General features: G+C 51.3%; 393 protein-coding genes, 10 tRNA genes and 4 riboswitches (2 of these 407 only partly in view). Of the genes, 214 read left to right on the top strand and 189 right to left on the bottom strand.

Translation table 11 applies throughout. The annotated features are described in order from the left end of the window. Positions 1-1,306 carry the 5' portion of an NCS2 family permease gene (locus L2725_RS00990; RefSeq protein WP_249247192.1) on the bottom strand. Its footprint begins 56 nt before the window's first position, so 1,306 of the gene's 1,362 nt are visible here — the first part of the coding sequence; it begins with the start codon at positions 1,304-1,306; the stop codon falls past the left edge of the window. Between the two features lie 254 nt (positions 1,307-1,560). Continuing rightward, the gene (locus L2725_RS00995; protein WP_249247194.1) at positions 1,561-1,989 is read right to left on the bottom strand and encodes a hypothetical protein; all 429 of its coding nucleotides are present in this window, start codon (positions 1,987-1,989) and stop codon (positions 1,561-1,563) included. 131 nt (positions 1,990-2,120) lie between these two features. Here L2725_RS00995 and L2725_RS01000 point away from each other — a divergent pair, with 131 nt between their 5' ends. Then, positions 2,121-3,194: a bifunctional transcriptional activator/DNA repair enzyme AdaA gene (locus L2725_RS01000; protein ID WP_249247196.1), complete on the top strand. Its 1,074-nt coding sequence runs from the start codon at positions 2,121-2,123 to the stop codon at positions 3,192-3,194. Positions 3,195-3,214: 20 nt separating this feature from the next. Here L2725_RS01000 and L2725_RS01005 read toward each other — a convergent pair whose 3' ends face one another. Continuing rightward, the gene (locus L2725_RS01005; RefSeq protein ID WP_249247198.1) at positions 3,215-3,838 is read right to left on the bottom strand and encodes an HAD-IB family hydrolase; all 624 of its coding nucleotides are present in this window, start codon (positions 3,836-3,838) and stop codon (positions 3,215-3,217) included. 298 nt (positions 3,839-4,136) lie between these two features. Between L2725_RS01005 and L2725_RS01010 the strand changes: the two genes are divergently transcribed. Beyond that, complete coding sequence (locus L2725_RS01010; RefSeq protein WP_249247203.1) at positions 4,137-4,922, top strand: AcfA family outer membrane beta-barrel protein; 786 nt, start codon at positions 4,137-4,139, stop codon at positions 4,920-4,922. Positions 4,923-5,338: 416 nt separating this feature from the next. On the opposite strand, the gene L2725_RS01020 is transcribed toward L2725_RS01010, so the two are convergent. Beyond that, positions 5,339-6,604 carry an NAD(P)/FAD-dependent oxidoreductase gene (locus tag L2725_RS01020; protein WP_249247205.1) on the bottom strand — a complete coding sequence of 422 codons (1,266 nt, stop codon included), beginning with the start codon at positions 6,602-6,604 and terminating at the stop codon, positions 5,339-5,341. Positions 6,605-6,748: 144 nt separating this feature from the next. Between L2725_RS01020 and dapA the strand changes: the two genes are divergently transcribed. From dapA to L2725_RS01040, 4 genes are all read left to right on the top strand, one after another. Next, positions 6,749-7,660 carry a 4-hydroxy-tetrahydrodipicolinate synthase gene (dapA, locus tag L2725_RS01025; protein ID WP_248934029.1) on the top strand — a complete coding sequence of 304 codons (912 nt, stop codon included), beginning with the start codon at positions 6,749-6,751 and terminating at the stop codon, positions 7,658-7,660. A 66-nt stretch (positions 7,661-7,726) separates the two neighbouring features. Further along, positions 7,727-8,728, top strand: a complete 1,002-nt coding sequence (locus L2725_RS01030) for a 4-hydroxyproline epimerase (protein ID WP_249247206.1) — start codon at positions 7,727-7,729, stop codon at positions 8,726-8,728. Positions 8,729-8,739: 11 nt separating this feature from the next. Beyond that, complete coding sequence (locus L2725_RS01035; protein ID WP_249247207.1) at positions 8,740-10,218, top strand: aldehyde dehydrogenase (NADP(+)); 1,479 nt, start codon at positions 8,740-8,742, stop codon at positions 10,216-10,218. Between the two features lie 221 nt (positions 10,219-10,439). After that, on the top strand, positions 10,440-11,114 hold the full coding sequence (locus L2725_RS01040) for a GntR family transcriptional regulator (protein ID WP_249247208.1): 675 nt from the start codon (positions 10,440-10,442) through the stop codon (positions 11,112-11,114). A gap of 57 nt (positions 11,115-11,171) precedes the next feature. Here the strand turns inward: L2725_RS01040 and L2725_RS01045 are convergent, their stop codons facing one another. Both L2725_RS01045 and L2725_RS01050 read right to left on the bottom strand, forming a co-directional pair. Then, entirely contained in the window at positions 11,172-12,371 is a 1,200-nt protein-coding gene (locus tag L2725_RS01045; RefSeq protein ID WP_249247209.1) for an MbnH family di-heme enzyme, read from the bottom strand. Next, entirely contained in the window at positions 12,368-13,192 is an 825-nt protein-coding gene (locus tag L2725_RS01050; protein WP_249247210.1) for an MbnP family copper-binding protein, read from the bottom strand. The genes L2725_RS01045 and L2725_RS01050 overlap by 4 nt, the downstream gene beginning before the upstream one ends. Positions 13,193-13,306: 114 nt before the next feature. On the opposite strand from L2725_RS01050, the gene L2725_RS01055 reads away from it, so the two are divergent. Then, positions 13,307-16,006 carry a choice-of-anchor B family protein gene (locus L2725_RS01055; RefSeq protein WP_249247212.1) on the top strand — a complete coding sequence of 900 codons (2,700 nt, stop codon included), beginning with the start codon at positions 13,307-13,309 and terminating at the stop codon, positions 16,004-16,006. Positions 16,007-16,115: 109 nt separating this feature from the next. On the opposite strand, the gene lhpI is transcribed toward L2725_RS01055, so the two are convergent. From lhpI to L2725_RS01070, 3 genes are read right to left on the bottom strand one after another with little or no spacing between them, the layout of a single operon-like run. Next, positions 16,116-17,078: a bifunctional Delta(1)-pyrroline-2-carboxylate/Delta(1)-piperideine-2-carboxylate reductase gene (lhpI, locus tag L2725_RS01060; RefSeq protein WP_249247213.1), complete on the bottom strand. Its 963-nt coding sequence runs from the start codon at positions 17,076-17,078 to the stop codon at positions 16,116-16,118. 55 nt (positions 17,079-17,133) lie between these two features. Then, positions 17,134-18,246 carry a M24 family metallopeptidase gene (locus L2725_RS01065; RefSeq protein WP_249247214.1) on the bottom strand — a complete coding sequence of 371 codons (1,113 nt, stop codon included), beginning with the start codon at positions 18,244-18,246 and terminating at the stop codon, positions 17,134-17,136. Further along, positions 18,243-19,340, bottom strand: coding sequence for a proline racemase family protein (locus tag L2725_RS01070; protein ID WP_249247215.1), 1,098 nt, complete (start codon positions 19,338-19,340; stop codon positions 18,243-18,245). Before L2725_RS01070 ends, L2725_RS01065 begins: the two co-directional genes overlap by 4 nt. A 953-nt stretch (positions 19,341-20,293) precedes the next feature. Between L2725_RS01070 and L2725_RS01075 the strand changes: the two genes are divergently transcribed. Then, the gene (locus L2725_RS01075) at positions 20,294-21,109 is read left to right on the top strand and encodes a hypothetical protein (protein ID WP_249247216.1); all 816 of its coding nucleotides are present in this window, start codon (positions 20,294-20,296) and stop codon (positions 21,107-21,109) included. A gap of 371 nt (positions 21,110-21,480) precedes the next feature. On the opposite strand, the gene L2725_RS01080 is transcribed toward L2725_RS01075, so the two are convergent. The 3 genes from L2725_RS01080 to L2725_RS01090 all read right to left on the bottom strand — a co-directional run bounded on the left by L2725_RS01080 (position 21,481) and on the right by L2725_RS01090 (position 25,407). After that, positions 21,481-22,326, bottom strand: coding sequence for a DUF2306 domain-containing protein (locus L2725_RS01080; protein WP_249247217.1), 846 nt, complete (start codon positions 22,324-22,326; stop codon positions 21,481-21,483). A gap of 694 nt (positions 22,327-23,020) precedes the next feature. Continuing rightward, positions 23,021-24,745 (bottom strand): RluA family pseudouridine synthase, encoded by a 1,725-nt coding sequence (locus L2725_RS01085; protein ID WP_249247218.1) that lies wholly within the window; start codon positions 24,743-24,745, stop codon positions 23,021-23,023. 206 nt (positions 24,746-24,951) lie between these two features. Further along, a complete protein-coding gene (locus L2725_RS01090; RefSeq protein WP_249247219.1) occupies positions 24,952-25,407 on the bottom strand; it encodes a MarR family winged helix-turn-helix transcriptional regulator in 456 nt (151 codons plus the stop codon). A 351-nt stretch (positions 25,408-25,758) separates the two neighbouring features. Here L2725_RS01090 and L2725_RS01100 point away from each other — a divergent pair, with 351 nt between their 5' ends. After that, positions 25,759-26,265 (top strand): cytochrome P460 family protein, encoded by a 507-nt coding sequence (locus tag L2725_RS01100; protein WP_249247223.1) that lies wholly within the window; start codon positions 25,759-25,761, stop codon positions 26,263-26,265. 189 nt (positions 26,266-26,454) lie between these two features. Beyond that, on the top strand, positions 26,455-26,880 hold the full coding sequence (locus L2725_RS01105) for a GNAT family N-acetyltransferase (protein WP_249247224.1): 426 nt from the start codon (positions 26,455-26,457) through the stop codon (positions 26,878-26,880). 176 nt (positions 26,881-27,056) lie between these two features. On the opposite strand, the gene L2725_RS01110 is transcribed toward L2725_RS01105, so the two are convergent. The 5 genes from L2725_RS01110 to L2725_RS01130 form a co-directional block, all read right to left on the bottom strand. Further along, positions 27,057-27,386 (bottom strand): DUF1801 domain-containing protein, encoded by a 330-nt coding sequence (locus L2725_RS01110; RefSeq protein ID WP_249247225.1) that lies wholly within the window; start codon positions 27,384-27,386, stop codon positions 27,057-27,059. A 172-nt stretch (positions 27,387-27,558) separates the two neighbouring features. Beyond that, the gene (locus tag L2725_RS01115) at positions 27,559-28,566 is read right to left on the bottom strand and encodes a hypothetical protein (protein WP_249247226.1); all 1,008 of its coding nucleotides are present in this window, start codon (positions 28,564-28,566) and stop codon (positions 27,559-27,561) included. A 122-nt stretch (positions 28,567-28,688) separates the two neighbouring features. Beyond that, positions 28,689-29,240 carry an SMI1/KNR4 family protein gene (locus tag L2725_RS01120; RefSeq protein ID WP_249247227.1) on the bottom strand — a complete coding sequence of 184 codons (552 nt, stop codon included), beginning with the start codon at positions 29,238-29,240 and terminating at the stop codon, positions 28,689-28,691. A gap of 4 nt (positions 29,241-29,244) precedes the next feature. Beyond that, positions 29,245-30,033 carry an RCC1 domain-containing protein gene (locus L2725_RS01125; protein WP_249247228.1) on the bottom strand — a complete coding sequence of 263 codons (789 nt, stop codon included), beginning with the start codon at positions 30,031-30,033 and terminating at the stop codon, positions 29,245-29,247. Positions 30,034-30,051: 18 nt separating this feature from the next. Next, positions 30,052-31,533 (bottom strand): tetratricopeptide repeat protein, encoded by a 1,482-nt coding sequence (locus tag L2725_RS01130; protein ID WP_249247229.1) that lies wholly within the window; start codon positions 31,531-31,533, stop codon positions 30,052-30,054. 274 nt (positions 31,534-31,807) lie between these two features. Between L2725_RS01130 and L2725_RS01135 the strand changes: the two genes are divergently transcribed. Then, positions 31,808-32,836, top strand: a complete 1,029-nt coding sequence (locus L2725_RS01135; protein WP_249247230.1) for an NAD(P)H-quinone oxidoreductase — start codon at positions 31,808-31,810, stop codon at positions 32,834-32,836. 75 nt (positions 32,837-32,911) lie between these two features. Here L2725_RS01135 and L2725_RS01140 read toward each other — a convergent pair whose 3' ends face one another. Both L2725_RS01140 and L2725_RS01145 read right to left on the bottom strand, forming a co-directional pair. Then, positions 32,912-34,654, bottom strand: coding sequence for a hypothetical protein (locus L2725_RS01140; protein ID WP_249247231.1), 1,743 nt, complete (start codon positions 34,652-34,654; stop codon positions 32,912-32,914). Positions 34,655-34,897: 243 nt separating this feature from the next. Further along, positions 34,898-34,992 (bottom strand) — tRNA-Sec (locus L2725_RS01145). 709 nt (positions 34,993-35,701) lie between these two features. On the opposite strand from L2725_RS01145, the gene fdnG reads away from it, so the two are divergent. From fdnG to L2725_RS01195, 10 genes are all read left to right on the top strand, one after another. After that, on the top strand, positions 35,702-38,719 hold the full coding sequence (fdnG, locus tag L2725_RS01150) for a formate dehydrogenase-N subunit alpha (protein ID WP_249247232.1): 3,018 nt from the start codon (positions 35,702-35,704) through the stop codon (positions 38,717-38,719). 2 nt (positions 38,720-38,721) lie between these two features. Continuing rightward, positions 38,722-39,630: a formate dehydrogenase subunit beta gene (gene fdxH / locus L2725_RS01155; RefSeq protein WP_283164152.1), complete on the top strand. Its 909-nt coding sequence runs from the start codon at positions 38,722-38,724 to the stop codon at positions 39,628-39,630. A 5-nt stretch (positions 39,631-39,635) separates the two neighbouring features. Continuing rightward, a complete protein-coding gene (locus L2725_RS01160) occupies positions 39,636-40,280 on the top strand; it encodes a formate dehydrogenase subunit gamma (RefSeq protein ID WP_115137352.1) in 645 nt (214 codons plus the stop codon). Positions 40,281-40,282: 2 nt separating this feature from the next. Next, the gene (gene fdhE / locus L2725_RS01165) at positions 40,283-41,266 is read left to right on the top strand and encodes a formate dehydrogenase accessory protein FdhE (RefSeq protein ID WP_249247233.1); all 984 of its coding nucleotides are present in this window, start codon (positions 40,283-40,285) and stop codon (positions 41,264-41,266) included. 81 nt (positions 41,267-41,347) lie between these two features. Further along, the gene (gene selA / locus L2725_RS01170; RefSeq protein ID WP_249247234.1) at positions 41,348-42,832 is read left to right on the top strand and encodes an L-seryl-tRNA(Sec) selenium transferase; all 1,485 of its coding nucleotides are present in this window, start codon (positions 41,348-41,350) and stop codon (positions 42,830-42,832) included. A 156-nt stretch (positions 42,833-42,988) separates the two neighbouring features. Next, positions 42,989-45,157: a selenocysteine-specific translation elongation factor gene (gene selB / locus L2725_RS01175; RefSeq protein ID WP_249247235.1), complete on the top strand. Its 2,169-nt coding sequence runs from the start codon at positions 42,989-42,991 to the stop codon at positions 45,155-45,157. A gap of 2 nt (positions 45,158-45,159) precedes the next feature. Continuing rightward, positions 45,160-45,996, top strand: coding sequence for a formate dehydrogenase accessory sulfurtransferase FdhD (fdhD, locus tag L2725_RS01180; protein WP_346429377.1), 837 nt, complete (start codon positions 45,160-45,162; stop codon positions 45,994-45,996). Between the two features lie 157 nt (positions 45,997-46,153). Then, the gene (gene yedE, locus L2725_RS01185; protein ID WP_249247236.1) at positions 46,154-47,344 is read left to right on the top strand and encodes a selenium metabolism membrane protein YedE/FdhT; all 1,191 of its coding nucleotides are present in this window, start codon (positions 46,154-46,156) and stop codon (positions 47,342-47,344) included. A gap of 1 nt (position 47,345) precedes the next feature. Further along, positions 47,346-47,600: a sulfurtransferase-like selenium metabolism protein YedF gene (gene yedF, locus L2725_RS01190; RefSeq protein WP_115137346.1), complete on the top strand. Its 255-nt coding sequence runs from the start codon at positions 47,346-47,348 to the stop codon at positions 47,598-47,600. 518 nt (positions 47,601-48,118) lie between these two features. Beyond that, positions 48,119-48,511: a hypothetical protein gene (locus L2725_RS01195; RefSeq protein ID WP_249247237.1), complete on the top strand. Its 393-nt coding sequence runs from the start codon at positions 48,119-48,121 to the stop codon at positions 48,509-48,511. 85 nt (positions 48,512-48,596) lie between these two features. On the opposite strand, the gene L2725_RS01200 is transcribed toward L2725_RS01195, so the two are convergent. From L2725_RS01200 to cutA, 5 genes are all read right to left on the bottom strand, one after another. Beyond that, positions 48,597-49,763, bottom strand: a complete 1,167-nt coding sequence (locus tag L2725_RS01200; RefSeq protein ID WP_249247238.1) for a galactokinase — start codon at positions 49,761-49,763, stop codon at positions 48,597-48,599. A gap of 128 nt (positions 49,764-49,891) precedes the next feature. After that, positions 49,892-50,797: a TolB-like translocation protein gene (locus L2725_RS01205; protein WP_249247239.1), complete on the bottom strand. Its 906-nt coding sequence runs from the start codon at positions 50,795-50,797 to the stop codon at positions 49,892-49,894. 52 nt (positions 50,798-50,849) lie between these two features. Further along, complete coding sequence (locus L2725_RS01210; protein WP_248934060.1) at positions 50,850-52,475, bottom strand: cation:proton antiporter family protein; 1,626 nt, start codon at positions 52,473-52,475, stop codon at positions 50,850-50,852. Positions 52,476-52,704: 229 nt separating this feature from the next. After that, positions 52,705-54,540, bottom strand: coding sequence for a protein-disulfide reductase DsbD (locus L2725_RS01215; protein WP_249247241.1), 1,836 nt, complete (start codon positions 54,538-54,540; stop codon positions 52,705-52,707). Beyond that, positions 54,537-54,866 carry a divalent-cation tolerance protein CutA gene (gene cutA, locus L2725_RS01220; protein WP_249247242.1) on the bottom strand — a complete coding sequence of 110 codons (330 nt, stop codon included), beginning with the start codon at positions 54,864-54,866 and terminating at the stop codon, positions 54,537-54,539. The genes L2725_RS01215 and cutA overlap by 4 nt, the downstream gene beginning before the upstream one ends. Before the next feature lie 232 nt (positions 54,867-55,098). Here cutA and L2725_RS01225 point away from each other — a divergent pair, with 232 nt between their 5' ends. Further along, positions 55,099-55,674, top strand: coding sequence for an FxsA family protein (locus tag L2725_RS01225; protein WP_249247243.1), 576 nt, complete (start codon positions 55,099-55,101; stop codon positions 55,672-55,674). Positions 55,675-55,725: 51 nt separating this feature from the next. Here L2725_RS01225 and L2725_RS01230 read toward each other — a convergent pair whose 3' ends face one another. Beyond that, the gene (locus L2725_RS01230) at positions 55,726-57,534 is read right to left on the bottom strand and encodes a protein kinase domain-containing protein (RefSeq protein WP_249247973.1); all 1,809 of its coding nucleotides are present in this window, start codon (positions 57,532-57,534) and stop codon (positions 55,726-55,728) included. Between the two features lie 249 nt (positions 57,535-57,783). Between L2725_RS01230 and L2725_RS01235 the strand changes: the two genes are divergently transcribed. Both L2725_RS01235 and L2725_RS01240 read left to right on the top strand, forming a co-directional pair. Then, the gene (locus tag L2725_RS01235; protein ID WP_115137337.1) at positions 57,784-58,128 is read left to right on the top strand and encodes a hypothetical protein; all 345 of its coding nucleotides are present in this window, start codon (positions 57,784-57,786) and stop codon (positions 58,126-58,128) included. A gap of 70 nt (positions 58,129-58,198) precedes the next feature. Then, entirely contained in the window at positions 58,199-58,855 is a 657-nt protein-coding gene (locus tag L2725_RS01240; protein ID WP_249247244.1) for a thiopurine S-methyltransferase, read from the top strand. A gap of 74 nt (positions 58,856-58,929) precedes the next feature. Here the strand turns inward: L2725_RS01240 and L2725_RS01245 are convergent, their stop codons facing one another. Next, positions 58,930-59,958 carry a porin gene (locus L2725_RS01245; protein WP_115137335.1) on the bottom strand — a complete coding sequence of 343 codons (1,029 nt, stop codon included), beginning with the start codon at positions 59,956-59,958 and terminating at the stop codon, positions 58,930-58,932. A 503-nt stretch (positions 59,959-60,461) separates the two neighbouring features. On the opposite strand from L2725_RS01245, the gene tcdA reads away from it, so the two are divergent. Continuing rightward, positions 60,462-61,268, top strand: coding sequence for a tRNA cyclic N6-threonylcarbamoyladenosine(37) synthase TcdA (gene tcdA / locus L2725_RS01250; RefSeq protein WP_249247974.1), 807 nt, complete (start codon positions 60,462-60,464; stop codon positions 61,266-61,268). 112 nt (positions 61,269-61,380) lie between these two features. Here tcdA and L2725_RS01255 read toward each other — a convergent pair whose 3' ends face one another. Next, positions 61,381-62,820, bottom strand: coding sequence for a sensor histidine kinase (locus tag L2725_RS01255; protein ID WP_249247245.1), 1,440 nt, complete (start codon positions 62,818-62,820; stop codon positions 61,381-61,383). Positions 62,821-63,048: 228 nt separating this feature from the next. On the opposite strand from L2725_RS01255, the gene L2725_RS01260 reads away from it, so the two are divergent. Beyond that, positions 63,049-63,660: a superinfection exclusion B family protein gene (locus L2725_RS01260; protein WP_115137333.1), complete on the top strand. Its 612-nt coding sequence runs from the start codon at positions 63,049-63,051 to the stop codon at positions 63,658-63,660. Positions 63,661-64,014: 354 nt separating this feature from the next. On the opposite strand, the gene L2725_RS01265 is transcribed toward L2725_RS01260, so the two are convergent. Then, positions 64,015-64,149, bottom strand: coding sequence for a DUF3149 domain-containing protein (locus L2725_RS01265; protein WP_115137449.1), 135 nt, complete (start codon positions 64,147-64,149; stop codon positions 64,015-64,017). 340 nt (positions 64,150-64,489) lie between these two features. Here L2725_RS01265 and L2725_RS01270 point away from each other — a divergent pair. Then, positions 64,490-64,576: transfer RNA gene (locus L2725_RS01270), tRNA-Leu, on the top strand. A gap of 718 nt (positions 64,577-65,294) precedes the next feature. Here L2725_RS01270 and L2725_RS01275 read toward each other — a convergent pair. Beyond that, positions 65,295-65,630, bottom strand: a complete 336-nt coding sequence (locus tag L2725_RS01275) for a winged helix-turn-helix transcriptional regulator (protein WP_249247246.1) — start codon at positions 65,628-65,630, stop codon at positions 65,295-65,297. A 162-nt stretch (positions 65,631-65,792) separates the two neighbouring features. Between L2725_RS01275 and L2725_RS01280 the strand changes: the two genes are divergently transcribed. Then, positions 65,793-66,395, top strand: coding sequence for an isochorismatase family protein (locus L2725_RS01280; RefSeq protein WP_249247247.1), 603 nt, complete (start codon positions 65,793-65,795; stop codon positions 66,393-66,395). Between the two features lie 97 nt (positions 66,396-66,492). Here the strand turns inward: L2725_RS01280 and L2725_RS01285 are convergent, their stop codons facing one another. The 7 genes from L2725_RS01285 to L2725_RS01315 all read right to left on the bottom strand — a co-directional run bounded on the left by L2725_RS01285 (position 66,493) and on the right by L2725_RS01315 (position 79,205). Continuing rightward, complete coding sequence (locus tag L2725_RS01285) at positions 66,493-69,378, bottom strand: hypothetical protein (protein ID WP_249247248.1); 2,886 nt, start codon at positions 69,376-69,378, stop codon at positions 66,493-66,495. Between the two features lie 294 nt (positions 69,379-69,672). Continuing rightward, a complete protein-coding gene (locus L2725_RS01290; RefSeq protein ID WP_249247249.1) occupies positions 69,673-72,735 on the bottom strand; it encodes an efflux RND transporter permease subunit in 3,063 nt (1,020 codons plus the stop codon). Between the two features lies 1 nt (position 72,736). After that, complete coding sequence (locus tag L2725_RS01295) at positions 72,737-73,828, bottom strand: efflux RND transporter periplasmic adaptor subunit (protein WP_249247251.1); 1,092 nt, start codon at positions 73,826-73,828, stop codon at positions 72,737-72,739. Then, positions 73,825-74,862, bottom strand: coding sequence for an efflux RND transporter periplasmic adaptor subunit (locus L2725_RS01300; protein ID WP_249247252.1), 1,038 nt, complete (start codon positions 74,860-74,862; stop codon positions 73,825-73,827). The genes L2725_RS01295 and L2725_RS01300 overlap by 4 nt, the downstream gene beginning before the upstream one ends. Positions 74,863-75,228: 366 nt before the next feature. Next, positions 75,229-76,272, bottom strand: a complete 1,044-nt coding sequence (locus L2725_RS01305) for a site-2 protease family protein (RefSeq protein ID WP_249247975.1) — start codon at positions 76,270-76,272, stop codon at positions 75,229-75,231. A gap of 105 nt (positions 76,273-76,377) precedes the next feature. Continuing rightward, positions 76,378-78,042, bottom strand: a complete 1,665-nt coding sequence (locus L2725_RS01310; RefSeq protein WP_249247253.1) for a FapA family protein — start codon at positions 78,040-78,042, stop codon at positions 76,378-76,380. Between the two features lie 137 nt (positions 78,043-78,179). After that, entirely contained in the window at positions 78,180-79,205 is a 1,026-nt protein-coding gene (locus L2725_RS01315) for a methyltransferase (RefSeq protein ID WP_249247254.1), read from the bottom strand. Positions 79,206-79,405: 200 nt separating this feature from the next. Between L2725_RS01315 and L2725_RS01320 the strand changes: the two genes are divergently transcribed. Genes L2725_RS01320 through L2725_RS01330 form a run of 3 tightly spaced genes read left to right on the top strand, consistent with a single transcriptional unit; the run spans position 79,406 to position 83,436 of the window. Next, entirely contained in the window at positions 79,406-79,816 is a 411-nt protein-coding gene (locus L2725_RS01320) for a type 2 periplasmic-binding domain-containing protein (protein ID WP_249247255.1), read from the top strand. Beyond that, positions 79,803-80,963, top strand: a complete 1,161-nt coding sequence (locus tag L2725_RS01325; RefSeq protein ID WP_249247256.1) for a hypothetical protein — start codon at positions 79,803-79,805, stop codon at positions 80,961-80,963. The genes L2725_RS01320 and L2725_RS01325 overlap by 14 nt, the downstream gene beginning before the upstream one ends. A gap of 4 nt (positions 80,964-80,967) precedes the next feature. Beyond that, positions 80,968-83,436: a putative bifunctional diguanylate cyclase/phosphodiesterase gene (locus L2725_RS01330; protein ID WP_249247257.1), complete on the top strand. Its 2,469-nt coding sequence runs from the start codon at positions 80,968-80,970 to the stop codon at positions 83,434-83,436. A 77-nt stretch (positions 83,437-83,513) separates the two neighbouring features. Here the strand turns inward: L2725_RS01330 and L2725_RS01335 are convergent, their stop codons facing one another. The 6 genes from L2725_RS01335 to L2725_RS01360 all read right to left on the bottom strand — a co-directional run bounded on the left by L2725_RS01335 (position 83,514) and on the right by L2725_RS01360 (position 89,168). Then, on the bottom strand, positions 83,514-84,833 hold the full coding sequence (locus L2725_RS01335; RefSeq protein ID WP_428985260.1) for an alkaline phosphatase: 1,320 nt from the start codon (positions 84,831-84,833) through the stop codon (positions 83,514-83,516). A 14-nt stretch (positions 84,834-84,847) separates the two neighbouring features. Further along, positions 84,848-85,798 (bottom strand): glutathione synthase, encoded by a 951-nt coding sequence (gene gshB, locus L2725_RS01340; protein WP_249247260.1) that lies wholly within the window; start codon positions 85,796-85,798, stop codon positions 84,848-84,850. Positions 85,799-85,850: 52 nt separating this feature from the next. Continuing rightward, on the bottom strand, positions 85,851-86,582 hold the full coding sequence (gene rsmE, locus L2725_RS01345; RefSeq protein WP_115137319.1) for a 16S rRNA (uracil(1498)-N(3))-methyltransferase: 732 nt from the start codon (positions 86,580-86,582) through the stop codon (positions 85,851-85,853). Positions 86,583-86,595: 13 nt separating this feature from the next. After that, on the bottom strand, positions 86,596-87,339 hold the full coding sequence (locus L2725_RS01350; protein ID WP_115137318.1) for an endonuclease: 744 nt from the start codon (positions 87,337-87,339) through the stop codon (positions 86,596-86,598). A gap of 78 nt (positions 87,340-87,417) precedes the next feature. Beyond that, the gene (locus L2725_RS01355) at positions 87,418-87,972 is read right to left on the bottom strand and encodes a SprT family zinc-dependent metalloprotease (protein WP_249247261.1); all 555 of its coding nucleotides are present in this window, start codon (positions 87,970-87,972) and stop codon (positions 87,418-87,420) included. A gap of 53 nt (positions 87,973-88,025) precedes the next feature. Beyond that, positions 88,026-89,168 (bottom strand): pyroglutamyl-peptidase I family protein, encoded by a 1,143-nt coding sequence (locus L2725_RS01360; RefSeq protein ID WP_249247262.1) that lies wholly within the window; start codon positions 89,166-89,168, stop codon positions 88,026-88,028. A gap of 378 nt (positions 89,169-89,546) precedes the next feature. Between L2725_RS01360 and L2725_RS01365 the strand changes: the two genes are divergently transcribed. The 6 genes from L2725_RS01365 to L2725_RS01390 all read left to right on the top strand — a co-directional run bounded on the left by L2725_RS01365 (position 89,547) and on the right by L2725_RS01390 (position 95,772). After that, the gene (locus L2725_RS01365) at positions 89,547-90,854 is read left to right on the top strand and encodes a sigma-54 dependent transcriptional regulator (protein WP_249247264.1); all 1,308 of its coding nucleotides are present in this window, start codon (positions 89,547-89,549) and stop codon (positions 90,852-90,854) included. Between the two features lie 331 nt (positions 90,855-91,185). After that, positions 91,186-91,746: a hypothetical protein gene (locus L2725_RS01370; RefSeq protein WP_249247265.1), complete on the top strand. Its 561-nt coding sequence runs from the start codon at positions 91,186-91,188 to the stop codon at positions 91,744-91,746. A gap of 51 nt (positions 91,747-91,797) precedes the next feature. Next, on the top strand, positions 91,798-92,877 hold the full coding sequence (locus L2725_RS01375) for a hypothetical protein (RefSeq protein WP_249247266.1): 1,080 nt from the start codon (positions 91,798-91,800) through the stop codon (positions 92,875-92,877). Between the two features lie 30 nt (positions 92,878-92,907). Beyond that, positions 92,908-93,612: a C39 family peptidase gene (locus L2725_RS01380; protein WP_249247267.1), complete on the top strand. Its 705-nt coding sequence runs from the start codon at positions 92,908-92,910 to the stop codon at positions 93,610-93,612. Positions 93,613-93,653: 41 nt separating this feature from the next. After that, the gene (locus L2725_RS01385) at positions 93,654-94,334 is read left to right on the top strand and encodes a hypothetical protein (RefSeq protein WP_249247268.1); all 681 of its coding nucleotides are present in this window, start codon (positions 93,654-93,656) and stop codon (positions 94,332-94,334) included. A 103-nt stretch (positions 94,335-94,437) separates the two neighbouring features. Then, the gene (locus L2725_RS01390; RefSeq protein ID WP_249247269.1) at positions 94,438-95,772 is read left to right on the top strand and encodes a transporter family protein; all 1,335 of its coding nucleotides are present in this window, start codon (positions 94,438-94,440) and stop codon (positions 95,770-95,772) included. An 85-nt stretch (positions 95,773-95,857) separates the two neighbouring features. On the opposite strand, the gene L2725_RS01395 is transcribed toward L2725_RS01390, so the two are convergent. Then, positions 95,858-96,769 carry a LysR family transcriptional regulator gene (locus L2725_RS01395; RefSeq protein WP_115137309.1) on the bottom strand — a complete coding sequence of 304 codons (912 nt, stop codon included), beginning with the start codon at positions 96,767-96,769 and terminating at the stop codon, positions 95,858-95,860. 120 nt (positions 96,770-96,889) lie between these two features. Between L2725_RS01395 and L2725_RS01400 the strand changes: the two genes are divergently transcribed. The 6 genes from L2725_RS01400 to fusA all read left to right on the top strand — a co-directional run bounded on the left by L2725_RS01400 (position 96,890) and on the right by fusA (position 108,325). Continuing rightward, complete coding sequence (locus L2725_RS01400) at positions 96,890-101,443, top strand: ATP-binding protein (RefSeq protein WP_249247271.1); 4,554 nt, start codon at positions 96,890-96,892, stop codon at positions 101,441-101,443. A 166-nt stretch (positions 101,444-101,609) separates the two neighbouring features. Continuing rightward, positions 101,610-102,860 (top strand): porin, encoded by a 1,251-nt coding sequence (locus L2725_RS01405; RefSeq protein WP_249247272.1) that lies wholly within the window; start codon positions 101,610-101,612, stop codon positions 102,858-102,860. 74 nt (positions 102,861-102,934) lie between these two features. After that, on the top strand, positions 102,935-103,288 hold the full coding sequence (locus L2725_RS01410) for a hypothetical protein (RefSeq protein ID WP_249247274.1): 354 nt from the start codon (positions 102,935-102,937) through the stop codon (positions 103,286-103,288). Beyond that, on the top strand, positions 103,278-104,867 hold the full coding sequence (locus L2725_RS01415) for a diguanylate cyclase domain-containing protein (protein ID WP_249247276.1): 1,590 nt from the start codon (positions 103,278-103,280) through the stop codon (positions 104,865-104,867). The genes L2725_RS01410 and L2725_RS01415 overlap by 11 nt, the downstream gene beginning before the upstream one ends. Before the next feature lie 113 nt (positions 104,868-104,980). Continuing rightward, positions 104,981-105,862: a universal stress protein gene (locus tag L2725_RS01420; protein ID WP_249247278.1), complete on the top strand. Its 882-nt coding sequence runs from the start codon at positions 104,981-104,983 to the stop codon at positions 105,860-105,862. 369 nt (positions 105,863-106,231) lie between these two features. Next, the gene (gene fusA, locus L2725_RS01425; RefSeq protein ID WP_248934089.1) at positions 106,232-108,325 is read left to right on the top strand and encodes an elongation factor G; all 2,094 of its coding nucleotides are present in this window, start codon (positions 106,232-106,234) and stop codon (positions 108,323-108,325) included. Positions 108,326-108,424: 99 nt separating this feature from the next. Here fusA and L2725_RS01430 read toward each other — a convergent pair whose 3' ends face one another. Beyond that, positions 108,425-109,312 (bottom strand): LysR family transcriptional regulator, encoded by an 888-nt coding sequence (locus L2725_RS01430; protein ID WP_249247280.1) that lies wholly within the window; start codon positions 109,310-109,312, stop codon positions 108,425-108,427. 501 nt (positions 109,313-109,813) lie between these two features. On the opposite strand from L2725_RS01430, the gene L2725_RS01435 reads away from it, so the two are divergent. Continuing rightward, the gene (locus L2725_RS01435; RefSeq protein ID WP_249247282.1) at positions 109,814-110,062 is read left to right on the top strand and encodes a hypothetical protein; all 249 of its coding nucleotides are present in this window, start codon (positions 109,814-109,816) and stop codon (positions 110,060-110,062) included. 79 nt (positions 110,063-110,141) lie between these two features. Here L2725_RS01435 and L2725_RS01440 read toward each other — a convergent pair whose 3' ends face one another. The 4 genes from L2725_RS01440 to L2725_RS01455 form a co-directional block, all read right to left on the bottom strand. Then, entirely contained in the window at positions 110,142-110,561 is a 420-nt protein-coding gene (locus tag L2725_RS01440) for a nitrate reductase cytochrome c-type subunit (RefSeq protein ID WP_249247283.1), read from the bottom strand. A gap of 122 nt (positions 110,562-110,683) precedes the next feature. Beyond that, the gene (gene napA, locus L2725_RS01445; protein WP_249247284.1) at positions 110,684-113,167 is read right to left on the bottom strand and encodes a nitrate reductase catalytic subunit NapA; all 2,484 of its coding nucleotides are present in this window, start codon (positions 113,165-113,167) and stop codon (positions 110,684-110,686) included. Positions 113,168-113,174: 7 nt separating this feature from the next. Then, on the bottom strand, positions 113,175-113,426 hold the full coding sequence (locus L2725_RS01450; RefSeq protein WP_115137298.1) for a chaperone NapD: 252 nt from the start codon (positions 113,424-113,426) through the stop codon (positions 113,175-113,177). 277 nt (positions 113,427-113,703) lie between these two features. Next, positions 113,704-114,672, bottom strand: a complete 969-nt coding sequence (locus tag L2725_RS01455) for an MBL fold metallo-hydrolase (protein WP_249247285.1) — start codon at positions 114,670-114,672, stop codon at positions 113,704-113,706. Between the two features lie 397 nt (positions 114,673-115,069). Between L2725_RS01455 and L2725_RS01460 the strand changes: the two genes are divergently transcribed. From L2725_RS01460 to L2725_RS01505, 10 genes are all read left to right on the top strand, one after another. Next, positions 115,070-115,585 (top strand): DUF2087 domain-containing protein, encoded by a 516-nt coding sequence (locus tag L2725_RS01460; RefSeq protein ID WP_249247286.1) that lies wholly within the window; start codon positions 115,070-115,072, stop codon positions 115,583-115,585. A gap of 179 nt (positions 115,586-115,764) precedes the next feature. After that, entirely contained in the window at positions 115,765-116,910 is a 1,146-nt protein-coding gene (locus tag L2725_RS01465; RefSeq protein WP_249247287.1) for a TDT family transporter, read from the top strand. Between the two features lie 6 nt (positions 116,911-116,916). Then, positions 116,917-117,420, top strand: a complete 504-nt coding sequence (locus tag L2725_RS01470) for a hypothetical protein (protein WP_249247288.1) — start codon at positions 116,917-116,919, stop codon at positions 117,418-117,420. Positions 117,421-117,750: 330 nt separating this feature from the next. Next, positions 117,751-118,170, top strand: a complete 420-nt coding sequence (gene rbsD / locus L2725_RS01475) for a D-ribose pyranase (RefSeq protein WP_249247289.1) — start codon at positions 117,751-117,753, stop codon at positions 118,168-118,170. A 28-nt stretch (positions 118,171-118,198) separates the two neighbouring features. Then, on the top strand, positions 118,199-119,533 hold the full coding sequence (fucP, locus tag L2725_RS01480; RefSeq protein ID WP_248934107.1) for an L-fucose:H+ symporter permease: 1,335 nt from the start codon (positions 118,199-118,201) through the stop codon (positions 119,531-119,533). 74 nt (positions 119,534-119,607) lie between these two features. Then, positions 119,608-120,618: an aldose 1-epimerase family protein gene (locus L2725_RS01485; RefSeq protein WP_249247291.1), complete on the top strand. Its 1,011-nt coding sequence runs from the start codon at positions 119,608-119,610 to the stop codon at positions 120,616-120,618. 102 nt (positions 120,619-120,720) lie between these two features. Further along, positions 120,721-121,668, top strand: coding sequence for a ribokinase (gene rbsK, locus L2725_RS01490; protein WP_249247293.1), 948 nt, complete (start codon positions 120,721-120,723; stop codon positions 121,666-121,668). A 72-nt stretch (positions 121,669-121,740) separates the two neighbouring features. Further along, a complete protein-coding gene (locus tag L2725_RS01495) occupies positions 121,741-122,763 on the top strand; it encodes a substrate-binding domain-containing protein (protein WP_249247295.1) in 1,023 nt (340 codons plus the stop codon). A 109-nt stretch (positions 122,764-122,872) separates the two neighbouring features. Further along, positions 122,873-124,222, top strand: a complete 1,350-nt coding sequence (locus L2725_RS01500; RefSeq protein ID WP_249247296.1) for a MipA/OmpV family protein — start codon at positions 122,873-122,875, stop codon at positions 124,220-124,222. A 74-nt stretch (positions 124,223-124,296) separates the two neighbouring features. Beyond that, complete coding sequence (locus L2725_RS01505; RefSeq protein WP_249247297.1) at positions 124,297-124,968, top strand: Clp protease/crotonase-like domain-containing protein; 672 nt, start codon at positions 124,297-124,299, stop codon at positions 124,966-124,968. Positions 124,969-125,000: 32 nt separating this feature from the next. On the opposite strand, the gene L2725_RS23165 is transcribed toward L2725_RS01505, so the two are convergent. Together L2725_RS23165 and L2725_RS01515 are read right to left on the bottom strand one after the other, a co-directional pair. Next, positions 125,001-125,513, bottom strand: a complete 513-nt coding sequence (locus L2725_RS23165; protein ID WP_283164153.1) for a type II secretion system protein — start codon at positions 125,511-125,513, stop codon at positions 125,001-125,003. A 98-nt stretch (positions 125,514-125,611) separates the two neighbouring features. Continuing rightward, positions 125,612-126,487 carry a LysR family transcriptional regulator gene (locus L2725_RS01515; protein ID WP_249247298.1) on the bottom strand — a complete coding sequence of 292 codons (876 nt, stop codon included), beginning with the start codon at positions 126,485-126,487 and terminating at the stop codon, positions 125,612-125,614. Between the two features lie 115 nt (positions 126,488-126,602). Here L2725_RS01515 and L2725_RS01520 point away from each other — a divergent pair, with 115 nt between their 5' ends. Further along, positions 126,603-127,991 (top strand): MATE family efflux transporter, encoded by a 1,389-nt coding sequence (locus tag L2725_RS01520; RefSeq protein ID WP_249247299.1) that lies wholly within the window; start codon positions 126,603-126,605, stop codon positions 127,989-127,991. Between the two features lie 41 nt (positions 127,992-128,032). Here the strand turns inward: L2725_RS01520 and L2725_RS01525 are convergent, their stop codons facing one another. Both L2725_RS01525 and xapA read right to left on the bottom strand, forming a co-directional pair. After that, entirely contained in the window at positions 128,033-129,289 is a 1,257-nt protein-coding gene (locus tag L2725_RS01525) for a NupC/NupG family nucleoside CNT transporter (RefSeq protein WP_248934115.1), read from the bottom strand. A 9-nt stretch (positions 129,290-129,298) separates the two neighbouring features. After that, complete coding sequence (gene xapA, locus L2725_RS01530) at positions 129,299-130,123, bottom strand: xanthosine phosphorylase (protein ID WP_249247300.1); 825 nt, start codon at positions 130,121-130,123, stop codon at positions 129,299-129,301. Positions 130,124-130,458: 335 nt separating this feature from the next. On the opposite strand from xapA, the gene L2725_RS01535 reads away from it, so the two are divergent. Beyond that, positions 130,459-131,358: a LysR family transcriptional regulator gene (locus L2725_RS01535; RefSeq protein WP_249247301.1), complete on the top strand. Its 900-nt coding sequence runs from the start codon at positions 130,459-130,461 to the stop codon at positions 131,356-131,358. Positions 131,359-131,365: 7 nt separating this feature from the next. On the opposite strand, the gene L2725_RS01540 is transcribed toward L2725_RS01535, so the two are convergent. The 8 genes from L2725_RS01540 to L2725_RS01575 all read right to left on the bottom strand — a co-directional run bounded on the left by L2725_RS01540 (position 131,366) and on the right by L2725_RS01575 (position 140,689). Further along, complete coding sequence (locus L2725_RS01540) at positions 131,366-132,520, bottom strand: S41 family peptidase (RefSeq protein WP_249247302.1); 1,155 nt, start codon at positions 132,518-132,520, stop codon at positions 131,366-131,368. Positions 132,521-132,590: 70 nt separating this feature from the next. Then, positions 132,591-133,268 carry a Crp/Fnr family transcriptional regulator gene (locus tag L2725_RS01545; protein ID WP_249247304.1) on the bottom strand — a complete coding sequence of 226 codons (678 nt, stop codon included), beginning with the start codon at positions 133,266-133,268 and terminating at the stop codon, positions 132,591-132,593. Positions 133,269-133,297: 29 nt separating this feature from the next. Then, positions 133,298-134,029: a nucleoside phosphorylase gene (locus L2725_RS01550; protein WP_249247306.1), complete on the bottom strand. Its 732-nt coding sequence runs from the start codon at positions 134,027-134,029 to the stop codon at positions 133,298-133,300. Further along, positions 134,026-134,757, bottom strand: coding sequence for a nicotinamide riboside transporter PnuC (pnuC, locus tag L2725_RS01555; RefSeq protein ID WP_249247307.1), 732 nt, complete (start codon positions 134,755-134,757; stop codon positions 134,026-134,028). The genes L2725_RS01550 and pnuC overlap by 4 nt, the downstream gene beginning before the upstream one ends. A gap of 181 nt (positions 134,758-134,938) precedes the next feature. After that, positions 134,939-136,165, bottom strand: coding sequence for a sensor domain-containing diguanylate cyclase (locus tag L2725_RS01560; RefSeq protein WP_249247308.1), 1,227 nt, complete (start codon positions 136,163-136,165; stop codon positions 134,939-134,941). Between the two features lie 67 nt (positions 136,166-136,232). Continuing rightward, positions 136,233-137,381, bottom strand: coding sequence for a lipocalin-like domain-containing protein (locus tag L2725_RS01565; protein WP_249247309.1), 1,149 nt, complete (start codon positions 137,379-137,381; stop codon positions 136,233-136,235). Positions 137,382-137,466: 85 nt separating this feature from the next. Beyond that, a complete protein-coding gene (locus L2725_RS01570; RefSeq protein ID WP_249247310.1) occupies positions 137,467-139,995 on the bottom strand; it encodes an ABC transporter permease in 2,529 nt (842 codons plus the stop codon). Between the two features lies 1 nt (position 139,996). After that, a complete protein-coding gene (locus tag L2725_RS01575) occupies positions 139,997-140,689 on the bottom strand; it encodes an ABC transporter ATP-binding protein (protein ID WP_249247311.1) in 693 nt (230 codons plus the stop codon). 197 nt (positions 140,690-140,886) lie between these two features. Next, positions 140,887-141,003: riboswitch (glycine riboswitch) on the top strand. A gap of 25 nt (positions 141,004-141,028) precedes the next feature. Next, positions 141,029-141,143, top strand: a riboswitch (glycine riboswitch). A 109-nt stretch (positions 141,144-141,252) separates the two neighbouring features. On the opposite strand from L2725_RS01575, the gene L2725_RS01580 reads away from it, so the two are divergent. From L2725_RS01580 to L2725_RS01590, 3 genes are all read left to right on the top strand, one after another. After that, positions 141,253-142,602, top strand: a complete 1,350-nt coding sequence (locus tag L2725_RS01580) for an alanine/glycine:cation symporter family protein (RefSeq protein WP_249247312.1) — start codon at positions 141,253-141,255, stop codon at positions 142,600-142,602. A gap of 88 nt (positions 142,603-142,690) precedes the next feature. After that, positions 142,691-147,922: a PAS domain S-box protein gene (locus L2725_RS01585; protein ID WP_249247313.1), complete on the top strand. Its 5,232-nt coding sequence runs from the start codon at positions 142,691-142,693 to the stop codon at positions 147,920-147,922. An 18-nt stretch (positions 147,923-147,940) separates the two neighbouring features. Continuing rightward, on the top strand, positions 147,941-148,957 hold the full coding sequence (locus L2725_RS01590) for a response regulator (protein ID WP_249247314.1): 1,017 nt from the start codon (positions 147,941-147,943) through the stop codon (positions 148,955-148,957). Positions 148,958-149,055: 98 nt separating this feature from the next. On the opposite strand, the gene ygfZ is transcribed toward L2725_RS01590, so the two are convergent. Together ygfZ and serA are read right to left on the bottom strand one after the other, a co-directional pair. After that, on the bottom strand, positions 149,056-150,024 hold the full coding sequence (gene ygfZ / locus L2725_RS01595) for a tRNA-modifying protein YgfZ (RefSeq protein ID WP_249247316.1): 969 nt from the start codon (positions 150,022-150,024) through the stop codon (positions 149,056-149,058). Positions 150,025-150,198: 174 nt separating this feature from the next. Continuing rightward, entirely contained in the window at positions 150,199-151,428 is a 1,230-nt protein-coding gene (serA, locus tag L2725_RS01600) for a phosphoglycerate dehydrogenase (RefSeq protein ID WP_249247318.1), read from the bottom strand. 838 nt (positions 151,429-152,266) lie between these two features. On the opposite strand from serA, the gene L2725_RS01605 reads away from it, so the two are divergent. After that, positions 152,267-152,932, top strand: coding sequence for a helix-turn-helix transcriptional regulator (locus L2725_RS01605; protein WP_115137267.1), 666 nt, complete (start codon positions 152,267-152,269; stop codon positions 152,930-152,932). Positions 152,933-153,334: 402 nt separating this feature from the next. Here the strand turns inward: L2725_RS01605 and L2725_RS01610 are convergent, their stop codons facing one another. Continuing rightward, positions 153,335-154,888 carry a curlin gene (locus L2725_RS01610; protein ID WP_249247319.1) on the bottom strand — a complete coding sequence of 518 codons (1,554 nt, stop codon included), beginning with the start codon at positions 154,886-154,888 and terminating at the stop codon, positions 153,335-153,337. A 29-nt stretch (positions 154,889-154,917) separates the two neighbouring features. Beyond that, the gene (locus L2725_RS23300; protein WP_249247320.1) at positions 154,918-155,349 is read right to left on the bottom strand and encodes a curlin; all 432 of its coding nucleotides are present in this window, start codon (positions 155,347-155,349) and stop codon (positions 154,918-154,920) included. Positions 155,350-155,796: 447 nt separating this feature from the next. Here L2725_RS23300 and L2725_RS01620 point away from each other — a divergent pair, with 447 nt between their 5' ends. The 5 genes from L2725_RS01620 (at position 155,797) to L2725_RS01640 (ending at position 162,066) form a co-directional block, all read left to right on the top strand. Further along, positions 155,797-158,310, top strand: coding sequence for a S8 family serine peptidase (locus L2725_RS01620; protein ID WP_249247322.1), 2,514 nt, complete (start codon positions 155,797-155,799; stop codon positions 158,308-158,310). Between the two features lie 157 nt (positions 158,311-158,467). Further along, on the top strand, positions 158,468-158,908 hold the full coding sequence (locus L2725_RS01625) for a hypothetical protein (protein WP_249247323.1): 441 nt from the start codon (positions 158,468-158,470) through the stop codon (positions 158,906-158,908). Between the two features lie 479 nt (positions 158,909-159,387). Then, positions 159,388-160,614 (top strand): NupC/NupG family nucleoside CNT transporter, encoded by a 1,227-nt coding sequence (locus L2725_RS01630; RefSeq protein ID WP_249247325.1) that lies wholly within the window; start codon positions 159,388-159,390, stop codon positions 160,612-160,614. Between the two features lie 4 nt (positions 160,615-160,618). Beyond that, positions 160,619-161,329 (top strand): purine-nucleoside phosphorylase, encoded by a 711-nt coding sequence (deoD, locus tag L2725_RS01635; RefSeq protein ID WP_115137261.1) that lies wholly within the window; start codon positions 160,619-160,621, stop codon positions 161,327-161,329. A gap of 290 nt (positions 161,330-161,619) precedes the next feature. After that, complete coding sequence (locus L2725_RS01640; protein WP_249247326.1) at positions 161,620-162,066, top strand: PaaI family thioesterase; 447 nt, start codon at positions 161,620-161,622, stop codon at positions 162,064-162,066. A gap of 225 nt (positions 162,067-162,291) precedes the next feature. Here L2725_RS01640 and L2725_RS01645 read toward each other — a convergent pair whose 3' ends face one another. After that, entirely contained in the window at positions 162,292-162,849 is a 558-nt protein-coding gene (locus tag L2725_RS01645) for a TMEM165/GDT1 family protein (protein WP_249247327.1), read from the bottom strand. A 717-nt stretch (positions 162,850-163,566) separates the two neighbouring features. Between L2725_RS01645 and L2725_RS01650 the strand changes: the two genes are divergently transcribed. From L2725_RS01650 to L2725_RS01660, 3 genes are all read left to right on the top strand, one after another. Further along, positions 163,567-164,754 (top strand): amino acid permease, encoded by a 1,188-nt coding sequence (locus tag L2725_RS01650; RefSeq protein ID WP_249247328.1) that lies wholly within the window; start codon positions 163,567-163,569, stop codon positions 164,752-164,754. Positions 164,755-165,152: 398 nt separating this feature from the next. After that, the gene (locus L2725_RS01655; RefSeq protein WP_249247329.1) at positions 165,153-166,340 is read left to right on the top strand and encodes an aromatic amino acid transport family protein; all 1,188 of its coding nucleotides are present in this window, start codon (positions 165,153-165,155) and stop codon (positions 166,338-166,340) included. A 174-nt stretch (positions 166,341-166,514) separates the two neighbouring features. After that, on the top strand, positions 166,515-168,671 hold the full coding sequence (locus tag L2725_RS01660) for a S46 family peptidase (RefSeq protein ID WP_249247330.1): 2,157 nt from the start codon (positions 166,515-166,517) through the stop codon (positions 168,669-168,671). 15 nt (positions 168,672-168,686) lie between these two features. Here L2725_RS01660 and L2725_RS01665 read toward each other — a convergent pair whose 3' ends face one another. The 5 genes from L2725_RS01665 to L2725_RS01685 form a co-directional block, all read right to left on the bottom strand. Continuing rightward, positions 168,687-169,400 carry an RNA pseudouridine synthase gene (locus L2725_RS01665; RefSeq protein ID WP_249247331.1) on the bottom strand — a complete coding sequence of 238 codons (714 nt, stop codon included), beginning with the start codon at positions 169,398-169,400 and terminating at the stop codon, positions 168,687-168,689. A gap of 1 nt (position 169,401) precedes the next feature. After that, a complete protein-coding gene (locus L2725_RS01670) occupies positions 169,402-170,112 on the bottom strand; it encodes a DUF998 domain-containing protein (RefSeq protein WP_248934143.1) in 711 nt (236 codons plus the stop codon). Between the two features lie 95 nt (positions 170,113-170,207). Next, positions 170,208-170,876 (bottom strand): hypothetical protein, encoded by a 669-nt coding sequence (locus L2725_RS01675; RefSeq protein WP_249247332.1) that lies wholly within the window; start codon positions 170,874-170,876, stop codon positions 170,208-170,210. A gap of 46 nt (positions 170,877-170,922) precedes the next feature. Then, positions 170,923-172,260: a Na+/H+ antiporter NhaC family protein gene (locus tag L2725_RS01680; protein WP_249247333.1), complete on the bottom strand. Its 1,338-nt coding sequence runs from the start codon at positions 172,258-172,260 to the stop codon at positions 170,923-170,925. Positions 172,261-172,590: 330 nt separating this feature from the next. Further along, a complete protein-coding gene (locus L2725_RS01685) occupies positions 172,591-173,520 on the bottom strand; it encodes a LysR family transcriptional regulator (RefSeq protein ID WP_249247335.1) in 930 nt (309 codons plus the stop codon). Between the two features lie 237 nt (positions 173,521-173,757). Between L2725_RS01685 and L2725_RS01690 the strand changes: the two genes are divergently transcribed. From L2725_RS01690 to L2725_RS01700, 3 genes are all read left to right on the top strand, one after another. Continuing rightward, entirely contained in the window at positions 173,758-175,302 is a 1,545-nt protein-coding gene (locus L2725_RS01690) for a YjjI family glycine radical enzyme (RefSeq protein ID WP_249247337.1), read from the top strand. 54 nt (positions 175,303-175,356) lie between these two features. After that, a complete protein-coding gene (locus tag L2725_RS01695; protein WP_249247338.1) occupies positions 175,357-176,241 on the top strand; it encodes a YjjW family glycine radical enzyme activase in 885 nt (294 codons plus the stop codon). Positions 176,242-177,789: 1,548 nt separating this feature from the next. Next, on the top strand, positions 177,790-179,067 hold the full coding sequence (locus tag L2725_RS01700; RefSeq protein WP_249247339.1) for an O-acetylhomoserine aminocarboxypropyltransferase/cysteine synthase family protein: 1,278 nt from the start codon (positions 177,790-177,792) through the stop codon (positions 179,065-179,067). A 35-nt stretch (positions 179,068-179,102) separates the two neighbouring features. Here L2725_RS01700 and L2725_RS01705 read toward each other — a convergent pair whose 3' ends face one another. Continuing rightward, positions 179,103-179,438: a hypothetical protein gene (locus L2725_RS01705; protein WP_249247340.1), complete on the bottom strand. Its 336-nt coding sequence runs from the start codon at positions 179,436-179,438 to the stop codon at positions 179,103-179,105. 133 nt (positions 179,439-179,571) lie between these two features. Here L2725_RS01705 and mpl point away from each other — a divergent pair, with 133 nt between their 5' ends. From mpl to L2725_RS01735, 5 genes are all read left to right on the top strand, one after another. Beyond that, the gene (mpl, locus tag L2725_RS01710) at positions 179,572-180,942 is read left to right on the top strand and encodes a UDP-N-acetylmuramate:L-alanyl-gamma-D-glutamyl-meso-diaminopimelate ligase (RefSeq protein ID WP_249247341.1); all 1,371 of its coding nucleotides are present in this window, start codon (positions 179,572-179,574) and stop codon (positions 180,940-180,942) included. After that, positions 180,942-181,610 (top strand): flavin prenyltransferase UbiX, encoded by a 669-nt coding sequence (locus L2725_RS01715; protein ID WP_249247342.1) that lies wholly within the window; start codon positions 180,942-180,944, stop codon positions 181,608-181,610. Before mpl ends, L2725_RS01715 begins: the two co-directional genes overlap by 1 nt. A gap of 7 nt (positions 181,611-181,617) precedes the next feature. Next, entirely contained in the window at positions 181,618-182,148 is a 531-nt protein-coding gene (gene hpt / locus L2725_RS01720; protein ID WP_115139048.1) for a hypoxanthine phosphoribosyltransferase, read from the top strand. A 343-nt stretch (positions 182,149-182,491) separates the two neighbouring features. Next, positions 182,492-183,427, top strand: coding sequence for an ABC transporter ATP-binding protein (locus L2725_RS01730; protein ID WP_115139047.1), 936 nt, complete (start codon positions 182,492-182,494; stop codon positions 183,425-183,427). Positions 183,428-183,429: 2 nt separating this feature from the next. Beyond that, entirely contained in the window at positions 183,430-184,200 is a 771-nt protein-coding gene (locus tag L2725_RS01735; RefSeq protein WP_248934751.1) for an ABC transporter permease, read from the top strand. Between the two features lie 66 nt (positions 184,201-184,266). On the opposite strand, the gene L2725_RS01740 is transcribed toward L2725_RS01735, so the two are convergent. The 8 genes from L2725_RS01740 to sfsA form a co-directional block, all read right to left on the bottom strand. After that, positions 184,267-184,779 carry a DUF4124 domain-containing protein gene (locus L2725_RS01740; RefSeq protein ID WP_249247343.1) on the bottom strand — a complete coding sequence of 171 codons (513 nt, stop codon included), beginning with the start codon at positions 184,777-184,779 and terminating at the stop codon, positions 184,267-184,269. A gap of 224 nt (positions 184,780-185,003) precedes the next feature. Beyond that, entirely contained in the window at positions 185,004-185,849 is an 846-nt protein-coding gene (gene panC / locus L2725_RS01745) for a pantoate--beta-alanine ligase (RefSeq protein ID WP_249247344.1), read from the bottom strand. A 9-nt stretch (positions 185,850-185,858) separates the two neighbouring features. Beyond that, complete coding sequence (gene panB / locus L2725_RS01750) at positions 185,859-186,653, bottom strand: 3-methyl-2-oxobutanoate hydroxymethyltransferase (protein WP_115139044.1); 795 nt, start codon at positions 186,651-186,653, stop codon at positions 185,859-185,861. 103 nt (positions 186,654-186,756) lie between these two features. Continuing rightward, entirely contained in the window at positions 186,757-187,233 is a 477-nt protein-coding gene (gene folK / locus L2725_RS01755) for a 2-amino-4-hydroxy-6-hydroxymethyldihydropteridine diphosphokinase (protein ID WP_249247346.1), read from the bottom strand. Continuing rightward, complete coding sequence (gene pcnB / locus L2725_RS01760; RefSeq protein ID WP_428985261.1) at positions 187,233-188,681, bottom strand: polynucleotide adenylyltransferase PcnB; 1,449 nt, start codon at positions 188,679-188,681, stop codon at positions 187,233-187,235. Before pcnB ends, folK begins: the two co-directional genes overlap by 1 nt. A 68-nt stretch (positions 188,682-188,749) precedes the next feature. After that, entirely contained in the window at positions 188,750-189,628 is an 879-nt protein-coding gene (gluQRS, locus tag L2725_RS01765; protein ID WP_249247347.1) for a tRNA glutamyl-Q(34) synthetase GluQRS, read from the bottom strand. Positions 189,629-189,685: 57 nt separating this feature from the next. Continuing rightward, positions 189,686-190,129, bottom strand: coding sequence for an RNA polymerase-binding protein DksA (gene dksA / locus L2725_RS01770; protein WP_115139041.1), 444 nt, complete (start codon positions 190,127-190,129; stop codon positions 189,686-189,688). Between the two features lie 161 nt (positions 190,130-190,290). Next, positions 190,291-190,995 (bottom strand): DNA/RNA nuclease SfsA, encoded by a 705-nt coding sequence (gene sfsA, locus L2725_RS01775; protein WP_249247348.1) that lies wholly within the window; start codon positions 190,993-190,995, stop codon positions 190,291-190,293. Between the two features lie 134 nt (positions 190,996-191,129). On the opposite strand from sfsA, the gene pepB reads away from it, so the two are divergent. Continuing rightward, a complete protein-coding gene (gene pepB / locus L2725_RS01780; protein ID WP_249247349.1) occupies positions 191,130-192,407 on the top strand; it encodes an aminopeptidase PepB in 1,278 nt (425 codons plus the stop codon). 79 nt (positions 192,408-192,486) lie between these two features. Next, entirely contained in the window at positions 192,487-192,981 is a 495-nt protein-coding gene (locus tag L2725_RS01785; RefSeq protein ID WP_249247350.1) for a GNAT family N-acetyltransferase, read from the top strand. Here the strand turns inward: L2725_RS01785 and thpR are convergent. Next, positions 192,953-193,465: an RNA 2',3'-cyclic phosphodiesterase gene (gene thpR, locus L2725_RS01790; RefSeq protein ID WP_249247351.1), complete on the bottom strand. Its 513-nt coding sequence runs from the start codon at positions 193,463-193,465 to the stop codon at positions 192,953-192,955. The two genes, L2725_RS01785 and thpR, sit on opposite strands and share 29 nt — an antisense overlap. Positions 193,466-193,551: 86 nt before the next feature. Between thpR and L2725_RS01795 the strand changes: the two genes are divergently transcribed. From L2725_RS01795 to mrcB, 3 genes are all read left to right on the top strand, one after another. Then, positions 193,552-195,744: a putative bifunctional diguanylate cyclase/phosphodiesterase gene (locus tag L2725_RS01795; RefSeq protein WP_249247352.1), complete on the top strand. Its 2,193-nt coding sequence runs from the start codon at positions 193,552-193,554 to the stop codon at positions 195,742-195,744. 75 nt (positions 195,745-195,819) lie between these two features. Then, complete coding sequence (gene hrpB / locus L2725_RS01800; RefSeq protein WP_249247353.1) at positions 195,820-198,333, top strand: ATP-dependent helicase HrpB; 2,514 nt, start codon at positions 195,820-195,822, stop codon at positions 198,331-198,333. Between the two features lie 36 nt (positions 198,334-198,369). Next, positions 198,370-200,727, top strand: coding sequence for a penicillin-binding protein 1B (mrcB, locus tag L2725_RS01805; protein ID WP_249247354.1), 2,358 nt, complete (start codon positions 198,370-198,372; stop codon positions 200,725-200,727). Between the two features lie 116 nt (positions 200,728-200,843). On the opposite strand, the gene L2725_RS01810 is transcribed toward mrcB, so the two are convergent. The 4 genes from L2725_RS01810 to L2725_RS01825 all read right to left on the bottom strand — a co-directional run bounded on the left by L2725_RS01810 (position 200,844) and on the right by L2725_RS01825 (position 207,796). Continuing rightward, the gene (locus L2725_RS01810; RefSeq protein ID WP_249247355.1) at positions 200,844-203,228 is read right to left on the bottom strand and encodes a PKD domain-containing protein; all 2,385 of its coding nucleotides are present in this window, start codon (positions 203,226-203,228) and stop codon (positions 200,844-200,846) included. A 142-nt stretch (positions 203,229-203,370) separates the two neighbouring features. Continuing rightward, positions 203,371-203,919, bottom strand: coding sequence for a DUF6942 family protein (locus L2725_RS01815; protein WP_249247356.1), 549 nt, complete (start codon positions 203,917-203,919; stop codon positions 203,371-203,373). Further along, on the bottom strand, positions 203,916-205,424 hold the full coding sequence (locus tag L2725_RS23305; protein ID WP_249247357.1) for an EAL domain-containing protein: 1,509 nt from the start codon (positions 205,422-205,424) through the stop codon (positions 203,916-203,918). Before L2725_RS23305 ends, L2725_RS01815 begins: the two co-directional genes overlap by 4 nt. 185 nt (positions 205,425-205,609) lie before the next feature. Beyond that, positions 205,610-207,796: a TonB-dependent receptor family protein gene (locus L2725_RS01825; RefSeq protein ID WP_249247358.1), complete on the bottom strand. Its 2,187-nt coding sequence runs from the start codon at positions 207,794-207,796 to the stop codon at positions 205,610-205,612. Positions 207,797-208,169: 373 nt separating this feature from the next. On the opposite strand from L2725_RS01825, the gene L2725_RS01830 reads away from it, so the two are divergent. The 7 genes from L2725_RS01830 (at position 208,170) to L2725_RS01860 (ending at position 218,283) form a co-directional block, all read left to right on the top strand. Next, entirely contained in the window at positions 208,170-208,874 is a 705-nt protein-coding gene (locus L2725_RS01830) for a DUF3581 domain-containing protein (protein WP_249247359.1), read from the top strand. A gap of 208 nt (positions 208,875-209,082) precedes the next feature. Continuing rightward, positions 209,083-212,754 (top strand): ATP-binding protein, encoded by a 3,672-nt coding sequence (locus L2725_RS01835; RefSeq protein WP_249247360.1) that lies wholly within the window; start codon positions 209,083-209,085, stop codon positions 212,752-212,754. After that, complete coding sequence (locus L2725_RS01840; RefSeq protein ID WP_248934177.1) at positions 212,755-213,408, top strand: condensin complex protein MksE; 654 nt, start codon at positions 212,755-212,757, stop codon at positions 213,406-213,408. Further along, positions 213,405-214,625 (top strand): phosphoenolpyruvate carboxylase, encoded by a 1,221-nt coding sequence (locus L2725_RS01845; protein WP_249247361.1) that lies wholly within the window; start codon positions 213,405-213,407, stop codon positions 214,623-214,625. The genes L2725_RS01840 and L2725_RS01845 overlap by 4 nt, the downstream gene beginning before the upstream one ends. Positions 214,626-215,118: 493 nt before the next feature. Continuing rightward, positions 215,119-216,378: a dicarboxylate/amino acid:cation symporter gene (locus L2725_RS01850; protein ID WP_249247363.1), complete on the top strand. Its 1,260-nt coding sequence runs from the start codon at positions 215,119-215,121 to the stop codon at positions 216,376-216,378. A gap of 216 nt (positions 216,379-216,594) precedes the next feature. After that, a complete protein-coding gene (locus L2725_RS01855) occupies positions 216,595-217,182 on the top strand; it encodes a hypothetical protein (protein WP_249247364.1) in 588 nt (195 codons plus the stop codon). A gap of 18 nt (positions 217,183-217,200) precedes the next feature. Beyond that, positions 217,201-218,283, top strand: coding sequence for a rhomboid family intramembrane serine protease (locus tag L2725_RS01860; protein ID WP_249247365.1), 1,083 nt, complete (start codon positions 217,201-217,203; stop codon positions 218,281-218,283). Positions 218,284-218,325: 42 nt separating this feature from the next. Here the strand turns inward: L2725_RS01860 and L2725_RS01865 are convergent, their stop codons facing one another. Beyond that, on the bottom strand, positions 218,326-219,318 hold the full coding sequence (locus L2725_RS01865) for a class 1 fructose-bisphosphatase (protein WP_249247366.1): 993 nt from the start codon (positions 219,316-219,318) through the stop codon (positions 218,326-218,328). A gap of 175 nt (positions 219,319-219,493) precedes the next feature. Here L2725_RS01865 and L2725_RS01870 point away from each other — a divergent pair, with 175 nt between their 5' ends. Next, positions 219,494-221,767 carry a S9 family peptidase gene (locus tag L2725_RS01870; RefSeq protein ID WP_249247367.1) on the top strand — a complete coding sequence of 758 codons (2,274 nt, stop codon included), beginning with the start codon at positions 219,494-219,496 and terminating at the stop codon, positions 221,765-221,767. A gap of 117 nt (positions 221,768-221,884) precedes the next feature. Here L2725_RS01870 and arcA read toward each other — a convergent pair whose 3' ends face one another. After that, a complete protein-coding gene (gene arcA, locus L2725_RS01875) occupies positions 221,885-222,601 on the bottom strand; it encodes a two-component system response regulator ArcA (protein WP_115138103.1) in 717 nt (238 codons plus the stop codon). Positions 222,602-223,185: 584 nt separating this feature from the next. Between arcA and L2725_RS01880 the strand changes: the two genes are divergently transcribed. The 3 genes from L2725_RS01880 (at position 223,186) to L2725_RS01890 (ending at position 226,507) form a co-directional block, all read left to right on the top strand. Further along, positions 223,186-223,617 carry a DUF3293 domain-containing protein gene (locus tag L2725_RS01880; RefSeq protein WP_248934184.1) on the top strand — a complete coding sequence of 144 codons (432 nt, stop codon included), beginning with the start codon at positions 223,186-223,188 and terminating at the stop codon, positions 223,615-223,617. 116 nt (positions 223,618-223,733) lie between these two features. Further along, positions 223,734-223,910: riboswitch (Lysine riboswitch) on the top strand. A gap of 132 nt (positions 223,911-224,042) precedes the next feature. After that, the gene (lysC, locus tag L2725_RS01885) at positions 224,043-225,398 is read left to right on the top strand and encodes a lysine-sensitive aspartokinase 3 (RefSeq protein ID WP_249247368.1); all 1,356 of its coding nucleotides are present in this window, start codon (positions 224,043-224,045) and stop codon (positions 225,396-225,398) included. Beyond that, positions 225,395-226,507 carry a succinylglutamate desuccinylase/aspartoacylase family protein gene (locus L2725_RS01890; protein ID WP_249247369.1) on the top strand — a complete coding sequence of 371 codons (1,113 nt, stop codon included), beginning with the start codon at positions 225,395-225,397 and terminating at the stop codon, positions 226,505-226,507. The genes lysC and L2725_RS01890 overlap by 4 nt, the downstream gene beginning before the upstream one ends. A 93-nt stretch (positions 226,508-226,600) precedes the next feature. On the opposite strand, the gene L2725_RS01895 is transcribed toward L2725_RS01890, so the two are convergent. The 7 genes from L2725_RS01895 to L2725_RS01925 form a co-directional block, all read right to left on the bottom strand. Continuing rightward, positions 226,601-230,446: a S8 family serine peptidase gene (locus L2725_RS01895; protein ID WP_249247370.1), complete on the bottom strand. Its 3,846-nt coding sequence runs from the start codon at positions 230,444-230,446 to the stop codon at positions 226,601-226,603. A 163-nt stretch (positions 230,447-230,609) separates the two neighbouring features. Then, entirely contained in the window at positions 230,610-234,449 is a 3,840-nt protein-coding gene (locus tag L2725_RS01900) for a S8 family serine peptidase (RefSeq protein ID WP_249247371.1), read from the bottom strand. A 235-nt stretch (positions 234,450-234,684) separates the two neighbouring features. Then, positions 234,685-235,146, bottom strand: a complete 462-nt coding sequence (gene asnC, locus L2725_RS01905; RefSeq protein ID WP_115138097.1) for a transcriptional regulator AsnC — start codon at positions 235,144-235,146, stop codon at positions 234,685-234,687. 121 nt (positions 235,147-235,267) lie between these two features. Next, complete coding sequence (gene rluA / locus L2725_RS01910) at positions 235,268-235,945, bottom strand: bifunctional tRNA pseudouridine(32) synthase/23S rRNA pseudouridine(746) synthase RluA (protein WP_249247372.1); 678 nt, start codon at positions 235,943-235,945, stop codon at positions 235,268-235,270. Positions 235,946-236,059: 114 nt separating this feature from the next. Then, positions 236,060-236,347, bottom strand: a complete 288-nt coding sequence (locus L2725_RS01915; RefSeq protein WP_249247373.1) for a hypothetical protein — start codon at positions 236,345-236,347, stop codon at positions 236,060-236,062. 24 nt (positions 236,348-236,371) lie between these two features. Then, complete coding sequence (locus L2725_RS01920) at positions 236,372-236,872, bottom strand: class I SAM-dependent methyltransferase (RefSeq protein WP_249247374.1); 501 nt, start codon at positions 236,870-236,872, stop codon at positions 236,372-236,374. Next, on the bottom strand, positions 236,869-237,279 hold the full coding sequence (locus L2725_RS01925; protein WP_249247376.1) for a hypothetical protein: 411 nt from the start codon (positions 237,277-237,279) through the stop codon (positions 236,869-236,871). The genes L2725_RS01920 and L2725_RS01925 overlap by 4 nt, the downstream gene beginning before the upstream one ends. Before the next feature lie 346 nt (positions 237,280-237,625). On the opposite strand from L2725_RS01925, the gene fccA reads away from it, so the two are divergent. The 3 genes from fccA to L2725_RS01940 all read left to right on the top strand — a co-directional run bounded on the left by fccA (position 237,626) and on the right by L2725_RS01940 (position 241,415). After that, positions 237,626-239,410, top strand: a complete 1,785-nt coding sequence (gene fccA / locus L2725_RS01930) for a fumarate reductase flavoprotein subunit FccA (protein ID WP_249247377.1) — start codon at positions 237,626-237,628, stop codon at positions 239,408-239,410. Between the two features lie 195 nt (positions 239,411-239,605). Next, complete coding sequence (locus L2725_RS01935; RefSeq protein WP_249247379.1) at positions 239,606-240,595, top strand: 2-hydroxyacid dehydrogenase; 990 nt, start codon at positions 239,606-239,608, stop codon at positions 240,593-240,595. 82 nt (positions 240,596-240,677) lie between these two features. Then, entirely contained in the window at positions 240,678-241,415 is a 738-nt protein-coding gene (locus L2725_RS01940; protein ID WP_249247381.1) for a dienelactone hydrolase family protein, read from the top strand. A 64-nt stretch (positions 241,416-241,479) separates the two neighbouring features. Here the strand turns inward: L2725_RS01940 and L2725_RS01945 are convergent, their stop codons facing one another. Next, positions 241,480-242,001: a DUF3332 domain-containing protein gene (locus L2725_RS01945; protein ID WP_115138089.1), complete on the bottom strand. Its 522-nt coding sequence runs from the start codon at positions 241,999-242,001 to the stop codon at positions 241,480-241,482. 294 nt (positions 242,002-242,295) lie between these two features. Between L2725_RS01945 and L2725_RS01950 the strand changes: the two genes are divergently transcribed. From L2725_RS01950 to L2725_RS01965, 4 genes are all read left to right on the top strand, one after another. Next, positions 242,296-243,039, top strand: a complete 744-nt coding sequence (locus tag L2725_RS01950; protein WP_249247383.1) for a spermidine synthase — start codon at positions 242,296-242,298, stop codon at positions 243,037-243,039. A gap of 168 nt (positions 243,040-243,207) precedes the next feature. Beyond that, the gene (locus L2725_RS01955) at positions 243,208-245,607 is read left to right on the top strand and encodes a TonB-dependent receptor (RefSeq protein ID WP_249247385.1); all 2,400 of its coding nucleotides are present in this window, start codon (positions 243,208-243,210) and stop codon (positions 245,605-245,607) included. A 59-nt stretch (positions 245,608-245,666) separates the two neighbouring features. Next, a complete protein-coding gene (locus L2725_RS01960; RefSeq protein WP_249247386.1) occupies positions 245,667-247,688 on the top strand; it encodes an alkyl/aryl-sulfatase in 2,022 nt (673 codons plus the stop codon). 32 nt (positions 247,689-247,720) lie between these two features. Further along, on the top strand, positions 247,721-249,262 hold the full coding sequence (locus tag L2725_RS01965) for a DUF1254 domain-containing protein (protein ID WP_249247389.1): 1,542 nt from the start codon (positions 247,721-247,723) through the stop codon (positions 249,260-249,262). A gap of 25 nt (positions 249,263-249,287) precedes the next feature. Here the strand turns inward: L2725_RS01965 and L2725_RS01970 are convergent, their stop codons facing one another. Beyond that, positions 249,288-250,250: an AraC family transcriptional regulator gene (locus tag L2725_RS01970; protein ID WP_249247390.1), complete on the bottom strand. Its 963-nt coding sequence runs from the start codon at positions 250,248-250,250 to the stop codon at positions 249,288-249,290. A 113-nt stretch (positions 250,251-250,363) separates the two neighbouring features. On the opposite strand from L2725_RS01970, the gene L2725_RS01975 reads away from it, so the two are divergent. Both L2725_RS01975 and L2725_RS01980 read left to right on the top strand, forming a co-directional pair. Next, positions 250,364-251,566 (top strand): iron-containing alcohol dehydrogenase, encoded by a 1,203-nt coding sequence (locus tag L2725_RS01975; RefSeq protein WP_249247392.1) that lies wholly within the window; start codon positions 250,364-250,366, stop codon positions 251,564-251,566. Between the two features lie 281 nt (positions 251,567-251,847). Continuing rightward, a complete protein-coding gene (locus L2725_RS01980) occupies positions 251,848-253,365 on the top strand; it encodes a leucyl aminopeptidase (RefSeq protein WP_249247393.1) in 1,518 nt (505 codons plus the stop codon). 58 nt (positions 253,366-253,423) lie between these two features. Here the strand turns inward: L2725_RS01980 and L2725_RS01985 are convergent, their stop codons facing one another. Next, the gene (locus L2725_RS01985; RefSeq protein WP_249247394.1) at positions 253,424-253,852 is read right to left on the bottom strand and encodes a DUF6985 domain-containing protein; all 429 of its coding nucleotides are present in this window, start codon (positions 253,850-253,852) and stop codon (positions 253,424-253,426) included. Between the two features lie 319 nt (positions 253,853-254,171). Between L2725_RS01985 and ahpC the strand changes: the two genes are divergently transcribed. Together ahpC and ahpF are read left to right on the top strand one after the other, a co-directional pair. Beyond that, positions 254,172-254,741 carry an alkyl hydroperoxide reductase subunit C gene (gene ahpC, locus L2725_RS01990; protein ID WP_249247395.1) on the top strand — a complete coding sequence of 190 codons (570 nt, stop codon included), beginning with the start codon at positions 254,172-254,174 and terminating at the stop codon, positions 254,739-254,741. Between the two features lie 439 nt (positions 254,742-255,180). After that, entirely contained in the window at positions 255,181-256,746 is a 1,566-nt protein-coding gene (ahpF, locus tag L2725_RS01995; RefSeq protein WP_249247396.1) for an alkyl hydroperoxide reductase subunit F, read from the top strand. A 95-nt stretch (positions 256,747-256,841) separates the two neighbouring features. Here ahpF and L2725_RS02000 read toward each other — a convergent pair whose 3' ends face one another. After that, positions 256,842-257,471 carry a TetR/AcrR family transcriptional regulator gene (locus tag L2725_RS02000; protein ID WP_249247397.1) on the bottom strand — a complete coding sequence of 210 codons (630 nt, stop codon included), beginning with the start codon at positions 257,469-257,471 and terminating at the stop codon, positions 256,842-256,844. Between the two features lie 249 nt (positions 257,472-257,720). After that, a complete protein-coding gene (locus tag L2725_RS02005) occupies positions 257,721-260,177 on the bottom strand; it encodes a PKD domain-containing protein (RefSeq protein ID WP_249247398.1) in 2,457 nt (818 codons plus the stop codon). Between the two features lie 780 nt (positions 260,178-260,957). Here L2725_RS02005 and L2725_RS02010 point away from each other — a divergent pair. Together L2725_RS02010 and L2725_RS02015 are read left to right on the top strand one after the other, a co-directional pair. Then, complete coding sequence (locus L2725_RS02010; protein WP_249247399.1) at positions 260,958-261,425, top strand: prepilin-type N-terminal cleavage/methylation domain-containing protein; 468 nt, start codon at positions 260,958-260,960, stop codon at positions 261,423-261,425. A gap of 47 nt (positions 261,426-261,472) precedes the next feature. After that, positions 261,473-261,862 carry a hypothetical protein gene (locus L2725_RS02015; RefSeq protein ID WP_249247401.1) on the top strand — a complete coding sequence of 130 codons (390 nt, stop codon included), beginning with the start codon at positions 261,473-261,475 and terminating at the stop codon, positions 261,860-261,862. A 60-nt stretch (positions 261,863-261,922) separates the two neighbouring features. Here L2725_RS02015 and L2725_RS02020 read toward each other — a convergent pair whose 3' ends face one another. The 3 genes from L2725_RS02020 to L2725_RS02030 form a co-directional block, all read right to left on the bottom strand. After that, positions 261,923-262,162, bottom strand: coding sequence for a hypothetical protein (locus tag L2725_RS02020; protein WP_249247402.1), 240 nt, complete (start codon positions 262,160-262,162; stop codon positions 261,923-261,925). Between the two features lie 131 nt (positions 262,163-262,293). After that, positions 262,294-262,671: a hypothetical protein gene (locus L2725_RS02025; RefSeq protein ID WP_249247403.1), complete on the bottom strand. Its 378-nt coding sequence runs from the start codon at positions 262,669-262,671 to the stop codon at positions 262,294-262,296. 179 nt (positions 262,672-262,850) lie between these two features. Next, positions 262,851-263,444 carry an MliC family protein gene (locus L2725_RS02030; protein ID WP_249247404.1) on the bottom strand — a complete coding sequence of 198 codons (594 nt, stop codon included), beginning with the start codon at positions 263,442-263,444 and terminating at the stop codon, positions 262,851-262,853. Between the two features lie 152 nt (positions 263,445-263,596). Here L2725_RS02030 and L2725_RS02035 point away from each other — a divergent pair, with 152 nt between their 5' ends. Next, positions 263,597-264,565, top strand: a complete 969-nt coding sequence (locus L2725_RS02035) for a glucosaminidase domain-containing protein (protein ID WP_249247405.1) — start codon at positions 263,597-263,599, stop codon at positions 264,563-264,565. A gap of 57 nt (positions 264,566-264,622) precedes the next feature. Here L2725_RS02035 and L2725_RS02040 read toward each other — a convergent pair whose 3' ends face one another. From L2725_RS02040 to L2725_RS02050, 3 genes are all read right to left on the bottom strand, one after another. Then, entirely contained in the window at positions 264,623-264,817 is a 195-nt protein-coding gene (locus L2725_RS02040; protein ID WP_249247406.1) for a cytoplasmic protein, read from the bottom strand. 78 nt (positions 264,818-264,895) lie between these two features. Then, positions 264,896-266,284 (bottom strand): cytochrome C biosynthesis protein, encoded by a 1,389-nt coding sequence (locus tag L2725_RS02045; RefSeq protein ID WP_249247407.1) that lies wholly within the window; start codon positions 266,282-266,284, stop codon positions 264,896-264,898. A gap of 165 nt (positions 266,285-266,449) precedes the next feature. After that, positions 266,450-266,863, bottom strand: coding sequence for an OmpA family protein (locus L2725_RS02050; RefSeq protein WP_249247408.1), 414 nt, complete (start codon positions 266,861-266,863; stop codon positions 266,450-266,452). Positions 266,864-267,272: 409 nt separating this feature from the next. Between L2725_RS02050 and L2725_RS02055 the strand changes: the two genes are divergently transcribed. Continuing rightward, complete coding sequence (locus L2725_RS02055) at positions 267,273-268,448, top strand: glycerol-3-phosphate dehydrogenase/oxidase (protein WP_249247410.1); 1,176 nt, start codon at positions 267,273-267,275, stop codon at positions 268,446-268,448. 113 nt (positions 268,449-268,561) lie between these two features. Further along, complete coding sequence (gene rlmC / locus L2725_RS02060) at positions 268,562-269,704, top strand: 23S rRNA (uracil(747)-C(5))-methyltransferase RlmC (RefSeq protein WP_249247411.1); 1,143 nt, start codon at positions 268,562-268,564, stop codon at positions 269,702-269,704. 425 nt (positions 269,705-270,129) lie between these two features. On the opposite strand, the gene L2725_RS02065 is transcribed toward rlmC, so the two are convergent. After that, complete coding sequence (locus L2725_RS02065; protein WP_249247413.1) at positions 270,130-270,999, bottom strand: alanyl-tRNA editing protein; 870 nt, start codon at positions 270,997-270,999, stop codon at positions 270,130-270,132. A gap of 447 nt (positions 271,000-271,446) precedes the next feature. Between L2725_RS02065 and L2725_RS02070 the strand changes: the two genes are divergently transcribed. The 3 genes from L2725_RS02070 to chrA all read left to right on the top strand — a co-directional run bounded on the left by L2725_RS02070 (position 271,447) and on the right by chrA (position 274,410). Next, positions 271,447-271,614, top strand: a complete 168-nt coding sequence (locus L2725_RS02070; protein ID WP_205407358.1) for a hypothetical protein — start codon at positions 271,447-271,449, stop codon at positions 271,612-271,614. Next, the gene (locus tag L2725_RS02075; RefSeq protein ID WP_249247414.1) at positions 271,614-273,074 is read left to right on the top strand and encodes a disulfide bond formation protein B; all 1,461 of its coding nucleotides are present in this window, start codon (positions 271,614-271,616) and stop codon (positions 273,072-273,074) included. The genes L2725_RS02070 and L2725_RS02075 overlap by 1 nt, the downstream gene beginning before the upstream one ends. Positions 273,075-273,261: 187 nt before the next feature. Further along, complete coding sequence (gene chrA / locus L2725_RS02080; RefSeq protein ID WP_428985262.1) at positions 273,262-274,410, top strand: chromate efflux transporter; 1,149 nt, start codon at positions 273,262-273,264, stop codon at positions 274,408-274,410. A 96-nt stretch (positions 274,411-274,506) separates the two neighbouring features. Here chrA and L2725_RS02085 read toward each other — a convergent pair whose 3' ends face one another. The 7 genes from L2725_RS02085 to fdhF form a co-directional block, all read right to left on the bottom strand. Beyond that, on the bottom strand, positions 274,507-274,905 hold the full coding sequence (locus tag L2725_RS02085) for an NUDIX hydrolase (RefSeq protein WP_249247416.1): 399 nt from the start codon (positions 274,903-274,905) through the stop codon (positions 274,507-274,509). Between the two features lie 362 nt (positions 274,906-275,267). After that, on the bottom strand, positions 275,268-275,663 hold the full coding sequence (locus L2725_RS02090) for a hypothetical protein (protein WP_249247417.1): 396 nt from the start codon (positions 275,661-275,663) through the stop codon (positions 275,268-275,270). Positions 275,664-275,699: 36 nt separating this feature from the next. Next, the gene (locus tag L2725_RS02095; protein WP_248934227.1) at positions 275,700-275,891 is read right to left on the bottom strand and encodes a glycine zipper domain-containing protein; all 192 of its coding nucleotides are present in this window, start codon (positions 275,889-275,891) and stop codon (positions 275,700-275,702) included. Positions 275,892-275,927: 36 nt separating this feature from the next. Next, entirely contained in the window at positions 275,928-277,889 is a 1,962-nt protein-coding gene (locus tag L2725_RS02100; RefSeq protein WP_249247418.1) for a RecQ family ATP-dependent DNA helicase, read from the bottom strand. 416 nt (positions 277,890-278,305) lie between these two features. Next, positions 278,306-278,728 (bottom strand): hypothetical protein, encoded by a 423-nt coding sequence (locus L2725_RS02105; RefSeq protein ID WP_249247419.1) that lies wholly within the window; start codon positions 278,726-278,728, stop codon positions 278,306-278,308. Between the two features lie 107 nt (positions 278,729-278,835). Then, positions 278,836-279,300, bottom strand: a complete 465-nt coding sequence (locus L2725_RS02110) for a DUF695 domain-containing protein (protein WP_249247420.1) — start codon at positions 279,298-279,300, stop codon at positions 278,836-278,838. A 762-nt stretch (positions 279,301-280,062) separates the two neighbouring features. After that, entirely contained in the window at positions 280,063-284,436 is a 4,374-nt protein-coding gene (fdhF, locus tag L2725_RS02115) for a formate dehydrogenase subunit alpha (protein ID WP_249247421.1), read from the bottom strand. Positions 284,437-284,755: 319 nt separating this feature from the next. Between fdhF and L2725_RS02120 the strand changes: the two genes are divergently transcribed. Continuing rightward, positions 284,756-285,001: a hypothetical protein gene (locus tag L2725_RS02120; protein ID WP_249247423.1), complete on the top strand. Its 246-nt coding sequence runs from the start codon at positions 284,756-284,758 to the stop codon at positions 284,999-285,001. 43 nt (positions 285,002-285,044) lie between these two features. On the opposite strand, the gene L2725_RS02125 is transcribed toward L2725_RS02120, so the two are convergent. Then, positions 285,045-286,028 carry a pentapeptide repeat-containing protein gene (locus tag L2725_RS02125; RefSeq protein ID WP_115138055.1) on the bottom strand — a complete coding sequence of 328 codons (984 nt, stop codon included), beginning with the start codon at positions 286,026-286,028 and terminating at the stop codon, positions 285,045-285,047. 489 nt (positions 286,029-286,517) lie between these two features. Here L2725_RS02125 and prfB point away from each other — a divergent pair. Then, positions 286,518-287,616, top strand: a protein-coding gene (prfB, locus tag L2725_RS02130; RefSeq protein WP_162807244.1) for a peptide chain release factor 2 whose coding sequence is annotated in 2 segments (ribosomal slippage) — positions 286,518-286,592 and positions 286,594-287,616 — 1,098 coding nt in all. Because the reading frame shifts where the segments join, the coding sequence is not laid out codon by codon here. 16 nt (positions 287,617-287,632) lie between these two features. Continuing rightward, a complete protein-coding gene (gene lysS, locus L2725_RS02135) occupies positions 287,633-289,141 on the top strand; it encodes a lysine--tRNA ligase (RefSeq protein WP_115138053.1) in 1,509 nt (502 codons plus the stop codon). A 193-nt stretch (positions 289,142-289,334) separates the two neighbouring features. On the opposite strand, the gene L2725_RS02140 is transcribed toward lysS, so the two are convergent. Further along, positions 289,335-289,580, bottom strand: a complete 246-nt coding sequence (locus L2725_RS02140) for a hypothetical protein (protein ID WP_249247424.1) — start codon at positions 289,578-289,580, stop codon at positions 289,335-289,337. Positions 289,581-289,771: 191 nt separating this feature from the next. Between L2725_RS02140 and L2725_RS02145 the strand changes: the two genes are divergently transcribed. Together L2725_RS02145 and rimI are read left to right on the top strand one after the other, a co-directional pair. Then, positions 289,772-290,137 (top strand): DNA polymerase III subunit psi, encoded by a 366-nt coding sequence (locus L2725_RS02145; RefSeq protein ID WP_249247426.1) that lies wholly within the window; start codon positions 289,772-289,774, stop codon positions 290,135-290,137. Between the two features lie 21 nt (positions 290,138-290,158). Beyond that, positions 290,159-290,605, top strand: coding sequence for a ribosomal protein S18-alanine N-acetyltransferase (rimI, locus tag L2725_RS02150; RefSeq protein WP_249247428.1), 447 nt, complete (start codon positions 290,159-290,161; stop codon positions 290,603-290,605). A gap of 101 nt (positions 290,606-290,706) precedes the next feature. On the opposite strand, the gene dpsA is transcribed toward rimI, so the two are convergent. The 16 genes from dpsA to leuS form a co-directional block, all read right to left on the bottom strand. Continuing rightward, positions 290,707-291,180, bottom strand: coding sequence for a DNA starvation/stationary phase protection protein DpsA (dpsA, locus tag L2725_RS02155; RefSeq protein WP_115138049.1), 474 nt, complete (start codon positions 291,178-291,180; stop codon positions 290,707-290,709). 230 nt (positions 291,181-291,410) lie between these two features. Continuing rightward, positions 291,411-291,851 carry a hypothetical protein gene (locus L2725_RS02160; protein WP_249247429.1) on the bottom strand — a complete coding sequence of 147 codons (441 nt, stop codon included), beginning with the start codon at positions 291,849-291,851 and terminating at the stop codon, positions 291,411-291,413. Positions 291,852-292,004: 153 nt separating this feature from the next. Then, complete coding sequence (gene lipA, locus L2725_RS02165) at positions 292,005-292,970, bottom strand: lipoyl synthase (protein ID WP_115138047.1); 966 nt, start codon at positions 292,968-292,970, stop codon at positions 292,005-292,007. Next, positions 292,967-293,623, bottom strand: coding sequence for a lipoyl(octanoyl) transferase LipB (gene lipB, locus L2725_RS02170; RefSeq protein WP_248934240.1), 657 nt, complete (start codon positions 293,621-293,623; stop codon positions 292,967-292,969). Before lipB ends, lipA begins: the two co-directional genes overlap by 4 nt. 112 nt (positions 293,624-293,735) lie before the next feature. Then, positions 293,736-294,014, bottom strand: coding sequence for a DUF493 family protein YbeD (ybeD, locus tag L2725_RS02175; RefSeq protein WP_248934241.1), 279 nt, complete (start codon positions 294,012-294,014; stop codon positions 293,736-293,738). A 397-nt stretch (positions 294,015-294,411) separates the two neighbouring features. Continuing rightward, positions 294,412-295,590: a serine hydrolase gene (locus L2725_RS02180; RefSeq protein ID WP_249247431.1), complete on the bottom strand. Its 1,179-nt coding sequence runs from the start codon at positions 295,588-295,590 to the stop codon at positions 294,412-294,414. Between the two features lie 279 nt (positions 295,591-295,869). After that, positions 295,870-296,676: a septal ring lytic transglycosylase RlpA family protein gene (locus L2725_RS02185; protein WP_249247433.1), complete on the bottom strand. Its 807-nt coding sequence runs from the start codon at positions 296,674-296,676 to the stop codon at positions 295,870-295,872. Further along, positions 296,657-297,655 carry a lytic murein transglycosylase B gene (gene mltB / locus L2725_RS02190; protein WP_249247434.1) on the bottom strand — a complete coding sequence of 333 codons (999 nt, stop codon included), beginning with the start codon at positions 297,653-297,655 and terminating at the stop codon, positions 296,657-296,659. The genes L2725_RS02185 and mltB overlap by 20 nt, the downstream gene beginning before the upstream one ends. 34 nt (positions 297,656-297,689) lie before the next feature. Continuing rightward, entirely contained in the window at positions 297,690-298,796 is a 1,107-nt protein-coding gene (gene rodA / locus L2725_RS02195; RefSeq protein WP_248934244.1) for a rod shape-determining protein RodA, read from the bottom strand. Next, on the bottom strand, positions 298,793-300,652 hold the full coding sequence (gene mrdA, locus L2725_RS02200; RefSeq protein ID WP_249247436.1) for a penicillin-binding protein 2: 1,860 nt from the start codon (positions 300,650-300,652) through the stop codon (positions 298,793-298,795). Before mrdA ends, rodA begins: the two co-directional genes overlap by 4 nt. Positions 300,653-300,712: 60 nt before the next feature. Further along, the gene (gene rlmH, locus L2725_RS02205) at positions 300,713-301,183 is read right to left on the bottom strand and encodes a 23S rRNA (pseudouridine(1915)-N(3))-methyltransferase RlmH (protein WP_115138040.1); all 471 of its coding nucleotides are present in this window, start codon (positions 301,181-301,183) and stop codon (positions 300,713-300,715) included. Continuing rightward, the gene (gene rsfS, locus L2725_RS02210) at positions 301,183-301,509 is read right to left on the bottom strand and encodes a ribosome silencing factor (protein ID WP_115138039.1); all 327 of its coding nucleotides are present in this window, start codon (positions 301,507-301,509) and stop codon (positions 301,183-301,185) included. The genes rlmH and rsfS overlap by 1 nt, the downstream gene beginning before the upstream one ends. A 99-nt stretch (positions 301,510-301,608) precedes the next feature. Next, positions 301,609-302,268: a nicotinate-nucleotide adenylyltransferase gene (gene nadD / locus L2725_RS02215; protein WP_249247437.1), complete on the bottom strand. Its 660-nt coding sequence runs from the start codon at positions 302,266-302,268 to the stop codon at positions 301,609-301,611. A 35-nt stretch (positions 302,269-302,303) separates the two neighbouring features. Further along, on the bottom strand, positions 302,304-303,338 hold the full coding sequence (holA, locus tag L2725_RS02220) for a DNA polymerase III subunit delta (RefSeq protein WP_249247976.1): 1,035 nt from the start codon (positions 303,336-303,338) through the stop codon (positions 302,304-302,306). Further along, positions 303,338-303,865: an LPS-assembly lipoprotein LptE gene (locus L2725_RS02225; protein WP_249247438.1), complete on the bottom strand. Its 528-nt coding sequence runs from the start codon at positions 303,863-303,865 to the stop codon at positions 303,338-303,340. Before L2725_RS02225 ends, holA begins: the two co-directional genes overlap by 1 nt. Positions 303,866-303,895: 30 nt before the next feature. Next, positions 303,896-306,475 carry a leucine--tRNA ligase gene (gene leuS, locus L2725_RS02230; protein WP_249247439.1) on the bottom strand — a complete coding sequence of 860 codons (2,580 nt, stop codon included), beginning with the start codon at positions 306,473-306,475 and terminating at the stop codon, positions 303,896-303,898. Between the two features lie 300 nt (positions 306,476-306,775). Between leuS and L2725_RS02235 the strand changes: the two genes are divergently transcribed. The 3 genes from L2725_RS02235 to L2725_RS02245 all read left to right on the top strand — a co-directional run bounded on the left by L2725_RS02235 (position 306,776) and on the right by L2725_RS02245 (position 310,006). Continuing rightward, entirely contained in the window at positions 306,776-307,276 is a 501-nt protein-coding gene (locus tag L2725_RS02235; RefSeq protein WP_115138034.1) for a zinc ribbon-containing protein, read from the top strand. A 270-nt stretch (positions 307,277-307,546) separates the two neighbouring features. After that, positions 307,547-308,677, top strand: coding sequence for a pyridoxal phosphate-dependent aminotransferase (locus L2725_RS02240; RefSeq protein WP_249247440.1), 1,131 nt, complete (start codon positions 307,547-307,549; stop codon positions 308,675-308,677). Positions 308,678-308,800: 123 nt separating this feature from the next. Further along, positions 308,801-310,006, top strand: a complete 1,206-nt coding sequence (locus L2725_RS02245; protein ID WP_249247441.1) for an EAL domain-containing response regulator — start codon at positions 308,801-308,803, stop codon at positions 310,004-310,006. A gap of 64 nt (positions 310,007-310,070) precedes the next feature. On the opposite strand, the gene L2725_RS02250 is transcribed toward L2725_RS02245, so the two are convergent. Beyond that, positions 310,071-310,361: a DUF6482 family protein gene (locus tag L2725_RS02250; protein ID WP_115138031.1), complete on the bottom strand. Its 291-nt coding sequence runs from the start codon at positions 310,359-310,361 to the stop codon at positions 310,071-310,073. A 166-nt stretch (positions 310,362-310,527) separates the two neighbouring features. Here L2725_RS02250 and L2725_RS02255 point away from each other — a divergent pair, with 166 nt between their 5' ends. Next, a complete protein-coding gene (locus L2725_RS02255; RefSeq protein ID WP_249247442.1) occupies positions 310,528-311,484 on the top strand; it encodes a hypothetical protein in 957 nt (318 codons plus the stop codon). Between the two features lie 35 nt (positions 311,485-311,519). Here L2725_RS02255 and lnt read toward each other — a convergent pair whose 3' ends face one another. From lnt to L2725_RS02285, 6 genes are all read right to left on the bottom strand, one after another. Next, positions 311,520-313,085 (bottom strand): apolipoprotein N-acyltransferase, encoded by a 1,566-nt coding sequence (gene lnt / locus L2725_RS02260; RefSeq protein WP_249247443.1) that lies wholly within the window; start codon positions 313,083-313,085, stop codon positions 311,520-311,522. Further along, complete coding sequence (gene corC / locus L2725_RS02265) at positions 313,086-313,964, bottom strand: CNNM family magnesium/cobalt transport protein CorC (protein WP_115138028.1); 879 nt, start codon at positions 313,962-313,964, stop codon at positions 313,086-313,088. It lies immediately after the preceding gene. 29 nt (positions 313,965-313,993) lie between these two features. Further along, positions 313,994-314,455 (bottom strand): rRNA maturation RNase YbeY, encoded by a 462-nt coding sequence (gene ybeY, locus L2725_RS02270; protein WP_249247444.1) that lies wholly within the window; start codon positions 314,453-314,455, stop codon positions 313,994-313,996. After that, positions 314,445-315,485 (bottom strand): PhoH family protein, encoded by a 1,041-nt coding sequence (locus L2725_RS02275; RefSeq protein ID WP_115138026.1) that lies wholly within the window; start codon positions 315,483-315,485, stop codon positions 314,445-314,447. The genes ybeY and L2725_RS02275 overlap by 11 nt, the downstream gene beginning before the upstream one ends. A gap of 133 nt (positions 315,486-315,618) precedes the next feature. After that, entirely contained in the window at positions 315,619-317,046 is a 1,428-nt protein-coding gene (gene miaB, locus L2725_RS02280) for a tRNA (N6-isopentenyl adenosine(37)-C2)-methylthiotransferase MiaB (protein WP_248934256.1), read from the bottom strand. 142 nt (positions 317,047-317,188) lie between these two features. Further along, the gene (locus L2725_RS02285) at positions 317,189-317,485 is read right to left on the bottom strand and encodes a hypothetical protein (RefSeq protein ID WP_115138025.1); all 297 of its coding nucleotides are present in this window, start codon (positions 317,483-317,485) and stop codon (positions 317,189-317,191) included. Positions 317,486-317,715: 230 nt separating this feature from the next. On the opposite strand from L2725_RS02285, the gene L2725_RS02290 reads away from it, so the two are divergent. From L2725_RS02290 to L2725_RS02350, 13 genes are all read left to right on the top strand, one after another. Next, the gene (locus tag L2725_RS02290; RefSeq protein WP_249247977.1) at positions 317,716-318,888 is read left to right on the top strand and encodes an FAD-dependent oxidoreductase; all 1,173 of its coding nucleotides are present in this window, start codon (positions 317,716-317,718) and stop codon (positions 318,886-318,888) included. Positions 318,889-319,089: 201 nt separating this feature from the next. Next, on the top strand, positions 319,090-319,677 hold the full coding sequence (gene pth, locus L2725_RS02295) for an aminoacyl-tRNA hydrolase (protein ID WP_249247446.1): 588 nt from the start codon (positions 319,090-319,092) through the stop codon (positions 319,675-319,677). Positions 319,678-319,779: 102 nt separating this feature from the next. Beyond that, the gene (gene ychF / locus L2725_RS02300; RefSeq protein WP_249247448.1) at positions 319,780-320,871 is read left to right on the top strand and encodes a redox-regulated ATPase YchF; all 1,092 of its coding nucleotides are present in this window, start codon (positions 319,780-319,782) and stop codon (positions 320,869-320,871) included. A 541-nt stretch (positions 320,872-321,412) separates the two neighbouring features. Continuing rightward, positions 321,413-321,489: transfer RNA gene (locus tag L2725_RS02305), tRNA-Met, on the top strand. Positions 321,490-321,518: 29 nt separating this feature from the next. Further along, positions 321,519-321,603: transfer RNA gene (locus L2725_RS02310), tRNA-Leu, on the top strand. A gap of 32 nt (positions 321,604-321,635) precedes the next feature. Continuing rightward, positions 321,636-321,710, top strand: a tRNA-Gln gene (locus L2725_RS02315). Positions 321,711-321,742: 32 nt separating this feature from the next. After that, positions 321,743-321,817, top strand: a tRNA-Gln gene (locus L2725_RS02320). A 2-nt stretch (positions 321,818-321,819) separates the two neighbouring features. Beyond that, positions 321,820-321,896, top strand: a tRNA-Met gene (locus L2725_RS02325). A gap of 42 nt (positions 321,897-321,938) precedes the next feature. Beyond that, a tRNA-Gln gene (locus tag L2725_RS02330) sits at positions 321,939-322,013 on the top strand. Between the two features lie 172 nt (positions 322,014-322,185). Then, positions 322,186-322,262, top strand: a tRNA-Met gene (locus L2725_RS02335). A 42-nt stretch (positions 322,263-322,304) separates the two neighbouring features. Continuing rightward, positions 322,305-322,379, top strand: a tRNA-Gln gene (locus L2725_RS02340). A 494-nt stretch (positions 322,380-322,873) separates the two neighbouring features. Next, positions 322,874-323,743, top strand: a complete 870-nt coding sequence (gene pdxY / locus L2725_RS02345; protein ID WP_249247449.1) for a pyridoxal kinase PdxY — start codon at positions 322,874-322,876, stop codon at positions 323,741-323,743. A gap of 81 nt (positions 323,744-323,824) precedes the next feature. Beyond that, positions 323,825-324,466 carry a Type 1 glutamine amidotransferase-like domain-containing protein gene (locus tag L2725_RS02350; protein ID WP_249247451.1) on the top strand — a complete coding sequence of 214 codons (642 nt, stop codon included), beginning with the start codon at positions 323,825-323,827 and terminating at the stop codon, positions 324,464-324,466. Between the two features lie 70 nt (positions 324,467-324,536). Here the strand turns inward: L2725_RS02350 and gpt are convergent, their stop codons facing one another. The 4 genes from gpt to lolB all read right to left on the bottom strand — a co-directional run bounded on the left by gpt (position 324,537) and on the right by lolB (position 327,750). Next, a complete protein-coding gene (gpt, locus tag L2725_RS02355; protein ID WP_248934261.1) occupies positions 324,537-324,992 on the bottom strand; it encodes a xanthine phosphoribosyltransferase in 456 nt (151 codons plus the stop codon). A 225-nt stretch (positions 324,993-325,217) separates the two neighbouring features. After that, positions 325,218-326,165, bottom strand: coding sequence for a ribose-phosphate diphosphokinase (locus tag L2725_RS02360; protein ID WP_115138018.1), 948 nt, complete (start codon positions 326,163-326,165; stop codon positions 325,218-325,220). A 79-nt stretch (positions 326,166-326,244) separates the two neighbouring features. After that, positions 326,245-327,099, bottom strand: coding sequence for a 4-(cytidine 5'-diphospho)-2-C-methyl-D-erythritol kinase (gene ispE, locus L2725_RS02365; protein WP_249247453.1), 855 nt, complete (start codon positions 327,097-327,099; stop codon positions 326,245-326,247). A 6-nt stretch (positions 327,100-327,105) separates the two neighbouring features. Continuing rightward, entirely contained in the window at positions 327,106-327,750 is a 645-nt protein-coding gene (gene lolB / locus L2725_RS02370) for a lipoprotein insertase outer membrane protein LolB (protein WP_249247455.1), read from the bottom strand. Positions 327,751-327,995: 245 nt separating this feature from the next. Here lolB and hemA point away from each other — a divergent pair, with 245 nt between their 5' ends. From hemA to L2725_RS02400, 6 genes are all read left to right on the top strand, one after another. After that, positions 327,996-329,246, top strand: a complete 1,251-nt coding sequence (hemA, locus tag L2725_RS02375) for a glutamyl-tRNA reductase (protein ID WP_248934264.1) — start codon at positions 327,996-327,998, stop codon at positions 329,244-329,246. Positions 329,247-329,261: 15 nt separating this feature from the next. After that, positions 329,262-330,350 (top strand): peptide chain release factor 1, encoded by a 1,089-nt coding sequence (gene prfA, locus L2725_RS02380; RefSeq protein WP_115138014.1) that lies wholly within the window; start codon positions 329,262-329,264, stop codon positions 330,348-330,350. Next, complete coding sequence (prmC, locus tag L2725_RS02385) at positions 330,350-331,195, top strand: peptide chain release factor N(5)-glutamine methyltransferase (protein WP_249247457.1); 846 nt, start codon at positions 330,350-330,352, stop codon at positions 331,193-331,195. Before prfA ends, prmC begins: the two co-directional genes overlap by 1 nt. Before the next feature lie 136 nt (positions 331,196-331,331). After that, a complete protein-coding gene (locus tag L2725_RS02390; RefSeq protein ID WP_115138109.1) occupies positions 331,332-331,727 on the top strand; it encodes a SirB2 family protein in 396 nt (131 codons plus the stop codon). Positions 331,728-331,762: 35 nt separating this feature from the next. Continuing rightward, complete coding sequence (locus tag L2725_RS02395) at positions 331,763-332,551, top strand: SirB1 family protein (RefSeq protein ID WP_249247979.1); 789 nt, start codon at positions 331,763-331,765, stop codon at positions 332,549-332,551. Positions 332,552-332,680: 129 nt separating this feature from the next. After that, on the top strand, positions 332,681-333,937 hold the full coding sequence (locus L2725_RS02400) for a DUF819 family protein (RefSeq protein ID WP_249247459.1): 1,257 nt from the start codon (positions 332,681-332,683) through the stop codon (positions 333,935-333,937). 161 nt (positions 333,938-334,098) lie between these two features. Here L2725_RS02400 and L2725_RS02405 read toward each other — a convergent pair whose 3' ends face one another. Beyond that, on the bottom strand, positions 334,099-334,512 hold the full coding sequence (locus L2725_RS02405) for a hypothetical protein (RefSeq protein WP_249247460.1): 414 nt from the start codon (positions 334,510-334,512) through the stop codon (positions 334,099-334,101). Positions 334,513-334,780: 268 nt separating this feature from the next. Here L2725_RS02405 and L2725_RS02410 point away from each other — a divergent pair, with 268 nt between their 5' ends. Then, positions 334,781-335,347 (top strand): energy transducer TonB, encoded by a 567-nt coding sequence (locus L2725_RS02410; RefSeq protein ID WP_249247461.1) that lies wholly within the window; start codon positions 334,781-334,783, stop codon positions 335,345-335,347. 55 nt (positions 335,348-335,402) lie between these two features. Here L2725_RS02410 and L2725_RS02415 read toward each other — a convergent pair whose 3' ends face one another. Next, complete coding sequence (locus L2725_RS02415) at positions 335,403-336,299, bottom strand: DMT family transporter (RefSeq protein WP_249247462.1); 897 nt, start codon at positions 336,297-336,299, stop codon at positions 335,403-335,405. Between the two features lie 291 nt (positions 336,300-336,590). Between L2725_RS02415 and kdsA the strand changes: the two genes are divergently transcribed. From kdsA to L2725_RS02435, 4 genes are all read left to right on the top strand, one after another. Next, a complete protein-coding gene (kdsA, locus tag L2725_RS02420) occupies positions 336,591-337,439 on the top strand; it encodes a 3-deoxy-8-phosphooctulonate synthase (protein ID WP_249247463.1) in 849 nt (282 codons plus the stop codon). A 66-nt stretch (positions 337,440-337,505) separates the two neighbouring features. Further along, on the top strand, positions 337,506-338,381 hold the full coding sequence (locus tag L2725_RS02425; RefSeq protein ID WP_249247464.1) for a DMT family transporter: 876 nt from the start codon (positions 337,506-337,508) through the stop codon (positions 338,379-338,381). A gap of 30 nt (positions 338,382-338,411) precedes the next feature. After that, the gene (locus L2725_RS02430; protein WP_249247465.1) at positions 338,412-338,669 is read left to right on the top strand and encodes a DUF2164 domain-containing protein; all 258 of its coding nucleotides are present in this window, start codon (positions 338,412-338,414) and stop codon (positions 338,667-338,669) included. Positions 338,670-338,687: 18 nt separating this feature from the next. Further along, positions 338,688-338,927, top strand: a complete 240-nt coding sequence (locus L2725_RS02435; RefSeq protein WP_249247467.1) for a GNAT family N-acetyltransferase — start codon at positions 338,688-338,690, stop codon at positions 338,925-338,927. Positions 338,928-338,968: 41 nt separating this feature from the next. Here the strand turns inward: L2725_RS02435 and L2725_RS02440 are convergent, their stop codons facing one another. Together L2725_RS02440 and L2725_RS02445 are read right to left on the bottom strand one after the other, a co-directional pair. Continuing rightward, on the bottom strand, positions 338,969-339,862 hold the full coding sequence (locus tag L2725_RS02440) for a ketopantoate reductase family protein (RefSeq protein WP_249247468.1): 894 nt from the start codon (positions 339,860-339,862) through the stop codon (positions 338,969-338,971). Between the two features lie 13 nt (positions 339,863-339,875). After that, positions 339,876-340,244, bottom strand: coding sequence for a VanZ family protein (locus tag L2725_RS02445; protein WP_249247470.1), 369 nt, complete (start codon positions 340,242-340,244; stop codon positions 339,876-339,878). Between the two features lie 153 nt (positions 340,245-340,397). Here L2725_RS02445 and L2725_RS02450 point away from each other — a divergent pair, with 153 nt between their 5' ends. The 5 genes from L2725_RS02450 to L2725_RS02470 all read left to right on the top strand — a co-directional run bounded on the left by L2725_RS02450 (position 340,398) and on the right by L2725_RS02470 (position 345,904). After that, the gene (locus tag L2725_RS02450) at positions 340,398-340,880 is read left to right on the top strand and encodes a YajQ family cyclic di-GMP-binding protein (RefSeq protein ID WP_249247471.1); all 483 of its coding nucleotides are present in this window, start codon (positions 340,398-340,400) and stop codon (positions 340,878-340,880) included. 209 nt (positions 340,881-341,089) lie between these two features. Then, positions 341,090-341,506, top strand: a complete 417-nt coding sequence (locus tag L2725_RS02455; RefSeq protein ID WP_249247472.1) for a DUF3302 domain-containing protein — start codon at positions 341,090-341,092, stop codon at positions 341,504-341,506. Then, the gene (locus tag L2725_RS02460) at positions 341,506-342,636 is read left to right on the top strand and encodes an HlyD family secretion protein (RefSeq protein ID WP_115138000.1); all 1,131 of its coding nucleotides are present in this window, start codon (positions 341,506-341,508) and stop codon (positions 342,634-342,636) included. Before L2725_RS02455 ends, L2725_RS02460 begins: the two co-directional genes overlap by 1 nt. A 173-nt stretch (positions 342,637-342,809) precedes the next feature. Then, on the top strand, positions 342,810-343,442 hold the full coding sequence (locus L2725_RS02465; protein ID WP_249247473.1) for a hypothetical protein: 633 nt from the start codon (positions 342,810-342,812) through the stop codon (positions 343,440-343,442). Beyond that, entirely contained in the window at positions 343,439-345,904 is a 2,466-nt protein-coding gene (locus tag L2725_RS02470; RefSeq protein ID WP_249247474.1) for a M10 family metallopeptidase domain-containing protein, read from the top strand. Before L2725_RS02465 ends, L2725_RS02470 begins: the two co-directional genes overlap by 4 nt. 54 nt (positions 345,905-345,958) lie before the next feature. Here L2725_RS02470 and L2725_RS02475 read toward each other — a convergent pair whose 3' ends face one another. From L2725_RS02475 to L2725_RS02500, 6 genes are all read right to left on the bottom strand, one after another. Next, positions 345,959-346,606, bottom strand: a complete 648-nt coding sequence (locus L2725_RS02475) for a response regulator (protein ID WP_249247475.1) — start codon at positions 346,604-346,606, stop codon at positions 345,959-345,961. Continuing rightward, positions 346,590-349,727, bottom strand: coding sequence for a ligand-binding sensor domain-containing protein (locus L2725_RS02480; protein WP_249247476.1), 3,138 nt, complete (start codon positions 349,725-349,727; stop codon positions 346,590-346,592). The genes L2725_RS02475 and L2725_RS02480 overlap by 17 nt, the downstream gene beginning before the upstream one ends. 383 nt (positions 349,728-350,110) lie before the next feature. Then, a complete protein-coding gene (locus tag L2725_RS02485) occupies positions 350,111-351,511 on the bottom strand; it encodes an AmpG family muropeptide MFS transporter (protein ID WP_249247477.1) in 1,401 nt (466 codons plus the stop codon). Positions 351,512-351,672: 161 nt separating this feature from the next. Next, the gene (locus L2725_RS02490; RefSeq protein ID WP_115137992.1) at positions 351,673-351,996 is read right to left on the bottom strand and encodes a hypothetical protein; all 324 of its coding nucleotides are present in this window, start codon (positions 351,994-351,996) and stop codon (positions 351,673-351,675) included. A gap of 155 nt (positions 351,997-352,151) precedes the next feature. Then, positions 352,152-352,736, bottom strand: a complete 585-nt coding sequence (locus tag L2725_RS02495; protein WP_249247478.1) for a peptidylprolyl isomerase — start codon at positions 352,734-352,736, stop codon at positions 352,152-352,154. Beyond that, a complete protein-coding gene (locus L2725_RS02500) occupies positions 352,736-353,311 on the bottom strand; it encodes a YajG family lipoprotein (protein ID WP_249247479.1) in 576 nt (191 codons plus the stop codon). The genes L2725_RS02495 and L2725_RS02500 overlap by 1 nt, the downstream gene beginning before the upstream one ends. 251 nt (positions 353,312-353,562) lie before the next feature. Between L2725_RS02500 and L2725_RS02505 the strand changes: the two genes are divergently transcribed. From L2725_RS02505 to L2725_RS02515, 3 genes are read left to right on the top strand one after another with little or no spacing between them, the layout of a single operon-like run. Continuing rightward, the gene (locus L2725_RS02505) at positions 353,563-354,627 is read left to right on the top strand and encodes a DUF2804 domain-containing protein (protein WP_249247480.1); all 1,065 of its coding nucleotides are present in this window, start codon (positions 353,563-353,565) and stop codon (positions 354,625-354,627) included. Between the two features lie 13 nt (positions 354,628-354,640). Further along, positions 354,641-355,507: a sterol desaturase family protein gene (locus L2725_RS02510; protein WP_248934287.1), complete on the top strand. Its 867-nt coding sequence runs from the start codon at positions 354,641-354,643 to the stop codon at positions 355,505-355,507. After that, entirely contained in the window at positions 355,504-355,809 is a 306-nt protein-coding gene (locus L2725_RS02515; protein ID WP_249247481.1) for a hypothetical protein, read from the top strand. Before L2725_RS02510 ends, L2725_RS02515 begins: the two co-directional genes overlap by 4 nt. A 21-nt stretch (positions 355,810-355,830) precedes the next feature. Here L2725_RS02515 and L2725_RS02520 read toward each other — a convergent pair whose 3' ends face one another. After that, a complete protein-coding gene (locus L2725_RS02520) occupies positions 355,831-356,145 on the bottom strand; it encodes a zinc-ribbon domain-containing protein (protein WP_249247482.1) in 315 nt (104 codons plus the stop codon). Between the two features lie 6 nt (positions 356,146-356,151). Further along, on the bottom strand, positions 356,152-357,471 hold the full coding sequence (locus tag L2725_RS02525; RefSeq protein ID WP_283164155.1) for a M20 metallopeptidase family protein: 1,320 nt from the start codon (positions 357,469-357,471) through the stop codon (positions 356,152-356,154). 241 nt (positions 357,472-357,712) lie between these two features. Here L2725_RS02525 and aqpZ point away from each other — a divergent pair, with 241 nt between their 5' ends. The 16 genes from aqpZ to L2725_RS02605 all read left to right on the top strand — a co-directional run bounded on the left by aqpZ (position 357,713) and on the right by L2725_RS02605 (position 372,050). Continuing rightward, the gene (aqpZ, locus tag L2725_RS02530) at positions 357,713-358,408 is read left to right on the top strand and encodes an aquaporin Z (RefSeq protein ID WP_249247483.1); all 696 of its coding nucleotides are present in this window, start codon (positions 357,713-357,715) and stop codon (positions 358,406-358,408) included. Next, positions 358,398-358,814 carry a DUF1801 domain-containing protein gene (locus L2725_RS02535; RefSeq protein WP_249247484.1) on the top strand — a complete coding sequence of 139 codons (417 nt, stop codon included), beginning with the start codon at positions 358,398-358,400 and terminating at the stop codon, positions 358,812-358,814. Before aqpZ ends, L2725_RS02535 begins: the two co-directional genes overlap by 11 nt. A 273-nt stretch (positions 358,815-359,087) precedes the next feature. Then, positions 359,088-359,729: a porin family protein gene (locus L2725_RS02540; RefSeq protein ID WP_249247486.1), complete on the top strand. Its 642-nt coding sequence runs from the start codon at positions 359,088-359,090 to the stop codon at positions 359,727-359,729. A 43-nt stretch (positions 359,730-359,772) separates the two neighbouring features. Then, positions 359,773-360,735, top strand: a complete 963-nt coding sequence (locus tag L2725_RS02545; protein ID WP_249247487.1) for a D-2-hydroxyacid dehydrogenase — start codon at positions 359,773-359,775, stop codon at positions 360,733-360,735. Positions 360,736-360,770: 35 nt separating this feature from the next. Beyond that, positions 360,771-361,154 (top strand): MAPEG family protein, encoded by a 384-nt coding sequence (locus L2725_RS02550; RefSeq protein WP_249247489.1) that lies wholly within the window; start codon positions 360,771-360,773, stop codon positions 361,152-361,154. Positions 361,155-361,485: 331 nt separating this feature from the next. After that, positions 361,486-362,748, top strand: a complete 1,263-nt coding sequence (locus tag L2725_RS02555; protein ID WP_249247490.1) for an efflux RND transporter periplasmic adaptor subunit — start codon at positions 361,486-361,488, stop codon at positions 362,746-362,748. A gap of 15 nt (positions 362,749-362,763) precedes the next feature. Further along, positions 362,764-362,922, top strand: a complete 159-nt coding sequence (locus tag L2725_RS02560; RefSeq protein ID WP_249247492.1) for a hypothetical protein — start codon at positions 362,764-362,766, stop codon at positions 362,920-362,922. A gap of 54 nt (positions 362,923-362,976) precedes the next feature. Then, positions 362,977-363,684: an ABC transporter ATP-binding protein gene (locus tag L2725_RS02565; protein WP_249247493.1), complete on the top strand. Its 708-nt coding sequence runs from the start codon at positions 362,977-362,979 to the stop codon at positions 363,682-363,684. Positions 363,685-363,694: 10 nt separating this feature from the next. Beyond that, complete coding sequence (locus L2725_RS02570) at positions 363,695-365,002, top strand: ABC transporter permease (protein ID WP_249247494.1); 1,308 nt, start codon at positions 363,695-363,697, stop codon at positions 365,000-365,002. A gap of 10 nt (positions 365,003-365,012) precedes the next feature. Next, positions 365,013-366,221 carry an FtsX-like permease family protein gene (locus tag L2725_RS02575; protein ID WP_249247495.1) on the top strand — a complete coding sequence of 403 codons (1,209 nt, stop codon included), beginning with the start codon at positions 365,013-365,015 and terminating at the stop codon, positions 366,219-366,221. Positions 366,222-366,278: 57 nt separating this feature from the next. After that, positions 366,279-367,640: a sigma-54-dependent transcriptional regulator gene (locus L2725_RS02580; protein ID WP_249247496.1), complete on the top strand. Its 1,362-nt coding sequence runs from the start codon at positions 366,279-366,281 to the stop codon at positions 367,638-367,640. A 28-nt stretch (positions 367,641-367,668) separates the two neighbouring features. Continuing rightward, positions 367,669-369,009, top strand: a complete 1,341-nt coding sequence (locus L2725_RS02585) for a sensor histidine kinase (protein WP_249247497.1) — start codon at positions 367,669-367,671, stop codon at positions 369,007-369,009. Between the two features lie 92 nt (positions 369,010-369,101). Next, on the top strand, positions 369,102-370,259 hold the full coding sequence (gene iadA, locus L2725_RS02590) for a beta-aspartyl-peptidase (protein WP_249247498.1): 1,158 nt from the start codon (positions 369,102-369,104) through the stop codon (positions 370,257-370,259). 169 nt (positions 370,260-370,428) lie between these two features. Then, positions 370,429-370,818: a curli production assembly/transport protein CsgE gene (locus tag L2725_RS02595; RefSeq protein WP_249247500.1), complete on the top strand. Its 390-nt coding sequence runs from the start codon at positions 370,429-370,431 to the stop codon at positions 370,816-370,818. A 39-nt stretch (positions 370,819-370,857) separates the two neighbouring features. Next, positions 370,858-371,271, top strand: a complete 414-nt coding sequence (locus L2725_RS02600) for a curli assembly protein CsgF (RefSeq protein ID WP_115135493.1) — start codon at positions 370,858-370,860, stop codon at positions 371,269-371,271. A 2-nt stretch (positions 371,272-371,273) separates the two neighbouring features. Next, complete coding sequence (locus L2725_RS02605; protein ID WP_249247501.1) at positions 371,274-372,050, top strand: CsgG/HfaB family protein; 777 nt, start codon at positions 371,274-371,276, stop codon at positions 372,048-372,050. Between the two features lie 58 nt (positions 372,051-372,108). Here the strand turns inward: L2725_RS02605 and L2725_RS02610 are convergent, their stop codons facing one another. Then, positions 372,109-372,687, bottom strand: coding sequence for a TetR/AcrR family transcriptional regulator (locus tag L2725_RS02610; RefSeq protein ID WP_249247503.1), 579 nt, complete (start codon positions 372,685-372,687; stop codon positions 372,109-372,111). 10 nt (positions 372,688-372,697) lie between these two features. Continuing rightward, entirely contained in the window at positions 372,698-374,122 is a 1,425-nt protein-coding gene (locus tag L2725_RS02615) for a coniferyl aldehyde dehydrogenase (RefSeq protein ID WP_249247504.1), read from the bottom strand. Positions 374,123-374,331: 209 nt separating this feature from the next. Between L2725_RS02615 and L2725_RS02620 the strand changes: the two genes are divergently transcribed. Both L2725_RS02620 and L2725_RS02625 read left to right on the top strand, forming a co-directional pair. Beyond that, complete coding sequence (locus L2725_RS02620; RefSeq protein WP_249247506.1) at positions 374,332-374,715, top strand: SpoIIAA family protein; 384 nt, start codon at positions 374,332-374,334, stop codon at positions 374,713-374,715. Between the two features lie 143 nt (positions 374,716-374,858). Further along, positions 374,859-375,299 (top strand): universal stress protein, encoded by a 441-nt coding sequence (locus L2725_RS02625; RefSeq protein WP_248934308.1) that lies wholly within the window; start codon positions 374,859-374,861, stop codon positions 375,297-375,299. On the opposite strand, the gene L2725_RS02630 is transcribed toward L2725_RS02625, so the two are convergent. Then, positions 375,292-375,639 carry a DUF1801 domain-containing protein gene (locus L2725_RS02630; protein WP_249247507.1) on the bottom strand — a complete coding sequence of 116 codons (348 nt, stop codon included), beginning with the start codon at positions 375,637-375,639 and terminating at the stop codon, positions 375,292-375,294. The two genes, L2725_RS02625 and L2725_RS02630, sit on opposite strands and share 8 nt — an antisense overlap. A gap of 16 nt (positions 375,640-375,655) precedes the next feature. Continuing rightward, complete coding sequence (locus L2725_RS02635) at positions 375,656-376,552, bottom strand: AraC family transcriptional regulator (protein ID WP_283164192.1); 897 nt, start codon at positions 376,550-376,552, stop codon at positions 375,656-375,658. Between the two features lie 128 nt (positions 376,553-376,680). Between L2725_RS02635 and L2725_RS02640 the strand changes: the two genes are divergently transcribed. The 5 genes from L2725_RS02640 to L2725_RS02660 all read left to right on the top strand — a co-directional run bounded on the left by L2725_RS02640 (position 376,681) and on the right by L2725_RS02660 (position 380,770). Then, positions 376,681-377,313 (top strand): cytochrome P460 family protein, encoded by a 633-nt coding sequence (locus tag L2725_RS02640; protein WP_249247509.1) that lies wholly within the window; start codon positions 376,681-376,683, stop codon positions 377,311-377,313. Continuing rightward, positions 377,310-377,855, top strand: coding sequence for a cytochrome P460 family protein (locus L2725_RS02645; RefSeq protein WP_249247510.1), 546 nt, complete (start codon positions 377,310-377,312; stop codon positions 377,853-377,855). Before L2725_RS02640 ends, L2725_RS02645 begins: the two co-directional genes overlap by 4 nt. Positions 377,856-377,879: 24 nt before the next feature. Further along, positions 377,880-378,965 (top strand): DUF4331 family protein, encoded by a 1,086-nt coding sequence (locus L2725_RS02650; RefSeq protein WP_249247511.1) that lies wholly within the window; start codon positions 377,880-377,882, stop codon positions 378,963-378,965. Positions 378,966-379,076: 111 nt separating this feature from the next. Beyond that, positions 379,077-379,176: riboswitch (purine riboswitch) on the top strand. A gap of 84 nt (positions 379,177-379,260) precedes the next feature. Beyond that, the gene (locus tag L2725_RS02655) at positions 379,261-380,271 is read left to right on the top strand and encodes an adenosine deaminase (protein WP_249247512.1); all 1,011 of its coding nucleotides are present in this window, start codon (positions 379,261-379,263) and stop codon (positions 380,269-380,271) included. A gap of 52 nt (positions 380,272-380,323) precedes the next feature. Then, positions 380,324-380,770, top strand: a complete 447-nt coding sequence (locus tag L2725_RS02660; protein ID WP_249247513.1) for a hypothetical protein — start codon at positions 380,324-380,326, stop codon at positions 380,768-380,770. Here L2725_RS02660 and L2725_RS02665 read toward each other — a convergent pair. From L2725_RS02665 to L2725_RS02675, 3 genes are read right to left on the bottom strand one after another with little or no spacing between them, the layout of a single operon-like run. After that, positions 380,759-381,298: a DUF924 family protein gene (locus L2725_RS02665; protein ID WP_428985263.1), complete on the bottom strand. Its 540-nt coding sequence runs from the start codon at positions 381,296-381,298 to the stop codon at positions 380,759-380,761. The genes L2725_RS02660 and L2725_RS02665 overlap by 12 nt on opposite strands. A gap of 57 nt (positions 381,299-381,355) precedes the next feature. Further along, on the bottom strand, positions 381,356-382,852 hold the full coding sequence (locus tag L2725_RS02670) for a PH domain-containing protein (RefSeq protein WP_249247514.1): 1,497 nt from the start codon (positions 382,850-382,852) through the stop codon (positions 381,356-381,358). After that, a complete protein-coding gene (locus L2725_RS02675; RefSeq protein WP_249247516.1) occupies positions 382,845-383,384 on the bottom strand; it encodes a PH domain-containing protein in 540 nt (179 codons plus the stop codon). The genes L2725_RS02670 and L2725_RS02675 overlap by 8 nt, the downstream gene beginning before the upstream one ends. A 124-nt stretch (positions 383,385-383,508) precedes the next feature. Between L2725_RS02675 and L2725_RS02680 the strand changes: the two genes are divergently transcribed. Beyond that, a complete protein-coding gene (locus L2725_RS02680) occupies positions 383,509-383,802 on the top strand; it encodes a winged helix-turn-helix domain-containing protein (RefSeq protein WP_115135477.1) in 294 nt (97 codons plus the stop codon). A 16-nt stretch (positions 383,803-383,818) separates the two neighbouring features. Here the strand turns inward: L2725_RS02680 and L2725_RS02685 are convergent, their stop codons facing one another. Continuing rightward, positions 383,819-384,142: a DUF2956 domain-containing protein gene (locus L2725_RS02685; protein WP_249247517.1), complete on the bottom strand. Its 324-nt coding sequence runs from the start codon at positions 384,140-384,142 to the stop codon at positions 383,819-383,821. 120 nt (positions 384,143-384,262) lie between these two features. On the opposite strand from L2725_RS02685, the gene L2725_RS02690 reads away from it, so the two are divergent. Then, on the top strand, positions 384,263-384,583 hold the full coding sequence (locus L2725_RS02690; protein WP_249247519.1) for a DUF3144 domain-containing protein: 321 nt from the start codon (positions 384,263-384,265) through the stop codon (positions 384,581-384,583). A 61-nt stretch (positions 384,584-384,644) separates the two neighbouring features. Here L2725_RS02690 and L2725_RS02695 read toward each other — a convergent pair whose 3' ends face one another. Both L2725_RS02695 and L2725_RS02700 read right to left on the bottom strand, forming a co-directional pair. Further along, on the bottom strand, positions 384,645-385,217 hold the full coding sequence (locus L2725_RS02695; RefSeq protein WP_428985264.1) for a LysE family translocator: 573 nt from the start codon (positions 385,215-385,217) through the stop codon (positions 384,645-384,647). A 54-nt stretch (positions 385,218-385,271) separates the two neighbouring features. Then, positions 385,272-386,777, bottom strand: a complete 1,506-nt coding sequence (locus tag L2725_RS02700) for a S10 family peptidase (RefSeq protein ID WP_249247520.1) — start codon at positions 386,775-386,777, stop codon at positions 385,272-385,274. 103 nt (positions 386,778-386,880) lie between these two features. Between L2725_RS02700 and L2725_RS02705 the strand changes: the two genes are divergently transcribed. The 3 genes from L2725_RS02705 to L2725_RS02715 all read left to right on the top strand — a co-directional run bounded on the left by L2725_RS02705 (position 386,881) and on the right by L2725_RS02715 (position 389,762). Then, complete coding sequence (locus L2725_RS02705) at positions 386,881-387,420, top strand: thioredoxin family protein (RefSeq protein WP_249247521.1); 540 nt, start codon at positions 386,881-386,883, stop codon at positions 387,418-387,420. A 34-nt stretch (positions 387,421-387,454) separates the two neighbouring features. Next, positions 387,455-387,982 carry a thioredoxin family protein gene (locus L2725_RS02710; protein ID WP_249247522.1) on the top strand — a complete coding sequence of 176 codons (528 nt, stop codon included), beginning with the start codon at positions 387,455-387,457 and terminating at the stop codon, positions 387,980-387,982. Between the two features lie 88 nt (positions 387,983-388,070). Then, the gene (locus tag L2725_RS02715) at positions 388,071-389,762 is read left to right on the top strand and encodes a hypothetical protein (protein ID WP_249247523.1); all 1,692 of its coding nucleotides are present in this window, start codon (positions 388,071-388,073) and stop codon (positions 389,760-389,762) included. Positions 389,763-389,802: 40 nt separating this feature from the next. Here the strand turns inward: L2725_RS02715 and L2725_RS02720 are convergent, their stop codons facing one another. Continuing rightward, a complete protein-coding gene (locus L2725_RS02720) occupies positions 389,803-391,167 on the bottom strand; it encodes a S41 family peptidase (RefSeq protein WP_249247524.1) in 1,365 nt (454 codons plus the stop codon). A gap of 212 nt (positions 391,168-391,379) precedes the next feature. Further along, the gene (locus L2725_RS02725) at positions 391,380-392,249 is read right to left on the bottom strand and encodes a phospholipase A (RefSeq protein WP_249247981.1); all 870 of its coding nucleotides are present in this window, start codon (positions 392,247-392,249) and stop codon (positions 391,380-391,382) included. A gap of 306 nt (positions 392,250-392,555) precedes the next feature. Between L2725_RS02725 and cobA the strand changes: the two genes are divergently transcribed. Genes cobA through cysC form a run of 5 tightly spaced genes read left to right on the top strand, consistent with a single transcriptional unit; the run spans position 392,556 to position 398,219 of the window. Further along, the gene (gene cobA / locus L2725_RS02730; protein ID WP_249247525.1) at positions 392,556-393,362 is read left to right on the top strand and encodes a uroporphyrinogen-III C-methyltransferase; all 807 of its coding nucleotides are present in this window, start codon (positions 392,556-392,558) and stop codon (positions 393,360-393,362) included. Positions 393,363-393,417: 55 nt separating this feature from the next. Then, positions 393,418-394,356: a sulfate adenylyltransferase subunit CysD gene (cysD, locus tag L2725_RS02735; RefSeq protein ID WP_249247527.1), complete on the top strand. Its 939-nt coding sequence runs from the start codon at positions 393,418-393,420 to the stop codon at positions 394,354-394,356. A gap of 29 nt (positions 394,357-394,385) precedes the next feature. Continuing rightward, a complete protein-coding gene (cysN, locus tag L2725_RS02740) occupies positions 394,386-395,831 on the top strand; it encodes a sulfate adenylyltransferase subunit CysN (protein ID WP_249247528.1) in 1,446 nt (481 codons plus the stop codon). A 19-nt stretch (positions 395,832-395,850) separates the two neighbouring features. Further along, positions 395,851-397,593 carry an SLC13 family permease gene (locus L2725_RS02745; RefSeq protein WP_249247529.1) on the top strand — a complete coding sequence of 581 codons (1,743 nt, stop codon included), beginning with the start codon at positions 395,851-395,853 and terminating at the stop codon, positions 397,591-397,593. Positions 397,594-397,607: 14 nt separating this feature from the next. Next, positions 397,608-398,219, top strand: coding sequence for an adenylyl-sulfate kinase (gene cysC / locus L2725_RS02750; RefSeq protein ID WP_115135464.1), 612 nt, complete (start codon positions 397,608-397,610; stop codon positions 398,217-398,219). Between the two features lie 56 nt (positions 398,220-398,275). On the opposite strand, the gene L2725_RS02755 is transcribed toward cysC, so the two are convergent. Beyond that, on the bottom strand, positions 398,276-399,121 hold the full coding sequence (locus tag L2725_RS02755; RefSeq protein WP_249247530.1) for a TIGR03899 family protein: 846 nt from the start codon (positions 399,119-399,121) through the stop codon (positions 398,276-398,278). A 414-nt stretch (positions 399,122-399,535) separates the two neighbouring features. Here L2725_RS02755 and L2725_RS02760 point away from each other — a divergent pair, with 414 nt between their 5' ends. From L2725_RS02760 to L2725_RS02800, 9 genes are all read left to right on the top strand, one after another. Next, positions 399,536-400,924 (top strand): porin family protein, encoded by a 1,389-nt coding sequence (locus L2725_RS02760; protein WP_249247531.1) that lies wholly within the window; start codon positions 399,536-399,538, stop codon positions 400,922-400,924. Positions 400,925-400,960: 36 nt separating this feature from the next. Beyond that, positions 400,961-402,118 (top strand): imelysin family protein, encoded by a 1,158-nt coding sequence (locus tag L2725_RS02765; RefSeq protein ID WP_249247532.1) that lies wholly within the window; start codon positions 400,961-400,963, stop codon positions 402,116-402,118. 92 nt (positions 402,119-402,210) lie between these two features. Further along, positions 402,211-403,836: a di-heme oxidoredictase family protein gene (locus L2725_RS02770; RefSeq protein ID WP_249247533.1), complete on the top strand. Its 1,626-nt coding sequence runs from the start codon at positions 402,211-402,213 to the stop codon at positions 403,834-403,836. 379 nt (positions 403,837-404,215) lie between these two features. Further along, the gene (gene hemG, locus L2725_RS02775) at positions 404,216-404,761 is read left to right on the top strand and encodes a menaquinone-dependent protoporphyrinogen IX dehydrogenase (RefSeq protein ID WP_249247534.1); all 546 of its coding nucleotides are present in this window, start codon (positions 404,216-404,218) and stop codon (positions 404,759-404,761) included. Beyond that, positions 404,758-405,270 (top strand): cytochrome b/b6 domain-containing protein, encoded by a 513-nt coding sequence (locus L2725_RS02780; protein WP_249247535.1) that lies wholly within the window; start codon positions 404,758-404,760, stop codon positions 405,268-405,270. The genes hemG and L2725_RS02780 overlap by 4 nt, the downstream gene beginning before the upstream one ends. 589 nt (positions 405,271-405,859) lie before the next feature. Then, a complete protein-coding gene (locus tag L2725_RS02785) occupies positions 405,860-406,768 on the top strand; it encodes an aspartyl/asparaginyl beta-hydroxylase domain-containing protein (protein ID WP_249247536.1) in 909 nt (302 codons plus the stop codon). Positions 406,769-407,209: 441 nt separating this feature from the next. Further along, entirely contained in the window at positions 407,210-407,617 is a 408-nt protein-coding gene (locus L2725_RS02790; RefSeq protein ID WP_249247537.1) for a hypothetical protein, read from the top strand. A 611-nt stretch (positions 407,618-408,228) separates the two neighbouring features. After that, a complete protein-coding gene (locus L2725_RS02795; protein WP_249247538.1) occupies positions 408,229-408,744 on the top strand; it encodes a hypothetical protein in 516 nt (171 codons plus the stop codon). Between the two features lie 257 nt (positions 408,745-409,001). Then, positions 409,002-409,628, top strand: a complete 627-nt coding sequence (locus L2725_RS02800; protein ID WP_249247539.1) for a LysE family translocator — start codon at positions 409,002-409,004, stop codon at positions 409,626-409,628. 76 nt (positions 409,629-409,704) lie between these two features. Here L2725_RS02800 and L2725_RS02805 read toward each other — a convergent pair whose 3' ends face one another. The 4 genes from L2725_RS02805 to L2725_RS02820 form a co-directional block, all read right to left on the bottom strand. Beyond that, positions 409,705-410,379, bottom strand: a complete 675-nt coding sequence (locus L2725_RS02805; RefSeq protein ID WP_249247540.1) for a thiol:disulfide interchange protein DsbA/DsbL — start codon at positions 410,377-410,379, stop codon at positions 409,705-409,707. A gap of 170 nt (positions 410,380-410,549) precedes the next feature. Next, entirely contained in the window at positions 410,550-411,224 is a 675-nt protein-coding gene (locus L2725_RS02810; RefSeq protein WP_428985265.1) for a DNA-J related domain-containing protein, read from the bottom strand. A gap of 158 nt (positions 411,225-411,382) precedes the next feature. Then, the gene (nfsB, locus tag L2725_RS02815; protein WP_249247543.1) at positions 411,383-412,033 is read right to left on the bottom strand and encodes an oxygen-insensitive NAD(P)H nitroreductase; all 651 of its coding nucleotides are present in this window, start codon (positions 412,031-412,033) and stop codon (positions 411,383-411,385) included. 104 nt (positions 412,034-412,137) lie between these two features. Then, entirely contained in the window at positions 412,138-412,581 is a 444-nt protein-coding gene (locus tag L2725_RS02820) for a CBS domain-containing protein (protein ID WP_249247544.1), read from the bottom strand. Positions 412,582-412,868: 287 nt separating this feature from the next. On the opposite strand from L2725_RS02820, the gene L2725_RS02825 reads away from it, so the two are divergent. The 3 genes from L2725_RS02825 (at position 412,869) to L2725_RS02835 (ending at position 415,852) form a co-directional block, all read left to right on the top strand. Next, positions 412,869-414,632 carry an alkaline phosphatase D family protein gene (locus tag L2725_RS02825; RefSeq protein ID WP_249247545.1) on the top strand — a complete coding sequence of 588 codons (1,764 nt, stop codon included), beginning with the start codon at positions 412,869-412,871 and terminating at the stop codon, positions 414,630-414,632. 144 nt (positions 414,633-414,776) lie between these two features. Continuing rightward, positions 414,777-415,511 carry a flavin reductase family protein gene (locus tag L2725_RS02830; RefSeq protein ID WP_249247546.1) on the top strand — a complete coding sequence of 245 codons (735 nt, stop codon included), beginning with the start codon at positions 414,777-414,779 and terminating at the stop codon, positions 415,509-415,511. Further along, positions 415,508-415,852 carry a hypothetical protein gene (locus L2725_RS02835; protein ID WP_249247547.1) on the top strand — a complete coding sequence of 115 codons (345 nt, stop codon included), beginning with the start codon at positions 415,508-415,510 and terminating at the stop codon, positions 415,850-415,852. Before L2725_RS02830 ends, L2725_RS02835 begins: the two co-directional genes overlap by 4 nt. 30 nt (positions 415,853-415,882) lie before the next feature. Here the strand turns inward: L2725_RS02835 and L2725_RS02840 are convergent, their stop codons facing one another. Continuing rightward, the gene (locus L2725_RS02840; protein WP_249247548.1) at positions 415,883-416,422 is read right to left on the bottom strand and encodes a hypothetical protein; all 540 of its coding nucleotides are present in this window, start codon (positions 416,420-416,422) and stop codon (positions 415,883-415,885) included. Positions 416,423-416,674: 252 nt separating this feature from the next. On the opposite strand from L2725_RS02840, the gene L2725_RS02845 reads away from it, so the two are divergent. Continuing rightward, complete coding sequence (locus L2725_RS02845) at positions 416,675-418,861, top strand: OsmC domain/YcaO domain-containing protein (protein WP_249247549.1); 2,187 nt, start codon at positions 416,675-416,677, stop codon at positions 418,859-418,861. Positions 418,862-418,912: 51 nt separating this feature from the next. On the opposite strand, the gene L2725_RS02850 is transcribed toward L2725_RS02845, so the two are convergent. Beyond that, on the bottom strand, positions 418,913-420,160 hold the full coding sequence (locus tag L2725_RS02850) for a glutamate-5-semialdehyde dehydrogenase (protein WP_249247550.1): 1,248 nt from the start codon (positions 420,158-420,160) through the stop codon (positions 418,913-418,915). Then, positions 420,157-421,257 (bottom strand): glutamate 5-kinase, encoded by a 1,101-nt coding sequence (gene proB / locus L2725_RS02855; RefSeq protein WP_248934353.1) that lies wholly within the window; start codon positions 421,255-421,257, stop codon positions 420,157-420,159. Before proB ends, L2725_RS02850 begins: the two co-directional genes overlap by 4 nt. Before the next feature lie 344 nt (positions 421,258-421,601). Here proB and L2725_RS02860 point away from each other — a divergent pair, with 344 nt between their 5' ends. Then, positions 421,602-422,168 carry a phosphoribosyltransferase gene (locus L2725_RS02860; protein WP_115135444.1) on the top strand — a complete coding sequence of 189 codons (567 nt, stop codon included), beginning with the start codon at positions 421,602-421,604 and terminating at the stop codon, positions 422,166-422,168. 233 nt (positions 422,169-422,401) lie between these two features. On the opposite strand, the gene L2725_RS02865 is transcribed toward L2725_RS02860, so the two are convergent. The 4 genes from L2725_RS02865 to L2725_RS02880 all read right to left on the bottom strand — a co-directional run bounded on the left by L2725_RS02865 (position 422,402) and on the right by L2725_RS02880 (position 429,418). After that, positions 422,402-424,417 carry a tetratricopeptide repeat-containing sulfotransferase family protein gene (locus tag L2725_RS02865; RefSeq protein ID WP_249247551.1) on the bottom strand — a complete coding sequence of 672 codons (2,016 nt, stop codon included), beginning with the start codon at positions 424,415-424,417 and terminating at the stop codon, positions 422,402-422,404. Positions 424,418-424,600: 183 nt separating this feature from the next. Continuing rightward, positions 424,601-427,048 carry a TonB-dependent receptor gene (locus L2725_RS02870; RefSeq protein ID WP_249247552.1) on the bottom strand — a complete coding sequence of 816 codons (2,448 nt, stop codon included), beginning with the start codon at positions 427,046-427,048 and terminating at the stop codon, positions 424,601-424,603. A 429-nt stretch (positions 427,049-427,477) separates the two neighbouring features. Further along, positions 427,478-428,653: a formate-dependent phosphoribosylglycinamide formyltransferase gene (purT, locus tag L2725_RS02875; protein ID WP_249247553.1), complete on the bottom strand. Its 1,176-nt coding sequence runs from the start codon at positions 428,651-428,653 to the stop codon at positions 427,478-427,480. 219 nt (positions 428,654-428,872) lie between these two features. Further along, positions 428,873-429,418, bottom strand: a complete 546-nt coding sequence (locus tag L2725_RS02880) for a DUF4136 domain-containing protein (protein WP_249247554.1) — start codon at positions 429,416-429,418, stop codon at positions 428,873-428,875. 172 nt (positions 429,419-429,590) lie between these two features. Here L2725_RS02880 and L2725_RS02885 point away from each other — a divergent pair, with 172 nt between their 5' ends. Further along, a complete protein-coding gene (locus L2725_RS02885; protein ID WP_249247555.1) occupies positions 429,591-429,863 on the top strand; it encodes a DUF1289 domain-containing protein in 273 nt (90 codons plus the stop codon). A 152-nt stretch (positions 429,864-430,015) separates the two neighbouring features. Next, a complete protein-coding gene (locus L2725_RS02890; RefSeq protein ID WP_249247556.1) occupies positions 430,016-432,361 on the top strand; it encodes a TonB-dependent receptor in 2,346 nt (781 codons plus the stop codon). A 234-nt stretch (positions 432,362-432,595) separates the two neighbouring features. On the opposite strand, the gene L2725_RS02895 is transcribed toward L2725_RS02890, so the two are convergent. The 5 genes from L2725_RS02895 to L2725_RS02915 form a co-directional block, all read right to left on the bottom strand. Further along, on the bottom strand, positions 432,596-433,168 hold the full coding sequence (locus tag L2725_RS02895; protein WP_249247557.1) for a hypothetical protein: 573 nt from the start codon (positions 433,166-433,168) through the stop codon (positions 432,596-432,598). A gap of 287 nt (positions 433,169-433,455) precedes the next feature. Continuing rightward, entirely contained in the window at positions 433,456-434,229 is a 774-nt protein-coding gene (locus L2725_RS02900) for an ABC transporter permease (RefSeq protein ID WP_249247559.1), read from the bottom strand. Further along, positions 434,226-434,966 carry an ATP-binding cassette domain-containing protein gene (locus L2725_RS02905; protein ID WP_249247561.1) on the bottom strand — a complete coding sequence of 247 codons (741 nt, stop codon included), beginning with the start codon at positions 434,964-434,966 and terminating at the stop codon, positions 434,226-434,228. Before L2725_RS02905 ends, L2725_RS02900 begins: the two co-directional genes overlap by 4 nt. Continuing rightward, complete coding sequence (locus L2725_RS02910; protein ID WP_249247563.1) at positions 434,959-435,930, bottom strand: YVTN family beta-propeller repeat protein; 972 nt, start codon at positions 435,928-435,930, stop codon at positions 434,959-434,961. Before L2725_RS02910 ends, L2725_RS02905 begins: the two co-directional genes overlap by 8 nt. 3 nt (positions 435,931-435,933) lie before the next feature. Next, positions 435,934-437,082, bottom strand: a complete 1,149-nt coding sequence (locus tag L2725_RS02915) for an ABC transporter substrate-binding protein (protein WP_249247565.1) — start codon at positions 437,080-437,082, stop codon at positions 435,934-435,936. 331 nt (positions 437,083-437,413) lie between these two features. Between L2725_RS02915 and pedF the strand changes: the two genes are divergently transcribed. From pedF to L2725_RS02980, 13 genes are all read left to right on the top strand, one after another. Then, positions 437,414-437,833 (top strand): cytochrome c-550 PedF, encoded by a 420-nt coding sequence (gene pedF / locus L2725_RS02920; protein ID WP_248934759.1) that lies wholly within the window; start codon positions 437,414-437,416, stop codon positions 437,831-437,833. Positions 437,834-437,845: 12 nt separating this feature from the next. After that, entirely contained in the window at positions 437,846-438,745 is a 900-nt protein-coding gene (locus L2725_RS02925; RefSeq protein WP_249247566.1) for a substrate-binding periplasmic protein, read from the top strand. A gap of 213 nt (positions 438,746-438,958) precedes the next feature. Beyond that, positions 438,959-440,674: a PQQ-dependent methanol/ethanol family dehydrogenase gene (locus L2725_RS02930; protein ID WP_428985266.1), complete on the top strand. Its 1,716-nt coding sequence runs from the start codon at positions 438,959-438,961 to the stop codon at positions 440,672-440,674. Positions 440,675-440,957: 283 nt separating this feature from the next. Next, entirely contained in the window at positions 440,958-442,478 is a 1,521-nt protein-coding gene (exaC, locus tag L2725_RS02935; RefSeq protein WP_249247569.1) for an acetaldehyde dehydrogenase ExaC, read from the top strand. A 57-nt stretch (positions 442,479-442,535) separates the two neighbouring features. After that, a complete protein-coding gene (locus tag L2725_RS02940; RefSeq protein WP_249247570.1) occupies positions 442,536-444,632 on the top strand; it encodes a NosR/NirI family protein in 2,097 nt (698 codons plus the stop codon). 105 nt (positions 444,633-444,737) lie between these two features. Beyond that, on the top strand, positions 444,738-444,809 hold the full coding sequence (pqqA, locus tag L2725_RS02945) for a pyrroloquinoline quinone precursor peptide PqqA (RefSeq protein ID WP_084267056.1): 72 nt from the start codon (positions 444,738-444,740) through the stop codon (positions 444,807-444,809). Between the two features lie 77 nt (positions 444,810-444,886). Beyond that, entirely contained in the window at positions 444,887-445,804 is a 918-nt protein-coding gene (gene pqqB, locus L2725_RS02950) for a pyrroloquinoline quinone biosynthesis protein PqqB (RefSeq protein WP_249247571.1), read from the top strand. A gap of 10 nt (positions 445,805-445,814) precedes the next feature. Beyond that, a complete protein-coding gene (pqqC, locus tag L2725_RS02955; RefSeq protein ID WP_249247572.1) occupies positions 445,815-446,573 on the top strand; it encodes a pyrroloquinoline-quinone synthase PqqC in 759 nt (252 codons plus the stop codon). Then, positions 446,570-446,836 (top strand): pyrroloquinoline quinone biosynthesis peptide chaperone PqqD, encoded by a 267-nt coding sequence (gene pqqD / locus L2725_RS02960; RefSeq protein WP_249247573.1) that lies wholly within the window; start codon positions 446,570-446,572, stop codon positions 446,834-446,836. The genes pqqC and pqqD overlap by 4 nt, the downstream gene beginning before the upstream one ends. Beyond that, a complete protein-coding gene (gene pqqE / locus L2725_RS02965) occupies positions 446,814-447,950 on the top strand; it encodes a pyrroloquinoline quinone biosynthesis protein PqqE (protein ID WP_249247574.1) in 1,137 nt (378 codons plus the stop codon). The genes pqqD and pqqE overlap by 23 nt, the downstream gene beginning before the upstream one ends. Positions 447,951-447,962: 12 nt before the next feature. After that, complete coding sequence (locus L2725_RS02970) at positions 447,963-450,251, top strand: insulinase family protein (RefSeq protein ID WP_249247575.1); 2,289 nt, start codon at positions 447,963-447,965, stop codon at positions 450,249-450,251. A 7-nt stretch (positions 450,252-450,258) separates the two neighbouring features. Further along, positions 450,259-451,452, top strand: coding sequence for a nitric oxide-sensing protein NosP (gene nosP / locus L2725_RS02975; protein ID WP_249247576.1), 1,194 nt, complete (start codon positions 450,259-450,261; stop codon positions 451,450-451,452). Further along, complete coding sequence (locus L2725_RS02980; RefSeq protein ID WP_249247578.1) at positions 451,445-454,030, top strand: hybrid sensor histidine kinase/response regulator; 2,586 nt, start codon at positions 451,445-451,447, stop codon at positions 454,028-454,030. The genes nosP and L2725_RS02980 overlap by 8 nt, the downstream gene beginning before the upstream one ends. An 87-nt stretch (positions 454,031-454,117) precedes the next feature. Here L2725_RS02980 and L2725_RS02985 read toward each other — a convergent pair whose 3' ends face one another. From L2725_RS02985 to glnD, 7 genes are all read right to left on the bottom strand, one after another. After that, positions 454,118-454,786, bottom strand: coding sequence for a response regulator transcription factor (locus L2725_RS02985; protein ID WP_115135422.1), 669 nt, complete (start codon positions 454,784-454,786; stop codon positions 454,118-454,120). Between the two features lie 198 nt (positions 454,787-454,984). Next, complete coding sequence (locus L2725_RS02990; RefSeq protein ID WP_115135421.1) at positions 454,985-456,148, bottom strand: porin; 1,164 nt, start codon at positions 456,146-456,148, stop codon at positions 454,985-454,987. 260 nt (positions 456,149-456,408) lie between these two features. Then, entirely contained in the window at positions 456,409-457,668 is a 1,260-nt protein-coding gene (locus L2725_RS02995; RefSeq protein ID WP_249247580.1) for an ATP-binding protein, read from the bottom strand. Between the two features lie 25 nt (positions 457,669-457,693). Further along, positions 457,694-458,410, bottom strand: coding sequence for a winged helix-turn-helix domain-containing protein (locus L2725_RS03000; protein WP_115135419.1), 717 nt, complete (start codon positions 458,408-458,410; stop codon positions 457,694-457,696). After that, the gene (locus L2725_RS03005; RefSeq protein WP_249247581.1) at positions 458,410-458,802 is read right to left on the bottom strand and encodes a DUF3019 domain-containing protein; all 393 of its coding nucleotides are present in this window, start codon (positions 458,800-458,802) and stop codon (positions 458,410-458,412) included. The genes L2725_RS03000 and L2725_RS03005 overlap by 1 nt, the downstream gene beginning before the upstream one ends. Positions 458,803-458,840: 38 nt before the next feature. After that, positions 458,841-459,734, bottom strand: coding sequence for a MipA/OmpV family protein (locus L2725_RS03010; protein WP_249247582.1), 894 nt, complete (start codon positions 459,732-459,734; stop codon positions 458,841-458,843). 182 nt (positions 459,735-459,916) lie between these two features. Then, a protein-coding gene (glnD, locus tag L2725_RS03015) for a [protein-PII] uridylyltransferase (protein ID WP_249247583.1) crosses the window boundary here: on the bottom strand, positions 459,917-461,373 show its 3' portion. The gene runs 1,156 nt beyond the window's last position; 1,457 of the gene's 2,613 nt are visible here — the last part of the coding sequence; its start codon lies beyond the right edge, outside the window; its stop codon occupies positions 459,917-459,919.

A 461,373-nucleotide genomic window follows, 5' to 3' on the forward strand; every position in this document is an offset into this window, starting at 1 on the left:
TACCAAAGTTGATTTTGCGCCACTCACCGGCAAATACCCGACCGCAAACCAGACATACAAAGCCCAGCATAATGCCGGTCACAATGTTGGCAGTCAGTACGATGAACACAGCACATACCAGACCGGACAGGGCATCGATAGAGTCATCGAAGTCCAGCTTGGTCACATTGCTCAGCATCAACAGACCCACATACATAAGTGCAGGTGCAGTGGCATAGGCAGGCACCAGATAACTGATGGGAGAGATAAACAGCAACAGCAGGAAGAGCACGCCAACAACCACAGCGGTCAGACCTGTCTTACCACCGGCAGCGGTACCCGCGGCGGATTCGATATACACAGCCGCTGGTGCACCACCCACAAAGCCGGATACCACTGAGCTGACAGAATCAGAGGTCAGCGCCTTGCCACCGTTAATGATATTGCCCTCTTTATCCAGCAGGTTTGCCTGTCCGGCCAGCGCACGTATCGTCCCAGTTGCATCGAATACTGCTGTCATTACCAGCGCCAGTACGCTTGGCAGAATAATGGGATTCATGGCACCCATAATATCCATGGTACCGACCAGAGAAGTGTCACCACTGATCTCTGGCATGGCAAAAAAACCGTGGAATTTCACATTGGGATCGAAGATCAGGCCAATCAAAGAGATGGTGATAATCACCAGTAGAATGCCACCCGGCACACGACGCTTTTCCAGTCCCAGAATCGCCGCCAGACCAATAATAGACATGATCACAGACAGAGAGGTGAAGTCACCAAACTCAATTGGCAAACCATTACCCGGGTTTTTGATAATCAAGCCCGCACTGTTGGTGGCGATCAGCAGCAGGAACAAACCTATGCCAATACCTGTTCCGTGGGCAATACCCATAGGCAGGTGGGTCAATATCCACTGGCGCAGGCCAGTCACCGTAATGGCGGTAAAGGCCACACCCATCAGGAACACGGCACCCAGAGCCACAGGAATAGAGATCCCCTGACCCAGTACCAGACTGAATGCGGTAAAGGCGGTCAATGAGATGGCACAGCCAATCGCCATAGGCAGGTTGGCCCAAAAGCCCATCAGCAAGGAGCCAAATGCGGCGACCAGACAGGTAGCGATAAACACTGAGCCCTGGTCAAAACCCGCAGCCCCCAGCATGCTGGGCACCACAATAACCGAGTAAACCATGGCCAGGAAGGTGGTCAGGCCCGCCAGCAGTTCCTGACGTACATTGCTGCCACGCTCGGAAATGGCAAAGAGCTTGTCCAGTAACCCGGGAGCTTGAGTCTGAGGGGCGGTTTTTATTGTGTTATCCGACATGGTGATTCCAATCCGGTGTTGTCATTAAAGTTATAAGTCCCGATAGCAGGTATCAGACATGATGTTTGGCGTAATAGAGGTACTGAAACCAGATTGGGTTTCAGTTGATGGGGTGAAATTATAACTTTGTCACCGGCGTAATGGTGAAGAATTTAGCCGAAAACAGATGCCGGTATACCAAACTGTGGCACCGGACAAAAAAGTGATAGGGCGGGTTTTGCGCTATGTCCCGCCATTCAGAGTATTTGATCTGCCTAGTTCTCTGATTCCTGATCAATCAGCGGCAGAGGGTTTAACTCGTCATCCTCTTCTTGCAAACCAGGCTCAGGAGCGCTCTGAGTCTGTTCTGCGATACGTCTGCCAATAATGGTGACGCCCTGGGTAAAGCTGTAGCCGTAACCATAGCCACCACTTTCAAATACACTGCCACTGCCATGGATTTGAGCAAAGTTATAGTTGCCGGACGTGATGGGCATAATAGACTGCACCTCATAGCCTTCAGCATTCAGAGCTTCGACCGCAGCAGCGGTATCCTGGCTCAGACGTTCGCCGTCCACCATAGCGTCGGACTCTTTGGGCGACTTTTTCTTCGACCAGGCATCGGCAGCCTTGCCTGCCAACTGCTGGAAGTGAGCGGGTACATAAACAACTTTATTCATTGGCTTATATTCTGTTAGTGGCATCTGATGCTCATTGTGCACGGCTTTGAGTATGTTGCCAAAACCTGGTTGAAAAAATAGGTGTTCAATTTTCGGTTGTTGCATCAAAGCCATTGTCGTTAAGGTGTGGGTAGAACAAAAGCAGGGATATGTGAATGCGGATTGAAAACAAGAAACTGGAAGATAAGTATTACCAGGCATTGATCGCCAGGGACGCCAGTTTTCTGGGTAGCTTTTATGTGGGAGTTAAAACCACCTCTATTTTCTGTATTGCTACCTGCAGGGCCCGCAAACCCAAGCGCGAGAATGTGGAGTTTTTTGATTCCCTGAAAAGTGCCATGGATAATGGCTATCGCCCCTGTAAGGTATGTCGGCCGACGGAAAATGCACACCAGGCACCGGAAGAGATCAACCGGGCCATTGATGAAGTGCGCGCCAACCCCAAGCAGAAGGTAGGGGATGCCCGTCTGCGACAGATGGGCATTGCGCCGGAAAAGATCCGCCGCTGGTTCAATAAACACTATGGAATGACCTTTCAGGCGTTCCAGCGTATGTATCGGATAAACAACGCAATGATAGAACTTAAGCAGGGTAAAAGCGCCACTGATTCCGCCTTTGACTCGGGGTATGACTCCCTCAGTGGTTTTGGTTACACCTTTAAAAAGTACACGGGCACGTCACCCAGTGAACTGCAATCTGCGCCCCTGTTAATCGACCGGTTTACTACGCCATTGGGCCCTATGTTTGCCTGCGCCAGTGATCAGGGCCTGTGCCTGCTGGAGTTTGTCGACCGCCGAATGCTGGAGACTGAGTTTGAAGATCTGCAGCGACGTCTCAAGACCTGCATCATGGCGGGAGAGAACGAGTTTATCCGTCAGGCCAAGCAGCAGATTGCCGAGTACTTTGCCGGTGAGCGACTTGAGTTTGATATCCCACTGCATACGCCGGGCACAGAGTTTCAGAATCGGGTTTGGCAGGCGCTGAAGCAGATAGATTATGGTGATACTGCCAGCTATATGCAGCAGGCGGTGAAACTGGGTAACCCCAAGGCGGTGAGGGCAGTTGCCAGCGCCAACGGCATGAATCGTCTGGCAATTATCATTCCCTGTCACAGGGTGATAGGCAAAGATGGCAAGCTGGTGGGGTATGCCGGCGGACTGGAGCGTAAGCGCTGGCTGCTGGAGCATGAGGCCAAAGTGGCCAATAAACCTTTGGCCCTGAAGGCATAATTTACGCTCACTTAGGGTGGTTACAGCGTCAGGGATTCAGAGTTATCGCTCTGTTTGACCTGACGCCAAGCCATCCAGGCATGGTCCGCCAGTGCCAGCATCTCCCTGTCCTCGTTGGTGTCGCCATAGGCATGAACAGCGCCAAACTCTTTTAAATCATAAGTCTGTAGTATCCTTTTGGCTTTCTCTCCTGCGCAGCAATCCGCGCCCCGGTAATGGCCGGTTAACCTGTCGTCACAGATTTCGACCCGGGAGCAAATAAGCTCAATTCCCTGAGTCCGGGTCCAGGGTTGCAGGTATAGATCCAAAGAGGCAGAAACCAACACCAGGGTATCGCCTCTTTGCCTGTGCCACTCCATAGCCTGCTGCGCCTCTGGCCGGATAAACCCCGGCAACAGGGTTTGCGCATACAGTTCTCCCAGATCTCTCATGGCGCTGGCATCACGATTTCCCAGTGCATATTTAAGGGCGATATGTCGTGCCCGGGTGGCGGACATCAGGCCAGACTTGTAACCCCATTTGGCGGCCAGCAATGGCAGCGCGAAGGCGAGCTTGCGTCTTTTGGAGGTAGTGAGCTGGATAAAAGTGCTGAAGGTATCCGTATCTGTGATAGTGCCGTCGAAGTCGAACAGTGCGAGATCCATGCTGTACTGAGTATCTGTGATTCAGGCGGCTCAGAGTAACAAGCTGCGACACGCTTTGTCAGCCCAAAGCTGTTCAGGCCGATCGCTTTCCCCAATAGTTTTAGCGAATTAGCTTTATCTGTTTCGGGTTCCCCTGTGAAAAAAACTTAATAGCTCAGACACAGGTCCTTCATCTGAGACTCTTTAGACTTCACCTCAAGTTAGCAAGTGGAACAGTCACTTGCATTGCAGAAGGTGCAAACAAGTCCTGTCGGTGGAGTTATTTGTTCCTTCCTCATTAAATGATGAAGGTGTTCCAATGAAGAAGCGTTTACTGCTGCCATTGCTGGTCATGAGCCCAGCTGTTTTTGCCGCGCCAAACTCAGATGTTGAATATGATGTCACTGCAGTTGAAGTTGATTCTCCAAACGGCGTGGAAGTGATGGCAGTAGGTGATGAAGTTCAGCTGCCGGTTAAAAGCAACAGTGGTATTTATGCCGGTCTGGAATATGGCATTGGCGCTGTGGAGCAGGATTATCACACCAACTTTGGCAATGGCGATAATGTCAGCCTGAAGCCAGGTGGTCGCACCGACGTAGGTGGCGCCTTTATCGGTTACCGTTTCGACAACAACTTTGGTGTTGAGTTTGGTTATAACCAGTACAAGGCCAAGGATTCATTCGGCCAAAATATGGGTACCACAGACCATGTGTTTACTGAAGGTAAGCCTGGCGTGTCAGCCACCCATGAACGTGATTGGAGCGCCAATACCAAGGCCCACCAGTACATAGTTAAGCCAGTCTACTTTATGCCTCTGAATGACAAGCTGACCCTGAAAACAGGTCTGGGCCTGGTACTGACTCAGTACAGCTATCATGCGGGCAGTGAAGATGAGTTTGAAGCGGTCACCAATGACGATCTTGAGCAAACCATCACCCGTGCCGGTGGCGCACACCACACCGAAAATGCTGTCGGTGGTATTGCCAGCGTAGGTTTGAACTACAACGTATACAAAGGTCTGGATCTGGGTGTAGCTGCTCAGTATCAGTTTGACCATGTGGGTAATGTCAGCGAACTGCTGTTCAGCGCCACTTATCAGTTTTAAGTTTCAGGAATCCAGATAAAGGAGCCGGTGAGATTCCGGCAAGTGTTTCATCTCATTATTCTCTTCCTTTAATACCGGTTTATTTGGTTAACGCATGGCTTCTCATCCCTTTTTTTGAAGCCATGCTTTTTTTTGCTCTGAATCTGGTAATTAGGGTCTGTTGACCTTTGAAGATGGTTTTTGCAGCACTTTGTCGTTGTTTTATACAAAGCAACGCGATTGCGGTGTAGTTGTTCTACATAAATGAGCGTTAATGCAGTAGAAAGCGACGACAAACGCTGCCCGAAGGGCTCGGCTATACGCGCTTTACTCTTTGTTGCAAGGTATTTGCTTAGGCCCACTAGGCGACACACCTTGCGCCTTGATTAAAGCGCGTCTATCTCGAGCAAAATTCAACCATGAAAGGTCAACAGACCCTAGTTAAACCTGGCAATAGAGTAGGAAGTCATATTGACCGCTGGCTTCTCTCCCATTACTTCGGCCGCGACCAATTCTGCGCTGACTGCCGCCAGTGTCAGTCCCAGATGTTGATGACCAAAGTTAAAAAACAGATTGTCATGGCGGGGGGCTTTACCCATTACCGGCAATGAATCCGGCAGTGTGGGTCTGAATCCCATCCAGCGTTTCTCATCTTCGGGTTTATCGTCCTGTATATCCGGCCAGATGCTCTCGCCCAGCTGTTTCAGCATATCGGCACGCTGATAATTGGGCGCCTGCTTAATGCCCGCGAACTCCACTGTGCCCGCCAGCCTCAGGCCTTCACTCATGGGCGTGAGAATAAACTTCTTTTCAAAGGAGACTACAGGCATGGTCGGCATCCGCTCGCTACTGACCATATAGTGATAACCCCGCTCTGTATCCAGTGGGACCTGATAGCCAAGCTGATTACACAGGGTTTTGGAAAAGGCTCCGGTGCAAACAACCAGCTTATCTGTGTTGAGTACAGAGCTGTCTGTGCTCAGGGTCAGTTTGCCTTTGGCGTGTTTTATCTGGGAGATCTCAGCCTGCAGCAGTTTAACCCCGAGAGATTTGGCATAGAGGAACAGGGACTGACTGAGCTGATAGGGGCTGGAGGTGTGGCCTACCTGAGTAAAGTGCAGGGCATGGGTGATATTGGGATGCAGTCCCGGTTGCAGGGCATCCAGTGCCTGACGCTCAAGCAGCTCAACCCCGACGCCTTCACTGTGGTACATGGCCTGGGTGGCTTTGGCGGCTTCGCGGGAGTCTGATTCAAAGGTCAGCAGGCTGCCTTTGCAATGGAGCAGATGCTGGCTCTGGCTTTTATCCAGCAATCTTTGCCATGCATCCATGGCGCCCTCATTCAATGCTCTCAGCGAGGCAGTATTTCGTTTAAACACCCGCCTACGCATATTGGCCATAAATTGCAAAAACCAGCGAATCGCCCTCAACAGATAAGTGGGGCTGATACGCAATGCCCCTTTGGGATCCAGCAGCATGCCCGGCAGTTGCGGCAATAAAGAGGCCTGTGCCAGCGGGAATACCTGTTCAGTGGCAAAGTGGCCTGCATTGCCTTTTGAGCAGCCTTCACCCACACCATCTTTGTCTACCAGGGTGACTGTCGCCCCCCGTAACTGCAGTTGAATGGCGGTACATAAGCCAACCACGCCGGCCCCCAGCACCACAATATGCGGGGTCTGATTCGAATGTTGCTGATTTTGCATGTTTGTAAAAATGCCGCTTGATTTTGTATACAATATACCTTAGTTTAAAAATCAAGCAATAGCCGGGAAGGCAAAATTAACGCTACTAAATCCCTAAATAAACCTTCTATTTCCCAGTGATTTTTAGTCAGGAGTAAAACCGCAATGAGACCAGATTGGAAAGGTGTATATCCAGCCGTATCAACCCAGTTCAGAGCTGATGATTCAATTGATTTTGAACAGAATGCCAAAATGTGGGAAAGCCTGATTGAAGATGGCGTACACGGCATCATTGTGTGTGGCACAGTAGGCGAAAACTGCCAGCTCAGCGCTGAAGAGAAGCGTCAGGTAATGAAGGCGGCAGTAGAAGTGATTGCCGGTCGCGTACCTGTTATCTGTGGCGCTGCAGAAACCACTACCGCCGCTGCGGTGCAGTTTGCCAAAGATGCCGAAGAGATTGGCGTAGATGGCCTGATGCTGCTGCCGGGTATGGTTTACCGCTCCACTGAAGCCGAAGCCATAGTTCACTATCAGACGGTGGCCCGCCAGACCAAACTGCCCATCATGATCTACAACAACCCGGTCAGCTATGGTGTGGATATTTCCATTGAAGGCATGAAGGTGCTGGCAGAAGAGGCCAACATTGTGGCGGTGAAAGAGTCCACCACAGATACCCGCCGTATCACTGAGCTATACAACACTTTTGATGATCGCTTTATCGTGTTCTCAGGTGTGGATGATATCGCCCTGGAAAGCCTGATGCTGGGCGCGACCGGTTGGATCTCCGGCCTGACCAATGTGTTCCCCCGCGAGTCCGTGGCGATTTACACCCTGGCACAACAGGGCCGTTACGAAGAAGCCCGCGAAATCTGGCGCTGGTTCCTGCCACTGCTGCGTCTGGACACCATCCCGACGCTGGTGCAGTGCATCAAGTTTGCTGAGCAGTTGGCGGGTCGCGGCAGTGAGCGCGTACGTGCCCCGCGTCTGCCTCTGGCGGGTGAAGAGCGTGCCTATGTTGAACGTGTTTACCAGCAAGCGCTGGAAAGCCGTATCGACCTGAGCAAGTTTGGTCTGTAAGTCTTTATTGGGCTGGCCGCTGTAAATCGCAGCGGGCGGCCTGGATTTTATGAGCAGGATTTGCAGATGAATAAAGGAACCTTTTTCTGTATTGATGCCCATACCTGTGGCAACCCGGTTCGGCTGGTGACTTCCGGTCATCCTGTGCTGGAAGGGGAGACCATGGGAGATAAGCGGCTGCACTTTATGCGGGAGTATGACTGGATCCGTCAATCTTTGATGTTTGAGCCCAGAGGCCACGACATGATGTCCGGGGCATTTCTCTACCCGCCCTGCAGCGACAACGCCGACGCCTCGATTCTGTTTATCGAGACCTCTGGCTGCCTGCCCATGTGCGGCCACGGCACCATAGGTACGGTAACCGCCGGACTGGAAGCCGGGCTGCTTAAGCCACGGGTGCCGGGCAAGCTCACCATTGATGTACCCGCAGGGCAGATCAATGTGGAGTACGCCATGACGGGCAACAAGGTGGAGTGGGTCAAAATCTTCAATGTGCCCGCATACTTAGCCCACAAAGATATTGAAATTGATGTGCCTGAACTTGGCAGACTGAAGCTGGATATCGCCTATGGCGGTAACTTTTACGCCATCGTCGAGCCTCAGCAAAACTTTCCCGGCATTGATGCCTGGACGCCGGGTGACATCCTCAAGTACAGCCCGCTGGTGCGGGAGATTGCCGGTAAGGCGGTGGAATGTGTCCATGTTGAAGATCCTAAGGTTCGGGGTCTTTCCCATGTGCTCTGGACCGGCAAACCGCAAACTCCCGGCTCCAGTGCGGCCAACGCTGTGTTCTACGGTGATAAGGCGATAGACCGCAGTCCCTGTGGCACAGGCACTTCATCGCGTATGGCGCAGTTGCACGCCAAAGGTCTGCTGCAACCCGGGGAAAAGTTTGTCCACGAGTCGATTATCGGCAGCCAGTTTGTGGGCACGATTGAAGAAATTACTGAAGTCGGCGGCATTACCGCCATCAAGCCTTCAATTCAGGGATGGGCCAGGGTCACGGGATACAACCAGATCCTGGTGGATGATGACGATCCCTATGTTAACGGATTTCAACTAGTTTAAGGGGAAGCAAGATGCTGACCGGATTGAGTTTTATCAACAATCAGTGGGCTGCTGAAGGCGAAGGCAGTTTCAGTGCCATCAATGCGCTGGACCACAGTGCCATTACGCCTGAGTTCCAGAATATCAGCGATGCACAGCTGCAGGCTGCCTGCGAGCAAGCCTGGATAGCCTTTAAAGCCTACCGTCAAACCAGCCGTTCAGAGCGAGCGGCGTTCCTCAGCACCATTGCCGATGAGCTGGTGGCCCGGGAAGCTGAGCTGGTGGCCCGCACCCCGCTGGAAACCGGACTGCCTGAGATGCGTATTAAAGGCGAGCTGGGTCGCACCGTGGGACAGCTGCGCCTGTTCGCCGCTAATCTGGAAAAGGACCCAGAGATCATCGCCCATGACGGCGCGCTGCCGGAACGTGCACCGCTGCCACGCCCGGATCTCAAGCTGAGCAAGGTCCCCGTTGGCCCTGTTGCCGTATTCGGTGCCAGTAATTTCCCGCTGGCATTTAGTGCTGCCGGTGGTGACACCGCCTCAGCCCTGGCCGCCGGTTGCCCCGTGGTTTACAAGGCCCACACCGCCCACCCAGGCACCAGTGAAATTGTGACTCAGGCGATTGCCGCCGCCATTGCCAGGTGCAATATGCCTGCTGGCGTGTATCAGCTGCTGCAGAGCAAGTCATATGAGATCAGCCATGCTCTGGTGAAACACTCCCGCATTCAGGCGGTGGGCTTTACCGGCTCTTACGCTGTGGGGATGGCGCTGCTGGACAGCATTAAGCAGCGTCAGCAGATGATCCCCTTCTTTGGTGAATTGGGCTCTATTAACCCTCAGGTGTTGCTGCCTGGAGCGGTTGCCGGCAACGAAGATACGCTGGCAGCGACCTTTGTCGGATCACTGAATATGGGCGCAGGTCAGTTCTGTACCAATCCGGGTCTGTGGCTGGTGAGCGAGGCGGAAGCCGAAGGCTTTAAGCAATCCGTATCCCGTGAAGTGGAGCAGTCAGCCCCTCAGCCTATGCTGACCCCGGCGATTCTCAGCTCTTATCAAAAGGGCTGTGACACCCTGGCGCAGCATTCCCGGCTGGTGGCCAGTGGTCAGAGTGAAGATAAGCGCTGTACCACTCAGGTGTTCGCGACTTCTGCCGCTGAGTTTATTGCCAATGAGGCTTTGCATCAGGAGGTGTTTGGCCCGGCAGCTTTGCTGGTGACCTATAAAGATGCCGCTGAGCTGGAGCAGGTATTGGAAGGGCTGGAAGGTCAGTTGACCGCCAGCATCCATGGCAGTGATGCACTGATTGCTGCCAACCAGAATGTGGTTGAGTCGCTTTCCTATTTGGTAGGGCGCCTCATCTACAACCAGATGCCAACAGGCGTTGAAGTGTGTGACTCCATGATGCATGGCGGTCCTTTCCCCAGCTCCACCGATGTGCGCAGCACCTCAGTTGGCAGCCAGGCGATTGAACGTTTCCTGCGCCCATTGTGCATACAAAATGCAGTCTGACGAACCCTGAGTAACCGTTCTTATGTGAGTGATGTAGAGCTGAGGAAGAGTTTGTGGTCCTTCCATACGTGATGCATCGGAGGGAGTTCTCTGCTTTCCCCGAAGCAGAGAATGAACTCCATTAGGGAAGATTAAGTTCTTGTGCGCTTCATCTATCCCAGGGCCAGCTTGTCTGGCCTTTTTTTAATGAGTTACATAAACTGCCGGGACTTTTATACACAATGCAAAATGCCACGATGAAGATTACCTACAAGACGCGCACCGAGTTTGTTGTTGATACTATCCGCGAAAAGATTCTGTCAGGTGAATTCACAGCAGGACAGCCATTGCGTCAGGCGGCACTGGCCCAGGAGATGGATGTCAGCCGTATTCCGGTTCGTGAAGCACTTTTGCAGTTGGAAGCCGAAGGATTGGTGAAGTTCCAGGCCCATAAAGGCGCCATAGTGACAGAGCTGGATACAGCCCATCTGGATGAACTGTTTGAAATGCGTGCCATGCTGGAAGCCGACCTGCTGCGCCGCTCTGTGCCCAGGATGTCAGCTGCAGATTTTGATGAGGCAGAAACCCTGTTGGCAGCTCTGGATAAAGCCTTTGCCGATGGTGGCAGTATTAATGAGTGGGCTGAATTGAATACCCGTTTCCACCTGTTCCTGTACCAGGGAGCGCGTCGCCCCCAGACGCTGGAAATTGTTGGTAACCTGAACAAGAATGCCGACCGTTACATCAGCATGCACCTGTTGCTGGCTGATGGTATTAAAAAGTCAGGTGGTGAGCACAAACAGCTTATCGACCTGTGCCGCAGTGGCCATATCGACGAAGCCTGCAGCCTGTTAAAGGACCATATCTTCAGTGCCAGAGATGAGATCAAAGCCCTGCTGAAAGACGGTACCATTTAGCGCCAGATAAACCGATGATAACGCCCGGCATTGAGCCGGGCTTTATTGTTTCGGGATTCATTTCAAGCTGGTCATTTGCTCGGTGGCAGGCCAGGGATCGCTGAACGCAGGGTTCGATATAAACGATTCGTCCGTCAGGCTATTAAGGAAGGCTATCAGGTCCTGTTTTTCCTGTGCGCTAATATCAAAACCGTTCACAAAAGGACTTTTGAAAGGGTGTCTGCGGCCATCACCGGCGAAAGGGCCGCTGGTGATTTCCCTGCCTCCGGCGGCATATATCTCTATCACCTCTTCCAGGCTCGCTACGCTGCCATCATGCATATAGGGGGCAGTCAGAGCGATATTCCTCAAGGTGGGAGCCCTGAACCTGCCATCATCCTGCGGCTTACCGGTTAACTCGCCCAGCCCTCTGTCTTTGTCCGGGTAGCCCTGGCTGTCATCCGTTAGTTTGGTGCGGCTGGTGTAATACAGGCCGATGTTATGGAATGGCCGCCTGTCCAGAGGCTGCTTCTGGTGGCTGGTGGACTGGGTAAAGTTAAAGCCACCATGGCAGTGGTGGCACTCCATTCGCTCTGAAAAGAACAGCTTCATACCAGCCCGGACCTGATCATTAATGGCATAGTCATCTTCATAGTAGGCGTAGCGATCGAAGGGGCTGGAGAGGGAAATCAGGCTGCGGACAAAGCTGGAAAGCGCCTGAGTTACCTGAATAAACTCTGGCGTACCTGCATAAGCTTCACCATAGGCCTTGATGAAGAGCTCCGGGTAGGGCGCTCGGGTAAGCCGCTGCAATACCTGCTGTTCATGGCCACTGACGCCCATCTCAATGGGCTCTTGTCCGAACAGGGGGATTAGCACCTGTCTCTCAATTTGAGTCAGGCCATTGTGGGCCCAGGTCAGATTCTTGTTGTAGGCGATATTCACCAGCGCCGGGGCATTACGTCTGTGTTGCTCGCCTGTGCTGCCAGTGGATACCCGCAAGGGCTCGGCAAATGCGTGGGATTGCAGGTGACAGGAGGCGCAGCTCTGGCGTTGATTGGCTGACAGCGCACGGTCGTAAAACAGGTAACGGCCAAGTTCAACCTTGGCATCAGACATAGGATTTTCTGGGGGTACCTGGGGCAAGGGGAAGTCATCGGGCAGAGCCCATTGGTAAACCTGAGTCTCTTCGGTTGGCTCCTGGCTGGGTAAGCAGCCTGGCAGGGTTACCAGACCCAGCATGATAATCAGTAAACCAGTCTCTTTAACACCTGTCATTGCCCTGAACTCTCTTTGAGGTTTCCCGTGTTATTGTGTTGCGGCTCAGCCTGCTGCAATGACCAGAGAGGTTGAACGGATCTCTGTGCCGACTCCAGTTGGCTCAGCAAAGGCGCACAGGCTTTACTGCCTGGCTCAGACATACATGACTCCTGATAGTCCAGATTTGCAGTGATGTCAGCTGGCAGCAATTCACTCAGCTCCAGTGTCAGCTGAGGTTGCCCTGAGTATGCAAGCTGATAGCGGAATCGATTTTCTGCGGTGCAGGGGACTGAAGGAGGGCGCATTGGGCTGGGAGATTCACAGCCCGCAGAGCCCAGGTGAAAACTCCAGCCGGTCTGCGGATTGAGTTCATCGGGAGTGCGGGTTATATCCAGGCGTAGGAATTTATAGCCCAGTTGCCAGGTCCAGAACATATCACTCTGATTCAAGGGGGAGTCAGCCTTAAGTGGATTAAGGTGATTAAGACTGAAAGGGACTCCCAGAGTAAAGCTGAGGTCGCCGTTATCTATGGTATCGGTAAAGCTGAGCGTCCAATACCCTTCGCCGCCGCAGTCACTGCCAAGCAGTGCGACATCTGTTTGTTGGTGGGCAGTTGATTGCAATGCCAAAGCTTGATTATTCAGCTTGAACTCAGACAGATAAAGCTGCAGCTGTGCCAGTTGCCACTGACTCTGGGAAGCAGACATTCCACCTATAGTGTCACCACAGGCAATGGGGGCACCCCGCCAAACCGGCACCAGTTCAAGCTGGGTAGGAGTGGGCTGACAGGCGACCAGGATTAACGGCATGGCTATGGCGGCGATTATCCTTAGCTGCATCAGGAGCTTTCCTTGGTTTGTTATCGTTTTGTTGCTTGTGTGCTAGCTTATCGGGAGCAATAAACAAATAAAAGCGATAAAGCGGCGGTAACAACCGACCGCAGGAGCGACAATATGAGGACGTTCAATACCCTATTGCCCGGACTGGTGGCGGCCGGGCTTGGATTTGCGGCAGTGGCAATTATTCCCGAGGCTGATGCCCATGCAGAGCATGACAAGGCCAGATTTGTGGCGCCAAACGGCAAAGATAAAGGCTTTTGTGATAACCCATTGCGGCCCTGTAACAGCCTGGCTTATGCCATACGTCAGGCCAATAAAGGCGACAAAGTGCTGGTGGCAGAGGGTGAGTATAGCCTCAACAATGCCGATGAGTTGTTTCTGCTGACCAGTGATATTGTGCCGGTTTACGGTGGTTACAATCGAGTTGACCACTTCCTGTCTCAGGCCCCCAGTCTGAACAAGACTTTGCTTACAGGTGTGCCTCCCAAGTTTGCCGGCCAGCTGACAGAGAGAGGCTTTAAGGTTATCAGTGATGGTATAGGTCAGTACGGAACTGAGCTGGACAATCGACTGGCACAAATGGCCGCGCTGCAGCAGAGTCAGCCCGGCGCAAATTGTTCCGGCGGCACGGCGTCCGGTTTTGCCTGTGACAATATCGATCTTGTCTCTCATATGGCGCTGTCAGCATTCTCATCCTCCCCCGGTGCCGCCAATGATATCTGGGGTCATGTAGACCTTAACTCAGGTACTGAGTACGCTATTATTGGTTTGCTAAATGGCACCGCAGTGGTCAGTCTGGCCGATCCCGAGTCGCCGGTAGAAGTTGGTACAGTGCAGGGCAGTGGCACCAGTTGGCGGGATATCAAAGTATTGCAGTGGTTTGACAGCCAGGCTGTACGTTGGAAAGCCCACGCCTATGTGTCGTCCGAAGGCTCAGATAAGATCCAGATTATCGATCTCAGTAATTTGCCGGACTCCATCTCTTTGGTGACCTCAGACAGTGCCGTAACCTCGGCTCACAATGTGTATATCAGTCATGTAGATTACACCACTAATACCGCCCTTAATGGCATGTCACCTCTACTGCATATCGTCGGTCAGGATGGCAGCGGTGGGGCTTTTCGTACCTACAGCCTGAGCCAGCCCGGTGTGCTCAACAACTTGTTTAACAACTCAGGCGCGACCCGCGCCGATTATACCCATGATGCTGCCTCTATGGTGGTGGACGATGGCAGGGCGCAGGCTAACTGCCAGACTCCTGTGTGCACTGTGTTTATGGATTTCAACGAGGAATCCATGCGACTGTGGGATATCACCAATCCCTCGCAATCCAGACAACTTGCGGATGTCAGCTATCAGGATGCCGAGTATGTGCATTCAGGCTGGTGGAGTGAAGACAAACGGCATATCTATGTACATGATGAGCTGGATGAGCGTCGGGTTTCGCTGAACACGACATTGAGGGTGTTTAAAGTCGATGATTTAAGTGCACCACAATTGGTGAAAGTGTGGACCGGGCCAACGGCCGCAATCGACCACAATGGTTATGCCCGCGGCAGTCGTTACTACATGTCCAATTATCAGCGTGGTGTCACTATCCTTGATATCAGTGATCCCGCCAATCCTGTCGAAGCTGGCTTCTTTGATACCTTTCCCGCTTCTGACTCCAATGCCTTTAATGGCGTCTGGGGTGTCTATCCCTATCTGCCCTCCGGGTTGGTGCTGGCCAGTGATATCAACTCAGGTTTGTACGTGCTTAAGGATGCCAGCCTGAACTCAACTCAGGGGCAAATCAGCTTTGCCTCGCCGCAAACCAGCGGCGGCGCCGGAGATCTGCTGGAGGTTAAGGTACAAAGACCTGCGGGCAGTGGTGCCGTCAGTGTGCAGTGGGAGCTGCTGGAAGGTTCTGCCATCAGTAACACTGATTTTCAACAGGCATCAGGCACTCTGAATTGGGCCGATGCCGATCTGGCGGATAAGACCATTCAGATCACGACGCTGGACTCAGGGAAAAAACAGCAGTTGCTGGCCTGGATACGTCTGTTTAATCCATCCAATGGTGCAACCCTGGTTACCCCCAGTTATCACAGCCTGAACATAGGTGAAGCTGTGGGTTCGGTCGGTTTTGCGGTCAATGCCCTTGATGGCGATGAAGGTGGCACTGTGCAGGTGCAGGTGCAACGCACCGGGGGCAAGGTTGGTGCACTTAAGGTCAGTTATCAACTGCAGAGTGATTCCGCGGTTGTTGGCTCTGATGTGCAGGATGCATCCGGTGAACTCAGTTGGACAGACGGTGATGATTCGATGCAGTCCTTCAATCTGTCACTGCTTGATGATGATGCCGTCGAAGGGAAAGAGAGCTTCAAGGTCACGCTGACTGCGATAGATGGCACGCCGCTGGGACAAAGCGAGCTGACGGTGACCATTAATGACAACGACAGAAACAACACTGCGCCGACCGTCTCTGCCGGTGAAGATGCCCAGGTGAATGTGGGCCAGACGGTCAATCTGACGGCTTCTGCTACTGATGCTGAAGGGGATGCCATCAGCTACCAGTGGCAACAAAGTGCTGGCACCAGTGTCTCTGTAACCAATGCCAATCAGGCCAATGCCAGCTTTGTCGCGCCTTCCAGTGCCGGTACCCTGACATTCATTGTAACGGCTACTGATAGTCTGGGGGCGGCCAATCAGGATGCGGTAAATATCAGTGTGGTAGCGGCTCCCGAGCCTCCAACTACAGGCGGTGGTGGAGGTGGCAGCCTGGGATGGTTGACGCTGATGCTGTTGGCAATGCTTAGGTTGAAAAGACGCTGACAGTAAAGTTGGAAGCAAAAGGGGCTATCCACACCGGATAGCCCCTTTCTTTGTTGCCCTATTCCTTCATCGCTTAAGCACCCCTACTAAGCAACTCTTAAAACAACTATCAGTCGAACCGGGCGGCGAGCTTGTACACCAGGTTGGCGGCCACCAGGTCGGACAGGGCCGTGCCCACAGACTTAAACAGAGTGATCTCTTCGTCTGACTTCCGTCCCAGAGTGCGTCCACCCACCTGGCTGGCGCACAGGTCTGCCATTTCGCCGCAGATCTGCTCGGCCTCAAATACGCCTTCGGCAATGGGAATAAGCAGCTCACCGGCCTCATTCAGCACATTGGTCTTGCTGTCCACATACACACGGCTGCGCACCAGAGTGGCGGTATCGCATTCGCGGCAGTGGGCATGGTGATTACCGATCAAATCCACATGAGTGCCGGGGGAGAGCCAGTCGCCGTTAAACAAGGGTTCCGGGGAACCGGTGGCGCAGCTGATGGTGTCGGCGGATGAGATTATCTCCTGAGTGCTGGCGCCGGACACAAAGCTGATGTCGGGTAATTCTTCGCTCAGTCTGGCCACCAGGCTGGAAACCTTGTCGGCATTACGTCCTATGATGGTCACCTTGTTGTAATCGCGTACGCTCAGGTGCGCCTTAATCATATAGCTGGCCAGATTACCTGTGCCGAAAAACACCAGGTGTTTGGCATCAGGGCGGGCAAGGAAGTCGGCGGCCAGGGCGGAAACCGCCGAGGTGCGCCAGAGGGTCACGCTGGTGCCATCAACCAGAGCCAGGGGGACGCCATGGCGACGGTCAAACAGCATGATTTTTGAATACAGAGAATCGAAGCCATCCCTGGCGTTCTCGGGGAAATAGGTAAAGGATTTAACGCCAATGACCTCTTCATCCCAGGCGGGCAGCACCGCAAAGGCGTTATGGGCTGGATCGCCGGGAGCCAGCTCAAACACCTGACGTCTGGGCATGGAGAAGCTGCCACCAAAACTCTTTTTCAGTGCTGGCAGTAAGGCGTCGTAATTCAGTGAAGTGACCACCTGCTGCTTGTCGATAATCTTCATCAGTTAATATCCCTATTGTTCTGTATTTCACGCTGACTCTTGGGTCAACTGGTTATCAGGCTTCCAGCACCATAGGCTTGGGCGCATGGGTCAGGATCTCATAGCCGGAAGCTGTGACCAGAATATCCTCTTCCAGGCGTACGCCACCAAAGCCCGGAATATAGATACCAGGTTCTATGGTGATGATATTGCCTTCGCGCAGCACATAGTCGCAGCCGGGCTTGATAAAGGGCTGCTCGTGCAGAAACAGGCCAACACCATGGCCCAGACCTTCACCGGCAAATTCGGCAAAAGCCGAAGCCTGTAGAATCCGGTTGCTGGCATCAAGCGCCTCAATGGCAGGCACGCCGGCTTTGACTGTGTCCATGGCGGCCTGCTGCGCCTCGGCCACTGTGTTATAGATAGCAATTTGTTTGTCTGAGGCCTCGCCATAGATATAGCTGCGGGTCATATCTGAGCGGTAACCATTGACCACGGCGCCAAAGTCCAGAGTGATAAAGTCGCCGGATTTCAGCTGCTGGGCAGAAGGACTGCCATGGGGCATGGAGCAGCGCTGGGCAAACAGCAAAATGGTATCGAAGGACATGCCTTCAGAGCCCAGCTTTTGCATCCGGTATTCCAGCTCCAGTGCCAGATCCCGCTCGCTGACGCCAGCTTTAAAAAAGGGCAGGGTATCGGCCAGCGCCTGATCGGCAATGGCGGCGGCCTGACGGATTTGTACCACTTCCCACTCATCTTTGACCATGCGCATGGTCTCGACCATGCCGGTAACTGGTTCCAGATTATCAGTTGCCAGCTCAGCGGCGATGGCATGCCAGGTGGCAACATCCATATGGGCAGCTTCAAAGCCGACCTTTATGCTTGAGCGAGTGCCTGCAGGTTGAATAAAGCGGCTGATACATTGCCCCAGAGACTCATTGTCTCTGTCACGGCAGATCACTTCAAAACCCACACTCTCGGCCTTGGCGCGCTCGGCATAGCGATAATCTGAGATCAGGAAAGCATCATGGGCAGAGATCACCAGATAGGCGGCATGGCCACTGAAGCCACTGATATAACGAATATTCTCATAGCCAAACAGCAGCAGGTAATCCAGACCCTGGTTGGCCATGTCGGCCCGCAGGGCTGCCTGTCTCTTTTCCAGTACGGGTTGAACTTGTGTCTTCATCGGAAGATAAATCCTGTATTAAGTGGATCGGCGGGATCAAGGTAAAAACTGTGCTGCCCCACCACATTGGCGCTGCCGGACACCCGGGGAATAATGGCGCTCTGGGAGCCAAACTGACACGCTTCAATGGCGGTCACGATAAAGGGCGAACCTAAAATACTCTCGATTTGGATGCTTTGACCCAATGCCAGTTCACCTTTGGCATGGTGAATGGCGGCGCGGCCGCTGACGCCTGTGCCTGTTGGGCTTCTATCCAGTTCGCCCTCGGCAAATACGCACACATTACGGCTGTGGGATTCGGGATGAATAACTTGAGTCAGTGAGGTGAAAATCATGCCGTAAAGGAAGCTTAAGTCGGTTTCAAAGGGATGGGTTATGTCGGTTGTTGCCATCACGGCAGCTTTGATGCGCTTGCCCCAGTCAATAATCTGGTTGGCATTGTCGGCACCAAGGTTCAGGTCGATACTGTCGGCATCCACATAGGCATAAAAAGCGCCGCCCCAGGCCAGATCAAACAGCACCTCGCCAATGCCTTCGACTTCAACCCATTGCTGCGCCTTATCCAGATAGGAAGGCACATTGTCGAACTCTACATGCTGCACCTGACCTTCAACCAGCTCAACCCGGGACTGAATAAGTCCCGCGGGGGCATCTATACGCAGATGATTGGTACCTTCACAGCCTTCAATGACTCCCGCCTCAACCGCCGCTTTGGACAGGGCAATAATGGCGTGACCACACATGGTGCTGTAACCCTCGTTATGCAGAAACAGCACGCCAAAGTCACTGTCCGGCCGCTCAGGCTCAACGATCAGGGCGCCATACATATCCGCATGACCACGAGGCTCAAACATCAGGGCTTTGCGCAAATCATCATGATTGGCCAGACAATCCTGCCGCTTTGCCAGAATGGTATCGCCTTTCAGCCTGGGGAACCCAGAGGTGACAATACGCAGCGGCTCACCACCTGTGTGCATTTCCAATGTGGTGATTTTGGTCATGCCAGCCGTGGGTTGCCAGTTGGCGAAAGAGTTGCGGTTGGTGTTCGCTGTCTTTGTGCCGCTGGCTGCGGTGTTTGCCTGTGAGTCAGTCATTGCCTGAAGGGTTCCGTTTTATGGTTAGCCTGCTGGCTGATAGGGATAGCCGCATCGTCCTGAGTTGTTATTGTATACAATATACCTGGTGTTGATGCAAGTTTGAGCGGCGACCATGGCCTCGGTCGCCAGGGGATGCTTTTTATTAGTGACTTGCAGTCACTCGCCGCTGGCGGGAGATAGCCAAGCTTCGCTTGGCAGAACATCGAAGCCTTCCAGGCTTCACCCGGGTCAGGGGTGTTGCTTGTCCAACACCCCTAACAACCCCAAGGACACCCCAACCAACGCTGAAAGCCCCTCGGTCTTATGCTGAAAATTGGCTAACACGACAGACGCTCGTCCATGATTCGACTGTCGCTGCTTCGGCATCCATGCCTCACTACACCATTTTCAGCAATACCCTCGGCAGCGTTGGACGGGGACTGGTGTAATTCTCAAACTCAGAGTCGTTCCTAAGATACTTGTGCGAGCCAGTTATTCCTTTGAATAAGAGGTAACAGGAACGGCTCCTATTATCTCTGAACGGCAGTTTGTGAGCATTTTGTTAACTATTACCGAGCTAAATGTAGAACACTGAGCTCGATTGCTGTAAGGCTGCACATTTTTATGCAGTTGAGCAGCAGGTCCAATAGTACCTAGGGCGCAAGAAGACATGCCGTAAAGCGTTATGCCAAGCTGATTCACTACATGTTTAGCACAATTTGGAGTACTTATTTAGCTAGGTCCAAATAAATTCTATAAATTTCATGCTCTTAGTGATAGTGTCTATCCGTTGGGTTTGAATGCAATAACGAGGTAACACTACATCTCGGGTTATTTGGATCTCGAAAACTTCATTGTGGCTAAAACAGATAGATTGTGTAGTCGCGAAGAAATTTAATTCGCGATAAACAGTCTGTTTTATTCAATTAACCACGCAGTCACGTTGTACAAAGATTATTCGGATTTAAAATATGTCTAATTGTCAATACTGTGGAAATAAAGATGTGTTAACTAGGGAGCATATAGTTCCTGCATATATGTATAACTTCCAGAAGGAGTTGGAAAATAGAGTTACTGGTTGGAATGAAGTGGCTCAAAAAATGGTTGGCGGCGAATTTAAAATTAAAGACGTTTGTGGGACATGTAATAATGGCGTTCTTAGTGACTTAGATGAATACTCAAAAATGTTTTTGCAAGACTCAGGAGTATTTGTTCAGAACTATGTGAAAAACCATTTATCTTTCACATATGATTATGATCTTTTACTTAGGTGGTTATTAAAGGTATCGTTCAACTCATCTCGAACCGATGGTGTACACAAGCATCTGTTTGAAAAATACATACCATTTATTTTAAATGGAAGTGAGTCTCCCAAGAAGAACAATATCTCCATCGTTGCGCAAATGGTAGCGCCGGAAGTTTTAGAGAACTCAGGTATTAATAAAGAGAGCTTTTTAAAGTTATCAGCTGGTTCACATAAACTAAATCCGTTTTTAATACGTATCTGCTATGGGAAGGTTAGAGGCGCATCTGGCTATACTCTTAGAATGATAATAATTGGGCCTATAGTCTTTCATCTTCTTATGTTTGATGACAACATTTCTCCAGGGCATGCGGCTACTGAAGTTAGGCGGATAATTAAGAGTGAGTCGAGTGCTAAATTTCTTATGAGGGATAGAAATCATATATTATTAATGCAAGGACGTAAAAGTTGGCTTGATTTGTATCAGCACCAAGTTGATAGGGTAAATAATCCAGTTAACAAGTCTTTCAAGCAGAATTGCTAACAGTGTGCCCGACTTATCTTTGTTATACACCTCAACGAATTGTTGGCTGCTTGCTGCTGGTGTACTGTGTTTTTGTTGTTAATTAATTGCACCTTGGCTGAAGATTGCACCAAGTCCCCGTCTGAAGTTGCCGGAGGGAAATGGATTCAATAGCAAGTTCCGTCATGGATGACGGGACAGCCACCGCTGACACAGGGATGTGGAATCGGTGGCGTTTGCGTTAATTGAAGGCATTTTTCGATGGGTGACAACTTCGGTTGGGGTGTCCTTGGGGTTGTTAGGGGTGTTGGACAAGCAACACCCCTGACCCGGGTGAAGCCTGGAAGGCTTCGATCTTCTGCAAAGCGGAGCTTTGCCATCCTGCCCGGCCGTCATGCCATCATCCTCGATATCCATGACCCCCCAACGGCAAATATCCCAATAGCCATGGCAGATGTCAGCAGCAGAATCACGGCTGCGCTAAAGTTTGCTGCCAGGCGACTCTTGGACTTCTGTGCCCAGAAATAAAGCTGCAATCCAGCGAGTGGGATCACAAACTGGGCGTAGCTGACAATTTCCAGGAAGGGGCCGCTGAAGGTTTTGGTGTCAATCCCTATGCCACCGGTTGTCATAAACCAGCCGTAGGTCATCAACCTTAAAAACCAGACGGCACTAACCACCATAAACAGGCGCAGCATCCAGCGGCGGTGGGAGGCGAAGTCTTCGTTGATGGCATAGTAAAGCCCGAGGGCGGCGAAGGCGACGACCAGAACGCCGCTGGTTGTGGTACCTATGTCCTGTACGGCTGAGCCGATGGCCCGCTCTCTGGCCCAGGTCAGATAGGTGCCAGCCATACTGACGATGATCGAGGCGATGATGTAAAACCAGCCGCTGTATCTGTGGATTCGGGGGATTTTACTGCGGATATTGGGCATAAGTTGCAACTGTCCAGCAGCGATAATCAGGCCTGCACCCAGGATATGCAGGGCCAGCATGTTATTGCCGACACTGTCGCCTGTAATAAAGCCATTGGCCAGACGGGTTTCTTCAAAGCCATCGACGCCGTAGGCGGCAAAACGGGAGCCGTAGTATCCGGCGATATAGGCGACAAACAGCCACTGGCCGATAGCGGTGACCAAAAACCAGATTTTGGCCGACCAACCCAGCCAGTTTATGGATGAATTTGTTTCTGCGTCGCGCTGTGCATGACTTTCCGCAGTCGTGGATAGATCTGACATAGCATTCCCCTCTTTATATCAGTGCACTCTCCCTGGGTGCACTTGCCGCGCCTCAGGGAACCGCAAATTGGGGATGCCAATACAACATGGGCTCGGACATACACTCTGGCGCAGTGAAATAACCACTATGACACAGGGGATTTATATCGGGCTATGGCGGTAAGCCGCTTAATTGTTAGCTTAGGTTTCATACCAAACACGTTCGTAATCTTTCTCACAGTTATAGCCCGGTTAGCAGAAAAGAGAATCAGAGAGATAGATAAGGGTTAATCAGTCCGCAGTGCTTACAGATTGCACCAAGTCCCCATCCGAATTTGCCGGAGGGATTAGGTTGAAATAGCGGGCGCTGTCATGGATGGCAGCGTAAGTGCCGCTGAGCCATGGATGGTGATTCGACACTGGTCGCGTCCATTGCAAGCTAATCACGATGGGTGACAACTTCGGTTGGGGCGCCCTTGGGGGTGAGAGGGCGAATGCTTGCCGGTGGCAAGCGTGTTTATGAGCGAGAGGCATGGATGCCGAACTGGCCGTTGTACAGGGATGTATTTGTTGGGCGAGCAAAGCCTTCTGCCCGGGTGTGGGCTGGAAGCCCACTATCTTCGGCCAAGCGAAGCTTGGCATAGTCCCTCCCGCCATTTGGCGGAAAGCCTCACCAGAGGCTTCATCCAAATGCCAAGCGAAGCTTGGCTATAACTCAAAACTCACAGGGTGCGCTAAACGTCATCCGCTCTTTCGTATACGGGTGGTCGAAGGCCAGCTGCTCTGCATGCAGGTGCAGGCGTGAGTCTTGTTCGCCATACAGGCCGTCGCCGACCATGGGCATATTCAGTCCCATATGGTGGGCGCAATGCACCCGCAGTTGATGGGTGCGGCCTGTTTTGGGGTGCATATAAAGTTTGCTGCGGCCGTCTTTCACTTCAATTAACTGCCAATAGGTGGTGGCTGGTTTGCCGTGTTCAAAGCACACCAACTGTCTTGGCCTGTCGTCGGGATCGCCCCGCATTGGCAGGTTAATTTCGCCTTCGCTCTGCGTGATGACACCTTCCACTGTGGCGATATAACGCTTCTCCACCCCACGGCTAATAAATTGCTGCTGCAAGCTCTTGTTGGCGCGGCGGGTCAGGGCAAATACCAACAGGCCTGATGTCGCCATATCCAGGCGGTGCAGCACAAACGGGCCTTCGACGTCCGGGAATAACGCCTGAACCCGGGTGTAGGCTGAGTCCTGCACGGCTTTTCCCGGTACAGACAGTAAGCCTGACGGTTTGTTAACTACCACGATCGCGTCATCCTGATAGAGCACCTTCAGAGGCTTGTCTTCTCCCCAGTTCTGTTTCAGCGGATTCGGGTCGACCTCTAACCCCAGCAGCATATAGCTGAGGATCGGGTGACATTTGCCATGGCAGGAAGGGTAGAACTTTTTGTGCTGTCTGACTTCAGACTTGGGTGAGGTGCCCCACCAAAACTCGGCCATGGCCAGCGGCGTATAGCCATGCAGATAGGCGTATTGCAATAGTTTGGGCGCGGCGCACTCGCCGGCACCGGCGGGCGGGGCAGGGTTTGCACTGGCTGCAAAGATAGCCCGGAGTGACTTGTGCTCCCCGAGGGCATTGGCGAACTGATATTGCTCAAACAGCTTATTTTGAAGGGTGTTTGATAACAGCTTGCGCTGCGCTTTAAGCGTCTCTATGGCAGTGGTCAAGGCAGCTAGCTTTGCTTGAATGGCGGCTATCTTTTCATCCCACTCCAGCTTCAGGTATTTGAGTTCATTTTTCTCGGCGACACTCTGCACTGCCAGTGCATCCAGCGCAGTTTGCAATGCCTCGCCTGTTAGCTCAGCCTGGGCATTTTGCCTTTGCAGTTTGCGCGCGGCGCGACCCTCAATCATCTTCAGACGCTGACGCTGCTCGCAGCTTTGATATTCAGCGATGAACTGGCTGAGCTTTGCTTTTAGTTGGTTAATACGAGGATCACCAGACAGGGATCTTATCTCCTGGCTGATCTCGGTAATGGTCTGCTGCTCCCGGTGGAAGAAGCTCATTTCGGTGAGCATATCAAACACAGGGGGGACAAAGTGTGGGTGCAGGTTTTGGTTTGAGACCTTGCCCGAAAACGCGCTGAAATACCCAAGTTCGCCCTGAGGGGAGCGAACCAGTAATACTCCAAACATCTTACCCATGCCGCCTGGTGTGTTTTCTTCCTCGTTTGCCTCTTCGCTCGCATCTTTTTCAGCTTCGGAAGGTACGCCAAATTCCAACAGCCAGTCAGCCCGGGTTAACAGATAGTTCTGCAGTTCATGCGCCGCAATTTCACACAGCTCATGAGGCTGATAAAAGAAGGGGTAAGTGAACGCAGCGGGCAGTGTCAGCTGCTCGACATCTGTTTTAAAACGGGTGAATAAGGCGTTGGGGTGGTGCATGGCAAACTTCTATCAGCGACACTTGGACGCGCGATTTTACCCGTTTAGGTCAGGAATCGCATCTCTGTCTGTGGCGAATTGTTGATGCGAAAGCATACTGGGAATGGGGGCGAATTTTAACTCAAGCTTCTCAAACTCTTACCGCTACCTGAGGGGGAAGCATCGGGCTGGGAGGGCCAAATGTGACCGTGAGTGCACCTCGGCAGTTATTTTTGTCCAATCTTATTACATGTCTCGATAACCGATATCGCCTCCTGCAGTGACAAGCCGGTGGCACAAAATGCACTTTCTGTGGCACTGACGCTCTTGGTTGCCAATGCCTTGCCTTCATCAGTCAGGGTAACATTCTTCTGCCTTTCATTACCTGCCAAACGTTTCAATCTAACCAGTGATTTCGCCTCAAGCTTTTTCAGTAAAGGGGTCATGGTTGCCTTGCTCTGGCTGGCGCGCTGGGCCAGTTGGGTAATGGAGATATTGTCGGTTTCCCACAGCGCCATCATCACCACAAATTGCGGATAGGTTAAGCCCATTGATTCAAGAATAGGGCGGTACATGGCCGTGAGTTTGTTGGAAGCCGTGTAAAGCGCAAAGCAAAGTTGGTCGTCCAGGCGGGCAGCGTTTGTGGGCAATTGGGATGGCCTCAGGGTCTGTTGACCTTTCATGGTTGAATTTTGCTCGAGATAGACGCGCTTTAATCGCGACGCAAGGTGTGCCGCCTAGTGGGCCTAAGCAAATACCTTGCAACAAAGAGTAAAGTGCGTATAGCCGAGCCCTTCGGGCAGCGTTTGTCGTCGCTTTCTAATGCATTAACGCTCATTTATGTAGAACAACTACACCACAATCGCGTTGCTTTGTATAAAACAACGACAAAGAGCTGCAAAAACCATCTTCAAAGGTCAATAGACCCTGATAATTAGATGGTCGAGGTTCATTGTAGATAGGCTGAGATTGGGTTGCAATTTAATTTGTATGCATACAGTATGTATACGAACTATTTTTGTGAGGAGTTAAAAATGAAACTTTTCAAAATAATGGTGGTTTTGGCATTTATGCCTATGCAGTTGACAGCCAATGATAAAGTCGCGTTTCCCGATAATTATCAGCAAGGGTTCACTGAATACCTTTCTCTGGACCGCACCCAAAACCCGGATCAGTTTATTCGTCTGTTTGCCAACGATGTGGCTATGAAAGGGACGAACAGCTCTGGCGGCCTGGACCAGGGTTCAGTATTGGTGGCCGAGATCTACTCAGTGAAGAAGGATCAGCAGGGCAAGGTGGTCACCAGCGCTCTGGGGCGCAGAGTTAAAGATAAACTGCTACTGGTCGCCGTGATGGAAAAGCAGCCCGGTTTTGGTGACGGACAAGCTCCCAATTTCAATCTTCATACCGGCGACTGGGATTTTGCGACTTACAAACCCAATGGCGAACTGGCAAAGAAAAATCTGGATGCCTGCCGCGCCTGTCATGCCCCTTTGACTCAATCTGACTTTCTGTTCTCCATTGAGCATTTGGGTAACTGAGCAGGCGGATAAAGCAGATTGGAAACTTAGCGGCCAACCGACGCTAACAGAGATGGTGTAGGTTTTATATCGCTATTGGTCTATTGAAAAAGCAATCCCTGTTCTGTATTGCTACTGGGGGCGGTATCAACTATCCAGCTTACTGGCGCAGGATCAGTCCGCCGACCAGAGACTGATAGGAGAAAATGGATGGAAGTGACGTTAGTCAAAAGCTCTGATCCCTTGTTTGCGGAACGCCTCGCCAAAGCAAATATGGACACTTACTATCAGGCTCGCGGGAAAGTATGGGATCACCAAGGGTTTTTGGTTGGCTGGGAAGCGTTGGATAACTATGACATTTATGCAGACAACGAGCGTATCGGTATTGTTTGTCTGAAGTATAGTGATGACACGACTTTACTGTGGGACCTGCAGATACTGCCCGAATTGCAGGGGAAAGGTATGGGGTCCAGGTGCATGGATTTGGTGATTAAGCATGCCCGCCAACGTGGATCTGCCAACTTGGCTTTAAACGTGTTCAGTGAAAATCCCGCAATTAAACTCTATGAATCAAAAGGTTTTATTCGGACCTCTGAAGCTAAGGGGCTGATTAATATGCAACTTCCACTAAGTTGATAACAGCTACCTTCGCCGCATTCCGGCACTGCGCTCTCCTCTCAACAGCAAAGATTCTGGTCAGGATACTTGTTTGCTGAACTCAGTCGAAGATTGGGAAAGCCAATACAAGATGGGCTGACACAGTAAGCCGGGCGGTGTAACTGCGACTGGGACCTTAATTACAAGGGCGCAGGCTACTTGAACTCTGACGCTTGGATCAGCAAGTGTTTAAGGGCGTCAAAATCCACCTCATTAATGGATTTGAAGTTGATATGACGGCGGGTTTTGCCTGTGCCCAGCAGCAGCTTTTTCGGGTCATCCAGTTGCATACCATGGCTGATAGACACCTGCACATGGGCAGCATAGATAAACACGCCACAGAACTGGCCCTCTTTCAATTCAGGCTTGAGGGTAAACAGGGTGCCACCATACTTGCTGACGCGAGAGGCATTGGGAACAGATTCCTGAATAAAGGCTTCCAGCTGATCCGCCAGGGGTAACAGGTCCAGAGGTTGAGTCGTCATAATCCGATGAGTCCTTTAAGTGGTCTGTCTATTGTCTTTGGTTGTTGGCCAAAAACAATCACCCAACAATCTATTACTGTCGGATAACCCAGGTATAAGCCGGGCGCTGAAGGCAAATTAACAGCGTCAGACGCTCGGCTTTAGTCAGGGGGATTAACATCACCAGCGATAGTTAACGCACAGAGCTGGTTCGTCCAAAGTACTCATCTGACTCATATAGCTTAATGATGTCTTCCAGTTGGGTTTCTTCATTATTGGCCATCAATTTGTGGGTCAGGGCACTGAGCTTTATCAAAATATCTTTGCACTCAACCTGGGCGGAGGATACCTGCTTGCAAGCCAGCCAGAGTATTTGTGCATACAGGCGTTGTTGATTGCGTATCAGGTTACCTGCCAGGTTGATGTTGATATGCACTAAAAGCTGAGTGTTGTCTGTCAGTGTGTTGTTGTCCCGGCGCTCCCGGAATTCAGGCTCTTTGCCTGATGGAACAAAACTGTCCACCCATTTGTCATAGTCAGCATCGGCTAACAGGGCGTAGGAGCGACTGATAAATGACCCATCATTCATCAGTAAATCGACTTTCTCTGAGTCTTCAACATCCTGTGGTGCAGACTCCAATAGCGAATTGGCATATTGAGTGAGTTGGTGAAACTCTTTTAACAGCGCCACATAGCCAGTGTTGATACTGTCGTGGGCATGGCCTATTTCCCGGATGTCCTGCTGCAGCGCAGTGAGGAACTTTTCACCACCGGACAGAGAGTCGAGCACAGGAACCAAAGAGTATCTGCGCTTTTGGATAGCTTCGTAATAAATGTCCACGTGGTGGCGGATTTGTTCGAGGGACTCAACCAGTTTATCAATTTCTCCGGGACGGTTGGTCAGGTAGCGTTCCAGCGCAGCAAATGGCGATTCACTTTGAGTATTGACCCGACGGCGTATTGGGCTGGTGAATTGGGTGCAGGACTGCACCATATCGCTGAAGCTGGTTTCAAATTCGCTGAGGATGGTTTGCACCTTCTCCAGCGAAGCAACCCGTGCTTGCTCATTCAAGCCCAGCTGACGTTCTTTCGATGCGCGCCGACGACTCTCTAAACTCCATGAAATTAAAGCGCCAATAATGGTAACACTGGTGGCGATATCAAATCCGAGCTGAACTTGCTCTGTAAGCATGCTGGGCACAGTCAATTTCCTTTTGTTTGTGTCTTGAGTGGATAGATAGTGTGCCTAACAATTGTTAATTGCAAGTGTGTTCTTTGTTGATTTTGTTCAAGTTTGTTTGGAGCTTTCTCCGGCTAAGTTATTCAGAGAATCTTATCGTCAGGAATATTAAAGTCCGGTTCCTCGGGGGAGTGGTTTTCAACGACCATGGTGAGGAGTTGGTTAAAAGAATCTGCCAGTTTGACCATATAGTCTTCATCGTCAAATGCACCCCAGGGCTTCCAGCTACTGATGTAATAGATTTTTCCATAGCTCTGTTCTGATAAACCCATCACCAGCAGATCCCGTGACAATGAGTCTGCAATTACCAGTGTCTGTGGCGGAATTCGCTTGTCATCGCTACCTGAATACAATTCCGACGCATATAAGGTATCTCTGGCGTCGCTGAAGTGAGCCAGAAACGATAGTGAAATGCCGTTTATTCTGATATTTACCCGCTCATCGTCGACGAAGCTACGCATGCCATAGTGCTTCATTAACCAGCGATAGTCCTTTGGTAGCGGCGCGCCGGCAAACTTCTCCAGAGCGTCCAATTCGTCATCGCTGGACAGGTAAACATCTGCGTTTTCACCACTGTCTTCATCAATTTCAGCCCATTTAACTTGTTCACACAGCCACTTTATCTCATGTGTCATCGGGTTATCTCTCCAACCGGTAACGGGTGATATCGAGGTTTTTCGGGTAATAAAAGCGATAGGTGCGACCATCACTTCGGGTTGCCAGCATTGACTGATCCTCGCTGCCACTGGGTCTCAGATCACTCCAGGTAAAGCGATTGATTTCAGGATCATTCATCAGCGCCTGATCGGCGTCTATCATGTTGTAGTAAATATTCCATACGGACAGTTGCCCATCGTCCGATATGCTCATCACAACAAAACCATAGCCACTGCCAAGACGAGGTGCCGAGCGGACTGTTTTTACCCCTTCGGTCATCAGTGTTATTGGTTGCATAGGCGTGTTCTGGTGCCAGCAATTTAGGCCGCCTGTCGTGGTCACTCCACAGGCGTCTCTGCTGATATAGCCACCCAGTAATTGGCTATATTTGCCCGGGATCAGATAGCTGCCGCCATTCACACCCCATTGCCATATATTGCCATCGGCAGTCAGTGCCAGCAGGCTTGATTCCATGGCGCTGACAGAGGCAACATCCTTTTCCAAATCATGATAGATGGCCAGCAGCTCTTTCCATGAAGGAGCCCGTTTGTCCTGCCAGAGGGCTTCGTCAACTAAATACCCGCCCATTAATCTGGAGCCCCAACTGATCAGCTGACCATTGTTGAGTATGGCTGCGGAGGCCGCCCGGTTATGGGTCAGGTCGCGGACACCGAATTCAAGCAAGGGCTCCAGGTCTTGATCGCTGGGGATGCAATCACGCTGACGGGTATCGACTATGACGCCGACTTGACCGGTTTTTCGTTCAATCACCCAGCCGCAATGAGTACGCTAGGCGTGACTGATATTGCCCTGCAGCACACTATTGTTTCCGTTCGGGAGAAGCTGGTGATGTTCCGGGATTATAAATGAGCCATCATCGAGCAATTTGCCGCTGGGCAATGGGACGACCGGGGAAGGGATGGCACTCAGATTATTGGCTGCCGCATTATTTTCGGTGTCATTGGCGCTGTGTTGCCAGTTTTGGGCATAGGCGGGATTGCTGAATCTGAATTGGTAATACTGAGCGATAGTGTGTTGGGACTCTTTATCGCCAAGCAGTGCCGCTTCGGTCAGCCAAACCAGATATTGCTCATGAACCGGCTGTTCTTTAGCCTTGTCTTTCATCCATACCGCGGCATCCTGATTATGATTCTGCGCAGCAATTTCAATGAATCTGCGCCTCACCGACTCCTTGAGCTCAGCTGTTGAGTAAAGATCAAATATCGCCTGAGTATGACCATAGTTAGCCGCCGACAACAGATAAGCCTGGGCTTTGTCCGGGTCAGCCATTACCCCCAGTCCCTGTTGATAATGCTGATGCAGCTGATACATGACGTCGGCCGAACGTTCTGCCTGAGATGCATATTCATAGGCTGCTGAATATTGTCCCTGCTTGAACATATACTGCGCCAACCTGGCGCGGGCGGAGAGGGCATAATCATCTTGCTGATTGGCAATTTGTTGCAACAGGGCGACGCCTTGTTGCTGCTCGTCATTGTTATCAGAATTGAGATAGAGTTCTGTCAATAACCAGCGCCCCTGAGGTAGCCCCAGCTCGGTAGCCTTCGAATAGTATTTGGCTGCCAGTTGTTCATTTGGTTCCACCTGCCAGCCATTGGCATAAATCACTCCCAGTCCCAACATCACATTACGACTTTGGTGGTCGTCATTTTCAGCTGCAAGCAGATACTCCACACAGGTTTTGGATAAACGATAGCTGTATATGTTCAGGCAATGCCAGGCCATAAAGTTGGTGTGATCCGCGGCAATATAGTGTGAGGCATTTTTATGCATGGGCGGCAGTTTGATATCCGGGGCGCCCTCCATGTAAAGGGTTGCCATCTGGATTTTCGCCCACTCATTTTCCAGGTTGGCGGCTAACCTGAGGTAGTGCAGGCCCTTAACTTTGTCGGCATTGGGTAGCGTACCTTTAAGGTGCTGATTGGCAACGAAAGCGATGGTGTTTGGGATTCTATATCCCAGCTCAATCGCCTGTTCATACAGGGGTAAGACTCTGGCTTTCTCTTCCTGAGTTGCCGACTCATGGTTATAGATTCCTGCCAACACCGCCGTTGCCCAAGCGCTGCGGTGTTCGGTGCTTTCCAGCTCTTGTTTGATCTCGTCCCGCTGAGCCTGAGTTGGGTTTTCCAGTTGGTAATAGGCTTCAATTTGCTGATCCAGTTTTTGCTGCTGCTCTTCAATTGAGGCGCAACCTACTACTGAGAGCAGCAGGTAAACCCATAACGCGCGACTCACTGCTTTTTCAAACATCTTGTTCCCTGTCTTCCCGTCCTGGTGTTCGCCGTTGCCGGCTGATTATGAGCCTTCAATCCAGCAACCTGCTTTATCAAAGCCGGCGCCATCTGGTCTGAAAACGAGTCAATCTTTATAGTAGCAAGTGACCGGGGATGGGTGACATCGGATAACCGTCTAGGTTGATAGGGCTAAACTGCACCACAATCGCGTTGCTTTGTATAAAACAACGATAAAGGCGCAAAAGCCATCTTCAAAGGTCAACAGACCCTAATTAACTCAAGGAGCAGTGATGCAGGCTTTCAATTTGCCAGAGACTTTTCAACATATTCAATTCACGCCGGGATGCTCACCGGAAGAGATGACGTTAGCCTCAAGCACTGTGCCCAGCCCCGATACCAATCAGGTACTGATTAAGGTTCACGCCGCCGGGGTTAATGGGCCGGATATCGCCCAACGTAAAGGGGTATACCCCGCGCCGCCAAACGCCAGTCCGGTTCTGGGGCTTGAAGTGGCAGGAGAGGTCGTTGCGACAGGTCAGGGCGTTAGTCGCTGGCAATTGGGTGACAAAGTCTGTGCCCTGGTACCGGGTGGCGGCTATGGCGAGTATGTGTTGACCCATGGCGACCACTGTCTGCCAGTGCCTGAAGGGATGGATATGCAGCACGCGGCGGTATTGCCTGAGGCGCTGTTTACCGTATGGGGCAATCTGGTCATTCGTGGTCGGCTGCGAATGGGCGAAACTTTACTGGTGCATGGCGGCAGCGGCGGTATTGGCAGCAGCGCTATTTTGGTGGGTAAAGCGCTGGGGGCCAGAGTAATAGTGACCTGTGGCAGCAGTGACAAGTGCGCTTACTGCCTGCAGCTGGGCGCTGATGCCGCTCTTAACTATAAAGATGAAGAGCTATTGGAGCAGATCCTGAAAGTCACTGCTAGTGCCCGAGCCAGTGCCAGCACGGAGGGCGGAGTGGATCTGGTGCTGGATCAGGCCGGAGGCGGTATGGTGAATCTGAGCCTGAAGGCACTCAATACCGATGGCCGTATTGTGTCTGTGGCGATGCAGCAGTCACGTACTGCTGAGATAGAGATTTTCCGCTTAATGGCCAAGCGCATCACCTGGACCGGTTCAACGCTGAGACCGCAATCGGATGCGGCCAAGGCGGAGATTGCCAAACAACTTGAACAGACGTTCTGGCCAACCCTGGCGGGTAACACTGAGTTGCTGCCAATTTATGCCAGCTTTCCTCTTGCAGACGTGGCCAAAGCTCACACTCTGATGGAGTCAGGGCAGCACAGAGGCAAGATAGTGTTGACCTTGTAAATGCAGCGGGTCGTAAAAATCAAAAAGACCCAGATGGCAATTCATCTGGGTCTTTATATTCAGTGGAACAAAGCGTTACTTCAGCTTGGCCAGATAAGCCAGGATCTCCTGCTTGTTATCCCGGACCCGGTACAGGGTATCCATAATCGGCTTGATCAGCTCGTGGGCATTTGCGTTGTTGGCCTTGTCTGTTAACCAGGACTTGACGAAAACAGCTGTGATAAACGCACCAAACAATCCTGTTGGCAGTTCCCATTGACGGGTGTAGTAAGCCAGTGCGCTGCAACCGGCCGCTGCCAAAAACACAATAAACTTGGCCCACATACTGGTCTCACCATATTCATGGATAGACTCAGGCATCTCCCAGCGACCCTTGCTGATGTTGTAGTAGTACTCGCCATAACGTCGGTATCTGTCGTTTCGCTCTCTGCGTGAGTAGCCTATCAGCAGATAATCGCCCACATCGGTATGGCTCATCAGTGATTCTGGCAACCACTGCTCGAAGACTTCGCCCAGTTCATCTTCCACGGTAATCTTGCCATTCAGCTTGGAATCCCTAACGCGATAGCTGTGGGTTTCATATTTCGAATCCACTACATTACCGTATCGATTCTTATAGTCGGTACGAATGGTTTCTGTATGGGTTACATCGCTGACGCTGGTATTCATGTTGCGATCGGTCACCTGCACCATATAGCACCAGGCACTGCCATCAAATTTCTCATTGGTTCGCAGTACGTAGCGGTAGATAAAGTCCTGTTTGTGGGAGACGTAAAACTCTTTCATCTTCTCCAGACGCATCTCGCGGATACTCTTGCGGGCTGGTGTCTGCGCCTCTGGTTCGGTTTCGCACACTTGTAGTTGCGTATCTGCGGTGGCGCTCATAGCGACACTCGTGTCAGCACTCATCTCCGCATCCATATTAGAAACTGTGTCAAACTCAGCTTCCAGGTCTGGCTGGGCTTGCAACACTTTGGCCGGGGATGACTGGCTCTCGCCGCAGTGGGGACAGTAGCCAAGATTCGCCTGAATGCGCGACTCACAACCTGCGCAGAAGATATCGTCGTCCAGGCTTGGGCGCTCCACTCGGTGAAAGCCCAGTTGGTATTTGCTGACCTCAAGTATTTTGGCGATGGTCGCTTTAATGCTTTCTTTGCGGGCATGGCATTTATGGAAGTTGTTCAGGCTGGCGTTATACCAGGGAACCATGCAGGCGATACTGATAAAGATACCCATCACAATGGAGCCGTCACCCAGGTCAGACACGCCTGCCACAATGGCCGTGGCAATAAAGGCCAGCAGCAGGCCGAAAAAGAATGTGCCGACAATACTGGGCTTACTGCAGTCATAGTGATTGGTCATGGTGGATACCTGACCATCATCATTGTGTAGTATCACCCCGCCAGCCAGTTGGTCGTTGGTCACTATGCCCTTGGCGGCGCTGTTCAATTTGTAAGTCAGGGAGATACTGGTTGGCTCAAGCAGGGTGATGACATCGCCGACCTTTAAACTATTAAAAGCCTTATTCTCGGCATTGATGCTGATCTGTTTGATTTCACCCTCGGTGCTTTCCAGAGTGATCCACCAGTAGGAGTAAGTGATGCTGTCGTTACCGCCCGTGTTGTGGCGTTTGTAATGAAAGCTACGGGTGAGACGACCGGTAAATACTTTGGCATCCGGGCAGGACTGACTCAGGTCAGTCAGCAGCTCAGGTTCAAGATCTGTCAGTGTCAGCAGTTTTCTGGTTTCCTGAATCCCCTCTCCGCACTGAGTACAAAATTTATCCTGAAGATAGAGAGCGTTACCGCAATGGTGCATTGGTCATCCTTACTACGAGCCTGAAATAAACCGGGGCAGATTAGCCGAATGCACCGGAATTGGAGAGGCCGGTATGAATCTGGCTGGAGAATTTGTGAAATGCTTCAACAAAGTCGGCAAATGACGCTTGTTTAAGCCTGAATAAAATCAGGTTTTCAGCCGAAGTCCGACGGCAAAGGCTGACGCCTTGTCTTTTATTGGGGAATAAGGTGGCGGGTTATTATTGGGTGTTTAAAAGGAGTTTGGCGGAAGAACACAGGAGTTGAACCTGCCCGGGACTGCTGGCAGCCCCACCCGGATTTGAAGTCCGGACGCCTCACCGGAGACGACGTTCTTCCCTTTGAACGCAGCGGATACTAAATAACTTAACGGGTGGCTGACAAGTGCAATATGCTGTCATTATTGGTTTTTGAGACAGTGGTTACACTTTTTGTGCCGGGTGTCGGCGGCCTGGCAAAGTGCTTTTGTTCATTATTGACGCCCTGATAAATCCGCTTGGGTGGTTAACGTTTGCTCTGCCTTTCTTAAAAGTGGTCAATAAATGCCTGGTTCAAAATTTACCAATTTGCGTCATTTTGTCCATTTGGCCTGTTTGTGACTTTTTAGGTATCTGACAAGATCTGGCTTGTTGTGATGATTTATGTCGGATATCTGCTGCAAATACCTGTCTTTGGCCGCTTTCACTTTTTCACCCTTGTGAAACTGACTTGTCTGCATTAGCTGACGCTTAACATTCTGTTTTGGGACATTATTTACCTATATGCTAGGTCATTGTGTCGCAATCTGTTTTGGTGGTTTTAAATGGTTTAATTGACTGGTTTTGGCTTGTTGTGTCGGTGTTTGATCTTGGTTTTAGTGGTCTATGGTGGCTGCTTGTGCTGTTTGGTTTTTAGTGTGATCTAAGTCGTCACGGATAAATTGTTATTTTGAGTTTGTTTTCTGATACTTCGGCCGTTGTCGGCGACCAAGATGCCGACAGCGAAAAATGATGTTGCAATCGGTGAAAACTGAAAGTGCAGATAATAATCTAGTGTGAGGCGACTCGAGATGGACAGACGACAGTTTTTTAAACTGTGTGCCTGCGGAGCGACGACGTCGGCAATCGCCGCGCTGGGCATGATGCCCGGTGAGGCCATGGCCGCGCCCCGTGAGTATAAATTATTAAGAGCGAAAGAAACCCGTAATAACTGCTGTTATTGCTCAGTAGGTTGTGGTTTGTTGATGTACAGCCACGGCACTGTGGGCAAAAACTCTGAGCAGAGTATTTTCCACATTGAAGGGGATGTTGATAACCCGGTTAACCGTGGCGCCCTGTGCCCTAAAGGTGCCGGTCTGGTGGACTATGTAAACAGTCCCAACCGTAATCAGTACCCTGAAGTGCGTGAGCCGGGTACCAATGAATGGAAACGCATCAGCTGGCAGGAAGCTTACTCACGTATCGCCCGTCATATGAAAGACGACCGCGACGCCAACCTGATCGAAACCAACGAAGCCGGTACTACTGTAAACCGCTGGTTGACCACAGGCATGATGACCTCTTCGGCGCAGCCGAACGAAGGCGGCTTTATTACCCATAAGTTTGCCCGTGCCACTGGCCTTGTTGCCATCGATACCATTGCTCGTAACTGACACGCCCCTACGGTAGCAAGTCTTGCTCCAACATTTGGGCGCGGTGCCATGACCAACCACTGGATCGACATCAAAAACACCAACGTCGCCATCATTATGGGCGGCAACGCTGCAGAAGCGCATCCCGTCGGCTTTGGCTGGGTGTCAGAAGCGATGCAGCATAACGATGCCAAGCTTGTAGTCGTAGATCCACGCTTTACCCGCAGTGCCTCTCTGGCTGATGTGTACGCGCCACTGCGCAGCGGCACAGATATCGCCTTCCTGCTGGGTGTGATCCGTTATCTGATCGAGACAGATCAGGTAAACCACGACTATGTGAAGGCTTATACCAACGCCAGCTTTATTGTGCGTGAAGATTTTGAATTCAATGATGGTCTGTTCAGTGGTTTCGATGAAGAAACCGGCACCTATAACAAAGAATCCTGGTTCTATGAGCTGGACGGGGAAGGCTTTGCCAAGGTCGACCCAAGCTATCAGCACCCACGTTGTGTGTGGAACCTGCTGAAGAAGCATGTTGATCGCTATGACTTTGATACCGTCAGTAACATCACTGGCACCAAGGTAGAAGACTACCAGGCCGTGTGTGAAGTGATTGGTTCGACCCATACTCACGATCGCGTTGCCACCTTTATGTATGCACTGGGCTGGACCCACCATACCAAGGGGGCGCAGAACATTCGCAGTATGGCGATGATTCAGTTGCTGCTGGGCAACATTGGTGTGCTGGGTGGCGGTGTAAACGCACTGCGTGGTCACTCCAACGTACAGGGCGCCACCGACATGGGTCTGCTGTGTCAGGGCTTGCCAGGTTACCTTAAGCTGCCAAACGACAATGACGTGAACCTTGAGACTTACCTGCGCAACTACACGCCTGTGCCGCTGCGTCCGGGTCAGACCAACTACTGGCAGCACTACCCCAAGTTCTTTGTCTCTCAGATGAAGAGTTTCTGGGGTAAGTACGCGACCAAGGAAAACGATTTTGGCTACGACTGGCTGCCAAAGTGGGACCTGCAGTACGACTACACCAAACATCTGGACATGATGTACCACGGTCAGGTGAATGGTCTGTTTGTACAGGGCGTGAACTGTATTAACTCCCAGCCAAATCGCAACAAGGTACTCAAGGCGCTGAGCAATCTGAAGTACCTGGTGGTACTGGACCCGCTGGCTACCGAGACCGCGACTTTCTGGCAGCACGCTGATCAGTTCAACGAAGTGAATCCTGCGTCTATCCAGACTGAAGTCTTCCGTCTGCCAACCACGCTGTTCGCCGAGGAAGAGGGTTGTATCGTTAACTCAGGTCGCTGGATGCAGTGGCACTGGAAGGGCGCCAACCCACCGGGTGAGTCCAAGCCAGATGCAGAGATCTTGTCCGGCATCATGCTGACTCTGAAGCAGATGTATAAGGATGAAGGCGGTAAGTTGCCTGAGCCGATTGAAGCCATTAAGTGGGATTACCACACGCCATCTTTCCCACATGGGGAAGAGGTTGCCAAGGAGCTGAACGGTAAGGATATCGCCACAGGTCGTCAGCTGGATAACTTCACTCAGCTGAAGGATGACGGCAGCACTGAATGTGGTTGCTGGATCTACTCAGGTTGTTGGACTGAAGCCGGCAACATGATGGCCCGTCGTGACAACCATGATCCATCCGGTAAAGGTATCACTCCGGGATGGGCGTTCGCCTGGCCGATGAACCGCCGCGTACTGTACAACCGTGCCTCCTGTGACGTGAACGGTAAGCCGTGGGATCCGAAGCGTATGATCCTGGAGTACACAGATGGTCACTGGCATGGCATCGACGTAGGCGACTTCAATATGAAGCTGCCACCTCAGGAATCTGCCCATCCATTTATGATGCAGCCTGAAGGTGTGGGTCGTTTCTTCGCCCTGAAGATGCTGGCTGAAGGTCCGTTCCCTGAGCACTACGAGCCAATGGAATCGCCTATCGGTACCAACCCACTGCACCCGAATGTGGTCAGCAACCCTGCAGTACGTATGCTGCCGGGCGTGAAAGAGACTCTGGGCAGCAATAAGGAATTCCCTTATGTCTGTACCACTTACTCTATGACTGAGCACTTCAACTACTGGTCGACTCACTGTCGTCTGGCGGCCATCTCCATGCCGGAAACCTTTGTTGAAATCGACGAAGTATTGGCCAGGGACAAGGGCATTAATAACGGTGATTGGGTACGCATCAGCTCCAAGCGTGGCGCCATGGAAACCAAAGCTCTGGTGACGCAGCGATTGCAGCCGCTGAAGGTGAATGGTCAATGGGTTCACACTATTGGTCTGCCACGTCACGGCAGTCACAACGCTCTGATCCGCAAGAGCTTTACCTGTAACGTGCTGACCACGGAAGTGGGTGATGCGAATACGCAAACACCTGAGTACAAAGCATTTTTGGTCAACATTGAGAAGGCGAAGGGGATCTGATCATGTCTGCACAAGATATTATTTTAAGTTCAGGCACATCTGAGCTGACCCCGGCCGCCCAGGTGCGCCGCAAGGTCGCCAAGATGACCAAGTTGTTCGACGCTACCAAATGTAATGGCTGTAAAGCCTGTCAGGTGGCTTGCTCTGAGTGGAACGACCTGAGAGCGCCAATCGGCGAGTTCTCCGGCAGCTACCAAAACCCGGCAGATCTCTCTTCCGAGTGCTGGACGCTGATGAAGTTCCACGAGTTCAAGAAGAACGACAAGATGCATTGGCAGTTCACGCACACTGCATGTATGCACTGTGACGACCCTGCCTGTTTGACCGCTTGTTCGACCAAAGGCGCCATCGTGCAGCGCAGTAACGGCACCGTGGACTTTGACTCAGACAAGTGTACCGGTTGTGGCTATTGCGTATCGGCCTGTCCGTTCAACATTCCGCGTTTGGATCCAATCGATCAGAAGGCGTACAAGTGCACCATGTGCGCTGACCGTACTCAGATCGGCCTGGAACCAGCCTGCGTGAAGACCTGTATTACCGGCGCGCTGCGTTTTGGCACCCGTGAAGACATGTTGTTCTACGCAGATCTGCGGGTGAAGCAACTGAAAGAAAAGGGCTATGCCAATGCCGGTCTGTACAACCCTGAAGGGGTCGGTGGCACAGGTATGGTGATGATTCTGCACGACATCAACCAGCCTGAAAGTTATGGCCTGCCTGCTGATCCCAAGACCAGCCTGCCGGTTAAGTTGTGGCAGGACGTGGTTAAGCCTCTGGGCGCTGTGGGCATTATTGCCACCGCTGCTGTGGCCATTGCACACCGCATTACCGTGGGTCGCAACATTGTGGAAGAGGATGAGCCAGCGGCTTATGACCACTCCCATGATGACAACCAGAAGTCAGACAAGGAGTAACGGATATGCATAAGAATGAAAGGATCTTGCGTCATACACTGTTCGACCGACTCTGCCACTGGTTCATTGTGGCGACAGGTCTGGTGACTTTCCTGACGGGCTTTGCCTTCTTCTTTCCATCGTTCCAGTGGTTGGGCGGCATTGCCGGTACACCACAGATGGCGCGCTTTGTTCATCCTATCGCCGGCTTGATGATGTGTCTGCCGCTGATGTTGATGCTGGTGCGCTATTACCACCATAACAAGTGGGAAAAGAACGACCTGAAGTGGATGCTGGCCATCAAGGATGTGATGTTCGAAAACGAGGACAAGATCCCCGCTATTGGCCACTACAACCCGGGTCAGAAAGTGCTGTTCCGCACCTTCGTGGTGACCTCCATCGTGCTGACCGTAACAGGTTTCATGATGTGGCAGCCATACTTCGCCCCTTACTTTGAAGCCTCCACCATTGAGTGGGCCATTCTGCTGCACGCCATCTGCGCGGTGATCATGCTGATCTTCGTGATGGTGCACTTCTGGATGGCAACCTGGGTGGAAGGATCTGTGGCCGGTATGTTGTACGGCACAGTATCTCGGGCCTGGTGCAAGAAGCACCACCCGAACATGCTGAACGATCCTGAACTGAAAATTATTAAGCAGGAAAAACACTGATTATGAGCACTGCAACCCCTTCTGTAACAGGATTGGACCCTGAAGCCCTGGCCAAAGACGCGGCCGATGTGTTGACCGTGATACCGGCAAACCCTGGTGCTGTGTATTCACGTCGTGCAGCACGTTTGCAGGAGTTGGCGGATGACACTGTGCTGACCGATTACTTTGGTCTGCTCAGGTTACTGACCCGGGCCCAGGCACGACTGGCGCAGACGTCTGACGCTGAAAGCCTGTTTGGGCCACAGCCGCAATTGCAACTGTCTGGTTCCACTCCGCTGAGTCCGGCCAGTTTCGACTGGGGCAATTTCTGGCAGTCGGGGTTGCAGGAGCTTATCAGTGAGTTGCTGCCGCTGGTTACTCCTTCAGTGCAAGAAGTGCTGAAGGAGCTGGCAACCACGGAACCTGAGCAGCTGCAAACCTGGGCGACAGAGATGCTGGACGGACGGTTTACTTGCGTTCCTGCCCGTTTCAGCCTGTTTATCTGGGCAGCTTTGTCACTTTACTGGTCGCACTGGGCGGTAAATGTGGCTCAGGTACAGGCCAAAGTGGGCGAAGGTCATCACAGGCTGTGTCCTGTGTGTGGCGCTCACCCCATAGCCAGTGTGGTGCGTGAGCAGCCCCGTCAGGGATTGCGTTATCTGCACTGCAGTTTGTGTGAAACCCAATGGCACAGAGTTCGCGCCGAGTGTACCTGTTGCGGTGATAACCGGGATATCCATCTCTGGGCAGAAACCGAAACCAAGGCACCTTTGCGTATCGAAAGCTGTGGCAGCTGTAAGGGTTACACCAAGATGCTGTTTACCGACATCAATCCGCGCCTGGAAGTGGCGGTAGATGATCTGGCCAGCATGGTGATGGATCAGCAACTGGTTGAGGAAGGATTCCATCCTTCCACCGTCAACCCTCTGCTGCTGGCCCATGAGGAGCCATTAGCCGGTGAAGAGCCCTTAGCCAGTGAAGATCAAAAGCCTGCGGCCAACGCTTAGTAAACAGCAATACTGAAAACCTGAGGAGGCACCCAGTGCCTCCTCTTCTTAACCCAAAGAAAGATCAATTCTCCAAGACTTATGACTCAAGCTATCGACTCTTCCAACGCCCTGTTTAGACTCCTGCCGGCCATGGATAGCCTGCTGAAGATATCTCAAGTGATGAGTTTTATTGATCGCTATGGCAAACCTCAGGTGAAAGCGCAACTGACCCAAATGTTGACGGCGGCCCGCAGCGTAATTGCCAAACAAGGGACCCTGCCAGCCTGGTGTTGTGACGAAGCTGTGCTTGTCAGCGAGCTGGAGCAGTTACTGGAAAATGCCGGCCGCCACAGTTTAAGCCCTGTGATTAACCTCTCCGGCACTGTGCTGCACACCAATCTGGGGCGCAGTCAGATGTGTGAATCTGCCATCAGTGCGGTAACCGATGTGATGCGTCACCCAGTTCCCCTGGAGTTTGATATGGGGGCGGGTAAACGTGGCCACAGGGATTCGCGTATCAGTGAGCTGGTGCATGAGCTGACCGGTGCCGAGGCCTGCTGCGTGGTTAACAATAATGCCGCCGCAGTGCTCCTGATGCTGGCCTCTGTTGCTCCGGGCAAAGAGGTGATTGTGTCTCGCGGCGAGCTGGTGGAGATTGGCGGCGCCTTCCGTATTCCCGACATTATGGCTCAGGCCGGTTGCAAGCTGGTGGAGGTGGGTTGTACTAATCGCACCCACCTTAAAGATTACGCTGGCGCCATTACTGAAAACACGGCTGCCATTATGAAGGTGCACACCAGTAACTATCATATTGCCGGTTTTACCAAGTCGGTCTCTGAGGCTGAGCTGGCCGGATTGTGCCGTGACAATGGCATTGGGCTTATCTCAGATCTCGGCAGTGGCGCGCTGACCGAGCTGTCCCGTTTTGGCCTTGCCAGTGAGCCCATGCCGCAGCAGATGCTGAGCGACGGCGTAGATCTGGTGAGCTTTTCCGGTGACAAACTCCTGGGCGGCCCTCAGGCGGGGCTGGTCGTGGGCAAAAAGGCACTGATCGACAAGCTGCAGTCCCATCCGCTGAAGCGGGCACTGAGATGCGACAAAATGGTGCTGTCGGCACTGGAAGCCACCTTGCTTGAATATCGCAGGCCTGAGCAGCTGGACACTGTGATGCCTATCTTCCGTAAGCTGTCCCGACCATTGGGTGAGCTGCAGAAGCTGGGACAAAGGCTGATGCTTAGCTGTGAAGATCTGCAATTTGGCTTACAGGTAACACTGGAAACCTGTCATACCCAGGTGGGCAGCGGTTCTCAGCCGGATGTACTGCTGGAATCTGTCGCCCTGTGTTTTACGCCGAACTCTGATTCTCCCCAGGATTCTCTTACCTCGCTTGAACGTCATTTTAAGCAGCAAAACATCCCCGTCATTGGCCGTCTGGGAGCTGGCAAACTCTGGCTGGATCTGCGCGGCAGTGATGATGATACCGAGCTGGCGGCGGCACTTTATACCTGCCTCAGCAGCTGGCGGGAAGCCCGTGTTCCATCATCTGCATTGGAGTCAGACAGACAAGGGGAGGTGGCAGCATGATTATCGTCACAGCAGGGCATGTTGCACATAGAGGGTGGCAAGACCCGTTTCATCAAACTGAGTACGGGGCCAATCAATGATTATTGTAACAGCTGGTCATGTTGCACATAGAGGGTGGCAAAACCAGTTTCATCAATCTGATTGTGGGGCTAAACAATGATTATCGTCACAGCAGGTCATGTGGACCACGGTAAGACAAGCCTGATCCAGGCGCTGACAGGCATGAATGCTGACCGTCTGCCCGAGGAGCAGCGCCGGGGCATGACCATCGATCTGGGCTATGCCTTTATGGATCTGGGTGATGACAATCGTCTGGCTTTTATCGATGTGCCGGGCCACGAAAAGTTTATCAACAATATGCTGTGTGGCGTCAGTCATGCCAGACATGCCTTGTTGGTGGTGGCCTGTGATGATGGTGTCATGCCACAGACCCGTGAGCATCTGCAGATCCTTTCTTTGATGCCACTTGAGAGCCTGACCATTGCCCTGACCAAGTGCGACAGAGTGACAGCTGACAGGGTCAGCGAAGTGCAGATTGAGCTGGGTGTATGGCTGGCCAATGCCGTCAATCTGCAAGGCGTATCCCGGCAGGAGTTTATTGTCTCGGCGCACACAGGCTTTGGCATTGCCGAGCTTAAGATGCATTTGCAAACACTGAGCGAGAGCGAGCAGACCACAGCCGGGTCGACGCCTTTTCGTATGGTGCTTGACCGGGTATTCAGTGTAAAAGGCGCAGGCCTGGTGGCCACAGGTACAGTGATCAGTGGCTGCGTGAGTAAAGAAGACAGGCTGTATGTGGCTAATACAGCTTCTGGCCCAAACAACAGAGCGCACAAACAACAGGTGCGGGTCAGAGGCCTGCACGCCCAGGGACGGGAATCTAATTTTGCCCGGGCCGGTGACAGAGTGGCGTTGAACCTGACCGGCAATGATCATGATATTGAGCGAGGCGACTGGCTGAGTTCTATCGCCATGCCAGAGCCGGTATCCCGATTTGCCGTGGTACTCAGTGGTTTTATCCCCAAACACTGGCAGAGCGTGCACCTGCACCATGGCGCCAGTCATCAGCTTGGCCGCATCGCCCTGCTGTCTGAAGCGCCTTTGACCACATCATCTGCCAATCGCAAAGAGTATCTGGCAGAGCTGGTGCTGGAGCAGGCTTTACTGCCTGCTGCCGGCGATATGTTGGTGGTGCGCGATGCCTGTGGTCGCGAGACGTTGGGGGGCGCCCGGGTATTGGAGCTGGAGGTGCCAACCCGGGGTAAGCGCACCGCTGAGCGCATTGAGTATCTGACTGAGCTGGCTGCCTGTTTTCAGGGAGCCAATAAGACACCTTTACTGGCACTCACGGTGAGCTGCAGCCGCAAAGCGGTTTCTATTGCTATGCAGGCCTGGAGCTGGCAATTGAGTGAGGCTGAACTGCAGCAGCACTTGGGTTTTAATAATTGTGGTTGTGATAATCGTGGCAGTGTTCATCGTGAGCATGACAACAGCGGACGTGCAGACAGCGGCCACGGTGAAAGTACAGGTCTGGTCAGTCGTGGCGACTGGCTGGTAAGCCGTTTTCTGTTTGATGGCTTTAAAACCGAGATGATGGCGCGGATTGCTTCCCACCATGAGTCCAATCCGGATGAGTTGGGACTGGGGCGAGCACGCTTGCTGAGAGTATGTCACTCAGGCCTGCCTGCTGCCCTGGTCAATGAGGCCATTGATGAGCAGCTGGCAGCCGGGGAGCTGACCATGACCCGGGGGCAGTTGCATCTGCCAAGGCACGCCATTTCCCTGTCAGCTGATGAACTGCTTTTGTGGCAGACCCTGGAGCAGATGTTTATTAAGTCACGCACACCACTGTGGACCTCGGACATCTGTGAGCCCTTGAACCTGACACCAAAGCAGGCCAGAGCTCTGTGCTACAAGCTGGTGCAGCTGGGTTACATCAGTGCGCTGCTTAAAGACAGATACATTCTCAGCGATACCCTGCAAGCGGGTGCTGCCATGATCCTGGCCCACCTTGAAGTGCATGATGCTGTGAGTACCTCAGAGTTTTGCGCCGGAATGCAGATGGGGCGTAAGGCGGGTATTCAATTGCTGGAGTGGTTTGACCGTATCGGCTTTACCCGGCGTTTGTTCCAGGCCAACAGTCGCACTTTGCGGGATGCTGAGCTGTTTGAGTATTTGCGCCCCATAAAAACACCCAGGCAGGCACAGATGCCTGAACCCAATCATCTTTCCATTGCGGCGGCAAGCATGTCAGCCCATCTTTCAGGCCATCTATCAACTAATAGGGCCGAAGGCCAGAGCACCGGACTTTCCACAGGGATATGAGTATGAATACCGATTTAAATAACAGCATCCGCAGTATTGATGCCTGGTCGAGCTTTAACGGCTGTCTGTCGCCTGTGTCCGATGAGTTGGCCAGAGAGGTCAGGGTTGCGTTGGTATACAACGGTATCTCCCACACAGTGATGATGGCTTCACCCATGGATCTGGAAGCCTTTGCTGTCGGCTTTACCCTGTCGGAGCGGATTGTTGAGTGCGCCTCTGAAATCAAAGGTGTTGAATTGGAAGAGGTTGAGCTTGGGGTGATCGTGCATCTGGAGATCACCACCCGTCGCTTTGCCGAGCTTAAGCAGCACAGGCGCAATATGGCGGGACGTACGGGCTGCGGCCTTTGTGGTGTGGCTCAGCTGGATCAGGCGATTAAACCCATTATTCCTGTTGAAGGTAACAGCAGGTTTAACCTGGCGGTGATGAACTCTACATTGAGAGAGCTCAAGAAGCAGCAGCCCTGCTTTCGGGTAACCGGTGCCACCCACGCGGCTATGGCGCTGGATGAGTCAGGTCAGGTGTTGGCTGGATTCGAGGATGTGGGCCGACATATCGCTCTGGATAAGCTGATTGGCCATTTTGCCCTGAATAAGCTGCCCATGCCCAGGGCGGTGATGCTTACCAGCCGGGCCAGTTTTGAGATGGTGCAAAAGGCGGCGGCTGCCGGTATTGAGATCCTGTTTGCCATGTCTGCGGTGACGGCGCTGGCTCAAGAACTGGCGCAAAAAAGCAATATCACCCTGGTAGGGTTTTGCCGGGATAACAGAGCCATGGTCTATAGCTGTGGTGAACGAATTGTGACCAGTGCAGCCCCCATGTTGCAGCGGGTGGGGTAAGAAAACCCTATCTGGTTAAATTTTGCATTAAGTCGTATCGGCGGATCACCGGGTGAGGTATTATCCGCCGCTTTCGTTTTTGACGTGAGAGAAGATGCGCAGACCTGCCTGGCCTACCTGTCTTCTGTCACTCGCATTTTCTATGGGGGAAAATGTCGTGAGCTGGCAAGCATTCAAGCAAGCCTATTTAATCAGGTTCTGGTCACCTGTGCCTGCGGTCATTGCCGCGGGTGTACTTTCGGCCATTTTCTTCGGTTTGACCGGCGGTCTGTGGGCGGTTACCGGTGAGTTTACCCGTTGGGGCGGACATTTGGCGCAACTGTTTGGCGCCCATCCGGAAAACTGGACCTACTTTCAGATTATTGGCCTTAAAGGCACACCACTGGACAGAGCTGGTGGCATGATGCTGATCGGTATGTTTGGTGGCGCGCTGGCGGCAGCCTTGTGGGCCAACAATGTGAGTATTCGCTTACCTCAGCATAAGCGCCGTATTGCCCAGGCTGTGATTGGTGGCGCACTGGCAGGCTTCGGTGCCCGCCTGGCGATGGGGTGCAACCTGGCAGCTTTCTTTACCGGTATTCCTCAGTTCTCACTGCATGCCTGGATTTTCGCCCTGGCGACTGCGGTGGGTACCTATTTGGGTGCCAAGCTGACCCTGCTGCCCATGTTCCGGGTGCCGCTGAAGCTGACTAAGGGCGGCGCTAAGCGCAACATCGCTCAGGATAAGCAAAAGGCCAGTAACCGCTTCCGTCTGGGCATGGTGATTTTTGGTTTGATGGCGATTTGGGGTGTAGTGACCCTGCTGGATTCTCCTAAGCTGGGAATCGCCTTGCTGTTTGGTATGGGCTTTGGCCTGCTGATCGAGCGCGCGCAGATCTGCTTTACTTCGGCCTTCCGTGATATGTGGATTACCGGTCGTACCCAGATGGCCATTGCCATTGTGCTGGGTATGGCAGTGAGCGCTCTGGCGACCTTCAGCTATATCGAACTGGGTTTGACCCAGAAGGTGATGTGGGCCGGTCCCAACGTAGTGATTGGTGGCGTGCTGTTTGGTATCGGTATTGTGCTGGCCGGTGGCTGTGAGACCGGCTGGATGTACCGTGCGATGGAAGGTCAGGTGCACTTCTGGTGGGTTGGCCTGGGCACAATTTTGGGGGCTCTGGGTCTGGCGGCGATGTGGGACAGCGTGGCGACCCCGTTGGCGACCAGCTGGCCGAAAGTGAATTTACTTGAGAGTTTGGGTCCTTGGGGCGGTTTGGGTATGACCTTTGCGCTGCTTGGCCTGTCTTTGTTGGCAATTTTGTGGTGGGAGAAGCGTTTCTTCGCCCGTCAGCGTCAGGAGAATTAACATGGTTCAATCAGCAAGTGATGTAGTGACTGAAGTGGATTTCCAGCTGGAAGTGTGGGGCGAGCCTTGTCCTTATCCTGTAGTGGCAACACTGGATGCTCTTAAGCAGATGCAGTCCGGTGAAACCCTGGAAGTGGTGACTGACTGTCTGCAGTCCATCAACAACATTCCGACCGACGCTAAACGTCATGGTCATCAGGTCTTGGAAGTAGAACAACAGGGTCCACAGGTACGTGTGGTGATCCGTAAGGCATAATGCCCGGATAGCCCAAACTGCCTGAAAAATATGACGGGATTGTGACGCCACAATCCCGTTTTTTATTGTCGCCAACTAAGACTAAATTCCCTCTGGACAGCGGATATTAAAGCTGATACCAATAGTGCAAGTCAGCGATAACCCTTATTACAGCTGGCTTTCAAGCCTGTTGTTTGTTGAGTGATGGGCTGCAGGCTTTTATATAAAAATAATTTGCCAGTCAATAATTTTGGACTACATTCCTTATGGGAGATGTGCTCAATGTCTGAGTTCAGTTTGTCTTGAACAGGGCTTTTTTGAGCAAGAATTGTCTGCCAGTAAGGGAAGATGATGAGGTAATGAGCTTTCCGTTCAGATTAAGGGAAAATTCATCACCGGGTCATTGATTATCAGAAAGTTTTTGTAAAAATACCGGGCTTATTGGACCCCACTTTAACGGTGGGAAAAGTGGCAGCGGAGCAGTTCTGCCGGAACATTTTATTTTTAGTTTATATGTTGATTTAAGGGTATTGGCATATATGTACAACACGGTGAAGAAACAGGTTTGGATTGGTGAACTGAGAACCTCCAGAGGGAATACAGTGGTCATTCATGACAATCAGTTACCAGACGCTTCTCCTGGAAGAGTCTTTCTCTACAACACAGATCGCAATGCGATTGTTGAGTATGTAGAGGAGATAGTAAAACCCAACTTGCATGAGCTGGATGAAGCGGCCATTAAGGACGCTGAATCGAAATTCAGTGGTGCATGGCAGATAGCCAGAGCAGAGTTTCTGGGTAAACGTCCGAAAGTTGAAGACAGTGCTCCCGCGCCAAAGAAAGCCAAGGCTGAGGTGGAAGCTGAAGACAGCTATGAAGATGATAACCTGGGAGACGATGATTGGTCTGACGACGATTACGACGACGATTAATCTCTGGAAATGGTAAACGCTGTATCAAAGGGCTGATATCAGTCGGCGTGGATGCATATAACGGTAGCTGTGGAGCTGCCGTTTTTTATTCCCGATTGACGCCTACTGCGCCCGCTGCTCCGGCCAACTCACACATATAGCTGTCGCACTGGGTAAACCTGGTTTGCAGTTCCAACAAGAGGTCTGTGATCTCGTGTGATGGGATCAGGGCCACCACAGTGTGATCCTCCGTCATACGGGCACCGCCCCGGTTGCCAAGGAAGCCGTGAAGGAAGTCTGTTACTGCCTGAGCCTGCTGATTGTCCGGATGCAGGGCACCAATCAGAGAGTGATGGGAAGCCTGCATCAACTCACTGATCCGCCCGGGATCGTCTCTTCTCAGCGCGCCAACCAGTTGATGAGCCCGCTCATTCTCTCCCAGTAAGTGCTGCACTTCATCAAAGAAGCGGGTACAGCTCTCTCTTTCTTTCGAGTGGAGCTGATTGCGGCTGAGGCAACGCAGTGAGGCGACCCCGAAATGTTCGGCAAATGCCTGACAGTGCTCCTGTCTGGCCTGTCGCTTTGCCTCTGTTTTGGCCTCGACACTGACAGGCTTTATTACTGCAATCGTCAGAGTTTGGGGCATGGGGATGGGTTGGCAGTCCATATCCAAACTATCGATCATCAGGGCACTGTCGGGCTGGGCGAGGACACAGCTCATCTGGCTGACGACGCCACAGGTGTGGGAAAGGTAAAGGCTCTCACCACGTTGGGCCAGTTGTGCAACAGCCATGGGCGTGAGTTGTTGATTGCAGCATAGTCCCAGGGCCGTGCCAAAGGCGGTTTGCAGAGCTGCGGTTGAACCAAGTCCGGTATTTTTGGGGATAGTGCTGACAACGGCCAGATCCAGGCCGGTTAAGGTCAGGCCTGAGCGGACAAGTTCGCTGGTGATCCCCTTCAGATAATTAAGCGCATCAGCATCATCTATGGGAGGGCCTTCTATCCCTGCGAACCACTCATAGACAGAACCAGCGCTGAGCTGTTCTCCTTTGAGTGCGGTATGGTGAAAGACGACTCTGAACTTACCATCCTGCCTGGGGCGGACCGCCAGCCAGGTATATACATTGACTGCGCAACAGATTGTCAGCCCATCGTAGCAATCGCTGTAGTCACCCAGCAAATTGACCCTGCCGGGAGCTCTGAACACGTGTTCAGGCGCGGACTTGAAGGTTTCGATAAATAGTTGGCTGACGAATTCTGCTGCTTGGTTCATCCTGCTTTAGCTGCCATGAATAATCTGAGTAAGATGGCGCATCTGAAAGATGCACACATTCAGTTACTTTTTTATAACATGTTAGCGTATAAAACGGTACTAAGCAGTATTTGCAGTGTTTTGCTCTACTACTTTCTTTGCCAAACGATCGCCAGCCAATGATTATCCGGGCTCACCGCAAGCCGATTTGGGGCGCTGTAGCTGGCAGCCGGTGGTGTCAGAGGCGCAACCAGAGTCCATTGCTGCTGAGCCATGGGTTTATCAGTCTGGTAGTGCAGTGTTTGCAGTCCGGCATCACTGGTGTGAAACAGCCAGCCGTTGGGGCTCCAAGCGGTATCTTCACTGCCCGGAGTCAATGACGCGATTGGCGTCAAAACGCCTGTTTTTGGTTCAAATCGGGTCACTATTTGCTGACCATCATGGCGCTTTTGCACAAAACTGAAGGCTTGTTGGCCGGGGATTGGGTGCAAACTGCGACCTACGCTGTCAGCCACAAAATGGCGCTCGTCGGCCTGTTCACCTTTGGGCTCAAAATAGAGGTTGTAACCATATCTGGCCCACAGCAAGGTGCCCATTTCAGGATGATGAGAGTAGTAGCCGCTGTTTATCATGCTGTTGACGGCTCGCTCTCTTGGTTGGCCTTCAGTTTGTTGCCATACACTTTGATGGGGAACACCCTGCTCAACCACATAACGAATACCCGCCTTATTTGCCATTGGCGTTGGAGAAAACTCGCCCTCATCCGGGGTATTGGTCAGTTGGGTGACTTTGCCGTCTTTGATGTTAATTCGGTAAATATCTGTGTAGCTGCCGCTTCTGTCTGAGCTTAACAGCAGGGATTTGCTGTCTGAGGTGAAAGCGGGTTGAGAGTCATAGCCATCTCTGTCGGTCAGTGCTTTGGGCTGCCCAAGTTGCCACTGGCCATCATCAAAACTCAAAGGGTAGAGAAAGATATCGAATCCGGCGGCCAGCGCCGTGGGTGAAGCGAGCAGGGCTGCCAGCGTCAGACCTGCAGCGGAAGTTGATTTGGGCATGGACGTTTCCTTACGAGATGACAAACGTCCATCACCCTATCGCAACTGATTACTAAATAACAGTTTTAGCCTTTTCCTTGCTGCACTCCTGCTGCTGACTGAAATACAAAAGCTCAGAGGTGACATGCTCAACGAAACCTGCACCTGCAGCTTCATACAGGTTGTAAACACTGTGAGCTCCTGCCTCTTTCAGTGAGCAGGTATCTTCGCTGTACTGGACTATGGCGCTGATTTTGCCTTTGTATCCGCGCTTGTTCAGCTGTTCCACCGCAAACAGGTTACCACCGTGGTGTGGCATCGCCAGCAGGACCAACTCGAGACCGTCGGCGTTATCCAGCTTTTCCCAGAAGTCGATATCAGCCGCATCTCCCTGGACCACATTACGGCCATAGTTGGTGTGCTGGTTAACCAACTCCTTTTTGTGTTCAATGCCCAGAATCTCAGAGCCAAACTTGGCTTTCAGCTCATCGTAGGCTCCGGCACCAATGCGTCCCATACCGATAATCATAAATCTTGGATTGCCGATTGAGATGGGTCTGTCCTCTGGGTGCAGAGGGAAGCGCTCCATCTTGCGCAGACGCTTGTGGTATCTCTGGTAAAGGTTGCCTACCGCATTATTCAGGGGCGCAGCCATCAGGAAGCTGATACTCAGTGCCACAGCGATAATCACCAGCCATTGCGCTGGCAGCCAACCTTTCTGAGCGGCTACCGCAGCCACAATCAAGCCAAACTCACTGTAGTTACCCAGACTGAATGCGGACAGCATGGCGGTCCGGGATCTCAGCTTGAAGCGGGTCAGCAGATAGAAGAACAGGGCGATCTTCAGTGGCACGATAGCCACCAGAATACCCGCCAGTGCGACATCTTCCAGGGTTGGCAATCCATTGAGACCTATGGTGAGGAAGAAGGCCACCAGGAAGAGTTCTTTGAAATAGAAGAGTGACTTGGCCAGCTCTGACGATTTAGGGTGTCCGGCCAGCAAAATACCGATAATCAGAGCACCAAGATCCGGCTTCAGACCCACAGCTTCAAACAGCCATGCGCCTACTACCAGGGCCATTACCAGACCAAACAGCACCAGTAGCTCACCGTGACCGACCCGGTCGAAGGCTTTGTAAATCAAGGGACGTGCCAATGGCAGCAATAGCAATGACAAGGCCCAGACGCTGGGGATATCCCCTTTGGAGATGGTGAGGAAGGCGACGGCGAATATGTCCTGCATAATCAGGATACCGATGGCGACCCGGCCGTACAGGGTCTGCATATCGCCCTTATCTTCCAGAACTTTCACCGCAAAAACGGTACTGGAGAAGCCCAGCGCAAAGGCCAGCAGCCCAAGCTGTTCCCACCCTAGGCCAGTCAACTGTGACAGGCCAAGCACGCCCAGCAATTTCAGCACAGGAATAAAGAACAGCATGGAGGCCATAAGATGGATACTGGCACCGGCCCACACCTCAGCTTTGAACAGGCTGCGCAGATCCAGCTTCAGACCAATGGCAAACAGCAGTAAGGTCACCCCCAGGTTGGCGAGTTGTTCCAGCAGCGGCAAGCTGGACTCTTCGATACCAAACATGAAAAGCACAAAGCCGGCGACCAGATAGCCGATCAGTGGCGGGAGTCCGACCCGGCTGACCAGCAGACCACAGGCGAGGGTAATAACGAGGATCGCAGGTTCCATAGCAGTCCTTCTTGCTGAACTTCTTTAATTGAATGACGGCATGACCCAGTCGTCTAGCAGCATAGTCTCTTGCCGGCAGTTTGGGGTCAACAGCAGATATTGTATAAGAAAAATAAAGGTTTGAGAGGTGTTGGGTAGAATTTGTTTGGAAAATGTGAGAGGCAAGCAGCTGTCGGCTAAGGTATTGAAAATAAAAAGGGAGCGACATGCACTCCCTTGTTGATATTGCTTACTTCACCAGATTGTCCAGGTGAGCGGCAAAGTCATCGGGTCCCATAAAGCCGGTAACCGTCAGTTGAGGTAGCTGTTCACCCTGCGCATCAAACATCAGCAGAGTAGGCAGCCCCAACACATTGAAGTGCTCCAGCAGGGCCACATCTGTGGCATCTGTCTTGGTCACGTCGGCCTTGAGCAGCACCATATCGCTGAAGCGCTGCTGTACCTGCTGAGACTTGAAGGTGATGTTTTCAAACTCTTTACAGGCCACACACCAGTCAGCGTACAGATCCAGCATTGCTGGCTTACCGGCAGCTTTGGCCTTGGCCAGCTCAGCGTTCAGGTCATCAATGGATTTGATCAGGACGAACTTTTTGGTTTCTGCACCGCTTTGAGCTGTGGCACCAACAGTCTGGAAGCCCAACGCGCCCATCACCGCCTGGAAGCCATAGGAGAAACTGCCCATCAGCATCAGGATAAGTACCACAGAGCGTGCAGTCTGTTTCCAGTTGAACTCTGTCATCTTGTTCTGGTGCATCAGGTAGCCAATTAAGCTGATACCCCAAACAGACCAAAGCACATCAGTGGTAACGCCGGGCCAGATACGGCTGATCATTACGATGGATACTGCCAGCAGCAGGAAGCCGAATACTGTCTTGATCACTTCCATCCACTGACCGGCACGAGGCAGGAGTTTACCGCCTGAGGTACCCAGCATCAGCAAAGGCACGCCCATACCCATGGACAGCACATACAGGGCCAGGAAGCCCAGCATCAGGTCGCCACTCTGAGCGATATAGATAAGTACACCTGACAGAGGCGCTGTGGTACAGGGTGAAGCCACCAGACCAGAGATAACCCCCATCATAAATACGCCGGTGAGGTTGCCACCTTTCTGACTGTTGGAGGCGTTGTTCAGTTTCTCCTGCCATTTGGATGGCAGGCGAATGTCGTACATGCCAAACATGGACAAACTGAGCAGGGCAAACATCACTGCCAGTACAATCAGCACCGCTGGATGCTGCAGCGCAGCCTGGTACTTCATACCTGCAGAGGCAACCACCAGACCCACAATAGAGTAGGTAATCGCCATACCCTGAACATAAGCCATGGACAGGGTAAATGCCTTGCCTGTGGAAAGCTTCTGTTGCTGACCGACAATGATGCCTGACAGAATCGGGTACATGGGGAACACACATGGAGTCAGTGCCAGGCCAATACCCAGGCCGAAGAAGATCAGCAGGGTCAGCGCCAGATTATCACCGCCCAGCATTTGGCTCAGTGAGTCCTGCTCGCTGACAACTTCTGTGCTCTTCTGAGTATTGACCGCATTAACCGCTTCAGCTGTGGCGCGAATATCATTGGTCGGAGCTGCTACTTCGCCAGAGTTGGCGTCTACCGGCAGTACAGGTTGGGTACGGGTGGTAGGTGGGAAGCAGAGTTTACCTTCTGCACAACCCATAAAGGTGACAGAGAAGCTGGCGTCTTTGCCCGCTTGCTTCAGGGCTGCAGGAATGTCCACATAGGTGTAGTACACCTCCTGCTCACCAAAGTATTCATCATGATGCATCTTGCCGGCAGGCAACTGGACTTCGCCCAGTTCGGCATTGTTGACGGCAAACTTAAGTTTGTCTTTGTACATGTAGTAGCCGTCGGCGATAACAAAGTTCACCTTGAGCTGACTGCCATCCTGCTTTAGGTCGAACACGAAAGCTTCGTCGACCGGCATGAGTTCGGGCTCACTGCTACCCAGGAAATCAAATTTCTTGCTGTCAAAAATCCCTTCGCTGTGTGCCAGAGGCGACAGCAATGTCAGTGCGGCAAGGAATACTGCGAATAGTCGTTTCATGATTGGCTGTTTTCTTTTATCCATTCCAAATAAGCGGGCAGTCCCTGTGACACCGGTACTGCAATTAACTCAGGTACTTCATAAGGGTGCGAAGCGATCACTGCCTGTTGCAATGCGTCGTAGCATGCTGCCAGACATTTGATCTGCAGACTGAACTCCTGCTCTTCACATACCTTGCCATCCCATGAATAGCGGGAGGTGATGGGAGCGGAAATCTGCACACAGGCTGCCAGCTTTTGCTCCACCAAAGTTCGGGCAAGCGCAGAGGCTTCCTCTTTGGATGGGCAAGTTGTCAGTACCAACAGATATTCACTGTCGTATTGCATCAGTAAGTCCTTAAGTCTCGCTTAAGATTAAACCTGCTTTAAGCAAGTGAGCTTAAAATAGTTGCCACAACTCTACGTGTTTTGTCAGCTGCTTGCATCTGCAGCGGGCGAAAACAGTGAGTCAGTTCAATGGCTGTTTGTCGCTTTTGGGGAGTGACAAACGGCGGCAACTTGAAAATAGACAGGTTAATCCCCATTTAGTTTTCAATGAAAATGCATTTTTGAGGTCAGCATGTTCTTATTTTTGTTTTTGATTTTTGTTCTGGTTCCCGTGGTGGAACTGTCCGTGCTGATCCGTGTGGGCGAAGTACTGGGTACCTGGACCACCATAGGCCTGTGTTTATTCACCGCAGTAGTGGGTGCATCACTGGTGCGCAGTCAGGGCTTGAGTACCCTGATGCAGGCACAGCAGAAGCTGGCCCGGGGCGAATCTCCCGGTCAGGAAGTGATTGAAGGTATGATGCTGGCGATGGCCGGTATTATGCTGGTTATTCCAGGCTTTGTGACTGACTTTATGGGTCTGTTGCTGTTGACGCCATTTACCCGAGCGCCATTGGCCCGTTTTATTTTGAAACGTGCGCAACTGCGTATGGTGACGCCGGGCCAATTCGGTGGCATGAACGGTGGCTTTGGTCAGCAGGGTCCTTTCAATCAACAGAACCCATTCGGTCGTGACCCGTTCGACAATCACGACGGTAATACCTTTGAAGGTGATTTTGAGCGCAAGCAGGATGAAGACAGAGGCCTGAGAAGCGACAAGCCGGATCATCAAAGAAAAGATGATGACTGGGGACGAAAAGACGATTAGCAGCTGAACTGCTGAAAAGCCTGCGCAATATCGCAGGCTTTCTTTTACTTGTTATCCGGCCAGGTCCCTGGGATCTCTGGGGTAGAACTTCTCCGGCAGAGCCTGAATATGTTCAAACTCCCGGGTGTTTTTGTAGGGTAACTTCATAAAGCCGGATACCCCATAGCCCTGAATTTTCCCCACATGATTGAGAATGCGGTCCAGACAGGCTCGAAATGCCGCCTGACGTCTGGGGTTCAGCAGTTTGAAATAGCTGTGGATCTTCATATGGGTGGGCAGTACTTCGAAAATGATACAGCCGGTATGATGGATCTGGTTGAGGGTGCCCAGCTCTGTCATGATCTCTGCAGGCAACTCCAGGCTTTCATCCGGGTCGCGGCCATCCTCAAAGTAGGAGTGTAACCGCGACTTATCTTCCTGCAGTGGTACATCGTTAACCTCAAAGGGCAGCTGCTGATTCTCCCCGGCGACAAACTTCTGAGATTCATCTTCACGGGTGATATGCAGTGTGTCCCTGGCATTAAAAAAACAGGCTTTGAATGTGCCCTGTTTATGTATCCCCCGCGCCAGGGTAATCATATTGCCCACCACCTGAGAAAATGCATGTTTCAGGCTGTCGTCGTACAAGGCGAGGTTTGAGTCCACATACAAAGAGTTGTCCTGCCAGTGCAGTGCCAGTCCTCCCATTATGGGGTAATGCCCCAGTCTGCCGAGTGCCGCCAGAAAGCCTTTCTCCGTGTCTCCCATGCCAGCCATAAAATTGCGGTAGTACTTATCCAGCTGAAAATCATCGACCCGGGCGATGGGCTCATCGACCTGATGTTCCCGCAGAAAGGACTTACGGGATGAGTAGCTCACTGTGTCCACCTCTTTATTGGTGGCCTGGGTCCACACTGGGATTGGCGCGTGGTACTCCTCATCGGACAGTTTGGGTAACAGCAGACGTTGGGGACGGCTCATCGCCTTAAGAAAGTAGTCGCCGGCACGATAACGGGTATTGGCATCATGACTCAGCATTCCTTCAAGGATTCTTGCCAGCTCTACCGGCAGCCCAAGACTGGTGGGCGGGATAACTTTGCTGCCAAATCGACTGGGCAGGCCTGAGGCCAGTGCAAACAAAGTACCTGCCACGCCCTGTTCATCAAATCTGGGGCTGGAGAGACCTGCATTAAGTTGCTCTTCGCCGATAAAGTAAACGTCTCCCATGCGGGCGTTGGTATGCTGCTGATCGCCGCTGAGCAGGTTCATCACATTGCTGGCGACCGGCTCATTGTTTTCATCTCTCTGGGCAAAGACAGCTGACCCCCAGTCAATTAACGAGAGGGTTTGACTGGCCTCATCCCACATCAGATTGGAGGGTTTGATATCACCATGTACCAGAGGCGTGCCGACTCTCAGGTAGATCAGAATATCGGCCAGCTGACGGGCGATTTCCATGACCTCACCGGGAGTGAGAGCTCCCCTGCGTAAGCAGAGCTGCTCCAGATCTTCCCCCTTGGCTCTGTGCATCACCAGAATGCCCTGACGCCCGACCATCTCGAACTTAACCAAAGGGGGCACATGGGGGTGGTTCAGCAGGGAGATAATATGGGCTTCATCTTCCAGTCTGTCCTGAATATGTCGGGGCAGGGTGATGCGGGAGAATTTGAATACATGGGATTCTCCCTGCTGATTGACTCCGGCAAACACAAAGCCATATGCCCCTTTACCCGCCAGTTCAATGTCCGAGTACCCCAGCTTGCTGAGTTGCTGTTTACACAGACGGATCCAGGCCCTGTGTTTACGGGCATCGTCAGCTTTCAGCAGATAAACGGATTGCTCTTCAGCAATATAGAACTGTTGCAGCAGAGGTGTGGGCAAGTTGCTCTCCTTGGCATCGGCATCCTGTGTGGGAGTCGCCGTATTCATCACAGACTGGTAACTGAGAAATCACTAAAATAACGTTTTGTACGGGAAGCTTCATTTAAGCAGTAAGCTTCCTGATTGTTCAATTGTTATCTGTCTAAAGATTCGACAAGCCCTTTGATGTAAATCAAGTAAGTCAGCATGCTCAGTGGGTTATGTTGATTTTGTAACCTGATTGAGTTAGAGACGCAGACAGGAGGGCACATGACAGCCCCGGTAAAATCACAATTATTAGAGTTATACGAATTCGCCCGCAAACGCATTATCCAGTCGATGGAGTTGCGTCATTGCCCCCATGCCGGTTTTTACAATCCAACCGATGATCAGTGTTTGTTTTGTCATCAGGGGATGGAATGTGTGTGGATGAACCACAATGATGAGCTGGTGTCAGTGGAAGAAAAGTCTGTGGAAGAGCTCAGACAACAGGTTTTGATTGCCGAAGACTTTATTCGCTCAAGCCTGACGCCTTACCATTTGAGCCGACGTAAGTGTCAGTGCGAGAACTGCCTATGGCTACGTAAGGCTCAGGAAGTTCTGCGGGGTGAATAACTCTGCTTCTGTGTTTTTCCTGCCCGGAATTGGGTAGAGTAGCGTCCATTAAGAATTTTCGGAACTTCTGATGGACGCAGCATTCTGGTACAGTAAATGGGACTCCCAGCAAATCGGTTTTCACCTGGATTCGGTCAATCCCCTTCTGATTGAGTATTGGTCATCCCTGGCCCTGACTCCCGGCTCTGAAATATTTGTTCCCCTCTGCGGTAAATCCCTGGATATGACTTTTTTGGCCGAGCAGGGCCATAAGGTGCTTGGCTGCGAGCTGAGCGAACTGGCAGTGTCTCAGTTTTTTGATGAGCAGCAGCTGTCGGTAAATGTGTCCGATGCCGGGGTACATAAGCTGTATCAGTTTGATGAGATCAGCATCTATCAGGGGGATATTTATGCCCTCCGTGCAGAGCAAACCGCCAATTGTACTGGCTTCTACGACAGGGCTGCCTTGATTGCCTGGCCGGAAGAGATGCGTGATGGTTATGCCAGAAAGCTGGCTGAGTTGATTAAGCCCGGCACAGCTGGCTTGTTGGTGACGCTGGACTACCCGCAGGAGACACTACAGGGCCCGCCATTTGCGGTCAGTGATGCCTGGGTGGAGCAACATCTGGCTGAGCATTTTGAGATTGAGCAGTTGTGCTGCCGCGATGTGCTGGCGGATAACTCAAGGTTTATCAAGAAAGAGGTGCCCTGGTTAAACGAGGCTGTCTACCGACTGGTGCGTAAATAGTTGGTGGTTAACACTTAGGGCAGAAATAGCAAAGGCGCCATCAGGCGCCTTTGTTGTATCCGGTTTAAGCCAGATTAGAAGTCGTAACGAACACCAACGGTGAATACGTTGTCGTCGCTCAGATCTACTTTAGCGCCAGCCATTTTGTAGTCGCCTTCGTACATGGCGTAGTGGCCATAGATCAGGGTGGACTTGGCCAGACGGTAATCAGCACCAACAGTGATGCTCTGTACGTTTACGTCAGAGAATGTGGCTTGATCAGCTGCATTACCGATAGAGTTTTGGAAGTATTTGCCCAGACCAGCTTCGTCTTTGCCGTATTCAGCCTTCAGGTTTACACCGTTCAGGTTGTAAGCAGCGTTAACGAAGTAGCTGTTACCTTCCATGTTGGAGAACTCTTTGCTTTCAGTGTTCTGGAACAGACCGCCCAGTTTGAAATCAGCCAGTTTAACCTGACCTACAACGCGGTAAGCTTCAACGTTGGCAATACCATCCATGTAAGCAGCTGCTACATAGTAGTTATGAGCTTTCAGCTTCTTGTCACCCAGAGTCGCGCTCAGTGCATACTGCTGCTCTTCAGTGTCAGTTTGGTTGTCTTTCAGCAGGTAGGTTGCGTTCAGAGTAACCAGATCAGCGATCTTTGGAGAGTAGTACCAGATACCGTCAGCAACACGCTCTTGACCAACGATCAGACGATCGATGTCGGCGTTGGTGTTACCGAACAGGTCAACACCGCCTTCAGTTTGCTTGAATACGTGGTCGTTACGACCAACCAGAACGGTACCGGCATTGGTTTTCAGACCCAGGAAAGTGTTACGGGCAGAGAAAGTTTTGCCAGAAGTAGTGGTGTTATCTACGCCGAATTCCATTTGGTAAATGATGTCGAAACCGTCAGCGATTTTTTCGCTGCCTTTTACACCGATGTGGGAAAAGTTGTTTTCGAAAACAGTACCTTCTTTACCATTCATGGTAGTGGTGCCGTTGTCAGCGTTGGTTACAGCCAGATCCAGGCGACCGTAGAAATCTGGGCCTGCGGCCAGTGCAGAGGCAGAAGCCATAGCCAGTACTGAGGCGATGGACGCAGAAATAAAACTCTTCTTCATTCGTATTGCTCCCTAAAACTTCCGTTTGGGTTGTTTTGATTCAGGTAGTGTCGTAGTGCAGACTTCCGGTCTGTTACAACTTCGGGGGCAATTTTTGCAGCTTTGGCCCTATAAAATTGTGCCTTGTGTCATACTTCTGGTGATTTTTACCTGTGTATATAAGGACTTGCAAAACAAGCTGGGTGTTAATTCAATGTTGCTTGCTGGCGCTGCGGGATTTCTCGTAGATTAAGTAAAAACAATGGCTTATATATGTGGTTGTTAATATCTATAGGGTGGTGATGGACTGTGATTCATCTGGTTGCTTATTGTTTTCATTGATTTAGCTGTTCTGACTGCTGCTTTTTTGTACTTGTCCGGATGGCTTTGGTTGTCTGTATCGCATTTTTATTTTTGCTGGTGTGATCTGTGTCGTGCAGTTGGCGTGTTTGGCGGATGATGGAATTTGGGTAAAATACGCCCTTTGTCGTCCTGAGCCCCTGTGAACGGTTGTTCTTAATATGTTGTCTGAAGCTTATTTGAATCGATTTGGCGGAATTGCCAGATTATATGGTGCCCAAGGGCTGACTAAATTCCATGGCTCCCATGTGGTGGTGGTCGGTATTGGTGGCGTCGGCACCTGGGTGGCCGAGGCGCTGGCGCGCAGCGGTATCGGCCGGATTACTCTGATTGACCTTGATGATATCTGCGTGACCAATACCAATCGCCAGAGTCATGCTTTGGCTGACACTATTGGCCAGTCCAAGGTCGAGGTGATGGCCGAACGGATTAAGGCCATCAACCCTGAATGTCAGGTTGAGCTGATTGAAGACTTCATTACCACAGATAACCTGGGCGAGTACTTTGTGCCTGCCAAACAGGGCGGTGATATTGATTATGTGGTGGACTGCATTGACGCGGTTAAACCCAAGGTTGCCCTTATCGCCTGGTGTAAGCGCAACAAGATGCGAATCGTGACCGTTGGTGGAGCCGGTGGTCAGCTGGACCCTACTCAGATCCAGGTAGCAGATCTGGCCAAAACCTATCAGGACCCTCTGTTGGCTAAGGTGCGTAACTTGTTGCGCCGCGAGTATAACTTCTCCAAAAATGTCGACCGTCGATTTGGTATTGATGCCGTGTTTTCCACCGAGCAGTTAACCTATCCCGCAGCAGATGGTCAGGTTTGTGCAGCCAAGCCTGAGGCGGGTGGCACCATGCGTATGGATTGTTCATCGGGCTTTGGCGCTGTGACTGTGGTCACAGGCAGTTTTGGCTTTGTGGCTGTCAGCCGGGTACTGAAAAAGCTGGCCGATTTGGCTAAAGCTGAGTAGATAGACACCGTCAAATCAGACAGATAAAAGAAGGGCGATACTCCACTGGAATATCGCCCTTTTTGCCTGGTCAGCCCGCAAAGACTGATTTTTGTTGGTTCAGTGCTTTCTGTTAACACTGATAGAGTTCGATATCCCCTGCCAGGCGGTACTGCACTGGGAACTGCACTACAAAGCCTGCACCGCCCAGACTGGTGTGGTGATTAAACCAGATGGTGCCCTGAAGTTGGGTAGTGGCGTTGTATGCGGCTGCCAATCCGAGCCCGGTAGCACCATTACTTCGACTGGTGGTATAGAAGGGTTCGAACATATGCTCGGCCACGTCGCTGCTGATACCCGGGCCGTTATCCTCCACTGAAATCTTCAGTTGTTCATCTTCGATTGTGGCGCTTACCAGCAGTCGGTTGCCTTTATCTTTGGTGAAGCCATGACTGAAAGCATTGGTGAGCAGGTTGCCAACTATCTGACTGAGTAGACTGTGGTTACAGACAATCTCCAGATTGGGGGCAATATTAATCTCGATATTGGCCTCTTTCGGCTTGTACATGAGCCGGGTTGAGTCGTAGAGATCTTCTACGGCCTGCAGCAAGTTCAGATCCTGCTGCTTATCCTGAGGTTGAGCCACTGCCACAGTTTTAAATTTCTGCACCAGTTGGCTGGCCTTGATGATATTACCGGTTGCCAGTTCGCAGCTTTGCTGGGTGTCAGCAATAATACTGTTGATCTCATCCAGAGTGGGTTCATCGCCATTTATCAGCAGGTGCAACTCCTCCAATTCATTCTTCACCATAGTTGAAGCGGTCAGACAGACGCCAATAGGAGTGTTGAGCTCGTGTGCGAGACCTGACACCAGCCCCCCCAATGCTGCCATCTTTTCCTGTTCAACCATGAGTTGCTGAGCGCGGTTGAGCAACATCATGGATTGCTCCAGCTCCTTCGAGTGCTCTTTATCTTTGAGTGACAGGTTGTCCTGATATTTCTGTTCTCTGGCTTGCAGGGTATTTCGCTCTGTCTCGGCTTGTTCCAGCTTGTGCTGCAGTTCTGACAATTGCTGCTCCAGAGGATTGGGGAGTTCCTCAACAGGTTCCTTAGTGGCGTTTGAGACCTTACGCCATAGCCAGATCAGTCCGACACTGGCCGCCAGCAATAACAGCAGACCATTGAAGAGCAACTGTTGCCAAAATGCCTGCCATAGCTCTTGCCTCAGGAGCTTGCCATTGGGTTGAAGCAGAAGTTTGGCGGCGGGCAGGGTCTTGGAGTCGCCAAGGCTAAGTGACACAGAGGGGGTGCCGTTCAGATCACCATGTTGCCAACTGAGGTTATTGCCCATCGTCAGGGAGGCATACTCAAGCTCTTCACTCTCAGACAGTTCGCTCAGCCAGCTCTTGATAAGGCTTGGCAGTGCAGCGACGTCTCCTGTGGACAGGTTATCGAACAGTGTTGGCAGCCTTTGGGTCACGGCTCTCTCGATTCTGGCATTCTGAGCCGAAATCAGGTCACTGTGTTTTTGCCCTGTTTGCAGCAGAGTGACCAGCAGTGTCAGTAATATCACGATCAATAAAACCGACTGAGTCAGCCTGCGAGCATCTGGATTTTCAAGCATTTGTTTGAAGAGGCTGATCATAGATCCCGGCACGTTAATCTGTGTATATAAAGCATAGTCGCCATACAGGCAGATAGCGGCGATATCCTTGATAAATCTTTGTGCACTTTGGTGCGGATATTGCAGAGTTTTTGTCCGAAAGTGTTTTGTTCAATTTTCTGACAGTTGGATACTGCTATGTTGAAGACAAATTTCTCAGAGCTGCCTGTATTCAGTGGCCGCAAACTGATGTTTAACTCCATGCTTTGGCTGGTAATTTGTTGTGCCACCTTGCTGTTCCTGCCTGAGTCTGTGCTGCAGGGGCTGGGTTTGTATGCTTTGGTATCGGCCAACAACCACTTTATCGGTCTGGGCATGATAATCGGCATCGCCTACTTTATTGCCCGCCTGATGGGGGTCTTTCTGGATGAAGGGATCCGCTATTTAAGCGACAAGCGGTTGATTGAGAATATTGAACACAAGGTCAGCCTGCTGGATTTGTCAGAAAGGGCCTTGCTCAGAGAGTTCTTTTTGCAAGGAGCCACAATTCTGACGTTGCCCCAGAATGAAACGCCAGTAAAAAGTCTGCTGAATGCTGGCATTCTGGAGTGCCTGGGGAATGAAAAGCACTACGCCATTCATGGTCCCACTGCTGAGTACAAGATATCCATGAAGGCCCGCAGCTATCTGAATCGACAGATTTTACGATTGCCATCGGGGCAACCGACTCAGGAAGAGATGCAGGCCCTGATAAAGACCAGGCCCACCTTTATCAATCATATTGCTCAACCCCGCAAACATGCCGCGTGATCTAGCTCGGTTAAAGCCCGACTGAAACAGGAAGGCTGCCAACATGGCAGCCTTTGAGCTCAATTCGCAAAGTTGTTTTATCGCTAGTGGTCAGTATTCGGAGGTAAGGTTCCGGGCTGTAGGGTTTATTCCGATAAACTCTCAAATGCAATTGACGAGAGTGACTGAGTATAAGTCGCGCTGTCAACACCAAGTCGCTGGCGTCATATCCTCCTCGGTGAAACGTCACTCCATTGCCTGAACAGGCACAATACTGCCGCTACCAATTTCGGTCGTAGTTTCACGGCAGACCTTACTCTGAGGTGTTCAGCCTTGTAAACAAGTTGCCTACTATCTCGCCACCGGGAAGATAAATCAGGATTTTGGTGGCGCGGATTTCTGGATAAACATCCATGTAATGTAAGAAACAATGCCTATGGTGCTGAAGATTACAATCATGGACATCAGCCCAATGGGGTTACCAAACATCAAATCCAGCCAAAACGCCATAATAGACTCCACTAATCAATTCCTTTGGTGTCAGACTATTACGATTGTTAATTTGTGTTAATGATCTTGATCAATGCTTGGTTTGTTTTGTTGTTCTTGTGGGTGTGTTTCAGCGGCGCATTATGTTCGGGTTGAAAAATGCGCGATTGAATAACTGCGACCACCAAAACCTAAGGTAAAGGCTTGTCAAAGAAGAAACCAAAGGTATAATGCCCAGCATCTTCTGAGGAAAGCTCCTCATGAGATAGCAAAGTCTGATGCCTGTGTGGTGAAATTGGTAGGTGAGAGCGCAGCTCGAACGGGGATTCAAAGCGAGTCCAAACACTGCAGACAATCTGATGCCAGAGTGGTGAAATTGGTAGACACAGGGGATTCAAAATCCCCCGCCCTTAAAAGCGTGTCGGTTCGAGTCCGACCTCTGGTACCATACATTAGACCAGCACTATGCTGGTTTTTTTGTATCTGAATCAGGCCGAACCGCCACGCGCGCGTCGTCCGGGATGCCGGTCCAATCGGTTCGACCTCTGGTACCATCTCCTTAATAAGGAGAACATAAACCGACCTTGAGTCGGTTTTTTTGTTTTTTATCATTGGATTTTGAATCCAGGGATTCACTATTCACACTATCAGCCCGCTCTTAAAAGTGTGTTGGCACGAATCTGACCTCTGGTACCATCTCCTTCTTAGGAGAACATAAACCGACTTTGAGTCGGTTTTTTTGTTTTTTATCATTGGATTTTGAATCCAGGGATTCACTATTCACATTATCAGCTCGCTCTTAAAAGTGTGTTGGTACGAATCTGACCTCTGGTACTATCTCCTTCTAAGGAGAGCATAAACCGACCTTGAGTCGGTTTTTTTGTATCTGAAATTTGGCCGAATCGCCATGTGCGCGTCATCCGGGATGCCGGTCCAATTTCTGTTATCGGCTCGTTTTATAAGGCGGTTGGCTGAGTAAGTGAGCTCGACCTTTAACGTAATAGATGGCCTGACTCATTCCGTCATGATTTCAGGATTTCCCCGGCTTGGTCAGACGCCGAGCCGGGTGTTGAAAAACTCAAGCAGTTATTTGCCAACAATAACGATGATCCTTGACCGTGACCATGAGAGCAGATCACTAGCCACTTGAATTCTCACTCTTTTGGTCAAGGGTTATGCCGCTTTTCCTGTTCGATCCCCCAGGACTCCATTGATAAGAGAACCGGCTCAAGAGACTTGCCAAGTTTCGTCAGCGAATACTCTACCTTTGGTGGAGTTTCACCGAAATCCTTGCGGCTTAATATACCGTCTGCCTCGAGTTCACGGAGTTGTTTGGATAGTGTTCTGGGTGCTACACCATCGAGAGACCTGGTCAATTCTCCGAAACGTTTTTCACCTTGTAGTAAGTGATAAATAGCCAGTACCTTCCAACGCCCACTAATCACCGCCAGGGTTGCCTCAACCGGGCAGCCCATTTCCTTCCTTTTTTTATCAACCGGCATCTTACTATCCTTATGTTACTAGTTACAAAAAAGCCCATACTTGTGCATTGCGAATTGCTCATTTACGTTAACAACAAGAGAGCGTTGACGTTTTGTTTATATATCGACTCTCGATCATTTTGTAGTGGAGTGCGCTTAAAATTTAATGAAATGGAGTGGGTTATGCTTTCGAGTGCAAAAGACGTGGCGTTCCTGTTTATTGATCATCAAAGTGGGTTGATTCAAACCGTCAAAGATATATCTGCTGCAGAGCTGCGAGCGAATGCTGCAGGTTTGGCTAAGGCTGCAACATTACTGGGTGCGCCTTCAGTCTATACAGAAAGTGTTCCAGAGGGTCCAAACGGGCCTATTATCCCGGAGATTAAAGCGAACGCTCCCGACGCGGTTTATGCACGAAGAACCGGTGAGATTAATGCATGGGATTCCAAAGCGTTTGTTGATGCGGTGAAAGCGACAGGAAAGAAAACGCTTATCATGAGTGGAATTTGGACCAGCGTGTGTGTCGCATTGCCTGCATTGAGTGCTATTGATGAAGGTTACACTGTGTACGCGGTGATTGATGCCAGTGGTGATAACAGCACCTTCTCTCGTGAGATAACCATGGCCAGACTTGCGGCAGCTGGCGTGACGGTTGTATCTGTGACAGGGATGCTCGCAGAGCTGCAGAAGACGTGGAATCGTGACGATGCTGAGGAGTGGGGCGCAATCTACGCAAACGTTGTCCCCAACTATGCCGCGGCAATCGAGCAGCATACGGTTGCTTAATTTGTTGTATCAAGAGGCAGATTCCGACTGACAAATAAAAAGAGCTGACAGGTAGATGTCAGCTCTTTTGTTGTGTGGGGAAACATCCCTCCTTCAATCAGGAAATTACCCGTATCACTTTGTTGTCATTCGCATCGGAGAGGGTCAAAGTTACCCGGATAAAACCTTTTGGTGTGCCCGCCAGTGAAAACAGAATGCTGAGGAAAGCGACGAGAGACTTATCAATGCCTCCGTTCAGCCAATCCATAAACACACCGTTGACTTCGGTCCATGCTCCCAGGCTATCGCCTAATCTTTCGTTTACATCTTGGAGTAACTGGCTCAGTTGTTCCTCCAGCTCCGATGGTGGCAGCCCATAAGACTTTATCTGGTCAATGCGCCCCAGAACCTGTTGTAGTATGACAATGAGCTCTTCCATGGCATTGGCTTTCAGGTAGAGCCTTTTCGCAGGCTTCACATACTTGTCGAACGCCTTGTCTGTGGCTCTGTCAAAGTCTCTGCCGTAGCGTTTGCTTTTCTTCACAATGCGACGAACATCCCGGTTATCCATCCCGGTTTCATCACCAAGTTGATTGAGGCTCTCGGCCAGACTCATGCTGCGATCGACTGCGTCCCGATAAGCATGGGCCAGGGTGAGAGCATTTTTAGTCTCAGTGCTGTTGCCAAGCTCCAGCACTCTGTCCATCGCCAGCGTAAAGGCATATTTAGGAACGGCCTGATTCAACACTTCAATCAGCAGTTTGCTGTCTCCAACAAAGACATCAAGAGTACTGGTTGTGAACTTGCTGGTGCTCAGCTGACTCTGATACCAATCAAGATGAGAGCGGATGTCATCGGCATCGACAATATCTGCCATGGGTTCAGAGACAATATTGATATCGCTGTCAGGCAGAGTGAGCGAACGGAGCAGTTTCTCCATTTCACCTTTACTGTGCTTTTTGCGGTCGATATTGGAGTAGTGGAAAGCGAAAGAGGCAAACTGCTCTTTATCTATGGATGCATTGGCAAGGTCATAGGAGAGTGCCATTGAGGCCTGGCGGGTCTCTTTATTGAAAAAGTTGGAGAAGGTGCTATTGGCCTCAACCTTTCCTTTAAGCTTGATATTACCCAGGTTGTCGACAGCCAGATCGAGTTGAGTGTTGATATTTTTCACATAGCTCAAGCTGATACCGGCAAAGTCCAGGTTGAATGACAGGGACCTGGCGGTGCTGTATCTGGCATTGATTGAGTCCTGGGGGACTGAGATGACTCCCTCTTGCTGGGCTTCATCCAGTAGCAGAGCAAATTGTTTGTTTTTTCCCAAAATCAGGGCTGAGTAGAGGCTGTTACTCAAGGGGTGTTGCGAGTCGATAAAGTCGATAATCAGCGCATTTTGGTTGAATGTTGTGGAGCTTTGCTCAAAGGCTAGTGCAAGACCGACCTGGATATTGGCCGACTTCTCAAGTGCCTTCAGTACTGTTTCTTTGAACTCCTGATACTGGGAAATTGCGTACTGAACTCTATCGTTAATCGCTGCATCTGTTTGACCTGCCAGTGCCTTGACGTTGACTCCCAGGCGCTCCAGTGGCGCCAGAGCATCTGTGATCTTGCCCTGCTGCTGGCTGATAAATTGATCAATTTCTGCGTCCAGTTTTGACTTCCAGCTATCAAACTGTGCTGTCAGCTCCGTTGTCAGTGTATTGGCAATGGATGCGATGGAAGCATCACTGATATCCAGCTCAAAGGTCTCAGCAAGTTTGCTGGTGACCCGGTTGGCCAGTACCCTGGAGTCAGCCTTTGGATCCTGAGCGTATCGATCAATGATTTTTTTCAGTTCAGTACTCACCAGCTGGTTATATACCTGATTGCTACTGCTCTCTCCAAATACCAATTTCACCAGCTCACCGTACCATTGAGCCTGTACTTCATCGGTGACCTCCTGCATCAGCTTGTCGGCCGGACTGCTCCACTCTTCAAGTTTGGCGACCAGTTCATCGGCATCTCCCAGCAGTGGCACTATGTATTTTCTGGCTACCTGATCGAGACCTTTAACCTCGGCATTAGCATTTATTTTGAGTGACAATGACTCTGTTGTGGTATCAGTCAGTTTGACAGTGGCACGAATGCCTGCGGGGTTAACGCCTGAGGGTTTGGAAATTTCAATGTGAATATTACCGGTGTGTTCAAAGGTTTTGCTTAGGCCCGCTGTCAGATTTAACCCAGCACTGACATCGGCAAAGTGGCCATCTCCTGTTTTGCTCCATGCATGCCCAAATCCCAGCGCGCCATTAAAAGCGAATTTGCCATGGGTTCTCAGAGATAACTGACGAAGGCCCTGACAGTGGGAGCCGTTAGCGCAGGGGGCCAGCGCTTTGTTTACCTGCTTTAGATCCCATACTAAAAGTGCATCATCAAAGGCGTCCAGCAATACTGAGTATGTGGGCTTATCGGCAGGATATTGAAAGAAGCGGTCAAACTCTATCTCCCTGGCATGGTCGATACCAATCGAGGCTGTTGCATACCCTGAGCTAAATGCTGCGCTGCCTGTTGCCGTATACCCGGCGGTGACTTCATGATTGACTATGACGTCTGACTCTGGGATATCCAAAAGCTCCGTTGAGGCAGCCTGCTTATTCCATACCTGAATTCGGGTGTCAGCGGCGGCAGATAATTTCAGGTTAACGTCACCTGAACCACTGATTGCTTTGCTGGTGTCCCAGTCTACAGACCACTCTTTTAACTCGGTGAATGCACTGATTGGCGCGGTAAAAGTTTGCCAATGGCCATATATTTTTTTCAGCTCGTCAGCTTCAGCTTTAATTCCCAGTGAATCCAACAGAGTACTAATTATCTTTTTTTCTTTTTGAGTCAACTCGTTATTCATAAAGCCTTTAATCGTTTCAATCAGGCCTTCTAGATCATAGTCGGGGAATTTCTTATGGAGTGCGTCCAGCAGCAGTGAATAGGCGGGTGTAGCCTGATTGATATTACTTAGAGTCAGCATAATTAAATTCCTTTTACCCTTGAGTGACAGCAAGTTTGTCCAACCTATTAGGCTGTCATAAATTGGTCAAGTTACAGTGATTTTAAATTACCCGATTTCAAGTTGATAAACTGCTCAGATTAATATTGTTGCAGCTGTGTTTTATTGCTGGGATTTAACATTTCTTTGCCGCTAATATTATATTTTTGACAACTGTTTATTTGATTGCTATTCGTAATTTCTTGATATTACAGTTAATAAAAAGTAGGTACTTTCACTGAAAGTACCTACTGGTATCGTCGCAATACAGGTCAATTATCCCGGTACTTTGACCCGATAGAAGATCTTGTAGAATACAGGAACCACAATCAGTGTCAGTACAGTGGCAAAACCCAGACCAAACATAATGGTTACTGCCATGGGGCGGAAGAACACATCCGGCAGCAGAGGGATAAGCCCAAGAATTGTGGTTACCGCCGCCATACATACCGGCCTTACCCTGCTGACAGCAGCATCGACAATCGCCTGATAGGTATCCTTGCCAAGCTCCAACTCCAGATTGATTTGATCCACCAGTACTATGCCGTTTTTAATCAGCATCCCTGTCAGGCTGAGGAAGCCCAACAGTGCCATAAAGCCGAATGGGGTATCCAGTGCCAGCAGACCAGCGGTGACCCCTATGATGGCCATGGGCACAGTCAGCCAGACGACGATAGAGTCTTTCAGTGAATTAAACAGCAGCACAGTGATCAGGAACATAAACAGATAGCCCAGGGGCAGGGAGGCAAACAGCGAAGCCTGTGCATCGCCGGATGACTCATATTCGCCACCCCATTCCAGCTCATAGCCTTTGGGCAAGTTAATTTGCTCAATCAGAGGTTGTACTCTAGCCTGCAACCCAGCTGCTGTCTCTTCGCCAAGCGGGTCCGGATCTGCCGATACTGTCAGTACCCGTTTGCGGTTTTGACGGACGATAATCGGGTCTTCCCACTCTGTGGTATATCCCATGGTGACCTGCTGCAACGGGATATATTGCTGCATGGAGGGACTCCAGATCTTGATGCCCTCAATGGTATTTACATCGACCCTTTCATCATCCGGCAGCGCCGCGACAATAGGCATCAGCAGGGTACCATCACGGTACAGACCAACTGTTCTGCCGGAAAACGCCATCTCCAGCAGATTGTCCACATCCTGCTTGGTGATGCCGTAGCGGCGCGCCTGGCTCTCATTAAACTGTGGCGCGATTACCTTGGTGCGCTCCCGCCAGTCGTGGCGAATATTGACGGCATCAGCATCGGCTTTGAGTATGTCTGATATCTGGGCGGCAATTGAGCGCAGTACCTGTGGCTCTGAACCAATAATTCTGGCTTCAATTTTCGACCCTGAAGAGGGGCCCAGCTCGACACGTTTAAGCTTATACTGCACACCCGGGTGATTGGACTCAATTTCATCGCGGATTTTTTCAATCGCCGGCAACACAGACTCATAACTGTCTGTCCGTACAATCAACTCTCCGTAGGCGCCATAGCTTTTCTCGGGAGAGTAGGTCAGCATAAATCGCTGATTACCTTTACCAGTGCTCGTGGTGGCGTATTCAATGCCGTCCTGCTCCAGTGCCCAGGCCTCAAGCTGTGCCAGTTTATCTGCCGTAGCATGAATATCGGTTCCTTCCGGCATCCAGATATCAACCATAAACATAGGGGTAGTTGAGGAGGGGAAGAAGGCCTGTTTAACCATGCCGAAGCCCCATACAGATGTGCCCAGCGCGGCAATCAATACCACACAGGTGAGCAGGGTTTTACGCATGCAGAATTCAAGAAAACCACGGTACAGAGTAAAGAGAACGCCATTGTAAGGATCGGCATTGCCCGCTTCTTCCGGGTTGTCTTCCTCTTTGAAAAACAGATTGGCAAAAAATGGTGTCAGTGTGATGGCGGTAAACCAGCTGAGCATCAGGGAGATCAGCAAGACACTGAACAAGGTGCCGCAATACTCACCTGTGGCATCGTCAGACAAGCCTATGGGGGCGAATGCAGAGACGGCAATCACCGTGGCACCAAGCAGTGGCCACTTGGTTTGGGTGACAATCTCCGACGCCGCCTGCACCCGGGTCTTACCCTTCTTGAGACCCACCAGAATCCCCTCAACCACCACGATGGCGTTATCCACCAACATCCCCAGCGCAATCACCAGGGCGCCCAGGGAGATACGCTGAAGATCAATCGCCAGATACTTCATAAAGATAAAGGTACCCAGCACAGTGAGCAGCAGTATCAGACCAATCAGCAAGCCGGATCTCAGCCCCATAAACAGCAGCAGCACCACAATCACAATGCCCACCGCCTGAGCCAGACTGACCACAAAGCCCTGAACTGAACCGTCAACCTCGGCCGGTTGGTTGTACACCCGGCCTATATCTATGCCTATGGGCTGATACTCCCTCAGCTCCTCCAGGCGGCGGTCAACTCTTTCGCCCACCTCGACCACATTGACGCCATTGGTGAAGGAGACTCCCAGATTCAGTGCCAGTTGATTGTTGTAGGAAAGCAGGTTGGTGGGGACTTCCTGATAGTCGGTGCGTATGTCGGCAACATCGCGCAGGTAGATAAGTCCTTCAGCTCCTGTGTCATTGATGATCACGTCCCCCAGTTCCTGGGCGGATTGGAACTCCCCTGTGGTTTGGATACGAATATACTCATCGCCAATCCGGATCGCTCCGGCGCTGTTAACTGTGTTCTGGGTCTGGATTAACTGAAACAATGTTTGCAAAGAGATCCCCAGGCTGCTGAGTCGCTGCATGGACACTTCAACAAATACCTGTTCCTGCTGGATGCCGGACACCTGCACCTTGCCGACGCCTTCAACCAGTTCAAGCTCTCTGCGCAGGTAATCCACATAATCTTTCAGCTCTGAATAGGCGTAACCTTTGCCGGTCACCGCCAGCAGAACACCATAGACATCACCGAAGTCATCGATCACCAACGGGGTTTGTACACCCGGAGGCAGGTTGCCCTGGATATCATTCACCTTGCGGCGCATTTCATCCTTGATTTGGGGCAGATCGTCCGGGCCATAGTTGTTCTTCATGGACACGGTAATCTGAGACAAACCCCGGCTGGAAATTGAGGTGACCTTGTCCACATAGACCAGTTGTTGGACCGCTTTTTCCAGTGGGTAAGTCACTTCCTCTTCCACTTGTTGAGGCGTGGCCCCTGGGTAGGATGTCACTATCATTACGTCTTTGATGGTAAAAGTTGGGTCTTCCAGCCTGCCCAGTCCAAGAAAAGAGATGATGCCACCGACCAAAAAAATGAGCGTCAGCATCCAGCTGATCACTTTGTTATTGATAAAATAACCGGCGATGTTCTGTTGCATATTATTGGTCCCCGCCTTTAACTCTTACCAATTGACCGTCAACCAGCTTGTTGACTCCTGCTGTGACCAGCAGCTCACCGGCTGACAGGCCGTCCAGTACTCTTATGGACTGAGGCATAAATTTCTCGGTGACGATGCGGCGTTTACTCACCCGCTTGTCATCTCCTACCACCCACACATACTTCTCAGTAGCATCCAGTGAGTCGCCATCCTGGTTAAACACTGCCTCTACCGGTATTTCAACGGCACCAGCGCTGTACGCCGCCAGCCCTTCACCACTGACATTCACGTTCACGCTCATGCCATCCAGTATCAGCCTGTCTTCGGGCATTGGCATGGTCAGTGTCACCATAAAAGCGCCGGAGGAGGGATCCGGCTCGGCAGTAAACTCCTTCAGTGTCAGAGGGTACTCTTCGCCGGTAGCGAGTCTTACTCTGGGGTCTATGGATTGCGTGGTCTCAACTGCCTGACGATCACTGTGTTTCACATACAGGATATCCGCCGCCTGGATGCGGATATCCACATCGGAAAGCTTGTGAATATTCATCACTGTCTGACCAGCGCCGGTAATTTCGAACTTTTCTATCGGCACTTTAGAGATGATGCCGTCAAAAGGGGCATTCAGTGTGGTGAACTTCAGTCTCAGTCGGGCGAGGTCCAGAATGGCTTTGGCAATATCTCTCTGGGCCTTGAGCTCATCCAGTTGCGACTGGGCCAGTGAACCGGTTTTAACCAGCTTGGCAGCTCTGGAAAACTGACTTTGAGCCAATTCATACCTGGCCTTGGCATCATCGACTGCCAGTTGATAATCGGTGGCATCCAGTCTGGCCAGTTGTTGACCTTTGACTACCTGTTGACCTGGCTTAACGCTGACTTCCACCACCTCACCAGCGACTCGAAACGAGAGCTCAGATCTGTCTGCGGCTGCGGCCACGGCCGGGAACTGCATTCTGGGTGATGCGGTTATCTGCTGCACTGGCTCTACTTTTACCAATGGTGGCTGACGCTCTTTATCCTGGGCCTGTGGGTTACAGGCGGTAAGAGCGAAGGCGGTGAGCAGCAGGCCTGCTGGCTTGGTTACCGGGTTCATCATAATCCACGCTCCTTAACCCAGGGTGTGACCTTGTCACCCGGTTTCAAACTGTCTACGCCAGTCATCACGATAATGTCACCGTCGCTCAGGCCCTCAATCAGGTGCCCCTGTTCAACAGCAACTTTGGTTTTTTGCACTCTGTTGTCGGCATCCAGTTTCCAGACATAATGACTGCCATCCTGCTCACTGAGCAGGGCCGAGTCCGGGATACTGGAACTGACGGATTGATTGATGGGCACTATGACTGTGGTGGACATGCCGGGGAGCACATTTATGTTTTCGGGGCGTTTCAGTGTCAGGGTGATTTTATAGCTGCCTGTTTTGGGGTCTGCTTCGGTATCTTTTTGCTTCAGAGAGGCCTGAAACTGTTGGTCAGGGTAGGTATCGAACACTACCATGGCCACGTTCTCTTCCTTCTCTTCTTCCTTATCCAACTGGCTGAGCAGGCGCTCCGGAAACTGAAAAGTCACATTCACGATATCGTTGGTTTGGATATTCATGACCGGCTCGTTGGCCTGCACATACTCGTAGTTCTCTTTGTGGCGTAAAGAGATGGTACCCCGATAAGGAGCATGCAGAGTGGCATAGCCAAGATTGGCTTTGGCCAAATCCCGGTTGGCAATGGCTTCGTTGAGTGCTGACTCGGCTTCTTCAAAGTCCTGCTCAGAGACCACAAAGTCCTTTCTAAGTCCCGACATTCGTTCGTATTGGACCTTGGCCAGCTCATAGTTTGCCTGGGCCTGAGCCAGTTCAAGTTTGAGTTCCTGAGGGTCCAATGCAGCCAATACCTGTCCGGTTTCTACCGCAGCGCCAGCTCTGACTGCCAGTTGCTGCAGTTGACCCGGGACTCTGAAAGTCAGCACTGCGCTGTCATCTGCGGCGACAACCGCAGGAAATGTTCTTGTTTGAGCTTCACCGCTGACAGTCACTGTCATCAATTTAGCCGGGCGGGAGTCGGGTGGGGGAATATCGACCTGTTTGTCACCGCAGCCGGTAACAAGGGCTGGAATGCATATCAGGAGCAGTCGTTGCATGGCAATCTCCGATAACGGTTGGATTAGACGAATATCCAGGGGCTATTCGTTGTCCCAATCTGTTACCTAACCGCCGGAGTGGGAGCCGGTCGGTACTGCAGGCACTGATTATTTTAAGTTTGGCAGAGAGTCATCGCTCATCTGACACTTTGATTCAACATAAATGAATGTTTAAACCATATCCACAGAGCATTGTTCTTTTGCGTGTTTTTTGAACTGCGTGAGTATTTCAGGGGGCTTTTTACCCTTCATTTCAGTGCGGGTGGAAAAATTGATAAACAAATATCAGGGAGAGAGTATTGGAGTAATAGCTGATAAGGCTGGTAAGGAAAAGGGGGCCGGAGCCCCCCGGAATTATAGTATGAGTTAGCTCTGGAGAATCTTGAGCGGCAGGCCCAGAAGGTCATCGCCCGTGCCGGCGAAATACCAGATTACCCCGACCAGTGCGCCAACGGTCAACAGGTACCAGACAGTACTGAAAATCTGTCCGTATCTGTCAAGCGGCAACAGGTGGGAATAGTGGCGGGTACGCCATTCAAATACGATTTCCAGGCTGCCGATCAACAGTAAGAACCCCAGCAGTGCCAGACCAAAGGTATAGCTGACAAATACCCCGATGGCTGCGCCGGCAACACATGCCAGCAAACCGGCAACACTGTTCATGGAGAAGCTGATGCTCTTCAGAATATGGCCGCCATCAAGGGGCAAAATAGGCAGCAGATTGAACAGGTTAAGCAGGGCGTTAAAGGTCGCCAGACCGGCAAAGAATATCTCACCTGTCAGCCAGTACAATGCCATACACAGGAGTGACATAAACAGGCCAAATGTTGGGCCCATAATGGAGATCACCACATCCTGCCAGCGGGTGTTGATCTTCTCATCTGACAGAGCCAGGCCGCCCATAAAGGGAATCAGGTAGATCCCCTTGGTCTTCATGCCGAAGTATTTCATTGCCCGGATATGGCCATACTCGTGGAACATCAAACAGGCGATCAACGCCAGTGCAAATTCGAATGAAAACAGCCACGAATATGCGGCAACACTGGCTCCCGCCAGTGCGACTTTAATTACTTTGGCACTTTTCAGCAGCTTAAAACCGAGAGATGCAAGACCAACCAGACTGAACTTTTGTGGCTTGGGAGGCGGGGTGTAAGGGGTTTGTTGCTCAATATCTTTGGTGGTGCGCTGTCCTTCGGCCAGAGGGCTGCCATTGGCGGTGACAGTGTAATCCAACACAAAAGGTTGCCACTGCAGCTGAACATCCAGTACCACTTCTATTTGAGTGCTTTCGCCGTCCTGGGTTTGTTGTGTCAGAGCGAACTGATGGCGACTGTTGCCCTCCTTCTGGCTACCGGCACTTTGCTGTGATACCAGAGTGTTATCCCAGAATAACTGTTGCCAGCCTGCCATGGAGCCTTCCAGTCGTAAGGGGCGACCAAGGCATTCAATATTCAGCAGTTCCAATCTTGTAATCCGTTCAATAATGTCAGAAATGAAGCGGATGATACCATGGTATTAGCTTGTGGCGGCGAACCTGGGTTTGCACTGGTAATCGAATATCAGCTCTTTGTGCTGCACCTTAACGGCGCAGTTGCCGTGTATCCTGTTGGTTTTGTGGGTGGCTTTGCTGATAGCCAGTTCAACATTGGGATAAATGCAGGTTCTGACCTGAATGTTGTGAATATCAAAGTAGTTATCCAGCAAATGTTGCAGTTCTTCCAGGCGTTTGACCAGTTGGTTCAACTCGGTGGCGGTGAACAGGTGATCCTTGTGCAGTTGCTGATATCTGGCAAGGTCATTTTTAGCCCCAGGCTGGTTGAGCTGATTTTCCTGGCGGACTTTACGTACCACCAGGGTTTGTTTTTCCTGCTCCAGTTCCTTTAGCTCCTGCTTGAGTTCCTCTCTGTGGTCATCACATTCGATACGGGTATGAGTGCTGGCATCGGCTCCAAGTGTGACCGCCTTAATGGCGCTTGCGCGCACTGAGCCACCGATAATATCACCCCGTTTGCCAATGCGGTCGCACACAAGCACTTCTCCCATGGCGATAACCTGACTGTGCAGGAGCTGGCGGGTAATATTGATATCACCACCGGCATTGAGGTTGGCATATTGCACAAAGGGGGAGCAGATCTGGCCCCGGGCTATCAGACTGGCAGGTAAGCTGTGGGTTTCATGGTGTTGTCTGCCCATCAGGCCCTGATTGAGAATGATATCTCCACCGGCCTGCAGCTGAGCTGACTGCACCAAACCCTGAACACAGATGTCTCCACTGGCGGTAACTTTCATTCCCTCTTTGATATCGCCACGGATCATGACGCTGCCCTGAAAGTCCACATGTCCATTGGCAGGGTCGACATCATGCAGTTGCAATACCTCATCAACTTGCATTCCATTGGGCGTTTCCAAAGGTAGACCAGCCATATCGGCCCTGAGCACGCTGTCATCCTCGTTGTCGAGACAGGTGCCATGACCCGGCAGCAGATCAATGTCTTTCCCCGGAATTGCTGGCAGCTCGTCGCCGATAAGGTTGTAGCCGGGGAACCCCTGCGATGGGGGACGTTTCACCATTAATATGTCGCCGGGCGCGACCGAGGCGATTTTGCCCAGGTCCCTCAGGTCTACTGTGCCATCTTCCCTTTCTTTGGGGCGTATCAGGCGCTCTCTGGCCAGGGGGACTTTACGAATATTTTTGGCGTTGCGGCCATGAACCGGCGGCACGCCCCTTGCGATTAGCCCTTGAATAACGCTTCCGGGCGGAGCTGTACGACACTGCTTGAGTAAGGCATCAATGTTGGTCTTGAGGATCCCTTTGGCGACCTTATGTTGGCGTAGCAGGGTGAGTACATCGACAAGGCTGGTGAGTTTACCGCCCCAGGGGCTGGTCAAAACCAGTTGAGCCAGCATCAGGTCTGTGGTGATATCCAGTCTGAGTTCAGCATCCCTTTTCTCTGCAACGGCATGTTGCAGTGGGCTTGTTGTACCTGACTTATGTCTGCGGGAGAGTTCCTGAATGACAAATTCTATCTCTCTGGTAAGAGGGTAGAAGTTTCCGTAACCAGCTTTGTCTATGGCAAGCTCAATATCATTGATGCTGAGGTCTTTATATTCGGCAGCGGTACCGGTGAAAATAACCTGATGCTTATCCCGACTCAGACTGATTAATTCAGGGTGACTCATTTGCTTCCCTTGCAAATTTTTTTGCTAAGTATATCAAGGGATTTGTTGAATAAAACGACAGCAGGGGAAATTTGAGGCAGCCGCCTGAGATAATACACTGCTGAAGATTTTCAGCAGTGTATTTTGCGTATTTTTAGTTATTTAATCTGTCGATACACTTTAAACTTGTTGTTCTCTGCTGTGCAGCAGACCTGGCCAAATGTGGCTGCGATAGTGTCTGAATAGGGCAGGTGGCGGTTGGCCACTATCTGCCAGCAACCGCCGGAACTCAGTGCGGCATGACTGTCGCGCACAAAATTGAGCGCAATATCAGTGGTAGCATTCAAGCCGTCATGAAATGGCGGGTTTGAGATAACAGCATCGAAGTTGCCTTCGGTTTGAGCCAGTCCGTCTGATGGGTACACTCTGGCTGACAGGCCATTGGCTGCCAGAGTCAGCTCACAGGAGGCCAGTGCCATGGCATTAATATCCACGCAATCCAGGCTGAGGTCTGGGTTATCCTTGAGCAGACAGGCGGCAATCACACCAGCACCACAGCCAAAATCCAGCACCCGGCCTGACAGCTCAGGCAGATTTTCCAGCAACAGCTCGGTACCCATATCCAGCTTCTTCTCGCTGAATACGCCCACCAGATTACAGATCGTGAGCTCCCCCTGTGGGGTTGGCAGTTGATAGCGGTTTACCCAGTCAGTCAGCTCGATGGCTGGAGCCTGCTCAATCAGCTCAGCGGCAAACAGCAGGCAATGACGGGCATTGTCCAGTTTCATTGACGGGCTGAAATAGTTCGGCAGTATCTTGGGCAGGGATTTCACGCCGCCCTTGTTATCTCCCACCACCAGAAGTTGGCCTCCAGGCTTAAGATAGCTGGCGGCGAGGTTGAACAGGTAAGGTGCCAGCGACTTAGCTTTGGGAAAGTAAACCACGACAGAATCAAAGCTGTCATCTGTTGGCAGTTGATGGCCAAAAAAGCACTTCAGCTTGTCGTTACTCTGGTGCTTTAGTGCCAGGAAGTGATGGAAATCCAGCGCTAGAGCGCTGACTCTTTCGGCATTTTGTAACAGTTCTTTTGCCAGCAAATCATCCTCATGATTCAGCAAAAGAACACTGTGCCCATTAACTAAGTGATTGTTTCTGATTATGAGTTGGGAAGGATTGCTGAGCACTTGCTGGCCTGGATTCTGTAAGACAAGGACACATTATATCTCAAGCCAATCCGATATTTCAGCGGCAATTCCATGGATTTGACCTAAGCTTACAAAGGGAAGAATTCCCTGAGGACTGCAGGGTATGCGAGGACAGGAGAGGTCTACAGCATATTCTTTGTGATTCCTGCTTTTTCTGTAAAGGACTACGGAGCAAATAGATGCCCTTAAAGGCGATATGGACGTTGTTGTTTTGCCTCTTATGGGGGCCATGCCTGGCGGCAGAGACCATTACCCATGAGTCGGTTGCTGGCTATTCCCCATCACAGGCAGAACTCAGACTGATCTTTTCCAGGCAGAAACTGTTCTGGCCAAATGGTGATCCCATCACTGTGTTTATTCTGGAACCAGACTCAGAAGAACACAGGCAATTTTGTATCCAGCAATTGAGTCTATTGCCCTATGTACTGCAACGCAGATGGGACAGGCTCGTCTACTCAGGCACAGGGGATCGTCCCACCATAGTGCCCAATGAACAGGTGATGAAGCAGTTGGTGGCGAGTACGCCGGGTGCTATCGGTTATCTGGGATCTGCTGATGCGTCACAGGGAGGTGACCATGAGGACCTATAGTTTCATTTTTCTCTTGTTATTCAGTGGACCTTTGTGGGCTACCGGACAGGACTGGCAGTTTAATGGCTATCTCAATCAGGCCTATGCCAACGTGGATGGCAGTGAGTTTATTGTTGGTGATGACAGCAGTAGCTTCGATTTAACCGAAGTGATGGCAACGGCATCATGGCAGCCCTTGTCCGCCGTACGTCTTGCCGGTGCGCTGACATACCGACAGTGGGGCACCCTGGCTGAGTCCGATGTTCGTATCGATTACCTGTTTGCAGAAAGTCGCTGGCAACTATCCGAAGGGCATTTGGGGCTGCGCGCTGGCCGGATGAAGAATGAAGTGGGCTTCTATTCAAGTACCCGGGATATGAGCTTTACCCGTCCCGGTATTATGCTGCCTCAATCTATCTATTCAGACTATTTCCGGGATGCTCAGTTACACGTAGATGGGGGCGATTTTTTCGGAAGAATCAATCTGAGTGAGGGTATTCTGGACTGGCACGTGATGGCCGGTCGCAGTGCCAGTAGTGAAGATCTTACCCGTAATATATTTGGTGAAGGCGATTTCGGTGAGCTGGACTCCAACAGCTTCTTCAGTGTCGACCTTGAGTATCAGGCCGATGAATGGCGAATCGGGACAACCTACTACAGCGCAGGTGTTGAGTATCATCCCGGTGGTGTTTTCTTTGCCGGTGAGCTGGACCTGCATGCCTGGGTATTTTCGGCGGAGTACAGTTGGCGCTGGTTTGAGCTGACCGGAGAGTTACTGTTGGGAGATCGCCATACTCAGGGGGTATATATCCCTCCTGCCGCGGGTAAGATAAAGGATCACAACCGTGGCTATTATCTCGAAGGTCGCGCGCTTTTGCCTGAGAATGTTGAGCTTTTCCTTAGATATGATGACTATGTTGATAACACAGATGATGACGCTGGCAGCCGTTACGCCGCTCAGTCTGGTAATCCCGCCTATTTTGCGTACAGTAAAGATTGGACCTTTGGAGGCCGCTGGTTACTGAATAAAGACTGGTTATTGGCCGCTGAATACCACTGGATAGAGGGAGCTGCCTGGGTTTCGCCGCTCCTGACTCGGGATCCGAACCAGCAGGCTAAAAACTGGAGCATGTTGATGCTGCAGCTGTCTTATCGGATCCAATGGTGACCCTATGAGTGAAAAGGGACAAACATACTGGTTCCTGAGTTTGAAATGGAAACTGCTGCTCAGTGTTCTGATGATGATGCTTGTCATCGGTGCCGTGCTTGGCACCTTTGCCTACCGTCAACTGGAAGAGCAACAGCGACAACAGCTGCAGCTGCAACGCCAGACCCTTGCCAATAATCTTCAAAACTCTCTTCGTCGGGCTGTTGACCGGGCAGTACGCGTGTCGCAACAGGTCAATTTGCTGACTGCCGGCGATCCCGGGGGGGCTGCACATCTCCCCACACTCTTGCAAAACCGTTGGCCTGAAGTGCAGATGCACTGGGATCTGACTGCCTTGGGGTTATATGACACCAGTGGCCAGAATCTATTGATGCTAGGCGAACAACCCTTGCCAGCAACCGCCCCTGTGTCTGCGGACTCTGTGATGTCAGGTCCAGGTTGGCAGGTGCAGTGCGTGCAATTCTGCCGCTTGCAAGTAGCTGTTCCCTGGGTGTTGCAGGGGAAGGTTTATCTGATGCTGGTGGAAACCGAACTCACAGATATTCTTTCCGGGGTTCATGGTAGTGAGGAGCTGGAGTTTGCCGTATTGGGCCGGTTCCAGCCTCGTCTGCCCAAAGCTGGATTCTGGGGCAGGGAACTGTTCAGTATCAGCGACCGCAAAGCAACCTTGCCAGTACTGCAGCGGGTCGCCAGTCGCTGGAATTGGAACCAACTGCTGCAGGGGCATCAGATCTTCAACAGCGAGCAACAGTCCCTGGCAATCTGGGCTTTCCCTCTGGATTCTGCTGATACCGGACCTGCGCTGGTCGTCTTGTGTGATCTGTCTCAATGGCACCAGACACTGTCACAATTCCAGCGCAATATGTTGGGCATTATGCTCAGCGCACTGGTATTGGTTACCCTGTTGTTGGCTATGTTGGCCTGGTCTCCTATCAGTCGATTACAGCGTCACGCCAAAACCTTGCCGCTGCTTGCCAAATCAGATTATGAGGGGGTACGGCATGCCATTCCGCCTGTGTCTCATGGGGTGATGGATGAGGTCGATAATGTTGAGCGCGCGACGCTGGACCTGACTGACAAACTGGAATACTTGCAGCAGGTAGTGGTATCCCGTACCCAGGAGCTGGAAAAGCTGGCGATGCTGGACATGCTGACCGGTCTGCCCAATCGCCCCATGTTGCTTCATGAACTGAATAAATCTATCGCCTGTGTTGGCCGTTTACATGATCAGGTCGCCCTGTTGTTTCTGGATCTCGATGAGTTCAAGCGCATCAATGACACCCTGGGACATAACGAGGGTGACCGTTTGCTCAAGATAGTGGCTGGTCGTCTGGGTGAAAGTGTCCGAGCCATGGATACCGTATTCCGCCAGGGGGGAGATGAGTTTCTTATTCTGGTGCGAGGTATTGAGCAGGAGCAGGAGATCCCTAAAGTCATCCATAAGATCTTCTCTGCGCTGCAACAGCCTGTCGTGTTGAAAAGCCACAAGCTGATTATCACCACCAGTATAGGTATTGCTTTTTGCAAAGATCCGGCCATGTCGGCAGAAGATCTAATCAAATATGCCGAGCTGGCCATGTACCAGGCCAAGCACGCTGGCAGAAGTAACTACAGGGTATTCAGCTATGACATGCTGCACCACGCCAATAACCGCATGATGGTAGAGCAGGATATCGGTGATGCCATTGCCGACAACCAACTGACCCTTTATCTGCAACCTATCGTGGCTCTGGATGATGGCAAGCTTAAGGGCTTTGAAGCGCTTATTCGCTGGTTCCACCCTGAGCGTGGTTTGATTATGCCCGGTGATTTTATTCCGGATATCGAGCACTCAGACGCCATTATCCATGTGGGTAACTATGTGCTCAGGGAAGGGGTTCGCATGTTGACCCGATTGCAGCATGCCTATGGCGATGATCTCTATCTGGCAGTGAACTTGTCGGCGCGCCATTATCTGGCCGCTGGCTTGAAAGAGACCGTCAGTGAGCTGCTGGCGCTCTATCCGGTTAAGCCGGAAACTCTGTTGCTGGAGGTGACTGAGGAGAGCGTTATCGAGCAGGTGGACCTTGCGATGGACGTGATGCACCAGCTGAAGGAACTTGGGATAAGGATTGCTATTGATGACTTTGGAACCGGCTACTCTTCGCTGAGTTATCTTAAGCAGTTGCCCTTTGATGTGCTCAAGATTGACCGCTGCTTTACCAAAGGCGTTCTGGAAAATAATGCCGATGCTCACATTGTGACCACAGTAATAGAACTGGCCCATAATCTGGGCAGAGATGTGGTAGCTGAGGGGATTGAAACCGATGCTCAAGAGGAGTTTATGCGGGACAGCGGGTGCGAGCTGGCCCAGGGCTATCTCTATTCACGTCCCGTGAGCGAAGAGCAGGTGCAGCGCATTCTTGCCAATGGCAGTTATGAGCACCCCTGGCCAAAGGCGGAGAACTATTTACAGATGGGAAAGTTGGGCTAGGGGATGCCCCCGGGAATTGATGCAAAATAAAAAAACAGCGCCACTGGGCGCTGTTTTTCGTTTTCTGCAGCTTCGCCTTACTGAGTTTTGGCAGGCAGCAGACTGGATAGCTTGTTGGCGATATCCGTATTGTCCTGATGACCATGGAACAGGCCTGAACCTGCGCCCACCGCAAATACTTCAACGTCTACGCCTGTGTGTCCACCTGTCGTCCAGCCGGTATTGGTGCGAACATTCACCAACTTGCGCAGAGCTGATGTCATCGCATCCTGTCCCTGCATTCTGGCCATATCCAATTGTTGCCACTCTTTGTCGTCCGGTTTAAAGCCCAGACCTGTTTCCACTTCTGCACGCCAGTTATCTTCGGCGATAGCCCAGGCTGCAATGGTGGCTGTGGTGGCCGTCATGGTACGCAGCACCTCAGGGCTCCAGCGATACTCGCTGTTGGCACCAATTGTCAGGCCACCGGTTGAGTGGTCGGCAGTGACAACCAACAGAGTATCCGGGTGCTGTCTGACAAACTGCTCTGCAACTTCCACCGCATTGGCAAAGCCTTGCATCTCGCCCATGGCTGCACCTATGTCATTGGCGTGTCCGGCCCAGTCAATCATGCTGCCTTCAACCAGCAGCACAAAGCCCTTGTCGGATTGGGACAGCAGCTTGAGCGACTTATCAGTCAGCTCTGCAAGTTGATCAGCGGAAGGGGCGTCTTTCACCCAGGGCAGGTTGATGTCAGCGAACAAGCCCAGCACATCTGGCTTGTTCACTTGCTCCAGCTCAGCCATCTCTGTGACAACCTGATAGCCTTTGGCCTTGAACTTGTCGGTCAGAGATGACGGGAAGTAACGTTGGCCGCCACCCAGGATAACTTCAGCATCTGTCGCCAGATAGCTCTCAGCAATCTCCTCATAGTTCTGACGGCTTTCGTTATGAGTCAGAAAGGCTGCCGGTGTAGCGTGGTTGACCTGTGAGGTTACAGCAACACCTGTGCCCATCCCCAGCTGTTTGGCTCTCTCCAGCAAAGTTGGAACCGGCTGCTTTTGGGAGTCGACACCAATGGCTCCGTTGTAGGTTTTAATACCGCAGGAAAGCGCAGTTGCCGCCGCGGCTGAATCGGTGACATAACCACTTTCCCTGGCTGGGAAGGTACTGGCACTGCCAACCAGCAAACGGTTGAAGACGGTCTCTTCAATTTCCTCTGTATCCGGGTCATCCATATACAGGCGGTAAGCCGAGGTATAGGCTGGCCCCATACCATCCCCCACCATCACTATGATGTTTTTGGGGGTTGTTGGCACAGGCGTCAGTCCCTGTGCCTGTGATTGCAGTGCGACCAAAGTCAGCGCAACAGCACAGCTGAGGCGTTTCAGACGGGCGGAGTAACTCATAAAAACAATCCCTGTAAAAAGTACTATTTGGCGTTAATGCGCTGTTCGATGGCGTCCATCAGCATACCGGTAATATCCACATCAAATGCGGCTTCAATTTCCTTGATGCAGGTAGGACTGGTGACGTTGATCTCTGTGAGCTTGTCGCCAATGACATCAAGACCAACAAAAATCAGGCCACGTTTTTTCAATTCAGGCCCTATCGCTTTGGCGATGGCCAGATCAGATTCTGACAAAGGACGTGCGACACCACTGCCACCGGCGGCCAGGTTACCCCGGGTTTCGCCTTTTTGAGGAATACGGGCCAGACAGTATGGAACCGGCTCACCATCCACGACCAGAATGCGCTTATCACCTTCGGTGATTTCAGGAATAAACTTCTGCACCATGGCATATTGGCTGCCGTGGCCTGTCAGGGTTTCTATAATCACACCCAGGTTTGGGTCCTGCTCTTTAACGCGGAAGATAGAGCTGCCACCCATGCCATCCAGCGGCTTGAGAATGATATCTTTCTCGGCGGCGTGGAATTCACGAATACGCTTGGCGTCACGAGTAACCAGAGTCTTGGGAGTGAACTGAGCAAACCAGGCGGTAAACAGCTTTTCGTTGGCATCACGCAGACTTTGCGGCTTGTTGACGATCAGCGTGCCTTGCTCTTCTGCGCGCTCCAGCATATGGGTCGCATAGATGTACTCAGTATCAAATGGCGGATCTTTACGCATTAAAATGACGTCCAGCTCTGCCAGAGGCTTGTTTTCCACCTCACCCAGCTGATACCAGTTATCGGCATCCTGCTGCACTGACAGGCTGCGCATATTGGCCACGGCTTCACCGTCGAGCAGTGCCAGGTCCTGCATCTCCATGTAAAACAGCTGGTAACCACGGGCCTGAGCGGCCAGCAGCATGGCAAAACTGGAGTCTTTTTTGATATTGATGGCGCTGATAGGGTCCATCACTATGCCGAGTTTGATCATTAATGGTTATCCTTTATTGTCAGCCGACAATGCGGCTTACAGAGTTCCGGGCTTAGCCCAGATCTCCCAAATGCAGTTGCAGTGCTGTGATAGCGGTCAGAGAAGCTGTTTCTGTCCTCAGTACCCGCGGGCCCAGCAGTACATCAGTAAATCTGTACTCTTCGGTCATGGCGATCTCGTCTGCGGACAGGCCACCTTCAGGGCCGATCAAGAGACGAATGCGTTTGTTATCCTGTGGCAGGCCATTGATACCGAAAGCGGCTCTTGGATGTAGGTTGAGCTTGAGTGCGTCACTCTCTTCTGCGCACCAGGCCTGTAAGTCCATAGCAGGGCGAATCACAGGGACGACACTGCGGCCACTTTGCTCGCAGGCGCTGACAGCGATTTTCTGCCACTGCTGGATTTTCTTCTCCAGTCGCTCACCATTGAGTTTGACGCCGCAGCGTTCTGAAAACAGTGGCGTGATGGTGTTGACCCCAAGCTCCACCGACTTTTGAATGGTGAAGTCCATACGGTCGCCCCGGCTGATCACCTGACCAAGGTGCAGATTCAATGGTGACTCACTGTTGTTGGCTTCGCAGGATAGGACCTTCACATCGACATTTTTCTTTCCCGCGGAAACTATCTCAGCAAGGTAGTTGTTGCCGTCGCCGTTAAACAGGCAGACTTGCTCACCTGGTCCCATTCTCAGCACCCGGCCAACATGGGCCGCGCCGTCTTCATCCAGAGGCAAAGTCGCCTCGACAGACAGGGGCGAAGGCTGATAAATGCGTGGAACTCTCATTGGTTTGACTACCTCATTCAGCCAGGCGACTGTCCCGGAAGCGGGCGTCACACTGGGATTTAACAAAAGGGTTGTGATTGCCCTGTATCTTGGCTATCTCTGCATCCCGCTGACATTCTACGGCATCTACGGGATAAGTTTTATCCCAGGCGTTGAATAATTTCTGTTGGCTGGACGCGATTTTCAGACCATAGGTTTGCTGCATATAGAAGTATGTGCGGGCAATGGCGCCGCGGGCTCTTGCTGGTGGCTCGACTCTGCGGTCTTTGAAGTCCACCGTCATTTCGCATTCACCATACTGTCCTGCCAGGGCATTCCATTGACTGAATCTGTAGTTGCTTCGATCGCCGTTAACCTCGCCGATTGCAGGTACCAGATTGTGGAGATCTGCCTCCATTTTGCGAAATGTGCTATCAGTTCTACCGCAGTTTTTGCGTCCACCCTGCTGCCAGCACTGACGTTGGTGACCAAACTCCCAGGCGGGAACCACATGTTCCCACTCAATGCGATTGGCGCGATTTTCCTGTTTGCGAACCTGATAGCCGCAGGTCTCGAGTTCAGGTAACCACTTTTTGCTGCCGGTATTGACCCGGCAACCACAGTAAAAGGTTTTTACGTCAGCGGACTGACCATAAATCCCCGTGGCCAGTCGCTTGGCCTGGCTGAAGCTGGTGGGATGGGCCGGTGACGCCTGCAGTGCAAAACTCAACAACAGACCGGAAAGCAGTATTACCGGCCTTGAGATAGATAAATTCAAACTGTTCCCTTAAAAGCTGTGATGCCCTCTGACGGGGCTCGCGCAGCAGTTTAAGGATTGCCCGGCAGCCTTGCAAGGTCACTTTGCCGGGCTCAGTACCTGCTTACAATGGCGGCAAAGATAGCGACTTTCCCCCCGTTGAACCTTGTTATGGCGACGAACGCTTAATTCAACCGGGCCGCACTGACATTGGTAGGCATAGGTTTTTCCCCTCACCGAGCTGATATCAAAGCTATGGCTGGCGCGGGGCGTCAGGTCAAATACCTGCAGCATAATCGCTTGCCACTCTTTGCCATGGGGCTTAATTGCTTTGCCAGCGCCGTAGAGCTGAAAGCAGAGCAGGTGAGCAATTTCATGGGGAACCACCTCCTGCAGAAAGGCTTCGGGATTCTCTTTCAGCAGTACCGGGTTAAACCTGAGGCGATTTTGCTGCAGGTGGGCGGTACCCGCGCTCTTGCCCCTGAGAGCAAAGCTGATAGCCGGGCGGGGGAACTTGCGCTTCAGGCGCTGCTCAGCCTGATGAAAGCAGGCTTCACACCTCTCCAGTAACTGTTGCTGGAGCTGTGTGGCCGCTTTGGGCGCAGAAGGTTGCTCTTTGGGTGTGGTCAGAGCGGAAAGAAAGCGTTGCAACATGGGTACAAGGGTAAGGAGTGGATGGGGCTATGATAACCCCATCCGGCAGTAGGTCACAAAGTGGCGGCAGCGGCAGCAACCAGATCCCGGGTCTGTTCAACTATGGCCATCTCGGTTTCCCTGTCATAGCTCTTCACTCTGGGGGTGTGGATATGGCCGGTGGGAATATCACTTTCCATCAATACCTGCAGTCTCAACGCGCGGTAGGAGATCTCATTGGACAGGTAACCGCCACCGCCACCTTCAACAGAGGTGAGGTTGGTCAGCTCGCCAATTGACTGGGCTGCAAATTCGCCTCGCTCGAGTGAGTTGACGTTATGGTTGTCTCTAACGGGCCATTTACCTGCCACACCTGTCATAGCGCCTGCAGGTAAAGAGAACTCAATAAACTCCGGTCCATTCAGCGTCTTTCCCTGAAACAGAGGCGCCAAAGGACGGCTCTTGTCAGCCCCTGTATAAAGGTTGCGGTTATCCGGCGCCTTGGCACTGCGGTTGCGGGCTACGAATCGCTCCAAATCAAATTGATCTCTGCCCATACTGACAGTGACTATCATGTCCGTCTGTTTGTCTCTGTATACAGGTGTCAGCAGAGACTCAATAAGGCCCTGATCAAAATCGGTAAACCTAACCGGGATCATAGCGGTTTCTATTTGGGCCGTTTTGCCGTTGACGGTAAATCTATAGCCATCCAGGCTCAGGGCAACCAGTCCGGACGGATTGCTCTGGGAAATATCTCTGTCGAGGAAGAATGGGTCAAAGCCGGTCAGCAGAATGCGAAGTTGGACGTCATCATCAAACTTGATATCGCTCATGCCACGGGAGGCCTTTTCTACTGCGTTCAACAGTACCTGACGTTGCCAGTCGACCAGCTTGATACCCGCATCCTGGCTGGCCAGTGTGTCTCTCATGTTCAGGCGACTCCAGTACAGAGGCCTGTCATCCGGGTGACCTGAACGAACATCTGTTACCGCCTGTTGCCAAAGGCGCTTGCCCTGATCTGCCACCAGTCTGGTTAACTCAAGATCATCTGTGGCCGCCGTCATTGTTTGACTCAGTTTATCGTTAAAGCCCTGATAGCGATCCACCACATCAGGCAGTTGTGCCCGGGCGGATTCCAGCCTCGCTTCTTCAACTTCATTGGCATTGGCGGTCATCGCCAGCATTAAAACGCCAGTCATCCATAACCTGTTAAACATAAGCGTCCCTCGAATCTTTATTGGCTCAGGGTGCTGACACCCTACGGCAGTATAAAATCTGTTTCAATTTAACAGTATGCAACAGGCTTTGGGGATAACAAAGCAGAGGCTGATAACATTAAATAACCTGAAGATATAAGCTTTACGTGTCAAAAACTGATTTGTTATATGGCTGGTCTTTGGATTTGTGAAGCTCTATTCTGAATGTCCTTTCTATTGTGGCTAATAAAACTATCAACAAAAGCTTGGTGCGAACATCGCACTAAAAGTGTCAAGGGATTGCCGTGTAACTGAATGCAGTTACCGCAATGACAGAGCTCCTGAATCAACCAGATGTTGGCAGGAACTCAGGGACGACTGATAGCAGGATTAGCAGCCATGAATTCTTCACTACTCTATGTTGGTCAGTATGCTGATCGAAGGCTGATTTGTGAGCTCCGACAACGGGGGTACAGCCTTGAAATCAGTGATACCAATGCAGTAAACCTTTCGGAACTGAATGCAGAGATTTGCGTGATGGACGTTCGCCAGTGCTTTGATGAGTCCTGGACCATTCCTCTGGCCAAAAGGCTGGACAAGAAAATGCTGTTGCTGGTGTTGGCCGATGAGGAGGCTCTGGAAAAGCCATCCATTGCCCGACTGATCTCCTTATATGCAGCGGATTACCACACGGCTCCTGTCGATTTTGATCGTTTGACTGTGGTGCTGGGCCATCTGATGGGCATGTGCCGGCTCCGCAGTGTGCTTTCACAGGGGCAAAAGCAAGGTAATGCATCGACCCATCTTTGTGTGATGGGGCAAATGCAGGCGCAGTTGGCCCGGATAGCGCCAACCAGTATTCCTGTGCTGATTAGGGGCGAGAGTGGTGTGGGTAAAGAGTTGGTCGCCCGTAAAATACATCAATTGTCAGATCGAAGCGCCGGACCTTTTGTTGCAGTAAATTGTGGTGCTATAGCTTCGGGGTTGGTGCAGTCCGAGCTGTTTGGACATGAAAAAGGCGCCTTTACCGGCGCGGTCAGTCAAAGGGTGGGCAAAATCCAGCAAGCGGATGGCGGTACGCTGTTTCTGGATGAGATTGGTGATCTGCCGCTTGAGCAGCAGGTCAACTTGCTGCGATTTCTGCAGGAAGGAAAGTTTGATGCCATTGGTGGACAGGGCAGCCGCACTGCTGATGTTCGTATTGTTGCTGCGACCCATGTGGATCTGGAAAAAGCGCTGGATACCGGCGAGTTCAGATTGGACCTTTTCTATCGTCTGGATGGGGTGACTCTATGTGTCCCGCCATTGCGACAAAGGGAGGGAGATATCCTGCCATTGGCGCAAACCTTTATTGATCAGTTTTCAGATGAGTTTGGATTGGCACGCAAGATACTGTCAGCGGATGCAGAGTCAGCTTTGTTGGGCCACTCCTGGCCCGGTAATGTGCGGGAATTGTTGAATCGGATCCGGCGTGCGGTTGTACTCAGTGATGGCCAGGAGATAGCACCCACAGATCTGGAGCTGAGCTGGGAGCGGGAGTCAGAGGTGGTAAGCTCGCTCAAAGCCCATAAAGATGCTGCTGAGCGCAATGCCCTGGAGTCTGCTTTGCGAAGCTGCCGGGGTCAGGTTGAGCCTGCGGCCAGCCAGCTGCAGATCTCCAGAGCCACTATTTACAGGCTATTGGAGAAACACGGAATCGCCGTATAGCGAAGTCAACTAGTTGCTCACCTGTTTTATCTATCAAAGCCGCCTTCGGGTGGCTTTGTTGTTTATCTGCCTGTTTGTCCCATTGTGCTGTCAGGGCTTTGTGGCCCGTAAAAATATGCATCATCCCCTCTCACTGACTTTGTCTCACTTTTAAGACTGACACCTATTTGCTGATTGACTACCAAATCAATCAGTTAGCGAGCAGCCCATCTCATTATTGAGAATTGAAAATCTCAACCGATAGCTAACTTATTGATTCTATTTAATTACCAAGTTTGGCATCCCACTTGCGATGAACTACGTGGATTGTACGGATGACATGGGAGGGGATGTGAAAGGAACAGACAAGGGTGGGTTACTGGCTTTGCTGATTATCACTTCGACCTCTTTGCATGCTCAGGATGTCAGCGTAATTGGCAACCAGGCATTTCAGGGAGCGAATGGAAAGGCCTCGGTCAATATGGCGTCCGGCAACTTCAATCAACAGGCCAATAGTCATGCCATAGGTCAGATGGCCCACACAGCGCAGCTTAATCAGCTTGCAGGTAATGACGTACTTGGTGGTGATGGAGACGCCATGACAGCCATTGAATCCATGGCATTTGCCGGTTTTGTGGGATTGCTTAGCGTCAATCAGGTCAGTGGTGACCAGAACATCCAGCTTAACGCTGGTGCTATTTCAGCTATGCCCACATCACTCGAGGATGGCGATTTGACTTTGGTCAGCGCCCTGTCTCCAGGCATTGACAGTGGTGTGCTTTCCACCAATCAAACCCAAATTGCCCCGGATAGCCTGAATCAGGCTCAGGGGGTTATTCAGCTCAATCAGATTTCCGGCGACAGCAATGTGGCCGTAAATCAATTCTCGTTGCAGCTATCAGGCGGGAATTAATCTTGGGACAGCCAAGTGTGCTTTCCCTTAGTCCAAATGGAGGAATGGAAGATGAACAAACTACCTTTAGCTATGATTATCGCGGCCGTGATCAGCGTGCCTGCAATGGCAACCGATGATGGTGATTATTCAAGCGTTACCCTGAAGAAAAAGGTAAGCGTTGAGAAGGACCTTAAGTACAAAGGAAAAGTGACTATCAACGGCAATATCACGGCCAATGGTCTGGGTATGGCAGTTGTGGAAAATAATCAGGGCTCTGTATATAACTCAGGCTCAAATTACTACCACAACAATAACGCCAGCATCTCGGATGCCGCATTCCAGAATGCTGCCGGTAACATCGGCGTGAACGTTGCCGCAGGTGACAACAACGCCCAGGCTAATTCTGCTGCTCTGGCTGCAATCGACGCGGAATTTGCATTTGGTTCCGGTGATGCCGAAATCTTCAGTAACCAAACCAGCATGACCAATTACACCAGCAACTATGCCAGTACCAATACTGCAGGTATAGGTGGTGACGCCTTTGCCGGTGCCAGCGGTAACATAGGGGTGAACGTTGCTTCTGGTAACAACAACGTTCAGGCCAACAATATGGCGGCATCTGTATATAACGGTCGCCTGGGCGAAGCCTCTGTATCCAACAACCAGGCTACCGGTGGCAATATGACCATGAATACTGGTGTAGTGGAAGATACCTATGCTCAGGTTCAGGTCTCTCTGGCGCTGGATGCGACTGGTACCTACAGTGGCGACTCCGAAATGACTTCCCAGTACTACCCAGAGATCTGGCAGGACCCTGATGGGGTTCATGACTCAGGTGATGAAACACTGTGGGGGCATATCGACTTAGATCAGAGTACGCCATCCGGTAATAACGGTGAAGATGAAACCATGAGCTTCCATGAAGAGGGTGAACTTGCACTGGCCGGGACTGTGACCGGTAACCTGCCAATGATCATTCAGCAGGTTAAGCAGAGAAGCAGCAATGTCGCCCGTGTTAACGGCAACGCCTTCAACGGCGCCAGCGGTAATATCGGTGTGAATGTTGCCTCCGGCACCGGCAACCTGCAGGCCAACAATCTGTCTCTGACCGCGATTGGCGCGTCAGGTACACCGATTGGCGAAAACTAAAAAGGGAAGGGGGAGCTGGTCTCCCCCCATATGCCCATGACCTTAAACAGTCGGCAATTTCTGTCTCTAACCATGCTTTTGCTGTGCTGGCATCCAGTACAAAGTGCTGAAGTTGTGCTTAACGGCCTGGTCCCCAATATGGGGCACTATCAGAAATCCATTCAGAGCATACGTGAACGCAAATTCGAGCACCTGGTGCCACAGCAAACTGACTTTTCCTGTGGGGCTGCAAGCCTGGCGACTATTCTCAAATTCGCCTACGGCATGCCGGATATTAAAGAGTTTGATGTGATGAACGGCATGTTGGAGCAAGCGGACATGGAAGTGGTGGCTCAGAAGGGTTTTTCCTTGTTGGATATGAAACATTTTCTCAAGGAAAAGTCCCTGAGAGGCAGGGGATATCGGGTTGGTATAGAGGAGCTGATGAAGCTGAAAATACCGGCCATAGTGCTGATTAACGACAATGGCTACAACCACTTTGTGGTGCTCAGACGCATCGACAGAGGCATGGTTTATCTGGGAGATCCGGCGCTGGGAAATCGCATTATTCCAAAGAAGGACTTTCTGGGTAAGTGGAACCAGGTGGTATTTGTCGTGATCGGCCGGGCATATGAGAAGGACACAATACTGTTGAATCCGAGAGAAAGGCTGAGCTACAGGGCGCTTGAGCCTGTGTCACCTTTGTCTGATGCCGAGTTGATGGAGTTTGGCTTCTCTTATTCAGACATGCTCTGACGGAGTATTTACCGGATTCAATAGCGTCTCCAGGAGGGATTATGCGAGCGAAAATACTGAAACTGCTGGGTCTTCCGGCCCTTACTTTGGCAGGTGCGGTGATGGCTCAACCTCAGGAGCTGTCAGAAGACGAGCTGGGTGCAATCCGTGGCAAGTATACCGTCAGTGGTCAGGACTACTACTTTGGGTTGTTGATGCAAACCCGCTATATCCAGCCGGATGGTCAGGTTCGACAGGCGGATATGCAGGTGGAGATCTCTGCTGCCTCCGGCATGCAGGTGACAGTCTCTGATGCCGTAACAGCCACATCAGAATCGGCTCAGTTTGAGCTGCTGGGCCAGCAATCCGGTTTGCAGCAAAGGATCCAGATAGCGGGCAGCAGTAACCGGGCATTCAATGACATGTCTCTGGCAGAAGGAACCCTGACTCCGCTGGAAAATGGCGTGGTTGTGGCGATTGGCCAGCAATGGGTCAGTAGTCAGGGAGATGTGCTGTTCTCCACTCAAACCGGTCAACTGGGCATGCAGATTAATCTGCCATCCGGCGTCGCCGTCCAGGGGATCCTGAATCAAAGCGGCAACGGTCAGTTACTGCAAAGCATAGACATCCATGGTGGTGCTCAGGCGATAAGCAATCTTTCTGACCTCAGATATGCAGGGATAGATATCGGAACCATACCCACGGGCGTGCTGGCTCAACAGCTGCTGGGATTAAATCACTAATTTTTACCTTTGCGGGAGCATGTTTCTCCCGCCTTCATCCCTGTTCATCCGGAGCCGGGCATTCACAAGTATCCGGGTGACACATTGACATGCGAGGTATGCCATGAAAAAAGGCGTCTTACCAACCATATTGCTTTTGTCATTGGGAAGTACATCTGCTGCGTGGGCTAATGATGCACCGGTGGCAAGAGCGGCAACGCCCCAGGAAGAGGAGGCGTTAAGACAGGAGATCACCCGGCTTAAGCGGCAGCTGTTGATGATGAATCAGCAAATGCAGCAACAGCAAAAAGCGCTCAACAACATGGCGCAAAGGGTATTGAACAGCGAGCAGGTGTTCAATAAAGGGCGACCGCAGCAGGGGACCAATAAGCAGGCCGAGCAGCAGATTGCCAGACAGTCAGTGCAACAGGCTCCGGCCAAGGTGACCAATCAAACCGCGGTTGATAAAGCGGGGGCCGGGACTCAGGTGGAGGATACCAAGAAGGCACCTGACAGAAGCCGGAGCACCGAGGATGTATTACAGGAAACCCATACTGTATTCAGTCGCAAATTCAGTATAGAACCGTCTTTGAGTTACAGCTATTTCAGTCGCAAGGACCTGATTTTACGTGGCTTCCTGGCGTTGGATGCGATTTTCCTGGGGAATCTGAATCTGGACAGGATACGCACCTCTAATGTGCAGTTGGACCTGACCACTCGCTACAGTTTTAACGAGAATTGGCAGATAGATTTAAGTGTTCCCTACATCTATAGAGAAAACCAATTTGACTCAGTGGGTGAGGGCAACTCAAGCCAAAGATATGAAGTAGCCAGAGTGGATGATGCGTTGCTGGGGGATGTCAGTGCGGGTATCTATTACAGGATTATGGCGGAGACTCAGGATGCGCCGGACTGGGTATGGAATCTGAGGGTGAAAGCGCCAACGGGTAAAGATCCCTACGGCATCGAGTTGCTGACATCTGAGTCAGGCAACCTGACCTATCCCAGTGAGATGGCATCCGGTAACGGTGTGTGGGGAGTTTCGACCGGCTTCAGTCTGGCAAAAACCTATGATCCGGCCATTGTCTTTTTCAACCTTAACTATGGGGTAAACCTGCCTCAGGAGTTTGATGATATTACCGGCCAGGCAGGCATTGTCCCCGGTGAAATCGACCTGGGTGATTATATAGATTACAGCGTTGGATTGGCGTTTGCGGTATCTGAGCGTATGAGTCTGGGGATGAGCTTCAACCAAAGATTCTTCAGCAAAACCAAACAAAGAGTAGAGGGAGGACCCTGGGAGAGTATTCCGAGATCTGACACCAATACCGCGACGCTGGGATTGGGGGCGACATTGGCGCTGACCGATTCGCTGTCCATGGTAACCAGTATTGGCGCCGGTCTGACCGAGGACACTCCCGACTATCAGATCAGCCTGAGATTCCCTTATCGCTTCTGACATACAGAATCGTAAGTTTGTCGCTTCTACACCTTCCCGGAAGCGAGTGGCGGTCCGCCCGGGCCGCCTTTTTTCTTTTTTACAATCAGAACATCAAGGCTTGAGCGGCTTCCTGACTGTTAAAGCGCTTGGTAAAGAAATCCAGAAATACGCTGATATTGGTCGCCAGTTGTCGGCGGCTGGAGTAAACACCGTAAACCTTGAACGGCTCGATAGGCCATTCCTGCAAAATGGGAACCAAACTACCTCTGGCTATTTCATTTTTGCAGCTGGATGAAGACAACATGGCGATACCAAAATCGTCCATGGCCAGCTGTTTAACCATCACAGCGCTGTTAACTCTGACTTTGCGCTGAAAGTTCACCATAGTCTTGCGACTGCCCTTACCCAGCGGCCAAATTGGTGCGCTGCGGGAGGTTCCCAGCAATATTCCATGATGTCCGGCCAGTTCCTTGGGAGTGGCCGGAGTGCCTTTATTCTTCAGGTATCCCGGGCTTGCTACCAGAATTGGCTGACGCTCAAACAGCAGCCTTGCAACGAGGTCGGATGACTGAAGGGGTCCATATTTGATTGCAATGTCGTATCCTTCCCCCACCAAACCGACGTCATTGTCGGTAAATTGAACATCCAGTTGAATATTTGGGTAAAGTCGCATAAATCCACTGCACAGGCTGGCAATGGTTTCCTGACTGAAAGAGACAGGTACCGCCACCCGCAATGAACCTGATACGTCATTGTGAGTGTTTTCTATGGTTGCCTTGGCGGCCTCCACTTCGTGGCAGATGGTTTCGCAATGTTGGAAAAACAGCGCGCCCACTTGAGTCAGGCTCAGGTGGCGGGTGTTTCGTTGTAATAATCGGACCCCAAGCTGCTCTTCCAGTTGGGCGACTTTGCGACTTATGGTGGATTTAGGCATACCGGTTTCCCGTGCTGCCTGAGAGAAGCCCTTGGCCCTGACCACGGCTGCGAACAGCATCATACCGTTCAAATCTGGCATGTTTTACTCACTGTCTCAAATATGGAACAAAGCGTCCAAGGCAGTTTAATGGTATTTGACTTAATAACAAAGTTATATTTATTGGCTAAAAATTTCAGAGGCTAAGCAGAGGATCTTTAGATGACCAGCAATAATCAGCCCGCTAACACGACTCAAGCAGTGACTGCCGATCCGCTTTTTTTACAAGCTGAGCACCTGGCAAAAGATTTTTCTCTGTTTCCGGAACACAGCAAGCAGAGCTTATCAGACGAGATCCATGGGCTGCTGGATGACGACGCTATCCAGACCAACCTCAAAGACCTGGCGAGCCTGGATGTAGATGGTTATGTCGCCAAGGTGATTCAACCGACTCAGGATAAAAACCGTCCCGGCGCCAAGCGCATTATTGCCGACCTGAAAGGCAAAGCGATCCGCGAGACCCACAATGGTCCATTTTACAGTGCTGAAGTTGAACTGAACTTCGGCTCCCGCACCCGTCGCGTGGGCTTTATCGCCCAGGAACGCAGCACCGCCAACGGTGCCTGGATGCCAGAACATCATATGGCTTGCTGCCAGGCCATTCGCCTGTTCGCCGAGCTGTCCATGCCTATCATCTTCCTGATTGACACACCCGGGGCAGATGCAGGCGAAGTCGCCAATAGCCACAACCAGGCGCACTCTATTTCCAAGGCCATTGCCGAGAGTGCCAACGTTGACGTACCTACTGTCGGTATTGTTATCGGTGCCGGTTACTCCGGTGGTGCGATTCCTCTGGCTGCGGCCAACATTTTGCTGTCTTTGCGTGACGGTATCTTTAACACCATTCAGCCTCAGGGCCTGCAGAGCATTGCCCGTAAATACAACCTGTCCTGGCAGGAGTGTGCCAAGTCTGTAGGTGTATCTCCTGAAGAGCTGTACACCGCTGGTTGTATCGACGGCATCATTGACTTCTCGCCTTCTGACCGTGACGAGCGTCAGCACAACCTGCGTCGTGCCATCATCTCCTCTATTGAGGCGGTTGAACGCGCTGCGGTTAAGTTCGTTAAAGAGTCCAAAGATCTGCGTGAACACTATGACCGCTCTCTGGACCGTTTCCTGAACCCATCTTCAGGTTTGAAGTCGCTTGAGCATCACGCTGAACTGGCGGTTGCCAGCAGCCCAACCATGCACCTGAACCTGTTTGGCAGTGCCTATCGCTACCTGCGTTATCTGACGCTGCGCAGCCGTATCCACTCCATCTCTACTGAGCAGTATGGTCGTCTGTCCCGCGTGAGTGTGCCTGAAGGTGACCTGAAAGCCCGTATTCAGCAAGAGCAGGACAGAGTGTTCCAGACCTGGCTGGCAAGTCCGGACAAGCTGGTTTACGACGATGAGCTGAACAAGCTGTGGGGCAACTTTATTGCCAAGCGTGATGAGATCAGCACTGAACGTAACATGCTGACCCGTCTGATCCTGGGTGAACCAAAAGAGAACTACAAGAAGGCGCGTAAGGCGCTGATGTTCAACATTGGTTGGTCCCTGTACCACCGTTGGAAGAGCAATGCTGCCAACAACTTCAAAGGCCTGATCCAGTATCTGGAAAATCTGCCTGCCGAAGTGACTCAGAAGCCATGGCCTGAACTGAACGAAATGACAGTGCTGGATGTGGTGGTTAACGAAGAACTGCGCGAAGATTTTATCTGGCAGTGCTACAACATTCTTATCTTTAACGCCCTGTACGATAACGTTGTGGTGAACCTGGCCTCTATCGCCAAGGAAGCCATGATGACCAAGAGTCTGTCCCGTGCGTCTGTAGACAGCCTGCTGCACACCTCTATCGACAAGGCCCTGTCGACTCAGGATGTGGCTAACGATAAGAGCAAGTTCTACAAGTGGCTGAAGTACTTTATGGGTCAGTCCAACCGTGCCGAGTTGTTGGTGCGCGTAGAGCAGTGGAAGAGTGTGGGCTTCCCACAGCTGAACAACTCGCTGTTCGTTATTCTGACTTACTTCTTTGAGCGTCTGCTGCCTGAGTACTTCGACAGTGAAGAAGACTCTACTCAGTACACAGGTGCCATCAACCCAGTGCGTATCGGTCGTCGTAAAGACTTCTGGAACCGTCTGACCATGGGTTATCAGGATCTGCTGATCCAAAAGGTGCTGCGCGATGTTAAGCAGACCGGCACCATGACCTGGGAAAACATCATCAGCAAGTTCTTCACTCAGTTCGATGAAGTTGAAGCGGATAAGATGTCAGCTAACCTGTTGAACTTCCCTGGTTTCCGTCTGTCTATCGAAGACGCGCTGGACAAGGGCATTCGTCCATGTGGTTTGATTACCGGTATCGCTGACTTCAACCGTGACGGCAAGAAGATCAAAGTGGGTGTTGCTGTATCCAACACGGCCTTCCAGGCTGGTGCCTTCGATATGGCGAGTGCCGAGAAGTTCTCAGCCCTGCTGATTGAGTGTGCCAAGCGTAAGCTGCCGGTTATATGCTTTATCAGCTCAGGTGGTATGCAGACCAAAGAGGGCGCGGCGGCACTCTTCTCCATGGCTGTGGTTAACGACCGTATTACCCGCTTTATCCGTGATAACGAACTGCCTGTATTGATGTTCGGTTTCGGTGACTGTACCGGTGGTGCTCAGGCGTCATTTGTGACTCACCCTCTGGTGCAGACCTACTACCTGTCCGGTACCAATATGCCGTTTGCCGGTCAAATGGTGGTACCTGCTTACCTGCCATCCACCTCTACCTTGTCCAACTATCTGTCCAAGGTGCCGGGTGCGATGAATGGTATGGTACACAACCCATTCAGTGAGACTCTGGATTCTCAGCTGGCCAGCATCGATCCTCTGATGCCAATGCCAACTCAGAACATCGACGATGTGATTGGCAGCGCCCTGTCTACTCTGGTGCCAGAGATGCAGCTGGAAGATGAAGAGCTGGTTCAGGATGACCCTCGTGCCCTGATGAAGCCTATCGACAAGGTGCTGGTACATGCCCGTGGCTGTACTGCGGTGAAACTGATCCGCAAAGCCCATGATAACGACATCAATGTGGTGCTGGTGGCCTCTGATCCTGATATGACTGCCGTGCCTGCAGATATGCTGAAGGACAACGACAAGCTGGTGTGTCTGGGTGGTAACACCTCTGACGAATCTTACCTGAACGCCTACTCAGTGCTGAAAGTTGCCGAGTATGAGCAGGTTGATGCACTGCACCCAGGTATCGGCTTCCTGTCTGAGAGCCCGCAGTTTGCTGCGTTGTGTGTAAACAATGGCGTTAACTTTGTTGGTCCAAGCGTACACTCCATGACCACCATGGGTAACAAGTCCAACGCTATTAAGACCTCTCAGGCCAACAATGTGCCCGTGGTACCGGGTTCTCACGGTATTTTGAGCAACGCCGAGCAAGCAGTGAACGTAGCCAACGAAATTGGTTACCCGGTGCTGCTGAAAGCGGTACAGGGCGGTGGCGGTAAAGGCATCCAGGTGGTGCAGCGCCCTGAGGATATGATCCCACTGTTTATGAAGACCTCCACCGAAGCGGCGGCGGCATTCGGTAACGGTGACCTGTATCTGGAAAAATATGTGACCTCTCTTCGTCACATTGAAGTCCAGTTGCTGCGTGACAAGTTCGGTAACACCAAGGTTCTGGGTCTGCGTGACTGTTCAGTGCAGCGTAACAACCAGAAGGTAGTGGAAGAATCTGGTTCAACCATGCTGCCTGAAGAGCTGAAGCAGCAGGTGCTGGAATACACCCGTGCACTGGGTAACGCAGTAGATTACATGGGCGCAGGTACTGTGGAGTTCATCTACAACCTGGATGCCAACGAAGTCTACTTTATGGAGATGAACACTCGTCTGCAGGTAGAGCACCCGGTAACTGAAGCTACCTCTTGCATCGACATCGTCAGTGCCCAGTTCGATATCGCAGCTGGTCGCTCTATTGAGAAGCTGGAAGCTCAGGACAAGGGTTATGCCATCGAAGTACGTGTGACCGCTGAGAAGGCTGCGCTGGACAGCAACAACGTGCTGCAGCTGCTGCCTAATCCTGGCCTGATCACCGAGTACGTGATGCCAGAGCATCCGGATGTTGAAATCATCTCCATTGCTGGTGAAGATAAAGAAGTATCGCCTTACTACGACAGTCTGATTGCCCAGATCATCATGACAGGTGAAAACCGTGAAGATACTGTGGCCAAGCTGCTGGCATACCTGGAAAGTGTGGTGATTAAGGGTATCTCTACCAACATCCCACTGCTGAAGCGTATCCTCAAGGACTCTACTTTCAATGAAGGTGTGTACGATACCAACTACCTGCCACGTCTGATGGCAGAGCTGGATATCCCTGAGCTGATCGCTGAGATGGAAGCAGCCGCAGAGACTCAGGCCGTAGATACTGCCTCCCTGCGTGTCGGTGAGAGTGACGAGCTGAAAGTACTGGCCCAGGGTGCAGGTATCTTCTATACCTCTCCGGCTCCGGGCGAAGCGGACTTCGTTAAGGAAGGTGACATAGTGACTGTTGACCAGACACTGGCGCTGACCGAAGCAATGAAGATGTTCTCCCAGGTGACCCTGGCAGGCTTCAACCGCAAAAACGCAGTACTGTACCCAGAGGATAAGAAATATCGCATCGAGCGTATTCTGAACTCCAATGGCCAACAGGTGTCTCAGGGGGACCTGCTGTTTGTAGTCTCTCCTGTTGAGGAGTAATCGGCTGTAAGCTTTAACATCGAATACCCGCCAATTGGCGGGTATTTTTTTGCCTGTAAGTTATCTAGTCTGAGCCTGATATTAAGGGGTAACTGACTTACCACTATCTGCTGAAAGCTTCTAAGCTTAAGGAGGTCTACGCGCTGAATGTTTTCGGGAGATAGAATTGAGCAGGTACATGCTTTTATGCCTGAGTCTGTTGTTACCATGGAGTGAGGTCGCGCTGGCGGAGCCTGATGTAAAGTTCAGTGGCTTTGGCAATATTGGGGTTATTCATAACGATAGCAGGGTGCTCGGATTTCATCGGGACTACACCATGGAAGCCTCTGGCCATGGATGGAGTGCCAATGTTGACAGCATGATGGGATTGCAGCTCAACGCCCGATTTAACAATCATTTCGATGCCATGGTTCAGGTATTGCTGATGGACAGAGTCAGTGATGATCTGGAGGACGCTCTGGAATGGGCTTTTATACGTTACCAGCCCAATGAGCAATGGTCATTCCGAGCCGGAAGGCTGGGGCTGGATCTGTACATGCTGTCTGAATACAAGGATGTATCTTACGCTTACCTGTGGGCTCGCCCAGTGCCTGAGTTTTACAGTGTTATCTCTTCAACTACCAGATATAACGGTCTGGATATCACCTATAGTCGCCACCTCAATGACTACATGTTTGAAGCCAGGTTAGCCTACGGCAACAATAACTCAGATCTGGCTGGCGCAGATCAAACTGTCAATATAGAGCTGGATGCGATTGGCGCTCTAACCCTGAGCCTGTCTTCCCACGATTGGTTATGGCGGTTGGCTTTTGCCCGTTCGGATATCTCCGGTAACAACCCCGAAGCGGATGCGTTATTGAGTATGATAGAGTCCGTGCCGGCCACTCTTTGGCCCGCGGGCCGAAGCATAGCGGCTGACATTCGCTACAAAAATCGCATCTCTGAGTATTATGCCGCCGGAGCCAGATACGATAGTGGTCACTGGCTTATTCAGTCCGAACTCGGCTATACAGATACCAACTGGCAGCCGCTACAACCCTATATCTCAGGGTATATCAGCATTGGTCGACGTGTTGAAGACTTCACCTTTTATGGTGTGTACGCGGGAGTCAGGCATACGGAGAATACTCCTGAAGTTGAGCCACCTCTGATACAGCCTTTTCTCCCCCCCGAGCAACAGATGCAGCTTTCAGCTCTGCATCAGGCCGCAGAACATGCATATCAGTCCAGTCGGCAGCAACAACATACATTCAGTGCAGGAGTGCGTTGGGACTTCGCAGAGGATTTCGCCCTTAAATTACAGTGGGACTACGTCAATATCGGGGATCAGGGCAGTGCTCTGTGGGTTCGGGAAGCGCCTGAATCGCAGGACCAAAGAGTGCAACTGTTTTCCATCAACCTGAGCTTTGTTTTTTAGCCATGAAGAGACTATCAACACTACTGTTACTGTTGGTCATCATGCTTCCGGCTAGAGCGGAGGAGGGGCTCTGGGTGGTTGTAAATGCCGAAAGTAGCATTGAATCGCTGACTCACAATGAGCTGGTGGACATCTTTATGGGACGATATCGGACCTTTCCCAATGGCAGATCCGTTACCGTCTACGAGAATGCCAGCGATCAGCAGGTTAGGGAGGCATTCTATCGTTCGCTGGTGAATCGCAATCTGGCGCAGGTTAATGCCTACTGGGCACGACTGCAGTTTTCCGGACGGGTACGTCAGCCGGAGGAGATACGTAATCTTGAATCACTGAGTGAGCGGATTGGCAGTACACCATCGGCCATTAGCTTTGTTCGCAGTTCGGATGTAACGGAAAAGATGAAGGTGGTGCATCGCTTTGATCTTTAATCGCAAGCTGTATATCAAAGTAGCCCTGGTCATTGGTATCGGTGCTTTTATCGCAGCCGTAGTGGCCAGTGTGTTCTTTTATCTGGATACCAAGTTCAGGGCTGAGCAGCTTGCCACAAATCAGATAAGCCAGTTGGCGCTTACGGTGGAAAGTACAGCCTCTGTTGCGCTTTATGTGCAGGACGCTGAGCTCGCGAAAGAGATAGTGCAGGGGTTGGAGATCAATGATTTGGTCGCCGGTGCCATGTTGACCGAAGGGGATAAGGCATGGATGGGCAGCAGGGGTTTTGACCTGCAGGCCGCCGAGGTGATTCGGTTCGAGATTCATCACCCATTTTTCAGCGACCAAACTCTGGGCAAACTCTTGCTGATGCCCAACCAGGCATATATCGATGAGAGGGCGACGCAGGGGGCGGTCAGTCAGGCCTGGGTATTGGCAATTCAGGCGTTGGCCATTGCTGTATTGGTGTCATTGTTAGTGCATAAAACCCTGACGGCTCCGCTTAATTTTCTCACTCAAAAAGTGGAGCAGATTGTCCCTGGAGCCAACGCCATGCTCACGGTGCCACGACGCCATGAGAAAGATGAAATCGGTTGCCTGGTACGTGGTATTAATACCCTGATCAACAATCTGAACGAGTCTCTGGAACAGGAACGGGGCCTGAGGGCAAGGACTGAACAGCTGGAGCGCAAGTTCAGGTTGATCTTCGAAAAAGCCAGTGCCGGTATCTGCCTGGTCGACAGTAATAACGCCTTGCTGGAAGTGAATGAGGCCTTTTGCTTGCTCAGTGGCAGTCAAACCCGCAGTTGCCGCAGCACTCTGGTGGAATGGTTTGAGGAGCAGGCTGAGCTGGAAGAGTTCCTGCACAATTTCCGCAGCGATCCGTTCGCCAACCACGTGGAGATGGAGTTGCAACTCAGAACTGTGGATTCGGATATTCTCAAGTGGGTGCACTGCCTGTTCTCCAAAGTACAGGGACAGCAGGAGGGTGAAGAAACCATTTTGGAAGTGATGATGTACGACGTGACTGAACGCACCTATCGGGAGAGGATGATCCGGTTTGAGGCTGAGCATGACATGTTGACCCATCTGAAAAACCGCCGTGCCGGTGAACAGGTACTGAGAGAGTTGATGCGTCGGGCAGATCAGAATAATGCCATGATGGGCTTGCTGCTTATCGATCTCGACAGGTTTAAACCCGTCAATGATATCCACGGACATGAAGCTGGCGACGCCGTGCTTAAAGTGGTGGCCGAGCGCCTTGGAGCCCTGGGTGATGATGTGATGGTCGCGCGCTGGGGGGGCGATGAGTTTGTTATTGGCGTACCCAGCGTCGACAAGGACTATACCCGCCTCAGAAGCCTGGCGAAAACGGCGCTGAGCAGTCTTTACCTGCCCATCGCCGTTAACGACGAGCTTGAATGTGAAATAGGTGCCAGCATAGGTATTGCTGTCTATCCCCATCACGGCAGTACGCTGGAGCAGATGCTTGAGTCTGCGGATATGGCCATGTACGAGGTTAAACAACATGGTCGCGGCAACTTCAGATTTGGGCGGCTTTCAACAGGCGTAGCCTGAAATAAAAATAGTGTGATGTATATCTCGCTTCAGCCAGCCTAACCCTCAAATTAAGTGTGGATTAATTTTGTTCAACTAGTTTCTCCGTGGGATTAAAATTCAGGAGGAATGTAATGGACAAGGTCTATATTATCGCCCAAAAAACCGATGCCCAATCAGATGCCGTCGGTCATGGAGTTAAGCTTTCCAGGCAGCTGGAGATGGCTCCGGAAGTATTTGCATATAGCTATGAGCACCTCCCCGATTTCGAGCACTACATTCCTGCTGTCACGCCCGTGACTCAGGCCGCCATCGTTAAAAAGGCCAAACAGGCCGCTGAAGCCAAACTGGCACAGTTGGGCGCAGAAGATGTACCTGTCCACAGCCTTTGGCACAAGCACCTGTATGAACATGCCTCTGAAGCTGCCTATAACGGCGGTTACTCTCTGATGGTAAAAGCGATCCACGACAGCGATCGCTTTATGCCCACCGACTGGCACCTTATTCGCCATACCAAAACGCCACTCTTGTTCTTGACTGATAACCCTCAGTTGACTGGAGACGATGTGTTAGTTGCTGTGGATCTGGGCAGTAACAGTCCGGTTAAGCAGCAATTGAACAAGGCTGTTGTCGCACGGGGTAAAGCGCTGGCCAAAGCAACCGGCGGTAAGCTGCATGTTGCCTATGTAAGTCGTATGCATGTAGTGATTAACGATCTGGATCTGGTAGACAATGCCACAGTTGCGGCCAATGCCCGTGAACGCTTTGCCCATGAGTTGGCAGCTCTTGAACTGCCGGAAGAGCAGATTCATGTGATCGCAGGTGACCCCGAGCTTTGCCTGTATGAGTTATCCTGCCGCCTGAAAGCCCAGTACTTTGTGATTGGTGCTCGTCAGCGTAAAGGGATACTCGGTCATGTGATTGGCAATACCGCAGAAGCCATTCTGAGCAAGATGCGCAGCCATGTGCTGGTTATCCCTGCTTTTGATGAACTGCTGGCACAAGAAAATTCATAAAGCGGTAATTTTGCCCATGAGGCAAAGCTAAGTCGTTGAAAATATCAAATAAGCCATGCCTGAGCGGGTAAAACGCTGATTCAGGGATGGCTTTCTCTTATTTCCCGTGGCGTTAACCCTACTATCTATCTGGGGTTGAGCTGCTGTTAACACAAAAATAATCGATAACTTCTTCTAAGGAGTTAAACCGTGGAGTTTTTTTGCCAAAAAGCAGGAATAACTCCCAATCTTGTTGTGAAAAAGTGCAAGCTCAGTTTGCGCTCTTGAGCGTTTCGCATTTACAATATGCGCCTTAAAATCTGATGTGTGGTTTGCTGCGATTTGTGGCATACTCCGTCTACTTTCTAAACTAAGCAAAAAAGTTGAATCATGACCGACTTATCAAAATACAGAAATATTGGTATTTTCGCTCACGTTGACGCGGGTAAAACCACGACCACCGAGCGTATCCTTAAGCTCACCGGTAAAATTCACCGTCTGGGTGAAGTACACGACGGCGCCTCTACCATGGACTTCATGGATCAGGAAGCTGAGCGTGGTATTACCATTCAGTCTGCGGCGACTACCTGTTTCTGGAAAGATCACCGCTTCAACGTAATTGACACCCCTGGACACGTTGACTTCACCGTAGAAGTTTACCGTTCTCTGAAAGTTCTGGACGGTGGTATCGGTGTATTCTGTGGTAGCGGCGGTGTTGAACCACAGTCAGAAACCAACTGGCGCTATGCTAACGAATCTGAAGTTGCTCGTCTGATCTTCGTGAACAAGCTGGACCGTATGGGTGCAGACTTCTTCCGCGTAGTTGGTCAGGTTAAGCGCGTTCTGGGTGCAAACCCACTGGTTATGACCCTGCCTATCGGTCGTGAAGACGAGTTCGTGGGCGTTGTTGACGTTCTGAACAACCAAGCTTTCGTTTGGGATGATTCCGGTCTGCCAGAAAACTTTGAAATCAAAGAAATCCCAGCTGACATGGTTGATCAGGTTGCTGAATACCGTGAAGCTCTGATCGAAACTGCTCTGGAAGCTGACGAAGATCTGCTGATGGAATACCTGGAAGAAGGTACTGAGCCATCTATCGAACAGCTGAAAGCATGTATCCGTAAGGGGACCCGTGACCTGATGTTCTTCCCTACCTTCTGTGGTAGTGCGTTCAAGAACAAAGGTATGCAGCTGATTCTGGATGCAGTAGTAGATTACCTGCCATCTCCAACTGAAGTTGACCCACAGCCTCTGACTGATCCAGAAACTGGTGAAGAGACTGGTGAAGTTGCTACTGTATCTATCGATGAGCCACTGCGCGCTCTGGCGTTCAAGATCATGGATGACCGTTTCGGCGCCCTGACCTTTATCCGTGTTTACTCTGGTAAGCTGAAGAAGGGTGACACCGTTCTGAACTCTGCTACCGGTAAGACTGAGCGTATCGGCCGTATGGTTGAGATGCACGCTAACGACCGTAACGAGATCGACTACGCACAAGCTGGTGACATCATCGCTGTAGTTGGTATGAAGAACGTTCAGACTGGTCACACCCTGTGTGATCCTAAGCATGAATGTACTCTGGAACCAATGATCTTCCCTGAGCCAGTAATCTCTATCGCTGTTACTCCTAAGGATAAAGGCGCTTCTGAGAAGCTGGGTATCGCACTGGGTAAGATGGTTGCTGAAGATCCATCATTCCAGGTTGAAACCGACCAGGAAACCGGTGACACCATCCTGAAAGGTATGGGTGAACTGCATCTGGACATCAAAGTAGACATCCTGAAGCGTACCTTCGGTGTTGAACTGACTGTTGGTGCTCCACAGGTTGCATACCGTGAAACCATCACCATGCCAATCGAAGATCAGTACACTCACAAGAAGCAGTCTGGTGGTTCTGGTCAGTTCGGTAAGATCGACTACCGCATCCGTCCTGGTGAGCCAGGAAGCGGCTTCAAGTTCGAATCTACTGTAGTTGGTGGTAACGTTCCTAAGGAATTCTGGCCTGCAGTTGAGAAAGGTTTCGCATCTATGATGGAAACTGGTCCTCTGGCTGGCTTCCCAGTACTGGACGTTGAAGTTGAACTGTTCGATGGTTCTTACCACGCAGTTGACTCCTCAGCAATCGCGTTCGAAATCGCTGCTAAGGGTGCATTCCGTCAGTCCATGCCTAAGGCCAAGCCACAGCTGCTGGAGCCTATCATGAAGGTTGACGTGTTCACTCCAGAAGATCACGTTGGTGACGTAATCGGTGACCTGAACCGTCGTCGCGGCATGATCAAAGACCAGGAAGCTGGTCTGACTGGCGTACGTATCAAGGGTGATGTACCTCTGGCTGAAATGTTCGGCTACATTGGTCACCTGCGTACTATGACTTCTGGTCGTGGTCAGTTCTCTATGGAGTTCTCACACTACGCTCCATGTCCAAACAACGTAGCTGAGCAAGTAATTGCTGACGCTAAAGCTAAAGACGCTGCTAAGAAGTAATTCTTGCGCTAACTAAGCTTTAATAAAAACCCGCCTGATGGCGGGTTTTTTTATGGCTGGACTCGACTTGGATTCTTGTGTCGTCAGTTACCTGATCGATTATCTATCATCCTGTTTTTGAGACATCTCCAACAAAGCATTGGCCGCGGGCGTTAAGGGTAGATTCTTGCGCCAGGCAATCCCCAGGTCCCAGTTCATCCCCGGCGACATAGGTCGAAATTCCAATTCACTGTTATCCAAACGCTGACAAATTGGCTCAGGCAGTAGCGCCAGTCCCATATCTGCTTCCACCATGGCCGCCAGAAAATCCCACTGACCACTGCGAAAGGCGATATTCAGTTCAACACCGGCTGCACGACTCAGGCGGGTGATAATCTTTGATAAAGAGAAATCTTCGTTATAGAGAATAAAGGGATAGTCTCCCAAATCCGCCCAGGACAACTCCTGTTTGGCGGTCAGTGGATGGCCCTTTGGCAGACAGGCCATCAGCGGGTAACACCTCAGTGGCGTACTGGCGAGCTCGTCGGTAAAGGTAATGGGCAGAATGGCGAAGGCGATATCCAGCTTGTCTTCCATCAATGCCTGCTCACAGCCAAACCCGCCGTATTCTGCCATCTCCAGAGTGATGCCCGGGTAACGTTTACGGAACTCAACCAGCAGGCCGATAAACAGGCTGCTCATCATAGGGCAAACGCCCAGTCGCAATACCCCGGATTTAACGCCTGCAAGGTTAGTCATCTCCTGCTCGAGGCGATGCCATTGACCAATCATCTGTCTGGCGCTGGCTTCAAACAAAATCCCCGCCTGGGTTGGTGTGACCTTCTGGTTATTGCGAATAAGCAGTGTCTGCCCCAGTTGCTCTTCCAGGCGCTGGATCATTTTGCTCAATGTTGGTTGGGTCAGGTAAAGCTTCTCCGCCGCGCGGGTATAGTTACCTGTTTCCACCAGGGTGATAAAACAGCGTAATGTCTTGATTGGAATGTTCATGCCGATCTGGAATCCAGTTGATGGAATTAATTCATTTTACCAATAAAGGCAGAAGATTTAATCTTCTCTCCGTCGAAAAACGGAGGTGAATTTAGTCGGACTCTTTTCTGATTAATGTCGGGTTTCTCAGGCCCGCTCCGCAGCAAGATTGATTTCGTGACAGTTGTCGGTAAAGAGACCGGTGGCAGTTGGCAGAAGTGATGAATTCTGCCGGATCTGATTCTCAGCGGATCCAATCACTCAATTTGGTTACATTGTGAAGCTTTATGCATTCAACCCCGGACTCGTTGACCGGGGTTTTTTTTATCTGTTTTTTAGTAAAAATCCTGCCTTCGTGACATTCTGTTCAGGCTTTTCCATCTGCAGTTCAATTTTTCAGCTAAGCTATCAATCTAACGTTTAATGCCGATGCATCGAACGGTGGAAATCTTATCAGCCGCTTTCATCCTTACGTGTTGGAAGTAACAATGGAGAGGCTGAAATTTCAAGGAGGAAAGAGCTATGTCATGGAAAGTGACCACGATTATGTTGGCCGGTATGTTGGCGTCCACTTCGGCAGTTGCCGCACTGGAGGGGGATGCTGCATGGGAAGCCAAGTCAGCTAAACAGGATGGCGATCAGGTTAGCCCAACCGCGATCGAGGGAGACCCTGTTTGGGAGGGGCCGATTCGGGAACTGATGTCCCGTGCAGCTGCTGGCGATGAGGATGCGATTCAGACTTTGAAGCTGATGGGCATTAAGCCTGAGTAGCACCAGACTGGATACAAAGTTATGCTAAACAAAAGCCACCCCAGGGTGGCTTTTGTGATTTTACGATAGAGACTCAGTATCAGAAGCTGTTGTCCACAATTGCCTGCTTATTGCTGGCCTGAGGGACGTGACATTGGGTGCAGAAGTAGTTCTCGCCCTTGAGTGTCTGACCGTCAGCTTCCAGGTGGGAAGCCGGTACCGAAGTGGTGCGCATACGTTTGGCTTTGGCAGGGCTGTGACAGTTGATGCAGGTGTTCTTTTTGATGTTAATAGCGTAATCCTTGTGCGGAACCAAAGGTGGCTGGTCGGCAAAGGTACGCTCCACTGACTTACCGCGGTTTGGGTACTCAGGCATCACATCTGCCGGACGAACCTCACTGATTTTACTGTCACCAGCCAGTGACTTCACATTAACCGGCTGGGCATCGGGCAGGGGGGCCTGACCGGAACACGCACTCAGGCCGAGGGCAAGCATGGCTACGCAAACTAATTTTTTCATCGTGTTATCTCTGAGCAGGAGGCAATTAAAAGTTATTGCTGCTGTTAATTCTTGCTGTTGGCCTGCCTTGTGAGCCCAAAAGGCTCACAAGGCAGTGGCTCAACATTGAGCGGTTACCAGGCTTAAGCCTTCATCACCTTAACCGGACACTTCTTGAAATCCGTCTCTTTGGAGATAGGATCCGTCGCATCCAGTATCAGCTTATTGACCAGCTGACGGGCATCGAAGAATGGCATGAATACCACGCCGCGAGGCGGCTTGTTGCGGCCCTTGGTCTCTACCCGGGTACGCACTTCACCACGTGGAGAGGCCACAATCACTTCATCACCACGCTGCAGGCCTCTGGCTTTGGCATCGTCAGGGTGCATAAAGATTTGGGCATCCGGATAGGCGCGGTGCAGTTCTGGTACGCGACCAGTCATGGTGCCTGTATGCCAATGCTCCAGCACCCGGCCTGTGCTCATCCAAAGATCATATTCTTCGTTAGGTTCTTCGGCTGCAGGTTCGTATGGCAGGGCGAAAATCACCGCTTTACCATCTGGTTTCCCGTAGAAGTTGAAGCCTTCGCCTGCCTTAACATAAGGATCTGAACCTTCAACGTAACGACGCAGGGTTTCTTTGCCGTCAACAACCGGCCAGCGCAGACCACGGGTTTCATGGTATCTGTCGAACTCAGCCAGATCGTGGGCTTTACCGCGACCAAAGGTGGCGTACTCTTCAAAGATGCCCTTCTGTACGTAGTAGCCGAAGTGGTCGGCTTCATCATTCATCTCACCCTTGCATTCAGAGCTTGGGAATTTATCGATAACGCCGTTGGCGAACAGCACTTCATAGAGCGTCCTGTCTGCGTATTCAGGTTTCTGGGCAATCAGCTCAGCCGGCCATACTTCAGATACTTTAAAGCGCTTGGAGAACTCCATCAGCTGCCACAGATCGGACTTGGCGCCTGCAGGAGCCTTCACTTGTTGATGCCACATATGGGTACGACGCTCGGCATTACCATAGGCACCTTCTTTCTCTACCCACATGGCAGTAGGTAGGATCAGGTCGGCAGAAACGGCGGTAACAGTCGGGTACGGATCGGATACCACGATGAAGTTTTCAGGGTTACGGAAACCCGGATAAATTTCGTCGTTGATGTTGGGGCCAGCCTGCATATTGTTGGTACACATGGTCCAGTAGCAGTTCAGCTTGCCATCTTTCAGCATGCGACTTTGCAGTACGGCGTGGTAGCCAGGCTTGGGAGGAATCGTGCCAGCAGGCAGCTGCCAGGTTTTTTCAGCTTTTTCTCTGTGCTTTGGATTCATCACCACCATGTCAGCTGGCAGGCGATGGGCAAAGGTACCCACTTCACGAGCGGTGCCGCAGGCGGAAGGCTGACCTGTCAGAGAGAAGGGACTGTTGCCGGGCGTGGCAATTTTACCGGTCAACAGATGCAGGTTGTACAACATGTTGTTGGCCCATACCCCTCGTACGTGCTGGTTGATACCCATGGTCCACAGGCTCATCACCCTGATCTTGGGATCTGCGTAGGCCTTGGCCAGAGTTTCCAACTGCTCAATGGGTACGCCACTCATCTGGGAGGCATAGTCCAGAGTGTAAGGCTTAAGGAATTCGGCATACTCGGCAAAGCTGATATCGCTGAATTTGCCGTTGCCCGGGTTCCTGGCTTTTTTCTCCAGTGGATGGTCGGGACGCAGGCCATAACCAATATCATCCACACCCAGAGCAAACTTGGTGTGCTTGTTAACGAACTCTTTATTAACGGCGCCATTCACTATGATGTAGTTGGCGATGGCGTTGAGGATAACCAAGTCAGACTGAGGGCGGAACACCATAGGGTGGTCGGCCAGCTCGAAACTGCGGTTCTCAAAGGTCGAGAGTACGTGTACTTTGCAGTCTTTGTGGCTCAGACGACGGTCGGTCAGGCGTGCCCACAGTACCGGGTGCATTTCGGCCATGTTGGCGCCCCACAGCACAAAGTGGTCGGCTGCTTCCAGGTCGTCATAACAGCCCATTGGCTCATCCATACCAAAGGTACGCATAAAGCCCACTACGGCAGAAGCCATACAGTGACGAGCGTTGGGATCGATATTGTTGGTACGGAAACCTGCCTTGTGCAGCTTGGCAGCAGCGTAACCTTCCCAGATAGTCCACTGGCCTGAGCCGAACATACCGATGGCGGTCGGGCCCTTGGTGTTCAATGTGTTCTTCCACTTGTCGGCCATCACGTCGAAGGCAACATCCCAGCTGACAGGGGTAAATTCACCTTCCTTGTCATACTTGCCGTTCTTCATCCGCAGCAGTGGGGTTTCCAGGCGGTCTTTACCGTACATGATCTTGGACAGGAAATAGCCCTTGATACAGTTCAGGCCCCGGTTAACCGGACTTTCCGGGTCACCCTTGGTAGCCACGACTTTTCCGTTTTCGGTTCCCACCAAAACACTGCAACCTACACCACAGAAACGGCAGGGCGCCTTATCCCATTTGATTGGGAAGACGTTCTGGGCAGCTTCCACCACCTTTACCGGCAGGGTCATACCCACAGCTGTAGCTGCGGCCACCGCGGCATTGGCTTTGATAAACTCGCGACGACTGATACTCATGGTTTTCTCACTCTTCTATTGAATCGACATGGTGGTAGATGAGGCTGTTGGACAAAACGCCTTCCAGGGCCTGCATGGATTCCACTCCGGCGAGGATGCTCTTTTGACTGTCACCTTCCAGGGTGACAATGAATTTGCCTTCAGGACTGACGGCATGGATGTCGGCTCCTGCAAGAGCCAAAATGCTCGCCCGTACAGACTCAATAGCGTCCTGATGGGCATGCAAAACTAAACTGGATACATGGTATTCCGAGGGCATACAAAGCTCCCTAACTGATTGACTTACGTGATCTTTGTCACCACGTTTTGGCGTCTATAACATCAGTCTTAAGGAGTTGGTTAGGCCTTTATATACCCCATCAGAGGTAATGGGGATGTTGTTTGATTGGGATCATGTTTTTCAGTGTGATCTCAATCAAGGAATTGAAATTTAACAATTTATTAGCAAATGTTGAATAAGTTGCCTGCGTGAGTTACATCAAATTTTTCAGGGAAGAGTTTGCCAGCCCGGATTTGGGCTGGCTGGTGCAGAAGCATTAGTCTTTCTTTAAGTCCTTGTATGCAGCAGGTACGTTCAAAGCCGGATGTACCCATCCGTAGAGGGCGTAACCGCTGAATTCCGGCAGTGTGACCCGTTTGACCGTTTCTTCCAGTGTCAGACCGTCATCGATGGCGGCCTGAACCTGAGTTTTAATGGCGTCCAGGTAGTCGATGTGCCACTTGATATCTTCCCGGTCCATCACTGAACCATGACCCGGAACTATCCTGGCGTCTTCAGGCAGGAATGCGTAAACCGCCTTGAGTGTTTCCAGAGTTTCCAGCAGGTGTCCATCGAGCAACCAGGGCAGTGAGGGTTTAACGGTAATGATAGGATTACCCGTCCACATTACTTTTGCCTCAGGTTCCCAGATAAACAGATCTCCCCCGGTTTGAGCAAAGCCAAAATCGATGATCTCTACAGTCCGGCCACCCAGTTCCAGCATGATGTTGCCGCCGTTACCCACCAGAATATCCGCAGCGACCGGGACTATCTCTTCAATGCCTCTGCCCTGACCAAAATTGCTGATCATAAATTCGGTGTCGGCTTTAAAGTGGCTTGTGATGTAATCCTGAGTTTTTTGGTGCTGAATAATTTTGGTTTCAGGAGGCAGATACATATTTCCGTAGGAGTGATCGCCGTGAAAGCTGGTGTTTACCGCATAGAGCAGCGGCTTGTCTGTTGCCTGTGAAATCAATTTTTGAACCTGAGCATTGAGCCGCTTATTCAGCATGGTATCAATCACGAGGACACCTTTGTCACCCACTATAAAACCGCCGCTGGTGGCAACAGGAGCGCCTTTTGATTCAAGTGCTTTGGCATCTGATGGATAGTAAGCAAAAACACCATCGCTCAGTTTTTCTGAAACCAGTACCACCTTATTGCCATCCCACACTGGTTCCTGAGCCTGGCTATAGCCACTGGCGAACAGAGTGATAGCGACTGCCAACATTCCTTTTACTTTCATCTATTGTCTCCACTTAAGAGTATTGTTTTGGTATTTCACTCGCCATTTAGTCTAAGATGGTGTTAACGATTGGTAAATTCTGAAAAATTGGATGATTTGTTGGTTTGTTGCGATTGTTCCAGTGAGGAGCTGATTGATCACCACAATCTGACTTTGGATGAATGTTAAATTTATTTGCGGTTTTTTCGCCCTGAGGTAACATGCTTTCTGGGTCTGCAGTTCACCCAGGCATCGCCACTGATACCTCTGATGAGGTCTCGGACGTTAAACCTGCCAGCTAACTCGATCTGACTTGAAAACTCTTACGTGTAATGAGTGCCAATGTCATAAGGGCGATCACTGACGCTGTGTTTTTTATTAAAATAGCAGTGGCGGCACCCGAATTATGGGTAAGATTATGTCCAGAGAAACCATTCCCTTTGCCTGTGCAGATCTCTCTGCATTGGCTAAGTCCCTGCGTAAACAGCTGATGAGCTGTGAGTCGTTCCCGTCCCATGTAGAGATGCTTAATATTCTGGCCAGGGCCAATGGGTACAGCAATTATCAGCACTTGAAACAGGATGCAGAGTCGGTCAATGACGCCGGTTCAGGGCTGAGTGTCGAAGTCCCCCGCAAGTTGCAGCCTTTTATGTCATCAGACTATGTGTTGCACTCCTGGCCAGTGAAATTCAGCCTGCAGAAACTGAGCCTTTGGTTCTTTGCCTGCCGTTTTCAGTACCAGCAAAGGTACAGCGAGCGAGAGGTGAATGAGATTATCAGCCGTTATGAAGATTTTGGGGATTTCGCCCGCATCCGTCGTGAGCTGTGCAATCAAAAGCTGCTGGGGCGCACAATAGATGGCCGGGATTATTGGCGTACCAATGCAACTCCACCGGATGAGTTGAAGTCGCTCGCTGATTATTGGGCTGAGTAGCTGTGTATTATGGCGGAGGGCAGTCTCTTGCCCTCTGTTACTTTCATTCCGCCATTAATATTTCTGTATCTGGTGGGACGAATATCCAGCTTCGAATGTCTGAGAATGCGCTTAACTGTCTTTGAAAGTTACCGTCTGGCGCGCTAACTTGATCATGACTAGAGACTCCGGGAGGGGCGATGACTGATCCTGTTCACGTAGAAACTGGCACTGCAGCTGTTACTGAAACACCGCAATACAACCGTGAAATTGGTCCCAACTGGTTTGCTTCGGTGATGGGGACGGGCATTATCGCCAACGCCGCTGCTGGGTTGCCTCTGGTGGCGGAGCAATTGACCGGTTTTGCCATCACTGTTTGGGTGATCGCCGCCATCATGCTGGTGTTACTGTTGGTGATTAAAACGGCTCAGGCCATCTTCAAGCCTCATATTCTCAAACGTCAGCTTAACGATGGCGTGATGGCTCAGTTTTTTGGGGCGCCACCGATGGCTATGCTGACTGTTGGGGGAGGTTCTGTGCTTCTGGGTCATCATCTGATGCCTGCCGATCTGGCCATTACTATCGGCTGGGTGCTGTGGATTGCCGGTACTCTGACCGGTTTGCTGACCGCTGTCATTATTCCCTATCTGCATTTCACCCGTTATGAGACTGAAGATGATGCTGCCTTTGGCGGTTGGTTAATGCCGGTTGTGCCACCCATGGTGTCGGCTACTATCGGTGCAATGCTTATTCCCCATGCGTCGAGCGCTGAACTGCAGCAAACTCTGCTCTATGCCTGCTATGCCATGTTTGGTCTGAGTCTGATGGCCTCGATTATTATCATTACTCTGATTTGGCGCAGATTATCTCATTCCGGTACATCCGGTGGCGCGCGAGTGCCAACGCTTTGGATAGTGCTCGGGCCTCTGGGGCAGTCTATTACTGCCATTGGCAGTTTGGGCGTGGTCGCGCAGAGCATATTGCCCCCTGATATTGGCAGTAGTTTTCATACCATGGCGCTTTTATATGGCATCCCGGTTTGGGGATTTGCCTTTTACTGGTCCATGATTGCCGGCTTGCTGACCATCAGAGCCATACGCCGTAACATGCCGTTTGCGCTGACCTGGTGGGCCTTTACCTTTCCTGTTGGTACTTGTGTGACAGGTACCACTCAATTGGCGCACTATACTGGACTGACGCTGGTTTCCTGGATGGCTGTGGTGTTGTTTTTCGGCTTGTTGCTGGCCTGGTTAACTGCCGCAGTGGGCACAGCCAAAGGATTGAGGAAGGGGCATATATTGCATGTACCTGCCAAAGCGCCGCCGGTAAAGTCTCGCAAAGGGTAGAAGCTGATGAATGACAGGACTGATGATATAGGTGATACCTGGTTTAGCTATCAAGCATCACCGCGGCGGTTTGCTTTGGAGATGCTCGGCATAGCAGTGGTCTTTCCCTCAACTGTATTGCTGATTTTGCATTTCACCCCCATAGCGGCGCTTGATGACCCGGTCAGGGGCTATGTAAAGTGGGGCGCTGTTGCTATTGGAGTGGTGCTGTTTCTGGTGGCGGGCTTGCCTAACCTGTTCAAGACGGGAAGGTTTAGCTTTGTGCTTGACTGTCACACAGTGAGCTGTGAGCACCCGGATTCGGAGACCTTGAATTACTGTCTCAATATCAGTGACCTCAAAGAGGTGTTCGTGCAGCGGCATATCGGCGGTTACACACATTATTGGTATTTTCTGGTGACCCGGGACGACCGCAGATTTGTGATCCCTTATGCCTACAAACTTAGTCCCCTTCAGGTTGTTAAGGTGATTCAAAAGCACCTGCCATCCCTGCCAATCAGAAGGAGCTGAGTGTTATCGCGGCTCTGCTCAGTATCTTTTTTAGCCGGGGCAGGATAGAGACTACTTATCTAACGCCGACATAAGGCTGCCTGAAAACCTGTTATGTCTTCAAACTGAATAACCTCAATGCAAACGCTTAATTAGCGATCCCAGTCACAGGATTACCTTTCACCATTAGTAGCCATCGAAACGTTTCGATTATGATTCGCTGCATTATCGAAACGTTTCGATGATGTCTTTGCCAAACCACGGTATGGGCGCCGGACAGTCTCTACATGAAGGCAAGCCTCTGTCCCTTGGAGCCTGGTAGAGACATATCACTGAGTGAAAGGCTGAAAGATGATTAAACACCCACTGCTCAATGCTGACATGAATATGCTGGCCGCCACTCTGGGCCATACCGATGAGGTCACTATTTGTGACGCAGGACTTCCAGTACCTGTCGGTGTGCAGCGTATTGATTTGGCGTTGACCCACGGCGTACCGGGTTTTATCGAGACGGTAAAGGTATGGCTGGCGAGTTGTCAGATTGAAGGTGTGGTGATGGCCGAGGAGTTTGCCGATGCCAATCCTGCAGCGTATGAGGCTCTGATGACAGAGCTTGATAATGAGACAGAACGCAGCGGTCGCTCGATTTCGGTTACTTATCTTTCCCATGAAGCATTTAAAAAGCGTACCGGCATCAGCCGGGCAGTTATCAGAACCGGTGAATGTACTCCCTATGCGAACGTGATTTTTCGCTCTGGTGTTGTTTTCTAAATCGGCTCACGTCCCTGGAAGATAAGTTATGTTTATAAAAAACTCTGCAACTCAGCAGGCGGATGGTTACCTGAACAAAACCCCGCTGTTCCAGTTTTTGTTGTTGTCCTCAGTATTTGCCCTCTGGTCAGCCGCCGCAGCCCTGAATGATGTGTTGATCACTCAGTTCAAAGCCATTTTCCACCTTTCCAATTTTGCTTCTGCGCTGGTGCAGTCGGCGTTCTACGGTGCCTACTTCCTGGTGGCGATTCCGGCTGCCATGGTGGTTAAGAAGAGTTCCTACAAGCTGGCGATTTTATTGGGGCTGGCACTCTATATCTTTGGCTGTCTGATGTTCTTCCCGGCTTCTGTGGCTGGCACTTACACCATGTTTTTGGCGGCCATTTTCTGTATTGCCATCGGCCTGTCTTTCCTGGAAACCTCCTGTAATACGTATTCCGCCATGATAGGTGAGCCACAGCGCGCCACATTGCGTCTGAATATTTCCCATACTATCAATGCGATGGGTTATATCGTGGGTTTGCTGCTGGGCAAGTATCTGATTTTCCAGGAAGGTATCGATATTGAACATCAGATGGCGACCCTGACAGGTGCTGAGCTGGAAGCATTTAAAGCTCAGGTATTGCAGCAAACGCTGGAGCCCTACAAGTGGCTGGTGGGTGTGATTGCTACTGTGGCAGCCCTGATCGCCGTGACAGAATACCCAAGCTGTAAAGTAGCGACCGCCCGCAAGGCAGACCAGCCAAGCTTCGGTGAGACTCTGTCTTATCTGGCCGGTAATGCCCGTTTCTTCAAAGGTATTGGTGCTCAGTTTGCCTACGTAGGTATGCAGGTAGCAGTCTGGTCTTTCACCATTCGTCTGGCGCTGGAATTGGATGCCAACATGGTTGAACACGATGCTGCCAATTACCTTCTGTACTCCTTCATCATGTATTTCCTGGGTAAATTGCTGGCCAATTACCTGTTTACCAAGACCTCTCAGGAAAACGTGTTGATGGGCTACTCAGCGATTGGTTTCGCCTGCCTTATGTATGTGGCTCTGGTTCCAAACTTCAGTGCAGTTTGGGTTGCTGTGGGTACCTCAGCACTGTTCGCGCCTTGCTGGGCTACTATCTTTGCTTCGACCCTGCAGTCGGTTGATACCCGTTACACAGAAACCACAGGTGGTTTTGTGGTGATGGCCATTATCGGTGGCGCTATTGTGCCTGCGGTGCAGGGCCTGCTGGCTGACAGCATTGGTATGCAGTCCTCCTTTATTGTCAGCGCTATCTGTTTCGCTGTGGTGTTTGCTTACTTTATGAGTGAAAAGAAGTTCAAACGCTCACAGACCTTGTCTGAAGCGACCGTTGAAGCAACTGCTTAAGCGCCCCTGATTAAGAGAATTAGGCGGCCACCTCAGGAATATCCGGGTGACCGCTTTTTTGCAGGAGATTGAATATGCTTACTCTGCCTCTGTACAAACACAGTTTCTCCCGTCACAGAAGTCTGATTGCCAGATCTGATGCCTTTGAGATTTACACCTTTGTGTACAACTCTGGTGTGGAAGCTGTCGAGATCAGAAATAGCAAAGGTCATTTGGTAGTGCTGCCATTTATGGGGCAGATGGTGTGGGATGCTGAGTTTCTGGGTACCGACCTTTGCATGAAAAACATGTTCAGTGAGCCCAAACCCGCCAAAACCATAGTCGAGACCTACGGCTGTTTTGCCTTCCATGCCGGGATGATCCGCATGGGCTGTCCAACGCCTCAGGATGACCATGTGCTGCACGGTGAAATGCCCTGTGCCACTATGGACAGCGCCTGGCTTGAGATCAGTGACACCAGCGTCACCATCAAGGGCAGCTACGAATACGTGATGGGCTTTGGCGACCATTATCTGGCCACGCCATCTGTCACTCTGGGGCAGGACTCGGGTGAGTTCGATATTCAGATGACGGTGAAGAACCTGGCATCTGTTCCTATGCCTTTGCAATATATGTGTCACATCAATGCCGCCTACCTGGAAGGGGCGGTGATGAGCCAGAATCTGCCTGATGAGGCCTTTGTGCTGCGTCAGAGTGTGCCTGACCATGTTCGTCCGACTGAACAGTGGCTGGCCTATAACGAAACATTGAAAACGTCAGCACCCTTTGCAGTGCTGAATGAGCCGCAGATGCACGACCCTGAGATTGTTTACTTTGCCGATGACATCTCTCGCTTTACCGAGCGCGCTGAGTTCTCTATGGCAATCGGTGACAAGTGTCTCATCACTGAATTTGATACCAAAGAATTCAACAACTTGACCCGTTGGGTTCTGTACAATGGCGACCAGCAGGTAGCAGCCTACGCCTTGCCGGCCACCTGCCGCCCTGAAGGTTTTCTGGCGGCCAAAGGCAGTGGCAATTTGTTGTATCTTGAGCCGGGTGAGACGCGTCATTTCAGTGTGCGCACCGGTATCAGACAGGCGTAATAGAGCCAGAAGATTAATCTGCCGAATTGACGTGATTCGGCTTTGTACCCTTTTTCTTTTAAGTATGAACCCTGGAGTTCATTCTGAGTTGCGGATAACCATATGAATAAGCTAGTGGTGTTAGGTAGTGTTAATGCTGACCATGTTCTTCAGGTGCCTTCTTTCCCTCGTCCGGGTGAGACCCTGCATGGCCGCAATTATCAGGTGATCCCAGGCGGCAAGGGTGCCAACCAGGCGGTTGCTGCTGCCCGTCTTGGTGCCGATATCGGTTTTATCGCCTGTGTGGGTGATGATGCCTTTGGCCAGAATATCGTTAAAGCGTTTGCCAATGACGGCATGAATGTCGACGCTGTGCACTGCATGGAAAATGCCATGACAGGCATCGCTATGATTCAGGTAGCGGACAATGGCGAGAACAGCATCTGTTTGGATGCTGCCGCCAATGCTCTGCTGACTGTGAATCTGGTTAATCAGCATGAGGCACAAATTGCCGCTGCGGATTACCTGTTGATGCAGCTGGAAACCCCACTGTGTGGTATCGAGCAGGCTGCCCGCATCGCCAAAGCCAACAACACTCAGGTGATCCTGAATCCGGCGCCGGCCCGTGAACTGCCTGACTCACTGCTTGCGCTGGTAGATGTGATCTCCCCCAACGAGACAGAGGCCCATTTGCTGACCGGTATTGAAGTGACTGATGAAGCTTCTGCCGCCCAGGCTGCTGCTGTATTGCACGCCAAAGGCATTGCCACTGTGCTGATCACTCTGGGCGCCAAAGGTGTGTATCTCAGCCGTGCTAATGAGGGCGCGGCCAATGAAGGTGCCGCTGAAGGCTGCATTATTGCCGGTTTCCGCGTTGAGGCGACCGATACCACAGCCGCTGGCGATACCTTTAACGGTGCATTGGTAACGGCTTTACTGGAGCAACAGCCGCTGGAGCAGGCGCTGGTATTTGCCCATGCTGCCGCGGCGATTTCGGTCACCCGTTTTGGCGCACAAACCTCTATTCCAGGCAGGGAAGAGGTGGACAGTTTCCTGGCACAACAGGCCTGAGTGTCTTTGGAGTGTCTTTGAGCGCTAACTGATTAAATCTAAACCAATAAAAAGCATACTGGAGTTCACCACATGGCCACCATGAAAGATGTCGCTAAGCTTGCCGGGGTTTCAACCTCGACGGTCAGCCATGTGATGAACCTAACCCGATTTGTCAGTGAAGATATTGCCAAGCGGGTTCAGGATGCTGCTCGGGAGTTGAATTACAGTGGTCCTTCCGCCGTCGCCCGCAGCCTGAAAACCTGCCGTACCAACACCATAGGCATGTTGGTCACCACCTCTACCAATCCCTTCTATGCCGAGGTAGTACGCGGGGTAGAGCAGGCTTGTTATCAGCAGGGTTACAACCTGATCTTGTGTAATACCGAAGGGGATGTGCAGCGCCTTAAACGCTCGCTGAGCACCCTGGTAGAGCGTCGGGTCGATGGCTTGATTATGATGTGCGCCATGCTGGAAGGTGAAGATGCCGCTTTGTATGAGCGCCTGAAGAAGTTGCCCGTGGTGGTAATGGACTGGGGCGAGGCCGACTTTCCCTGTGATCGTATTCAGGGGCACTCCCGCAAAGGTGGCCAGTTGGCAACCCAATATCTGCTGGATAAAGGCCATCGACATATTGGCTGTATTACCGGTCCCCGCAATCGCCAGCAGGCAGATTTGCGTTATCAGGGCTTTGCCGATGCCATGACGGACGCAGGGCTTACGATAAACCCGGACTGGATGATTGAAAGCAACTTTGAGTCAGACGGTGGTAAAGCGGCTTTTGCCAGCTTGTTTGCCAATGTTGAGCATGACAAATCCAGGCTGCCCAGTGCCCTGTTTGTGTGCAATGACATGATGGCCATAGGGGTACTGCATGCCGCTCAGAATGCGGGCATTAAGGTACCTCAGGAGCTGTCGATTATTGGCTATGACGATATTCACCTGGCCCGCTATATGAACCCGGCGCTGACCACGATTCATCAGTCCAAGGGGAAGCTGGGAGCTGAGGCTGTTAATGCCTTGTTGGCCCGTCTGCAGGACCCGACACTGGCCCCCCAATTTATGGATATTGAGCCCAGCGTGGTGGAAAGGGACAGTGTGCAGATATTGAAATAGCTTTCCTGCTCAATTCTTTGTTATCAAATAAAATCATTATGTTATCAGGTGGTTGTTGAAGTATTCTGGTATCTGTTTCTTGCAGGCAGACATACCGGACGTGAATACTGTGACCACTTGCTCCATTTCCCGTTTAACCCTTCTATTCTCTTCTCTGTTGTCAGCTGTCTCCTGTGAAGCGGTTTCAGAGCAAGCTGATGCTCTCCAGGTTTCTGCTCACCAAAGCGAATCAGGTGATACTCCCTGGGGTATCGCCATAGGGGTCAGGCGTAGTGATATTCCCTATGCCGTAGAGGATGATGAAGTCTTTGATGTGCTTCCCCTGCTTAAATATCAGGGTGAGTATGGCTATATCAACGGCATGGAAGCTGGGGTCCATCTGTGGCAAAACGACCAGCACCAGGTCAATGCCTATACTCGTTTTCGTTTTGTTGATATTCCCAAAGAACTGCAAAATGAAGCTCAGGCGGAATCCTTCGATTTAGGGCTTCAGTACAAGTTTGCTCATGGCCCCTGGGAGGCGGACATTGCTCTGCTGTCAGACTCTTACAAACGTGCCTACATGTACTCCAGAACCAAATTTCACTGGCATTCCGGCGACTGGGACCTGATCCCCTATGCGGAGTTTCAGTGGAAGTCGGATCAATTCAACGACTATTACTATGGGCTGGACAGATATGAGGTTGGCAGCGGTTTGCAGTTTAATGCCGGGGTGACTGCCAGATACCACGTCGCCAGTAATCTGTATCTGCTGGGCAGATTTGGAGTAGGGCGACTGGAGGATAAAATCAGTCAGCTACCGACGATAGAAAACCAATACCAGTATGAGACGTTTCTTGGCTTTGGCTTCTTTCCTGACAATAAACAGGAAAAGTCTGTCAGCAGGGCTGATTCAAGCCGGGATGACAGTGAGTTTTTCCGCCTGTCTCATGGCTGGGCTACGCCATCCAATCTCAGCTACATTCTGACCGGGGATGCGGAAAAAGATCCCTATAACAATCAGATGACCTCTCTGTTCTATGGAACCCGCTTGAGTGAGACGCTATTTGGTCTGCCCATTGAACTTTACTTTACTCCGGGCGTTGCCTGGCACTATGACTCTGAAGTTCAGGGAGAGATTGTCGAGGGTGTCGTAGCCATTAAAGCCTTTTATACCTTTGAGCTGGGTCCCCGCTGGCGCTTTGGGGTGGCAGAGGGACTGTCTTACGTCACCAACCTCACCTATATAGAAAAGTCTGAGTTGGATGAGAAGGGGTACAAACCATCCAAGCTGCTCAACTATCTGGACTTCTCTCTGGAGGTCAATCTTGGCGATCTGTTTAACAGCAATACAATGCATGGAATCTGGCTGGGGTACAGCATCCATCATCGCTCAGGCATTTTTGAAACCAGCTCCACCTTCGGCCGGATCAAGGGTGGTAGTAACTATCAGGCAGTGACTCTGCAGTGGAATTTCTGAGAAATACGCCGATGAAACTGTATGCCGCAATCTTCGCTTTCATGGCGTTTTCGACACTTGGTTGCAGCAGCATCGTGAGCTCAGAAGCTGAGGTGAGGTTTATCGCCCCCAATCAGATTTTTTATTCAGGTCCACTTACTGAAGCTGGCGTGTCTGCCTTTGACTCTCTTTTCAATAAGCAAAGGGATGCTATCTCTGAGCTGGTGATTACCAGTGGAGGAGGCGATGCGATGGCGGCGATTGAGATGGGCACTCTGGTATTTGACCATGGCCTTAGCGTGATAGTACGCAACATCTGCGCTTCGTCCTGTGCCAATTACATTGTGCCCGCGGGGAAGTCTGTTGTTGTAGAAAAAGACAGCCTTATGGGCTGGCATGGCGGGGCGTATCAGGATCTCTATGTGCCTTTCGGTGGCGTTCAAGGTAACTCTGAACATCTTGAGTCACTACGGCGTTGGCAGGCTGCCGAATTGGTGTTTTTTGCTAAAGTTGGTGTAGACGCTGTGGTTACGATTCTGGGGATGATGCCGGATAGTGGCGTTACCCGGGACGCTCCTTTGTTCAGTTATGACCAGGATACGCTTGTCAGGCTTGGGCTAAGCATCGAATTTGTCGGCAAGCCAGCGCAGTTCGATTCTCAAGGGGTTAAGCTGGTGCAAATTATCGCTATTTCTGCACCAGCGCTGGAGCATTTGAGGTCAACTCATTCGAGCCTCATCAAGGCGCGTTTGCCTGATGTGGAGTAATTCGAGCCGGCAAAGCGGCTCGGAGTAGATTATCAACAGCCTGAGGTTGTGACCTGATAGTCAGGTGTTTCATAGTGGTTTTTGTCAAAGCCATATTTCAAAAAGCACTGCGACTTGTCGATATCCGCTATGTTTTTCGCGCCAAAAGCCGGGGCTCCACGGGGAGTCAGATATGCCTGACCGAAGACTCCTGGGGTGCTCAATACAGTCCAGTCTGCTTCATCTATATCCATCACCTGATCGATGTTCCAGCCCGATGCCTGAATGCGGCCATAGTGCAGATTGACCTGTTTGCCATTGATGATCAGCTTGGAGTCGGCCGGGTTGTGGTAGTTGTTGTATTCCATATCCTGCTTCCCTTCCACCGCCGCCTTGGCAAACACCAGATTGTTGGCTGACTTAAGCTGGCCTTCCATATTTTCAATGGTTGAAACCAGAGCATCATGCTTCAGGTTGATAAATTTGGGGGCAGCAACGACCGCCAATATGCCAAGAATGATGATGACGACGACAAGTTCAATCAAGGTAAAACCGCGCTGTTTCATTTCGCCTCTTTAGTGCAATCTGAAGTGGAAAAGCGCGGGATTTTAGCTAAATTTTCGCCAATTGTTAGTTATGTTTTGTTAATGCAGAAACTGCTGAACTAAGCGTCAAACATGGTTTCCAGATAGCTGTGCATCCAGGCCAGCGCCTGTTGCATGCCCTGGTCCCGACGTTTGACTATCCCCATCTCCATGGTCAGGCCGCCGGGGATATTGCGGGTGGACAGCGCTTGGATGGTACCTGTGTACCAGTCACTTTGGGCGATATGTTCCGGCACCAGTGCCCAGCCCACACCCCGACCCACCATGGAAGTGATGTAATAGTAGCTGTCGATAAACCAGTGGATGGGCGACAGGGTGATGCCCTGACGGCCGCTGATGGAGTTACAGATCACCAATTGGCGATGTTGGTTCAATTGGTTGGCTGAAGGTTCGGGAAATGCCGCCAGAGGATGTTCCGGGCTGACGATCAATGACTGTTTGAAGCGGGCAATGGAGTTAAACTCCAACGTGTCTGACAAGGGGCCAAGAAACATGACGCCAATATCCGCCTGACGATTCTCCACCCAGTGAGCGATATCCTGCTGAGTGCCGTTGAGTATGGTCAGGGTGAGTTCGGGAAAGGCGCTGGCAACATCAATAAAGAAGGTTTCAAAGGCTTCGATGGGGACGGCTTCATCAATGGCGACAGTCAGTGCCACCAGCTGTTCATTGGCCAGAATCCCCGCCTTGGCAGACAATCTCTGACACTGCGCCAGTACCGATTTGGCATCCTTGTAAAGTTCCTGTCCCGCCTGGGTCAGTACAGGTAATCTCTGTGTGCGGTCAAATAACTCTATGCCGAGATCCAGTTCCAGATTGGCTATAGCGGTACTTATCCGGGATTGTGCCTTCCCCAGCTTGCGGGCGGCGGCAGAAAATGATCCTTGCTCCACCGCATGGACGAAGGCATCCAGTTGATCCAGATTCCAGTGCATAGCCTGTTCCCATCAGAGATTTGAATGATGTATCCGATTTTCGGATGGATATTAACTTTAATCAATCTGGTTTAACAGGATAATGGCGGCGTTTTGAATCCATTTGTCCTGAATTATGCACCTGAATCCCGACCAAACCATTTCCAATCAGCCTCAAACCGACAGCCAGATCCGCCGTACTTTCTGGCGTTATACCCTGCCATCTGTGGTGGCCATGCTGGTCAGCGGCCTTTACATCATTATCGACGGCATCTTCGTGGGGCAGTATGTCGGCCCCAGTGGCTTGGCAGGTATCAATATGGCCTGGCCTGTGGTGTATGTACTCAGTGCGCTGGGCGTGCTGATCGGCATGGGAGCCGGCAGTATGATCTCCATGTTCCGCGGGGAAGGGGATACAGGCAGGGCCAGACTGGCGCTGAGCAGCAGTTTTTTCCTGATGCTGATTCTTGGGGGATTGGGCTGCCTTATTCTGGCACTGCTGGGGCATACGACGCTGGACTGGCAGGATGCCGTAGGCACGACCTATGAACAGGGCGCCAGATACATAGATGTGTTTGCTGTCGCCGGCGTGATTACCGTGACAGCCAATGCCCTGCCTATGCTCATTCGTAACGATGACAGCCCCAATCTGGCTACCGGACTGCTGCTGGTAGGGGCCATAGGCAATATAGTGCTGGATTACCTGTTTGTGGGCGTGTTGGCCATGGGGTTGGAAGGGGCTGCTGTTGCCACAGTGATCGCCCAGGGAATGATTACCCTGTTGGGACTGGGTTACTTTTTCAGTTGTCACACAGGTCTTAAGCTCAGCCTGAGACAGATACATCTGGATATGCGTATCGCCGGGCGCAGTGTGGTACTGGGAAGCTCCTGTCTGGTGATGTTTCTTTACTCCAGCTTTGTCGTGGCTATCCATAACTACCTGTTTATGCAGCATGGGGATTCGGTCACTATTGGCGCGTTTGCCATTGTCGGCTATTTGATGTCCCTGTATTACCTGCTTGCGCAGGGTGTTGCCGAAGGGATGCAGCCACAGGCCAGTTTCTATCATGGTGCCGGGCAGCAGGCCTATATCGCCAAGGTAGTAAAGATAGCCGCCAGTGTGATCATATTATCGGGCCTGACCTGGACTGCGCTGCTGAACCTGTTCCCGGACTTTTTTATCGGCCTGTTTAGTCAGGGAGAGCCCGCTATTGCGGCGCAGGCGGCCACAGGTTTTAAATTGCATCTGTTCGCCATGGCGCTGGATGGCTTTATTGCTATGGCATCTGTGTTCTTTATGTCGGTGAACCAGCCGGGCAAAGCCATGATGACCTCTATGGGCAACATGTTGGTGCAGATCCCTTTCCTGTTGTGGCTGCCGGATGTGATGGGAGTCAACGGGGTGTGGCTGGCGATGCCAATCTCTAACTTGCTGCTGAGCAGCATAGTGGCGGTATTGGTGTGGCGCGAGCTGCGTAAACCGGCAGAGCAGAAGGCTTTGGTAGTTGCTTCGGCACAGGTTTAAATAAAAAGGGCGCCGAGGCGCCCTTACTGTTTGTGTGTCTGTTACAGAGACACAAAGATACCTGCGATAGCTGCGCTCATCAGGTTAGAGCAGCTGGCGGCGATCAGGGTGCGTACACCATATTTGGCGATAAAGTCAGTGCGTGATGGACACAGGGTACCCAGACCACCAATCAGAATACCCATGGAGGCGATGTTGGCAAAACCACACAGGGCGAAGCTGATAATCACCTTGGACTTCTCTTGCAGCGCTTGCAGACCGGCAGCGGTAACTGCATCAGCGTCTTTCAGGTAAGGCGCCAGATCTGAGTAGGCCACAAACTCGTTAACCACGATCTTCTTACCGATCAGGGAACCGGCAATCATCACATCAGCCATAGGTACGCCCAGCAGGAAGGCCAGTGGGGCGAAGATGTAGCCCAGAATGATCTCCAGCGACAGCTTGATACCAAAGATATCACCGGCATTGCCCAGGATCAGGTTCACCAGAGTCACCAGACCAATCATGGCGATCAGCATGGCACCGATGGCACCGGCCAGCTTCAGACCGCTCATGGCACCTTCACCGGCTGCCGCCAGCAGGTTCTCAGGACGCTTCTCGGCAAAGCTGGTGTTCTTGTCGATGGTGTAAGTGGCTTCTTTGGTTTCCGGCAGGATCAGCTTGGCAAACAGCAGGCCACCCGGCGCCGCCATAAAGGAAGCAGCCAGCAGGAACTTCATATCCACGCCCATCATGGCGTAACCCGCCAGTACGGTACCGGATACTGACGCCATACCACCACACATGATGGCGAAGAACTCAGAGTCGCTCATCTTCGGCATATAAGGCTTAACCACCAAAGGTGCTTCACTCTGGCCGACAAACACGTTGGCCACCGCAGACATGGATTCTGCCTGAGAGGTGCCCAGCAGTTTGGCCATGGCGCCACCGATTGTGCGGATAACAAACTGCATTACACCCAGATAATAAAGTACGGCGATCAGCGCTGAGAAGAACACCACCAGCGGCAGTACGTTCAGGGCGAATACGAAGCCGATGCCTTCAACAGAGAAGTTCACCAGGTTACCGAACAAAAAGCGGATACCGGCTTTACCACTGTCCAGTACAGCGTGCACACCGTGAGACATAGACTCCAGTGCCTGCATACCGAAAGGTACGTACAGCACCAGAGCACCGATGGCGACCTGCAGGCCGAACGCCAGACCGACAGTTTTATAGTTGATGGCGCCGCGGTTGGTGGAGGCCAGTACGCCGATCAGCATCAGGGCTGCAATGCCCAAAAAACCCATAGCAAACATAACGGCTCCTTAGGCGAAGTGCTTGGCCATAAAGGCCTTGATCAGCTTGATAAAGTCGGCTTCTGCCAGCTTGGCGCACTTGAGCGTCTGGTCGTGAGACAATTCCACATCACCCAGGCCTTCCGCCATATTGGTGATGGCACAAATTGCCAGTACTTTCAGACCACAGTGAGCCGCAGAGATCACTTCAGGCACGACAGACATGCCTACAACGTCACCACCGATAATCTGCATCATGCGGATCTCGGCAGGGGTTTCGAAGTTAGGACCTGTGTAGGAGACAAATACGCCTTCATTCAGGTGGACACCTGCGGCTTTGGCCACGTCATGAGCTTGTTCACGCAGCTCTTTGTCGTAGGCGTTGGCCAGACTGAAGAAACGTGGGCCGTACTCTTCATCGTTGGCGCCAGTCATAGGTGACTCAGGCATGGTGTTGATATGGTCGTTGAATACCACCAGAGAGCCCACATCAATGCGCTCAGGACGCAGTGAGCCGGCTGCATTGGTCACCAGCATAAATTCACAACCCAACTTCTTGAAGGTACGCACCGGGTTGGTCATGACCTTCATGCTCTGGTGTTCGTAGTAGTGGCCACGGCCTTTCATACACACCACTTCCACACCCTTCATGGTACCCAGTACCAGCTCACCGCTGTGGCCCTGAACGGTAGATACCGGGAAGCCATCCAGCTCTTCGTAAGGAATGACTACCTTGTCTTCCAGTTCGTCGGCGATAACGCCCAGGCCGGAACCCAGGATAAAGCCTACTTTCGGGGCAAAGCCGGGTTTGTATTGATGGATGGTTTGCAGTGCATTGATTACTGGATCGTGCATCTTACTTTTCCTTTATCGAGGAAGCGCTGTAGGGAAGCGGTTATGGTCAGGCCAAGATGAGGGCCTGAAATTGGGCGCAAGGGTAGCGGATGGGGCTGGTTTTTGTGTTTTGAAATTCCTGCAGTTCATGCTGTTTTTCAGCATGATGCGGTGGTTAATTGGACGAAAGTGGTTGCTTAATTACGGGTGTCACAGAGTTTGTCTGACAAGGGCCGCGTTTTGGCAATTTGCTGTGGTTGAATAACGGAATTTTGAGAAGTGACGCTATTTATTGTTGTTTCATAACTCCTTACTATTGCGCAAGTTTGCAGACAAGATCACAACACCAGCCTTCCATGGAACCCTTACTGAGTGAACGCATCTCATTAAAGATGCTGCGCTACTTCTATCAGCTGGCCTGTACCGAGCATTTCGGTAAGGCTGCGTCCAATCTGAACATCACAGTATCGCCACTGAGCAGTCAGATCCGGGAGTTGGAGGCATTGTTAACGGTACAGCTGTTTGATCGGGACTCCCGCAATGTGCGCCTGACTGCCGCAGGCAAACTATTGAAGCTGGAGTGTGAGCTGATCTTTAATACGCTGGAGCGCTCCCTGAGTGAGGTACAAAAGCTGGGGCGGATCCACAAAGAGGTGCTGCGTATTGGGCTTGTCAGCTCGGCGTTCTGGGCGGGATTCGGTGGCATGTTGAGTCAGTTCCACAAACGTTACCCCCAATACGAGGTGGAGCTGGTGGAGCTGTCACCGGAAGAGCAAAAGCTGGCGTTGAAAGATGGCAAGATCGATGTCGGCCTGTGTCGTCAGCCGGATACCCGTAACCTGTACCCTTTTGCGGCAGATATGGTGACGGCGGAGGAGTTTATGGTAGCTGTCTCGGGGGAACATCCGTTCAGCGACCGCAAGCAGGTGTCTTTGTCTGAGCTGAAGCGTGACAGGTTCAGCTTTATGAGTCGCCGCAATTCGGCGTCCACAGAGCTGTTTTTAAGTCAGTGTCGCAAGCAGGGCTTTGTGCCGGATATTGCCAACGAGTTTATTGAGCCCAATACCCTGATGGCCTACGTCTCCAGCTGTCAGACTATCACTATCGTGCCCTCCAGCTTTGCCCGTCATCAGTGGGAGAATATTCACTTTATCCGGCTGGAAGAGAGGTTGGAGGCCAACCTCTGTCTAATCTACCAACCCATAGATGCTTCACCTTTGGTGGAAGCTTTTGTGGATATGATGAAGCTGAGATAGTGTCGGCTCACTCCCTCTCGAATGAGCCTGTCTCCAGCCAGCGCTGCATCATGATCACTTCGTTACGGGCAGCGTCTTCGCCCTCTGCCGGGGCCAGATAGATATCCGGGATAATGCCTGTGATATCTACCGGCTGGTGGGGGAGCCGCATGCTGCGGCTGGTGGCATAGTAAAGTTCAAAGGCACCGGATGGCAGCAACTTGCCTCTCATGTTGGAATAATCCAGCGCGCCATAACTGCTGCGTCCTGCCAGCTTCACATTCATGCCCTGGCGAACGGCGAGTAGGAACTGTTCACAAGAGCTGCCACACTCTTCATCAATCAGCACCACCACTCTATCCGGACTGTACCCTGGATTTTCCGGTGTCCAGTAGCTGGTCGCTGTTGCGCCCTGAGGTAACACATAGCTTCCCGGCTCAACCCCGGCCATCGCCTCGACCAGAGGCGTCACAAAGGCAATACAATCAGGGTCATTACCCATTTTGGCGCAGATCGCCTGTTGAGCTTTGGCATTCTCCGGTGTAGCCAGAAACTCAGCGCCGGTCACTATATATTGGTCGGTGAGAATCAGATCCAGCAGGGGCCGATATGTTGAGTCGCTGCCACCGCCGTTTCTTCTGACGTCCAGTATCCAATTCGGGGTTGCCTTCAAGGTTTCACTTTCAGTGACAAGCAGTTGCTTGAGCTCGTCTGCGTACTGCCAGTTGAAAGTGGGAACTGTTAGCAGCAGGGTTTCCTTTGAGAGGGGCTCAAGCTGCGGCGAATAGCTGATTTCTGCGGCTGTGGCGTGTTTGCCTTCAGGCTTATCCCCGGGCTCCGGCTCTGGTGCTGGCAAGGGCTCAATCAAGGTGCTCAGTCCCAGATGTCCCTTACGCCAGGCTTTCAAATAGGTCTTGATGATAGGGTGGCATTCCTGCAACTGGCCGATAGTTTCGGCCTGAGTGAGTGCTGTCGACATGGCTGTATCAAAGTGAAGCTGACCCTTTTGGGCAAGATGCTCCGTCGCACCTGTATCATTGGTCAGCAAAAAACCGGGAAGAAACGCCAGATCCTGCTGACACTGGACGGCTGCCGATGAAAGAGCAGGGGAAGGTGGAGTGGAGTTGCATGCTGTCAGTAGCAGGAGTGTGCTACTGAGAAAAGTCTGGGCCAGGCGTTTCATCATCATTCCTTTGAGTAAAAAGCTGCCCTCAAATTAACCGCTAAGCCCGGAAAATGGCAAGCTCAGGAGACTAACCCTGATCAACAAACTGTTTTAGCCTGTCGAAGTCCAGGATCTTCAGCGATGCTCCCTGTTTTTCCACCAGGCCTTTGTCGATTAATTCCTTTACGGCACGGCGAAATACCCGGCTGGTGGTGCCGAAGCGCTCCGCTTCCGGATCCATCTTGCCAAAGCCGTGAAGATTGGTCTGGGTTTGAGGCCGGTGCAGCAGATCCCAGGCGATGTTGTAACTAATGGTATGCAACAGGCGGTTGGTGTAGATATCGAGGGAGTCCTGATAGTCCCACGCCAATGCACTGGCGAAAAACAGCGAATACTCAGGCTGTTTCAGCAGCAGTTGCTGCACTGATTTCAGGCAGATTTGCCTGATCTGCATCCTGGCTTCAGCTACGACGCTCCATTGGCAGACGGTACCGGTAAAAAACTCCATCTCACCGTAGAGGTGCCAGTGACAGTTGACTTCTCCCAGTTGGAAACGGCGGCCATTGATGGCGCTGATATGCATAGATACCTTGCCTTCCGGTACAAGATAGAGTGCATCCAGCGCCTCGCCCTGGGTGAGCAGATGTTGCCCCTGCTCCATATTCAGCAGTTGATGATCACAGTTGAGCAGAGCCTCTCGAAAGGCATTCTGTTGCTGATCCAGATGGCCGGCGAAGCGGCCTTTGGCATAGGGGGCTAGTTGCATTATTTGGAGTAACTGAGTTCGGCTATGGGCTATTGGCAGTCTGACAGAGCGTACAGGGCGCAGCGAATGGCCAGTTGCTCACCCTGCATCAGGGCGTCATCGGCGTTCACATAGTCACTGATCCCTGCCTGTACGTCATTTCCATAGCGCACTACGTTATTCAGAACCGCGCCAATACGCAATCCCCTGATACGTCCCACCGTCATCAGTGCAGCGGTTTCCATATCCGCGCCCAGTACGCCGAGCTTATGCCAGTATTCGCAGACCTGCATCTCATCATCGCGATAGAAGCTGTCGTGGGAACGCACCAGACCTGAATGATATCTGACTGGCTGACTGCTGAGGAAATTCTCCATGGCGTTGCTTAAGTGTCGATTGGCCAGTGCCGGGTAGGCCATCGGTGCATGGGCGGCACTGCCACCGTCATCTCTGACGGCGCCTTCAACCAGAATCAGCTCACCCAGCTCTATATCTGGCTGCAATGCGCCGGCACTGCCTACCCGCACAAAATGAGTGGCACCACACAGGCGCAGCTCCTCCAGAGCGATAATGGCTGATGGCGCGCCAATACCAGTGCTGCACACAGTAACAGGCACGCCCTGAAAAGTGCCGGACATGGAGCGAAATTCGCGGTTGTCGGCCAGTAGTCTGGGGTTATCCAGCAGGGCTGCAATACGATCTACCCGGGCTGGTTCACCGCAAAGCACCACGCGTTCGGATACCTGTTCCGGAGTCAGGCAAATATGAGGTTGAACTGTCATGCTTTGGCTCCGGCAGGGTGTGAGTCGTTCGATTTAGCTGTATTCATCCACTGGCGTGCACCATTGGCCGCGATAAACAGCAGAATGCAGTATTGAATCGACATGGCGTAGACGCCTTGCGCCGCATAAATTCCCACGCTGATAATGTTTATCAGCACCCACAGGAACCAGTTCTCAACGTACTTGCGGGTCATCAGGATCTGGGCAACGACAGAAAGTACTGTGACGACTGAATCCAGGAAGGGGAAGGCATTGGGTTCAATTTGCGGCATGCTGAGATTACCTCCAAGCATATTGATGCCATCGACAGCCGCCTGAGCGAGCGCCGTAAATACAGGGTAGATGTTCGGCGTCAGCCAGAGAATAGCGGCTACGGCGATAACCACAGTCACTCCGAGTTTGGTGGTGGACAGCCAGCGAACCTTGAGCAATTCCCCGGTTTCCTGCTGTGGTCGGGTCCAGGCGTACCAGCCGTACACATTGGCGGCAAAGAAGAATAGCTGCAACATCAGCAGGCCATAGAGCTGGATCTGATAGAAGATGATGGCAAACAGAGTCACATTGATCAGGCCAAACAGGTAGTTAATGGTTTTTTCCTGACTGGCGAACCAGATACATAAAAGGCCTGCAAGGGTGCCGAAGGCTTCAACCCATGACAGGGCATAACCGCTGCCGATGGGAATATTTACCAAAGTGTTGTTGATATCAAACCAGGTTGCTATGTCCATAATAGGGTCTCTGTAAGGGCTTGTTTCAGACGAGCATTGCCAGTTTACGCAGGCTTGTGGAGGGGAATAAGGACATTTGTCCGCCTGCTGTCCAACATTCGCACAGGGGTGGCGCAGAATCTACTGAAACTGAGCAGGCAGCAGCGGGTAATATCGATCTATCGCGAGAGGCAATCCGGGACTATTTGCTGGCGGCAACCTTGTTTCGCCCCGATGACTTGGCTTCGTAGAGCGCCTTATCTGCGCGCATAAGCAGTTGGCTGATACTCTCCCTGCCTATGGTTGCCACGCCCAAGCTGGCGGTGACCTGAAACTGCTTGTCGATCTCCTGTGAGGCAATGGCCAATCTGATTTTCTCAGCCAGTTGCATCGCGCCATCCAGTTCAGTGTTGGGGCAGATGATCAAAAACTCTTCGCCTCCCCAACGTCCAACGCTGTCCGGTTTTCGTATGGCCGCTGTCATGGTATTAGCAATCTGGATCAGGGTGTTGTCACCAGCGTGATGCCCCCAGTTGTCATTGATGGACTTAAAGTGGTCCAGATCGATCAGTATTACAGAGAAGGGCTGTGAATATCTTTGGTAGCGGTCGGCTTCTTCATTCAGCAGCTGGTCCAGCCGATGGCGATTGGCGATCTGGGTCAGGGCATCGGTTACAGACAGGCGTTTGAGTTCATTTTCAAGTTCAACCTTCTTGGTCACATCCTCAATGACCGCCTGGATGGCAGGCTCACCATCCCATTCGATACGGTTGTCGTAGACATTAAAGTAGCGTTTTTTACCATCAAAGCTGACGTTCTCAACTATGTTATGGGAGCCTTCTATCTTGCCGCTGATCACGTCCTGGTATCTTTGCCTGACTTGCTGCCGCTCTTTCTCGGGGATAAAGTCCATCAGGTTGGCTTGCTCGAGCATATAGTCAATGGATGGTGCTTCCATGAGGTCAACCCAGGCCTGATTGACCATCAGCGGCTTAAAATCTTTGTGAATGATGATGCCCTGACCTGAGGTCGTGACCAGCTGTTTATATTTCTCTTTGTTCTCGGTTAATTGCACGTGGGCATCTTCAAGAAACGAGAGATCCAGAATCGTCACCTGCAGCGCTGGCTCTCCCTCCCACTCAATGACGTGATCAACTGACAACACGGTAAAAATGCGACCATAACGGTCGATGTTTTTGAATGTCCGCCCCCGGGGCACCATTCGGCCACTGGATTGCTGGTAATAGTTATCCCTGACATCCTGATGATATTCTTCGGGGATAAGGTCAAAGAAGGTGTCTATACCCTCCAGTAACTCCTGAGCAGAGTCATACCCAAAGATTTGCGCATAGCTGTCGTCAACATAGACGGGTTTCAGGTTTTTAATCACAACCACGCCATAGGTGGAGTTGATTTTTAACTCTGGCATGTAGTTTTTGCTCCAAAACTTAAGGTACTGAAGAAATTCCATCCTAAGTTTAGATCACAAAAGCTGTCTAATAACCGGTTAATTCCATATAGCCCCTTCCCTGATGGGAACCCTCTATGCTGATTGGTCCTTCCCAGTATTGTATGGTCAGGGGCATGAGGGCATCCGGGTTCAGAGCAGATACTGTCAGGTCAATCTGTTCTGCTGGAACCTGTAAACGCCATTTCACCGGGATTTTCTTTCCCTTGGTATTGTAGGTTTCCAATGCTTGAATCTGAATTTCATCCGGGCTGAGACTACGGCCACTGCCGTCTTCATACATCAGACGGCCAGAAAAGAAATGGTTGGCGCCGGGATTTGAGGACAGGTCTCCGCCCCCCCTGAGTTGAAACAGCATAAGTGCAGTTTCCTGGCCCTTGTGCTCACCAATACGCAGAGCAAACCAATCCCACCCCTGTTGATTGCCTGTAAGGAACTGAGAGCTCCATTCTCTGTCCAGCCAGCCATCACCACGGACCTGATGTACCTCTCCATGCACTGTGACTTCACCTTTGATATGGATAAAGGGTTGGGTGTAGTAGTGGGACGCCACGGCACCATCGGCGCTTTTAAGACTGAATCCCTGCTTGCCCTGCAATTGATACGGTGCACGGCTGCCAAGTTTAAGGCGGTAGCTGAAGTCGGCATCACCGCCCTCCAATATCGCAGGGAACAGATCTTTGCTGCGACTCTGCCACTGCCAGTTATCCAGATAGATACGCAGTGGTGCAGTATCAACACCGGCAAGTTCAGGGTTACCACGGGACCAACGTTCGGCAGCCAGATGGTCGGTTGCTGTGGTCACTGCACTATGGGCCATATACAGTTGACCTGTGGCCCAGCTGTTATCCTCCACTTGCCCGGAGAGTGCTGACTCTGGGTTGAGAGCGATGCGAAACTGAGTCCACTGCAGTCCCAAGGGCTCTCCTTGCAGAGTTTCCAGATTGGCCGTCAGGTACCACCACTCCTGACGGAAGTCTTCATGGGCTTTGTGATCTTCTGGGAATGTCAGTTGAGTTTGGGGCAGCACCCTTGCATAACGTTCAATATCGGCCTGATCTGACCCTATTAACTTACCCATGCCCTGAGACTTTTCAGGTGCTGCGGCGGGCTCACAGGCAATTAGCATCAGGGTTGCCAAAGCAACACCTATAAGTTGGCAAAGCGGCTTAAACATCAGAGCACCTCCTGTTGCAGGCTGCTTATCAGGGGACGACGGGTTTGCTGCGTATTTGGATTGAGAGGAATAAACACTGTCTGCATCAGAGCACCTCCTGTTGCAGGCTGCTTATCAGAGGACGACGGGTCTGTTGAATCAGCGGAATAAACACCGCCAGGGCACAGGCGACAAGTGCCAGCAATACCACCTGCAGATAAGCCCACCAATCCCACACCATGGCAATACTCCAGCCGAATGCCTGTAAGGTGACCTTGTGGATAAGCAACCAACCCAGTACAACGCCGGTGGGCAGAGACAGCAGCGCGGTAATCAGCACCATCAACAGCATTTGAACACTGACCATGGCAAACAGACGAGGGCGGGAAACCCCGAGAGCATAGAGCCGGGCCAGTGGCGCCTGACGACTCTGCATCAGCATCATACTGGCGCTGAACAGGCCAATGGCGGCGACCAGCAGAGTCAGGCTGTTGAGCACCACAGTGATAGAGAAGGTGCGTTTGAACATCTTGATGGCTTCTTTCTTGATTTTACTCTGGCTGTACATCATGGCGGGGGACACACCCTGATTTTTCAGCATGGTTTGCAGCTCATCGGTATCGCCTCGCCAGCCCACAGCAAAGTTACGATTGCTGCCAGGCATTCCCGCCTGGTGCCAGAGTTTCTCGCTGATCATCACTTCGCCTATGGGTTTGCCATAGTCGTAATAGATGGCCCCCACAGGCAGCCCCTGAGGATATAGGTTTTCCGTAGCTTCCAGCAGTAATCTGTCTCCCACCTTTATGTTGTGACGCAGCGCCAGAGGTTCACTCAACATCAGGCTTTCACCGGCAAAAAAGTCGGGCCAGAACTCTGCCTGCTCTGTATTCGATGCTGAGTCTTTCAATGAGACGGTTTCCAGCATGGCCGCATCATCACGGGATAACAGCATCACTCTGTGGCGGTCGGCCTCGTCAGTGATATCGGGCCTGATATAAGAGTAGGCCTCCCATTGAATGGCGACCGGATCTACCCCATCAGTCCCGCGCAGCCAGGTTTCAATGCGGTCGGCATCGGTCGGGTGGGGGCGGATATAAAGATCCGTGTGCAATCGATTATCCATCCAGGTCTTGAGGGTTTGCTCAAAGCTTCCGACCAAAGTGTTCATGGAAACATTGGCACTGAGTGCCAGCAGCAGTGCCATCATCGCCAGTGCCATTGGCGCGGTCAGTTCCCGGGTTTCAGCCACCAGATAGTGCCAGCTGCCTTTGGGCGCAACCTTTTCCAGAGCTGAAGTGAGCCATAACATGAGTTGTGGCAGCAGTAATGGAAAGGCCAGGGTCAGCAGTCCAAGCAGTGCCAGGCTGTATTGGTACTCGCTGCTGATGAGTATAAGAATGGCAGCCAGGGCGATCAGCCCACAGGCCAACAGGAACTGCAGACGATAGCTGCGGTAGTGGATTAAATTTTGACTGTACTGCATTCCGGCTCTTGCCAGGCTCTGGTTGGTCAGCGCCCGATAAAGTGGTACGCAGGCCAGCAGGGCTGCTGCCAATGTCAAGGCGATAGCTTCCATCAGCCAGGCCAACTGCCAGTGTCCGGGTAGAATTCGGGCATCATAAAGCTGTTCAAGCGTCATGGCGACCATGGGTTGCAACCACTGGCTGAGTTGCAGCCCAAGTACAAAGCCAATGGCGGAACCCAGATGCACCAGAATAATCAGTTCCAGCAGTAGTGCCGACATCAGTGCCTTTCGGGTGATGCCTGCCTGCAGCAGTTTCAGCATCAAACGTTGCCGCTTCATCAGACTGTAACGAATACCGTTGTAGGCGATAAACAGCCCCACCACAAAGGCCAGCATCGCCATGGCCTGCAGGTTAAGGTGAAAACTGGCGGTCAGCTCTGTCAGGGCCTCACCCTGATCGCCGAGCCTAAGGGTGTTGTTGTCAATTAACAGAGATCTTGCCAGTGCCAGCTGAGATTCATCTTCAGTCATCAAAGCTATGTAGGACAGACGCCCCTGCCTGCCAAGCAGTTGCTGGGCGAAGCTGATATCCATCAATACGTTATTACCCAGGGCGGCACTGTCGGGCTGGGGAAGCAGTGTTACCTGAGTGCTGGCAAGGTTCAGGCTGGCGCTGCCATCAACAGTCTTAATTCTGTCAACCAGGTTCTGGCTCAGCATGGCGACAGGTTCAGCACTGAGCAGGCGACCCATGGGAACCATGGGATACTCTTCTGAGCTTGATTCTGTTTGATGGCCGGAAGCCAGTGCAGTGGCGGCAATAATATCACTGCCCGTGATATGCCAGCGGCGACCTTTATCATCCATCACATGGCCATCAATCACTGCCAGTACAGGCAGGCCTGCCTGACGCAGCTTAAAGTACTGTGTCTGGTTTAAGGTGCCGGTGGTACCCGGCGGCAGAATGTAAGCTGTGGCCTGACGACTGAGCAACTCTGTGGCCTGACTATAGCTGCGTACTGCATTTTCGTTGGTGGATTTGACGCCGGTCAGCAGGGTGACGGCCAGTACTATGCCCAATAAAATCGCGCCAGCCTGAAGGGGCTTGTGACGGTAATGTGCGGCAAAGACCCGTAAGCTTGCCATTGTGCTGTTCAGTGCAGAGGACATATCAGGCCTCCTTCGACTGGACTGAGCTTACCTCCAGGATTTTGCCCTGTTTCAACTGCCAGTGACGTTGCATAAAAGCGGCGCACTCACTGGAGTGGGTCACCATGAGCACAGTGCTGCCAGCTTCAGACGCCAGCTCGCTCAGCAGTGACATTACCTGCAGACCTGAGCTTTGATCAAGGTTACCTGTGGGCTCATCTGCCAGTAGCAGCATAGGTTTGTGGGCCAGGGCTCGGGCTACCGCAACCCTTTGTTGTTGGCCGCCGGAAAGTTGCTCGACACTGCGATGCTCCAGTCCGCTCAGGCCCAGTTTATCGATAAGATGCTGACACCAGGGAGACCAGTCCTGTCCGATTAAATGCAGTGGGAAGGCGATATTGTCTTTGACATTTAATGGGGTGAGAAGGTTGAACTGCTGGAAAATAACGCCAAGTTGGCGGCGGCGAAACTCACTCCACTTGTTGTCTTTCCAGTGTTTAGTCGATTCTGTGCCCAGCTCGATTTCGCCACTGTCTGCGATTTCAAAGCCTGCCATTAAATTCAGCAGGGTACTTTTGCCACTGCCGCTGGGGCCGGTCAGGGCTATGGTGTCACCCTGCTCAAGGGTAAGTTCCACGCCATCAAGCACAGAGTGATATTCCGAACCATCGTTAAAGCCTTTACTAACCTGATAAAAACGGGCTGCTGACGCCATTTACCGACTCCCTGTGGCAGGCTGATGATATTCTCAACCCTATCAGAATACCCCAATTCCTCACGTTGGAGATCAGCCTAACTGACTAAAAAATATTGATTCTCCAACATAAGAGTGTGACCTGCGTCACTGTCTGTGGTTCCAATTTATTTCAGAATTGCCGACCTGCCCCGGTTAAGTCGGGGCAATCCGTTCGGATGAAGGTAGCAGGAGAGTGGGGAATCGCCCCCACACCGACGAGGCAACTTTCCCCTAAATGTGCAATTTGGTTTGCCGGGAAAGCACTCTTTCAGGTGCCAGGCTGAACTCCTTGGAGTCAGACTTGCGTGGACTGTTACTGGACGAGCCTCTGGAGAGACCGACAGCCCCTGTGGTCAGTCGGCGCCGAAGGCGCAAGCCAGGATGAGATGAATCATCCGGTGAAACGCTCAGGCAAAAGGACAGAGGAGAGGATGACTGCTTTGCCCTGTTGCCTGCCGGTTTTATTCCGTCTTTTCGCTATTAGGCGCTTTCAGCCATTTCTTTTCCTCCTCTAAATTTGCAGTTTAATTTTGAGGATTACCATGGATTTTCATCAGTTAGTTGCTGATATCAACAGCATAGTCTGGGGACCTGCCACACTCATTTTGCTTGTGGGAACCGGTGCCTACCTTACTTTTCGGCTGAAATTGATTCAGCTGTTCCGCTTGCCAATGGCGCTGGGTCTGCTGTTTAAGCCGGGCGAAGGTAAAGGCGATCTGTCTCCGTTTGCCGCCTTGTGTACTGCCCTGTCCGCCACTATTGGTACAGGTAATATTGTGGGGGTCGCTACCGCGATTAAAGTCGGTGGCCCGGGTGCGCTGTTCTGGATGTGGCTGGCCGCCTTTTTTGGCATGGCGACCAAGTACGCCGAATGTCTGCTGGCGGTGAAGTACCGCACCACGGATAAGCATGGCAATATCGCCGGTGGGCCTATGTATTACATCGAGCGTGGTCTGGGACTGGGCTGGATGGCTAAATTGTTTGCTTTATTTGGTGTGGGTGTGGCTTTCTTCGGGATCGGCACCTTTGCTCAGGTCAACGCCATCAGTGATGCCATGACCATTGCTTTTCATGTACCAAGTTGGGTGACCGCTACTGTACTGACTGTGCTGGTGGCGGCCGTGGTATTGGGCGGGGTAACCCGTATTGCCTCTGTGGCACAAAAGCTGGTGCCAACCATGGCCATTGGTTATTTGCTTGCCTGTTTATGGATTCTTGGCAGTCACGCTGATCAGGTGATGCCTGCGCTGCAGCTGGTAATTCACTCCGCCTTTAATCCAACTGCCGCGACCGGTGGTTTCCTGGGGGCGACCGTGGCTATGGCGTTGCAGATTGGTATTGCCCGCGGTGTGTTCTCCAACGAATCCGGCCTGGGCAGTGCGCCGATTGCCGCCGCAGCAGCCAAGACCAATGAACCTGCCGAGCAGGGGCTGGTCAGTATGACCGGGACCTTTTTCGACACCATTATTATCTGCACCATGACAGGCCTGGTGTTGATTATGACAGGGGTATGGAACGGTGATGCAGCTGGTGCCGCCATGACCAGCGCCGCCTTTGCTACCGGTGGTAATGCATTGATTGGTCAGTATATGGTGACAGTAGCGTTGGTGTGCTTCGCCTTTACCACGATTCTGGGCTGGCATTATTACGGCGAACGCTGCTGGTCCTATCTGACCGGTGATCGTGGTCGCAAAGTGTATCAGTTGGTGTTTCTTGGCTTGATTGCCTGTGGAGCCTTCATTAAGCTGGATCTCATCTGGTTGCTTGCCGACACAGTTAATGGATTAATGGCTATCCCCAACCTGATCGCCATTGTTGGACTGAGACATGTTATTGTGGCAGAAACCCGGGACTACTTCTCCCGTTTGCAGTTGGCGCCTGTCACCGCCTGATCCCGACTGTTGACTCTACTTTTTAAAAGCCGGTTTTACCCGGCTTTTTGCTGTTTGCAGGCTTCACTTTTCCAAGAGAACTCTTCCCATGAACCAAGGCCCGTCATTCTCTTTCCAGAGCCGCATTCTGATATTCGCTGCACCCCTTATTCTATTGATTACAGTGTTTTATGGACTGATTGCCTGGTATCAGTATCAGCAACAGTCACAGCAGATGTTTGCTCAGCTGGAGCAGGAAGCGAACCGTGCGGCCACCCGCCTGGATTTCCTGCTGTCACGGGCTCAGGGTTCCAGCATAGGGATGGCTGACCTGCTGGATTCTCTGGATGACGATAAGCGCCTGTATCAGGAGCAAACTCTCAAGCAGTTACTCACCGACAGACTGAGCCGCAATAAAGACTTCTATGGTGCCGCTATCGCTTTTGAACCAGGCTCCCTGCCGGGTGACCATTCGCTGGCCCCCTATGTTTACCGCACCGCCGAGGGGTTCAAGTCACTGGATTTGATGAAGTCCAGCTACAACTATACCGATGGCAGCTGGGCCTGGTGGGAAGACCCGACCCGCAGTGGCAGGGGGAGTTGGTCTCCTATCTATTTCGACAAGGGGGCAGGAGATGCGCTGATGATCACTTACTCCCATCCCTTTGGCCGAAAAGGCTATCACAGTGGCGTAGTGACAGTGGATCTGGCGCTGCAGCAACTACCTGGGCAATTGGGGCTCACACCGGATGAATTGGTGTTGGTCAATGATGATGGCCGTCTGGTTTACCACCCCAATGAGTCCTTGCTGCTCAGTCATACCTCTACTCACTGGCTGGCGGATTCGGAGACGGCCTCTGAGCTGCAGCAACGGCTGGCAGCGGGTTCAGGCTCGGCAGAAATTACCGAAGATGGTAAAGCGTATCTGGCATCCGTAGCCCGGGTGCCTGAACTGGAGTGGAAACTGGTGTTGATGACCCCGGCTGCCACTCTGGATCAGCTGTTGGCTGAGAAGTGGGCTGAACTGGCCGCCAGTCTGGTGCTGGTATTGGGCTTGCTGATGGCTGCGGCTTTATGGGTGACCCGCAGCATTACCAAACCCCTGAGGGGATTGGCATCCGGTATTGAAAGTTTCACTTTGGGGCAGCAAAACCGACTGCCTGAAGGAGAGGACAGGATCCGGGAAATTATCACAGTGCGACAGAGTTTTAACCAGCTGGCGGCACAGCTGGATGATAGAGAAGCTGCACTGCTGGATTCTCGTGGTCATAGATTTGCCAGCCTGATTGAGGGCATGAGTGCCAGTTCCTTTTACTGTTCGCTCAACAGTGAAGGCCAAATGGTGCAGGTCAGTGATGGCGTCAATAAGGTGATGGGCTATAGCGCTGAGATTTTCCGGCGTAAATTCCAGCGTCTGTTCTCTGCCAACCCCATTAACGAGCAAAACTGGCATTACACAATGCAGGCGTTGGCGGGTGAGTCAGTGCCGCCTCATCAGGTGGAACTTATCCATGAGGCGGGTCATATGCGCCGCCTTGATTGTTTTATGCAGCCGTTGCTGGATGAGCACGGCATGCTGCTGTCGGTGGAGGTGTTGTTCCACGATGTCACCGAGCAGTTTTCTCTGGCCCGCCGCGCATCCTCTATTCTGGAAGCCGCCCCTGAAGCCATGCTGGTGATGGATGCCCAACTGGAAATCGTGTTCAGTAACAGTCGTTGTCAAAAGCTGTTTGGTTACACTCAGGAAACCATGCTTAACCTGAGTGTGCTGCAGCTGCTGCCCCGTAAGATCCGCAACGAATATCAGCAAGTATTCCAATCTTTGTGGCAGGAGAGTGGTAACACTGATTCGGTGTTGACCTTCGACTGTATCCGCGCCAATGGCGACGAGTTCAGCAGCGAGGTTTGCTTGTCACTGCTGCCTCTGGGCGAAGGCTGTGAGCATCAGGTTGCCGTGTCTATTCGGGATATGTCTGCAAGCCAGAAGGCACAGGAGGAGATTAAAGCCAGTGCTGAGCGGTTCCAGATGCTGGTGGCCAATATTCCCGGCGCAGTTTACCGCACTCGCAGTGATACTCTCTGGACCATGGAGTATGTCAGTGAACATATTCAGGAGCTCACAGGCTACAGCGCGGCAGACTTTATGACAGGTGGACGTACCTTGTCCTCTTTGGTGTTGGCGGAAGATTTTGAGCCCATGGAGCTGCAGCTCAAAGATGCACTGGAGCATCAGGATGATTTTGAACTTGAGTACCGCATCCGCCACAAAGATGGCTCAGTGCGCTGGGTACAGGACCGGGGGCAGGCGGTTTACAACGAGTCCGGCGAGCCGGTCTGGTGCAACGGCAGTTTGAATGATATTACCGACCGGCGACGCTGGCTGGAAGAGTTGCAACACTCACGGCATCAATTGGAAGTGATCACTGAATCTGTCCCAAGTACCGTTTATCAGCTGGAATGGCGGGGGTTAGAGGACTTTGGCTTCACCTTCGTCTCTGAGGCCGCCATTACAACTCTGGGTATCCACAGAGAAGAGGTGCTGAAAAAACCACAAACACTAATCCCCAGATTGAGTGAACGTGAACAGATTCGATTGAAGCGGGCACTGGAGGGCAGAGCGCAAGGTGGCTTGCAGTGGCAACGTCAACTTGAGTACCTGCATCCTGCCGGCGGTATGCGCTGGCTGGAAATGGGGGCCAAGGGACAACACCGAGATGACGGCAGTCTGCTGTGGCATGGTTATTTGACAGATATTACCGAACGAAAGCGGATTGCTGATTCACTGGCGCGGAGTAAGGTGCATTTTCAGGCGCTTTTTGATGCGGCAGGTATTGGCATCGTCAACGTTGACCCCAAAGGCACGGTGATCGATTGTAACGAGCAGTTCAGCAGTTACATGGCCATGAGTCGCAGCGAGCTGATTGGCAGTTTCTACCGGGATCTGGTTCATCCAGATGACAGGGAAGAGTCCCGCAAGATGTTCCATATGTTCCAGACCACAGGCTGCAAGAACCACAGAGTAGAACGCCGTTTTGTGAATTCCGATGACCAGTTGTACTGGATGGATATGTCGGTGACTACCCTGAGAGATCCCGATGGCAGTCTGATATCCAATGTGATCAGTATGACGGATATCACCCGTGAGAAAGCCCTGTCCAGCCAGCTCCAACTGGCAAAGGATGAGGCGGATGCCGCCAATCGCGCCAAGAGTGATTTTCTGGCTAATATGTCCCATGAGATCCGTACGCCCATGAACGCCGTTATTGGCATGGCGCAGCTGGCGCTGGCAACGCAATTGGATGACAGGCAGCGCAACTATGTAGAGAAGATTCAGCGCAGCTCAGAATCACTGCTTGGCATCATCAATGACATTCTGGACTTCTCGAAAATTGAAGCCGGTAAGCTGGATATCGAGGTGTTGCCATTCCAGTTGGATACCATGTTGGAAGACCTCTGCGATATGTTTGCCGAACCCGCGGCCCGCAAGCAGTTGGAGCTGCTGTTCGCCGTGGCGCAGGATGTGCCCAGATACCTGGACGGCGACGCCATGCGTCTGAGGCAGGTACTGGTTAACCTTATGAACAATGCGCTTAAGTTTACTGAGCGGGGAGAGGTATTGCTGTCTATCTCTGTGCAGCAAAAGGATGAAGAGCAGGTATGGCTTAACTTCAGCGTACGGGATTCAGGTATTGGCCTGAGCGAAGAGCAGCGGAGTCGATTGTTCCAGTCGTTCAGCCAGGCCGACAGCTCCACCACCCGCAAGTACGGTGGTACAGGGCTGGGATTGGCAATCTGTAAACAGCTGGTGGAGTTGATGGGTGGCAACATAGATGTGCAAAGCCAGTTGGGACACGGTTCCACTTTCTTCTTCAGTATTCCACTGATATTGACCCAGCCTCAGCCTGTGATGCCGCAAACTGAGTTGGAAGGCATGTCTGTGCTGGTGGTGGATGATAACGATACTGCCCGGGATATCATGCGCACTTCGCTGCAGAGTATGGGTTTCGAGGTGACCACGGCCCGAAGTGGTCGTGATGCTTTGCGTCTTGCTCAGGAGCACGATTACCGACTGGCATTGCTGGATTGGAAAATGCCTGAGATGGATGGTCTGGAGACCGCAGCCTCGCTGCAGCAGATCGCAAATGCACCCGAAATCCTGATGGTGACGGCCCACGCCAATGAGGTGTTTGTTGCCAAACTGGAGAAGTTGGGACTGGCTGGCTTCATCAGTAAACCCGTAAGTCCTTCACGTCTGCTTGATGCCATTGTCTCTGTGGTGGGTGAGGGTGGCACCTTGCCGGTGAGACGTATGGCCCAGCCAATGGATATCGGAATGATTGCGGAGCTCTCCGGTAAGCGGGTACTGGTGGTTGAAGACAATGAGATGAACCAGGAAGTGGCCTGTGAATTTCTGGAACAGGCCGGGATGATCGTCTCGCTGGCAGGCAATGGCCGTATCGCACTGGAGAAACTTGCGCAGAACAGTTTTGATCTGGTGTTGATGGACTGTCAGATGCCGGTAATGGATGGTTATCAGGCAACCGCTGCTATCCGCGAACAGGAGAAGTACCGTAATCTGCCGATTATTGCCATGACTGCCAATGCCATGGCTGGCGACAGAGAGGAGTGTTTGACTGCCGGTATGGATGATCATATCGCCAAGCCTATTCAGGTTTCCCTGCTGTACCAGACAATGTTGCGCCATTTGACTTTGGATGAAGCGCCTAAGGTTTCCGCCTCTGCCTGGCCTGAGCATCCTTCATTGGATGTGGATACAGGTCTGGCTTTGGTGCAGCAATCCAGTCGTTTATACAGCCGTATTTTACAGCGGTTTGCCGCCGGGCAACGACAGGTTGCCCACGAGATCAGTGATGCTGTGTCCAGGGCCGATTGGACCACAGCAACCCGCTTGGCTCATACCCTAAAAGGGGTCGCTGGCAATCTGGAGAGTCAGGGCTTGATTGAGGTGGCTAAAGTGCTCGAAGAGCAGCTCAGTCAGCAAGAGTGTGAGGCCTCTTTATTGGAAGAGTGCGCGGCTTTGGTTGAGAGCCTCTGCGTGGCGATCGATATCTGGTCTCCAGCCAATAATGACACACAGACGTTAAATAAAATCTCCTCCGCAGAGCTGGAACAAGCGCTGACGGATATTCGTACACAACTCGAAGAGGGAGACGCTGCAGCAGTTGAACAGCTGACAGGCCTGAAACCCAGACTGGAAGGGGGACGCTGGCAACAGCTCCAGCCCCTGTTCTCTATGGTGGAGGCTTATCGTTTCGACGAAGCGATAAGCCTGCTGGATGATATTTTGTCGACGCAGTGTGGAGCGCCGACCTTCAGATAATTAATGCTGAGGCTATGCATGAACAAGGCAAGCGTCCTGGTAGTGGACGATACTCCTGCCAATATAGATATTCTTGTGGGAATACTGGGGGACAGTTACGCCCTCAAAGTGGCAATAGACGGCCCGCGCGCGTTGGCTATTGCCCGTAAATCATCGCCGGACATCATACTGTTGGATGTGATGATGCCGGGTATGAGTGGTTATGAGGTGTGTGAGCAGTTAAAGCAAGATCCCATGACGGCACACATTCCCGTGATATTTGTCACCGCACTGTCGGAAGTCACTGACGAAACCAAAGGTTTTGAACTGGGTGCGGTGGACTATATCACCAAACCTGTCAGTGCCCCTCTGGTGCAGGCGAGGGTGAGAACCCATTTGGCGCTGTACGACCAAAAACGTTTGCTGGAGCAGCAGGTGAAAGAGCGTACCGCCGAGCTCGAAAGGACCCGTTTTGAGATTATTCGCCGGCTGGGTCGGGCCGCTGAATACAAGGATAATGAAACCGGCTTGCATGTGGTACGCATGAGTCATTACGCCAGGTTGCTGGCCAAACAGGCGGGCCTGCCAGAGGCTTTTTGTGAACTGCTCTACAATGCTGCTCCTATGCATGATATTGGCAAAATAGGCACACCGGATGCTGTGTTGAAAAAGCCGGGCAAGCTGGATGATGAGGAGTGGCTGGTCATGCGTGAGCACGTGGTGATTGGCGCCGAGATTATCGGTGAGCATAGCGACCCTCTGCTGACCATGGCCAGAACCATTGCCCTGACCCACCATGAGAAATGGGATGGCAGCGGCTACCCCAATGGGCTGGTCGGGGAAGCTATCCCACTGGAAGGGCGCCTGGTGGCAATTGCCGACGTATTTGATGCATTGACGTCAGTTCGCCCATACAAAACGGCCTGGACGCCACAGCAAGCGATGGAGATGCTTAAAGAGCAAAGTGGTACCCACTTCGATCCTGACCTGGTGGAGCACTTCGAGGCGATATTGCCGGAAGTGGAGCGCATTCGCGCCAGCTATCTGGAGGCATGACCCCTGCGATTGCTGAACCTGAAAAGTAAAAAGAGCGGCTGATGCCGCTCTTTTTCATAGTCGGTAACTGATTGACTCAGTTCAGCCGTTCCAGTGCATCAGACCTCATCTTCCAGTGAGTAGGGCAGTGGCAGCAAGCTCAGCTCGCTGGCGTCATCACCGCTCAGGCGCAATTTGGCATCCAGCTCGGTATCATTGGGCAGCACGGCACTCAGCAATACCTGATTGCCGGTTTGCACAACTTCAATCACATTGCCGCCGCGGCGGAAACTGCCATCTTCCAGTTGAATCTCCAACTGGCTTTCAACTGTCACCAACTCATTCACTTCTCCACAAACGATGTACAGTGCACGCTTATTGCCGCCACGGTACTTCATACGAGCCACGGTTTCCTGGCCCATATAGCAGCCCTTGTTGAAGCTGATACCATTTACTCCCTGCAGATTACACATCTGAGGCACGTACTGGTTGGCGTGCTGTGCTGGCAGGTTAGGGTAACCGGCCAAAATCTCCAGTTGCTGCCAGGCACTCTGGTCATAAACCGCTTCCGGGGTCAGTGCCAACAGCTCACCCATCTGCGCAGCAGGCAGGATAATCATAAAACGCTCACCATCTTTGATGATCAGCTTGTCACCCTGTTGAGTGACCGGGTCAGTGGCTTCGCCCAGGTGCTGAGCAATAAAAGCCGTCGCCTGTTCACCGGCGATACCCACAATGGCCAAAGATTCACTGGCGTCTGTCAGTTCAACTTTATTGAAAACTGCATATTTCTGCAGCTGAGGCAGGTCGACACCCAGGGCACTGCGCGGCATCAACATCAGCAGGTCTTGCTCCATAAACAGAGTGCGGAAGCTGGCCAGCATCTTACCTTTAGGATCACAGTGAGCCCCCCAGAGCCATTCATTGGTCTGCTGGTTATGAACATCAGATGTCACCTGTCCCTGAATAAACTGTTTGCTTTGCTCGCCACTGATGCGGATAAGACCCAAATGGGTTAGTGGAGAGATGGTCAGGGAAGGGAAACCTGTGCCGGGTGCCCAATCGGGAGTTTGAATTGCTGCAGTCATATTGGTTCCTGATATGCCGGGTCTGCCCGTCACCTTGGGCATCCTCTATGCAATTAATATTGGGGGCAGTCTAACCAATAACAAGTGTCCCTGTCACAGTCTCTGGAAAATTCGCTGTAGAAAACAAAAAAGCGACCATTGGTCGCTTTTTTAGAACAATACAGGTTTGATTGTTTAGAACAGCAAACGGGTTCTGATGGTGCCATCAATCGCATTGAGCTGAGTCAGCGCTTCCTCTGCGTGATGGGATTCCACCTCCATTACTACATAACCAATCTCTGCAGTGGTCTGCAGATACTGGGCAGCGATGTTGATGCCTTTTTCAGAAAACGCCTGGTTAATCTGAATAAGTACGCCAGGACGGTTGCGGTGGATATGCAGCAGACGCGAGGTGCCCTGATGTTGTGGCAGTGATACTTCAGGGAAGTTTACTGCCGACACTGAGGAGCCGTTGTCTGAGTACTTGGCCAGCTTACCCGCGACCTCAATACCAATATTTTCCTGAGCTTCCTGAGTTGAGCCACCGATATGTGGAGTCAGCAACACATTGTCCAGGCCACGCAGTGGGCTGACAAATTCATCATCATTGGACTTGGGTTCGGCCGGGAACACGTCGATGGCTGCACCGGCTATCTGCTTTTCAGTCAGGGCCGAGGTCAGGGCGTCGATATCCACTACAGTGCCACGGGAAGCGTTGATCAGAATACTGCCCTTTTTCATTGCAGCCAGCTCACCGGTGCCCATCATATTCTTGGTCTGTGGGGTTTCCGGTACGTGCAGGCTGACAACATCTGCGATAGACAAGAGTTGCTCCAGCGAGTGCAGTTGTTGGGCGTTACCCAGTGGCAGCTTATCTTCGATATCGAAGAACACCACTCGCATTCCCAATACTTCTGCCAATGTGCCCAGCTGGGTACCAATATGGCCATAGCCAATAATGCCCAGCGTTTTACCACGGGCCTCGAAACTGCCACTGGCACTCTTCATCCAGCCACCACGGTGTGCAAGAGCGTTACGCTGAGGAATGCCGCGCAGCAGCATAATAATCTCGCCCAGTACCAGTTCAGCCACACTACGAGTGTTGGAGAAAGGGGCGTTAAAGACAGGGACCCCCAGAGTCTCTGCCGCTTTGAGGTCCACCTGATTGGTACCGATACAGAAGCAACCTACGGCCACCAGTTTCTCAGCATGGCGCAACACTTCTGCTGTTAGCTGAGTACGGGAGCGGATACCAACAAAGTGGGCATCGCTGATGGCATTCATCAGATCTTCGCCTGTCAGGGAAGCCTGATGATATTCAATATTGGTATAACCGGCGCGCTGGAACACATCTACCGCTGAAGAGTGAACCCCTTCAAGCAGCAGGATCTTTATTTTGTCTTTTGGGAGCGAGTATTTCGCCATTGTAGGAGTACCTTTTATTTCTTATGTCGAATGCCGAACCTTGCGGCCTTCTTATGGTGACATTACTGCCGGGCACGCTCAGGGCAGACCAAATTAGCATTAAATGACAATCCTGTGGAGAAGCTTACTGCGAAAGTGTTTATTCCCTCACCCGAACAATTTGGCAGAGTAAGTTCGGGATATTCAGACTGGGGGATGGGACAACAATCCGAGAGCCTTGGCTATGGGGAATGGCGGTGGTAGTTGATGATGCTGGTATCAGTGAACTACCTCTTTATAAAGAAGACCGTAGTAATCGATTTGGATGTTGAGGATTTTTTAAGTTAACCGTTAAGGGGAGGACACCGAACTCATCGTTATTGTAAATGATATGTGAACTCCCGAGGGGCGTTTAGTCAGCTTCTTTGATGACGTTTGCTGGGGCTTGGTCAATTGCAGTCAAGACTTAATCAGGCACTGTCGTAGTGGGAAATGCTGAGTATTAAGGAAGTTATAGCAATTGTTTCGTTTATTACTAAATGGTAAAAGAGTTTTTCAGACAGTTTTTTATATTTTATTTCAACACGATATATAACCATTCGATTTTTCTTACTTAATAGGTAATCCTTCCAAATTAGGGGTAAGTGACTGTTCTTGTTAGGGGAATGTACTAATCCATGCGTGATAAGTGGTTTTTTTGACCGCGAATTAATACTAATGCATGATGATCCAGTCGATGCTTGTCTTCACAATCTTGCAACTTATTATAAGAGCACTTGAGTGCCAGGGATGGGAAAGCGTGACAACCTAGTTGTTGTTTAAACTGTGGCCAAAAGTAGATCACCCAGGAGGAAGGTGCATGGATACAGCAAAGGAATTGGTCTTCCTACATCAAATAGCCGCCCCGTGTCACTTGGCAATGTTAGCTGAGTCAATGGGAGTAAAAACCCGGGTAGTAAATCACGTTAATGAGTTGGATCTGGGGAATTCGGAAAACAGCTTCTATCTGATCAGCCAACACGGCGCCGCATTGGACAATCAAGGCATTCCACTGATAGTCACCAGACTGGTACCTCATGTACCTGTCGCTATTTATCAGGTTGAAGCGGGGTCAATCGCCCTGGATGCTCTGTTGTTGATGGGCGTTCGTGGTGTTTTGTATGCAGACCAACGTATGGACCTATTACTGACTGGACTGAGAAAAATGTTATCGGATGAGTTGTGGTTTGACCGTCCAATGATGAGCAAAATGCTCAGACAGTTGGTACAAAAGCTTGAGGGCGATGCCCATGTCAGTGCAGACAATCTGGCGATGTTACAGGCGTTGACCAAACGCGAACGAACGATTATTCAGATGGTTGGCAGTGGTGCCCGCAATAAAGAAATAGCACACAGATTGTGTATCAGCGAGCATACGGTCAAGGCGCATCTGTCGTCGATATTCCGAAAAACCCAATCCAGAAATAGAGTCGAGTTATTGCGTTGGGCTCAGTCTCACCAAACTCACTTTGATCTCGTGAGTTAAGATAGTCTGTTGGCCTAAAAGCCATAACTGAAAAAGGGAGCCTCAGGGCTCCCTTTTGCATCTCTGTGGCATGGATATACCAAAGTTCTGTTCGACCTTTAGCTGCCTGTCAGAGAATCGACAGAGGGGCTATTTGGAGACCCTTGGCTTGGTTACCCAACCTTCCAACAGGCAACACTTTCCTCAATGCACCTAACGCTCATTGCCATATGGATGCGATTCAGCGGAAAAGCTCACGACTGCGACTCAGTTTGTTATAAGGCGGGCGAGAGTGAACTATCACCCGGTTTAATTTAAAAGGGGCGGCAGTCTTCTTGCTGTGATTACTGGGACAGCTTAAAGGCAAGTGACTGAAATAAAAAAGGGAGCCTGTATGGCTCCCTTAGCTTACCCAGTCATGATTTAGTTCTGGACTACGTTGACTGAGTTGAAGTTACCGTTCTGGTTAACATTGATGCTGTGGCCAGTACCGGTTTGAGAGCCTGTTACCAGGTTGTCATTACCGTTCTGTACAACAGTCAGGCTGTTACCGCTGCCATCGATTGCAAATGCGCCACCATCGGTGCCACCAACCCAGTTGCCGTTGCCGGTTTGCATAATATCAGCAGTGTTTTCATCACCGTTGATCAGCAGGTCTACCAAGTTCAGTTCACCACGCTGGGTCACTTCCACATCATCATTATTGCTGCCTGCTATGGTGACAATGGCTTCATTGTCATTACCTTCCTGCTCCATATCAACTTCGTTGTCACTGCCTACAATGTCGACATAACCAAAGTTGGTATTTCCATCCTGCTCTATCTCAACATTGTTGTCGTCACCTTCGGCGAAGCTGTAAAGCTCGTTATTGTTACCTGTGCTTTCCAGCAGCATCAGGTTGTCGTTACCAGCGGTGATAAATTGAGCTTGGTTGTCATTGCCATCCTGCTCAAGGAACACATCGTTGTCATCACCCACTACAGCGAAGTCAACAACGTTATTGTTCCCGGTTTGCTCGATTTCAATTTCATTGTTATTGCCATCAATAATGGCTATTTGAGGCTCGCCAACAGCGTTGTTCAGACCCTCCTGAGCAACTTCTACTTCGTTATCATCGCCATTTGCAGCGCGAATATCGGCTGAGTTGTCGTTACCTTCCTGCTCGAAAACAAATTCGTTGTCGCTGCCAGTCAGGTCGTACACAAATGCGGTGTTGTTGTCGCCGGTTTGGAAGGCTTCAAAGTAGTTACCATCTCCTGCTGCGCCACGAACAGCGGCAAAGTTGCCATTACCCAGCTGGCTGACAGTAATATCGTTGTTGTTACCTGCGTTGGCGCTCAAGTCCAGCGCGATTTGACCTGCTTGGTTGTCGTCACCTTCCTGAATAATGGTGGCATCATTGTCATCACCAGTGACACGGAATACCGCTAAATTACTACTGCCCTGCTGGTCGACATCTGCAGTGTTGTTATTGCCATTCATCTCGGCAATGCTTTCGTTGTTACCCAGCTGATAAAGGTTCAGGCTGTTATCGTTACCTGTCATAAAGGTATCTGCATCGTTGATGCTGCCATCTTGCTCTACGTCAACTGAGTTACCGTTACCGGTAATTTCAATATCGTTCAGGTTGAGGAAGTCATCCTGGAAGACATCCACAGTATTGTCGTTACCTGAGATTGTTGTGCGGTTAATATGCCAGGTGTCCACCTGAGTCACAGTAGTCGTGTTGTTGTTACCTGTGGTGGTTTCATAATTCTCAGCAAATACGCCGTCTTGAGACACTGTTGCAGTGTTGTCAACGCCGGTCTGACTGATTTCACTTACATGATCACGGTCAGCTTGTGTGACTTCTACAGTGTTGCCTTCACCGGCTTGAGTTACTTCCAACTGATGAGTTTCTGCACCGTGTGCGGCTGATACACCCAAGGCCGCAGCCACGGTCAGAGCCAGTAAAGTTTGCTTGCTATAGAGGTTCATAAAAAACGCTCCTTGTCTGCTATTAGTATTTAGTATTGGGTCACGGTGAGATATTCACCTGACGCGAGTTGTTGAATGGCAAAATTCGCCTCGCCATACTGAAAAAGCTGAATACTGCTGTCTTCTCCATACTGGGTAATTAAGGCGGCATTGTTATTGCCTTCTTGTTTGAGCAAAAGCTCATTGCCTGCTCCGAGTTGCTGGACGGTTGCCTGATTGGCATTTCCGGACTGAATGGCCAGGAATTCGTTACCTCCAACCTGCAATACTTCTAGCTGGTTATGATTTCCCTGTTGCAAAGCGGACAAAATATTTGCGCGGCCATTGGCTTCCAGCAGTGTTTGTAACGTGACGGGGACAGGCTCTGCATAAGCACCACCAGCAAGCAAAAGCAGAGTAAAACCGCCAGTTTTTGCCAGTAGTTTTTGCGTCCAGTCTTTCCGATTCAATTGAATCTCCACTGCATCCTCCTGTGTTCCCGTGAACAATGGGAATCGGGTCTCGCCATGATTTACGACTCCCGAAGTTACTGATCCAGACACAGAGGGCACAATCGGAAGAAGGGCTAGTCTTTTTTGTGGAAGAAAATGGGCTCGCTTGTCTCAGTAATGAGCTTTTGTGCGTGTATTCACCAACTTCAGAGCATTGAACAGAGTTTTATTTTTGGCGGCGCAGTTATTAAGGACTAGTAGGTTTTTCTGATTTGCCTGTAACTACATGTATCGGCGCTTTTCACTACCCCCTTGTGTGTGTCATCTATGTGCTGGTTTTAACCGATTCCGAAGATAGGACTGCAAAGGCTGGAATTGCACGCATATTGTCTTTTCCAGCATGTCGGAGCTGAACTTAAAGACTGGGGTACTGATGCAGGCTGCTTCGGATTGATTCATACATGATAGGAAATCACTATGTCTAAAATTAACTTTTCTTCGCTGGCAGTAGCAGTCAGCGGTGCTTTGATGCTAAGTGCCGCTCCAGCGATGGCTAAGTCACCTGAGTATGCAAAAGACTCATTGTTGGTGATGTATAAAGATAACGCCACTGCCGCTGAACGCGCTCAGGCTCGTCAGCTAGTGCGTGGTGTCATGACGGACAAGAATGGCGATGGCATTGACGATAAGTTCAAGACTCTGTTTGACGGCAAGCTTGCCAAATTGGCCCTGAGAAAGGGTGTCGATATTGAGAAGGCTGTGAAGATTATTAGCCGTCATCCCGCCGTAAAATATGCTGAACCTAACTATATCTACAAAGCGGTTGGTACACCGGACGATCCCCGCTATCCAGAGATGTGGGGCCTGAACAATACAGGGCAGGATGGCGGTACTGCAGATGCAGACGTTGACGCTCCTGAGGCCTGGGATATCACAACTGGTGATTCCGATGTTGTTATTGCCGTAATTGATACCGGTGTTGATTACAATCACGAAGATCTCACCAATAACATGTGGGTTAACCCGGGCGAAATTGCCGGTAATGGCGTGGATGACGATGGCAATGGTGTTATTGATGATGTCCACGGTTTTAGTGCCGTGAATGATAACGGTGACCCAATGGACCAAAATGGTCACGGTACCCACGTTGCAGGCACTATTGGTGCCGAAGGTAACAATGGTATCGGTGTGGTTGGTGTGAACTGGGATATCAGCATTATCGGTTGTCAGTTCTTGAATTCTGGTGGTAGCGGTACCACAGCGGATGCGATTGAATGTATTGACTACATTACTGATTTGAAGACTAACCGTGGCGTTGATGTTCGGGCCACCAACAACTCATGGGGTGGCGGTGGTTTCAGTCAGGCGCTAAAAGATTCCATCGAAGCGGGTGGTGATGCAGGTATTCTGTTTGTTGCTGCCGCGGGTAATGGTGGCTCTGATATCGATCAAAACCCAAGCTACCCTGCGGCCTATGACTCAGATGCGATTCTGGCCGTAGCCATGACCACCCGTGATGATGCGTTGGACAGTGGTTCTCACTATGGTGCAACCGCCGTTGATATGGGCGCACCTGGTCGCAGCATTTTGTCTACGACGCCAGGCAACAATTACGCGGTATTCAGTGGTACCTCAATGGCCAGCCCACACGTTGCAGGTGCAGCAGGTCTGGTATGGTCGCTGGACCCATCATTGGAAATGGCTGATATGAAGGCCCTGTTGATGGATACCGGTGATGCCTTAAGTGGACTTGCCGACACTACGGTATCTGGTAATCGTCTGAACCTGTTGGCTGCATTGGAAGAAGCTGATCCTGCTCCTGGTTTCCGCCTGGCTGTTACTCCATCCTCTCGTGAGATCACTGCGGGTGATTCTACCAGTTACTCTTTCGATGTAACCAGTGTGGGTGGCTGGGATGGTACGGCAAACCTCAGCTATACCGTTTCACCGGCACTGTCTGGCGTTTCTCTGTCTGCAGATACAGCTGGAGCCGGTGATTCCTTCACTTTGGATGTCGCCACTATGGCTGATACTCAGTGGGGCAACTACACCATGTCTGTGACCGGTGTGGATGGTGATTTCAGCAAGAGCAAGAATGTATCTCTGAGCATCCTGCCGCAAGGACTGCAGGATTACCCTTATGAGAATACAACTCCAGTCGATCTGCCTGACAATGATCCTAACGGTATCGAAAGCACCATTGATGTGACTGATGACGTGACTATATTTGGTGTCACTGCAGATGTGAACATCACTCATACTTGGATTGGTGACCTTATTGTATCTCTGGTATCTCCAGACGGCACCGAGACTGTTATGCATAACCGCAGTGGTGGCAGTGCAGATGATTTGGTAGAAACCTATGAGCTGAATGATTTCAATGGTGAAATGGCTGGCGGAACTTGGACGCTGAAAGTGAGTGACAATGCAGGTGCTGACCTGGGTACACTGAACTCTTGGGGCTTGGTGATCACCGGTCTGGGCGATGACCCAGGTTCTTCTGCTCCAGAAGCCGGATTCACTTATGAAGTGACGGACTTCAGTGTTAGCTTCACTAACACCAGTACTGACGCTGATGGCGATATCACAGGTTATGAGTGGGACTTCGGTGATGGCAACACGTCCACCGAAATGAGCCCAACCCATGACTATGGCATGGCTGGTACCTTCAGTGTTTCAATGACTGTGACCGATTCTGAAGGTAACAGTGATACCGAAACCATGGAGATAGAGCTGGCTGAACCAAGTGACATCAGTGCTGAAGTTCATCGTGCTCTGAAGTCTCGTCGCGGCAGCGCTCTGGTTGACCTGCGTTGGGATGGAGCCAACGGTGACATGGTTGCTATTTACCGTGACGGAGAAATGGTAGCTGAAACTGATAATGACGGTCGTTACCGTGATCGTTTCAGAACTTCTGCAGACAGTGTTGAGTATCAGGTGTGTGAATCTGATGGCAGCAGCTGTTCTTCAGCGGTTACTGCAACCTTCTAATCAAGTTTGATTACTGAGATTTAAAGGCGCCTGCGGGCGCCTTTTTGTTTGGGCCTTTTGGGGACTGCCTGCAACTCAATTGACAACTTCTATAGGCTTTTCTGTGGCAGGACGATAGACTTTCAAACACATAATAAGTCTTGATGGACAAAGCATAATGAGCGAACAAACCGATAAAATTAAAATTCCCATGGCAGTGATGATCTTTATCTGGGTCAGTCTGATGTGGAATTTGTTGGGCGTAATGAACTTCTTTTTTCAACTGACTGTGGATGCCCAGACGCTGGCGCAGATGACTGAAGCTCAGCGTCAGATGTACGAAGCCACGCCGGGTTGGCTCACAGCCCTGTTTGGTATCGCAGTCGTTACCGGTCTGGCTGGCAGTGGCATGTTGATGTTTAAGATGGCCAAAGCGGCTCCTGTATTGCTGATTAGCTTAATTGCTGTGGTGGCACAGATGGCTGTGTCATTAATCGTGTTGGATGCCTATGCGGTATTGGGGGCCAGTGCCCTGATTATGCCGGCCATAGTGACTCTGTGGGCAATCGTGCTGGTCATGATCAGCCGCCGGGGTGTAACCAAAGGTTGGTTCTATTAATCAAAGCCTCCTCACCATGGTTTGTGGCCCGCAGCAATGCGGGCTTTTTTGTGCCCGAAACTCAATCAGGAGTTTCGGGCACAGTTGACAATTGAGCTGGACAAACAGATGAGAATGAAAGCCGGGGAATCCTTAAGAGGCGATAAACTGTCCTATTTTGTGTAATTAAATTACGAAATAGATCTGAATATTTCTCATTTTCCGAGGCTAAATTGCCAAATTGGAATCATATTTCCTGGATACATTCGCAGATCCTTTGTTGATGCTTTTGGTTGCGTGTGTACGCTTGTTTGTTTTTGTTTGGCTAATTTAGCGTGTTTTATTTTGTCTGCGTTGCAACTCTACTGCCATTTGTCGGTTTAATTATTAACTTTAGAAAAAAATCATTTTCCCACCTCACAAAGTGATCTTTATCTCTTGCCCCCGAAATTACGCTGGATACACTGCCGCCATCTCCAGGTTATCCGGACTAAAAATTTATGGAAATTTTTATCAGTATTTTAGGTATGCTCAGTCTGATGGGACTGGCTGTGTTGCTGTCAGAAAATCGCAAAGCGATTAACGTGCGCACTGTACTGGGCGCATTGGCTTTCCAGGTGGCTTTCGGTGCATTTGTAATGTACGTGCCTGCTGGTCAGAGCGTACTGCAGGTTGCTTCCGATGGCGTGATGAACGTAATCGGCTATGGTAACGAAGGCCTGAAGTTCCTGTTCGGTGACCTGGCCAACTTTGGTATGGGCTTTATCTTTGTTATCAACGTACTGTGTGTGGTTGTATTCGTCAGCTCGCTGATCGCCGTACTGTACCATCTGGGTATTATGCAGATGGTCATCGGTGTTATCGGTGGTGCTCTGGCCAGAATTCTGGGTACCAGCCGTGCGGAGTCTTTGTCAGCAACCGCCAACATCTTTGTTGGTCCAATCGAAGCGCCTTCCATGGTGCGTCCTTTCGTTAAAACCATGACCCGCTCTGAGCTGTTCGCCGTAATGACCGGTGGTCTGGCGTCTGTGGCTGGCGGTACCATGATTGGTTACATCCAGATGGGTGTCGATGTTAAGTACGTACTGACGGCGGTATTTATGACTGCACCAGCCGGTCTGTTGTTTGCCAAACTGATGTGGCCGGAGACTGAAACCCCGGAAAACGACATCAAGAAGGTGATGGACGATCTGGAAGACAAGCCAGCCAACGTACTGGATGCTGCCGCCAACGGTGCTTCCATGGGGATGCAGCAGGTGATGGCAGTTGCGGCCTTGCTGCTGGCGTTCGTGGCGCTGATTGCGCTGGTGAACGGTATTATTGGTGGTATCGGCGGATGGTTCGGTATCGAAAGCCTGTCCCTGCAGATGATTCTGGGTTATATCCTGGCGCCTCTGGCATGGGTAATGGGTGTTCCCTGGAGCGAAGCAACCACTGCTGCCTCTTTCATTGGTCAGAAGATGGTGATCAACGAGTTTGTGGCTTACGTTGACTTCCTGAAGGTGGCAGATCAGCTGTCTGAAAAGACCCAGGTAATTATCAGTTTCGCCCTGTGTGGCTTTGCCAACATTGGTTCTTTGGCCATGGTGATTGGCGGTCTGTCGGCTTTGTGCCCTGAGCGTCGTCACGATTTGGGTAAAATTGGCGGTAAAGCACTGATTGCAGCTGCTTTGGCCAACTTGATGAGCGGCACTATTGCCGGTCTGTTGTTCTCTATTGGGGGTTAATTCCATGACACCACATATCAATGCCCAGAGTGGCGACTTTGCAAAAACAGTTCTGATGCCTGGCGACCCACTGCGCGCTAAATACATCGCTGAAAACTTTCTGGAAAACGCTCGTCTGGTGACTGACGTGCGCAATATGTTTGGTTATACCGGTGAATACCAGGGCAAGCGCATCTCTGTGATGGGTTCAGGTATGGGTGTTCCATCCATCTCTATCTATGCCAAAGAGCTGATCACCGATTTCGGTGTTGAAAACATCATCCGTATTGGTTCATGCGGCGCGGTAAGCGAGAAGATCAAGCTGATGGACGTGGTTATGGCGATGGGCGCGAGCACTGACTCTGCCGTTAACCGTACCCGTTTCCCACAGACTGACTTCGCTATGATTGCTGACTTCGGTCTGCTGCGTCGTGCTGCTGATGCTGCTGAGAAGCTGGGCGCCAGCTACCACGTGGGTAACCTGTACTCTTCTGATCTCTTCTATAGCCCGGATGAGAGCCGTTACGACTTTATGGAAAAGTACGGCATGCTGGGTGTGGAAATGGAAGCTGCGGGTCTGTATGGCGTGGCCACTGAGTTTGGCGCCCGTGCATTGGCCATGATGACAGTGACCGACCACCTGCGTCTGGGTCAGCACCTGACTGCTGAAGAGCGTCAGCAGACTCTGAACGATATGATCAAGCTGACTCTGGAAGCGGTAAAAGACCTGGATTAATACCAGGCCGCCCTCAGGGGCTAAGTCATGGAAAAATAAAAATAAGGTCAGGACTACCTGATTACCCTACGGCCCCCGGATATCCAACTATAAAAAACGAACGGATAGCGGGGGCCACTTTGTATCTGTTTTCTGCAATCCATAAGTACTTGAGCAAGCGCAAATATTCACTTTCACGAAACTGTGATGCGCCACCCGCTATTGCCACCTTTCCTAACTTCATCACCCTTTGCAAGTCAGCATTTAGTCAGTAGACTGCCTGCAACTGATCAAGATTAAGGATTCTATGTATGAGTATTTGGTTCAGGCCTGTCACGCTTGAAGACTGCGCCCGGCTGGATAACGGCATCAGTGGCAAAGGGACTTTGATGAAAACTCTGGGGATAGAGGTCACCGAAATCGGTGATGATTATATGGTAGCGACCATGTCTGCTGGACCGCACCTGCATAATCCTCTGGGTATAGTGCACGGTGGTGCCAACGTAGTGCTGGCTGAGACTATTGCCAGTTACGCAGCCAATTTTGCAGTGGACTTTGAGAACTTTTACTGCGTTGGTCAGGAGATCAACGCCAATCACCTTAAGGCGTCCCGCAATGGGGTGTTAAAGGCGATAACCACTCCTGTTCATTTGGGCAAGCGCAGTTCAGTGTGGGAAGTGAAGATCTACAACAGTGCCGGAGAGATGACCTGTATCTCCCGTATGACGGCAGCTGTGGTGGCCAGAGCCAAGAGCTGAGTCAGAATGATAAAAACAAAAAGCCCGCCGCATGCGGGCTTTTTGTTTCTGAACCTTTTGGTTTTGTTTTGTAGATAAGGATAATCTTAATTAATCGGTTTAGTTTATCCTGAAAGCCTCTATGCTTAAGCTTTTCCCACTGGATAGGAGAGGTGCTATGGCATCTGTTTACGACTTGATTGAAGACTGGGTGCAACGCCAGGCAATCGTGTGAATATCAAAGGCTCAGGCATATACCAGAGTCGCTGCCCCCAGTACGGCAAAAAGCAGGGCACAACCACGGCGTATCCAATCCAGCGGCAGTTTCTCTGCGCTGAAGTCACCCAACCAGATCACTGGTACATTGGCCAGCAGCATGCCTACTGTGGTTCCGGTCACGACCATCAGCAGATCATCGTAACGGGCTGACAGCACCAGGGTCGCGATTTGGGTTTTGTCCCCAATCTCAGCGAAAAAGAACAGAATGCAGGTGGCGATAAAGGGACCGAACCTGTAGAACCGACTTTCTTCCTCGTCGGCTTTGTCCGGCACCAATACCCATAGGGCAATGGCAAAGAAGGAGGCGGAAATCAGCCAACTGCCAAGTTGTGGCGATACCCATTCCATTGCCCATTGGCCTAGCCAGGCTGCCGCAAAGTGGTTCAGAACTGTGGCTACCAGAATACCGGAGACAATGGCGGTTTTGTTTTTAAAGCGGGCAGCCAGTAGTAGCGCCAGCAATTGGGTTTTATCACCGATTTCCGCAACGGCGACGGCAAGTGTCGAGGCCAGAAAAGCTTCCAATTGAAATCTCCCGAAGAGCAGTGCGGGTGGAGTGAAACCTGAGGAAAACAGGGAATTCAGACGCACGAGCACCGCTCCATTTAATGATATGGATTACGGTACTCAGGTCTTGCCAGGTTAGCTAAGCAGGCTTAAGCATGCAGTTAACTGTGAGCACCATGGCGTGATGTGGGTGCTGCGCACCTTGCCAAGTCTGTTGATACTCACCCCTATGTTGACCCAGATATTCATTCTGTTCTCAACGTCAGGCGGCTACTCCCCCGAGGACGTCGTCATTCTAATGATTTCTGTCCGATTTTCAATCACTCACGCTAGGCTTACTTCATATTTTTCTGTTTCTTCGAAATAGAGCTTCTTGCTCTATTGTGCAGAACATAAGCCTCTGATAATGTCCGCTGAAGTGAAATACAATCTAATGCAAATAGAGTGATGTACCTTACGATGATCAAGTTGCGATTTAGCCAGCCCCGGTGGCCGGCCTAATTCCAAAAGGAATCAAGCACAGCCATTGGGGCCTTACCTTTCGACCGTCAGAGTTGGAATGGTGTAGTAGGCTGAGCAAGTGATTCCGGATTGTCCCCATTCGAATTATCACACTTCTGAAAACCCAGGTTTTCCCCCTCAAAAACTCTCCTGTACCCAGTTCTGAACCTGACCTGCTGCGTCCGGTTTTTCGGCGCGATTAAATACAAAAATAAACAATAACAGGACAAATTCGTGAGTTTAAAAATACTGGGTTCTATTGCCATAGTGGCAGGCACCGCTATCGGTGCGGGTATGTTGGCCTTACCTCTGGCGACAGCAGCTTTAGGCTTCTGGCAAGCAACTGTACTGATGCTGGTTATCTGGGCACTGGCGACATACACCTCTTTGCTGATGCTTGAGATCAACTTGAAATCCGGTGTCGGGGATAACCTCTTTGTGATTACCGGAAAGCTACTGGGTAAAAAAGGCCAGTTTATCCAAAGTGCCTCCTTCACCTGTTTGCTGTTTGCGCTGACGGCGGCCTATTTAACAGGAGGCTCTTCGCTGTTGTCTCTTAAAGCGCAAACTCTGTTGAATATTGAATTTAGTCATACTGCAGCTGTGTTGTTGTTTACCGGTATCCTCGGTGGATTCGCTGCTATGGGAGTCGCCTGGGTAGACAAGGTGTCGAGACTGCTGTTTTCTTTGATGGTTGTGGCGCTGGCGCTTGTGCTTATGTTCCTGCTACCGGAAGTCAGTCCTGCACAGGTGATGACTCAAGCTGTCACAGATAATCCGGAAAATGCCTGGTTGGCCGCGATTCCCGTCGTATTTACGTCGTTCGGCTTTCATGTGTGTATTGCTACTCTGGTTCGTTACCTCGACGGTGATGCCAAAGCGTTGCGCAAGGTTTTGCTGATAGGCTCTACCATTCCCCTTGCCTGTTATATCTTGTGGTTAATGGCGACGTTGGGAACACTCGGTGGCCCGGCAATTCATGGGCTTGAAGGCTCTCTTCCCAAACTGGTTACCGCGCTGCAGACAATAGTGGCGAGCGATATCATCAGCAAAGCGGTTTCACTATTCGCAGATCTGGCATTGATCACCTCCTTCCTGGGGGTGACTCTGAGCCTGTACGATTTTCTGGCTGAGCTGACAAGAACGGCCAACACCTTTATTGGGCGTTTGCAAACCTGGCTGATTACCTTTATTCCGCCTTTATTGTGTGCGCTTTTCTACCCCGATGGTTTCATCGCAGTATTGGGTTTTGCCGCTGTGCCTCTGGTTTTCATCATAGTGTTTTTGCCGATCGCCATGGCACTACAGCAGCGTCACTCCCAGTCTTCCGGTTATCAGGTAGCAGGTGGAAAAGCCGGGTTTATGCTGGCTGCATTCAGTGGTCTGGCTATTGTGTTCGCTCAGTTGTGGGTGGCGTTGTAAGAACACCTAAGGGAGCGTCAAACCTAGCTGAATTAAAGGCTTCGGCGATGACGCCTCCCTGACTTGTATGGTACCTCTGCTCGCCCGGTTCAGCGGCGTTCCCTTGTGCGCTTCAGTAGGCTCTGATAATGTCCGCTGAGGTCAAATTTTTAGAGTAAGCAGAGATATATCTCGTGCCGGGGGCATTGTGACTTCGACAGAACCCCTGGCCCGGTTAGTTTATGGCGACGTTTGAACAGATAACGCCTGAACCTTGCTCCCGCGTTTAATCCGCTTCAGGAAGCTGATGATTTCCTTTTGCGCTCTCACCGCTTACCGTTGTTCTGAATCTGACTCTCTGCTGCCCGGTAAATCTGTGGCTATGTAAAACAAGAATAATGAGATAACAGGACATATTTGTGATTTTAAAGACTCTGGGTTCTATCGCCATTGTGGCTGGGACGGCCATTGGTGCCGGTATGTTGGCTTTGCCTTTGGCCACTGCTGCGTTGGGGTTCTGGCAAGCCCTGATGTTAATGCTGATTATATGGGGACTGTCGGCATATACCGCCTTGCTGATGTTGGAGATTAATCTCAAGTCAGGTGTCGGTGAGAACGTCCACGTCATTACCGGTAAATTGTTGGGGAAAAAAGGACAGTTTATCCAGGGGGCCTCGTTTCTCAGTCTGCTGTTTGCGTTGACTGCGGCTTATCTGACTGGGGGCTCTTCTCTACTCACGCTAAAAGCTCAGTCTATGCTGGATATGGAGCTGAGCCATACCACTGCTGTATTGCTGTTTACGCTTATCCTGGGAGGATTCGCGGCTCTGGGAGTGGCCTGGGTCGACAAGGTGTCCCGTTTGCTGTTCTCTCTGATGGTTGTCGCTTTGGTGATTGTTGTCGTGTTTCTGGTGCCTGAAGTGAGTCCGACTCAGATGATGCTGCAGGCAGTCGCTGAGGAGCCTGCTGGTATATGGATGGCAGCCATCCCTGTGGTGTTCACCTCATTTGGTTTCCATGTATGTATCGCGACTCTGGTGCGCTATCTGGATGGTGATACCAAGGTCCTGCGTAAAGTACTCTTGATAGGTTCTACTATCCCGCTGGCCTGTTACATCCTTTGGTTGATGGTGACCCTGGGCACAGTAGGCGGTCCTGAAATCAACTCTTTCAATGGTTCTTTGGCGGAGTTGGTTACTGCATTGAAGGCGATTGTGGAGAGTGACTTTATCAGTAAGGCGGTATCTCTGTTTGCTGACCTGGCGCTGATCACTTCCTTCCTGGGCGTGACCCTGAGCCTGTATGACTTCGTCGCTGAGCTGACCCGCGCCGCCCAGACTGTGGCCGGCCGTATTCAAACCTGGTTAATTACCTTTATTCCACCTCTGTTGTGTGCGCTTTTCTACCCTGACGGTTTTGTGGCTGTACTCGGTTTTGCCGCAGTGCCACTGGTGGTAATGATTATCTTTCTGCCTATTGCCATGGTATTGCGTCAGCGGCAAACACAGCCTCAGGGATATCAGGTGTCAGGTGGAAGAGCGGCACTGGCAGTGTCAGGCGCCGCCGGCACAATGATAGTGTTTGCCCAACTTTGGGTGGCGCTGTGATGTAGCCTTCAGTGGTGCTTTTGTAACGCATCATGTCGACAGAGTTGGCAAAAAAGTGACATGTGATAAAGTCGGGTTCCAGTTGGCCCGACTTTTTGTTTCTGCCCGGCACAAAAATGACTAATGGGCGGGATGGCCACCCACATAAGCAAATACATATATGGACATAAGATCATGAAAAAATGGTTACTAACGGCTGCGGTGGCCACTGCCTTTACCGCCCAGGCCGATGAGGGGATGTGGCAGCCACACCAGTTGCCTGATATGGCTGCAGAGCTGAAGGCCAAGGGCCTTGAGATAGATGTAAAGTCTATCTCTGAGCTGACTGAGTTTCCTATGAATGCGGTGATTAGCCTGGGGGGCTGTACCGCTTCTTTCGTATCGCCAAAAGGCCTGGTGGTGACCAATCATCACTGTGCCTACGGCGCTATTCAATATAACTCCACTGCTGACAATAACCTGCTGAAAGATGGCTTTCTGGCGCGCAAGATGTCAGATGAACTGCAGGCGACTCCTGGCTCCCGCATGTATGTCACTGAAGAGATCACCAATGTGACCGACAAGGTGACAGCCGGGCTGTCATCAAAGCAGGGCAATGATTTCTATAAAGAGGTAGAAGCTCGCGAAAAGACCTTGGTTGCTGAATGTGAGCAGGAAGGTGGTTATCGCTGTCAGGTATACAGCTTCCACCGTGGCCTCGAATATTATCTGGTGAAACAGTTGGAGATCCGCGATGTACGTCTGGTATACAACCCGGCGGGCAGTGTGGGCAAATATGGTGGTGACATCGACAACTGGATGTGGCCCCGTCATACCGGTGACTTCTCCTTCTATCGTGCCTATGTTGGGCCTGACGGAAAGCCAGCCGATTATAGTGAAGACAATGTACCATTTGAGCCGGACAGCTTCCTGAAGGTGTCAGCCAAAGGTGTTCAGGAAGGGGACTTTGTGATGGTTGCCGGTTATCCCGGCCGCACCAACAGATATCGCACCGCTGAAGAGGTGGAGAACCAGTTTGAATGGGTATATCCCAATGCCAAAGGACTGCGGGAAACCATCATGGATATCATCTATGAAGCCGCGCCGGAAGGTTCTGACGATCGCATTAAGTATGAGAGCGCGTTGGCGGGTCTGGCCAATTACGCCAAGAACTACACCTCAATGATTGAGTTTTATGGCAAGTCCTCCATGTTGGCAGACAAGGTTGCCATGGAGAAGGAACTGGCAGAGTGGATCAATGCCAACAGCGACCGTAAAAAGCTGTATGGTAAGGCGTTGACCGAGTTGAACCAGCTGATTGCCAAAGACAAGCAAACTCAGGAAAGAGACCTGATCCTCGGCTATATGGGTTACTCCCAGATGCTGAAGACGGCAGACAGTCTGTATCGTTTGGCCAATGAGAAGCAAAAGCCGGATATGGAGCGTGAACCTGGTTACCAGGAGCGGGATATGACTCGCTTTAAATCAGGTATGGAGCGCATCGACCGTCGTTATGCCGAGAGTGTGGATAAGGCGATTTTCCTGGAGATGCTGAGTCGTTATGCCCAGTTGCCTGCAGAGCAGCGTGTGCCCGGATTTGATAAGGCATTCGGCATTAAGGGCAAGTTCGATCAGGTCAGGCTTGAGAAGATGCTTAACAAAGCTTACGCCGCCACAAAGTTGGACGATAAAGCGACCCGACTGGCCTGGATGGACAAGTCTGTTGAGGAGTTTAAGCAGTCTGATGACCCCTTTATCAAGCTGGCAGTTGCTCGCTATGATGCCCGTCAGGCACTGGAAGCTGAGCGTAAACAGCTGGCAGGCGACCTGATGAAGGTTCGTCCTGTCTATATGGAAGCGATTATTGCCTTTAATGAAAGTCAGGGTAAGCCGGTTTATGCTGATGCCAACTCCAGTCTGCGTGTCACTGTTGGCCATGTTAAAGGTTATGCGCCGCAAGATGGTCTGTATGCTATCCCATTCACTCGTCTGGAAGGCATTCTGGCCAAGGACACAGGTGTTGACCCATTCGATGCACCCAAAAAGCAATTGGAGCTTATCGAGCAGAAACAGTATGGCGATTACTATATGCCTGCCATCGACTCAGTACCGGTAAACTTCCTGTCGACTCTGGATACCACTGGCGGTAACTCAGGTTCACCGGCTATGAATGGTCGTGCCGAGCTGGTGGGACTGCTGTTTGATGGTGTTTATGAGTCAATCATTGGCGACTGGAACTATGATGATCGAACCAATCGCTCTATTCAGGTGGACAGCCGTTATATGCTGTGGGTGATGGAGTATCTGGATAACGCTGACAACCTGTTGGAAGAGATGGTTATCGTTAAGTAATCCTGCTGTTTGGTTTTATAGACCAACAGCCAAAATTAATGCGGTCAGTTCACTATCTGTGAGCGGCCGCATTTTTCCTTCCTCAAGTTCAATCCCCTGAGCATCCATCAGACTCTGCCCCATAATTTCAATTCGTTTCAGGTCAATTACCCGGTAACCCAGTGCTTTGCACATGCGGCGAATTTGGCGGTTAAGACCCTGATTGAGGATGATTTCAAACCTGTTTGGGTCAAGCGCTCGACACTCACAGGGCAGGGTTGTGACTTCGCCGTAGCTGACACCGGCAGACATCATCTGAGTAAAAGTCTGGTCAAAAGGGCGATCGACTGTGACGTGATAGGTCTTGGTGTGACCAAAGTCCGGATGCATCAGGCGTTGTGTCAGATCACCATGATTAGTGAGCAGCAACAGCCCCCGGGAGTCCTTATCCAGTCTGCCTACTGGGTACAGCCGGGGCGAGTCTGGCAGTCGGTGAAGCAGGCTGGAGGGATCATGTGCCTGCAAACGGCAGTCAATCCCTACAGGTTTGTGGAAAAGCCAGCTGGTTTTAGGTTCAAAGCCGGGAATGGGCTGGTTGTCTACCATAAGCTCCTGCGGGCAGGACAGTGTCAGCCGGTCGGTGTGATTGGCTACCCGCCCCTGAAAACTGACCCGTCCCTCAGTAATAAGACGTTGGCACTGCCTGCGGGAGCCTACACCGCACTGGGCAAGATAGTGTGCCAATCTCAATTTACTCTCCCCTTAAATGCCTGAGCGACAGTGCCTGATAATCCTGGATCACAAGTTTACGCATATTCAACGCCAGCAGTACATCCCAGATTATCGACAATATGCACATGGCCCAGGAGTTAAGGGCGATAGAGCAGAAGTGGGGCTCAAGAACTTTGGGGCAGGGCTGCAGTTGCAGTGTCTTGAGGTCTACCTGCAGTAAAATCGCGAAGGTACCAAGAAACAGCAGAATGCTGACAATAGTCATTCCACGGGTGCAGTAGCGCTTGTGGGACAGCCAGCCCACTATGGTGATAATGCACAAAATGATGCAGCTGAACAGTACACTGGTTGACCAGAACCTGTGTTGCTCCAGATAGTTAAGTGGGTATATCCCAATAAGCAGAATTGACAGCCCCATCCAGCCACCGGTCATTGCCATCAGCTTGCTCAGATTATCCAATTTCAGCTGGTACAGGCCAAACATTCCCATCAGGGTACACATGCCATAAGACAGGGTGCTGCCATTAATGACATAGGCCATTTGCGACAGCCGATAGTCACCCAGTTGATTGGCTCTCAGGGCAAAGACTTTCAGTCCCATGCACAGATATTCATAACCTACAGTCAGCACCAGGCCTGCCGTGGCAACAAAGGCGCCGGTCAGCATAAGGAAAATGATCAGATGATGAAGATCGTACTGTCCCAGTGAGGGGGCAGGTCTGGCGTACATGGTGAAAAATTGACTGAATTTCGGGGGCGCTAATATTCATTAAGCTGTGCTCCGAGTCCAGTGCGCAGCTCACAAATTTGGCCAATATGGGGAAATCAGTCCAGAGTGGCGGCGATCAGGCGTCTGGCCATCATGGCAAGCCCAATCCCTGTCAGCATGGTGGCAAATGTATGGGTCCACATCAGCATGGCAAGATAACAAGGCTTGCCATCTTCACACAGTGAGGTTTGCCTGTTGGGTTCCAGCTCCCACAGCACCATCAGGCAACTGACAAAGCCGACCAGGCTGATAACCCCCAGCAATGGGGGGCAGATTTGAGGGCGGGCGAAACGGTACAGAAACAGCACGCCGAACATCAACATGGAACTGGAGATAAATGCGATGACGACCAGGTGATGGGCAGACTGATCGTTAAAGGGGTAAACGCCCAGCAGCATGATGGTGACCCCGCAAAGCATGCCCGACAGAGCCAACAGAGAGGTAAACCTGTCATACCGGACCAGATGCAGTCCATACATGGCCAGAACAAAGCAGGCTCCGGCAAGTAGCAGACAAACATTATAAATAAAGGCGAGGGGGGAGCGCAGGTAATCACCCAGAGCATCAACATGCAGACTGAAGATCCCCCAGCCCAGCTCCTGAAAGAAGGCGTACAGGGTCGCAGCCATGCCTAAGGCACAAATGCTGACCCCCACCAGACACATGTGAAAAATCAGTCTGTGGGGATCGTACTTTCCGTGGTGAATATCCTCATCTTTCGACATGAGGTTCCCTGTATTCAAGGCGCCGATACACAGCGCCATTGGTTTGTCAGCTACGTGGACGAACTATCACAATGGCGACTGCAACAACTGCCAGTACCATACCATACCAAGTGTAGCTTACTGCTTCTACAGGACTAATGGCGAAGGTGGAGGCGATTAGCAGAGCCTGCGCACCGTAAGGGATAAGACCCTGAATGATACAGGCGAAGATATCCAGGATACTGGCGGAGCGCTTGGGTGTTACGCCGTGTTTGGTCGCCAGGTCTTTGGCGATATCACCGCTTACCACAATCGCCACTGTATTATTGGCCACACACAGGTTAGTGGCGGCGGCAATACCAGCCATACCCAGCTCAGCGGCTCGACAGGAAGCTTCACCTTTTGCCTTGGAGAAGCGAGCGATCACTCTCTCGATCTGACGGCTAACAAAGGTCAGGCCACCCTGTTGCTGCATCAGCGCTGCCAGGCCGCCTACCAGCATGGACAGAATGAAGATCTCCTGCATGTTGGTGAAACCAGCGTAGATATCCTTACCAAAAGTGACCCAGCCATATTCGCCACCCAGCAGGCCGGTAGCGCCTGCCAGCACAATACCTATGGCCAGGACGACGAACACGTTCAATCCGGCAACCGCCAACACCAGAATGGTCAGGTATGGGATCACTTTAATCAGGTCGATCTCCTGAGCAGCCAGCTCAGCCTGTCCCTGACCGGCAAAGGTGAACAGTATCAGGGTTATCAATGCTGCAGGCAGTGCAAAGATCAGGTTTTCGCGGAACTTGTCTTTCATCTCACAGCCCTGAGTTCGGGTGGCTGCAATTGTGGTATCAGAGATGATGGACAGGTTGTCACCGAACAGGGCACCGGACATTACCGCACCAGCCATCAATGGCAGGCTGATATCAGCCTGTTCGGCTACGCCCAGTGCAATTGGCGCTACGGCAGCGATTGTGCCCATGGAGGTACCCATGGCGGTGGCAATAAAGGCGGCAATCACAAAGAAACCCGGCAGCAGCAGCTCAGAAGGGATCAGCGACAGACCCAGGGCAACTGTTGCATCAACACCACCAGTGACCTTGGCGACAGAGGCGAAGGCACCTGCCAACAGATAGATAAGACACATAGCGATAATATTGCTGTGGCCTATCCCTGCAATAAAGGTTTCAATGGCAGAGTTCAGCTTCTGTTTGGAGATAACCAACGCCAGCACGATAGCGGGCAGAATCGCCACTGGAGCAGGCAGTTGGTAGAACGCAAAGTCGGTTCCCAGGCTCTGGAAGTATAAACCGGCGCCAATAAACAGCGCGAGGAAAAGGAACAGGGGCAGCAGGGCGATAATGGAGCCCTGGTTGTTTGCCGTTTCTGGTGTCACTGGATGAGTCAAAGTTTTTCTCTCTTATTCTATTATCTATTTGTACCCTTTCCCTGTGAGGTACAAATCTTGGCTATATCCTGGCGGCATCAATTCCGGCCAAACGCTTGTTATAGAGCCGACTGATTTAATGAGGTTTGTCGGCTAAGTTAGCGCAAATATATTGAATAGATGGATGCCTGTCAATTTAGACGTCTAGATGTTTTTACTTCCGCTTTAAAAGTGTGATCCCGGATCCCGGTCCCAAAGTTTCCACCATCAAAGCAAACTGCCGGGCGCGATAGAAGACACCCAAAAGTATTAGATTTTTGTGATTTTATCTAAGGTTATGATATTTATGGATTAACTTGTGGCTATTGGCAGTAGTTTCAGCAGCTGTTGATGTAGCCAGGACAGTGCTGGGTCCTTCAGGCTATTGCGGTTCCACACCAGACTGTAACCCACCTTGCCATAGTCAAAGGGCAGGGTGGTTTGCAGCAGTCTGTTGGCCTGGGGGGCATTGTCTGCCCAGAGTTTGGAGCAGGTCAGCAGGTAATCTGTTTGGCTGCACAGGCTGGCAGCACCACCAAAGTCGGCCACGGTCAGGGCCACATCCCGGGCGTGAAAGGCCTGAGTGAGGTGCTGAATGAAGTAGGGCTCGGCCAGTTCGCGGTCATGGATGCCGATATGCCGGTATTGCAGATACCGCTCCAGTGTCAGCGGCTGGCTGGCTAATGGATGGTCCGGATTCATCAGGCACACCAGCTCATCTTTGATAACTGTCTTCCACACCAGATCTCTGTGCAATACCGGTGGCTGGGTAATATCGTGGGGCAGCAGCAAAAAATGCACCTCACCCCTAAGCAGGGCATCAAACCCCAATTGCTCCTTGGCAAAGATATTCAGGCTGACCGAACTGGCCAGTGACTGGCTGAGTCTGGAGATAGCCCCACTGAACAACTCCAGCGTGCTGGCGCGCATGGACAGGGAAAATTGTCCCACCCAGGTTTGTGGATTGAACTCTCCTTCGGCAATCAGGCCATTCACCCTGGCGAGAATGTCCTGCACCGATGGTGCCAGACTAATGGCATAGGGGGTGGGGGTCAGCTGATTGCCTTCCCGGTAGAAGAGCTCATCATCCAGCAGCTCCCTTAACTGCGACAGGGTTTTACTGATGCTGGATGGCGTCACACACAGGCGCTCTGCGGCCAGAGTGACACTCTGGGTGCGTAACATCAGTTGGAAAACCGCCAGGTGCTTCATACTGACGCGGGAGAGTGCAAGATAATTCATAGCCGGGATCTTTGAGCTTTATTCGGGATCTGTGAAAGCCTACCAGCAGATCGCGCGTCACTCTATCAGCAGTTGCTGAATTTGCGACTGTGATCTGTGCAGCGGATTTCCTTTTTGGAAAAGCCTTAATCCCGATAATTCACTGGGGAATTGCAGGTGGGCTGAGTAAAGTGCTGCCATCAAGCTCTGCTTGCTGATAACAGGCAGAAGATCCAGACCCGTTTCGGAAGTATCCCTATGACTCAAGCCCTTTCTGAGCTGCAGCAAAAGTTCCACAACATCATCACTAACCCCAACTTGTCGCCAAAGCAAAAGACCCATTGGTTGTCGCTGGAAGCGGAAGCGTCTTTGCCTTATGTGGCAGTATCAGATGCGGTACGTGAAGTGATGGCCGATGGCAGTGTGTGTGACATGTTTGAAGGTCACGCGCCATTCAAGCCAAGATATGTGCTGCCTGATTATGCGGTATTTCTGAAAAATGGCTCTGAGTACCTGGAGCTGGCTCCGGCTCAGGACTTTGATGATGCGCTGAATATGTTGAGCATCATCTATCACCATGTGCCGTCAGTAACCTCCATTCCTGTATATCTGGGGCAGCTGGATGATCTGCTGATGCCTTATGTGGGGGAACTGACTGATGAGCAGCTGTACACCAAGCTCAAGCGCTTCTGGATTATGCTCGACAGAACCCTGCCTGACGCCTTTATGCACGTCAACATTGGCCCAGCTGATAGCCCTGTATGTCGCACCATCCTCAAGGTTGATGCTGAGCTGAAGCAGATCGCCCCCAATCTGACATTTATGTATGACCCGGCAGTGACGCCTGATGACCTGCTGCGTCAGGCCGCGAGCAATATTTGTGAGTGTAGCAAGCCTCACATTGCCAATTACCCAATGCATGCCGCAGCCTATGGCGACAAGCGTTTTGGCATTGTGAGCTGCTACAACTCTCTGCCATTGTGCGGCGGTTCCAACACCTTGGTACGTATGAACCTCAAGCTGGTGGCAGCTAAGGCTAAAGACGAAGCCGATTTCCTAGAGTCGGTACTGCCATATCACAGCGAACTGATGCGTGAGTTGATGAATGCCCGCAGCAGCTTCCTGCACCAGGACTCCAACTTCTTCGAAAGCTTCCTGGCGAAAGAAGGTCTGATCGACGAGCAGCGTTTTGCCCCTATGTTCGGTATCTATGGTATGGCTGAAGCCGTTAACCAGCTGATGGACAAAGCGGGTAAGGCCGGTCGTTACGGTCATGATGTGGAAGCCAATGAATTGGGCCATCGTATCTCTGCCAGGTTGGCGCAGCTGGTGGATGAGATGACAGTCACCTATGGCCTGAATGGTAAGGCTGTACTGCACGCTCAGGGTGGCATCAGCATTGATGATGCGGTGACTCCGGGTGTCCGTATTCCTTATGGCACAGAACCGGATCCTGTCAGTTATGTGCAAGCTACCGCCGGTCATCACCAGTATTACACCTCTGGTATCAGTGACATTCTGACCATTGATGAGACTGTTAAAGCCAACCCTGAAGCCATGTTTAACCTGGCTAAAGGCGCCCTGATGGCGGGTTATCGTGAGTTTACTGCCAACGTGGCTTCCAATGACTTGGTTCGTATCACCGGCTATATGGTGAAACTGTCTGATATCGCCCGTTACGATGATGAAGGCTCTCGTACCAACACCACTTTCCTGGGCGCAGAAGCGGCTAAGAACACAGGTGTGCTTGAGCGTATGCCTCGGGTCGCCAGCCTGGAGATGACTCCGGCGCTGGCCAGGTAAACTCATTGATAACCGCAGCAATTTAACGAGTATTAAAGAACAGTGACATCGGCAGTGAAACCTCTTGAAAGAACAGCAAAAGTCAGTCGTATTCTGAACTTCTCCTGTGTGGATGGTCCGGGCAACCGTATGGTGATCTTCCTGCAGGGCTGTAATTTCAATTGCATCAGCTGCCATAACCCACACACCATTAATCACTGCAACCACTGTGGTGACTGTGTCCCTCACTGTCCCACTGGTGCCTTGCAGATAACCAAAGACACCAATGAAAACAAGGTGACGTGGGTGAGTAGTCTCTGTACCCAGTGTGATCTTTGCCTTGATGTTTGCCCGCATCAATCCAACCCAAAGATCAGCGAGATCAGTGTCAGCGATCTGCTGGCACTGATCCGCAAACACCACTTCTTTTTAAGTGGGATTACCGTCTCCGGCGGTGAGGCCACCCTGCAATTGCCTTTCATCATAGCGTTATTCAGTGCCATCAAAGCGGATGCTGAACTCAGTCACCTGACCTGTTTTATCGACAGTAACGGCGAGCTGACACTGACCGGTTGGGATAAAGTCGCGCCCTGGCTCGATGGTGCCATGATTGATTTGAAATCCTGGCAATCTGAAACTCACCAATGGCTGGTGGGCAGGAATAATCACAGAGTATTGGCCAGCATCAAGCATCTTGCGGATTTGGGCAAACTCCACGAAGTCCGGCTGTTGCATATTCCGGGCAAGAGCGATTTGGATATAGAAGTCGCAGCGGTAGGAAAGTTTCTTGCCGGTTTACCTGAGTCTGTGAATATCAGACTGAATGCCTTCCAGCACCATGGTGTTGTGGGGGAGGCGCTTGAGTGGTCCAAATGTTCAAAGTCAGATATCGAGTACTTCCACAGCCTGCTGTATCAGTATGTCCGGCGGCCAATGTCGTTGCCAGGAGTTTATAGTTGAGTTTGCCTATCGGCTGGGTTGGTGGTTAGCCAAGCTGCGCTTGACGAATTTGTTAGTGCTGCGCACTAAGCATGCCTTCGGCATGTATTTAGGCAAGCTTCGCTTGCCAGAACATCGAAGCCTTCCAGGCTTCACCCGGGTTAGGGGTATTGCTTGTCCAATACCCCTAACAACCCCAAGGACCCCCCACCGAAGTTGTGACCCAACGTGCATTGCATGCAATTGACGTAACCGGCGTCGATTCACCATCCCTGGCTTTGCGCCGCCTATGTCATCATCCATGATGACATCCACTATTGCATCCAATCCCCTCCGGCAACTTCAGACGGGGACAGGGTGTAATCCTCAGCCAATGTGCAATCAATTTGGGGACATCTAGTTACTTTGGACTTGTGGGGATATAACGCCCCCAATAAGGGGCTGATAAATGCATGGCTATACTGTGTCGCGAAGCGAAACCGAGCCATGCTTTAGCCTTCCCGATTGATTGGCTTGCTAGGTGCAAGTTGTAACTTAACTGTCTGAATTTAATGCGTTTAAATAAATCTGTATTAGTAAGATATAATGTACTGAAGAAAATACTGTGCCGACAGCATTTAATCTTTTGCTGAAACCCCAAAACCTAAATCCCATAATTTTAATCATCGGTTTAAAAATGAAGCCAAATGTAAAGTATGTAAGACTCGAAACAATGTCGGACTTTGATTGAAGTTCTTTACGAAGAGTTAGCTCATAGACAATTGCAACTATGAAATAAGTTGAAGTAGATGCCTCTAATGCCGAAATTTCCATTTGTACCTAACATTTTAATAACGAGAACGCCTGTTTATCCATTTTTGCGCGACCACGCTATCGATCCGTTTTATTCACAAAAATCTGCTACTAAAAATCTCTATGGATAGATAACTTTACCGGGAAATCGAGACGTCTCGTTATCTCGCGCTATCAGTCACGCCTATTGGACAAACGTTACCACTAACAACCTGAATAATCGATGGTTTATTGGTAACAGGAGGCACTTCTATTCTCTCTGATTTAACGGGGTAACCGGCTCGTGGAAGTGACTTAGGGTAACTTAGAGTATGAGGGATACACCAATCCCCGTCCGGAGTTGCCGGAGGGAAATGGCTTAAATAGCAAGCTCTGTCATGGATGACAGAGCAGACGCCGCTGAGCCAGGGATGGCGAATCGGCGGTGTTTGCGTCCATTGAAGGCATTTTACGATGGATAACAACTTCGGTTGGGGCGGCAAGGGAGATCCAAGAGGGAAATGCTGTTGTTCCCCTTTTGGTCGGGTGTGGGGCGAAGCTCCACGACTTTAGCCGCTGGCAGGCGGTATATCCCGCAGGGATAAAACATCATACGGCCAAGCGCAGCTTGCCTATCAAAACAGGAAAGTGGTAACTGAAGGCCACATCCATCACCAACATTAAACAAGCCAGAACATTCTGTAGCATCAGAATGAATAAAACATCTAGACTTCCGGACGTCTAATTGCTAACTTGAATCCGCTGCGTAAATATTGCCCACATTCAAGGAGCCGAATCATGAAACTGGAATCACTGGCACTGCACCATGGTTATCAATCGGAAGCGACCACTAAGGCTGCTGCTGTGCCTATTTACCAAACCACTTCCTATACCTTTGATGACACTCAGCATGGTGCGGATCTGTTTGATCTCAAGGTGCCGGGCAATATCTACACCCGCATTATGAACCCCACGACTGATGTGCTGGAGCAACGCTTGGCTGCCATCGAAGGCGGTATTGGGGCGCTGGCCGTAGCTTCAGGTATGGCGGCGATTACCTATGCGATTCAGGCTCTGGTGGAAGTGGGGGACAATATTGTCAGCACCAGTCAGCTTTACGGTGGCACTTATAACCTGTTTGCCCACACTCTGCCGCGTCAGGGTGTGGAAGTTCGAATGGCGGCTTTTGATGATTACGCCGGTCTGGAAGCCCATATCGACGATAAGACCAAGGCGCTGTTTTGTGAGTCAATCGGTAACCCTGCAGGCAATATTGTGGATATCCAGAAGCTGGCTGAGATCGCCCACAAGCATGGTGTTCCTTTGATAGTCGATAACACGGTTGCGACACCTGTGCTGTGCAAGCCGTTTGAGCATGGTGCCGATATTGTTATTCACTCTCTGACTAAATACATCGGCGGCCACGGTACCACTATTGGCGGTATCATTATTGACTCTGGTAAGTTCGACTGGGCGGCCAATAAAGACAGGTTCCCTGTGCTTAATACGCCGGATCCTTCCTATCATGGTGTGGTGTATACCGAGGCCTTTGGGCCAGCGGCCTTTATTGGTCGCTGCCGGGTAGTGCCACTGCGGAATACCGGTTCGGCACTGTCTCCGCAAAGCGCTTTCCTGCTGCTGCAGGGATTGGAGACCCTGAGCCTGAGAATGGAGCGGCACTGCAGCAATGCCGAAGCCTTGGCGGCATATCTTGAGGGGCACCCTGCAGTCAACTGGGTGAATTATGGAGCCCTGGAAAGAAGCCCATACAAGGCAAACTGCGACAAAATCTGCGGCGGTAAAGCCTCAGGCATTATCAGTTTTGGCATCAAAGGTGGCCTGGAGGCCGGTGGTCGGTTTATCGATGCCCTGCAGATGATTTTAAGGTTGGTGAATATCGGAGATGCCAAATCACTGGCTTGTCACCCAGCGACGACTACCCACAGACAGTTGAATAATCAGGAGCTGGCCAGTGCCGGAGTCAGCGAAGATCTTATTCGTATCTCTGTGGGGATTGAGCATATCGACGACATTATCGCTGATGTATCCCAGGCGATTGAAAAGGCCACTGCTTAATCCAATCTGAGTTGATTGAATCGATACCGCCCGCTTCAGCCGGGCGTTTCATTCATTAGATTTACAAACAAAATAAACAGGGCGCTGGCAAATAACCAAAACAAGAAGTTGGATGATTTACTCGGTCGCTGCTGCATCTGTTGATAATGGTCCAGAATTGCCTGAGTCTCGCCCTGAAAGGGACCGAAACGATTGAGAAGGTATCTCTCTTCGCTGCCGCGGCGGATAAAGTAGTCGGGATTGGCTTTCAGGTATTTTCTCAGCTCGCTCTGCTCTATCCCGGTTTCCATTGACAGGCTGATCACGCCCTGGCCATTGGGGTAGTGTTTTTTCAGAGCCTTGAGTATCGCGTCCAGTTGCTGCTCAGTCATAATCTCATTCCTTTGATGCATCCATAGATACAGTATTAAAAATACTGCCTGTTATTCGTCTCTAAGTCCAGCTTGTACAACCGTCTGCCAAAGGTACAATGGTGCTGATTTTTCTGACTAAAAGAGCGAGCGCATGCACGTACATATTCTGGGGATCTGTGGCACTTTTATGGGCGGCCTGGCCTTGTTGGCCCGGGAGATGGGACACAGGGTCACCGGCTCAGATGCCAATGTGTATCCGCCGATGAGCACCCAGCTGGAAGAGCAGGGTATCGAGCTGATCCAGGGTTTTGACCCGTCTCAGCTCGACAGCAACCCGGATCTGGTGGTGATTGGCAATGCCATGAGTCGTGGCAATCCCTGTGTGGAAGCGGTATTGAACAAGGGCATGAAGTACACCTCCGGCCCTCAGTTTCTTGCGGACCATATCCTGCCGGGCAAATGGGTGCTGGCGGTAGCAGGTACTCATGGCAAGACTTCAACCTCGAGTATGCTGGCCTGGATTCTGGAAGATTGCGGCTATCAGCCGGGTTTTCTGATCGGCGGCGTTCCGCAGAACTTCGGTGTGTCTGCCCGTCTGGGCGGTACTGACTTCTTTGTTGTAGAAGCCGACGAATACGACAGTGCCTTCTTCGACAAGCGCTCCAAGTTTGTGCATTACCACCCGCGTACTCTGGTGATCAATAACCTGGAGTTTGATCACGCGGATATCTTTGATGACCTGAAAGCTATTCAGCGCCAGTTTAACCATGTGATCCGCACCGTGCCGGGTGAAGGTAAGGTGATTTGGCCTGCTCAGACTCAAGCCGTGCGTGAAGTGATTGAGATGGGCTGCTGGAGTGAACAGGACACGCTTAACGCTAATCTGGCAGATAAAGGCTGGTTTATTCAGGCGATAGCCGAAGATGGCCATGAGTTTGAAGTCTTCCTCGATGGTACAAGTCAGGGCATCCTCAACTGGGAGCTGATTGGCCGCCATAATATGGAGAACGCCTTAATGGCTATTGCTGCTGCCCGCCATGTGGGTGTCGCACCGGCTGCTGCTATTGACGCATTAACCCGTTTTGTTCAGCCCAAACGCAGGCTGGAAACCCTGGGCTGTATAGCCGGTGTGACCGTATACGATGACTTTGCCCATCACCCAACGGCAATAGCCACCACACTGCAGGCGATGCGTGCCAAAGTGGGCGACAATAAAATTACTGTGGTACTGGAGCCGAGATCCAACACCATGAAGCGCGGCGTACATAAAGAGACCCTGGCAGCATCAATGAAGTTGGCTGACAGAGCATTGCTGTTTCAAGGCGACAAGGTGGAGTGGGACCTGGCTTCCAGTATGGCGAACGCATCTGTGCCGGTCACCGTGTTTGACGACCTGGAGGCTCTGGTTAAAGCTGCGGTTGATGGCAGCCAGTTTGGTGAACATATTGTGGTGATGAGTAATGGCGGCTTTGGCGGCGTCCATGGCAAGTTGCTGCAGGCATTGGCAGATAAGGAATCTTAATGAGTCAGAGCGCATCTTATAAAGACAAGAGTATCAGCCTGGGCTGGACAGGGGCATCTGGTGCTCCCTACGGCCTTAAGCTGCTTGAGTGTCTGCTGGCCGATGGATACCGGGTGTATCTGATGATCTCCAGTGCCGCCCGGGTGGTGCTGGCAACGGAAGAGGGGCTGAAGCTTTCCAGTCAGCCGGAAAAAGCTCGTGAGCAGCTGTTGGCCCGTATCGCTCAATCCTCCGGGAACGTGACGGGCGATCTTGTGGTACTCAGTAAAGAAGAATGGTTTTCGCCGCCGGCTTCGGGCAGTGCGGCGCCCAAACAGATGGTAATCTGCCCTTGTTCAACCGGTACATTGGCGGCTGTTGCCACAGGTATGAGCAACAATTTGTTGGAGCGGGCAGCTGACGTAGTACTCAAAGAGCGTGGCCAACTTCTTCTTGTGCCAAGGGAAATGCCATTTAACGCTATTCACCTGGAGCATATGCTTAAGTTGACTCAGTTGGGAGCCGTGGTAATGCCCGCTTCACCGGGTTTTTATCACCATCCCCAAACGGTGCAGGATCTGGTAGACTTCGTGGTCGCCCGAATTCTTGACCATTTGGGTGTTGAACACAGATTAACCGATCGTTGGGGATATGGGGCTACCAGACAGCCCGCCAGCGACGACAATTGAGACTGATATGAAACACACCATTGAAGAGATGATCTCCGTTAAAGAGATCGATGCAAAGCTGGATGAGCTGGCAGAGAGAATCAACGCCCACTACAAAGACAGCGAGCGTCTGCTGATGGTTGGCCTGCTGAAAGGTTCTGCCGTATTCATGGCTGATCTGTGCCGTCGTATCCATGGTCATGTGGAAATCGACTTTATGGCCGTGTCCAGTTATGGCAATGCCATGACCAGCTCACGTGATGTGAAGATCCTCAAGGATGTTCAATCTGATATCAACGGCCGTGATGTACTGATCGTTGAAGATCTGATCGACTCAGGTAACACCCTGGCCAAGATCCGCGAAATGCTGATGCTGCGTGAACCAAAGAGCCTGGCGCTCTGTACTCTGCTGGACAAGCCTGAGCGTCGCGAAGTGGATGTTCACGTAGATTTCGTTGGTTTTACCATCCCTGATGAGTTTATCGTGGGTTATGGTATCGACTATGCCGAGCGCTATCGCAACCTGCCATATATTGCCAAGGTTGTTCCACTGGATTAATCCGGCAGCAAGTGTATAAATAAACTCCCGCAACAGCGGGAGTTTTTATTTGTTGCTTAGGGTCTGTTGACCTTTGAAGATGGTTTTTGCAGCACTTTGTCGTTGTTTTATACAAAGCAACGCGATTGTGGTGTAGTTGCCCTACATAAATGAGCGTTAATGCAGTAGAAAGCGACGACAAACGCTGCCCGAAGGGCTCGGCTTTACGCGCTTTACTCTTTGTTGCAAGGTATTTGCTTAGGCCCACTAGGCGGCACACCTTGCGTCGCGATTAAAGCGCGTCTATCTCGAGCAAAATTCAACCATGAAAGGTCAACAGACCCTCATACCCACAGGAAGAGTAATGACAAATCGCGCATTGGTGATTGATAACCTGAGGAAGACCTATAAGGGCGGTGTTGAGGCCGTCAAAGGTATCAGCCTGACCGTCGAGCAGGGGGACTTTTTCGCTTTGCTGGGCCCTAATGGCGCTGGCAAGTCCACGACTATTGGCGTCATCAGCTCTCTGGTGCAAAAAAGCAGTGGTCAGGTTTCCGTATTTGGTCACTGTATTGATAAAGAGCTGGAGCTGGCCAAGTTATGTATTGGCCTGGTACCTCAGGAGTTCAACTTTAACCAGTTTGAGACTGTGCTGCAGATTGTGGTGAACCAGGCTGGTTACTATGGTGTGCCTCGCCCCCTGGCGCTGGAACGTGCTGAAAAGTACCTTAAAGAGCTGGATCTGTGGGACAAGCGTGACAGCCAATCCCGTCAGCTGTCGGGCGGTATGAAGCGGCGTTTGATGATCGCCCGTGCCCTGATGCATGAGCCCAAACTTTTGATCCTTGATGAGCCAACGGCAGGTGTGGATATCGAACTGCGCCGGTCCATGTGGGAGTTTTTGAAAAACCTCAACAAGGAAGGGGTGACCATTATCCTGACCACTCATTATCTGGAAGAGGCCGAGATGTTGTGCCGCAATATCGGCATTATCGACAAAGGCCAGCTGATAGAGTGCACCTCCATGAAGCATCTGCTGAGTCAGTTGAATGTGGAGACCTTTATTCTGGATCTGCGTCAGCCTTTGACTCAGGCTCCTGCGCTGGAAGATGTGCGTTGTACCCTGACCGACACCCATTGCCTTGAGATTGAAATTGCCAAGGATTTCAACCTTAACTCGGTATTTTCTCAGTTGTCCGGTTTGGGCATTGAAGTGATGTCCATGCGTAACAAAGCCAACCGTCTGGAAGAGCTGTTTGTGTCACTGGTAGAAAAGGTCAAGGAGGAGCAAAAGCCATGAATATGACCAAGCTGTATTTCACGGCCTTTAAAGCGATTTTGATAAAAGAGATCACGCGTTTCACCCGTATTTGGGTGCAGACTCTGGTGCCGCCAGCAATCACCATGACACTCTACTTCCTGATCTTCGGTAATTTGGTGGGCAGTCGTATTGGTGAGATGGGTGGTGTGTCCTATATGGAGTTTATCGCGCCGGGCTTGATTATGATGTCGGTGATCACCAACTCCTACTCCAACGTGGCTTCATCTTTCTACAGTGCCAAGTTCCAGCGTAACCTGGAAGAGCTGATGGTGGCCCCTGTGCCTCACTATGTGATGATTGCCGGTTATGTATTTGGTGGCGTTGCCCGAGGCTTGTGTGTTGGCCTGATTGTGACTCTGGTAGCCATGTTCTTTGTGGAGATCAGCGTGCAACATGTTGGGCTGGTGGCCCTAACCGTCCTGCTGACCTCGATTCTATTCTCTTTGGGCGGCCTAATTAATGCGGTATTTGCCAAGAGCTTTGACGATATCAGCATCATCCCGACCTTTGTGCTGACGCCGCTGACCTATCTGGGTGGGGTGTTTTACTCCCTGTCGCTGTTGCCTGGCTTCTGGCAGGGCGTATCGGCGTTGAACCCTGTGGTCTACATGATTAACGTGTTCCGCTATGGTTTCCTGGGGATTGCCGATATGAGCGTGCCTTTGTCCATTGGCATTATGATTGCTTTTTGCGTAGCCCTGTGGAGCCTGGCCTACTATCTGGTTTCCCGTGGTATTGGCCTGAGAAGCTAACTTTCCAAAACAGCAGATAGTAAAAAGGAGCGCCAGGCGCTCCTTTTTAATTGAATTTTTTAATGATTACTCGTTCATTGCCTGTTCGGACGTCAGGCTGAGTTTTTGCTTGTGCTGCTCCAGCAACTCTATGGTGCTGTTATTAAGCAAGGTCAGCTGCTTGAAATGCTCATCGATTATCGTCCTCTCTTTCAGATACTCAGGATCATCCTGCCCCTTTTTTTGCCAGTAGCGTTTGCGTTCCAGTTTCTTGATTTCACTTGCCTGCAGAATCTGAAAGTAGCTGTTTTCCTGCTGTAGTCGATAGATTTCGGCATCCAATAATTTAAGTAGTTTTTCACTGGAGAGAGACTGGTTGCTTAGCAGTTCGCGGAGGTGATCTTTGGGGGCACTCCGCTTGTCTGAATCTATTTCAGTAGTGATACCCAGTTCGTACTCGATTCTGTGCTGACGGTATTCTGAGGGGCAGGCTGTTTGGCTGAAGATCACTTTATCGTCGCGCATGCACTTGTATACGGAATTACCGTAAGCTGCCCAAGGGAGCAGTAATACTGATAACAAAGTAATACGAAGTACCATTAAACAATATCCTTATCGATGAGCTCTGGTTGGAACTGCATTTACGGCCAAGCGTATCCATTTTGACCTTGAGCAAAATCATCAAAGATTTTAGCAACAAATTAACATTGTACCCGAGCTGCAAACGAATGCCAGTTCTTTGACTTTAGTTCAAAAAAACGTCGGTGATAAAAAGGCCGCTGATGAGCGGCCTTGATTATGGAGTGGGTAGTTGAGGCGTCGACTTAGCGACTGAACTCCAGGTTATCGATCAGGCGGGCCTTACCCAGATAGGCCGCAGCCAGTATCACCAATTGTTTATCCTGACTTCGGGGCTGCGCCAGATTGAGCGCGTTGCGCACTGAAATATAATCTGGCTTCAAGCCTGCCAAATCCAGTTGTTGCAGCGCCTTTTGAGTTGCCGTTTCTGGGGTATCACCAGCCTGTACATCGGCCGCCAGCTTATCCAAAGTGCGTTTCAGGGCCGGGGCAATGGCTTTCTCTTCTGCGGTCAGGTAACCGTTGCGTGAGCTCATCGCCAAACCACTGGCCTCACGGACTGTATCCACACCGATAATCTCGATTGGCATAGACAGATCTTCTACCATGGTGCGGATGACCAGGAGTTGCTGAAAATCCTTCTTGCCGAACAGGGCAATATCCGGTTGTACCAGATTGAATAACTTACACACGACTGTGGCTACACCGCGGAAGTGACCCGGGCGGGTCTCGCCACACAGCTGGTCGCTGATTTCAGGCACTTCAACAAAAGTCTGCTCAGCCAGACCCTTGGGGTACATGATGTCCGGCGTTGGGGTGAACAGCAGCTCACAACCTGCCCCTGTCAGCGCCTTCTGATCTTCTATCAGGGTTCTTGGATAGGCATCCAGATCTTCCCCCTGACCAAATTGCATCGGATTGACAAAGATAGAGGCCACAACATGGTCGGCACGTTGAACGGCCTCTTTAACCAGAGTGATATGGCCCTGATGCAGATTGCCCATAGTGGGGACAAAGGCGATGGTTTCACCGCGTTGACGCCAGGTTTTAATCTGGGCTCGGATTTCAGCGATATTAGCACTGGTAATCATGCAAAACTCTTAGTTAAAAGTGTGTTCTTCTGCGGGGAAGCGTCCTTCAACAACTTCCTCAATATAGGCTTTAACGGCCCCGCGTATCTCACCGGTTTGCTTAAGATAGTTTTTGGAGAAACGAGGGATATAGCCGCTGGAAATCCCCAGCACATCATGCATCACCAGGATCTGGCCATCGGTATCTTTACCGGCACCAATACCGATAACCGGGATAGTCAGGGTCTCAGAGATGGTCCTGGCCAGCGCAGCAGGAATACACTCCACCACCAGTAGCTGGGCTCCTGCGGCTTCCAACGCTTTGGCATCATTGATAATGCGTTGGGCATTGTCGGCATCGCGTCCCTGAACCTTGAAGCCCCCAAATACATGCACAGACTGAGGAGTCAGGCCAAGATGGGCACATACAGGAATACCGCGCTGGGTCAGCATTTTTACGCTTTCCAGCAGCCATTCACCACCTTCCAGTTTGACCATATTGGCACCGGCCTGCATCAGCTTGGTGGCATTTATCATGGTCTGCTCAGCAGTGGCATAGCTCATAAAGGGCATATCGGCGATAAGCAGAGCGCGTTCGATACCTCTGTGTACGCAGCGTGTGTGATAGGCAATATCTTCGACAGTGACCGGCAGGGTGTCGCTGTGACCCTGCAGTACCATACCCAGTGAGTCACCGACCAGCAGTACATCAATGCCTTCCTGGTCGAACGCTCCGGCAAAGCTGGCGTCGTAGGCGGTCAGGGCCGTGAACTTGCGGCCTTCCTGTTTGAACTTAATCAGAGTTGAGCTGGTTACTTTTGACATAACGGGTACTTATAAATCTGTCAGGAGAGGCAGTTATAAGTGAACTTGGCATTAAGTTCAACGTCTGTCCGTCACAGGCTGATGATTACAGCCTGTGTATTGGTCAGAGTTGAACCAGCTCAGATTGCAGCGCAGGGGTGAGTAAATGTTGCAGTGGGGTGCCGCAGGGCAGGATGAGATTAGGTACCAGTTCTGCCAGCGGCACCAGCACAAAGGAGCGCTCATTCATACCGTAATGGGGTACAGTCAGTCTTGGCACTTCAATGATGGCATCGCCATACAGCAGGAGATCCAGATCCAGAGTTCTTGGCCCCCAGCGAACCAGTCTTTGCCGCCCCTGCTCCAGCTCGATGCGCTGCAGTTCATCCAGCAGTATCAGTGGCTCAAGGTCAGTTTCCAGCGAGGCCACGGCGTTGACATAGTCAGGCTGTTCCACTTCGCCCATAGGTGCAGAGCGGTAGTAAGAAGAGACGGCAAAGGTATCCGGCTTTGCCAATGTAAACAGCGCCTCACAGGCGCTGTTTAATTGTTGCTCAGGGCTGTCGAGATTAGCGCCCAGTGCGATAAAGACTCTGGTCATTAATCTGCCTGAGGCTTGCTGTTTTCGCCATTGCTCTCGCCGGTAGGACGGCGACGACGGCGGGGATTGCGGTTGCGGCGACGTGGCGCCTTACCACCGGACTTGGCCAGAGTGGATTTCAGCTCGTCATCTGCGCCAACAAAGGATTGCCACCAGTTGGCACTCTTGGCGACGTTGCCACCTTCAGCTTCGCCACGCAATAACAAGAGGTCATAGGCCGCACGGAACTTGGGGCTCTCCTGCAACTTGAATGCACGGGTATTTTGGCTGCGGTCAAATCTCAGCTGCATCTGCCAGATATCACGGGCAGGCGCAGTAAAACGACGGGGAATGCTGATGGTGCGACACTGGTCTTCCAGTACATCACCCATGGCCGCAAAGCTGGCATCATACAGGTTCAGTCCGCTTTCATGGGCGATCTCTTCGGCGCGGGTACGCAGTGGATACCACAGCAGCGCGGCGTAGAAGAAGGCCGGAGTCACAGGCTTATCCTGTTGCACGCGGGCGTCTGTGTTGCTCATCACCATCTGTACCATACGGGCCAGAGAACCTTTCGGGTTTTCTTTGATGCCGTTGTGCAGCAGTGGGAACAAAGGCCTGAACAAGCCAAAGTCCTGCATCATATGGTAGTTGGCTTCGCCTTTTCCGGAGAAGAACAGCTTGAGTACTTCTTCATACATACGCGCAGCGGGAATATCGCTAAGCAGATGGGCCAGATCACGGATTGGCGCTGCAGTGGCTTCGTCCAGTTGCATATCCAGCTTGGTGGCAAAGCGCACGGCCCGCAGCATACGGACGGGATCTTCACGGTAGCGTTTTTCAGGATCGCCAATCAGACGCAGTACACCGGCATTCAGATCCTGCAGACCACCGCCATAGCTGCGGATACTGTAATCACTGATATCGTAATAAAGCGCGTTAACGGTAAAGTCGCGGCGTTCAGCATCTTCATCAATCGAGCCATAGACGTTATCACGCAACAGGCGACCCGAGGCATTGGCCTTGGAGGTCTTCTCATTGCCCTGTTCGTGGTGACCACGGAAGGTGGCAACTTCGATAACGTCACGACCAAACACAATGTGCGCCAGACGGAATCTGCGGCCTACCAGACGACAGTTACGGAATAGCTTTTTAATCTCTTCCGGCGTTGCATTGGTGACTACGTCGAAGTCTTTAGGTTCCAGGCCCAGCAGGAGATCCCGCACGCCACCGCCCACCAGATAAGCTTTGTAGCCGGACTTGTGCAGTCGGTACAGAACCTTCAGGGCATTCTCGCTAATCTGTCGACGGGAAATGTTGTGCGCGCTGCGTGGAATAATCTCCAGAGTCAGGCCTGAGTCCAGGGTCTCCAGATCAGGATTGTTTTTACTCTGCGCGTCTTCAAACAGTTGCTTACAGAATTGGCTGATACGGCGAAAAATGGGACACCTCGGAACGATAACTGTAATAGGTTAAAATCTGGCGGCTATTCTATACCAAATGCCGCAGGATGAGTATATGCACTGGCAGGCGTGCGTCAGTCCGGATTCAGCAGAATTTCACGCTGTCTGGGTAAGTTGCTCAGGTCGAATTGGGATACAGCCTGCGCCAGCATAAGTCTGACATCTGATTCTGTTGCTACCGGTTGTTGCCCCAAAAAGGCTAATGCTGCCTGCAGTGCTTTCTGAGGCGATTTGGGATCAACAGGTGTAGCGTGGTTTTGTTTTGACAGCTTAAACCCAGGTTCCAGGCTGGCCAGTGGCAGGTGTAACCAGGTCGGCTGCTGCAATCCAAACTGTTGATACAGACTGATTTGTCTGACCGTGGCTTCCAGCAAATCCGCTCCCCGTACCACTTCTGTTATCCCCTGGAAGGCATCATCCATCACCACAGCCAGTTGATACGCGTACAAACCATCACTGCGCTTGATAATAAAATCTTCACCGGCAAAGGCCTGGTCTGTCGTCACTTCACCCATCAGCTGGTCGTCGAAGCGGGCAACTGCGGCCTGATTGCGGATACGAATAGCCCCCTGCTTAAGCGGCTCAATCAGGCGGCCACAGCGACCATCATAGGTGCCACCCATAGCTTTAATCTGTTTACGGGTGCACTGACAGTAATAGGCCTGCTCGTCTGCCAACAAATGTTGCAGATAGGCTTCATAGGCGTCCAGTCTCTGGCTTTGATACAGCACATTGCCATCCCACTCCAGACCAAAACGCTCGAGAGTATAGAGAATATCATCGGCGGCACCAGGGACTTCTCTGGGGGGATCTATATCTTCGACTCGGAGCAGCCACTGACCATTTTGCGAGCGCGCACGCAGATAGCTGCCCAAAGCGGCAACCAGTGAACCAAAATGAAGTGAGCCTGAGGGGGACGGCGCGAAACGGCCGACATAGGACGTGTTATTCAAAATATGCTGCTCAACCACGCAGCCAGGGCGGGCACAAACCCGCACCTGAGGCAGGCATTAGCCCGCCATCTGCTTTTCTTTGATCTCTGCCAGAGTTTTGCAGTCGATACAAAGGTCGGCGGTTGGTCGCGCTTCAAGGCGACGGATGCCGATTTCAATACCGCAAGAGTCACAGAAGCCGAAATCATCGTCTTCAATATTCTGCAGTGTCTTCTCAATCTTTTTAATCAGCTTACGCTCGCGGTCACGGGCACGCAGTTCCAGACTGAATTCCTCTTCCTGAGCTGCACGGTCAACTGGATCAGGGAAGTTTGCGGCTTCATCCTGCATGTGGTTAACGGTACGATCCACTTCTTCACGCAGCTGATTACGCCAGGCTTCCAGTATCTTCTTGAAGTGAGCCAGTTGCAGCTCGTTCATGTACTCCTCGCCAGGTTTTTCCTGGTACGGATCTACACCTGCGATAGCGAGAACGCCAAGTTTTTTAGTGCCTTCAGGCATAACGCATCTCCTGTCATCAATTGCGTTGTAGGGCGTCTAAATCAGAACGGCCGCTATCTATATCAGAAAGAACCCACCTAGGCAAATCTTTCTCATTTGCATGAATGAATTCTTTGACTATGTCCGCTAATTACTGGAATTTCAAATTTTATGCTGCAAATTTATAGCAGTACATCGCACGGAAAGCGTATTTCGCTGCAACTCTCTGTCAGGTCAACACGGTATGCCAGAACCTCAACACCCGCATCCACCGCCTGCTTACAAAGTTCGGCGTAGGCTGGATCGATATGCGCTGCCGGCGCCACCTTATATATGCCGGTATGTTGCACAATAAACAGCAATACGGCGCGTTTGCCCTGAGCGACCATTTGCATTAATTCCCGCAGATGTTTCTGTCCTCTGGTGGTAACCGCATCCGGGAAATAACCGCAATCATCCTCTTTTAACGTGCAGCTTTTGATTTCTATATAACAATCTGCTTTATCTTTATCAGTTAACAGAATATCTATCCGACTGTTTTCTTCTCCATATCTGACTTCCCGCGACAGTTTTGCGTATCCGGCAAGCTCAGGAATTACACCTGTTTGTATTGCTTCCTCAGCAAGGGCATTGGCCCGCCCGGTATTAATGCCGATAAGCTCCTTGTCCGGAGTTTGCATGATTTCCCAGGTACAGGGGTATTTACGCTTGGGGTTGTCGGAGCGGGAGAACCAGACGGTTTCACCGGGAAACAAGCAGTTTTTCATCGAGCCTGTGTTGGGGCAGTGAATAGTGATCTCGCTGCCATCGGCCAATTGCACATCGGCAAGAAATCGCTTGTAGCGTTTCAGTAGTTTGCCCTGTTCCAGTGGTGGTGAAAATTGCATGGATTCGTTCCCGGAAATGAAAAGGCTACAGGCTAACAAGATACTGATTTCAGTCAATCCTTCGACTTGGTTCGTTACTGGGGGAGATGTACACTGGAGGAAAACTGTATCCCAAGAAGCAACAAGGAATCTCGATGATGGAACTTATGCTGGTCAACCTGACCGAAGAAGCACCCCAGGCCAGCTGGGGAAAAGCTGATGTAACCTTTGCCGGAAGCTCCGCTTTTATTCATATTTCTGCTTCACTGCCATTACTGCAAATCCAAAAGGCGGCGCGCAAGCTTCGCAGCCTGGGAGTTAACCGTATCCAGTTGGGCGGAGATTTGTGGGATCTGGACTCTCAATGGGCCTTTGCCCAGGGGGTTGTTGACCCGAAAATGGATTATGAACTGCACTGGTGTGGTGATGAGCAGACCCAGCAAACCCTGACTCAGCGACTGACCTGTGCCAATTTTGCCCGCCAGTTGATTAACGAAACCCCGGAGAACCTTTCTCCTGTGAAGCTGGCGCTGACGGCGGCGCACTGGTTACAGGATTTGGCCAACGACCATATCAGCTATCGTATTGTGGAAGGTGAAGCCCTGCTGGCAGAGCAATGGGTGGGTATCCATGCTGTAGGACGCGGCAGTGAGCGCCCTCCTGTGCTGCTGGAGCTGGACTACAACCCGCTGGGTGAAGACGCACCTGTCTCTGCCGCCCTGGTAGGTAAGGGCATAACCTTTGATTCCGGTGGCTACAGCATTAAGTCTTCAGAAGGCATGCTGGGCATGAAGTGCGACATGGGCGGTGCAGCCACAGTGACCGCTGCGTTGGGCCTGGCTATTCATCAGGGCCTGAACAAGCGGGTTAAGTTGTACCTGTGTTGTGCAGAGAACCTGATCAGTGGTCATGCCTACAAGCTGGGTGACATTCTGACCTACAAAAATGGTGTCACAGTTGAAGTGGTGAATACTGATGCTGAAGGCCGTCTGGTATTGGCTGATGGCCTGCAGGCTGCCAGTGAATCCGGTGCACCTTTGATTATTGATGCCGCCACACTGACCGGTGCTGCGCTGATGGCTGTCGGTAAGATGTATAACGCGGTATTCTCTCCTCAGCCTGAAGTGCTTGAACTGGCCCGTACCAAGGCATCCTCTGTGGGTGAACGGGTTTGGCCATTGCCGCTGGATCCCTGGCATCTGGAAGCTTGTCCATCAGCTTATGCTGATACCGCCAATAGCCGTGCGGTAAAAGGTGGCGGTCCGGGTGGTGCTTCCAATGCAGCTGCCTTCCTGTCTCGCTTTGTCAGCCCGGATGCACAGTGGCTGCATATGGATATCGCTTCCTCTTTTGAAGATACCGCAGGCCCCATGTGGAGCGCCGGTGCAACTGCGCACGGCGTGTTGACTGTGGCTGAGCTGATTAAAGACTGATAGCGCTTAAGCCAACACAGAAACCGCCGTTTATCGGCGGTTTTTTTATGCTTTCAAATAAGGAAGGTCGGAGGGAAATATGGAGATTATCAAGGCGTCCAGAGAGGATGCGCTTTGCTGTTATGAGCTAAGAAGAGAAGCCATTCTTTATGGATGTCGGGGACACTATGCTGACGAAGATCTTGAGAAATGGGTTTCGGGTGACATGCCTGAATGGTTTAAGGAGGTCGTCGAGCAGCACTTCTACCTGATAAGACTGGACTATGAGTATGTCGCCACAGGTTTTCTGGACGAAGAAAACAGCTTGCTGGAAGCGATATTTGTCAAACCTGCCGCCATGGGCAAAGGTGTTGGGCGAGCAATGGTCAGGCACCTGGAAGGGATAGCGCTAAGCAAAGGATTTACAGAACTTGGATTGGAAGCAACATTAAACGCCGCTCCTTTTTATCGCTCTTGCGGTTACGGTGGTGCAGAGCGCGAGCAGGCATCCGTGTATCACTCACCCAAAGGTGTATCCCTGGCCAGCGTGAGAATGAGTAAATTGCTTAGTGCGACAACGGCCAGCTCTGAATAATGTCGTATTGCACTCCACTGCCCGGGTTGTAAGAGTGATAAAGGTACAGTTCAGTTGGCTTCAATATGATGGGGGAAGCTGAGATCTCCGGGGGTAAACCTCTGGCCTTACGGCTCAGGGTGATATGAGGTGTGTAACTGTACTCACTGGCAGTCAGCCCCAGCGCTTTGACCAGGTCCTGAGTAGTGGAGGCCATAGCTTGCAGGCCGGAATCCATGGCCTTACCGCTCAGGCAGAGAATTCTGGGTCCGGGCCAGTGACTTAAGGTATCCAGAGTCACTTTGAATTGCGGTCTGTCCATCTCCCCTACAGTATTTTTCAATATCGCTTCCTGCCGCAGGTCGAGCATACCGAAAAAAGCCAGCGTCATATGCAGGTTTGCCTGAGGAACAGGTTGTCCCCAGGGGGCACAATTCTGCTGTAGCTGTTGCAGTGTCTGCGTTTGTGCTTCAGAAGGCGCGAATCCAAGAAAAAGTCGTTTCATTTAAATCGCTAAATCAGGGCTATCTGCTGAAAATCTTATTCTATCCTTATAAATGATTATTCTGGAGGGACAAAGGAAATGCCTACATGCCCGCAGTAAACAGTACTCCTCTGCAGCAAGCCCTGGTCGATATTTTCAGCGATGCACCTTTGGTGACTCTGGAGCAGAATGTAGACAGAGCGCTGATTGCCATCACTCAGCAGTTACATTGTGGTGGAGTCTTTGTTCTCAGCTCAGATTTTTCCGGCAAAGGGATCCGCCCCCGCAATCTATACGTGAAGGCTGGTGCCGGAATGGCCTCCAACAAGGACTGGCCGCTGGCGCGCATGCCTTTCTTTCGTCGCCAGATCAGAACTCCAAAGCTGCTGAATTTTCCTGACATTAATGAGTTACCAGCGGATGCCAGGCAGGAGAAACAGTTCCTGCGGGAGCAAAGAGTAAAAAGTCTGTTGGTGCTTCCCCCGCTGGTGTTTGGTGAAACCCGCATAGCGGTGGGGGCAGTCAACTATGAGCAACCCAGGCAGTGGGATGACAGCTTTATATCTGAGCTGCAACACGCCCAGGCTCTGATTGGTGCGGCGATGGAGCTGACCCGTATTGCCAGAGCCCTGCTGCAAAGTGAGCGCCGTTATCAGGAGTTGTTTAATCAATTGCCCCTGGCCTGTGGTGTATTGGATGCCAGCGACAGGCTTACCATGCTCAACCATGTGGCCAGAATGAATATGCCGCTGACTGAGGAACACTCCATTTACGAGTTGGTCAGTGAGGAAAAGCACGAAGTGTTGAGGGACACCATCCAGATTGTGCGGGAGGGCAGGTTATCTCAGGCCTGGTGCGAACTGCCTATTGTGGCTAGGCAAAATACACGTCACTGGTTGAAACTCAACTTCAGCCGCATGCAGGACAGCGATAATCTGGTGATTATGGCGGAAGATGTCAGTGAGCAGCACAGGCTGGCTGATGAGCTGTCGTTTCATGCCAATTACGACACTTTGACTGGCTTGCCCAATCGACTGCATTTTGAAGCCATGCTGGAAAAGCTGCTTAGTCGTGATGAGCAAGTGCCTGTATGCATTGCCTTTCTGGATCTTGACCAGTTTCAGGTGATCAACAATATCAGCGACCATATCGCCGGTGACAAACTCCTGTGTCAAATCGCGATGCGTTTGAAACAGCTGGTGCGGAAAGGGGATATTGTCGCCAGGTTGGGGGGAGATGAGTTTGGCATCTTGATGCATTACTGCAATCCCGAATCCGCCAAGACCATAGCAAAACGTATTTGTCAGCAGGTCGAGTCCCATGAGTTTGAATGGGAAGGACGCCAGCACAGAATCACGGCCAGCATGGGGTTGGCTATGTTGGCGCAGGATGCTCAGGATATCTACAGCGTGATGACCCAGGCCGACGTTGCCTGTCGACTGGCGAAAAATGAAGGCCGTAATGGCTGGCAGTTTTACAACGCATCAGATCAGCGAATGAATCGCCTGTTCAGTGAAATGCTGGCATCGGTGGATATTGTCGGCGCCCTGGCCGAAAACCAGTTTGAACTCTATTTCCAGACTATTGCTCCGCTGTTGCAGGATGAGTCCGGACTGCATCTGGAAATATTACTGCGCCTGCCAAGAGAGAACGGTGAGATGTTGTCACCGGCATTGTTTTTACCTGCTGCTGAGCAGTACAACCTGGCATCCAAAGTTGATCACTGGGTGGTCGACAACCTGCTGAACTGGGCTACGGCCAACCCGGATATCTGGCAGCAGTTGGCGCTGGTTTCGGTGAACCTGTCGGCTACCTCGCTTCAAGATCAGGAGTTTATGACCTGGCTTGAACTCAGATTGATGAGTGAGCCGCAACTGGTGGACAGACTCTGCTTCGAGATAACCGAAACCGCCGCCGTCAGCCAGATAGAGCTGGCGACCGCCCTGATTGACCTGCTCAAGCCCCTTGGCTGTAAGCTGGCGCTGGATGATTTTGGCTCCGGCTTCTCGAGTTTTGCCTATCTGAAAGAGTTGGATGTGGATTTTGTCAAAATTGATGGTCAGTTTGTTCGCCAGGTTTGTGCCAATGCCAAAGATAAGGCGATTGTGAACGCTATTTGCCAACTTTCCCGGGACATGCATTTTCAGACCATTGCTGAATTTGTTGAGAATCAGGAGATCAGCGAACTGCTTGGCGCGATTGGTGTGGATTATGTGCAGGGCTACGCAGTGTCTCAGCCTTGTCCTCTGCATGAGCTGGAAAACAGCCTTGGTCAGGGAGACAGGAACATCAGTGCCTGAGGGCGCAGGTTGGACTTGCCTGTGTCTTCCTTAGTAAACTGGCGCTACTTTTCAGCGCCTTTATGATGTTCTGCCTTGAATCAACTGCCAATTCAACAACTTTTCACTCCATTAAGAAACGCCTTCAGTCTCGCCAATCAAGTCATACTGCAGGCTCCTACCGGCGCAGGTAAATCCACGGCACTCCCTCTGGCTATGCTGGACTGGCCGGAGATAAACGGACGTATCATTATGTTGGAGCCCCGGCGGGTTGCGGCCCGCAGTGTGGCTCACTTTGTGGCGGCTCAGCGTGGCCAAAACGTTGGCCAGGAAGTAGGTTATCGTGTTCGTGGTGAAAGCCGTGTCAGTAAGCAGACCCGACTGGAGGTGGTAACCGAAGGCGTGTTGACCCGGATGATCCAGCAGGCTCCTGAGCTGGACGGCATTGGCCTGATTATTTTTGATGAAATTCATGAAAGGCACCTGACCACAGATCTCTCGCTGGCGTTGGCGCTTGAGGTTCAGGCTTCACTCCGGGATGACCTCAGGATTCTGGCGATGTCGGCGACACTTTCCGGCTTACCACTGGAAACTCTGATGCCGGATGCTCCTTTGCTGGAAAGCGAAGGTCGCAGTTTCCCGGTAGAGGTTTGTTACCGCGCCCCCAAAGCCCAGCAGGATTGGATTGTCCATATGGGGCAGGAGTTGGTGAGTTTGCTGCAATCTCTGCCGCAAGCGGTCGCCAACAACAAACACAATGGGGTGCTGGCTTTCCTGCCGGGGAAAGGTGAAATCCTGAAGCTGCAGGCGTTTCTCCAGCAGCGTTTGCCCAGCGATAAATATGGCATTTTCCCCCTGTATGGCGAGCTGACGGGCAAGGAACAGGATGCCGCAGTCGCACCTCTGGAGGACGGCAGGATTAAAGTGGTGCTGTCGACCAATGTGGCTGAGTCCAGTTTGACCATACATGGCATCTCCATGGTGGTGGACTCAGGCTACAAACGCCATGCAGGTTTTAACCCTAAAACCGGCACGTCCCGATTATCCCTCAAACGTATCAGTCAGGCATCGTCGATTCAGCGCAGCGGCCGTGCCGGACGTCTGGCGCCCGGTTATAGCTTGCGCCTCTGGAGTCAGGATGAGTTTGATCGTCAGCCCAAGGCGGAAGATGCTGAAATCCTGCATACGGATCTGCTCTCCATGGCGCTGGATTGTGCCAATTGGGGGGCACGCCGTATTGATGAACTCAGCCTGATGACCCCTCCGCCGGCAGCCAATGAAGCTCAGGCCTGGGAGCTGTTGAAGTCGCTGCAATTGGTGGATACCGAGCACAAGCTGACGGCTCACGGCAGAGAGGCCTATGAGCTGGGTAGTCACCCTAGACTGGCCCATATGTTACTCAAAGCAAAAACGCTGGAAACTGAGTTGGCTGATCAATCTTTGCTGCCCCTGGCCTGTATGTTGGCTGCGGTTTTGGAAGGACGGGGTCTGCCACGCCGGGGTGAAGATATCAGTAACTATCTGCAGCTGGCCTGTAAAGGTCAATTGGCGGCGCAGGCAAACCGCTGGCTGAAACAGTTTGGCAGGCAGGAAACCCTCACGACAGTGGCTGGTCAGGCACATCCCAAAGATATCGGCTTGCTGCTGGCGCTGGCTTATCCGGACAGGATCGCCAAGCGTCGCGGTATCGATGGATTCCAGTTAGCCAATGGCACCGGCGTTAACCTGGCTCCTGAATCCAGTCTGGCGCATCAGGAATACCTTGTCGTGGCTGACTTTCAACAGTCTGAAGGGCGCAGTTCTGGCCGTGTTTACCTCGCTTCTGCTTTTGAGCCTGAGTGGCTTAACGGGCCTTTGGCATTTCTGGTGCAAGAGGTGGATGAGTGCAGTTTTGATGAGCAAAGTGGCAGGGTGTCGGCCCAGCGATGCACCCGGTTGGGCAGCATTACACTCAAGTCCTCCCGTCTGCAGAATATCGACCGGGATATGATTAAGTCTGCCATGCTGGGATTGGTCGAACGTAAAGGATTACAATTGCTGGATTTCAACGAAGATGTTCAGCAGTTTTGTACCAGGGTGCAGTTGGCAAGAGAGTATGATGCCGGCTTTGATTGGCCCGACTTCAGTGAACTTGCTTTGGTGGCCAATCTGAGTGACTGGCTGGCACCTTATCTGGATAATGTCTCTACCCTGGCGCAGCTTGGAAAGCTGAATTGCAAAGAGATGCTGGCCAATGCTTTGCCATGGGAGTTACAGCAGCGCCTCAAGCAGATATTGCCTTGCCGTTGGCCTTTGGCCACCGGAACTCATGCGCCTGTCCGTTATGAGGCGGATGGCAGAGCGTTGCTGAGTGTTCGGTTGCAGGAAGCTTTCGGCATGGAGGACAGTCCGCAGCTGCTGAATGGCCAACTTAAAGTGACCATGGAGCTATTGTCACCGGCTCGTCGGCCTTTGGCGCTGACCTCAGATCTCGCCAGTTTCTGGGCCGGCCCCTATGTGGATGTGAAAAAAGAGATGCGGGGACGCTACCCCAAGCATGTGTGGCCGGATGACCCGGTAACCACCATGCCGACCAAACACACCAAGAAATATAGTCAGAATAAGGCCTGAGTCACGGCCAACAGTAATCACTGACAGCAAGGTATTATGACGAAAACCACAGATAAACCCGCTAAAAAGACCGGCACGACAGCTGGACGTAAAACATCGGCGGCGGGGCGTAAGAGTAAAGCGACTGCCAAAGCCGCTGCCAAGACATCGGTATGGCGCACCATCTGGTCTATCAGCTGGAAGTTGGCTGTGGCCATGACTGTGCTGGTGGCGAGTTACTGTATCTATCTGGACCAGATTATTGCCCGCAAATTTGAAGGCCAGAAGTGGTATTTGCCTGCTCAGGTGTTCAGTCGCTCTATGGCGCTGTACCCCGGCGCTGCGGTTAACCATCACCAACTGATAGCCGAGCTTAAACTGCTTGGCTACCGCAAGGTTGCCAATCCCCGCCAGGTTGGGGAGTTCTCTGCATCCAGTACCAAGGTGGATATCTGGCGTCGTCCCTTCCTGCATCCTGACGGTAAGCAGGCGGAACAGCGGGTGATGGTGGAGTTTGATCATCAGGGGGTCAGCAGAGTATGGCGGATAAGTGATAACAGAGAGCTGGCAGTGGTGCATATGGAGCCTGTGCTACTGGATCGGATTATTGCCACCGACGGTGAAGACAGACTGTTCGTGCCTACCGCTGAAATGCCTTCAACTCTGGTGGATGCGCTGTTGCTGACCGAAGATCGACAGTTTTTTGAACACCATGGTGTCAGCCCGCTGGCCATTCTCAGGGCGCTGATTGTCAATATCAGTGCCGGGCGGACTGTGCAGGGGGGCTCTACCCTGACTCAGCAGCTGGCCAAGAACTTCTTCCTGTCCAGTGAGCGCTCTCTGGAACGTAAAATCCGTGAAGCCCTGATGGCCATTATTATTGATGCCAGATACAGCAAGCAGGAGATCCTGGAAGCCTACCTGAATGAGGTTTATATGGGACAGGATGGCGCCCGCGCCGTTCACGGTATGGGACTGGCCTCCCAGTTCTATTTCGGTCGGCCAATCGGTGAGCTGACTCTGTCCCAGCAGGCATTCTTGATCGCTGCCATCAAGGGACCCTCTTATTACAACCCCTGGCGTTATGAGGAGCGTGCCCGGGAGCGCCGTGACCTGGTTCTTAAGCTGCTGATGGAAAATGGCAAAATTTCAGGTCAGCAGTATGCTGCCGCAGCCGACTCGCCATTGGGGCTGAGAAGTAAAGACAGAGCTGTGCACCAAAAGCTGCCTGCTTTCTTTGCTGAGGTGAGGAAAGAGCTGTCTCAGCGATATGGTGGCAGTTTGCTGAAGCAATCCGGTATCAAGGTATACACCACCCTGGATCCTATCGCTCAGGAAGCGGCCGAGAAAGCGGTCCGGGATACCCTGAAACAGCTGGACAAGAACAACAAGGATCTGCAGGTGGGGATGGTGGTCACTGATAGGTACGGTGCCGGTATTGCTGCCATGGTGGGGGATAGAAACCCGGCCTTCGAGGGCTTTAACCGTGCCGGCGAGATCCGCCGTCCCATAGGCTCCCTGATCAAGCCCTTTGTTTATGTGACCGCGCTGGAGAAGGACAAATACACCCTGGCCACACCATTGGCAGATCAGCCTATTACCCTGACCAATGGCAATGGCCAAACCTGGTCGCCGCAGAATGTGGATAAGAAGTTCAGTGGTGAAGTGCCCATGATCCAGGCTTTCAGCCGCTCCATGAACGTGCCAACGGTTAACCTTGGCATGAAGCTGGGACTGGATAACGTCGCTCATACCTTGAATCGTGCCGGATGGCCTGACCGGGTGCCTGAGTATCCTTCTATGTTGCTCGGGGCGGTCAACGGTTCACCTATGATGGTAGCCCAGGTCTATCAGACCCTGGCAGACGGTGGCCGTTATCGTCAGCTCAAGGCGGTGACCACTGTACTGGATGAAAATAATCAGCCGATTGAGGCAGCAGAGAGCTCACGTCATATTGCCTGGGGCAGAGGTCCGGATTATCTGATCCAGTACGCCATGACCCGGGTGGTTGAGTCGGGTACCGCAAGACGCCTGGGGCAGGCATTCCCGGGCGTCACTCTGGCGGGGAAAACCGGCACCAGTAATGACAGTCGTGACTCCTGGTTCGCCGGATTTGATGAGCGTAATGTCGCTGCTGTTTGGGTCGGGCGCGATGATAATGGCAAGACCAGCCTGTATGGCTCAAGCGGTGCCATGGCGGTTTACCGTAACTTCTTGGGTAACCGGCCTCCGGTCAGTCTGAGGATGACGCCGGTGGATAATGTGGTTCGCGGTTGGTTTGAGAAAACCACGGGACAGGCCATGGAGTCAGATTGCGCTAATGTGTGGCAACTGCCTGCCTTGAATGAAAGTTACCAGCCTGCACGCAATTGTGGCAAACCACTGGAGTGGTGGCAAAAGCTGCTGGGTGGCTGAGAGCTTAATTCAGATAAGGGAATTTTCTCTGAGTCTGACATAGAGATAAAAAAGCCAACCTGAGGGGTTGGCTTTTTGATTTAGTTGGCTTTGGTGCCTTAACCACTACATCTCAATTAGCGGGTACCGTCTGGCTGAGCACTGTTGCTCGGGGCTACGGTCAAGCGCCCTATAGAGTTCAGTAGCGTATTGCTGGTGTTGGGCTGGAGGTTTTCCGGCGCTGTTGTCTTGAAATAATCAATATCTATTTCTTCGTACATATTTATACGGGGACCAATTGATACAACTGAAGTCTGACCATTGTAATTAGTTGTTCTTTCATCATATTCAAGTACATAAATACGCCTTCCCAAGCGGCCTTCAGTAACTTTTACTAACTCCCACTCTCGGTAGCGGCAAACGGAATCATTTGGGAGTCCACATCCAGAGTAATCATGATTCATTGTTAATTTACCATTGTCCTTTATAAGACTAAGTGGTGAACTAAAGTCCCAATCAATTTCCAATGGAGATTCCCATGACTGCACTTTAACTCCTGCGTCGCCATTTAACTGAAATCCAAACAGGCTCCAATAAGAGTTATAACAAGCATCATATGATGACTCATCCCAACACGCTTTTAACCTCTCTCCATCCCAGCTAATTAAGTTCCAGTTATTTATAGTTGTTTGCCAGTATTTTTCAGCCCCTGTATCAAAGTTAACAGTGTCAGGTGTGCTATAGGCAGAAGCAAGTTCGGCTTTGATAAATTGCAGATCGGATGTTTCAACTGTAACTGATACGCCGATATCCGAATTAACCCTGGATGTTATTGTGAGTTCTTGACTGAAGTCGAGAAATTGCATTCGCAGCTTCCCCGTATCAATAGTCCATGTAAAGGACTTCTCCGTGAACCCTGTTGAGCCTTTACCATCAGCTGTGAAGGTAACCCTTTCTCCGAGCATCTTGTAGGTACTAGCACTGTCTTCGTTACTATATATTGGAAGCACCCAATCACTGGATAACATTTCCTCGGAAAAAACAAACTCTTCAGGAGTCGATTTGACCAGATGCCAATCGTAAATACCCTCATCTGTTGTTGAAGATTGGTAGTTTACCCCATCTATAGTAATCAATTCTGATTGAGTTAACGTTGTGCGTTTTACTCGATAGCTGTCAACTCTGGCTCCTTCTGATAGCAGGCTCCACTCTTCAACCAGGGGCGTGGTATCGACTTGAATCTGAAAGTAGCCATTTGAAAGGAGAATGGATACTTCTTCAGAAGAAAAACCGAGAGACTCATTTATTACAGGGAAATATGTACTGGCTGGAGCATCAATGTTTTCCAGTATTATTCTATTACCCTCGGTACTCCAATCGAAACTAATGCCGCCCCGGGAGGTTATTGCAGATCCTTGTCCATTGGCGTTGAGACTATACTTTCCTGCAGTGCCTCTATTCACAAATGTAGGTGCTGCGGCTTCACCTATGTAAAAGGTAGATGGCAGATCATTGGGGTCGACATCAGGCAGGTTGGCTGGATCTTCCGCAATCTCTGTAGCGGTATCGGCAATGATACCTGGAGACTCGGTTTCAATTTCTGTCACCAATTCGTTGTAGGAGCTGTTATCTGCCAACAGCTCTGACATATCAGAACTGCCTTCCGGTAAGGCTACAGTACCTTCAACAACCAGCTGGGCAACGGCAGCTGTTTCCAGCAAAACATCAACGCTGACTTGCTGCTCCACTTCGGTGAGTACATCCTCATCAGTAATCTCTTCACCCCCATTGGCATTGAGCATAATGCTGTATGCCGCTGTGGTCATCACTGAAATATCGGGACCACCAGTTGCCTGAACATCTTGTTGGATTACAGAATTTGATGAAACAGCTTGCTCTCCACCGGTTAGTGGACCGAACTGCCGTGGTTGCAGGACTACCAAAGTAACAGGGTCGTCGGCATCAGCTCTGGCGACCAGTTTGGCTACCGTGGTTTCCGGGGTATCGTCATCGATTTTTATAATAACGCTGTAGCTTCCATCTGATGAGATGTCTCCCTGAGCAGAGTCTATGCCGTAGGTCAGGTCAACAATACCGTTGGCATAGCGTTCCGGCACAACTTGACCAACCAGAGCTATTTCCAGCTCAACCCGTTGAATATCCAGTGATACACTTTGACTGGTAGTTGCACCATCGTCATCAGTCACTGTCAGTTCAAAGGTCAGCGTGGTGGTTTCTGTGACATTGGGGGCAACAAACTCGATTGACGCTGACTCCGCATTGAACTCTACATCCGGTCCGGCGGTTTGGCTCCATAGGTAGCTACTAATGCTGCCATCTGTGTCTGTCGCACCTGAGTTCAGATTCACAGAGGACTTTTCGAAGGTTGTTTCCGGGATTGAGAAATTAATCGCCGGCGCCTGATTAACGGGTTCTGGCATGACTTCAACGGCATCATCTGATCCGCCACAGGCACTCAGCCCCATCACGACCGCAAATGGGAAAACAAGATTCCTTTTCATATTACTCTCCTTGTTATTTCAGCGAGTAATATTCCATACAGTTAATATGGCTGGAATCAGGCAAAAGTTTGTTTAGCTAAAGCTTAATAAGGAGCTGGTATAAGTCTGGGACTATTGTCAATTCACTCGTCTCCGACTCAATTCAGGACGGCACCTCGCTAGCTTGAGTATTCACTATTAGTTCAACCAATCTTTCTATCTTGATATTGGACAGTTGGCGGTAATCAAAATAGGGGCAGACGAACAGCTTGTGTTCGGCATTGATGGCAAACTCATTATCAAGCCATGTCAAAGGTGCGGTTATCTTGCTCTCATTAACCAAACGCTTGGCATAGGTGCGCCCCATGATGATGTGCAGGCGATTGTCGTCAGGCTTGAGGGCCGGAGGGCTGAACAGCAGGGCGGTTTGACTGTCCTGTTGCAACAGGTGTTTATCCCTGTATCCCTGCCAATCAGTGGCCAGGGTACGGTAGTTGAATTGTGACTGGGGCAGGGCAAACAGCAGCTTGGCATAGACGTTAAACACCTTACGCCAGCCATTGCCACAGGCCTGGCCAATGGCATAAATCTCACCGTCTACCAGAGGCTGGCAGTGTTCAAGCTCAGCCATATTCATAAAGGCAGGACGATTTTCGATATAGGCTGCGATCTGAAAATCAGCGTCCCCAAGGCCTGAAATATTAAGACTCAAGCGGATAACTCAGGCGTTAACAGATCCTCAGAGTGAGGATTGGATGTTGGAGGCAGGCTATCTGGCATGCCATAAAGATATCCCTGCTGCAAAAAGACGCCTCTGGCGACCAAAAAATCCGACTGTTCCCGGGTTTCCACTCCTTCGGCGATCATCTGCAGTTTATAGTCGTGGCCAAACTTGATCATTGAGTCCAATACGCCAGCTTTCAGGTCATCTGTGCCTATGGTATCCACAAACATCTTGTCGATTTTAATGCTGTTGATATTGAGCTGCTGCAGGCTGGCCATACCACCAAAACCTGTACCAAAGTCATCTATTTTGATGCTGTAGCCATGACTCAACAATAGGTCTATGTTGCGGCGGGCTGCTGGAATGTCTCTGATCTGCTGTCGTTCGGTTAACTCAAACATCAGCTGATCTCCTCTGGGCCAACCAAGTGCAGCCAGTTGGTTGGTTAGACTGTCCGATTCCAGGTGGGCAGCAACGATATTCAGGGTGACCCACTGATCCGGCGGCAGATTGTCCATATCTTTGAGCACATTGCCGACCAGCTGTTCGGTAATAGGCATAATTAAACCTGTGCTCTCTGCCATATCAATAAACACTCCGGGAGCTATTGTCTCGCCCTTATGCATCCAACGCAGTAAGGCTTCGTATCCAAGGACTCTGCCATCCCTCGCATCGACAATAGCCTGATAGACAGGCTTTAGCTCATTCAATGATATTGCCTGTCTCAGCAGGTTCTCCAATGAACTTGTGTGCTGTTGCCACAGTAGCAGGCTGATATAGGTCAACAGACTGAAAATAAGACCTGCACCCATGGTTCTTTGATAGGCCCAGCTACTGGTATGGGCATGTAACTGATTACCTCCCCAGGCGTGCACATGGGTCTGGGTTTTTGAGGATGCGATTCTGACTTCTTTAGCCATAAGATCAGTTTTAATGGCCATAGTGCCAGCGATACTCAGATTGCCAAAACCGTTGAGGTCAGTCTCCAGATAAAAGCAGTCCTCACAGGGGCGATCGACCACAAAGGGGCTACCTTTGGAACTGAGTAACATAAACAAGGTGCCCCTGGGGCCGGTGAAGTTAATTGTGGTTTCTGTCAGATAACGCCCAACTTGAATCACGTCTCCTTTGTCATGATTAATGTTTTCCAACTTCTCAAATTTTGGGACAAAGCCATCTCCCAGTGATGAACAGGTATGACCTTCATTAGTAATTAACCCAATTACCCGAATGATGTGGCTACCTTGAAAGGCTTTTTGCAGCAGTTCCTGATCGTAGGCATCGCACTTAAAGTGCATGCGTTGGCGGAGTTCTGCTACAGCACTGTCCAGTTTGCGTGAATTGGCGTCGATTCGTTCCAGAGTCTCAATTGCTTTGTCGTGCAGCAATTGCTCAAATTTGTACTCGATGAGATAAGGCGCGCAGAGTTGAAATGCCAGAAAAGGCACCAGTGAAACCAGAAAGTAACGGAAGGTGAGAGGTAGAGAGGACACTTGGCTCCCGTTAATCAATTAGTTAGCGGAAAATTAGCATAACATTCAGTCAGATGATTTTATGTGATTAGTATCACCTTGGGTATCAATATTTTGACTTACATATCAGTCCCATGACCTGTCTTTTAGTCAGGCAGAAAAAAGGCCACCATGGATAGGTGGCCTTTAACGCTATTTTGGCGTTATCAGAACTGCAGCGAGTAACCAACAATAAAGCTGCGTGGCTTACCTGAGAAGATAGAGCCGTGAACTCGGGTGGTCATATAGGTCTCATCAAACAGGTTTTCACCCAAGAGGTAAACTTCCTGATTTTCACCGATATAGTAGCGGGCAGACAGGTCGACAACGGTTTTGGATTCAATCAACTCATCGTTCGGGATGCTGCCTTCACCCGCCTTGGTGCGGATATCGCTGGTATAGCGGCCAGCCAGTGTCAGTTCCCAGGTTTCGGCCTTGGCGCCAACGGCCAGATACAGTTGGTTTTCAGGCAGATAAGGCAGTTCATAACCTTTCTCTACATCACCCCAGGTATCGAAATCAGAGCTGAAATCATTGGCAAACTCAGCCTTGGTATAGGTGTAGGAGAGTTTCACCGGGAAGGTGATGTTACCACCCGCATTGAAATCATAACCGGAACTTAGCTCCAGGCCTTTTACATCGACTTCACCGGCGTTGTACTGATTGCCTATATTGTCATCGTCACATCCCTGAGCTGCAGTACAGTTGCCATGCATATTACTGTAATCACTGTAAAACGCGACAGCTTCAAGGCTGAACTCTCCGGCGTTATAGCGACCGCCAAACTCATAGTTCCAGCTTTCTTCAATATCTTTGTCTGCATTACCCGGAGCGGCAGGAGCAAAGCCTTTCTGTACGCCGGCAAGCAGTAACAGGTCATCGTTCAGCTGCCAGGTGGCTGCCAGCGCAGGCAGCAGGGCGTCGAAGCTGTTTTTCACATCTTTGCCTGGTGTACCTACGCGAGCCGGGTCATTTTTACCCCAGTCCTCACGACGGGTTTCGATATCTTCGTAGCGCAGACCAGCCAGAATGCTGACATCACCCAGGGTGAACTTGTCCTGTACATACAGAGCCAGGGCATTGGCGCTGTCGATACGGTTGGAGTCAGTGCCAGGAACACCGGCTTCGTTGAGGCTCCACTGATAGCTGGAGTCCAGTTGGAACTTGTCGACCCACTGATATCTGTCCATCTCGTCTTCGTGCAGACGGGCACCGAATGCCAGCTCGTGATCGCCAAGGAACACATTCAACTCGGTCTGGATACCCTGAGACAGGTAGCTGCGGTTATTGGCTTTAATATCCACATTCAGTGGATCGCTGCCTGGGGTAGTATCGAATGCGGCTGCGGCATCTATGCCACCTTTACTCAGGCTAAGACCGTTTACCTTGGAGGTTTTATACCAGTTGCGGTGGAAGTCGTTGTAGTAAGCGATAGTGCCCAGAGTCACGTCAGAGCTCAAATCGATAGCATGGGTCAGCTGGATCTGCTTATGCTCAGTGTTCATTTGGTCTTTGGCAGAAGCGCTATAACGGCTGTATGGAGAGCTGGCGTAATCTGCAGCAGTCAGCCCCATATAGGTTTCGTTGGAGGTTTCTTCAGAATACTTGAGTTTGATTTCAAGCTCTTGATTGAAGCGCGCATCCTTGGCAGAGGAGAAGCGGACTTTAGCCAGAGCATCGGTTTTATCAAAGCCAGTGTCTCCACCAATATGATTGATATCGCGGAATCCGTCAGCCTGGTAGCGGAATACTTCTACAACAGCACCGACTTGCTCGCCCTGGCCACCACCATAGGCGTGTAGTTTGCCGAATCCATCCTGGCCCAGTGCCACATCCACTTTGCCTGCCATCTCCTCTTCAGGAATTTGACGGGACAGCAGGTTAACCACACCGCCAGTGGTGCGTGGGCCATATTTGATAGTGGAGGAACCTTTCAGAACCTCAATGCTTTCCATACGGCCTGGAGTCGGAAAGTAGTAAGCGGCTGGTGAAGCGTAAGGAGCGGGTGCAGCAATTACTCCATCTTCCATCACGGTAATTTTTTCTGAACGGTTCTGACCTGTACCGCGCATACCTATGTTAGGGCGCAGACCATAACCATCCTCTTCCTGAATATAAACGCCTGGCACGGTAGACAGAGTGCGCATTATGTCTGTGTATTTGAAGTTATCCAGTTCAGCCTGTGTGAGCTCATAGGCACTACCTGGAGTTGCATCAAGAGGGTTCTTGCTGCCAAAGATAGTGATGGTGTCGATAACACTGGCTTCCTTGTCATCGGCAATTGCCGGTGCAGATAACGCACCCATCAGGGCGGTGGCAACCATACTCAGGGGTAACTTCTTGTAGACAGACATAACCTCTCCGTGATCTATATTTAGAATATTATACTAAGCGCAAATGATAATGGTTTGCATTATATGTATTGTTTCCCCGTTGTAAACAGTGTGGCGTCGATTTTGTTGCGAGTTTGGTTTAAAGGGGTAAAAAATCTGCTTTTAATCACTGCACCTGTATCCATTTGATTGGCTAAACGGGCAAGCTTTGGTGATTTCTGTGGCGGAGAAAAGCTAAAGCGAGAATCCTGATTGGCTGTTATGTGACAGTAACTCATCCGTCCAGTTGCGTTTTGCTGGTCTATGCCAAGTCATCGGGTGAGTTGTTTTGAGGTTTGCGGTTAGACTGTGCGCCGCTTATCGATAAAATAACTTTTGCTCGGGTGCAGTATTTATGTTTTTAAAGCCGTTTTTCAGTGAGACCTCAGCGGGTGTCGAGATTACTCCTGCTCAGGCCAGCGCATTTGCCAAGGATATCGCCGGTGATTTCAATCCTATCCATGATGAAGGTGCCAAGCGTTTCTGTGTGCCTGGCGATCTCCTGTTTGCAATGGCGGTAAGCAAATATGGTCTGCACGAAAAAATGCATTTCAGCTTTGAGGGAATGGTGGGTCCTGGTGTATGCCTGCAGTTTCCTGATACCCAGGAGGCTTTGGCTGTCACGGATAGTCGCGACAAAACCTATCTTAAGGTGACTCAATCCGGCAATGCCAGTCACTGCGCTGAGCAGATTGAGTCTTTTGTGCGCGGCTATGTCGCCTTTTCCGGCCTTAACTTCACCCATGTGGTAGTGCCATTGATGCAGGAGCATCAGGTGATGATTAACCCGGCTCGTCCTCTGGTGATATACGACAGCATGAGTGTTGAGCTGACTGATACCGATTTCTGCAAGGTAGAGCTGGAACTGGTATCCAAAACCCTGGAGATTGATGGCAAGCGCGGCGATGCCACCCTGGAGTTTAAGCTGACCAGTGATGGCCGTCAGGTGGGAACCGGTCGTAAAACTCTGGTACTCAGTAGCCTTCGCCCTCTGGAAGAGGATAAAGTGGCAGATATGTGCCGCCAGTACGATGAACGTGCAACACTAAAAGCCAGCTGAGCAGTATCAATAGCTTTTCCTTTGGCCGGGCTGTAAACACAGTCCGGTTTTCCAACTTTCTGCCTATCTTGTAAGCGCCTCTTTTCCCTCTGATTGCGCCGATCTCCCCTTTCTATTACCTTAGTGGGTTTGATATTCCTGAGCTTCTATTTGGCGCTGGCAGCTAAGGCCTGCCAATGTTTGCCAAATCATTCATTTAAGGAAAGCCATGTCCAGTTTGATTCGAATTGTGCTGATCGACACCCACCTGCCCGGGGTGGTTGAGTTGGCACTTGATGGCCACACCAATATTTGTGGTACCAATGCTTCGGGGAAGACCACATTGCAGCGTTTGGTGCCAGTATTTTATGGCGAATATCCCAGCCGCGTAGTGCCTTCAACCCGTGACAGCTTTGAGCGCTGGTACCTGCCAAGAGAATCAAGCTACATAGTTTACGAATACCGTAAAGAAGATGGTCTGCTGTATCAGGCTGTGTTGGCTTCTGCCGGGGACGGTAAAGGGGTGAACTACCGCTTTATCGCCAAAGGCTTCGATCTGGAAGACTATGTCAAACAGCGTAACGGCGACACCATTTTGTGTCACACCATGGCGGAGCTGGGCCGTGAGATGAAGCGCAAGGGCGTGAGCGTGACCAATCTGCTCAATACCCGTGAATTCCGCGCCATTATCCAAAATGACCGTACTTTGCTGGGCACTGGCGGTAACCGCAGCGAGCTGCGTGGTTACGCCAATCAGTTTGCCCTGTGTGCTGCCGAGCATTCACTGCGTCATATCGAAAAGCTGGCTAAGGCGGTGCACTCCAAAGAGGGCAAGATGGAGACGGTCAAGTCGATGATCGCCGCCATTCTGGAAGAGGATGGGGTTAATCCGCCAAGCTCCCGAATCAATCCACAGCGAGTTGAATCCTGGATTAAAGAAAGTCAGCTTATTCAGGGCTTTGAACAGATACGTCCGGAATTTGAAAAGCTGGAGCAGGAGTTTGACCAACTGCAGAGCAGTGAACTGCGTCTGGCGACGCTGGGCAAAGGCTATCGCCATGACGAGACCACAGAGGTGGAGCGTCAGGACTCACAACAACTCCTGTCTAAAGAGGTCAACCTGGCACTGAAGCAGCTGGATGAGCAGTGGAAGGAGGAGCGTGATGAGCTCAACCTGGAACTGTCAGCCGCTAAAGGGGATATGGCCAAGTTTGAAGATGAACTCAATGCCATCGACGATCAGCACAGCGCCTTTCTGGATGCCGATATCGAGCAGGCCAAGCAGGATCTGGAGTCGCTGCCAAACTGGCGCGCCGATCTGGAGAACCTGTCTGAGCGTCACAAGCTGCTGACCGATAAGCACCAGGATATTGAAGCCGCTTATAACGCCCGTCGCAGTAAAATCAGCGAACAGCTGAACAATGCGCTGGAGTCGCTGCATCAGGAGCAGGAAGAGGCCCGCGAAGAGCGTGACCGCCAGCGTGAACTGGCTCGCGCCGATATGGAAACGCTGGCAGAGTCAGGTCGTGAAGCACTGCAGGCGGGTCAGGCCAGGTTCCAGGAGCAGGAGTACCAACTTAAGCTGCAGACTGCAGAGCTCAAGCTCAAGGTGGACAGCGTAACCTACACAGAAGATGAGAAGCTGGAGCTGGCTGTCTTCGATGAACGTATCTCCCTGGCCGACGAGGCTCAGGAAGCCAGCAATGCCAAGGTTGACCGTGTCGCAGCCGAAGAGCGCAAGTTGCGTGCCCGTCGCGATCAGGCCAACGAAGCCCTGCGTCAGGCCAGCCTGAGGGTGAACGAGCGCCAGAGCGGTCTGGATGAACTGAAGGAGATGCTGTTCCCACAGTCTCATACCTTGCTGGAATACCTGCGTAAAGAAGCCTCTGGCTGGGAACAGACTTTGGGTAAGGTAATTGCCCCTGAGCTGTTGCATCGCACCGATCTGCGTCCGGTTGTGGGTGGCGACAGTGAGTCTCTGTTCGGTATCCAACTTGACCTGAAAGCGCTGGATGTCCCCGAATACGCTGCATCTGAGCAGGAGCTGCGTGCCCGATTTGTGCAGGCTGAAGAAGCGCTGAAGAGCGCCAAAGAGCTGCAGGAGCAGGCGGAGGAGAATCTGGTGGCGGTCAATGCCGAGCTGGATAAGCTCAGCCGTGAACTGACCTTTGCCCGTACCGCTTACCAGAACAGTCGTGATGATTTGCGTCGCCTGCTGGATGAGAAGCGCTCTGCTCAGGCAAAAATCAACGAAATGCTGGCACAGCGTAAAGCTCTGTCTGCCAAGCAGTTGACCGTGATTGAAAGCGAGCAGAAGCAGCTTAAACAGCGTCATGATGAGTGGCTGGAAGAGTACAAAGCCAACGCCCTGGAAGCCCGTATGGAAAAGCAGGCTTACTGGCAGGAAGTAGTAGGTGCGCTGGAAGCACAGATCGCTCAGGTTAAAGCCAGTATCAACAGCCGTCGCGAGAATACTCAAAGCGAGCTGAAAGCCTGTGAGACCTGGTACAAAAATGAACTTAAATCCCGTGGCGTGGATGAGGACAAAATTGTTGCCCTTAAACGCGAAATCCGGGATCTGGAAGGCCGCATCGGTAAGGCCGAGCAGCGTCGCAGTGAAGTACTGAGATACGACGACTGGTATCAGCACACCTGGCGTGTGCGTAAGCCAAAGCTGACCGAGCAGCTGGTGGAAGTGAAGCGTATCGCTACCGAGTTGGAAGCTCAGCTCAAATCCAAAGCCAGTGAAGTCAAAGCCAGGCGCACTGAGCTTGAGAAGCAGCGTCGCGACAGTGATGCCGCTCAGGTAGAAGCCTCCGAGAACCTGACCAAGCTGCGCAGTTTGATGCGTAAGCTGGCTGACCTTAAGTTGCCTGTCACAAATGAAGAAGCGGTTGGCAGTCTGGGTGAGCGTCTGCGTCAGGGTGAAGATCTGCTGCTTAAGCGTGACTATCTGCTGGGCTCAGTGAAGCAGTACGTGGAGCACTTCGATACCGTGATTGCTGCCAAGTCAGGCTCAAGTCTGGCCGAGACCTGGGAGCGCGCCCGGGAAGAGTCCAGCTTTGTGAATGACAAGGGTATTCGTCTGCTGGATTACCGTAAACTGGTGCCGGCACTGGAGCAGCTTTTGAATGTGATGGTGCCTCAGTCCATGATGGCGTTGCGGGAGCAGGGTCGTATCTTTGGTGTGGATTTGACCGCTTACTACGAAGTACTGGCGGATATCGACCGTCGTATTGCCAGCCAGAGCGCTCGTATCACCCGTGAAGTGGGTGAAGAGTTGTTCCTGGATGGGGTGTCTGAGTCTGCGGTACGTATTCGTTCCCGCATCAGTGAGTTGGAGTTCTGGCCTGAGCTGGAAGCTTTTGTGAAGGCGTTCAAACGCTGGAAGAGCGATGGTTTCAATGGCCTGCCGGACGAGGACTATATCAACTCCATGCGCCGCGCGTTGGACATCATAGGTCGCAGCGCACTGACCGGCGGTATTGCCAAGCTGCTGGAGATTGAACTTCGCCTGAAAGAGGGCAATTCAGATCTGATTATCCGTACCGACCGTCAGCTGAATGAGTCTTCCAGTCATGGTATGGCTTACCTGATTTTGTGTAAGTTCCTGCTGGCGTTTACCCGTTTGCTGCGTGGTCGCGCCGAAGTGACCATTCACTGGCCAATCGATGAGTTGGGCACATTGCACCATGGTAACGTGAAGAAGATTTTCGATGCCTGTGAGAACAACAATATCTCGGTACTGGGTGCCTTCCCGAACCCTGAGTCAGAAGTACTGACCCTGTTCGCCAACCGTTACATCATCAATAAACAAACCCGTAAGCTGCAGGTGGTTAAGCCCAAGGCGAACCCATTGGCTGAAAAGCTGAAGCAGAGAATGTCTCAGGAGGCCGTGTAAATGAGCCAGGAACAAGTGGTATTGGTCGGCATGGGCACTCTTGTGGAGCGCCTGCTCAAGGGACAGTTTATCTGTAAGACCACGGATGAAGATGGCTGGCGCGCGCTGCAAAGTGGTGCCATGCGCGAGAAGGTTGAAGCTTACCTGAACCAGATTAACCGCACCCTGGCATCGGCTGCCGATGGTGAAGTCTATTTCTGCGGCTATCTGCAACTGGGTGAGAATGAACGCAAGGTGATCTCCAGCCAGTTCAAGGATATCTGCAGTGCGCTTATCCCTATGGTGGAGTGGTTGGTACTGGTGCAGGAGGCCTCGGGCCAGGATGCACCGCTGACCGAAGGTGCAGCAATTCGTTTGACCGAGCTTCAGGGCCGTATTGAAGATACTCCGGCATTTCGTGAGCAGCTGGCCAAGTTGAGTCAGTATCGTCTTTTTGGCTCCACCAGTACTCAGGTGGATAACCAGATCAAGCTGGTGTTCCGTCGTCTGGTGGAACTGGGTTATCTGGTGCGCCCCAACAGCGAAAAGCAGATCTATCTGGCTACCGGCAAACTGGATTACCTGTATGAGGTGATCCGCTTTATCGATGAAACCGAAGGCCTGCAGCTGGAGGCTCAGGCAGAGACTGCCAGCAGTCAACGGGAGCTGATATGAGTTCTAATCTGCATTCGGCCGGGGTTAAGCTGCTTAAACAGCTGGCCCGCCATTCTGATGTTGTTATGGACGTTTATCAGTCGGGTGAGGTCAACGAGAGCCAGCATGAGCCGGGGGTTATCGACAAGCTGCTGAAGGCGGGTATTCTGTGGCAGCCTGAGGCTGATCAACCGCTGCGCCTTAAGCGCACCATCAGAGGCTTTCTGGAAGAGGCTTTGAGTGACGAACGTAACCGTCAGATCGATGCCAATGTTGGCTCAGCCATGGCCACCATCAAAACCCTGGCTGAACACTATAAAGAAGCCCGGCAGCGGGTGGACTATAGCGCAGCAGAAGCCTATCTGGCAGACCTTAACGAGCATGTGTACGCCTTCACTGAAAGCCTGAGATATGCCATCCGGGTGCTGTGGGGCCGTATCAACAATGAATTTGGTTATGTTGGCACCCTGAATGCCAAGATTCGTGAAAACGAGCTGGCTCAAAGCCAGGTGACCGAACTGCTCAACGGTCTGGAGATGTTCCATTTCAACGAGTTGACTGAGCTGGCCGGTGATAACCGCGAGCTGCGCCGTCTGCTGGTGACGACGCTGCAGGATACCCTGAGCAGCTGCGCTCAGGAGCTGTCTGTAGTGCAGGCCCGTTTGCTTGAGTTGCTGGGACGTTTCCGCCAGATCCGTGGCCGTACCCGCCTGCTGAAGGGATGGTTGCTGCACACCGAGTTGCACCCTGATTATCGTCCTATGGACCATGTGGCCCATAAGCAGGTGCCTGTGCTGTTTAACCGCGCTGAAGGCATTTTGGCGCCGGCGGCTGTGGATGTGCACAACACGGTGCAGGAGCATGAATTGATGGAGTTGGTGTCCCGCATCAAGTCCATTACTCATCTGCCTGAGATTGCCAAGCCACAGGCCGGAGACACTGCGTTTGCCCTGACCGATGCCGGTGAGTTCGATGTGCCGGACAACCCGCTCAAGCAGGCTGTGGATGATTATTTCTGCGCTGTGATTGATTCAGGTGTGCGTCAGTCGGCGCTGGAATACCTGCAGGCCAACGATCTGCCCTGGGATAGTGAGAACTGGTTGTATCAGGTGATCTGCGGCTATGACGGCCTGTCGGAAGAGTATCGCAGCTTCTTCGAGCTGGAGCCTGTTGGCGATAGGCATCCTGTGTATACAGGTAACTTTATTATCCGCGATGTGGAGTTGTGGATGGCTTAACCGTCACAGGCGTAAGAGTGTCATTGATATCAACAGGGCTGCCTCACGGCAGCCCTTTTTTATGGTTTTAGCTGGAATGTTTGTCAGTTAAAGCGTGACAGATCTCGCCTTTCATTTTGCCTTGCTTGGGTAGCCTAACTGCATTGCTGATGACTGGTGGTGAGTTGTGCTGATTTTGATTTCTTTAAAAGATGTTTTGGCTGTCGCTTATTAAGTTTCTGTTTTTGCTTGGTTATCAACTTGTTGGTCAGGTAAAAGTTTTGATTTTGTGATGGTTTTGTTCTGCGTGCTCAATGCATTGATTTTTATTGGTTATTTTGTTTCGGCTTTACCGGGTTGCCTGTGTGTTTCAACACTTTTCTTTGCCTGTGTGATTGATCTTCCTGCCAGCATGATTCACTATCCCAGCCGAAATCATAAAAAATCAGGGGTTTAAACCCCGAGGAAGTAGAGCCATTCATTGGCCAACAAGCACAATCAGGGGTAACACACTATGCTGAAATCACTCTCTGCACGGATCTTTATCGGTCTGTTCGCCGGTGTGATCCTGGGCTCTTTGGTCCAGTATCTACTGTCCGACCTTCACTTCTTCTCCGGTACTCTGGTAGATATCGCTTCGGGCGTTGGCACCATGTTCGTCAATATGATCATGATGCTGGTGGTTCCACTGGTATTTTTCAGTATCGTTTGTGGTGTTTGTGAACTGCAGGATCTGCGCAGTTTCGGGCGCCTCGGTGGCAAAACCTTTGGTTTCTATATTATCAACACCATAGTAGGTATCTCTGCGGCACTGGCCGTGTGTCTGCTGCTGCGTCCGGGTGAGGGCGTGGATATGAGCGGTGCCACCGGCGTGACCATTAACGCCACTGAGCTGCCCAACCTGATGGCGCTGATTGTCGGTATAGTGCCAAGCAACCCAATTCAGGCATTCACTTCAGGTAACATGCTGCAGGTGATCTTTATGGCGCTGCTGCTGGGTGGTGTGATGAAGTCCATGGGAGATACTGTTGCCGGTGCCGTTAAGGGCTTCCAGACAGGCAACAAGATCATGATGAAGCTGATCTCCGTGGTGATGCAGCTGGCGCCTATCGGTGTATTTGCACTGATGTTTAAGCTGGGTGCGACTCTGGAAGCTGCAGTCTTCTTCAGCGTGCTGGAATATCTGGGGTTGATTATCGGCCTGCTGGTACTTTGGGTATTTATTGTGTATCCGGCGGCTGTGGGTCTGTTTACGCCGATATCCGCCAAGACCTTCCGCGAGAAAACCCAGGAGCAGATCCTGTTCTCTTTCTCCACCGCCAGCTCCAATGCGACCATCCCGGTGACCATGCGTACCCTGACTGAAAAGCTGGGCGTGAATAAAGCGGTTGCCGGTTTCGGCGTGCCATTGGGCGCGACCATGAACATGGGCGGTGTGGCAATTTACATTACTGTGGCTATCTTCTTTATCGCTAACGCCTTTGGTACGCCAATCACCATGGAGCAGCTGCCGACAGTGCTGTTCTCTATCTTCCTGCTGGCAGTGGGGGCCGGCGGTGTACCGGGTGGCGGTATGGTGATGATTGGTGTGATGATCCACCAGATGGGCCTGCCGGTTGAAGCTTTTGCCCTGGTGGCTGCACTGGACCGTCTGATCGATATGATACTGACCTCCTGTAACGTCGTGGGCGATACCGCGGTGCTGACTATCGTAGATCAGACAGAGAAGGAACATCACGTTGAAGCGCCCGAGGCGCTGGTCGACAGAGCCTGATAGAACTGACTGATATTCAAAAGGGACCTTAGGGTCCCTTTTTGATTTTTTGGTCAATGCTAATAGTCAACGCTGTACTACCCTTTAGTATTAGCTTGCGATGCTTTGATAGTAGATTCTTCTCCTCTTTAGCCCGCGCCCTTGTGTCAGCCTGAGTTGTTAATATACTGTTGCGTCACTTGTTATCCCTCTTTGGGAGTATATGGAGTACCAGTGATGGCAGAAGAACAAGAGCAGGCAACTGAAGAAACTAAAGCAAAGCCTCAAATGAAACTGGATAACCGGGAGCTGACCAAAACCAGTTTTTGGGTGGGGCAGGTATTTATGATGCTGGCTACTGTATTAGGGGTATTTCTGGCTGCTCAAGAGGGTTTGAGCCAGGCCATTGCCTTTGACAATCTCACCAATAAACAGAGCAATTATTACCTGCGTCGCTCTCTGTACGATGAAGTGCAGGACAACGTTGCCGTGGTGGAAGCGTACGCCAACATGCTCAAGACCAACCCCCCATATGATTTAAAGAACAACAGTCCGGCTATGGGGACTTTTATATGGGAAAACATGAAGTATTCTCCTTTTACTCTGGAAACCCCGACTCCGGTGCTCTCCCAGATACGCCGTTACTACCTGCAGGTCGATGACATAGTGCAGAAAATTGAGACTCGCACCATAGGGTCACGCTTTGGTGCCGGTAAGCTGCTGGAGCTGAACCAGTCCATGACAAACACAGTCTTACCCGAACTCAAGACCAGTTATGAAAAGCTGGAAACCAGTTTGACTAAGGCTGGTATGACGCTCGAGTAACAAAAAGAGGACTGAATCATGGCATTAAAATGTCCCGTATGCGCTGACAGAGCCCTGGATGCCTTTGAGTTTCATGGCGAAGAGGTGGATTGTTGTCATCACTGTGGTGGTCTCTGGTTTGAGAATGGTGAACTCAACTCTGCCCTGTCGACCGCTGATAATGATGACGATGCAGTAAGAGCAGAAGAGAATCTGGGCAAACATCTGGGTAAGACGCAAATCCACTGTATCCACTGCGATATTCCCCTTGAGCGCTATCACCTGATGGAAGAGTTTCAACTTGAGGTTGAGGTGTGCCACAAGTGCAGTGGTGTGTTTATTGAGGGCCATGAGCGGGAGAAGGTGGTCAGCTCCCCCAAGGTGAGGCAGTTGGTGGGTGAGCTTAACGGCAAAGTCGGCTTTAAAACCTGGATATTCCAGTTCCTGTCGCAGATGCCGGTAGAATTTAACCTTAAGCCGAAAATCACGCCCTGGGTAACCTACACACTGATCGCGCTTAATGTGCTTATTTTTCTTATGTATGGCATGAGTAATAAGAACACTCTGTGGGTTTATGAACACTTGTCTATCCAGGCGGCTCAGGTAATGGATATGTCTGAACCATGGACTTTGCTGACTCATATGTTTTTGCATGGTGGCTGGATGCATCTCATTGGCAATATGTATTTTCTGTATGTGGTGGGGGATAACCTGGAAGACGCCATGGGACGGAGGAAATATTTGCTGAGCTATCTGGCCTGTGGTTTGGTCGCGGCGTTTGCGCAAATTGCTGCAGACCCCGCTTCGATGATTTATAACGTGGGTGCCAGTGGTGCGATTGCGGGTTTGTTTGGTATGTATCTGATGTGGTTCAGACATGCCAGTTTGACATTTATGTTTTTGATATACCAAAAGAAGCTTAGCCCTCCGATGTTCTTTGCTCTGTGGCTGCTGTTCAATTTCGTCGGGTTACTTTTTGGAGGACAGGGCGTGGCTTATTGGGCCCATATAGGCGGCTTTGTTGCAGGATTGGCTATTGGCTGGAAGATGAAGCAGGGGATTATGGAAAGAAACCCCACCCTGTCATTGCTGAATCAGCCTGAGGTAAAGATCAGTCGCTGACCTCGATATTAAAAAGCCCCGCAGTGCGGGGCTTTTTAGTTGTTACAGGGTAGGCTCGTCGCCGCTGTAATCCTCAGCGTGATACTCAAGGCAGGTATCGACTTCGTTGGCGCTGCCGAGAATCACGGCCACACGCTGGTGAATCGCTTCAGGCTGGATATCCAAAATGCTCTGATAGCCTGTAGTCGCTTTACCGCCAGCCTGCTCAACCAGAAAAGCCATAGGGTTGGCTTCATACATCAAGCGCAGTTTGTATGGTTTTTCCGGATTCTTGTTGTCAGTGGGGTAAGTGAAAATACCGCCACGACAAAGCACGCGGTGAACATCACCCACCATGGCGGCAATCCAGCGCATGTTGAATGACTTTTCGCGGGGACCGATTTTACCCAACAGCAGATCGGCAATATAGGTCTGCATTGGTGCTTCCCAGAAACGCTGGTTCGACATATTGATGGCGAATTCAGCGGTGTCTTTGGTGATCTGTACATCGTCCTGGGTCAGCAGGAAGGCGCCACTGTCCGGATTCAGAGTGAAGAAGCTGACACCTTTGCCAACGGTCAGCGCCAGAATCGTTGATGGGCCATAAAGTACGTAACCGGCAGCCACTTGCTGACGACCCGATTGCAGGAAGCTTTGCTCTGTCAATTCACCTTGCAGCGCCGGCAGTACGGAGAAGATGGTACCCACCAGAGAGTTGATATCAATGTTGGAAGAGCCATCCAGTGGGTCAAAGCACACCAGATATTCGCCGGCATCACTCACTGGCACCACATAATCTTCTTCCTCGGAAGCCAGACCACGAACATGACCGGACGCCTGCAGAGCATCTTTGAGCATGTCATTGGTAATAACGTCCAGTTTCTTTTGGGTCTCGCCCTGAACGTTTTCCTGTTCAGTGGCGCCCAGAATACCCGCCAGCGCACCGTGGCGAACTGCCTGGCTGATGGATTTGGAGGTGTCAGCCAACGTCAGCAGCAGCTGGGTCAGTGACTCGGGGATCGCTTGTTGTTGAAGATGTTGGGCCAGAGTCTGCATGGTTAGTCCTTAAAGCATAAAAGCTGGATTTTTCTGGCGCAGATCATACCTCAGCAAGTTGAAAATAACAGTGCAGGGGGCTGACTTTTACACAGTGACGGCAAATCTCCCCCGACTGGACGCTGGCGTAAAATCATGCAGAATGGGGGCGCAATTCTGTATCCAGGGAATAATAATGAAACAAAAATGGATCTCTCCGGCGCTTGGCCTGCTGATGGCTTCAATGTCGGTACAACTTAAGGCGGTGCCCTTGCTGACAGATACTCTACCTCTTCCTCAGGGAGACAAGACCAGGCTGGCCATCGAGCGTATGCATGCTTCTCCGGCGCTGGCCGGTAGCAGTCCCCGTGGCCTCAAGTTATCTCCCGATGGCAAGCTGGTGACTTTTCTGGCTGCCCGCGAAGATAATCAACACTTCTATGACCTGTGGCAGATAGATGTGGCAAGCGGTAAACGCAGTCGTTTGCTCAATGCTGACAAGCTGGCGTCCGGTGAGCTTTCGGATGAAGAGAAAGCAAGGCGCGAGCGCCAGCGCATATATGGTCAGGGCATCATGGAGTATTTCTGGGCGGCTGACAGCCAGGCTTTGCTTATTCCTGCTTCCGGCAAGCTGTATCACCATGATATGACCACAGGTAAAACCCGGTTGCTGGAGACAGGAGAGGGATTCGCTACTGATGCACGTCTGTCACCGAAAGGGCATTTTGTTTCCTGGGTGGCTGATCAAAATCTCTATGTGATGGAACTGGCCTCTGACAAGGTGACTCAACTGACCAAAGATGGCGGCGGCCCAATCAAGAACGCCATGGCTGAGTTTGTGGCTCAGGAGGAGATGGGGCGCATGACAGGTTACTGGTGGGCGCCGGATGAGTCGGCTATCGCCTTTACCCGTATTGATGAATCGCCGGTTGAACTGGTTACCCGCAATGAGATCTATGCCGATGGAATTAAGCTGACCGAGCAGCGATATCCCTATGCCGGTGAAAACAATGTGCTGATCGAGTTGGGCACAGTGCAGCTCAAGGATGGCAAAACCCGTTGGATCAAGCTGGGCAAAGAGCAGGATATCTATCTGCCAAGGGTGAAGTGGTTACCCGACAGTCGTCATTTGAGTTTCCAGTGGCAGAGCCGAAACCAGCAAGCGCTGGACCTGCGAGTGGTGGATACCGGTTCAAATGATAAGCCTGAGACGTTAATCGCCGAACGCAGTGATGCCTGGCTTAACCTTAACGATGATCTGACTTTTTTGAAAAAACAAAATGCCTTTATCTGGGCATCTGAGCGCAACGGCTTTAAGCACCTGTATCTTTACGATCTGAATGGCAAGCTGCTTAAACAGCTGACAGACGGTGACTGGAGTGTGGACGATATTGAATATGTTGATGAAGACAGTGGCGAAGTCTATTTCTCCGGTCGTAAAGACACGCCCCTGGAACGTCACATCTATCGTGTTTCCTTAAGCGCGCCGGAGAAAGGTATCAGCCGACTGAGCCGCAGAGCTGGTATGCATAATCCTGTGTTTGCCAAGGCGAGCCCAGTGTATCTGGACTACTTCAGTTCTCTGGCACAGCCACCACAAATTAGCTTACACGCCAAAACCGGCGAGATGCGTCAATGGGTAGAGCAAAATGCCGTGGACGGTGAGCATCCGCTGCATACCTATTTTGGTCTGTGGCAATTGCCTGAGTTTGGTGCCATCAAGGCCAAAGATGGTCAGGATCTCTATTACCGGCTGCACAAACCTGCGGATTTTGATGCAGGAAAACAGTATCCGGTGGTCGTGCGTGTGTATGGTGGTCCCCATGCCCAGCTGGTCACCAACAGTTGGAGCGAACATGATTACTTTACTCAGCACCTGTTGCAGCGGGGCTATCTGGTGTTTCAATTGGATAACCGAGGCAGTGCCAATCGGGGCACCCAATTTGAGCAGGTGATATACCGCAATATGGGTGATGCAGAAGTGGAGGATCAAAAGGCCGGTGTGGATTATTTGCGTACCCTGCCTTATGTCATGGATGACCGTATCGCTATTTATGGCCATAGCTACGGCGGCTATATGGCGCTGATGAGCCAGTTTAAAGCCCCTGACTACTTCAGGGCGGCGATATCCGGTGCACCGGTAACTGATTGGGCATTGTACGACACCCATTACACCGAACGTTATATGGGGCATCCTGCGGACAATAAAGCGGGTTATCAGAGTGCCAGCGTTTTCCCTTATGTCGAAAACTACCAACGTGGCCTGCTGATCTATCACGGTATGGCGGATGATAACGTGCTGTTTGAGAACTCAACCCGTCTTTATAAGGCGCTGCAGGATGAGGGTAAGCTGTTTGAGATGATTGATTACCCTGGCTCCAAGCACTCAATGCGGGGCGAAAAGGTCAGAACTCATCTGTATCGCTCTTTGGCCGATTTCCTGGACCGTCAGTTAAAAACGAATAACTAACGCTAGGGTTTTGGCTATATCAATAACAAAGGCACCTAATCAGGTGCTTTTGTTAAATGCCAGCCAATAAAAAAGCCAGCATTAAGCTGGCTCTTTTGGCTTACGGTCAAACTGGAATTAGTCTTCCAGGTTGCCGCAGAAACGGTAACCTTCGCCGTGGATAGTCGCGATGATTTCCGGAGTGTCAGGCTGGCTTTCGAAGTGCTTACGGATGCGACGGATAGTCACGTCCACAGTACGGTCGTGTGGCTTCAGCTCACGGCCGGTCATCTTCATCAGCAGGTCAGCACGGCTCAGAATCTTGCCTGGGTTCTCTACAAAGTGCAGCATGGCACGGAACTCACTGCGTGGCAGTTTGAAAGATTCACCCTGAGGGCTGATCAGAGAGCGGCTGTTGATTTCCAGAGTCCAACCGTTGAAACGGTAGAATTCCACAGAGCTCTTTTCTTCTACCTCAGCGCTTGCGCTATTTACGCGAGTCAGAAGATTGCGGGCACGAATGGTCAGCTCACGTGGGTTGAACGGCTTGGTAATATAATCGTCCGCGCCAATTTCAAGACCCAGGATCTTGTCCACTTCGTTGTCACGACCGGTCAGGAAGATCAGGCCGATGTTATTGATCTCACGCAACTCGCGGGCCAACAGCAGACCGTTCTTACCTGGCAGGTTGATATCCATAACAACCAGATTAACTTTGTTTTCCTGCAAAGCTTTATGCATTTCTGCGCCGTCATTGGCTTCAGTGACCACATATCCTTCGGCTTCAAAAATGCTTCTTAAGGTATTACGGGTTACTGCTTCATCTTCAACGATCAGAATGTGCGGGTTTTGCATGCTATTTACCTAATTAACAATGTGGTGCTGTGCTAACCATTAAACAGTCGTCCGAGAGAAAGCTCTCCTCAACAAGCGCGTACAAAACTTAAAGATATCGCGAGTGTTCTTCTATGCAGAAGGGATTGGACGGCGACTCACTCCATGATTAGCCCATTTGCAAACGACCAGGGTGAGTACAGGTCATTGCGTAGTTGTACAATCTTCGATGCACTTGAATGCGAATAGTTCCGCAGTCGTTGTGTCTTTGTGATGGTTGGTTTTGTATTTTCCAACCGATGACAATTTGTACAACTCTCCGACTGCCAATTAACCCGTCCGGTTAGATGTAACGAAAGCGATTTTCACTTGCGCTCAGAAGGTTAGTTAGCAGACTCGGCTATTGTACTCGTTTTAGGCATTTGTTAACAAATTAAATGTTAAAAAATACTTCCAATGCCGTGATCTGTATCATCTAATTTTCATTACTCACTGAATTTATTTGGAATTGTTTTTAATGCCAATGTGATTAGCGTCACAAATACTTGGCGTTTGCTGAGGAACTGGATAAACTGATGCGGGCTTAGATAAAACACAAGTTAATCATGACTCAGTTATCTTCGACACTCTGGCAGTATTATCAACAAAGCATATTCTTGCTTACCCAACCCTTCTCTCCTCATTCTTCCTTTGCCATAGTTACCGCGTTTAACCCCATGGGGGAAAACTTGTCCAGCTGTCAAAATCTATTGTATGACAGGCGGTTACAGGCAGAGATTGATACCATGAAAGTGCCTTATCGTAGTGTGATTGGCGCCAGCCCGGATCTCCAGCATATGGAAAAGAGCTGGGCACTGTTTTGTGATATCCAAAGCGGGCTCGAATTGGGGCGGGAGTTCAACCAACTGGCAATTTACTATGTCGATAACGGACGCCTGTTATTGCTTCCATGCCTATGTAGTGAGGACTCTATTGAATTAGGTGATTTTTCTGCCAAAGCGCAGCTGGTCAGCGAATTACCCGAACTGGAATTTTAAATTTATTGTCAATTAACGGCAGTGAAGTTGAATTATTTTGTCCAAGATTAAACATTGATTGACTTTTGTTAATCTGGATTGATAATTTTTAACCTTGCTGTAGATGAAACTGCAGTGAACACAGAAGAGGAGCGTTAACCAGGCAGGTGAGAAAAGGGGCACAAACCCCGTTATGAATCTCACTCAGGGGGATTAACGCCGAGATATCCATCATTTTGTGATGTTGGGTATCGGTCGGGCAGGCTGAATCCTGTCGACTGTCACCTGTATTTTGGTGGAGAGCTTCTGGTGACTCATTGTTTCCCTCCCGTGGGCTGCGATAGCTGCACCAGGCTCTTCGAACGAAGTGAGTTCGGAGATAGTGTCATGTTTTACAAATTCATATCAGTTTCCCCCTTTGCACCTCCAGCCATGGAGGGGCCTCAATGACAGTTGTAGCAAAATTTGGTGGCACTTCTGTCGCTGATTACCAATCCATGTGCCGTTGTGCGGCGATAGTGCTGGATAACCCAGCAACCCGAGTGGTTGTGGTGAGTGCTTCAAGTGGAGTGACCAACCTGCTGGTTGAGCTGACTCAGGCTAATCTGACCGATGAGCGCAGGTTGGAGCTTATCAAGTCAGTTGCCGCCATTCAGTACGGTATTCTGGATCAGTTGGGACGACCGTCCGAGGTAGCATCAGAGCTGGATCGCTTGCTCAGCCAGATGGCAGTCATCAGTGAGTCTCTGGTGCTCAATCGCGCCAAGTCCCTGATGGACGCATTACTGTCTACCGGTGAGATGTGCTCTTCACTACTGTTTGCGGCGGTATTGAGGGAGCAGGGGGCCCGTGCAACCAGCTTTGATGTACGCAAAGTGATGCGTACCGATTCCCACTTTGGTCGCGCAGAACCTCAAATCGCTCAGATCGAGACATTGGTTGCCAACGCCCTGGTTCCCCTGTTGCAGGATTCTCTGGTGGTGACTCAGGGGTTTATTGGTGCCGATGAGCATGGTGAGACCACAACCCTGGGGCGTGGTGGCAGTGACTATTCCGCGGCTTTGTTGGCCGAGGCATTGCGCGCTGATGCTGTGGAGATATGGACCGATGTTCCCGGTATTTTCACCACAGACCCCAGACTGGCTTCCGGCGCCAAAGCGCTGGCGGAGATCAGTTTTAATGAGGCCGCGGAAATGGCGACCTTTGGTGCCAAGGTGTTGCACCCGGCCACAATTCTTCCTGCGGTGCGCCGGCAGATTCAGGTATTCGTAGGCTCAAGTCGTGAACCGGAAAAGGGGGGCACCTGGATTCGTCATCAGGTAGAGAATGCTCCGGTCTACCGGGCGGTGGCTGTGCGTCGTGCGCAGACATTGCTTAACCTTCACAGCTTGCAGATGCTCCATGCTCAGGGCTTTCTGGCCCATATCTTTGCTACCCTGGCCAAACACAGGATCTCTGTGGACTTGATTACCACGTCAGAGGTTAACGTTTCTCTGACCTTGGATAAAACCGGCTCAGACAGCACTGGCGCAGGTTTACTCAGTGAAGCCCTGATGCAGGAGCTTGCGGAACACTGTCGGGTTTCAGTAGAAGATAATCTGTCACTGGTGGCGATTATCGGTAACCGGATTGCCACCACAGCAGGGGTTTGCCGTACTGTGTTTACCGTGCTGGAGCCCTTTAATGTACGAATGATTTGTCAGGGGGCGAGCCCCCATAACCTGTGTGTATTGGTGGATGAAAAAGATGCCGCAGCCGTGGTTGATGCTCTGCACACCAATTTGTTTGAGACTCAGGCATGAGCGATTGGACCAGAAACACTAAAAAGATAGGTGAGCTGGCAACAGGCCATGAACTGACGATTCCTGTTTATCGTTTTGCCAGCACCGACAGTAATGCGCCCAGGGTTTATATTCAGGCTAATGTTCATGGCGCTGAAGTGCAGGGGAATGCAGTGATTTTCCAGCTGATGAAACAGCTGGAAAGACTGGAACTGAAAGGGGATATTACCCTTGTTCCATTAGCTAACCCTTTGGGAATTAACCAGAAAAGCGGAGAGTTTACGCTGGGGAGGTTTGATCCGATAACCGGTGTTAACTGGAACCGGGAATATCAGGATCTCACTCCCTCGTTAAGCGTCTGGTTTGAAGCGCACAAACATTTGCCGACAGAGCAGTTGATTGCAGCCTATCGTCAGTCCCTTCTGGACAGCTGCCATCAGCAGCTTGACTCTCCATGGGGTGTCACTACCGGGCGACGTTTGGCGCTGAGTCTGCAGTTAATGGCGCACGAGGCCGATATTGTGTTGGATCTGCATACCGGCCCCAAGTCCTGCAAACATCTGTACTGCCCTGAATACACCCGGGATGCCGCTGGTTTGTTCTCTATTCCCTGCGTATTAATGATGCCCAATGAGTTTGGTGGCGCCATGGATGAGGCTGCCTTTTATCCCTGGTGGCAATTAGCTGACTACGCTGTGTCCAGGGGGATGGATATGACCCCTGCCGTCGAGGCATTTACCCTGGAGTTGGGTTCTCAGGAACGCATTGATATGCAGGATGCTGCAGATGATTGTGAAGGAATTCTGGCTTTTCTGGCAAACCGCGGTGTTATTAAAGCAGATATTGAGCCCAAAGCCATGGCAAGGTACAGCTGTGCTCTGGCAGACTATCGTAAATTTCATTCGCCGATGGGCGGCCTGGTAGAGTATTTGGCTGCACCGGGAAAGCCTTTGTCAGCAGGAGAACCTCTGGTGAGGATCTTGCGGCCAGACAGGTTCGGTAAAAGCGATCAGCAGCAAACCTTCTGTTTGCCGGAAGATAGCATCCCGGTTTTGCACTTTGCTTCGGCGTCTGTTTATCAGGGAACCGAGTTGTACAAGGTGATGACCAAATATACACGGCTGAGTTAGACCCTGGTGACGCTGCTCACAAGCCAGAGTGCCACGAGGAGTTAGTTGCACCTTTCCCTTGCAAAGAAAAGAGAGGCCGAAGCCTCTCCTTTTTCATTCAGCCAATCGTCTTCGCCAGAGTAATGGTAATAACAGAGCAATTAACCACCCCACAGCACCACCTCCACCACCAGAGTCACCGCCGCCTGATGGAGGAGTCGGGGCACTGACGATATTGACCTGGTATCTGCCGGTATTACTTGTAACCAGTCCGTCTGACACTGTCAGTTCAAACACCAGTGTTCCGCTGGCCGGTGCGGTAAAACCAATACTGCTGCCCGAATTGGTGACTGACACCTGAGTGCCTGATGTCTGAGCCCAGTTGTAGGTCAGCGTATCATTATCGGCATCTGACACATCGGCATTCAGCTCGACACTGCTACCGGCGTTGACGCTGGTGGTGAAGTTATTTACCTGCGGCGCATCATTGACGTTATTTACCGTAAGCGAAACACTTGTTGTATCACTGGGCAGACCACTTTCATCTGTTACCCGGTAACTGAAACTGTCTTCTCCGAAGTAGTTCTCGTCAGGCTGATAGTTAGCGGTGCCATTGGTTTGCAGTGTCAGCGAACCATGCTGAGGAGAGGTTACAAGCTCAACATTTCCCAATTCACCAGTGGGTGAAATCGTTATCAGACGTTGTGCCTTCAAGGTCGACATGCCATCTGTCAGTTCTGCTTTGGCCTGACGGGTAATTTGACCGTCGTTATCCAGCACATTGAAGTTAACGCTGCTGTCTTCCTGCAGGCTGATACTGTCGGCCTGGCCGGGATTGAAGTTAGTTTGGGAAAGAGGGAAGGTCAGGGATAGCAGGCTTCCCGGCTGGGTATTTACCTTCAAACGTTGGCCACTGCTGACGGTATCGCCATCAGTATTAAAGTGATAACTACTGCCTTCATTCCCTGAGATATCTTCAGCTCCGATAGTCAGATTGAGAGGCAGGGAGGCAAGATCGATGTAATTAAAGAATATCTCCTCGTTGCTGCCTGTGTTTATCCAGACACTGAAGCTATATTCTCTGCCTGCATTGTCGTTGTAGGGTCTGGCTTTATACCACTCGACCACGAAATAGTTCTGGCCATCGACAAGCACTTCACCGGTTGCCAGCAAGCCTCCGCCTGAATCATTATTCTGAGTGCCATCAAGATCAAAGTCGGTCCAGAAAGGCGCGAGAATGTTGTTGGGTTGCTCTGTACCAGGCAAGCGGCGGTTGTTGGCTGTGGTGGAGGTGTCTCCGCCTCCAACAACCAAGAGGCCGTTGTCACTGATGGTTAACTCGGTATAAGGGCTGCCGTGGTATAGAAACTCAGGTGTGGTAATCCTTATGCCCACATCATCACAGCCGCCATCGCAGCTGATGGCACTGGCACCGTTCTCGTAGATACTGGCAAAACTGTTGCCACTGATGAGGGTAATTCCGAATCCTCCTGGAGTCACGTCTCCCTGCAAACGGATCTGTCCTGTGTTTGTATCAACATCCAAACGTGTGGTTTCTGCTGCAGTAACGCTTAGGTTTACGTCATCCGCAGAATCGATTTGAGTTCCTGCTGGCGCATAAGCATCCAGGGTGACTGCGCCAGAAAACGTTTTGTTATTAACTGACACTGTCATGGCAATGTCATCGGACGATGTCAGACCCGAACCTGTTTCTATGATAGATAATTGGCTGCTGTCATCACTTTCACCGGGAAGCACCACAACCGGTAATCTGACTGTTTGCCCTTGTCCGATCAGGCTTATCTGACCAAACAGCCAATCACTGTTCGACAACTGGCCCGTATCCACATCTATCTCTATTTCTGCGTCACCGCCAGCAGGCAGAGTTAAGCTGCTCGGGGATGCTGTGATGGCAAATTGCTCTGAGTTGGCGGACAGTGTCCAGCTGGTTGATTGAGATGATTTGCTGAATACTCTGGCGGTAAGTGTGCAACTGGAGACACAGGCCCCTTCCACATAAGAGCCCTTATCAAAAGTGATTAGCGCCTGAGAAGCTGTTTCCAGGTCAAGCCTGCCGGCACCCATGGCAAATGGTGTTGCCGGGGTTGAACCATCATCGTCTTTTATATCCTTGCTTTTAGCGGTACTCATCAGCGCAGTTTTAATATCTACTGCTGACCAGTCAGGGTGCAGTTGCTTCATCAAAGCTGCAGCACCCGCGACATGAGGACTGGCCATACTGGTGCCCGTATTAAAGCCAAAGGAACCGCTGGCGGTTTCCGGAGAGACGGCAGAAAGGATCGCTGTACCCGGGGCGGCTATATCAGGCTTTAAAAAGTCCGGATTGCCATTGGGGCCTCTGGAGCTGCTGGCATTGATCGCATCTGCAAGACTATCGGATTGGGTTCGGGTGACGGCGGCCGAGATAGTGCCCTGAGTATTGTTGCCCAGTAAGTCCAGAGTGGTTGCGCCATCGAGGTTTGAGATCATCACTCCGGGAATAGGAGCGTCCGGCATATGCATTGTGATGGGAGCACCCGCTTGGTTGTTATAAACCACCATGGCGATGGCTCCGGCATTACTGGCCAGTATTGCCTTGTCCTCAAAGGTGCATGTGCCTCTCGATATTAACGCTATATTGTTGGTGAAACTGCCTGCTGGCCATGCACTGCAACCTTCCTCATTGGCAGAATCAAGATTGACTGCCGCGATGACGGAGGCACTGATGTCCTGGTTGAACGTAGCGCTGCTGTTTGAATTGATAGCGGTAAATGCCTGGTTGCCAATGCTGAATCTGTTGGCATAGATACGTCCAGTGGTGCTGTTTGCAACGGCGATACCAGACTCAATACAGGCCGGACAGCCTATGGTTTGAGGATTGTTGCCATCGTTTCCTGCCGCTGAGACTACCACAACACCTGCGGCTTCGGCGGCTTCAAATATCGATTTATAGACGCTGTTATCCGGTGACCCACCCGCGCCACCTCCCCAGGAGTTGTTGATAACGTCGGCGCCATCTTCTATCGCGTCCTCCAGGGCCTGGGTCAGCATAATATTGGTTCCTACGCCTCCTCCACAGCCTTCATCGGCAAACAGGGCTTTGTACACCATGAGATATGCGGCTGGCGCAACGCCAGATAAAGATAACTGCTCACCATTTTGAGTGACGGTAACAGGATTACCCACGGCTGTGCCTGCGACATGAGTCCCATGTCCGCCCCAATCCAGTGGACTCAGATGTTCATCGCTACATACGGTAAAGGAGGGGTTGTACCAGCGGGCGACAATCAGTTTGTTGTTACAGAATGAAGCGTCTGTGGTAGCGCAGTAGTCATCATTGGGACGACTGGCTGGTGCGGAGAATCCTGCGCCACTGAACATAGGGTTTTCCGGCCGGATACCGCCATCGATAATGGCAACTTTGATCCCTTTGCCTGCATTATCAATGCCGTTAACTGCATTCCACATAGCTTCGGCCTTGATGGTATTTAGCGAAGCATCCAATTGCGCATGGTAAAAGCGTTCGGGATAAACCGCTTTTACTCCGGGTAAGGAGCCCAGTGCTTTTAGATCAACCTGGTCACCAGTCACCACAACCCCATTAAGCACCGTATCGAATTTTTTGGTGATCTTGAGTTGCGGGAAGTCACTGGATATCTGCTTGCTGAATGCCGTTTGCTCTTTATTAATTTTGTGCCTGTGGCTTAAGTGGGCAGCAGTAAAGGTTGTGGCTTGAGTATCAAAACCGAGACTTTTCCCAAATGCGCTGGCAAGCGAGGTGGACTCCAGTTCGACAATGACCCTTTCACCGACTTTGGCCTTGTTGCTCAAGGAAGCGGGCTTGGAGTGTTGTCTGAACTCAATAACTTCTGTGGAATGCGAAGATGGGGTGATTGTCTGAGCCATGCTTGCGGCACTGAGCAAACCCAACGAAACAGCTGTAGCAATGGGAGACTTCACTTTGCTTTTCCTTGTGTTTTAATCCGATAGAGAACGCTGAATTCTTATACGCCCTAAAGACTGTTGTAGCACAAACAAAAGCGGAGAGTGAGGGAGCAAGAAAATAAAAAGAGAGGCAAGTTTGCCTCTCTTTCATTTAACGCTGTTTACTTACTCTGAAAAGTTACTTGAACTTTCTGCGCAGCATTGCCAGAGGCAGCAGCAGTATTGTCAGCCAGCCCATGGAGCCGCCGTTATCATCATCAACATTAACCACTGGTTTAGCTGAGACGTTAACTTCAACAGATACGGCTTCAGAGTCAACTGTTCCATCTGAAGCTGTTACTTCAAACGTCAATTGACCCGGAGCAGGAGCGTTGAAGCTAATAGTGCTTCCATCCTGTGTAAAGGTAACGTCAGAACCAGAAGTCTGAGTCCAGGTGAACTCCAATGCATCAGCATCAGCATCGACAGAAGCGACGTTAACGCTTACCGAGTTACCCTCAATAACATTAAACGAGTTACCAGTAAGCACTGGTGCGTCATTAATGTTTTTGACGGTCAGTGTCACCATCGTCTTGTCAGAAGGCAAATCACTTCCATCTTCAACACTATAGCTGAAACTGTCAGTACCAAAGAAGTCTTTGTTTGGGGTATAAACAGCTGCGCCGTCAGTTCCCAGTTCCAAAGTACCATTAGTTGGTTCGTCAACTACCGCAACATTCTCAAGTTTTCCAGCTGGACCAACCGGAACCAAACGTTGAGCTTTGGCTGTGGTTGCACCATCTGTGATACTGGTACGTGCCAGCTTGTAGTCCGCAGTATCATTGTCCAGAACATTGAATTCAGCTTTATCATCCTCATCCAGAGTTACAGAATCCGCTGAGGTTGGCGTATTCTCAGTTGCCTGAACTTTGTAGGTCACTTCGATAGTACCACCTACCTGACTGCCAAGTTGAACCAAGTCGCCATTGGCTACTGCGCCGCCCTCACCGTTGTAGTGATAAGTTACACCTACACTACCTGCGATGTTTTCTGCACCGATGGATACATTAGACGGAATGCTTTGTAGCTCAGGATAGGTGAAGAAAATGTCTTCTTCAGTACCCAGCTTAATCCAGGTCAGGAAGGTGTGAGTATTGCCGGAATCATCGTCCCACAATTGGACTTTGTTCCACTCCACAGCAAGGTATGGTTCACCACCCAGTGTGAAGCTGGCAATTGCAATACTACCGCCGCCGGAGTCACCTTCATCAGCGCCATCAAGGTCATAATCCGCCCAGAACGGAGCAAGGATGTTGTTTGGTGCGATACTGTTTGGCAGCTCTCTGTTGTTCCAGGTGCCGCCTGTCTCTCCACCGCCAACGACAATAATACCGTTATCACTGATGGTAATTCTGTCATAGCTTGCGCCGTTATAGACAAAGCTTGATACGTTGAAGGTAAATGCGGTTTCATCGCATCCGCCTGCGCATGCTAGAGGGGTCACGCCCAGATCAACAATACTGACGCCACCCAGAGAAGTGCCACTTGCCAGTTCTGCTGTCATTTCAGGCAGGTCCAGTTTACCGGTCCAGGCAATACGACCCAGTTCAGTATTAACTTCAGTACCGTAAGTAGACGCCCCAGTGGTCACAAGGTCCACATCATCAGCCGAAGTTAGCTTGGTTCCTTCAGGAACATAGGCTTGCATGGTCACAGTATCTTCAAACACTGAGTTGTTGACCATTGCCTTTACTTCAAAAGGCTCTGCAGCGTTAAGTTCAGTACCTACTTCAACTGTGGAGATAAGGTTACTGTCACTGCTGTCTTTCGCCAAAACGGCGATTGGTAAGTGTGCATCCTGGGCAGCACCGGTAAACATTACTTTACCAAATACCCAATCACCGGAAGCGCTCAGGCTGGTATCAACTTTTACTGTGAACTCTGCAGATGCACCGGCCTCAAGTTCAAGAGTGCTTGGCATAACAGTTACAGCGGCACCATCTGCCATGGCTGACAGTGTCCATGTCGTTGCTTCATCTGATTTATTGTGTACCGTGCGGGTAAAGGTGCACTCAGTAACGCAGGAATCAATTGCAATTGAGCCTTTGTCGAAGGTCAGTACTGCATTAGCGGCAGCAGCAAGGTCCATGCGGCCTGCGCCCATTGCAAATGGCGTCGCCGCTGACATATTGTCGTCATCTTTGATTCCATCGGTTTGAGCGGTAGACATCAAAGCAGTTTTGATATCAACGGCTGACCAATCTGGCTTGAGCTGCTTCATAATAGCTGCAGCACCAGCTACATGTGGGCTGGCCATACTGGTTCCTGTCTTAAAACCAAAGTCTCCGCCGTCGGCATCTGGAGAAGCGGCTGACAAGATAGATGTGCCAGGTGCAGCAATATCGGGCTTCAGCACATTCTCGTCACCATTAGGTCCACGAGAGCTGCTTGAGTTGATCATATCGGCAAAATTGTTGTCCACTATACGTGAGACTTCAGAGCCGATAGTACCCTCATCGCCTTCGCTCCAGGATTCCAATACGCTGGCACCGTCAGCTTTTGAAATCATTACGCCTGCAAGTGGGGCATCCGGCATAAACATCGAAATTGGTGCGCCATCATTGCTGTTGTATACCACCATGGCGACAGCGCCCGCGTCTGCAGCATTCTGTGCCTTTTGAGTAAAGGTACAGGCTCCGCGCGAAATTAACGCAATGCTGTCCTTAAAACTATCTGCTTCAAATGCATCACAGCCTTCGAAGTTATCTGCATCAATTACCGCTGCTGCACGTATTTCAGCAGTAATATCTTCGTCCAAAGCCACCGGGCTGTTTGAGTTGATGGCTAACAGGTCTTCACCACCGAAGGTGAAGTTATTGGCAAAGAAGCGACCAGCAGTGCTATTCGCTACTGCAATACCTGATTCGATACAGGCAGGGCAACCGATAGTCTTGGCACCATTACCGTCGTTGCCTGCGGCAGAAACCACGACAACACCTGCTGCTTCAGCAGCCTCAAAAATTGGCTTGTATACGCTTCCTGCAGGGTTAGCACCTGCGCCACCACCCCAGGAGTTGTTGATAACATCCGCACCATCTTCAATGGCGTACTCCAAGGCTTCCATTAACATGGCGTTGGAGCCACTACCGCGGTTACAGTCTGGACCGTTGTACAGGGCCTTGTAGGACATCAGGTAAGCGCCGGGTGCAACACCCGAAAGCTCTACTTCAATTCCATCTTGCTCGGTAGTTACTCTATTACCCACAGCAGAACCTGCCACGTGGGTACCATGACCACCATAGCCCAATGGGCTCAGGTATTCGTCTTCACAGACGGCGAATGTCGGTGCTGACCAGCGAGCTACGATCAATTTGTTATTACAGAAACTGGAATCAACTGTAGAGCAGTAATCATTGGTAGGCAGATCGGCAGGAGCTTCAAAGCCTTCTCCGCTGAACATTGGGTTTTCCGGACGAATACCGCCATCAATGATAGCTACACGAACGCCTTTACCGGCATTTTCCATGCCGGACACAGCTTGCCACATAGCATCAGTGTTAATGACTGCCAGCGATGCGTCCATTTGAGCGTAATACATCTCTTCCGGATAAATCGCTTTTACGCCGGGAATCGATTTCAACACGTCCAGATTGATTTGGGCGGCACTGATAGTCATACCGTTGAAAATGGTATCAAAACGTTTTTCAACTTTTACACCCGGTAGCTTTTGAGATAATTGGCTGACAAAGGCATTCTGTTCAGCGTTTATTTGCTTGAGATGGCTCTCAAAGCTGGGTGCGTTGCGCATTTGCTGCAGTTGGTTACCCGGTAGTTCGCTGACATTGCCAAAGGCCTTGGCGATGGAATCAGCTTCTAACTCTACGATGACTCTCTGCTGCGAGGCAGTTTTAATTTTGCTGTTGTTATAGGTCTTGACCGAAGTCAGTTCTGGGGTGTGACCCTTGATTACAGGTGTCGCGGCAAGCGCAGCACTTGAAAGCAAAGCTGTGGAAATGGCAATTGCCAGAGGTGTCTTCACGATTTCCGTCCTTGTCAATGTTGATCTAATTGTTATTGGTTTAGTTTTCCCCTCGATTTCATCGAATGAACGAGAAGAGAACACTCTATTTACCACAAATTAAACACTTGGTTAACAATTGTATTAATACATTTTGTGTATAGATACAGATCACTTTTGAATAGAAGGTCGTTCAGAAGGGTGGGAAGAATGCATCTGGAGTGATGCATTCCATGCATTGGGCAATGCAATGAGATTAGGGCTTAACGGCCCTGACGATAGGGTTTTGCAGGCTGATCAGCGTTTCAGTAGATTGGATTTCGTCGATAGATTGAATGCGATTGATCAGTACGTGCTGCAGTCCATCAATTGATTGACACATGACTTTGACAAATATGCTGTAGTTGCCTGTGGTGTAGTAAGCCTCTACTACCTCTTCCAGCGCATTCAATTTGGCGAGGGCGGAAGGGTAATCGCCAGCGCTTTTCAGGTTAATTCCGATAAAACAGCAGACGTCATATCCCAGCGCTTTTGGGTTTACTGTGATTTGGGCACCCGTGATGATATTGGCCTGCTTCATTTTTTCCACCCGCACATGGATGGTACCGGCACTGACGCCGAAGCGCTTTGCCAGTTCCGCAAATGGGGTTCTGGCATCTTTCATCAAGGCTTCGAGGATCTGATTGTCCAGCTTGTCACGTTGATATGAGACTTCCATTGTAAATTGCTACTTTCGTTTTTATTTAATAAGCAATTTACGGTTTTCGCTGAAAATATGCCACTTAATAATCTGAGATTGTGAAGCATCTTCAACAGCGACTTAATCAACGACAAACTGATTACTGATCGCCAACATGTGTTTCAAAAGGAACAGTGGCATTGAACGTCATCGGCTCTCCCGTATAGGGGTGAGTGATAGTCAGCTCAGCAGCGTGCAGCAGTAAGCGGTCCGCCAGGCTTTTGGCCAGAGGATCAGCATAGAAGCCATCACCCAGAATGGGATGACCCAGGGCCATCATATGTACTCTCAACTGGTGCGAACGGCCGGTAATCGGTGTCAGTTTGACCAGTGTTGAGCGTTTGCCATAACTGACAACATCATAGTGGGTCAGTGAGGGCTTACCTATCTGGTGATCAACTTTTTGCCTGGGGCGATTGGGCCAGTCGCAAATCAAAGGCAGGTCAACACTGCCACCCTGGGGGCGAACATGTCCCGCCACTCTTGCGTAGTAAATCTTATGGGTTTCTCTGTCTCTGAATTGACGTTTTAGTTCGCGCTCAGCATTGCGGCGCAGTGCCACTATGATAACACCGGAAGTTGCCATATCCAGGCGGTGCACTATCTGGGCATTGGGATGTTTATCCAGAATGCGGGCATAGATACTGTCTCTGTGGGCCGGATCCCGGCCGGGAACAGACAAAAGGCCGGACGGTTTATCAACCACCATGATGTCTTTGTCTTCATGGAGGACATTGAGCCAGGGATCCGTGGGTGGTCGATAGATAAAGTCAGGCATTTGGGTTCACGACAGGTTAAAAGGCGCCGCAAAGATACTCACCTTCGCCTGTTAACGCAAGTAAAGACAAAAGGCGATGACCTGACTCTTTGGGTTAATTTTGTGAGGGTCTATTCAGAAGCCTTTGCCACCCACATGCATGATGGCAAAAGTCCAGACGACGAACGCCAGAGGACCATGCACCAGGGCATAGAAAAACTGATCCAGGCGTCCCATGCCATGGGCGTACCAAATCAGGTAGATGTGTTGAATCAGCACCAAAGGGAAGAGTATGAACAGGGGGTAATTGGCAAATGCCGAGCCGGGAGCAAACAGGAGGGCGGCGATAATGGCCCATAACACCATGGCTACTGTGGTCAGTGGTGGTGCCATCAGGCGGTAAGCGTCCGGATAGGGAAACACAGCCTCTCCTTATGTCGGTATCTGTTACTCCGGTTTGCGGGCGACCAGTTGTGCCTTGAAGTGCCCCAGGCTCAAACCCGTTTGATATCCTTCAAAGTAATGTAATGGCTGCCAATTGGCAAATGTCTGTTGCAACTCATTTTTATTGAGTAAAAATGCCGGATTTCTGGGGCGTCCTATGCTTGCCTGCTCCCAGGTAAAGGTCTCATAAACCAGAATACCTTTTGGCTTGATACAGTCGGCAATGGCTGGCATCAGCGGTCGATGCAGATAGTTAAATACCCATACGCTATCGTATCGTTCCCGGCCCAAATCTATGATGCCGGTTTCCAAATCAAGCTCAATCAACTCAGCCAGTGGATGTTGCCTGGCCTCCGGCAACAAACGACTTAACTCTTTATCGATAAAAGTGACTTTGTGCCCAAGCTCCAGTGCTTTCAGGCCTCTGTGACCTGTACCACAGGCGAGATCCAGAAAATGGCCCGGAGATCCAGGCCAGGGAAAGTGTTGCAGCAGATCTGTCATCCTTTGATCTCCTTGTTACTTTCGAGTCGGCGACGATGAACGATAGAATAGTGCCTTAGCCCGGATGGACCATGAGAAACCACTACTGACAACAGCAAAATGATGATAAATAGTACGGATTTATACTCGGGCAGGGGAATAAACAGTGCCAGCAGAACCACCTTCATTATGGTGAGTACCCCCTTGAGTTGGATAAGCCAACGCCAGTCTCTAATCACTTCCCATAACATCAGTGCGCTGCCGGTGATCATTGCTATAACCCAGTAGTTCATCCACTGTGACTGAGGAACGCCAAGCAAAATTCCACCACCACTGCCGGCAATACCGAGAATATGCAGTGCCCGCAAACTGGTTTTACCCAGCCGTTGCACCCAAAACTGCTTTTCAGATATCGATGACTTTTTCATCTGTGATCTATCACCGCAAAACGTAAAGATTAACAAGATAATGGCTTCGAAAGAACGGGCAGGGATCACATCGCGTCGGTATTGGATGTGGCAGTCTCTACGCGAATAAACCCTATTGAGGATGAAATCACAGAGTTTTTTGTCAGAATTCTACATGGATTACAGTTTTTTACTCCTGTTGTATCAATAAGATAGTTTTGTGACCCGCTTATCTATACCCCTATTTAGATAGTGCTATGTTTTTAACGCGAGGCGGCATCTTATCGGTTTAAATTCTTGTTTTGCAGTGTTTTGGTTGCCGCCTGGGTTAGACCTGCAGATCAAATGGATGGGGAGCAAATTAATCATGAAATCTGTGTTGCGCAAAACTGCGTTGGCGGCTCTGGTGTCAGCCTGTATGAGTGGATTGGCTTACGCTGATGCCGAATATCTGGCAGATTTTCACACTGAAATGGGCGGCTGTGAAAACTGTCACGCCTCTGAGCAGGGACCGACTGATGACAATCTCAAGTATGAGAACAGTCAGTGCGTCAGTTGTCACGGTGACTTGAAAGAAGTCGCAGCCAATGATCCAAAAGACATAGTTTCACCTCACTCCTCACACCTGATTGGTGATATCGCCTGTACTTCATGTCACAAAGGCCACGAGAAGTCAGTGGCATACTGTGACGCTTGCCATAGCTTTGGTTATGACATGCCGTTCCAGGGCAAGTGGGAGCGTAAGTTTGTTCCTGTAGACGCCGATAAGAAAGCCCAGGATCAGGCTATTGCTGCCGGTCCAACTGAATCTACCGATGTAGTGGTTATTGGTTCCGGTGGTGCCGGTCTGGCCGCTGCAGTTGCTGCCCGTAACGACGGTGCCTCAGTTATCCTGTTGGAAAAAGAGCCTATCCCGGGTGGTAACACCAAGCTGGCGGCCGGTGGTATGAACGCTGCTGAAACCAAGCCTCAGGCCAAATTGGGTATCCAGGACAAGAAGTCCATCATGATTGAAGACACCATGAAAGGTGGCCGTAATCTGAATGACCCAGAGTTGGTTAAAGTACTGGCCAATAACTCTTCTGACTCCATCGACTGGCTGATGGCTATGGGCGCAGACATGAACGACGTGGGCCGCATGGGTGGCGCCAGCGTTAACCGTTCCCACCGTCCAACCGGTGGTGCCGGTGTGGGTGCCGAAGTGGCTCAGGTGTTGTGGGATGCCGCCATCGAACGTGGTACCGATATTCGCCTGAACAGCCGCGTAGTTCGTATTCTGGAAGCCGGTGGCAAGGTAACTGGCGTGCTGGTGAAAGGTGAGCACACTGGTTACTACGTGATTAAGACTGATGCCGTAGTACTGGCTACCGGTGGTTTTGCCCGCAACAATGAGCGTGTTGCCAAGTATGACGCCAAGCTGAAAGGCTTTGCGGCGACCAACCATCCAGGTGCAACCGGTGACGGTCTGGACGTAGCCATGCAGGCCGGAGCTGCTACCCGCGATCTGCAGTACATTCAGGCTCACCCAACTTATTCTCCTGTTGGTGGTGTCATGGTGACTGAGGCTGTACGTGGTAATGGTGCGATTCTGATTAACCGCGAAGGTAATCGTTTCGTCAACGAAATCACCACCCGTGACAAAGCCTCTGCTGCCATCCTGGCTCAGAAAGGCGCCAGCGCTTATCTGGTATTCGATGACTCAGTGCGTAAGTCTCTGAGCAAGATTGAAGGCTATGTTCACCTGCATATCGTTGAGGAAGGCAAGACGCTGGCCGATCTGGCCAAAGAGATGGGCGTGCCTGCCAAGAATCTGGAAACCTCTGTTGCTGCCTACAATAAGTCTGTAAAAGCAGGTAAGGATGAGCAGTTTGGTCGTCCAAACATGCCTCGTGAACTGAATCATGGCCCTTACTATGCCATCGAAGTTAAACCCGCAGTTCACCACACCATGGGTGGTGTGGTAATCGATACCAAGGGTGAAGTGAAAGACGCCAAGGGCAACATCATCAAGGGCTTATATGCAGCCGGGGAAATTACCGGTGGTGTGCACGGAGCCAACCGCCTGGGTGGTAACGCCATCTCTGACATCGTGACCTTTGGTCGCATCGCGGGTAAAGATGCTGCCCAATATGCCGAGAAGGCTGGCAAGTAACTCCAGAGTAATTGCCTGACACATTCCAAACAAATGCCAGGGCATTGATACCGTCTCTCGTCAGAGGGAACTGAAATAGCGACCTTCCGGGGTCGCTTTTTTATTGCTGTTTTTCCGCCCGACAAGAGCAGGACAAAGCCTGCCCGATGCAATACACTCAATGTCTCTTCATGAGTCCTGCGGTAGGAGACAGCAATGAAAATCGGTTTCTTCAGTGCCAAGCACTATGACATGCAACATTTCAATGCCATCAAACAGGAGTATGACGCCGGGATTGAGTATTTCGACCTGAGATTGAGTGCCAAAACTGTGCTGCTGGCGAGGGGATTCGAGGTGATCTGCGCTTTTGTCAATGACGACTTGAGCAGTGATATCCTGGAAGAGCTGGCTGCCCATGGCACCAAAGTAATCGCCATGCGCTGTGCTGGGTTCAACAATGTGGATCTGCAAGCTGCCAAACGCCTTGGCATGCAGGTGGTGAATGTGCCTGCCTACTCGCCTGAGTCTGTGGCGGAGCACACCATTGCCATCATGCTGACCTTGAATCGCAAAATTCACAAAGCCTATCAAAGGACCCGGGATGCCAATTTCAACCTGGACGGTTTGGTGGGTTTCAATATGTTTGGCAAAACCGTGGGCGTCATTGGTACAGGTAAAATCGGTCTGGCCACCATACGTATTTTGCTGGGCTTCGGCTGTAAGGTGCTGGCTTTCGATCCCTATCCCAATCCAGAGGTGGAAGCCCTGGGCGTTCCTTATGTGTCTCTGGATGAGATGTTTCCCCAATGCGATATCATCAGTCTGCACTGCCCCCTGACGGATGCCAATCATCATCTGTTAAATGCCGCGAGCTTTGCCAAAATGAAACGGGGGGTCATGGTGATCAATACCAGTCGTGGCGGCTTGCTGGATGCATTTGATGCCATGGAAGCTTTGAAGACTGGCCAGCTTGGCTCCCTCGGACTGGATGTTTATGAAAACGAGCAGGATCTGTTCTTCGAGGACAAGTCCAACGAAATTATTCAGGATGATGTATTCCGCCGTTTGTCGGCTTGCCATAATGTGGTATTCACAGGTCACCAGGCCTTTTTGACCGATGAGGCACTGGACTCCATTGCCAATACTACACTCAGTAATGCCAGAGCTGTGCTGGACGGAAATCGAAGCGGCAATGAATTGTTTTAAAAAGATATAATCATAATGACGGCGGCACTTCAGGAATAAGTAAAGACGCCGTCAGTTCACTGGAAGATCAAGGAAGCGAAAGATGAAAGTGACCCGCGAAGTCCATGATGTCGAGACCCTTACAGGCACCATGCGAACCTATCTGTACCGTCCGGATCGGGAGGGGATCTTCCCCAGCCTTATTTTCTATTCAGAGATTTTTCAGCACACTGGCCCCATATCAAGATTGGCGACTCTGCTTGCTGGTCATGGTTTTGTGGTGCTGGTTCCTGAGGTGTTTCACGAGCTTAATCCCATAGGCACAGTGCTTGGTTATGACGACGCCGGTAAGGATAAAGGCAATGAAGATAAGCACACCAAGCCGCTGGAGAGTCATGATTCAGATACGGTGGCACTGGTGGACTTTGCCCGGGCTCAGGAGTTTTGCTCCAGTCAGATAGGGGCCATAGGTGTGTGTATCGGTGGTCATCTGGCATTCAGAGCCGCGCTGAATCCGGATGTTCGCGGTGCCTTTTGTCTTTATGCGACTGACCTGCACTCAAATACCTTACCCTGTGAAGCGGGCAATCAGACTCTGATGCGCTGCGGTGATATTCAGGGGGAACTGCAACTGGTGTTTGGCCGTCAGGATCCCCATGTGCCGGTGGAAGGCCGTGAGCTTATCTACCGGGAGCTGAATGCCCAGGAGTGTAACTTCAGTTGGACTGAGGTAAACGCCGAACATGCCTTTATGCGGGATGAGGGCGACAGGTATGACCCAGAGTTATCCCTGTTGATGTGCCAGAAGGCAGTAGCCTTCTTTAAGAGGGTGTTGTTGTAGGTCACCCGTCATGAATACAAAAAAGGGCAGCCGAGGCTGCCCTTTTTACTGAATGCGTCAACGATTACGCGCGCTCAGCCACATAAGCTTCCAGTTCAGAAGTGCTTACGCTGGCAATGAATTGACCGTCCAGGTAAAAATCAACCATTTCACCCTGCTTACGACCTGTCATTACCTGCTGGCTGCCATCTTCAAAAGTCATGGTCATCGCCAGAGTATCAGCATCCACTGCTGTCATACGGGCTTGAGTCAGCTTAACCGGAGCAGTAGTCAGATCTTTATCCAGCTTGTCGTTTACCTTGATGATAGAGTTGATTGGAGTATCAACCAGGGCTGGAGACTTGCCGGTAATTGGGTTTTTACCAGTCCAGAATTCGATGCTGTTGAAAATGAACAGGTCAGCAGTGGCTGCAATACCGTATACAGGGGCCATCAGCATGTACAGACCGGCACGGCCATAACGGTTGTCAACTACGCTCAGGTTGCCTTTGGTCACCAGGCCGCTCAGACCCATTTGTCCCATACAGCCAGCCAGTTGAGTACAGATCAGCAGCGCAACACCAGCGCCAACTTTGCTCAGTTTCATAAATTCAATCCCGAAGTGAATAGTCATTAATATTTGGAGCGCAGATTCTAACCATGGGCGAGATTGTGACTGTGTCTTTGCTCACATCTTTTGGTTAGTGAATTGGGCGTATTGGTAGTGGGTTTGTAGTGATTGTCTGTGGGTGTTTGCAGGTGTTGTCCTTTGGTGTGGTGAGCCGGGTGTTGGCTTCCTACCGTTTACACTTGTGTGGTGATTGTCGCTGCTGCAACCTGGTGGCGACAGAGCGTATAATCCCACGCTTTAATCTAGCGAAAATTGATATAAGGCGACTCAATGTCTGATTATTCCCTGTTGTGGCAGGGCGAGGATGCACTGGGAGAGATCCGGGTGTTGGAGGATGACCAGTACCGTATCTTGTCCTTTGGTGACAGTGATGAGCAGAGCAAGCAGTTGAAGGCGGCTCCCCATATTCCCCAGCACACTTATATTCAGGGGATGTTGCTCAGTCTGATGTTTATGAAGCCTAAATCAGCCATTGTGCTGGGGCTGGGCGGCGGTTCTATGCTGCATGCTCTGCGTCATTATGATGCAGGTATTAAACTCAGTGCAGTGGAGCTTAGACCGGCGGTGATTGAGGCGGCCAAACGATACTTTCGGGTACAACCCAGTAAAAAACTGCAATTAATCGAAGCTGATGCGCTGACTTTTCTGCAGCAGGCTGAGCATAAGCGTACAGACCTTATCTTTGCTGATATCTATACCAATGATGGCGTGGATGAGAGCCAACTGTCCCAGGCCTTTATTGATGGTGCGCTGCGATTACTCAAGGCTGACGGCATACTGGTACTTAATTGCTGGAAAGAGCACAGTCGGGATGATGCTCTGCTCGCCAGACTGAAAGCTTGTTTTGCCCAGGTTTACGCCTGTCTTACGTCCGGCGGCAATTGGGTGATCTTTGCGGCACGGGCAGCGGGCACCCTGAGAGAAGATAGTCTCAAATCTGCCGCCGATGACCTGTCAGATAAGCTGGACTATCAGGTATCCCGCAGTCTGAGCCGTTTCGGTCCCTGGGAATAAAACGGCTTTAGTATTACTTTTCATCAGTTTACGTCAACTGTCACTTTGAGGTTGACGCAAACTGTCGCTTTTCGACAAAAACCTGTCGGCTGATAACAATTTTTCAACACGCTGTTCGTCCAGTATGCAGTTATGGGCGATAACGCATAGAAGAAAAGGCTGATAAGCATGTCGACATTCAAATCACTTCCCTCTAATCCAACTTTGTTGGCCTGTCTGGTTTCATTGAGCTTGTCACCATTGGCGGCCATGGCCGAAGAGGCAGAGCAGCAGGGGAAAACCCTCGAAGTTATCGAAGTTACAGCGCAAAAGCGGGTGGAGAGCCTGCAGGATGTGCCGGTTTCCATCACTGCGGTAAATGGCGACATGCTGGTGGAAAACAATATCGCCCAGATGGAAGAGATGGCCGCCTATGTGCCCAACTTTACCGTGACCAAATCCGGTCAGGGTTACAACATCTATATGCGCGGGCTGGGATCCGGTGCCAACCAGGGCTTTGAGCAGACAGTCGGAACCTATGTAGACGGTATCTACCGTGGTCGTGGCGTGCTGATGCGCAGTGCGTTTCTGGATCTGGAAATGGTAGAAGTACTGCGTGGCCCCCAAAGCATACTCTTTGGCATGAATACCACGGCAGGCGCCTTGAATCTGACCACCAAAAATCCCACGGATATCTTTGAAGCCGGATTGGCCACCAGCTATTTTACCGAAGGGGACAAGGTTGATTTTGAGGGCTTTATTTCCGGCCCGCTGACTGACACCCTGAATGCCCGCTTGGTGACCCGCTATGAAAACGATCAGGGCTATATCTACAATACCGCCACTGATGACACCATTCCTGCCAGAGAGAGCCTGGCAACCCGCCTGACGCTGGACTGGAACCCGACTGACTCCTTCAATGCCAATCTTAAGCTCCAGCATGACAGCGACACGATTAAAGGGCGTCCTCTGGTGGTGGTCGCAGAACCTGCACTGGTGGAGGCCAATTCTCCTTTGCTGGCCCAGCTTGGCTATTACACTTTGAGCCATGATACCGCCAGAACCAACCCGGCGCTGGGTGAAAAGGAGCGGGAAGACGCCAGCATAGATTACGTTACCCTGGATATGTCCTGGGATCTGGGCAATCACAGCTTGGATGCGGTGACAGGCTGGCAAAGTTATGAACTGAATGGCAGTAAAGATCAGGACTCCACCGCCCGGGCATTGATGTACTCTCCTGAGTTTGAAGAAGCCTATGACCAGTTCAGCCAGGAAGTCCGCCTGACCTCAGATCTCGGTGGAGATCTCGAATATATTGTCGGTGCTTATTATCAGTCCAGCGAACTGACCTACACCGAAAATTCTGCTGTATATCCGCTGGCGGTGAGAGGGCTCAGAGACTATGCCAGCGACTCAGACCTCTGGGCAGTGTTCGCCCAGCTGGACTATCAACTGACAGACAAGTTGAGTGCCACACTTGGGCTCAGATTTACAGATGAGCATAAAGAGGGGCGTAAGCGCATGGATCTGGTTGATCCGGTGACAGGTACGCCCATTGCACAAATGCCACTGGTGAAGCCTGCTGCGCTGGCATCAACTCTGGATGCATTCGGACTGCCTGGTCTGCCGGGGCCTGCTTATGTCGCCATGTTGGGCCCGAACCTGCCATATCTTGACCCTTTACTGTTCGGCACGCCGACTCAGAATGTTGCCAACCCGCTGGTGGGCACCATAGAACAACATGATATCGCTGCCGAACGCGATGACAGCCATGTCACCCCTTCTGTCACCGTCAGCTATGACCTGGGCGACAGCATGGTTTACGCCAGTGTAGCGACTGGTGTTAAAGCCGGGGGTTTTGATGCCCGCTCCAATCTGGCAGGTAACTTCGAGTTTGAAGCCGAAGAGGTTATCTCCTACGAAATTGGCAGCAAAATGACTCTGGCCGGCGGCGCCGCTGAACTAAACCTCGCCGCATTTGTGATGCAGTTTGATGATCTGCAAACCTCTGTGTTCGACGGCAGCCTGGGCTTTGTCGTGGAGAATGCCGGTGAGGCAACCACTCAGGGAATTGAGCTGGACGGTCGTTGGTTGCTGACTGATGAGCTGACCCTGTCAGGCAGCGTGGGTTGGACAGACTTCAACTGGGACTCTTTTAAGGGAGCCAAGTGCTTTACCAGTACCGTGTTGGTGCCGGACAACATAGAAGCCAATGGCAAAACCTGTGACCTGACCGGCGAAACCAATGCCCTGGTACCTGAGTTCAGTACCAGTATGCGGCTGGACTATGTCACCTATATCTTTGGTGACTGGGAGTGGCGCACAACACTGGATGTGAACTATCAAACCGAAGTTTACACTGCCACAGATCTTAATCCTCTGACCAAACAGGATGCCTTTGCCAAGGTCAATGCCCGCACAGCCATTATCTCTGACTCAGGTTGGGAGCTGGCGCTGGTGGGGAAAAACCTGACCGACGAAATCACCTCAAGTTTCGCGTTTGACACGCCGCTGACCCCTGGTGTGTACAGCCAGATGGTTGATCCGGGACGCAGCATAGGTGTGCAGGCCCGCTACTACTTTTACTAGTCAGAGATTCAATCATCAGGATGGCAGTGCTGCAGGGAAAGCGGCGAAAGAGGTAAGTCATGGATAAATCGTTGAACATCAGTAAGAAGCCACCCAGGGCCGGCAGTTTTCACTCCTTTCGCAGCGCTGTGACTTTGGGTTGCGCTGTCGCCCTTCTGGTGGGGTGTGGTCAGGCTCAGGAAAAACCGGATGCAGATTCACTGCAGGCCTCAGTGGCAACTTTGGATGCACATCAAAAGGTCAGGGAAAGCCTGCCGTTCGATGACACCCGGGACTTTGAGCTGGCCAGAAAAGGTCTGATAGCTGAGGCCAAAGAGATAGATATCTATCGGGATGGGCAGAAGATCTGGTCGGCAGAGTCTTTTGATTTTCTAAACGGTGCTGAAGCTGCCCAAACGGCCAACCCAAGTCTTTGGCGTCAGGCGCAGCTGAACAATATCCGTGGTTTGTTTGAGGTGGTGCCGGGTATCTATCAACTGCGTGGATTTGATCTGGCCAATATGACCTTGATCGAAGGGGAGTCGGGTTGGATAGTGGTCGATCCCCTGACATCAAAGGAGTCTGCCCAAAAGGCGCTGGAGTTCGCTTTCTCTCATCTGGAGCGCAAGCCTATCAAGGCGATCATCTTCACCCATGCTCATATCGACCATTTTGGTGGCGCACTGGCGGTGGCCAGTCTCGAACAGGTGCTGACCGGTGAAGTCGCTGTCATCGCCCCGGAAGGGTTTATGGAAGAGGCTACCAGTGAAAATATTATCGCCGGTATTGCCATGGGGCGCAGAGCCGGACTCATGTATGGCTCCCATTTGCCGGTTGCGCCGGATGGGTATATAGGCAGCGGATTGGGCAAGGGCCCAGTGATGGGAAGCTTTGGCATTCTGCCGCCAAACCGGGTGATTACTGAAACTGGTGAAACCGTGACCGTCGACGGTATCGAGATAGAGTTTCAGATGACGCCGGAAACCGAGTCTCCCTCTGAGTTCACCTTCTACCTGCCCCAGTTTAATGCTTTCTGCGGTTCCGAGCTGGTATCCCGCAACATGCATAACATCTACACCCTGAGGGGAGCCAAGGCCCGGGATGCTGTGCGCTGGAGTCACTATATCGAAGAGGCTCGTCAGCTGTTTGCCGGTGCGGACGTTTACTTTGCCAGTCATCATTGGCCCTTGTGGGGACAGGGGGAGATCCAGGACTTCCTGACCAAGCAGCGGGATATCTACCGGTTTGTGCATGACCAAACGGTACGTTGGTTCAATATGGGGCTCAATGCCGAGGAGATCGCTGAGCGTATTGAGCTGCCACCGTCACTGGTTCAGAACTGGTCTACCCGGGGTTACCACGGCTCTCTGAAACACAATGCCAAAGCTGTGTATCAATTCTATCTGGGCTGGTATGACGGCAACCCGGCCAACCTTGATCCCTTGCCTGCTGAGCAGTCGGCGTCCAAATATGTGCGTCTGATGGGGGGTGCTCAGGGAGTAATAACCGCAGCAAAGGCGGCTATTGATGAGGGCGAGTATCGTTGGGCGGCTGAGCTGCTGAATCGTCTGGTATTTGCCGATGCCGATAACGCAGACGCCAAAGCTTTACTGGCAAAGGCTTATACCCAGTTGGGTTATCAGGCGGAGGCGGGATCCTGGCGCAACTCCTATCTGGTGGCGGCTCAGGAACTGGCTGGGGGAATGCCGGATAAAGGGGTCGACCTTAACACTATGCGTGATGTACTGGCCCAAACCTCGGTAGATAAGTTCTTTCAGTCGCTGGCGGTCAGGCTAAAGGCTGAAGACGCCGATGAGGTCACCACCAAAGTCAGGATCTCTTTCAGCGATCTGGATCAGCACTACCTGCTGTGGATTGAGAACGCGGTGATGCACTTTAAGGCGGTGGATGCTGATGCCAGCTCGGATGTCGGCGTGGTGCTGACCCGACCCCTGCTGGTGGATATGTTGACCGGACAGTTGGGTATTCAGCAGACGCTCTTTTCTGACAACCTGGATGTACAAGGTAACCCTCTGACATTAATTGACTTTCTATTGTTGTTCGAACAGCCGGATGGCAAATTCAACCTGGTCACTCCCTGAGGGATCGGAACAGAAGATAAAGGATTAATCCAATGACAATAACAAAATCTCTGCTTGCTACTGCCGTGGCCGCCGGGCTGGCCTTTTCAGCCCCTGTGGCGCTGGCCGAACAGAAGGCTCCTCAACAACAGGCGATGGCCGCCAAGGGGCATCCAATTCTCAATATGTTCAAGGTGAACAACCATGAGTTTCAGGGACTGATTAAAGAAGCCGATGCCAAAGCTAAAGAGGAGTGGGCCTATGCCACAGGTATTCAGGCATTTATGTTTGCCATTCCCATGGTGATGATGGATGTGCAGCGGGATCTGCGTATGAATCCTGTAATTCTGGAGCGCATCAAAGACACCTGTCCCTGTGCCGCCCCCGGCGAGTGGGGACATTACTCAGGTTTGGCTACCGCCAAATCAAAAATGCCCTATACCCCAAACCCGGATACGGTTTACTCAGGCCTTTACGCCAATTTGGCGGATGAACCATACATTATGAAGGTGCCGGATATTGAAGAAAGGTACTTCTCGGTTCAGGTGGCTGACGCATATCTGGTGAACCAGCACTATATCGGTACCCGCGCCACTGAAGGCAAGGGCGGTTATTTTGCCCTGGTTGGGCCTGACTGGCAGGGTGAATTGCCGGATGGTGTGGTAGAGATGCGCATGCCCAATGACTCTGCCATTGTCGCACTGCGAATCGCTTCCTACTCCAACAATCCGGATGAGGTGGCTCAGGTACGCAAGCTGCAACAGAAGTTTGATGCCATGCCATTGTCTCAATTTGGTTTGAGCAAGGCCGAGCGCGAGAAGCTACCTGCGCCTGTGCTGAATCTGCCTGAAACCCGTCTGAAAAAGGGTGAACTGGCGTTCTATTCCTATCTGTCGCAGTTGTTGAGGGAAAACCCACCGGTAGGGGAAAACCGCGCCATCCTCAACAGCTTCAAACTCATAGGTCTGAGCGATTCCCAGGCATTTGATCCGGCAAAACTGGATGAACCCACCAAGCGAGGGCTTGCGCGCGCCATGAAAGCCGGTATCGACATCATTAAATGGAAGGTGAAGTTCCGCGGTACCCAGTCGGAAAACAAGTGGAATGTGGATTTTGTCGGCGGCGATTATGGCACTGACTATCTGGCCAGAGCTGAAGGCGCTGTACAGGGGCTATTTGTGCACTCTCCCGAGGAAGCTGTGTACTTCCATACCTATTCAGATATCAACAATAACCTGCTTCAGGGGGCTGATAACAAGTATGTGCTGCACTTTGAGAAAGGCCAGTTACCCACCTCATTTGAAGGAGGCTTCTGGTCTATCACTCTCTACGGTGATGATTATCAGTTGGTAGACAACCCCATCGACAGATATGCCATTCGCAAGAGCACTGAAGGTCTTAAGTATAACAAGGACGGCTCGCTGACTCTCTACCTGCAAAGCACCGCGCCGGAAGGGCTCGAGTCCAACTGGCTACCGACTCCTGAGCAGGGGATTTTCCGTCTTAATATGCGTGTGTATCTGCCTACAGATGATGTACGCAGCTGGGATACCGTAGAGGGATTCCTGCCCGGCGTAGTACCGGTTAAACAGTAATTGCAGACGAGCCCCGGTAAGGGGCTCAGGCACTGTATTGCTTGGGGGACACACCTGTCCATTGACGGAAAGCCCGGGTGAAACTGCTTTGATCGGCAAAGCCCAACATCAGGGCGATTTCGGTCAGGGGCAGCTTCTTTTCCGCCACCAGTTTAATCGCCAGATGGTGACGACAGTCGTTGAGCAGCTGGTTGAAGCTGACCCCTTCTTTCTTCAAATGTCGCTGCATGGTTCGCACGCTCATATTCAGATGAGCGGCGGTCATCTCGGCATCGGGTTGATCGAACAGCATATGGTCAAGCAGGTATTTCTGGACCCGGGTGGCGAAATGGCTTTCGGTAAAACTGGCCAGGCGCTCGGTAATCCATTCATCCAGAGAGGCCGCCAGCGCAGGGTTGGCAAACATATGGGGTTTCAGCAGAGCGCTGCGCTCAAAGGTCAGTAGTGTCTCTGTGGCATCAAAGGTGACCGGGCAGCCAAAGAATTCGCTGAATGCAGTGACTTTCTCTGCTGAGGCTGGGTGGGAGAAGCTGACCGATTGAGGGCTGAACTCCTCGTCGACCATCAGCCTGAACAGCTTCACTGCAGTGGCACTGTAGGCCTCAATCGCCTCCGGGGCACAGGGCTGGTTCTCCGGCGGAATGCTGATGGCGAGTGACAGTAAGTCTCCATTGTCACGTATATCAATATCAGCCACATCTGTGGTGTGGCGGAAATAGCGAATACAGCGCTGCAGTCCCTCCAGTACATTGCGGCTGGAGACCATGGCAATCCCGGGAGCGCTGTATGTGGAGGGCTGAAAATAGCGGGTCAGGGTCAGGGCGATGCAGGGATCACCAGTTTGTTCAACCGCCAATTGCCAGACCTCGGCCATTTGACGAACCGGAAACCGGGCTTCACTGTCCCGTTGAACGTCTTCAAGGTTGAGTCTTGCCTGTCGGAAAACGGCGGTTGCATCGACTCCATAGCTCGCGATCGACCTGGCCATTAAAAGCGCCCAGGTTCCTATGGTTGAAGGAGTTTTTGGGATCAGTGTTGTCATGTTTTTGTTAATTTTGTGACAGTGCATTGGGTATACCATAAATGCATAAGTGAGGACATATGTTCAGGCTGAAAACAGGGTTTTGGTGGTTGGTGGTTAAGGCGATAAAGCTGGCTTCTTACGTTCTGCCCATGCAGATGCCTGCCATCTATTCCGGCCCCGGCGCCTGCCGTCAGTTAACGGCGTTTGTTGGTCGTGGCGGTTTTAACCATGTACTGCTGGTGACAGACAAAGCATTGACAGAGATTGGCCTGTATCAGCCTATGGTGCAGATGCTGGAGCAGGCTGGCGTCAGGGTTTCCGTATTTGATGAGGTGACGCCGGATCCCACCGACGAGCAGATAACCCGGGGAGCAGAGCGTTTTAAATCTCTGGGGTGTGATGCGGTAATCGGCGTTGGCGGCGGTTCTCCCATGGATGCGGCCAAGATGATAGCTGTGCTGCCATTTTTGAATAAGCCGGTAAACAAGTGCTCAGGGCTTTTGAGGATTCGCCGCAAGGGGGCGCCACTTTTTCTGGTGCCGACTACGGCGGGGACTGGCTCTGAGATCACCATAGCGGCTGTGGTGACTGTGGCCAGCTCTGGGGAAAAGTTGCCAGTTGCCGACCCGGTACTGCTACCGGAAGCGGCAGCGCTTGACCCTGAATTGATGACTGGGTTGCCGCCTGCTGTGACCGCAGCTTCAGGCTATGATGCGCTGACCCACGCGGTGGAGGCTTATATCTCAACCAATGCCACAAGGTCCACCGACAGATATGCCCTGAGTGCCGCCAGACTGATTTGGCACAATTTGCCTGTATGTATGAGCACGCCCGGTGATTTAGGTGCCCGCGAAGCCATGGCGATGGCCTCCTGTTATGCCGGAATCGCTTTCACCAAATCAGGACTGGGCTATACCCATGGTATTGCCCATCAATTGGGGGCTTTTTACCATGTGCCCCATGGTGTGGCTAACGCCATGGTGTTGCCTCATGTGCTCAGGTTTTCTCTGGCTAATTGTGCACCCAGACTGGCTGAACTGGCGAGACATTGTGGTGTTGGTGAGCCGGGCCAAGGTGATTTGGAGTTGGCGCGTGAGTTTATCGTCAAGCTGGAGCAGTTGCGGGAGTCTTTGGGATTGCCCGGTAAGTGTGAACAACTGACAGAGCGGGATTTCAGAGTGATCACTCAGCGCGCTTTTGCTGAGTCTCATATGCTCTATGCGGTGCCCAGGTATATGCAAGAGGAGGACTGTTACTCAGTCTTGCGGCAATTGGCATAACAAAACGCCCGGTAATAGCCGGGCGTTTTAGTGTGTTTTCACAGAAGGAATCAGATGAATGAGCTGACAGGCGGGTCATTTCTCCGCAGAGTCGAACGCTAACGCCATGATGAAACCCCTTTTATGCTTAAGTTATATTTCAGGTTGACGAAAGTTTGGGGGTTAAATGTAACTCATTGTTAATTCCCCTATTAATTTCTTAATTCATGTCACACTTTTTGTTATCCTGCGGCCCCAAAAAGCATAAGAACACAAATTAAAAAAACAAAAGAGTGCCCGCTATGAACAAGATACCTTTTACCCTGAGCCTGTTGGCTGCCTCCTGTTTGACCGCTGCCCCAGCCATTGCCGAAACCTTCAGTTTTGGCTCAGAACTGAATCAGGAACCCAAGACGTTGGTGCTGTTCCAACAGCAGGATGGCGAGCTGTACAGCGCTGCCAGCCTGCCAGCCGATACCAAGACCCAGATTAATCGTGCTGCCGAGGCTGCTCAGTTCAAGGGTTCTCAGGGACAAATGCTGGAAGTATTGGCTCCCAATGGGATAGAGGCTGGTCGCCTGGTGGTGATTGGTCTGGGTGACGACGCCCTGACTGAGGGAGAAATCAACACGCTGGGTGGAAAGCTGGCGACTAAACTGAACAGCTTGCCCAAGCAGCAGGTCGGTGTATTGACCCAGGGTATCGCTGACAGCCATGAGTTTGCGGCGCAATTTGCCCATGGTATTGAGCTGAAAAGCTATCGTTTTACCCATTACAAAGCGTCCGATGCCGAACCTAAGCACTTCCACCTGGTAGCGGATGATGCCAATGGTGCACAAGCTCTGCACAAGCAGTTGCAGGCCGTTGAAGCCGGTGTGTTCCTGGCCCGTGATATGACCAATATGACGCCGGAAGATCTGTACCCTGGCAGTTTCGCCGAAGAAGCGAAACAGCTGAAAAAACTGGGCGTTAAAGTCAAAGTGCTGGATATGGATGATCTGGAAGACCTGAATATGGGCGCTTTGGTTGGTGTAGGTAAGGGCAGTGAGCGCGAACCTATGTTGGTCGTCGCTCAGTGGCAAGGCAGTGATGATGCCCCTATCGCATTGGTAGGCAAGGGCATTACCTTCGACTCAGGGGGTTATAACATCAAGGCCACAGGTACCTCTATCGTCCGTATGAAGTCTGATATGGCAGGTGCCGCGACTGTGCTGGGCACGGTCAAAGCCATGGCGATGCAAAAAGCCCCTGTGAATGTGGTTGCGGTAATGCCACTGGCGGAAAATATGGTTTCCTCCAAGGCGCAGCGTCCTGGAGACGTGGTTAGAACTGCCGAGGGCAAAACGGTGGAAGTGACCAACACAGATGCCGAGGGTCGCCTGATCCTGGCTGACGGTCTCTGGTATGCCCGCGAGTATTATCAGCCACAAATGATTGTCGATGTAGCGACACTGACTGGCTCCAAGGTACGTGCACTGGGTCGTGAGTTTACCGGCCTGTTCAGTGATGACGCTCAAATGGTGAGTGAGCTGACTTTTGCCGGTGAGCGAGTGGGCGAAAAGCTGTGGCGTCTGCCGCTGGCCAAAGCTTATGGGGACGAGCTTAAGTCTGATATTGCCGATTTGAAGAATACCGGCAGCACTGCAGGTGCATCTGTTGCGGCTATGTTCCTGAAGGAGTTTGTCGGCGATAGCCGTTGGGCGCACCTGGATATCGCCGGTGATGCACTGACTTCATCCGGCACTGGCGTGGCACCTATTGGTGCAACCGGTCACGGTGTGCGATTGTTGAGTTACTGGCTGACAGAAGAGCAGCAGTAACAGCCTGATTTCGAAAGCCCCTGAGTTCAGGGGCTTTTTGTTAGGTTCAGTTGACCCTTCACCAGCATATATCCTGACCACCCACCTCATCTATTTGCCAGCGTGCCAAGCGTACTCCCAGACCATGCTCTGGATCCCAACGGCACTCAAACAACAGACCTATCTCTTCATCATCCTCAGATAGATCATTGATGATGATTCCGGTAGGGGTAAGTTGTTGCTTCAGTTGCTCTATGTCTATTGGCTCAACAACCTGACGCTCTTTTATTGTATCCAGATAATAGGCGTGAATTGCCCGGTAAACGGGGATCTCCAGTCGGCGCTGCAGAGAAATGAATTTATCCAGAGTTCGCCTTTGCCAGTCTTGTGGCGGCTTATCTGCGCTTCCCTCTACTATCAGCTGGACTTCAGCAGCCATCAGCTCACTGAACATCAGGGTGCGCCAGCCAAAACCTCTGAATGTCAGTTGTTCAAATATATGAATCATGTTTGTTCCTGGTGCTGGTATCTGAATAACAATAATCCGTACAAGTTTATCCACAAGCTTGAGTCCCTCGTGCTGACATGGTCAATCCGGAGATGCTCCCTGACTGTAAAACTGCTATCAGTTTCTAAAGTCGTCAGCCACTAATCGATTTTTCACTGATGCTATTTTGACTTATTGCAAAAACCGATTAGACCTATAGGTTTTATCTTCTTTCCTTAATCGAACGGTGCCCGTAATATGCATCTCAACGACGGGGCAATGACACCTTCCCCTACTTAAGAATTCTCAAAGATTCAACGATTAATGGAGCTTTAAAGATATGGCACAGTCTATCATCAACACCGAAATCAAGCCTTTCAACGCAACTGCTTTCCACAACGGTGAATTTATCTCCGTATCTGAGCAGGATCTGCTGGGCAAGTGGTCTGTAGTAATGTTCTACCCTGCTGATTTCACCTTTGTTTGCCCAACTGAACTGGGTGACATGGCTGACCACTACGAGAAGCTGCAGTCCATGGGCGTTGAAGTTTACTCAGTATCTACTGACACTCACTTCACTCACAAAGCATGGCACGACACTTCTGACACCATTAACAAAATCAACTTCCCAATGATCGGTGACCCAACCGGTGCCATCAGCCGTAACTTCGGCGTGATGATTGAGGAAGAAGGTCTGGCACTGCGTGGTACCTTCGTAATCAACCCTGAAGGTCAGATTAAAGTTGCTGAAATCCACGACCTGGGTATTGGCCGCAGCGCAAGCGAACTGGTTCGCAAAGTACAGGCTGCCCAATATGTTGCAACTCACGATGGTGAAGTTTGCCCAGCCAAGTGGCAGCCAGGTGAAGAAACTCTGGCTCCATCTCTGGACCTGGTAGGCAAGATCTAATCTGCCTAAACATGACAGGATGATGTAAGACACTGAGTAAGTTCCTCCATCTCTGCTCTGTGTCCTCATCACTGGATGGCCCGGGCTTTCACCCGAATGCCCGGGCCATTTTGTCTCTGCAATTCTTTATACCAATCCGTATAGGAGATTAGTCACTCAGCGAGAATTTAAAGGTGTGAAGACAATCAGAGCAATCGAAGGCCTATCGGGATAAATCAAGAGAGCTCTGGGCAGTATGCGCGCCTTTAAAACTCGCCCTTCGGGAGCCTGTCAGCCACACGATTACTGCACAAAATTGTTTAGCCATAGAACCACTATGTCGTCACCAATTTCGCTTGTACTCGAATGGGTGACATGGCTCTGATGAGATCAATCTTCTATGCGGATTGGTATTTAGCAGAGCATTTTTTAGAAATACCAGAAATTATCGGGAGTCATCATGTTGGATGCGAACTTAAAGAATCAACTGCAAACCTATCTGCAAAACCTCAAGAGCCCGGTTGAGCTCATCGTTTCTGCAGATGCCAGCCCAAAAGCACAGGAACTTGTGCACCTTGCTGAGGACATCGCTTCTCTGTCGGATCTGGTATCTGTAAAAAGTGAGTCAGGCGAGCGCACTCCTTCCATGAAGGTTACCGGTGTGCGCGGCACCAGCATCAGCTTCGCAGGTCTGCCAATGGGCCATGAATTTACCTCTCTGGTGCTGGCATTGCTGCACAGCGGCGGCCACCCCATCAAATTGACTGAAGAGCAAATCGCGCAAATTCGTGAGCTGCCTGGTGAGTATAAGTTCGAAACCTATGTGTCTCTGAGCTGTCAGAACTGTCCTGATGTTGTTCAGGCGCTGAACATGATGGCGGCCATCAACCCGAATATCACCAATGTGATGATTGATGGTGCCCTGTTCCAGCAAGAAGTGACTGAACGCAACATTATGGCGGTACCTTCTGTTTACCTGAATGGTGAGCTGTTCTCCCAGGGACGCATCTCACTGGCTGAGATCCTCAACCGTCTGGATACAGGTGCTGAGGCTCGTCAGGCAGAGGCGCTGGCCGAGAAAGAAGCCTTTGAGGTGCTGGTGGTTGGCGGTGGGCCAGCAGGTGCATCAGCTGCGATTTATGCTGCCCGTAAAGGTCTGCGAACCGGCGTACTGGCTGACAAATTTGGTGGTCAGGTGAGTGAAACTGTTGGTATCGAGAACTTTATCTCGGTGAAGTCCACGGAAGGTTCAAAGTTGGTCGCCAATCTGGAAGCTCACGTTCGCGACTATGATGTGGACGTGATGGACAACAACAAGGCTGTGGCACTGCGCAAGAATGGCTTGTTTGAAGTCGAACTGGCAAACGGCGCGGTACTGAAGAGTCGTACTGTACTGCTGGCGACCGGTGCCCGTTGGCGCGAAATGAATGTACCGGGTGAGCAGCAGTACCGTGGTAAAGGTGTAGCTTACTGCCCTCACTGTGACGGCCCATTATTCAGAGGCAAGAAGGTGGCAGTTATCGGTGGTGGTAACTCAGGTATTGAAGCGGCTATCGACCTGGCCAATATCGTTGAGCATGTGACTGTTCTTGAGTTTGACAGCAAGCTGCGCGCCGACGAAGTGCTGCAACGTAAAGCCAACTCTATGGGTAATATCACCATTATTACTCAGGCGATGACCACGGAAGTGCTGGGTAATGGTAAGCAGGTGACCGGTCTGAACTATACCGACCGTGCAACCGGTGACAGCCACCATGTTGAACTGGCTGGTATCTTTGTTCAAATTGGTCTTGTACCTAACTCCGAGTGGTTGAAAGACACCATTGAGCTAACACCTCGTGGTGAAATTATTGTCGATGGTCAGGGTCAAACTTCTCAGCCAGGCGTATTTGCCGCAGGCGATGTGACCAACTCTGCCTATAAGCAGATCATCATCGCTATGGGCAGCGGCGCTACCGCATCGTTGGGTGCCTTTGATTACCTCATCCGCAACAGCGAAGAGGAAGTCACAGAGGTTGCTGCTTAACCCTGGATTGAATTGAAAAAACGCCTGCTGAATGCAGGCGTTTTTGTTTGGAATAATCAGCTATAGTTATGACTTACCTGTGTTACAGCTAAATATCATGCTAACTTTCTGAAAAATGTAGATATTGATTCTTTCACAAATTGGTGTTCAAACTCCGCAGTGTCTCTCATCAATTGCATCTGTTCCAGTTGTAGCATCAATCCCACAAATATAGTTGCTTCATGTTTCGGCTTTTCCAGATTCAATAGTGAAAACCATCTTTCGGAAAAACCAATAAAGTCATTTTTTCTTTTTCTCAATAAACATTTAAGATCATCGTGCATCAGTGCAGAGTGTAAAAACGCAGCTTCTATCAGCCGGTATTTCTCCTCTTTAACCACCATGTTGTAAATATAATCTGTCACTATCTCAGACAACTCATCAACAAATTGCACTTTATTTTCAGGGTCTTGGTCGCTGATAGGGTTGTATTTGATCAGGATATTCAGAGATTCATCTCTAAGCTTATCAATGTATTCATCAGCACGAACAGCAAACAGCTTATATGCCGCAATGTAAATCTCTTCAATACTGGAAAAATAATAGGTGGTTGAACCAAGGGGGACTTTTGCGTGTTTTGCTATCGCGCGATACGTTAACCCTCTGAGACCTTCACTGCTGATGATTTCCAGTGATGAGTTCAATATCGCTTCACGCCGGTTCTCTTTTTTACGTGTTCCCGTCACGGCCTAATTCACCCTGTTCAGATAACCTGATATGTGAACCAAGTTTAACATGAAGGGGGACTTCTACCTATTGGGGCATGGGAGATAGTCAGAACGCTAAATTTAAATTTCTATTTAAATCAATTGATTCCTCTTGATTGTGGCTCTTACGCTGGGTGCAAGTAAGAGTTGCGCCATAATGAGATGATTATTTATGGCCGTAAAATTGGCTCCATCAGTTTTAACCGAATGGAGCCAGCCGTTATGCCTCTATTGGTAAATTCCTACATAGACCCTTCTACACGTGTCAGTACTGCTCTTACCTGAGTCATCAATGACAGTTAAAGTCGGTGTGTAATAGGTTCCCTGAGGTGGTGCAGAGTATTGGTAGCTTCTGACTTTGCCTGTCAGATTACGATTGCCATCTCCAGGGTTCCAGATGTAACTCACTATGTTGGCATTCGGGTTGCCGTGATAGGACCTTGAGCCATTGAACACCACGTTGCCGGACCCTTGGTCTCTTTCTGATACGTCGCACTTGGCGACAGGAGTATTGGGCTCAACTCTGCCACAGCCGGTTCTTGGGAGTTCAACTTCAGCTGGCACTGTGTTGGTCAAAAATGCCTGCAGCTCAACCGAAATCAACTCCCACATTCCATCAGTACGCGCCACATGTTCCTTATTACATTTCTCGTACCATACTGCATCGAATCCTGACCTTCCCAGAGCACTGGAGTCTCTTGATGGATTGTAATAGAGATTGGAGGTCGGAATATTCAGTGCGCTGAAAGTGGGCACGAAACCATGATAATAGAAAGGGCTGGTCATGGTGCCTTTTGTGTCAGAGCTGTTATTCCAGTCATTCTTAATATCAACAGGACTTGTGCGATAACCTGACGGAGCTATATCCAGTTTTTTGGGGTTGTTAAGGCTCAGTCTTACACGTTGATTGCAATATGAACCAAGGTAATGGCAGACAATAGGAAGCTTCACCCGTCCCTCAAATACCTCTCCAGCGTGATCTGTTCTGGTGGTACTGCGGATGATAAAAGTGCCCCACAAGCTGGACCAGTTTACGTGATTGAAGGTCTGTTTATAGTTCAGATGGGGCGATAGCGCACTTCCTGTGCCACTGCCACTGGCAATACCGATGTTACGACTGAGTTGGGGCAGGCCGAGGGCGTTGACCTCATTATAGTACTGGTAGTATTCAGGTCTTGGCAGATACCAGCGGTTTGATCTCATTGGGGAAGGGTTTGGACCTCCGGAATGATAATACCGGTTCAACAGTAGTTGTTGACTTGCCGCAGGGCTGTTCAGGCCAGCCAGGTTGTTCTCTGCCGCTGGACTCATTGGGGCAAAGAACTCAACAAATGCTTGGATACTAATGGGAATATTGGCGCCGCGGAAAGGGCCGTCGATAGCAAAAAACAGGCGAACATTATGATCCTCGCCGGCGCGTTCTGCTGTTGTCATAGCGTAGCGACCGGTTTGGGTTCCCATACTGCCAGCTGTCAGTACCACCCTGGTATCGGCATTTGATGCCAGCCATCCAGGTATTTTGTTTACCAGCAATTCTCTGACTGCCAAGCCATTCCGCTGAATATAGTCGCGGCCATTCTTATAGTCGACAACCACCAGATCAAAACCGGCAGCTACAAACTGATCCATGGACTCGCCAAAGTCTTCATAGATAGATTCCTGAGTCCTGTTTCCTCCGGGATCAAAGCCATCCAGAATGACCATAACCTGCTTAAGTTCTGGCTGGCTGCCATTGATACAGCCTGCTCCATTGGTACCAGAGCCACTGACTGAACCATTGGCAGGATAAATCCTGATATTCAGCTTAGAGGTTTGGCCATTGAAGGGACGACTGGCTGTGACGGTAGGCATGTCATAGCACACAGGCATGCCACTCCGTCTCTGCCTCAGATTAGCAAGGGGGTCAGCCCAGTTGAACTTACCTTTGGCTGTATATCGTACCCCGTCAGCGACAAATCTAAGCTCAAATTCCCGGGTATTACGGGAGGCCAGTTGTGGCTTGCTTTTTCTTACTATTGGCGTGGCAATATTTACAGTAAAGGGGCTATTTAAGGTGATCGGTTTGCGCTGACCATTGTAAATAAACTCAAAGTTACCAATTGATTGAGCACCGTGATTGAGCAATAGATTACTGTTCAGTACAAGCTGGACCTGATTACCGTATACCGCAGGCGCCTGAATGGTAGCGGCTATAAATTTTTTGGAAACGCCAACCTGTCTGTTCCCATTGGGAATAAAGTGATTTCCATCATTTTGATGTTGTTCAAGAACATCCAATGGAATTGAATCATATCTTACAAAGGCCAGAGACATGGGGTAAACGTGACCATCCCTAATCTTACTTCCCAAACTGTAGAGATTTTTGGGATTCGACTCTGGTATCAACTTTCCTCTCATTAAGTCGGCATAGGTGTCATTGAATTGGTCCTGATTCAATCCTTGCTGATTCAACTCGTTGTTCTTCAATGCTGTTGTACTGTTAAGCACGGCGCCTGACTCTAATAAAATGCCGCTCGGCACATGTGATGTGTTCAGGTTTTTATAGTACTCCTTGAGTTGCTCTGTAATTGGGCGGTTAACATCAACCTGTACCTGTTCACCCAGCTCGCTCGCCAACAACCCGGAACTGCTGCTTGCCAATAGGTAAAACAGAATTGTTCTTATACTGCTCCTTTTAAAACTCATATCGTTCTCCGGAATTTATGTATTCGGGAGTTCGAAATTAGCATTTGTACATATGTACAACAACTTGGTTCATAGGTACATATATATATTCACAAATAATGACTAAATAGCGATTTGGAATATGCTAGTAATAAACAACTAAAAATCAATAAGGAGATGTTTTGGTCAATAGCCTGAAAGGGCGTAATGAGATCGGCACTGCATTGTAAAGGTGAAAACATATTTCTGAAGTCGAAATATTAAAGTTGAATCCAACTGTTTTTTATAGAGCCTGGCTCATCAATCTCATAGAGCTTGAGTTTGGTTGTAGATATCTGTCTTTTTTTGTTTGTTATTCAATTAACTCTATGGATTAATGCGCAGCAATCCAGGTGAAGTTTGGCTTTAAGCGGTCAGTAAAGAGTGCTTCTGTTTATACTCTTGATATTTATCTCCAGGGTTAATATCGCGACTAGCTTGCTTGGATTTATTCGTTGATTCGGTCGCTTTAATTCCGTCTATAAGCAGATCATCATTGCCATGGGCAGCGGCGCTACCGCATCGCTGGGTGCCTTTGATTACCTTATCCGCCACAGCGAAGAGGAAGTCACAGAGGTTGCTGCTTAACCCAGGATTGAACTGAAAAAACGCCTGCTGAATGCAGGCGTTTTTGTTTGGGGTAATGAATGATGTCGGATGTGGGCTGTTGCGAAATGTTATTTTGAAACATAAGCTTAAATTGAATGTTGGGAGCACTTGACGGTAAAGCACGTTAATTTGGGGACATCTGAGGCAATGGATATGCACGTAAAGAGTAACGGGTTTACCTTAATTGAGCTGGTAGTCGTTATCATCATACTGGGCATCATAGCAGTTACTGCCGCCCCTAAATTTCTTAGCCTAAGTACAGACGCCAGATTGGCCACACTGGACTCCCTTGAAGGTAGCATGCGTACGGCTGCCAATATGGTCAATGCTAAAGCGATCGTTGAAAATAAAACCGACTGCGCAACTGACCCAACCATAGATCTGGGGGGCACAAACATCACTCTGCGCTGTGGATACCCCTGTCCCCATCCAAGTGGCATTGCCCAGGCTGTGGATGCCGACGAAGGTTTTACCTGGGTAGGCGGTAACTGTGCAGGTTTATTAGGGAATATTGACGTTCAGATTACCGATGCTCCAGATGCTGCCAACTGCAAAATTCGCTATGCCGCTTCGGATGGGAATCGACCTCCTGTTTATACCCAAACGTCTTCCGGCTGTTGAATATCACCGAACTTTTTCCTGAAAAGGCAACTCGCAACTTCTCTACCTTGACTAGAATTCAGACTGTCATACTCAAAGGAAAAGGAGAAACAGGGATATCATGTTCAAAAACGCACACTCATTCGGAACATGTTCATGGTCCGGACTGTGGTCATACTGCAATTCGCCATGGCGATCATGTTGACTATCTGGTCGACGGTAATTTGCACCATCCTCACGGTGACCACTGTGATGCTCATACGCTTGAAGTGAGTGCAAGTCATCCGGATGAGTGCAATGCAGCTCATTCATGTGGTGACCATATTCATGGCCCCGGATGTGGCCACGAAGCGATTAAGCATGGGGACCATATCGATTACATAGTCGATGGTCGTCTTCATCATCAGCACAATGGGCATTGTGATGACCATGGCCCAATTGAGCTGGTAAAGGGGTAACCCGACCTGATGAAGAAAAGCTGATTGAATGTGTTCAATCAGCTTTTTTAAACAGGGTCATTACTTCTTTAGTGCGTCTTTCAGTGAAGCATCCAGCGCTTCCTGAGTCGCTTTGTCTTCGGCACTGCGTTTGCCTTTTCGGTTTTTGTCCAGAGCTTGATTCACCTGACGTTCGCACTCCTGCTCAGACAGCCAGGGGTTGTCGTAGGGACCACCTTTGTCTGATCTGTGGTTGCAGGCGATTTGGGCGCAGCCACTAAGAAGCATGAGTGGCAGTAGAGTGAGTATCAGTTCTTTCATATCTCAATACTGTAAATTAGCGTGCCCCATTGTTGCATATAATTTCGGCTGCTGCAGTGGTCTGTTCCGGTCACGAGCCATTCATGAAAAAGGCAGACTGATGTCTGCCTTGCATTGGGGCCGAGCCCAACTTAGTCATTGTTGGCGATAGCCACAGCGGTCCCGACTATTGCGCCGCCGATTAACGCACCGGTGACAAAGTCATTGCGGTCACTATTGTGATGGTGGTGGCCGTGGTGCCGGTTGTTGCGAATGGCGCGCTTAATCTCGCGACGGGCTTCGCGTTTTTCTCTGGCCACTTCACGGTGACCTTCTCGGATCTCGCGTCGAACACTGTGACGGGTTTTACAGTTGAGCACTTCCCGGGCGGCTTCGCGCTTCTCCCGGTTAACTTCATGTATGCCCTCGCGGATCTCCTGACGAACTTCCCAGCGACTGGCGTGGGCATCAAAGCTGCCAAACCCGGTTATCAGCAACAATGCCATGCTGAATGTGATACCCAATTTCATTTTTCACCTCGTGTATAACACCATGCTTGCAGACAAGTCATGGTTGGCTGTAAACCGCAGTGCTTTTAATTGCGGCTGTGTGCGAATCTGCCGGCAATTAGGCCATTGTCGAGATGAACGTAAGCTGAAAGCACAGAGGCGACCTAACCTGGTCGCCTCTGTGCTTTCATTTTGGCTGGCTATTTCTGTTGAGCGCAGGTTTCGTCAGGCTGGCCGTAACGGATTAGTGTTGCCTCATCGCCCTTGGTCCAGAAGGTGAGGTTTTGAGCTTCATATTTGGCGCCTGAAGCACTGCGACTGATAAAGGCTAAAATCTGCTTATCCGGTGTGCTCGGGTTCAGTTCGTTAATCACAGCCACGGGCACTTCTGTGTCGTTATAGAAGTACACCATCAAGTTCTGGGTCTTACACTGAAAGGTGACAGGCTCAGGAGCTTTGACCTTACCGGCCTGGATCTCAAGTTCAGTGATACGGGTTTTGTAGTTGTCTTCGACACACTGGCCCAGCTTGTCGCTTTTCCAGCAATCATTGCGTCCTTTAATCCAGCCTCGCTGAAATGCCCTGAGCAGGCGTTTCTCTTCACCGGAAACCTGTTTTATCGCTGCCTGATAGGCATCATGCAGTTTGTTGTCCAGTCGCTGGAGCTCTGGTTCCTGACATATGGTTTGCTCTACTTCACCGCTGGCTTTGCTGCAGTCGTAGGAAGGAGCGGCATTGACCGAGAATGGTAAAAACAATGCCAGGGGCAGAGCACAAATAAGTTGACTACGCATAGGAGATATCCGAAAGGTTGGAGACTTTTACGCTAAGAAAAATCAGCGGCGGGTGCAATCAAGTATGCAGGAATTTTCATTAAAAATGATTTGTCATTTGCCTCAGTGGGGAGGATGTTATGACAACTAAGCTGTTGCTTTAAGGAAATATCATGCCTGTTTATGCACAAGGTTTTATTAATGGCCGGGTTTCTCAGTCCAGAATCTGCCTATGGTTAAAGCGGTTGTCGCTGAGCTTTTCGGTGATCTTGTTATCATCATGCTTTGTCGCCGCCGATGGGTTGCCACAGCTGCCTGAGCAGGAAGAGCGACCTTTTGCAGATACCAGACACAAGTCGCTGGCTGGTGCCAAAGCGCTTGGTGAGATGTTCGATGCTCAGGGTTACAAGCTGGATTCGGTAAAACAGGGGGCGGGCGTTCCTCCACTCTTTGGCCTGAATCTACCGAAAGATTTAAATAACCAACCGGTGACGGAAAAAATCAGCGAATTTATTCGCTTGCTGCTGCCCAATGTACTGGCGGTAAACCAACAAATTACCCGCGTTCGTCAGCAGCTTGAGGTATTGGTGAAGATACCTGTATCTCAGCGCACTGCCGCAGAAAATGAATGGCTGCAGGAGCTGTTGACTCATTACAGCATCGCCCCCCAATTGACTTCGGATAATTTGAATCAATTGCTGATGCAGCTGGATGTAATTCCGGTGGGGATGGTGCTGGCCCAGGGCATTGATGAAAGCGGCTGGGGCACCAGCCATTTCGCCATTGCCGGTAATGCGCTTTATGGTGAGCACAACCCTAAAGGCAGCAGCCATTACCTGACAACGCCGGGCGGGCATGTCAAAGTGGCAGCGTTTGATTCAATGTTCGAGGGGACGGCGGCTTATATGTTCAATCTGAACACGGCAAAGGCATATCAAGGCCTTTGGCAGCTCAGACAGACATTGAAGCGGGAGCACAGGCTAACCGGATATGAGTTGGTGACCTCTTTGGAGCATTACTCTACCCGGGGAAATGCCTATGTGGAAAACCTGCAAAGCCTGATTACTCATCATCAATTGGATGCGTTTGGTGGGGCGACACTGACAGACGACACGCCAACCACTCTGACGTTTTCTCGCTGAAGCCCCAAGACAAAAAAACACCGGCAATTGCCGGTGTTTTTGCGGGTCAATACCCCCTCAGGCGGTGGTATTGATATTGTGGCCTATATTGCCCACAGGCTGTGGCGCCTGAGACTTAGCCGGTGCACTGGCGGCACTGATCAAATCCATCACGATCTGGCCTTCAACCTGCTGCTGATTCTTGGTCATTTCGGCAACCTTGCCTATATGAGTCATCGCATTGTTGAAGCCTGTGTTGCTGACTGGCGTCATAGTGCATTCCTTTCATTTGCGGCGGTGTGCCGCTAACTGATTATCGGCACCCTGAGTATAAAGTTTAGAACTCTTTGCTCATTTTGCCCGCTTTCTCAGCATGCGTTGGCCGTAAATGATAATGGCAGTAACCAGAATTGACCCGAGGATCAAACCGATAGCCAAAACCGGGTTCTGCATGGATGTTGGGTCCATGACCAGCAGTGCACCCATGCCTGTCATCATGGTGCCCGACATCAGCTTAAGGCCTTCCCCCTCTTTTTCAGTCAGCTTACGTTTGCCAAGCGTCGCGGCAAAGATGATGACTATGGTGGCCAGTGGGATCACATACACTATGTTGTACATCGCCAGATAAGCATAACGCTCGGCAGTAGTGAGATCATGCATAGACAGCACACTGGTGTAGATCATCGGGAAGCCTGCGGTACAAAGCAGCTCATAACTGTTGGCCAGAATCGCCAGTACAGTAGAGCCGACAATCATGGCGCCCAGTGAGCTGGCACTGGATAGCTTGCCCATACGTTTAATCAGTCCGGTGCGATTCTCGGTGGACATAGACAGGGTTACCTTGCCCCGGTGGAAGAAAAACTCCTTGATATTGATGGCTCCGGCCACCAAGGCTACCAGGCCTGCTACCAGGATAATGGTGCCGCCATCACCACCTGCACCCAGTAGTTGGAACAGGTTGAGCCAGGCTGTCATAAACATGAAATAGATAAGTCCGGAGAAGAATACAAAGATACCGCCCACCAACAACATGCGGCTGCGGCTCTTGGCATTGACCATAATGGACAGCAGGAACAGGAGTACAAAGAAAGCGCATGGGTTAAAGGCATCGACTCCCGCCAGCACCAGAGTAAGCAAGGGCAGTGACAGTTGCTCCGGGGCAACTGTGCCTACCAGAGGAATTTCCACCGGCTGCACCTTGCTGGTTGGGGCCGAGTCAATACCCGAGTCACAGGTGCCGGGAGCGGCATTTTTATCACAGGTACCAAACAGTGGTGAGTCCAATGTCACCGGGGCTTCCAGTGCTTGGTTTGGGTCCAGTTCTCCGCCCTGTTTGCTATAGCACTCCCTGAGCTTCTGCTCGATAAATACCCCGGTTACTTCGTCACTGGTATAGCCCACAATACTCTGGCCACATATCGCCACGAAAGGTACTGAGGTGGTTTGGGTGTTGGTAGCTTTGGCTATCTGTTGCCAGTGCTCAATGACACCGGGTTCGCTCACCAGTTGGGCGTTAAGGTCAACCCAGGGATACTTTTCTGCGAGGCGATCGATAAAGGGGTGTGCTTTGGCGCAATGGGGGCAGGTTTTAGACCAGAAGAAGTAGAGTTTGACATCTGGTGCACCGGCCGAGGCCTTGGGGGTATACCATAGTTCATCTGCTCCGTAAGAATTTGGGGCAGACACCAGGCCGACGGCAAGCACCCAAAGCGCAAAAATCCATTTCAGTGAGGACCACATACTTTGTTTCTCCAAATCAATAAGCTACTGATTTGATTTCATAGTATCGGGTTTGTTCTGGGAGGCGGGGGATAAGTTGGAGAAGTGTTAACCCGGTCAATATCTACCGGGAAACCTAGGATTCATTTAAGTGGTTAATGCTGTGTTGGGTGACCGGGCAGCAGATTATTCTGATTTGCCGTCGGCCAACATCACAGGCTCATGTTCACAAAAGGAGAGTTTGACCACGCGATCTTCATCACCGGCGGTAAGAATGCGGGTAACCATGGGATAGGTAAGCTGCTTCTTGGTCAAATAGGTTTTGACTCTGTCGACACGGCGCTGAGCTAACCACATATTGTACTCACGCAACTTCTTGTCACTGATCTGTTTGTTGAAGCTGAATTCCAGCAACAGATAACCATCGGTTAAGCTTTCACTGTCGTCCAGAAGCTTATCCAGAGCGGCTTTGCCATTGGAGTTAAAGTAGGAGCTGTTGCGATCAAACTCAACCTCGCCCAGCATACTGTTTCCGGGGCAAGATGCCACTGCGGGAGAGGCAAGCAGGCTGAGCAGCAACAGGGTAGTAATTTTGGTCATATACGACGCTTCCTGTGTCAACCTTTAGTAGTAGATTATCTGCTTTTTGCTGACCACAATTTAAGCCATCTTAAGAACCTTTGCAAACCTTCCAAGTGGCGTTTCTAATTTGTTGAAAAACAAGGCTTAATACTGTTATCAAAGATGACGAAAGTTTGACGCGTGCCGCTGGTTTTGACGCTTTTTATAGTTTTATTTTCTTGCTTGATCCGACTGCTTTTCAGGTTTTTATTCTTTCTTTTCATTGGATTGCTGAATAGCAAAAATCACCAAACCCTTGAGGGCATACGAGGCTTATCAAGTCTATAAAGCGGCAGTTGTTTACAGAGTTAAAAAATCTGTGCACCTTGCCACTTTTATATTTAATCCTCATCTTTAATAACAAGGAACTGTGGCTGGAGGCCAGTTGATGAAGCAAACCGATGTATTGGTTGTTGGTGGTGGCATTGTTGGAGCTGGCATTGCTCAGGCTGCAGCAGCGGCGGGATACAGTGTTGTGCTGTGGGAGCGCGGAGAGTTGGGTGGAGAGACATCGGCTAACTCCAGTAAGCTGATCCACGGTGGTTTGCGTTATCTGGAGTCCGGTCAGGTCTCTCTGGTTAAAAGCTGCCTTGCACAACGCAAACAATTGCTGAAACTGGCACCAGGATTGGTGGAGGCCGTTCCATTCTATATTCCTGTATATAAGGACAGTCGCCGTGGGGCCATGACCATAGCCGCTGGGCTTGGCTTGTATGCCATGTTGGCGGAGCTTGAACCCCATGGCCGATTTCAACGACTGCCCAGATCCCAATGGTCCTCTCTTGAAGGCCTGGAACAGACCAATCTAAAGCATGTATTCCAGTATTGGGATGCCAGAACCCATGACCAGAGATTGACTCAAGCAGTGGCTGCCAGTGCTGAAGCTCTTGGTGCCGAGATTTGCGAAGGCATTCGCTGTGAGTCCATTTATCAGGGCGCAAGGGTGTGTCAGGTAGAAGGACGGGATAGTGAGGGGAAGAGCAGAGAACTCAGAACCGGTATGGTGATCAATGCCTGTGGTCCCTGGGTGAATGCGCTGCTGGAGAGTGTATCCCCCAAGCTGGTGGGCCTACCCATAGATTGGGTGCAGGGAAGTCACCTGCTGTTGGATGTACCGCCTCCCCAGGGTGTGTTGTACCTTGAGTCTCATCTGGACGAACGAGTGGTATTTGTGATCCCCTGGGAGGGCAAAACCTTGCTGGGCACCACAGAGACGTTACTGCGAACTGAGCCGCAAAAACCGCAAATGACGGAGCAGGAACAGGACTATCTGTTGGCTATCTACCAACACTATTTCCCAGCCTGGCAGGAGTCCCAACTGACAGAGCGTATCTTGCGGCGTTTTTGCGGTGTCAGAGTGTTGCCCAAAGCCAATGGCAGTGCTTTTGGCCGCAGTCGGGAAACCATTATTCATGATCCCGGCTCTCATCCCGGAGTTATCACTGTTTATGGCGGTAAGCTGACTGAATACAGGGTGACATCAGATCAGGTGCTGGCGATCGTGCGCCGCCGACTGGGAGAGCGGCAAGCCATTGCCGATGTCAATGAGCTGGCGCTCACTTAAACAGATTCGCCCCAACAGATGATCCGGCCGTGAAAAGTGGATAAACTAGCGCCCCTTTTGCCTGACAAGTTTCGGGCAATAACCGTTACCAAACTCCGGATACGAGATTTTTCATGCTGACATGCAGCTACTTTTCCCAGGGTAAATGCCGCTCCTGTAACTGGCTGGAACAGCCTGTTGAGCAGCAACTGACCAACAAATCATCCCAGCTGGCTACTTTGCTTGAGGGATTGAATGTGGAGCAGTTTCTATCCCCGGTCAGTGGGCCTGAATCAGCATTTCGAAATAAAGCCAAGATGGTGGTGATGGGCGCTGCTCATGAGCCTGTACTGGGAATTGTCGGCCCGGATGGTTCACCTGTCTCTCTGTGTGATTGTCCTCTGTATCCGCAAGATATGCAGGCGCTGTTGCATCGGCTGGAGAAGTTTGTTCAACAGGCCGGTATTCCGCCTTACCGGATTGATAAGTCCAAAGGCGAGCTTAAGTTTATTCTGCTGACCCGGGCACAGCACTCAGGTGAATACCTGCTGCGCTTTGTACTGCGTAGCCACAATGCCATTGAGCGTATCGAACGTACCTTGCCGCAGCTGTTGGCAGACTGGCCACAAATCAAGGTGGTGTCTGTCAATATTCAGCCTGTGCATATGGCGCGTCTGGAAGGGGATGAAGAGATTTTCCTGACAGAGGCGACCCGTCTTGAAGAGGTGTTCAATGGCGTGCCTTTGTTTATCCGCCCCAAGAGCTTTTTCCAGACCAATCCTGTGGTAGCGGCTGAGCTTTATTGCATCGCCAGAGACTGGGTCGCAGAGCTTAAGCCTTCCAGGGTCTGGGATCTGTTTTGTGGTGTTGGCGGCTTTGGTCTGCACTGTGCCTCCCACGAGGTGGGTGTCACAGGTATTGAGATTGAAGCCGAGGCCATTGCCTGCGCCAAACTCTCCGCCGAAGCCTTGGGGTTGGATAATCTGAGTTTCAGTGCGCTGGATTCAACCGGCTTTGCCCAGGGGCAGGACGCCACTGAAGTACCGGATGTGATTATTGTGAATCCTCCCCGCCGTGGTATTGGCGAGCAGTTGTGTCAGTCGCTGTCAGCATTTGCGCCCAGGGCGATAGTGTATTCAAGTTGCAACCCAGTGACGCTGGCGAAGGATCTCAAGCTGATTGATGGTTATGAGATTAAGCGAGTGCAATTATTTGATATGTTTCCGCATACGGAACACGCTGAAGTTCTCGTTCTTTTGGTTAAAAAGGGGCTATAAGCGTCCATTGCGGCGTTGAATTCCCTCGCCGTAGCGCTGCTACTGTCTTCGGTCGTTCGCCTTGCACTGAAAGCTTCTAGCCTCCTTCTAGGTAGCTGAAAACCCTGTTAATGGCGTGATGGTTGTAAACAAAGATCCTTCGAAAGTTCGCCTATTCTTGATGTAAAGAGTGAACGTTGAGAATTCCCTTCGTGGTGATTGAACAGCAGGAGCATCATCTAGCCTCCTTTGAGCTTACTAAAAAAACGGTTTATGGCGTCTTCTCGCTGTAATGGTTGTAAACAAAGATCCTTCGGTCGTTCGCCTTGCAACGAAAGCTATTATCCTTCGAAATCACTGTGAATCTGGCTGATGAGGGTTTGTGGCTGTAGCCCACGGCAGGGCTACAGTGTCAGTTTCATAGGGAAAGGGAATGTCGCCAACCGTCAAACCCGGGTGATCATCTCAACATCACCATCTTCATTGCGCTTCAGCTCAATATGCAAGCCTTTAAGCTCACTCATATTCACCACATGGGTGCCGCCGCAGGGGATGCTGACCGGCTTACCGTCCAGCTGTGTTTGCCAGTAGCGGGAGTCGGTGAGGGTATCGCCTTCGCGATGCATTGTGATGGTCTGATCTGTGGCCAGCCATTCGCTCAGCTGGGCATTTACCTCTGCTGCAACCTCTGCCAGAGCGGCAACGAAATCATCATTGTTGAAGCCGCGCTTCTTCAGCGTTTTCCCCATACGATAGGTATCGATACAGGCATGTGGCGTCACAAAGCTGGTTTCTTCGGCATAGCTGTGGAAGTCGTATTGTCCCAGTGCATCCAGTCTGCCAGCTTCTTTTCGCCAGAAGTTCTGCTGCAATACCTTGTTCAGCGCCAGTGCAGACAGGTGAGCGCCGCTATGAGGACGACTCAGTGATTGCTGATAATCGGCATCCACGCTCAGCTCAACTTCAGTGCCAGTGGTCAGGCTGATATTGCCTGCCAGTTGATGCACCACCACAAAGTGCCAGCCCGGCTCATCACGCTTGACCGGGATCGCTTTACCCACATACAGCTGCTGATTATCTACATCCCAGGCACCGGTCAAACAATCAATAACCTCGATACCCTGACCATCAATAGTCACAGTTCCTTTGTCTGCAGGGTGATCAGGCCAGATATGGGAGACAGGATGAAATGGAGTCTGGTCCGTCACCAGCAACGTGGTGTCGGCCTGCTGTTGGCATATCTGTACTTTGGCCGTCAGTTGAAAAATCTGTTGGGTGAAGGTGACCTGAGTTGGTGATACCTGAAACGCTGTCATTTGTCGTTGTACTTGGTTCAGTCGAAGGGATGGGGAATGATAACAAAGCGCACCGTATCTGGTTAGCGACAATGAGTTTACAGCGGGTAAAACCTCAATTTCGTTGATGATTGTGAAGCGGCTCAATTCGCTGGTGAGAGATGCTTCAAAGATGCGCCATTTCTGTGTGTGGCCTCAGAAATAAACTTTCTTAACCCAGCCATAAATCACGCCTTTGCGAGGAATGAAAATCCAAATCTCATTTTTCGCATCTTAAAAAATACCTCTTTGGTGATATGAGATCTGGGCCTCATTCACCTGTCTTTCGCTCTTGCTAATTTAGCGCTCTGCTGCACGGCAGAGCTTTGTGCCTGAAGTGCGTTATTGTCCGAGTCTTCATAGGGCTGTTTAGGTGTTTTACCTGAGAATCATCCTGTGAGGCTCCATTAGTTTCAACGGAGAAATACCGTGGAGTTCATTCTCTTCTGTCTTGTATTCGCGGCAGCCGCTCTGGTGGCCTTTAAGCCCGAAAAAGAAAAATTGGCCAGCCGTCTACTGGTTTCCAGCATTCTGCTCAGCGTGTTCATCTGGATCGTGATGACTGCTGGTATGATCATTCCACCGGGGAACCTGTAATGAACAAAGAACTTATCAATGACGTAGTCATGAACCGCATAGTTGCTGTGGCGTCTTTGCTGCTGATCGCTCTGCCGGTTGGCATCGCTTGTATCGTGCTGGGCTATGGCATGGGGGATAACCCATGCGCTCTGTGCTGGCAGGAACGTACTGCCATGGTGCTGGTTTCCCTGATTGCCCTGTTTATTACGCGCTACGGCCTGAAGCCAAAGTACATAGGTCTGCTGCTGCTGACGTCTGTGTATGGCCTGTTCGCCGGTTTCCGCCACAGCGCTCCGCACATGCTGCGTGATATCGGTCAGGGCTTTGGTCCAGCCATTATGGGCGTACACACTTATGTATGGGTAATGGTAGTGTTCCTGGTGGTTCTGATCGCCGCCGGCCTACTGATGTTCGTTCAGGGCGACAAACTGATCCAGTGGAGCGAGAAGACCCGCTGGGAAGGCCTGAACAAAACCGCCGCCAACGTGTTCCTGGTGGTTATTGCCTTCAACATAGTGCAAGCCTTCACCCAGACTGGTCCTGCTCCGTTCCTGGGTCAGGGCGACCCGGTTCGCATGAGCTTTAACCCGCAGAATATCATCTGGTCTGCTGGTAAGTGGGATGGCCTGACTAACATGTCCCTGCGTGGCGGTTACGGCATCACCAAGCCGAACTTCACCGACATGGCTGTGAACGACGCAACCCGCGCTGATGCCCAGTCTACTGTGAGTGCTGTAAAAACTGTAACTCTGCCTGCTGAGCTTGATGGTGCCGTGACTGGTATCAGTTACAACCCAAGCAGCAAACTGGTCGCGGTTGTCACCAACAGCAACTGGGTAGCTTTCCTGAACGAAGATATGACTCAGGTACTGGCTAAGGCCGAGATTGATCCTAACTTCTCTGTTGAAATCTCTAACCTGGCAGGCGTTGCCTTCGACTCTGACAACAGCGTACTGGTCACAGCCGATCACAAGAGCTTTGCTCGCGTGGCTTATGATCCAAGTGCCAGGATCGCCGATTACTACGCTAACTTCTTTGAAGGTACCGACGGCATCACAGAGTTCAAGCGCGGTCGTTTCGAGACTGCCCGTGCTAAGTACAATTATGTGGGTAGCGTAGGTTACGACGCCGCCAGCAACGAGTACGTCATGGTGACTTTGCCGGATGCCAAGCGCAACAACTTCGTAGAGGTTCGTCTGAGTGGTAAGGACTTCAAACTGAATTCTGAGCGCGTCCTCGGCATCGACACCAAGGCTCTGCCAATGGTGACCGGCACTCTGGTTGACGGTGATAAGCTGGTGATGCTGAGCCAGTCTGGCCAGCAGTTGCTGACTCTGGATGCCGCTACCGGTATTGTAGTTTCCGCCACCAACCTGACAGAAGCTGGTAACCTGCAAGCATTGACTGTCCAGGGTGACAAGCTGCTGGTGGTAGATGCTGCTGAAGGTAACAACCAGGTTCGCTTCTACATCAGGTAAGCCCAGGGCTTCTACTTATCAAAGTGTGTAATAAAGCGAGTGCTCCGGCACTCGCTTTTCGTTTCCGGCTCCATGCCAACAGGAAAAACCTTATCCAGGCCGTTCCGGTTTTCATTGAATTGCAATATTTCTGTCATATCATTCACTACATAAAGATAGAGGAATAAAAGAGAATGATCGCACTATGATTTGGCAGATTTTTGTCCGCTTTTTTACCCTGGGTTTGATCAGTTTTGGTGGCCCGGCGGCGCATATTGGCTATTTTCGCCAGACCTTTGTTTCTCAGCTGAACTGGCTGGATGACAAGCGCTACGGCAATATTGTCGCACTCAGTCAGTTTTTACCCGGACCGGGCTCAAGTCAGGTGGGCTTTGCCATCGGCTACCATATGGGCGGTATTGCCGGTGCGGTTGCTGCTTTTATTGGCTTTACCCTGCCATCCTTCCTGCTGCTGTATTTGATGGCGGTGACCAGCAGTATCTGGCTGGATCACTCCCTGTTTCAGGGGGCCATTCATGGTCTTAAATTGCTGGCCGTTGTAGTGGTAGCTGATGCCGTTATGGGCATGTTCCGTCAGTTCTGTCAGAAGCCTGCTGCCAGGGCGATTATGGTGTTCAGCACAGTGCTTTTACTGTTGTTCAGTGGCATAGTCGCGCAAATCGCGCTGATAGGTTTGTCAGCAGTGCTGGGGTATATGTTTTTGGTTCACCCTGAGTCAGACACCAAGCCAGAGCAAGACGCCGGTATTCGCTGGGGTTACCTGCTGAGTTTTGGCATCTTGCTGGTGGGCGGCAGTGTTATTGCGGGTAACGGTTCTCTGGCTGGATTGTTTGGCCAGTTCTTCCAGGCTGGGTCTCTGGTATTTGGTGGCGGCCATGTGGTGCTGCCGCTGCTGGAAAGTACAGTGGGCAGTGAGATGGCCCCGGACCGCTTCCTGGCCGGTTATGCCCTGGCTCAGGCTGTGCCGGGCCCCATGTTCACCCTGGCCACTTTTCTTGGTGCTGAAGTTTGGCTGAGCAATCCATTTATGGGGGCTCTGGTGGCCACACTGGCAATTTTCCTGCCCGGCTTCCTGCTGATGTTGGCCTTTATTAAAAGCTGGCATGCCCTGAGTCAGCGCCCCAGAGTGGCGGGTGTTGTTGCCGGTATTAATGCCGGTGTTGTCGGCCTCTTGCTGTCAGCCCTATACAGTCCTGTGTTTGTTTCCGGAGTGCTGAATGCTGCAGATATGGCCCTGGTGGTGGCGGGTTTCGGCATCCTGAAATTGATGCGGGTGCATATCGTGTTGCTGGTGGCAGGTTTTGCCGCCGCAGGTATGCTGATGACGCTGGTGTAGTGCGTTAAGTTCATACCAATCCGTAAAGGGGAGGTTCTCTATGCGGATTGGTATTTGACCTGCAACACAGAGTAAGCCGCAATGACTAGGGGCCAGCTACTCAATCATGCCGGCTTGTTTTAACCAATCAAAAATTTGCTGGTCAACAATAGAGCTTCGCTCTTTATCCCGATATTGTAACCACACAACTTCTTCGATTTCTGAGTCTGGATTTAGCTCCCCATTATATTGGCCCTGATAGCAAGTCATTTTTACCAATATACCTTCTTTGTGGCCGTGTGCCTGAGCTTTAAATGTACCCAGATATTCTATTGAGTCTGGTATCAGGTCGACTGTAAGCTCTTCCTTGATCTCCCTGATCAATGCTTGTAAATCATCCTCTCCCACCTCGCGTTTACCACCGGGAATATAGAACTTATCTTTGCCTTTTGAGCGAGTACTTAAGATCTTCTTATCTTTAATGTATATCCAGGCCAGTTTATCTATTTCCATCATTTGAACACCTTTCGAATCTAACTTTCTGAACTTTGATGACATCAGGGGAAACGGAGTAAAGGTATCTATTTCACTGTTTTTTTATGAAAAAGAGACACCGTTTTTTAGCGGGGCTTGCTGTTGACCACTTTTGCCTTGTTAATCTGCGACTAAGCCACTATTGACTGTTGGGGTAGAAAAAACACCTTCTACAGTGTTGATAACACAATCACGGCCACAGGAACGGGTATGGCATGAATCTTTATCGTTCAGGTCGTAACAGCGTGGTTATCCACTTTGTTAAGTAGACAGAGTAACACCTGGACTCCATGGCCGGGGATAAGAGCGCTAATGGCAAATTACGCCGGGAAGTCCCTGACTCCTCAGAGTTGAACCTCTCCAAGTTTTATCGCCTTCCACTCCAGGTTTCCGCAGTAGTTACTCAACAGATGCTGCAGATATTCCATATCCTGCACTTGCTCAAAGGTGACTGGCCTGACGGTACATAATGCGGTGTGGCCGCCCAGATTAATATGAGTCAGATAGAGTCGCTTGCCCGAGCTGTCTATCCCGAAGTGATCCATTCCTAGGGAATGAGCCAACGATATATAGGGCTCAAATTCAAATTGATATGATGTCATATCAATAATGTCATTTGGGCCCACAATGTAGCTTTGCAGGCAGGAGAGGGAATCATCCCTGACGTCCGGATGTTCCCGGTAAAGCTTTTTCACATCATCAATACTTTTTAAGATGATGAGACTGTGCTTGTTGGGCATGGCGCTTTGATTTCCGTGTTATCTGAAAAGCGTTCGCTATTGTTCGTCGTCATGGGGCTTCTTTTGAAACCCCAAAGCAAAGGCGACACCAATGGCAATGCCAATACCGACGCCCAGAGCTAAATTGCCCAGCGCCAGTCCTACACCTGATCCTATGGCTACGCCTATACCAATTCCAAGCGACAAGCGGTTGTTGCGAGAATCACCATTACTGTTTTTCTTGTCCATATTGACTCCCATTCTCCTTTGGCGCCGGGCAGTAAACTAGCTTTTCAGTGTCTGCACCTTTTGCTTTACTTCATCAAAGGGATATTGGCTGAGCTTACCAAATCCTTCCATCTTACCTGCACGCAGGCGTCCGGTCAGCGGCGCGGCAATGCCACACAGGAATCGGGTTGCGGCTTCAGCGGTGAGCTCTATGCCATCTTTGGCGGCAGCGTCTTTCAGCGGCTGAATGAGGCGCTGCAAAGCCGCTGAGTCTATGCTCTCCTGAACGCTGGCACTGGGCAGTGTCGCAACCTGACCACGACATACAGAGCAGTGCCCGCATTGCACCGGTGCCTGGGTATCGGCGAAGTAACTCGCCAGGCGATGACTCAGACAGGTATCAGTTTCAAACAGAGCCAGCATAGCGTGAACACGATTGATTTCCGAGCGCTCCTTGGACAGGAAAAGATGATGCATTTCCTGGCTCAGTCGCTCCGCCTCCTGGCCCTGACAGGCATGAAGTTGATTAACGCGGTAGACATCTGTCATCTGCTTGCTTTCCAGTTCAATCCAACCTTTGTCAGCAAAGTAGTCCAGCGCCGCAACAGCACGTTTTCTATCGCCCTGACAGGTTTGCCACAGAGCATCGAAGTCCACCGTATGCCAGGTTCTGGACTTGGGGGAAGCCTGCAGCAGAGCTTCAACAAACAGCTTTCTTTCACCCTCAAATTGATTCAACACCTGCTCTTCAGGTACTAACATTTTGAAGCGATAGTCGGCGAAGTAACTGAACTGGGGCTCAATAACCCCCGCCAGTTCGAGGTAAACCAGCAAGGTTTTCAGGGGCAGCTGACGCACATTGCTGTCTCTGGACAGGCGGGTAAGCATTACCTCCCACTGCTTACCTGCTGGTGTAGCGCCGATTTCATCTATAACGGTACGAATCGCCATTTGATCCGGGGTATCACCGTAGACAAAGTTCTCCAGCACGCTGACCGACTCGCGGTTGGCCAGCACGCTGCACATAGATGGCAACCCATCGCGTCCGGCGCGGCCGATCTCCTGGCTGTAATTCTCCACGGACTTTGGCAAATCGTAATGGATCACGGCGCGGATATCTGATTTATCAACCCCCATACCGAAGGCAATGGTCGCCACAATGCAGTTGACCTCTCCCTGCATAAAGGCGTTTTGAATACGCTGGCGATCATCGCTGGCCATCCCGGCATGATACGCCTGCGTGGCGACGCCATTGGATTGCAGGTGCCGGGCAACACTTTCAGCAGTTTGCTGCAAGGTTACATAGACTATGGTGGGCTGAGGGAAGGGGACACTTTGCAATAAGCCCAGCAGGGCAGAGGCTTTCTCCTGCTCTTTGCAGGGCAGCACATTAAGGTCGAGGTTCTGCCGGTAAAAGCCGGTGACCACTACATCTTCCTGCTCAATACCAAACTTACTGCGCATATCCTCAATCACCTGAGGGGTAGCCGTGGCGGTCAGCAACAACACCTGAGGGATATTCAGCTGATTGCGATAAGCTGGAAGTTTCAGGTAATCCGGGCGGAAGTTATGCCCCCATTCGGAGATACAGTGGGCTTCGTCAACAACCAGCAAAGAGATAGGCACAGACCCAATAAACTGACGGAAACGCTCATTCTTCAGACGCTCCACAGAGATCATCAGAATCCTGGTTTCCCCCGCTTTCACCGAGCGCATCACTTCACGGGACTCATCATAGGTCAGTGAAGAGTCAATAGATGCCGCTGCAATCCCTTTTGAACGCAGGAAATCCAACTGATCTTTCATCAGCGCCAGCAGCGGAGAGATCACCAGAGTCAAATGAGGTAAATGCAACGCCGGCAACTGATAACACAATGACTTACCGGAGCCGGTTGGAAAAATCGCTGCTGCCGAATGTCCCGCCAGCACTTTATCCACCACAGCCTGCTGACCCCCACGTAATCCTTCAAAGCCAAAAACACGCTTCAGCGTGCCCAAATACGTGGCGTCCTCTTGCATATTGTCCTCATTATCACTGTGTTAGTTCAGAGTGGAGTTTACACCATTGCTGGTGTAATGCCCCGAATGCCCGGAACTATAGCCAAGCTTTGCCTGGCCGAACATCTAAGCCATGTGCATCCGCGCCTAACGCCAGTTCGCGTTCGAGCGCTTATTGCTGCACAAAACTCGCCTCCGGCTCAGCGCCACCTATGTCATGAAAACCTCTCGATTCTGGCATCCTGCTTCATTCTACCTCCTGCATCCATGCAGTCGTCCGGCAACTTCTGATGGGGACATGGTGCAACCTTCAAGTCAGGAGAAAATGACTCTGGGACAGAAGTTACTTTCGGCTCGTGGGGATGTAACACTTAAATATGGGACACAAACAGGCTGGCTAGAATAGCGAAGCCACCTGCGGGCGACATAACTTTTTGTTATACGTCACTTTTTGATTCGATACATTTATTAAGATAGGTAATTAAGTTCTTAAGCTGCTGAACTTTCACGTAGCTTCCTAAAAAGCCTGCACTACTAAAATAGAGAAAGCCAAGAATGTAAGCTTTAACCTTAAAGCCTTTTTCTTCATCATATTTTTTAAAACTTAGCCGAACTGACATAAATCTATTAACTTTTATTTTGATTCTTGTTCGAGGCTTGTCGGGGCTTAGCTGGCTTAATTTATTGACGATGACTTTCAGTTCGTCAAGGCTACTAGGATCAAACTGTTCTACCGAATGAGAGCTTTCTCCAGCGCAAAAGATCCTATAACAAAATGAGTTTGGTGATTCCTTTGGAACGCCAAATGTGAAAATGGCCGAATCGATGTTGATTCGGGAATGTATCTGCTCAAATTGCAAAAGCTAAAAACTCCATGGAATATAACGCCGCTAGCAACCGGGAGCGAAACGTAGTGTAGCGAGTCGAGGCAGCGCACTTTCCGCACTGCCGGTTTTGCCTAGCTTTGTTACGCTTTTTGCCACTGGAAATAACCTTGCCATTTTGGATCGTTTTCGCCGTAACATTGAACCTCATATTCTGAAAATTTAGTGATTGCTTCTTTATGAGCCCCTTCAATACCAGAAGCATTTTCAATATAGAAGACGAACTCTTTGAAGGTGCCAGTAGTAACCGCTAAAACCTGGATCGATGGGCCTGTTTTTGAGATTAAATTACACAACTCGTCTTCTATTTTATTAAACGCTTTATTTTCTTCTGGATTGGGCATACCGTCTGGATTTTGCGTTTTTAGTGGTATGGCAAATCCAACTCTAATAGTTAATTTAGGATGCTTAGCCCATTCTTTAGCGGTGTCATTTACACGAACTAGCATAGGTCCTTCACCACCGCTAACTTCTATAACAGACCAAGCATGATCATCTGAGTTTAGATTTGTAATATCTTTTATTTCTTGTTTTTTAAATAGCCACATGGTGATTCCTATGCAGGCTTAATATTTTAATAACGAGAGTGCCTATTTATCCATTTTTGCGTGACCAAGCTAACCATCCGTTTTAGTCACTAAACCTGCTACTGAAAGTATCTATGGATAGATAACTTTACGGACAAATCGAGACGTCTCGTTATCTCGCACCAGCCTTCACGCCTATTGGGTAAACGTTATCATTAATAGGCTAAAAACTCGACACTTTCTAGCTGTTCAGCAGATAAACGTGGATGTGCAGAGTGCGATAACAGGAGTCGTTTCCTGTTATCTCCGATTTAATGAGATGACCGGCTCGAATATACAACTTTGGGGCATAAACGACATACTCAGGAGTTGCATGTTGCATCTTGTCCCCGTCCGACGCTGCCGAGGGTGTTGCTGAAAATGGCGTAGTGAGGCATGGATGCCGAAGCAGCGACAGTCGAATCATGGACGAGCGTCTGTCGCGTTAGCCAATTTTCAGCATAAGGCCGAGGAGTTGTCAGCGTTGGTTGGGGCGTCCTTGGGGTTGTTAGGGGCGTTGGACGAGCAACGCCCCTGACCCGGGTGTGGGTTGGAGACCCACGACTTCGGCCAAGCGCAGCTTGGCTAGCTTCACAGTGCCGCAGTCCACAATGGACTGCAAGTCCATAATCAAGCTGCCAGCCAGTCAGCAAACCGGCAAAAAAACACCCTGGCAAGCAGACCCTGCCAGGGTGTTTTATTCCATCAAAAGATGGACAGTAAGCTGATCCTCAGCTTACCGGATTATGCCGCTGGAATACCTTCACGCTCCAATGATGTGTCATTCAACACCTCATCAAGGGTATCGCCATAACCTTCCATGGCCCCCAAATTCTCGGCGCGTACGGCGCAGAACTTGTACTCAGGAATATGAGCAACCGGGTCCAGGGCATTGATGGTCAGCTTGTTGGCCGCCGCTTCCACAAAGTGGAATGGCAGGAACAGTACGCCAGCCTGGGCGCGGCGGGTCACAAAGGCCCGAATGGTGATTTCGCCGCGGCGGGTCGCCAGCTTCAGCATATCGCCATTGTTCACCCCAAGCTGCTCAGCATCGAATACCGACATCATTACCCGTGGGCTTGCCAGCATATCCAGACCTTTGGTCTTGCGGGTCAGAGTCCCTGTGTGGAACTGCTCCAGCAGACGACCGGTTGAGAGCACCAGAGGGTATTCTTCACAGGGCATTTCGGCTGGCAGGCGGAAGCTGACCGGCTCAAATTTGGCCTGAGCGCCGCGGATAAACTGAGTCTGGTGCATGATACGGGTGCCTGGATGCTGCTCATCCAGACATGGCCACTGCAGACCCTGTTTACCCTTGATTGAGGTAGGCGCGACGCGCTCCCAGGTGATGCCCCGGTATTGAGGGGTCAGCTGGTTTACCTCGCGCCAGATTTGCTCTTCCGCTTCATAGTGCCAATCGGCGCCCATGGCGTTGGCGACGGCCTGAACAATCTGCCAATCCATTCTGGCCTGGCCCGGAGAGGTCACGGCAGGTTGCAACTGCTGCACCCGACGCTCGGTATTGGTGAAGTGACCACGCTTCTCGGCAAAAGCCGCGGCAGGCAGCACCACATCAGCAAGCGCTGCGGTTTCTGTGAGGAAGATATCCTGCACCACAATAAACTCGGCAGCTGCCAGACCATCCAGTACATGGGCCTGATCCGGGTCGCTGAGTACTGGGTTTTCACCCATGATGTACATGGCTTTAAGCTTGCCGGACACCAGCGACTTCATCATATAGGAGGCCGGGATACCTTCCTGCGTCGGCAGGGTGACATTCCAGGCCGCTTCAACCGGCGCACGGTTATCGGCGTCCACCAGCTTTTTATAGCCGGGCAGATAGTTGGGCAGGGCGCCCATATCACAACTGCCCTGTACGTTGCTCTGACCACGCAGCGGGTTAATACCTGCGCCTTCAAGGCCGATATTGCCCAGCATCAGCTGCAGGTTGGAGATAGCCAGTACGTTGTCATGGCCGCAGGTATGCTGGGTAATGCCCATGGCGTAGTAGATGGCAGTCTTGTCGGCAGTACCGATAAGTTTTGCCAATCTGGCAATATCGTCAGCGGCAATACCGGTAATAATAGCGGCATTGTCCAGGCTGTAATCACTCTTCATCACCTCAGCGCGCACTGCGTCGAACTGCTCAGTACGTGCGGCGATATAGGCATTATCCTGCCAGCCGTTAACCAAAATCTGCTGCATGATGGCGTTCAGCAGCATCACATCTGTGCCAGGGCGCTGGGCCAGATAAAGCTCGGCGCTGTCGGCAATCTCAACCCGTTTCGGGTCGACTACCACCAGACGGGCCTTGCCTGTGCTAACCGCTTCACGAATGCGCGAGGCGATAATCGGGTGAGCGCAGGTCGTGTCTGAGCCCAGAATAAAGATGAGGTCAGACTCGGCAATGCCCGGAATATCATTGGTCATGGCGCCGCTGCCCAGGGTGTCGTACAGCGCACTCACCGTTGAGGCGTGACACAGACGGGCACAGTGGTCGATATTGTTGGTGCCCAGCACGCTGCGGGTAAATTTTTGCAGCAGGAAGTTCTCTTCGTTGGTGGCCTTGGCAGATGCCAGGGTCGCCAGTGAGTCACTGCCATACTCGGCTTTAATTTCCGCCAGCCTGCGAGCTACATGACTGATGGCTTCATCCCAGCTGACCGGGACCAGCTGCCCCTGCTTACGTATCATAGGCGTGGTCAGACGCTCTGGGCTCTGAACAAAATCAAAGCCGAAACGCCCTTTAACGCACAGCATGCCCTCGTTGACCAGAGACTCAGTGTCACCTGTTACCCGCATAATGCGGTTGCTGGCTTTGTCCACATGCATCTCTACCCGGCAGCCAACGCCACAGTAAGTACAGACGGTGGAGATCCTGTCCAGCTCAGTTTTGGCACGCGCCTGAGACTTGTCTCTGGCATCCACCAAGGCGCCGGTAGGACATACCTGCACACAGTTACCACATTGCACACAGTTGGAGTCGGCCATGGAAACGCTGAATCCGGCGCGTGGTGCACGACGAATCGCATCTTTGTTCACGCTGTCATTGGCGCTGCAGCCCGGAATCGCAGAGAAACTGGCCTCTTCAAAGCAGATCGCCTTATGGCCGGACTGACGCTGACACATATCGACGCAGGCGCCACAACTGATACAGCGGTTGGCATCGAAGGTGATAAAGGGCGCACTGGTGTCCACGGTAAAGCGGCGGGCCTGAGTTGGCGCATCCTGTGCGATGGCTTTGGCATCGACCCTGTACTCAGTGGCATAGTCCCGCAGGTCACACTGCTTGTTGGCCTGACAGGCACATTCAAGACAGCGGGCGGCTTCTTTCAGGGCTGAGTCATAGCCAAAGCCTAGCTCCACCTCGGCAAAATTCTGCTCACGCTGAGCCGGTGTCAGCTCAGGCATTTTAACTCTGGGTTCAACCGGGATATTGGGATACAAACTGGTATCCAGTGTGGCGGTCTTTTTGGCCTTGGCAGCATTGAACTGCTCAGGCACCAGCTCACACACCAGACCGGTAGACAGTTGCTTGTGAATTGCTTCAGCGGCGCGGCGACCATCACCGATTGCTGCCACAGCTGTCGCCGGGCCAGTACGGGAATCACCAATAACAAACAGCTTCTCGATACCGGCTGACATGGTATGTTCGCAACCGGCAAAGGTGTTCCAGCGGGTCAGGGCGATTTGGCCATTGGACAGCTGGCTTTCCGGATACTTAAGGAACTCCATATCCGGCATCTGAGATACAGCTGCAATTACCGTATCGAACGCTTCGGTAAAGGTTTCCCCGGTGGCAACCGGCGCGCGGCGACCTGAGGTATCTGGCTCACCCAATGCCATTTTGGAGAAGGTGACTGAGTTTACCCGGCCATTGTCATCGGCGTGGTTTTCCAGCGGATTGGTGAGGAAGTGGAATTTAACCCCTTCTACCTCGGCCTCATGAATTTCATAGGGCTCAGCTGGCATCTCTTCGCGGGTACGGCGATAGATAAGGGTGACATCGGCGCCGTCGCGGAGGGCAGTACGGGCGCAGTCGATGGCCGTGTTACCACCGCCAATTACTGCCACTTTCTGGCCTGTGCTGTAGGTCTTTTCTGTGCAGTAGTCGCGCAGGTAGTCCACGCCCAGATAGCAACCGGCTAAATCACTGCCGGGATAGTCCATAGGCACGGCTTTCTGGGCACCAATAGCCAGACATACTGCGTCATAACTTTCTACCAGATTGCCCAGCTGAATATCCTGGCCCAGACGGGTGTTGGTTTGAATATTCAGACCGTTGCGGCATAAGAGTTCAATCTCTTTATCGAGGATCGCTTTAGGCAGGCGGTACTCGGGAATACCGTATCTCAGCCAGCCACCGGCCTGAGGGGCGCTGTCGAAAATAGTGACCTCATGGCCCTGATTGGACAGGAAGTATCCGGCAGCCAGACCAGCTGGTCCGGCACCGATAATGGCCACCTTCTTACCCGTATCAGCTTCGCGCTCAGGCATCCATGGGTCTTCATCATTCAGATCCAGATCGGCGGCATGACGCTTAAGCTGACGAATTGCCAGAGGCTCATCAATCAAGCCGCGACGGCATTCAGACTCACAGAAGGCAGGGCATACACGACCGATACTCAAAGGCAGCGGCAGAGTTTGCTTGATGATTTTTACCGCTTCGGTGTGGTTGCCCTGGGCGATGTGATACAGGTACTGCTGCACATCAACACCAGCCGGGCAGGCACGCTGACAGGGGGCTTCACAGTCGGCAAAGTGGTCTGAAAGAATGGTTTGCAGGGCATCCTGTCTCAGCTTGCTCAATTGAGCCGACTGGGTGGTGACTATCAGGCCGTTGCTGACCTCTGTCTTGCAGGCGTTAACTTTTTCACAGGAACCATGAGTCTGACAGGCTGTGGCCGCCTGTTCATTATTTGTAGGGGGAGCTTGAAGGATCTCCACCACGCACAGGTTACAGTCTTGTTTTTGTGGGTTGCCTATGTCGGCATCTGTGTCGTGGGGGAACTGGTGGCACAGGCGGGGGATCTCAATCCCGGCGCGGGTGGCACAGGTCAACAGCGTCTCGCCGCTTTCGGCGGTCACGGTTTGTCCGTCAATAATCAGTTCTATCATGGAAAGACCTTATCGTCCTGAAACATGCATCCGGCCTGAGACTGCAGGCCGACAGATCCGGCCAAGTATACTCACCGGCCTGTAATCTCACGGTCTGGCCAGTCTTCATTTGTGTGCTAATTGAGGTGTTGCTCACAAAGCCTTTGCTAATTGAGTGTCTCGCTTGATCGCTGGTTGGTTGGTGGTGATGAGTGTCACATTTGTTGGTGTTGGGGAGTGAATTAGTGATGGGCGCGACAGCTGACAATACTCCATCTTGACCCCAAACCGGGGATGATTAAGATGCTGCCGTTAATATTGAAACTGAGCAGAGCAGGGTATGGAAGGACAAAGTGATAAGTGGATGGAAAGTGCCAAAGTTAAGCTCAAAATTGCCCGTTTTGCTGTAGAGATTGTTCTGGCGGTGGCGGCCTTTCTGGTTTTTCTTTTTCTGTCAGTGATACATACCCTGAGCAGTGAACTGGTTAAGGCTTTCATTCTGTACAATCTGACGATGGCGTCGCTCTTATGGATGACGCTCAGGGCTCACCATTTACTGGAGATGTGGGAGATGCGAGACCACTGACCTGTCTCTCCCCTACACTCATCAGCCGTTTCCGGGGGAATGGTCAGCGGGTCATCTTTTTCACAAATACCACTACGAACAAGGCGATGGTGAAACTGCCGGTGAAGGCTTCAAAGGCGGCTACCGCCCTGGAGTAGCCTATGGGCGTAAAGTCACCGTAGCCCAGGGTGGTAAAGGTGACGACCGAATAATAAAGGCAGTTGAAGAACAGCGAGAACTGCTCTGATATTGATTCAGTCGGGTTGAATACCAGTTCTTCGCCACCATAGCTCAGGCCGGTAAAGAAATAGCAAACAGCACAGATTAAGATCAGCACCATTGAGAAGCCTACTACCCGCAGTGGCGCTTCTCCATAACCACAGAAGAGATCGATCAGCTTGGAAACGCTGCGTTCGGTGGATATCTTCGGCATCTGGTAGCGGCGCATAGTTAGCTCATGGCGAATATAGTTGCCCGACATGCCAAATAAGCCTTCCCGCTCAGCAGCCTTACGCAGATCACGATAGATCTCCTCAGCCTGCTCATAATAATCCAGGGCAATATCGTTCTCATTCACCTCCAGCGCTTTATCCGCCAGCCTTTCCTGCATTAAGCGACGGCCAACATTAACATTCTCAATCTTGGCACCGTTCCACTTGACCCCCAGCAGGTTGGCATTATCCACATCTGCCATATGCAGGTTGGCGTCCCGCAGATCGGCTTTCATCAAATTGGCATCGTTGAGCTTAAGGTGGAACAGGTGGGCACCGGAGAGATTGGCACGATAGAAATCCGCGTGAGCCATATCATAGCCCTGCTTATGGTGATGATTAACCAGATCTATGCCTTCCAGGTCCGCTCTGCGTAAGCTGATGCCCCGCAGTTGGCCGCCGTTTTTGGCGTACTCTTCCAGTCGCTCTTTGTCTTCAGGATGGTTTTTGGTGATGTTGGGGTCGTGCCAGTAGCAGAGACCTGACTTACCTGCGGTCTCATGGCACTTGTGGCCACCTTGCTCATGGTAACTGCAGCGAGTGTGTTTGGTATCCATAGTCCTCTGCTTGTCCTTTTGCACCTGAGGTTTGTCTGAAGATTGATGATTAAGTTCTGTGCTCTGATTTGAGTATAGACGCCAGATAGCAAGCTGCAGCGAGTGCAACTTGTGTCTCTGATATGGAGGAGGAAAGCGTGATGCTTCTGTGGACCAACCGCGCACTTTCTTAAAAAAATGATGAAGATGCACGCGATTTAATGCTGCGTTGAAAAAGCGGCAACTTGAGTGGGGTAAGCTGCTGAATAACCGTTGACCGGCATGAGGCGTTTTCAGCTTTAATCGAAAATGCCTTAAGCCGCCGACGGCAGTGAGAAGTAAGGGAAAATTATTTGCAATATTCCCCTGTAATACCGGCTCTGCGGCATTGGTAATTGTGTATTCATAAGTTAAAATACGCGGTTTTTATGTGCAGGTAGAGCCGGGGACAATTGTCAGCCGGGTCGGCATGCCAAATATCACTCGTCAAACCATAGGATTATCAGGTCAATGTTTGAAGTAAATCCGGTGAAATTCAAGATTAAGGAGCTGGCTGACCGCACTATGCTCCTTAGGGGGTATCTTTGACTATGACGCCAAACAAGAGCGTCTGGAAGAAGTAACGCGTGAGCTGGAAAGCTCTGATGTGTGGAATGACCCTGAACGTGCCCAGGCTTTGGGTAAAGAACGTTCAAACCTGGAAGCTGTAGTTAAGACTATCGATACCCTGGACTCAGGTCTGGAAGATGTTGAAGGTCTGCTGGAGCTGGCAGTTGAAGAAGATGATGAAGACACCTTCAACGATGCCAGCAATGAACTGAATGACCTGGAAGCCAAGCTGGCCGAACTGGAGTTCCGTCGTATGTTCTCCGGTACCAATGATCATCTGAACTGTTATCTGGATATCCAGTCTGGTTCAGGTGGTACTGAAGCTCAGGATTGGGCCAACATGGTGCTGCGTATGTACCTGCGTTGGGGCGAAGACCATGGTTTTAACCCGCAACTGATTGAAGTCTCTGACGGCGATGTCGCCGGTATCAAGAGTGCGACCATTCAGTTCAGCGGTGAATATGCCTTTGGTTGGTTGCGTACCGAGACAGGTGTACACCGTCTGGTTCGTAAGTCTCCGTTTGACTCCAGTGGCCGTCGTCATACGTCATTCTGCTCAGTGTTTGTCTACCCTGAAATCGATGATTCCATTGAGATTGAGATCAATCCTGCTGATTTGCGTGTCGATACTTACCGGGCATCTGGTGCCGGTGGTCAGCACGTTAACAGAACTGAATCTGCGATCCGTATCACCCACATTCCGACAAACACGGTAGTACAGTGTCAGAATGATCGTTCCCAGCATAAAAACCGGGACACGGCCATGAAACAGTTGAAAGCGAAACTGTATGAGCTGGAGATGCTGAAGCAGAACGCCGAGCGCCAGGCCGCTGAAGACGCCAAGTCTGATATCGGTTGGGGCAGCCAGATCCGTTCCTACGTATTGGATGACGCACGGATTAAAGATTTGCGTACCGGTGTTGAAAATCGCAATACCCAGGCCGTTTTGGACGGCGATCTGGATAAATTTATTGAAGCCAGCCTGAAGTCCGGGCTGTAATTGAGAAGAGCGGAAAATGACTGAACAAGTTCAAATCCAAGATGAAAACAAGCTGATTGCGGAACGTCGTGCCAAGTTGGACCACATCCGTAAAGACAGCCCTGCCAACGGCCACCCAAACACCTTCCGCCGCACCCATAAGGCTGCCGAGCTGCAGGCTGAATTCGGTGCTAAGTCGAAGGAAGAGCTGGAGGCTTTGGGTTTCCGCACCAGCATCGCCGGTCGTGTTATGGCCAAGCGTGGCCCTTTCCTAGTGATCCAGGACGTATCCGGACGTATTCAGGCTTATGCCGACAAAGGTGTTCAGGCTGCACTGAAAGAGCAATATCAGGGCCTGGATATCGGTGACATCATTGGTGTAACCGGTCAGCTGCACCTGTCTGGTAAAGGCGACCTGTATGTGAATATGGACGAGTACCAGCTGCAGACTAAAGCACTGCGTCCTCTGCCAGAAAAATTCCACGGTCTGACTGACCAGGAAACCCGTTACCGTCAGCGTTACGTTGACCTGATCGTTAACGAAGAATCCCGTGACGCGTTCAAAATGCGCTCCAAGGTGATGCAGGCTATCCGTAACTTCATGATCAACAAAGAGTTCATGGAAGTTGAAACGCCAATGATGCACGTGATCCCTGGTGGTGCTTCGGCCCGTCCATTTATCACTCATCACAATGCGCTGGATATCGACATGTACCTGCGTATTGCTCCTGAGCTATACCTGAAGCGTCTGGTTGTTGGTGGCTTCGAGCGTGTGTTCGAAATCAACCGTAACTTCCGTAACGAAGGTCTGTCTCCACGCCACAACCCAGAATTCACCATGATGGAATTCTATATGGCGTACGCTGATTACAACGATCTGATCGACCTGACTGAAGAGATGCTGTCTTCTATCGCCAAAGATCTGTGTGGTGACACCAAGCTGCCATACGGCGAGCACACCATTGATTTCGGTGGTCCATACACCCGTATGACCATGCTGGAAGCGATCAAGCACTACAACCCGGAAAATGAAACCATTCAGGCCATGACTTATGAAGAAGTTAAAGACCTAGACTTCATGCGCAAGCTGGCCAAGAGCCTGCACATTGAAGTGGAAACTTTCTGGAGCTGTGGTCAACTGCTGGAAGAGATCTTCGGTGAAACCGCAGAGCCTAAGCTGATGCAGCCTACCTTCATCACCGGCTACCCGGCAGATATCTCTCCGCTGGCCCGTCGCAGCGATGGTAACGACTTCATCACCGACCGTTTCGAGTTCTTCATCGGTGGTCGTGAAGTCGCTAACGGTTTCAGCGAGCTGAATGATGCTGAAGATCAGGATGCCCGCTTCAAGGCTCAGGTTGACGCTAAAGATGCTGGTGACGACGAAGCTATGTTCTACGATGCTGACTATGTTCGTGCTCTGGAACACGGCCTGCCACCAACTGCTGGCCAGGGTATCGGTATTGACCGTCTGGTTATGCTGTTCACCAACACTCACACCATCCGTGACGTGATCCTGTTCCCAGCTATGCGTCCAGAGGCTTAATCGCCAACGCTTAGTTGATAGCAGGTAAACAAAAAGCCGACACTCATTGAGTTGTCGGCTTTTTAATATCTGTCGGCCACACGATTACTGCCCCCAATTGCCTGGTCATAGAGCCACTATGTCGTCACCAATTTGGATTGTACTCGAATGGCTGAAATGGTTCTGATGAGAGCAATCTTCTTTGCGGATGGGTTTACTGACCCATAATCACAGTGTCTGTCACCTTGATATGAGTGTGGCTCAGGGCCTCTTTCACGGTTTCAATGGCGGCTTCTACGGACTCTGCTCTGCGCTCGAAATCCAGGACCAGGTTATCGTTGACTGAGTGGATCAGTGCGTCGATGCATTCCACCTGGATTAATTGCATGCGGATATTCTCAAAGTCATCCATCTCGACCAGTGGGGTTTCAGTGAGCAGGCTGAAGCTATAGCTGTTCATGTGTGTGTCCTCAAAATATTTGCTTCATTCTACCCCAGGCAAGCGGGAAACCCTGCCGGTTTTATCCGCAGCCGGAGTATTGATGGCGTGAGTCTGGTTTGAGAAGCTGTCTTATGGAAGAACTGCTGGTATCCTTAGCAGCACAGCGGCAACAAAACGCTGAAACGCCACAAATTAAAGACAGGAACACGATGAAACAACAAGATTATCTGGATGCCATGGGGATCAGCCGCTGGCGCCCCCGCACAGGTGAGCCTCGCAACTTACTCTTGTGCGATGATCCCAGACAGCTTGATGGTCATCCTCTGGTTGCTGCTGTGCTCAAGGTGCTCGATATCGATCCTGAGCATATTCATATTGTCGATCAGATGCAGACAGGTGACAGAGTTATCTGGGATATGCGGCTGATGAATCGCCCACACAAGCCGGGCACCATCTACTCATCTCCTCTGAGTAAACTGCTGGCTGGCAGTGAGGGGAAGCGTGCTCTGTGGCAGCAAATCTGGCAATGGCAACAGGCCCGGCAACAACAAGCTGCTACTGTCGCCGACAAATAAAAGCCAATATTGAGCATCAAGATGAGTACCGAAATCCGCCAATTACCTGTTGAACAGGCCCCCCTGATGGCAAAGATTGCCGCCACAGCCCATAGCCATCCTATGAGCGAGAACACCATCGCCAGCTGCTTTGGAAACTTTTACCGCTGTTATGGTGCCTTTGATGGTGACCTCCTGATGGGCTTTATTATTCTGCACCAGCTGTTTGAAGAGGCGACTGTCATGGATATTTGCCTGGCACCTGAATCTCAGGGGCAGGGGTGGGGGAAGGCTTTGATGCAAACAGGTATCGACTGGCTGAAGCAAACAGAGGCGGAACAGCTAATGTTGGAGGTTCGCGCCGGTAATGCCAGTGCCATAGGCCTTTATCAGAAGCTGGGCTTTGTAGTCACAGGTGAGCGCAAGGGCTATTACAAAACCGCCGACGGTACAGAAGATGCGGTGCTGATGAGCCTGCCTTTGGTGTAAAGATGGCTCACTGAAAAAGCGCAAATAAAAAACGGTCACTCAGGTGACCGTTTTACTTTTTGCGTTCCTTCATTGTGGCAGCGACAACTACCTGAAGTTGGTTACTCTTCCAACAGGCTGCGCAGCATCCAGGCGGTTTTTTCATGCAGCTGAATACGCTGGGTCAGCAGGTCTGCCGTGGCTTCGTCGTCAGCTTTCTGCACCAATGGGTACAGGGCGCGGGCGTTACGGATAACAATCTCCTGGCCTTCCAACAGCTCCTGAATCATGGCTTTGGCAGAAGATACGCCGTTGTCTTCACTGATTTGAGTCAGTTTGGCGTAAGCACTGTATGAACCCAGAGCGCGGGCACCCAGAGCACGAACACGTTCAGCAATCACGTCTACCGCCAACGCCAGCTCTGTGTATTGACCTTCAAACATCAGGTGCAATGTGTTGAACATTGGGCCAGTCACGTTCCAGTGGAAGCTGTGGGTTTTCAGGTACAGGCTGTAGGTGTCTGCCAGCAGTTGGTTCAATCCAGCGGCGATAGCTTCACGATCTGCCTGTTCAATGCCGATATTAATCTGGTTCATAGTGCGTTCCTCCGAATTTCAATAGACCCAGTATAGGGTGATACTGAAAATTGATATATCAATTAAACTCGATGGTTATAATCTGTTTTGCCTAAGTTGATGTTCCCGTTCAGTAGGCCTGTCGAGAATGACAAACAGAGTATCAGAGGCCGTATTAAGGCAAGCCAGGTCGGAGCATTAACTTACCGCTGAAGAAAAAGCGGCACTAAAAGTGCTGCTTTTTCTGACAGTTAGTTTTTCAGTTTGACCACATCTCCGGTCAGGGCGACACCAGCAATCAAAGCACCTGCCCCGCACTGGAAAGTCTCAGTGCTTGAGGTCAGGTTATTTTTGTAGTTGGACTTGATATTGACCACCGCATTGCCTCCCTCTTTGATTGCCCGCTGTTTCAGGGAAATCATGGCTGACAGAAATACCCACTGGCAGGCTTCTTCGTCGGTCTTATTAAAGGCATTGGTTTTTTTGTTGGTTTTAAATTCACCAAAGTTCTGCTCAACCTCGCCATAGGCCTGCTCACCAAAGTAGAAGGCGATATCATTGCCAAGCTTGTTCTGAGCGACAGGCCGCGCCATGGTATCGGCAATAGAGTATGCGCCAATATCATCTCTGGCCTGTACAGAGACTGAGGTAAAAGAGAGGGAGAGGAGCGCAGTTAAAATAAGCTTCTTCATCTTGAACTATCCTGATTTCCATATTCGAGGTGCGGTTTATGGACATAATACCGGGATATCAATCGGCAGAGAATTACACCATGGTGGGGTTTTACCGCCGCTGCATAAACAAAAACAGCGCCAATTGGCGCTGTTTTATCAGTATGCTGGAGCCTATTTAACTTCAACACCCTTGGCTTGCAGGTCGGCATGGTAGCTGGAACGAACCAGAGGACCACAGGCTGCATGGGTAAAACCAATTTCCGTAGCATAGTCGTGGAAGGCATCGAACTCCTGAGGAGTTACATAGCGCTTCACCGGCAGGTGGAACTTGGAAGGCTGCAGGTACTGACCCAGGGTCAGCATGTTAACATTGTGCTCACGCAGATCACGCAGTACCTGTTCAATTTCTTCGTTGGTCTCGCCCAGACCCAGCATAATGCCGGACTTGGTTGGGATATCCGGATGACGCTCTTTAAAACGCTTGAGCAGATCCAGTGACCACTGATAGTTGGCACCCGGACGGGCCTTACGGTAGTGAGCCGGAGCGGTTTCCAGGTTGTGGTTGAATACATCCGGTGGCTCTGTGGCCAGGATATCCAGGGCAGCGTCGATACGACCACGGAAGTCAGGCACCAGGATTTCAATCTTGATCTCCGGGTTCAGCACACGGATTTCGCGGATACAATCGGCAAAGTGCTGAGCGCCACCATCACGCAGGTCATCACGGTCAACCGAGGTGATGACCACATACTTGAGTTTCATCTCAGAGATGGTTTTGGCCAGTTTCTTTGGTTCTTCAGCGTCCGGCTTCAGCGGGCGGCCGTGGGCCACGTCGCAGAATGGGCAACGACGGGTACAGATGGCACCCAGAATCATAAAGGTGGCTGTGCCGTGGTTAAAACACTCTGCCAGGTTAGGGCAGGAGGCTTCTTCACAGACAGAGTGCAGACCGTTATTACGTAGCGCCTGCTTGATACCTTCGATACGCTGGCTGGATGCCGGCAGTTTTACTCTCAGCCAGTCAGGCTTACGCAGCATGTCTTCGCGCTCGGAAGGCATGACTTTAACCGGGATACGGGCGACTTTGTCGGCGTCGCGGAGTTTGACTCCGGGTTGTAATCTCTCAGGTCTGCTCATAGTGTGTTTGCTAATCCTTCAAGGTGAATCACTTGGCCGTAATTCAGACGCTTGGTAAAGGTGGTGACCAGGTCATCACCAGCTTGAATAACGGTTTGCGGCCCGCCGAGGGCTTTACACTGGACCATTTCCAGTCCCGCATAGCCACAGGGGTTGATCCGCAGAAAGGGTTCCAAGTCCATATCTACGTTTAAAGCCAGTCCGTGGAACGAACAACCTTTGCGGATCCTCAGACCCAAAGAGGCTATTTTGCGCTCATTCACGTAGACGCCCGGAGCGTCAGCTTTAGCGTAGGCTTCAATGCCATATCCCTTGAGCAGGTCGACCAGGCTCTGTTCGATTTCGGTCACCAGCTGGCGGACACCGACTTTACGGCGTTTGATATCAAGCAGGGGATAGGCCACTAATTGACCCGGACCGTGATAAGTTACCTGGCCGCCACGATCCACCTGAATAACAGGGATGTTTCCCGGATTCAGTATGTGTTCCGCTTTGCCGGCCTGGCCTTGAGTAAATACCGGTGGATGCTCTACCAGCCAGAGTTCGTCTGGGCTGTTTTCATCCCGGTTATCTGTGTAGTGTTGCATCGCATGCCAGACAGTCTCATAGTCCTGACGACCCAGATGACGAACATGCAAAGTGTCGTTATGCAAGGGCAACCTCTCCCCTCTGAAATCAGTAGCGTCATTATACTTGACTGTTTGACAATGGTATACAGATCACAGTTTTACTTTGGCAAGATTTGAACTGTGATCTGCAAATGAATTATAGAACCCGCTTAACGCCTTCGATGGCTGCCAGTTCGGTATACAGGGTCTCAACCATCTCTTTGTTTTCCACTGTGACGCGGATGGTGATTGAGTAGTAGGTACCCTTGCTTGATGCCTTGGTGCTTGGCACATAGTCACCCGGTACATGCTTCTGTACTACGGCAACCACACGGTCTGCCAGAGTGTCATCTGCATCGCCCACTACCTTGTATGGGAAAGAAGCCGGAAACTCCATCAGCTCTTCAAAACGGGTATTCAGATCGGAATTAGTCATGGTGAACTCTCTAAATCGGGTGTAATGAATCCAATATGGTGCTTATTGTACGCTTTTCAAGTGCAGGCAGTGAGAGCGCGCAATAAAAAAGCCACCCGCAGGTGGCTTTCTCTGGATTTATACCAATTTCATTTAATAGTTGATCTGTTTCAGCGGGAATTCAATGCGCTTGAGACAAGACGAGTCGGCGAAGCCATAGTGGTTCTATGTCAAGGCGACTCAACACAGTATCAAGTGCATTGAAGCCCGCACTCCGTGAGCGTGTCAGGCATCCTGCTTCTGTGTTGCATTGCTCTTAAAGGGAACCACCCTTATTCAATCAATGCGCCTTGAATCAGAATCCCTGACGCGCTCTGAATTGATCAGACTATTAATGAAGTTGGTATGCCTGCCGGAATTAACCGAACCAGCTGGCAAACAGTTGCTTGAAGTAGTCCATCAGCTTGCTGAACCAGCTACCTTCATTCACCTCTTCCAGGGTAACCAGAGGGAACTGGGCAACATCTTCACCGTTCAGTTGGAAGTACAGACGACCCACCACTTCACCTTTGCCCATAGGCGCAGTCAGTTCTTTGGTCAGTTCATAATGAGCCTGCAGATTCTTACCCTGACCACGGTTGATGGTGATAGGGGTGTCAGTCATTACGCCCAGCTTCACCTGTTCTTTGTCACCGAACCAGATACGCTCTTCGGTAAAGGTTTCACCGGCCTTGAATGGGGTTACAGTTTCAAAGAAACGGAAACCATAGTTCAGCAGTTTTTTGCTTTCAGCTGCACGGGCGTTGGCGCTCTTGGTGCCCAGTACCACGGCGATTAAACGCATATCGTCTTTAGTGGCAGAGCTCACCAGGTTGTAGCCTGCACCTGAGGTGTGGCCGGTTTTAATGCCATCAACGTTCAGTGACTTGTCCCACAGCAAGCGGTTACGGTTGTACTGAGGGATATTGTTGTAGGTGAACTGCTTCTCGCTGTAAATCTTGTACTCATCTGGTACGTCACGGATCAACGCTGCGCCCAGCAGTGCCATATCATAGGCAGTGGTTTTCTGGTCGTCAGAGTCCAGGCCATGTGAGTTCTCAAAGTGAGAGTCAGTCATGTTCAGCTGCTTGGCCCAGGAGTTCATCAGGTCAACGAAGGCGCCTTCGGTACCGGCAATATGCTCGGCCATGGCCACACAGGCATCGTTACCTGACTGAATGATGATGCCTTTATTCAGTTCAGAGACTTTAACCTTGGTGCCCACCTCGATAAACATCTTGGAGGAGTCAGGGAAGTTCTTGGCCCAGGCGTTCTTGGAGATCTGGACTTCATCATCCGGGTTGACGTTACCACGCTTGATCTCCTGACCGATAACGTAGCTGGTCATCATCTTGGTCAGGCTGGCTGGGTTCAGGCTTTCATAGGCGTTGTTCTCAGCAATCACCTTACCTGTGTTGTAATCCATCAGCACATAGGCTTTGGCGGCCACATCCGGGGAGTCCGGAATGACCATAGGTGCTGCCTGAGTTGCAACGGAAACGGCAAGCCCGGTAAACACCAGGATGGCTTTCAAAGGTCCTTTGACAAAATTCTTCATTACTTCAGTACGTCTTTTGGTTGTATTGGGTTCGGAACTGCAAACTGCAGCGGAGTATATCACTATCTACAGTGGGATTTTAATTAGCGGCTGTTCATCTTACGCGCTGACCAACACTGCAAATTGTTTGAATTTGTTAGCAACAACAGCAAGCCTGTTTAGCAATGGGTCAATTCCTGCTCAATACCCGCTTACTTGCCCCCATGTGTTATTAAACAAATAAAATGCTCAAAAGTTCACACCAATGAGGTATTCATTTACATAGAGGGGGCGGATTGATTACTTGGCTGGTGGTGGCGTGACCAAAAAGCTCTCGGGAAAACCGTCGGCTCGCAGGGTTTCCAGCAGTTTATTGGCCAGGGTTAACTGGCCAACCGGACCAAGCTGCAGCCGATAAATCTCACCTTGCTGTTGCAGGCGCGACTGTAACTGGTGTTTGGCCTCCAGTTCAGCGGCCAGGGTTGCGAGTCTGGCTTTGTCTTTGGATGCGACCAGCTGAATATAGTAGGTCTGTTCGCCTGTCAGCTCTGCCAGTTGGGGAACCTGGGGGCTGGCGATATAGATGGCTTCCACTTCCACATTGGCGGTGCCGGTTTTCAGCATATCCAACCTGGCTGCGGCAGCATAAGACAGATCGATAATCCGCCCCCCATGGAAAGGGCCACGGTCATTCACACGCACGATTACCTGTTTGCCGTTGTCGCGGTTGGTCACTTTGACATAGCTGGGCAGCGGCAGGGTTTTGTGAGCGGCAGTCATGGAGTACATGTCATAGCGCTCACCATTGGAGGTCAGGTGGCCATGGAACTTGGCACCATACCAGCTGGCGACACCTTTTTCGGTGTAGCCCTGGCTGGTTGGCATCACATCATAGGTTTTGCCAAGTACTGTGTATCGGCGGTTGCCCTGACGGCTGTATGGTTCAAACCTGGGTTGGGCGTTTTCTACTTTGGTGACGTCAGGTGCATTACTCGGGGCCTCATCGTCCGCCATATCGTAACGTCCACCACCGGAGCAGCCTGCCAGTAGGGCAGAGGTAGAAAGCAGGCCGCACAGCAGCAGGGTTTTAGCTTTGGTCATGGGCATGTTTAAGTTGTTCACTGAATTGGTAGACCGCCATAGCGTATAATGGGCTGCGATTATAACGGGTGATCACATAAAAGTTCTTCAGTCCCAGCCAATATTCCGCACTGTCTGCCTGTTCCAGCGCCACCAACATCGCTTTTTGGCTGGCGTTGAGATCCTGATTCTTCTTCAGGCTCAAATCCGGGCTGAGGATATCTGCAACGGTCAGATTAAGCCGCTCGCCACTCCACACTTTGGCTTTTGGCGTTCCTTCGTTCACCAATGGCAAAACCACAGGTTCGCCGGCCTGCCAGCCGTGTTCATGGAAGTAGTTGGCGACGGAGCCGATGGCATCCACAGGGTTGGTCAGCAGATCCCGCTGGCCATCACCGTCAAAGTCCACGGCGTAATGACGATAGCTTGAGGAGATAAACTGGCCATAGCCCATGGCACCTGCGTAAGAGCCTTTGAGTTCATCCAGAGGTAATTTTTCCTCTTTAATCAGTTGCTGCAGCTGGCCCAGTTCAGAGCGGAAGAAGTCGGCCCGGGGGGGATAATGGAAGCCAAGAGTATAGAGGGCATCCAGTACAGGGTATTTACCCATGTAACCGCCATAGAAGGTCTCGATACCGATAATGGCAACAATCACCTGTGGGTCGACACCATAGGTTTTGGCCGCACGGGCGATGGTTTGCTCATGCTCATTCCAGAACTTAAGACCTGCTGCCAGACGTTTTTCGGTCAGGAAAATCGGATAATAAACATGCCATGGTTTGGCTTCCCATGGTCGGGAAATGGCATCCAGCACATCCTGGTTGAGTTTGGCATCGGCCAGAAATGCTTCAGTTTCGGCTTGGGTAAAGCCTTTGGCTTGCTGCTCTTTGATAAAGTCAGCAGTCAGCGTCTTGGTGTCCAGAGGCTCAGCAACAGCGACTGAGCCAAGCAAGAGGGCGCCTATTGGAGCGAAGAGTGGCGCGAGTAACGAGGAGATTCTTGTCATTCCGGTGATTCTCTTTTCCGTTGTGTGCTTTGGTTTAACGGTCGATAAAGCGTCTGTGAGTGTGAATACTCATCAGAATTCCGAAGCCCGTCATCAGTGTCAGCATGGAGGTTCCCCCATAACTGATCAGCGGTAGTGGAACCCCCACTACAGGCAGAATACCTGACACCATACCAATATTTACAAATACATATACAAAGAATGTCAGTGTAATGGAGCCAGCCAGCAGGCGGGCAAAGCTGGTTTGCGCACGGGACGCGATAGTCAGTCCCCTGGCGATGATAAACACGTAGAGGGCCAGCAACAGCAGAATACCAATTAAGCCAAACTCCTCACCTATCACGGCGAAGATAAAGTCGGTGTGACGTTCCGGCAGAAATTCCAGCTGTGACTGAGTACCTTCCAGCCAGCCCTTGCCCCAGAATCCGCCCGAGCCGATGGCAATTTTAGACTGGATAATGTGGTAACCGGCACCCAGAGGGTCTTTCTCAGGATCCAGCAGGGTCAGCACCCGGGTGCGTTGGTAGTCGTGCATAAGGAAGAACCAGAGGATGGGCAGAAACGCAAGTACGGCCAGCAATACCCCGCCTACAATGGTCCAGCTCATACCGGACAGAAAGAGCACAAATACCCCCGACGCGGCAACCAGAATCGAGGTACCCAGATCCGGCTGACTGGCGATAAGCAGGGTTGGTATCAGCAAAATAGCCACCCCCCCGGCAAGATGTCGCTTTTTGGGAGGAAGGGGGAACTTACTGATAAACCAGGCCATGGTAATGGGGAAGGCCAGCTTCATCAGCTCTGATGGCTGGAACTCCATAAAGCCCAGGTTTAACCAGCGCTGTGCCCCTTTGTTGATCTCGCCAAAGAAGTGAACCGCCAGCAGCAGGATAACGCCTATTACATAGATGGGCAGTGCCCACCGACGCAGCACTTCCGGGTTGATTTGGGCTACGGTCAACATTACCAGCAAAGACAACCCCATGCGGATCATCTGCCTGTCCATCATCGCCAGGCTGCCACCGCTTGCTGAATAGATCACAAACAGGCTGAAGCAAAACAGGATCAAAATGCCGCCCAGCAGTGGCAGGTCAATATGGATGCGTTGCCAAAAAGTTTGGCGACTTGGATGCGCACTCATTCTTTGGTCGGCTCCTTGGTGTCGCGAAGAATATATTCATCCAGCATGGCGCGGGCCACAGGACCTGCGTTGGCGCCACCCCAACCGGCGTTTTCCAGCACTACAGCCAATACGATTCTGGGGGTTTCATAGGGGGCATAAGCCACAATCAAGGCGTTATCCTTGAGGCGCTCATCGATGTTTTCGGCATCGTATTTGGCGTCCTGGGCCACAGAGAATACCTGAGCAGTACCTGTCTTCATGGCCGCCGTATATTTGGCGTCGGTGAAACGGGATTTGTGGGCGGTCTGCTGCATGGCGTCATTAATAATGTCCCAGTTTCTGGGATCTTTGAGCACAACAGGCGGCATCTCATCTACAGGGGTTTTGAGCGTGCCATCGTTCTGAGTCACCGCCTTCATCAGGTGAGGAGAAAAGCGTCTCCCCTTGTTGGCAACAATGGCAGTGGCGGCAGCCAGCTGCAGTGGGGTTGTGGTCCAGTAGCCCTGACCAATACCCACAGAGATGGTGTCACCAATCCACCAGGGCTGGTTGTAGCGGGCTCGCTTCCAGTCCCGTGACGGCATAATGCCGGAGGCTTCTTCATAAATGTCCACATTGGTGGGCTGACCGAAGCCAAACTGGGTCATAAACTCGGAGATCTTGTTGATACCCAGCTTGTATGCCATGTCGTAAAAGTAGGTATCACAGGAGTCGATAATGGAGTGGTATACATCCACCCAACCGTGGCCCCAACGCTTCCAGTCCCGGTATTTGTGGTCAACGCCGGGAATTTGCCAGAAGCCGGGATCCCAGATGCGGGTTTTCTCGGTGACTGTGCCCTCTTCCAGTCCCAGCAGCGCCATAATGGGTTTTACTGTCGATGCTGGTGCGTACTGGCCCTGAGTGGCTCGGTTGATCAGTGGACGGGAGCGGTTGTTCAGCAGTGCGCTGTAGGCTTTGGCGCTGATGCCGTGAACAAACTGATTGGGGTCATAGCTGGGGCTTGAAGCCAGCGCTAAAATCCCACCATCTCTTGGATCGATAGCCACAATACTGCCGCGGCGGCCGTCCAGCAGTTCCTGGGCTTTTTGCTGCAACTTCAAATCTATTGTGAGATAGATATCCTGACCCGGCTCGGGCTCAGAGACTTTAAGGGTACGTATGGTGCGGCCACGGTTGTTCACCTCTTCTTCAAGGTGCCCCGGTTTGCCGTGCAGTACCGGCTCATAGAATTTTTCAATGCCCTGCTTGCCAATAAACTTGGTCCCGGCGTAATCACTCCAGTCGCCACTGCGTTCAAGTGATTCACGGTCACGGGAGTTAATGCGGCCCACATAGCCAAGGGCATGGGTCAGGGTGCTGCCGTAGGGGTAATAACGTTTTAGACCTGCTTCCACTTCCACACCGGGAAACTTGTGCTGATTAACACTGAATATGGCGACCTCTTCCTCAGTCAGGCGGGCTTTCAGGGTTAAAGGCTTAAAGCGTCTGTGATGCTTGAGAGACTTGGTGAAGTCCTCTTTTTCATCTTCGCTGATGTCAATAATCGCTGCCAGTCCATCTATAGTGCCGGGGATATCTTTGACACTCTCTGGGACCAGTTCAAGCGAGTAGAAAGGTTGGTTTTCTGCCAGCAATACGCCGTGCCTGTCGTAGATCAGACCGCGGCTTGGAGGCAAAGGCAGTACCCGGATGCGGTTGTCATCTGAACGGGTGGTGTAATCGTTGAATGAGGTGACCTGCAGGTGATAAAGGTTACCCAGCAGGATGGACACCATGAGAATGACGCAAACAAAAGTAAACAGCGCCCGGCGCTTAAACAGCGACGCCTCAGCTGCGTGATCATGCATGGTAATGCGCTTTCTTGGCGACACTTATGCTCTCCGACCAGTTTACGGGCCACAAATTTGTGGCCAAGTCTTGATTAGCGAGTATTACTCTCTGTGATACGGGTGGTTGTTGTTGATGCTCCAGGCCCGATAAAGGCTCTCTGCCACCACAATCCGTACCATGGGATGGGGCAGGGTCAGAGCTGACAGACACCAGCTTTGTGCGGCAGCGGCTTTACATGCCGGCGCCAAGCCTTCGGGTCCGCCAATCAAGAGGCTGACATCCCGACCATCCAGTTGCCACTTTTCCAGCTGTGTCGCCAGTTGTGGCGTCGTCCAGTGCTTGCCGGGCAGATCCAGGGTGACAATGTGGTTGCCTTTGGGGATTGCCGCCAGCATCAACTCCCCTTCCTTTTGCAGGATGCGGGCGATATCAGCGTTTTTACCACGCTTACCTGCCGGGATCTCAATCAGTTCCAACGCCATATCCCGGGGGAAACGGCGTTGGTACTCCTCGAAGCCACGGGTTACCCAGTCCGGCATTTTGGTGCCGACTGCCACGAGTTGCAGCTTCATCAGGCGCCTTCAGACCAGAGCTTTTCAAGCTGGTAGAAGTCACGGGTTTGTTCCTGCATGACATGCAGAATCACACCGCCGAAGTCCACCAAAACCCACTCAGAGCCATCACGGCCTTCAACACCCAGAATTTCAATATTGGCCTGCTTGGCTTCTTTCACCGCGTACTCCGCCATGGAACGCACGTGAGTACTGGAAGTACCTGAGCAGATCACCATGTAATCAGTGATAGTAGATTGGTTGGAAACGTCAAAGGTAACAATATCTTTGGCTTTCAGGTCGTCGACTTTATCGACAACAAATGCTTTCAACTCCGCGCTTTGCACGTAAGAGTCCTCATCAATAATTCAAAAACAGCCGCACATTATACGGCAACAATATCAGGTAAGCGACCAATCACTACAGGGGCCGAACGGTTGAATTGGTCAGTCTGGCCGGGACAGATAGAGGTTGTGAGCCTGAATATAATCGGCTACTTCCTTTGGCATCATGGCCGCCGGTAAGTTCCCCTGCTGCAGTTGAGTCCGGATTTCCGTGGAGGAGATATCCTGTGGCGGGACGTCCAGCATCTGGATCTGCCCTGTACTGCCACGGCTGAGTTGGCTGACTATTTGGGCCTGTACCTGCCCGGGCAGCTGGCTGATTTCAAGCTGCCACCCTGGCCGGATCGCGACCAGCAGGCTGCACAGCCCGGTCAGTTGCTGCCACTCGTGCCATAAATGCAGGGACAACAGACTGTCCATACCCATCAGGAATACGAAGTCACAGTCAGGGTACCTTTGCTTGAGGATCTTGAGAGTGTTGACCGAATAGCTGGGAGTGCCGGAAGCCGCAAGCTCAAGCTCAATATCACAGAGGCTGAATCCACTATGGACGTCGCACACGGCGCGGGCCATCGCAAGGCGATGCACAGAGTCAGTTATCTCGCCATCCTTGTGGGGCGGAATGGCATTGGGCATTAACCAGATTTCATCCAGTCCGAGCTGTTTATGGGCTTCCAGAGCGGGTTTAAGGTGGCCGTAATGTATAGGGTCAAAGGTGCCGCCCAACAGACCAATCCAACGGCGGGGTGAGGTTTGTGCCATATCTCAGCCGTTCCTGCTGTGGACAATAAGGTGCATCAGCACACCTCGATATGAGCAAGTTGTCTGTGGGCGGTTGGGTCAAACAGTAAACACAGATGACTCAGGCCTACCCAGTCCTCTTCGCCTTGCTGTTTCAGCTTGGTTTCCAGATTGGCAGCCACCGCCAGCATCTTCTCTATTTGCAGTAGATTCAATCGATTCAATGCAGATTGATACAAAGGCTTACGCTTATCCCAAATGCGCAGACTGCTCCACATAGCGTTCAGATTGGTACCGGCTTCCTGAGCAGACTTGAGTTTGAGCAGAAGCGCCAGTTCTTTAAACAGTGCCCACAGTACAATAGGCATGGCGGTGCCCTCAGCTTTCAACTGAGACAGCATGTGCATGGCCCGGCTCTTGTGGTTCTCAAGCAGGGCATCGGACAGCTGGAACACACTGAATCTGGACTGGTCTTCGAAATAGTGGCTCAGCTCTTCTGCCGTCAGCTCTTTTTCATTGGCCAGCAGTTTAAGTAACTTGAGTGCCTGATCTGCCGCCAGCAGGTTGCCTTCGTACAGGTTAAACAGCATGGCTTCAGCATCGCGGTTGAGCTTGAGTTTCAGTTCGCGAATGCGGTCAACCAGCCAGCGTTGAAATTGGGCTCCCTCAGGCGTGGTGCAGGGCAGATATATGCCCTGAGCATCCAGAGCTTTAAACCACTTGGTTTTGGTTTGATCCATCCCCAGTTTGGGCCCCATCAACAGCAGTATGGTGTCCGGGGTTGGGTGGGCGACCAGCTGCTGCAGCATGGCTGCACCATCTGTACCGGGTTTGGCGTTGGCCAGATGCAGCTCGATGATACGACGGGAAGCAAACAGGCTCATGGCCTGAAACTCCTGCTCCACCTGACTCCACTGGAATCCTGTGTCCTGGGTATCCAGGGTGATACGTTCATCGAAGCCCTGATTGCGGGCAGCGGTGAGAATCTGCTGCTTACAGTTGTCTGCCAGCCAGGGATCATCACCGAATACCAGATAAACAGATTTGAGCTTGGTCAGTTGAGCGGCAAGTTGATTGGGGTAAACCCGCATCATTTCACCTCAATGGAGGAGAGGGTCTGTACGATTCGGTCGGCAGCCTGAATTCGCATCTCTTTGGTCAGCAAATCCATTTCGCGGCTTTTAGCCAGTGCTGTACGGGGGTCATCCAGATAATCACGGCGAATTTCCACATTGTAGAAACCGGGATCACTGTCTGGCAGGGCGACAGCAAACTCAACCTGATAGATGAGTTCATACTCAGCCACGTTACCTGTTGGGTAAAGTGACAAAGTGGCGCGCTCCAGTGAGTCACGGATCAGGCGCAGGTCGGCAACATCTTTGCTGGCACTGTCGACCAGGTTGACGTTACTCAAACGCAGACGTTCACGAACCAGACGTGTCAGTTCACTGTATTCGTCCTGACTGCTCAGGTGCAGCGTAGTCAGCTGCGGCGGGATCTGATAGCTCCGCTGCAGCTGAAAGCCACAACCGGCACTGGTCAAAATAACCAGTGCCAGCAGTACTGAGCCCAGTGCTTTAGGTGAAAAACTGTTGAATGACAGATTTTTTTTCAGCATAAGCTTAGGGATTTCCTTATTGGCTCAGAATTAGTTGGCTACTATGTTCAGCAGCTTACCTGGTACATAGATGACCTTGCGGACAGTCTTGCCTTCGGTGTGCTTCTGAACCTGCTCTTCGCCCATACCCAGAGCCTCAACCTCTTCCTTGCTGGCATCAGCAGCAACAGTGATTTTGGCGCGCAGTTTACCGTTCACCTGAACCACGATCAGCTTGGAATCTTCAACCAGAGCGGCTTCGTCAACTTCTGGCCAGCGAGTGTCTTCGATGTTGCCTTCGTTGCCCAGCTCGTTCCACAGATTGAAGCTCAGGTGTGGAGTGATTGGGTACAGCAGACGAACAACCGCTGACAGGGCCTCAGCCATCAGGGCACGGTCCTGCTCAGATTCAGTAGAAGCCTTCTGCAGGTGGTTCATCAGTTCCATCACTGCTGCAACGGCGGTGTTGAACATCTGACGACGGCCGATGTCATCGGATACCTTGGCGATGGTCTTGTGCAGTTCACGACGCAGGTTTTTCTGATCTGCGCTCAGTGACGCCACATCCAGGGCGGCAACCGGTCCTGCAGCAATATGGTCGTGAGCCAGTTTCCACAGACGCTTGATAAAGCGGTGTGCACCTTCCACGCCAGACTCTTGCCATTCCAGAGTCAGCTCTGGAGGCGCAGCGAACATCATAAACAGACGCACGGTATCAGCACCGTACTTCTCAACCATCACCTGAGGGTCGATACCATTGTTCTTGGACTTGGACATCTTGCTCATGCCGGTGTACACCAGCTCATGGCCTTCATTGTCCACACACTTGGTGATACGGCCCTTTTCGTCGCGCTCTTCAACGGTCACATCCAGCGGAGAAACCCAAACACGGGCACCTTTTTCGTTGGTGTAGTAGAAGGCGTCAGCCAGTACCATGCCCTGAGTCAGCAGTTGCTTGGCTGGCTCATCAGAGTTCACCAGGCCAGCGTCGCGCAGCAGCTTGTGGAAGAAGCGGAAATACAGCAGGTGCATACAGGCGTGCTCGATACCACCGATATACTGGTCAACCGGCAGCCAGTAGTTGGCCTTGGTTGGGTCCAGCATTTCGTCAGCTTGTGGGCTGCAGTAGCGGGCGTAGTACCAGGAAGACTCCATAAAGGTGTCAAAGGTGTCGGTTTCACGCAGAGCTGGCTGACCGTTTACTGTGGTCTTAGCCCACTCTTTGTCCGCCTTGATTGGGCTCTGGACACCGTCCATTACCACATCTTCAGGCAGGATAACCGGCAGCTGATCTTCAGGGGTTGGAATAACGGTACCGTCTTCCAGGGTCACCATTGGAATCGGTGCGCCCCAGTAACGCTGACGGGATACACCCCAGTCGCGCAGACGATAGTTAACCTGACGCTTGCCTTTGCCTTCTGCAGACAGTTTGGCGTCGATAGCATCAAAGGCTGCCTGGAACTCCAGACCGTCAAACTCACCAGAGTTAAACAGTACGCCTTTCTCTGTGTAAGCCGCTTCAGAGATATCGACTTCGCCGTCAGCAGGCTTGATAACCGCTTTCAGATTCAGGCCGTACTTTTTGGCAAACTCATAGTCACGCTGATCGTGTGCAGGTACAGACATTACCGCGCCGGTACCATAGTTCATCAGCACGAAGTTGGCAGCAAATACCGGTACTTCTTCACCAGTCAGTGGGTGGATGGCTTTCAGGCCGGTATCCACACCCAGCTTGTCCATGGTCGCCAGCTCGGCTTCAGTGTTGTTGGCGTTTTTGCACTCACCAACAAAGGCTTTCAGGGCTGGGTTGGTTTCAGCTGCCTTTTCAGCAAGAGGGTGCGCAGCAGCGATAGCCACATAGGTCACGCCCATCACAGTGTCAGGACGGGTAGTGTAGATATCGAAAGTCTCGTCACTGCCAGCCACTTTGAAGGTCATTTCGATACCTTCACTGCGGCCAATCCAGTTACGCTGCATGGTCTTAACCTGATCAGGCCAGCCATCCAGAGTGTCGATATCGTTCAGCAGTTCTTCTGCATAGTCGGTGATCTTGATAAACCACTGAGGAATTTCTTTCTGCTCAACTGTGGTATCACAGCGCCAGCAGCAACCATCGATAACCTGCTCGTTGGCCAGTACAGTCTGGTCGTTAGGACACCAGTTAACGGAAGCGGTCTTTTTGTATACCAAGCCTTTTTCGTACAGCTTGGTGAAGAACCACTGTTCCCAACGATAGTACTCTGGGGTGCAGGTCGCGATTTCACGGCTCCAGTCATAGCCAAAGCCCAGCAGTTTCAGCTGGTTCTTCATGTACTCAATATTTTCATAAGTCCATGGGGCTGGCGCAGTTTTGTTGTTGATCGCGGCATTCTCAGCTGGCAGACCGAAGCTGTCCCAACCGATTGGCTGCATCACGTTCTTACCCTGCAGACGCTGGAAGCGGGATACTACGTCACCAATGGTGTAGTTACGTACGTGACCCATGTGTAGTCGACCGGATGGATACGGGAACATGGACAGGCAGTAAAACTTTTCTTTGTTTGGGTCTTCGGTGACTTCGAAGGTTTTCTTATCGGCCCAGTGCTTTTGCACCAATGGCTCGATAGCTGAAGGATTGTATTGTTCTTGCATCGATCTCTTCCGGCCTTGCCGCTTGATTTTTGATCTTGCGCCAGTTACTGCGCAATTGGATCTGCATAGAATAAACCAAGAGCGCTTTATACCCAAGTAAGGAAGCAGCAGGAGATTGCTTTAATTTACATACAGAGATGCTTTGGCCGGTTTTGACCGAAAATCGAAATTCCTGATTAAGATTTTTACACTTGCCCAGAGGGATTGTTTTGGGAGTAAACTGGATACAGGGCATAAAGATTTTTTAGTGTGTCTGATATCGACCGACCAGGCCGGATTTGAGGAAAAGGAGTAAGACTCATGAGTGACAAGAGTGCAGCACTGTTGGCCCTTTACCAAAAGCTCATCGATCAGGTTAAAGCTGAATATGCCAAAGACCCTGAGTTGACGACCAAAGACCTGTTGGCGTCAGTCACCAGTGGTCGTGAGTTTCTGACGCTCAGGGAGAGCGCGGATGAAACAGAGCTTGGCTTGGTGGAACACTTTCTTAAGCGCGATATCATCAGCTTTTTGGCTGAGCAACATGCAGGAGACGTCAGCTACAGTCCAACTTTGTTGTCGATGGAAAGTACGTTCTGGCACTGGCTAAGCGAGATTACCGACCGCAGTCAGGTCGAGTGGCATGAGCTGGCTCAGGATCTGAAAACTGAAGGCCATTATCACAGTGGCGAGATTATCAATCAGGGCAAAGTGATCTGCACTCAGTGTGGTCACGCCATGAGTATCGAGTTTCCCGGTGTGATCCCCGACTGCCCTGAGTGTGACAATGGCGAGTTTGTCCGTGAGGCGTTGGCTCCATAGCGCACTTGCTAAAGATTATTCCCAATAAACCCTGCTGAGAGGCCGGGACAACTCATTCTTTCCAGCAGGAACCAGCTTGCGACAAGGTTCCTGCTGACTGTTTTTCTATACTCACCTGCATAACTACTCACCTGCATAACTACTCACCAAATTCATCTTTGATCGCATAAATATTGTGACTGTTCGCAACTAATTGAACTAATACTCTGGTGTTTACCAAGGCTTTTTCTAAGATGCCTAAAAATAAAAATTCAAATAAAGGTAAACTCTATGCAACTGTCCCGTCGCCACTTTCTCTCTGCTGGTGCTGCTGTGGGCACGCTGGCTCTGGCTGGCTGTCAATCCTCATCTGTCCCTGTTGCTGCAGCTATGCCTGCTCAAACCGGCCCTTTGGCGCTGAATTTCAATGAAAACAGTCTTGGGTTACCGGCCTCTTCCATGAAGGCGTTGCAACAGGCCCTGCCCGGTGCATTCCGTTACCCTGATGCTGCCAGGACTGAACTGATGCAGTCACTGGCCACTCATTATGGCGTTCAGACCAATCAGTTGATCTATGGCAATGGCTCATCTGAGATTTTGAAAATGAGTCTGGATGCCATGGCGGCAGATGGCGCTCAGCTGGTGATGCCAGACCCCACCTTTGGCGTGATTGAAGACTATGCCCTTGCCCGGGGTATGAAAGTGGTGAAGGTACCAGTCACCGCCGGTTTGCAGACAGATATCGCCGGTATGAAAGCCGCTGTGGCAGCTCACCCGGGGAAATCTGTGGTGTACCTGTGTAACCCCAATAACCCAACCGGCTTGTTGTTGCCGGGTGCTGAGCTGAATCAATGGCTGGAGCAGGGATCGGATAAGCTCGAATTTATTATCGACGAGGCCTATGCCGAGTATGTGCAGGATGCTGATTTTGTATCTGCCATTTCTCAGGTGAAAGCGGGTAATCCTCATATTGCCGTGGCCAGAACCTTCTCTAAAATTTATGCCCTCGCGGGTCTGCGGGTCGGTTACGGTATTGCTGAAGTCAGTATGCTTGAGCGTATGGCGGCACAGGCCAGTATAGATAATGCCAACATTGCGGGCTGCGTGGCCGCAAAAGCGGCGCTGGAAGATAGCAGTTGGGTTGAGCTGAGCATCAAGAGCAACCAGCAGTCACTGCAATTGGTGATGGAAACTCTGGCAGCTTTGGGCCTGGAAGCCTTGCCCTGCAACGCCAATTTTATTTTCCACAAGGTGAATGGCGATACTTCTGTGTATCAGAAACGTATGGAAGAGGCGGGTATCCTGGTGGGTCGAAGCTTTAGCCACACCAATGGCTGGAATCGCTTGTCGCTGGGACGTCCTGATGAGATGGTGACTTTCTGTAAAACCCTGATCCGTTTCCGTCAGCAAGGCTGGGTCTGATTTTTATTTTGTTGCAGGGTAACCTCTATCCTGCAACTTTCCGCTGTTTTCACTCCCATTCTTTTTGCAAAACCGCCTTCTTTTACTAGTTTTAAAAGCACAACTTTCATTATCTGCACGCCTATGTTGAAGGATAAACATATAGTAGTCATTGACGACTCACGGGCCATTCTTTTATTGCTGCAATCCATGCTCGATAAACAGGGTTACCATCAGGTTACCTGTGTGGATTGTGCAGCCAAGGCCATCAAAGCGATTGACCGAAATCCCGCAAAATATGCCTTGCTGCTTACCGATCTGAATATGCCTGATATGGATGGTATGCAGCTATTACGTAAGCTGGGAGAAATTGAGTTCAAAGGGGCGGTGGGGATCATCTCAGAGATGGAGCCCAGAATCATTACTCTCGCTGCCGAGATTGCCCAGCATCACAGGTTGAGATTGATTGGTTGTGTGCCCAAGCCGATCCAACCAAATGATCTGAACGGACTGCTGCTGAAAGCTGAAGAACTGATGGGCGATGTCCGTAAAGACAAACAGGAGCTCAGCAAGGCTGAACTGCTTGAGGCTCTGGATAAGGGGTGGGTTACCCCTTACTACCAGCCTAAGGTCAATATGGTGACCAATAAGGTGGATAGTGTTGAAGTGCTGATGCGTATCAAGCGTCCCGGAGAGGTAAACGCCATCACTCCCTGGCGGTTTATCGAAGCCGCGGACAGGCATGGTTTGCTGGATGCCATGACATTTCAGTTGATCCATAAGGCATGTCAGTCCGGTCACTACCTTAAGCAGATATTCGGGGAGCAGGTCAAACTGGGGATTAACCTGTCGCCTCCCCAACTGGAGCAGGAGGGGTTGGTTGAACGTCTGGAGTCTGCCTTTAAGGAAGAGGGCGTGATGATTGATAAGGTGGTGCTGGAGATCACTGAAGAAAGAGCGCTGAGAAATGCGCGGCAACTGGAAACGCTTAATCGTTTACGAATGCGCGGTTTTGGTGTGTCTCTGGATGATTTCGGCACAGGTTTTACCAATGTAAATCAACTGCGAACCCTGCCATTTTCCGAGGTAAAAATCGACAGGAGCCTGATTATCAATATCCATCGTGACGCATTCTGTCAGGCTGTGGTGCACTCATTGACGGATATTGCAAAGCAACTGGATGTTACCCTGGTCGCGGAAGGGATTGAGCAAGTAGAAGAGCTGAAATACCTGATTGATAACTGTGACCAGATGGTGGTTCAGGGATATCTGATTTGTCTGCCCAGACCGGTTGAAGCACTGTCAGCCTGGTACTCAAGCTGGCAAAAACAGTTTGTCAGTATGCAGTAACAGCGCAAGCCCTGAATACAAAAGTTAAGCTGAGCCCACAGCAGGGCTCATTCCTGATGAATCATTACAGCCCGACTGTATAACGGCTGGAAGATGATTCAGTTTGTCCTACCATTTCATCGTACGCAGTCTGGAGTTGCACCGTAGCGGTTTTTACCCCTATGGATGCCAATGCGTGTTCAGCTTCGCTAATAGAGTTGTAAGTTATCAGCTCGCCACGTTTGCTTTTCAATGCATGAAACAACCCATGCCCATCCTCAAGACCTGCCAAATAGTGATTGCTGTCCGCATAGCTGATGATCATAGCTTCACCCTGACCATGCTGAATTTGTTGCATAAGTTGTTCTGCCAGCATTTAAGCTCTCCTGTTTGTCCATTCCTGAATTGTTACGCAGGCAGAGTGAAAAACGTTCAGTCTAATTACCACCTTTGCTGATCGTCCGCCGACAGGGGGCGTAGTTAAAGGTAGAGTGAGACTTGAACCGCAAAGGCTCCATTTATCCCCTGATGGGAGACGTTGCATGAAACTGATACTGCTTATCTTCATTCTGCTTGCTGGCCACGCTCAGGCTGATGACCTTCTCCATGTTGGTGGTGCAGAGCTTGAAGTGCACTTTGATGATGGATTTGATGCCAGTGAGAGGCAGGTCGTGACACGCTGGCTGGAGCGCTACAGTCAGGCATTGGCTGGGCTTTATGGTCGCTTTCCGGTAGAGCAGGCCAGGTACCAGATTAAACGGGCCAGCTATGGTAAAGGACCCGTGCCCTGGGCGGAGGTCCGAAGAGAAGGCGTAGAAGGGGTCAACTTTTACCTTGGCAAGGAGCTGAGTTCATATAGCTTGATGGCGGACTGGACCGCTGCTCATGAGTTAAGCCACCTGCTGATGCCATACCCGGGGCGAAGTGATGTATGGCTATCTGAAGGGCTGGCCAGTTGGTATCAGGGCATACTGATGTTCAATGCGGGACTCAAGAGTGAGCAGGCGCTGTGGCAGGGGCTGATAGATGGATTTTCGCGGGCAGACAGCAGCCGATTTACCGGCAGGCTCAGTCAGGCGAGCAGGGAGATGAAGTCACAGCACAGTTACATGAGGGTTTACTGGGTAGGCGCGGCTTACTATTTGCAGATGGAGTACGCGCTGCAGCTGCATGGTGAACAGCTGTTGGCAGTACTGTCCAGTTACCAGAGCTGTTGCCGTAACGACAGCAGTTCTAAAACCGGGCGGGAGTTCATTACGGCTTTGGACGAGCAACTGGGGATGAGCCTGTTCAGTTATTATTATGATAAGTGGCGTGACAGCGAAAAGATGCCGGATGTCAGCTCAGCGCTGACGTGGTTCGGGGTATCCCAGGAAGATGGCCAGGTGGTGCTGGATAAAGAGCATATCAGTGCCATGCGGCGGGCTCAGCTCTACAAGTATCCGGTAGAGGTTCCTAAGTCCAGATTGTTGGCTCTGGGTGGACGTCGTCCCAAATGAAGAACGAAAAGACCGCCATGTGGCGGTCTTTTTTATCAGTCAGCGGACTTAGGCAATCCCAGCAGGCTAAGTCTTCTGGCAATACTCAGTGCCATCAGCACCACAGCCAGTGCCAGTACCGGCCATTGCCCCAGCTTGTTGAACCAGGTCATGCCGGTTACCAATGGCACCTCGGCGGTCAATACTCCAGCTTCAAACTGAGGCAGGGACTTAATCACATTCCCCTGATAGTCCACCACGGCGGTAACACCATTGTTGGTGGCTCGCAGTAAAGGCCTGCCCAGTTCCACCGCACGCATCCGGGCAATTTGCATATGCTGCAGAGGTCCGTTGGACTCGCCGAACCAGGCGTCATTGGAGACTGTCATCAGCATATCTGTGTTGCTGTGAACATTGTCTCTGACCTGCTCAGGGAAGGCGATTTCATAACAAATGGCCGGTGCCAGTTGATAACCCAGAGCGCTCAGGTTTGGCTGCTGATAGTCACCGCGGGCAAAGGAGGACATGGGCAGATTAAACAGGGGCGCAATCGGACGCAGTAGGTCCTCAAAAGGCACAAACTCACCTATGGGAAGTAAGTGGTGTTTGCGAAACTCATTGACGCCGTCACCCAGATAGTCGCCAGCAGCCTGCTGCTTACCAAAGTGGTTCCCCAGCACGATCAGTGAGTTATAAAACTTGTCCTGCTGGTAACTGATAATGCCTGTGATAATGGCTGCGTGATTCAGATTCGCGGCCTTATTGGCGTTCTCCAGAAAGTCATTGACCATATATTCAGGCGCCGGAATAGCCGCTTCGGGCCAAATCACAATATCGGCATCCAGCACAGGGCGGGACAAGTCCATGTATTTGAGCATGGTGGGCCACAGGTGATCAGGTTCCCACTTCATGCTTTGGGCGATATTGCCCTGCACCAGTGCGACCTTAACCTGTTTGTCCTGAGACACAATGTCATTCAGTGATGGCACCGCCAGGGTCACTGCCAGCAAGATTGGCAGGGCGATGGCCAATGGCTTCCAGCGCTTGCTCAGTGCCAGCAAGATGGCACCGGCCATAAAGGCCACCACAAAGCTTAATCCCAGAGTGCCTGTGATGGATGCCAGCGGCCGTAGCGGGCCATCAGTCTGGCTGTAGCCTGCCCACAGCCAGGGGAAGCCGGTCATTACCCAGCCCCGCAACCACTCTGTCAGCGTCCACAAGGCAGGGAACAGAGCCAGATAGCGCCAGTAGTCGTTGCGGCGGCTCAGTTTCTGAAGCAGACCACCGGCCAAAGCCGGATACAGCGCCAGATACAGTGCCAGCAGTGCCATCAGACCTATCGAGGCAACCAGCGGCAGACCGCCGTACCTGTCCATACTGACGTGCACCCAGCTGATACCAATACTGAAAGCGCCAAAGCCGAAGCTCAGCCAATAACCAAATGCAGCTTTAAAACTGTGTGTGGGCATACGCCAGAGGGCGAACGCCAGTGCGAGAGGATAGAGCACCCAAATATTGTAGGGCGCAAAAGCAAGAGCGGTACTGCCGCCGGCCGCATAGGCCGTGAGCAGTACCGCAACAGGATGGGACAAAAGTTTGTCCCGGGTCTTGGTCAACAGCATTTATTCTTCTGTCGGTTCAGCCTCTTCGGAGGCAGGCAGAGTTACCCTGAGTTGGATCAGGCGACGGGTATCAGCATTGATAACCTTAAACTCAATACCTTCAATAGTGATTTTTTCATTGCGCTCAGGCAGATGACCAAAGGCATGGGACACCAGACCACCAATGGTATCGAACTCTTCGTCACTGAACTGAGTGGCGAATTTTTCGTTAAAGTCTTCAACTGGAGTCAAAGCCTTTACCATATAGACACGGTTACTTACCTTACGGATTTCTGTTTCTTCTGCGCTGTCATGGTCGAACTCATCTTCGATTTCGCCCACGATCTCTTCAAGAATGTCTTCAATGGTGACCAAACCGGACACACCACCGTACTCATCCACTACGATTGCCATGTGGTAGCGTTGGGAGCGGAACTCCTTCAGCAGCACATCCACTCGCTTGCTCTCTGGCACTACTACCGCGGGGCGCAGCACCTTTGACAGGGCGAATGGTTCTTCGCTCATGTTAAAACCGTACTTGATCAGATCTTTTGCCAGCAAAATCCCTTCGATGTGGTCTTTGTCTTCATTCACCACAGGGAAGCGGGAGTGGGCAGAGGAGATCACAGTGGAGAGCAGCTCTTCGACTGTGTTGTTGATCTGAACGGCTACAATCTGGGCACGCGGGATCATAATGTCACGCACACGCAGATCGGAAACCTCCAATACACCTTTAATCATTTCACGGGTGTCTTCAGTGATCAGTTCACGCTGTTCAGCGTCGTGGATCACTTCCACCAGTTCTTCGCGATTCTGAGGCTCGCCCTGGAACAACTGGCTAACGCGATCAAACCAGTTCTTTTTAGAGGCGTTCGTACTCGGGGGGATGTCGTCACTCATAGTGTTGCTCTTAGCTTGTTTCAAGCTAATTATTGCTCCTTGTAAGGGTCTTCAAATCCAAGGCTTTCAACGATTTGAGTCTCGATAGACTCCATCTCTTCCGCCTCGGCATCTTCGATATGATCATAACCTAGCAGATGCAGACAACCGTGCACAACCATGTGTGCCCAGTGGGCTTCGACCGGCTTGTTTTGATCGGCAGCCTCATTTTCAACGACCTCGGCACAAATGACAAGATCTCCAAGCAGAGGCAGTTCAATTCCCGGCGGGGCTTCAAATGGGAAGGACAGCACATTGGTTGATTTGTCCTTGCCACGGTAGTCCCGATTCAGGGTTTGGCTTTCTTCGGCTTCCACAATGCGGATGGTGAGTTCCGCCTCGTCCATGGTGTTGCCCAGTGCTGCACGAACCCAGGTTTCAAACTGGGCTTCGCAGGGCAGGTTATAGCCCTCAACAGCGATTTGCAGGTCCATAGCCAAATCAAGACTCATGGCTGGTTTCCTCAATTTTGTACTGGCTGTCAGTCACACCTTTGGCGGCCTGAACTTTCTGGTCATGAGCTTCATAGGCTTCAACGATACGGGCAACCACAGGGTGGCGCACGACATCTTTTGCCTGGAAGAAGTTAAAGCTGATCTCTTCCACGTTGCCCAGTACTTCGATGGCGTGACGCAGGCCGGATTTGGCATTGCGTGGCAAATCGATCTGAGTGATATCACCTGTGATTACCGCCTTGGAGTTGAAGCCAATACGGGTCAGGAACATCTTCATCTGTTCAACTGTGGTGTTCTGGCTTTCGTCCAGGATGATAAAGGCGTCGTTCAGGGTGCGGCCACGCATATAAGCCAGTGGCGCGACTTCGATAACATTGCGCTCGATCAGACGTTCCACTTTTTCAAAGCCCATCATCTCGAACAGAGCGTCGTAAAGAGGACGCAGATAAGGGTCTACCTTCTGGCTCAGATCGCCGGGCAGGAAGCCCAGTTTCTCACCGGCTTCAACTGCAGGGCGGGTCAGCAGGATGCGGCGGATCTCCTGACGCTCAAGTGCATCAACCGCAGCGGCAACAGCCAGGTAGGTTTTACCTGTACCCGCCGGCCCAATACCAAAGGTGATGTCGTGGCGCACAATATTGGCTACATACTGACTCTGGTTTGGATTGCGAGGCTTAATTACGCCACGTCGGGTTTTGATATACAGCTCTTTATCGTCGCCGGGCTCTTCCACTTCCAGTGCGATGGCTTCCTGAATGGCAATATGCACCTGATCCGGCTCAAGGTCGGGAGTACTGCCCTTGACTGGCTGAGTTTCTACATAGAGCTCTTTCAGCAGATTGTTGGCGGTTAAGCAGTTGCGAGGCTGACCGACAATTTTAAAATGGTTGTTACGGTAGCTGATCTCTACGCCGATGCGGCGCTCGAGTTGTTTGATGTTGTCATCGAAGGGACCGCACAGTGATGCCAGACGGCGATTGTCGGCGGGTTCGAGGTACAAATTCATCGTATTTAATTTGCTGGACAACGAATGCTCCCTTGTTTGCATTGGTAAAACGGGTTGCTACTGAACGCATTGGACCCGTGTGTTGGCACTTATCTTACTCCCAAAAAACGGCAAGGGCGACCATGGGGCCGCCCTTTGTCATCTTGCTGAGATCTTACTCAGGAATGTACTGAGTTACGCCCAGATTGTCGTCTTGTTTGTGCTTGGCCAGAATGTCTGACGGACGCAGGTTGCGACGCAGATCCATCTCATCTTCACCACGGATAAAGTTACCGCGCAGAGAGTTAGGGAATACATCCACAATCTCCACATCCACAAAGCTGCCGATATGCTTTGGATCCGCCTCGAAGTTCACCACTCGGTTGGTTTCAGTACGGCCGCGCAGTTCCATTGGATTACGTACCGACGGACCTTCTACCAGAATACGCTGAACTGTGCCCAGCATATGGCGGCTGAAACGCATCGCTTGCTGAGTGATACGGTCTTGCAGAATTGCGAGGCGCTGCTTCTTCTCTTCCAGATCGACATCATCAGGCAAATCGGCTGCCGGCGTTCCCGGACGGGCACTGTAGATAAAGCTGAAGCTGTGGTCGAAGTTAACATCTTCAATCAGCTTCATGGTATCCATAAAGTCCTCCTGGGTTTCGCCCGGGAAGCCAATAATAAAGTCAGAGCTGATCTGAATATCAGGACGGGCCTGACGCAGACGGCGGATAATGGACTTATATTCAATGGCCATGTGGTTACGCTTCATCAGGGTCAGAATGCGGTCGGAACCAGACTGTACCGGCAGGTGCAGGAAGCTCACCAGCTCAGGGGTATCGGCGTATACGTCAATAATATCCTGAGTGAATTCAATCGGGTGGCTGGTGGTGAAGCGGATACGGTCGATACCGTCGATGGCCGCAACGTAACGCAGCAGCTCGGCAAAGCTACAGATCTCACCGTCGTGAGTGGCACCACGGTAAGCGTTTACGTTCTGACCCAGCAGGTTCACTTCACGTACGCCCTGTTCAGCCAGCTGAGCGATCTCCAGGATCACATCATCCAGAGGGCGGCTGACCTCTTCACCACGGGTATATGGCACTACGCAGAAAGAGCAGTATTTGCTGCAGCCTTCCATAATAGAAACGAACGCGGTCGGGCCTTCAGCGCGAGGCTCAGGCAGACGATCAAACTTCTCTACTTCGGGGAAAGAAACGTCGATAACCGCTTTTTCGCCACGGCGAACCTGTTCAATCATTTCCGGCAGACGGTGCAGAGTCTGGGGGCCAAAGATGATATCAACACACTGGGCACGCTCTTTAATTGCCTTGCCTTCCTGTGATGCTACACATCCGCCCACGCCGATGATCAGCTCAGGGTTTTTGTCTTTCAAGGTTTTCCAGCGGCCCAGCTGATGGAATACCTTTTCCTGAGCCTTTTCGCGAATCGAGCAGGTGTTCAGCAGCAGGATATCTGCGTCTTCTGCTTCTTCAGTCAGGGTATAGCCCTGAGCTTCGCCCAGCAGGTCGGCCATCTTGGATGAGTCATACTCATTCATCTGACAGCCCCAGGTTTTGATATGGAGTTTTTTACTCATCAGTGTGCTTCGCTCTTCGAACCAGGGTAAAAAATAGCGCGGTATTTTACCCATTCTGCCAGATACTGACCAGCATTTGTCCGAATTAATTTAGCCACTGACCTTACTGTCAAACCCCACAACCAGTGAGGGTTTGGCCGGATCACCTCACTGTAGAGGTTTGAGCCAAACCGCCCGACACTGGTACGTTCACCTCAAAGGCTTTGATCAGTGACAGGTTTTGCTGTTTGACTCTGTGGTAAGTATCGTTAGACAGGACATCAAGTTCCTGGATCAGCCATTCCTTGGTATCACGGGATAAGGCATAATCCACACTGTTTTCGTACAGCACTTCGATGCGCTCAATATTATCCAAAGAATAATGAGCTGGCTGCAAATTGGCACTGGCCGGTGCAGCTACAAAGAGGGCAAGTACAGCAGAGGCGAATAGTGTCTTCATAATATCCTCACTTATTACAGGTGCGAGTGGCTCAACGACGCGTTGAACTCATTTCAACGGCAAAAAGGTCAAGCCATGTAATGAGTGTAGGCAAGGAATTCCGGGTAGGCCCTGTGGGTTGTAAGTAAATATGTGTAATTCCCCGCCCGGAAATATTCAGACATAGTTCATTTGCTCACGGATAAAAGTGGGCATGAATAGAACAGGTAACACACTTGGACAGATCAGAGATGCAGGATGTAGTCATTATTGGTGGCGGCATGGTGGGCGCGGCAACCGCCATTGGATTGGGACAGTTGGGATACCGGGTTACCCTGATTGAGGCCTTTGAGCCCAAGCCATATGCTCCCGAGCAGCCGCTGGACTTGCGAGTCTCTGCTATCAGTGTTGCCTCTGAAAAGCTGCTTGACCGCCTTGGCGCACTGAATGCCATTCATGGGATGCGCAGCGTACCTTATATGGGGCTGGAAACCTGGGAGATGGAAGGCTTTATTACCCGCTTTCACGCTGACCAGATAAAGGCTTCGCACCTGGGACATATCGTCGAGAACCGGGTCATTCAGTTGGCGCTGTGGCAGCAGTTGGATACGGTCGAGTCTATTACCCTTAAGTGTCCGGTCAAAGTCAGCCGTTTCGAGCGTCGTGAAGACAGCATCAATGTCGTACTGGATGACGAGTCCGAGGTTGAGTGTCGTTTGCTGGTGGGAGCGGATGGTGCCAATTCCCAGGTCAGGGACTGGGCAGGTATCGGCGTGACCGGTTGGGAGTATGGTCAGCACGCCATGCTGATTAATATTGCTACTGGTTGTGAGCAGCAAGATGTTACCTGGCAACAATTTACCCCAAGTGGCCCACGTTCACTGCTGCCGCTGCCGGGCAAGTTTGCCTCTTTGGTCTGGTACGACTCGCCGGGAAGGATAAGACAGCTGAATCAACTCAGCCCGCCTGCACTGGAAGCCGAGATTAAAGCCCATTTCCCGGAACGTTTGGATAGAGACTTTACTGTGCTTGGTCGCGGCAGTTTCCCGCTGACCAGACGCCATGCTCAACAATATGTGGACGACAACCTGGTCATTCTCGGTGATGCCGCTCACACCATTAATCCGCTGGCGGGGCAGGGGGTGAACCTGGGCTTTAAAGATGTAGATGCACTGGTTGAACTGCTTGATAAAGCCAAAGGAGAAAGCGAGTGGTGGCGCCAGGCCAGCTTGCGCCGTTATCAGGACGCCAGATATAAGGATAACCTGCTGATGATGACCACAATGGATGCCTTCTATGCAGGTTTCAGCAATGATCTGCTGCCTCTTAAGCTATTGCGTAACGCCGCGCTGAAGCTCGCCGATAACGCCGGTGTAATAAAAGATAAGGTGCTTAAATACGCTCTGGGGCTGAACCAGTCTTAAGATTGCAACCTGGGTCGCATACATTCCGCTGAACGGGACTTTGAGGTCCCGTTTTTTGTTGCTCGAGGCGCGGCTTTCCAGAGGATTTGATGCTTATGCTGTCTGAAATTTGTTGCCTGCCGAGATTGAGTGTTAAAATGCCGCGTTTTTGAAAATTCAATGTGGAAAATACCGCCTTCAGGACGGTCACAAATAATAAGCATGAGTGAAATTAAACTGATTGTCGGCCTGGCCAATCCGGGCGCCGAATATGCCCAGACACGTCATAATGCCGGTGCCTGGTATGTGGAAGAGCTGGCGCGTATTTGCAACACCAGCCTGACGCCTGACAGCAAATATTTCGGCCTGACAGCCAGAGTCACTTTGCACGGCAAGGATGTACGCCTGCTGATCCCAACCACTTATATGAACTTAAGTGGTAAAGCGGTATCTGCGCTGGCCAACTTCTTCCGCATCGCGCCGGAAGAGATTTTGGTTGCCCATGATGAGCTGGATATGCTGCCTGGTATCGCCAAGTTCAAAAAAGGCGGCGGTCACGGTGGTCATAACGGCCTGAAAGATATCATCGCCAAAATGGGTAACAACAAAGATTTTTACCGTTTGCGCATCGGCATAGGTCATCCGGGTGACAAGAATAAAGTCGCGGGTTATGTGCTGAACAAGGCACCGCAGGCGGATCAGGAGAAGATTTTGGCTGCTGTGGATGAAGCTGTTCGTTCCACCGAAGTGCTGTTTAAAGACGGCATGGTGAAGGCACAAACCAGACTGCACAGCTTCAAAGCTGAGTAACTTTTTCTGCTTAAATATCGAGGGGCCCGCACCAGCGGACCTGAGCATTTTGGGTTTGGCACTCAGTTGGCCAAGCCGTCATTAATATAGAAAGGTAAGACTATGGGTTTTAAATGCGGCATCGTTGGTTTGCCAAACGTAGGTAAGTCAACTCTGTTCAATGCGCTGACCAAGGCTGGTATCGAAGCGGCAAACTTCCCCTTCTGTACCATCGAGCCGAACACCGGCGTGGTACCTGTACCGGATTCCCGTCTGGATGCTCTGGCTGAAATCGTAAAGCCTGAGCGTGTTCTGCCAACTACCATGGAATTCGTGGACATCGCTGGTCTGGTTGCCGGTGCTTCCAAAGGTGAAGGTCTGGGTAACAAGTTCCTGGCCAACATCCGTGAGACCGACGCTATCGGTCACGTGGTTCGTTGCTTTGACAATGACAACATTGTTCACGTCGCCAACCGTGTCGATCCGGCCGGTGATATCGAAGTGATCAACACCGAACTGGCGCTGGCTGACCTGGATAGTGTCGAGCGTGCCATTACCCGTCAGCAGAAGCGTGCCAAGGGTGGTGATAAAGATGCCAAGTTCGAAGTGGAAGTATTGGAAAAAATGCGTCCGGTTCTGGACGAAGGCCAAATGCTGCGTTCTATGGAACTGTCCAAAGAAGAGCTGGAAGCCGTTGGTTATCTGAACTTGCTGACCCTGAAGCCAACCATGTATATCGCCAACGTATCTGAAGACGGTTTTGAAGATAACCCTCACCTGGATGCGGTACGCGCCATTGCGGCCAACGAAAACGCCGTGGTTGTTGCTGTATGTGCAGCCATCGAGTCTGAACTGGCTGAGATGGATATTGAAGAGCGTGATGAGTTTATGGCTGATCTGGGTCTGGAAGAGCCTGGTCTTGACCGTGTAATCCGTGCCGGTTATGAACTGCTGAACCTGCAAACTTACTTTACTGCTGGTGTAAAAGAAGTTCGTGCCTGGACCATCCCTGTTGGCGCCAGTGCCCCTAAGGCTGCCGGTGTGATTCACACTGACTTTGAACGCGGCTTTATTCGCGCTCAGGTAATGTCTTACGATGACTTCATTCAGTACAAAGGTGAAGCGGCCTGTAAAGAAGCCGGTAAACTGCGTGTTGAAGGCAAGACCTACATCGTTAAAGACGGCGATGTAATGCACTTCCTGTTTAACGTTTAATCGCTGTGGTATTGAGGGCTGGCAGTCGCAGCGTAAGGTGAGCCGACATAGCTCTTCCAATGCCGGATTAAATGTGCGACTAAAGCTGATTGCGAATCAAAAGGAGCCCGAGGGCTCCTTTTTTGTTGGCTGACTTTTGGTCCGGTAATTATCCGAAGCAACAGACCACTATTATATAGGTGGTGAATTGACCGGCTTATATCAGTCAGTGGCAGATGACACAGATAAAGGTCTGGGGGATCTCTGTGCTGCCAGAAAGATCCCATGGGATCGGCGATGCTTTAATCAGGCGCTTTGATTGTCTGGTCAGCAGCTGTTCACCGAGTGTTAATGGAATCTGGTTTTTTCTGCTGAAAATGAAAAAATTCCACGTAAACAGCGGCTTTTTTGCCTTGTTATGCTCCTGAAATGCTCATATTGATGAGTTAATAGCCGAACGATACAATAACCGGGTTTCGGCGGAAAAAACCGGTTGACCTGTTTGGGTGGAATAAGCATAATACGCCCCGTTCCCCGCTGAGGGGGATGCAGGAAACAAAGTGGCAATGTAGCTCAGCTGGTTAGAGCACCGCACTCATAATGCGGGGGTCGCAGGTTCAAGTCCCGCCATTGCTACCATCCTTCGGGATGGGATACTAAAAGTCGCTGCGGGAGTGGTGAAATTGGTAGACACGCCAGATTTAGGTTCTGGTGCCGCAAGGTGTGAGAGTTCAAGTCTCTCCTCCCGTACCATTTTAGCGACTTGAAGTAATTAGAAGTACAGGTGGGGTATCGCCAAGCGGTAAGGCACCGGGTTTTGATCCCGGCATTCCCAGGTTCGAATCCTGGTACCCCAGCCATCTTCCTTATTTATCGTGTTTCCAATCTTGATTGGGGTATCGCCAAGCGGTAAGGCACCGGGTTTTGATCCCGGCATTCCCAGGTTCGAATCCTGGTACCCCAGCCATTGGCAATGTAGCTCAGCTGGTTAGAGCACCGCACTCATAATGCGGGGGTCGCAGGTTCAAGTCCCGCCATTGCTACCATATTTTAGTGAGTTGAAGTTTTCTTCGTCTTACGCCCAGTTTTGGGGTATCGCCAAGCGGTAAGGCACCGGGTTTTGATCCCGGCATTCCCAGGTTCGAATCCTGGTACCCCAGCCATTATTTAGTATGGTGAAATTAGCTGATAGGTTTTGACCCCGTCATCTATGCGCAGGTTAGAAGCCTGGTGCCCAAGCCATACATTAAGACCCGTCAAACGACGGGTCTTTCTGTTTCAAAGCGTTATTTGATAACACAAGCTATGTAGCCGTTATTGAAATACTCAAGCTTTGGCAATGTAGCTCAGCTGGTTAGAGCACCGCACTCATAATGCGGGGGTCGCAGGTTCAAGTCCCGCCATTGCTACCATATTTCAGTGAGTTGAAGTTTTCTTCCTCTTGCGCCCAGTTTTGGGGTATCGCCAAGCGGTAAGGCACCGGGTTTTGATCCCGGCATTCCCAGGTTCGAATCCTGGTACCCCAGCCATACATTAAGACCCGTCAAACGACGGGTCTTTTTGTATGGCTGGGGTTTTGATCCCGTCGTCTATGCCCAGGTTAGAATCCTGGTACCCCAGCCATTACATCTAAGCCTGTCCATGTTGACAGGCTTGTTTGTACCCGTTGTATTTGCCCTGGCTTAGCCCCGTCCGGGTTGCCCGACCAATATCTCTAAGTCTTACTATCTGGCAGTTTTTGCCTCTGCAGATCTTCCAGTCAGGTTTTCTTCCTGGCCATTTGAGCTGATTCGACCCTATCTCACCCGTGTTAATAGCCTGGTAATTGCTTAAGGCCGGTGAGTATCTGTCTTGTCACCTTGATTTAGATGAACACCAGATTAAAACGCGTACAACTAAACGCTCAGCGTTATCTGCAGCACTGCGCATGCTTTAGCAGGTGTTATACTTGCGCACTCGGTTGCCTGTCTGGCCCTCAATCTACAATTATTTTTTTAATTGCATACTTATAAAAGGTTTACCCATGAAGCGGATCATCTCCATCCAATCCCACGTGGTATATGGCTGCGCCGGAAACAGCAGCGCGGTCTTTCCTATGCGTCGCAGTGGCATGGATGCGCTGCCCATCAATACAGTGCAGTTTTCCAACCACACCCAGTACGCGGAAGGCTGGAAAGGTATGGTGATGCCAGCTGGCCAGATTACCGAACTGGTGCAGGGGCTGGAGAACATTAAGGTACTGGGCACAGTTGATGCGTTGCTCAGTGGTTATCTGGGCAGTGCCGAGCAGGGCGAAGAGATAGTCGCAGCCGTGGAAAAGCTGAAAGCAGCGAACCCTAATGCAATCTATTTCTGTGACCCTGTAATGGGACATCCTGAGAAGGGCTGTATTGTGGCCCCCGGCGTTTCAGAGTTCCTCAGTACCAAGGCCTTGGCTGCAGCAGATGTGATAGCGCCAAACCTGCTTGAGTTGGAAACCCTGACTGAGCGCGTTATCCATAACCTGGATGAGGCCATTGAGGCCTGCGAAAGCCTGATCGCCAAAGGTATCAAGATGGTCGTGGTAAAGCATCTCTCCCGTGCTGCAACCTCTACTGAGAAATTTGAAATTCTGCTGGTGACCGCCGAGGGTGCCTGGCTGGCAAATCGTCCTTTGTATGAGTTTGCTGCGAACAAGCAGCCTGTAGGCGTGGGTGATCTGATCAGTGGTCTGATGCTGGCCAATCTGATGGCTGGCTTCGAGCCTGTGATTGCATTTGAGCGTACCAATGCGTCTGTTGATGCCGTGTTGGCTGAAACCTTCAAGCAAAACGCCTATGAACTGCAGCTGATTTTGGCTCAGGATGCTATTGCCAATCCTGTGATTGCCGAACACGCCAAACAGGTTAAGTAAGCCCGACTATTAAAGTCATTGAATATCTGCCCCTGCGTCAGTCATGATGTGGGGGCTTTTTTATGGACAAAAGAAAGAGATATGGAACTGGTATTGTTAAGCTCGATGGAATCGAAGCATGCCTCAACAGCGGTGGCAGCGCTGAGAGCCAGACTGCATTCAGGCTCTTCTGAGATGACTGCAGCTTACATCGCCTCGCAGCCGGATCCCAACCGGGAATATTATCGGCCGGTGAAAGACTGGTATGCCAGTCTGGGTATTGAGATGAATCTCTACCTTGAGCTCGAGCAGGGCTATGATGCCCAGCTGGTAGACAGACTGCTTGCTTGCGACATCATTCATTTGAGCGGTGGCGATACTTTTCGTTTTCTCTACTGGCTTAAGCAAAGAGAGCTGTTGCCCCGGTTAAAGGAGTTTGCGCTGTCTGGCGGTGGTTTGGTGGGCTTGAGTGCCGGCGCCATGATACTCGCCCCTTCTATTGCCAGTGCCGCAGTGTGTGGTGATCGCAATGACATAGGCTTGCAGGATCCCGCAGGGGCAGGGCTGATGGAGTTTAATCTGGTGCCCCACTTACCGCTTGATGATAACCATGGCTGGCTAAGACAAGCTGATCAGTTCAGGCCAGTGGTTTTGCTGCATGATCAAGATGTATTGGCCCTGCAGGGAGAAGAGTGGGTTAGTTTTGGAGCGCCGGTGTGGAAGGTTAACGAGTCTTCTTTATAATCGGCCAGATACGAAAAAGCCGGCGCAGAGTCACTCCACGCCGGCTTTGTTGTATCAGCTCAAAGCGATATTACTTGTGCAGTGGTGCACGGAAGCTAACGCCTGTGTCCCAGGGCTGCTCAATCCAGGTGTCCTGTGGAATGTCGACGATATAGTCGTCAACCAGAGAGGCACCGGCAGGCTTGGCGCACACGGTCACAAATCTGGCTTTTGGATACAGTTCGCGGATCAGCTTGGCTGTAGAGCCAGTATCAACCAGGTCGTCTACTACGATAAAGCCTTCGCCATCACCGGGAGCCTGTTTCAGGATATTCGCTTCGCCTTTTTGATCGTGATCGTAAGAAGCGATACAGATGGTATCAACATGGCGCAGGCCCAGTTCACGGGCCAGAATCGCAGCTGGTACCAGACCACCACGGCTTACCGCAATGATGCCTTTCCATTGAGTAGCTGGCAGCAGGCGCTCGGCCAACTCACGGGTGTACATTTGCATGTTGTCCCAGGTGATTAGAAATTTCTTGCTCATGTCGCAACCTTGTCTTGGAGGGCTGGAGCCCTGTGGGTAGGGAGTATGCTAATACCAGATATTAGGTTGCGGCGTATTTTGTCCGGAAACAGGAGCGGATACAAACCCAGTTTTGCGCTGTAACTCACAGTTTTGTTAAGCAAATCCGCAAGCTTTTATCGCCAACCCCCAGAAACAAAAAACGCGCTCACAGTGAGCGCGTTTTACGATACGGGTTAAGCCGTATTAGTGTCTGAACATGGCAGAGATAGACTCTTCGTTGCTTACGCGACGAATAGCTTCAGCCAGAATAGCAGACATGGTCAACTGAGTTACTTTACCTACTTTCTGCATCTCTGGAGACAGAGGCACAGTGTCGGTGATGATCACTTCATCGATAACTGAGTTGGCAATGTTGTCAGCTGCATTGCCGGAGAACACTGGGTGAGTGGCGTAAGCAAATACGCGACGGGCACCGTGCTCTTTCAGGGCTTCAGCAGCTTTACACAGGGTACCGCCGGTATCGATCATGTCATCAACTATGATGCAGTCGCGATCTTTTACGTCACCGATAATGTGCATTACCTGAGCAACGTTTGCCTGTGGGCGACGCTTGTCGATGATAGCCAGGTCGGAATCATCCAGCAGCTTGGCTACGGCACGTGCGCGAACCACGCCACCGATGTCCGGAGAAACCACTACAGGGTTGTCCAGCTCTTTAGCCACCATATCTTCCAGCAGCACTGGGCTACCGAAAACGTTGTCTACCGGTACGTCGAAGAAGCCCTGGATCTGCTCAGCGTGCAGGTCACAGGTCAGTACGCGGTCAACACCTACGCTGGACAGGAAATCCGCTACTACTTTAGCGGTGATAGGTACCCGGGCGCTGCGAACGCGGCGGTCTTGGCGGGCATAACCAAAATATGGAATAACGGCGGTGATACGGCCGGCAGAAGCACGGCGCAGCGCATCTACCATTACGATCAGTTCCATCAGGTTATCATTGGTCGGTGCACAGGTAGACTGGATGATGAACACATCAGCACCACGCACGTTTTCGTTGATTTGGACACTGATTTCACCATCGCTGAATCGACCTACCTCGGCGTCGCCAAGTTTGCAAAATAGACGGTCAGCAATCTTCTTAGCAAGACTGGGGGTGGCATTCCCAGCAAAGAGCTTGATGTCGGGCACTGTAAGAACCTCAGGCGTTTGCTTTATTTCTGGTGGCTGGCGGTAACAAAGCGCAATTGTCACCGTCCAGATAGTTTGGTCAGAGCTGGCGCAGGCGCTGCTCCAACGGCGATATATTTATCCCTTTGGCAACAAAAGCATCAAATTCAGCAGGCATTTCAGCCAGTGCATTCAGTGCGTTTTGTTGCGTGTCGAATGAGCCAAACACACAGGCACCTGTGCCGGTCATTCTGGACGGCGCATATTCTATCAGCCACGCCAACGCATTGGCAACTTGGGGGTAACGCTCTGCGACCAGCTTCTCACAGTCATTTTGCCAGGGATTGGACATTAGCGAGTTTAATGTGAGCTTGGGCGTATTTCTTGGTAAATCAGGGTCTTGGAATACAGCTTTGGTGCATACATGGACTTTGGGGTGAATCACCAGGTACCAGGGTTCAGCCGGTGTTACCGTCTCAAGTTTCTCACCCACGCCCTCTGCCAATGCGGCTAAACCATTAATAAAAACAGGTACATCAGCGCCCAACTTTAAGCCAATAGCAGCAAGTTGCTGTTTTGTGAGGCCAGTTTGCCAAAGTGCATTGAGCGCTACCAATACCGTCGCTGCATCAGAGCTGCCGCCACCCAGGCCGCCGCCCATGGGCAGTATTTTGGTCAGCCATATCTCTGCGCCACCGCTATAACCGCTTGCTTCTTTGAGTGATTTTGCGGCTTTAAGAATTAAGTTATCGCTGTCTGGGACAAGTTCAGCCATATCTGAGTGCAGAATCAGCTCCGGTTTATCCGTCACCTTAAAGTCCATGGTGTCGCCATGATCCACAAACTGAAACAGGGTTTGCAGTTCATGGTAACCGTCTTCACGGCGGCCATTAACGTGCAGGAACAGATTTAACTTGGCCGGAGCAGGCCAGTTACGTGAAATAGTGTCGGTCATCTTGAGTTAGCTCTGAGTATTGGCCTGATCATTAGTGGGCAGCGAATTGGCTACGGGTGCAGCCGGTGCCAGCGCCTGCCAGCGGTTAATCTGTACTTTCAGCTCCATTCCCGGGCGGGATACCAGCATCAGCCTTGGAAGAACCGGATTATCAGGCTGCCAGCTTCGTACCTGTATAGTCCAGGGCTGAATGCCTGTGGCCTGCAGTTCACTGGGGCGTCCCTGGGCATCTTTTTTGATAACGGTGGCCCCTTCGAATTGGCCGGTTAGCCACAAGGGCAACTTGTCCACCGGGATACTCCAGCCTGACAGGCGATAAAGCAGGCGCTGCGGGTCATCATCTGTATAGGTATCACCATCAGCTGTCAGTTTGGTTTCCTCTGGGGTAACACTCATGGACATCAGGCTGGTGCCCAGCATAGAGGTGAGGCGCATTTCATCGCGCCTGGGGCTATGCAGCCAGTAGAGGTTGGTGCTCACCTTGTCATCAGGAGTTTTAACCAAAATCTTACCGGACAGATCCCACGCATAGGCGGCAGCCGGTTGTTTAATATCGACAGGAACCAGAGGCAAATCAGGTTTGGATACACATCCCGATAGGGCAGCGGTGACTATAATCAGCCCTGACAGCAGGGGTTTTGTGAAGCGCATCAAATTATTCGCCTATAACTGTGGTGCCAAAGTCCCTATGATAGGTCGGCTGTTTGGGATTACCAAGTCCCGACAACACGGGGAATGCTCAGCAATAAATGAGCTAATGATTTGGTTTGAAAAATGAATTGGGTTAACAACCTTTATTCGGTTTTGTTAAGCATATTCTATTTTTAACCCTGCCGATTCAGTAGAATGACCCCTATACCATCTTTTGAACGCCCAGTTTTCAGAAATAGAGTCAGATGAGTCTTGTAGCAATCGGGATTAACCACAAAACAGCCACAGTAGACCTGCGAGAGAAAGTGGCTTTCTCTCCGGACAAGATCCATGACGCGATGAAGAGTCTGGCTTGTACTACGCAAACCGGTGAGGCGGTGATTGTATCCACCTGCAACCGCACCGAGCTCTACTGTAATAATGCCTCCAGGGAAGATGTGGTGGCATGGCTGGAGCATTATCACGGACTGAGTCATAGCGATGTGGCCCCGTGCTTGTACCAATATGAAGGTCAGATGGCCGTGAAACATCTGATGCGGGTCGCTTGCGGCCTCGATTCTCTGGTACTGGGTGAACCGCAGATTCTGGGCCAGGTAAAGCAATCCTTTGCCAAGGCCAAAGAGGCCGGCACCATAGCCGTGACCATGGACCGTCTGTTCCAGAACACCTTCTCGGTGGCCAAGAAAGTTCGTACCGAAACTGAAATTGGTGCGGCTGCTGTATCCGTGGCCTTTGCTGCGGTCTCTATGGCCAAGCATATCTTCTCCTCGCTCAGTCATACCAAGGTGCTGCTTATCGGTGCCGGTGAGACCATTGAGCTGGTTGCCCGTCATTTAAAAGAGAATGGCGTTAATGAAATGGTGGTGGCCAACCGAACTTTGGAGCGTGCTCAGGGCATGTGTGAGGAGTTCAACGCCAAAGCCATTACACTGACAGAGATCCCGGATTTTCTCCCTCAGGCCGATATCGTGATATCCTCTACCGCCAGTCCGCTGCCTATCCTGGGCAAGGGCATGGTAGAAAAAGCGCTGAAGCAGCGTCGTCATCAACCTATGTTGTTGGTTGATATAGCAGTCCCACGTGATATCGAGGCGGAAGTCGCCGAGTTGGATGATGCTTTCCTGTACACAGTCGACGACCTGCAAAGCATTATTGAACAGAATATGGCCTCCCGTAAGGAGGCAGCCGAGCAAGCGGAAATCATCGCCGATGAACAGGCCCACCTGTTTATGGACTGGATCCGCTCGCTGGAATCGGTTGACAGCATTCGCGACTACCGCACCCAGAGCATGGCCATCAAAGATGAGATGGTTGCCCGCGCCCTGAACAGATTGGCGCAGGGTGGAGATGCCGAACAGGTGGTGCTGGAGTTGGCGAATAAACTGACCAACCGATTGATCCACGCGCCGACTCAGGCGCTGACAGCGGCCAGTCGTCAGGGGGACTACAACACCCTTGGACAACTGCGTACCGCGCTCGGCTTGGATAAAGAGTAAGGTTAGCCAGACACAATGAAGGATTCTGTAATCCGCAAGCTTGAAGGCTTGATTGAGCGTCATGAAGAGCTGCAGGCGCTTCTCAGCGACGCGGGTATCATTGCCGATCAGGAGCGTTTTCGCGCCCTGTCCAAAGAGTATTCCCAGTTGGAAGATGTGGTCGCCGGGTTTAAGGCGTACCAACAGGCTCAGGCTGATCTCGCGTCTGCCAAAGAGATGCTGGCAGAAGACGATGAAGATATGAAAGCCATGGCGGAAGAGGAAATTGCTGACGCCAATGAGACTCTGGAGCGTCTGGACGGCGAATTGCAGATCCTGCTGCTGCCTAAAGATCCCAATGACGACCGCAGTGCCTTCGTGGAAATCCGCGCCGGTGCCGGTGGTGACGAAGCCGCTATCTTTGCCGGAGACCTGTTCCGCATGTACAGCCGTTATGCTGAAAGCAAGCGCTGGCAGGTAGAAGTGATGAGCTCCAACGAAGGTGAGCACGGCGGCTTTAAAGAGATTATTGCCAAGTTCAGTGGCGAAGGCGTTTACGGCAAACTTAAGTTTGAGTCCGGTGGTCACCGTGTTCAGCGTGTACCGGAAACCGAATCTCAGGGGCGTATCCACACCTCGGCCTGTACCGTGGTGGTGATGCCTGAAGTGCCTGAAGCTGAAGCGATTCAAATTAACCCAGCCGACCTGAAAGTGGATACCTTCCGCTCTTCCGGTGCCGGTGGTCAGCACGTCAACACCACTGACTCTGCTATCCGTATTACCCACATTCCTACCGGTATTGTGGTGGAATGTCAGGATGAGCGTTCTCAGCACAAGAACCGTGCCAAGGCGATGAGTGTGCTGTCTGCCCGTATTCAGGCTGCAGAAGATGAGAAGCGTCGTCTGGAAGAGGAGAGCACTCGTCGTTCTCTGGTCGCCAGTGGTGACCGCTCAGAGCGTATCCGTACCTACAATTACCCACAGAGCCGGGTGAGCGATCACCGTATAAACCTGACGCTGTACCGTCTGGCTGAAGTGATGGAAGGCGCAGTTGATCTGCTGCTGGAACCAATCATTCAGGAACATATGGCCGACATGCTGGCGGCGCTGGCGGACGAGAGTTAATGTCCGGGATCAGTGTCGGCGAGGCCCTTAACTGGGCCAGTGTCCAGCTGGAGCGGGGGTCTGACTCCGCCATGCTGGATGCAGAGGTGATGCTTCAGCATGTGCTGTCGGTTTCCCGCACTTATCTGTTTACCTGGCCCGATAAAGACCTGAGTGCTGAGCATTGGCAGGCTTATATGGCTATGGTCAACGAGCGTGCCAAAGGACACCCTGTGGCCCACATTATCGGTGAACGTGAGTTCTGGTCACTGTCTTTGCTGGTGAATAACACCACACTGATCCCCCGTCCCGATACTGAAATGCTGGTAGAAACCGCCCTTAACCTTAAAGTGCCCGATAACTGCCGTGCACTGGATTTGGGTACAGGCACAGGCGCTATTGCGCTGGCATTGGCCAGTGAGCGTCCGTCCTGGCAGGTCACTGCTGTCGATAAGGTAGATGACGCCGTTGCCCTGGCGAAAATGAACCGCGACAAGTTGGCTTTGTCACAGGTTGAAGTGCTGCAAAGTGACTGGTTCAGCGCGGTGGAAGGTCGCCAGTTTGAATTGGTGGTGTCCAACCCGCCCTATATTGATGAGCGCGATGAGCATTTGTCTCAGGGGGATGTGAGATTTGAGCCACTCAGCGCACTGACAGCTGCCGATGAAGGCTTTGCCGATCTGTTCCATATTGCCACCCAGGCAAGAGCCTATCTGATTGCCGGCGGTTATCTGCTGATGGAGCATGGATATCAGCAGGCTCAAGTGCTCAGAGAGAAGCTGACAGAGCTTGGCTATCAGGATGTTGCCACAGTGCGGGATTTCGGCAGCAATGACAGATGTACTCTGGGTCGCTGGCCGGGATAATCGCCTATCAGCCTTAATTAAACGCCTCTTTTATGAGGCGTTTTTTATTGGCTGAATCCCAGTGTCCATGGGGTTTGGCATGACACAGTCACTGGGTTACACTACTGGCCCTGTTTTTGCTGATACCCCGGATGACATGGAAGCTTTTTACTCGATTTATCCAGCTGTTAAACACACCCACCTGCTACTGATAGCTGTGAGTGTTACCCTGCTGTTGGTTCGTTTTGTACTCAAGGAACGTCAGTCGCCTTTGATGGCGCGCAAATGGCTGAAGATCACGCCGCATATTGTCGATACTTTCTTGCTGCTGTCTGGCCTGTTACTGTGTGTTTTGATCAAGCAGTATCCGTTTGTGGATACCTGGCTGACCGAGAAAATCCTGGCGGTAGTCGCCTATATTTTGCTGGCCTTTATGGCTATGCGCAGTGACCGCAACCGGTTGTTCAGAGTATTTGCCCTGATAGGCGCTCTGGGCTGGATCGTGTATGCGGCGAAATTAGCTCACTTTAAACAAGCGGTATTGATTGGCTAATGTCTGAATTGTCATCTTCTGAACAAACTTTCCAGATGGACTCCCCATTGGAGACCATGGTGATTTCCCTGCCGGAAACCCCTCTTGAGATAGCTGCCCATTTGGGGCTGTCTGATCTCAAGCGTTCCACCTGGGCCTGGTATGAGATCTCTGGTGCTGTGTTGAGCCACTATCTGGTGGATCAGGAGGAGCGCTTGCAGCGGCTTATCCGCTGGTTTTACCGGGATCTGGGATTCAAGCCCAAGGAAGATTACTTTGGTGCCGACGCTGCGGACCTGGGCTTTTGTCTGCAGCACAGGGAAGGTAACTCCAGTACTCTGGCTGTGGTGCTGATGCTGCTGGCCAAACAGTTGGATCTGGTACTTGAGCCAGTGTTGTTGCCGGGTCATACCCTGCTGCTGCACCGCGTTGGCAAGCAAAGCCGCTATCTGGACCCCTTAACCGGAGAGTTTGTCAGTCGTCACTACATCCACGCACTGGTGCGTGGTGAACTGGGCAATGGTGCCCGCCTTAAAGTCACCTATTTTAAGGCGGTCAAGGTGCAAAGACTGCTGACCCGGATGATCCACGAGTTGAAGGCGGGCTGTATCGTCTCCAATCGTTTTGAAAGTGCACTTGAGTGCTGCAACCTGTTACTGCAATGGCATCCGGATGATGTACATATTCACCGCGAACGTGCATTTATTGCACAGCAGTTGGGGTGTATTACCCTGGCCGCGTCAGATTTGCAGCATTTTGTTGATCAAAATCCACACGATCCTGTGATTGAGCTGGTAAAAATGCAGTTGCGGGATTTAAGTGACCACGCCGAGACGTATCACTGATAGCTTTCAGGACCTAAAGCGCACTGTTTAAGTGCGCTTTTGCTATCAGGAGGGCACAGTCCCTCATCAGGAAGCCCGGTGTGGAACGCCGTAAGATAATAATAAAATCGCAAGGGAGAACAGCGACCTATGAGTGTTTCAGAACACCAGGCATTAATTACCAACGACGCCACGGCCATGGGCCTGTTGGCGGTTATTCTGGGATTTGTGTTTTACACCAGTTCCAGCAATCATCCATTCTGGCAAAAGTTCTATAAGTTTGTACCGGCCCTGCTGCTGTGCTACTTCCTGCCATCACTGCTAAACACCTTCGGCGTGGTCGACGGCCATACCTCTCAACTCTACTATGTCGCATCCCGCTACCTGCTGCCAGCGTGTCTGGTATTGCTTATTCTGAGTGTCGATCTGAAAGCCATTATGGGACTGGGTCCCAAAGCGGTGATCATGTTCCTCACGGGAACTGTGGGCATTGTGATTGGTGGCCCCATTTCATTGCTGATCATGTCAGCCATCGACCCCAGCCTGACAGCCGGGCAGGGGCCTGATGCGGTATGGCGCGGTATGACGACGCTGGCTGGCAGTTGGATTGGTGGTGGTGCCAACCAGGCAGCGATGAAAGAGATCTATGAGGTGGGCGGCAATATCTTCTCTGTGATGGTGACTGTGGATGTGATTGTCGCCAACATCTGGATGGCGGTACTGCTGTTTTTGGCTTCCAAAGCCAAAGAGATTGATGCCAGAACCGGCGCGGATACCTCAGCCATTGAAACGCTGAAGGAGAAGGTTGAGAAGTACCATGCTGAGAATGCCCGTATCCCCTCGTTGCGGGACATTATGTTGATCGTGGCAGTGGGCTTTGGGGTAACAGGTTTAGCGCACTTTGCGGCCGATTTCCTTGGCCCCTTCTTTGCTGAGCATTACCCACAGACCCGTGACTACAGCCTGACCTCCAAGTTCTTCTGGCTGGTGGTGATAGTGACCAGTATCGGTCTGGCCATGTCCTTCAGTCCCGCCCGCCATTTGGAAGCCGCCGGCGCATCTAAGATCGCATCTGCTTTCCTCTACATTCTGGTGGCCACAATCGGTCTGCATATGGATGTCACCAAGGTAGTAGATACCCCAATTTACTTTATGGTTGGCGTTATCTGGATGGTGGTTCACGCCGCTCTGATGTTGGGTGTTGCCAAGCTGATTAAAGCGCCACTGTTTTATATGGCGGTCGGTAGTCAGGCCAATGTGGGCGGCGCGGCGTCTGCGCCTGTTGTGGCGGCGGCTTTCCATCCGGCACTGGCTCCAGTGGGTGTGTTGCTGGCGGTGTTTGGGTATGCGCTGGGGACGTATATGGCGTGGATATGTGGGCAGATTCTCCAGGCTGTTGCCCACTAACTGCTGTTTTGCCAGGTAATCGGCACTAAAGACCCTCACTCTTTGTTGCTTCGCCCCTCATTTAGCGCTGCTAAACGTCGGGACTCGCGGCCTCGATTGAAGGTCTTTATCACTCGATTGCAGAACTGTTTATAAGCGCTCATTGGAGCGCTTTTTTGTTGTCAGAGCTCGGCTTTCCTGGCCTTGTACTTCTCTATCCTTCCAGTAATCCAGGCGGCGATAATGAGCATAAGCTCCCAACTGCCGAATACCATTGTGGCTGTTTGCCAGTGGTGGCCCATATCGCCACTGAAGTTCAGGTGGATATTGCCTGCAAGCCAGATGGAGATAGGGAGCCACAAGGTTGCCACTATGCAGGTGATGGTGCTGAGTCTGATAACAAGTCTGTTGTTGGCCAGCAGGCTGCTGAGGGCTGGCAGCGCAATAAACGTTGCTGCAGCGATAAGGTTACCCAGTGGCATGCCTCCGGGTAGCGGCCAGAGCAACAGCAGTTCCCCGCGAATCAGCACTACAGTGCCGAACAGGCTATAGCCGCAGAGCAGTCCAATCAGAAAGCTTTTTGATCTGTTTGTCATTTATCAGTGTGCGTTATGGACGTTTCATGATGATGACCAGTGACGGGGAAAGTTTCAAATGACGTTTGTGGGGGAGTTTCAGGTTTAGTTGGTCAATGCAATTCTAGACCATAGTGGTAGGGCGCTGTTGTAGGTTAGGTGGTATTCATATAAGTGGGTTCACAGTAAAAGGAGGCTGTCTATGCCGTTCGAATTACCACACCCACTATCACACTTAATGTCACACCCACTGCTTGTCAGGGCTTTGATTTTTCTGTCGGCTTTATTAATGACGTTGTTGATGTTCGTGTTTATGGCGTCTTTGGTAAATAACCAATTTTCTGAGCCTGAACCTCAAGTCGATGTCGGTCCTTTGGTAATGACTTACTCTCCGCCACCGGTAAAGCCTATAGAGGACAGGCCAAAGCCTGAGGAGATGCCGCCGGTATTAAAAGTCCCCAATACCGGAGTGACCGGGACTTTTGTTAAAGGGCCCGAGGTTATCAAACCAACAAACCTGCTATTGAATGACTTACCCCAATTACCGCCTGCCACACCAAGAGAGAGTCGTGGCGGCGGAGATATGATGGCGATACCTATGGTGCAGATTGCACCTGAATACCCCATTGCTGCTTTACAGGCGGGTAAAGAGGGTTATGTGGTGCTGAGCTTTGATGTGCGGGCCGATGGCTCTGTTCACAATATCCGGGTTGAAGATGCCGAGCCCAAACGGATCTTCAATAAGGCTGCAAAGAGTGCACTCAAACGTTGGCGTTACCAGCCCAGAGTTGTTGATGGTCAGGCTGTTCCTCAGCCTAACCAATTTGTTAGGCTGGACTTTAAAATGGATCAGTAACAAAAATGGGCCGACAGGCCCATTTTTTTATCTACATTGAAGCATGGTTTTGCTGTCACGCAGCAGACTTTGGCCTATAACGGAACAGGTTTCGCAGTCGTCCCCCGGTTTGATACAGCAGCAATGACAGCAGAATTAAGCCACAGCCGAGCAGCTGATTGCTGCTTAATACTTCTCGGTACCACAGCAGGCTGAGCACAACAGTCCAGATAGGCTCCAGCAGCATAATCAGCGCAGCATTGCCTGTGGGCACAAATTTCTGCCCCAGGGTTTGCATAACATAGCGCAGGCTGGTGGCCAGCAGGGTGCTGAGGGCAAACCACACCCAGATATCGGCAGAGACCTGTGGTGGCGTGGTTTCGAAGATGGATGACATAGTCAGGCCAACCTGGCCTGTCACCATCAGCTGGATGCAGGTCAGCAGCAAAACCGGCAGACGTTGGGAGTATTTGCTGTTGATATTGAAGTGCAGCGCCAACATCAAAGCCGCGCCCAGAAACCACAGCTGACTGCTGGACTCCTGCCAGCCACCACTGAGAGACAGAAAACCCAAACCTGTCGCCGCAATGGGCAGAGATACCCAGAACACCCTGCGCGGGCGCTGTCGGAACAGAGCCCAGGCGATGACAGGAACCAGCAGCATAGACAGGCTCATAATAAAGGCGCCTTCACCCAGGGTGTCACTGATGGAAACGGCATGGATCCAGCACATGAGTGCGCCGCTTAAAATAATGCCAACACCGGCAGCGGCACGAATATCCTTGCCACTGGCAGCTTTAAGAGGCTTGTAGCAAAGGGGTAACAGGCAGAGTGAGGCCAGGGTAAATCGCAGGCCAATAAAGCCAAAGGGAGGCAGACCGGCGATCGCTTCTTTGGAAAATATCCAGCCAAGGGCGGCGATCATTGTGGTGAGAACCAGCACGAGTGTCGCTTTGTGTTCTGAGTTAAGCATAAGTACTCACAAAAAAGCCCGGGTACACCGGGTTGAGCAGGGTAAGTTAATGCAAACAAGGAAAGACAAATGACTGGAGAAGCCTTTGTTTGCTGAGTCGCGGATTATAACTATTTACCGACTTAAACCCGATGCCAATATCTTGCATAGGGTCACATTTATCACAGTGAGCTACTGAGTCAAACTTGCTGCAGCAGGCATCACACTCGGCGCGCAATTGGGGTATACTTTGCCTCCAAATCTGATTCAGTACCGATGCCGTCGGCGTCGGCCTACAAGAGAGACAGTGTGATGACCAACAAAACCATCCAGCTGGGCGCCATCGAAATCGCCAATGACAAACCCTTTGTGCTGTTTGGCGGCATGAACGTACTTGAGTCCCGCGATCTGGCCATGAGCATTGCGGAAAAGTATGTTGAAGTGACCCAGAAGCTGGGCATCCCTTACGTATTCAAAGCTTCTTTCGACAAAGCCAACCGCTCTTCTGTTCACTCATACCGCGGTCCTGGCATGGAAGAAGGCCTGAAGATCTTTGAAGAGATCAAATCTACCTTCAACGTACCTTTGATTACTGACGTACACGAGCCTTACCAGTGTGCCCCTGTTGCTGAAGTGGTTGATATTATTCAGCTGCCAGCTTTCCTGGCGCGTCAGACTGATCTGGTTGTGTCTATGGCCAAAACCGGTGCCATTATTAACGTGAAGAAGCCTCAGTTCCTGGCTCCTCATGAGATGCGCCACATCATCAAGAAGTTCAACGAAGCTGGTAACGACGAGATCATCCTGTGTGAACGCGGCAGCTGCTTTGGTTACAACAACCTGGTGGTAGACATGCTGGGGATGGATGAGATGAAGCAAACCGGTTATCCGGTGATTTTCGATGCGACCCACGCGCTGCAGCGTCCTGGTGGCCGTGAAGACAGCGCTGGTGGCCGTCGTGCCCAGGCGACGGAGCTGGCACGCAGCGGTATGGCGCTGGGCCTGGCAGGTCTGTTTATCGAAGCTCACCCGGATCCGGACAATGCCAAGTGTGACGGTCCATGTGCGCTGCCACTGCACCAGCTGGAAGCTTATCTGACCCAGATGAAAGCCATCGATGATCTGGTGAAGTCATTCGACCCAATCGATACCAGCAAGTAATTTGTTATAAGAGCCCGGTTTATCCGGGCTTTTTTATCTCTGTGTCCTACCACTCAAGGAAGATCTATGTGGATTCTATTCACCCTGATGGCGGCTTTTGCCCAGTCCTGGCGCAATGCCCTGCAAAGCAAACTCAGCCGTGAGGTGAATGCCATTGGGGTCACTTTGGCCCGCTTTATCTGGGCAGGCCCTCTGGCAGGCCTTTACCTGTTTGGCTTGTATCAATGGCAGCCGCAGCCGATTCCTGACTTTAACCCCGGGTTCTGGCAGTTTGTGGTGGGTGCCGGGCTAATGCAGATTCTGGCAACTGCTTTGATGGTGAAGCTGTTTCAACTGCAAAACTTTGCCATAGGTGCAGGCCTTGCCAAGAGTGAAGCTTTGGTGGCGGCAGTGCTGGGCACTCTGTTTTTTGGCACAAGTATCAGTGCCATGGGATGGGGCGGCGTGCTGCTGGGTACTGTGGCGATATTTATGCTCTCCAGCGTTAAGGGCTGGCGTCAGTTGTCATTGTCCACTGTCATGCTGGGGCTGGCCTGTGGCAGCTGTTTCGCGCTTACCTCCCTGTGGGTGCGTGAGGCAAGTTTAGTTCTCAATGTGCCTTTTCCTCATCGTGCTGCCTGGGTACTGCTGAGCGTTATCCTGCTGCAGACCATCATCCTGTTGCTGTACCTTGGCTGGCGGGACCGTCATACCCTGACACAACTATTCAAATATTCACGGCTTACCTGGCTTATCAGCATCAGCAGTTGTATCGGCTCCATAGGCTGGTTCAGTGCCATGGCGCTGGAACCTGTGCCCTATGTCAAAACATTGGGGCAGGTGGAGGTGTTCTTTACCCTGTTAATCTCCGGGTTGTGGCTTAAGGATAAAATCACCCTCAAAGAGGTATTTGGGCTCTTGCTGATTGCCATCGCCGGTGTCATGGTGATGTGGGGAAAATAAACGGCTCACAAACAATAGGTGATATAGGGAATGAGTGAGATAACGCTGGATAAGACAGTTAAACAGGAGCTGGTGAGCAAGCTGCAGGACTATCTTGCTGATGAGCTGGATACCGAGGCGGGGGAGTTTGAAGCCGAGTTTCTGCTGGATTTTATTGCCAGAGAGGCTGGGCATCATTGGTACAACAAGGGCCTGGATGACGCCAGAACCCTGATGATGGACAAGCTTAACGACAGTCTGGATGAGGCGGCTTTCGGTATTGATGATTTGATGCAGTCGCCTGCGTAAACCCAAAGGAGCAGAATCGTGGAAGTGATACATGAAAGCAACCACAGCCGCTTTGTGATTGTGTTGGAAGAGCATCAGGCTGAGCTGGACTATCGTCTGAATGGTCATGACGTCGACTTTTGCCGGACCTTTGTGCCGCCGGAGCTGAGAGGAAAAGGCGTGGCAGAAAAGCTGGTCAGGGCCGGGTTGACCTGGGCCAAAGCGCAGCAACTGAATATCAGCGCCAGCTGCTGGTATGTGCAAAAGTTCTTAAAGTGAGTTTCTTAAAGTGAGCTTCGAGTGAGTGTCTGAAATAACGCTCAGCGCCGAGGCAGAAGTGATTTAACTTGCTCAAGCATGCTGAGGTTTGCCACTGCCTCAAGGCCATTTGCCTGTGCACGTTTGACCACAAAGCCATTGATGGCATCAATTTCAGTTTGTCTGCCATGGGCAATATCCTGATGCATGGATGAGAAATTATTCGCGGTCAGCTTTATCACCTTGTAAACCCTTTCCAGCAGGGTGGTTTCATCCAAAACAATGCTATCGGCGGCCGCAGCCTTGACCAGCTCTGCCACTATGGCGTGAATAAGCCCGCGATACTCTTCAGCTGCCAGTGCGCCATTGCGACAATCATGTATCGCCGTCAGCGGATTGATGGCGGCATTGACCGCTAACTTTTGCCACAGGGCGGCCAGAATATCGTCGACCCACTCGCTGTTTTCTATCTTATCCAGCAAAGGCTCAACCTTGGTTTTGCCTGAGTCTGCATCGCCGCATAACAGACCGATTTGTGTCAGTCCTTTGCCTGTGTGGAGAATATGCCATAGTCCCTGTTTAAGGGCGCCCTGAGAGGTTGTGCCCAGCAGCAGACTGCGGCCATTGAGTAATGGCGCCAATTCGAGGTGCGGCCCCATGCCATTGTGCATCAACAGTATGGCGCAATCTGCAGGCAGGTCTTGCAGCAGTGGCGTGATGGCATCCAATACCTGATAGGCTTTGACGGTGACAATCAGCAGGTCAATATCATCGAGTCTTGCTTTGTCCAGTGGGCGGTATTCAGGTGTGAAGCTGTGGTGTTCATCCTTGATATCTGTATGCGCCAGCGTGTCAGGTGCAGGGCTGCGACCCAATAACACCGGCTTGTGATCTCGCAGTTGCCAGCAAAGCAGCTGGCCGATGGAGCCTGCGCCCAGAATTGCGATACGCGTCATGGATACTGTCCTGTCAGTGTTTGCAGGTTCGTACCAGGCCGGGAATCGGCATACGTGTTAACAGACGGGACAACAGGTAGAAGAGTCCCACGCCCAGCATATCGGCAACGAAGTCGGCCAAAGAGGCGCTGCGGTAGGGCAAATAAGCTTGCACCAGTTCAATCGTCAGGGCATAGCCAGCCATTAAAGGGACCAGCACAAACCAGCGGGGACGGAAGGCTTCAAAGGTGAGCCAAGATAGCAGCAGGAAGCTCCCCAGATGGCCGACTTTATCCAGATGGGGAATTCCCTGAGGGTAGGACGGGCGGGAAAACACCAGATAGCTGACGACCAGCAGGGCAGCCAACAGGGCGAATTGGAAAAAGCGACTTCTTGAAAACACAGCTATAGGGTTTGAGGGAGCCAATGCCGCCCATAATAGGCAAAGCTGACTGCGTTGTCATCAATACCGGCTACAAGTGTTCGCCATAGACTGTATCTTGTTTGGTGCCATGGTAATATTCAGCAGGTTTTGCATTTAAGAGGAAGGGGCCAAATGCCTTCATTTGATATTGTTTCTGAAGTGGATGAAGTGGAACTGCGTAATGCAGTGGACAACACCAAGCGTGAACTGGATTGCCGTTTTGACTTTCGCAATGTTGAATTTGAAGTGAGCTACAAAGATCATCAGGTCAAGCTGAGCTCTGAGTCAGACTTTCAGTGCCAGCAGATGGTTGATGTACTGCGTACCCAACTGGTTAAGCGCAAAGTAGACCCGGCCGCCATGGATGTGGAAGATAAAGTTGTTCACACCGGCAAGATGTTCACCCAAGTGGTGAAGTTCAAGCAAGGTATTGAGCAAGATGTGGCTAAAAAGCTGGTGAAAATGATTAAAGACAGCAAGATTAAAGTGCAGTCGCAAATCCAGGGCGAAGAACTGCGGGTTACCGGTAAAAAACGCGACGATCTGCAGGCGGCCATGGCACTGGTGCGTGAATCTAACCTGCAGCCATTCCAGTTTAAAAATTTCAGGGATTAATCATTCCTGTTCTGACTCAACAGCCACCTCAGGGTGGCTGTTTTGTTTTCAGCCATTCCAACCGCCTTTCTCCCCTGATAGACCATTCTCAGCAGCCCTGAAATATATCCTTATAAATATTGTGTGAAATCAATTTGTTTACATTGTTTTCAAGCGATTAACCCTGGTGCTAGTATAAAAACCACATTTCCCGTCGGAAGGATTCCGCTATGTTCCTTGACTACTTTGCCCTTGGGTTGTTGGTGTTTGTCGCACTGGTGATCTTCTACGGCATTATTGTTATCCATGATATTCCCTATGAGATCGCCAAAGAGCGGGATCACCCCCATCAGGATGCTATTCACCATGCAGGCTGGGTGAGTTTGTTTACCCTGCACGCCATCTGGCCCTTCCTGTGGATTTGGGCCACCTTGTGGCGTAAGGAGAGAGGCTGGGGATTCCAGAAGCTGGAACAGGAACAGCATGATACCCATCATAGAATGGAGCTGTTGATGGAGCAGGTGGAACAGTTACAACAGGACGTGGCTGCATTAAAAGCTGAGAAGGTTGTCCCTTCGGCGGTAAAGCCCGCGCCAATAGCCGACTCCTCCGGCAATCAAGTCGCTGACAGCAAGGAGGATAACTGATGGATCTGTTACTTATCCTGACCTATACCGCCATCTGTATTGCGGTATTCAAGGTATTCAAAATTCCTTTGAATAAGTGGACTGTGCCCACCGCCGTGTTGGGGGGCGTGGTCCTGATTGGCACCCTGATCCTGTTGATGAACTACAACCATCCCTACACCCAGACAGGTAATCAGGTGTTTACTGCTACCCCCATCGTTTCCGGTGTGCGTGGAAAAGTGATTGATGTACCTGTGATCCCCAACCAGCCTCTGAGTAAAGGCGAGGTTTTGTTCCGTATCGACCCGGTGCCTTTTCAGGCTGAGGTTGACCGTATCAAGGCGATGGTGAAAGAGGCCAATCAGGGAGCGCTCGGACTTGAGGCGGCTTTGCAGGAAGCTGAGGCGGGTAAAGATCAGGCGGTCGCCAATCGTGATAAGGCAATGCGCGAGTACGACAGGTTTCAACGCGGATTTGACAGTGGCGCCTTTACCGAGCAGGAACTGGACACTCGCAGGCAGGCATACAAGGCGGCTGAAGCTGCCGTTGAAGTGGCCAACCAAAGGGTGACTCAGGCGAAGCTGGCACTGGATTCAGAGATTGGCGGTGAAAACACTACGGTCGCCGGTCTGCTGGCACAACTGCGTCAGGCGGAATTCAACCTGGAACAAACTGTGGTTCGGGCCCCGACAGATGGCTATGTCACCCAGTTGGCACTGCGTCCAGGTATGATGGCAGTTCCTCTGCCTTTGTCTCCTGTGATGACCTTTATTCACACTGAGGAGAGGCTGTACGTCGCGGCATTCAGGCAAAACTCACTGCAGCGGCTGAAACATGGGTTTGAAGCGGAGTTCCTGTTTCGTGCCGCGCCCGGACGTGTATTCAAGGGGGAGGTGGTGGAAGTAATTCCGGCGATTGGCGAGAGCCAGATTCAGGCCCGTGGAACCCTGCTTGGCACTGAAGCGCTGCGAACCAACGGCAGGGTGCTGGTCACGTTGCGCATGACAGAGGACCTGTCCCAGTACCATATGCCACTGGGGATGGCATTTGAGGTGGCGGTTTATTCAGATAGCTTTGAGCATGTCTCCATTATGCGCAAAGTGCTTATTCGCATGAAGAGCTGGCAGAACTATCTGTACCTGGATCATTGATAACGGAAGTCTATGAGTTCGCTAAGGGTCGACCAATGTCGGCCCTTTTTTATGGCTTTGACCCGTCCTGAATATCAGAGTTTTCCTGATATCCATTTTTTCGTCGGTTCTTTAGCTTGGAGTGGCACTCTCCCATTTAGAGATTGCTTAACACCAGAAAGGAAACTGACGTTATGAGAAGAAAAACACGCTCAATGTGGTTCTCAGGTCTGTTATGTCTGCTGTGTAGTCTTGTACTGACACCTGCTTATGCCACCAAGCTTAAACCCCAGAACCTGACCTCACTGATAAAGGATGCCAACAGCATTATTATCGGCCAGGTCACCAATGTTACCGATGGTTTTAATGAAAAGGGGCTGCCCTATACCGAGGTGACTATCAATGTGGGCCGGTCACTTAAAGGAAAAATGGCGCAGAACAAGCCCTATACCTTCCGCCAGTTCGGCTTGTTGAAGCCGAGGAAAATGGAGAACGGAAACCACTATCTTGGTATTTCTCCTGAAGGCTTTCCCCGCTGGCACAAGGATGAAAATGTGATGCTGTTTATGTATCAACCCGCCAAAATCACAGGTTTTCAAACCACAGCCGGACTGACTCAGGGCAAGTTGTTGCTGGTCGCGGGTAAGGCTGCCAACAGTCACAACAATTATGGTTTGTTTGATGACCTTGAGTTCAGCAAGGTGCAGTTGACCTCTGCGGAGAACAAGATGTTGGGCAGCAGTGGACCTGCGGATTTGCAGGTGTTGACAGGTTTGATCGAAAAGGCGGTTTCAAAGCAATGGATTGAAAGAGGAGTCATGAAATGAATATCAGAAATCCTCTCTGTTTTCTCTGGGTCGGTCTGCTTGGCAGCGCACCTGTAATGGCGGCAGGGCCTCTATTTTTAACTGATGGACCGGATCCTCAGCCTTATCACTGGGATACCAGCCAGGGACCTATTCCCGTATACACAGATGGTGGTGGCGCCTTTACCTATGACTTCGATGGCGTGACGCCATTCATTACGATTGAACGCGCCAATGAGGCGACGGCCGAAGGCTTCGCCCAATGGTCGGCGGTACCGACATCCACCTTCTCTGCAGCCATTGCTGGCACGATTGAATCACAAACCGGCGTGTCGGACGTGACAGGTGCCAATGCCACTGATTTTTACAATCAGCAAAATGGCTACGGCTTCTGGGTTCTGTACGACACAGATGGCAGCATTATGGAGGACATCTTCGGGGTTAACCGTGACTCGGTATTGGGGATTGCCTTTCCTGAATGGGCCGATGATAACGGCGTAATTGTTGAGGGCACAGCACTGATTAATGGCTGGGCTGTGCGGGATACTGACCCGGATATCGATCGTTACTCCGGGGTGTTTACCCATGAGTTTGGTCATGCCATTAACCTGTCCCATTCTCAGACTAATGGCCGCCTGGTTTATGAAAGCTTCTCCTACCGGCCATTAACACCGGGTATTGAAGGCTGTGTAGACCCTGTCTACTCCTACCGGTCACCTGTGCCAGGTTTTGACACTGCTATGCCGGATGATAATGAAACCATGTACCCCTTTATCCGGGTGGATGATGACGGCGGAGCGGGTCAGGCCAGTATTGATATGCCGGACGATATGGCGGCAATTTCCGATATCTATCCAACCCCTGATTACCATACCTCACGCGGCAGTATCAAAGGTGTCCTCAGGCTCAAAGATGGGGTCACTGAGTACAGTGGTTTGAACATTATTGCCCGTAACGTTAACGACCCATTGGGGGATGCGGTTTCCGGTATGACGGGGGCATGGACTCAGGGCAAGATAGGTCCTGATGGTCGCTTCCAGATTAACAACCTGACACCGGGTGAACGCTATGTAGTGTATCTGGATCAGATTGTCAGTGGAGGATATCCCACTACGCCAATGCAGCCTGTGTCCGAGCTGGAATACTGGAACAGTGGAGAAAGCTCGGACCCTGTCAGCGACCGAGTCTGTGATGTGACTCCAATCCTGGCGGAAGCGGGTCAGACCAAACAGGCAGACCTTTACTGGAATGGCTATACGGACGGTATCCAATACACCCCTTTGGTCCAGGCTTTTGTGACAGATCTTTCCAGAAACGGCAAAGTGGCCGTAGGTACGGCAGGCTCGACGCCATTCAAATGGGAGCGAGATACAGGCTTCAGTCTGATTGGTGAGGAGGGAGAATTCAGCACCTCTAATGTGGCCGTTGATGGACGGGGCAGAGACTTTCTGGTCGGCGGCGCTGATCCTGACGGTAATGGTATAGGTGAGCCGGCAATCTATCGGGAAGGTCTGGGAACCATACTGCTTGGGGATCTAAACGGTAATACTTGTGGTGGCGGTTCATCATCCGGTTCGAGTGCTGCTGTGCCATGGGCCATGGACGACTATGGCAGGACTGTTGTGGGTATGGCCTATGTGGATGCTGACGGTGATGGCAGTTGCCAGCGTCAGGATGGCTCTGAGATTTTTGCCTACAAGTGGACTCCCAAGTTCGGTATGAAAAAGTTGTCTACCGAAGGCCTTAATTTGCGAGGCTTTACCCGGGCCCAGGGCGTTTCCGGTAATGGTCAGGTGATTCTGGGCATTAACAGCTTTGGCCAGGCCATAGGTTGGTACCGTGACAAAGTTTACGATCTGTATGCCATGGTGGGTGCCACTGATGCCTATGCCAACAGCAGAGATGGTACCAAGGCGGCATTAACTACCCGCAATGGAATTGTGCTGTGGAATCCCAAGAGCCGCAGCGAGCCATTCACCGATATTGGTGGTCTGAGATATTGCTATGATCTGCCCTATGACTCATTCGGGCGTAACTTCTGTGAGATGGACCTGAATGGAGATGGCGTGGTCGATACCGATGACTGGGATTATATCTTTGAGCAGGAGGGAGCTGTACCGACCCTGGTGTTTGATATGTCTGATAAAGGTGATGTCATGATTGGCCGGGCCGGCAGTTTCTTTAACGGTTTCTATGGCGCTTTGTATCTGGAAGGTATTGGCTGGATGAATATGGATGACTTCCTGGAAAAGCAGGGGGTGATTGAAGCCAGAACCCTGGGACTTCAGAATCCGCTGGCACTGGATGGAAAGGGTAACACTCTGGTAGGGGGCTTACCCGGAGTGGTCTTTACCTGGATTCTGGATATGGACAAGGCCTTTGTTTGTAAGGATGGCCGCGACCGTGAGGTATCCTTCCCAAGACAGATGGTCAAACAGGTGCAACGTGGCGCTTTGTTGGGCCGTTGTGAACATCAGGGTTAACTCGAACTGAAGCCCTCACAATATTAACCGACCCAAGTGGTAGCGGGTCGGTTATTAAAGTTCTATCAAGCCATTGGCAATGGCGATTTTTACCAGTCCCGCCACATGCTTTACGCCAACCCGAGCCATCAACTGGGCTCTGTGGGTTTCAACGGTTTTACTGCTCAGGCACAGGCGCTGTGAAATATCCCGGGTCGATAATCCTTCTGCTATTAACTGCAGAATTTGCCGTTGTCTTGGGGTTAACATCGCCAACATGTTGTGTTGGTCTGCAACCTGTTGGTAATGGGACACAGTTTCGGGATCGATTGATTCACTGAGATAAAACTCCCCTTGCATTACATGGTGGATGGCCCCTGCCAATTCATCAAATGCAGCGTCCTTAATCAAATAGCCATCCACGTTTACCACCCGGGCTTTGGCGACATACTCAGGTGCAGAATGCATACTCAGGATCAGCACTTTAATTTCCGGATAGTCGTGCTTGATCTGCTGGGCCAGTTCGATGCCATTGAGTCCGGGCAAAGTGATATCCATCAGGACAAGTTGGGGCTTGAGTTTGCGAACCAAAGGCATCACGTCCACCCCATCGCCACAGGCATCGACCTGCCTGACCCAATCCATGGTTGAGAGCAGGGCAATGATGCCCTCCCTGACAATCTGGTGGTCGTCGACCAACAGCAAGTTATTGATGGTTTTCATAAGGGATACGTATCTCCAGTCGGGAGCCACAGCCTGGTTTGCTCATTATGTTTATGGTGCCGCCAAAGCCTTCTACTCTCTCTGTCATTGAGATGAGTCCCAGATGTCCGGGTGAGTGGTGTCTGGCTTCTTCCGGGTCAAAGCCCTTGCCATCATCCTCCAGAGTCAATATCAACAGCTGGTCACTGGCGGCCAGTGTCAGGATGACTGAGCTGGCATCTGCGTGGCGCTGGATATTGTTGAGGGCCTCCTGAATAATCCGAAAGATCCCACTTTGTAGTGATTTACCCAGAGGCGGCAGTGGCGATATCGCCAGTTTGATGTTGAATTGACTCAGTTTGGAGAGGCTGGCCACATGGGATTTGATAGCGGATTCCAGTCCCATCTCATCCAGTAGCGGCGGGCGCATCGACAGGGCGACATTGCGCACCTGGTTAATCATTCTGTCGATTAGCTTAACGCCCTCGTCCAGCATGGAAACCTGCTGTTTTTTCCTTGCCAGTTGCAGGGTAAGTTTGGTGGCGGTCAGGTTCTGCCCCAACTCATCATGCAGTTCCCTGGATATTCGCAGTCGTTCAAGTTCTTTGGCGTGGCTGAGGGCATTGTTCAGCTTGCGCAGCTTTTGGTTGGCCAGATTCAGGGCCTGCTTATGCTCTTCACTCTGTGACAGCGCATGCTCTTTTTGCTTTTGCAATTTCTCCAGCCGGATATTTTGCTGCCTCAGCCTGTAGGTCCTGATGTGGTGCCAGCTGAAAAACAGGGTCAGGAATAATAGTGCCAACATGGCGAGGAACCAGGTTTGTTGCCAGAAAGGTGGCGTGACCATCATGTTCAGGATAGGGGACTGTTGCCATTGGCCATACATATCCCTGGCACGAACGGTTAATTGATATTCGCCGCCGGAGAGGTTGGCAAAGGTGATAGTGGATTGATTGCCTGTATCTATCCAGTCACCGCCCCGCTGCAACTGGTAGCTGTATTCATGGAGGTGGCTGGAGTAGTCCAGCATGGCATAGCTGATGGTAAAGATATCATCGTGGCGGAAGTTAAGTTGTTCCGATGACTTGAGTGGCGTCAGCCAGCGTTTGGTCAAAGGGCGGTTTAACAACTTAAGTTGAGTGAACTGCAAGGGGAGTTTTTCAGGGACTTTGAAACTTAGCCCTTTAGGTAAGCTGAAAAGGCCGTTAACCGTACCCAGCAGTATATCCTGGTTGCGGGGCAGAGCGGCTCCGGCATTGAAGTCCAAAGGGGGAACGCCTGTATCCGCGCCAAAGTGGATCATTTTTTGGCTCTGTGGCTGTAACAGGCTGAGTCCAGCATCACTGGTAATCCAATATCTGTCTTCAGACTCCTGAGCTATGCCCATGATACTGTCGCTGACCAGCAGATTTTCTGAGCCGTAATGGGTCAGGGCGATCTGCTTTTTATCCTGTGTAATGGCGTAAAGCCCGCCGCCATTGGTGGTTAGCCAAACTGTCCCGTCGTCAGCCCGATACAGGCTGGTGGTCTTGTCCGCATGGGAAGTGAGCTGTGGGTACACTTGAGGATCCAGCCAGTGGCATTGCCAGGGCTCAAGTTGGCACAGGGTTAAGCCGTTGGAGCGGGTAGCTGTCCAGAGGTACTGATCATCTATCAGGAGCAGATCCCTGATGTAATCTCCCCTTAGCTCGCCATTTTGATAGGGGGAGTGAATAAACTCTGTGCTGCCGGTTGGCAGAAAGGAGAGGCCATCACCTCCAGTTCCGACCCAGAGGCCGATGGAGGACTCTGCCAGCCCGGTAATATAGCCCTGTCCTATGGAGCTGGGGTTCTCCTGCGAGTGGCGGAAATGGAAAAGCTCTCTCCCATCACTGTCCAGCTTAAGTAGTCCCTTGGTTGTGCCCAGCCACCAGTCACTGGAAGCCGATTCCAGCAGCGAAGTGACTCCCGCACGGGGATGCTCTGCATCAGGCTGAGGGACGAGACGATTCGCCTGTGTGAGCATTTGAGCCCCCCCACCAAAGCTGCTGATGAGTGTATCTGAGCCATTGCTTGCTGGAGAAATGGCGAGGATGTTCTGATATCTGAGAGACTCTTCCTGGTCGGGGCTCCCAAGTTGCTGTAGCTGCAAGCTCGCCAAGCGCATCACATATACGCCAGCCCCCCATGTTCCGACCATCAACATATCCTTATGCCGGGTAATGCACAGCTGCGGTAGCGCGGGTAACTGGCCATCCTGTCCAACGCTTTTATCTGACAGCGGGGTGAGGGTCAGCGTATTCACATCCAGTAGCCACAGACCTTCAGACATAGTTGCCAACAGTAGCTGGTGGTCATTGAACGGCTGCAGGTTAGGGAACACCTGGCCTATGGTGGGAAGGCTAATCTCTCTGTATCGGCCGGTTTTACGGTCAAATCTGAGTAAGCCATTGCGGGTACCAATCCAGACATAGTCAGGGGTGGGGAGTATTGCCAGCACATCATCATGGAGTGGTTCACCGGTTTGGCCTGCCGGACGCAGGTGTTCAAACTTCTGGCTGCCGGGGGCGAGATAATTGACGCCACCTCCTATGGTGGCTAACCAAAGACCATCGGAGTCATCCCTGAATAGTCGGTAAACATAGTCATGGCTGATAGAGCCGGGATTATTATCGGCAGTGAAACGCTCAAACTTGCCGGAAGCGGTCAACCTGTTAAGGCCGATTTGGGTCGCGACCCAGATGTCACCGTTAGTCATCTCAACAAGGTCGTAAACACTGTCGTAGCTGATACTGGTTTGGTCGGCGGGGTTGTGCCTGTATTGGGTAAACTCAAAGGTTTGTGGGTCAAGACGGTTTAGACCTGCGGTATTGGTCGCCACCCAGAGGGCACCATCGCGGGTTTGATAAAGCTGCCTGATATCATAGTCACTGATGGAACCGGGTTGAGTGTCATCGGGAATAAACTTCTCGACCCGTTTACCATCGAATCGATACAGACCTTCCCGGGAGCCTACCCACATCATGCCTGTCTGATCTATCAAAATGGCAGTGACGACTGATGGGGTTAATCCTCTTTCCTGAGCAAAGGGGATAAAGTTTGCGATTGCGAAGCGGGGATAGATGAGTAAAACAATCGATATCAGGAATATTGTTTTAAGCATCACATGGCTTGGGTGCTTACCGGAGGAAGCACTCCGAAAGGATAATGTTAGTTGCCAACCTCTGAGAAGGTAATGGCGCATGATATTTGCCCTTTTATGCGCATTTATTGATTTTTTATTCCCTTGGGTACAGGTTACCTCGCTTTCTGATTCTTTTTAAGGTTTTCGTGGTATTTTGTGCTGTGAGTTTGCCGTTATTTGGCTGATTCGTTGTTTTGAGTAACTGGTTTAGGTGATTTGGTTTTGGGTCTGAATGGTTTTCTTTGCTCCCGGCAAACACAAAGCAAGACTGAACAGCAATATTATCAGGTGGATGGAAGAATATGCGCTGCCCACCATATGAAAAAACCGGCCTTGGGCCGGTTCTTTGCTCATTGTGACTGCTATTGTTCTGCTTTGATATCTGTACTTTCAGCTTGCTCATCTTTCTTGGTCGCGGGAAACCTTCTGTTAACCATTGAAATTAATATCAATACCGGGAATCCAATCAAGCTGCAGGTAATAAAGAAGCTAACGTAGCCAAAGGCATCCACATATTCTCCAGAGAAACCGGCCACAAACTTGGGGAACAGCAACATAATTGAGGAGAGCAGGGCGTACTGGGTCGCGGTATGGCCACTGGATGTCAGGCTGGACAGATAGGCAATAAAAGCTGCAGTGGCGATACCAGCACTGAGGTTGTCCAGTGCAATAGCCACTGTTAGCAGTGATACGTTGTAACCCACCCAGGCTTGCAGGGCAAAGGTCAGGTTAGTGGTGGCCACCAATAAGGCGCCGAGGAAGAGTATCTTCATGGTGCCATATTTGCTCACCAGCAATCCACCAACAGCGCCGCCTACCAAAGTCATAATCAGGCCATAGACCTTGGAGAGAAAGGCAATCTCTTCCTTGGAGAAGCCCATATCCACGTAGAACACATTGGCCATAATGCCCATCACGATATCGGAAATTCGATAGCAGGAGATCAGGGCTAAAATCAGCAGCGCATGCTTACCATAGCGTTTGAAAAAGTCGGCAAATGGTACCACTGCGGCACTGTATACCCAGGACAGGCTACTCGCTGCCCACATAGGGTACTTCTCTGCGAGTCTGTTTTTCAGCTTAAGTTCTTCGGTCTCAGCTTCCCGGGTATCAACTACAGGCTCTGTGGCAAACAGTGTGGTAATCAGTCCCACAAACATCATACCCGCCATGGCCATGTAGGCGGTTTGCCAACCCATCAAAGAGTAGCTGCCATCTTCAGGTGAGGCCCATGCGGCTATGGTCAGCGCGCCTGCGGTAGCGAGGATCATGGCAGAGCGATAACCGATCTGATACGAGGCTGCCAAGGCTGCCTGCATCTTTTCGGGGGCCGAGTCGATACGGAAGGCATCTACGACTATGTCCTGAGTTGCAGAAGCAAAGGCGACCAACAGCGCGAACAGTGCCATGGCTGTGATGTTTTGCTGTGGGTCGCTGTGTGCCATGCCCAGAATTGCCACCACCAGAGTGGATTGGGCCAGCAGCATCCAGCTTCTGCGACGCCCCAGCCAACCGGTTAACAATGGTAGCGACAGTCGGTCAACCAATGGGGACCATATCCACTTGACTGCATAGGTCAGGGCAATCCAGCTGAAATAGCCAATGGCGGCACGGTCAATGCCTGCTTCACGCAGCCAGAATGAAAGAGTGGAAAATACCAGCATTAAGGGCAGGCCGGAGGAAAAACCCAAAAGCAGCAGAATAAGGACTCTGCGGTGGCAATAAACGGAGAGGGCCTGTTTGACCTTAAGGGCAAACGACATAACAAATCCTGACGGTGATAAGGTGTCGATAGCCTAACGCAAACTGTCGACAAATGTGATGATTAAAAAGAAAATCAGGAATATAAAATGGCCCGTCATTTAGACCGGGCCATTGTTCGGCAGATAACGTCGAACCCATCTTCCATAGGGTTACTGCTGAATCAAGGTCTGCATCCGATGCAATTGTTAGGTGGACAACGACCACCGAGACTCAGGTAATCACAATAGTCATCAATCTGTACCCGTAGATACTGATTACCGCGAATTACCCAGTCTGGCCATTTGTCGAAGCTATGCAGCAGGTGCCAGAACACTCTCTCCATATCTGACTGCGCTTCACCCTGGTAATCGTGATACTGCCACTCTTCCAGAGTGTCCCATAGGTAATGCTGGATCTCGTCAAAGTGAATCTGATCCTTCAGAAACGCTTTGCCATAGAAAGCCAGCTGGGGCGCTTTTTTATCGATGAACTCGTCACGGGTCATCGTTTCGCCTCCTTATTGTTTGCAGCTGGGCTGCAAAATTCAGTATAGGAGGATGAGCGCGACTCTCCATTCCGAAATATGACAAAACATGTAATATCGTTACTAAGTATGACTGTCAGATCAAAGATCGTTGTCGCTTAATACTCAGGACTGAATTACTCCTCCGACAACAGCGTGGCTTTCTTCAAAATCACCGGAGCCAGCGGTACATCTGGCCAGCCCAATGTCTGATTGTAACCGGTCGCAACCCCGGACATCGCCTGCAGCACATCCATGCCTTCAGTGACTTCACCAAATACCGCATAACCCCAGCGGCGGGGGGATGGATCCAGCTTGGTGTTGTCAGCCACATTGAAATAGAACTGACGGGTGGCAGAGTGGGGGTTATTGTCCCTTGCCATGGCGATAGTACCCGGTTGGTTGGACAGGCCGTTGCCTGACTCGTTGACGATAGGGGTTATGCTTGGCTGCTCTGCAAATTCCGGATTCAATCCGCCACCCTGAACCACAAAGTCAGCAATAATACGGTGGAAGACGGTGTTGTTATATTCGCCTTTGACCACATAGGTCAGGAAATTATCGACTGTGATGGGGGCGCGTTTTCTATCCAGTTCCACCACTATGGTTCCCATGCTGGTTTCCATTTTTACCATGGGGTAGAGGTTGTCCTTTTGAATATCGACAGCCAGCGCGCTCTGGCTGGCCAGCAGCAGGCTGAGTGCAGCAATCCATTTGCCCATTACAGATCTCCATTAATTAAGAATTGATTGATCTCACCATCTTGAATAATGGCTGTGGTGATCTCTGTCATCAGTTTGTTCAACTCCAGCTCAAGACTGGCAAAATCGGCACCCATTGGTCCGGTTTTGCGCCCTTTGGTGACAAACTCTTTGGCCAGGGTTTTATTGCCATTGGTTGCCAGTACTTTAATTGCTATCTGGGTATTGGCTTCGTAGTCGAAGGTGGACTCTGTCACCAGGGTGAGCATGCGATCCAGCTCTACATGCATGGTGCGGGCGCTGGCCGGGTCGACCTGATAACCGGCTTCGCTGAAGCCTTTTCTCAACATGGCCTCCAGCTGCGCTCTGGGGGAGTCAGACGGGCTGATCAGGCGGGCGGCGCCATCTCCTTCTTCAAACTTGACCACATAGTTGGCGGTTCGCAGATCTTTGGTAGAAATACTCAGAGGCAGATTCTGCCCGGTTTGACGGGCAATCGTGTCCAGTTGAGGATCCAGCACTATGTAGTTGGGAGTTTGACTGGCACAAGCGCCCAGCATAAGTGCGCCCGCTAAGGTTAAGATGACTGATTTCATGGAATTTCCACTGCCGATAAAAATTTCAAAGCATTGAGGATATCAGAATTTAATGATTCACAAATAACCCGGGGATAGATCTGTCCGGTTAATCGGGAGGTATATCAATGTGCTGTTGCTGAGATTTTTTGCGGTGTACCTGAACCATTGGGGCGTTATGCAACTTTATTTTAACAAGACGTCCGCCAAGGGGTTTTTTGTTATTCGCCTTCAGGTTAGAGTAAAAATTCAACTTTTTACTTTCGCCAGTTATGACAGAAAAATCAGAGGGCAACCCGACTCAACCCGGCAAGGCTCCACTGCAGACCCAGAAACCGCCTGAATCTCTGATAGATAACAGAGGCCGCCCCTGCTTTGGCTATTTTGATGGGCCGGTCACCTATATGGCACCGGACAGGTTTGACTATCGCAATGTGATGGATAAACCCGCTTCAGCCTGGTCACGTCATTTCCACTATAAACAGTTCCAGTTTGTCTCTGTCGTCACCAGGGGCTATGTACTTGGCATGGCATTGGCGGATATCCGCTATCTGGGTTCTGGCTTTGCTTATCTGCTGGATATCCGGGCCAACCGATTGACTGAGATTAACTGGCTAAAGCCAAAGGGGGGCGACTATCGTACCACGCCTTCTCCGGTAACCGGCCAGGGTCATATTCGTGGGGGCAAAGGTGACCTCAACTTCTCAATTGAAGATGGGCGCTGGCGGGTACGTTTGGATAGCGAGGCTGTCAGGGCCGATATCAGCCTTGAGGCTCCAGCGCTGGGCCTGCCGTTGGCGATTTGTAATCCCACTGGCTATAACGGCTGGACCTATACTCAGAAACACAATGGTCTTCAGGTTACCGGATTACTGGAGGTGGAGGGCGAACGGGTCTCGCTTGATTCAGCGCTGGCGGGTTATGACTTCTCAGCCGGTTATATGAGACGGGACACCAGTTGGCGCTGGGCATCCATAAATGGCGAAGTGGATGGCAATACCCTGGGGTTGAACCTAGCTGCCGGGGTCAATGAAACCGGCCTCAACGAAAATGCCTTTTGGTTCAACGGTGAACGCCACCTGCTGGGGCCGGTACAGTTTGAGTTTGAGCGCTTGAACCCGGATTCCCCCTGGCGAATTTACAGCCTGGACGGGCGGATAGAGCTGAGTTTTCATCCCAGAAATCGTCGCGAGGAAAAGCTCAATCTGTGGCTGCTCAGAAGTAATTTTCGTCAGTTCATCGGCCATTTCAGCGGCCGTATTATCGATGGCAATGGCCATTGCCATCAACTGAATAACCTGGTCGGGTTGACCGAAGACCACTACGCCCGTTGGTAGTGGGCAGGAGATTTTGAATATGGAGATTTTACTGCAACACCCGGATTGGCTGCTATTGGCCCTTGCTCCAGTATTTCTTGCGGCCATGGTGCTTGAATGGCGGTTGGGGATAAAGCGTGCGCTGTTGCCTGCGTCGGCAGAATACCGATGGCAGGAAGTGGCCTGCAATATCACGCTGGGCGCATTGCACCAGCTCAGTGATCTCTTGTTTGGTCTGTTGATCCTTAAACTGTATTTTGCGGTGTTTGACTGGCGCCTGTTTGATATTCAAATGAATGTCGGTTTCTTCCTGCTGCTGATGCTGGCACAGGACTTTTGTTACTACTGGTTCCATCGGGCCAGCCACAGAGTGCGCTGGTTCTGGGCGGCACACTCTGTCCATCACAGCTCAGAAAATATGAACTTCAGTACCGCATTCCGTCAGAGTCTGATGTATCCGGTGGCTGGAATGTGGATCTTCTGGGTGCCTCTGGTCATAGTCGGGTTTCCGCCAAACTGGGTCGTGTTCTCTGTACTGTTGAATCTGGCGTTGCAGTTTGTGATTCATACTCAGTGGATCAAGAACTTTGGAGTCTTTGACCTGATCTTCAACTCGCCTTCCCACCACAGGGTGCACCATGGACGTAACCCCCAGTACATAGATCAGAACTATGCCGGGGTGTTGATTATCTGGGACAAGATGTTCGGGACCTTTGTGGCTGAACAGGAACCTGTGGATTATGGCATTACCAAACCTGTGAACAGTCACAATCCCCTGAAAGTGACCTTTATAGAGTGGCGGGATATGTTTGCTGAAGCCTGTGCTCCCGGTATTGGTTGGAAACAAAGGTTGGATGCATTTATCGCTCCACCGGCCGCTCCCAAAGGAGAGGATAAGTGAGCCGGAAAATACTTTGCGTTTTATGGATGAGTATGGGGTTAACGGCGTATGCAACACCTCCTGAGACCCGCTGTAACTTGCCGCAAAGTGGCATGAGTCCGGAACAGGCTGAAATGCTGGGGTCCTGGGTGTTGGAACAGGAGTTTATGTCCGGGTGCGTTACTGAAGAGTTAGCGGATCTCTGCGAAGCCTATTGCCCTGAAACGAATGGCGCTTGCGATGATAACTGGACCCGGGGCTTAAATCTTTCTCAGTGGCGTTCTGTGTATCAAGGCTGCTTGGCTCCCAGCTCAGACGACTAATAGCTAACTGGCAGTCTTGCATCAGGGTCTGATGCGGCTGCGGTGTTGCTCTTTGTCGATGAGCGCTTCGAGCTCAGCCTGATTGGCGTCGTTATGGTTGTCGACCTCCAGCAATGCCTTGCCAAACTCCCGGGGCAACTTCACCGGATCATGACACTGTTCACACACCAGAAGGTAATCGGGTGTGAAGCGCCATACTGGAATAAATAACAGCGAGGCCTTTTCGATCTCCTTCCACAAATGCCACTGGGTGACCTCATTACAACGGTGACAATGAGTCTCCAGCAGTGGCATTAAATGCTCATGCTGCTTGTCCATTCCGATAATAAACAGCACCTGATGTTACCTCTGTTGGTTGAAAAGTGAGATTGCACTGTGGGTCATGGCCTTTACCCCTGTGGGAATAGCGTTGACATAGTCGGGGGCAAATTTACTCGAGTGCAGTGAGGGTAAAGTCTCACCACTTTGCATTGCCCGGGAATACGATTTGGGTTCCACCGCACCCAGCCAGAAAATGGTTATGGGCAGCTTATCCTCTGTGCGGCCAAACAGGCCAAAATCTTCGCCCGCCATCACAGGCAATGTGTCTTCTACTTTATCCATTCCAATAGCCTTTTCAATGGCCTGTCTGACTTTTGCTGTTTGTGCCGGGTCATTGTAAGTGGAGGGGATAGATTCCGATTGATGCACTTTGACCCTGGGATAGAGCTCGGGTGTCAGGCCCGCGCTCATGGCGATACCTGCGGTCAGACGCTTGAGAGCCGCTATCTGGGCGTCGCGGACCTCCGGGTTGTAGCTTCTCAGGGTGAGTTGAAGCTTGACCTCATTGGAGATCACATTGTGCTTGGTACCACCGTGAATAGAGCCCACTGTGATAACAGACGGCTCCAGTGGCGATAACTCCCGGCTGGTAATGGTTTGCAGCCCCAGCACTATGCGTGATGCCAGCACTATTGGGTCAATGGTGGTATGAGGGTAAGCACCATGTCCACCTTTGCCAAATACACTGATATCAACTGAGTCCACGCTGGCCAGGGCATATTCAGGTTTGATGCCTACAGTGCCAGCAGGTAAGTTGGCGCTGACATGGAGAGCCAGAATGTGGTCGGGTTTGGCAAACTTTTCAAACAGGCCGTCAGCCAACATGGCTTTGGCACCAGCACCGACCTCTTCTGCCGGTTGAGCCACCATCATCAGAGTTCCCTGCCAACTGTCTTTATTGGCAATTAGTTGACGGGCGGCGCCGATAAAGCTGGTCATGTGAATATCGTGACCGCAGCCATGCATTACTCCGGAACTTTGTCCCGAGGGCAAAGTAATCTTCACCTGTGAAGCGTAGGGCTTGCCGGTCTCCTCGGTAATCGGCAGCGCGTCGGTGTCGGCCCGTATCATCACAGTGGGCCCCTCGCCGTTGGCATAAAGGCCGACAACGCCGTAGCCACCGACCTCTTTAGTCACGTCGAACCCCAGTGCTTCAAGTTGCTTCGCCAACTTATTACCCGTTTGCCGTTCCTGAAACGAGAGCTCAGGGTGCTGGTGAAGATTCCGATAAAATTGCTCCAGAAACTGCTTGTCATTCTCCATATCCAGCGTAGGAGAGGCGGCCAGTCCCAGACTTGAGGTTAGCGCCAGTGTCGTCCCCAGAAAGTATTTGAAGATCATTTGTAGTCCCTGATGTTGTGATGTTTTTGTCACTATTTATGAGTACATATCACATTATTTCAATGGCTTTGGCAATCCTGTATGTCAGTGCTTGCCAACCCGCTCCGGCTTGCAGTACTGATTTTTTACTTGGCAGACGGTTAAATTCCGCTAACTTGGGAAAGCAACTTGACCGCAGTGGTTCCCGGCAAGGGTCATCCGGTTTGGCTTAGCCGACCGGCCTGAAAACCAAGGAGCAATTATGATTAAAATATTAAGTGCAGAATTTATTGGTACCTTTTGGTTGGTACTGGGAGGGTGTGGCAGCGCAGTATTGGCCGCCGGTTTTCCCGAGATGGGGATTGGCTTTCTGGGCGTTGCCCTGGCCTTTGGTTTAACCGTAGTCACCATGGCTTATGCCATTGGCCATATCAGCGGCTGCCATTTAAACCCCGCGATCACTCTGGGCCTCTGGGTCGGTGGAAGATTCGAAGCAACTAAAGTGATCCCCTATATGATTGCTCAGGTGTTGGGGGCGATTGTCGCTGCTGCAGTCCTCTACCTTATTGCCAGCGGTAAAGCTGGATATTCCCTGGCCAATGGTCTGGCTGCCAACGGCTATGATCTGCATTCACCGGGTGGCTATGACCTCACATCCGCGCTGCTGACCGAAATCGTGATGACCTTTATGTTCCTGATCGTGGTGCTGGGAGCCACCCATAGAGCTGCAACGCCCGCCATGGCAGGGCTGGCTATCGGTTTATGCCTGACCTTGATCCACCTTATCAGTATTCCCGTGACCAATACTTCCGTTAACCCGGCTCGAAGCACCGGACCTGCTTTGCTGCAGGGGGGCTGGGCGCTGGAGCAGTTATGGTTGTTCTGGCTGGCTCCCTTTATTGGCGCTCTGCTGGCTGGGTTGGCGTATCGCTGGCTGGCTCCTGACAATGAAAGCTGAGTTATCACCTGAAATTGCTGAGCGGATAAAGGAATATCCGCCGGCAGCCAGAGACAGACTTAAGTTTCTGCTGGTGAGGATAACAGCTACTGCTTTAGCGCTGGGCAAGGAGTCGGTAACCCAGGCGCTGAAGTGGGGAGAGCCAAGCTTTGTCGTCTCTGGTGGCACGCCGGTTCGATTTGGCTGGAACCCCAGTTTTCCCGACAGTGTATTTCTTTATGTTCATTGCAGTTCCCGCATTATTGATACCCTCAGAGAAGTGACTCCCGGGCTGACAACCCTGCATGGCAACAGAGCGATAGAGCTGCCGATAAATCTTCCCTGGCCTGAATCTGATATAGATACTTTCCTGACTCTGGCGCTGGATTATCACCAAAGAAAGCATTTGCCTCTTCTGGGCTTATGATTGCCCCATTGGCCCTTGAGCTTGACCTGCCTGGTGAGCTTTGGGAGCATGCAGTAACTGCTTGTTGCCGGACCTAAAATGAAAACCCTGCTGAGATTTTTATTTGCCATTGTCGGCGCCTTGCTGGTGTCAGTGCTGGTGCTGTTTGTGATCGCCTGGCTAATCGACACTGCCATGGTTAAGCCTGGTTAAGATCTATCTTCAAGAGCCTGTTGCGCGCCTTTTAAGTGCGCGGTATAAAAGTTGAGCCTATTTCACAAGGAGTTGCAGTTTATGCCAGTGAAACACCCCGGAATTTTCTCTCTTTCCCTGCCAGCATTGATTTTGGGATTGGCTATGCCAGCTCAGGTCCTGGCTCAGGATTTCTTTATCACCCCTGTGGGCGGTTATAGCTTTGGCTCCACGGAGCTGGATTTTGCCCAGAATGAAGGCGACCTGGAAGATAAGTTTTCTATCTCGGAAGATGCCAATTATGGCCTGATGTTGGGGGTAACGACCAATGACCCGGGCGATGTATACCTGCTTTATTCCCACCAAAGTGCAACCCTGAACAGTGGCGGGGTATTTGCCGGTGAGCGGATTGCCGATCTTGCCGTAGATTACCTGCATCTTGGCGGTACACTCTACTTCCCCAATGGCAATTGGGAGCCCTATGTGACGGCCACAGCAGGCTTGACTCAACTTCGCCCCGATGGTGGCCTGGATAGTGAGACCCGCTTTTCCATGGGGCTGGGGCTGGGAACCCAATATCGAATCACCGAGCATCTGGCTTTAATGGCTGAAGTAAGAGGCTTCGCCACCTTTATGGATACAGATAACGAGATTTTCTGTGGTGACCAGGGGTGCGTCTGGAAACTGCAGGCCAGTACCCTGGTACAGGGCCAGGCCAATATCGGTATTCAGTTTAAGTTTTAATACCTTCAGTGATCACTGAATGGTGATACAGGCAAGAAATAAGATGTTCAAGAAACTTGTCGTCCTTGACGGCTATACCCTTAATCCCGGCGATCTTGATTGGTCGCTGGTGAGCCATCTGGCGGAGCAATTCGTTGAATATGACAGAACCCCTGACAGTGAGATTCTGGGCCGCGCTCAGGGAGCTGACATCCTGCTTACCAACAAGACGTCGCTGAATGCCGACACCTTGTCGCAATTACCGGGGCTTAAGTACATAGGGGTATTGGCGACCGGAACCAATGTAGTAGATACCCAGGCCGCCGCAAAGCTGGGCATAGTCGTCACCAATGTGCCTGGCTATGGACCGGACGCGGTGGCGCAAATGGTGTTTGCCCATATCCTGCACCATTGCCAGCAGGTCTCAGACCATGACTTGGCGATTCGTGATGGTCAGTGGCAGGAGAGAGGAGACTTCTGTTTTACCCTGTCGCCGCTGATGTCGCTTAAGGGAAAAACACTTGGGCTGGTGGGTTTTGGTGATATTGGTCGTCAGGTGGCCAGAATTGCGGCCGCTTTTGATATGAAGCTGCTCATCCATACCCGCACAGAGCCAGATTTGAATGGCGTTGGCAATGCCACCTGGGTCGGTCTACAGGAAATTTTATGTAAGTCCGATATTCTGTCCTTGCATTGCCCTTTGACTGAGCAAACTCAGGGGATGATTAACCGGGAGTCTCTGGCGCTGATGAAGCCTGGCGCTCTGCTGATAAACACCGCCAGGGGCGGACTGGTAGATGAGCAGGCACTGGCTGACGCCCTGAATAACGGCAAGGTGTGTGCAGGGCTGGATGTGCTCAGCAGTGAACCGCCGCCACCAGATAACCCCCTGCTAAAGGCTGCCAATGTGTCGCTGACACCACATAACGCCTGGGCAACCCGGGAGGCAAGGCAAAACCTGTTGAATATCGCACTCAACAATCTGATCGGTTTTAGTGATGGTCAGAGTATTAACCGGGTAACTTAACAATTAATACTACTAACTAAATATAAGGAATTTTCATGACCATACTGCTGACCTGTTTACTGATTGCCATGCTGTTACCTTACCTGTCGAAGTTGCCGGTGGGGTTTGCCATGGCGAAGGCCGGTGGTTATGACAATGAGCACCCCAGAGCCCAGCAGGCCAGACTGGAAGGGATGGGAGCACGTGCTGTGGCAGCCCATCAGAACGCCTTTGAGTCTCTGCTGATATTTGGTCTGGGTGTGGTGGCTGTAATGGCGACAGACTCAGTAAACGACACAGCAGAAACCGCTGCAATAGTGCATGTGGTGGCCCGCATTGCCTACCATATTTTTTACCTCAGCAATCATGACAAATTGCGCTCTACTGCTTGGTTTGCCGGCATTATTCCCAGTTTTGTGATTCTGGCTCAGGCATTCTGAGTTAATACTGTTTATCTCTAAAAGCCCGCTGATTGCGGGCTCTTTACTTTCTTTCCCCCGCTTTATCTTACCACTGGTCTGTTTGAGTCAGTCTCTGCCTGAAGGAGACACAGCTTCGTTTTTCACGCTTCGAATCATCATGTTACCAGTGGGTGTCCGGGCTGTCCGGTGGCGGACACTAATGCAATAAGCGGACACTTTCTGGGTGTCCGCGGACACTTAAGTAACTCTTGTTTGTTGTTAAAATTTTGAAATTAATGAATTAAATTTATTGGCACGCTTATTGATAACTCAAGTGTAGATAAGGATTTTGCGCATTGAGGGTATACAGATGATTCAGGACACAAGCGGACAGGACAAAGTTGTACAGCCATCCCGGCTGGCCAGCCTGAAATGGTGGTTGATACCTGCTGCAGCTGTCGCTGTATTGGCTCTGTTGGGGTGGCGTTTCGTCACAGGTTCCGAGGCCAGCCATTCGGTGCCCAGAGCCGATTTGGTGATGGATACCCTGACCCGCGGCACTCTGGTTCGGGATGTTGTGACCAGAGGAAAAATCGTGGCGGCCAATGCGCCGGTACTGTACAGCACCGAAGAGGGCACTGTGAGCTTGTTGGCTAATCCGGGCGACAAGGTTGTTAAAGATGACATAGTTGCCCGCCTGCACAGTCCGAGCCTGACGAATGAGCTGAAGCAGCAACAAGCGGTACTGGATGCCATGAGTGGTGAAATGGAACGTGCCAAACTGGATGCCAGACGTCAGTTGCTGACCGCCAATCAGGCGCTGGATATGGCCAGGGTTGAGTTGGAGGCTGCTGACAGAGAAAGCCGCAGGGGCGACCTGCTGATAGACAGTAATCTGATTTCCCGTATCGACTTTGAGAAAGGCAAGGATGACCTGAAGAAAGCCAAACTCCTCTATGCCCATGCGGGTCAGGAGGTTGCCCTGATGCAGGATACTCAGGCCTTTGAACTCAAGAACAAGCAACTGGACGTTGACCGCCAGCAATTGGTGGTGGATGACCTGCATCGCCAGGTGGAAGCTCTGGCTATTCGGGCTCCGGTAGACGGCATCATAGGTAATTGGCTGACTGAGCAGCAAGCCAGAATCGGCCGCGCACAGCCTATATTGACCGTGGTCGACCTCAGCGCCTTTGAGGCTGAGCTGGCGGTGTCAGAAACCTATGCCGATGAGCTGGGCCTGGGAATGGAAGTGGAGCTGAATTTCGGCGATATCACACTCTATGGCGACCTCTCTTCAATCTCACCCGAAGTGCGTAACCGCGAAGTGACGGCCCGGGTGCGTTTCGACCATCAGGACGCGATCAAACTGCGTCAGAACCAACGTTTGTCAGCCCGCATTCTGCTGGAACACAGAGCCAATGTATTGATGGTACGCCGCGGTGCCTTTGTCACCGAAGGTGGTGGCCTTGAGGCGTATCTGATGGAAGGCGACACGGCCAGTCGGGTGGACGTAAAACTGGGTGCCCGCAGCATGAGTCATATCGAAGTTCTGGAAGGTGGCCGGGAAGGAGACCTCTGGGTGATCTCCGGTGTGGACAGGTTCAACAACGCCGAACAAATCCGGGTGTACTGAGTGAGGAAGCAAATCATGAACAAACTTAAGTGTCCCGAGCAAGTTATCGCCCTGTTGGCGCTGGCATTGTTGGCGCTGGCAGTGGAGCTGAGCTTTGGCGACAGTATTGGCTGGAGCCGTTGGAAGCGGTTGCTCAGGTTTCCTGGAATCCGTTGGACTGGAACGTCAGCCTGACTAATTTACAGCTCTGTATTGATTGAGCCGCAGTATCAAATAAGGAATTTAACCATGTTATCCATGAAGAAAATCAACAAAGTATTTAAGACTGATCTGGTGGAAACCCATGCGCTGCGGGACTTTGATTTGCAGGTGGAAGAGGGGGAATTTGTGGCGGTAACCGGACCTTCCGGTTCAGGCAAAACCACCTTTCTGAATATCGCTGGTCTGTTGGAGGGCTTCACCCAGGGCGAGTACACCCTGGATGGCGTGAATGTTTCCCGGCTCAACGACAATCAGGCCGCCAGAATTCGCAATGAAAAAATTGGCTTTATCTTTCAGGGCTTTAATCTGATCCCGGATCTGAACCTAGCTGAGAATGTAGAAGTGCCATTGCGCTATCGTGGCTTTAACAGTGCTGAGCGTAAGCGCAGGGTAGAGCAGGCATTGGAGCAGGTCGGCCTGGGGGCGCGAATGAAGCATCTGCCATCGCAACTCTCCGGTGGTCAACAGCAAAGGGTTGCTATTGCCAGAGCGCTGGCCGGCGAGCCGAGATTTCTGCTGGCCGATGAACCAACAGGGAACCTGGACTCCCTGATGGCCCGTCAGGTGATGGAGCTGCTTGAAGAGATTAACCGCAACGGGACCACCATCATCATGGTGACCCACGACCCTGAGTTGGCTCGTCGGGCACAGCGTAATATTCAGATAGTCGATGGTCAGGTGTGTGACTTTACCCTGTATCAGGGTGGTGATGAGCCTCAGGCTGCCAGAGCATAAGGAGAGCGGCATGTTAACCCACTATATGGATTTGGGCTGGCGCTCAATTCGCAAAACCCCGGTACTGTCAGCCCTGATGGTCATGGCTATCTCAATCGGAATTGGCATCACCCTGATATCGCTCAACGTGTTTCAGTTGATGTCCCATAACCCTGCCGGTGAGCGCAGCAGTGTGTTGCATATGACTCAACTATGGAGTCAGGGGCCGGATAGCTGGGAAGAGTACTCTGCCAATCTGACCTATCAGGACACCATGAACCTGAGACAGAGTGACATTCCTGTGCGTTCTGTAGCTTCGTTTCGCTCTGGTGGCGCAATTCATGCTGAGGGCAGTGATGCAGAGCCGGAGATGCGCAGTATTCGGGTTACCGACAGTGAGTTCTTTGCCATGTTCTCAGTACCATTCCTGTATGGCGGCAGTTGGGACAAGTCGGTCGACATGGAAGCTGCACATGTTGTGGTGATCAACGAAGATCTGAATCGCACCTTCCTTGGGGGCGGTAATAATGTTGGCAAAATCATTTATCTGGATGTGACGCCCTACCAGATTGTCGGCATTATCGACCACTGGATGCCAAGGCCCAAATATTATGATGTTACCAACGGTTCCATGAATTTTGCCGAGAGTATTTACGTCCCATTTTCGCTTACTCCCCACGAGGAGTTCCCGGTGTGGGGCAATACCAGTGGCTGGCAGTTTGAACCCCTGATCACCTACAACGATCGCTTGTTGTCAGAAAAAACCTGGATTCAGTTTTGGGCCGAGTTGCCGGATGAGGACGCCCAAATGCAGTTTTCACAGTGGCTGACCTCCTATGTAGAGCAGCAGCAGGCACTGGGACGCTTCACTGACAATACCCGCACCAGTTGGATGCGCCTTCTGGATGTAGCTGAATACCTTACAGACAGTGAAGTGGTACCCGAAGACAACCGGATTATGATCGGTTTGAGTGCGCTGTTTCTGGCGGTATGTCTGGTCAATATTCTGGGGCTGCTGTTGACCAAGTTTCTTAAGCGGGCACCGGAAGTTGGAGTGCGCCGGGCAATAGGAGCCAGCCGCCGACAGATATTTCTGCAACACATGGTTGAGGTGAGTTTAATTGGCCTGCTGGGGGGCGTCATCGGCTTGGTCTGGGCCTGGTTTGGTCTGACGACTCTGGCTGATCACCTGGGGATGGAAGAGGCGCTTGGCAGGCTGGACCCCAGTATGTGGATCATGACACCCAGTATCGCATTGGGCGCCGCCATGTTGGCGGGTATGTATCCTGCCTGGGTGATATGCCGTACCCAACCCAGCGTGTACCTCAAAAGTCAGTAAGGAGACTGCTATGTTTACCATTAAACCCGTCCTCAGCAGTTTAATGCGAAGCCGTACCGGACCATTGCTCTTGCTGCTGCAAATCGTGCTGTCTGTTGCCATCGTGGCCAATGCCGGATTTATTATTCAGGAGAGGCTGGCGCTGATGCAAAGAAGCTCTGGGATAGCAGAGCAGAGCGTGCTGTCATTTTCTCTGTATAACTTTGGTGAGAAAGTTAACCTGCCTCAGCAGCTTAAACGGGATCTGGAGATTCTCAGAAATATCCCCGGCATTAAGGCGGCCACATCAACTAATATGCTCCCCCTGTCTGGCAGCGGCTGGTCTGACCGATTTATTGATGGCCCTGACCCGGAAACTGCCAAATCAACGCCGGGATTTGCATGGTATCTGGGGGGGGAACAGATGGTCGACACCCTGGGTGTCAATGTCATCGAAGGTCGAAATTTTCGTGCTGATGAGTTGAATCACAGTATTACTGACAGTGGCATGAAAGCCCTGATGAGCGCGCCTTTGGCCAAAGAAGTCTTTGGTGAAGAGTCGGCCGTTGGCCAGATTATGTATCAGGGCAGCGATAATCAGATTGAGATTATTGGTGTTGTAGAAGTCCTGCAGGGGGCCTGGGTTGACAGTGATCAGTTTGATTACAGCGTGATTCAGAATATTGAACTGAATGAAAACCGCAGTAACCAATTTATGGTCAGGGCCGATCGCAGAGATGTTCCGGCGCTGGAGGAGACCATCAAGCAGGCTCTGAGAGCGGAGAACCCGGACCGGGTGATTCGTAACTTCAATACGCTCAGAGAATTGAAAGATATGAGCTATGCCTTCCATGCGGTGATGGCTGGTATGTTGTCGATAATGATCATTTTGTTGTTGGTGATTACGTCACTGGGATTGTCAGGCATGGTGATGTTCAATATTCAACGTCGTACCAAGCAGATTGGCACCCGCAGAGCCCTGGGGGCACGCAAGCGGGATATCGTGGGCATGTTTCTGGTGGAAAACTGGCTAATCTGTTTCAGTGGAGGCTTGCTGGGAGGTTTGCTGGCAATGGAACTTGGCAGTCAATTGATGACCCTGTTCAGCTTGCCTATGATGGGCTGGCAATGGCCTGCAATGACGGTCGCGGGACTATTGGTGATTACTACGGTTGCCGTGTTGTTGCCAGCGCGGAAAGCGGCATTGATTTCCCCGGCTATTGCCACCCGTACTGTCTAGATGATGTTGCCAACTTGTTGTATCTTAGGGCTTTAAATTCAAGGAGTGGATGAGGCTGTGACGGAAACCATACTGGTAGTAGATGATAATCAGGCGGTTTGTCAGGCGCTGGCTCTGACGCTGGAGCTTCAGGGCTACCAGGCAGTTACCTGCCTGGGGCCGGATGAAGCCCTTGAGGTGCTCTCCTCCCGGGAGGTTGATCTGGTGATTCAGGATATGAATTTCACCCAGGACACCACCTCGGGAGGGGAGGGGCGACAGCTGTTCTATGATATCCGCACCTGTCACCCCAATATGCCGCTGATTTTGATGACGGCGTGGACTGATTTGAATACTGCAGTTGAGCTGGTAAAGACCGGGCATGCCGATTATATGGGTAAGCCCTGGGATGATACCAAGCTGCTGACCAGTGTCGCTAACTTGCTAAATCTACATCGTTTATCCCGCGAGAACTCCACTCTGGTAAGACAACAAACGCAGCGTCAGCAGGGAATTCGGGATGCAGATTTGTGCGGCCTGATATTTGCCTCCGGCGCCATGGAGCGCTGTGTCGATTTGGCAGTGCAGGTGGCAGCATCTGACGTGCCTGTGTTAATTACCGGTCCCAATGGGGCCGGTAAAGACAGGTTGGCGGATATTATCCACGCCAACTCTGTGCTTAAAGATAAGCCCCTGATAAAAGTCAATGTAGGGGCGCTGCCGGTAGATCTCCTTGAGGCAGAACTGTTTGGTGCTGAAGCCGGCGCTTTTACCGGCGCTACCAAGGCCAGAATAGGGCGTTTTGAGGCGGCTGATGGTGGCACTCTGTTTCTGGATGAGATCGGTAATTTGCCCTTGTCGGGGCAGATAAAGCTGCTCAGGGTACTGCAAACCGGCGAGTTTGAGCGCCTTGGCAGTCACCAGACCCGAAAAGTGAAGGTGAGGGTGATCAGTGCTACCAATGCCAACCTGACTGAAGATATTGCCGAAGGCCGATTCCGGGAAGATCTATTTTATCGACTCAATGTGATTGAACTTGTTCTGCCACCACTGGCTGAGCGACAGGATGATATTCCGGCGCTGGTCAGCTATTTTATCGGCCCGGATTTCAGTATCAGCCCCAACGCCAGGGCCGCACTGTTGGCGCACGCCTGGCCGGGTAATGTGCGAGAGTTGGAAAATGCCTGTAAGCGTGCGGTGCTGTTGGCAAAGTCTGCCAGACTGGAGGCGCAGGACTTTGGGTTGACGGGGCAAGTTATGGAGGCTGGGCAGACTAATGCACCAACGGCTTCCTCTCACCCTGCTAAAAAGATCTCACGCGCTGATATTGAAGATGCTCTGGCGGCTCACAATGGGGTGGTGGCTCATGTTGCCAAATCTTTGGGGCTAAGCAGGCAGGCGCTTTACCGTCGAATGGATAAGCTGGGGATTGCCCGCTGATGAAGCAAAGGCTTTTTGGGGGACAGGAATGACACTGGCTTTGCGACTCACCGGGGTATGTGTTGCCTGCTCTTTGTTGGGGACTGCTCTGGGTATCTGGATGTGGCAATGGCTGGACGCCGGGGCGATATTGGCGGCATTGGTTATCGCCTGTGTGGTTGCAGGGCTGGCCGCAAGATTACTGACCCGTCAGCTGTATACCAGCCTGGCTAGCCTGGAAACAGGGCTGTTAAATTTTAAAGATAATGACTTCAGCGTGCGTGTCCCCGAAACCGGAACTGGCCAGCTACGTAATCTTTCCATCCTGTTCAATGAAGCCGCGGCCAGGCTGAGGCAGGAGCGTCAGTATATCTACCAGCGGGAGTTGTTGCTGGACAAGGTGATCCACAGTTCCCCCAACGTGATGCTGCTGTTGGATGACAACAACAGGGTGATCTACTCCAATGACGCTGCCCGTCATCTGTTGAACCAGGGCCAGATGATTAATGGTTTGATGTTGTCTGAGCTTGAAGTACGCCTGCCGGCTGAGTTTCATAACGCTCTGCAGTCAGGCACTGATGGTTTGTTTTCTGTTGGCGATGGGGAAGTACAGACCTGGCATCTGAGCCGTGGACGCTTTCAGCTTAATGGTCAGCGTCATCACCTGTTGTTGCTCAAGCAGATGACCCGGGAATTGAGTCGTCAGGAGGTCAGTGTCTGGAAGAAAATCATTCGTGTGATTGGCCATGAGCTGAATAATTCCCTGGCGCCCATCAGTTCTATGGTGAATTCGGGCAAACTCATCTGCCGTGACTATCATGAACCCAAGCTGGACCTTATCTTCAACACAATTGAGGACAGAACAGCCCACCTGAGCCAGTTTATTTTCAACTATACCCGCTTTGCCAAAATGCCTCTGCCGAGCCAGGAAACGGTAGAGTGGAGCCCATTTCTGGCGCAGCTTGCTGCTCAATACAGTTTCAAACTGGAGGGAGCTTTACCCGAATATCCTGGGTGGTTTGACCGTATTCAGTTGGAGCAGGTGCTGCTGAACCTGCTGAAAAATGCTCACGAATCAGGCTCTGCCAATGATGACATCTGTATGTTGCTGGAGTCTGAACACAGAGAGAGCAAATCCGGTGTGCGTATCAGTGTCAGCGACAGGGGCTCAGGGATGAGTGCCGATGTACTGCGACAGGCCCTGTTGCCTTTCTACTCTACCAAACGCTCCGGCTCCGGTATTGGCTTGTCTCTTTGCCGTGAAATCGTCGAAGCCCACGACGGTCAGATAAGTCTGCACAACCGGGACGGTGGCGGACTGAGCGTGAACATCTGGCTGCCAGCAGAGATGGCGGCTTCACAACAACAGGACAAGCGTCACACTCAATAAGCCCCTTGCTTGTCGCTTTTATTGGCTTTCGCTAATGTTGGGCTCAAATTAGCCCTCAGCCGCATTGCGGTGACTTAAAACGGAAGCTCTCCATGATTACCCTTATCCGTAACGTTGACCTTTATTCCCCTGAGCCCATGGGACGTCAGGACTTGCTGTTTGCCGCAGGCAAGGTATTGGCAATAGGTAAAAACCTTAATATTCAGGGTGAGCAGGTGGAGGTCCTTGATGGCTCAGATATGATCTTGATCCCCGGACTGGTGGATCCACTGGTCCATATTACAGGTGGTGGCGGAGAGGGCGGCTTTCACACGCGGACGCCAGCGATGGAGTTTACCGAAGCCAGCATATATGGGGTGACAACTCTGGTTGGCTGTCTGGGCACCGATTCTGTCAGCCGTACACTGGAAGATCTGTTGGCCAAGGCTAAGGGGCTGAAAAACGAAGGCTTGAATGTTTACTGTTACACAGGCTCCTACGCCTTTCCGGTGAAAACCCTGACCGGGGATATCGAGCGTGACCTGATGCTGGTGGATGAGGTGATCGGTGTCGGTGAGATAGCCATTGCCGATCACAGAGGTTCGCAACTGTCTGCCAGCGAGTTGGCCAGAGTGGCTGCCCAGTGCCGTGTAGGAGGTATGTTGTCGGGCAAGGCCGGGATTGTATTTGTGCATGTGGGCGATGGCAAAACCGGGCTTAACATCCTGCATGAGGTGGCGGAGCTGTCAGATATACCTCTGACTCAGTTTTATCCGACCCATATCAACCGCAGCCAAAAGGTGCTTGATGAAGGTATCACCTTTGCCAAAGCTGGCGGCATGATTGATTTTACGACGTCTACCAATGAGTCCTGTCTTGCCAGTGGTGAAGTGCCTGTTGTGGATGCTATTCGTCAGGCGATTGAGGCCGGAGTCTCTGCTGACAATATCAGTCTCAGCTCTGATGGTAATGCCAGCCTGCCTGTATTCAATGACAAAGGAGAGTTGGTCTCACTGGAAGTGGGACGGGTAGGCAGTCTGTTTGAAGCGCTGACGGATTGTCTTAAGGCCAAAATGTCACTGGGTGATGTCTTGCCCATGTTTACCCGCAATGCCGCCAGGACGATGAAACTTAAGGGAAAAGGCGTGATTGAGGTTAACAGTGATGCCGATATGGTGTTGTTGAATAAAGAGTTTGTCATTCAATCTGTTTGGAGTCGTGGTCGCCAGCTGGTCGCTGAAGGACAGCCTATCGTCAGGGGCACTTTTTAAGCTCATTAATCTTACCCCAAAGTAGTATATGAAATAGCCCGACCTACCCAGTCGGGCTATTTTGTTTCTGTTCTGGTGCTTTGCTGAGTCGGTATTGCTAGATTAAAACTTCGTTCGTATCGGATTTCGTGGTCAATTGTCACGGAACTGGACTCTGGTTGGGTGAAAGATGTATGTCTGCAAAACTCTGATACTGGTAATTCTGCTGCTGATTGCTCCGGTTTCCCGGGCCAGTGACGACATAGAAATTAGTGGATTGGTAATTGACCGAACCCTGACACGGTTTGGTAAAGATTTTGCCTTTTATTATTCGGGCTACTGGCGGGATTTGACCTTTACTCAGGGAGCAAATGTGACCCTGACAGAGACAGTTTTCCCTCAAGCCGGAACCAAGTTGACCGTCGAGATCAACGGCACGCTTATCTATGTGACTCACTTTGGTCGACGCGCCTCTCCCGTTAAAGAGCGCGCTGAAGAAGCAGTACTGAGAACCGTGGATTATCTGGCTCATATTCAGGCCGAGGCATTGTCCGGTGAATTGGCGGCCGGGGGACAGTGATTTCCCCGCTGTATTGGGCCAAGGATTGGGAAAATAAAGATGATAAATAAAGCAAAGCTAACCGGGTGGCGGCCTGTGCTGGTGGGACTAAGCCTGGCTTTCTGCGCTTCCTCCGGGGCGACAGAACTGGTTTATACACCAATTAACCCTACCTTTGGTGGAAACCCACTTAATGGCACCTTCTTGCTGAATAAGGCCAATGCCCAAAATAAGCATACGGAAGCTGCTGATGACAAAGACTTTGAAACCCGATTTCGGGAGTCCCTTGAGCGTAACATTATCAATACCATCACCCGCAATGTCGCAGATGGCGAGTTGACTGAGGGCTATTACAACACTGGACAACATGAGATTCAGATAACCCCTACGGCTTCCGGTGTCACCATTACCATCACCAATATTGAAACCGGTGAGGTCACTGTGATTGAAGTTGATACACCAGGAGGGGGCTAACCATGAAGAAGTTGTTTATATCCGCCATCCTGTTGCTGTTGGGAGGATGTAGCCTTTTCCCTAAACCGGATGTGAATCTCACCGAGGCAGAGGTCAATCCGGTCAGTGACACTATGAAGTCTATCAAGGCTATGCCAATCCCCAGGAGTACGATTCCGGTAGCTGTGTACTCTTTCAGGGATCAAACCGGTCAGTACAAACCTCAGGCCAATGTGTCCTCCTTTTCTACTGCGGTCACTCAGGGTGCGACCTCTATGCTGGTGCAAACCTTGTTGGAGTCCGGCTGGTTCACTCCGGTGGAACGGGAAGGGCTGCAAAATCTGCTGACAGAGCGCAAGATTACCAACAAGAGTAAAGGCAAAGACGAACTGCCTGCGCTGACAGACGCCAGGCTTCTGATTGAAGGCGGGATTATCGCCTACGAAACTAATATCAACACTGGCGGCAGTGGCCTTGGCTACTATGGTATTTCTGCGTCTGAGCTGTTTCGCGAAGATCAGGTTACCATCTACTTGAGAGCCGTGGATGTATTTACCGGCAAAGTGATGATGTCTGTTTCCACCACCAAGCGGGTTTACTCTCAGGAGATGCGTGCCGGTTTGTTCCGCTATATCAGCTTTAAGGAGTTGGCAGAAGCCGAGGTGGGCTTTACCACTAATGAACCCGTGCAGTTTTGCGTGTTGTCAGCGATTGAGCTGGCGGTGTCTGAACTTATCCAGCAGGGGATATCCAAAGGGTTCTGGCGCCCAGATCAGGAACTGGTCAGAAACGGCAGCTGATGGTATTTTGCAGCAAAAAGCCCGCTAAATTTGCGGGCTTTTTTGTTTTGAAATGCTGTCAGTTGTGAATTGGCGTGATTGACTGCCAAAACTGCTGGAAGGCAGCATCCTGATAGTGATGCTGTTGCCAGCGTGCGGGGTTGTCCAGAAAAAAGCGGGTGGCAGCCAAAAACTGGCCATGGCAGTTCTCCAGCATCAAGTCTGCCGGGAAGTCTGCTATCTCACCGGCTTGCTGACCCTGTAGCAACAGGTCCCCCAAAAATCCCAAAACCTCCTCCATAGCCATCTTGCGTATCTCAGGTGACAACGCTGGAGACATACAAAACTGCTGGAAGAACAGTTGCTTCTGTGGATTATCGAGTGCCCATTCCATCCCGGTTTGCCAAACATGATGGGCGTTATGCCGCAAACCGGACTCAGACTTAAGTCCTGCCTGCATTTCTACCGCCAGCTCCTGTTTTACCGTCAGAAAGAGTTCGGCAAGCAAAGCATCTTTACTGGCAAAGTGATGAAACAGAGTACCGGTAGCTACCCCTGCCGCTTTGGCGATGGATGCTGTTGAGGTGGCATGGTAGCCCTGCTCGGTAAACAGAGTTAAGGCCGCATCAAGAATCGCCTGTTTTTTATCTGTGCGCATCTTTACCTCCTCAACGCACAAAGAAGTTTACCAGCATCCTTTGCAGCCAATTGCCATAGGGAGGGTGGACCAATTTCCCGGTATTTAACTTACCCCGGGCCAGCACGGTTCTGGCGTGGCTGAACTGCAGGAAACCCTCCTTGCCATGATAGTGTCCCATACCTGATGGGCCTATGCCTCCGAAGGGAGCATCGTCCGCCGCCACGTGGAACACGGTTTCATTGATACAGACGCCACCTGAATGGGTTTGATTGAGGACGGTTTGCTGGGTCGCTGAATCGAAACTCATCAGATACAGGGCCAGAGGGCGAGGTCTTTCGTTGATAAAGCTGATCGCCTGTTCGAGATTTTGATAGCCGATCACTGGCAGCAGAGGGCCGAATATCTCTTCCTGCATCAGACGCATATCCTGAGTGACGCCAGTCAGTACCTGAGTAGCCAGTTTGCGACTATCCGGGTTGACCGCTTCGCCTGAAGCACTGTGAACCGTGGCACCTTTGGCAGTGGCATCATCCAGTAGCTCCAGCAGCCTTTGGTACTGGCGGTCATTGACCACATTGCCGTAGTCCGGGTTATTGGCGACTTCGCCGTACATAGACATAAATTTCTGTTGGTAGGCGGCGACGAACTCATCAATGCGATCATTCGGGCAGAGTACATAGTCGGGAGCAACGCAGATTTGTCCGGCATTCAGGCATTTGCCGTAAATCATACGTTCTACCGCATCCGACATAGGAATATCGGGAGCAATAATCACAGGTGATTTACCTCCCAGCTCCAGCGTGACAGGTGTCAGATTGTCTGCTGCGGCACGCATAACATGTCGGCCAACAACTGTGGAGCCGGTAAACAGCAGATGGTCAAAAGGCAGTGCAGAAAAGGCTGCGGCTATATCGGCTTCACCTTCGACGATGGCAACCTGCTCTTCCGGGAACACTGAAGCCAGCATCCTACGTACTGCCGCATTGGTAGCCGGAGTGAACTCGGACATCTTAAGCATGGCTCTATTACCCGCAGCCAGTGCTGTGGTCAGTGGGCCAAGAGACAACATGACGGGGAAATTCCAGGGAACAATAATGCCTACTACCCCCAATGGTTGGTAATGCACTTTTACGCTGGCTGGAGCCAACATAAGACCTGCGTGACGACGGCTGGGTTTCATCCAACGCTTCAGGTTTTTAATGCTGTAATTGATGTTGTTGATGACCGGCATAATGTCAGACAGCATGGTGTCATCCGCACTGCGATGACCATAATCCTGGCTCAGGGCTTCGGTGATTTCCGCCTGGTGGGACAGCAAAGCCTGCTTCAATTTCTTCAGCCACTGAATACGGGTTGCAGTATCAGCATAGGGTTGACTTTGGTAAGCCTGACGCTGACTCGTAAGGAGCTTGTCCAGATCGCTTATATGTTGCTCATTAATGGCCATATTCATTGTGTTTCTCCCTGTGATACTCAAACCGACTGATTAGTCGGTCTAATCCTACGTGAGCTGATGCCTTAGTGCAAATTTTGCGCTTGCGTGATCTGTGTCACGTCTGCATTCTGGTGTCAGACTTACACTGAAATCGAAAGGTAAATTCCTGACCAGACGTCATCAGGGCAGGAAGGTGCCAGTCAGAGCATTGCCATTTAGGAGGGAATATGAGTATCAAGCGTCATGGTATTTCTGTGGGTGTTGAGCGAATCGGTGATGATGATTTTTTTCTGACCTTCAAGGCGGTAGGGAAGTTAACTCATGAAGATTATCAACGTATGGTGCCCATGCTGGAGTCGGCTATCGCTGGAGTGGAAGACCCGGATATTTATGCGGTATGTGATGTGACCGAGTTGGAAGGTTGGGAAGCCAGAGCCATGTGGGATGATCTCAAGCTGGGTATCAAACATGGTAAGCACTTTGAAAAGATTGCTGTGGTGGGTAACTCTACTGCTCAGGAGTGGCTGACAAAGATTGCAGACTGGTTTACGCCGGCAGACGTGAAGTTCTTTGTGACTCAATTTGATGCGATAGTTTGGCTGAAGGATTAGTTCACCTTTCTGTCATAATTCGCGCAATATGCTGTGCTAACCTCGGGTTGGGAAGCCCGGGTATAAAGGTAGGGATAAGCTGGAAAATTTCTGCCCTCAGGCTCCCCGGTTGACTGTCAGGGCAACAAACAGGAGAGTTAATTATGCGTACCCGCAATATTTTATGGCCTACTGATTTTTCTGAGACTGCTTCCCATGCTCTTTCCTATGCTGTTGAAATGGCGAATCTTTATAATGTTGGGCTCAGGGTCCTGCATGTTGTCGAACAGCTCTCGGGCGATGAAAACTTCCAGGTGCTGGTGATTACGCCGGAAGAGCTGATGCAGAGTATGGAAGCGGCTGCTGCCCAGGAGATGCAGAAACTGCTGGCAGGCCTGAACACTGACCTGAAGGTTGAAACTCTGGTTCGCCGCTGTGAAGAGAACAATATTGCCGAGCAGATCGTTAAAGAGGCGGGGCAGGGCGATATAGGGATGATTGTGATGGCCAGCCACGGGCGCACAGGTTTATCTCACTTTTGGCACGATAATGTCGCCGAAAAGGTGGCTCAAAAAGCTGAATGCCCGGTGCTGATAGTTAAATAGTCAGCTTATAGGCTTGCTCAAGCAAAGCCACGACTGACGGTGAGTCGTGGCTGAGTGAGCCACTGAATTTAATATGCCGCATCAACTTGCCTTCGCCCTCAAGCAGTCCTTCCGGATCAGATAAGCCTGCTCCCTGTTCAAACCCCAGTGTTGCATGATCTTTGGCTGATGCCAGATAACAGAAAGGCCCCCGGCTGTTGCTGTAGCAGGGGCGTCCCCATTTAAATTCCTCTTTTATGTCATCGCCCAGCCCAAGAATCCTGTGCCTCAGGCTGTTGACGGTTGTCAGCTGTGGAGCGGGTACCTTATGCAGCCAGGCATTGATCTCAAATTCAGACATCTTTTACTCCTGTTTTCTATTGCTCAGGTTTGGGCTTGCGCAGGTCCCCCGGTGGAAAGCCAAACTGACGGATAAAGGCGCGGCTCAGGCTTTTTCCCGTGGCAAATCCTACTTTGTCAGCGACTAAATCCAAGGGTAAGCGTGAATGTTGAATAAGCTGGAAAGCCTTATTCAGTCGCCATTGAGTGACATACTGAATAGGAGACATCCCCAGTTCAGTATTAAAATGCCTAACCAGGGTGGCGGCAGACATATTGGCAGTGGCAGCAAGAGAGGAGAGGGTCCAGGGAGCGGCAGCGTCTCTGTGAATATGGGCCAGTACCTGACTCAGCCTGGGGTTTCGTAGCGCCGCCACAAAGCCTGAAGGTGAAGGGTCCCTTTTCATACAACGATGCGCAAGCAGGATAAACAGGATTTCAGAAAGCCTGTCTATGATAGGGCTGCGAAGATTGCCAGTTGCACGGATCTCTGCATCTATCAGGCTCACGGTTTGCCACAGAGGCTCATCATGGGAAATATCACGGGCGACCAAAATCTCCGGCATCGCTTCCAACATGGGGTGACTCAGTAGCTCTTCGTACTCCACCATTCCGCATATCACTCTGTTGGTGACTTCACCATGCTGAAATAAAGGTGCATGTAGTTTACAGGCATCTATGACTGCTTCACTTTCTGCCAACTCTCTGCCTTCCATATCGGCAATCCAATGCTGCCCCCCTTGGGGCAGCAGTGCAATATTCATCTCACTGACATCACGCACCTGCTCGCCACTCCCCACGACGAAGTTCCCCTCCATGGAGATATGGAACCTGGGAGCTTTAATCGCAGGCAAACTCATTCCCCATGGGGCGGCCAGGCTGGAATGGAAAAATATGCTGCCTCTGAGTTTCAGGACATCAAACATATCCCCCATAACATCCAGGCTGTTTTGTTGAGGATTGATTGTTTCGGAGTGTTTTATGCGTGCTTCGGAGGTCAAGTTGAATATCCACACTGTTTATAGTTGTTAACGCAATGTAAAAACAATATCGAGGAAGAGTGATGAATACAACTTATCGTGCGTTAAAGCTGGGAGGCTTGCTGCTTGGCCTGGGGCTCAGCGGCGGAGTATTGGCCGATGAATACTACAGTATCAAGAATGGTGAGCTCGAGCGGCCGACCGGTTACCGCGAGTGGGTATACGTCGGTACGCCGGTGACACCTAATGATATGAATAATGGCAAGGCGGCATTTCCCGAGCACCACAATGTGTACATTGACCCCAAGAGCTGGAAGCACTGGAAAAAAAACGGCGAGTTTCGAGATGGCACCATTCTTATCAAAGAACTGGTAAGTGTGGGCAGTAAAAATGCGGTCAGCGGTCAGGGGTATTTTCAGGGAGAGTTCCTCGGGTTGGAAGCTACCATCAAGAGCAAGAAACATTTCCCCAACGAACCGGGCAACTGGGCTTACTACTCCTTCTCAGATGTGACCCACAAGAATTTGAGCAAGACAGCCAAACCATTCCCGGCGGCAGCTTGCAATGCCTGCCATGAATCAGCGGCGGCTGATGACTTTGTGTTTACCCAATACTATCCGGTATTGAGAGCCGGTAAAGGTAAGGGCAAAGCGGCCAGCGGTGGTTATGAAGACAAACTGAATAACAGCTATGTAGAGCCCAGGGGAGGCAAATGATGAGAAAAATTGCATTAGTGGCTTTGTTGGCAGCAACGCCTGTATTGGCCGGTGAATTGTCGCCAGTGGTCGACGGCAAGGGGGAGATCAGCATGCCGGAAAACTTCCGGCTGGATATGGTGCATCTGGGATCCTGGTTTGTGCCTGAAGGTGATGCTTCTGGCTTTCATGATGTTTATGCCGACCGCAAAGGTGTCGAAGTATATCGTCAGTCTGGCACCTTCCCTGATGGCACCGTGGTGGTAAAAGAGCTTCGTCCCGCGGCAAGTGGTGACTTCACCACGGGTAAAGATGTGAGTTACAGCATCACAGACGTAAAGCAGTGGTTTGTGATGGTGAAAGACAGCAAAAACCGCTTTGCCGACAACCCGAGTTGGGGAGAAGGTTGGGGATGGGCCCTGTTTAAGCCAGGTGTTCAGGGTAATCAGTCCGCTAACTATAAGCAGGACTGTCTGGGATGCCATGTACCGGTAAAGGACAAGGATTGGATCTATACCCAGGGCTATCCGACTTTGCTCTCTGTTGATTTGAGCGGCAAGTAAGGCTTGCATAAACAGGAGGAAACTATGACCGCTAATATGCAGAGATTGTTTAATGGTTTTGGTATCAAAGCCGTCAGTGCGCTCCTTGTGTGCCTGACCGTTGTGGCCCCTTCTCTGGCCAGCCATCACTTCGAAAGTGATTTGTCCCGTCAATACCCTCAATTTGATATCACTGACCTGTTTGTATTTGATTCGGAGCAACCCAATTACACCAGTTTTATGATGAATGTGAATCCTGCCACTGCCAGAGATGGCAAGCCTGGGTTTGGTGAAAACGGGGTATACAGTTTTCATATTGCATTTGATAAAGCTGCCGGGTTGGAGGGAATCACAATAACGGCTTCGCTGCAGGGAGATGAGTGGAGTTTTGGGATGGCTGAAGGCGCCAATGCAGCTATTGGTGTCAAAGGTAACACTTTCGGTAAGGCCAAGGTTGGAACAACCAAAGTCTTTGGCAATGGCATCAAGGTTTGGACTGGCGCTGCCCGGGATACATTTGTGGGCAACTCTGAAGGGATTCTCGGGTTTATGGGTAAGTTGCTGGGCCAGGGGCAATTTGATCTTTCTGCGTTTGATAAGGGGGTCGATCTGTTTAAAGACTTTCAGAGTAGTGTGATTCTGATTGAAGTGCCCAACAGCATCTTGCCTGGCAAGATATACACCTATGCTTCCAGCGCTATGTACTTAAAAGATACCTGGGTTCAGGTGAACCGATTGGCTAATCCGCTGACGACGCATATGTTTATGGCAAATAATAAGATGGAAATTGCCGAGCATGTTCATCATCGTCCTGACTCAGATGCTTCCCGGGAATATGCCGTGTCAGGCGTGACCTTAAGAGCAGTGGTTCTGGATGGAAAAATGGCTTTGCCTGTTGCTTACGCAGATAAGGTGGCCAAAATGATGTTGCCTGACATGATCCCTTATCAGGTCGGCTCAAAAGCGAAGTACAGTTTTGAGTCAATCAATGGCAGAAACCCTGCCGATGATGCGATGGATGCAGTCTTGAGTATTCTGGTGGGAAGGGAGATTACTGACAACGCCAATACATTTGACCGCCATCCTCAAACCTTTCCCTACGTAGTACCGATTAACCCTGACTCGATGTGAGTTGGATATCAATGCCGATGGCTTAGTCATCGGCATTTTCAATTCGATAAAAGTCATGGTTGCCCATTAAAGTGCTTTATGGAAAAATTCGCGCAAAGCTTGCCTATGGAGACAACTCTTGGCAGCTTACTTCGTATAACCCCGTTAATCCGGTACGGGGGTCTCTACCTGGAACCATAAACTCCAGATTACGAAGAGTGAGGTGAACCGCCCGCTCTTTGTATTTTCAATCTATTTGGTACCAGAGCTTCACCTCATATCTTTCTTCTAACGTAAAACGATATTGAGAGAATCTATGCAAGACTTTATCGCCGGTTTACCCAAGGTAGAACTCCACCTGCACATCGAAGGCACCCTTGAGCCTGAGCTGATGTTTGAGTTTGCACAGCGCAATCAGGTACAGATCCCTTTTGACTCCCCTGAAGCTGTGCGTAATGCGTACCAGTTCCATAATCTGCAGTCATTTCTGGATATCTATTATCAGGGTGCCAATGTGCTGCTGCATGAACAGGACTTTTTCGACCTGACTTGGGCTTACCTGCTGCGCTGTCAGGATGACAATGTGATGCACACGGAGATCTTCTTCGATCCGCAGACTCACACCGACAGAGGGGTTTCGTTTGAGACTGTCATTAATGGTATTCACGGGGCTCTGGTTAAGGGTGAGCAGGAGTTGGGGATCAGCAGTCAGTTAATCATGTGCTTCCTGCGTCATTTGTCTGAAGAGGCGGCATTTACCACTCTGGAGATGGCTTTGCCGTACAAAGATAAGATAGTTGGGGTTGGGCTGGATTCATCTGAGCTGGGGCATCCACCTCAGAAGTTTGAGCAGGTATTTGCCAAAGCACTGGAGGAGGGCTTTTTGACTGTGGCTCATGCCGGCGAAGAGGGTACCCCCCAGAATATCCGCGATACCCTGTCTTTACTCAAAGTCAGCCGGGTCGACCACGGTGTAGCCTGTGCACAGGATGAAAGCCTGATGGATGAACTTGCGCAAACTCGCATGCCGTTGACCGTGTGTCCATTGTCTAACACCAAGCTCAAGGTGTTTGCGCAGATGCAGGAGCACAATATCGCCCTGTTACTGCGCCGTGGTCTTTGCGTGACGGTGAACTCTGATGATCCGGCTTATTTTGGTGGCTATATGACGGACAACTTCAATGCCATTGCCGATGCGCTGCCGCTGACCAAAGATGAGCTGGCACAGTTTACTCTGAATGCCATCGAGGCGAGTTTTGTGGATGAAGCTGAAAAGATTGCCATGGTAGCCAGAGTCAGGGCTTATATGCTGGCTTTTGCGCAGTAGGATAACCATGCAGGGAAGCGCTATGTTTTTATGCCGAGGGGCGTTACTCGTTTTGATATCCTTCAGTTTGCAGGGCTGTGTTGTTGATAACGGTATTCAGCCCATAGTGACAGACCCGAAGGCTGCTGAAGGTCAATATCAAACTCATCCGGCGGCGCCGACGGTGTGGCGTGGTATTTACACCAGTGGTGCCGAAGTGAGCGAATTCGCCCCTTGTAACTCAGCCGGTCAATATTACTGGCTGAGCCTGGCCCAGACGGATGTTGGTTTCGATAGGCTAAAGAGCCGTGTGAATGAACTCCGGCTTACCAGAGGTGAGCCTTATCCTGCAGTTTACATTGAATTTGTGGGGGAGGCGGTCGGCAAAGCCAGCGACGGATTTGCCGCTGACTATGATGAGGTTATTCAGTTGCGTCGATTAGTGGGCTTTGATGACACTTTGCCAGCTGAATGCCCAGCCAGTGAGGATAACTCTGAACAGCAAGCTTTAGAAAGATGAACCGGGCTGCTTGAGAAACTCCACCTCTTCAGGTGTGGACTTACGGCCCAGAATCTTATTTCTGTGGGGGTAACGTCCAAACCTGTCGATAATCTCTTTGTGCCTCAGTTCGAAGGGCAGATTGTCTTTTACCGCGTCTCTGCTGAACAGGGTCACAGCTACCTCATGAATGACTCTGGATTCACTGTGCATATAGGGCATGTAAAGGAACTGAATCTGTGCTTGAGAAAGCTCCTCTTCTGCATGGTGTGACACAGCTTCCTGGGCCAGTGCCAGCGCCATGGTATCCGCTTCAAATGCCATGGGCGAATCACGGTAGACGTTCCGGGAAAACTGATCCAGCACGATAATTTCTGCCAGCCTGCCTTTGGGGGTGGAACGCCAGTGGTAGAGTTCCCCTTTTTTGGCTGGCTCAATGATACAGCCAAACCTTTCTGCGACCAGTTGATCAAATGCCGGGTCTTTCACCCACCAGGATTTTTGCTCTATCTCTTCAAACCAAAACGTCAGCACACTTTCAGGACTCATTGACATAGCTGGCTCCTCGGCTGGCTGTTACGCCTTACTCAGGGTTGGATTGCTGCACTAAATCCAATTGCTGTGGTCAGTTCGCGTGTGCTTAAGCACCTTCTCTGCGATCAAACGCGCATGGCGCAAAGGGATTGAGGGCAGACTTACTGTGCCACTGGCCAGCCCGAGTTGCAAATTCGCAAGATGTTTACGTCTCTGTCCCGGCGTCTGGCGGATACAGACATGCTGAACTTTACCCAGAGGAATACGTTTCCAGTTGCGGCCTATCACTCCTGTATGTTGCCACACCACCTCTTTCCCCAGGCGATATCCCCACCTTCTGTACCTGAGCCAGATAACCACGGATGCCAGGGTTGCCCCCAACCAAAGGGTCAAGGTGAATGGATTGGCGCCCAAACTGAAAGAGTTGAGTATGGGAATAATAAAAGGCAATGGCAGGCGTCGCCAAAGCCAGTCAGTGTGGATGGGTAAATATCGGGAAGGCAGCTTGTTGTCTGTTTCTGAAAAAGGAAAAGTCCGGTCTATAAGCTGGTTCACTTCAAAGGGCTTAAGCGAGGGTGTCAGCAGGGACTTGTCGACAACTTTTTCGACCTCCTGGCCCTGAACCTGTCTGAATACCACAGTCCAGAGTCCCAACAATCGGGCGATGAAGGGTTGTGATGCCTCCAGTATCTGTACTCTACGCATCGGCAAGCCATCTTGCTGGTGGGAAATGACGCCACCGGAGCGTTGCATGGTTGATGCCGTTCTCGTAAGACGAAAGGGGTAGTACTTGAGTATAGTCGCCAGCACATTAACTCCGGTTATCAGCACCGCCAGTACCAGCAAAAGCACAGTGGCCAGCAAAATCTGCAGTATCAAACCTTGGTGGTTAAAGCCTTCTACCAGAGCGTTGTGTTGCACCATATCCACCCAGACGCTCCATTCCAGCGTGCCGGATAACGGGCCTAAAATAGCGGCTGCCCAAATCAGGTTATTACTATAAAGCCCAAATAAACAAAGGGCTTTGGCATCCCTGACGACCAGTAATTCTCCTTCGTGATCTTTGTCGAGGCTCAGGTCGGTCGAGATACTTATCTCTTGGCCGTCTCCTTTTCCCAGCCTCAGCAAATGTTGCTTCATCTGCTGAGCTTGCTCTCTGGCAATGGCCGCTAACTCGACCTCATCTTCCTTGGAACCGGCAGATTCCACCACCAGAGTACACAGCCCGAAAGGACGATAGTAAAAGGGCTGTTCAAGTCGTACATTTTGGATCTTGTCCAGTGGTAGCTCCTGACGTTTGGTAAACAGGGCACCGGAACGGACATTTAATTTGTCATCGGACAAGCGGTAGCGAAACTTGAGCCACTGGATTAGCGCATAACCCAGAATCAAGAGTAACCCAGCGGCTATGGCAACGGGGATCCAGGGGGAGTCGAATCCGGCTTTCCAGCCTGTAACTACAATGGGGATGACTGCGAAGCCATTACTTAGCAGTTCGATGGCACTTTTAAATACATAGTTGATGATTGCCCAGGGGGAGAGTCGGGACCAGGACTTGAGCTCACTCATTTGGCTCGTGTCCTCCAGAGGCCTGTTTCAGTAAATGCTGCCTGAGTTGCTCAGCAACCTGAGTGCTGAGCCCTGGCAGCTCGATTTCGGCACTGCCACTACCGGCACTGAAACACTTTAATGTGAATAGTTTGAATTTGCGTTCCACTGGGTTTTGTTCAAGGCTGACATGTTGCAGCCTGGTGTAAGGCATAGCAATGGTTGAACGCCAGAAAAGTCCTTTGCGGATCATAAATTCATACGGAAAAACGGCATATTGGAGTTGTTTTGCTTGCAGATGTATCACTATGATGAATAAGACGCCTATAAAAAACATCAGGCTTATCAGCATGATTAACTGGGGCGAAGTGATGGTGGCACGAAGGTAAAGTAGCGCGGAAACGACGCTGAATACCAGTAGTACACCTAAACTGGAAACCCAGGAGACCATGGTGACATAGGCATCGCCGACAAATGTCAGAGGTTGGCGATCAAGTGGCGTCCACTGACTGGGAGGAAGTTGTCTACGGCTTTGCGCGTAGCGGCAGCTCATGATGTATTCCTGACTAAAAGTTGCTCATAGAGCATCACTATAACAATGGCCATAGGTGACACACCATGGCTTGTTTACAAATGTAAACATATTGATTTATCGGGACGAATAAAAGGCATATGGAATGGAAAATGTCAGCAAGCAGCATAAGGCGTTTCTACGGAAACTATATTTGGCCTATCTGATTGGGCGCGAGCAACACAATTTGTTGTCTTTGCAAAAGGTCACGGGTATGCCCAGGCGCACATTGCAGGATGCCATTGCGGCATTTGGTGATGTCGGCATTGAGGTGAGTTTTGTGCAAAGCGGCGTCAGAAATAATGCCGGCTATTATCAGATTGATGACTGGGGCCCAATCCAGTCTGACTGGATAGCACAACGGCTTCCATATATGGCATCGCTATTGGCTTCATCCTGAATCCAATTAGCTTGGGTTAGTGAGTCATCACATAGAGTGAGATAAACCCAAGCCAGCTCAATGCCAGCAAAGCCCAGGGCAGCCAGGCGAGCCCAGGGGCGGAGTCGTCTGTTGGCTGTTGAACCTCGTTAACAGCGGAGGTTTTGGCTTTCTGTTGCTGTTTCCTGGCTTTATCCCTTTCTCTGGCTTTGACCTTCTGCTGCTTCTTATATTCCGCAATCCCTTTCTCAATTCCCTGTGCAATCAGCTTGGTTTGCTCTTTGGTCTGTCCCGGTTTCTGGGTGGCTTTGGCAACACGCATAGCTTCGTTGCGGGTTTCTTCTGACACGTTGTTTTTCATTGCTGGCACTATCGGTGGGAATTGCCGCCGACTATATCACGCTCACTGCTTTTGCGGGTTAACATGGACGTAAATTGAGGTATGATGCGGGCAATTGAATGTTAGAGGAGTTATCCGCAGATGTCTGAGCAAGCAAACGGCAATAGCCTGTACCAACTGGCTGACCAATTTATCGCACTGGCCAATGAACTGGCACAGGAAGAGCAGGATGTTGGTAAGGTCGGTACTGCGCTGCGTTTTGCCGCCGCCCGTTTCAACGCCTTTGAAGCCGCGATAAAGTCTGCGGATCTGGCCGCTGAAAAAGACAATGCGCTGGAGTGGTTTTCCAGTGAGTTCAAAGAGATGTTGAGCGACAACCTGGATGACCATATTGCCAATCCGCCAGTGACTCAAACTGAAGAGGCTACTCAGGACGACTCAGTGCAGATTTTCAAAGGCTAATCACTGCAAAGCAATAAAAAACGCCATCAATTGATGGCGTTTTTTTATGTGCCTGTGAGAGTCAACTCCACAAGGTGGTATAGACAACTCTGCAGGCCAGCAGTATCAGTACGATTCCCGACAATCTATCAATCAGCTGGGCATTGGCTCTGAGTTTTGGCAGCACTCTGGGGTGGGATAACATCAATGCCACCAAGGTGTACCAAAGGCCGTCCATCAGCAGTGGCGTCAGTACGATTAAGGCCTGACCACTGACAGTGTCTGCGGCTTTGACAAACTGGCTGAACAGCGCCAGAAAGAACAGCAGTATCTTAGGATTAAACAGCGAGATAGCCAAACCATCACGGGCGGCAGTCAGCCAGCTGGCTTGCTTACCGGAATCAAGCTTGTCCTGCACTCCGCCTTTGGCGTTCAGCGCCTGCCAACCCAGCCAGGCCAGATAAGCTGCCCCCGCCAATGCAATACCATTAAACAGCAAAGGTGCCTGTTTAAGGAGCACTGCCAGCCCCAGAAGGGTGATCAGGGCGTAAATCCCGATCCCCAATGCGTGGGCCCAGGCGCAAACTATGCCTTTCAGCGCGCCGCCACCCAAAGTGTGGCGGATCACTATTGCCAGACTGGGGCCGGGCGACATGGCGCCCAGGATACAGATAGAAAGCAGGCTCAGCCAGGCTGTCAGTTCCAAGAATCAGTCCTCTGATATTTGATAAAAACGGCGCAGATCGTCCGCCTGTTTCGCCAGGGACTCAGGCTCGACATACATCATGTGGCCCGAAGGGTAGTAGTGCATTTCAACCCTGTCTGCATCTATGCCATTGTCGGCGATGGTGTTCTCTGTGGCGAAAAAAGGAGTGGCCAGATCATAGTAACCATTGGCTATATAGATGCGGAAGTCTTTGTTCTCACGCTGAGCTTTGCCAAGGTAAGGGGCGACATTAACATACTTTGGCTGGCCTCTGTCCATATCCCAGTTCCAGTTGCGGTAGACATCACCTGACAGCACATTAAAGCGGCGGGAAGTGGTTACACCCAGTTCACTTCTCAGGTAGTGGTTAATGGCTGCCGTGTAGGCAGCGTCAATGCCATAGCCGGACGGATCTCCGTCTGAGTACTCACCGCCACTGTCATAGTCCACCCCCTTGTATCTGGAGTCGAGACGACCAACAGTCATATCCTGGTCTCTCAGCAGCTGCTTGGAGAAGCGTGGGCCACTGACTCTCAGATTGACCCTGTCCAGATAAGCTTCATCAAGACCGGTAAAGCGTGCCAGCTCACGGCGTACTTCCGCATATTTTGCATCACTCAAGCGATTGCCTGCCAGCAGAGCCAGCGCATAGTCATTAAGGGCAAACTGGCGTGAAGCTTCAACAAATTGCTCCAGTCCCCTGGCTTTGTCTGATGCGCTGACTTTACCGTGGTAAAAGGCGGTTGCTGCCATGGTGGGCAAAAAGCCGATATAAGGTTGGTGATTACCGGGTTGGTATCTGGCGTGGCTGAAGTCGAGAATGGAGGAGATCAACATCACTCCGTTGACAGCAATATCCGTCCAGCCGCCCTGTAGTTGGTTGACCAGTGCTGCCGCGCGGGCGGTACCATAGCTTTCACCAGCCAGATATTTGGGGCTGTTCCAGCGGCCATTGTCATTCAGCCAGACCCGGATGAACTCAGCCAGCACCTTGGCATCTTCATTGACGCCCCAAAAGTCTTTGCCCTCATATTCACCCATAGGACGGCTGTAGCCTGTGCCTACAGGGTCGATAAACACCAGATCGGATACATCCAGCAGAGAGTATTCGTTGTCGACCAGAGTAAAGGGAGCTGAACCGTCATCTTTGGCATCGCCCGGAACCACTACGCGCTTTGGACCGTAGATGCCCAGGTGCAGCCAGACAGAGGCGCTGCCCGGGCCGCCGTTGAACACAAAGGTCACAGGACGGTTTTCGCTGTTTTTCACATCGGTGCGCAGGTAACTGACAGAATAGATACCTGCCCAATCTTTTTCTTTGGTGTCTTTCAGCAGGGTTTCACCGGCAATGGCCCGGTATCTGACTTTATCGCCGTTGATTTTGACCTGATGATCTGTGGACACAGGGGCTTCGTATGACGACTTTGGCTGATACTCGTCATTGGCCAATGCTACTGGGCTGAGCAGCAATGTGGCGCCGAGTAAAGACGCTTTTGTTAGCTTTATCATTGCATTATCCGTAGGGTTTTAATTGTTGTTTCAGCAGCGCAGGATACAGTGATGCCAGGTTGCTCGCAATTTCAGCAATGTAAGGAAACTTAAGGACAACTCCATGATGGCAAACATGAGCTGGGCGCTCACCGCAATATTTTCCATTCTCCTGTGCTTGTTGGTATGGCAAAAAATTCGGGGTAAGCAGATCCCTGTGTTTGCCCTGATAATGCTCGGATTATTCACCCTGAGCTTTGGCTTGGTGGCTAATTTTGTTAATCGCGGTGAGGACTATACGGCCTGGCAGAGATTACAGTGGCAGGAGTTGCAGCCACAGCGAATTGATGCTCTGGTCGCACAGGGCAAAACCGTGGTGATAGATGTGACCGCCGATTGGTGTTTCGCCTGCCGTAAGAATACCATAGAGGTGTTGCGTCGTGAGCCTGTGGTTGAGGCGTTGGAGGCTGATAATATTGTGTTAATGCTGGCGGACATGACCAAACCTCATCCAGTGGCGGAGCAGTATCTGACTCAACGTGGGATAGCCAGCGTGCCCTACAATATTATCTTCAGTCCGGCCCACCCCGAGGGAATGGAACTACCGGCTGAACTGACCTTCCACAACTTTATGGCGGCGTTGGCAGCCAATAGCCAGGGTTAAGCTCCGGCTATTTTAAACATCGGGACAGAATCGAATGGAATTAGCGGGTTGGGGATTGGTTGGACTGTTTGCGCTGGCGCTTGTTCTGTTGGTCCTGCAGCGACTCAGGGGCAGGCCGGTTCCTCTGGTGCTTATCATCATGCTCGCGGTGTTCACTCTGGGAGTGGGCACAGTAGTGAACTTTGTTAACCGGGGTGAAGATTACACCGCCTGGGAAAGATTGGTGTGGTCATCCCTTGAGCCGGAACAGATCCCGGCGCTGGTGGCTGATGGCAAAACGGTCGTGGTCAGTGTTACCGCCAAATGGTGCGCGATTTGCCGGAAGAATGATGCTGAAGTCCTGCACCGTGAGTCTGTGGTAGAGGCACTGGAGGGCAGCCATATTGTGCTGATGCAGGCGGAAATGTCCGAGCCTCACCCGATCGCCGACCGCTATTTGCGTCAGCAGGGCGCAATCGGTATTCCCTTCACCAAAATCTACACTCCCACTCATCCAGCCGGTATAGCTATGCCCAGAGAACTGAATATGAAGGCATTTATCGGCGCCTTGAACGCAAATTAGCCATACAGCGGATTGCATCTGTCATATCCATAGTGTTTCATTGTGATACGAATGTAGCGCACACAGAAAAAACATCTGGAGATGATGAATGAAAAACCTATTGATAGTGCTGGTCATAGCACTGGCGGGCGGCACGCTGTACTACATGGCACAGCAAAGTGGCAAGCAGGGATACGAGCCAAATGGAGCGCTTGAATACGTGCCTGCAGACACAGCCGTGTTTTCGGGACAGTTGCACCCTTTCCCGTTGCGTGACTATCTGGTCGCGACGGCGAATAATTACCAGAACCCTTCCTCTATTCCATTGGATATGCTGGAAACGCCGCAGGAGCGCTTCTTCTACGCCCTGTTTGAACAGTACGCCAGTCAACTGAAACAGCCCGATGAATTCATTAAGAGCTTTGGTCTGGACAACCGTGTTGAGGGCTATTTTTACACTCTGGGCTTGATTCCTGTGATGAAGCTGCAAATCAAAGAACCTGCAGCTTTTTATGGTCAACTGGATGCTGCGGAGCAGAGCAGCGGCTGGAGTCATACTGTTCGTAAGGTTGGTGAGCTGAATGTCCGCGCCTATGAGCTTGACGATGAGAGCGGCGACATCCAACTGCTGGTGTCCGATCACCAGGGCTGGCTGACCATGACGCTGGCTTTTTCCGGTCAGGATCCTGTAACTCTGGAGCAATCCCTTGGACTCAAGGCAGTAGAGAACAATCTGACTCAAACCACCTTGCTTAAGGATATCGTCAAACGTCACGGTTTCCTGTCTGAGAGTGTCAGCTATATCAATCATCAAACCATAGTGGCTGCACTGACCAAAGGTGAAGGCCTGATGGGGCAGCAACTGACCAAGCTGGCTGAGCTGAGTGATGCCAGTGAACTGCAGGAAATTCGCACTGCTGAATGTCAGCAGGAGATGGCGGGTATTGCTGCAAACTGGCCTATGACAGTCGCAGGTTTAACCCACATGAGCGTTGATGAGCGCCATGCCGATATGGATGTGCGCACTGTTATTGAGTCCAACAACAGCAAGGTGATGTCAGCGCTGCAGTCACTGCGTGGCTTTATTGCTCCGGCAGCCAGTCGTATGGGCGACAGCGTATTCTCAGTTGGCCTGGGACTGGACAGCGATAACCTGGCCGCATCCCTGAATCAGGTTTGGCAGGAGATGATGACACCTCAGATGCAATGTCTGCCGTTGGCCGCAATGCAATCAGAACTGAGTCAGGCAAACCCTGCAATGCTGGGGATGTTTTCCGGTATGGCTCAGGGAGCCAAAGGTGTCTCTGTCGTGGTTTCTGGTTTTGAGCTGGATGAGTATGGCGAGCCCAAAAGCGTAGATGCCATGGTGAGCCTGGCTGTTGAAGATCCACAAACTCTGTATGCCATGAGCGCCAGCTTCCTGCCTCAATTGGCCGGGGTACAGCTGCCTGCCGATGGCAGCCCGATTGATGTCACAGATATGCTGGGACTGCCGCCAATTGGTAACGTGATGTTGGCCGCCAAAGGTAAGCATCTGGTGCTCTATACCGGTTCACGTTCGACTGAGCTGGCTAATGAGCTGGGTGTTGTCGATTCCATCAAGCCCAACGGCATCATGGTGATGACAGCGGACTACAAGAAAGTATTTACCCCTTTGTTCGATGTAATGGAGGCGATGGGCGAGGAGATTCCACCTGAAATTGAAGGCATGAAAGATGCCAATATGAAGGTGTTGTTCGACTTCGATGTCACCGACAAAGGTTTGGTGTTTGATACCCGTATGGCCGCGGAAGCGGAATAACTAAACTATTGAAGATAAAGCCGGACTGAGTCCGGCTTTTTTATGGCTGTGAGTTGATATCGGCAGTGAGCTGCTGCTGAGCACCCTGGCTCAGGAGTGCCGTCAGGGTGTGCCAGTCCATCGTCTGGTAACGTGCCAGTGAAATATCCGGATTGATCGCCAGGCCAGAGATCCGATTTCCATGGTTATCATAAAACAGGCTGGTGGATGCGCTTAATGTGATTCCAGAGTAAGGCAGCCTCAGTTGAGTGCGTGGACTGAAGTCTCCGGCAAACCGGGTTCCAGCCAGGGTGACGTTGGGTAGATGACGTGCAAGATAAGCAAGCCGAGCACAGGCACGACTGCAATCTGTATTAACGATAACCACCACAGATGAGAAGGCGTTGGTGGTCCCTGTTGCTTCTTCAAAGTTAAATTGCCCCGAGAATATCGGGCTTAGTCCATTCTGTTCATGGCTGTTCCCCGTCTGAATTAACCCCAATTGCTCCAGCTGGTGGTGCTTATGGGCACCAAAGGGGCGATATCGAGCCGTGAGTCCGGGCAACTGTCTGCCACCGGCGAGCTTGGCCAGCAGAGGTTTAAGGGTCTCAGGGTTGCCGTCGCTGGCACCACTGATATCCAGAATCAGGGCATCACGTTTCATTGCCTGGGCAAGCATATGGTGGCTCAGGTTATCCAGATCTGCCACCACAAGCAGAGCGGCATTATCGGCAAGGTGGCTCAATCTATTCGCTGGAGCTTTGGCAAAGGATAAACCGTCATTCTGCTCTAAGAGCCAATAGGTGCGGCTGGAGTCGGCAAGCTCATCGACCAGGGTCAATCTGGGAGGCCGGGAGATATCCAGACCCAGCTGTTGTCTTAATGACTGTAGTTGCGCCAGTAAGGGGATCAGCACGTCGGGTTCCTGTCTCAGCGAAGCGGGCAGATGTTTACTTGCTTGTTTAAGAAAGCGTGTCAGCGGCAAGCCATCAATATGGGTGACAAAGGGATAGCGAGGATCCAGCAGTGCACCGTCGCGGGTAGCGAGCCAGCGGCCGTTTTCAGGATAGAGTTGCAGCGAAAATCGTGAAGGTGAGTCAGCGGCGATATTGACTCCGGGATCGCCAAGTGTCGCCAGCAGCAGGGAGAGGCTATCTCGGTATATGGACAATGATTGGCCGGCGGTCCGGGTTCCGGTCAGGCGAAGTTGTCTGTCAATCCCTGCTTTCTGCGCTTTCGGCAACACATGGTAGAACGCCGATTCATTTTCCAGCCAGCGTTTCACCAGGTAAAGCTCCTGGTTAATCTGAGTTTGGCTGAGACGCTCCGGAAGACTATCCGGTAGCAGAAACCAGCCCAACCTGACGCTGCAGAGCAGTAAGAACAATATAAACAGGGCGAAAATACCCTTGTAGTCTAACTTCATGAGCCTCCCCATTCCCATGCCGGACGGGGTAAAACCCAAATTCATCCGGCGACCGGGGGGAGCTAAGTGATTACCGGTCGACGAATCATGCTCCTCCTTTGGGGAGGTGCACAGCAGGTCCATTTGCTGACGATGATTGGCCGGTAAAGGGAAAGGTCCGCCCCAAGCCCGCGGAAGGCCGGAACGGGCGGATATTTGCGCCTTCAGCCTTCCTATAACAAGTCGTTGAGAGCCAAACCTATGCCAATCCTTTGAGTGCTGGCGTTGTAGTCGATCAGACTCTCTCCATACCCGTTAAAGTATTGTGCATAAACTCTGAGATTGCCCAAAATTGGATAACTCCATGTCAGCTCAATAGCACCTTTGTTATCCCGCCTGAGGTTATTTCGCAGCATCATGCTGTAGCGCTGCTGACCCAGGCCATAAACCGCCGTCAGCTCAAAATTCCCCATAAATTTATTGATATCCGGGTTGTCATCGCCACGGGGATCGCCCGGATACTCTTTAGCGTCTTCCGGCAGTCGCCACCACACTTTGGTTCCCACTGCCAAATCACCGGCATCAAAAATCATGGTGCCGTACAAGCGATTCCAGCTACGGGACAAGTCGCCTGATTTACCATTGGATTGGTGCACAGCACCCACGCCCCAGAAAGAGTTGGTCATGCCAAATACTTCCCAGTCGTTATTGAACAGCATAAAGAGTTCGGGCTCGTGGTTGGTTTCTCGAAATGGGGAGGAGATATCTTTGTTGTATACCTGCCACCAGGATTGGTTAGTGTAGGCGAAGAAAAGATGGCCATTGTCACCGAAGACGTTGTACCAGAGCGGCAGCTTAAAACTGATTTGAAACTTGGCTTCAAACTGATCCAATTCGCCATTGGTATCGGCAAACTCCTGCTCATAAGGGACAGCATTCGGGCTGGGGTCATAGGTGACCGGCAGTATGTAATTGACTTTGTGAGGAATAATTACAAACGGCAGATCGGCGGTTGCCAATTCATCCTTAACTCTTTCACTGACCAAAGAATTGGGAGTGCTTTCATCCTGCTCCCGGTTATCGGCTGCCGTAGCCAAAGGCATCCCGATAAGAGTGATAACCAGCCCAAGAATTTGGGCATGTGTCCCTGGCATTATTAACCTCCTGTCTATCAAATTGGCATAAGTTAGAGCCGTTTCTCCCTGCAAACCTGCTGGCATCCGCCATGCTCAACAGAGTTTTTCTATTATTTACCTGTGTTTGAGGGCCGAAACACCATATCACAGGCAAATGTTCATCCCTATCAAGGCTTCTAATAACATTTGGTTATAGATGTTAATTATTTTCTATTTTTTTAGTAATAAAAGGGGGGCTATAGTCCATGCAGAAATCATTGGTGGGGCAAAAGCATGGAACTGGTGGCAATACCCGGACAATCTCCCCGGGGCAAGGTTTATCTGATTGGTGCAGGACCGGGGGATCCCGAGTTACTGACAATGAAGGCCTGGCGCTGTCTGCAGCTAGCTGATGTGGTCTTGTATGACGCTTTGGTCAGCGCTGAAATTCTGGCGCTTGCGCCAGAGGGTGCCGAAATGATTGCCGTTGGCAAACGTGCCGGTAAGCACAGCGCCCATCAGGATGATATCAATCAGTTGCTGGTCACCAAGGGATTTACCCGCAACAGGGTGGTGCGTCTGAAAGGGGGGGACCCTTTCATTTTTGGGCGTGGCGGCGAAGAGTTACAAAGCCTGGTGGAGGCAGGGATCCCCTTTGAGGTGGTTCCTGGTATTACCGCCGCCAGCGGCGCGGCAGCCTATGCTGGCATACCTTTGACTCACAGGGATTGCGCCCAGAGTGTCAGTTTTGTGACCGGCCACTGCAAGCTTAAGTCTGAACCTCTCAACTGGCGACAGTATGCCGATACCAATCAGACGTTGGTTGTGTATATGGGCACGCTCAATGCGGGGATTATCAGCCGTGGCTTGATTGACGCCGGGCGTGCTGCTGACACCCCGGTAGCGATAGTCTCAAAAGCCAGTACCCCGGCACAGATGGTGATGACGGCAACGCTGGCCAGCCTGCCTGAACTGGCCGCCAGCTCAGAGCTGGAGATGCCAGCGCTCATCATCATAGGTGAAGTGGTGCGCTATACCGAGCAGATGAACTGGTTCGCGCAACAGCAGGAATCGCAATCAAAATTGCAACAGTACAGATAAATCTGTGTAATAACAGGCGGAATTCCGCCCAGTCAGATTGGAATGGAGTAAACAGATGACAAGTGAAATATCCCGGGACTCTCTCCCGGAAGCGGCTCGATTAAGCCACTTGCAACAGCTGGAAGCGGAAAGTATCAGGATTATCCGGGAAGTCGCTGCGGAATTTGATAATCCAGTGATGCTGTACTCCATTGGTAAAGACTCCTCTGTCATGCTGCACCTTGCCCGCAAGGCCTTTTACCCGGGCAAGATACCTTTTCCTCTGCTGCATGTGGATACCACCTGGAAGTTCCGCGAAATGATTGAGTTTCGTGATAATCAGGCCAAAGACCTCGGTTTTGAACTTTTGGTGCACACCAATCCTGAGGGGCTGGCGCAGAACATCAACCCTTTTGACCATGGCAGTGCCAAACATACTGACATCATGAAGACTCAGGCGCTCAAACAGGCGCTGGATAAGTATGGTTTTGACGCCGCCTTCGGTGGTGCCCGCCGCGATGAGGAGAAGTCCAGGGCCAAAGAGCGGGTTTACTCCTTCCGCGATACTCACCACAGGTGGGATCCCAAAAATCAGCGCCCCGAGCTGTGGCACAACTTTAACGGTGCGGTAAACAAGGGCGAGAGCATTCGTGTATTCCCACTGTCCAACTGGACAGAACTGGATATCTGGCAGTACATCTACCAGGAAAATATTGAGATTGTGCCCCTCTACTTCGCCAAAGAGCGTCCAGTGGTGGAGCGAGAAGGCCAGCTGATTATGGTGGATGACGAGCGTATGCCGCTAACGCCGGAAGATGAGGTTCGCCACGAGAAGGTGCGTTTCCGCACTCTGGGTTGTTATCCCCTGACAGCAGCTATGCACTCGGAGGCTGACTCGCTGGAGCAAATAATTGAAGAGATGTTGCTGACCCGCTCCAGCGAACGTCAGGGACGCCTTATCGATTCAGATCAGGCTGCTTCCATGGAACTGAAAAAGCGCCAGGGCTATTTCTGACAACACAGACAAGTGCAAAGGATGAGAAGATGGGAACTGCAGTAAATCAACAGACCCGACTGGCACAGGAGTTGTCAGAGCAGGGTATCAAACAATATCTGGCCAACCAGCAGCAAAAAGGCCTGCTGAGGTTACTGACCTGTGGCAGTGTGGACGACGGCAAAAGCACTCTGATTGGCAGGCTGCTGCATGACAGTGCACAAATCTATGAAGATCAGTTGGCTAGTCTGAAAAGCGACAGCGCCAAAATGGGCACCACAGGTGAAAAGATCGATCTGGCGTTGCTGGTTGATGGCCTGCAAGCGGAGCGGGAGCAGGGCATCACCATTGATGTAGCTTACCGCTATTTCTCCAGCGATAAGCGTAAGTTTATTATCGCCGACACGCCGGGACATGAACAGTACACCCGCAATATGGCTACCGGCGCCTCCACCTGTGACCTGGCGGTGATTCTGATTGACGCCAGATATGGGGTGCAGACCCAAACCCGTCGTCACGCGTTTATCGCTTCCAAGCTGGGTATTCGTCACTTTGTGGTGGCTATCAACAAGATGGATCTGCTGGACTTTGACCAGGCGGTATTCGACAAGATCAGCGAACAGTTTGCCGGTGTGGTCAGTGAGCTGGCTGACCATGGCGCGCAGTTAAATGTACATTATGTGCCTATGTCAGCATTGGATGGTGACAACGTGGTATCGCGCAGCAGCCGCACCCCGTGGTTTACAGGAGAAACTCTGCTGGAGCATCTGGAGTCAGTAGAGATCGACCGGGAGCTCAATGCTCAGCCATTCCGTTTCCCGGTTCAGTATGTCAGCCGTCCCAATCTCGATTTCCGTGGCTTTGCCGGCACAGTGGCGGCAGGCAGCGTCAGAGTGGGGGATGAACTGGTGGCATTGCCATCGGGCAAGCGCAGTAAGGTTGCCAGCATAGTGACCTTTGATGGTGGTAAGCCTGAGTCCTTCAGTGGTGAGTCAGTCACTCTGACCCTTGAGGATGAAATCGATATCTCCCGTGGCGACATGCTGTGCGCGGTCAGCAAACCGGCTCAGAGTGCTGGTCAACTTCTGGTTGATCTGGTGTGGATGGCAGAAACGCCTATGGTTGCCGGGCAGCTTTACGACATCAAGCTGGCGGGTAAGAAAACCCAGGCCAGAGTCAGCGAAGTGCGTTATCAGCTGGATGTAAACAGCTATGAGCAGCATCAGGCGGAAACCCTGGGGCTGAATGGTATCGCCAGAGTGGTTCTGGAACTGACTGAAACCATTGCTGTTGATCCCTATGAGCTGTGCCGCGAAACCGGCGCACTGATTGTGATTGACCGTCTGAGCAACGCCACACTCGGTGCTGCCATGGTGGTTGAAGCGGTTGAGTCAAATACAGGTCAGCGTCAATTCAGTGCTCAGGAGCTTGAGTTGAATGCTTACATCCGCAAGCACTATCCACACTGGCAGGCACTGGATATCAGTAAACTCTGAATCCGGCAGGAGACACAGATTGTCTGAAAGCATACAGCTGGCATTAATACTCACAGGACTGGTAGCCGGTTTAATCGCCGGTGTCGCCAGCCCTGCGGTCCTGTTCTTTATTGCCTCGCTGCTGACCTATCTGTTGGGGCTGGTCAATCTGGAGCAGTTGCTGCACGGCTTCAGTAACCCGGGACTGATTACTCTGGTACTGCTGTTACTTGCTACGCTGGCGCTGGAAAAGACCTCATTGCTGGGACGTATGAGTAAGTTGATTGGTCGTGGCTCATTGAGTATGACGCTGGCACGACTGGGTTTTTCCACTGCACTGCTGTCTTCATTTACCAATAACACAGCCGTAGTGGCCTCTTTGATTGGTGCTGTGCGTCGCAATCCGGCCCATGCACCAGCCAAGTTACTGTTGCCGCTGTCATACGCTGCGATTCTCGGGGGCACCCTGACCCTGATAGGTACGTCCACCAACCTGATCGTGAACTCCTTTGTAGAGGAGGCCGGACTGACGCCGCTGGGCTTCTTTGAGTTTACCTCTGTGGGTGTGGTGATTGTGGTGCTGGGCGTTGGTTTGCTGGTGTTGCTGAGTCATCTGATGCCTGAACGGGATGACGCCAGTGTAGATGAGTCCTTGCCCTATCTGTTGGAAGCCAGAGTAGCGGATGGTTCTGCGCTGGTGGGCAAAAGTGTGCAGGACAATCACCTCAGAGCGCTTAAGCATCTGTACCTGGTGGAATTGGAGCGTCACGGCATCCGTATTTGTCCTGTACCACCTCAGCTGGTGCTCAGTGGCGGCGATGTGCTGCGTTTTTCCGGCAACCCGGAGGCAGTGGAACTCCTGCATCAATTTGATGGTCTGGAGTGGTTCGGCAAGCAGCAGGCGAGGGGGCAAAACCTGATGGAAGCTGTGCTGGCTCCAACCTCGTCTTTGGTGGGAAGGTCGCTTAAATCTGCTCGCTTCAGGGAAAAGTTTGATGCCGCAGTGATGGCCATTCGCCGCGGTAATCAACCGCTCAAGGGCGGTCTTGGAGATATAGAACTCAAGGCCGGTGATGTACTGCTGTTGACACCGGGGCCGGGGTTCTGCCCGGACAAAAACAACGCCTGTCGCAGCCATCTGGCCTCTGAGTTTGCGGCCATCAGTGGTCTGGACCTGAGTGTCAGGCTGGATACTGCCCGCAGCCGATTGGTATTGGGGGGCTTTGCCGCCGTGATTGCGGCCAGTTTAGCGGGCGTGCTGCCGCTGGTGAAAGGTCTTATGCTACTGCTGCTGGTGTATCTTGGTTGTGGTGCTGTGACCGTCAGGGAGATGCGTCGGCGCTTTCCTCTGGAGCTGGTGATCGTTGTCGGTTGTGCCCTGAATCTCGCGGCCTTGATGCTGTCATCGGGCCTGGCTCAGTCTCTGGCTGATTCGGTGCTTGGGGTATTTAACGGATTCGGGGTGATGGGGGCCTTTGTTGCCGTCTATCTTCTGACTTTGCTGCTGACTGAGTTGATCACCAATAATGCGGCTGCCGCTTTGGCTTTCCCTATCGCCTACGCCATTGCGCTGAGCTACGGTGTGGATACACGGCCCTTTATTCTGGCTGTGGTATTTGGGGCCAGTGCCAGCTTTATTTCACCCTATGGTTATCAAACCAATCTTATGGTGCTCAGTGCTGGTAACTATCGTTTTTCTGACTATGTGAGACTGGGCTTGCCTCTGTCCCTTTTGTATTCGTTAATTGTGGTACTTCTGGTACCTGTGTTGTTCCCTTTTTGAAGCTTGGAGCTGAAATGAGTCGAGAAGTAAATCCGGACATTGTCTGGCATCAGCATGCAGTGGATCAGGCGGCCAGAGCCGAACAGAAGCGTCAGCAACCTGTGTTGCTTTGGTTTACCGGCCTTTCAGGTGCGGGTAAGTCCACTCTGGCGGGTGCTCTGGAGCGGGCCCTCTACAGTGAAGGCTTTCACACCTATTTGCTGGACGGGGATAACGTTCGCCATGGTTTGTGCAAAGATCTTGGCTTCTCTCAGGCCGATCGGGATGAGAATTTACGCCGTGTAGGCGAGGTTGCCAGATTGATGGTAGATGCAGGGCTGGTGGTACTTTCCGCCTTTATCTCCCCTACCCGTGAAGAGAGAGACAGAATTCGCGCTCTGTTTCCTGCCGGACAATTTATTGAGGTGCATGTATCTACACCTTTGGCTGTGTGTGAAGAGCGTGATCCCAAGGGACTGTATCAAAAGGCCCGTCAGGGAGAGATTGCCAACTTTACCGGGATTTCAGCTCCTTATGAGGAGCCATTGAATGCCGAGCTGACCATAGATACCAGCAGGGGCGATCTGGGCTCTCAGGTGCAGGCTTTGCTGCACTATCTGACTGCTCTGGGCATTCTCAAAAAATGAATCCGTTAAGTCGCTGTTGATAACAAAAATTCCCTCAACGTTGAGGGGATTTTTTATCAGACTCCGAAATCCCGCTTGAACTGGCCGCGCAGCATGCCTGTGTATTTGGCATTGGTACGGGCGGTGACCAACTGAGCCAACTCCTCTCCCAGGCCGGTGAAACTGTAGTAACTCAGCAGCAGGTGAGGGTGTTTCGGGGTCAGGGTGATATGGTCGCCGGGAAGATTCAGCGCCAATGGTGCTTTGGGTTGCAGCAGGCCAGTTTCAAACTCGCCTCTGTGCAGTATGCCTGCATCCACCAGAGTCAACACGCCGGAATAGGGCAGACCACACTGGGACAGGCTCAACTGGGTTTGAGGCGACTTTCTGAATACTTGAGAGAGCCCGCCTGTGACTCTGTAGCCCGTGATGATTTTCAGCCGCTTGTCATCATTAATGTTACAGGCCAGTCCCAGTGTTCGCTCCAGCAGCTGGGCTTCTCTCTGGGTCAGCTGTTTCAGGGTATGCAGGGTACGTACGCTGAAGTGTCCGGGGTTCACTATCTCTGCTGCCAGGATCCGGGCCCACAACTCCTGCATTTTACGGCTGAAGATCTGCTCAGCCATCTGCAGGAACTGATGCCGCCAGTCCGGGTCAAGATCGCTGCCTGTCACATCGGATGGGGTATGGGCCAGCGCCAGCTTGTAAATGGTCTCCAGGTTTTCCTGATATTGGTTGTTGAGCAGCTTCTGCCGCTGCGCTGCGCGCTCGCTGGTGCTGCTATCGTGAGCCTTAAAGTCCGCTGTGCTGGCCAATCCAAGGTATTTGCCCAGCAACAATGCCTTCTTACGTGCCGACACCTCATTATCGTTGGCAGGAGTATCGCTGCCTGGGCCCTTTTGAAGCGCTCTTTCTGTCGTCATATCCCTGTCACCTTAAAAACCGGCCTGGATCATCCATGCTTGTTACCACGTTTTCTTAATACGCGGCCTTTGCCGAATATCGTCAGTGTTAGTGGTTATATAACATGCAGTAGCATTGTCCCCCAAATGGAAAATCCCAATGAATGGGAAACAAAATCAACAAGGTTATGGGTTTGGGTATCTTGGTAAGTAAAGAGGTAATAACAAGGTCGTGGTTATAAATACTGGCAATGATTACAAGCAAGGCTGATTGGGTTGCATATTGTATTGTCGGTAGATAAAAATGTTTAAATAAAGTTGTAAACGCTAATGAAAATAGATCTCATTTAATGTAGTGTGTCCAGCATCATAATGATGGGGGACACACAATTGAACGAGAACAGGAGAAAATCTGCAGGCCGGAAGCGAACGGCATTGCTGAGTAAAACCGTATTGGCTGTTGCTTGTGGTTTCACGAGCCTAGGGGCTCAGGCGCAGGTCGACCCACAAAAGTTGGCAGAGGCGATTGAGCGTCAGGAGGCTGAGTTAACCAAACTCAAACAGGAATTGGCTGCTCTGAAAGCTCAGCAGGCCAGCAGCGAAAAAGAAATAGCCAGAGTAGAGAAGGCGGCGTCCAAAGCGTCGGTATCGACGGCTACAGCCAGCACCAGTACCTGGGACAGACTCAGTTTCAGCTCATACGGTACCTTGAGCTTCACCAGTGATGAGTATTTTGACAATGTTCAGGACACGACGCCGGAAAGGCGTAACAGATTTGACCTGGAACGTATCGTCACTGAATTTGGCTACCAGTTCAACGAACATTGGGATATGGAAGTTGAAATCGAGTATGAACACGGCGGCACTGGTGCGGCACTGGAATATGATGGTTTCGATGAGTTTGGTGAGTTTGAAACTGAAATCGAAGCCGGTGGTGAAGTCCTTATTGAGAAAGCACAAATCCGCTATCGTCCTTCTGACCGCTTTGGCGTCAAGTTCGGTAATATCCATGTCCCCATGGGCTTATCTACTATCCTGCACAAACCCAACGAATACCTTACCGTGACGCGCCATCGCAGCGAAGCCGCTATGTTACCGGCGACCTGGAATGAGATGGGTATCGGGGTATTTGGCCAGTTTGATGACTTTCATTATCAGGCCCAATTGCTGAGTGGACTGAATTCCGAATATTTCCGCACCTACAACTGGGTGGCCAATGGTCATCAAAAGCGCTTTGAACACATCAATGCCGACGAGCCGGCATTTGCTGTGCGCCTGGATTATGGGGACTTCAAGAAAGGTTCAGCCGTCGGGCTTGCCTATTACTACGGTAAGACTGGTGGCAACCGTCATAAAAGCAACAAGCTGAGTGCTGATGCCGATGTCAGCATCTTCTCTGCCGCAGCGGCCTGGGTCGAAGGGCCTTACATCCTGCGTGGGCAATACCTTTACGGCACCCTGTCCGATACCAATGCCATTACCCAAGCCAATAAGACTACACCCGGCTTACGTCCGGGTAACTTCGCCCAGTTGGGATCTGAGTCCATGGCCTTCTTTGTGGAAGCTGGACTTGATTTGAATCACTGGTTTGACGTTCCCGTCACAGTATTTGCCAACCTGGATTACGCCAACCCTTTGTGGGAAGTGGAGAACGGAGAGCCGAGCAAGCGATTTGAAAATACCTGGAGCAGCTTGGGGCTGAATTATCACCCTGTTCCCGAACTGGTGATCAAAGCAGAGGGTGGTTTGCATCAGGTGGCAGTTGCCTCGATTCCGGATACCTACTTCTTCGCGCTGGGCGTTGGCTATCAGTTCAAGCTTTAACGATTTAAAACATAACTTTAAAAAATGGAGTTTAGTATGACTATGCGTAAAACACTGGTCGCGGCATCTCTGGTTTCAGTACTGGCTGCCTGTGGCGGCAGCGGCTCAGACGACAGTTCAACCACGCCACCCACGCCGGATAACAGCTTCAGTTTTGATGCAACACCCATGATTAACAATCTGACTGACAATGTGATTGTTGCCGGCTATGCCGATCTTGCTGCCAAAGCGGAAACAGCATTGCAAGCCACCCAAACCTTGGTTGCCACGCCAAATCAGGCAAACCTGGAGGCCGCTCAGGACGCCTGGAAAGCATCACGTCAGCCATGGGAGCAAGGTGAGTCTCATATCTTTGGTCCGGTTGATTCTATGGGAATTGACCCCCACCTGGACACCTGGCCTCTGAATACTACAGATCTGCAGACTGCGCTGGCCAGCAATGCCAGCTTTGATGCTGCCACCATACGACAATGGAATGATGATGTGCAGGGGTTCCATACCATGGAGTTCTTACTATTTGGTGATGGGGTTAATGACAACGAAAAAGCTATCGGTGAAATGACGGCGGCTGAGCGGGATTATCTGATGGCTGTTGCTGAGGTATTCCGTGATTACGCCAAAGCCCTGGATGATGCCTGGCAGGTGAGTCACAACCCTCAGGACACCAATGCCAAACCCTACGCTGAATTACTGAAGGCGCCTGGCAGCAGTGATAACACCTTTTACAGCTCAGAGCTGGCCGTGGTGGAAGAGCTAATCAATGGCCTTATCGGCATTGTTGACGAAGTAGGTAACGGCAAGATTGCAGACCCCTTGGGTGATGCCGTTGGCAGCGCTGATACCAGTAAGGTTGAATCCCAATACAGCTGGAACTCCCTGGCTGACTTTGCCGATAACATTAAAGGTGTACGCAATGTCTATCAGGGTGAATTTTCAGGCCAGGCTGACCAACCTGGACTGATTGATTTTGTTAATGCAGCAGACAGTGCCCTGGCAACCCGCATCGCCGCAGAAATTGATGACGCCATCATCAAGATCCAGGCGATTGAAGGCAGCACTGGCATGCCATTTCGTCAGGCGATTCTGGATGACGATGGACGTCAACGTGTGCAGGTTGCTGTAGATGCGCTGACCAAGTTGCAGACCAGTCTTGAGTCAGATGTTTTGCCTCTGCTCAGCCGCTGGCAGCAGTAAAGCCTGCAGAATCAACCGGTGAGGTGGGGGCTTTGCCGGTTGATTTATCACTATTTTCAAAACAATAAAAAAGCAATCTGGTGAGTGTGAAGATGAATGAATCCAAATTGATTATATCGCTGCTGCTGGGGATGAGCCTGGCGGCTTGCGGTGGCAGTGGCGGGGACAGTGGCACCACGCCACCTCCCCCTGAACCTCCTGCGCCCAGTTATCCTGACTATACGGATGTTTCAGCTCTGGGTGGTGAGACGACGACGTTTGATACGTCCAACTCGGGGCATGGTTTTTCCACTCCAGCCCCAAATTTAACAGACGCTGAGCTGGACCTGCATCTAACAGGTGACGCAGCTTTTGAAACCAGCTTTACCACGGCGCCGAATTTGGAGCATCCGGATTTGGATGGTCTGGGGCCTGTATTCAATAACGCTGACTGTAACTCCTGTCACCAAAGAGATGGCCGTAACTCCACCATATTACCGCCTGCTGGCAGCGAGCGTATTAAGCTGGGAGCTGATGCAGGTATTTTTCTGCGCATGAGTCTACCTTTTGATGTGCCATGTGAAGTGCCTGCGGCTGCCAATGACTTTTGTTCACCCGTTGCAGTGCCCGGCTTTGGTACTCAGTTGTTTCATCGGGGGGTGCTGAAAGCACGGGCTGATTGGGAAGACTATCCCTTTATCGGTCAGGCTGATGTTTACCTGTCTTGGGAATACTCCACTGTCAGCTATCCGGACGGTGTTGAAGTGACGTTGAAAAAGCCCAGGTTTGAGATAGAAAACCCCTACGATGCCCCAGGTGAAACCCGTCAATCAGCCAATGTCACGTCTGCGTTGTTGCAGGACAATGTATTGGTTGGAGCTCGCAACAGTATGCCTGTATTTGGATTGGGTCTGCTGGAGGCGATTGCTGAGCAGGATATCCTGGCCAATGCCGACCCAGATGATAGCGACAATGATGGAATATCGGGACGGGCAAATTATGTATTTGACGCATTGAAGGCCAGAGATGGTGATGCCAATCCTGTCAGCTTGGGGCGCTTTGGTTGGAAAGCAAACGCGCCCAGTGTCAGGGCTCAGGGACTGGAAGCACTGCGCAGCGATATGGGGATCACCAGTCCACTGTTTCCTGAAGAGAGTATTGCCGGTACACCCATGCATGACAGCTACCTGACACGAACCGGGTTTAATGATACCGGGACAGGTATTGATGGAGAGCCCGAAACCGATCAGGACTTCAGTGACGCGGTTATCTTTTACGTGGAAACCCTGGCTGTGCCGGCCCGCAGAAATGTAGCCGACAGCAATGTAAGGGAAGGCGCCAGACTGTTCCAGCAGGTCAACTGCACCGCTTGCCATACGCCAAAATTTGTCACCCAAAGCAGCGGTGATATAGGTGGTGTGGCTATGCCTGCCGGACTGGCTGCACAAACGATTTATCCATTCAGCGATATGCTACTGCACGATATGGGGGATGATTTGGCTGACAACCGTCCGGATTTTCTCGCCAATGGCAAAGAGTGGCGCACCCGTCCCTTGTGGGGATTGGGGTTGACGCAAACTGTGAATCCCCAGGCTGGCTTTTTACATGACAGCAGGGCGGCAACCGTTGAGGAGGCCGTTTTGTGGCATGGCGGCGAGGCGCAAGATAGCAGAGATGCCTTTATGGCGCTGAATGCCAATGAGCGGGCACAGTTACTGTCATTTTTGATGAGTCTCTAGTACGGGGAGGATTTCTGAGCAAGGGGGGAATAAAAAACACGCAAGCGAGAGCTGAACCTGGAAGCTTGGTTTTGATAGAGCCCCGGAGGTGAATCTATTTAACAGATTCAAGGCAGTAGACTTTGGTACATTTCAATAAAAGGCCGTGGCTTAGTGCTGCGGCTTTTTATTTTCAAAATCAGTAAATTAAGTGAAGATGCAATTTTGAATTCTAAGTTAATGTTTTTGAGGGTATTGGTAGAAAGAATTTTTGTGAATTGGGTATAAGTTTCATCTTTTGCTGTTTTTGATGGATGCAGAGAGTGATCCGCTTCATAAAACTGCCTGAACATATCCCCTACACTGGGCTGAGAAAAAGTGCAAACCAGCAGAGTCTCAGATGAGCAAAACCCTGATCCTATATTCCAGTGTGCATGGTCACACCCATAAAATCTGTGAACGCATCAAGCAGCAACTGTGTGAACTGGGGGAAGATGTCACCCTGAGCACCTTTGTCGAGGCACCGTCACTGACTGAGTTTGACAAGGTGCTTATTGGTGCCAGCATCCGCCACGGTAAGCATAATCCGGCGGTGCTGACTTATGTGAATGAGCATAGGGATGAATTGGATAGCAAACAAAATGGCTTCTTCTCTGTGAGCCTGGTGGCTCGTAAGCCGATGAAAAATACTGCGGATACCAACCCTTATATGCAGGCGTTCCTGAGTCAGGTGAGCTGGCAGCCAAAGATGCTGGAAGTGTTTGGTGGTCGCCTGAACTATGGTGGCTATGGGGCGATGGACAGAAACATCATTCGCTTCATCATGTGGATTACCAAGGGGCCGACTGATCCCAATGTGGATATCGACTTTACCGATTGGAACAAGGTTGAAGCCTTTGCCGGTCGTTTCGCCAATCAATCCGGCACCGTGGGACAAGCAGCATGAAATGGTGGCAGCGACTGAGTGACAGATTGCACCTGTTGGTAATGCTGCCAACTGTGTTTCTGTTGGTGACCAGTCCCTGGATATTTATGGCGCGGCAACTGCCGGCCAATGCCTCTTTCTGGAACCTCTCCCATGTTTATCTGGGGCTGCTGACCTGCGTGCTTGCTTGCCTGTTCCTGTTTACTAATCTTCTGGGTGGAACCTGGCGTCAATATTTCCCCTGGGTAGCCGGTGATATTCAACCTTTGCTGAAGGACATCACCGGGCTGTTCAAACTCAAACTGCCGGTCGCCGGTGGTCGGGGCCTGTTCAGTGTGATTGAAGGCCTGACCATGCTGGGGCTGGTGACCACAGGTATTACTGGCCTGATGTGGTATCTCACCCAGGGCAGCGCCGATGCGCTGAGCTGGCGGGCATGGCATATCGACAGTGCCATGGTGTTTGTTGGCCTGCTGTGTGTACATGTGGTTTGTGCGCTGTCGCATCTGTTGGATTTTTTGCGGCAGTAGTTTAGGGGGGCTCCTGGTGGGGGAGAGAGAGACTTCTTTACGAGCCGGGGTGGATATTGAATCCAGCCCGGCTCGATTGTTTTTGCCCTTTAGTGCTGGCTAAGCCGGGTTCTCAATTAGTCCTGTCTACACCCGAGTCAGGGGCCTTGCTCCTCTATGTTAAACAACTTCCATGTTTAACAGCCAGATCGTCTTCTATCGCTCTATTATGAACGCATTTGCTTCAGGCAAACACTCTTCCCCCCCGGGGCATCCCAGCCGAAGTTGTCACCTATGGAGCCTTGCAAGCTGTTACTTCGTCCAGAGCTGGAGTGCCTGTTGCCTGGCTTGAAATACAAAGAGATATAGTTAAAGACCTAAAAGACACGGAAAGAAGCAGAAGTTGATATCGGGCACTACATGGTGTTTGATAACGTACAATGACACCATCAAAGCCTTGAAAATATCACCCCCGAAGAGGTGTGCTTTCGCAACCAAAGGTTAGCAGCATGACTTGGGTGTTCACTTTAAAAAGTCAGATTATTTGTCCCGCTAAGAGGCATTAGTTCTGATGTTACTTACTTCTTAATGCTTTGATGGGTGTTGAATTATGCTGTTTTTTGCTTTTTTTGTTCTGTTAATTTATATCCTTTCTATTTTATTTGTTCGTGTCCGTAACCGAGATAGATTTGGCTTGAGTAGACAACTTTCTGATTTTTCTACATTTATGGTGCCATTTAATATTCCGGTATATCTTTTGTCTAAAGTGCCATTAACCCCATTTGTTGACCGCAAACATTTTCCAGAGCTTGAGATTTTGCAAAGTAATTGGGAGATAATCAGAGACGAAGCTTTGGCTCTATATGAAAACGGGCACATTGCGATTAAAAATGATTTGCCTGCCAGTTCTTTTTATAAAGACAATCGATGGACCAGCTTTTATTTGAAAGTATACGATTGTGACATCCCGTCAGCTCGTAAATTAGCACCTAAAACCATGGAGTTGATTGATCAGGTGCCTGGGATGAACTTGGCGTTATTTGCCTGTCTAAACTCAGGGAAGAAGCTGGGTAAGCACCATGATCCATTTGCATTGAGCTTACGATACTCTCTTGGGTTGAGTACGCCAAACTCCAAAGATTGTGCTATTTCAGTTGATGGCCAATGGCATATCTGGCGTGACGGCGAGTCAATTCTCTTTGATGAGACTTATGCTCATCACACTCATAATGATAGTGATGCTCCACGTATTATCTTGATGTCAGATATCGATCGTCCATTAAAGATCAAGGTTGTTCAAAAGGTATATTACTATTTTGCCAGGTTTTTCAACAGTTTGTTTGTTGTGGATAACATTGACACCAGTAAGACTGGTATCGGTAATAGAATTACCCCTATTCATGGTAAATACATGGCTTACATAAAAAAAATAAAAAGATGGAACAGGACGGTTTATAAATCTTTGAAAATTCTAATTGTCGTTTTGGTTGGTTTTTTAATTTATAAGTCAATGATTTAGTCTTTTTGTGGTTCCAGTTTGTTTTTTACATGGCTGGTAAAATTGTGGCTAAAAGAACTGGTTAGTTTAGCCACACAAGAACGACTGGACTGGCAGTAACCCAGTGTAAACGTCTGAAGCAAGAGGAAGCGCTGAGCAGATTACTAACGCTAATATCAATAGGGTTTGTATGCAAGACCCTAAAATTGAAGAGTATTTTTTAAACCTGCACACGTCTGTTATCAACGGGCCTGACGTGCTTATGGCATACCATTCAGTGGCTGGGGACTAATTCTTGTTCGTTCAGTTTCATTTGCCCAAAATGCAGATATGACTTGCTCAGGTAAACTTCTTCCCCCCTGTCATTTGACCCTCTATAGACCTTCTTCCAGCTTGTAACTCCAATATGCTGCCAGTAGTGTGGCTTTAAGTTGTTGATTGTCTGTGCGAGGGAGTGAGGTTGTGACACCGATAGATAAGTTCAGCTTGCATAGCCGGGAGGGGATGTCCGGTGAGCGGGCGCTTAAATCATCGCTCTACTTTGATGGTGCAGACACCAGGCTCAGGGTTGCCGGTTGGTTGATAGAGAGACAGTTTGAGCTTGCTGACTACTATATGCTGTTGAATAGTTGGGATTGTCCCTTCGAGGAGGGCTGTGAGCTGCTGATTATCAGTAAGGATTGGAACCTGGTGGGCAGCTACAGCTTTCAGCCTTTCTATAACAGCTTGTTGTTAACGGATATCAAGATGCTGTCTGCTAACCGCTATGAGCTGGTTTTTAACGACTCTGAACGCTTTGAGTTATCAGTTAACTACCCCAGGCAGGGATTATTGAGCAAGGTTATCAAGGTGACCAGAGCAGAGGATTAACTTGCGATGATTAAAACCTTTGGGATAGGAATAGCCTTTGTCGTGGGAATTGGTGTTGGGGTTATCTGTCAATGGCTTAGCTCTTACGGTGAAATCGAGCCAGTAACGGGTAACAATCTGCCATTGGAGAAAGTTCTAAGCTACGCCAATGTTCAGATTTCGGATAATAACTATGCCTGTGAGGGCAAGCCAGTCAGGACTGTGGGCGCGGTTGTTGCTTCTCTCGTCGAGTTCAATTCCAGACACAGCAGGAATATGCTTTCCTTAGGGTGCTCAGAGGGCATTTGTACTCTGAGTTACACAGACTGTAAGCCATGGCAGAGCCATGAATGTTCCAGCCGAATCTTGAAGTACCATACTGATACAGCCAGCAAAATAGACCAGAGCACTTTTAGCTGTATCGATTTACCATGAAACTTAACTCATTGAAATGGAAGGCCCCTTCGGAAGCCTGAGTGGTTCCTGGCTGTCCATCTATCACCGTTCACTGCCTATTTCCTTATTATTTCAGGGGGCAAATTGCTACTTTTTTCCAGCTTGTGTCACTGACGTGCTGCTATTAGTTTGGTGGGCACTCAGGCGTCTGTTGTCTGGGCCAAAAGGAGTACTGAATGCAGGACATTGTAAAGCTACTGAACTGCGCCGGAGTCACTCAGGTGTGGTTCGGCTCCCGAGGATTTGATGTTGCCACCGAGTCAGAGCTGGAGGATATGCAGCTTGGCTATAGTCGTCATCCGGATGGCAGTGATCTGACCGGGACCGGGGAGGGGGACTGGCAGCCGGGCTGGGTGGTGGTGGCCAGAGAGACTCAGTTGGGCGATCCTTTCTTTGTGGATACCACACAGCCTCAGCTTCCCGTATATACCGCCATGCATGGCATGGGCCGTTGGAGTGCTGATGAGGTTGCTACTTCTTTGGAGGCATTTCTCAACACCCTGAGTTATCTTAAAGCGACAGCCAATCAGGCTGACAGCTTGCTTGGCCCCATAGACTCCTGCATTCGTGACTCCGAACTACTGGCCACAATGAGCAAAAAAATGGTGGCTCTATCTGGTGAATGCTACTACTGGGAGGAGTTAGTGGACGGCTATCAGGAGTGGCTGGACAGCGATGATGAGGATTGGTGAACAGCGGACCTTCCAAACTCATCGTTGCCCAATAGAAACTCGTACCTTACTGTAAGCTTAAAATCTGAACGTGTTATTCCCTGCTGATTTATCGTAGTATCAGTGGAAGATAAATCTGAAAATTACAGACTCTAGAGATGAAACAATATAGCGCTGCCAATCGCTGCCCTCCACAGTAAGGTTTCGTTACCTCCATCGATTGCGGGTTTCAGTTTCTGAAGCCCGGCGTTTTTCATTGTTTTTTTCTGGAGTTTTTTATGACACTGGAAACCCTGTTGCTGTTTGCGGGGATCGTTTTCGCGATCGCCGTTATCCCTGGTCCTAACGCGCTGTTGGTGCTTTTTACCGCTTTGACCAAATCACGTTCTTTGGCGTTTGCCAATATCTTGGGCGTGTCGTTGGGCTTTTTAATTCACTCGCTAATTTCTGCCTTGGGGCTGAGCCTGTTGTTGGCGCAGTCTGCCTGGGCGTTCAATTTGCTAAAGTGGCTTGGGGTGCTCTATTTGACCTGGCTTGGGGTTGGGCATTTGAAGTCGGCTTGGCGACGTCAGGTGATTAGCCCTCCTGAACAGCGGGTGCATCTGAGCGGAATAAGACAGAATTTTGGGAAGGGGCTGCTGACTAATCTGCTCAATCCAAAAATTGTGTTATTTTACCTATCCATTTTTCCTCAATTTGTTTCACCTCAGCATGTGATTGCGGACAGCCTGCTGTTAGGGGGAACTCAGGCTATCGTGGTGGCGGCTTGGTTCTCTTTGGTGATCTTATTGGCGTCGAAAATCCGGGCGCTGTTGGTAAGTGGTAAGTTTAGTGCTTTGCTCAACTATCTGTCGGGAACTCTATTTATAGGTTTTGGTATCAAGTTGGCAACCGTCCGATTATAAGTGAGCAGAAAAATAAAAAGCCCCTCAATTGAGGGGCTTTGCGTAGGGATAGGAGGTTGGGAATTCTTGACGGCTGTTAGCTCTTCTTGGTCGACAGGAAATTGATCAGGTCGATCATTTCGCCCAGGTTACGGATTTGACCCAGGTTAACCATGTACTTGTCGTTCACGATAAAAGAAGGCACGCTCTGGATACGGAACTCCTGAGCCTGCTTACGCCACAGGGCTATTTTCTCGTTAGTGACCTTGCTGTCAGCCATTTCGTCGTACTGCTTGGCAGAAACGCCGAAGCCTGAGAACAGTTTTTTCAGATCATCACGGCTGGTGATGTGCTGCTCATGGTTATGACCATGGCCGCTGGCGGCATGGCCAGCTGCAGCATCGGAGCCTTGCATTGCAGTGAATGTCGCCAGGGTCATTTCACCCATTTTATTGACATCATCGCCGGCCAACTGATGGATTACTGCCAGCGCACGCATCATTTCAGTCATCATTTCATTGCGCTGGAACTCAACGTGCTTGGATTCAAATTTGATCTCTTTATTCAGGTGAGGCTTGATAGCCGGCATGTACTGAGCTTCAAATGCATAGCAGTTATCGCAGTAGAAAGAGAAAAACTCAGTCAGTTTAGGCTGGGCACTAGGGGCTTTATCAGTGATTTCAGTGTAGTGCTTACCTTCGTAGAAAGTGGCTGCATAGCTGCTCATAGAGGCAACGGCCAGGGTCAGTGCCAGGGCGGCTTTCTTGATCATATTATCCTCGGAAATCGTTCAGGAACTTGAAGGCACAGCTTTGTTGCTTGCCGAATGTCCCCAGAGTAGGTCGACTGGCTTAATTATGTCTGAAACTGAGGCAGGGTTCGCCCCCTGAAATGTGACCTGAGCAGGAGTTTCAAAAGATTGTGGCGCAGACTCCAGCCAATTCAGGTATGAACTTCCGGTTCCATTGGTTGGTCATTGTGGCCTCGCAATGTGTGCCAGGCCTCACAGATAAGGCGGAAACGGGCGGCATCACCTTTGGGACGGTCCGGATGCCATTTCAGGGCGAGTTTTTTCCACTGTCGGCGGACATCTCTTGGGCTTGCGCCAACTTCCAGCCCGAGGATTTGCATCGCTTTTACCTTATGCATGCCGGGTTCCTGACCCATGCCGATATAATCCTGATAACGGTTCCAGAATGATTGCAGCATCTCGCGAACGACGTTGGCGCAGGTGTCATAGTTATCCCAATTAAAGTAGTACTCCCGCAACGCAATATCTCTGGCCAGTTCCAACTCCATATCGCCGGGCGGAGCCGTCATCAGCCGTATCTCCATCGCCTGCACCTGCAGCCATTGTTGTGGCAGCAACATCTCCTGTAACTCATAGAGAGCATTCATCAGCAGGAAGTTGCGCTTGAACAGATCTTTGTCCGGGCTTTTATCCAGATCATCCAGCAGCCCCTGTTCTTTCAATGCGACCGCGAGGTGATGAACTTTCCAGCTTTGTTGTGAGGATTGCAGCAAACTGAGTAAGGGCCAGATAAGGGGATTATCCTGACCATTGCGGCAGCCGGTTGATTGGCGTGTGGTGGCGAGACTATTTGGCGTTGGCGGCATCTGCTCTCTCCATTCAGCGACCGGGAAGAACAGGACTGATTCTGTTATTCCCAAGCCTTTCTTTTACTATGGTGGCAGAAGAGAGCAGCGTCAATTTGAGAAAAGACTGATTTTCAAACCGAAAGTGTGAAGGCTCAGCAAGCCCTTTGAGTGTCGGATCAGATCTCGGAAATCACCTGCTCCACAGGTAAACGAGACTTGGGCAGCCCGGCATTAAAGTCATCTACGGCACGGTAGCCCAGAGCTGCAACAACACAGGCACGCAGGCCTTTCTCCTTCAAACCCAACACCTGATCCAGGGTATCGGCGTCAAACCCTTCAATAGGGCAGGCATCGATATTCAATGCGGCAGCGCCCAACAGCAGCGTCCCCAGCGCCAGGTAAACCTGCTTGTCCATCCAGTCAGGTGCATCTTTCAATGTGTCAGTGTGCAGCCCCACAAAGAACTGACGGGCACCCAGAATTGTCTGCTTCACCTCTTCATTTGGAATCCGACCGTCGGCCTCTTCCTGAGCGGTCAGTTGCTGCAGGTATTGGGCGTCGATATCGGTGCGGCGGCACAGCACTACCACATGGGAAGCATTAAGGATTTTTGGAGTATTGAAGGCGAAGTTTTCAGTGGCTTTGGTCAGCGTTTGTTTACCTTCATCGGTGCCTGCAATCACAAAGTGCCAGGGCTGTGAGTTTACTGATGATGGGCTGAATCTGAGCAGGGTTTTAATCTGTTCGATCTGCTCAGCAGGAATACGCTTGGTGGCGTCGAATGCTTTGGTGGTGTATCGGCTTTGGGCCAATGCGGCAATATCCATGTTAATCCTCTGACTGCTTGTGATTAGGGCCTGCATTGGCCCGGACACATTCTGGCTCAGCTGTCAGACGCGTGGCAAGGTCGCCGAGGATTAAACCGGATTTATCAGGGGTCAACTTTTGGAGTGATATGCAACATCAGCTCGTGACAAAGGGTGAGGAAGTCCGATGCACTTACTATGCCCTTAACTTGCATATCGTCATCGACAACCGGCATACAGGAAAGGCGGTTTTGCAAAAAGTACTCAATCACTTCTGAGGCAGGATCATAGGGGTTGCGGGTAATAGGTGACTCCATCACCTCATGAACATGGATAAATTTCTCTTTTCGCTGCAGTACACCCGGTCCATAGCTGTTAAGCAGGTGAATGACTGTGGACACGATTTTCTTGTGACTAAGCACCCCAACGAGGCGCCCATCGTCATCAATAATCGGCAAGTGCTTGACCTGTTTCATCAGTGCATGAGCATCGTGGACAGTGGCATCTTTGTGTAAACAGATGGGATCAGGGGTCATGATTTCATGGATTTGAATAGTGTGGTCAGGCATGACTCCTCCTTGTGCCGACTCAGGTGACAGGTTTAATTCTACCAAATATCGAGGACTTACCCAGTGATTACAGAAAAAGACTTAACATCCGGTCACACTTGTGTAACTTGAGGAGGGCAAACTCATCGTACCTCTTGGAAAGTATAGACCACAGGGTTGTGAACCCTTCCATGCTTTCCCTGTCAAGTCTGCTGTCTGACTGAGGAGTGAATATAAGAACAAGGTGAAGCAAGTGGACGATAATCCTCTTGGCAGCCTCCGCCTGATAAAGCAAAAGGAATGATTAGATGAAACGGACAGTTTCCCGCCGGGATTTTTTGGCTATGTCAGCCAGGGGAATTGGCGCCGCAGTGGTGTCTTATGGATTGTTGGGGTGCAGTAGCTCTGAGGACGAAGCGACTGTACAGGCAAGTTTTATGCACGGCGTAGCCAGTGGTGATCCGCTGCATGACGCCGTGATTCTCTGGACCCGTGCAACCCCTGAATCTGCCGGGGCGGTATTGGTCAGTTGGGAAGTGGCGCTGGACAGCAAGTTTAACGATGTGGTTAACGCAGGAAGCATGCGTACCAATGCCGACAAGGATTACACAGTCAAGGTTGATGCCAGAGGCCTGGAAGCGGGCAAAACCTACTATTACCGCTTTAAGACAGGTGACAACACCTCTTCTGTTGGAACGACTAAAACCCTGCCCGAGGGGGCCGTCAGCCAGGTGAAGTTTGCAGTGATGTCCTGTGCCAACTTCCCCGCCGGCTATTTTCATGTTTATGACATGGCTTCCAATGAGTCAGATCTTGATGCTGTGTTGCACCTGGGTGATTACCTGTATGAATACGCCAGAGGTGAGTACGCCAGTGAAGATGCCGCCGAACTGGGCCGTGAAGTCCTGCCAGAGGGTGAACTTTTTGCCTTGAATGACTATCGAACCCGTTATGCCCAGTATCGTGGCGATGCATCTTTGCAAAAGCTGCATGCTGCCGTGCCTTTTATTACCGTGTGGGATGACCACGAGGTTGCCAATGACACCTGGAAGAATGGTGCCGAGAATCACAACGATGGCGAAGGCGATTTTGACCAGCGTAAGGTGGACGCCTTGCAGGCTTATTTCGAATGGCTGCCAATTCGCCCTTATCGTGAAGATGACAATGAAGAGATCTTCCGCAGCTTCAATTACGGTGATCTGGTTGATCTGCACATGCTGGATACCCGAATCATTGGTCGTGATGAACAGTTGACCTTCGATACTTACATAGATCCCACCACAGGTGCTTTTGATGGTGAAAAGTTCGAGCAGGATCTTGGCTTAACAGATCGCACCATGCTAGGTCAGTTGCAGATGATCTGGCTCCAGGGGCAGTTGCTGAGTGCAAATGGTAAGTGGCAGGTGCTTGGGCAACAGGTGCTCATGGGTAAAATGTTCCTGCCTGCGGCTATTGCCACCCAGCAGTTGACGGTTGCTCAGTATGCTGAGCTGGGTGCCTTGGCCCAATTGGCGGCCAGAGCTCAGGCTGGCGATCCGACTCTGACCCCGGAAGAGCTGGCTTATCTGCAGGCCAATCAACATAAGCTGACGCCGGAAGTGCTGGCATTGCTGCAGTTGCCATCTATTCCTTACAATCTGGATGCCTGGGATGGTTATGCCTATGAGCGTGAAGTGATTCTGGGGACCGCAAAATCCCGTAATCAGAATCTGGTCGTACTGGCTGGTGACACTCATAATGCCTGGGCCAATGATTTGCGGGATATTAATGGCGATGTGGTGGGGGTGGAGTTTGCCACGGCGTCTGTCTCCTCTCCTGGTCTGGAGCTATATCTGGGGTTGACGCCTGAGCAGGTGGTACCCACAGAGGCCGCGATTACCGGTTTGGTCAGCGATCTTAAGTACACCAACCTGGCGGACCGAGGCTATATGACGGTGACCTTTACCCCTGAGAAGGTAAGCAGTGAGTGGCGCTATGTCAGCTCTATTAAGTCTGCTGAATACACAGAGAAGACAGAACGCAGAATGAGCGCCAGCAGCGCTGCCGGTAACCCTGGCGTTGAGCTGGGGTAACTCTTGGCGGTAAAGCTGATTGCCTGATTTAAGGCGGTCAGGCGTATGGGTAACGAGGCGCTCCAATAGTCACTGGAGCGCCTTTTCTGATCTTTGCCCTGAGCAAGGCCGTAACTCAGGTATCTGGTTTATGGAAAACACCCTATGTATCTGAACAAAGAAGCGATTCAAGCGCTCCCTCAACGCCGCCGTGCACTGTTTATTAATAGCCTGTCCGGATTCAAAAGTGCCAATCTGGTGGGCTCCGTCAGCAAAGCCGGACAAACCAATCTGGCTATCGTCAGCAGCGCGTTTCATCTGGGGGCTGATCCTGCGCTGATGGGGATGATATTCAGGCCACATTCGGTGTCACGGGATTCACTGGAAAACATTCTCGATACCGGCTTTTATACCCTTAACGGTGTTGGTGAAGAGTTCTTCCGTTTGGCCCACCAAACTTCGGCGCGCTACCCCAGCGATGTTTCTGAATTTGAAGCCGTGGGCCTGACAGGCTATTTCAATCAATCTCACCCAGCGCCCTATGTAGCTGAAAGCCCGCTGCAAATTGGCCTCAAGTATGTTGAACACCAAACTCTGGAGGTTAATGGCACAGTCATGCTGGTAGGGGAAGTGGTCGAGGTCAGCGCCAGAGTGGATACTCTCAGTGAAGATGGTTATCTGGATGTCGAAGCGCTGGGGTTGGTGGCCGTCTCATCGCTGGACAGTTACCACACAACGTCCAGGCTGGGGCGCCTGGCTTATGCCAAGCCTGGATTACCTGTGCGCGACTTGATATGTGAACCCGACCAGTCTGGGTCATTGCGGCATGTTGCTGCCGGGCAGACTGATACAAAAAAGAGCGCAGATGGCGATGCTCTGGTTGAAGTGAAAATCGTATGACCGCCCCCTTTCACGCTTTTGCTGCACGGCGTCAACGCCGTCCCCGCAAACGGGACGAGGCATCCGTCAATCTTGCTTATCTCAGGCGGGTGTTTGAAGAGCTGGCGCGCCAGCCGGGCAAAATTGCCCAGGTTAGGGCGAATCTGGATGAGTATCGCCAGCAGCCGTTTCTGCCCAGGGGGGTTATCCGGGCAATCGAGCGCTGCGAGTGGGTGCTGGATTTGGGAGAGGATATTGAGCTGTTGCAGCGAGCCGTATTTGAAGATTCGGATACCGGCCGACGCCTGCGCCGGTATCCTCTGCTGTTCAAAGGCATCTGCGAGGCGAAAGATAAGCCGTGAACGCCTTAATTTATCTGTTGGCTGCGACCTTCACTGCAAGCTTGCCAGCTCTGAACGCAGCGCTTTAAGCGGTGCGACCGCAAAACCTTCATCGTAGAAAAAACGGATTTTCCCTTTGCTGTCCAGCAACAGGACTCTGGCGTTATTGGGATTCATGTTGCCGGTCAGCGCCTGCACCTTATCGCCATCCTCGAAGACAGTAATCACGCCACCCCACAGGGCTTTGGGAATACCGGCGCGCATGCCATTGTTAATTTGAGTTTCGAACATACGGGGCACCATACCTGCTATGGTGGGCACTTCGAACACATCAGCCTTGGTTTGGGTCATGTCCAGACCAATCAGCCAGCGGTCGATATCAAACTGAGCATCCTGCACATAACCCAGCAGCACTATTACAGGTCGACCCTGAAAATGTTCCGGCAGCATAACCTGCTCTTTGGTCAGTGTGGTGCCGGGCACGGTTGGAAAAGCTTGTCCGATGGGATCCTGATTGGGGTAATTGCTGGAGCATGCCCCAAGGCTGATGCTAATTATGATAGCCATCAGTAAGTTAGCGAGAGATTTCATTTTACACTCCTTGTTTTGCTTCCTCTGATACGTGCAATCACGCATGCCGGGATCAATGGTCGCGACTTAAACTTACTTTCCATTGTGTATGTTAGCCCTACCTTTATTCGCCTTTCACATAGCGTGAAAAACAAGGATAATGCGAGGCAATTCGCATTATCCGCAGACGCTGGCACTTACTCACCTTGGCCCCAGGGGTGTTGATGTGGTTTGCTGGCGTTACACTTCGGAACTCTCTTTCGGAACAAACCCATGGAAATCAAAGTTAATTTTCTCGATAACCTGAGACTGGAAGCCAAGTTCGACGACTTCACTGTCGTTGCCGATCAGCCAATCCGCTACAAGGGCGATGGCAGTGCGCCAAGTCCTTTCGATTATTTCCTGGCGTCTTCAGCCCTGTGCGCGGCTTACTTCGTTAAGGTTTACTGTGTTTCCCGGGAGATCCCGACCGAAGGTATCCGCCTTTCTCAAAACAATATTGTGGACCCTGAGAACCGTTATAACCAGATTTTTCAAATCCATGTCGAGCTGCCGGACAGCATCTCTGACAAAGACCGTCAGGGCATTCTGCGCTCCATCGATCGCTGCACAGTGAAGAAGGTGGTACAGACAGGCCCTGAGTTCAAAATTGAGACAGTGGAAAGTCTGGATGAAGACGCTCAGGCCATGCTGATGGTGAAACCAGCTGATGGCGATAGTACCTTTATTCTGGGTAAAGATTTGCCGCTGGAGCAGACCATCGCCAATATGACAGCGCTGCTGGAAGATTTGGGCATGAAGATTGAGATCTCATCCTGGCGTAACCTGGTGCCGAATGTGTGGTCACTGCACATTCGTGATGCCGCATCACCTATGTGCTTTACCAATGGTAAAGGCTCTACCAAAGAGAGCGCACTGTGTTCGGCGCTGGGCGAGTTTATTGAGCGTCTGAACTGCAACTTCTTCTACAACGATCAGTTCTTCGGTGAAGAGATTGCCAATGCCGAATTCGTGCATTACCCGCACGAGAAGTGGTTCAAGCCGGGCCCTGATGATGAACTGCCTGAAGGCATCCTGGATGAGTACACGCTGGAGATTTACAACCCGGACGGTGAACTGGCAGGCTCCAACCTGATTGATACCAACTCAGGCAATGTTGAGCGCGGTATTTGTGCCATCCCCTATAAGCGCCACAGCGATGGCGAGACGGTTTACATCCCGTCTAACCTGATTGAAAACCTGTTCCTGTCCAACGGCATGAGTGCAGGTAACAACCTGGATGAAGCCAAGGTGCAGTGTCTGTCTGAAATCTTCGAGCGCGCAGTTAAACGCCAGATTATCGAAGAAGAGATTGCCCTGCCGGAGGTTCCCAAAGAAGTGCTGGCCAAGTATCCATCCATTATGGCGGGTATCGAAGCACTGGAAGCTCAGGGCTTCCCTCTGGTGATTAAAGACGCCTCTCTGGGCGGCCAGTTCCCAGTGATGTGCGTAACCCTGATGAACCCACGTACCGGCGGTGTGTTTGCCTCTTTCGGCGCCCACCCAAGCTTTGAAGTGGCGCTGGAGCGAAGCCTGACAGAACTGCTGCAGGGCCGCAGCTTTGAAGGCCTGAACGATGTACAAAAGCCAACCTTTAACAGCATGGCAGTACAGGAGCCTGAGAACTTTGTTGAGCACTTTATCGACTCAACCGGCGTGATCTCCTGGCGCTTCTTCAGCGAAAAAGCAGACTATGACTTTGTTGAGTGGGATTTCTCCGGCAGCAACGAACAAGAGTCCGCAGCCCTGTTCGGTATTCTGGAGGAGCTGGGACTGGAAGCTTATGTAGCTGAGTTTACCGCCATTGGTAACGCCTGCCGTATTCTGGTGCCTGGCTACTCAGAGGTATATCCGGTGACCGATCTGGTGTGGGACAACACCAACAAGGCGCTCGACTACCGCGAAGATATTCTGAACCTGCACCGTTTGTCTGACAGCCAACTGGCCGATCTGATTGAGCGTCTGGAAGAGAGCGAGCTGGATAACTACACAGATATCAAGACCCTGATCGGTATCGAGTTTGATGAGAATACCGAGTGGGGACAGCTGACTATTCTGGAGCTAAAGCTGCTGGGTTATCTGGCGCTGGGCGAGCTTGAAGCGGCTATTGAGCTGGTGGAAACCTTCCTGCAGTACAACGACAATACGGTAGACCGTAATCTCTTCTATCAGGCAATGCAGGCTGTGCTGGAAATTGCACTGGATGATGAGCTGGAGCTGGAAGACTTCAACTACAACCTGACCCGCATGTTCGGTAAAGAGCGCATGGACCAGGTGATTGGCTCAATCAATGGCTCAGTGCGCTTTGCCGGTCTGACGCCTACCAGCATGAAGTTGGAAGGACTGGATCGCCACCTGCGTTTGATCGACAGCTATAAGAAGTTGCATCAGGCCCGCGCCCGTCTGGCAGATAAATACTGAGTTGACTGTTTGAACTAAAAACGCCGGCAATTGCCGGCGTTTTTGATAAGGCTAGCCTTTTATCTGGCCATTGCCTGTCACCACAAACTTCTCTGCGGTCAGGGCCTCAAGGCCCATGGGGCCGTAGGCGTGTAACTTGGTGGTGGCGATACCGATCTCTGCTCCCAGTCCCAGCTCGGCACCATCTGAGAAGCGGGAAGAGGCATTCCACATCACCACAGAAGCATCAACCAGACGCTGGAAGCGCGCAGCGGTTTCTTCATTGGTGGTGCAGATCACTTCGGTATGGTGGCTGCCAAAGCGGTCAATATGGGCCAGCGCGGCATCTAAGTTATCAACCTGGCGAATGGCGATCTCCAGATCCAGATACTCCTGACCAAACTCCTCTTCTTTCAGCACCTTGCCCACCTGAATATGCTGAGCAGCTTGCTCGCAGCCATTGATAAAGACAGACTTCTCTTTAAGGGCTTCTGCAGCCAGTGGCAGGAAGTCAGCGGCAATATCTTGGTGAACCAGGCAGCCCTCAAGGGCATTGCACACGCCGGTTCTCTGGGTTTTGCCATTGACCAGCAGGGACAGTGCCTGGTTGATATCCGCATCCCGGTCTATATAGAGATGACACACACCTTTGAAGTGCTGAATAACCGGAACCTTGCTGTTTTCAGTCACATAGCGGATAAGTCCTTCACCGCCTCTGGGGATAATCACGTCAATCAGTCCCTGCTGTTCCATCAACTCCTGCATCAGTGCACGATCAGGATTGGGGACCACGCTGATCAGTGCCGCGGGCAGATTAAACTGCTCCAGCACATGCTGCAGAATAGCTGAGATGGCGAGGCTGGAGGCAAGAGCCTCTTTACCCCCACGCAGGATAACGGCATTACCCGATTTAAAACACAGTGCTCCGGCGTCAGCTGTGACATTGGGGCGAGCCTCATAGATCATGCAAACCACGCCCAGCGGAATACGCATCTTCTCGACTTTAAGACCATTGGGGCGCTCTGCCTGCAAACGTGTCTTGCCTACCGGGTCTTCCAGGCTGGCCAAAGTGCGCAGACCCTGTGCCATATCGGCAATACGTGCCGGAGTCAGGGTCAGTCTGTCGACCATAGCGGCATTTAATCCCAGCTCATCGGCCTGTGAAAGGTCCTGACGGTTGGCTTCAATAATTTGTTGCTGCTGGGCTTCCAGCGCATTGGCCATCGCCTGCAATACTTGATTTTTGGTGTCGGTCGATACACCGGCAAGCACTTTGGCGGCTTGGCTGGCTTTCAGGGCAATCTCTTTGATTAAACTCATTTGTTCTCCATAACAACGACTTCCGGCTCGATAATGTCGTTAACTTTTTCATTGGCCGGCATGTTGTGAGTAGCAAAATATTCCAGCAGACAACTGCTGTAGCGGCTGTGGGCACGGGCAATCTCATTGCCATCACTGTCATACAGACTGATGGGGTCTCCCTTTTGAAAGCTGCCATCAACCTGGGCAATCACCTCCGAGGTCAGTCCCTCTGTGTTGCCTTCACTCAGGGCTTTGGTGTCCCACTCCTCTTCAAAAACAACCTTGCCAAAGGTTCTGACCGTATGGGCCATCCAGTGATCCCCTGAGGTCATGGGATTACTTCGGCCAACAAAGCAGGTGCCCGGGTTCTCACCTTTAAGCAGAGCATCAAAACTGGCGTTATTACGGCCATCGAGTACATAAGTATCTATGCCGTGAGCTGTGGCCTTCTCAGCGGCTTCCACCTTGGTGAACATGCCGCCAGTACCTACATCGGACCCAGAGCCACCCGCCATAGCAAATACCTCAGGGGTAATTTTGTTGACCACTGGAACCAGGGTCGCATCGGCAACCTCTTTAGGGTTGGCGGTATACAAGCCCTCAATATCGGTACAGAGGATCAGAGCATCAGCATCCGCAGCGGCGGCAACCATAGCCGCCAGGTTGTCGTTGTCACCAACCTTAAGACGTTTGGTAGTGACGGCATCATTCTCATTCACTATGGGGAGCAACTGGTTATCCAACAGAGCAAACAGGGTTTCGCGGATACTCTGGTGGCGCTCCTTATCTCTTAGATCTGCATGGGTAATGAGCAATTGAGCAGTGGCATCATCAAAGAATCTTGACCAGGTCGCCATCATCTCCATCTGTCCGGCTGCTGCTCTGGCTTTACGTACTGCAACTGAGTCACTGCCGGGTTTATCAACCAGGTAGGCTCCTGCGGCCACTGAGCCGGAGGAGACAAGTACAACATCTATCTGTTGTTGCCGGCATTGAAGAATGAACTGAGCGATGCTGAGAAGGTAACGGCTGCTGCAGCCGTGGCGATTGGGGGATATAAGGGCGCTGCCAACTTTAACGACAACTCTTTTCCATTGGTTAACAGATTTCATCATCCAGAAGAGCATGATGACCTTGGTCAGTCATGGCACTTCAATTACACTCCATTTAATTTGAGTTGAAAGTAAATTCGATGTTGCGGTGGCTAAGTATAACGGCTTAAATGATATTTTCCAGCGGCGTTCGGATGATTTGTATGGGTAATAAAGGTTAGATGTGGAATTATTTTCAGCTTGAAGTCGCTGAAACTTTGACTTAAGAGGGTGGCAAATATTGCGAGCAAAAGAAGCTGAACTCGAGTAAAATGCGCTCCCAATATCTGCCCGGTCAGCTCAAGACCTTGCCCTCAGACTTTGGGACTGTCCGGCGGATCTTTGGATAACATAAAGAGAATCGCACCATGACAGAAAAACGTTTTATTACCGCTCAGGAACTCCTCGAAGACTCCTTCCGCCTGGCTGCCCAGGTGTATGAAAGTGGTTTCCGCCCACAGTTTATTGTGGGTATCTGGCGTGGTGGTGCCCCAATCGGTATTGCAGTTCAGGAATACTTCGACTTCAAAAAAGTAGAAACCGACCATATTGCTGTGCGTACCTCTTCCTACTATGGCATCGGCACTGATAAGCAGAGCAAAGAGATCAAGGTTCATGGTCTGCACTACATCATTGAAAATGCTAATGCCTCAGACGGCTTGTTGATTGTAGATGATGTATTCGACTCTGGCCGCAGTGTGCACGCTCTGATGGAAGTGCTGAAAGAGCAGATGCGTCTGAATCTGCCTCAGGATATCCGTATCGCTTGTCCTTACTATAAGCCTGCCAATACTCAGGTACCGCTGAAGCCGGATTATTACATTCATAATTCTGATGAGTGGCTGGTATTCCCACACGAAGTGGCCGGTCTGACCGAGCAAGAGCTGGATGAAGGTAAGAGTGATTTGGCGAACATTCGCCATTTATTCAAATAACTTCACTGGCAAGAAAGCTCTGGCAGCGTTCTGCTGGGGTAAGTGAAAAACAAAGGCTGCACTTCAATTGGAAGGCAGCCTTTTTTAATTCCAGGCTTTAAAGCGTCTTGCCACGAAGCACCAACTTCGTTGGCTTCACGAAGAACACGAAGACAATACAAGAAAGAGGGCTGGCTTTCTTTCGTGAGCTTCGTTGCTCTTGGTGGTTGATTGCTTCTCCAACCCTGAGAGAGTTACTGCTCTTTTGGTAATGCCTTATCAGACAGATGCTGAGTCAGCTCATCCAGCCAGGGCTCAAAGTTGACCCACTGGTCCACTCCCTGTTTGTAGATGGGCTGACGAACCTGCTCCGAGCTGGCGGTGCGAACTGAGCGCTTGGTGCGGTGGAACTCAACACAGCTTTCCTCAAAAGGTAGCTCCAGATAGTCGAGAATGCGGCGAACCTGAGTCTCCAGATCATCGACTACATCTTCATACTGCACATGCAGGATCTCTCCGGGGAACACACTGTGCCAATGGTCCATCAATTCCACATAGCCTGAGTAGTAACGGCCAACCTGCTCAAGGCCATAGGTAAACTCCTGACCCTCGGCAAACAGCTGCTTAAAGTTACTGAAGCAGCAGGCCATGGCGGCGCGTCTGGCATCGATAATTTTAGCCTTGGGCAGTATCAGCTTTATCAGGCCGATATGGCGGAAGTTGTTGGGCATTTTATCGATAAAGAAGGGCGCACTGCCTCTATGCACCCGGGTGTTGTCCAGAAACTCCTGGCCCAGCTGCTTTAGCTCACTGTCACTCAGGTCCGTCAAATTCTCTGGATATCTTGGTGCTTCATCCAGGCGGCGACGACCATTAAGGCGATGGGCCATTGCCAGAATATCCGGCAGCTCCAGTGTGCCATCCACTTTGGAGTGGGATGCGATAATCTGCTCAATCAGGGTCGAACCGGCTCTGGGCATGCCGAGAATGAAAATGGGGTCCGGAGCGGGATTGCCCCTGCCACCTTTATCGGCGATAAGCTCAGGGGTGATCCACTGTTTTTGCAAGCCAAAGTCGCGCTCAATACGCTCAGACTCGTATCTGAGCTCCTGACGTTTCAGTTCATTGCCCTGATGGTAGTAACCAAAGGCTTCTTCAAACTGTTTCCTGTCCTCCAGTCCTTTACCCAGCGCGAAGCAGAGGTGGTACTTGTCCTGCAGTCGGGTTGAGTCTGCCTGCAGCTGCTCCTGCATCCAGCGAATCTCATCATCGCTGAATTTGTAGGTCTTAAGGTTGGCCAGACTCCAGAAGGCATCACCAAATGCCGGCTTAAGCTGGTACGCCTTTTGGTAAGAGGCGATAGCGTCATCCTGTCTGCCAACAGTTTTCAGCGCGTGGCCACGAACCAGATAGAGATCAGCGTTGTCCGGCAACTGGGCAATGACCCGGTCGTAGAGTTCCAGCGCCTGGTCATAGCGGCCGATGGCAACACACTGATTGGCATGGCAGGTGTCGAAGCTGGGGTTGTTGGGGTAGATGCTGACCAGTTTTTCAGAGGCTTTATGGGCCTGAGCAAACTTCTGGCGTCTGTGCAGTACCTGAATGTGGTCAAACAGCAGCTGGCGATTATCCGGCTCAAACTCCAGCGCGCTTTCCAGTAGAAACTCGGCATCATCCAGCACATTCAAGCGCATTCCCAACTGCGCCAACAGGCGCATGGCTTCAGTATCTTTGGGGTTGGCCTGCAGATAGTGGCGGCACAGCTGTTCCGCCTTCTGCAGCTTGCCTTCATGCAGCATGGAGTTGATGGAAACCAGAATCGGCGGCAGGGCACTGTAATGTTCCAGATGGGCAACCGCGTGGGTGACTTCGCCCTGTATTCCTGCCTGAGTGGCCAATTGAGCCAGACGCTGCCAGCTTGCTGTTAATGCAGGGTTGAGTTTTACAGCCTGACGATAGGCCTGCAGCGCCAGCTCCGGCTTATCCATAGCCAGCAATATATGCCCCTGCTCCTGAAATGCCCGGCCGAAGTCCGGTGCCAGGGATTGCAGCTGCTGGCAAAGCTCCAGCGCTCTGGAAAGCTGCTGACTGTATCTGGCACAGACGGCGTTCATATACACAAGTTCTGTGTGTTTTGGGTGCAAGGGTAACAGCTGCTGACACAGTTCGTCGGCGGCCTTGATTTGGCCTGCCTGCATCTGCTGTTTTATCTGCTTGATGCTGTCGTTCAGCTCAGCGGTTGAATGGGGTTGCTCAGGGGAGCTTGTCATTATTTTGCCCTTTTACGCTTTTGCTCGTTCCGCTTATCCGGGACCCGATATGATCGTTTATCTGTTAAGCCTGACCAGACTAAAGCTTCACAGTTAAATAATCATGGGGAGATGAAAGAAAGGCAGCCCGCAGGCTGCCTTATCACGTTTACAGCTAAACTATCAGCGACTTATGTCTGATGCTTAGTAGTAGTAGCTGAAGTTAACACCAAAGGTGCGAGGACGGTTGGTACTGATACGGCGGTTATCATCCTGGGTGTTGATAAACAGTTCAGCACGCTCATCAGTCAGGTTGTTGGCATACAGTTTCACACCCCAATTGTCCTTCTCCAGTCCTACAGAGAAGTTGACCATGGTGTAGCCATCCTGCTGCTCACGTTCTTCTGCAACAATAGAGCTCCAGGACTTACCAGCGTACTGGACGCCCAGCTGCCAGTTGGCATAGTAGTCTGCCAGATCCCAGTCATACCTCAGTCTCAGGTTACCCTGGAACTTGGGCGTCAACGGCAGCTCGCTGCCAACAGGGGCCATCTCAATGACTTGTCCCTTGAGGTTGGTCAGCTCAGTTTCGTTGTAGGATACCGCACCATAGACAGTGAGGTTGTCGGTCGCGTTCCACACCACATCGGACTCAATACCCAGAATCTCAGAGTCAGCTGCGTTTTCGATAAAGGTCAGAATCGAGACGTTTACTGGATCGAAACGGGACACCTGCATATCGTTCCATTCGATGAAGTAGATGTTACCGTTGAACTTCACGGTTTGATCTGCCAACAGGGTTTTCCAACCCATCTCATAGTTGACTACATCATCCGTTCCATAGGTCACTTCCACATCCGGGAAAGCCGCATTATTGGAAGGGATACCGCCACCACGGTTGAAACCGCCGGGACGGAAGCCTTCTGAGTAGGTGGCGTACAGCAACACATCGTCAGTGGCTTTATAGGACAGATTGAACTTAGTGATGATGTCATCAATTTTCAGCGGCTCAGTGGTGTGGCCACCTGACTTATCATAGTCACGGCCACGGTCTGTATTTTTAGAGCCCTGGAATATACCGTCGGCAAAGTTAGATGAGCCGGTAAAGTCTGACTCAATCTCATACCAGCGCAGGCCGACTGTGGCGGTCAGGTCATCGGTAATGTCCCAAGCCATTTCACCGAACAGGGCGATCTGCTCTTCAGTTCGGGTAATGTCGTTGAAGAAGGCGACGCCGGCAGGACGGGTGTTGGGATTGATGTTGTTGGCATCAGAGATAGGTGCATTGGGAGCAAAGCCCAACTCAGGGGTAGCCATATAGTAATAGTCATCCTGAGTTTCAATCTCATAGTCATCGTAAAAGATACCTGTGACATAGCGCAGGCTATCTGTGATGTCGCCAGTAATACGGAACTCATGGGTCATACGCTTATGATCCTGCTGTCCCTTAAAGCCCTTGGTTGGGTCTTTACAGTGGCGTACATCGGTAATCACATTGGGATCAATGTCATAGTTGATGATGTAGTCAGGGTTGTCATAAGTACAGGTGTAGTAAGCGATAAAGGCGCCCGAGTTGTTATAGCCGGTGTAGTCGATTGACTGCTGTACTTCACGGTCCAGGAAGGCACCGGTATAAACCAGTTCCAACGCATCCAGTCGACCTTCCAAAGTCCAGGAGGTCTGATTGAACTTGTCTTTGAGGCTGTCGGGGAAGTAACGCTGCACCTGCAGATCACCCACCTCAGGGTCGTAATCAAATACACCGTCAGCGCCAATCTCCTGCTGCATGGTTTGTACCAGCAGATCCCAGTCATCGTTGATCAGGTATTTAAGACCCAGACGACCGCCTTTGTAGAAGCTGTCGTTAAAGTTTTCCTGAACCAGAGCTGCATTATTGGCGGAGTCATACTTGGCGCCGGGCAGATTAACCGCAGACTCAGGGTTAATGCTTGGGTCCAGAGTAAAGTTGCCCTGAACATTATCGATATAGCCGCCACGGTTAACACTGTAGATGGTGCCGCGGATAGCCAGGTTATCGGTTACCGGCAGGTTGATCATCGACTCGATCACTGTGCTCATGTCACCACTTTTGGTGGTTTCCAGTGAGGAGCTGAAACCTGCCTCGAATACATCGATTTTTGGCTTGTTGGTGATATAGCGGATAGTCCCCGCCTGAGAGCTGGCACCAAACAGAGTGCCCTGAGGTCCAGGCAGCACTTCGATGCGCTCAATATCAGCTGCATAAACATCCAGGTTACGGCCGGGCGCGGTAACGGGTTGCTCATCAAGATAGAGGGCTACGTTGGGCATGGTGCCCTGAGCGCCTGAAAGCATGACGGTAATCGGCTGAATCGCCATACCACGGATGAAGATATCTGCCTGGCCTGGACCCCGGCTACCCACATTCACGTTTGGCATATAGCGGACGAAATCGTCGAAGTTACCCACGTTTTGATCTTTCAGATCTTCAGCGCTCATTGCCTGGACTGCAACGGCTGTATCCTGAATATTCTGGACACGCTTGGTAGCCGTTACTTCGATGGTCTCAATTTTGCGTTCTACATCTTTCAGGTCGTCTGCGCTGATACTGAAACTGGCAGAGGTCGCCAGCGCGCAAACAATGGCCTGATTCAGGCGGTTTTGTCTGAACATGTAAAAACCTTTTTTATTTTGTGTGTTTATGATGCCCTGAGTTGCTGTCCCAAAGGCTCTCCATAGCAAAAAAGACGTATAGTCAAAGAGTTAACTCATATCCCCTGAAGTCCTTTGAAAGGTTTCAAGACAAATAGTTAGAGCTCAATGCATTATGTTAGCACAGTGATACATTCGGTTGCAGTTTTGTTGCCTAATTGTTCTCGTAAGCTTCGGTTTTTTAGCGTCAATGACTGTGTCAGGAGAGCTTTTCTCTGTCGTGGGTAGGTGATTTATTAGATTGAGCTGAAATCAATGGGTCGCCATGTTCGCCAAAAAGAGGATGAGTTGAGATAAAAAAGCCGGCTAAGCCTGAAGAGGCTGCCGGCATGGCGTACTCACTTGGGACTATTCACTCTGAAGCAGATTGTCAGCGGCCCAAATCTCACATCAGAAGATGGGCTCTATTTTGGAGGCGGCAGTTACCGCTTTGTTGATGGCAGCGTCGATATCAATATCCCTAGCCAGTGCCACGCCCAGGCGGCGACGGCCATTAATTTCGGGCTTGCCGAACAAACGTAACTGAGTATCAGGCTGGGCCAGTGCCTCTGCCAGTCCCTGATAACGGATATTGGCGGACTCGCCTTCAGCCAATATCACTGCTGAGGCTGATGGGCCATGTTGGGCGATATTGGTAACAGGCAGTCCCAGAATAGCCCGAACATGCAGGGCAAACTCAGATAAATCCTGACTGATAAGGGTGACCATGCCGGTATCATGTGGGCGAGGCGAGACTTCTGAGAAGTACACCTCATCACCTTTAACAAACAGTTCAACACCAAACAGACCCAGGCCTCCCAATGCTTCTACCACTGACTTGCCCACCGCCTGAGCTTTTTCAAGCACAGTTTGCGACATCTGCTGAGGCTGCCAGGATTCGCGATAGTCACCATCCTCCTGTCTGTGACCAATTGGGGCACAGAAATGAATACCGTTAACCGCGCTGATGGTTAACAGGGTAATTTCATAATCAAAGGCGACAAAGCCTTCCACAATCACCCGGCCTTCTCCGGCGCGGCCACCCTGTTGAGCATAATCCCAGGCTGTGTCTATCTGAGAGACTTGCCGAATAACGCTCTGGCCCTTGCCTGAAGAACTCATTACCGGCTTAACGACGCAGGGCATCCCTATCTTATTGACTGCTTCTACGAACTCTTCATGAGTGTCGCAGAATTGATAAGGGGAGGTGGGTAAACCCAGCTCCTCGGCAGCCAGTCGGCGGATACCTTCTCTATCCATTGTCAAGGCGGTGGCTTTGGCGGTGGGCACCACCTTCAGACCTTCGGCTTCAAGCTCAACCAAAGTGGCTGTGGCAATGGCTTCAATCTCAGGGATGATCAGGTGCGGCAGCTCCTGCGCAATCAGAGCTTTAAGCGCTTCGCCATCCAGCATATTGATCACATGAGAGCGATGGGCCACCTGCATGGCGGGGGCATTGGGGTAGCGATCGACACCGATCACTTCTACGCCCAGACGCTGCAGCTCTATCGCGACTTCTTTGCCCAGCTCGCCGCAACCAAGCAACATGGCCCGGGTTGCACCCTGGGTATTTGGAGTGCCAATCATGGTGTGGGTACCTTCTTATTGTGTGAGGTGATTATTGGAATTTTGCTGAAGTGTACCCCGAAGCCACTGCCTGCTAACCCGCCGAAAGTGGGAATAACCGTGATTTGTGCAACCGATCACCGGATTGTATTTTGTTCAGAATTTACAGATTTTTAGAGCAGAAAGTCAGGCGGGAAGGATAGTAAAAAGCCCGCATTTGCGGGCCTTTGAATGGGGGGCTTACTTTGCGTTTTCCGGTTGGGGAGGAAACTGAGCCAGGATTTTGTCGACCGTTTTCTGGGCTGCGGTGGCTTTCTTTTCTCCGCCATCTTTAAAGTCGTAACTGTCGGTACCACGCCAGATCAGGCGGCGACTGGGATCATAGATACGAATATCGACCTCCTGCTCTTTGACATTCTTGCTGGTAGGCAGATCAACGGCGGTGCCAACACTGATACCTCCGCTGCGTCCCCAGGAGCCCGTTCCCAGGCCGATGGAGACATTTGACTCATCCGGCTTGTCACCGGTGGACAGGCTAAAGCCAACCAGAAAGTCAGGTGCCCTCGGATAGTCTTTAAAACCTTTGTTTTGCAGATCCCGACTGATCTGATTACTGATACGTTCGGCGCTGATGGGGTCATCACTTGCAGGGGCCGGCAGCATGGTGAAGTTCTCCAGCCTGCTGAAATCAAAGTCTACAGCATAATCTGTTCTTGGCGGCTTTCCGGCGCAGGCAGATAACAGGGTTGCGCTGAGCAATATAGCGAAAAGTTGGCGGCACTTCATAGACTTCTCCAATAGTCGGCATTCCAATTGATTCAAGGGTATGGCTTTCATGTAGCCTGTGACAAGTTAATTACGCCCGCTAACCTGTTTAATTTCAGTGGCAGGTGTTATACCTAGGAAGAAGCTGTTTACAGCTTTGCGACTTTTTCATCCAGGAGGCACACTCAGTTTTATGGAGCAGTTGGGCTTTTTTGAGATCCCCAGTCCCTGTTTGGGGGTGTGTAAAACCGATAACCGGGGTTACTGTCTTGGCTGCTTGCGCAGCAGGGATGAGAGATTTCACTGGCAACAGCTTACCGACGTCCAGAAGCTGGAGGTAATTCGCCTGTGTAAGCGTCGCCGCCGCAATCGCCAACTGGCCATTCTCAAGGCCCGCAAAGAGCAGATAAAACAGCAGCGTGATGAGATGAATGGTCAGCTTAACTTCGGTGATGATCCGGAGTGATACCTTCTATTTCAATGTATTAGCATCCCCCTTCCTCCCAAAGTAGGAATTATTTCCCGCCTTTTCCCAATACTTTCAGCTCGACGTTTTACCTAGCTTAAACATAAAGCCTTTTTGTGGCGGTAAAGCTCCGGAATTCAGTGGGAGGTAGGGTGAAATACCAATCAATAACCAGAGGGAAATCCTCAAAGCCCGTTTTGTCTTTGCTGACGCTGGCAATCGCGGGCTGCATACCTGTCAGCGCTATTGCCGATGATCAGAAACCTGAAGTGATTACTGTATTGGGACATGCCGATGAGCGTGATGGCCAGTGGTACCCAGGCAGCCATCAACACACCAATATGGCTGACATTGAGCGCAGTCTGGATACCAATTTGGGGCAGTTGCTGAAATCCAGTTTCGTCAGTGTCAGCGTCAATGACGTACAGAACAACCCGTTTCAGATGGACTTGCAGTACCGTGGTTTTACTCTGTCTCCTCTGCTGGGGCTGCCTCAGGGCATGTCAGTTTATGTTAATGGCGTACGCTTTAATGAGCCTTTTGGCGATACGGTTAACTGGGACCTTATTCCCCTGACTGCATTGCGTGAAGTGAGCCTCTATTCCGGATCCAATCCTGTGTTTGGTCAGAACACCCTGGGCGGCGCTCTGGTGTTGGATGTGAAAGACGGTTTTAGTTTTCAGGACAATGTGCTGGATGTCCGTGGCGGAAGCCATGGCATGTGGCAGGGTACTGTAGAGAGCGGCGGTAACTCAGGGGAACTTGGTTACTATGCTGTCGTCAGTCGATATGAAGAAGATGGCTGGCGGGATTTCTCCCCTACCGAAGTGACTCAGTTTCTAACGAATCTGACCTGGAAGGGAGACGAAGGTAATCGCTGGGATTTGCTGGCTGCAGCCAGTCGCAGCGATCTGATCGGTAACGGTGCCGTGCCCTTTGATTTGATGGCGTTGGAAGGTCGCTCAGCGGTATATACCCATCCTGATCAAACTGAGAATGATCATTGGTTTGCCTCCCTTGCCGGGGATATTCAGCTGGCGTCTAACCTGTCATTGGATCTGAACCTGTACTACCGGGACTCAGAGACCAACACACTTAATGGTGATGACAGTGATTTTGAGGAGTGTGAAGTCGATGGTGAAGAGACTCTGTGCGATGAAGATGATGAGCCGGTAGAGTTTGTTGACCGCTATGGCAAGGAGTTGGATGTCGACCTGGATGAGATGGGACTGGAAGCGGATGATCTGGATGGTTTGAACAATACCTCTCAAACCAAACAGAAGTCCGGTGGTGTGTCGGCCCAGTTGGTACTCGACCTGGAACGTGGCAGCTTCCCCAGTCAGTGGGTATTTGGTGCCGGGGCAAGCTGGGCTGATATCGACTTTCGCTCAAATACAGAGTTTGCTGAGTTGATGAATGAGGAAGTTGGCTCGCCGAGGTCCACATCCGGGGTAGGTCTGTACGATGAGGATTCCATCGTGCGTCTGGACAGCAATCGAACTCAATATTATGGCTTTATTGCCGGTAGCCTGGCGTTGCGGGATAACCTGCAGCTGACGACAGCGGCAAGGTACGACTTTACCAATATTGAGATGATAGATTTGGCGCCGGGGGAAGATGGCACCACATTGGATGGTGATCATGATTTTAACCATCTGAGTCCCTCTGTTGGGCTGACCTGGCAGTTTATGGAGCAAACCTCATTGAATGCGTCCTGGGCGCAATCCAGCCGAGCCCCAACACCGGTAGAGTTGAGTTGTGCCGATCCTGATGCACCTTGCAAACTGCCCAATGGCTTCGTTTCAGACCCACCACTTGAACAAGTGGTCACAGATACCTGGGAGCTGGGTATTGACCATCAGACCGGGACTCTGCAGGCAGGGCTGACCTTGTTTTACGCCATGAACCGGGATGACATCATTTTTCAACAGGCTGGAGGACTGCCGTCAGAGGGATACTTCGATAATGTTGGCGATACCCTCAGGCAGGGCGTTGAGACTTATCTGAGCAAGCAATGGCAGGATTGGCATCTGAGTGTGTCATACAGCTATCTGGATGCGACTTTCCAATCCCCCTATATCTCATTCAGCCCCAACAATCCTTTAGGAGGGAACCGTCAGGTTGAAAAGGGAGATCGTATTCCGGGATTGCCTGAGCACAGTGCCAAAGCCAGTCTTGAATGGTATTGGGAGGATCTGCTGCTGGGTACAGACCTGCTGTATCAGAGTGGTCAGTATTATCGTGGGGATGAAGCCAATGAGAATGAGCAACTGGATGGCTTTACCCTGGTGGATCTGAGAGCCAGTTACAGGATTAACGAGTGGGTCGCTGTTTATGCCAGAGTCGATAATCTGTTTGATACTGATTACGAGACCTTTGGGGCCTATGGAGAGTCTGATGAGGTGCTGGAGGGAGTCTATCCGGGCTTTGATGATGCCCGTTTTGTAGGACCGGGGGCACCAAGAACCTTTGCCGCAGGTGTTAAGGTGAGCTTCTAATCAGGACGGACTGTCCTCTCTTACAGGATCGCTGATAAAAAGCCGGGGCACTGATGTCCTGGCTTTTATATAGCTTTTGAATTGATAACATAACTCATTGATATCTTATATTAATATGATAAGACTCTTTTTAGGTTGACTTTTTATTGAGCAAAATGAAGTCTTTTTTATTATTTAATACTAAATTAAGAATTGCCTGAATATAAGTTGACCTTTATCAGTAAGTAACTAATATTAATGTATTCTTTGCAGTTTCATTGAAAATACATCTTTGAGACTGAATTGCAGATCTGCAACCGAACGATGTAAGTCATTAATACAGCAAGGACTGTTTTCATTGTTACTTTTCGGTACTTTTAAACTGTGACACTTATCTAAAATAAACTTATGGTCAGCTTTAGTGTGACGGCAGTTTTTAGCTATATATTCAATTTGTTGCAGGCGAGAACTAATGGCTTCTGGATATTGTCTGAGTGCATTTCTAACACTATCCCAGGAACATCCGGGTTGCAGTTGTTTTTCATCCAGGCCAATGGCTGTGCCGACCAACAGGTAGCAACGATCCACCAGTTCAAGGTAGTTGCTGGGGAGATCGTCCAGCGCTATCGGGGTTTCGCGGGATTTGATCAGCTCGAAGCTGTCGTCAATGTCGGCCACCCGTGATAATACCTGATAGGAGTATGCCTCATTGCGGTACTTTGGTGACTGAGTGATATCCTGTTGCCCGGGGTTTTCCAGTTTTAATTTTATATATTCAAAGCTTAAAATTTTAAGACTGAACAAACTCTTGTCTTTAATATGCAGCATAAAACCTCAAAACAGACAGCCATAATTTGGCAAAGGTTATTTATATATTTTATACGTAAATTATCCCTGCGTAATTCTTTATGATCCACAATTTCAGGTGAATTATTTTGACTCTTAATTAGGTCAATGACTTATGTCTTGTATCAGAGTGTAACTATGTGAATTGGATCATGTTGTAAACTTTTTATTCCGGCATAACAAGCTTTCAGCCTATATTTGACTGGCATTTAATATTTCAAAAAATGAAATATTCATTTATTTCAGTATTATTGGCGCAACCAAGAATCTTAAAAACGTCGTTCCGGTTTGAAGCTGGCTATGGCCATCACGGAGAACAGCAGGGTGCTGAGGGTGACAACCCAGAAGGCGAGGGCACTGAATTCGCCATATAGGGCAAAACGTATGAGTTCAGTGCCGAAGGTGAAGGGGTTATAGCTGCAGATAAGGTAGAGCCATTGGCTGGCTTCCTGCATTTTCCATAGCGGGTAAAGGGCTGAGGACATGAAAAACATAGGAAAAATGACAAAGTTCATCACTCCCGCAAAGTTCTCCAACTGACGAACCCAGGCGCCGATAATCAAGCCAAGGGTGTTAAGCATCATGGCTGTCAGCAACATTGCCGGGAGCGCACACAGGTAACCTGTCAGAGGCGCTTCAATGCCGTAAAGCCAGGCAAACAGCAAAAATGCCGAGGCTTGTAGCAATGAGATAAGCGCCACAGCGACCACCTTGGATAGCAACAGAAAACCACGGGGCAATGGGCTGACCAGCAGTACCTTCATGCTGCCCATCTCTCTGTCATAGACCATGGACAGCGAGCTTTGCATACCGTTAAACAGCAGCACCATGGCGCACAGCCCCGGCAATATATACTCTTCATAATTTATATAGGTTTCGTAAGGCTCAATAATGGCGATGCCAAGTGCAGCCCGGAACCCGGCAGCAAATACAATCAGCCAGAGTAATGGACGAACCAGCGCGCTGAAAAAACGGGATTTTTGCGACCAAAATCGCAGTAACTCGCGCTTGCAGATGCCGCTGAATCCATACCAGTAAATCATGGCCTCGGCTCCTCGGTCAGGTGGGCAAACAGCTGCGGCAGATCCTGTAAATCATGGTCAGCAATCAGTGCCTGGCATTGGCCGTTGGCGAGCAGTTGCCCCTGATGAAGTATCAGTAGCTGGTCTTCTGCTCCCGGTTCGTCCAACAGGTGAGTTGCCCAAAGGACTGCTACCCTGTGTTCGGCGCAATACTCCCTCACCGTTTGCATCAGGCTTCTGCGGCCTGCAGGGTCCAGCCCGGCACTGGGTTCATCCAACAATAGAATGGCAGGTGAGTGCATCAGGGCTCTGACAATCTCCAGTCTGCGTTTGTGGCCCGTGTTAAGTGTACGGACCTTGTCCTGCAGTCTGTCGTCCAGGCCGAAGTGAGACAGCAAAGGGATGGCCTGGGCTAAGCTGGATGATGCGTTGAGCCCGTGTAGTGCGCCGAAATAGCAGAGATTCTGGCTGACGTTCATATCCATATCCAGGGTATGTTGCTGAAAGACCACTCCCAGTTTGGCGTTTGCCCTGTGGCTCAACTGTTTCAGCGGCTCATCGGCGAAGCGGATTTCGCCCTGCTGCTGACGATAGAGCTGCGTCAGCAATGCAAACAGTGTGGACTTCCCGGCACCATTGGGACCCAGCAACATGGTGATGCCGGGGGAGAGGTTAAAGCTGATATCCCTCAGTGCCTGCCGTTGCCCATAGCTGAAACTGAGTTTGTCGACCTTCACTGAAGCCTGGGAGTCATTCATCTGCGATTGCGACTCCCCAGGGGAAACGTCCAACTTTGATGGATTTGATCACCTTAAGCCGGTCAACATCGATAACAGAAACATCGCCACTGACCCCATTGGTGGTAAACAGCATTTTCTCATCCGGTGTCATGGTTATTTGCCAGACCCGGCGGCCCACCAGCAGATAATCCAATACCTCAAGGGTTTGTTGATCCACTATAGCCACATGGTTGGAGGGGCCCAGTGCCACAAAGGCATATTTGCCATTTTCTGTCAGGCGGATACCCACAGGCTGCACTTTATCGGCATGAACCCCTTTGGGGGAAAAATGGATCTTTTTAATTTCTTCGCGACTGTTGGCGTCGAACACTGACACTGTGCCGCCAATCTCGGCGCTGACCCACAGCTGTTTGCCATCGGCGGTGAATTTGGCATCCCGGGGACGGGCATCCACCAGAGAGTTATGGATATTTTCATTGGTTCGGGTGTCTATCCAATGGGCCATATTGGAGGTTTCTGAGGTGACAATCAGGGTATTGCCGTCAGGACTGATGCCAACCCCCTCCGGTTCCAGGCCCACGTCAATCTGGGTAATCACTTTGCGGCCCGGGATATCTATCACTGTCAGCAGAGCATCATCCTCATTGGCGGCATAGAGCCAATCACCATTGGGGTGCAAAATAAACTGCTCAGGGTCTTCTCCGGACGGCAGTTCACCGACTATCTGACCCGTTGCCCGATCCAGTATCTGTATGGTGTCGGATTCGCTGGCACAGATATAAAGATACTTCTGATCCTTACTGAGAATAATGCCTCTGGGTCTGTCACCCACCAGCCAGGTATCCACCACTTCCAGGCTATCAAGATCGATAACACTGACGGTGTCATCCTTCTCATTGGATACATAGACCTGTCCCGCCCAGGACAGGCCGGGTAGCAGTAGCGCGATAAGGCAGAGTTTTTGTAAGGATTGTAAGTACATGGGTTACTCCTGACTGGCTAAAGTACAGCGGCTTTCCCTGCGGTCAGCTCCCAGGGTATCCATCTCATTTCTGGGGTGTAAAAAGCCCTCAAAGGGGGCTGTTGCCACCAGTGCCTGTTGATTGAACAAAGGCACTGGTTGCCTGAGTTGACCACTCCAGGGGCGGAAGCTCAGCTTTCTGCCTTTATAGCCCGCTATGTAGAAACCTGGATGTAACATGGCAGCCAACAGCTCTGCCCCCTGAGTACTGCGGGTCTTGGTCATGGCTTCCGACAGCGCCCGTATGGCAATCCAGGCGTTGTAATCCCTGGCTGTCATCGGCCTCTGGTTATCTTTGAAGAAGCGGTTTTGCATCTGTACTGCGCCCCAGGCCTCAATTACCTGACTCCACTCACCGGCTTCAAGCCCGTGGGTACCGACAACGGGTCTAGGCAGAAAAGTGTTGTAGGGCAGCAATTGGCCAAACAGGTTGCGGGTGTCTGCAACCCACACCAGATCATACTCTGGCCCCTGGGTAAACGCCTGCAGCTCTTTCCCGGCGACACGTCGAAGATCTGTGTCAAAGCTCCAGCTCTTTTCAGCCACCAGCTTATGCCCAAATTTTTTAAGGCTGGCTTTGACGGCCTCGGCATACTTTTTATCAGACTCTGAATCTCCCTTGACCAACATCACCTCAGACAGACGACGGCTGCGCAGCCATTGGGCCAGGGCATCGGTTTGCATACTGAAGCTGGCAGCCGTGTGCAGGGTATTGGCAAGGCAGGTTTCTGTTCTGAGGCTATCTTCGCGATTGCCTGTGTTGATCAGGATAAGCTCCTCTGGAAGGGCCTTTCTGAGGGCCAGAAGAGCTTGAGTGTCAGCGTCCACCAGGAGTATCTGAACACCGTCAGCCATCCATTCCTTTGCCTGGCTGATAAGGGCTTGTTGGTCGTCAAGCTGAGCCATATTGAGATTAATACCGAGGCCCAGAAATTTGCCGGTGCGGTTGCTGTCTTTGGCTGCCTGCAGTGCTCCCGCCAACCCTTCACCCTCATTTGGTTTTAAATAGTCCGGAACGGCGGAGGGGATTTCAGGGGACTGCACCAGAACCCCCACTTTAAGTTCATTAATCTGACTGTTGGCGTTGACGAAGAAGGAGAGTAGCAATGACATAGAGCAGGCCAGCAAAGGAAGGATAAATCCTGAAGATAATTGGCTTGCAAAGGGCATTGGCTGGCACTCTGTGTCGCGTGATGGTGAATCCACTCTATTGATTACACTAAAAGAATTCAAACCTACCAAAGCAGGGGACGACGCTTTTCCGCCTAAAGGATGAGACGCTAACCCGCTTTGGTATCATTGGGTGGCTTGTTCATATTTTCTACACTGGCTAAGCGCCAACCTTGCCAAAGAGCAGCTGGCGATAACCTTGGTTAACAGATCAGAGAAAGAGAATATGAAGCAGCTAAAGACAGCCAACCCCAGGGGAATAAGAACCATCACTATGGCGGGCCTTGCTGCCCTGATGCTGACCAGCGCATATGCTGTCGCCCATGGAGATGTTACGCCTCAGTCTATCGATACCAGCGCTTTACCCAACCTGGGTGAAGATTGGCATGAAACCAATCCCTACCGCGAAGAAACCGGTGGTGCCCGGGATGAAATTCTCAGAGTTGGCGCATCAGCCTATAACCAGAATTGCGCCCGTTGCCATGGTCTGGAGGGAATATCCGGTGGCATTGCGCCTGATCTGAGGATTTTGCCTCCCGATTACGACGGTGATGAGTGGTATGTGTACCGGGTACAAAATGGTGCGGTGCGCAATGGCGCCGTATATATGCCCAAGATGACAGAGCATTTGAATCAGGAAGCCCTGTGGGCGATTCGAACCTGGCTGGAGTCTGTAGCCCCGGAAGATCTATAGCCGGGGTGATAAATGCATAAACTGTTTCTTCAGGTGCTGGCGGCATTGTTGATGTCGCTGGCATTCTCTTTTTTCGCCAGCAGCCGCAGCTACGACGATATAGTCGACAGCGGTGTCCTCAAGGTCGCCCTTTATCGCGACTTTCCTCCCTTTTCCTATATGCAGAATGGTCAGGCCAAAGGCCTGGATGTTGAGCTGGCCAAAGCGCTTGCTGAAGGTATGCAGACACGGCTGGAAATTCTGTGGGCAACACCGGGAGAGAACACGGGGGATGATTTGCGTCAGTACCTGTGGAAAGGCAGCAACCTTCACACCACAGACGGAACCCGGGTGAAAGCCGATGTGATGTTGCGTATTCCCTATGACAAAGCCTATGCCCAGCAAAGAGACGATACCGGGCGTCTTGCCCATGAATTGGTGCACATGTTTGGACCCTATCATCAGGAACGTTGGCAACTGGCCTTTAATCCGAAAAAGATAGAGGACGTGCCTACCATGGCGGTATTCCAGTATCACCCAATAGGCGTGGAAATCGACTCAGCCCCCCAGTTTTTCCTGACCACAGCTTTCGGTGGCCGTCTTCGTAATAACACCCGCAGCTTTGCCGATCTGCCTGGCGCCTGGGATGCCATGTCTAAGGGCGAGGTAGATGCCGTGATGGGCATGCTGTCCCAGATACAGTGGCTGGACAGCCGGGATCCGGGTAAGGGGCAGTTGGCTACCCGAACCTACCCTCTGTTCGGTAAGCAGACCTGGGAGTTGGGGATGGCGGTAAAGGATGACTATCGACAGCTGGCATACGCTCTGGAGGACATCATGCTGACGGCGCTGAAAGATGGTCGCATGGCGCAGTGGGCCAGTGATAACGGCTTTGAATACCGCATGCCGCCGCGTTATGAGGAGTCGCGCTGAACTACTGGTTTCATTCTTTTGGATGAGTGCCAATGAATGAGTGATCCCTGACAACCGGCCAATGTTCATTTCAGCGGGCTGTTTTTAGCATGGAGTACTGGGAAAACAAATATGCCGGAGTTGAGCAGCATCGGGCATCTAAATTGAGAAACGATAACAATACGAGGTTCAATTATGGAGTCATTTACAAAGGCGGGCTTGCTGGTGTTTGCCATGACGGCATCCTCTGCGATGGCGGCCGGCGTTACCGATAAAGATCTGCTCAATGACCAGAAAACACCGGGCGATGTGCTGACCTATGGTATGGGGCTGAAGGCACAGCGCTACAGTGACATAGATATGCTGAACAAGGACACGGTAAAAGAGTTGCGTCCGGTCTGGGCCTTTTCCCTGGGGGGCGAAAAGCAACGTGGTCAGGAGTCTCAGCCCATGATTAAAGATGGGGTGATGTATGTCACTGGCTCCTACTCCCGCGTCTATGCCATTGATGCCCATACAGGGGATGAGATCTGGCAGTATGATGCCCGTTTGCCAGACGGCATTATGCCTTGCTGTGATGTGATTAACCGTGGTGTCGCCATGTATGATGACTTGGTGATATTCGGTACGCTGGATGCCAAGTTGGTGGCGCTGGATGCCAAGACAGGTAAGGTGCGCTGGAAGAAAAAGGTTGAGGACTACAAAGGTGGCTACTCAATCACAGCCGCGCCCATCGTCGTCAAAGGCAAGGTGATTACCGGGGTGTCAGGTGGTGAGTTCGGTATTGTAGGTAAAGTACGCGCCTACGACGCCAAGACAGGTGCCCTGGTGTGGGAGCGTCCAACCGTTGAAGGCCACATGGGATACATGTGGAAGGATGGCAAAAAAGTTGAGACAGGTATTTCCGGTGGTGCGCCGGGCAAGACCTGGCCTGCTGATCTCTGGCAGTCCGGCGGCGCAGCCCCATGGTTGGGTGGAACCTATGACCCGGATACCGACCTGCTGTTCTTCGGTACAGGTAACCCGGCTCCCTGGAACTCCCATATGCGTCCGGGCGACAACCTCTTCTCCTCATCCCGTCTGGCGATTGACCCTGATGATGGCAAGATTGTCTGGCACTTCCAGACCACGCCTCATGACGGCTGGGATTACGATGGTGTAAACGAACTGATTGCTTTTGACTACAAAGATAAAGGCAAGAAGGTTCAGGCTGCAGCCACCGCTGACCGTAACGGTTTCTTCTATGTGCTGGATCGCACCAACGGCAAGTTTATTCGCGGTTTCCCTTTTGTGGACAAGATCAGCTGGGCCAGTGGCCTGGATGAAAATGGCCGTCCCATCTTTGTTCCGTCCAATCGTCCCGGTAACCCTACCGATTCAGCAGCTGGCAAGCAGGGTAATACCGTCGTTGCTGCGCCGTCATTCCTCGGCGGTAAGAACTGGATGCCGATGGCGTACAGCCAGAAGACAGGGCTGTTTTATGTGCCATCCAACGAGTGGGAGATGGATATCTGGAACGAGCCTACCGCCTACAAGCGTGGTGCGGCTTACCTGGGAGCAGGCTTTACCATCAAAACCATCAATGAAGATTATGTTGGTGTGCTCAGAGCTATTGACCCCAAAACCGGTAAGATTGTCTGGGAATACCAAAACTACGCGCCATTATGGGGCGGCGTGCTGACCACAGCCGGTGGTCTGGTGTTTACCGGTAATCCAGAGGGCTATCTGCTGGCCTTTGACGACAAGACGGGCGAGCTGCTTTACAAGTTCAACACGGGTTCTGGCATTGTGGGCAGTCCGGTCACCTGGACCATGGATGGCGAGCAGTATGTCAGCGTCCTGTCCGGCTGGGGTGGTGCAGTACCCCTGTGGGGCGGCGATGTGGCCAAGCGGGTGAAGAACTTCAACCAGGGTGGCACAGTCTGGACATTTAAACTCCCGAAACAGTGATATGACTGCTGTTTTTTCAGGCCTGCCCAGTGCAGGCCTTTTTTTATGTTTTCTTAATTGGTTTCATGACATTACAGGGTTGTCATCCCGTTGACGGGAAAACTAAACCCAGCGTCATTCCCTCCAAAAGTATGAATTTTTCTCACCCAACGGCCAATAGAGTCGGAATTGTTGCTCTGCCTAGAATGAAGCATGGCTCCGGGAAGCCAGGGACGAGCCAAATTCAGGGCTTGCCGACACCTTTCCGTTTTGGCCATTTCGAATAACGCAATGAGGTGGAATCATGATTTATGCACAACCAGGGACCCCGGAGTCCAATGTCAGCTTCAAAACCCGTTACGAAAACTATATTAACGGCCAGTGGACTGCGCCGGCAGAAGGAAACTACTTCAAAAATCATTCACCGGTAAATGGCGACTTTATTTGTGAAGTTCCCCGTTCCACCGCAGCAGATGTCGATAAGGCGCTGGATGCTGCCCATGCTGCCAAAGATGCCTGGGCCGCGACCTCGGTTACCGAGCGTGCCAATATCCTGCTGAAAATTGCCGATCGCCTGGAAGCCAATCTGGAGCTGATGGCGCTGGCAGAGACCTGGGATAACGGTAAATGTGTTCGAGAAACTCTGGCAGCAGATTTGCCATTGGCAATTGACCATTACCGTTATTTTGCCGGTTGTATCCGTGCCCAGGAAAATGCACACAGCCAGATAGATAACGATACTGTGGCGTACCACTTCAACGAGCCTTTGGGGGTGGTTGGTCAGATTATCCCCTGGAACTTCCCACTGCTGATGTCTGCCTGGAAAATTCCACCGGCACTGGCTACCGGTAACTGTATTGTGCTTAAGCCTGCGGAGCAGACGCCGCTCTCTATCTGCCTGTTTCTTGAGTTGGTGGGCGACCTGTTGCCACCGGGTGTACTCAACGTGATCCACGGTATGGGCGCCGAGGCTGGTGCACCTCTTGCCAGCTCTAAGCGCATTGCCAAGCTGGCCTTTACCGGTTCCAGTGAAGTGGGTGGCATAGTGCTGAAAGAGGCTGCCGCCAATATGATCCCAGCTACTGTAGAGCTGGGTGGTAAGTCTCCCAACATCTTCTTCGAAGATATCTTTAATTATGAAGATGAGTATCTGGACAAGTGTCTTGAAGGGGCTGCACTGGCATTCCTTAACCAGGGTGAAGTTTGTACCTGCCCATCCCGTATTCTGGTGCATGAATCCATCTACGAGAAGTTTGTAGAGAAGCTGGTTGCCAGAGTGCAGACGGTGAAGCAGGGTAACCCACTGGACACCGACAGCCAGGTAGGGGCCCAGGTGAGTCGTGAACAGTATGACAAGATCCTCTCCTATATCGATATCGGTCGTCAGGAAGGGGCTGAAGTACTGATTGGTGGTGACAAAGGTGCAGCCGGTAACGGTCTGGAAGAGGGCTTCTACATTCAGCCCACCCTGCTGAAGGGCGAAAACAACATGCGTGTATTCCAGGAAGAGATCTTCGGTCCTGTAGTGGGTATTACCACCTTTAAGACGGAAGAAGAGGCGTTGGCGATTGCCAATGACAGCATCTATGGTCTGGGTGCAGGTCTGTGGACCCGTGATATGAACCGTGCTTACCGTGTTGGTCGCGGAATCGAAGCGGGCCGTGTTTGGACCAATTGCTATCATCTGTATCCGGCTCACGCGGCCTTCGGTGGCTATAAGAAGTCAGGTATCGGTCGTGAAAATCACAATATGATGCTGAACCACTACCAGCAAACCAAGAATCTGCTGGTCAGCTATAACCCATCTCCATTGGGCTTCTTCTAAGCTCATTGTCCCAATTCAAGCCGGCCCAGTGCCGGCTTGGTTTTTGGGAGGCCTGGCATGATACATATCCGCCTGCTGATCATCCTATGTGTGTTGCCATTCTCTGTGTTGGCACAGTGGATGGAAGTCACCCCTGAGGTTGCCAAACTCTTTCCCACTGCCACCCGCACTCAGGTTGCAGATGAGATGGGGCTGACCCCAGTGTTCCAACTGAACCAACAGTTAGGTTTTGTATTTGAGTCTGATGATCTGGTTAATTTCCCCGGCTTCTCCGGAGAGAGTATTAACCTGAGGGTCGGGCTGGATATGCAGGGAGTGATTCAGGGTGTGGAAATAGTCCGTCACCATGAGCCGATTTTCCTGCATGGCCTGGGTGAAGACCCGTTACTTGAGTTCATTGCCCAGTACGTCGGCAGGCAGATTAAGCACAGGTTCATTGTCGGCAGTCGTCAGGGCAAGATGGCAGATGGCCGGACCGTTTATCTGGACGGTGTAACCAAGGCGACTGTGTCTGTCATGGTGGTTAATGACACCCTGATTACAGCTGCCTCCAAGGTCGCCAGAGCTAAGTTACAGGGATTCGGGGGCGCTGAGGTATCCAGCCTGAAGCAGAATAATTATGAAGCTGCCAGTTTGTCGCAGTTGGCTGAGCAGGGAGCAATATTCCGCTGGCAAATGACGCTTGATGAAGCGGCTGATGCCCTTGATATTCACCCCGGACGCCTGGCTGATGTGACCAACACATCTGAAGATGAAGGCTTTATTGATATTCAGGCGCTGTTTGTATCCAGTCCCCTGATAGGCATTAATCTGCTCGGACAGCAGGAGTACCAGCGGCTGCTTGCAGAGTTGGCTGAAGGGGAGATCCCGGTTGTGCTCCTGTCCCGTGGTGCGTTCGATTTTGTCGGCGATGACTTTGTTGCTGGCACCTCTCCCAGCCGACTGGGACTACTGCAGAATGAGTTTGCTGTGGATTTGCGGGATATTGATTTCTACAGTTACTACTCACCCAGGGTCAGCGATGAGCTTGATGGTTACCGCAATATCCGGGTGTTTGTTATTCAGGGAAGCAGTGGCTTTGACCCTGCAAAGGTGATGGACTGGCGGCTGACCGTCAATCTCAGTAACAACTTTTTACTGCCAAGGCTGGGGCAGTTGAGTGAGCCGTTTCAGTTGCCTGAGTCGTTAACTGAGCCACCTCCTGAGGCCGAGGTTCCGCTGCCGCTGTGGATGCAGATTTGGCAGCAGCGGCTGACTGAAATCATCATACTCTCCATTTACCTCCTGCTGCTGGGGATACTCTTTAGCAAACAGCGCAGCTTGTCGGTCCGTTTTGGCCCGTACCTGCCTCAGGCCAGATTAGTCGCTCTACTGTTTACCATTGGCTTTATTGGTTACTACACCCAGGGGCAGTTGTCTGTGGTGAATATCTACACCTTGCTGTTGTCAGTGTGGAATGGCTTCGATATTCAGGTATTCCTGCTGGATCCCGTGATTTTTATCCTGTGGAGCTTTGTGTTTGTCTCTCTTTTTCTGTGGGGCAGAGGCTTGTTTTGTGGCTGGTTGTGCCCCTTTGGCGCTATGCAGGAGCTGGTGGGGCAGTTGGCAGTGAAACTCAGACTGCCACAGTGGAAGCCTGATGACAGACTGCATCGGCGACTTCAGTTGATTAAGTACCCAATGTTGTTGCTGCTGGTAGCCGTCTCTTTTTACAGCCTGTCCCTGGCGGAAACCCTGGCTGAAGTAGAGCCATTCAAAACTACAGTGACAATGAACTTTGTCCGCTATTGGCCCTTCATGTTATACGCCTTGCTGCTGTTGGCCGCGGGCCTGTTTATTCATAAGTTTTATTGTCGCTACCTGTGCCCTTTGGGAGCAGGGTTGGCGATATTGGGGCGCTTGAGGTTATTTTCCTGGTTAAGACGCAGAGATGAGTGCGGCCAGCCCTGCCAGTTATGTAACAAGCAGTGTCAGATTAAGGCCATTCATAGTGATGGGCGGATTGATTATGACGAATGTATTCAGTGTCTGGAATGTTTGGTGATTATTGATGACAGCAAGCGCTGTGTGGTCAGTCGATATGGCAACAAAAGCCGGAAACGCGCGTTAAATCAGAATACTGGCGTAAAAGTGGTAGAGATAAAGACGACATAATTCATCACAAAGTAGCATTTTACCCGCGCAGGGGGGTCAATATGCTTGATATTGAAGGCCGGACAGGCTTTTGGGTGTAAACGTCAAAAATGAAGGAGACTGACTATGTGGGTTAAGCCATCCTATCAGGAACTGCGTCTAGGATTTGAAGTGACGCTGTATATCAGCAACCGCTGAGTTTAAATCTGCCTCCGGCGCTATTGCCCCGGGGGCTTTTTCTATCTTACGCAAGCTAAAAACGGGGAGGATAAAGGATGCAGGTATTGGTAATGGGTTCGGCGGCGGGCGGGGGCTTTCCCCAATGGAATTGCCACTGTCCCATGTGTGTTGCCTGCCGACAGGGTACATCCAATGCACAACCCAGAACTCAATCATCCATAGCCGTCAGTCAGAACGGTGAGGACTGGGTGCTGATCAATGCCTCTCCCGATATTCGACAGCAAATTAATGCCAATCCTCAGATAGCCAAAGCAAATGGTCCCAGAGGCTCAGGTATCCGCTCAGTGATAGTCACAGACAGCCAGATAGACCACACCACAGGTTTGTTGATTTTACGGGAAGGATTGCCGCTGAATCTCTATTGCACTGAGATGGTCAGAGCCGACCTTACCCAGTCGTTTCCCGTTCTGGCGATGATGAAACACTGGCATGGCGGCTATCGCCATAATGAGATTAAGGTGAACCCCGTTGAAGCATTTGAGATTGAAGAAGTGGCAGGCTTGTCGTTTGAACCTGTGCCTTTAAAGTCCAATGCGCCTCCCTATTCGCCCCACAGAAACAACTACCATGTGGGCGACAGTATAGGTTTGAAAATTACCGACAAGGATACGGGAAAGGTGTTGTTTTACGCCCCGGGCCTTGGAGAGATAAACCGGGATGTGATGGCGGCGCTGGACAGTGCTGATTGCGCCATGGTGGACGGTACTCTGTGGCAGGATGACGAGATGATTCGGCTGGGGCTGGGCACCAGTTTAGGCTCAGATATGGGGCATTTATCGGTATCCGGTGACAATGGCATGCTCAAGCTGCTGGAGCCATTTACAGCACTGAGAAAAATCCTGATCCATATTAATAATACCAACCCGATTCTGGATCCTGACTCAAGTGAGCACGCTCAGGTACGTGCCGCCGGTGTAGAAGTTGCCTTTGATGGCATGTTGATCCAAGTGTAAGGAGAAAGGCATGCAGGCACCAATGACCCGGGAGGCATTTGAGGCAGCTTTAAAAGACAAAGGCCGTCTGTACCATATCCACCACCCTTTCCATCAGGCCATGTATCAGGGCAAGTGTACGCCTGAGCAGATCCAGGGCTGGGTGGCCAACCGTTACTACTATCAAATTAATATCCCAATGAAGGATGCGGCCATCATGGCCAATTGCCCGGACATTCATACCCGCCGCCAGTGGATTCAGCGCATTCTGGATCATGACGGCCACGAAAGTCTGGGAGAAACCCTGGGTGGCATAGAAGCCTGGCTGGCTCTGGGGGAGGCGGTTGGTCTGAGTCGGGAAGAGATTATCGATCAGCGTCACGTGCTGCCCGGAGTGCGCTTTGCGGTGGATGCCTATGTGAATTTTGCCCGTCGCGCCAGTTGGCAACAGGCGGCTTGTTCTTCATTGACCGAGTTGTTTGCCCCTGAAATCCATCAATCCAGACTGGATACCTGGCCACAGCATTACACCTGGATTGATCAGGCGGGGCTGACTTATTTCCGCCAGCGGCTGAGTCAGGCAAGACGGGATGTTAACCATGGCCTGGAGGTCACACTCGACTTTTTTGATACGGCAGAAAAACAGCAGCAGGCGTTGGAAATACTTCAGTTCAAGCTGGATATTCTCTGGTCCATGCTGGATGCCATGTCCATGGCCTATGAGTACAAAAGGCCACCGTTTCACACAGTGACTGATGAGCAGGTTTACCACAGAGGACTGCAGTTATGATCCAGGAAAATCAGGCTTATCAGGTTCATAAGCTGTTCCGTTTGCAATATGAGCCAGCGCAGAATGCCTGGGTGCTGCTCTATCCTGAGGGCATGATTAAACTCAGTGAAAGTGCCGGTGAGATCCTGCGTTTGCTGGATGGTGAGCGCACAGTGGCTCAGATGATCGCCGAGCTGCAGGCCAGGTTCCCCCAGGCAGATACCCTGACGGAAGATGTGACCGAGTTTTTGGGGGAAGCCCATGCCAAAAAGTGGATCTGCTGAGAATTCCATTAACCCACCTCTGTGGTTGCTGCTTGAGTTGACCTATCGCTGTCCGCTCAGTTGCCCCTATTGTGCCAATCCGGTTGATCTGGGTGACCCGGCTGATGAGCTGTCTACCGAGGATTGGCTGAAGGTACTGGAGCAGGCCAGAGCCATGGGAGCCGTGCAGCTGGGCCTGTCCGGGGGGGAGCCGCTGCTGCGTAAGGATTTGGAGGTGATAGTTGCCAAAGCCAGAGAGCTGGGCTTCTACACCAATCTGATCACCTCAGGCATAGGCCTGACCAATAAGCGCCTTAAGGCCCTGAAGGATGCCGGGCTTGATCATATTCAGGTGAGTTTTCAGTCCGCCGATCCCGATACCAATGATGCCATTGCCGGTAAGCGAAAAGCCTTTGAGACCAAGCAGGAGCTGGCGCGGCAGGTTAAGGCTCATGGCTTTCCCATGGTACTTAACTTTGTGATCAGTAAGCAGAACATTGAGAACATCGATGCCATTATGCAGCTCAGTCAGTCGCTTGAAGCTGACTATGTGGAGCTGGCTACCGCCCAGTACTACGGTTGGGCACTGCAGAACCGGGATCAATTGATGCCCACGCTGGAGCAGGTTCGTACCGCCGAAGCTCAGGTGAATGCGGTGCGTGACAGTCAGAATGGTGTCGGTCCCAGGTTTATCTTTGTGACCCCGGATTACTATGAAACCCGCCCCAAGGCTTGCATGAGTGGCTGGGGAAATATCTTTTTGAGTGTTGCCCCTGATGGCCGGGCCATGCCCTGTCACAGTGCCGCTCTGCTGCCTTTGAGTTTCCCTAATGTGCGGGATTCGAACCTGAAGTCCATCTGGTATGAGTCAGAGCTGTTCAACAAGTACCGCGGATTTGACTGGATGCCTGAACCTTGTCGCAGCTGTGATGAAAAGGAGAAAGATTTTGGTGGTTGTCGTTGTCAGGCATTGCTGCTGACCGGAGATGCCGCCAATGCCGACCCCGTGTGTGATAAGTCGCCGCACCACCACAAAATAGTTTCAGCCGCTGAATCTGCTGCAGCCTGTCGCAATGGAGAAACTCTGGCGCGAACAGTGCAAAACAGCCAGATCATTATGCAAACCCGGGTGTAGGCGGGCTTTAGCGTGTCCAGCGGGTTGTCCACTCTTTTGCCTGTCTCTGCTGAGGCCTCATCCTGCCCTGAACGCTGGATAAAGCAGCGAACCCGAAACGGTCTGAGTCATTGGCACTGTCCCGTTATCCTTGGCAATGAGGACAATGAGCTGCTGGCCAGCCTGATTATTCCCACTCCGGCTTTTGATGACTCGGGGGCTGCCCATGCTCTGGAGCATTGGGTGCTCAGGGGCTCAGTGAAATATCCAGCCCCGGGTGAGTTTTTTAGCCTGAGGCAAAGCCTGAATTATAGTGAGTTCAATGCCAGTACCCAGAGAGACAGAACCTGTTTTCATCTGTCGACCACTGAGGTCAATGCCGGACTCACCATGTTGGACTACCTGCTTCATGCCGCCATTACTCCTCTGCTCCGGGATGAGGAGTTCAACAGTGAGATATTCAATCCTGACACTCAGCCTGCTGAAGAGGACGGCATAGCCTGTGATGACGGAGTGCTGTACCGGGAGATGTGCAGCTATATGGCAAAGGTAGATTTTGCACTGCAGCAGCAACTTCTGGCGGGCTCTTATTACGCTTATGGCGGCATGCCTGAATGTATCTCGCAATTGACCCCGGCTAGACTGAGGCAGTGCTTTAAACACTGGTATCGGCCTGAACTTATGACTCTGGTGACCAGTGGCCCCTGGCCAGCAGAAGAGATCGCCGCCATGCTGGAGCAGATGCACCATCTGTATGAAGTTAATGGCCAAAGTGACTTACAGGGTAATCATTCTGAACATATATCGACATTCCCCTTGCCCGGGATAAACCGGGCTATCTCCGAACATCTGGGCTCAGATGGGCAGACATCTTTACTGTTTTCAATCTCCTCTCTCAGTCGCTGGCAGCAAAAGGCATTTATTTGCGCGCTTAAGCATGCTGATACCACTGCAAGCCTCAACAGGATGGGGTGGCGAGTGCTGACAGATGACTCTTTACCTGTTATCCCCTTGGTATCGTTCGGGCAAGATGCCCTGCCGGGACCTGACCTCAAGCTTTGGCTGGCAGATATGTTGGAAGCGCAGCAGCAAAACTTCAGCGTGAACCAGTACTGGTATCGACAGGCAGAGCTGGAATCCCATGCTGAACAGAGCCGCAAATGGGGAAGGGGATTGGCAGCGCTTTATCGGCATATCGATTACCTTGCTCCCGCCCGCCTGGCAGGAGAAGCGGCCGATAAGGGTAACTATGACTCAGATAGCTGTAAGGACGATGACAATAAACGGACCGGCACTGAGTCTTCCCACGCAATCTTAACTACCAGAGAGGTCGCTCTGCTGATCCGCTGTAGGGGCAAGGAGCAAGACAAAGGTGAGCCCGGCAGCGCCGAGCTGATAGCAAGATGGCTAAAGGCTGCGCGGCAACAATTCGTGATATGGAGCCGTGAGAGTCTGACTCCCGCCAGGTGCGAGCTGATGGATTTTAGCCCCATGTCAGGGCTCATCATTCAATGTGAAGACAGGGATGCTGTCAGGGTGCAGAGCTATCTGGCCAGCTTGTGCAAACAAGCTTTGCCAATACCAGAGCCTGATGTCGTAAGTGAACTTTCAGGGGGCAGGGATCTGGCGGCAGCAGTCTCCCATATCCGTCACTATCTGAGCCCGGCTTCAGGTCACAGCCCGGATAGACAGAGCTATCCCAGTGGCATTGCACTGCAGAGCCTTAATACCCATGGATGCTGGTTGGGCACAGAGCTGGCGCTGGTCAAGTTGCTCCCTGGGGCAGGCACTTCAACCCAACCCAAAGAAAGGTTCTCAAAGTCAGACGCAAGCCAAACCACGACGGGCAAGAGGTTACAGGGCACCCTGGTTAGTTATTGCGGGCCGGGGTTTGCTGTGCTTGGGGTAAAGGTGCCTGAGCTCGGGGGAGCAGCTGAACCCCTGGCCCTATATATGCTGGCTCATCACCTTCAGCATTCTTTGCTGCCATTGCGGGTACAGGGGCAGATATATGGCTATGGTTGCAGGGTGCTGCCCGAGATGGGGGTTGCACTTGTATATACCAGTTTGGACCTACATCCGGACCAGAGTGTGCAATTGATGAAAAACCAGCTCAGTGACTTGCCCACTGCTGAGATATTGTCCAGGCTGCTGGCCAGAGCAAATGGCGACTGGCAAAGGCAAAGTTCCGGCATAAAGGCGGATTGCTACCGTCTTGCCGGTGTGGAAATCAATCACTGCGACCATATGCCAATTGCTACATTGAAGCAGATGCTGGACAGTGAAATAACCTGGTTTGATGAAACAGGCCAAATACAGTGAGATGAGTATGGATCAGGAAACAGGCAAAGAGTCCGGGTTGGAGAGTCCACTGATAGAGGTGGCATCCAGTATCCACAATGATGCAGCAAAGGCGGCAGCTGAGCTGGCTGCCGGTCTGGACAGGCCGGACCTGGAGTTTGTACTGTTTTTCTGTTCAGCCTCCTATGATCTGCCTGAGCTGGCCAAAGAGATGGAAAGCCGGTTTGTCGGTCGAAAAGTGGTGGGTTGTACCACATCCGGCGAGATCACTGAGCGGGGCTACAGCAAGAACAGCATTCTGGCACTGGGATTCAGCAATCGCGCCTTCACTCTGGAAAGTGAACTGCTGCCACTGGATAACTTCTCACTGAACCAGGCTCAGGCCTGTGTGGCTGAACTGGTTAATGGCTGTAATCAAAGAGGAATTGCGCCCGTTGCAGGCAACAGTTTTGTCCTGACTTTGATCGATGGACTGTCTCCCAAAGAGGAGCTGTTTCTGGCGATACTCAATGCCGCACTGGGCAAAATCCCCCATTTTGGTGGCAGTGCAGGGGATGACGTCAACCTTGCCTATACCCATGTCTATTGCAACGGTAGTTTCCATTCAGACTCGGCTGTGGTGGTCATGGTCAATACCATCTGCCCCTTCGAAGTATTTACCACCCACCATATCAAGAGTCTGGATCAGAAGCTGGTGGTGACTGAAGCCGACAGCGATAAGCGCCGGGTGTATGAGCTGAATGCCGAACCAGCAGCTTTGGTCTATGCCAGAGAGGCGGGGTTGCCGCTGGAAGAGCTGCAACCTGAAGTCTATGCGCTGCACCCTTTAGCCGTGCTGATTGGAGGTGAGTACTATATCCGTTCTATTCAGAAGGTGAACGACGACCTAAGCCTGGATTTTTATTGTGCCGTGGACTGCGGCATAGTGCTGACGGCCATGGAGCCTGGTGATCTCTACACCAGTGTCGAAGCCAAACTGACCGAGCTGCAGCAACAGTTTGGTGAAACTGAGATGGTGCTGGGGTGCGACTGCTTTTTGCGGGAGTTGGAGTCCGATAAGCGGGATCTGCACGATAAATTAAGTCGCTTGTACAAACGCTTTCGACTGGTGGGCTTCAATACCTATGGTGAGCAGCTTAACGGAGTCCATATGAACCAGACCCTGACCGGGGTAATGATAGGTAAGCCCGGCTCTCAAGTTCTGGAGGACGCTGATGAATAAGCGGGAGCTGGAGCAGGAACTCGAACGACTGAAGCAGGAAAATGCCCGCCAGAAAAAGATGATTCAGTCTTTGATTGCCAGGGTGGAGAACCGGGGCGTTAATAATGTCGACCCATATCATGCCTTTCAGTATTCCGTCGTGCTGGCTGAGCAGGTACGGGAGAAAACCGAAGAGTTGAATGCGGCTTTGATGGCACTGGAGCAGCAGAATGTGCAGCTCAGTCACGCCAACCGCCTTATCGGTGATGCCCAGCAGAGATTTGTGGATGCCATTGAGTCCATAAGCGATGGCTTCGCCCTGTTCGATGCAGACAGTCACTTAATCTACGCCAACTGTCGTTTGCAGAAATACCTCGCCGAGTTCGGCGTCAGTTTATCCCAGGGAGACAGTTTTTCCGGACTGAGGGCTCTGATTGATGACAGCGGCCTGATAAGAGATCAGGCGATTGTGTCTCAGGAACCCGGAGCCTGGGTTTATCAGGATGTCAGGGGCCGCTGGATGCAGCTGTTGGAACGCCGCACCATGGAGGGGGGACTGGTCCTGCTGCACAAGGATATCACCCTGATAAAGCAGGCCGAGGAAGCCCGATTTGCGGCAGCTTTGGCGGAGAAGTCACGCCTGCTGCAACTAATGGTGGATAACCTGTCCCAGGGGGTGGTGATGGTCAATGCCCAGGGGCTGGTGCAGGTGGTCAATCGCAGATTCTGTGCCATGACAGGGGGGAGCGAGCCCAGTTATTTGCTGGGGCGTAAGCTCACCGACCTGCCGGATTTGCCGCTGTCGCTCAATCCGGTCGACCCGAGAAAAGAGGTTACCACTCAGACACCAGATCTGGAGCACGTGATTGAAGTACGCAGCCATGCCCTGTCCATCGGTGGCTATGTGAATACCTACACAGATATCACCCAGAGTCACAGATACGCGGAAACCCTAAGGGAAAATGAGCGCTGGTTGCGTCTTATTACCGACAATGTACCTGCGCTTATCGCCTATGTCGGGGAGGATTTGTGTTTCCGGTTTACCAACAGGGCCTATGAGCAATGGTACGGCTTCGACAAAGGCAAACTCCTGGGGGAGCATATCAGCGTCAGTCGCAACGAGCAGGAGTTGCAGATGATGATGCCCTATGTGGAGCGTGCATTGGCCGGGGAGTCTGTCACCTTCGAGCTGAAGGAGCGTAACGCCCAGCTGCTGGATTGCTACATGATGAAGAGCTACGTGCCCAATATTGACGGCGACAGGGTAACCGGCCTGTTTGTGCTCAACTGGGATATCACAGAGAGCAAGCGCAATGCTGAGGCACTGGAGCAGTCCTATCAACATCTGGAACAAAGAGTCAGAGAGCGCACTTCGCAGCTGGAAGAGTTGAACCAGCAGCTATTGGCGGAAATTGGCGAGAGACGCCAGATAGAGAGCCGATTGCTTGAAGCCAAATCCGAGGCAGAGCAGGCTAACCTGTCAAAAACCAAGTTCCTGGCAGCTATCAGTCATGACCTGCTGCAGCCCCTGAATGCCGCTCAGCTTTACACTGGCTCATTGCAGGAGCACAGAATGTCGCCGGCCTTAAGGCAACTGGTGCAGTCAGTGGCCAGTTCCCTGTCGGATGTCGAATCCCTTATCGGCATGCTGGTGGATATCTCCAAGCTGGATGCGGGTATCGTCAAGGCCGACAAGCAGTCGTTCCGCCTTCATGACCTGTTGGACAACATTGCCAACGAGTTTGCCTACGCGGCAGAAGAGAAGGGGATTGAGGTGCGCTATGTGCGCAGTAACTCAGTTATCTACTCAGATTCTCAGCTGCTGGCCCGGGTGGTGCGTAACCTGATGAGTAACGCCATGCGTTATACCCAAAGTGGCAGGATTTTGCTGGGTTGTCGTCAGCAGGATAACGCCGTTGTAGTGGAGGTGTGGGATACGGGCGTGGGCATCCCCAAAGAGAAGCTTCAGGAGATATTCCAGGAGTTTAAACGGCTGGACCCCAGCCACAGTAAAACCCGTACCGGGCTGGGGCTTGGGCTGGCTATCGTCGATAAAATCTGTAATGTGCTTGGCCATCCCATCGCTGTGCGCTCCTGGCCGGGGAAGGGGTCGGTTTTCTCAGTCAAACTCCCCCGCAGTGGCGTCAGTCAACTCCCCAAAGAGGGGGAGCCTGTGCTGGCCATTCAAAGTGTGGCGCTGCAGGGGGCGCGGGTTTGGGTGGTGGATAATGACCAGAATATCTGCGAAGCAATGCAAACTCTGCTGGAGCGTTGGGGTTGCGAGGTGGTGACTGCCACTTCACTGCAGTCACTGCAAATCCAGCGGGATATCAATCGCTCACCGGTTGAGTTACTGATAGTGGATTACCATCTTGATAATGGTGAGAAGGGGACAGATTTGGCCCGTACTATCAATGGCGGCAGAACCCAGCATATTCCCACCCTGCTGCTGACGGCCAACCGCAGTGACACCCTTAAGCGGGAAGTGAGGGATTTGGGCTATCAAATACTGCATAAGCCCGTGGTACCTGTGAGGCTTAAGATGACCCTGATCCAGATGCTGGATAGTGGTCCCGAAAAGGTGAGTTTGTCGGGCTAGGCAAACACCTGTGCAATTTAAAAAGGGCCTGTTGAGGCCCTTTTTATCTATCGGGAGCCAGGGTTTCAGGAGCCAGGGGCTCAGAAGTTAGCGTTTCAGGTACTGGTCAAAGTCAACATTGGACAGACCCACTACAGCTTGAGTACGGTTGTGGACCCCCAGCTTCTTCAAAATCGCCGACACATGGGACTTTACCGTGGTTTCCGAGATATTCAGATCATAGGCGATCTGCTTATTGGATGAACCCATGGCCATGGCTTTCAGCACCAGCAGTTGTTTGCGGGTCAGGGTGTAGAGCATCTCCGACGAGATCTGAGCTTCATGCTGACGACTCTTGGGCTGAACCGTCTCTGTGTCCGCCCGGATAATATCCGCTGGCAGATACACATTGCCTTCCAGAATCTGCTCGATGGCATTGCCTATCTCCTGTTTGGAGGAGGACTTGGAGACAAAGCCCACGGCACCATAGGTGATGGTTTGCAGAATAATTTTGCGATTGGTTTCTGCCGAGATAATGACCACTGGTACGGCAGGCGCAATATTGCGGATCTCAAGCAGGGTATTAAGCCCGCCGCTGCCGGGCATATTCAGGTCCAGCAGAATAAGGTCGAGATCGTCATGGCTTTGGATCATTGCCAGAGTTTGTTCCACGTCTTCTGCTTCGAGGATATTGCACTCCTCAAGACTGGTGTTGAGTACCAGAGAGACAGCTTCGCGGAACAGAGGATGATCGTCTGCGACCAGTATGTTTACCATTGTGTGCCCTCGCCCGTTATTGTTCACCCGTATCGAATTGATTTAACAAGGGTGATCTATGTCATTGTTTTAGTTCTGTTCATAACTTGCATCACAGATTGCTTAAATGTCAATCAGGCTTTGGCCGCAGGGTTATTCCTACTAAGGTATGACTTGAAACCGAGGTGGCTTTGACGCCACCTCTGACTGGTGACGACTTTAGAAGGTGACCACGGCGCCAATGGCGACAACGTCATTCTTTTCAATCAGGCCGATATGGCTTGGCCCTTCAGCTTCGGTGCGGTTGTACTCAGCGACCAGTGACAGGTACTGGTTAAAGCTGTGGAACCAGGCAAATGCCAGATTATCGTAGGTCAGGGTAGTGACATCCTGAGTGTCGACTTCGGTTTTGCCGTAGGACACCACAAAACGTTCGTCACCTATGCTGTAACTGCCCTGCACCAGATAGCCTTTGGATTCATTAATCTCATCGACAATGATGGTGTCCAGACCGGCTACTGTACCCAGACCTTCGGTGCTGAAACCGGATGCGTTAAGGGCGAACCCGGCAAAACCCACTCTCAGGCCACCGGCAAATCCATTGGAATCGGTGTCTTTGTTGCCATCTTCGGAACTTTGGGTCACCGCGCTGGCATAGGCTTTAAAGTTGGTGCTCTCTTTTTCCCAGTTGTAGGTCAGTTCAGTTTCAAATCTGGGCATATCTTCAGAGCTGGATGCGCTGCTCTTATTGGGGTCCATCACACCCACGGCCAGCTGGAATCCGCTGAAATCCGGAGTGCGGTAAGTGATTTGAGACTTGGGAAATGGATAGGTATAGCCAGAGCCGATATTACCGAAAGAGACGTTGCCACCATCGATCAAGCCGTAGTAGTCACTGGTCTGGCCGTGACCCAGGAGTAACTCATCGGTAAGGATATTGCTGCGCGAGAACAGACCAAAATCTTTACCCAGCAGTACCTGACCCCAGCTGCCATCAACCGTGGCATAGAACTGACGAACATCAATGCCTGAGCGGGTTCCCAGACCTTCGGCCCCACGGTGCAGGTCGGTATCGTTCAGCGTCACCCAGAAAGAGGCGCGGGCGCCAATTTTGAGGTCATTGACGCTGGTGTTGTAATTAAAGCCGATATAGTTGGGCAGGAAACCGATGCGGACTCTGGATTGATCGCGGCTCACCATGCCTGAATTGGGGTCGCTGGCATCTGCGAGTTTATCGTTGCTGGCGTTGGAGTAAAACACATTGACCAGCAGATCTGTGCTGACCGAATGAGTATCGTCTTCATAAAGTGTAATGGCGGCGTTAGCGCCCGAACTTATCAGCGCCAGACTTAATGGCAGCACCAGCTTGGTGTGAGTTTTCATGCTTATTATCCCCCTGGTTCAGAATTGTCATCCACTGGGATGGGAAGGCTGCATACACTCACTCTGGCGAACCCGCCGCAGGAGCAACCCCTACCTTTCTCAGTGGTGCTGCAATAAAAAATTCACAGCTGGATTTCATCCTATAGACTGACGCGGATAAGCCCCATGACGAATAAGCATGGAAAAATCTCATCCTTTGGCGGGGTGAACTTATGCAGGGGAGATAGCCACAGAATGGCTACCGGGGAGAGATTGAGGGCTCAGGGCAGAGGCCAGAACAGAGAGAAGCAGGTATTGCCCGGCTCGCTTTTAACCGTGACCTTACCAGAGGCTCTTTGCATGATGCGGGCAACAATCGCCAGCCCCAGACCATAGCCTTTGTCCTCATTGCGATTTTGCTTGCTGCGATAGTAGGGATCAAAAATCTTCTGCTGCTCTTCTGCTGGGATACCTACACCATCATCCGCCACCGAGACCTGCACCCTTTGATTATGTACTGACAGGGTGACCTGGATTTGCGTTTTGGCATAACGCTGGGCATTGGTGATCAGGTTCTGGATGGCACGTTCCATCAGAGCGGGTTCTCCATTGATAATCAATGAAGTAACTCCAGAGTCGAAAATCACCGGAGTGGCAGACAGGGGCTCGAGTCTCTGCACCAGCTGGCGACAAAGCACTACTAGGTCGGCCTCTTCATGCTGAATATCAGGACCGTTTGACTCCAGGCTGGCATAAGTCAGCATTTCTGCCAGCAAGGTATCTATCTCTTTGACATCCTCCCGCATATCCTGCAAAAAAGCGTCCCTGTCTTCAGCGGACTTTTCAGGCTTACAGTAGGAGGGCAGTAAAGCAATGGCAAATTTGAGCCGTGCCAACGGCGTGCGTATCTCGTGTGATACGGCATTGGACATATGCTTTTGATTTTCGATCAGCGTACTTATCTGACCCGCCATTTGATTGAAGGTATTACCCAGTTGCAATACCTGGGAGCTTTTGGGCAATTGTACCCGGCTGCGCCAGTTGGCCTTACCAAACTCAATGGCAACTTGCTCAAGAGATTTGATATCCCTGGACAAAGGGCGGATCCACAGCAGAATACCCAAGGCCAGCAACACATAAAAGGAGAGGGTGTAGGCTGCTTGCCAGTGGGCAAACTTATTAAGTTCGACCGGCCCAACCATCAGCACCTGATCATCTACTACCAGAAACTGACGTTGCTGATCCCGCTCGTTCACTGTGGTGAGTATTTTCCCCGGTTGCAACTCTTGCTCATTGTTGAGCGCGACGGCATTGCCGGGCAGCAGAACCATAGGCAGTTGATGTCGCAATACAGCTTGTTGCAGCACCTGTTCTCTCTGGGACTGAGGCAGTTGCGCCAGAGTATCAGCCAGGATCAATAAAGGAGCATGGTCGGCACTATGCTCCTTTATATTGGACTCCCAGAGCGTTTCCAGCGTCCAGCCGAGCCCGATGATGGTCAGGCTCATCAAAAGATACAGGCTGATAAACAGACGCCGCAAAGTCAGACTCCCAATCCCTCAGGGATTAGTTATTCCATGCTTCCGGAGCAAACAGGTAACCCTGTCCCCACACGGTTTTGATACGGAACGGCGTTTCGATATTGTCACCCAGCTTCTTACGCAGGCGAGAAATACGTACGTCGATCTTACGGTCCTTACCATCGAAGTCGATATTCAGCAGATACTGATAGATAAACTGACGGCTTAATACCTGACCGGCCTGGGAGGCCAGCAACCACAGCAGCTCGAATTCATGACTGGTGAGATCCACGGCTGTCTCACCCAGGCGAATAGTCTGGGAGTGTGGATCAATACTCAGCTTGCCAAAGTTCAGGCAGTGAGATTCGTTCTGATGCTGAGGCTTGGAGTGACGACGCAGCAGGTTGTTTATGCGGGCAACCAGGAGTGCGGGGTCAACAGGCTTGACGATATAGTCATCAGCACCCAGTTCCAGACCTTTAATCTGGTCTTCGTTGGTACCAAGGGCACTCATCAGCAGGATCGGGCCTGAGAAGTAGTCAGGCAGTTTTTCACACAGGGACAGGCCGTCCAGACCGGGCAGCATAATGTCCAACAGAATGATATCGGGTTTGTAACTGATAAGTCGGGTCAGCACGGTATCACCGCGACGTTCGACTTCTACATGCATTCCTTGCTCTTTGAGATAGTCCACAATCAGGTTAGACAGACGAATGTCATCTTCCACCAACAACACACGGTAGGGAGACTGAGGGGTTGTCATTAGAATAAACTCCAAGGGTTGCGATAACGCCGACGTTTTTGCGGTTCGCTGAGTTGAGTCACGCGAAATTTAGCATCGGCTATGATCCGGTTGGTTTCAGGGTCAACCATTTCAAACTGAATATCTTTATCTGTTGTTATATTTAGTGTCAGTGAATGTACCGCGTTTGAGTCGTTACACCAACGGGTAAACTGTGCGTTGTCCGACAAAATGCAGATGCGGTTGTGGGATGTACCCCGCCATTTGAGTTGCAGGTCCAGTTTACAGGGAGTTTCAGGCACAGCCACACATATTTGTGGCCATACCTCCAGTGTGGGTTTATCAGCGGGCAGCGAGTCGGCGTGAAGCATTGGAGAAAGCAATACCGACGCCAGCGCTAAATGCACTCGCACAAGGCATAGACTCAATCCTGAGCTTTTGTTCACGAATATCAAAACCTGTAGGCAGCGCCGAAAAATACACCAAAGCTATTGTCTTCCTTGAGTAGCGGACTATCTGCAATCCCTGCGCCGAAGCGAGTGTAACGACCCAGAAGCAATAACTCCAGCTTCTTGGTGATCGGATAGCTGAAATCCAGCTCGATGGTGGGGCTGAATGTCCCTCTTCCATCATAGGTTGGACTACCCCAGGAGGCTTCATCTGCTGAGATGCCATAATAGTAGTCCACCAGTTGGCTGCTTTTCCAATTCAGGCTCAGTGTTAAATCCACCCTGAGTTTCATTATTTGCCAGTAGTTGTACCAGGACAGCATAGCAATCTGGCCGTTATGTACATTCAAGATATCCTGCATAATGAGGGCGCGCCAATTACCCATAGAGGTATACCAGTTAACCTCGCCGCCACCCATATAGGTCAGTTTTCTGTCTTTCAAATTATAGGATGGTTCTGTTTCAGAAGACGCAGGTGTACGGGAAAACTTAGTACTCATGTCCGTTGCTGGCGCAGGACTACCACCGCTCAGCCCGCCGATGAACAGGTTGCTGGGATCCCAACGGTTAAACCAACCGGCATCGTCACCGAAGCCCCCGATCAGGTTGATACTGTAATCGTACCCGTCCCAGAGTGTGTAGCCGATGGCGCCGTTATCGAAAAATGCACGTTCACCATACCAGGCAACGCTGGGCAGCACATAAACCGGGATATCATCATAGTCGAACAAAGGATTGGACTTTTCTCCCCAGCCAACGGCAACGGCAAATTGCCACTGAGATGGAGACATGGGTTCACCAAGCGAGGAAACGCCTTCGCTGTCCGAAGAGGCAAAGCTCTTTGGCATCAGCAAGATAGAAAGTATCAGCAGTATTGCGCGCCAGCTCAGTGTCATCTGTCCGTCAATTTGAATAGGTTTTATTGCTTGAGAGATTAACAGAAAGGTTAGTTTCTGGCAGCGGGTTACACCTGAATTGATACAAAGTGATACCTGGGATGCTTAATTGTTGCAGCAAAAGGGGCGAAGAACGCCCCCCTTCCGGCTGAGATTTTAACCGACAGTAGTCCGGTTCTGAGTTAGCCAATACTCTCTTTCAACAAGTGCACCAGAGTATTCTGCTCTTCATCACTCAAGCGACTGCCCTCGCGGTTGGACACGGAGAACACATTGTCGGTTTTCTCTCCCAGGGTACTGATGCGGGCAGAGTGGATATTCAACTCCATCGCCTTGAACGCATCGGCGATGCGACTCATCACCTCTGGAGTTTCCAGCGCGGCAATATTCAGCAGAGTGCGGCTCGGACGGCGGGAGTTGAGGTACTCAACCTTGGGCACATTGTTAAAGGCGGCATGGCGACGCTTGGGCTTGGCTTTCGAGCCTGCGGGCTTACCCGCCAGCACCTGATTCAGACGATTTAACACCTGTTGACGACGGGTGTCGCTGAGCAGGGGTTCGTCGTTGTAATCCAGTATTTTAAGGGTCTCCAACACATAGCCATGTCGGGTCACGGAAATTTGCGCCTGTTTCACTGAGACCTTAAGACTGGCTAGGGTGTTGAACAGGCTGACAAATAGCCCAGGCTTATCTTTGGTGTAAACAAACAGGTCACTGCAGCCCTTGTAGACCTCACCATCGAGCAAGATCAGCGGTGATTCTCTGTCCTCATCATGGTAGCCGACTATGGCCTGGGTATAGCGGCAGATATCATTAGCGTCGGCATTGGAGAAGAAAGACAGAGGCATCTGCTTCCACAATTGTTTGAGGTTGTCTTCATCCAGGTTGGGGTCGGCGGCCAGCAACATCTCTTTGGCGTCGGCTTTGCGCTCACGGATTAAAGAGCGCATCTCCAGCATATTCTCAAGACCGCTGCGCAGTGCCCGTCTACAGGCCTGGAACAGATCGGCCAGCAAGGTCGCTCGCCAGTCATTCCACAAGTTGGAGTTGGTGGCCTGAATATCCGCTACCGTCAGACAATAGAGCATTTCCAGTCGGCTCTCGGTCTTCACCGCCTTGGCAAAGTTGCTGACCACATCCGGGTCATAAATATCCATACGCTGGGCGGTCATGGACATCAGCAGGTGATTTTCCACCAGCCAGCTGATGGTCTTAGCCTGGGAAGCTTTCAATCCATGGAAGCTGGCAAAGTGGGCGGCATCCACCGCGCCAAGTTTGGAATGGTCGCCACCACGGCCCTTAGCCAGGTCATGGTAAAGCGCGGCAAACAGCAAAGTGTCTTTGGTATCCAGGCCTCGATATATGGTGCCCACCAGTTTGATGCTCTTGTCCTCTTTACCCGCTTCAAACTGGTAGAGATTTTTCAGCAATCTGTGGGTGTGTTCATCCACTGTATAGGCATGAAACAGGTCAAACTGCATCTGGCCTACTATCTCCCGCCACTGGGGCAGGTAGGCGGCGAGCAAACCATATTGATGCATTAAGGTGATCGCCAGCCCCATGCCTCTGGGGTGACGGAACAGAGCGATAAACTCCTGACGGCAGGCATGGAAGTCCTGCAGGTCTCCCAACAAACGGC

Origin of the sequence: Shewanella corallii, from assembly GCF_023349125.1 — a bacterium.
GTDB classification, from domain to species: domain Bacteria; phylum Pseudomonadota; class Gammaproteobacteria; order Enterobacterales; family Shewanellaceae; genus Shewanella; species Shewanella corallii.

Bases quoted from the DNA above. Each gene is read 5' to 3' on its own strand.
- L2725_RS01100 (WP_249247223.1), top strand. From the start codon at position 25,759: ATGAAACTTTTCAAAATAATGGTGGTTTTGGCATTTATGCCTATGCAG.
- L2725_RS02765 (WP_249247532.1), top strand. From the start codon at position 400,961: ATGACTATGCGTAAAACACTGGTCGCGGCATCTCTGGTTTCAGTACTG.
- L2725_RS01085 (WP_249247218.1), bottom strand. From the start codon at position 24,745: ATGCACCACCCCAACGCCTTATTCACCCGTTTTAAAACAGATGTCGAG.
- L2725_RS23165 (WP_283164153.1), bottom strand. From the start codon at position 125,513: ATGAAACAGCGCGGTTTTACCTTGATTGAACTTGTCGTCGTCATCATC.
- L2725_RS01140 (WP_249247231.1), bottom strand. From the start codon at position 34,654: ATGCACCATTGCGGTAACGCTCTCTATCTTCAGGATAAATTTTGTACT.
- L2725_RS02235 (WP_115138034.1), top strand. From the start codon at position 306,776: ATGAGTGACAAGAGTGCAGCACTGTTGGCCCTTTACCAAAAGCTCATC.
- L2725_RS01325 (WP_249247256.1), top strand. From the start codon at position 79,803: ATGAGGACCTATAGTTTCATTTTTCTCTTGTTATTCAGTGGACCTTTG.
- L2725_RS01485 (WP_249247291.1), top strand. From the start codon at position 119,608: ATGCTTACTCTGCCTCTGTACAAACACAGTTTCTCCCGTCACAGAAGT.
- lolB (WP_249247455.1), bottom strand. From the start codon at position 327,750: ATGCGCTTCACAAAACCCCTGCTGTCAGGGCTGATTATAGTCACCGCT.
- L2725_RS02450 (WP_249247471.1), top strand. From the start codon at position 340,398: ATGCCTTCATTTGATATTGTTTCTGAAGTGGATGAAGTGGAACTGCGT.
- L2725_RS02695 (WP_428985264.1), bottom strand. From the start codon at position 385,217: ATGTCGCCCGGCCCCAGTCTGGCAATAGTGATCCGCCACACTTTGGGT.
- L2725_RS02095 (WP_248934227.1), bottom strand. From the start codon at position 275,891: ATGGACAAGAAAAACAGTAATGGTGATTCTCGCAACAACCGCTTGTCG.
- pqqD (WP_249247573.1), top strand. From the start codon at position 446,570: ATGATCCAGGAAAATCAGGCTTATCAGGTTCATAAGCTGTTCCGTTTG.
- L2725_RS02415 (WP_249247462.1), bottom strand. From the start codon at position 336,299: ATGCTTAACTCAGAACACAAAGCGACACTCGTGCTGGTTCTCACCACA.
- lysS (WP_115138053.1), top strand. From the start codon at position 287,633: ATGACTGAACAAGTTCAAATCCAAGATGAAAACAAGCTGATTGCGGAA.
- L2725_RS02915 (WP_249247565.1), bottom strand. From the start codon at position 437,082: ATGTCATTGCTACTCTCCTTCTTCGTCAACGCCAACAGTCAGATTAAT.
- L2725_RS01955 (WP_249247385.1), top strand. From the start codon at position 243,208: ATGTCGACATTCAAATCACTTCCCTCTAATCCAACTTTGTTGGCCTGT.
- L2725_RS02490 (WP_115137992.1), bottom strand. From the start codon at position 351,996: ATGACCCGTGACGAGTTCATCGATAAAAAAGCGCCCCAGCTGGCTTTC.
- L2725_RS02480 (WP_249247476.1), bottom strand. From the start codon at position 349,727: ATGCTTAAAACAATATTCCTGATATCGATTGTTTTACTCATCTATCCC.
- xapA (WP_249247300.1), bottom strand. From the start codon at position 130,123: ATGCACGATCCAGTAATCAATGCACTGCAAACCATCCATCAATACAAA.
- L2725_RS02620 (WP_249247506.1), top strand. From the start codon at position 374,332: ATGAGTATCAAGCGTCATGGTATTTCTGTGGGTGTTGAGCGAATCGGT.
- L2725_RS02640 (WP_249247509.1), top strand. From the start codon at position 376,681: ATGAATACAACTTATCGTGCGTTAAAGCTGGGAGGCTTGCTGCTTGGC.
- L2725_RS01310 (WP_249247253.1), bottom strand. From the start codon at position 78,042: ATGAGTCACCCTGAATTAATCAGTCTGAGTCGGGATAAGCATCAGGTT.
- L2725_RS01430 (WP_249247280.1), bottom strand. From the start codon at position 109,312: ATGAACATTCCAATCAAGACATTACGCTGTTTTATCACCCTGGTGGAA.
- L2725_RS01980 (WP_249247393.1), top strand. From the start codon at position 251,848: ATGAACAAGATACCTTTTACCCTGAGCCTGTTGGCTGCCTCCTGTTTG.
- L2725_RS02560 (WP_249247492.1), top strand. From the start codon at position 362,764: ATGAACAAACTTAAGTGTCCCGAGCAAGTTATCGCCCTGTTGGCGCTG.
- L2725_RS01225 (WP_249247243.1), top strand. From the start codon at position 55,099: ATGTTCTTATTTTTGTTTTTGATTTTTGTTCTGGTTCCCGTGGTGGAA.
- leuS (WP_249247439.1), bottom strand. From the start codon at position 306,475: ATGCAAGAACAATACAATCCTTCAGCTATCGAGCCATTGGTGCAAAAG.
- L2725_RS01535 (WP_249247301.1), top strand. From the start codon at position 130,459: ATGGAACCCTTACTGAGTGAACGCATCTCATTAAAGATGCTGCGCTAC.
- L2725_RS01000 (WP_249247196.1), top strand. From the start codon at position 2,121: ATGCGGATTGAAAACAAGAAACTGGAAGATAAGTATTACCAGGCATTG.
- L2725_RS02100 (WP_249247418.1), bottom strand. From the start codon at position 277,889: ATGCAAGAGGACGCCACGTATTTGGGCACGCTGAAGCGTGTTTTTGGC.
- L2725_RS02940 (WP_249247570.1), top strand. From the start codon at position 442,536: ATGATACATATCCGCCTGCTGATCATCCTATGTGTGTTGCCATTCTCT.
- L2725_RS02835 (WP_249247547.1), top strand. From the start codon at position 415,508: ATGACCGCCCCCTTTCACGCTTTTGCTGCACGGCGTCAACGCCGTCCC.
- napA (WP_249247284.1), bottom strand. From the start codon at position 113,167: ATGAGTATCAGTCGTCGCGAGTTTATCAAAGCCAATGCCGCGGTGGCC.
- L2725_RS01940 (WP_249247381.1), top strand. From the start codon at position 240,678: ATGAAAGTGACCCGCGAAGTCCATGATGTCGAGACCCTTACAGGCACC.
- exaC (WP_249247569.1), top strand. From the start codon at position 440,958: ATGATTTATGCACAACCAGGGACCCCGGAGTCCAATGTCAGCTTCAAA.
- L2725_RS01620 (WP_249247322.1), top strand. From the start codon at position 155,797: ATGTCTAAAATTAACTTTTCTTCGCTGGCAGTAGCAGTCAGCGGTGCT.
- L2725_RS02145 (WP_249247426.1), top strand. From the start codon at position 289,772: ATGAAACAACAAGATTATCTGGATGCCATGGGGATCAGCCGCTGGCGC.
- cysC (WP_115135464.1), top strand. From the start codon at position 397,608: ATGAGTCGAGAAGTAAATCCGGACATTGTCTGGCATCAGCATGCAGTG.
- L2725_RS02795 (WP_249247538.1), top strand. From the start codon at position 408,229: ATGCAGGACATTGTAAAGCTACTGAACTGCGCCGGAGTCACTCAGGTG.
- L2725_RS01260 (WP_115137333.1), top strand. From the start codon at position 63,049: ATGTTGAAGACAAATTTCTCAGAGCTGCCTGTATTCAGTGGCCGCAAA.
- pth (WP_249247446.1), top strand. From the start codon at position 319,090: ATGAGTGAAATTAAACTGATTGTCGGCCTGGCCAATCCGGGCGCCGAA.
- L2725_RS01870 (WP_249247367.1), top strand. From the start codon at position 219,494: ATGAAACAAAAATGGATCTCTCCGGCGCTTGGCCTGCTGATGGCTTCA.
- L2725_RS01855 (WP_249247364.1), top strand. From the start codon at position 216,595: ATGGCAGAAGAACAAGAGCAGGCAACTGAAGAAACTAAAGCAAAGCCT.
- L2725_RS02085 (WP_249247416.1), bottom strand. From the start codon at position 274,905: ATGATGGAAATAGATAAACTGGCCTGGATATACATTAAAGATAAGAAG.
- L2725_RS02615 (WP_249247504.1), bottom strand. From the start codon at position 374,122: ATGAATATGGCCATTAATGAGCAACATATAAGCGATCTGGACAAGCTC.
- L2725_RS02025 (WP_249247403.1), bottom strand. From the start codon at position 262,671: ATGAAATTGGGTATCACATTCAGCATGGCATTGTTGCTGATAACCGGG.
- dapA (WP_248934029.1), top strand. From the start codon at position 6,749: ATGAGACCAGATTGGAAAGGTGTATATCCAGCCGTATCAACCCAGTTC.
- L2725_RS01685 (WP_249247335.1), bottom strand. From the start codon at position 173,520: ATGAATTATCTTGCACTCTCCCGCGTCAGTATGAAGCACCTGGCGGTT.
- L2725_RS02550 (WP_249247489.1), top strand. From the start codon at position 360,771: ATGACCATACTGCTGACCTGTTTACTGATTGCCATGCTGTTACCTTAC.
- ahpC (WP_249247395.1), top strand. From the start codon at position 254,172: ATGGCACAGTCTATCATCAACACCGAAATCAAGCCTTTCAACGCAACT.
- L2725_RS02110 (WP_249247420.1), bottom strand. From the start codon at position 279,300: ATGTGGCTATTTAAAAAACAAGAAATAAAAGATATTACAAATCTAAAC.
- yedF (WP_115137346.1), top strand. From the start codon at position 47,346: ATGGTTCAATCAGCAAGTGATGTAGTGACTGAAGTGGATTTCCAGCTG.
- L2725_RS01985 (WP_249247394.1), bottom strand. From the start codon at position 253,852: ATGATTCATATATTTGAACAACTGACATTCAGAGGTTTTGGCTGGCGC.
- L2725_RS02800 (WP_249247539.1), top strand. From the start codon at position 409,002: ATGACACTGGAAACCCTGTTGCTGTTTGCGGGGATCGTTTTCGCGATC.
- L2725_RS01045 (WP_249247209.1), bottom strand. From the start codon at position 12,371: ATGACAGGTGTTAAAGAGACTGGTTTACTGATTATCATGCTGGGTCTG.
- L2725_RS01420 (WP_249247278.1), top strand. From the start codon at position 104,981: ATGGACAAGGTCTATATTATCGCCCAAAAAACCGATGCCCAATCAGAT.
- L2725_RS02465 (WP_249247473.1), top strand. From the start codon at position 342,810: ATGAGAAGAAAAACACGCTCAATGTGGTTCTCAGGTCTGTTATGTCTG.
- rlmC (WP_249247411.1), top strand. From the start codon at position 268,562: ATGCTGACATGCAGCTACTTTTCCCAGGGTAAATGCCGCTCCTGTAAC.
- cysD (WP_249247527.1), top strand. From the start codon at position 393,418: ATGACAAGTGAAATATCCCGGGACTCTCTCCCGGAAGCGGCTCGATTA.
- lhpI (WP_249247213.1), bottom strand. From the start codon at position 17,078: ATGAAGATTATCGACAAGCAGCAGGTGGTCACTTCACTGAATTACGAC.
- L2725_RS01835 (WP_249247360.1), top strand. From the start codon at position 209,083: ATGTCCAGTTTGATTCGAATTGTGCTGATCGACACCCACCTGCCCGGG.
- L2725_RS02850 (WP_249247550.1), bottom strand. From the start codon at position 420,160: ATGAGTTTAATCAAAGAGATTGCCCTGAAAGCCAGCCAAGCCGCCAAA.
- L2725_RS01975 (WP_249247392.1), top strand. From the start codon at position 250,364: ATGTTCAGGCTGAAAACAGGGTTTTGGTGGTTGGTGGTTAAGGCGATA.
- L2725_RS01845 (WP_249247361.1), top strand. From the start codon at position 213,405: ATGAGTTCTAATCTGCATTCGGCCGGGGTTAAGCTGCTTAAACAGCTG.
- L2725_RS02055 (WP_249247410.1), top strand. From the start codon at position 267,273: ATGAAGCAAACCGATGTATTGGTTGTTGGTGGTGGCATTGTTGGAGCT.
- rbsK (WP_249247293.1), top strand. From the start codon at position 120,721: ATGAATAAGCTAGTGGTGTTAGGTAGTGTTAATGCTGACCATGTTCTT.
- L2725_RS02645 (WP_249247510.1), top strand. From the start codon at position 377,310: ATGATGAGAAAAATTGCATTAGTGGCTTTGTTGGCAGCAACGCCTGTA.
- L2725_RS02900 (WP_249247559.1), bottom strand. From the start codon at position 434,229: ATGATTTACTGGTATGGATTCAGCGGCATCTGCAAGCGCGAGTTACTG.
- L2725_RS02725 (WP_249247981.1), bottom strand. From the start codon at position 392,249: ATGCCTTTGGCTACGGCAGCCGATAACCGGGAGCAGGATGAAAGCACT.
- sfsA (WP_249247348.1), bottom strand. From the start codon at position 190,995: ATGCAATTTTCACCACCACTGGAACAGGGCAAACTACTGAAACGCTAC.
- L2725_RS02680 (WP_115135477.1), top strand. From the start codon at position 383,509: ATGGAAAATGTCAGCAAGCAGCATAAGGCGTTTCTACGGAAACTATAT.
- L2725_RS00995 (WP_249247194.1), bottom strand. From the start codon at position 1,989: ATGCCACTAACAGAATATAAGCCAATGAATAAAGTTGTTTATGTACCC.
- fdhD (WP_346429377.1), top strand. From the start codon at position 45,160: ATGAATACCGATTTAAATAACAGCATCCGCAGTATTGATGCCTGGTCG.
- dpsA (WP_115138049.1), bottom strand. From the start codon at position 291,180: ATGAACCAGATTAATATCGGCATTGAACAGGCAGATCGTGAAGCTATC.
- L2725_RS01965 (WP_249247389.1), top strand. From the start codon at position 247,721: ATGACAATAACAAAATCTCTGCTTGCTACTGCCGTGGCCGCCGGGCTG.
- L2725_RS01810 (WP_249247355.1), bottom strand. From the start codon at position 203,228: ATGAAAAGGAATCTTGTTTTCCCATTTGCGGTCGTGATGGGGCTGAGT.
- L2725_RS02090 (WP_249247417.1), bottom strand. From the start codon at position 275,663: ATGCCCAACAAGCACAGTCTCATCATCTTAAAAAGTATTGATGATGTG.
- L2725_RS01785 (WP_249247350.1), top strand. From the start codon at position 192,487: ATGGAGATTATCAAGGCGTCCAGAGAGGATGCGCTTTGCTGTTATGAG.
- L2725_RS02285 (WP_115138025.1), bottom strand. From the start codon at position 317,485: ATGAAGACACTATTCGCCTCTGCTGTACTTGCCCTCTTTGTAGCTGCA.
- ygfZ (WP_249247316.1), bottom strand. From the start codon at position 150,024: ATGACTGCAGCAATTCAAACTCCCGATTGGGCACCCGGCACAGGTTTC.
- dksA (WP_115139041.1), bottom strand. From the start codon at position 190,129: ATGCCTGAAGGCACTAAAAAACTTGGCGTTCTCGCTATCGCAGGTGTA.
- L2725_RS02545 (WP_249247487.1), top strand. From the start codon at position 359,773: ATGTTCAAGAAACTTGTCGTCCTTGACGGCTATACCCTTAATCCCGGC.
- L2725_RS01840 (WP_248934177.1), top strand. From the start codon at position 212,755: ATGAGCCAGGAACAAGTGGTATTGGTCGGCATGGGCACTCTTGTGGAG.
- L2725_RS01455 (WP_249247285.1), bottom strand. From the start codon at position 114,672: ATGAAAGTAAAAGGAATGTTGGCAGTCGCTATCACTCTGTTCGCCAGT.
- L2725_RS02830 (WP_249247546.1), top strand. From the start codon at position 414,777: ATGTATCTGAACAAAGAAGCGATTCAAGCGCTCCCTCAACGCCGCCGT.
- iadA (WP_249247498.1), top strand. From the start codon at position 369,102: ATGATTACCCTTATCCGTAACGTTGACCTTTATTCCCCTGAGCCCATG.
- L2725_RS02460 (WP_115138000.1), top strand. From the start codon at position 341,506: ATGGATCTGTTACTTATCCTGACCTATACCGCCATCTGTATTGCGGTA.
- L2725_RS01300 (WP_249247252.1), bottom strand. From the start codon at position 74,862: ATGCAACGACTGCTCCTGATATGCATTCCAGCCCTTGTTACCGGCTGC.
- L2725_RS01850 (WP_249247363.1), top strand. From the start codon at position 215,119: ATGCTGAAATCACTCTCTGCACGGATCTTTATCGGTCTGTTCGCCGGT.
- L2725_RS02390 (WP_115138109.1), top strand. From the start codon at position 331,332: ATGGAAGCTTTTTACTCGATTTATCCAGCTGTTAAACACACCCACCTG.
- prmC (WP_249247457.1), top strand. From the start codon at position 330,350: ATGTCCGGGATCAGTGTCGGCGAGGCCCTTAACTGGGCCAGTGTCCAG.
- L2725_RS01240 (WP_249247244.1), top strand. From the start codon at position 58,199: ATGGACGCAGCATTCTGGTACAGTAAATGGGACTCCCAGCAAATCGGT.
- L2725_RS02980 (WP_249247578.1), top strand. From the start codon at position 451,445: ATGAATAAGCGGGAGCTGGAGCAGGAACTCGAACGACTGAAGCAGGAA.
- lnt (WP_249247443.1), bottom strand. From the start codon at position 313,085: ATGCTGTTGACCAAGACCCGGGACAAACTTTTGTCCCATCCTGTTGCG.
- cysN (WP_249247528.1), top strand. From the start codon at position 394,386: ATGGGAACTGCAGTAAATCAACAGACCCGACTGGCACAGGAGTTGTCA.
- L2725_RS01090 (WP_249247219.1), bottom strand. From the start codon at position 25,407: ATGAAAGGTCAACAGACCCTGAGGCCATCCCAATTGCCCACAAACGCT.
- deoD (WP_115137261.1), top strand. From the start codon at position 160,619: ATGACACCACATATCAATGCCCAGAGTGGCGACTTTGCAAAAACAGTT.
- L2725_RS01290 (WP_249247249.1), bottom strand. From the start codon at position 72,735: ATGCAACAGAACATCGCCGGTTATTTTATCAATAACAAAGTGATCAGC.
- rbsD (WP_249247289.1), top strand. From the start codon at position 117,751: ATGATTAAACACCCACTGCTCAATGCTGACATGAATATGCTGGCCGCC.
- rluA (WP_249247372.1), bottom strand. From the start codon at position 235,945: ATGCCTGACTTTATCTATCGACCACCCACGGATCCCTGGCTCAATGTC.
- L2725_RS01035 (WP_249247207.1), top strand. From the start codon at position 8,740: ATGCTGACCGGATTGAGTTTTATCAACAATCAGTGGGCTGCTGAAGGC.
- L2725_RS02925 (WP_249247566.1), top strand. From the start codon at position 437,846: ATGCATAAACTGTTTCTTCAGGTGCTGGCGGCATTGTTGATGTCGCTG.
- L2725_RS02290 (WP_249247977.1), top strand. From the start codon at position 317,716: ATGCAGGATGTAGTCATTATTGGTGGCGGCATGGTGGGCGCGGCAACC.
- L2725_RS02630 (WP_249247507.1), bottom strand. From the start codon at position 375,639: ATGTCTGAATTTGAGATCAATGCCTGGCTGCATAAGGTACCCGCTCCA.
- hemA (WP_248934264.1), top strand. From the start codon at position 327,996: ATGAGTCTTGTAGCAATCGGGATTAACCACAAAACAGCCACAGTAGAC.
- L2725_RS02030 (WP_249247404.1), bottom strand. From the start codon at position 263,444: ATGCGTAGTCAACTTATTTGTGCTCTGCCCCTGGCATTGTTTTTACCA.
- ybeD (WP_248934241.1), bottom strand. From the start codon at position 294,014: ATGACTAATTCCGATCTGAATACCCGTTTTGAAGAGCTGATGGAGTTT.
- L2725_RS01565 (WP_249247309.1), bottom strand. From the start codon at position 137,381: ATGTTTAAGCCGCTTTGCCAACTTATAGGTGTTGCTTTGGCAACCCTG.
- L2725_RS02535 (WP_249247484.1), top strand. From the start codon at position 358,398: ATGAAAGCTGAGTTATCACCTGAAATTGCTGAGCGGATAAAGGAATAT.
- L2725_RS01540 (WP_249247302.1), bottom strand. From the start codon at position 132,520: ATGAAACGCCTGGCCCAGACTTTTCTCAGTAGCACACTCCTGCTACTG.
- L2725_RS01395 (WP_115137309.1), bottom strand. From the start codon at position 96,769: ATGCCAGATTTGAACGGTATGATGCTGTTCGCAGCCGTGGTCAGGGCC.
- miaB (WP_248934256.1), bottom strand. From the start codon at position 317,046: ATGAGTAAAAAACTCCATATCAAAACCTGGGGCTGTCAGATGAATGAG.
- L2725_RS02405 (WP_249247460.1), bottom strand. From the start codon at position 334,512: ATGACAAACAGATCAAAAAGCTTTCTGATTGGACTGCTCTGCGGCTAT.
- corC (WP_115138028.1), bottom strand. From the start codon at position 313,964: ATGAGTGACGACATCCCCCCGAGTACGAACGCCTCTAAAAAGAACTGG.
- L2725_RS01660 (WP_249247330.1), top strand. From the start codon at position 166,515: ATGAAAAAATGGTTACTAACGGCTGCGGTGGCCACTGCCTTTACCGCC.
- L2725_RS02665 (WP_428985263.1), bottom strand. From the start codon at position 381,298: ATGAGTCCTGAAAGTGTGCTGACGTTTTGGTTTGAAGAGATAGAGCAA.
- L2725_RS01690 (WP_249247337.1), top strand. From the start codon at position 173,758: ATGACTCAAGCCCTTTCTGAGCTGCAGCAAAAGTTCCACAACATCATC.
- L2725_RS01040 (WP_249247208.1), top strand. From the start codon at position 10,440: ATGCAAAATGCCACGATGAAGATTACCTACAAGACGCGCACCGAGTTT.
- panB (WP_115139044.1), bottom strand. From the start codon at position 186,653: ATGTCAAAAGTAACCAGCTCAACTCTGATTAAGTTCAAACAGGAAGGC.
- L2725_RS01825 (WP_249247358.1), bottom strand. From the start codon at position 207,796: ATGTCTGTCTACAAGAAGTTACCCCTGAGTATGGTTGCCACCGCCCTG.
- L2725_RS01450 (WP_115137298.1), bottom strand. From the start codon at position 113,426: ATGCCCTCGGAATACCATGTATCCAGTTTAGTTTTGCATGCCCATCAG.
- L2725_RS01440 (WP_249247283.1), bottom strand. From the start codon at position 110,561: ATGAAAAAATTAGTTTGCGTAGCCATGCTTGCCCTCGGCCTGAGTGCG.
- L2725_RS02500 (WP_249247479.1), bottom strand. From the start codon at position 353,311: ATGAAATCAGTCATCTTAACCTTAGCGGGCGCACTTATGCTGGGCGCT.
- L2725_RS02825 (WP_249247545.1), top strand. From the start codon at position 412,869: ATGAAACGGACAGTTTCCCGCCGGGATTTTTTGGCTATGTCAGCCAGG.
- L2725_RS02485 (WP_249247477.1), bottom strand. From the start codon at position 351,511: ATGTCGTTTGCCCTTAAGGTCAAACAGGCCCTCTCCGTTTATTGCCAC.
- L2725_RS02020 (WP_249247402.1), bottom strand. From the start codon at position 262,162: ATGAAAGAACTGATACTCACTCTACTGCCACTCATGCTTCTTAGTGGC.
- L2725_RS01880 (WP_248934184.1), top strand. From the start codon at position 223,186: ATGACTCAGTTATCTTCGACACTCTGGCAGTATTATCAACAAAGCATA.
- L2725_RS01580 (WP_249247312.1), top strand. From the start codon at position 141,253: ATGGATTTTCATCAGTTAGTTGCTGATATCAACAGCATAGTCTGGGGA.
- pedF (WP_248934759.1), top strand. From the start codon at position 437,414: ATGGCGGGCCTTGCTGCCCTGATGCTGACCAGCGCATATGCTGTCGCC.
- L2725_RS01925 (WP_249247376.1), bottom strand. From the start codon at position 237,279: ATGAAAAAGTCATCGATATCTGAAAAGCAGTTTTGGGTGCAACGGCTG.
- lipA (WP_115138047.1), bottom strand. From the start codon at position 292,970: ATGAGCAGACCTGAGAGATTACAACCCGGAGTCAAACTCCGCGACGCC.
- fdhF (WP_249247421.1), bottom strand. From the start codon at position 284,436: ATGATAGAACTGATTATTGACGGACAAACCGTGACCGCCGAAAGCGGC.
- L2725_RS02035 (WP_249247405.1), top strand. From the start codon at position 263,597: ATGCCTGTTTATGCACAAGGTTTTATTAATGGCCGGGTTTCTCAGTCC.
- L2725_RS01575 (WP_249247311.1), bottom strand. From the start codon at position 140,689: ATGGCGTCAGCAGCCCGTTTTTATCAGGTTAGTAAAGGCTTTAACGAT.
- L2725_RS02845 (WP_249247549.1), top strand. From the start codon at position 416,675: ATGGAAATCAAAGTTAATTTTCTCGATAACCTGAGACTGGAAGCCAAG.
- nosP (WP_249247576.1), top strand. From the start codon at position 450,259: ATGGATCAGGAAACAGGCAAAGAGTCCGGGTTGGAGAGTCCACTGATA.
- L2725_RS03000 (WP_115135419.1), bottom strand. From the start codon at position 458,410: ATGACAACCCCTCAGTCTCCCTACCGTGTGTTGTTGGTGGAAGATGAC.
- L2725_RS02720 (WP_249247524.1), bottom strand. From the start codon at position 391,167: ATGAAGTTAGACTACAAGGGTATTTTCGCCCTGTTTATATTGTTCTTA.
- L2725_RS01375 (WP_249247266.1), top strand. From the start codon at position 91,798: ATGAACAAACTACCTTTAGCTATGATTATCGCGGCCGTGATCAGCGTG.
- L2725_RS01960 (WP_249247386.1), top strand. From the start codon at position 245,667: ATGGATAAATCGTTGAACATCAGTAAGAAGCCACCCAGGGCCGGCAGT.
- L2725_RS01625 (WP_249247323.1), top strand. From the start codon at position 158,468: ATGAGCGAACAAACCGATAAAATTAAAATTCCCATGGCAGTGATGATC.
- L2725_RS01520 (WP_249247299.1), top strand. From the start codon at position 126,603: ATGCACCTGAATCCCGACCAAACCATTTCCAATCAGCCTCAAACCGAC.
- L2725_RS01070 (WP_249247215.1), bottom strand. From the start codon at position 19,340: ATGACTGACTCACAGGCAAACACCGCAGCCAGCGGCACAAAGACAGCG.
- L2725_RS02120 (WP_249247423.1), top strand. From the start codon at position 284,756: ATGGAAGGACAAAGTGATAAGTGGATGGAAAGTGCCAAAGTTAAGCTC.
- L2725_RS01795 (WP_249247352.1), top strand. From the start codon at position 193,552: ATGCCCGCAGTAAACAGTACTCCTCTGCAGCAAGCCCTGGTCGATATT.
- folK (WP_249247346.1), bottom strand. From the start codon at position 187,233: ATGACCAGAGTCTTTATCGCACTGGGCGCTAATCTCGACAGCCCTGAG.
- L2725_RS02990 (WP_115135421.1), bottom strand. From the start codon at position 456,148: ATGAAAACTCACACCAAGCTGGTGCTGCCATTAAGTCTGGCGCTGATA.
- L2725_RS01280 (WP_249247247.1), top strand. From the start codon at position 65,793: ATGCTTTCGAGTGCAAAAGACGTGGCGTTCCTGTTTATTGATCATCAA.
- L2725_RS01705 (WP_249247340.1), bottom strand. From the start codon at position 179,438: ATGACTGAGCAGCAACTGGACGCGATACTCAAGGCTCTGAAAAAACAC.
- L2725_RS02040 (WP_249247406.1), bottom strand. From the start codon at position 264,817: ATGACGCCAGTCAGCAACACAGGCTTCAACAATGCGATGACTCATATA.
- L2725_RS01005 (WP_249247198.1), bottom strand. From the start codon at position 3,838: ATGGATCTCGCACTGTTCGACTTCGACGGCACTATCACAGATACGGAT.
- L2725_RS01050 (WP_249247210.1), bottom strand. From the start codon at position 13,192: ATGCAGCTAAGGATAATCGCCGCCATAGCCATGCCGTTAATCCTGGTC.
- L2725_RS02570 (WP_249247494.1), top strand. From the start codon at position 363,695: ATGTTAACCCACTATATGGATTTGGGCTGGCGCTCAATTCGCAAAACC.
- fdxH (WP_283164152.1), top strand. From the start codon at position 38,722: ATGTCTGCACAAGATATTATTTTAAGTTCAGGCACATCTGAGCTGACC.
- L2725_RS02395 (WP_249247979.1), top strand. From the start codon at position 331,763: ATGGACTCCCCATTGGAGACCATGGTGATTTCCCTGCCGGAAACCCCT.
- L2725_RS01605 (WP_115137267.1), top strand. From the start codon at position 152,267: ATGGATACAGCAAAGGAATTGGTCTTCCTACATCAAATAGCCGCCCCG.
- ispE (WP_249247453.1), bottom strand. From the start codon at position 327,099: ATGACCGACACTATTTCACGTAACTGGCCTGCTCCGGCCAAGTTAAAT.
- L2725_RS02595 (WP_249247500.1), top strand. From the start codon at position 370,429: ATGTATGTCTGCAAAACTCTGATACTGGTAATTCTGCTGCTGATTGCT.
- L2725_RS02255 (WP_249247442.1), top strand. From the start codon at position 310,528: ATGAAACTGATACTGCTTATCTTCATTCTGCTTGCTGGCCACGCTCAG.
- L2725_RS01215 (WP_249247241.1), bottom strand. From the start codon at position 54,540: ATGAAACGACTATTCGCAGTATTCCTTGCCGCACTGACATTGCTGTCG.
- L2725_RS01550 (WP_249247306.1), bottom strand. From the start codon at position 134,029: ATGACAGTTCAACCTCATATTTGCCTGACTCCGGAACAGGTATCCGAA.
- L2725_RS02675 (WP_249247516.1), bottom strand. From the start codon at position 383,384: ATGAGCTGCCGCTACGCGCAAAGCCGTAGACAACTTCCTCCCAGTCAG.
- pnuC (WP_249247307.1), bottom strand. From the start codon at position 134,757: ATGGACATAGCAACCTGGTTTGATATCAACAACACTTTGGTAAATATT.
- L2725_RS02690 (WP_249247519.1), top strand. From the start codon at position 384,263: ATGTCTGAGCAAGCAAACGGCAATAGCCTGTACCAACTGGCTGACCAA.
- L2725_RS01030 (WP_249247206.1), top strand. From the start codon at position 7,727: ATGAATAAAGGAACCTTTTTCTGTATTGATGCCCATACCTGTGGCAAC.
- L2725_RS01065 (WP_249247214.1), bottom strand. From the start codon at position 18,246: ATGAAGACACAAGTTCAACCCGTACTGGAAAAGAGACAGGCAGCCCTG.
- L2725_RS01055 (WP_249247212.1), top strand. From the start codon at position 13,307: ATGAGGACGTTCAATACCCTATTGCCCGGACTGGTGGCGGCCGGGCTT.
- thpR (WP_249247351.1), bottom strand. From the start codon at position 193,465: ATGAAACGACTTTTTCTTGGATTCGCGCCTTCTGAAGCACAAACGCAG.
- hemG (WP_249247534.1), top strand. From the start codon at position 404,216: ATGAGCAAAACCCTGATCCTATATTCCAGTGTGCATGGTCACACCCAT.
- L2725_RS01235 (WP_115137337.1), top strand. From the start codon at position 57,784: ATGACAGCCCCGGTAAAATCACAATTATTAGAGTTATACGAATTCGCC.
- cutA (WP_249247242.1), bottom strand. From the start codon at position 54,866: ATGCAATACGACAGTGAATATCTGTTGGTACTGACAACTTGCCCATCC.
- L2725_RS01675 (WP_249247332.1), bottom strand. From the start codon at position 170,876: ATGTCGAAAGATGAGGATATTCACCACGGAAAGTACGATCCCCACAGA.
- L2725_RS03010 (WP_249247582.1), bottom strand. From the start codon at position 459,734: ATGACACTGAGCTGGCGCGCAATACTGCTGATACTTTCTATCTTGCTG.
- L2725_RS01355 (WP_249247261.1), bottom strand. From the start codon at position 87,972: ATGTTGCAACGCTTTCTTTCCGCTCTGACCACACCCAAAGAGCAACCT.
- L2725_RS01105 (WP_249247224.1), top strand. From the start codon at position 26,455: ATGGAAGTGACGTTAGTCAAAAGCTCTGATCCCTTGTTTGCGGAACGC.
- L2725_RS01110 (WP_249247225.1), bottom strand. From the start codon at position 27,386: ATGACGACTCAACCTCTGGACCTGTTACCCCTGGCGGATCAGCTGGAA.
- L2725_RS02455 (WP_249247472.1), top strand. From the start codon at position 341,090: ATGTTCCTTGACTACTTTGCCCTTGGGTTGTTGGTGTTTGTCGCACTG.
- selB (WP_249247235.1), top strand. From the start codon at position 42,989: ATGATTATCGTCACAGCAGGTCATGTGGACCACGGTAAGACAAGCCTG.
- L2725_RS01265 (WP_115137449.1), bottom strand. From the start codon at position 64,149: ATGGCGTTTTGGCTGGATTTGATGTTTGGTAACCCCATTGGGCTGATG.
- L2725_RS01400 (WP_249247271.1), top strand. From the start codon at position 96,890: ATGACCAGCAATAATCAGCCCGCTAACACGACTCAAGCAGTGACTGCC.
- L2725_RS01385 (WP_249247268.1), top strand. From the start codon at position 93,654: ATGCGAGCGAAAATACTGAAACTGCTGGGTCTTCCGGCCCTTACTTTG.
- cobA (WP_249247525.1), top strand. From the start codon at position 392,556: ATGGAACTGGTGGCAATACCCGGACAATCTCCCCGGGGCAAGGTTTAT.
- L2725_RS02610 (WP_249247503.1), bottom strand. From the start codon at position 372,687: ATGCGCACAGATAAAAAACAGGCGATTCTTGATGCGGCCTTAACTCTG.
- L2725_RS01130 (WP_249247229.1), bottom strand. From the start codon at position 31,533: ATGTTTGAAAAAGCAGTGAGTCGCGCGTTATGGGTTTACCTGCTGCTC.
- L2725_RS01860 (WP_249247365.1), top strand. From the start codon at position 217,201: ATGGCATTAAAATGTCCCGTATGCGCTGACAGAGCCCTGGATGCCTTT.
- L2725_RS01275 (WP_249247246.1), bottom strand. From the start codon at position 65,630: ATGCCGGTTGATAAAAAAAGGAAGGAAATGGGCTGCCCGGTTGAGGCA.
- serA (WP_249247318.1), bottom strand. From the start codon at position 151,428: ATGGCGAAATACTCGCTCCCAAAAGACAAAATAAAGATCCTGCTGCTT.
- L2725_RS02065 (WP_249247413.1), bottom strand. From the start codon at position 270,999: ATGACAGCGTTTCAGGTATCACCAACTCAGGTCACCTTCACCCAACAG.
- L2725_RS02475 (WP_249247475.1), bottom strand. From the start codon at position 346,606: ATGAAAACCATCAATAACTTGCTGTTGGTCGACGACCACCAGATTGTC.
- L2725_RS01080 (WP_249247217.1), bottom strand. From the start codon at position 22,326: ATGTCAGATCTATCCACGACTGCGGAAAGTCATGCACAGCGCGACGCA.
- L2725_RS01205 (WP_249247239.1), bottom strand. From the start codon at position 50,797: ATGCCCAAATCAACTTCCGCTGCAGGTCTGACGCTGGCAGCCCTGCTC.
- L2725_RS02770 (WP_249247533.1), top strand. From the start codon at position 402,211: ATGAATGAATCCAAATTGATTATATCGCTGCTGCTGGGGATGAGCCTG.
- rlmH (WP_115138040.1), bottom strand. From the start codon at position 301,183: ATGAAGCTGCAACTCGTGGCAGTCGGCACCAAAATGCCGGACTGGGTA.
- L2725_RS02180 (WP_249247431.1), bottom strand. From the start codon at position 295,590: ATGAAGAATTTTGTCAAAGGACCTTTGAAAGCCATCCTGGTGTTTACC.
- pepB (WP_249247349.1), top strand. From the start codon at position 191,130: ATGATGGAACTTATGCTGGTCAACCTGACCGAAGAAGCACCCCAGGCC.
- gshB (WP_249247260.1), bottom strand. From the start codon at position 85,798: ATGATCAAACTCGGCATAGTGATGGACCCTATCAGCGCCATCAATATC.
- selA (WP_249247234.1), top strand. From the start codon at position 41,348: ATGACTCAAGCTATCGACTCTTCCAACGCCCTGTTTAGACTCCTGCCG.
- L2725_RS01525 (WP_248934115.1), bottom strand. From the start codon at position 129,289: ATGTTTGCTATGGGTTTTTTGGGCATTGCAGCCCTGATGCTGATCGGC.
- L2725_RS01010 (WP_249247203.1), top strand. From the start codon at position 4,137: ATGAAGAAGCGTTTACTGCTGCCATTGCTGGTCATGAGCCCAGCTGTT.
- aqpZ (WP_249247483.1), top strand. From the start codon at position 357,713: ATGATTAAAATATTAAGTGCAGAATTTATTGGTACCTTTTGGTTGGTA.
- L2725_RS02755 (WP_249247530.1), bottom strand. From the start codon at position 399,121: ATGACGACAGAAAGAGCGCTTCAAAAGGGCCCAGGCAGCGATACTCCT.
- L2725_RS02715 (WP_249247523.1), top strand. From the start codon at position 388,071: ATGAAAAACCTATTGATAGTGCTGGTCATAGCACTGGCGGGCGGCACG.
- L2725_RS02540 (WP_249247486.1), top strand. From the start codon at position 359,088: ATGCCAGTGAAACACCCCGGAATTTTCTCTCTTTCCCTGCCAGCATTG.
- L2725_RS02635 (WP_283164192.1), bottom strand. From the start codon at position 376,552: ATGGGGGATATGTTTGATGTCCTGAAACTCAGAGGCAGCATATTTTTC.
- prfA (WP_115138014.1), top strand. From the start codon at position 329,262: ATGAAGGATTCTGTAATCCGCAAGCTTGAAGGCTTGATTGAGCGTCAT.
- pqqC (WP_249247572.1), top strand. From the start codon at position 445,815: ATGCAGGCACCAATGACCCGGGAGGCATTTGAGGCAGCTTTAAAAGAC.
- fucP (WP_248934107.1), top strand. From the start codon at position 118,199: ATGTTTATAAAAAACTCTGCAACTCAGCAGGCGGATGGTTACCTGAAC.
- L2725_RS02780 (WP_249247535.1), top strand. From the start codon at position 404,758: ATGAAATGGTGGCAGCGACTGAGTGACAGATTGCACCTGTTGGTAATG.
- L2725_RS02555 (WP_249247490.1), top strand. From the start codon at position 361,486: ATGATTCAGGACACAAGCGGACAGGACAAAGTTGTACAGCCATCCCGG.
- L2725_RS01465 (WP_249247287.1), top strand. From the start codon at position 115,765: ATGACTGATCCTGTTCACGTAGAAACTGGCACTGCAGCTGTTACTGAA.
- ybeY (WP_249247444.1), bottom strand. From the start codon at position 314,455: ATGAGTCTTGATTTGGCTATGGACCTGCAAATCGCTGTTGAGGGCTAT.
- L2725_RS01560 (WP_249247308.1), bottom strand. From the start codon at position 136,165: ATGCCAGAGTTAAAAATCAACTCCACCTATGGCGTGGTTGTGATTAAA.
- L2725_RS01715 (WP_249247342.1), top strand. From the start codon at position 180,942: ATGAGTCAGAGCGCATCTTATAAAGACAAGAGTATCAGCCTGGGCTGG.
- L2725_RS01285 (WP_249247248.1), bottom strand. From the start codon at position 69,378: ATGCTGACTCTAAGTAATATCAATCAGGCTACACCCGCCTATTCACTG.
- gpt (WP_248934261.1), bottom strand. From the start codon at position 324,992: ATGAGCAAGAAATTTCTAATCACCTGGGACAACATGCAAATGTACACC.
- fccA (WP_249247377.1), top strand. From the start codon at position 237,626: ATGAAATCTGTGTTGCGCAAAACTGCGTTGGCGGCTCTGGTGTCAGCC.
- L2725_RS02785 (WP_249247536.1), top strand. From the start codon at position 405,860: ATGCTGTTTTTTGCTTTTTTTGTTCTGTTAATTTATATCCTTTCTATT.
- L2725_RS01495 (WP_249247295.1), top strand. From the start codon at position 121,741: ATGGCCACCATGAAAGATGTCGCTAAGCTTGCCGGGGTTTCAACCTCG.
- fusA (WP_248934089.1), top strand. From the start codon at position 106,232: ATGACCGACTTATCAAAATACAGAAATATTGGTATTTTCGCTCACGTT.
- rsmE (WP_115137319.1), bottom strand. From the start codon at position 86,582: ATGAGAGTTCCACGCATTTATCAGCCTTCGCCCCTGTCTGTCGAGGCG.
- L2725_RS02625 (WP_248934308.1), top strand. From the start codon at position 374,859: ATGCGTACCCGCAATATTTTATGGCCTACTGATTTTTCTGAGACTGCT.
- lysC (WP_249247368.1), top strand. From the start codon at position 224,043: ATGACAGTTGTAGCAAAATTTGGTGGCACTTCTGTCGCTGATTACCAA.
- L2725_RS01390 (WP_249247269.1), top strand. From the start codon at position 94,438: ATGAAAAAAGGCGTCTTACCAACCATATTGCTTTTGTCATTGGGAAGT.
- L2725_RS01630 (WP_249247325.1), top strand. From the start codon at position 159,388: ATGGAAATTTTTATCAGTATTTTAGGTATGCTCAGTCTGATGGGACTG.
- L2725_RS01920 (WP_249247374.1), bottom strand. From the start codon at position 236,872: ATGACAGATCTGCTGCAACACTTTCCCTGGCCTGGATCTCCGGGCCAT.
- L2725_RS01295 (WP_249247251.1), bottom strand. From the start codon at position 73,828: ATGATGAACCCGGTAACCAAGCCAGCAGGCCTGCTGCTCACCGCCTTC.
- L2725_RS01365 (WP_249247264.1), top strand. From the start codon at position 89,547: ATGAATTCTTCACTACTCTATGTTGGTCAGTATGCTGATCGAAGGCTG.
- L2725_RS02075 (WP_249247414.1), top strand. From the start codon at position 271,614: ATGAACAAAGAACTTATCAATGACGTAGTCATGAACCGCATAGTTGCT.
- L2725_RS02125 (WP_115138055.1), bottom strand. From the start codon at position 286,028: ATGGATACCAAACACACTCGCTGCAGTTACCATGAGCAAGGTGGCCAC.
- L2725_RS02885 (WP_249247555.1), top strand. From the start codon at position 429,591: ATGGAGCAGTTGGGCTTTTTTGAGATCCCCAGTCCCTGTTTGGGGGTG.
- L2725_RS02905 (WP_249247561.1), bottom strand. From the start codon at position 434,966: ATGAATGACTCCCAGGCTTCAGTGAAGGTCGACAAACTCAGTTTCAGC.
- L2725_RS02430 (WP_249247465.1), top strand. From the start codon at position 338,412: ATGAGTGAGATAACGCTGGATAAGACAGTTAAACAGGAGCTGGTGAGC.
- pdxY (WP_249247449.1), top strand. From the start codon at position 322,874: ATGAAGCGGATCATCTCCATCCAATCCCACGTGGTATATGGCTGCGCC.
- L2725_RS02525 (WP_283164155.1), bottom strand. From the start codon at position 357,471: ATGATCTTCAAATACTTTCTGGGGACGACACTGGCGCTAACCTCAAGT.
- L2725_RS02860 (WP_115135444.1), top strand. From the start codon at position 421,602: ATGACAGAAAAACGTTTTATTACCGCTCAGGAACTCCTCGAAGACTCC.
- L2725_RS02470 (WP_249247474.1), top strand. From the start codon at position 343,439: ATGAATATCAGAAATCCTCTCTGTTTTCTCTGGGTCGGTCTGCTTGGC.
- L2725_RS02140 (WP_249247424.1), bottom strand. From the start codon at position 289,580: ATGAACAGCTATAGCTTCAGCCTGCTCACTGAAACCCCACTGGTCGAG.
- L2725_RS02225 (WP_249247438.1), bottom strand. From the start codon at position 303,865: ATGCTGAAAAAAAATCTGTCATTCAACAGTTTTTCACCTAAAGCACTG.
- L2725_RS02045 (WP_249247407.1), bottom strand. From the start codon at position 266,284: ATGTGGTCCTCACTGAAATGGATTTTTGCGCTTTGGGTGCTTGCCGTC.
- L2725_RS01245 (WP_115137335.1), bottom strand. From the start codon at position 59,958: ATGAAGAAGAGTTTTATTTCTGCGTCCATCGCCTCAGTACTGGCTATG.
- L2725_RS02870 (WP_249247552.1), bottom strand. From the start codon at position 427,048: ATGTTCAGACAAAACCGCCTGAATCAGGCCATTGTTTGCGCGCTGGCG.
- L2725_RS01570 (WP_249247310.1), bottom strand. From the start codon at position 139,995: ATGTCCTCTGCACTGAACAGCACAATGGCAAGCTTACGGGTCTTTGCC.
- L2725_RS01515 (WP_249247298.1), bottom strand. From the start codon at position 126,487: ATGCACTGGAATCTGGATCAACTGGATGCCTTCGTCCATGCGGTGGAG.
- L2725_RS02820 (WP_249247544.1), bottom strand. From the start codon at position 412,581: ATGCCTGACCACACTATTCAAATCCATGAAATCATGACCCCTGATCCC.
- L2725_RS01330 (WP_249247257.1), top strand. From the start codon at position 80,968: ATGAGTGAAAAGGGACAAACATACTGGTTCCTGAGTTTGAAATGGAAA.
- L2725_RS02160 (WP_249247429.1), bottom strand. From the start codon at position 291,851: ATGAAGAAGCTTATTTTAACTGCGCTCCTCTCCCTCTCTTTTACCTCA.
- L2725_RS02050 (WP_249247408.1), bottom strand. From the start codon at position 266,863: ATGACCAAAATTACTACCCTGTTGCTGCTCAGCCTGCTTGCCTCTCCC.
- L2725_RS01970 (WP_249247390.1), bottom strand. From the start codon at position 250,250: ATGGCCAGGTCGATCGCGAGCTATGGAGTCGATGCAACCGCCGTTTTC.
- L2725_RS01075 (WP_249247216.1), top strand. From the start codon at position 20,294: ATGTCTAATTGTCAATACTGTGGAAATAAAGATGTGTTAACTAGGGAG.
- L2725_RS01020 (WP_249247205.1), bottom strand. From the start codon at position 6,604: ATGCAAAATCAGCAACATTCGAATCAGACCCCGCATATTGTGGTGCTG.
- L2725_RS02865 (WP_249247551.1), bottom strand. From the start codon at position 424,417: ATGACAAGCTCCCCTGAGCAACCCCATTCAACCGCTGAGCTGAACGAC.
- L2725_RS02895 (WP_249247557.1), bottom strand. From the start codon at position 433,168: ATGCTGCATATTAAAGACAAGAGTTTGTTCAGTCTTAAAATTTTAAGC.
- L2725_RS01470 (WP_249247288.1), top strand. From the start codon at position 116,917: ATGAATGACAGGACTGATGATATAGGTGATACCTGGTTTAGCTATCAA.
- asnC (WP_115138097.1), bottom strand. From the start codon at position 235,146: ATGGAAGTCTCATATCAACGTGACAAGCTGGACAATCAGATCCTCGAA.
- kdsA (WP_249247463.1), top strand. From the start codon at position 336,591: ATGACCAACAAAACCATCCAGCTGGGCGCCATCGAAATCGCCAATGAC.
- L2725_RS01135 (WP_249247230.1), top strand. From the start codon at position 31,808: ATGCAGGCTTTCAATTTGCCAGAGACTTTTCAACATATTCAATTCACG.
- L2725_RS01865 (WP_249247366.1), bottom strand. From the start codon at position 219,318: ATGCAGACTCTGGCCCAACATCTTCAACAACAAGCGATCCCCGAGTCA.
- L2725_RS01195 (WP_249247237.1), top strand. From the start codon at position 48,119: ATGTACAACACGGTGAAGAAACAGGTTTGGATTGGTGAACTGAGAACC.
- L2725_RS01590 (WP_249247314.1), top strand. From the start codon at position 147,941: ATGAACAAGGCAAGCGTCCTGGTAGTGGACGATACTCCTGCCAATATA.
- L2725_RS01830 (WP_249247359.1), top strand. From the start codon at position 208,170: ATGTTTTTAAAGCCGTTTTTCAGTGAGACCTCAGCGGGTGTCGAGATT.
- L2725_RS02810 (WP_428985265.1), bottom strand. From the start codon at position 411,224: ATGCCGCCAACGCCAAATAGTCTCGCCACCACACGCCAATCAACCGGC.
- L2725_RS01120 (WP_249247227.1), bottom strand. From the start codon at position 29,240: ATGACACATGAGATAAAGTGGCTGTGTGAACAAGTTAAATGGGCTGAA.
- L2725_RS02495 (WP_249247478.1), bottom strand. From the start codon at position 352,736: ATGGGCAAATGGATTGCTGCACTCAGCCTGCTGCTGGCCAGCCAGAGC.
- L2725_RS02505 (WP_249247480.1), top strand. From the start codon at position 353,563: ATGACAGAAAAATCAGAGGGCAACCCGACTCAACCCGGCAAGGCTCCA.
- L2725_RS01950 (WP_249247383.1), top strand. From the start codon at position 242,296: ATGTCTGATTATTCCCTGTTGTGGCAGGGCGAGGATGCACTGGGAGAG.
- L2725_RS02400 (WP_249247459.1), top strand. From the start codon at position 332,681: ATGAGTGTTTCAGAACACCAGGCATTAATTACCAACGACGCCACGGCC.
- hpt (WP_115139048.1), top strand. From the start codon at position 181,618: ATGAAACACACCATTGAAGAGATGATCTCCGTTAAAGAGATCGATGCA.
- L2725_RS02710 (WP_249247522.1), top strand. From the start codon at position 387,455: ATGGAATTAGCGGGTTGGGGATTGGTTGGACTGTTTGCGCTGGCGCTT.
- L2725_RS02705 (WP_249247521.1), top strand. From the start codon at position 386,881: ATGATGGCAAACATGAGCTGGGCGCTCACCGCAATATTTTCCATTCTC.
- L2725_RS02985 (WP_115135422.1), bottom strand. From the start codon at position 454,786: ATGGTAAACATACTGGTCGCAGACGATCATCCTCTGTTCCGCGAAGCT.
- L2725_RS01305 (WP_249247975.1), bottom strand. From the start codon at position 76,272: ATGGCAGGCTGGCAACAGTTATTCTGGGATAACACTCTGGTATCACAG.
- fdhE (WP_249247233.1), top strand. From the start codon at position 40,283: ATGAGCACTGCAACCCCTTCTGTAACAGGATTGGACCCTGAAGCCCTG.
- L2725_RS02670 (WP_249247514.1), bottom strand. From the start codon at position 382,852: ATGAGTGAGCTCAAGTCCTGGTCCCGACTCTCCCCCTGGGCAATCATC.
- pqqB (WP_249247571.1), top strand. From the start codon at position 444,887: ATGCAGGTATTGGTAATGGGTTCGGCGGCGGGCGGGGGCTTTCCCCAA.
- L2725_RS02585 (WP_249247497.1), top strand. From the start codon at position 367,669: ATGACACTGGCTTTGCGACTCACCGGGGTATGTGTTGCCTGCTCTTTG.
- L2725_RS01360 (WP_249247262.1), bottom strand. From the start codon at position 89,168: ATGTTTAACAGGTTATGGATGACTGGCGTTTTAATGCTGGCGATGACC.
- L2725_RS02655 (WP_249247512.1), top strand. From the start codon at position 379,261: ATGCAAGACTTTATCGCCGGTTTACCCAAGGTAGAACTCCACCTGCAC.
- mrcB (WP_249247354.1), top strand. From the start codon at position 198,370: ATGACGAAAACCACAGATAAACCCGCTAAAAAGACCGGCACGACAGCT.
- L2725_RS02440 (WP_249247468.1), bottom strand. From the start codon at position 339,862: ATGACGCGTATCGCAATTCTGGGCGCAGGCTCCATCGGCCAGCTGCTT.
- L2725_RS01545 (WP_249247304.1), bottom strand. From the start codon at position 133,268: ATGCAACTAGCCCCCTATGCCAAAGGCCGCTTCGCCGGCCATCTGGAT.
- L2725_RS02605 (WP_249247501.1), top strand. From the start codon at position 371,274: ATGAAGAAGTTGTTTATATCCGCCATCCTGTTGCTGTTGGGAGGATGT.
- L2725_RS01735 (WP_248934751.1), top strand. From the start codon at position 183,430: ATGACCAAGCTGTATTTCACGGCCTTTAAAGCGATTTTGATAAAAGAG.
- arcA (WP_115138103.1), bottom strand. From the start codon at position 222,601: ATGCAAAACCCGCACATTCTGATCGTTGAAGATGAAGCAGTAACCCGT.
- L2725_RS01610 (WP_249247319.1), bottom strand. From the start codon at position 154,888: ATGAACCTCTATAGCAAGCAAACTTTACTGGCTCTGACCGTGGCTGCG.
- L2725_RS02250 (WP_115138031.1), bottom strand. From the start codon at position 310,361: ATGCTGGCAGAACAACTTATGCAACAAATTCAGCATGGTCAGGGTGAA.
- L2725_RS01460 (WP_249247286.1), top strand. From the start codon at position 115,070: ATGTCCAGAGAAACCATTCCCTTTGCCTGTGCAGATCTCTCTGCATTG.
- ychF (WP_249247448.1), top strand. From the start codon at position 319,780: ATGGGTTTTAAATGCGGCATCGTTGGTTTGCCAAACGTAGGTAAGTCA.
- L2725_RS01200 (WP_249247238.1), bottom strand. From the start codon at position 49,763: ATGAACCAAGCAGCAGAATTCGTCAGCCAACTATTTATCGAAACCTTC.
- rodA (WP_248934244.1), bottom strand. From the start codon at position 298,796: ATGAGTGCGCATCCAAGTCGCCAAACTTTTTGGCAACGCATCCATATT.
- L2725_RS01740 (WP_249247343.1), bottom strand. From the start codon at position 184,779: ATGGTACTTCGTATTACTTTGTTATCAGTATTACTGCTCCCTTGGGCA.
- L2725_RS02880 (WP_249247554.1), bottom strand. From the start codon at position 429,418: ATGAAGTGCCGCCAACTTTTCGCTATATTGCTCAGCGCAACCCTGTTA.
- L2725_RS02700 (WP_249247520.1), bottom strand. From the start codon at position 386,777: ATGATAAAGCTAACAAAAGCGTCTTTACTCGGCGCCACATTGCTGCTC.
- L2725_RS02650 (WP_249247511.1), top strand. From the start codon at position 377,880: ATGACCGCTAATATGCAGAGATTGTTTAATGGTTTTGGTATCAAAGCC.
- L2725_RS02410 (WP_249247461.1), top strand. From the start codon at position 334,781: ATGACGTTGTTGATGTTCGTGTTTATGGCGTCTTTGGTAAATAACCAA.
- rimI (WP_249247428.1), top strand. From the start codon at position 290,159: ATGAGTACCGAAATCCGCCAATTACCTGTTGAACAGGCCCCCCTGATG.
- ahpF (WP_249247396.1), top strand. From the start codon at position 255,181: ATGTTGGATGCGAACTTAAAGAATCAACTGCAAACCTATCTGCAAAAC.
- L2725_RS02600 (WP_115135493.1), top strand. From the start codon at position 370,858: ATGATAAATAAAGCAAAGCTAACCGGGTGGCGGCCTGTGCTGGTGGGA.
- L2725_RS01160 (WP_115137352.1), top strand. From the start codon at position 39,636: ATGCATAAGAATGAAAGGATCTTGCGTCATACACTGTTCGACCGACTC.
- panC (WP_249247344.1), bottom strand. From the start codon at position 185,849: ATGATTACCAGTGCTAATATCGCTGAAATCCGAGCCCAGATTAAAACC.
- L2725_RS01945 (WP_115138089.1), bottom strand. From the start codon at position 242,001: ATGAAACTGAGCAAAGTTGGCGCTGGTGTTGCGCTGCTGATCTGTACT.
- L2725_RS02005 (WP_249247398.1), bottom strand. From the start codon at position 260,177: ATGAGTTTTAAAAGGAGCAGTATAAGAACAATTCTGTTTTACCTATTG.
- holA (WP_249247976.1), bottom strand. From the start codon at position 303,338: ATGCGGGTTTACCCCAATCAACTTGCCGCTCAACTGACCAAGCTCAAA.
- L2725_RS02805 (WP_249247540.1), bottom strand. From the start codon at position 410,379: ATGATCAAGAAAGCCGCCCTGGCACTGACCCTGGCCGTTGCCTCTATG.
- L2725_RS01585 (WP_249247313.1), top strand. From the start codon at position 142,691: ATGAACCAAGGCCCGTCATTCTCTTTCCAGAGCCGCATTCTGATATTC.
- L2725_RS01210 (WP_248934060.1), bottom strand. From the start codon at position 52,475: ATGGAACCTGCGATCCTCGTTATTACCCTCGCCTGTGGTCTGCTGGTC.
- L2725_RS02565 (WP_249247493.1), top strand. From the start codon at position 362,977: ATGTTATCCATGAAGAAAATCAACAAAGTATTTAAGACTGATCTGGTG.
- nadD (WP_249247437.1), bottom strand. From the start codon at position 302,268: ATGGCACAAACCTCACCCCGCCGTTGGATTGGTCTGTTGGGCGGCACC.
- L2725_RS02685 (WP_249247517.1), bottom strand. From the start codon at position 384,142: ATGAAAAACAACGTGTCAGAAGAAACCCGCAACGAAGCTATGCGTGTT.
- proB (WP_248934353.1), bottom strand. From the start codon at position 421,257: ATGATGAAATCTGTTAACCAATGGAAAAGAGTTGTCGTTAAAGTTGGC.
- L2725_RS02425 (WP_249247464.1), top strand. From the start codon at position 337,506: ATGTGGATTCTATTCACCCTGATGGCGGCTTTTGCCCAGTCCTGGCGC.
- L2725_RS02840 (WP_249247548.1), bottom strand. From the start codon at position 416,422: ATGAAATCTCTCGCTAACTTACTGATGGCTATCATAATTAGCATCAGC.
- L2725_RS01435 (WP_249247282.1), top strand. From the start codon at position 109,814: ATGTCATGGAAAGTGACCACGATTATGTTGGCCGGTATGTTGGCGTCC.
- L2725_RS01320 (WP_249247255.1), top strand. From the start codon at position 79,406: ATGCCCTTAAAGGCGATATGGACGTTGTTGTTTTGCCTCTTATGGGGG.
- pqqE (WP_249247574.1), top strand. From the start codon at position 446,814: ATGCCAAAAAGTGGATCTGCTGAGAATTCCATTAACCCACCTCTGTGG.
- L2725_RS01700 (WP_249247339.1), top strand. From the start codon at position 177,790: ATGAAACTGGAATCACTGGCACTGCACCATGGTTATCAATCGGAAGCG.
- L2725_RS01640 (WP_249247326.1), top strand. From the start codon at position 161,620: ATGAGTATTTGGTTCAGGCCTGTCACGCTTGAAGACTGCGCCCGGCTG.
- L2725_RS02910 (WP_249247563.1), bottom strand. From the start codon at position 435,930: ATGTACTTACAATCCTTACAAAAACTCTGCCTTATCGCGCTACTGCTA.
- L2725_RS01380 (WP_249247267.1), top strand. From the start codon at position 92,908: ATGCCCATGACCTTAAACAGTCGGCAATTTCTGTCTCTAACCATGCTT.
- nfsB (WP_249247543.1), bottom strand. From the start codon at position 412,033: ATGGATATTGCCGCATTGGCCCAAAGCCGATACACCACCAAAGCATTC.
- L2725_RS02010 (WP_249247399.1), top strand. From the start codon at position 260,958: ATGCACGTAAAGAGTAACGGGTTTACCTTAATTGAGCTGGTAGTCGTT.
- mltB (WP_249247434.1), bottom strand. From the start codon at position 297,655: ATGACAAGAATCTCCTCGTTACTCGCGCCACTCTTCGCTCCAATAGGC.
- L2725_RS01890 (WP_249247369.1), top strand. From the start codon at position 225,395: ATGAGCGATTGGACCAGAAACACTAAAAAGATAGGTGAGCTGGCAACA.
- mpl (WP_249247341.1), top strand. From the start codon at position 179,572: ATGCACGTACATATTCTGGGGATCTGTGGCACTTTTATGGGCGGCCTG.
- L2725_RS01670 (WP_248934143.1), bottom strand. From the start codon at position 170,112: ATGTACGCCAGACCTGCCCCCTCACTGGGACAGTACGATCTTCATCAT.
- L2725_RS02575 (WP_249247495.1), top strand. From the start codon at position 365,013: ATGTTTACCATTAAACCCGTCCTCAGCAGTTTAATGCGAAGCCGTACC.
- purT (WP_249247553.1), bottom strand. From the start codon at position 428,653: ATGATTGGCACTCCAAATACCCAGGGTGCAACCCGGGCCATGTTGCTT.
- L2725_RS01730 (WP_115139047.1), top strand. From the start codon at position 182,492: ATGACAAATCGCGCATTGGTGATTGATAACCTGAGGAAGACCTATAAG.
- L2725_RS02930 (WP_428985266.1), top strand. From the start codon at position 438,959: ATGACGGCATCCTCTGCGATGGCGGCCGGCGTTACCGATAAAGATCTG.
- L2725_RS02245 (WP_249247441.1), top strand. From the start codon at position 308,801: ATGTTGAAGGATAAACATATAGTAGTCATTGACGACTCACGGGCCATT.
- L2725_RS02185 (WP_249247433.1), bottom strand. From the start codon at position 296,676: ATGCCCATGACCAAAGCTAAAACCCTGCTGCTGTGCGGCCTGCTTTCT.
- L2725_RS02240 (WP_249247440.1), top strand. From the start codon at position 307,547: ATGCAACTGTCCCGTCGCCACTTTCTCTCTGCTGGTGCTGCTGTGGGC.
- L2725_RS02350 (WP_249247451.1), top strand. From the start codon at position 323,825: ATGGAACTGGTATTGTTAAGCTCGATGGAATCGAAGCATGCCTCAACA.
- L2725_RS01935 (WP_249247379.1), top strand. From the start codon at position 239,606: ATGAAAATCGGTTTCTTCAGTGCCAAGCACTATGACATGCAACATTTC.